Raw genomic sequence first — 461,373 nt, forward strand, 5'->3', positions numbered from 1 at the left:
CTGATTGCACGACAAACCGGCCCCGTCTCGGGTGACACCGGGGCGGGGCGCCGCCGCGGCTTCAACCAGTCGCGGATTTCCACAACATGAAAAAGAACGGTTCCATCGACATGGGCTCCGTCCGCGCGCGGTTCCGCGCCGTGCGCGACGGCCTCAACGCGGCTTTCCGGGAGCGCGAGGACGCGATCGAGTGCATCTTGCTCGCCGCGCTCGCGCAGAGCCACGCGCTGCTCGTCGGACCTCCGGGCACGGCGAAGAGCGCGCTTTTCTTCGGGTTCCTCGCGTCGTTCCCGGACGCGCGGAAGTTCCAGACGCTCGTCACGAAGTTCGGGACCGAGGACGAGTACTTCGGCCCGGTGAAGCTCTCGGCGCTGAAGAACGACCTCTGGGAGAGGAATCTGGATGGCCGCCTCACGGCCGTCGAGTGCGCCTTCCTCGACGAGGTCTTCAAGGGCTCGGACAGCGTGCTCAATGCGTTCCTGAGCGCGATGAACGAGCGGCTCTACAAGGGACAGCCGATCCCCCTGCGGCTGCTCGTCGGCGCTTCGAACGAGCTTCCCGAGGAGGAGATCCTCGCGGCGATCTACGATCGTTTTCTCCTGCGTGACGTCGTCGAGTACGTGCAGGCGGATGCCACGTGGATGCAGCTCGTCGCCACGCCGCCCGAGTACAAGCCGACGGCGCAGATCGGGCTCGCGGAGTGGGATGCCGCGTGCAAGGACGTCTTGCGGCTCGAGGTGCCCCATCGGTGTCGTCGAGGAGCTGCTCCGGCTCCGTACGGCGCTGAAGGCGGACGGCCTCGTCCTTTCGGATCGCCGCTGGATCGCGCTCACGCGTGTCCTCAAGGCGGCCGCGTGGCTCGACGACGCGCCCGCGGTCGAGCTCGATCACCTCTCCGTTCTGAAGTACGGGCTCTGGAACAAGCCGGAGGATCGGGCGCGCGTCGTCGCCGTCCTCCAGACGGTCGATCGCTCCGTCGTCGCACAGGCGATCGATATCGTGGACGAGGCGCTCCGGGGATACGCGAATCGACCGACGGAGCCGGCGGCGTATCAGTCCGCATTGCCCCAGCTCGCGGACAAGGTCACGGAGGCGGGCAAGCGCGTGCAGGACATGCTGAAGAACGGCGTGTCGCGCCGCGCCCACGCGCGCATCCAGCCGAAGCTCGACGAGCTCAAGAAGGCCCACGACGCGCTCACGGCCGACCTCTCGAAGCGCTACGCGCTGCCGTAGGCCATGGGCACGTTCTTGCAGGCGAGGCGCCGGCATCTCTGCGTCAAGGAGGCTTCCTCCGAGGACGCGGAGAAGGCCGGCGACCTGTGGAATGCGATCGTGGGGCTCGGGCGGGATCCGCCGACGCGGTCATTTGCAGAGGCCGTGAGGGATACGGTTCCCGCCGAATACATGGCCTTTCTCGCCCTCGACGAGGTCGGCGCGGCCTACGCGTTCGGGCTCTTGTGGAAGGCGGGAAAGCACGTCCCGGAAGGTGCCTCGGCCTTCGAGATGCGCAGCGCTGCCCGCGAAGAGTGGGCGACGTTCGACAAGAAGGCGAAGCAGGTCAAGCACCTGTCGGACGGGTTTGGCTGGGATCTCTCGGCGGCCTGGGCGCAAGTCCGGCAAGTGGATGCTGCGGGAGACGACATGGATCGGGTCGAGCGTATTGCTCGGCTGGCAGGTCGCATGTTCGCCTCGCTCCGCGGTGCCCACGCGAGCAAGGTCCACGGGGTCTCGGGCGAGGTGTACTCGGTCGAGCAGGGCAATGACGTCGCCCGGCTTCTGCCGGCAGAGACGGTGCTCCTGACCGACCCGCAGATCGAGATCGTGGCTCTCGAACGAATCGCCTCTCGCCGGGCCGCGCAGTATGCGGTCCGGGGAACGACGAAGAAGTCGAAGGGCCCGCTCGTGCTCGCGCTCGACGAATCGGGCAGCATGTCCGGTATCCGGAACGAGTGGGCGAAGGCCGCTGCGGTGGCGCTCGCCCGCGTTGCTTCCGAGGAAAACCGGCCCGTGGCGGTGGTGCATTACGCGACGTCCACCGTGGTGCAGGTCGTGAAGCCCGGGGACAGCGCTGGGATCGTGAAGATGATCCTTCACTTCCTCAGCGGCGGAACGGCGATCGGCCTGGCCCTCGGTGTGGCCGTGGATCAGGTGAAGGCGCTCGCGCAGAAGGGCCAGCACGGCGCCGACATCATCCTCGTCACGGACGGCATCGACCGGAATGAGGAGGAGCAGAAGAAGTCGGTCGACGCGGCGTCGAGCATTGGCGCGCGGCTCTGGACGGTGGCGATCGAGTGCTCCATCGCGGAGGACTCGCCGCTTCGGAAGAAGGCCGCGCAATACACCGAGCTCAACGACAAGGCGATGACCGAGGGCTCGAGCATCACGCTGCTCGCGGGGGCAACGTGAGCGACGAAGATGATGATGTCGGTGGAGAGTTTGTCCTGATTGCGGCATACAGCCGTGCACAGGCACTCGAAGACGGCACGCTCGTCGACGTCACCGAACTCGCGAAGCAGGCTGGAATCAAGGCGCCGGTGGCGCTGACGCGCTCCGTCTGGGAGAGGTACGTCGAGCTGTCCCCGGCTGCGGAGAAGGCGGGAAATGATCCTCCCCCGGATCCGTGGACAAACCCCAAGGCGCGGAGATGCGCTAGGAGAGTTCCATGGCGAGGCGGAAGCGGAGGTCGTTCAGCGCGGAGTTTAGGGCAGAGGCGGTTCGTCTCTGCCAGGTCGGGGACCGGAGCATCGCGAAGATTGCGAAGGATCTGGATCTCACTGAAACGGTGCTACGCGAGTGGGTGAGAGCTGATGAGGTCAACGTCGGCCGGGAGAAACCCCCCGAGGCCCTCACGAGCACCGAGCGCGACGAACTCGTGCGGCTGCGGCGTGAGAACAAGCGGCTGCAGATGGAGAGGGATATCTTAAAAAAAGCGGCGGCCTTCTTCGCGAAGGAGAGCGAGTGAAGTTCGCGTTCATCGCCGCGGAGAAGGCCTTGTTTCCGGTCACCGTGCTCTGCGACGTCCTCGGCGTCTCGCGCAGCGGCTTCTACGCCTGGTGCAAGCGCCTCGAGCCGCGGCGGAAGGCCTCCGATGCGCAGCTCGCCGCCGAAATCGCCGCCGCTCACCGCCGAAGCCGCGGCACCTACGGCAGCCCCCGGGTGCACGCGGAGTTGCGCGCCAGGGGCCTGTGCGTGAGCCGCAAGCGTGTCGAGTGGCTCATGCGCGAGCGCGGCCTCGAAGCACGCAGCAAGCGCCATTTCCGGCGCACCACGGACTCGAACCACATGATGCCAATTGCGCCGAACCTGCTCGGTCGCCAATTCGATGCGAAGGCACCGAACGAGGCGTGGGTGACCGACGTGACGTACATCCCGACGGCCGAGGGCTGGCTGTACTTGGCCACGATCCTCGACCTGTTCTCGCGGCGGGTCGTCGGCTTCGCGATGAGCGAGCAGAACGACCGCGCCCTCGCGCTCGCGGCGCTCGAGCGGGCGCTACGCGCACGCCGGCCGAAGCCGGGGCTTTTGCACCACTCCGATCGCGGCAGCCCCCACGCCAGCGAGGACTACCGGAAGGCGCTGCGGGAGCGCGGCATCGTCGCGAGCATGAGCCGCACCGGCGACTTCTGGGGCAAACCGCAAGAGCGGACAACCGTCGCCCTGGCGCTCATGTGCAGGTTCGGAAGCGTGCGGTGGACTGGCAGCCGCGAGGCACAGAACAACCGACGTTCGGGCTGAACGGCAGAGCGTTCGCCCCTTGAGTTTGGCCGCGGACCGGCGTACATGGCAAACGGACCTGGAGACGACCCTGCCAGGAGCACGACCCATGGCGCAGTTCCGCCGGAAACCGCTCATCTTCTGGACGCTTGGCCAAACGTACGGTTTTACCGTCGTCCTGCGCCGAACCTCCGTGGTTCGTCAGGGCAAGCGTGTGCATGGGGGTGTTCATGCGACCGCTTGATGTTCCCATCGGGGTCTCGGACTTCAAGGCGCTGCGCGAGGGCCGCAGGTACTACGTCGACAAGACGGCGTTCATCGGCGAGGTCCTCCGGGCGCCGCCGCAGGTGCTGCTGTTCCCGCGGCCGAGGCGGTTCGGCAAGTCGCTGAACATGTCGATGCTCAAGTGCTTCCTCGAGCGGACCCCGGAGGACCGGAGGCCGCTGTTCGAGGGGCTCGCGGTCATGCAGGACCCGGATGCTCTCGCTCATTTCCAGCAATACCCGGTCATTTACACGCGCCTCGGGACCGTGTGGGCGGGGGATCGCGTGGAGGCCCGGGAGACGCTCCGCGAGGAAGCTCGGCGGATCTACGAAGCGCATTCGTATCTCCTGACCGAGGGCGCGCTCGCGCCGCATGAGCGCGTGCGTTTTCTGGAGATCTTCGAGCGTCGCGCAGACGAGGCCCTCCTGTGCTCGGCGCTGGCCGATTTGTCCCGGTTCCTGCACCGGTACCATGGCAAGCGCGTGGTCATCCTCGTGGACGAATACGATGCACCGCTGCACCTGTCTCAGGTGCACAAATCGTTCGCCGAGACCGTCGACCTGATTCGAAAGTTTCTTCATTCTGGCATCAAGGACAATCCCCACCTGGCCAAAGGTGTCCTGACAGGGATCCTCCGGATCTCCAACGAGAGCATCTTTTCGGGGCTCAACAACGTCGTGACGTATTCGATCCTTTGTTCGGAGTGCGCGACGTCGTTCGGGTTCACCGAGGAGGAGACGACGAAGATCCTCCGGGACGCCGAGGCATACGAACAGCGCGAGCGGGTGCGCAGGTGGTACCAGGGGTATTTGTTCGGCCAGCAGTCGATCTTCAATCCATGGTCGGTGCTGAACTTCGTGCGCCAGAGCGACGTACGGTTTCTCGATTACTGGGCGAGGGAGAGCCCGAGCGACATCTCCGAAGAGCTGATCGCCCGGTGGTTCACGCAATGTTACGATGACTTCGAGAAGCTCCTGCGCGACGAGGTCATCGAGAAACCCATCCAGGATCATATCGCGCTGCGGGACGCGACGAGCCACCAAGAAACGGTATGGAGCATCCTGGTGATGGCCGGCTACTTGCGGGCCGAGGTGATCGCACAGCGCGAAGAAGACGAGGACGGCGAGCCGATCTGCGAGCTGTCCTTCCCGAATCGAGAGGTCCGGGGGAAGTTCACGCGCATCTTCAAGCGGTGGATGGAGGCCGGCATCGGCGGCAAGCCGGGGCTCGCCGAACTCGAAATGTCTCTTTTCGAGGGGAACGCGGAGCGGCTCGCCGTCCTCCTGGAGGGCTTCCTGCTCAAGTTATCCAACTACGACCGCGCGCCGAAGGAAATCGAAGCGCACTATCACGTGTTCCTCATGGGATTGCTCATCACGCTCGAAGGGCGAATCTTCGAGATAAAATCGAACCGCGAATCGGGGTACGGGCGATACGACGTGATGCTGATCCCGAAGAGGCCGGGCTTGCCTGGTGTGGTGATGGAGCTCAAGGTCCTGCCGGCGCGAGGCTCCAAGGTCCCCAGCAAGGCAAAGGTCGAGGCGACGCTGGAGGCCGCGCTCTTGCAGATCGAGACGCTCGAATACGCACAGGATCTGCGCGAGCGAGGCGCGAAGCCCATCCATCAGATCGCGGTCGTCTTTTCGGGCAAGCGCGCCTGGGTGCGGTCGCGTCGTGCATCACCGAGGCGCTTGCCGTCACGGTAGCCGCGGTGCGTCCGGCCAAGCTCGCTCCTCATGCCCTGCCATCGATTCCCATCAGGTTGCACGCGCTCTCCCATAGGATTGTTCGCAGCGCTTCCGCGCCGAGGGCGCCCTGGTGGGCCATCATGTCGCCGACCATTCCGGGGCCATGGTCGAGGTGGGGGAAATCCGTTCCGAATACCATACGCGCCGCGCCGATCTCCGTCACCAGCCGGTCGAGCATGGGCTCGTTCGGCTCGAGCGCGATCCAGCATTGCCGCTGGAAGTATTCGGAGGGCGGCAGGCGCACCCGACCGCGCACCTCGCCGCGCATCTGCGAATACTCGACGTGGTCGAGCCGCCAGAGCCAATAAGGCAGAAAGCCGCATCCCGCCTCGAGCAGGCCCACCCGCAGCGTCGGGTGCGCTTCGAGGACGCCGCCTTCGAGCAGCGAAAGCAGCGCCATCATGGCCTCCATGGGATGCGAGCAAGCATGCTGGCCGAAGCGCGTCTCGAAGCGATCCGCCCCCGCTGCCGAGACACGCGCGTGTGTGCCTTCGTGCAGGAGGACGGTGATTGCGTGGTGCTCGCACGCGGCCCAGAACCGCGCATGCGCAGGGGCGCTCAGCGTGCGGTCCTGCACCGGGTTCGGCCGGAGGACCACGGAGCGCTGGCCGTCGCGGACCGCTTGCTCCAGGTCGTCCACCATGGCCTCCGGATCGTGGCGCGAGAGGAGCGCCGGGCCCAGAAGCCTGGTCGGCGCGTTCGAGCAGAAATCGTTCAGCCATCGATTGTAGGCGTGCGCGTAGGCTCGAGAGCGCTCCGCGTCGACGGCGTCGTCATGAACGAGAAAAGACGCGTACGTCGGGAGCAGGACGGCGACGTCGACGCCGGTCGCGTCCATTTCGGCGAGGTGCCCCCGAGGCGTCTCCGCGGCGGCGAGGTTCTCGCGACGGCGCGCGGCGACGAGCCCGAGCTCGATGTACCCTGCCTCGGGCACACGCATGATAGGCTCGCCCGCCACGGAGAGAATGGGGGGTGTGGGCAAAAGCGCATACTCGCCCAAGCGGTGGATCCGCTCGGTCAACGTTTCGGGCGAGCCGAAGGGCGCGAGCCGAGGCGCATACTCCTTCATTCGCGCAGGCAGGTACGCGGGCCACAGGGAGATTGGCTCCATGACGTGACGGTCCACGTCCATGATCCGGAATCCATCACGCATGCGGATCTCCTGAGCGGCTAGACGAAGAGAGGGACCGGGTTGAGTTCGCCCTCGGTGAGCGGGCGCGCGAGCCAGCCGAGCGCGCACGGAACCTGGTAAAGCCTCCCCGGGCCGAATCGAGGCCAGAAATGGCGCAACCCGGGGACGATCACCTGGACCACGTGCAGGCCGATATCGGGGCGGGTCTTGTCCACCACGACGAGCTCGAGGCCCGCCTCCTCGATGCGCTTCGCGCAATGCTCGATGTCGGCGCGCAGATCGGCGCCGCCGATGCGAGGGAAGCTCCCGGCCGTGATCCGCGGAAGATCGGGGTGGGGGAAGAGATAGTCGCGGGCAAGCAGGCGCTCCACGTCCCACGGCGCCCGGCGCGTGCCTTCGGGATCAAAGAGCTGGTTGAGCTCGGTAAGCGAGCGCTGCACGGCGAGATGTGGATCGAGGTGGCAGCCAAACCCGATGGCGAATCGATCCGCGTGCGGCTCATGGGCGAGCGCCACGCAGGTGGGGATGCCCAGATCGTGGGTGAGATCGAGCGCCCATACCTTCCAGCCGAGGCGGGTGGAGTCGGCCTGGATGGCGTCGAAGTAGGGATCCGCGAAGCTCTCGAGGTCGATCGCCGGGCGCGACATCCGGTTGTACCACCAGATCGCGGCTGCATCGCGCTCCACGAGCTCGAGCAGGGCCTGAAGCAAGGCTTCTTCGAGGCAGGTGCCGGCCGCCACCCCGTTGCTGCAGGGGCCGCAGAATGCGGTGCCACTCTCGGCCGGGGCCTCGGCATAACAATAGGCCAGCGGGACGTAGCGCCTTTCGCGTTTGCTGAGCGACCAGCCCGGCGTCCAATCGATCCGGGTGCTGGCGTCGAGCGGCTCGGGCACCGATTGGCGTCGATCCACGCCTTGCGCACGGAGTCGATCGCGCGCGTGATATTGCGCCTCGCTGAAGTTCAAGAGATCGCCGAGGCAGAGCGCCGCCGCGCCGAGCTCGTCCTTGCTGCCGCGGACGCACGCCTCGTCCCCCTGGTACACACCACTATAACGTTCGAGGGCTTCGCAGAGCGCGCTGACCCTCGACTGATCCGCGCTGCGTCCCTTGCCCGCGCAGGCCTTGTCGAAGACGTTGGCGTGCGGCACGCCGTCCCGAGGGCAAACCAGGTACCCCGACGCATACACGGCACGGAGTTCGGTGTCCTTTCCCGGCATCGGGACCAGGTGGGTCACGGCTCCGGTGATCGGGCTGATGAGGTGTTGATAACGCTCGTAGGTCCGCCGTGGGGTTTGCCTGCGGTATCCCCCGTCCTCGTAATGCGCCTTTTCGATCGGCTGCAATTCGATCGGCCGCTCGCCGACGGCCGTCATCAACCCTCGATCTCCGCACGTCGGGCATTGCGGCCGCCGGACGACCGCGTGCGCTGTGGTCTGGAAGGTGGCCCAATCGAGGGCGAGCACCCTGGAGCCGAGCGGAGGGGGGGAGCTCCTGTCCCCCCCGGCGAGCACGCGGGCGATCGCCAGGGCGCCGATTCCGCAGGCCGTTCGAATGCTCGCTTCCATGGCCGCCCTGGGGGGAGCGACGACATCCTCGGCGTTTCCGCGCCGGCGCACCATCTCCTCGACCGGGCGGTTCTGGCGTATCCAGAAGGAAAGGCATTCCCAGCAGGGGCCAGCGCCGGGCTCGAACACGGGTCCGAGGAGCGGCTGGACGCCGGTGGGTTTCATCAGGAACCAGGGCGTCCCTTCCGCCAGCGCGCGGCGATTGATTGCGGCAAGCTCCGGCCGCAGGGAATCGTCGCTCACGACCACCTGCACGCGCGCCTCGCCGTCGACCCGCACGCCTGCCTGCACGAGCGCCTCGGCCATCCATGCGGCAGGAATGGCTTCGCCGAGGGTTTGGACCGACACGGGGGTGCGGCGCAGGGCCTCGGTGGCGGCCCTGCCGTCGAGGCCCACCCCGTGCCAGAAGGCCGTGGCCTCGGAGGATAGCTCTGGAGCCGCGGGCACGAGGTAGCCGCGCGCCGCGAGCTTGCTCAGGATATAAAGCGCCTCCGGCTCCGAGACCCGAGCGCGCGCGGCGTGCAGGATGTCATGTACGGTGCGCCGGCCATCGACGAGCATGGCCACCTCGACGGTGCTGGCGCCGGAGAGGACGAATCGCTCACGCTCGCCAATCAAGAAGGCCGCGCCGGTCTCCACGCGCTCGACCCGCAGGGTCGGCTTGAATGCCAGCACCTGACTCAGCTCCAGAGGCTCCATCGAGGTCTTCGTTCCACCCGCTAGCAGCAGCAGGTGAAGGGGTATTCGGCGCCCGTCGCGTTGTATGCAGCGAGCGCGATGGGCTCGGCTTCCACATTGTGCGGTTTCGTGGGCAAATAGAGCGTGAGCGCGGACGGTTGCGAGAACGTCCAATACGACTGGCCGTGCGACGGCGGGCTGCTCGACACGTTCGGCGGAGTCCAGTGGGCCCCGCTATCATCCCTGATGGTGATGTTCATGTTCCAGGGCAGCTCGTACCCGCGGATGGTGTGCAAAGCTACTGTGGAATCGATCAAGAGCTTCTGCTTGAAGCCCGGGTCGGCCCAGGCCTTGGCGAGCGCCGAAAGCAGCGCGACCTGGAATGCGCTGAATTCATTGTCACTCGGGACGAAGCCGCCGATAGGAGCGCTGCTATGAGGTCCAACGGCCGGGTCGATCACCACCGGCACCCCTCGGGGGCTCCTCAAAGCCAAGAGGGGACCCAAGGGGCCATACTCCGTTCCCCAGTCGTCGCTGAACAACGAAGCGCGCTGCCGGTAATAATCTGCGAGCGCCATGGCTCTCGCGTTCGGGTCGCTCGACGGCGCCGTGAGCGGCAGGTACAACGTCAGGCTGTCGAGCAGGTTCTTGGACCAGACCCACTCGTCGCCGATCCACTCGAACCGGCCCTGGGCGGCCTCGCTGGTCGTGATTTCGAGGGTGCAGGCGTTGGTCCACGGCCAGTCGAAGCCGAAATACCTCGATAACGTCCCGGTGGGGTTCGTGGTCAGCTCGTTCAGAAAACTCGGAGAGGACCACGCCGTCGCGATCGAACGCATGTAAGCCGTGCGAAAATCCAGCAACTTGTTCATGCCCATCGGGCTTCTCCTTCGTGGTTGTCGACTTCGATCTCTCGTAGACCCGGGTGGCGCGTGAGCAGCTCGTCGAGCCGTGCGCGGCGCTGCTCGGCTGCGCCGGAGCGCCGGACGAGCTCCAGCGTCGCCAGCGCTTCGATCCTCGGCATGTCCTGGCGCCGCGCCAGCCGGGCCGCTTCCTCCAGCGAGCTCCGGACGCCTTCGGCCGCAGGATCCCTTTGCGCCTCGTACATGGCGCGGCGAAGGTGGAGCACGGGCTCGTAAAAGTGCTCGTCGTTCTCGCGGCACAAAGAAAGGCAATGGTCGATGCTCGTGATGGCCTCGAGGAGCTCGCCGCGCTCCGCCTGGGCATCGGCGGCCAGAGAACCATAATACGAGAGGCCGAGCTTGCACCCGAGGTCGGAGAGGACATGGACGATCGCCTGGGCGCGCCGCCCGTCGCCGGTCGCCCAGTCGTGGAGGGTCGCGGCATAGCCTTCGTAGGCAGGCAGCCCATATTTCCCGCTCAGCGCGAGGAGCTCTCCGGCCATGGCGGCGACCGCGCGCCGGTCGCCGGCGAGCTGATGGACCATCCCCCCGTACAGCAAGCCAATGGCGATCGAAGGGACGTGACCGATCTCGCGCGCCCATTCGAGGGTGCTCGTGACGAGCGGGAAGGCCGTAGCGGCATCGCCCGAGAGCCACCGGAGCTGGGCCACGTACGACTTTGCCAGGACCAGCGTATCCAGCCCAAAGCGCGCCCCGTGGTCCCGGTGAAGGGTGGGATCGTAGAGCTCGACAGCGCGCTCGACGGCGGGTCTCGCATCCGCATGGTCGCCATCCATGAAAAGCGCGAGGCCGTGGAGCGCCGCGGCGGCCGCGCGGAATCCCGGGTCGCCGGAGCGCTCGGCAATGGCGACCAGCTCCTCAGCCGCCGCGCGTGCCGTCCGGCGATTGCTGGCCACGTGGTGATAGGTGAACAGAAACCAGAGCGTCGGCACCCTGTGCTTGCTGTCCTGATCGAGCCGTTGGAGCAGGCTGGCCGAGCGATCCGCGGTCGCCTTGACCTGCGGATCCGCCCAGCCCCGGATCGCCATGAGGGCCTGGGTCAGGACGCCGTTCGCGGAGAGCTCCGCCTCGATCCCCTCGGTGGCCGGCAGCGCGGACGCCCATGCGATGGCATTGGAGGCGTGCGCGACGGCCTCGGCGTACGTCGAGCGTTGCAGCCCCTGTTCCGCCGCTTGCAGCGCGTAAGCCATCGCTTGCGGCTTCTGCTCCGCCGCCGCGTGGTGATGCGCGAGCAGATCCGGTCGCGTCCGGACCACCTCCGGAAAGTGCTCCTCCAGCGTGCCCGCGATCCGCGCGTGGACCCGCAGCCGCGCGTTCGTGGAGAGCGACTCATAGGCCGCATCGCGAATCAGCGCGTGCTTGAACACCCCCACCGCGTCCTTGGTCCGCCCCTTGCGCAGCACGAGTCCTGCGCGCATCAGTTTTTCCAGGTCGTCCGCCACCACCGCGGGACCGAGCGGGCTCGCGGCCGAGAGCACCCCGAGGCTGAACTCCCGCCCCAGCGCCGCCGCGAGCTGCGCGGTCTCCTTGGCGCGCGCGAGCCGATCCAGGCGCGCCGTGAGCAGCGTGTGCAGGCTCCTCGGGATCGCGTCGTCGGAGAGCGGGCCCGCGAGGTCGTAGCGCTCCTCGCGCTCCACGAGCTGCCCCGCGTCGATCATCATCCGCAGCAGCTCCTCCGCGAAGAGAGGCACCCCGTCGGCGCGCCTCGCCACCCGATCGATCAAGGTGGGGGGCAGCGCCTTGTGGCCGACGAACCCGTGGAGCATCTCCGCGATCTGCGGGCGCTCCAGGCGGCTCAGCGGGAGCAGGAGCACGCTGTTCATCGCGAACGATGGCGAGAACTCGGGACGTGCCGTCATGAGCAAGCACATGGGGACCGTGGGCACCTCACGAACGAGCTGGGTCAGCAGCTCCAGCGTGGTGGGATCGGCCCAGTGCAAATCTTCGACCAGCAGGAGGACGGGCTGCGTGTCGGCCATCGTGAAGATCAGCGACGCGATGGCCTCGAGCGTCAGCGCCTTCTGCCGCTGCGCCGAGACGTCGAGCGGGGCATACGGCGCGTCGAGGGGCAGGGAGAAGAGCGGCAAGAAGAGCGGCATCGCCTCCGCCGGCGTGAAGCCGTGCGCGGTGAGCTCCTCCGCGAGGCGCGCGCTTTTGCTGCCCGCGCTCGGCTCCTGGTCGAGCTTGAGCACGCGCGACAGGAGATCGACCACCGGCGCGAGGGCGCTGTGCTGCATGTCGGGTGAGCACCGCGCTTCGAGGAAAGTGTGGGGCTCGCGCGCCAGCCGAACGCGCAGCTCGCGCGTCAGGCGGCTCTTGCCGATGCCTGGCTCGCCCGTGATGAGGCTCGACTGGCCGACGCCCTCGCACGCGAGGCGCCATCGCTCCAGGAGCAGCGCCATCTCGGAATCTCGGCCGGAGAGCGGGGCCTTTGTGCCGTCGGGGGTCGGCCACCTCGTCGCGTGGACGTGCTCCTGCCCGAGGCGGAAGGTCTCCACGGGCGCCGCGATCCCCTCGATGGAGCGGACGCCTTCGGTTTCGAGCTCGAAGGCGACGCGCAGCAACGCTTGCGACGCAGCGCTGACCGTCACGGACCCCGGCACCGCCAGCGAGGCGAGCCGTGCCGCGAGTCGCGGGGTGGCGCCCGTGACGAGGCTCGTGCCGTGGAGGTCCTCCAGATCCCCATCGACGACCGGGCCGGTGTGGACACCGATGCTTGCCTCGACCCGGACGTTCCGCGCAGCGATCCGCGGCTCCTCGGCTTGCACGGCGACGGCCATCTCCAGCGCCGCGCGGGCTGCGCGCTTGGCGTCGTCCTCCGCCGCGGTGGGGTAGCCGAAGTAGATCAGCAGATCGTCGCCGAGCGCCGCGGCCACGTACCCCCCGTGGCGGTGTCCGACGTTCGCGCAGAGGGCGAGCGCGGAGCGCAAGGGGCCGTCGTGTGCCTCGGCGTCGAGGGCCTGCTCCGTGGCGGCGCGTGTCCTCAGGCGGCAGCAGAGCGCCGTGAGCTGCCGGCGCTCGCCGTCCAGCGTCGGCGGGACCGACCCTCTCCGGTGCTCGAGCGACGTGGTGATCGTCGTGCTCGTGGTCCATGTCCGGAGGCCCTCGCCGGCCGCGGGGCTCGCGGCGCCGAGCATCCCCTCGCGGGACAACCCGCGCAAGTCGCAGGCGTCGAGCGCGTCGAGGAGCCCGCGGGCGGTGACCTCACGCGCGGCGACATCCTTGCAAACGGCGCGGGCGAGGAGGGCGCCGAGGGGGTGGCGCGTGAGCGCGGCCGGGATCGGGACGGGATCGGCGTCGAGCAGTTGATAGAAGATCTCGGCCGCCGTGCCGCTGTACACCGGCTTGCCCGTCAGGCATTCGAGGAACACGAGGCCCCAGGAGAAGAGATCTGCGCGCGGCGAGGGCTCGGCGCCGCGCCACTGCTCCGGCGCCCCGTAGCCGGGCGTGCCCAGCGCGTCGTGGCTGCCGGTCAGGCGTGTGGATCTCTCGGCGTCGATCGTGGAGCCGATCCCGAAGTCGAGCACGAGCGCGTTGCGGCGGGCGCCCGTGGGGATCACCATGATGTTGCTGGGCTTCAGATCGCGGTGGACCACGCCTGCTGCGTGGGCAGCCGCGAGGGCGTCGAGTACTTGGAGCATCAAATACTTCGCCTCGCGCGGCGCGAGCGCGCCCTCCCTCGCGAGCAGCGCGGCGAGGTCGTCGCCGGGGGCGAAGGCGAATGCGGTGTAAAGAATCCCGTCCCTGCTCTGCCCTGCGTCGACGAGCTGGACGATGTTGGGGTGGTGAAGCTGGGCGCAGAGCTGCGTTTCGCGCAGGAAGCGCGCGACCCGCGTGTCGGTCTGCGCGGCGCCCCCGTGCTCGGTGAGGCGCAGCGTCTTCAACGCGATTGGCTGCCCCGTGGTGAGCTGGCGGGCCTTGTGCACCACGCCGAAGCCACCCTCGCCGAGTTTGGCAAGGATCTCATAACGATCCTCGAACATGGTGCCAGGCGCGAATGCTGCGTGGTTGTGCTGCATGATCGGACTCACGTTCACGGGAGGCGCTCGAAAGAGCGCTCGCGTGGTGACCCCTTCGCCGTTCTGCCAGAGCGCGAAGCGAGCTCGCCTCGGGGGTGAAGCAAGCCGGGCCACGCCTTGCTCGCGAGGCGGGACGCGGGACGTCCACCTATGGGACGAGAAGCCTAGGACGCTGCGCCAACGAATCGACGCCTTAGGGAGAAGAACGCAAAACGCTGCAGCCTGTCAAGCGAGCCTGGGGGCTATCGCGCGTCATGTCGACCGGGTTTTGCGCATTACGTTCACGCCTTCTCCTCGGCGTCGAGCACGGCCTGGAGATCCGGAAACAGCCTGCCCAGCCGAACTCAGGTCAGGTCGCCGGTGCCTTCGATCCGCGCGCCGGTCGGACGGTCGATGCCGAAGATGCGCTGGTAGCTGCCCTCGGGGCGGAGGTGGACGACGCCGCGGAGGAGCCGCGCGCGCGTGGCGTGAGGGCTCCCGTCGAACGTCGCTGCCGTGCAGGCGAACATGGCTTGGAGGACCGCGGTGGCGGCTTCTTCGAAAGGAGAGGCCGAGACGAGGCGGGGTACGAGCGAGAGGAGGGTCTCGCCACGGGCACGGTGGGGATCGAAGGAGAGCAGAAGTACGGGGGGCAGGTCCACGTGGAACGAGCGGGCGTGGCGGCTTTTGCGGACGCAGCGTCCTGGAGGGACGCACTCGCCCGCGGCCGATTGCGCCTCGCGCCTGTGACGAGTAATCCCAGGGCCATGGCATCTTCCCTCGAACGGATCCCTGTCAACACCATCGATGGCCGTCCCTCCTCGCTTGGCGCGTACGGCGGCAAGGTTCGCCTCGTCGTCAACGTCGCCTCGCGGTGCGGGCTCACGCCTCAGTACACGGCGCTCGAGGCCCTCTATCGCAAGTACAAGGACCAGGGTTTGGAGGTCCTCGCTTTCCCCGCGAACGAGTTTGGCGCGCAGGAGCCCGGGACCGACGCGGAGATCCTGTCGTTCTGCTCCACCTCGTACGACGTCACCTTCCCGCTCTTCTCGAAGATCGTCGTCAAGGGCGAGGGCCAGCACCCGCTTTATGGCGCGCTCACGTCGGCCCAGCCCGAGGCGCGCGCGCTCCCGGGCAGTGATTTTCGGGCGCGGCTCGTCGGCTACGGCATCGAACCGGGCGCGCCGCACGAGATCCTCTGGAACTTCGAGAAGTTTCTCGTCGATCGCAAGGGCGAGGTCGTCGACCGGTTCTCGCCCGACGTACCGCCCGATGCCGACCTCCTCGTGACCGCGATCGAGCGCGCGCTCGCGCAGACCTGAAAACCCCAGCGATTCTCACCGCAGGAGATGTCATGATGCACCCCGCTTTCATTCCGGGCGCCGTTGCCGTCGTCACGGGCGGCGCCGCGGGCATTGGCCTCGCGGCCGCGAAGAAGCTCGCGTCGCTCGGCCTTCGTGTTTGCATCGCCGACCTCGGCGCCGATCGGCTCGCGCGGGCGCGTGAGTCCGTCGCGGCCGTGGCGACGGGCGGCGACGCCGATGTGATGACCTCCGAGACCGACGTCAGCCGCGCCGAGGCGCTCGTCGCGCTCGAAGCCGCCGTCACCGCGCGGTTTGGCGGGACGAACATCCTCTTGAACAACGCCGGCATCGGCCCTCGAAGCACCGTGCTCGGACCCGCGGAGAGCTGGGCGCGGACGATCGACGTGAACCTCTGGGGCGTCCTCCACGGCACGCAGGTCTTCGTGCCTCGGATGATCGAGCAGGGGCGGCCCGGCCTCGTGATCAACACCGGCTCGAAACAGGGCATCACCACGCCGCCCGGCAACCCGGCGTACAATGTCTCGAAGGCTGGCGTGAAAGCATTCACCGAGGCGCTTCAGCATGAGCTCCGCAACACGCCCGGCTGCCAGATCAGCGCGCACCTGCTCATTCCGGGATTCGTCTTCACCGAGCTCACCGGGTCCGGCCGTACCGACAAACCGGCGGGGGCGTGGACGCCGGAGCAGACGATCGACTTCATGATGGAGCGCCTGGCCGCGAATGATTTCTACATTCTCTGCCCGGACAACGAGGTCCCGCGCTCGCTCGACGAGCGCCGGATTCTCTGGGCGGCCGGCGACATCGTCGAGAACCGCCCGCCGCTCTCGCGGTGGCACCCCGACTACGCCGAGGCATTCAAGGCGTTCGCGTCGCAGCGGAAATAGCACGGTACCGTCGACGCGGTCGTTCCTCCAAGCTTGACGGCAAGCACGCCCACCCGGTAAATTCACAACCAAGACGCGCAGGCGCGCAAGCTCGCGGATTTGGCCATCGGGGGGCCAGAGCTGGGGCTTGGGTTTCGGGGGGGAGTTACATGTTGAAGGACACGCCGTCGTCCGGGAGTTCGTCCCATTTGGCCGCTGGGCCGTGGTCTGTGCTCGATGCGCTCACGGATCCGGTCGCGCTCGTCGACGCGCGCGGGGGCATTCGGTACGCCAATCTCGCGTGGTATCGGCTCGCCGACGACAGCGAGCCGGGGCGACGAAGCCGCGATCTCCCCGCGGGCACGTCCCCCGCATCCATGCTCGACATGCACGAGACGGACCGAGCGGCGATGCGCGCCGGCATCGGCGAGGTGATCGCGGGCGGCCGCGCGCGCTTCGACCTGGAGCTGGGGACGAGCTACGCAGCGGACGAGGCGCAGCGCTGGTTTTCGCTCGTCGTGACGCCGTGCCAGGTCGACCCGGAGGGCGGCGCGCTCGTCCATCTTCGCGACGTCACGGCGCACAAAAAGACGGAAGGCGCGCTCCGCGCGAGCGAGGAAGGCCTGCTCTGGGCCCAGCAGATTGGGAACATGGGCAATTGGGATTGGGACATTCCCACGGGGGGCTTGACCTGGTCCGACCAGATTTTTCGCATCTTTGGCTACGAGCCGCGAAAGTTCGACGTCAGCTACCAGGCGTTCATCGGCACGATTCATCCCGACGATCGGGCCATGGTCACCGAGGCCGTGAACAGGACCGTGAACGAGCGCGCCCCTTACAGCATCGAGCACCGCATCGTGCTGCCGACGGGCGAGACGCGCGTCGTCCACGAGCAAGGCAAGGTCTTTTACAGCGAATCGGGCACGCCGCTTCGGATGCTCGGCACCGTGCAGGACGTCACGGAGCGCAGACAGTCCGCCGATATCATTCGCCTCCAGGCGGGGCGCCTCGAACATGAGCTCGTGGCGCGCGAGCAGGCCGAGCAAGCGCGTGCTGCCCTGCAGGACGAGGTGATCCGTGTACAACGCGCGCTCCTCGAAGAGTTGTCCACGCCCCTCATCCCCATTCGCGAGGACATCATGGTGATGCCGCTCATCGGCGTCGTCGACGCGAGGCGCGCCGACCAGATGCTGGAGACGGTGCTGCATGCGGCCGTGGGCAAGCAGACGCGGGTGGTGATCATCGACATCACCGGCGTCAAGCAGGTGGATACCCACGTCGCCAATACGCTCCTGCGTACGGCGCAGGCGCTCGGGCTCGTGGGTGCGGAGGTCGTGCTGACGGGCATCCGCTCGGATGTCGCGCGAACCTTGGTCGAGCTCGATGTCTCCCTCGCGTCGCTGGTCGTTCGCGGCACGCTGGCGAGCGGCATCGCCTACGCCACGGGCCAGGGCGGGCGACAGCGCTGAAGCTGCGCCCTCGCGCCTCCCCTCACGTCTGCCGCCGCCGCTTCGCCGGACGGCACGCGGGGGCGGCGCCGAGCAGCCTCGCCACGGCCGCCTCGCCGATGCGCCCGAGCGCCTCGCGCTCCAGCCCCGTCTTGGCGAGGAACTCCATCCCTTGCAGGACCGCGAGCAATAGCCGGCCGACCTCGCGCGCGTCCGTCTCCGGCGGCAGATCCCCCGCGTCGCGCGCCTTCTCCACAAGCCCGACGAGCAGCTCTTCGAGCGCGCCGAACGTCTCCCGCGCCCGCCTTCGCACCTCGGGGTCGTGGGATGCGAGCTCCGAGGCGCTGTTCACCAGCAAACACCCACGCTCGCAGACGGCGGCGGCCTCGGGCGTCGGCAGGTCCATCCGGAAGAGACCCCGAAGGCGATCGATCGCGGGCGCGTCGCCGCCGAGCGCGGCGCGTATGGCGTCGAGTCGCCAGGAGGCGTAGGCGTCGAGCACGGCGAGGAAGAGCTGGTGCTTGTCGCCGAACGCCGCGTAAAGACTACCTTTTCCGAGCCCCGTCGCCCGCATCAGGTCGTCGAGCGACGTCGCCGCGTACCCCTTCTCCCAGAACTGGTCCCGCGCGGCTTCGAGCACCTGTTCCACCTCGAACTTACGTGGACGACCCATACCTCTCTCTATGGTACTTGACCGATCGGTCCACAAGTCCAATACTGGACCACGTGGTCAACAACGCCGACGCGGACGTCCTCCGCGGCGGCGGCATGTCCTACCACGTCGGAGCGCGTGCCCGGCGAACCAAACCGAACGGATCTCAAAGAAGCGGGAGAATGATCATGGGTGCACTCGAAGGAAAAGTTGCCGTCGTCACGGGCGGGAGCACGGGCATCGGATTGGCCGCGGCCAAACGGTTCGCCGCGGAAGGCGCGCGCGTTTTCATCACGGGCCGACGAAAGGCCGAGCTCGACGCGGCCGTCGCGGCGATCGGGAGCAACGCCGTCGGCGTCCGCGCCGATTCGTCGAACCTCGCGGATCTCGACCACCTGTATGACGTCGTCCGCGAGCAGGCGGGCCGCATCGACGTCGTCTTCGCGAATGCCGGCGGCGGAGAGTTCCTCCCGCTCGGCGCGATCACCGAGGAGCATTACGACAAGACCTTCAACACGAACGTGAAGGGCGTGCTCTTCACGGTGCAGAAGGCATTGCCTCTCCTGGTCGACGGCGGCTCGATCATCCTGAACGCCTCGACCACGGCGACGATGGGCACCGAATCCTTCAGCGTGTACAGCGCGACCAAAGCTGCCGTGCGAAATTTCGCGCGAAGCTGGATCCTCGACCTCAAGGCGCGCCGCATTCGCGTGAACGTGATCAGCCCCGGACCCATCAAGACCCCGGGCCTCGCTTCCCTCGCGCCGACGGAGGAGGAGGCAAAGGCGCTTCTCCAGGGCCTCGCCAGCACGATTCCCCTCGGCCGGCTCGGTGATCCGGACGAGGTCGGCAAGGCCGCCGTGTTCCTCGCCTCCGACGCGAGCAGCTTCGTCAACGGCGCCGAGCTCTTCGTCGACGGCGGGTACGCGCAGATCTGAGGGGCGTCGCGCCAGCAGGATGGTTCGTCCAATCGCTTGACGTCCTTGGAGAGGTGAGGTGTCGTGATCCCTCCGTCATGGGCGGACAGAGGAGAACGACATGAGCGATCAGGGGGCGACCACGTATCGCGCGTTTCTCGAAAGCCAGGCGCGCGACTTGGCGCTGGTGATTGCCGGCGACGCCACGACCGAGGTCGCGTGCCTCGGCAAGGCGACGACGGCGGAGGTCGCTGCCTGGTCCGAGGCCCTCGTGGGCGCGACGATCGACACGCTCCTTGGAGACGATGCGGCCGCCGAGCGCGTTTCGGCGGCCGCGCTCGGCCTCGGGCGTCGCGGCGCGCCCGCCGACGAGGTGCACCGCACCCTCTCCAAGGCCCGCCGCCATTTCCAGCGCGTGCTCCGCGCGTGGTCTGCTTCCGGCGGCGACGCCACGACCCACGCGGACGCGCTCGACAGGCTGCTCGCTGTCTTCGACGAAGCGGCGTACGCGCTCGTCAGGTGCGCCGCCTCTGCCACCGCTGCCGTTCGCTGCGATGGCGATGCGCGTTTTCGGAGCCTGATAAACGCCTTCAAGAGCGTCGTGGTGCTCATTGGCGAAGACGACACCATTCTCGAATGGAACACCGAGGCCGAGCGCGTCTACGGGTGGTCGAGGGACGAGATCCTCGGGAAAAACTACCTCGAACTGTTTGTGCTGCCCGAGGCGCGGCCTCGGGTCGCGGCCGACATGCGCAAGGTGCTCGCGGGCGAGGAGACGCGCGGCTTCGAGAACCCGGTCGCGTCGCGGGACGGCGCCGTTCATATCCTGCAATGGAACGTCGGGCGCTTGCTCGACGGCGAGGGACGACCGACCGCGGTCGTGGCCAGCGGCTACGACATCACCGAGCAGAAACGGGACCGCGAGGCGCGCGAGCGGAGCGAGGCGATGCTGCATGCGGTCATCTCGAATGCGCCCATCTTCCTCTTCGTCAAGGACATCGAGGGACGTTATACCCTGACGAACCGCGGCTTCGACGAAGGGCTGGGCCTCGAACCGGGCTCCGCGGTCGGAAAATTGGATACCGATCTCTTTCCGCCCCACGTCGTCGCGAGGAATCGCGCGGATGACCGGCGCGTCTTCGACGGGGGCGTGCCGGTCCAGCTCGAAGTGGAGATTCCCACGAAGATCGGCCCGCGCATCTTTCTCGGGTCCAAGTTTCCGTTGTTCGACGCGCGGGGCAAACTTTATGCGGTCTGCGCCATTGGCTCCGACGTCACCGACCTCCGGCGGGCCGAGGCGGAGCAGGCGACGTTCCATGACCGGCTCATCGACGCGCAACGCGAGACCTTGCGCGAGCTCTCGACGCCGCTCTTGCCGATTGCCCCGGGCGTCGTGCTCATGCCGCTCGTCGGCGCCATCGACGAAAGCCGGGCGGCGCTCGTGCTCGAGGCGTTGCTCCAGGGCGTCGTCGCGCATCGCGCCGAGGTCGCGATTCTCGACATCACCGGCGTTCGCACGGTGGACACGGGCGTCGCGCTCGGCCTCGTGCAGGCGGCGCAGGCGGCGGGGTTGCTCGGCGCGGAGGTGGTCCTCACGGGCGTGCGCCCCGCGGCTGCGCGGACGCTCGTGGACATCGGGATCGACATGCGCGGCATCAAGACGGTGAGCAGCTTGGAGCAAGGCGTCGCGCACGCCATCGGGCGTTCGAGCCGCCGCGCCCGCCCGAAGGCGCCGGCGCGGTAGCGCTCATTCCCGCGCCTTGGCCCGCTCGACCATCGCCAGATATTCATACGCCGCCACCGGCTCCTCCGGCAGACCGAGCGGCGCGAGAACCTCCTTCTGCAACGCCGCCCCGTCCACCTGCTCGCCCACGAAAAACCCCGCTTCCTCCACGAATGCCCGCAGCCGCTCGGGCCGGATCCCCCACCGCATTCGCTCCCCGGCCAATCGAAGCGACGTGCGGATCAGCCAATCCAGCGTCCCGAGATGCGGCCGCCCGGCGTCGTCTCCATCCACGTACGAGAAGGCCACGCGGCTCCCGGCCCCCGTGTGCTCGTGGATCGCCCGGAAAAACGCCTTCACGTCCTTCACGTCCAGATACATGAGCAGCCCCTCGGCCACGACCACGCTTTGCGCGTCGCTCCGCCACGGCGTCTCGTGCAAGACCTCGCCGAGGGATCGCTCCGACAGATCCGCCGCGCAAAGGTGCAGGTTCGTCCGTGCAAACCCTGCGCCCCGCACCCCTTCGCGCTTCGGCGCTGCCGTCGCCGGCGCGTCGATCTCCACGCACGTCACCTCCGGATGACGCCGCGCGATGATCGCGGCCAGCGGATCGAACCCTGCGCCCACGACCAGAAGCTGCGTCGCTCCCGCTGCGATCGCCTCCTCCACGGCATCTGCCATCCACCGCTTTCGCAGTCCGAACCAGACGAGCTGACCGCGGGCCGTCCATGCCTCCGCGATCTCGTAGAATCGTTGTGTCCACGGCGCGCGCATCATGTCGATGTGCCGCTGCGCGACGGCCCCGGACGCGCGCAGGATGGCCTCCGCCGTGGTCGCCGCATCCGCCGGCAAGAGGCCGGCGAATCGGGGCACGGCGTCGATCAGGACCATGAATCGTGCGATCTTCTTGGCCGTAAGGCTCGTGCGCTCGTGGGACATGACGTCCCCGAGTGTAGCACCATCACCAATCGAGCCGCAGCCGCCCGTCGGTGTAGACCCGGTTTGCCTTGCCGAGGTCCGTCGACCCGTTCTCGATCGCCCGGTGCACGTTCACTGCGGGTCGAAGCAGCGCGTCGCGGCCGAGATCGAAGCGTTGACCTCGAACGATCGCCCGATACGCCTTGTCGAGCGCGAGCGCGCGCTCGCGCGACGGCAGGAGCAGGAACGCGAGGTCCCGATCGCCGCCGGGCGCTGCACGTCGCAGCTCGGATTCCGCGAGGTTTCCGCCGGGGAAAAAGCGCGCGAGCATCTCGTCGTTCGCGCGTAGCTCGTCGCCTCCGCCCACACGACGCAGATACGTGAGCACTTCAGGATCCGCGTGCCCGAGCTCGGGGACGTCGGGCATGCCGCGGAGGTCTTGCACCCGCCAGCCTTCCCTTCCCGGCACCTTGCGCGCGAGGGCAAACGTCTGATCGACCGTCACGCCGAGGCCCGAATGGCAGCCCATGCAGAACCGATGTTCCTCGTCCGTCGACAGCCGCAGCCGCCCCTCGGCGTCCTCGATGAACCCCTGCAATTGCCAGCCGAACGCATTGCGCAACCCGCTCGTCGCCGACCCCGTGTACACGGGCAGGAGCCCCTCGTCCTTTTCGTCCTGCTCTTTTTCGTAGGCGCGGAGGAGCGCCCATCGATCGAGCTTCAGCACCTTGCGTGAATATCGAAGCTCCTTCATGCGCCGCGCGACGTATCCAGGCGCGTTCGGATCCAGGTAGCGGACCGAATGCAAAAACTCCACGCCCCGCGGATAGATCCCTCGTTCGAGCGGCTCGCTCGACGCGGCGCCGGCGTAGGTGCGTGGCAAGCGCCGCACGCGCGTCACGCCCGCGGAGAGCGCTCCATCACCGTCGAGATCCTCCCCGAGGAGCCGCTCGTCGACCGGCTCGATCGTGCGGTCGATCCGATCCGCCTTCGCGTCGGGATCCGTCGTGATCGCGGCTTCGAGCAGCGACAGGTTCAGCGCGTAGATCGCGCGTGACGGTTTTCCGTGTTCGTCCGCGCGAAACACCTCGGGCAAGCGGAGGAACACATCGTCCGTGCTCCCATTCGTGGGCCAGAACGTACCGGGAAACGGCTTGAACCGAACGGCGCGAAAGCCACTCCCATCGCGCGCAAACCCCTCGTCGTCGAAGCCGCGATCGAGATCGAGATCCGGCACGTATCCTTCGTACCCGCGTGCGCTCGCGAGCGCGCGCCGCAGCGGCGCGTAGTTGTCCTCGCGCACGTAGCGGAGGAGCTCCTCGTCCGACATCTGCGCGATCTCCGCGCTCCGATCGACGAACAGGTTCGTGTAGTGGTTCTCGCGCGCCGCGTCCGAGAACGCGTATTCCTCCTGCAAATGCGCGTCCGCGCGCACATTCGTGCCGTGCGCGCTCGTGTGGCAGACCCAGCACGGGTTCGAGGTCCCGCCGGTCTTCGTGTAACAGAGCGGCGGCACCGAGGCCTCGGGGTTGTTCACCCGCCCCGCGGCCTCGCGGGCGCGCGCGAGCGGGTCGTAGAGGCCCTCGGCTGCCCTTTCCTCGCGCCGCCCGCACGAGGCCGCCCCGAGGGCTCCGAGGAGCCCGCACGCGAGCAGGAACGAGGGCAGGCGCGCGTTCACCGCGCCCCGTGGGGCCACACGCTCTGCACGTGCTCGCCCGGGTGCTGCACGCTCACGAAGAGCGTGCGCATGTCCGCGGCGAGCGCCGGCCCCGTGGCCTCTGCGTCGCTCGGCATTGCCACGATGCGGAATGCCTTGCCAAACGTCGGCGACACGACGCCCGGCGCGCCTGCAGCGTGCGCGCGATCGAGGTCGAGGAAGTACACCGCATCGGCGCGCTGGTTCGTCGCGAAATTCCCATCCGTGCCGAACCACACGCCCCCCTCGTGATCGATCAGGATGTTGTCGGGGTTCGACGCATCGTACGGACCTGTCGCATTCGTGCCGGCCCAGACGCGGAAGAACACGAATGTCGTCGACGCCCCGGGGCGCTTCGCGTTCGCCTCCTGCAATGCGAACATGTTGCCGACCATGTCGGGGCGCTTCACCGAGGCCTGCTCGTGCACCGCCGGATCGATCAGCTTGCCCGCCTGATCGAGCTGCGTCTTGTGCCCGTGGTTCGTGAACGACACGTAGATCCTCGGCGTCCCGCTCGGATCCCGCGGGTTGTACTCGACGTCCTCGGGCCGGTTCAGCTCCATGATCCCGACCTTCGTGCTCGCCGTGAACAGCGCGCGCCGCACGTCGTCGTCGCTCGCGAAGCCGCCGAGCCCGTTGTAGTCCGTGTCGGCGAGCGCCTCGCCCACGGTCTTGCCCGGCTCGCCGAGCGCGGCTGCGTTCGGGGCGATCGCCGTGCTCGCCGTGCCGAGCTCGATCCATTGCCCGATCCCCGGCTGCGCCTCCGTCGGCGCCTCGCCCGTCGCGAGCATCGTCACGCCCGTCGTGTTGTCGAGTCCGGCAAAATGCGCGGCGTAGACCTTCCCCTCATCGAGCAATGCGCGCGTCTCGGCGCGCGTCATCCCCGGCTCGTAGACGTGTTTCGAGACGAACTTGTACATGCGGCCGCTCCGCCGATCGTCCCCCGCGTAGAGCACGATGGGCTCGTTTGGCAGGAGCTTCCAGTCCGCGTCGACCACGAACGACGTGTTCTCCCACCGCGCGCGGCCCACCGCGCCGAGCTTCTTGTGGCCCACGCCCGCCGCGTTTTTCCCGTCATACTCGCCCGGCGCCTTGCCCGGATCGATCTCCACGAGATAGCCGTACAGATCCTTCGCGTGGCGCGATTTCACATCCGGCGACATCCCGAACAAGCTCGCTGGACTCGGCGTCGTGTCGAACGTGATCGGCCCGCCCGGATCCGCGCCTGCGCCGCGGACGAGTTTTTGCTCGCTCGTCCAGAACACCTCCATGTCCCCATGGAAGTCCTGCACGTTTTCCTCGGCGGTGATCACCGTGCCCCACGGCGTCTGACCGCCCGAGCAATCGGCCATGATGCCGCTCACGACGCCGGGCGGGAGCGCGTGCCCCTCGTCGTCGTGATCGACTTCGAGCGGCGTGATCCCCGTGAGGCGCGCGAGCGTCTTGCTCGTCGCGTCGTATCGAATGGCCCCGGCGCCGCGATCGACGTGCCATGTCCCTTCCGGATCCTGCACCACGTGAAACCACGAGCCGCCGACCTGGCGCTTGGCCTCCCGCAAGTACGTCGCTAGATCCGCGGGCGCCCACCGATTCGACGTCACGTCGTTCGTCAGCACGTTCTCCGCCGCGAGATCCTTCGCGAGCGTGAGGTGCTGGCCCGTCGGCGCCGTCGTCGACGTGGGAGCCTCATTCGGAATCGACTCGTGGTTCACCCACATCCACGCCGACGTGCCGCTGCCGTGCCATTGCGGCGGATCGCCGGGCACGTCGCTCCACCGATCTCCGAAAAACGCGATGTAATCGTTGTTCGTCCCGAACCGCGGCGCCGTGGGGCTCCGATCGAACGTCAGCGGATCGAGCCACGACACCACCACGTTCGGCGAGAGCCCTGCGATCGCCTGCACGCTCTCCGTCGACGTATTCGGAAGCGGGAACGCCACGCCCTTCGGCAGCGTCCCTCGCGCGACCTGATCCACACGCGCCCGGACGTAGCGCCCGAGATCCGCAGCGCCCGTGCCGAGGTCGTCCGCGAACGTGAATCCGACGACGCTCGAAAGCGGCCGCCCGCCGAGGGCTTTGGCCGTCGCCGGGGTCCGGTCCGGACCCTCGCCGTCGCCCTGGCACGCGACGAATACGACCGCAATCAGGACGCCGGTCGTCCCAAGCGCCTGGAAATGTCGTTGCTCCCAGTGGCCCGTTTTCCGTTTCATTCGCCATTCCCCCGGGCGGCGCTCGCGGATGCGGAGCGCGCGCCCGAGGATCTTGCCATTGCAGAGGTCGGGCACCACCCGTTTCGCGGCTCAGACCGCTCGCCGTGCTATTTGCCGCCCTTTCCCTTGCTCGGCGGTATCCAGATCGGATTCCAGTTCCCGCCCGAAGAGCTCGTCAGCTTCGTCATTCCGGTCCCATCGGCCCGCACGATCCAGATCTGCTGATCGGGTCCGCGGGTCACCGTCACGGCCAGGTAGCGCCCGTCGGGCGACCACGCGGGCTCACCGACTTGCCCCGCCCCTCCGGGCCCGCGCACGAACGTCTCTTTCCCGTCCTCCATGGCGACGATTCCCACGCGTGACGGCTCGTCGGGAGCGCTCAGCATGTAGGCGATTTGCTTTCCCGTGGGGGACCAGGTCGGCTTGTCCTCGACGATCCGCGGCGCAGGCCGCATTTGCGTCAGGCGGCGCGCCTCGCCCCCGGACGAGGGCATCAGCCATACGCGATCTGCGCCTTCGCGATCGCTCACGAACACCAGCACCTTGCCGTCGGGCGAGTACCGCGCGCCCCATTCGTCGCGGTCTGTGTTCGTCAGGCGGACGGGATCCTTCCCGTCCGGCCGCATGCGATAGAGCTCGGCCACGCGGTCGCGGCTGGAGAGGAAGACGATCGCATCACCTTTCGGCGAGAACGCGGGCTCGAAATTCCCTTCGTCGTTCTTCGTGATGCGCTTGAAGCCGCTGCCGTCGCTGCCCACCCGGTAGAGATCGGAAAAATGGGCCGGGTCCACCTTCCCGCCGTTCGTCTCGTAGACGACGAACCGCCCGTCCGGCGAAAATGTGGGATGACGTACGCGCCCTGCCAGGGGTCCGAGGGGTTTTGGGGGGCTTCCGTCGAGGGGTTGGAGCAGGAGTTGTTGGGGGCCTTCCTCGCCTTCGACGCGGATCACGAGCAACGCGCGGCCGTCCGGCGAGGCGGGGCCATTGTAATCGGCGTGCGGGCTCTTCGTGAGCCGCTCTTCCCCTTTGCCATCCGCTCCGATCACGTAGATCTCGCGGTTTCCATCGCGCTCCGAGATGAACGCGATCTTTCCTGCGATTTTTTGCCGTTCTTCGGGGGGTATTTCGTCGCCCGTCGCCTTCTCCGGTCCCCCCTCCACCTTTTTCGCCGATTCCGACGGCAATGGTTTGCCGTTGTTTGTCTGGACATCCGATTTGTTGCCGGTTGTCGGGACAGGTGGTTTTTCTTCTATGGTATCAGCGCTCGTGCTGGTCCCCGGTATTGCAGGGCGCGACGGCAATGCATTGTCCGGTTCTTTTTCTTTTTTCGAGCAGGACGTCGCCGCGAGGAGGGCGAGGAGGGCGGGCGCGAGGCGGGAGAGGCGGGGCAGGGAATGATGCTGCATGCGTATTGGAAAGGGCCCGCGGCGCGCGTGACGCCGCGGGCCTTGGAGAGGGGTTCAGCGGATCTGCACGGCGTCGGCGATGACTTGATAGCCGGTCGTCGTCCAGCGCGAGACGACGACCTTGTTCCAGCCGGCCGTGAAGTTGTACGTGCCGAGGAGCTGCCATGCGCCGCCGCCCGTCTGCTGGTTCTTGCTCACCGAGCCGAGGTTCGTGCCGCTCGCGTTGAACATCACGAAGGGCGTCGTCGTCGACCGGTCGGAGGCCGAGGTCCACCACGCGTAGACCTGCTTCGAGCCCGCCGCGGCCAGGTAGAACTCGAACGTCGCGCCGTCGGAGATCGCCGCCGTGGGCGCGGCATAATACCCCGTACCGTAATACCCGGACACGTTCGTGGACGATGTCCAGTTCGCCGAGGGCGCCACGATGCGGGCCACCGCGCTGTTGTTGTTCGCGTTGTTGCTGTCGACCGTGATGGTCGTGCTGCCGCCGCCGCCGCCGCCATCGACGCAGGTGTTGATGCGGTTCATGTAATCGGCCCAGGGGAAACCGGTGCCCGGGTCGTTCGCGCGGTTCACCGGATCCGGCTGGTAATGGCCGATGATGTGCTGCCGGTCGCGGATGATGTTCTGCCGCTTCACGATATCGCAGGAGAGCTTGGCGGAGGCCGCGATCTGCCCCTCTTTCCACGGGTTCGCGCTGGTGTACGGATACCCGCCGTGCTCGATGCCGACCGAGCGCGGGTTCGTGGGCAGGCCATTCCACGACGCGCCGACGTGGTGCGCCGTGTTCACCTCGTCGACGAGCGCCGAAATCTCGCTGCCGCTCTCGTTGACGACGTAATGCGCGCTCGTCTTGTTGGGGTTCGTCGGGTATGGCGTCGTCAGCCAGCCCCAGCATCCCGCGTACGTGCCGGCGCAGGTGTGGATGACGAGCAGCTCGGCCTTTTTCCCGCCGCGGCCCGACGTGTAGTTCGACGACGGCGCCGGACGCCAGATGGAGCCGGAATACACGGCGTTTGCGGGCCCGCCCTTGCCCACGAACTGGGGCTTCGGGAACTTCGGCGTGGCCTCCGGGTTCGCCGCCAGGATTTCATCGATCCCGCTGTCCTCGGGCGCCGCGATGCCCTCACGCAGGTGGCGGTAGACCTCGTCATGGACGAAATGCGCCTGCGCGTCGAGGCTCGGATGGTTGAAGTACGCCGCCACTGCGGGCGCCCACGCGCCGATGTCCGCGCGGTCGAGGCCCATCTCCTCCGCGTGCGCGTCGAGCAGCGCCGCCGCCGCGCGGATGTTGGCCTCGGGCTCCGATTGGACCTCCTCCTCGCTCAAGCCCACGAGCGACGCGCCTTTCGCGAGCGCATCGCCGCGCAGAGCCATCACGCCATACGCAGCCGGGACACCGTCGAATTCGGAGGTATCACCGGGCACATGATAGAGCTGCGTCTCGGCGTATCCGATCGCCACGAGGAGCGAGGCCGGGACGGAGAACTCCTTCGCGGCGGCGTCGAAATGGGGCTGATAAGGGTGCATACCAGCGGTCGGGCTACCGGCCGCTTCACCGGGAATCAGCGTGGCGTCCCCCTCGCCGGAGCCTTCATCGCTGCCGCAGCCGGAGAGCATGGCGGAGGCAGAAAGCACGGGCGCGAACATCAGCAGACAAAGCAGACGTCTCATGGCTTGAACCCTTCTTCGTTTCCGGGGTGGGAGCGTGGGAGCCTTCGGGACGCGATGCCGAGGCAAGGATACGAATATGGAGGCGTACGTTGATTGGGCGCCGAGCGCAAGCGTGAGTGACGCCTTGGCGCGCCGTGTCTGTCCCGAGCAACGATGACGCGCGGCGTAAAGCCGAAAATCACGTCATTCGAGCTGATCCGATAGGAACATCTGTGTGGACAGGACGACCGTCCCATTTTGAATCTTTCCAGTCATGGTGAACAGGCTCGTCTTGCCGTCGCCGTCGAGGTCGCCCTCGGCCGAGACTTCGAACCCGTCCTTGCCCGGATCGGGCCCGCCGCGCTTCGGCCCTTTGTAGTTCCCACCCGCACGGTATTCGTACTGGTACCGGATCGGCTGCACGAGCGAGACCTGGAGGCAACGCCAGCCCGAGGTCGTATCGCCCTGCTCGAAATCCTGCCCCGGTTTCCCCGAGGGCAGATACGTCGTGTCCCGGGGCACGACACTCGGCACCGGCGTCGCCGATTTGCACAACCTGTGTGTCCCCGGCTTTGCGTCGACCTGTTCGCGTTCGTACGCGGCCACGGCCGCGCGCGCCAGCATGCTCACCGTGCTCCTGGCCTCCACCGCTTTCGCGCTCGCCGTATACCGCCGGACGCCGTTCACCGCGAGCGCCGCGCCGATTCCCAGAAGCTCCGCGGCGCCGTCCCCGGTCGCGGCGAGCTCGAGCCCTCGATCACTCGGGAAGAGCACGAGCGAGAGCATCGAGCCGCCCCCGACCCGCGTTCCGGGCTTCGCGCCCGACGTCGGATCGGCGATCAACCGGGCGAGCGCCGGATCGAAGAAAAGCAGCATATGCGACGCGGCCTTCTCCTTCGCGCGCGCCGTGAGGAATGCCGGATTCGTGGCCAATGTATTCGGGTCCTTCCCGAACCGGCGCACGGCGTCGAGCGCCACCTTCTTGTTGCCGAGCCCGAGGACGACGAACCCCGGCCGCGATTCGATGTGGACGACGGTGCCACCGGCCGAATCCCGCGTGAACGAATCCCCTTTGGCCGTGACCTTCTTGTTCCCCTTTGCGTTTGTCTGGGCGGTAGAAAAAATCGTTTTTTGCGCGTACGCGTCCTTGATCGAGAGCACCACGAGCGCCGCCATGTCCTTCGCAGGATCGTCGCTGGCGTCGTCGAACGAAAACGGCTGCTTCGGATCCCGGTACAATCCGACCACGACCTCACCGCCGAGCGCCTTTTCGAAGTCCGCGAGCTCGATCCCGAGGTCACCGAGCTCCCGCTTCAACAACCGCTGCGCGCCATCATGCGATATCGAGCGCCCGAGCACCACCTCCAGGACGTCCGTCACAGTTTTGCCGGACGAACGCTCCGTCGACAAACCGATGGCAGCAAGCGCGCCTTCCGGCAGCTTCGGCATGAGCACCTGCGGCGCCGCGTCGAGCACCGAGCCGAGCGCCGGAAAATCGGGCCCATACCCCGAGAATCGCAGGTCGAGCCCGAGCCCCTGCGGTTGTCCCACGAGCGCGACGAAGAGACGCGAGCCCGGCTCGGGCGGCGATTTCGTGCCGGCCCCCATTCCATGCAAATCGACCGCGACGAACGGATCCCCCGCGCGCTCCTTGACGAGCAGCGCCGATCCCTCGACCGAGGGCGCGCGCCCATGACCGACCTCGAACGCATCACGGAGGTTCTCTTTACGCAGGCACCCGACGAGCGCGCGTGACCCCTCGATCCACGCTCCGTGCATGACTTCGAGGCCTTTCGGCGAACGGACGACGAAGATACCCCGCTCCATTTTCTCGGCCCCGAGCGCGTCGAGCGCCTTCGTCACGAGCGCCCCGTCGTTCATTCGGGCCGCATAACAAAACCTGTCCATCGGCTCGGGCGGACCGTCGGGCGTCGCCGGACCCGCGAACACGACGGCGCCCTCGAATGATTTGACCAGATCCGCGACGAGCGCCGGGGCGAGCCTAAGTTTGCCCGAGAGACCGCCCGCAAGCTCGGACAGGAGCCCCGCCCGGAGGGCCGGATCCATCGCGGCGAGCGCCTTCTCAGGTGGCGGAACGTTTGCCACGAGCACGGCGTCGCGTGGCACGAGGCGGAGGAGCGAGTCGACCTTCTGCGGCGGGTCGAGCGCCGCGGCCTTGGCGGGCGCCGGGGCGGTGGTGGGCGCGGGCGGCGCGACGACCGCGACGTCCGACGTCGCCCTGCCGCCGGTCTCGGGCGGCGTCTGCACGGCCGCGCCGCCGCAGGAAACGAGGGCCGACAAACCGACCGCGAAGAACAGCCCACGGACACGCCGCATCGCCATACGAAATCTCTCCTCCCGGCCATGAGAGCACGAACGCCCCCGGGCCGGCAAAAGGAGAATGGCGAGGTTGCGCGGAAGTTCTACCCTGCGAGCGCGGCCCGCACCCCATTCTCGAAGATGCGGAGGCCGAGGCCCGCGGCCGGGAGCGCCCCCGCGTCGTGCTGCCGGATCCAATCCGGATGGTTTTCCGGGTAAAGGTACGCGTCGGGGTGCGGCATGAGCCCAAAGATGCGCCCCGTCGGATCACAGAGCCCCGCGACGCCGTCCGGCGAACCGTTGGGGTTGTCCGGCCAGACCTCCGTCGGCGCCCCGCTCGCGTCCGCGTACCGCACCGGCACGAGGCGCGAGGCGAGGATCTCGTCGCGGAGCGAATCGTCGAGGAAGAGCAGCTTGCCCTCGCCGTGGCGGCTCGGCATCTCGATCGTGGGGCCGATGCCGCGCGTCCACACGCAGGGGCTCTCGGTGTCCACGGCGAGCTTCACCCAGGTATCGAAATACCCGAGCCGGTCGTTGTGCACGAGCGCCGCTTGTTGCGCGGCGAGCGGCGTGCCACGCGCGCGGCTCACGCCCGGGAGCAGCCCGAGACAAACCAGCGTCTGGAATCCATTGCAGACCCCGAGCGCGAGCCCGCCGTCGTCCACGAACCGGCAGAGCGCCTCGCCGAGCCGGAAGCGCAGGCGATTGGCGAACACGCGCCCGCTCTGGATGTGATCACCGAAGGAAAACCCGCCGATGAACGCGAGGATGTGATACCCCGCGAGCGCGTCGGCCCGCGCGCCGCGATCGAGGATCTCGCTCAGGTGCACGAGATCGACCGTCGCGCCCGCGCGGGAAAACCCGGCGGCCGTCTCGGCCTCGCAGTTCAGCCCGTAGCCCGTGAGCACGAGGACACGCACGTCGCGCGCCTCTTTCGGCGCGGGCCTGGTCGTGACTTCAGACGGCATGGGATTCCTCCTGGAAAGCGCGGCGGAGCGCGTCCGAGCCGAGCTCGGCGAGCGTTTGTCCTCCATGGCGAATACGTACATACCCCCGGCCCGATACACCTGGCTCGACCGCGCCGAGCCGGACGAGCGCGTGCGGCGCGAGGCGTGCTTCGAGCGCGGCGGCGTCCTCGGCCCGGGCGGTGAGCAAGATGCGCCCCGTCGATTCGCTGAACAGCGCGATCGCCGGGGCGAGCCCCTGGCCCACGGCATCGAGCGAGATCGACAAACCAAGCTCGCTCGCCATGACCAGGTGCGAGAGCGCGACCGCGAGCCCGCCGCGCGAGAGCACGTGCGCCGATCGGACGAGGCCCGCCTCGTGCGCCGCGGCGAATGCGTGATATCGGGCCGCAAAGCGCTTCGGGTCTGTCCGCGGGACACCTTCGAGCGAGAGCCCGAGCAGCCGCGAAAGCTCGCTCTCACCGCACATGTCCTCGGTCTCGCCGAGCAGATACACGACATCACCCGGGGCGCGCGGCGAAAGCGTGAGCGCGCGCCGGACATCTTTCATTTGCCCGATGACGCTGACGAGCAAGGTCGGCGGTACCGAGATCTTCACGCCGCCCATCGTGGCGTCGTTTTTCATCGAGTCCTTGCCCGAGATGAGCGGTAGCCCATACGCCACGCACGCCTCGTACAGGCCCTCGCACGCGCGTACGAGCTGCGCGAGCTTGTGCTCGCCGTCGGGCGTCGTCGCGCTCTTGATGGGGTCGGGCCAGCAGAAATTGTCGAGGGCGGCCATGCGATCGATCCGCGCGCCGGCGCAGAGAATACGCCGCACGCCCTCGTCCGCGCAGGCAAGGGCCATCGCGTACGCGTCGAGGTCGCTATAATGCGGATGGATCCCCTCGCCGAGCACCACGCCCTCGTCGCGCCCGTGCCGCACGCGCATGACCGTCGCTGTGGCCGGTACGTCTCGAAAAACGCCCACGAACGGCTTGACCACCGCGAGCCCCTTCACCTCGTGATCGTAATGGCGTGCGTACCGGTCGCCGCTGCGGATGTTCGGCTGCGCGAGCATTGATACCACGAGGTCCCCGATCGGCCGCGCAGCGAGCGCCTTGTCCCGCTCCACGGCGGTCGCGTAGGCCCGCGCGGGCGGACTCCAGCGCGCCGTGCGTACGACCTTCGGCAGCCCGCCGTGCAGGAATGCGAGTTGGAGATCACAGGCCTTCTCCTCGCCGTACCGCACGACGAGCCTCCCCGAATTCGTGAACGTGCCGATCTCGGTGGCCTCCACCTCGCGCCGCGCGGCCAGCGCGAAAAACGCCTCCAGTTTGTCCGGAGGCACGGCGACCGTCATTCGTTCCTGCGCTTCGCTGACGAGGATCTCCCAGGGAGCGAGGCCCGGGTATTTGAGCGGCACGCGGGCGAGGTCGATCTCTGCGCCGCCGGAGGCCTCGGCCATCTCGCCGACGCTGCTCGAGAGCCCGCCGGCACCGTTGTCCGTGATGCCGCTGTAGAGGCCCCGATCCCGCGCCTCGGCGAGCATGTCGAACATCATCTTTTGCGTGATCGGGTCGCCGATCTGCACCGCCTGCACGGGCGAGCTCTCATTGAGCTCGACGCTGGAGAACGTGGCCCCGTGAATGCCGTCCTTGCCCACGCGCCCGCCGATCATGACGATCCGGTCCCCGGGCGCAGTGAATTTTTCGTGCGTGGGCCTTCCGGACGTCGTGACGGGCATAGCCGCGACGGTCCCGCAATAGACGAGTGGTTTGCCCGTGAACCGGTCGTCGAACAGCTCGAACCCGCGCATGTACGGGATGCCGGACTGGTTGCCGCCGTCGATGACGCCGTGATGGACGCCGTCGCGAATGCGCCGCGGGGGCATGAGGCCCTTCGGGAGCGTACCGGTATGGTTTGGCTTGCCCAAACAGTACCCCCACACGTTCGCGAGCAGGTCCGCCCCGAGCCCGCAGCCGAAGCTGTCGCGGTTGACGCCGACGATGCCGGTCATCGCGCCGCCGTACGGATCGAGCGCCGAGGGCGAGTTGTGCGTCTCGACCTTGTAGACGAGGTGGCATTCGTCCGTGAATCGCACGACGCCCGCGTTGTCGCTGAAGACGGAGACCAGGAAATCGCCCGCGTCCCCGTCGATCCCGGACGACGCGCGGGCCTTGCGCACATCCTCGGTCGCGGCGACGACGTACGTCTTGAAGACGCCCCGCTCGATGCGCCGCGTATTGCCCTCCGGATCGGTGTAATCAATCGGTGCGTTGAAGATCTTGTGCTTGCAGTGCTCGCTCCACGTCTGCGCGATGCACTCGAGCTCGGCGTCCGTCGGCTCGCGGCCCTCCGCCTCGAAATGGGCGCGCGTCGCGTGCATCTCGGGCACCGAGAGCGCGAGGAGTCGCTCGCGCGAGAGCCGTTCGAGCGCCTCGTCGGAGAGGCCACGCAGCGCGACGATCTCGGTCCGCGGCGTCGAGGTCGCGCCAGCGCGCGGGACGCCGAGATCGGGCCTGCGCGGCGGCTCGTCGATGCGGATGCGCTGGATGAGCGGATTGTGCAGGACCTCGGCCGCGGCGCGCGCGACGTCGGCCCGCCCGAGGCCCCAGACGAGGTACATCGTGCCCGTGTACACCTGGCCCGCGAGCGCGCGCCCGAGCGCGTCCTCGCATGCGGTCTTGACGCTCTTGCCGACCGCGTCCGTCACGCCGGGCAAAAAGGAGACGGTCAGGATTACAGGCGGATCGCCGGGCTCGCCGTCGGGCAGGGCGCCGAGGGCCGCGACCTCGATGACGGGGTCGGCGATGGCGGCGAGGACCTTGTGGGCCTCGGCCTCGGACATGTCGAGATCACAGAGGTATACCTTGCGCGTGCGAATGCGCGCCGGAGAGAGGCCGAGCCAGGCCGAGAGCGTCTGCGCGGTTTTCGTGGCGAGCGCGTCCGGAACGGCCGGCCGGTTCTCGATCTCGAGCCGGTAGATGGGCATGGTGGGTGGGCTCCTCGTCCGCGCAGCCGTCTAGCACAACCTGGGGGATGTGGAAGGTTTGCGGGCGCGGCTTCGTTCGCTTCGCCGAGGGGCCCGAGCGAGCGGCGCGCGCTCGCGCTTGGAAGGTCCTGCGCAAAAGGATACTCTCGGCGAAGGAGCGATCTCGTGCCTCGAAGGATCCGGTGGGCTGCAGGTTTGCCCGTGCTCGCCTTTCCGTGCGTGGCGCGGGCGGAGGTGCTCGACAAGGTCCCGCCGCCGTGGACGCCGCTCGTCCTCGGCTGCACGCTCGTCGCGCTCGCCGTCACGGTCGCGCTCGCCCTCTCCGCGAAAAAGACGCAGTGCGTGGCCGGTTTCGTGCTCGCGTGCTCGTGGGCCGTTTATCGGATCGGCGGGGATGAATGGTTCTCGGACGACGTGGGGCCGTACCTTCGCGCAGAACTCTCCGCGGGGGAGGCGCGGGTTTGGCTGGGCACGATCGTTTTGGAGGGGCTCGCGCCGCTCTTGGCCGTGCTCGTGATCGCCGCCGTCACCACCAGCCGATATCGGCGACCAGATCGCCCACGCTCCCGTGCTTGACGATGGCGCGGTTCTTCTTGATCTCGTAGGCCTTCGGCGACGCGTCCACGATGTCCTGCTCGAAGTGGTGCGCTTCGAGCTTGTACTTCCCCTCGCCGTGCATCAGCCCGCCCTTGAGCTTGACGTACGTGGAGTGGAACCGCGATTCGAGGTCGACGATCTGCGTCGCCGAGATCTGCATGCCGAGTTCGAGGTGGACGGTCTTCACGGCGTGCGGATGGGATGCATCGAATGCCAGCGCGAGATGCGCGCCGACCGTGAGGAGCGCGTCGATGTCGGCCTTCGTGAACGTCTCGTAGATCGTGATTTTCGCCATTGGAACTCCTCTCTACGTTCGTTTGGAACCCAAGCATCATGACACGAGGAGACCCGGCGTGGCAACCCGCGGAGAGCGCCGAAGTTACACGTCGCGCGCCTCTGCCTTTCGTGCGTCGAACCGCCGCGCGATCATCTCCAGATCGTGCCCCTTGAGCGCTGCCTCCAGCATCGACGGCAGTGCATTCGGCGTGCACGCGAAACAAGGTACGCCGAGCTTCGCGAGCTTCTTCGCGAGCTCCGCGTCGTACATCGGCGTCCCCGAATCGTCGAGCGCGAGGAGGCACATCGCGCGCACGCCGCTCTGGACCATCTCCTCCATGCGCTTCACCATCTGTTCCTGATCGCCGCCTTCGTAAAGGTCCGTCAGCAGAATGAAGAGCGTCCGGCGCGGGTTCGAGACGAGGCCTCGGCAATACCCGACGGCTCGGTTGATGTCCGTTCCGCCGCCGAGCTGGATGCCGAAGAGGAGGTCCACCGGATCCACGAGCCGCGGCGTCAGATCCACGACCTCCGTGTCGAATGCCACCACGTGTGTTTCGAGCGCCGGCAAGCTCGCCAGGATCGAGCCCATCACGCCGCCGTAGACGACGCTGCTCGCCATCGAGCCGGATTGGTCCATCGCGACGATCACGTTCCACTCCCGCCGCCGGTGCTGGCGGGCGAAAAAAAAGAACCGATCGGGGACGATCGTGCGGCGCTCCTTTTGATAGTTCTTGAGGTTTTTTCCGATCGTACGCCGCCAATCGAGGTTCGGCAGGCTTGGGATGGGCTGGTGGCGCGAGCGATCGAGCGCGCCGCGCACCGCGCGTTCGAGCTCGCCTTGCATTCGCTTCTTGATCTCCTCCACGACGGCCCGGACGATCTCGCGCGCGGCGTCCTTGGCCCGGTCCGGGATCATGTCCTTCATCGTGAGCAGCGTGCCCACGAGCTCGACGCTCGGCGTGATCTGCGCGAGCGACTCGGGCTCGAAGAGCAGCTCTTTCCAGCCCTTCTTCTCGATCGCGTCCTGCTGAATGACCGCGACCACGTCCTGCTCGAAATACTTGCGCACATCGCCGAGCCACGCCGCGAGCTTCGGGCGGCTCGCGCCGAGCCCCGCGCTGCGCTTGTTGCTGCTGCCGCTCCCATTCCCAGGGTCAATCTCCTCGATGTCGTACAGGGCGCCGAGCGCGGCGTCCACTTCCGCCATCTCGCGCGTGAGGAGACCGCCGCCGCCGCGGCCACCCATGCCCGCGCCCCTGCCGCCGCACAATTGATCCTCGACACGCTTGCCGAGGATGAGTCGCCAGCGCTGGGGCCGGTCGAACGTCATCGGTCCCGCGGGCGCGGCCGGCGCGGCGGGTGGGTTCGTCGCAGAAGGGGTGGGGGCGGGAGGCGCCTTCTTTTTGGCCATGGTGTTTACAGGTCCAGATCCAGATCGCCGAGGTCGTCCTGGAGGGCCGCGAGTTCGGCGTCGTCCACCTTGGTTTCGATGGCCTGGAGCAGCTCTTTTTCGTTGCCGCCCCAAAGCTCCGCGAGAAGCGCCGCGATCTTTCGCGCCTCGCTCGTCTCGAACGAGCCGAATGCGCGACGGAGCGCGACGACGGCGCGCCGGAAATCGTCGTGGTCCATCGCTTCGACGAACGCGCTCATGGCAGCCCAGAGCGAACGGCGCGAGAGCAAGGCATAACGGTTTCGTGTGGCGAGCCCTTCGAAAAACCCAGCGCCTTCGCTCGGCGAAATGCCGGGGCAGAGGCGGCGCGAGATCCGGCGGTCGAGGACGTCGTCCTGGAGGACGCCACGTTCGAGGAGGATCGCGCTCGCGACGCCCGCGACGTGCGCCGAGGCGGCATCGTCGTCGGCGATCGCGTCGAGCACGCTCGCGAAACGATCGCCGTCGAGTTTGTTAGGGAACATGAGCCCCACGCGGTGCAGGTGCCCGAGCGCGGTGCCGACGTTCCGCGAGGCGTCCTCGTTGCAGCGCGCGGCCTCGGGCGCGAGGAGCGCGCCGCGCAAAAAGAGCTGGGCGACGAGCGGTTCGAGCGGCGTGACGTCGATCTTGCGCACGTCCTTGTAAGCGACGAGGTGGCTCAATTCGAGGGCGGCCCCCGCGACGGCCACGAAATCCCCGTCGTCGACGGCGAGCGACGAGACGCGGGCGAGCGCCGCCGCCGTCGCGTCCGAGAGATCGCATTCCACGCTCCTCCGGGCAAGGTTTGCCGCGGCATGCACGTTCTCGACCGCTTCGAGGGCCTCGCCGATGGAGCGCGCCGTCGCGATCTCGATCGTGTCGCCCCGGAGCGCGTTCTCGACGAGCTGGATCTCGCAATCGGGCGTCCAGCGCGCGGCCCATACTTCTTTGTACGTGCTCTGCGTCCGGTCCTCCGCGCTCGTCTTGTTCGCTGCGAATCCGATGCCGAGCACGGTGAGGCGGTGCAGGAAGATGGAGCGATTGCGATCCCTGTACGCCGCGTCCTCCGATTTCGCGAACCGGTCCTGCCGGAGGTCGAGCCAATCCTTGTTCGTCGATCCCTTGACGATCTGCTCCTTGTCCTTGAGGTACTCCTCCAGGCGCAGATCCTTCGCCCAACGATAAAAATCGTCCTGAATCGACGTGCGCAAGACACCCGGGGGCACCTTGCCGAGCGCGTCGCCAATCGCGATGTCGTGGATGAACCGCGCGACGTTCAGGGGCTCGCCCTGGCCGAGGCACGTCGCGGCTGCGTCTTCGAGGTCGCGCAGCGTCGGCGCGTGCGCGTCGCGCAAGGAGGCCATGCCCTCGGCGAGCCGCACGGCCTCGATGACCTCCGCGCTCGATCGCACCATGCCCGCTCTGCGCAGCCTGCCCGCGACCTCCGCGAGGAATCGTGTCCCGAGCCGCGCCGTCGAGCCCTCCTGGGCCTCCTCGTAGAGCGCCTGGAAATACCCGGGCGCCTTGTTGCCCGCGCCGTATCCCGATTGCGAACTCAATCGGAAGAAGCTGTACGGCATCAGCGTGCGCGTGACCGGCACCGTCGGGAGCTTTTCGATTTCCTCGTCCGTCATTGCCGGCTCCTCGGCGACGAGCACCGGCGCGTGATAGGCGCCGCAGATGACGACGATCCGGTCCGGGTCGTGCCCCTCGGCGATCGTGTCGCGGATCCGACGGCGCATGAACGCCTCGCGCACGAGCGTTTCCTCGCGACGCCGCGGCGACTCGTATTCGAGCGCGCGAAGCTCGCGGCCGAGCTCGAAGATGCTCAGGCGATAGGAATCCGGCGCCATCGAATGCTCGAAATGGCGCTCCCACCAGGTGTCATGGTCCGGATCGCCCGAGAGCTGCGCAATGGCCTCGTAGGGATCGCCGAGGTAACGCTGCGTGTCCGTCTCTTGTTTTTCCTCCGCCTCGCCGGATTCGGCTTCGTCCTCGTGCGTGTGCTCGGGCGCGGGCTCGCTGCGGGCGAGGTAGACCGAAGCGGGGAGGTCGATGAAGCGGGCCACGCGGTTTTTCTGGAGCGCCCAGCGGAGCGCCACCCACTCGGGCGAATACGCGGCGAGGGGGAAAAGGACCGAGCGAACGGGCCGCTGCTGCGTGAAGGCGAGCAGTGCGACCGGGGGTTTCGTGCGTTTGTCGAGGAGGTGCGCGATCTCGTCGGTCGCGTCGCTCGGGCCTTCGACGAGCACGGCCGTGGGATCGACCTCGTCGAGGAATCGCTCGACGTGCCAGGCCCCCATCGGCGAGAGGTGGCGCACGCCGAAGATACGGGCGAGCGGACCCGTGGTGGGTGCCGTTTTTCCCGGCACCATGGTCGTCGCCGCCCCGAGGTTTGCCTTCCTCGCCGCCATGGCTGCCTACACAAGCTCCTTGCAGGCCATATACAGCGACTCCCAGGCGCCGCCGCGCTTCTTCATGACGTTTTCGAGGTACTCGACGAACACCGCCGCGTCCTTCGAGTCCTCCTTGACGACCGCGCCGAGCAGGCCCGCGGCGAGGTCGCGGTCGTTCACGCGGCCGGTGCCGAAATGGCCGGCGAGGGCCATTCCATTGCCGAGCACCGAGATCGCCTCGGCCGTGGAGAGGACGCCCGAGGGGCTCTTCAGCTTTTGCTTGCCGTCGATCGTCTGGCCCCGCCGGAGCTCCTGGAAGACCTGCACCACGCGGCGCACGGCCTCCTCGGCCGGCGGCGCCGCGGGCAATTGCAGGCTCGAACCAATCTCGCGGACGCGGCGGGCCACGATCGCGACCTCGGTGTCGATGTCGCTCGGCACGGGGAGCACGACGATGTTGAAGCGGCGCTTCAAGGCGGCGCTCATGTCATTGACGCCGCGGTCGCGCGTGTTCGCCGTGGCGATCACGTTGAACCCACGCTTCGCCTGCACGTGCAATCCAAGCTCGGGCACGGTGAGGACCTTCTCGCTGAGAAGCGTGATCAGCGCATCCTGCACCTCCGAGGGGCAACGCGTGATTTCTTCGAATCGGACGAGCTTGCCCGCTTCGAGCGCGCGGTGAATGGGTGAGGGCACGAGCGCCTTCGGGCTCGGCCCCTCCGCGAGGAGGAGCGCGTAATTCCACGTATACCGAATCTGCTCCTCGGTGGTGCCCGCCGTGCCCTGGACGAGGAGCTGCGAGTCATTGCAGATGGCCGCCGCGAGGTGCTCCGAGAGCCAGCTCTTCGCCGTGCCCGGCTCGCCGATGAGCAGGAGCGCGCGGTCCGTGGCGAGCGTGGCGATCGCGATCTCCACGATGCGCGGCGCGCCCACGTATTTCGGCGTGATGTTCGTCTCGCCGACCTTGCCGCCCATGATGTAGAGGAGCACGGCCTTCGGCGAGAGCCGCCAGCCCGTGGGTTTTTCGAACTTGTCGGCCGCCGCGAGCGCGTCGAGCTCGCTCGCATAGAGCCGCTCCGCCGGCTCGCGGAGCACGTCCGATTTCACAGAGCCCTCGCCGCCGTCCGCCTTCTGGGTGTCCTTTTTCGTCGCCATGCTCTTGTCCCCGACCGTGCGTTCGATGAAAGATCCGTGGTTTGTCGTGTCAATCGTCCGTGGACGTCGCCGTCCGGGCTCGTTCGAGGAAGCGCAGGCACTCCTCGAACGGCGTCGCCTCGGCGCGTGAGAGACGCTTCTTCTTTTGCTTCGCGTCGAGCCAGCTCCGAAGCATCGGGGCCAGGGCCGGATCGTCGTACGCGAGCATGACGTTGCAGGCGCGGCCATATTCGTAGCTGCCGTGCAAAGGCTCGAGGAGGCGAAGGAACGCGTGCAGGATGCGCGAATCCCGCTGCTTGCCGAGGTACTCGAAGACGAGCAAGGCCTCGTTGCTGGGCAGACCCTCGTGGCGCGAGATCGAGAGCTCATCGCCGAGCGTCTTCGGCGAGTTCGCATGCAAGAGCAGGGTGAGCGCAGGGGCGCGCAGGCCCTCCTGTTCGAGCATGGCGGCCCCGAGATCCAGCCAGCGCTCGTCTTTTCTGATCGCCGCAATGGCCTCGGCCGTTTCCGTGTTGCCCAGCGTGTCGTCATCCCCCACTTCAATCTCCACGAAATGGTTCGCGATCCGCGCGAGGACGCTCTGCGCGAGATGGATGCCATTCTTCCGCGCGAGCGCCGCGGGCTCGAAGAAACGCGCGAGGCGGTCGTGGGCCTTCGCCGCGTCGAGGGCGATGACGCCGACGACGAAATCGTCCCGCGTGGCATCGGGCGCGTCGTAGAGCGACGGCATGAGCTCCTCCCACGCGCCTGGAAAACCGATCCGCAAGAGCGCGCGCGCCGCCGCGTCGCGCACTTCCTTGACCTTGTGGTGGCGGAACGTTTCGAGCACGAGGTTCGCCCCCTCGTCCGTGCCGCGTGTCGTGAGGAGATCGACGAGGTCGACGAGGAGTTCGATCTGGTTCGTATGGGTTTTCTGCGCCTTCGCGGCCGCGTCCTTTTCCTCTTTCGTCGTGGTCTTCTTGATGCGGAAATGGCCGAGGTCGCGGAGCTCGGGCGTGAAGAGCGCAAGGATCCGCTCGTTCGCGCGCGGGTGCTTGCTCACGGCGAGCGAGCTTTCGGCGGCCGAGCGCATTTCCGCCGTGCCCCCGAAGGCGCGGAGGAGCACGTCGAGCGCCTCGTCGCTCGGGGCCCCGGCGAGCGCATGCACGGCCGCGACGCGCACGTCCTTCGACCGATCCTTGTCCGAGAGCACGATCGCGATGGGCTCGGCCGCGAGGGGATCGATCCGGCCGAGCTGGGCGATCGCCGCGGCGCGGATCTCCGGCCCGCCCTTTTCGATGGCCTCGCGGAGCATGCCCGTGGCCTTCGCTCCCTCGATCTGCGCAATGGCGCGGAGCAGCCGCACGTCGAGCGCGCGGCCCTTTTCGAGGTCGAGGTGCCTTTGGAGGCTCGGCACGATCGCCTCGCCGAGCGCCGGCACGAGGTATTGCACGACCACCTCGGCGATGGCGCCGTCCGAGAGTGCCGGAAGGACAAGCGGCAAGATGCGCAGGTCCCGCGCCGCGCCGCGGTCCGACGTCGCGTAATCGCGGATGATGCGGGAGCGCTGGCGCGCATCCGGCGCGTTCGTCAGGGCGCCGACGAGCGTATGGAGCTCCGTGGGCGTGAGCGGCGTGCCGATCTTCCGCGCCGGCGGGAGCGGCTGCATATCGCCGCCCGCCTCGGGCAGGGCTGGCGTCGCCTGCGCGCCGCGCACCTGCGCCATGAGCGAGGCGAGCGCGAGCAGCTCGGACGCCGCGGTCTTGCCCGTGGCAATCTGGAGTTTTTCGATCTGGTCGGTGACCTTGCCGAGCGCAGGCGCGCGCGCGGCGAGCGGCGCGAGCGTGTCCCTCGCGCCGGCGAGGTTCGGGTCTGTCCGAGCAATCTGCGCGCCGGCAAAAAGCCAGCGGTCGACGTCACGGTCGAGCTGCTTCAGGGTATCCTTGGCCATCGTCGTTCCCCTTCGATCAGGCGCGGAGGCGCAGGTGCTCGTCGCCCACGAAGAGCGCGAGCGGGTCGCCGTAGATGGCGCGCGTCAGGAGGTCATACTGGAGGCGGACGGCGAGCGTGCCCGGGCCGAACGCCGCGGCCGCGTGGCGAAGGGCGTCGGTGCTCGGGAGCCTGCCGTCGTGCGTGTTGCGGAGGACGAGCCGCATGCCCGCCTCGTCCTCGAGCACGAGCTCGCCCCCCACGTCGCCGAACTTCTTCGCCGCGACCAGAAACACCGCGTCGAGCGGGTGGAGCGGGTTCTTGAGCTGATTGCGCATCGCCCGCAGGACCGGGTCGAGCGGTTTTCCGTGGCGGTGCACGGCCTCGTAATCGGCGGCCTCGCGCGGCCGCTCGCGCACGACGCCCTCGACCTTTTCGTCCCAGCGGACGCGGCGGTTCACGAGGTCGCCCGGGTACAGCGCGGCGTCCGCGATTTCGAGCGTGCCCATGCGCGAGGCGCGGAGCTTCGTGAAAGGAAGGGTGTGGAACGGCAGCGAAGTTACCTCGCAGACGACCGAGCCGTCGTCGAGGTCGACCAAAAAGCCGATCGCCGTGGCGAACTCGGTGATCTCGTCGTCGGAGCGCTCGTGCGCGAGCTCGAGGAACCTTCGATTCTTGACCCAGTAGCCGGCCTCGCGGAGTTCGGGCAATCGCCAGGCCTTGCCGAGGATCGATTCGAGCTGCGCGTCGGCCTCGCTCTGCGTCGTGCCCTCCTCGACGAATTTGCCTTCGAGCGCCTTCTTTCCGCGGCGAACGGTGGTGTAGAGCTGCGTGAGCATGAAGGCGATGCGCGCCTCCTGCGCCTCGCCGAGGCCCCGCGCCACGTCCCGCACGCCGGGGGCATCTTCGTCGTCCTCGTCGCCGAGCCAATCGCCGGATACGTACGCCGCGAGGCGCGTGAGCACGCCGGCCGTGCGCTTCATGTCCGCGTCGGCCATGCGCTTCGCCTGGTGCTCGATCGCCTCGATGCTCTTGCTGGAGAGGCCGCCCAGGCCGCCCGAGACGAGGTCGACGAGGAACGTCTCCAGGGTATCGAGGGCGTCGCTCTGCTCCTTGGCTTTTTTCGCGAGCGCGGTCTTGTTCACGCTGCGCGGGGCCGCAGCGGTCGCAGCCGGCTTCTTTTCGGCGGCCGCCTTTTGCGCCTGCTTTTCGCGCTTCTGGACGAGGTCCTTCGGCGGCTCCTCGACGGGGAAAAGCGCGCCTTTTTGCGCGTACGCGAGCAGGAGCGCGAGCCCGTGCTTGCAAGGGAAGAGGCGCGAAGGGCAGGAGCATCGGACGGTGGGTTTGTCCGCTCCGGTCGCGAGGTCCATGGAGACCGCATAAGGCGTCCTTCCAGAGCCGTCGCAGTGGCCGAAGGCGAGGGTCCCATCGTCGTTCTTGGCGAGCTTCTTCAGCGCGCCTTTCCGCAAGAGCGCTCTCGCGTCGGTGAGCACCTTCTCGTTCGGCGCCCACTCGGCGATCGATTGCTCGGTGACGACCACAGCCATGCATCGGACCGTACCAGAAGGACGCCGACGTGGGGAGGGGGAGTTTGGAGAGGTGTGACAGGAAAAGTCCGGGCCAGGACGAACCGGTTCAGCGGGCGCAGCGCGGGGGATCGTCCTCGTGCGAGGGGTCGCCTTCGGCGGGCTTTCCGGCGAGGATCCTGGCGAAGAGGCCGCTCGTGAACGCGCGCTCCTCGCAGAGTTCGAACGGCATTCCGAAGCGGCCGGCGCGGCATTGGAGGCGGGCGCGGGCGGCGCAGGGGTTTTTGCCGAAGAAGTCGACGTGACCTTCGCCGTCGAGGACGGTGGCGACGTCCTCTTGGGCGAGGAAGTGAATCGAGGCGGTCGGGCCCTCGCCCGTGGGGCGCTGAAAGAGGATCGTGCCGTTGTGCCAGCTCGTGACGAGCCATTCACCGTCGGGCGTGAAAGCCAGGGAATCGAGGCTCGCGCCCGGCTTCTGCATGGCGCGTGGCTCGCCGGTCGCGAGATCCCAGAGCCGGAGGGTATTGCGGGACCCCCCGACGGCGAGATGTTTGCCATCGGGGGAGAACGCGATGTCTTTGACGCTTTCCGTGATGCTCGCGTGCTTGTCCAGGAACGTTTGGCGAGACGTACCCGTTGCCGCATCCCATACCCGCGCGGACTTGTCGTCGGAGCCCGAGGCGAGGAGGTTTCCGTCGGGGGAGAACGCGACGGCCGTCACAGCGTTGCCGTGTCCCGGCAAGTGGAATGTTTCGGTGCCCGCGGCGACGTCCCATATCCGCACGCTCTTGTCCCTCGATCCGGAGGCGAGGCGTTTTCCGTCGGGGGAGAACGCGAGAGCCTCGACCGGGCCGGTGTGCCCGAGGAGAGGGCGCGCCGGCGCGTTCGTCGTCGTGAGCGAGAAGAGGAGGATCGCGTCTCCCGCGCCGACGGCAGCCCAGGAGCCATCGGGTGACAGGGCGAAGTCCCAGGGGGAGTCTTTGAGTTTTTCCTCGCGGACCGTGGCGCCCGTTTGCGCGTTCCAGACACGCATGCGGTTACCAGCCGCGCCGAGGAGCTTTCCGTTCCCTGACAATGTGATGCGGCCCAGGTCGTCGGGGAGCGACGAGGTGCGGAGCAGCGTTCCTTTTTCGAGGTCGAGGACCCGCAACGTGTCGTCATAGGGCTGCGCGAATAGGGTCTTCCCGTCGGGGGAGATCAAAACGGAGCGGAGGCCTTCGTCCTTCAAGGCGATCTTCTTCACGAGGGCGCCGTTCGTCGCGTCGACCACGCAGACCGGACCGGACACGCAGGTGGTCGCGAGGCGGCGGCCGTCGGGCGAGAAGGCAAGGTCTCCGCCATACTCGAATTCTTCGAGTTTTGTCTGGACAGACCCTGTTTTTGCATCCCACACGGAGACTTCTCTGACGAAGTCCGTAGCGAACAGGGAGCCATCCGGCGAGAGGGCGAGCGTACTGATGTAGGTGTCCGCGCCGAACGAAATCGTCTTTTTCGCGGCCCCGCTGCGCGTGTCCCATATCTGCACGTCGTTCTTCTCGGAGGCGGTCGCGAAGGTTTTCCCATCCCGCGAAAAGGCCATACGCCAGATGGCCCCGTTCGGGGAGAGGGTCGCGGAGACCCGGCGCTTTTCGATGTCGCAAAGGCGGACCTTATCGTCGCTGTAGAGAATGGCGAGCGTCTTGCCGTCCGGTGAGAGACGCTGGTTGCCGGTGGGCCACGTTGCCTCGTCCTCACCCGGCAAACCGTCCTTGATCGGGATTTTCGACGACGACGGCGCGCTGACATCGAGGACGAAGGGAGTGTTGTCCTCCAAAAAGACGAGGCGCGTGAGGTCGGGAGAAAAGAAGGAGCCGTCTTTGGCGCTGGGGAAGTGGTCGAACTCGCGGACGACGAGGCGTGACGAGACGTCGAGGAAAAACCCGGTCCCGGAGGTCTTCACGCCGAGGAGCTTGCCGTCGTTCGACAGGGCGATCGGATCCCACAAGGTCGCGGACCGGTAGAGGTGAAGGTGCTCGCGGCCCGTCTCCGCGTCGAAGAGAGAGAACTCGGTATCGACGCCGTCCTCGCTTTGCGAAAACGTGAGGTAGCGGCCGTCGCTCGACCAATCGAGCGAGCGTGGGAGGAGGGAATGGTTTGGCAGGACTGCCACCGGCGTTCGTTTTTCGGTCCTGGCGAGCAGGCCCAAGGTACGATCAAAGAGTTTCTGAGCCTCGACCGCGTCGCCGAGCCTGCGCGTCACGAGGGCCGCGCCGAGCGCGGCCTGGCCATTCGGATGCGCCGCGAAGGCGCCGAGGTACGCCTCGCGGGCGGCGCGGAGCGAGGCCTCGTCGCCCTTGGCTGCGAGGGAATCGGCTTGCACGACGAGCGGCAGCGCGACCTTCGTGATGTCGGGCGCGGACAGGGACGCGAGCTTCTTTTCGGCTTTGTCGGCCGCCGCGCGGGCCGTCTTCCACCGCTGCTTATGGGCGTCGCTCACGCCGGGGATGCGGAGCAGCTTCGCCGCGAGCGTGTACGCGGACATGAAATCGGAAAGCTCGACGGCGAGCTCGGCGCTCGTCGTCAGATCCTCGGCCAGCACCTCCGGGGCCGGCTCGGGGCAGAGCTCGCGCACGCGCGCCAATACGCGCGCGGCGCGGTCGAGTTTTCCTTTGCCGAGGAGCGCGGGGACCTTCTTTCGGAGCGCGTCCGCGGTATCGCAAGGGGTCGCCGGGGTCGGTGGCGGGGTCGGGTTGGTCTTGGCGACCGACGATTGCGGCGAGGGCAGGGGCGCAGGCGGCGCGCCCCCGCAGGCGAGGAGCCCGAGGAGCGGTGCGGCAGGAAGGACCCCAACGAGGCGAAGCGAGCGAGCGAACATGCGCGGACCGTATCACGGGGGATCCGTGTGTCGCAATGCGGCGAAGGGCCCCGGCCGCGCGGCCGTCAACGGCCCGTCAAGCGGGGCCGCCCTCGCCCTCGGCCGCGCCCAAGAGGCGCGGATCTTTCGGGCCCTCCGTCGTTTCCACGACGATTCCATGGCGGGTCAAATACTCCACGCCGTTCTCGCCCGCATACCCCTCGGCCACCACGATGACCTTCGTGATGCCCGCGTGGTGGATGAGCTTGGCGCACAGGATGCACGGCTCGCCCGTGACGATGATCCAGGCGCCCCGCGTGGCCACGCCGCTCGCGGCGGCGTTGCAGACGACGTTCATCTCGGCGTGGTGGCAGCCGATCTCCATGCGCGTGCCGCTTGGGATCTGCATGCTGTCGCGCAGGCACACGTCGCCGCCGCAGAGGTCGCCGCCGCCGCGCGGGCCGCCGTTGTAGCCGTCCATCAGGATGACGTTGCGGTCGGGGTCGAGCAGGAGGGCGCCGAACTTGCGGCGGGGGCAGTTCGACGCCTTGGCGAGGGCCAAGCATTGCTCGATCCGGATGCGCAGGTGTTTCGCCTTCATGACGGGGACGTCTCGGCGAGGGTTTTACCCGGCTCGCTCGATCGGCGCAAGGAGGATCCCGCAGAGAGCGATGAAGCGAGCCGGGCCGGGGAGGGGCGTCGAAATGGGCGCGGCGCGCCTCAATTCGTGCATTCGATGTTCGTGAGCATGCCCGTGCCGGTGATCTTGTTATCGCATTTCACGATCGTGCCCGTCGTGCCAGGTCCGACGTTGATGCCGAGGTTCGGGTTGTTGATGCCATTGGCCGTGTTCTTCTCGAATACGTTGTCGTTGCCCCAGCCCATCGTCGCCTGGCGCACGACGAAGCCGTCCTTCGGGCTCTTGTCGCCGATGTTCTCCGCGAAGAGGTACTTGTTGCCCGTGACGGCCACCCACGCGTCCTCCGAGCCGTCGGGCGTGAGGCCCTCGCCGTCAAAGGTATTTCCGCGGATCTCGCCGCCCTGCGTGCCCTCCTTGAGGTCGACGTGCTCGGTCTGGATCCCGGGGCCGAACTTGTTCCAGAGGATTTTCGTGCCGTCGCAGGCGTCCGGCATGTCCGGAGACGGCCAGGCGCTGTCGTCGCTGCCCACGTAGACGCCCTCCGCCGAGTCCGGCACGCTGAGGCCCGTGTTCGTGATTTCGCAATACTGGATCGTGTTGCGGCTGGCCCCATTGCGTAGCTGAATGGCCATTTCTCCGACGTCGTGCACGAAGAGGTTCGAGAGGATGTTGTCGCTCGATCCATCGACGTAGATGCCCTTGCGGCCACCCATGATCGTGATGCCCGAGACGACCCAATGGTTCACCTGGAGCAAGCGGAGGCCGGTGTTCGAGGACATGGCGCTCGTATCGAGGATCGCGTCGCGCGGGCCGCAGACCACGATGGGTTTGTCCGCGGTTCCGCTCACGAGCTCCAGGTCGAACGTGTCCGCATAGGTGCCCGGCGCGAGGCGGATGAGCTGGCCGGGCGCAGCCTTGGAGAGCGCGTCCGTCAAGGCGGCCGCGTCGGCGACCTCGACCACGACGTCATGCGGCCATTCGCAAGGATCGGCCGGGGGACCGCCGCCCATGCCGCCCTCGCCGCCCACGCCGCCGGAGCCTCCCATGCCACCCGCGCCGCCCGAAGCGCCGGCGGCGCCCGAGCCCCCCGCACCACTCGAGCCATCCCCACACGCGGAGACGATGGGGAGCGCGAGCAAAAGAGCCGTCAAAGAGACGACACCCGAGCCCGAAAGGAACGACCGGATCAACGAAAAAGTGCGCGAGGTTCTTACGATCATGAAGGTTCTCCAGCGAAGAGCTTACCTGGAGCCATGGCGGGCGGGAACCACTTTGCATCGAGCAGAAGCGTGCTCGCATGTCCGTGGCGAAGCCTCGGGCGTTTTCAGTAAGACCAGCCGAAGCGGAGCTCGAACCGCGCGGGCGCGTCGCGGGGCAGGACGCCGACGAGCTCCAGCGTGGAGGGGACCGGGAAGAAGATCGTCCGTACTGCGCCCAGGAAAAACGCCGGGGAGGAGGCGCCGATGCCGAACCGCGCCGAGCCGCTGTCGAGGGCCGAGGCGAAGCGGTAGCCGCCGAGGAGGTAGACGGTGCCTTGGAGGAGATAACGGCGCGTCGTGCTGAACCAGGCGGAGCCGAGGCGGAGGTCGACGCCCCAAGGCAAGGCGATCTCGTCGCCGGCGCTTTGGACTTCGAGGGCCCCCGCGAGGGACCAGAAAAACGTATGGGGGCCCGACATGGGGTAGTGGGCCGCGCCGAGCCAGGCGCCGCCGAAGAAGCGCGTCGTCGGCGCGCCGAAGCTCGGGCCGAGGACGAGGCCGGCGGTGGGCAGGAGCGGAAAACGGCGGCGTTTGAAGGTGCGCAGGTCGTCGACGTCGACGTCGGGGGCGTCGTCGGCGCGCGCCGGGGTGCTCGTCGTGGTCGACGCCGCAAGGGCGAGGAGGAGCGAAGGAAGGACAAGGGTCATTCTCATGGCCCCATCATGGCATGGGCTGGTAGGCTGCGGACGCCCTCATGAATTTCCGAGCCCCTGGGATCGTTTTGGTCGTTGCTGGTTGTTTGTTCCCCGCCTGCGGCGGTGAGAGCGCGTCGTCTCCGCCGCCGGAGTTCGCGCCGTCGAGTGGCGCCGCGGAGCGTGAAGACGCGCCGCCCCCGCCGCCCGAGGCCGATCACGGGCCGGAGCCCGGCGAGAGCCCCGCAGCGAGCGAAGAGAAACCGAGCCCCAAGGCATCCCCGACGACCGAGGAAAAACCCTCGTCACCGGCGGACGGCAAAGCCGCGGCGTCGGACGTGCCGGGCGCGAACCTGTCGATCGGGCAGCTCGAAGCGGACGGGCTGATGGCGAAGGACATTCAGTGCAAGACCGAGGGGGGTGGAATGGCGCTGCTCGGGGCGGTGCTGGTGACGGCGTGGATGTCGCCGCAGAAAAAAGCGCTCGACGCGTGCGCGCCCGCCGGGACGGAGACGCGCGTGGTATGGAAGGCGCGCGGCGGGAAGGTGACCGAGGTGCAAGCAGCGGGCAGCCCGAAGGTGAAGGCGTGCGTCGAGCGAGCGCTCTCCGGGGGAAAACCGGTGCTCGAAGGGCATTGCGCCGCGACGGTCGTGCACGGAAAATGAAGGGGAGGACGAACGAATGACCCGCCGCGCATTTTCCGTCGCCGTGTATCCGCGGTTTGAAGGCCGCATTCTCATGATCCGCCACCGGCGGCTCGGGATCTGGCTGCCGCCGGGCGGGGAGATGCTGCCCGACGAGACGCCGCTCGAAGCGGCCGCGCGCGAGCTGCGCGAAGAGACGGGGCTCGTCGGTCGTTTTCCCGTGGTGAGCGACGTCGACGGGACGCCGCCGGGGTTCATCGGCTACGAGGAGCACCCGGCCGGGAGCAAGGGGATTCACCTGAATTTCGTGTTCGTGGCCGACGTGGACACGGACGAGGTGCACCCGAACGACGAATTCGAGGAGTGGCGCTGGGTGACGCATTTCGACGACGTCGGCGGGCCGCCGAACGTGGCGCAGCTCGGGAGGATCGCGCTCACGGCGCGGGAGCGCGGGGCGGTTCTAAGCCCCGCGCGTTGATTCAGCGGGATCGAGAGCGCGTCAGTAGACGGACCCGATCCAGGTCTGCATGGCGCTCGGGCTGCAGCCGAACCTCGTGTGGCCAGCGCCGAGGCCGAGCGCCTTGATGATCTGCGCACAGGAGCAGCCCGCGGTGTCCTTGATGGAGAAGTCGAAGCCAGGTCCGTTCGGTGGGCCGATCTCGAACATCTGGCCGCTCGTGCCTGTCCAGATGGAGTGGTTCGGGTTCAGGCCGCCGGGCGCCGTGTCGTACGTCGTGTAGGGACACTCGTCGACGTTGTTGCAGACGCCGTCGTAGTCGCTGTCGCCCGTGCAGCCGTACTCGCAGGCGTTGCCGATGCCGTCGTAGTCGGCGTCCCTCTGCGCGGGGTTCGCCACGTATACGCAGTTGTCACAGACGTCGCCGATGCCGTCGTAATCAACGTCGTACTGGTCCTTGTTCGCCGTGCCTGGGCAGTTGTCGCAGGCGTCGCCGATGCCGTCGTAGTCGGTGTCCGCCTGGTCCGCGTTTGCGACGTACGGGCAGTTGTCGCAAGCGTCGCCGACCTTGTCGTAATCGGCGTCCTCCTGGTAAGGGTTCTGCGTGTGCTTGCAGTTATCGCAGACGTCGCCGACCTTGTCGTAATCGATGTCCGCCTGGTTCGCGTTCGCCACGTACGGGCAGTTGTCGTAAGGCGCGCACACGTAATCGTAGTCGACGTCCGCGCAGTCCAGACGACCTTCGGCCGTCCAGAGTTCCTGCGCCTCGTCTTCAGGGGTCGCGGCGTCCATGCAGCCCACCGCGATGAGCGTCGTCAAGACGGCAGCCAAGGAGTAGAAGGCATTCTTTTGTTTCATGCGAAACACACCCCTCTTTTCGTGCGCAGCCGGCATACAAGTGCGCTGCTCACCCCGCTGCACGGGACAAACGCGCGACGCAGGTACAGTGAAGGTCAAAACCATCACCCGCGTCGAATTCGTGCCGCACTATTCATCACGGAGGGGTGGTCATCAAGAAGAAATCGGGAGGTCGAGGCGAGGATGGAATGGCGCAAAGCCGCGACGAATCTGCTCCGTCGGCGAAAGGGCGCGGGCGTCGCGAACGCCGGAGGTTATCCCGTCGCTCGAATGATTGTATGGAGAATCGGGAAGGGGAGCCGCGTCAGGGAGCGGGCGGTGGTCAGTGGAGTGACCAGACGAGCGCGCGCGGCATACGACCAGCTATTCGTTCACCTGGGAAATCCAGAATTCCATGGTGCTGATGCTGCAACCATGGTCGAGCATTCCCTGGCCGAGGTTGAGCGCTGCGATGATCTGCTCGCACGAGCAGCCGCGGGTGTCCTCGAGGGTGTAGAGGCGCGGCGCGGGTTGGCCCTTCACGCCGCCCGTGTCGAAGACGGGGTCCCCGTCGACGAGGGCATAGCGGTTGAACCAGAGCGAGACGGCTGGCACGGTCAGCTCCGGGACGACGGTGAACGGGCAGAAATCGTCCACGTCGCAGATGAAGTCACGGTCCTTGTCGATGCAATCACACGCGTCGCCGAAACCGTCGAGATCCCCATCGAGCTGATCGGGGTTCGGGATGTCGACGCAATTGTCGTCGATGTCGCAGACGAGATCGCCGTCGACGTCCGAGCAAGGAGGCGGGGGAGGCGGAGGCGGGGGCAGTTCGCAGGCGTCGCCAATGCCGTCGAGGTCCCCATCGAGCTGATCGGGGTTCGGGATGTCGACGCAATTGTCGTCGATGTCGCAGACGAGGTCGCCGTCGACGTCCGAGCAAGGAGGCGGGGGAGGCGGAGGCGGAAGCTCTTCGCAAACGTCGCCGATGCCGTCGCCATCGGCGTCGAGCTGATCGGGATTCGGGATGTCGACGCAATTGTCGTCGATGTCGCAGACGAGATCGCCGTCGACGTCCGAGCAAGGAGGCGGGGGAGGCGGAGGCGGAAGCTCTTCGCAAACGTCGCCGATGCCGTCGCCATCGGTGTCGAGCTGATCGGGGTTCGGGACGGCTGGACAAATATCATCGATATCGCAGACGAGATCGCCGTCCCCGTCGGCGCAGGCGTCGCACGCGTCACCGAGGCCGTCGAGGTCTACGTCCTCCTGGCCCAGGTTCGGGTGGTGCGGGCAGTTGTCGTCGGGGTCGCAGACCGTGTCCTTGTCGGCGTCGGGGCATTCGCAGGCGTCGCCGATGCCGTCGCCGTCGGTGTCCTCCTGGAAGGGGTTTCCCCACTCCGGGCAGTTGTCGACGTCGTTGCAGATCTTATCGCCGTCGATGTCGGGGCAGGCCGAATCGCAGGCGTCGCCGATGCCGTCGCCGTCGGTGTCGTTCTGGTCGGGGTTTTTCCAAGCGGGGCAGTTATCCGCGAAATCGCAGATGAAATCGCCGTCGATGTCCGGACAATCACAGGCGTCGCCGAGGCCGTTGCCGTCGGTGTCTCTCTGGTCTGGATTTTCGTCATCCGGGCAGTTGTCGACGTTGTCGCAGATTCCATCCAAGTCGCGATCCGGGCAGGTCACCGGCGGCGCGACCAGGTTGTCCCGGGACGCCTCCAGGTCCTCGCCGTGGCCGCCGAAATCCATGCAGCCGGCCAGGATCATCGCGGTGAAGAATCCCGTCGCGTAATGGAAGCCATTTCTTCGATTCATGGAAATGATACCTCGCTTCCGTGAAGACGATTGCCAAGAGCGTGACGGAGGCGCGCCGTGCGTGACGGCACGTCCCCCCATGCACGTGCCATAAGGGACGCGGAAGCTCGCGCGGCTCGGTTCGATCGATGAGGCGCGGCCACGTCGTGCGCGGATTCGCGGCGCACGCGCGTCCGCGACGCACCGGTCCGCCAGACCCCGCGTCAATTCATACAGATACAATCTAGCCGTGGAGGCTCGGCTATCAAGCCGATTCCGCGGTCATCAAGGCTGCGTCATTGCGGCGAAACTCCAGGCGGTGAGGAGACCTGGAGACCTGGAGGGGTCGCGAAGAGAGGGGAGGGGAGCGTCGTTTCCGCGCGTCGCGGACGCCCAGGACGTGCCGTCAGCGCGTCGGAGCCGGCTTCGGGGCCGCGTCGGTCGTGCGCAAAGAAGGCACGGGCCCGTCGGGCGCGGCGGCGAGCAAGAGCTGCGGCTCGACGCCGGTATGCGTGGTGATGAGCCGCGCGCCGCGCTTCCACGTGAAGTATTGCCAGATCCAGTTGAACATGACGAGGAAGCGGTTCTTGAAGCCGATCAGGAAGAAGACGTGGACGGCCATCCACGCGAGCCAGGCGAGGAAGCCCGCGAGCTCCAGTTTTCCCATCATCGCAATGGCGCGCTTGCGGCCGACGGTGGCCATCGTGCCCTTGTCGAGGTACGCAAAAGGCTCGCGCGGTTTTCCCCGGATCTCGGCGCGAATGGTGCGCGCGACGTATTGGCCTTGTTGAATGGCCGCAGGGCAGAGGCCGGGGACGTCGACGCCGTTCTTGTCGCGACAAGCGGCCATGTCGCCGATCGCGAAGACCTCGGGGTGGTCCGGGAGGGAGCAATCGGAGGAGACCTTGACCCGGCCGCCGCGGTCGAGCTCGACGCCGAGCGCACGCGAGAGCTTGGTGCCGCGGACGCCCGCCGCCCAGACGACGGTGGCGGCGTCGATACGCTCGCCATCCCCGAACGCAATGCCATCGTCGTCGATGCGCGCGACGGGCCTTCCTTTTTCGACGGTGACGCCGAGGGAGGCGAGCTGGGCCTCGGCGCGTTTTCCGAGGTCCTCGGGGAACGCCGCGAGGATACGCGGGCCGGCCTCGACGAGGACGACGCGGGCCTGGGAGGGGTCGATGGCGCGAAAATCCTTGGAGAGGACGTGCGTGGCGAGCTCGGAGAAGGCGCCAGCCATTTCGACGCCCGTGGGGCCGCCGCCAATGACGACGAAGGTCAAAAGGCGCTTGCGCGCCTCAGGGTCGGTCGTGCGCTCGGCGCCCTCGAACGCGAGGAGCATTCGCTCGCGAATGCGGAGCGCCTCGTCGAGCGTCTTCAGGCCGAGCGCGTGCGTGCCCCACTCGTCGTGGCCAAAGAAGTTGTGCGTCGCGCCAACGGCGAGGACGAGGTAATCGTAGCGGAGCTCGCCCTTGTCGAGCAAAAGGCGCTTGCCCGGGAGGTCGACGCCGTTCGCCTCGGCGAGGAGGACACGGACGTTCCGCTGGCGCGAGAAGACCGAGCGGATGGGGACCGCGATGTCGGCCGGCGAGAGGCCCGCGGTCGCGACCTGGTAGAGCAAGGGCTGGAAGAGGTGGTGGTTCGTGCGGTCGACGAGCGTGACGCGGACGGGCGCGCCCGCGAGCGACATGGCGGCGTTGAGCCCGCCGAATCCACCACCGACGATCACCACATGAGGCATGTCCTTGCGATCGGCCATGCGGCACCTCCCAGGCGGCCCGGGTTCGAGTAGAGCCCGGGCGCGTCGCGGAACGGAAGTCTTTTCGACGTCTCCGTAGGGAAGGGGACATGCGAAGGCGAGAGGGCACGCGCAGCGCGCGGAGGTGATGGGCGTCGCGCCGATTCATGACTTACCATTCCACGCGCGGGGGGCGCCGCGCCCGATGGCGAGCGCCGGTCGTGCATGATCAAGAAATCACGAAACGAACGTCGCGTGTCGGGGAGCGCGGCCCGTGCGCCGTCGAGGCGTCGCGTGGCCCCACCCGAAGAAGCGCCGGGGTGGACATTCCTGACGAACCACGCGCACGTGCTGTTCTGTCTGGCCGAGGATCCGGAGGTGCGGCTGCGCGACGTGGCCGAGCGGGTGGGGATCACGGAGCGCGCGGTGCAACGGATCGTGACGGACCTGGAAGGGGAGGGGTTCGTGACACGAGAGCGGGTGGGGCGGCGGAACCTGTACGAGGTGCATCCGGACAAGCCGCTGCGGCACCCGATCGAGGCGCACCGCGACGTCAAGGCGCTCCTCTCGTTGATCCTCCGCGGCCGGGCGCCGAGGGCCGCGCGCTGACGCGAAGCCCCCGCCGGGACAAAAAGCATCGTGAAACGTGCAGCCCTTCCCGTTTGGGGTTGGCTCGGGAGGAGGAGCCGTGCTACCTCGGTGGCGCTTTGGGCGTGCGTCCCAGGCCGTCCGACCCAAGGGTCGCGGCCGATGGATGCGTCGTCTGGAGGCTGGAGAGATGGCCGAGTGGCTTAAGGCACACGCTTGCTAAGCGTGCGATCGGGAAACTGATCCGAGGGTTCGAATCCCTCTCTCTCCGCCAGCCACGAACAGGAACCAGGAACGAAGAGCGCGTCAGGGCGCGCGCCGTCCCTGCACCAGGTACACGAGCTCCGCCAGCGCGTGGACGTCGAGGCACAAGCGCACGGCGTCGCCTCGCACGATCGCGCCGTTGTACGGGCCCGCGAGCGCGACGAGCGGCGGAGCCGCATGGAGCGAGGTCTCCTCGATCTCGCCGACGGACGTGACCGAGACGAAGAAGGAAGGCTCGTCCTCGCGGCCCGGATCAAGCTCGAGGAGGTACGAAGGTCCATCGTCGGGGCCAAGCGCCTCGCCGGTCTCGAGCGCGCCGAGCCCACGCACGCAAGCCGCGAGCGGGAACGCGAGCGTGTTCGGGAGGTCGGCGCCAAAGGCGATCCGTCGAACGAGGCGCGCCGGGATCGCATAAACGGCCTCGCCCGCGCGGACCCACAAGACACGCACGAGGCCACGCTCGAGCGGGACGTCGAGGGTGGCGGTGAGGCCCTCGGAAGGTCGGCTCGCGAGGCGCACGGTGCCGCCGAGACGGCGCACGGACTCACGCACGAGGCCAAGGCCGAGGCCACGGCCCGCGAGGAGGTCGACGCTTTCGCGCAAGGTGAAGCCCGGGACGAAGAGGAAGCCGAGGAGCGCTTTGTGATCGGCCGTGACAGCACGCGCGGAGGCGATGGCGCCACGTGAGACGGCGCGTGAACGCACGCGCTCGATGTCGACACCTGCGCCGTCGTCCCGCACGACGATGCGGAGCGAGGCGCCGCGCTGCTCGGCGAGGATCTCGACGCGGCCGGCGGGAGGTTTGCCGTGATGCGCGCGCGTGGTCTCGGGCTCGATGCCGTGGACGATGGCGTTCTGGACGAGCTGGAGGAGCGGGTCGAAGAGGCCCTCGGCGACGCGGCGATCGATGAGGGTCTCGCCGCCACGCGCGAGGACACGGACGTCCCGGCCGAGCCTGCGGGCCTGCGCGATCGCCGCGGAGACGACACGGTCGAAGAGGGTCGCGACGGTGGTGGTGCGCATGAGCGCGATGTCGGCATGCGCAGAGGCCGCCTCGAAGCGCGAGCGCTCGGCGATGCCGAGGAGCGTGGACGCCTCGGCGTCGAGGGCGTCGGAGAGGGCCGCGACGGCAGCGGTGGCCTTGCGGAGGCGTTTCGTGCGGCGAGGGAGGGCGTCGTGGGGGCCGCGGGTTTCGGCGAGGGAGCTGCGGACACGACGCGCGCGGGTGGCGAGGACGCCGAGCTCACGGCCGGCCGCGGCGATGGCGGATTCGGCGCGTTCGAGGGAGCGGACACGATCGAGGAGGCGATCGAGAGCGGCGGTGGAGACGCGGAGGGTGTCGCCGGAGAGGCGCGCGGCGCGAGGATCGAGCGAGGGCTCGGGGGTGCTGTGCGGAGGCGGCTCGGGCGTGCTGTAGGAGGGCGGGGGCTGCGAGCTCGAACGAGCGCCGTACGCGAGGCGGCGGAGGACTTCGACCGCACGATCGGGCGCGGCGACGAGCTCGCCGAGCAGGCCCCGCCAGCGCGCGATCTCGCCGATGGCCCGGCGCGCCTCGACGTCGCTGCGGCTCGCGTCGCGCGCGCGATCTTCGAGGCCATGGCAGAACCACGCGGTGGCGTCGTCGCCGGCCGCGAGCGCGGCGGCCTTCATGGCGTGCACCTCGCGGAAGATGCCGGCGATGGCGTGCGGCTCGGGGAGCTCGCCCGCGAGGAGCTCGTCGACCCGCGCGAGGCGATCGCTCATTTCCGCCGCATAACGCGCGCGTTTTTCAGGCGGCGCCGGGCGTCCGCGGAGATCCCACGGAGGCTCGGGCCAGGCAGGCGCCGGGATGGGGCGGCCCGCGGCGAGGGCGTCGCCCGCGATGGAGAGGACCGCGCGCGCGTCGCCGAGGGCCGTGGCGTCGCCGTCGACGAGGCGTCGTTCGAGCCGCGCGAGCGCGTCGAAGAGCGCGCGCTCGCCCGCGACGCCGGCCGATCCTTTCAGCGCGTGGATCGCGCGTCGCGGGGCGTCGTCGAGCGCGTCGCCGTCGAGCGCAGGGGCATGGCGCAGGATCTCTTCGAGGAGGAGGCGGGTGATCTCTCGATCCGCCGTCACGACGAGGCCCCACCGTCGTCGCCCTGCGGCGATCCGGGCGAGGCTTCTCCTGCACGACCTTCGTCCCCGAGCTCGCCGAGCAAACGCGAGAGAGGCGCGAGCACGGGGCGGAGCGCGCCGAGCAGGAGCGGGCGCGCAGGGGTGGTGGCGCGGAGCGTGGAGAGCGCCGAGAGGAGGCCGCGCGCATGCTCGGCCGCGAGCGCGACGGCCCGCGCGACCTCGGGATCGATGCCCGTGGCGCGGCGCAGGTGCTTCTCGACGTCGACGAGCGCGACGCCCGCGCGGACAGCGGCTTCGCCGAGCGTGCGCGCGGAGCCGCCCGTCTCGTCGGCGGCCATGAGGACGCTCGTGAGTTCGCCGCGGAGCAGGCTCGTCTCGGCGGCCATCTCCTCGACGACCGCGACGAGGTCGCGCGTGGCATCGGCCCCGCGCGCGGCGTGCGTGCGGATCTCCTCGGAGACGAGGAGCAGCGCCTTGCCTTGGGGCTCCGGCGTGCGCGCGCCTTCGAGGCCCGCGTTCAGCGCGATCACGCTGAGGCGCTCGAACAGATCGGCGACGCGTGTGGCCGCGAGCGTGAGGCCCTCGGCGTGCGCGGCCATCGCGCCAGCGCGCTCGGAGACGCCCTCGACCGAGGCGCGTTGCCGCGTGACAGCGTCCATCAGGCGCGGCGCGCCCTCGGCCGCCTCGGTCACGGCGCGTTGCGCTTCGCCGTGCGCCGACCAGAGCGCCGTGTCGATGTCCGCGGGCGTTTCGGTCGCGCTCGCGGGCTCGGCCGCGCGCCGGAGCACGTCGATCCACCTCCGCCTGCGCGGCGCGCTCACGACGCGACCTCCGGCGAACGAAGCACCGCCGTGCGCGCCGTCCAGATCGCCTCCTCGGCCTCGCGACGGAGGGCCGAGACGTCGAGGATCGCGGCGTCCGTCTCGCCCGCGCGCACGAACCCGTCTCGCGCCACCTCGAAGAGCCCCGACGACTCGATCGCGCGGCCCACGATGGCGACGGGCTCGCCGCCGAGGTCACAGAGGACGGCCGTCGTGCGCTCGTTTTGCGACGACGGCGAGAGCCCCTCCTCGTCGATGCAGAGGACCGTGACGACCTCGCCGTTCGCGAGCGCGACGCCCGCGGCAGGCTTGCGCAGGCCCTCGACGGGCGTGATCGAGGGGAGCACGAAGACGCCGCGCACGACCTCTGCCGGCACGAGCACGAAGCGTCCGTCCTTCGCGACCGAGACCCTCACGAGCACGCCCCCGCGTCGCACACGCCTACCTCGTACGAAGGACGCGCGACTGCAAGAACTGGTAGATGATCTTCACCGCGTCGAAGGAGCCGACGGTGCTCTCCTTGACGACCTCGCTCACCGTGCGCTGCCCGTTCACCGCGTCGAGCACGAGCCGCTCGGGCCGCGCGAGCTGGCCGGGCGAAAGTCCTTCGAGCGCAAACGGATCGATCACGGGCACCTGATCGAAGTGGATCGTGCCCTCCATGAGCCGCCACTCGTCGACGCGGCGGAAGCCTTCGAGGACGAGCGCGCTCACGCCGAGGGTGAGCTTCGCCATGTCGGCCTCGGGGCGGAACGGCTCCTTCGTGAAGGAGAAGCGGCCATACGGCCAGCGGAGCATGTCGTAGATGAGCTCGCTCGACTGCTTGGTCAGGATGTCGACGAGCTCCTCACGCGTGACGATGCCGCGGGCCACGACCTCTTCGCCGAGCAGCTTGTTCGAGCCGCGGAGATCGGCGAGGAGCGTGTCGAGTTGGTCCCGCGAGAGCGCGCCCTTCTCCAAGAAGTAGCGGCCGAGGCGGTACTCTTCGGTCGCGCCGCGCGACTGCACGAAGTCGATCTGCCCCTGCCGCATGGAGATCGTGATCGACGTGCGGTTGTTCGTGACGTGCAGGACGCCCGTCTGGCGCTGCATGCCGAGCACCTGGAGGATCTCGGCGAGCGCGACGACCGAGAGGTCACCGCTCATCGCCTCGCGCACGCCGTCTCCCGGGTCGAGGTCCTTCACCGTGAGCGAGAGCGAGGCGAGGATGTCGGGCGTCATCGCGCGCGCGACGGCGGCCATGACGGCGGCCTCGCTCGCGCGGTCCTCGGGCGAGATGGCGAGGATCGCGGGGACGACGGCGTTCGCGACCTGCTGCGCGAACTCCACGCTGGCGCGCTGCCGTGCGTGGCGGATGTGCATGCTCGGGCGCATGCTCTCGACCGGCAGCACCTCCTCCTCGGGCATCTTCTGGCCCTCGGGGACGGGGCGTGGCGAGCGGCCCTCGGCGGTCTTGGCGAGCGCGCCCTCGACCACGGTGACGAGCGCGCGCGCGTCGAAAGGTTTCGTGATCGCGTCGACGGCGCCCGTTTGCTGGACGAACGTGCCGCGGATCTTGTCGCCCTTGGCGCTCATCAGCACGACGGGCAAGGTGCGGTGCGTCGCGTCCGATCGGAGCTCGCGGCAGAACTGGTAGCCGTTCATCCGCGGCATCACGAAGTCGAGCAGGACGAGGTCGAACTTCGGGCCTTTTCGGATGAGCTCGAGCCCCGCCACGCCGTCGCGGGCGGTGGTAGGCTCGTAGCCGTTGCGGGCCAGGATGGCGCTGACGACCTTCAGAATGGTCGGGCTGTCGTCGATGACCAGGACACGCGCCGCGCTTGCCATGTTGGGCGGCGCCAGCCTAACTCGGGCCGACGGAGATTCGCGCAGCGAAAAACCGTAAATCGTACGGCTCCGCCGAACGGACGGCCGAAGCGGGGCGCGGCGGCCCGAAACTTGGCCGTCTCCGGTGGTCCCTGGCACGAGAGACCCGTGCCGAAGCCTCGTTCGTCCCCCGCGCCCGTCGAGACCCGCCTCGCATGGCACGAGCGCGCCCTGCGCTTCGTGGCCGTGGCGTTGCCGTTCGGGCTCGCGCTCACGAGGGCCGCGGGCAGCGGGCAGTGGAGAGATGATTTACCAGCGCTGCGCGATCTCGGGCTGCTCGCGGTCGGCGTCGGAGGCGGCGCGTCGACGCCGCTGACGCAGGCGCTCGGGCTGCTCCCGCTCGGCCCGCGGACGTTTCGGGCCGCGCTCGGCGGGGCGATCGCGCTGGGCGTTGCGTCGATCCTGCTCTTTGGCCTCGCGCGGCGTCTCTTGCGGGCACACGGCGCCGGGCCGACGCTCGCCTCGGCGCTCGCGGCGCTCGGGACGCTGACGGCCGCGCTCTCGCCGGTCTTTCAACGCGAGGCGACGGTCGGTGGCGGCGCGATGATCGCCGTCGCGCTCGCGCTGGGGACGCTGCTCGCGGGGACCTCGGCGCTGCGCGCGGAAGGCGCGCTCGCGGTGCGCGGCGCCGTGCTCTTTGGCGCGCTGGCGGGTGCGACCCTCGCGGAGAGCCCGCCCGCCGCGTTCGCTGCGGTTTTTGCCGTGCTCGCGACGCCGATCGCCGAGCGGCTCCCGTTCGGCAACACGGCGGGGATCGAGCCGTCGCCGATCCCATCGCGCAAGCTCGTCGCCGTCTCGTTCGCGTCGATGGCGGTCGTCGCGCTCCTGTTGCTCGTGCCGCTCGTGGTCCGGCCGCTCGCGCCGCGGGCGTTTGCCGATGTGGGTCGCGCGCTCTCGGCCGCGGATCTGACGGGCTTCGACGTGGCCGGGCCGCGGCTCTCGAGCCTCGCGGCGTGGGCGCGTGAGGTCGGCGTGGCGTCGCTCCTGATTGCGCTCGGCGGGGCCATCGTCTCGCTCCTCGCGCCCGGCGCGCGTGGGCTCGTCGCGCCGCTCGTCGCGTTCGTTGCGTTTGACACGCTGATCCCAGCGCGTGCCTTCGCCGCGTTGTACGCCGATCCGATGACGCCGGTCCGCGCGCTCGCCGTGGCCGCGCTCGCCGTGTGCTCGGCGCTCGGCGTCTGCGCGGTGACGCACAAGCTGCTCGAGCTGCGCTTGCCGATGGCGAAGAGCGGCGCGGTGCTCGTCGTGGTCTTTCACGTGACGCTCGTCGCGCTCTCCTCGGAGGAAGCCGGCTACGTCGCGGATCGTGGCAAGCAGCTCGCGGCCGAGGAGTGGACGGACGGCGCGCTCGGCCGGCTGGAGCCGAGCTCGGCGATCCTCGTGCGCTCGCCGGCGCTCGCGTTCCGGCTCTGGGCGGCGCGGCTCTTGCGCGGCGAGCGGCCCGACGTGTTGATTGTCCCGGAGCGGCTCCTGCACCGCGGGCGCGTGGCGCTCAGCCTGCTCGCGGTGGATCCGGAGATCGAGCCGCTCCTGCGGGATTATGCGCTTGCCGGGCAGCCGAGCGAGTACGCGCTCTCGAAGCTCGCCGACGTGCGGCCGCTGCACGCGGAGATCGAGCGGAGCTGGCCGCGTCGGCTCGTCTCGCACCTCACGGTGGATGGATGCTGGCTGGAGTATGCGCCGCAACCGCTCGGGCCTTCGGACCGCAAGCTCTCGACGACCGCCTCGCTCCAGCCGATCCGGCGTGTGATGGCCGCGATCGCCGCGCCGATCGTGCCGGACACGGCGACGTCGACGGTGGTGGCGGGGACCCTGCGGGACCAGAGCGCGGTGCTCTCGATGCTCGGCGAGCACGACGCGGCGCAAGCGTTCCTCGACGAGGTCGGTCGCCTCGCGCCGGGCGAGGTGGGCCTGACGGGCGCCTCGATCAAGCACGTGATCCTGGCGAAGGCGATGATGGTCGCCGCCAACGCGCGCGCGCCGCGCCGGCCGGGGATCTCGGCGTCCCGCGCGCCCTGACGCGACGATCCTCTCAGGACGCGGGTGACGTCACGGCCTGCTGGCTCGGCCGCTCGGGCTGACGGATCGACTTCACGCGCCGCTCGAAGCTCCGCCGATCCTCGTCGGAGATCGTCACGCCTCCGAACCGCGCTGCGATGTAGATCTCGGTGAGATCGAGGATCTCCTCCGCGAGCGGATGCGACATCGACACGAGCGCTTGCGCATGCCGGAGCGGCGGCACGCTCGGCGAACGGCCCACGCCCCGCGCGCCCATCGCCGCGTCGAGGAGCTCGTACAGCGACGTCGCGAGCACCGCGCTCGCCGAGCGAGGATCCGCCCCGCGCGAGGCCGCGGCCGCGCGTTGTTTCTTCCGCCGCATCCAGAGCGCCGCGCCGCCGGCCGTCGCGACGATCGCTGCCGCGACGAGGAGGCCCGCGCGGCCTCGCGGCCCGTCCGTGCCCTTCGACCCGCCGCGGCGGTAGCGCGAGGTGAGGCTGTTCAAGAGCCCCACCTGCTGGCTCAGGTCGTAGCTCACCACGTGCCGATCCCAGCGCTGGCTCGTCGCCTCGATCAGGTCGCGCAGGTAGGCCCAGACGCCGACGATCTCGCTCTTCGGCGCGGCGTCGGCGGGCGGGGTCGGGTCGAACGTGAGCCAGCCGTATTCGTCGATCCACGCCTCGACCCACGAGTGCGCGTCGCCCTGGCGCACGGCGTAGAACCGGCCGAAGCGGTTGTAGCTGCCGCCGACGAAGCCCGTCACGTTGCGCGTCGGCACGTCGAGCGTGCGCAGCATGATGGCCATCGCGGTCGAGTAGAACTCGCAGTGCCCGCGCTTCGACTCGAACAGGAAGTGGTCGAGCGGCTGCGGGTCCTTGCCGGACGGCGAGGCGAGGTCGTACCGATAGTCCGTCCTCAAATGATTTTCGATCGCGCGGGCCCGGTCGAGCGGGTTCGTCGATTCCTTCGTCCACTCCGCGGCGAGATCGCGGATCCGCGTCGACATGTTCCGCGGCAGCGTGAGGTACTTCCAGCGCTCGCCGCTCGGCAGCTTGCGGAACGATGGGGTCTTCTTGCGCGAGAGGAAGACGTCGTACTTGATGCCGCGGTCGTCGATGGGCTGGTAGCGGAGCTCGCCCTCGGGGCCCTTGAAGGCCATCGCCTGCGGCTCGGGCGCCACCGTCGCGCGCGTCCGCAGCCGCAGGCCCGAGGCGTACGGCGGCAGGAACATCACGGGCGGGTCGATCGGCTCGAGGTCGATCCGCATCACCGGATCGAGCGCGGAGTCGGGCCAGCGGTCGTCGATCGGGACGATGCCCGCCTCGGTCTCGGCCGCGCGCTTCCACGACTCGCTCTGCGTCCACGTGCGCCCGTCGTACGCGTCGAGCGCCGCGCCGCGCAGGTGCAGCGGGATCCGCGCGGGCGGCGGATCCGGCAGGTTCGGCATCTCGATGCGCATGACGAGCGTCGGGTCGCTGCGGAGCACGCCCACCTCGCCGAGGTCGACGCGTCCCGAGAACCCGATCACGCGGCCCGAGTGCCCGCGGTTCAGCAGCAGGAGCGAGAGCCCGACGCGCGGAAAGAGCACGAAGAGCAGCGCCGTGAACACGAAGATCGGCACCGAGAGCAGGCACGTCACGCCGAGGAACGTGCGGCCGACGACGCGGCGCGAGCGCAGGATGCGCGGCACGTCGACGGGCAAGCCCGTGCGATCACGCGCGCCTTGCCGGTAGTTGCCCTCGACCTCGCGCCGGAGGTGGCTCAGCACGAGCGCGCCCGGCGCCACGATGATCACGCCGAGGAAGCAGAGCCCGTAGCCGAGGCCCCCGCCGAGCACCGTGCCCGAGATTAGGTGCAGGAGCGCGAGCACGATCACCTGCTGGTCGTGCGCCGCGCCCTTGCGCGTCGCGAGCCGGATGATCTGCAGCGCCGCGGCGAACTCGATCACCACGTCGAGCACGTTCGCGTTCGGGTCGAAGAGCAACCGCCCGATCTGCAGCGCGAGCACGCCGATCAGCGTGATCGCGTCGAAGTGCTTGAGCGCCGGGTACTTCTCCCAGACGTCGCGGATCAGAAGTGCGATAACGAGCCCACCGATGAGCGAGCCGCTCACCCAGGGCCCGAACTGCCCGCTCGCGAGGAGCGCGAGGATGCCGAGCACCGCGAGCGCGTCGGTCATCACCCGGTGAACGAGCCCGAACCTCATGCGTGCCCTCCGCTCGTCCGCGAAGGCCCGCCCCGCGCGAGCCCGCGGCGCTCCTGGATCTCCTGCACCCACTCCTCATCGACGGCGTCGAGCAGCGCGAGGAACCGGAGGATCCGATCGGAGCCGATGTTCCTGTCGCCGCGCGCCTCCTCGCCGAGGTTCGTCGCCACCACGACGCCGTCGCCGCGCTTGATGTGGGCCACGGCGCGCGAGGCCACCTCGCGGATCCGCTTCTCGAACTGCTGCGCGAACACGTCGCCCGAGCCCTTCGGCCGCACCACGTCGATCACGAGCCGCACGTCGGGCCGCGTCTCGCGCGCCCGCTCGCGCAGCACCATCTGGTTCGTGATCGCGCTCTTCCGCCAGTAGATGTCGCGCGGATCGTCCCCCTCGCGCATCGGCCGGAGCGCGTACGTCTCGTCGCTCGTCCCGCGCCCCGCCGTGCCCACGCCGCCGAGCGCGCGGCCCCGATCCTCGGGCGGAAGGCGCACCGGATCGACGGCCGGGTAGATCACGAGCTCCCCGTCGGCCGCGACCTCGCGGGATTTCTCGAAGAGCCCGAAAGGAAAACGCGTCGCGATGCGGAAGCCCGTATGCCGATCGCGGCCGCGGCGCGCGGGCGTGCGCCGGTAGGCGGCGACCTGCGCGCTCGACGGGCTGATCTTCAGGAAAAAGCAGCGTTTGTCCGCGGGCTGCCCGGCGCGCAGATCCTCGACCTCGATCGCGTACGAGGGGATGCGCTTCTTGTGGTTGTAGACCTCGATCTCCACGAGGTGCGCCCGGCCCACCTGCGCCCGCGTTGGCAGCCTTCGCGTCACGGTCAGCGTCCGCAGCGACAGCTCGCTCATCACGCTCGACACGACCATCAACGAGAGCAGCATCCCGAGCAGCAGGTACAGCAGGTTGTTGCCCGTGTTGATCGCCGCGAAGCCCACGCCGAGCGTGATGCCCACGAAGTATTTTCCTTCGCGGGTGAACTTCAGCCGCCGTGGCATCTTGAAGCTGAAAAACGAGCGCCAGAACCGCGTGAGGGCGTTGTCCGCGCGCGACGAGTTTGCTGTCGGGCCTCCCGGGAGCGGCGCGAGCGCGCCGGGCACGGTCGGCAGCGGCGTTGCTTCCGGCCTCGTGACGCGGCTGTCCCGGGGCGGTTTGTCGCCTCGAACGGCGAGCGACTCGGCCTGCCTCCGGTCCGCCACCATGCGCGCCTCGCTCAGAGCGGGACCGGCACCCGCGCGACGATGTCCCGCACCGCGTTCTCGCACTCGTCGCGGCTCGGCATGTAGCCCTCGGCGTGCGCGGCGAGGCGGATCCGGTGCGCGAGCACGGGCACCGCGAGGTCGTGGATGTCGTCGGCGATGCAGTAGGTTCGTCCGTGCAGAACTGCGCGGCTCCGCGCGGCGCGGGCGAGGTTCATCCCGGCGCGGGGCGAGGCGCCGAGCGAGAGCGTCGGGTTCGTGCGCGTCGCCGACAGCACGGCTTGCAGGTACGTCGCGAGCGACGCGTCGAGCTCCACCCGATCCACCTCGCGCTGGAGCGCGACGAGCGCCGAAGGTTCGAGCACCTGCGGCACGGCCTTGATCCGGTCGCCGTCGCCGCTCTGGAGCAAGAGGCGCATCTCCACGTGCGGCGGCGGATAACCGAGCCGGATGCGCACCATGAACCGGTCGAGCTGCGACTCCGGCAGCGGGAAGGTGCCTGCGAAGTCCTGCGGGTTTTGCGTGGCGAGCACGAAGAACGGATCGGGGAGCGGCGTCGTCACGCCGTCGACCGACACCTGCCCCTCGTTCATCGCTTCGAGCATCGCCGACTGCGTCCGAGGGCTCGCGCGGTTGATCTCGTCGGCGAGCAGGATGTTCGCGAAGATCGGGCCTTGCCGGAAGACGAACTGCCCGGTGCGCTGATCGAAGACGCTCACGCCGAGCACGTCGCTCGGCAGAAGGTCGCTCGTGAACTGCACACGCCGGAGCTCGCCGCCCACGGCCTTCGCGAGGGCGCGCGCCAGCGTCGTCTTGCCGACGCCGGGCACATCCTCGATCAGCACATGGCCGCGCCCGAGCAGCGCGATGAGCGCGAGCTCGACGGCTTCCGGCTTTCCTTCGAGGGCCTGCTCCACCGCGGAGCGGAGCTCCTGGAGCACGGGCGTCGTTTCCCGCGCGATCGAGAGCGCCGACGTCATTGGGGCTGATGCTAGCACGATCATCGGAGGCGCCCGCGGTAACCTCCTGATTTCTGAAGCACGGGGTACCGAGGCGGCCGTCCTTCCCGGCTCTCGCCCCCTGCCGGGCTTCCTTTCCGCACTCGTGTGGCCCGACCCCCGGGCCGCATGTATGCTCCGCCGTCGTGGCCGTCCCCGGTCCTTCTCGGGCCCCTTCGAACGATGACGACGAGCGTCGGAACGCCTCCTCCGCGGAGGCCGACGCGCTCGCTTTGACCCCGGCTCCGGGCGGCGCCGCCCTGGAGGTATCCGGGACGAGCGCGCCGCTCTCGGAGCCGACACCGCTCATTCCGCCCTCGAAACAGGGCAGCGTCCTCTGGCGTGTCCGCGGGATGATCCGCACGGTCCGACCGAGCCAGTGGGTGAAGAACCTCTTCGTCCTGGCGCCGGTCGTCTTCGCCAAGCACCTCACGCACCCGTCGATCATCAAGAGCGCGATCGGCGCGTTTGGCGTGTTTTGCCTCCTCGCCGGCGCGGTCTACACGATGAACGACATCGTGGACGCCAAGGCCGACCGGGTGCACCCGGTGAAGCGATTCCGGCCGATCGCGAGCGGCCAGGTCCCGGTCTCGGTCGCCAAGACGATGGCCGTCGCGCTCGTCCTCACCGCGCTCGGCGGCGCGCTGCTCGGGCCGATCAAGTTCTTCATCGTCGCGCTCGCGTACTTCGCGCAGAACGTCGCGTACTCCTTCGGCCTGAAGAAGATCGCGTACGTCGACGTCGGCCTCATCGCCCTCGGGTTCGTCCTGCGCGTCCTCGCCGGCGGCTTCGCGACGAACACGCCGATCTCCGGCTTCATGGTCGGGTGCACCGCGCTCCTCGCGCTCTTCCTCGGCTTCGGCAAGCGCCGCCACGAGCTCGCGTCGGCCGCGAACGCCGGCAAGCAGCGCGCCGCGCTGGAGGCCTACTCGCCGCAGGCGCTCACCGTCGCGCTCGCGATCACGGGCATCGCCACGATCGGCACGTACCTCGCGTACACGCTCGACCACGACACCCAGCGCTTCTTCCAGAACCCCTGGCTCTGGGCCACCACGATTCATCCGCTCTTCGGCGTCGTGCGCTTCCTCCAGCTCGTCGTGAGCCGCCCCAAGGCCGAGAGCCCCACGCAGGAGATCCTGCGCGACGTCCCCTTCATGATGAACATCATGCTCTGGGTCGCCGAGGTCGTGTTCATCGTCTACCGGCTGAGGCCCTCCTGATGGCGGACGAGGCGAAGGCGAAGGAAGAACCGGGCAAAGTCCCGGAGAAAAGCGACGCCTGGACCGACCTCGGCCTGACGCTCCCCATCTTTCTCCTCTACCACCTCGGCGTCGTCTTCCTCCCCGTACGGAACGCCGCCGATCCCGTCACGGCCGAGCTCTCGGCGCTCGCGAAAAACAGCCTGCCCACGTATGCGGGGCTCACGGTCGCGATCGGCATCGCGTTCGTCGTCGTCCTCGCCGCCACGGGGCAGAAGCGCGCGCTCGAAGGCAAGCGCTTCGCGCTCATCGCCCTCGAAGGCACGCTCTACGCGATCCTCATGCGGTTCGCGGCCTCGTACATCGTCGGTTCACTCACGCTCGGGCCGAGCGTCGAGACGCGTGGCGTCTTCTCGGGCGTCGTCATGTCGATGGGCGCCGGCTTCTACGAGGAGATCGCCTTCCGCGCCGGGATCTTCGGCCTCGGCGCGCTCGTCGTGAAGGCGATCTTCGGCCCGGGGATCCGCCGCCTCGTGCTCACGCTCCTCTGGGCCGGCGTCGCGGCGGTCGCGTTCTCGGCCTGGCATTACGTGGGGTCGCTCGGCGACTCGTGGGACGTCCAATCGTTCGTCTTCCGCGCCGTCTGCGGCCTGGTCCTCACGGCGATCTACGTGTTCCGCGGCTTCGCGCCTGCGGTCTGGACGCACGCCCTCTACGACGTGTGGGCGATGGTGCTTCACGGATGAATCGAACAGCCCGCTTGCTCAGCCTCCTCTTGAGCTCCTTCCTCGCGGCGTGTGTCGCCGGCACACCCGAGACCCCGGCGCGGGGACAGGGCGCGCCTCCGCCCCTGCCGGAGGTCAAGACGGCGCCGCCTGCGCCGGGCATGCTCTGGATTCCGGGCGCCTGGCACGACGACGGTGTCCAATACGTATGGATTCCAGGGCGGTGGGAGTCCCCACGGCCGGCCACGCAAAACCCTGACGGCTAGCCGTGGCCGCGATGGGTTGCTTCGACACCAGCGCCGTGCTTTCTCCGCTTATGTGACGCTCGTCGAAGAGATCGCTGCTCTCCCGCCGGCCCTGCTCGCTCGCCTCCGCGCGCGTGGCTTCGATCCCGACCGTCTCGCCGCGTGGGCCGCCACGATCGGCCAGGATCGCGACAAACGAAATCGTTACGCGGGTGAAGTGCTTCCCCCCGCCGCGGGGGACGTCGTCGACACACCCGCGCCGGGCAGCCCGGAGCATGCGCGCTTCGAGGCGCTCGGCCGCGAGGCGCTCGCGCGGGGCGAGGTCGCGCTTTGTGTGCTCGCCGGCGGCATGGCGACGCGCATGGGCGGCGTCGTCAAGGCGCTCGTCGAGGCTCTGCCTGGAACGACGTTCCTCGATCTGCGCCTCGCCGAGATGGAGGCCCTCGCGCGCCGGGCGGGCGCGACCTGCCCGCTCTGGCTCATGACGAGCGAGGCCACCGAAGGCCCGATCCGCGCCGCGCTCGGCGGCCGGCTCGACAAGGGCGACGTCGCCACGTTCGAGCAGTTCGTCTCGCTCCGCCTCACGCACGAGGGGACGATCTTCCGGGACGAACACGGCGAGCCGAGCGTCTACGCGACCGGCCACGGCGACCTGCCCGACGCGCTCCGCGCGAGCGGACTTCTCGACCGCTTCATCCAACGAGGGGGCAAGACCGTGTGGATCGCGAACCTCGACAACCTCGGCGCAACCGTCGATCCGGCGATCCTCGGCTTTCACCTCGCGCACGGCGGCCCGCTCACCGTCGAGGTCGTGAACAAGGTCGGCAGCGACAAGGGCGGCGGCCCGATTCGCTGGAACGGCCGGAAGATCATCGCCGAGGAGATGCGCCTCCCGCTCGGCTTCGACCCGGCGCAGATGCCCGTCTTCAGCACGAACACCTTCCTCGTCTCGGCGCAGGCGCTCGCCTCGCTCGACCTGAAGTGGACGTACGTCGAGGTCGACAAGAAGGTCGGCGAGGCGAAGGCGGTTCAGTTCGAGCGCATCGTCAACGAGATCACGACCGCGCTCGATCCGCAGTTCCTCCGCGTCCCGCGCGATGGGGCCGCGTCGCGCTTCTTGCCCGTGAAGGACGTACCCGAGCTCGAGCGGCGCAGGCCCGAGATCGAGGCCGCGCTCCGGGCCCGAGGGATTCTTGCGTAATCGAAGGGCTCCACCCTTCTTCTCCCCTTTCCCGTGAGGGCGAGGGGATGGGGGGAGCGCATCGTTTCACGGGGGTGAGGGGATCGTTAAACCGGTACGGATCGCGCAAGGGAGCTACGGATTTGCACTTCGAGATCACGCATGAGTTCGACGTACCCCTCGATGCCCTGGAGCTCGCCGTCCTCTCGCCCGACATCGGCTTGATGATGGCCCCCTTCCTCGCGACCACGAGCGTCGCCTCGGTCGAGACGATCGAGCACGTCATCGCGAACGGCGAGCTGCGCCGCGTCCTTCGGTTCCAGGCGAACGCGCCGCTCGCCATGTTTCGCGGCTACGACATCGCCCGCGAGGCCCTCTCCTGGGAAGAGCGCTGCGTCTATCGGCTCGGCAATCACGTCGCCTCCTGGTCCGTCGCCCCGCGCGAGCAATTCCGCAAGTATTTCAGCGCTTCGGGCACCTGCCGCCTCGAACCGGCGCCCGAGGGACGCGCGCGCAGGACCGTCGAGGGCGACATCGAGATCAAGGCTGGCGTACTCTCGTCGCTCGCCGGCCGCATGGCCTTGGTCGAGATCCGCAAGATCTACGACGCCGAGGCCGAGACGTTGCGCAAGCTCTCGACCTTATGAAGAAGCTCTCCGCCCTGGCCCTCGGGGGCCTCGCCCTCGCCGCGCTCACCACGCCCTCCTCGGATCTCCACGCGCAAAGCGCGTACGTCCCCGCGCCAGGCCGCCCCGTCGCGGCCGGCGACGATGCCTCGAGCATCGCGTACAACCCGGCGAACCTCGCGTTTTTGCCCGGCGCGGAGCTGCGCTGGACCATGGCGCAGGCCGGCGCGGGCGCGGGCACGACGAACGGGCATGCCTTTGATCTCGGCCTCCCGATCCTCGGTTTGTCCACGGGCCTACGCGTCGATCTTCTCGACGTCACGACGCCCATCGGCGCATCGGCCTCGCAACGATGGCTGCGCTGGGCGCTCGCGACGAGCCTCGGCGACATGGTCTCGATCGGCACCACGTTCGGCTGGTCCTACGCCGAGCGGCGGGACCTCGACGAGCAGTTTGGCGTGACGACCGGCCTCACGATCCGCCCCTTCACCTGGTTCTCGGCCTCCGCCGTCGCGCGCGACTGGACCACGAACGCCGATCGCCGGTACGACGTCGGCTTCGCGTTTCGCCCCTTCTGGGGACGCAGGTACGCCGAGCTCGGCCTCGAAGCCTCGATCCACGAGCGCACCGGTGACGTCACGCCGCGCGCCACGCTTGGCCTCGACGTCCCGCACGTCGGCCGTTTGCGCGGTGAAGTCTCCGTGCGTGACCTCGCTGCGAGCCCCGACGTCACCGCGATGGTCGGCCTCGACGTGAACCTCGCGATGCTCCAGGCCGGCGGCGGAGCGATCTTCGGCGGCGGCGACGTCGGTTATTACGCGACGGCCGCGCTGCGCTCCTACCGCGAGCCGGGCTTGCCCTTGCCCAAGCGCGTCGCGCGCATCCGCCTCGACGGCACACCCGGCGTCCGCAAGCACGTCCAGCTCCTCCGGCGCCTCTGGCGGCTCGCCGAGGATCGCAACGTCGACGGCGTCGTCCTCCAGCTCCGCGCCGAGCCTGCGAGCTCGCTCGCGCACGCCGAGGAGGTCGGCGATGCGATCCGCTTGCTTCGCGCGAGCGGCAAGAAGGTCCTTTGCCACCTCGAAGACGCGGGCGGCCGATCGCTCCACGTCTGCGCGCAGGCCGACCGCATCGCCATGAACCCGGCCGGCGGCCTGCGCTTCGCGGGCCTCTCCTCGCAGTACATGTATTACGGCGGTGTCCTCGACAAACTCGGCGTCCGCGCTGACTTCGTCCGCGTCGCCGAGCACAAGCTCGCGGCCGAGCAGTTCACGCGCAAGGAGTCCTCCGAGATCGGGCGCCAGGACCACAAGGACCTCCTGATGCAGCTCGAAGGCATCTACATGCACGATGTCGGCGGCGGCCGGAGGATGCCGGTCTCCACGCTGCGCAAGACCATCGCGAAGGGCCCCTTCGTCGCGCCCGAGGCGCGGAGTGGCGGCCTCGTCGACGTCCTCGCGTACGACGACGAGATCGACGAGGTCGTCGAGGAGATGATGGGCGGTCGCGCGCGCATCATCGACGACGCCACGCCCTCGAATGCGCCCACCTGGTGGGGCACGCCCTCGAAGATCGCGGTCGTCTATCTCTCGGGCGACATGGTCGACGGCGAGAGCCAGACGATCCCGTTCGTCGGCGTTCGCCTCGCCGGCTCGTACACCATCGCGAAGGCGCTCAAGCGCGCGCGCGAGGACGCGAGCGTGAAGGCCGTCGTCTTCCGCATCGAGACCGGCGGCGGCTCCTCCCTCGCGGCCGACGTCATTCTTCGCGAGGCCATCCTCACCGCGAAGGCCAAGCCCTTCGCCGTCTCCATGGGCACGGCCGCGGCGAGCGGCGGGTATTACGCCGCCGTCGCGGGGGGACCGATCTTCGCGAACCGCGCCACGATCACCGGCTCGATCGGCATCTTCTACGGCAAGGTCGACCTCGTCGGCCTCCTCGGCAAGCTCGGCGTCGGCCTCGAACAGTTCCGCTCTGCACCCCGCGCGGACGCCGAGAGCCTCTATCGACCCTTCACCGAGGAAGAGCGCATCGAGCTCGGCGTGAAGGTCAAACAGTTCTACGACCTCTTCATCGCGCGTGTCGCCGAGGGCCGCAAAATGAAGCCCGAGGACGTCGACGCCGTCGCGCGTGGCCGCGTCTGGACCGGCCAGCAGGCGCTCGAACGCAAGCTCGTCGATCGCATCGGCGGCCTCCGCGAGGCGCTCGACGACGTCCGCTCCCGCGCCGAGCTCCCGCGCGACGCGCCGCTCGTCGAGTTCCCCGAGGACGACGACAACGTCCTGCTCGCGCTCGCCAAGCTCGCCGGCATCGCCGCGATCATGCCGCAAGCGGGGGCCGTGCCGATCGTCATTCCCCCGGCCTTGCTCGACCTCGCGCGGGGCCTCGCGCCCTTCATGGTCTATGACGGGACGAAGCCGCTCGCGCGCCTCGACCTCGTCGGCGACGTCTCCTTCGGCGGCGCTCCGGCGACCGTGGACGACGAACTCCCGTGAGCGACGCCGCGCCTCCGCCCGTCCTTCATGCCGAGGACGCTCGCATCACGATCGACGACGTCGTCGCGATCGATCGCCTCACGGTCCGCGCGCGCGGCGATCGGGTCCTCTGCACCGGCGAGGCCGAGGCGCTCTTCGCGGCGCTCACGGCCGTCCCGCTCCGCTCGCGCGCGCCCTCGCACGACGACGCGGCCATGCCGGGCGAAGCCTCGCTCGCTGCGGGCACCTTGCACGTCGCCGGCTTCGACGTCGCCACGCGCGCGCACCTCGACGCCGCCGGCATCGCCCCGCTCGACCCGCCCTTGCCCAAGGGCACGACCTCGCACGACTACGTCACCTGGAGCGCGCGCCTCGCCGGTTTCTCTCCCCGCGCGGCGCGTGACCTCGCGGCCTCTGCGCTCGAACGTGTGGGCCTCTCGGCCTTCCTTCGCCGCACGGTCGACACCCTCGAGCTCCCGACGCGCCGCGCGCTCGTCCTTGCGCACGCCCTCGTCGCCGATCCTCCGGTCCTCGTCCTCGAAGCGCCGCTCGCGGGCCTCGACGGCCCGGGGGCTGCGTTCGTCATGAACGCTCTTGCGCGCGCGACCGACGGCCGCGGCGCCCTTCTTTCGGCTGAGCGCCTCGATCCGGGCACGCCGGAGGGCGACCTCGCGCGCGGGGCCACCGACGTCCTCGTCTTCGCGGGCGGCGCGCTCGTCCTCGAAGGCGCGCCCGAGACGTTGTTTGCCGGCGTCCGCGTGTATGGCGTCACGATCCGCAAGAACCCTGGACCTTTCCGGGAGGAATTGCTCGCGCGCGGGATCGAGGTCACGGGCGGACCATTGCGGATGAGCGTACGGCTCTCTGCGGCGGCCTCGACGAAGGACATCGTCGCGGCGGCGAGCAAGGCGCGGGCGCCGCTCGTGGAGATGTTCCCGATCGTGGGCTAGGATTCGTCCTCGGGGGAGGGCGGATCCATGGATCGGGACGACGTTGCGTTGTTTGCGGGGACGCTGCCGGGGGCGACGGCGGCCGTGGAGCTCGCGCCGCTCGTGGAGCGGCTCTCGCCGGGGAACGAGGGCGCGCGGGAGCTCGAGGTCCTCTCCGACGAGCTCGTCTCGGCCTGGGCGCAGCGCGAGGGGTTCGATCCGCAGGCGCATTATGTCGTCGAGGCGCACCCCACGCATTCCGAGGCCTATTCCATCTCGCTTTATGAGGCCGACGCCGTCCGCCATTGGTCGACGCCCGAGCTCGTCAAGCTCCTGCGCCTCGTCCCCGCCCTCTTCGCTCGGTATTACCCCGAATCCGCCGAGGCGCGCGCCCTGCTCCCCGGCTACGATGGCTTCGACTTCCACGCCTTCGGCCGCCTTTATCGCGAGAAAATAGCCCGCGCGTTCGAGCACGTCAGCTTGCTCGGGTTTCCCCCGGATGCCCTCCGCCAGAAGGACGCCCGCGGCGACATTCGCCTCGCCGATCTCTTCGTCCCCACCCGGTTCATCACCGACGATCGCGACCAGAAAAAGCCCACGCTGGCGGGCCTCCTCCAGTATGGCAGCTCGGCCCTCATCCTCGGCGATCCCGGCATGGGGAAGACCACGCTCCTCGCGTTCCTCTCGCTCCTTCATTCGGATCCGGGCGTCACCCTCGAAGGGTATCGGCCCTCGCAGCGGCGCATTCCGTTTTTCGTCTCCCTGCGCGAATACGCCATCGAAATCCACAAGAACGAGCTGACGCTCGTTGATTTCCTCGCCGCGCGCGCCCGCTCGGACCATTCTCTCCCGAATGCGCATCCCGCCTTCTTCGAGGCCACCTTGCGCATGGGCGAGGCCCTCGTCCTGCTCGACGGCCTCGACGAGGTCGGCGCCTCCACCACCCGGAGCCGCGTCGCCAAGGCCGTCCGTGAATTCCGCGCCGCCTACCCTCGTTGCCCCGTCTGGGTCACCTCCCGCATTCACGGCTACACGGCGGACATCGCGCTCCCGCGGGGCGAATTCGAGCACCTCCGCATCGGCCCCCTCGCCGACGAGGACATCGCCCATTTCATCGAGCGCTGGTACCGCATCCAGATCCGGGAAAACGATCGCCTCCGCGAGAGCCAGCAATCCTCCCTCCGCCGCGCCGTCTTCCGCACCTCGCAGGTCCGCGCCCTCGCCACGAACCCGCTCCTGCTCACGCTCATGGCCTTCGTCCACCGCTTCCTCGGCCATTTGCCCCAGGAGCGCGGCGAGCTCTACGAAAAATGCGTCGACATGCTCCTCCGCACCTGGCTCGACGCCAAGGAGCGCCCGGAAAAACACGCCTTCGAGCGCCGCGCCCTCCCCACCGAGCTGCCACGCGCATACCTGGAAAAACTCGCGCTCCACGTCCAATCCCGCGCGCCTGGCGACGCCTACAGCGTCCGTGGCCTCTTCTCGCGGGACGACGCCCTCGATTTCCTGACCCAGCTCCACCGCGAGCGCGCCGAGGACGAAGAGCGCGCCCTCTCCCACGAGGCCGCCCACGCGGAGATGCGCGATTTTATCGATTTCGCCTGCGACCGCGTCGGCCTCCTCGTCGACCGCGGCGGCGGCAAGCTCTCCTTTTTGCACCTCACCCTCCAGGAATACCTCGCCGCCTACGCCGGCAGCTTCGACGTCGACGACGACGACGAGGTCCAGTTCGTCCGGGAACACCTCGGCGACGGGGCCTGGGAAGAAGTCCTCCTTTTGCGCTGGTTCGTCCTCGCGAAAAAACGCGGCGAACGCCGGCGCAAGCTCGTCCGTGATCTCCTCGGGGAAATCGTCGACGCGCTCGCCAAGACACCCGAGCACCCGGGCTGGCTCACGCTCGGCCGCGCCATTCGTGACGGCCTCGTCTCCCGCGAGCGCGACCGGCGCGTCATCCTCTCCGTCATCCTCTCCCGCTGGGCGCAAAAACCCGCCTTCTCGGGCGATATCTTTGCGGTCCTCGACGACATCTGCGAGTTCGGCGATTCCGACCTCCGGACCGAGCTTCGCGCCGCCTGCGCCGATCTCCAGGAGAAAGGCACGTCCGCCGAAGCCCTCGCCGCCGTCCACCTCGAAGGCAAGCTCCTCGGCGACCTCCCCGGCGTCGCCGATCGAATTCGCGCCCGCCCCGACCTCGCCGAGCTCTTGCCCGACCTCGTCGTGTTCCGCGACGAACCTGCGCTCGGCACCATCGTCGACGAGCGTTCCACCGTCGACCATTGGGCCACGGCCCTCGCCGCGCTCGGCGGCACGGCCGTCTACCGCACGACCCTCGGCTGGCTCACCGGCCTCTCCGAGAGCCCCGTCCCCTCCGAGGCCCCCTTCCTCGGCGCCGCGCGCTGGCTCCGCGACCGCATCCGCGCCGAAATCGGCTCGCGCCTCGCTTACACCGAACATTACCCCGAGCGCGTCCATTTCCTCCTGCAATCCCCCTACGGCTGGCGCCTCTCCGACTGGACGCATACCCTCACCGCGCCGCTCGCCTTCCGGAACATCCCGCAGGCCCTCGCGGCGCTCCCGCAACCCGCGCCGATCACCACCACCCTCCGCCACCCGAAGCTCGCCCGGGATCGCATGGGCAACGCCGACCTCGTCGAGGCCCCCATCATCGACCGGTTGGTGCGATTCAACCAGGACGCGCTCGCCACCTTCTCCGAGGGCGAGCCCATTCCCGAGGACACGGTCCACGACATTGCCGTCGCCTTCGTCCGCACCGTCGTCCGCACGTTCGCCTGGAGCTTCCCGCGCTCCTTCACCGGCAACCCCAAGCCCACGTTCGTCCGCGAATTCGTCCAGTCCCTCGGCCGCGACCTCCGCAGCGACATCCTCCGCTCCTTCGGCCGCGCCTTCGCGCAGAACTTCCTGCGTGACTTCTTCCGTTCGCTCGGCCGCGCCTTCCTGCGCGCCTTTGGCCCCGCCCTCGGCCGCGATTTCGTGCGCGACCTCGTGCCCGCGCCCGAGCGCCGTCGATATGCCGCGGTCTTCGGAAACCCCGACACCTTGGCCAGCGCGCTCGACTGGGAAGCCCTTTGGGATCAGGCCCTCGGCGAGGAGTCCCATGTCGCCCGCGTCCTCGAACAGGACGATTTCTGGTGGCTCATCTACATCCACCGCCCGAGGCTCGGCATTCACGCCGAGGCCCGCCTGCCGAACCTCACGTTCGACCTGAAAAACCCCCTCGCGTTGCCCGTGCTCCTCGCTGACGTGGGCACGATCGCGGCGAACGAATGGCTGTTCGCCTTGAGCCGGCACCTCCACGTCCAGCAATCCGACGAAAAATCCTCGGACGAGGCCTGGGAGACGTGGCTCGATCAGAACCCCGTCGATGCCTTCTGGGTCGCCTTCGCCTGGGACGAGCATGCCAAGCTCATTCGCCAGCACCACGGCCGCCTCGACGGCCCCCTCGGCGCCCTCGCCCTCGCCCACGCCGATTACGCGTCCCTCATGACCGGCTTCGACCTCGTGGCCACCTGTCCCGCGTGGAAATCCCTGCTCGACGAGGCCGGCGCCGAAACGATCGCCGCCCTCCGCGTCCTCGGATCCATGCCCGCGCCCCCGGCCTCCGCGCCCGCCGCCGCCGCGCCCGCCTCCGCTCCTGCGTCCGCGTCCGTATCCGCCTCTGCGCCCGCGCCCGAGGCCGCGCCGCTCTTCACGTGGCTGCACCTCTCCGACCTGCATTTTGGCCTCCCGGGCGCCGGCGACCGCCACAACCAATCGCAGATCCTCTCGATCCTCCGCGACGACCTCTCCGCCCTCGCGCGCCAAAACCTCCCGTGCCCGGACGCCATTCTCGTCACCGGCGACATCGCCTGGAGCGGCAAGCCCGATCAATACGCCGAGGCCTCGAAATGGCTGCTCGACGTCGCCCAGCGGCTCGGCCTCACCAAAGACCGTATCTTCGTCGTCCCCGGCAACCACGACGTCGATCGCGGCATGGACGCCGACCGCACCGTCAAACGCCTCCTCCGCGGCCTCCGCAGCGGCGACGACGACCTCGACGACGCCCTCGAAAATGCAGGCGACCTCGACCTCCTCCGCCGCCGCCAGGCCGCCTACCTCGATTTCGCCGCCGCCTTCGCGCCCGCCTGCCGGGACCTCTTCTGGTCTTGCACCGAGGCCACCCGCGACGGTTTGTCCCTCCGCCTCCTTGGCGTGAACACCTCGCTCCTCGCCGCCGGCGACGACGACGCGCGCAAGTTACGCCTCGGCCAGCGCCAGCGCGCGCTCCTCAACGACGCCGCGCGCGAGCGCGAGCTCGTCCTCGTCCTCGGCCATCACCCGCTCGAAGACGATTGGCTCGCCGAGCAGCGCGACCTCGCCCGATTCCTCGGGAGCCGCGCCCACGCCTATCTTGCCGGCCACGTCCACGACGCGAAGAGCGAGCGAATCGTCACGGGCGGCGGCGCCGACGCGCTTCGCATCCTTGCAGGCGCGGTGTATGGCGGACGCGAGCGCGACATCCCCCATGGCCACGCCTACAGCGTCACGTCCATCCACCGCGCCCCGAGCGGCGCCGTCCTCCGCGTCCACCCGCGCCGTTTTTCCTTCAAGAACTACGACTTCCGGCTGGATGTCGACAGCACGGACGAGGGCCGCTCCTATGCCGAGCACCCCCTCGCCCGATTGTCGCTCCCCCCCGCGGGCGGGCGCTTCGTCAGTTCAGCCCCTTGATCCGGAAGATCAGCCCCAGGCTCTTCGCCTCGTAGTCCTTCGGCGGGTTCTCGGGCGCCTTCTCCTTGTGCGACGCGGCCATGTACGCGACGCCGCCCTTCGCCATCACGAGGTCCACCGGCCACGAATACTCCACGCCGAGCAGCCTGTTGATGTCGACGACCCCCACGTACTTGCCCTTCGTGTCCCACACCGCGAGGTCACGGCAATTCGAGTCGACTACGCAAATCCCGCCGGCGCACGCGTCCGCGTCGCGCGCCCAGCAGATGTTCTCGCCGTCGTCCTTCGTGTCCTTGCTGCTCTTGCCGAGCGTGAGCTTCTTTTTCCCGTCCGCCCCGTGGATCGCCACGTAATGCGTGCTGTCGACCGACGCGGCCATCACCACGTCCTTCCCCCACGAGCGCACGAACTGCACGTTCGGCTTGTCCTTGCTGTCTTTGCCGCTCGGCCAGCCCGTGTATTTCCACGGCGTCGCCTTGCACTCGGCCATGAGGTCGACGCTCTCGACCTCGTCCGCGAACGACTTCCAGCCCCGCTTGCCGTTTGCGTCGATGCTCTTCAGCGAGCAATCGAGCGTCTCGAACTTCCCGTCCTTGTACTTGTGGGTCTTCTGGAATTCGAAGCCCACGATCGTGCCGTCGTCGAGCACTTCGATCGCATCGTCGAGCTCGCCGGGGAACGCGAGCACGCCGCCCTTGCCGAAGGCCGGATCCAGCCCGAGCTTGCATCGCTCGCCCGGCTGCACCACGTACCGCCGCACCTTCTTTTCGTGATCGAGCACGATGAGCGCGCCATCGGGAGCGAGCGCCATCGACCGGATCGCCTGGCTGAACCACTCGTGCCGCAGCTCTGGCGCCGACGTGTCGAGCAGGCACGCCTCCGCCACGAGCTCCTTGCCCGCGAGCGTCAGCGTCTCCCGCTCCTCCCCGGTCGTGATGTCCACGTTCGGCAGCGCGAATTTTTCTTTTTTCCCTGTAGCCGCGGCGGGCTTTTCCTCCGCCGTCGCCACATCCCCGGCCGGCGCCGCCGCCGCGTCCGCGGGCTTCGATTCACCCGCGGGCTTCGATTCGCCCGCCGTGGCCTCCTCGCCTGTCTTCGGGTCCGAGGCGGCCGCGCCGCCGCCGCCGCATCCAGCGGCCGCCAAGCAAAGGCCGAGCACGGCCGGGACGAGGGTCACGAGCATCGAGGGACGCGGACGACGGGACGACATAGGCGCGGTTTCTCCTGGAACCCCGTTTTCCGGGGTCAAACGCGCGCGGACGTTACAGGAGGCCCAGGCGGTCCACAACGGCCGCCGTCGTCCGGGACATCGAAGCTTTGGGCACAAATCTGATGTTCTGTCTGGCTCGCTGACAGGAACGATCGTATGCGACGGTCGGGATGACGCTCAAGGAGAACCTCGGGAAGGACCACCTCCGCTACGACGCGGCCGCGGGCTTGGTCGTCTTTCTGGTCGCGCTTCCGCTCTGCCTCGGCATCGCGCTCGCCTCCGGCGCGCCGCTGCTCGCCGGCCTCGTCGCCGGGGTCGTCGGCGGCATCGTCGTCGGCTTCGTGTCGGGCTCGGACGTCAGCGTGAGCGGCCCGGCCGCGGGCCTCACGGTCATCGTCGCGACCGCGATCCACGGCCTCGGCTACCAGGCCTTCCTCGCCGCCGTCATCTTCTGCGGCGTCCTCCAGCTCGCCTTCGGCGCCCTCCGCCTCGGCGCCATTGCCGACTACGTCCCCACGGCCGTCATCAAAGGCATGCTCGCGGCGATCGGCATCGTCATCGTCCTGAAGCAGATCCCGCACGCCCTCGGCCGGGATCTCGACTTCGAGATGGACATGAGCTTCATCGAGCCCGACGGCAAGGAGAACACCCTCTCCGCCATCGTGAAGTCGCTCCTCAGCGCGAGCGGCGGCGCCGTCGTCATCTCGCTCGTCTCGCTCGTCCTCCTGGTCGCCTGGGACAAACTCGTCGTCCCCCGTGGCAAGATCTTCAAGCTCATTCCTGCGCCGCTCGTCGTCGTCGTCGTCGGCACCCTGATCAACGAGGCGTTTCGTCTCGGCACGAACGGGTTTCACCTGAAGGGCGAGGACGGGCACCTCGTCTCGCTCCCGATCCTCCGCTCGCCCGTGGACATCGTCGGCGAGCTGCCGCGCCCGATGTGGGCCGCGTTCAAGGACCAACGCATCTACGTCACGGGCGCGACGCTCGCCGCCGTGGCGAGCCTCGAATCGCTGCTCGCCCTCGAAGCCGGGCAGCGCCTCGACCCGTACAAGCGCATCGCCCTGCCGAACCGTGAGCTCGTCGCGCAGGGCCTCGGCAACATCACCTCGGGCCTGCTCGGCGGTTTGCCCGTCACGTCGGTCGTCGTGCGCACGAGCGCGAACGTGTATGCCGGCGGCCGCACCCGCTGGTCGACGATCCTCCACGCGCTCCTCCTGCTCGCCGCGGTCCTCTTCCTCGGCCGCATCCTCAATCACGTCCCGCTCGCCGCGCTCGCCGCGCTCCTCATCGTCATCGGCTCGAAGCTCGCGCCGCGCGCGCTCTTCCGGCAGATGTGGCACGAGGGCCTCGGCGTGTTCGTCCCGTTCATCGTGACGATCCTGGCGATCGTCTTCACCGACCTGCTCAAGGGCGTCCTCATCGGCCTCGCCGTCGGCGTCTTCTTCGTCATCCGCACGAACTCGCACGCGGCGATGATCGTGGTCTCGCAGGACAACTATTCGCTCCTGCGCTTCAACAAGGACATCAGCTTCGTGCACAAGGCCGAGCTCAAGGAGAAGCTCGCGAGGGTCCCTGAGGGCACGACGCTCATCGTCGACGGCACCCGCGCGCTCCACGTGGATCGGGACGCGTTCGAGGTGCTCGACGACTTCGTCGAGAACGCGAAGTTCAAGGACATCAAGGTCGAATTCAAGAACCTGCGTGGCAAGCGCCCCGACGGGGAGCTCCCGCCGGCGAGGACATCGTGATGGACGCGTACAAGAAGCTCCTGCTCAGCAACAAGGCCTGGGTCGCCGAGAAGCTCGCCATCCGCGCCGACTACTTCGAGCGCACGGCGACGACCCAGACGCCCGCCTACCTGTGGATCGGCTGCTCCGACAGCCGTGTCCCTGCCGAGTCTGTCACCAGCACCGAGCCCGGCGAGCTCTTCGTGCACCGGAACATCGCGAACCTCGTCGTCCACACCGACCTCAACATGCTCTCGGTGCTCCAGTACGCGGTCGAGGTGCTCGAGGTGAAGCACATCATCGTCTGCGGCCATTACGGGTGCGGCGGCGTGCGCAACGCGATGACGAACCGCTCCTTCGGCCTCATCGACAAGTGGCTCCGCCACATCAAGGACGTCTATCGCGTGCACCGCCGCGACCTCGAGACCCTCGCCGACGTCGACAAACGCCTCGACCGCCTGGTCGAGTTCAACGTCGCCGAGCAGGTGCAGAACCTCGCCGAGACGAGCTTCGTCCAGCACGCCTGGGCGCTTCACAACCGCCCCACGCTGCACGGCTGGGTTTACGACATTCGCACCGGCTTTTTGAAGGAGCACGCCCTCATGAAGCCAGGCACCCCGCTCGAAGACATTTACCGTTTCGACTTCGACGACGTGCCTCGCTCGGAGACGTGAGGCAGGCCGGTCCCGAGGGGGACGCCTCGCGTCCCCACTCGGCCGGTGGTTCGATCCGCCGCTTCAGGGGCAGGGGCCTGCGTACGGGTAACCATTCGCATTCGCGCACGAGGCCGCCTTCGACGACGACATCGCGGCGAACGTGATGTCGGCGCAGCCGTTGACGTTGCCGGTGTTGTAGGTGTAGGTCCCGACGTTGCCCGTGACGATGTTGTAGCCGGGGAAGGCCGCCTGCCCGCACTGCACGGCCTCGCTCAGCGAGTTGGCATAAAACGCGTTGGCCTGGAGCAGGCAGCCCCAGTAGTTTTCGATCCCCACGGTGAAGTACTGCGCCTGCGACCCGGCCGGCTGCCCCGAGCAGGTCGGCACGGGGCACGCGCCGCAGTCTTGCTGACACGAACCGCACGTCTCGCCATTGTCGCAAGTGCCGTTGCCGCAGCACGTGCCTCCGCAGTCGGACGGGCACGTGCTGCACGACTCGCCAACGCTGGTGTTGCATACACCGTTGCCACAGCAACCGCCGCAATCTTGCGAGCAACTGCCACACCACTCGGAGCCATTGCAGAGTCCGTCGCCGCATTTGCAGTCGGACGGGCAGCTCGACGGCGTCTCGTCGCTGTTGCACGCGCCGTCGCCGCAGCCGGCCACCCTGCACTCGCCGAACCACTTGCGACACAGGCCGTGCGTGCTGCCGTCGGGGAAGCACACGTCCCCGTAGCCATGGTTGTAAATCGCGTGCTCCGTGAACTTCGTCTTCTGCGCGCCGCCGTCGTCGAACAGCTTGCACTCGACCGAGCGCCCGTCGGGCAGCGTCGCCTCGCCGAACCAGCGCCGGCAGATGCCCGCGGCGCCGTTGCCCGGCACGCACGCCTGCTTGCGACCCGGCGAGAACACCGCATCCGACGGGCCCGCCATGTCGGCCTCGCCGTCGTTGAAGACATTGAAGTACACCGGCGTGTGGCTCGGGTCGGTGGTTTGGCAGCGGCCGAACCACTTGCGGCAGGTGCCGCCCGGGGTGCCGTCGGGCACGCACGCCCGGCCCGAGCCGCTCTCGAGGTAAATCGCCTGCGACGGCCCGACCATGTCGGCGTAGCCGTCGTTGAACACGAAGCACTCGACGCCCTGCCCCGTCGGCAGCGTCGCGCACTGGCCCGGTACACCCGCCGCGCCGCATGCCTGCCCATAAGCGCACGAGCCGCCGGTGCAGATCCCGCCGCAGCCGTCGGGCGCCCCGCACGCCTGGCCCGAGCACTGGGGCGTACACCCACACTGGGCGTACACGCCGCCGCCGCCGCAGGTCGTGCCTGCCGGGCAGGAGCCGCTGGCACACTTGCCGCCGCAGCCGTTGGAGGCCCCGCACACCTTGCCCGTACACTTGGGCGTGCAGGTCGGGGGAGGGGGGTCGCCGGGTTCGCACGTTTCGCAGGTGGCGGCAGCGCTGTACGAGGCGACGTTTTCTTCTTCCAGCGAAGCGTCTTCGGGCGCAACGCCGCACGCGCCGGCGACGAGCGCACCCGCGACCAAGGCCACCGCGACGCCGAGCACGCCCCGGTGGGAGCCCCTCCGCGGACCGGGAGAACTCGAGAAGGAACGCTTGGAATCGATATGTGGTTTCATACGTGCAAGCTCCCCGATAGGCCATGCGCCGCGACGTCGTAGGTCTCGGCGGGCCAAGTCGAACGGGAGCTTGGGATCGGGGGCGTGACGGAAGCGTGACAGGACGCGGTGAGCAGATTTTCGTCGCGCTTCCGCGCCGATAGCTCGGTCCCTCCCGGGAGCGCGCAGCATCGCCGATTGCTGCTCGATGGTAGCGGCCTGACCCAAGGTGGGGCATGACTCGGTGGGACCGCATCCTTAATCGCCCCCGCCTCCCGTCGATGGCGCTGGAGGCCTCCGAGGTCACAGCGCCACGTGCACGCTCAGGGCAACTCCACAAAAGGGATCCTCGACTGGCATCTCTCCGTGCTGGGAGAGGTCCGACTCGTTGGTCCCAACGGCCCGGCGCGGCTCGAAAAGAAGGCGTTCGGGCTCCTTGCTTATCTGGCGGTCGAGGGGGCGACGCCGAAGTCGAGGCTCGCCGGGCTGTTCTGGTCCGACTCGCCCGAGGCGACGGCGCGGGCCAACCTGCGACAGCTCCTCCGGCGGCTGAAGGTGGCGACCGGCGACGTGCTCGTGAGCGGCGCAGATCCGCTGGCCCTGGCGGCCTCCGTGGGCGCGGACGTGAGCGCGCTGCGAGGCGCGCGCCGTACGGAGCTCGCGGCGCGCGCCACCGAGCTGCCCTTGGGCCGGTTGCTCGGTCAGCTCGCGTTCGACGACGCACCGCTGTTCGACGAGTGGCTGCACAGCGCGCGCGCCAACGTGGACGCCGCGCGGCGTCTGGCGATCACCGCCGCGATCGACGCGCACGAGCGAAGCGGTCGCCTTGCCGACGCGCTCGCGCTCGCCGCGCGTGCCGTGGAGCTCGAACCACGTTCGGAGGACGCGCACCGGCAGCGGATGCGCCTGCTTTATGCCGCGGGAGATCGGGGCGAAGCGCTCGCGGTCTTTCAGCGCCTGCGCGCGATGCTGGAGCGGGAGCTCGGGATCGAGCCCTCACGCGCAACGACCGAGCTTGCCCGCGAGATCGCGCGCTCTGTCGAGCAACGGGGGCCGAGGTCCGCGCCGTCGGCGAGCGCGATCCCGCTCTCCGTGCTCCGGCCTCCGGAGCTCGTGGGCCGCGAGGAGGCGTGGGCGCGGATGGAGGCGGCTTGGGCCGCCGGCCAGGCCATCGTCATCGGCGGCCCGCCCGGCATCGGGAAGAGCCGCCTCATGCACGATTTCCTCAACGCGGTGGCGAAGCCGTTTTTCTTCTCGGGCCGCCCCGGCGACCGCGCCGTGCCTTACGGGACGCACGCACGCGTGTACAGCGAAATGCTGGCGAAGATTGACGCGGCGAAGCTCGCTCCCTGGGCGCGCGCCGAGCTCGCGCGGCTCGTGCCGGCGCTCGGGCAGGCGCCGGGGCCGATGGAGAGCGAGGCGGACAAGATACGCATGCTCCAGGCCGAGATCGAAGCGCATCGCCTCGCGGCGCGTGAAGGCTACGACGCGTTCGGCGTCGACGACATCCAGTTCGTGGACGCCGCGACCGCGGAAGCCGGGCAATACGTGATGGCGCAGCTCTTCCAGGACCCGACGGTGAAGCTGCGCGCCGTGCTCTGTTATCGCGCGGGCGAGCTGCCCGAGGCGATCATGGCGTCCATCCGCGAGGGCGTGGCGTTTGGCCTGGGGATCCATATCGAGCTCGATCCGCTCCCCCCGGCCGGCGTGCGGCAGCTCCTCGGGAGCCTCGACGTGCCCGGCATTGCCGACATGGCCGACTCGATCGCGAGCTACGCGGGCGGCAATCCGCTCTTCGTGCTCGAGACCGTGAAGCACGTGATCGCGTCGGGCGCGCTCTCGCGCGCCGAAGTCGCGCGTATGCCCCCCGGCCGCATCGGCGTGATCCTCGAAGGCACGCTCTTGCGCTTGTCGGAGCCGGCGTTGCAGATGGCGCGCGTCCTCGCGCTGCTCGGCTCGAATTTCACGCTCGCGAGCGCGTCGGCCGCGCTCGAAGCCAGCGCCGCTGCCGCTGCCGCTTGCTGGGCGGAGCTCACGGCCGCGCACGTCGTGCATGGCATGGGCTTCAGCCACGATCTCATCGGGGAGACCGTCCTCGCGACGCTCCCGCGCCCCGTCGAGGTGCTCCTGCGCCGCCGGCTGGCGGTGGCGCTCGAAGCGCTGGGCGGAGACCCAGCCCTCGTGGCCGAGCAATGGCGCGGCGCAGGCGAACCTTGCATGGTGGGTCGAAAGCTGATGGATGCGGCGACGTCGTCCCGCGCCGTCTTTTTGCCGCGCGAGGCCGCGGTCTTTTACGAGCGCGCCGCCGAGGCGTTCCGCGAGGGCGGCGACGTGGTCGCGGCGAACGAGGTCTTCAAGATGCGCGATCGGCTCCTCCAGCGGGCGGGGGCCGCCGACAGGCAGCCGTCACGGTGAGGCGTGGGCGATCGCGGCCGCCGGAAAGTCGACCGGAACCGCGATCGTCTTCGTCTCCAGATACTCCTCGAAGCCTTCGATCCCCATCTCGCGGCCAATGCCCGATTGCTTGTAGCCGCCGAAGGGAGCGTTCGGAGAGAAGAAGAACGCCCCGTTCACGTTCATGGAACCCGTGCGGATGCGGCGGGCCACCTTCATGGCGCGTTCGGGAGACGCCGAGATCACCGACCCGGAAAGGCCGTAGATCGAGTCGTTCGCGATACGGATTGCGTCTTCATCATCTTCGAAGGGGATGACGACGAGGACGGGACCGAAGATTTCTTCTTTCGCGATCGTCATCGTGTTCTCGACGTCGGCGAAGAGCGTGGGCTCGACGTAGTAGCCTTTCGCGAAGCGCGGAGGCTTGCCCCCGCCCACCACGAGCCGCGCCCCCTCGGCCTTTCCCTTCTCGATATAGGCGAGAACGCGCTCACGCTGTGCGGCGTTGATCATCGGGCCCATGATGTTCTTCCTGTCGGTCGGGTCGCCGTAGGGCACGTTGCGATAGATCGACTCCAGAATGGCGATGGCCTCGTCGTAACGCGAGCGCGGAACGAGAAGCCGCGTATTCAGCACGCAGCCCTGGCCGGCGTTCGCGCACACGAAACTGGCGCCCACCAGGGCGCGAGAGAAATCCGCATCGTCGAGGATGATCATCGCGGACTTCCCGCCGAGCTCGAGCAGCGTCCTCTTGATGGTTTTCGCGGCGCTCTCCATGACGCGGCGTCCTGTGGCCGTCGACCCCGTGAAGGAGACGACGTCCACACGCGGGTCGGCGGTGAGCATGGCGCCGAGGGATCCGTCGGCCGACGACGTCAGCACGTTGAACGCCCCCGGCGGCAGGTCCGGGCATTGCGACGCGACGCGCCCCAACATCGTGGCCGCCCACGGCGTGTCGTGCGCGGCCTTGAGCACGACCGTGCAGCCGGCCGCCAGCGCGGGAATGGTCTTCTGCAGGTTCGTTTGCACCGGCGCATTCCAAGGGGTGATGGCCACCACCACGCCCGCGGCCTCCTTGCACACCAGGCGGCGCGCGGCGCCGCCCATGGGCGAGCCGAGGTCCTCGAGCTCGCGCTCGAACGGATAGGTGGCCAGCAACCGGAGCGAATAGTCGATGTCCGCGACCGAGCTGTCGAGCATCGGCCCGTGCGTGAAGGCGATCGGACATCCGCTCTCGGCGACGATCTGACGCCGCCACGCGTCGGACGCGGCCTTGAGGCCATCACGAAGCTGGATCAGCGCTCGGGTGCGCCGTGCCTTGTTGGTCGACCAATCCGACTCGTCAAAGCAGCGACGAGCGGCAGCGATCGCGCGATCGGCATCGGCCAAGGAAGCCGAGGCCACGACCCCCGCGATCTCTTCGGTCGCTGGATTGATGACGTCATAAGTTCGCCCCCCCTCCGCGTCGACCAACGCGCCGTTGATGAAGAGCCGACGTTCTGCATTCAGGTTTTCCATGGTCTTATCTCACTTTGTCGAGGTGTTGCGATGGCTAGACGAGCGCCAAAGCGTCCGGGCCCGCCGGAAAGCGGAGTTGACTGGAGACGTCGTTCGCGGCTCTCCACACCGCGTCGGCCACGTCCGCTGGCGTGGTCACCGCGGGCGGATTCGCGAAGCCTGCGAAGATGGGCTCGGCGAACGCGGCGTAGGCCGCGGGAATCAGGTCCGCGACCGGGATGTCCGTGTTCTGCGCGAAATTCGTGGACGGGCCGTATCCGGGTTCCACGAGCTTGGCGCGCACGTTGAAGGCCTGAAGCTCCAGTGCCAACGACCCCGTGAAACCTTCGATCGCCATCTTGCTTGCGGTGTAGGCCGACGTGAGCGGCATCGGCGTCAGCGTCACGCTGGAGGTCACGTTCACGACCACACCCGACTTGCGCGCGCGGAACTGCGGGATGACGGCTTGGGTCATTGCCATCACGCCGAACGTGTTCGTCTCGAAGACCTTGCGGACGTGCGACATGGGCGTCGCCTCGAATGCTCCGACGACGCCGATGCCGGCGTTGTTGACGAGCGCGTCGAGGGGGCCACTCGCGTCGATCGCATTCGCGATGCTCGCCGCGCTCGTCACGTCGAGCGCGAGGACGCGCATCCGCTCCGAACGCGGAAAAAGGTCTTCGCGCGGGGTTCGCATCGTCGCGATGACCCGCCACCCGCGCTCGTGAAAGCAGCGCGCCGTCTCGAGCCCGTACCCAGACGAGCAACCCGTGATCAATACCGTCTTCATGCTCATGCTCCGTTTCCGAAAGGGTTGGAAGTGGACGACCCATGCGGGTCGTGTCGTGTCGTGCGTCGCGCTGCTGCTCCGTCGTGGTGCGCGCAGCGGTCCGCGAGAACTGTCATTCGCGTAGGATCCCGCCGACGGGCACGACGTCCTGGTAGTGCGCGGCATCGACGAGCAGGGGGCCGATCCGGGCGACCAGGGCTTTCGTCTCCTCTCGCGCGAAGTGCTCGGCGTGGGCGTCCCTCGTCGTCCAGCCCTCCGTCACGTGAATCACGCTCGGATCACCGACAGAGCGGCAGACGAGGTAAAGAACGCAATCCGGATTGCTCGTCGGCGTGCCGCTGAGGAGGAGATGAATCAGCTCCTCCGACGTTCCGTCGCGGGCTCTCATCGTCGCCTGAAAGCCGTGCGTTGCGCTCATTCTGCGTTGGGACATGCCCGTTCTCCTTATTGCCTTCGCAATCGTCCAGCGTGCCGAACGAGATTCGCTGTCGCGGGCGCGCGGGTGTACCCACGCGCTCTCGCGTGCAAGCTCGTCGGGAACGACGCTGATTCGTGCCCTTAACCTATCGTCCGAGACGCGCCTCTTCCACCCTCTCTTGGTAGGGTATGGCGACGTCTCGTCGTGCGCGTCGCAGCGCGAGAGGAATTCAGAGGCGAGGCAGGACCAGATGCACGGCCATTCCGAACGGCTGCATGGGCTCCGCCCAGATGCGGCCGCCGTGGGCCAATACGATCTTGCGCGTGATCGTCAGGCCGAAGCCGAGCCCGTCCACCTTCGTCGTGAACAACGGCTCGAACAGCTTCGCTTGCTGCGCGGGGGAGATCGGATCTCCGACGTCCACGATCGAAACCCGCACGCCGTCACCGTCCACCGCGCTGCGAAGCGTGAGGAGTCGCTCGCGACCCGCCACGAGTTTGAGCACGTCGATGGCGTTTCGGAGGAGATTGAAGATCGCCTGCTGCAACTGCGTGACGTCACCGTCGACCTCCGGCACGTCTTGCAGCTCCACCTGCGTTCGAATGCGCGCCCGATCGAGCTCCACGCGCGTCATGGCCAGCACGTCGCGTAGCAGGTCGTTGATTCGAACGCGGCTCCGTTGAAGGTCGCTGCCCCTCACGAGCGACCGCAGACCGTTCACCACGGCCACGACACGGTGGACGTCCCGGACCGCGCCTTCCGCGGCTTCCCTCGCCTCGTCGAGCTCCGGAGGCGCGTGGGCGAGCCAGCGCAGGCTCGCCTCGGCATTCGCCGCGATCGCGGTGAGCGGCTGATTGATCTCGTGAATGATGGAACCCGCGAGCTCCCCGAGCGACGCGAGACGAAGCGCGTTCTCGAGTTCGGACTGCTGCCGGCGGAGGGCCGCCTCGGTCTCCCGCCGCTCCGTCACGTCGGTGAGCACGCCGTAGTAGGAGAGGTCGCCGTGGTGATCACGGTCCACGTCACCGATGCACTGGAGCCGGCGAATCTGCCCATCGAGAACGACCCGATACTCGAAGTTCATGGGCAGCAGGTTGGCGACACTCGTGATGAGCTCGTCCACCGTGCGTTGTCGGTCTTCGGGGATGATCTTCTCGGCCCACACCTCGAAATCGACCACCGCGAGCGTCGGGTCCAGGCCGAAGAGCTTGTAGCACTCGAGCGAAGCGAACGATTGCCGCGTGCGCGTGTTGAACCGGAAGTCTCCCATCCTCCCGACCTGCTGATGCTTCACGAGCATGCTCGTGGTCTCGCGCAACACGGTCTCGGCATCGAGCCGTGCGCGCCGCTCACGTTCGAGCATGGCGCCGAGGCGTGCTCTCTCGTGAGCAGCAGCAAATCGTTCGATGAGCGGCAAGAGTGCGGCCAGCGTTTCGTTTCCCACCGAACGGCCGTGCGCGAAGACGACCTGCAACACCCCGATCGGCCCGAGCTGGTGGCGCAGCGGAATCAGGAGCTGTTCACCGACCTCGCCTGCCGACGCGAGCCGCAGGGCCTCGCTCCCGTTCCACACGAGCTCGAGGAGCTCCCGCGGGAGCTCTCCGTCGACGCGTTCTTTCGCCATCGCGGGTGGCTCGGGCGCTGCGAGGTACACGGCCCCGCCGAATGCGTTCGCTTGGTCCAGCGTACGCTCGAGCAGCTCCTCGGCCAGGCGAGCGACTTCCGCTTCGGGGGGCGTCCGAAACTCCGCGAACGAACTACGTAACGAGAGGCGCTCAAGAATCATGGTTGCCACACCTCAACCCTACCTTGGTGGGGTGGAGCGGCAGCGGCGGATCGCCTAGCCTGCACCAGGTGGTGGCCTCGCACGCACAGCCCGTGCTGGCGTTCGCACCCTCGAACGTGAGGAAGACGTGCGCGCGTCGGCCCGCGAACTGATCGCCGTCGTCGACGACGATCCCGGAATCCTGAGGTCGCTCAGCAGCCTGTTGAGGTCCGCCGGCTTCCGCGTCGCGACGTTCGGGAGCGCCGAAGCCTTCCTCGCGAGCGCGGACCGAGGCGAGGCTCAATGCCTGATCCTCGACCTGGAAATGGACGGAATGGGCGGGCTCGCGCTCTTGGCGCAGCTCGGAAAGCCACTGACGATTCCGACGGTCGTGCTCACGGCGCGGCAGAACGAAGAGCTGCGCACCCGCGCCCTCGACGCCGGGGCGCACGCCTTCCTGCTGAAGCCGCCCGTGGCGGCCGTGCTCTTCGACACGATCGCCGAGGCGATCACGCGCGCCACGCCCTAGCGGCATTCAGCGCCCCAGCCGGGCGGCCATGCGCACGAGCTCGGCCAGGGACCCCGCCTTCATCTTGCGCATCACGTGACCCCGCTGCTCCTTGACCGTGAACTCCGCGGTGCCGAACTCCGCCGCGATCTGCTTGTTGAGCTGTCCGTCGACGACACGCGCCATCACTTCGCGCTCCCGTGGCGTGAGCGCTTCGTATCGCGCACGTAACTCCAAGAGCTCCTGCCGACGGGCGCGTGCTTGCTTGTCCCGTTCGAGGGCGGCGGCGACCGCGGCCGCGAGCTCGTCCGCGACGAAGGGCTTGGTCAGAAAATCGTCGGCGCCCGCCTTGAGGGCTCGCACCGTGGTCGGAATGTCCCCCCGTCCCGTGAGGAAGACGATGGGGAGCGCTCGATCCTGCGCCAGGAGCTGACGCTGAAGCTCGAGCCCATCGATGCCGGGGAGTTGCAGGTCCAGGAGCAGGCAGGATGCCCGATCCTCCAGCTTGGCCCTGAGAAACTGGTCCGCGTCTTCGAAGAGGGTGACGCGGTACCCGAGCGAACGGAGCAACGTGGAGAGCCCCGCGCGGACGCTCGCGTCGTCGTCGACGACGTAGACCGTCGCGTCGTCTCGACTCACGTGCCACCGCCGCGGTCGCCCTGGTGGCGCATGGGATCCCCGGGAACGTCAGCTTTCCCGAGGCGCGCTCCCCGTCGCGGGACGAACATCATGCCCCGAGACCGTACCGCGACGACGTGACGTCGTCCATTTTCGGTCGTCCATGATCCATTCGTGATCGTCCAAATCAAGGAAGACGGTCGCCAGGCGATCTCGCCACGCGCAGCGCGCGGCAGGGCTTGCCCCGACGCCTCACGCTCGGTACGGTCGGCTCCCATGACGACCCCCGCCCCTGCCGTGCGCCCTCAGAGCCAGAGCACCGTCGCGGTCCCCGTGGCGACGCCCGCGCCGTCCGGCCGCCTCGCCGTGCTCTCCGCGGCGGCCATGGGCGCGCTCGCCATCCCGCTGCCCATCCTCCCGGACCGCATCGTCACGCGCCTGCGCGGCGCCCTCGCCCATGACACGGCCACGCGCCACGGCATCAGCCTCACCTCGGATGCCCGCGCGCTGCTCGCCAGCGTCGAAAGCGAACAGAACGCCGGCCGCGCCATCGCGCGCAGGGCCGCCGAGGTCATCGGCTTCGCCATCCTGAAGCGTGGCCTCGGCCCGCTCGGCGCGATCACGAACGTCGCCCGCGCCCTCGAAGTGTTCGCCTTTGGCCACCTCTTCGACCGCTACGTCACGCAGGTGCGCCGCTCCGGCGCCGTCCGCATCCACGCCGAGGAGGCCCGCAAGATCCGCGAGACCATCGATCGCGCCTTCCTGCACGCCTTCTCCCCGATGCTCCGCCCGACCCCGATCACCTTGCCGGACACCGTCGAGGATCTGCGCGACGAGTTCACCCGCTGGATGGACTCCGCCATCCTCACGGGCGCCTCGCTGCCGAGTTACGTCGAGCGGCGCCTCGAGGCCGCCTTCGACGAGGTCGTGAGCCACGATGGTTGAGCGCGAGGCGGTCTCCTCGTCCCACCCGCGCGCCGTCCTCGGAAAAACCCGGCGCGCCATCCTCAAGATCGGCTCGAAGAGCCTCACCGGCGACGCCTGGGACCGCCTGGCCCAGGACGTCGCCGCCTACCGTGGCCAGCGCGCCGGGCGCGGCGGCGGGCGCAGCGTCGTCATCGTGTCGAGCGGCGCGATCGCCCACGGCATCCAGAAACTCGGCTTGAAGAGCCGCCCCAAGGACATCGCCTGGCTCCAGGCCGCGGCCGCCGCCGGCCAGAGCATCCTGATGCAGCGCTACGAAGAGGCCTTCGACAAGGTCGGCATCCCCGTCGCCCAGGTCCTGCTGACCCACGCCGATCTCGCCGACCGCGCCCGGACGAACAACGCGCGCGGCGCCCTCGGCGCGCTCCTCGAAGCCGGGTGCGTCCCGATCATCAACGAAAACGACGCCGTCGCCGTCGAGGAGATCAAGTTCGGCGACAACGACCAGCTCGCCAGCATGGTCGCGCCGCTCGTCGACGCCGACCTCTTGCTCCTGCTCTCCGACGTCGAGGGCTTGCTCGACGCCGACGGCCGTCGCGTCCCGATCGTCCGCAGCATCGCCGCCGAGGCGCGCCCGCTCGCGGGCGGCTCGACCTCGGGTGTCGGCACGGGCGGCATGACGAGCAAGGTCGAGGCGGCGCGCCGGGCGACGCTCGCCGGGGCGCACGTCGTCATCGCGCACGCCCGCGAACCGGGCATCCTCGGCCGCGTCGTCGCGGGCGAGGACGTCGGCACCTTTTTCCCGGCCGTCCACCAGCGCCTCGGCGCCCGCAAGCACTGGATCGCCTACACCTTGCGGCCGCGTGGCGTGATCCTCGTCGATCGGGGCGCCGCCGAGGCCATTTGCGCCAAGAACCGCAGCATCCTCGCGGTGGGCGTGCTCGGCGTCCGCGGCATGTTCCAGCCGGGAGACGCCGTCTCCGTCGTCGACCCGGACGGCCGGGAGATCGCGCGTGGCCTCTGCCGCCTCTCGCAGTCCGACGCGGCGCGCGTGGCGGGGCAGAAGCGCGAGGAGGAAGGGGAGGAGATCGTGGTGATCCATCGGGACGACCTGGTCGTGCTTCCGATGGAGTGAGGGGAGGTTCAGGCAGGAGGGAGAGGGGAGGGGGGCGGGGTCGTCGAGCGGCCGAGCGTCAGCCCTGGGCCTTCGCGTCTGCGTCCTCGGCAGCGTCCGCCTTGGCGCTCTTCGTCCGCGTCTTGACGCCCTTCTTCGCGATGGCCGACCGGTAGGTCCGCGTCTTCTCGTATTTCGCGAGCAGGTGTTTATCGTTCGTCGTCTTCGCGCGGCGCTCGATCGAATCGGCGAACGCGTTCACCTGCCGCTGCCTTTTGTCGTCCTCGAGCGCCCGCGTCTCTTCCATCATTTCGACGAGCTTCTTCAGGGCGGGCAAATGCGCGTCGATCATCCCGACGCGGTGGTTCGACTCCTGGAAGGCCTCGATATCGGATTTCGTGATGCCGGCTTTGTCGCCGAGGAGGGCCTGGTTCGTGAGGATCTCGGAGACGACCTCGGGGAAACCTTCTTGTTCCGAGCACATCCCCAACCGGGCGCGCGGCGGCAGATCGACGAGGAAGGGCGCGAACGCGGTGCAATCATGGACGAGCGTGTCGAGCGCGACAGGCTCCAAGGGATTCGGCATGATGGGATCTCCTCCCCGAAACCGGGGGGAACGGGTGCATTGCAACTCCACGCGCAACGGCGCGAGCAAGGTGTGGACGATGTGCACGGCGGATTTATTCGTAGGGGGAAGGGGCAGGATCCTGCTCGCGGGGAGGGGGAGGCCGCGGGCGGGGTCGGCGAGGTTGCCCGCGGCGTTCTGGGGGCCGCGCGCGATGTTCCGGGGGCCGCGGGCGGGGTCTGGGAGGTCGTGCGCGGCGTTCCGGGTGCCGCGGGCGGGGTCGATCGATGTCGCGGGCAGGGTCTACAATGCCGTACGCGGCTTCCGCGAGGCCGCGGGCGGGGTTTGGGAGGCCGCGGGCAGGGTTTGGGAGGCTGCGGGCGGGGTTTGGGAGGCCGTCGGCGGCTTGCATGCTGCCGCGTGCAAGCTTCACGAAGCCGCGGGCAGGGTGGTGCGATGCTGCCCGCGGCTTCGCCGAAGCCGAGGGCGGCCTCCTCGATGCCGCCCTCGGACCACGTGTGTCAGAGACGCTGCCCCGCCCAAGCCTTCCGAGCCAGTGGTGTTGATCCCCACGCCGTTACCCACGTATTCTCGGAAGATGCGAAGTACCCAGCTCTTGGAGGCGGTTTCGATTGTCCTGATCACGCACCTCCTCAGCGGGTGCGTGATTCGCTTCGGTCCCCTCGACGAGGAGGGGAACGAGGAGCGCCCCACGCTGCCGACGCCGAAGCCGCCGGGGGGCGGCACGCCTGCGCCGAGCGAGGACGAGCCCGTGCTCGACGACGCCGCGAAAGCGCGACAAGCCGAGGTCGAGGGGTACATCTTGGAGGTGATCTACCAGGGCGCCAGCATCGTTGATTCCTACGAGCTCCCGTCGGGCGATATCGTCGATTTCCTCGACCGGAGCATGCTCCCGGACCTTCCGTACGAGCCACCGGTGTTGCCGTTCTCGCCGGAGGAGCTGACGCTGCCGCCGGGCGTGGAGCTCGGCGTGAGCGAGCTGGAGCAGGTCCCTGAGCTTTGGGCCCTCGCAGAGACGGCCACGCCCATGACCCGGCCGAGCTTCTGGCCCTACGTCCTCGGCGAGACCGACGCCACCTCGCTCCTGGACTACCTCGACCGCTACCAACTGGGCGGGGCGCCCGCCGGCAGTGAGCACATCCACGCCGGGGTCTCCGTCGACGTCCCGAACCGCGGCGTGGGCGGCTTCATGAACCAGTTTCGTCCGGACGTGCAGCCGGGCAGCTTCAGCCTCATCGAGTTCGCCGTCGGCTGCCCGGCCGAGGGCCCGCTGCAGGAGGTGGTCGGCGTGGTCATCTCCATCGACAAGGTGAACGGCTTTGGCAAGAACAATACGACGCTCACGGACAACCACGCGCGGCTGCACGTCGAGTATGCCGTAACGAACCCGAGCACCGGGAAACTCGAGTACACGTGGGACCACAAGGATGGTAATTTCGTTCCAAACAAGTTGCCCCATCTTCATTATCCCGGGGAAAACGTGGAGGTCTCGGAGATCGGCGGGAAGCAGGTCGAGCATCTCCTCGCCATCTACCAGGATCTGTTCGGCAACTGGTGGATCGCATACCAGGGGCACATCCTGGGGCATTATCCGGCGAAATTGTTCAAGTCGCTCAACAGCGAGGCGTGCCGCGCGGACTGGTACGGCGAAGTCGCCCGGTTCAAGCCGAAGACGCCCATGGCCTGGCCCGCGACGGAGATGGGCAGCGGGAAGTTCCCCAATATCAACGATACGTCGAACACGGCCTACGTGCGTAATCCTGTATTCTTGAGTTCGTACGTGGCCATCGAGCCTGCGGAGAACATGGTGATCCGCCCGTTGACGAAGAAGCCGCTTTGCTACGATCACTCGGACTTCAACGACGGCAGCATCCTTGGAGATCGTCTCTTCTATCTCGGAGGCCCTGGAACCAAGAACAATCCGGCGTGCGTGTTGCCATGAACACGATGAACGTTTTGCACGTCGCGGGGCTCTGCCTGTTTGGCCTCGCTTGCAGCTCACCCAGCAGTGACGCGCCCGCGGGCGGGCGCGTCGAGCATCCTGCGCAACCCACACCCTCCGCAATCAGCTCGGCAGCGGCCATCCCGCCGCCCGACGTCTTCACCCCGCTCGATCATGCGATCGCGAGCGAGCGTCGCTCCTACGCCCCCGATGGGATCAGCCCGCCCTTTTTTCCCCGCGCTTGGTCGCAGAACGTGCCACAGCGTGATTGCACGAAGGATGACGAGTGCGGCGACGGGTTCTGTGATCGCGGGCGGTGTGCCGCCATCTGGACGTATTATGAGCGGTACGGGCAGCGATGTATCGACGGGCGGACGGCGCCTGGCGCGAATCCCAGGAGGGTCCGGTGTGATGGGGTGTGCCTGGACGGCCGTTGCCGGTCCTGCCTCTCGGACGAGGAGTGCGTCGAGGACCTCGGCTCTCCGAACGGCCGATGCGCGCCAAACCAAGTTGCCGACCGTAGTCGAGGTCGCGTATGCGTTCGACAGGCCGAACCGATGAGCCATCCCGTTCCTTCACCGCAACAAGCCTCTCCAGACGCCCCGAGCGGCGGCCCGTCGAGCACTCCGTCGAACACGCCTCCGTCACCGTAGGAAGGCCGGGGTCACACCGTGGCTGCCGATCAACCAAGAAGAGGAGCTATGCAGCGGCCTACTTGGGGAGACACGGTTCGGATCAAGAGCAACGCTCCGCACGAGATGCTTCCCGGGCGTCTGGCGGCCGTTTGCGGCATGCGGGAGGTCGAAAACGGCGATCAAGCCAAGCCGTTCGGCTGCGCGATCGGGACGACTCTCTATCTCCTTGAATTCGGGGACGGACACTCGATCGAGATCCCGGAGCACTTGGTGGAGGTTGCCAACGAGCAATGTTCTTTTCTTGTGTGTGGAACGACTGCCCCCCAGCGTGTCCCCGCCCGGCCGGCAGCAAGCGTTGGTCAACAGCAAGTGAGAAGCTGGGCAATGAGTTCATCCACAGAGTCTCTCTACCTTCGGGACCTCGGCGGGCTGCTCAAAGAGATGGCACTCCGAGCGAAGAAGGAGGCTCTCTCGGCCTCCGAAGCAGACCGTGGCTTTGCTCTCGGGCGTCTCATGGCGATGCACGAGGTGGTCTCGCTCATGCAGCAGCATGCAGATGCCTTTGGGCTCGACGTGAAGGACATCGACCTCGAAGAGATCAGCCCCGAGCAAGACCTTGTTTAGGTAAGCGGCCAGGAAGAGCCGGTATCGACGACGTGGTCGACGCGGCTGGTTTCCACTTCGGGCTTCCGTCCGAATGACAACTTCGGTTACAGTGCTGGGACTTTTTTCGAAGTCCTGGCCGATGTCCTCTTTCCGTCAACATCTCCTGTGGTTCCCGGCGGCTTGGCTCGTGGTGCTCGCGGCGCCGGGGGTGGCTGCGCAGGGCACCCCGACGTCGCCGACGCCTTCTCCAAACACGCCGACGCCTTCGGGAGCATCGGGCGCACAACCTCCACCGACCGGTTCGACGCCACCACCGACCGGTTCGACGCCACCGCCGACCGAGTCGACGCCACCGCCGACCGAGTCGACGCCGCCGCCGACCGAGCCGACGCCACCGCCGACCGAGTCAACGCCATCACCGACCGAGCCGACGCCACCGCCGCCCCCACCCGCGCCCATCGCCCCCAAGCCCACGCCCGCCCCGGAGCTGACGAAGTTCCAGGTGCAGTCACACGCCTACAGCGGCTTTCGGTGGCCGGGGTACACCGTGGGGGCCAGCATCCGCGGCGGCGGCGGTATGTTCGGCTCTTCCCTCGGCCAGGGCAATCCGCTCGTCACCGGGTACCGCTTCGTCGAGCGGGGCGGCTTCATCTCCGGCTTCGTGGTCGGCGGCATCTTTTATCTGCTCGGCGCCACCGCGGCGAGCATGCCGGACTCCACCAGCGTCTCGACCTCGTCCTATCTGCGCACGAACAACCGCGGCGAAACCGAGCGGGTCACCACCACCACGTACACCGCGACCTCCAGCAGGAGCGCCGCAGAACGCGAGGCCGCCCTCGAGGCCGCCGGGGAGGGCGCCAAGGGCCTCATCGCCTATCGCCAGCAATCCTTCGAGCTCGACGTCTTCACCCGCAAGTGGTTCGGCTCGGACCTCGGCGACGCCCGCGGGTATCGAATGAACTTCCTCTTCACCGTCTACACGGGGAAACGATTCATCCTCGAGGGCGGGTTCGGCTTCGGCGACGTCAGCGCGATCGTCCCCGGCAAGGACATCCTCGTCGAGGAGAAGTACGTCGGGATCCCGGTCCGCTTCATCGTCCCCTGGGGCCCGTTCTACGCCCAGGCGGCGGTCGACCTGAACTTCCGCGGGCTCGACTTCGGCCTGCTCGCGGACGACGAGATCGAGACGCGCGAGGTGGACGGGCGCCGCATGCGCGTGGACCCGGTAAGGCCGATTCCGCTCACGATCTCGGTGAATGCGATGCTCTGGCGGCTGCACCTCTCGGTGGGCGTGGAGACGGCGCGGCCGTGGACGGGCCAGTTCGGGTATGTCGCCACGGCGGGGGCGAGGTTTTAGCCATGGTCTTGTGCACACGAATGCCCCGCCCGCTCGCCGCCTCGTTGTTCGTCTTCGCCGCGCTCGCCCTCGCGCCCGGCGTGGCCCGGGCCGACGATTGGAGCCCGCGGGACGAGTCCTCCTCGGACGACGTCTTGCAGAGCTACGGCCTCGGCACGAACCACTTCGGCAGCGTGGCGATCGTCTACACGCCGCGCTCCGTGTTCGATTTCGAGGAGAACGAGCAGGACCCGCCGATCGCCGGCACGGGTGCTCTCACGATCGCGGCGTGTATCCTCCCGCTGCCCACGCTCTTCGGGGGCATGGGCGGCATGGAGGGGGACATCACGATCGGGTTCCCGCTCTTCAAATCGTACTTCGGCGGCTTCGGCGCGAACCTGGGCCTCGTCGTGCAGCCGATTTCGTTCCGCCACCTGCGCGCGAGCCTCGCGGTCGGCGGCGGCTTCAACGCCCACGGGTATGGGTACTTGAAGCCGCGCATCGCCTTCACGATCGTGCCGCACTACATCGACGCCGAGGCGACGTACCGCTGGATCCCGGAGACCGCGAGCAACGTCTTCGGCGGCCGGACGGATGGCCTCGAAGACGAGGGCTTCGGCGAGCACAAGTTCCGGGCGTCGTTGTTCGTGTCCTTCCGCCAGAGGAAAGACCGCGACGACTTCAGCGTCCCCGGCGTGCACCTCTTCTTCGAGTACACCCGCGTCTCGGGCGACACGGAGGAGCTCGCGCGCGTCAGCATTCGCGCCGGCGATTTCATGAGCTTCGGGCTCGGCGCGGCCCTCTGACCCAGGCAGCCCCGGACACGCGTCCGGATTGTTCGAAACGCGGGAACCCTCTCGCCCGAGCGCTGTCGGTTGGACCATGCGCTCGGGCCTCCTCTTCATGAACGGCATCCTCCTCGCAGGCATCGCTTTCGCCCTGGGCATCGGCCCCGGGACCCACGAAAAGCGCCTCCTGGCCGCCGACACCATCCAGGCCTCCGAGACCCCCGTCGACATGGCCGCCCTCGAATCGGCCGCCGCGCTCTCGCCCACCGTCGACTCCGTCGTGGCCCTCGCCTCGGCGTACGTCGACCGTGGCCAGCCCGGCCTCGCGAGCGCCGTCATCGACAAGGCCCCCCGCGCCCTTCAGCTCGATCCCCGCGTCGCCGACGTCGCGGCCCGCGCCCTTTTCCACCGCGGGCAGGCGCGGAAGGCCCTCGCGGCCGTCGAGGGCGCGCTCGACGCCTGCGACACCGACGCGGTCGCGTGCAGCTCCTGGCAGGTCGCGAAGGCCCGCCGCCAGGCCGCGTTTCTCCATGAAGTCGTGGCCGCGGGCGTCGAGGACCCCAGGACGGATCCCGCCGCCGTCCGGGCTGCGTACGAGCGTTCGACGCAGAAGGTCGGTCTTGTCGCGATGCGTTGAAGCCGCCCGGGGGCGCGTCCGTCACGTGACGTAAGACGCACCCAAGGAAAATCGGGCGGCGTTGTCGGATGCCCCATCGGCGCCGCCATGTCACGATTCTTTTTCTGGTTCGTCTCAGGAAGCGATGACTGGAACCCACCGACGATGCGTACGCGGGAGGCCATCGCCAGCGTGCTGAATCGACGCGAGCCCCGCTCCTCCCCGCCTTCCTCCCTCGGCGCCCGCCTTTCGAGTGGCCTGCCTTGGGCGACCGTCTTCGTCTCCACCTCCCTCCTCGTCGGCTGCGGCCAGCCCACCAAGCGCCCGATCGCGACCCCCGCGTCGCACGGTCAGGCCGAGGAGCGCCCCTTCATCTTCCAGCCGCCCGTGGACCTCGACATCGAGAACAAGGTCAACGCGGTCGTGCGGATCGTGGGGGACGTGACGTGCACGGGCACGCTCATCGCGGAGGACCTCGTGCTCACGGCGCACCACTGCGTCTCGGAGCGCGACGCCGACGGGACGGTGCATAACCGCGACAAGGATCCGGAGAGCCTCACCATCGAGCTCGGCGGCGACGACCTGCCCTGGGGCGAGGTGAAAGTGCGCGCGATCGTGAGCCCGGATTGCGGTTACGTGTCAGGCGAAGGCGACATCGCGATCCTCGTCCTCTCGCGGAAGCTCGTCGGCGTGCCCACGCTGAGCCCGCGCATCGAGGAGGCGCCCACGCAAAACGAGTCGATTTACCCGATCGGGTTTGGAAGGTGCGCGCTCTCGCGTGGGCCGATCCATCGCATCGAGCGCGTGGGCGGGCCGATCGGCAAGGTGCGCAGCGGCGATTTCATCGCGGTCGCCTCGGTTTGCCCCGGCGATTCGGGCGGACCGGCCTACAGCGCGAACCGGCAAGACGTGGTCGGCGTGGTCTCGGCCTCCGTGATGGATGGCGACGACGCGACGGCGGCGCCCTCGATCTTCGTGCGGCTCGACGCGTGGCGTGAGCTCTTCAGCGCCGCCAAGGAAATCGCGAACGGGACGAGCCCGAGCGAGCTGCCGCCCTTCCGAAGCTGCCAGCGCTGAGCGGCGCGCGCGGCGCAGCCCGCCCCGCCGGATGCTCGCCCGCCCGGCCGCACCTGCGATACGATCTGCGCTCCGATGCAGAAATTCGGCAAAGCGCTCGGCTACACCGTCCTCGCCCTCGTGGTGGTCTTCGGGCTCCTCAGGGTGCTGCTCTTCAAGACCTGGGCCGTGCCGACGACGCTCCGTCTCTCGGCGTCGGTCGCGCCGACGCTCGACGGCGGGGACTTCGTGCTCCTCTTGACCCGAGGCACGCCGGGCTTCGGGGATCTCGTCCGTTGCAAGGACCCCGAGGATCCGACCCAGTACGTGGTCGGCCGCATCATCGGCGTCGAGGGCGACAAGATCGAGATCACCGCGCGGAGCGTCGAGGTCAACGGCAAGCGCTACAACACCGTCCAGGCGTGCCCGGCGCGCAAGTACCAAACGCTGCACCCGAACACCGAGGCCGAGGTCGAGCTCGAGTGTGGCGTCGTGGAGATGGGCGGGGGGTGGCATTACCGCGGGCAGACGAAGTCCAAGACGAGCCCCTCGACCTTCAAGGCCGAGGTGGGCGAGGGCATGGTCTATCTGCTCAGCGACAACATCGACCTCTACGACGATTCCCGCGAGTTCGGTACGCTGGAGCGCGCCACGTGCAAGGAGCGCGTGGTCTTCCGGTTCGTCGGCAAGAACGGCTGGGGCGACGCGGACGCCCGGATGACGGTGATCCGATGACACGCTCGTTCGGATCCTTGTTTGCTTGACCCTCCTCTCGATCGCCGTTTAGAACCGGGTGTCCCCGAGGAACGACGTTGGGCAACGAGCAGCACGAGATAGGCATCGTTTGCGGTCAGTGCGACACGTGGAGCCCCATGGGCGCCGCGAGCTGCACGGCGTGCGACAACGATCTGGCCCTGTTCGGGAGCCGGCAATCCGTCCTGCCGACGCCGCTGCCGCCGGCGCCCGTGCGTCCGGCCGTGTCGGCCCGTCCCGCGACGACGCCTGCGCCGCCGCTGCATCGCCCCGCGACGCCGCTGCCCGCCGCAGCGACCTCCGTGGGACCTCGCCGCGTCCCCGCGGCGGGCGCCGTTCCCGCGCAAAAAACCCCAGCACGAAGCGAGTTCGCGGACCTATCGCAGGAGGAGCTCATGGAGCAAGCCCGTAACTACGTCTGCCGTTCCTGCTCGAGCGGCGTCCCCTCGGGCCACAAGTTCTGCGGGAGGTGCGGGACTGCCGTTCCGCTCGAGATCATGAACGCGCAGACGCTCTTCTTCGGGGACATGCAGAACCCGGCGAAGGCGAAGCTCATCCTGATCCGCGGCGAAGGCATGGACGGCCTGAGCTTCCACCTCAAGGCCGAGCAGCACATCGTCGGCCGCAACGGTCAGCTCGTCTTCCCCGACGATCCGTTCGTCTCTCCGAAACACGCGAACTTCTTCTACCGAGACGGCAAGCTCGTCGTGCGCGACGAGGGCTCGCTGAACGGCGTCTACATCCGCGTGCGCGGCACCGTCGACATCGTCCCGAGCGACACGTTCCTCGCCGGCGAGCAGCTCTTCCGCCTCGATTCGAGCCCCAAGCCCTCCGACGGGCAGGACCCGGACGGCACGTACTTTTATTCGTCGCCGAAGCATCCGAGCCCCTTCCGGCTCACGCAGATCCTCCAGGGCGGCGCGGTCGGCATGACGGTGTGCGCGCGGGGTTCGTCGCTGCAGATCGGGCGCGAAGGCGGCGACCTGAACTTCCCGGGCGACCTCTACATGTCGGGCTCGCACTGCCGGATCGAGGAGAGCAGCGGGCGCTTCTCGCTGACCGATCTGAACAGCCGCAACGGCACGTACGTGCGCATCAAGAGCGAGCGCGAGCTCGGGCACGGCGACTACCTCTTCATCGGCCGCAAGCTCTTGCGCGTCGAGCTGAACACGAACTAGGCGGATCCCTCGTGACCACAAAGCCCCATCGGCCGCTCTGCTTCGCCGACGCCACAGGCGGCGCGCTCGCGGCTCTCGGCGCCGCGGTGGCGCGCGCGCTCGGTCATACAGACGCGGTGGCCGCGACCTCCGGCGAGGTCTCGCCGCTGCCCGCCGAGGTGCCGGCGGTGCTCGCGGAGATCGGCCTGGAAACACCGTCGATCCTGAAGCTCGACGAGGCGCTCGTGAACCCGCACGCCGTCGTGTGGCTCGCGGAGGGAGCAGCGCCGGTGGCGGACGCGCGGACGCTCGCGTGCAAGCTCGCGCCGGCGGACGCGGGCGAGCTCGAACGGATGGCGACGGCGCGGATCGTGCGGGATCGGATCGAGCGGATGCTCGAGCTCGAGCAAGCGACGGGCTGAACGACGCCTTCACCGCCAGCCCCTCTCCCTCGCGGGAGAGGGGAGGAGATCAGCGCTTGCGGCTCGTGCGGCGGAGCGCCTCTTCGTGGTGCGTGGCGATCGTGTCGGCCACGGAGAACGCGGCCTTCACGGCCGTCATGAGCGCGCGCAGGACGGGCTCGGGGATCAGGGCGATGAGCCGCTCGAGGTCCACCGGGCCGTCCGTGTTCGGCACGTAGCGGTCCATCAGCTCGGCGAAGAGATCGTACTTGCGCGAGAGGTCGTCGAGCCGCTTGCGGAGCGCGTTCGCCTCGTCGCCCTGCGCGTCGCCGAGCAGGCCGAGGGCGCGGCGCGAGAGGGCGCGTTTGTCCTGCACGACGCGGCGCAGGCGCGCGAGGTAGGCGCCGATGATCACGTCGGGGTACTTGCCCCGAAGCGTGTACGAGTCGTGCCGCGCGCCGGACTCGCGGCGGCGCTCGATGATGCCCGCCGCTTCGAGGCCGCGCAGGTTCGCGAAGATGTTGCTCTTCGATCGGCCGAGCTCCATCGAGAGCTCGTCCATCGAGCGCGGGCTGTCGGCGAGGTAGAGCGCGGCGACGACCTGCCCGCCGAGCCGCGTGATGCCGGGGAACGAGGCGGCGATCTCCGCGCCCACGCCTTCGAGCAGCGCAAGGCGCGCGGCGATGACGCGTTCGTCGGGGGCGCTCGGTTCTCCGTCTCCGTCTGGCCTGCGAGAGGTCATCGCGGGCGCCAATGTAGCTTCAGGAGTCGTCCATGCACAGGGACGCGTGTTTGCCGCGCGGCACGCCCTGGAGGAAGTCGACGGGGCAGCCGAAGTCGAGGACCGCGCCCGAGGGCTTCTTGAGCATCTCGCCGATCTCGACGGCGCTCGCCTCGGACCAGTCGCGCGCGCCGTCGAAGCGGGCGCGGATGATGCCGTTCTTGTCGATGAGCCAGGTCTCGGGGAAAAGCTTCGTGCCGTAGCGGTCAGCGACGATCTTCGAGTCCGTGTCGAAGAGCACGGGGAAGGGCGCGTCACCGTCGAGCAGCACGCGCAGGAGGTCACGCACCTTCGTGCGGTCCTCGTCGATCGTGACGGTCAGGAGGACCATGTCCTTGCGGCCGCGCAGCACGCGCGCGAGCGTGGCGAGCGAGGGCATTTCCTCTTTGCAGGGGCCACACGTCTCGGTCCAAAAGTTCAGGAAGACGACCTTGCCGCGGAAGGACGAGAGCCGGACGGGTTTGCCGTCGAGGTCGGGCAGCTCGAAGTCGGGCGCGAGCCGATCGCGGCCGGCGTACGCGGGGTTGAGGCCACACATCGCGGTGCAGCTCGCGCGGACCTGATCGTTCTTCGCGGCCGTGACGAAGCCAAAGACGGCGATGGCCGCGGCCACGATGAAGACGATCTGCAGGAGCGTGGACGACTTCATGCCTCGACCTCCATAGCGCAAGGGCGCCCCTGCGCCCACTCGCTCACGCCTCGGACTCGCGGATCAACCGCAGGAGCCGCGCCTCGTCGACGCGGTGCTTCATGATCTTACGGCCGTCGAGCTCCAGGACGGGCACGTCCCAATCGTAGGCCGCGCGCTTTTCGGCCGGGGCCTCGTGGTCGAGGTCCACGACCAAAAGCTCGAAAGGCTCCGTGCTGCGCACCTGTTCGAGCGCCTCTTTGGCCACGTCGCAGAGGTGACATCGCTCCCGCGTGTACAGGGTGAGGGTCTTCATGCGTTCGCGACGATGGCGAGGCTCTTCTTCGGCTTCTTCGGGGTGAAGGCTTCGAACGCGCGCTTGTAGGCGGCGAAGGTGCCGCCGGCATGTACGGCGTCGAGCACCGCGCGGCCCTCGGCCTCGCCGCCTTGCGCGAGCACGGCCTCGACCCAGGCCCACTTCGCGCTCGTCGAGCGCACGTCGGCCCGGCCCTTGAGGCCACGACGCAGCCGTTCGAGGCGCGCGTTCACCACGTCGATGCCCGCGAACGGCGCCTGCGCGAGCGGCGTGTTTCGCTTCGGGCAGAAGGGCGCGATGCCGAGGGCGATGGGGATTTGCTGCGAGAGCTGCGTGACGAAGCGGACGCACTCGTCCACGTCGACGTCTTCCTCGCCGGGCACGCCGATCATCAAGTAGAGCTTCATGCGCGGCATGCCGTGCTTGCGCGCCATCTCGGCGGCGCGCTCGAGGTGGCGGATGCGCGCGCGCCGGTCGAGGGTCTCGCGCACGCGCTCGCTCGTGCCGTCCATCGCGGTGGTGAGCGTGCGGTAGCCGGCCAGCTTGAGCGCGCCGACGAACTCGTCCGAGAGCTTGTCCGGGCGCAGGCTGGAGAGGCCGACCTCGCAGCCGCGCTCGGCGAGGGTGCGGACGATCTCCACGATCTTCGGATGATCGCTGACGGCGGCGCCGACGAGGCCGACGCGGCGCGCGTCCTCGGGGATGAGGCCGAGGATCTTGTCCTTGGGGACGATGCGCATGCCGCCGTTCGTCGAGCGGCGCATCACGCAGTAGGTGCAGCCGCGCGAGCAGCCGCGCTCGGTCTCGATCAAGAACATGTTCGAGAGCTCGGTGTCGGGCGTGCGGATCGGCGCCCACGCGGGGAGCAGCTCGTCGTCGCACTGCGCGATGCCGGGCATGGAGGCGCCGTGGCGCGCGGGGACGAAGACGTGCGGGGTCTTCGCGAGCGCGTCGAGCGCAGCCTCGCGGGAGGGTGTGTCGCGCAGGATGCGAAGCACGTCGACGGCGAGCGTGTCGGCTTCGCCCATGACGATCGCGTCGGCGAAGGCCGCGAGCGGCAGCGGGTTCGAGTTCGTCAGCGGGCCGCCCGCGAGGATGAAGGGATCACGAAACGAACGTTCCTCGCGGAGCGGCGCGATCCCCGAGGCTTCGAGCAGGCGGATGACGCCCGCGACCTCGAGCTCGTAGGCGACGCTCATGGCGATCACCGGGTAATCGCCGAGCGGGCGGAGCGACTCGTACGTGAGCGGGACGGCGCGTGGCCCGTGCTCGTCGTCGGGCAGGAAGGCGCGATCCGCGGCCATGTCGGGCTCGTTCTGGATCGACTTGTAGATCTGGAGGAAGCCGAGCGAGCTCATGCCCGTGCGGTAAGGCGACGGGTAGGCGAGCGCGATGCGCCAGGGCGCGTGTTTGTCGAGGCGGCCGACCTCCTCGGCGAGCCGCCGCCGGATGGTCGCCACGGTGACGTCACGTGACATTCGGGGAGAGACTCCTTCAGCAGGCTCGGTGGCGCAAGCGATCCCGGCCGATTTCCTCACGGAAACACCCAAGATCCCCGCGTCAGCGGGCGGAGGGGCGTGTGAGGTGTACGGCCTCGCCGTCGGTCTCCCAGACGATGTCGCCGCCCCGGTCGGTCCGGGCGATGGTGATGGCGCGGGCGCGCAGCGAGGCGAGGACGCCGGGGTCGGGGTGGCCGTAGCGGTTGCGCACGCCGGAGCAGACGAGGGCCACGCTCGGGCGTACGGCGTCGAGGAAGGGTGCCGTCGTGGAGGTGCGGCTGCCGTGGTGGCCGAGCTTGAGGAGATCGGCGCGGAGGGCGGCGGGGTTTTTCTCGATGAGCGAGCGCTCGGCCGCGGCCTCGGCGTCGCCGACGAGCAGCGCGGACCTTCGGCCGTAGGTGATGCGCAGGACGAAGGAGTTGTCGTTCGCGCTCTCGTCGGGGACGAACCCGGGGCAGGGGGCGAGGACTTCGATCGTCGCGCCGCCGATCACGTGTTTGCCGCAGAGCGTGTCGGGCCTGCGAATCGGGATCTTTCGGTGACGCAGGTTCGCGAGCATCGAAGCGTACGTCGGTCCGGCGCCGTGGTCTTCGCCTTGACCCGTGTCCCACAGCTCGCCGACCTCGATCGCGGGGAGCGTGGAGACGAGCCCGCCGAAGTGATCCGGGTGCGGGTGCGAGAGGACGACCACGTCGACGCGTTCCTTGCGAAGCGCGCGCAGCACGGGGAGCACGACACGTGTTCCCGTGTCGACAGGGCTCCCCATGAAGCCGCCGCCGTCGATGAGCATGGTTTTTCCGTCGGGCAGATCGACGAGGATCGAATCCCCCTGGCCCACGTCGAGCGTGCGGACGCGGAGCCGGCCTTGGGCGTTCCCCGCATGCGCGGCGCCCTGCTCCAGCACGAGGAGCGCGGCAAACCCGAGCGCAAGCGCGGCGCCGCGGCGAAGCGCGTCCTTCGCGAGGGCCGCGGCGAGCGCCGTGAGGGCCACGGCCGCGAGCTGCGAGGGCGTGGGCGGTGGGAAGGTGACGATCCCGCCGAGATCACTCGTCACGCGGGCGACCGCGCGCACCGCGATCAGCGCGCCCGAGCCGAGGAGCGCCGCGCCCCGCTCGACCGGAGGCGCCCATGCGAGTGTGGCGTGCAGGAGGCACACGGGCAGCGCCGCGAGCTCGCCGATCGGCGCGGCGACGAGGTTCGCGAGGATGCCGAGCAGCGATAAGGAAGGCGTCATCATCGCGAGGAACGGCGTGCAGCCGACCATCGCGGCGAGCGTCGTGGCGATCGGGCGCAGCACAGCGCGCACGAGCGCGGGGCCACGCACGAGGTGGTGCGCGATGGGTCGATCGAGCCCGAGCAGCCCCGCCGTCGCCGCCGCGGACAGGACGAACGACGGGTCGCTGCCGACGAGCGGATCGAGGATCGCCGCGAGCAGGAGCGAGCCGCCGAAGGCACGCACGCCGCTCGGGCGACGGCCGAGCGCGCGCACGAGCATCACCACGGAGAGCATGCCGGCGGCGCGCAACGCCGAGCCGCTGCCGCCTGCGAAGTCCGCATAAAGCCATGACGTGGGGATCGCGAGCGCCGCGGAGATGCGCCCGACGTCGAGGCGCGCCGAGAGCGGCGTGACGCGCAGGAGCAGGGCCCGCGCGGCGGCCGCGAGGCCCGCGACGGCGAGGACGAGGTGCGTGCCGGAGACCGCGAGCAGATGGGACAAACCGCTCCGGCGGAAGGCCTCGTTGTCGGCCTCGTGGAGATCCGTCTCGCCGAGGACGAGGGCGCGCGCGAGCGGCTCGGCCTCGGGGTGAAACGTCGCCTCGATGCGGCGGCGCACGTGGGCGCGGGCGCGATCGATCCATGCGGGGATGCCCTGGCCGCGCGAGATACGTTCGAGATCGACGATACCTCCCGACGCAGCGACGCCGCTCCGCGCGATGGAGGGGCGCGGGTCGGGCAGGCTCTCGTTCAGGAAGAGATGGACCGGGGCGAGGTCCGCCACGAGACGCACGTGATCGCCCCGCGCGAGATCCTCGGGCGCGCCGTGGAGCCTCGCGCGGAGCGGCCCTTCGAGCGGGCCACGTTCGCAGCCGCCCTGGACGAGCTCGACCTCGATGCGGGCCTCGCCGCGTTCTTCGCCTGGAGCCGCGGGTTCGCCGCGCTGCACCACCGGTGAGCGCAGCACGATCGCTTCCCCTTCGCAGCGGCCTGGAGGGCCGAGCGCCTCCGTCACGCGCGCATGCAGGGCCGCGGCCTCGTCGATCGCCGCGCGGGCCCGCAGCGCGCCGAGGGCGAGCACGAGCGCGAGGCCCACGAGCGCCCACCGTTCGAGGTGGCGGCGCAACAGGAAGAGCGAGATCACGGCCGCGAGCGCGGCGGGAAGCGGCGCGCGCGCCAGGGCGGAACCCGCGGCGAGCGCGAGCGCGGTGAGCAGCAGCTTGTCGGTCATGTACCGCGATGCAGCAATCGCCGGGCCGCCCACGAATCGGCCGGAATTCCGCGCGATCGCTCACCCAACACCCTGGCGCCGCCATGGCGGGCCCCGGCGGCCGCCACCTTGGCGAAGGTGCGTCGCACGCCCTCTCCCCCACGTCTTGCAATCGGATTGCAGGATTCCGCGCCGCGTAAAACTCTCGGATCACGCGGGCGTCGCACAGAGAACGCGTGCGCGTCCGGAGGCGCCTTTCTACAATGGCGCCTCCTTGCGCGTGCTCTCCCGATGCATCGTGGCGCACGCGCGTGCCGTTCCCTGGAGGTCGCTGATGGTGTCGTGTCCGCCCCGCGCTCGTTTTGCCTTGTTCCTTGGCGTTTTCGCGCTCGTCGCCGGCTGCGGTGACGTGTCGCAGCCGGCGCCCGAGGGTGCCGTTGCCGAGGCGGAGCTCGACATCAGCGGCGGCTATCCGGACGACAAAGACACCGCGGTCGTCGGGATTTACGCGACGAACCTCGGCGGTATCTGCACCGGCTCGCTCCTCGCGCCGAACCTCGTGCTCACGGCGCGCCACTGTGTCTCGGAGATCAACAACAACCAGGGCACCGTCGAGTGCGGCGTGACCAAGTTCTCCCCGCCCGCCGCGCCGAGCAGCTACCTCGTCACCACCGGGCCCGAGCTCTCGCAAGACCCCTCGGTGTACCGGGCCACCAAGGAAGTCGTGCTCCTGCCCGCCGGTGACGATTTCTGCGGCCAGGATCAGGCGATCCTGATCCTCGCGGAGAACATCCCCGAGGCAGAAGCGAAGCCTCTCGTGCCGCGCCTCGACGAGCCGCTCGTCACGGGCGAGAAGTACTCCGCGATCGGGTTCGGCGCGACGGACGGCGCGGGCAACGGCGCGGGCGCGCGTCGCCGCCGTGACGACCTCACCATCACCTGCGTCACCGAGGAGTGCCCGCAGGGTGCGGTCAAGACGACCGAGTGGATGGGCAACGCCGGCGTCTGCCAGGGCGACTCCGGCGGACCTGCGATCGACCTGAAGAACCGCGTCATCGGCGTGACCTCGCGCGGCGGCTTCAACTGCTCGACCCCGATCTACGGCTACGTGAAGGCCTGGGATCAGTGGATCAAGGACACGGCGATCAAGGCCGCGGAGATGGGCGGTTATCCCGTGCCCGCGTGGGCGAACGGCGCGCCGACGAACCCCGACTACACGTACACGCCCGGCGACGCCTGCAATGAGCCCTCGGACTGCGCCTCGGGCCGCTGCGTGAACGACGGCAAGGAGCAGTACTGCACGCGCCTCTGCAACGAGAAGGCGCCCTGTCCCGAAGGCTGGTACTGCGACGCCGACAGCAACGGCCAGGGCGTCTGCTTCAAGGACGAAGGGTCGTCGGGCGCCGGCTGGGGCGGGGAAGAGACGCCCGGCCCCGAGCTCTCGAACGAAAGCTCCTGCAGCGTGAACGCCGATCCGACGAAGCCCGTGCCCTGGCGCGGCGGCGTCTTCGCGCTCGCGCTCGTCGCGCTTGGTCTGCGGCGCCGCACGCGGTGAAGCGCCGCTCGTTCACCCTCGCGCTCGTCGCGCTCGCCTCCTCCGCGTGCTCGCGGGGCTCCGGTCCGAACAAACCCCTGCGCGTCGTCTCGCTCTCGCCGAGCACGACGGAGACGATGTTCGCGATCGGCGCCGGAGGCCTGCTCGTCGGGCGCTCGCGGTACTGCGACGACCCGAAGGAGGCCGAGGCGCTGCCCGTCGTCGGCGGCTACGCCGATCCGAACGTCGAGGCGATCGTCGCGCTCGCGCCCACGCTCGTCGTGGGCGCGCGTGGCCCGGCCGGGCCCGTACTCGAAGAGGGGCTGCGCGCCCACGGCATCGACACGTATTTTCCCGAGACCGAGTCCCTCGACGGCATCACGAGCATGATCGTCGAGCTCGGTCGCCGCGTGGGCCACGAGGCCGAGGCGAAACAGGTCGCGCAGGGCATCGAGGAGAAACGGAACACGCTCGCCGCGCTCGTCGCGGGCAAACCCAAAAAACGCGTGCTCTTCGTGTTCGACGTCTCGCCGATCGTCGTCGCCGGTCCGGGCAGCTTCCCCGATGAGCTCGTGCGCCTCGCGGGCGGCGAGAACGTCATCACCCGCGGCGGCGCGTACCCGACGATCGGCCTCGAGCACCTGCTCGCGCTCGATCCCGACGTCCTGCTCGACGGCGCCTCCGACATGCGCGCCACGAAGACGCTGCGCGAGCGCGTGGAGAACACGCCCGGCTGGCGTGAGCTCCGCGCCGTCCAGAAAGGCCAGATCCGCGTCGTCGGCTCAGACGTCTTGCGCCCCGGCCCCCGCATCGGTGATGGACTCTTCGCCGTCGCCCGCGCCATCCACGGCGACGACTTCGCGAAAGCCCCATGACCCGCTCGCCCGCCCGCGTTCGCGCTGATGCCCTCCTCGTCACCCTCGGCCTCGCCGAGACCCGCGCCCAAGCGCAGGCCCTCATCATGGCCGGCAAGGTGACGTGCAGCGATGCGCGCGTGGACAAACCCGGCGCGCTCGTCGCGCCCGACGCGCCTCTCCGTGTCGCCGCGCCGCCGCGCTTCGTCTCCCGCGGCGGCGACAAGCTCGACCACGCGCTCACGGCCTTCGCCGAGAAGGGCCTCGACGTCGCCGGCCGTCGTTGCCTCGACGTCGGCGCCTCCACGGGCGGCTTCACGGATTGCCTGCTCCAGCGCGGCGCCGCGCTCGTCGTGGCCGTCGACGTCGGCTACGGCCAGCTCGCCGAGAAGCTCCGCGCAGACCCGCGCGTCGACGTCCGCGAGCGGGTGAACGCGCGCGACCTTGGGCGCAGCGATCTCCCCGCGGGCGTCGACCTCGTCGTCGTCGACGCCTCGTTCATCGGCATCGGCAAGCTCATCGGCGCGATCGCGGCCTTGCTCGATCCGGGCGCGGACCTCGTCGCGCTCGTCAAGCCGCAGTTCGAGGCGGGAAAGGAGGCTGCCTCGCGGGGACGGGGCGTCATCCGGGATGAGGAGACGCGGCAGGCCGCGATCGCCGCGGCGCGTCGGGCCGTCGAGGAAGGCGGGTTCGAGGTCGTGGCCGAGGTCGACAGCGCGGTTCACGGCCCCAAAGGCAACGTGGAGCGGTTCGTCTGGGCGCGCCGCCGCGCCGGCTGATCCCGAGGCCGCGCGCGCTCGGGGCTGACGACATGCGGCGATGATGGTACTCATCGGCCGGCACGGGGCATCGCGTGGTTTCGCGGCCCTGACCGGCGAGGAGAGGTCGATGCTCGGACGACGGCGTTGGGTGAAGGCGATCGTGGCCCTCGGCGTGAGCGCGCTGGGGCTTTTCGCGTGCACCCCGAAAGACGCGCCTCAGAAGGAGGGCGCGGGCAAGGATCCGAGCGCCCCCGCGGCGGCCGAGCCCTGGAAGGTCGGCGCGTACCTGAGCCTGTCGGGCGCCGAGACGCAGTTCGGCATCGAGACCAAGGAAGGCATCGAGCTCGCGGTCGACGAGGTCAACAAGAAGGGCGGCGTGAAGGGCCGGCCCGTGAAGGTCTTCTACGAAGACAACAAGTCGAACCCGCAGGAGACGAACAACAAGGTCCTGCAGCTCGTCACGCGGGACAAGGTCGTGGCGTTGCTCGGCGAGGTCGCCTCCTCGCGCTCCACGATCGGGGGCATCGTCGCGAACAAGCACAAGATCCCGATGATCACGTCCTCGGCGACGGCGCCGGAGGTCACGCAGATCGGGCCCTTCGTCTTCCGCGTCTGCTTCACGGACGACACACAGGGCCAGATGGGCGCCGAGTTCGTGGTGAAGACGATGGGCAAGAAGCGCATCGGGATCCTCTACGCCTCCGACGACGTCTACTCGTCGGGCCTCGCCACGCAGTTCCGCGACGCGGCGAAGAAGCTCGGCGGCGAGATCGTCGTGGAGAAGAGCTTCATCAAGACCGAGACGAACTTCACCACGTACATCAACGAGATCCGCGACGCGAAGCCCGAGCTCGTCTACGCGCCGATCTACTACAACGCGATGGTCCCGATCGCGCGGCAGGCCAAGGCCGCGGGCATGCCGGGCAGCATGTTCGTCGGCGGCGACGGCTGGGACGCCGAGACGCTCCTCCAGGACGCGGGCGAGGAGATGGAGGGCGCGTACTTCACGAACCACTACGCGCCCGACGTCCCCTGGCCGAACGCACAGGCCTTCTTGAAGGCCTACAAGGAGCGCTTCAAGCGGGATCCGTCGAGCCTCTCGTCGCTCGGCTACGACTCGGCGCAGCTCCTCTTCGACGCCATGGGCCGCGCCAAGGGCGACACGCCCGAGTCCATCCGCGACGCGATCGCCGAGACGAAGAACTTCGCCGGCGCGACGGGCACGATCACGATCGACCCGAACCGCAACGCGGACAAATCCATCGTGATCGTTCAGATCAAGAACAAGAAGTTCACCTACTTTGCGGCGGTGAACGACAAGGCTCAAAAGCCCTGAGGCGCGAGGTCGAGTGATTCCATGGCCATGAAGATCCTCAACGCCCTGATCACGGGGCTCGCCCAGGGGTCGATGATCGCGCTCGTCGCCCTCGGCTACACGATGGTCTACGGCATCCTGAAGCTCATCAACTTCGCCCACAGCGAGGTGTTCATGATGGGCGCCTTCATCGGCTTCTTCGCCATCACGGCGCTCGGCGGCAAGGACGCGCCGGTCCTCGCCGGCGTCGGCGGGACGCTCGCCGCCATGGCCTTCGCGGGCCTGCTCGGCATGATCGTCGAGCGCATCGCCTACGCGCCGCTGCGCACGCGCGGCAAGGGCAAGGCGAACACCCGCGTCACCCCGCTCGTCACGGCGCTCGGCATGAGCGTGCTGCTCCAGAACCTCGCCCAGCTCCTCTTCACCGCGCAGTACCGCGGCTATCCGCAGCTCTTGCCGATCGAGGACACGCGCAAGGTCATCTTCATCGCGGCCTTCTCCGTGATGAGCGCGCTCTGGTTCGTCGTGCACAAGACCTGGATGGGCAAGGCGATGCGCGCGCTCAGCGTGAACATCGAGGCCGCGCGCCTCATGGGCATCCGCACGAGCCGCGTCATTTCGATCACGTTCATCACGGGCTCGGTCCTCGCCGCGCTCGGCGCCGTCCTCTACTGCCTCGATCAGTCGCAGGTCTACCCGACGATGGGCGTCGTCATCGGCAACCGCGCGTTCGTCGCGGCCGTCATCGGCGGCATCGGCAGCATCCCGGGCGCGATGCTCGGCGGCCTGCTCATCGGCATCATCGGCGAGATGACCAAGCTCACGGCGTACTCCGGCCTGCAGGATGTCCTGGTCTTCACCGCTCTCATCGCCGTTCTGCTCGTCAAGCCCACGGGCCTGCTCGGAAAGGCCTCGATCGAGAAGGTTTGATCGTGCCGGGCCCTGACCGACGGCCTGCTTGCGTACTATCCTTGGACCGATGATGCGGCGCTTGATCCTCGCCTCCGCCCTCTTCCTCGGCGCATGCGCGCCGGGCGCTCCGGCCAACTGGGCCCGCGGTGGCGCGATGCTCGACGTGCCCCGCGCTCGCTGGGTCGTCGGCGTCGCCGTCGTGGATGTCTTCCCCGACGGCCGCGTGATGCTCAACGACAGCCAGGAGATGACCGTCGACCGCGGCGGGCGCGTCTACGACCCGAACAACGACCCCGTCGCGCTGCTGGAGCCCGGCGGCAAGCTCGTCGGCCCCGGCGACAAGCTCCTCGGCAACGTCGGCATCCTCCACGCCTCGCAGGGCGACGACACGAACGCCTGGCTCAGCGTCATGCCCACGGGGGAGGTCGTCCGCTACGAGGACGACGGCGGACGCAGCTCGCTCGGCGTCTGGATCGGCTGCAACCAGACCTACCTGCAGCACCAGACGTGCACGCTCGTCAGCCATCTGCTCACGCCGCGCATCGTCGCCCAGACGCGCAACACGAACACGCTCATGCCGAACGGCCTGGGATATGGCCCCGGCGGCTACATGCCCGGCATGGGCTTCGGGTTGCCCTACCGCTGACTGACTTGAGCCCCCTCTCCCGCGAAGGAGAGGGGGTGGGGGGTGAGGGCGTCGCTCCGCTACTTGAGCAACCAGCCGAACAGCAGCCGCTTCGTCGCATCCCGCGACACCTGCGCGATCGAATCGACGAGCGGGATCTCCTTCGGACAAACTTCCACGCAGTTCTGCGACTTCCCGCAGTCCTGCACGCCGCCCTCGCCCATGACCGTCTCCAGCCGCGCGTTCTTATGCAGCGCGCCCGACGGGTGCATGTTGAAGAGCCGCACGAGGTTCAGCGCGAACGGCCCGACGAACTGCGTCGAATCGTTGTACTGCGGACACGCCTCGACGCAGCACCCGCACGTCATGCAGCGCGACAGCGGGTAGCGCTCCTGCTGCGCCTCGGGGCTCTCGCGTGGACCCGGGCCGAGCTCGTGCGTCCCGTCGATGTCGATCCACGCCTTGACCTTCTTCATGTCCTGGAACATGCGCTCGCGGTCGACGATGAGGTCCCGCACGAGCGGGAACTTCGTCATCGGCTCGACCTGGATCATCTCGCCGTTCGGCGCGATCTGGTCCACGAGCGCCGAGCACGCCTGACGCACGCGCCCGTTGATCACCATCGTGCAGGCGCCGCAAACCTCTTCGAGGCACGACGACTCCCACACGACCGGCGCGACGTCTTTCCCGTCGACCGTGCGCGGCTCCTTCTGCACCTGCTGCAGCGCGCTGATGATGTTCATCTGCGGCAGGTAGGGGACCTTGAACTCCTCCCACCGCCGCGTCTCCGGAAGATCGGGGCTGTCCTGGCGCTTGACGCGCAGATGCACGAGACGCCCGGTGCCCTTCGTCGTGTCGTTCGCCATGGTCAAACGCTCTTCTGCTGCTCCGAGGCAGCGGGTTGCTGGATCTTCCCGGTCGCAGCGGCGCTCGCGGCGCCCGCCTGCTCGTACTTGCGCTCGCGCGGGGCGACGAGGCTCGCGTCGACGGCGTCCGTCACGTGGACCGACTGCCCGGCGCACGTGTAGTCGAACTCCCGCAGGTACTTCACGGCGCCCTTCTGCTCGTGCTTCGCGAGCGTCGTGCGCATCCAGTCCGGGTCGTTCCGCTTCGGGAACGCGGGCTTGTAGTGCGCGCCGCGCGACTCGTCGCGGTTCTTCGCGCCCTGCGCGATGACGCGCGCGAGCACCAGCATGTTCTCGAGGTGCCGCACGAACTGCGCGCCCTGGTTCGCGCGCTGCGAGCCGTCGGGGCTGGCGACCTTCTTCACCCGCTCGTCGAACTCCGAGATCTTCCCGAGCACCTGCTCCAGCGTCGCGTTGTCGCGCTCGATCGTCACGTCGCGCAGCATCATGTCGCCGAGCTCTTGGTGCAGCTTGTACGGGTTCTCGGCGTCCTTCGCGTCCTGGTTTTGCTTGAGGATGCGCTCGTAGTCGTCCTGGCAGCGCTTCTCGGCCTTCTCGAAGGTCGACTTCGGCAGGTCGAACGCGCTCTTCGCGAGGCTCTTCTGGTAGCTCGCGACCGAGGGGCCCGTGACCATGCCGCCGTAGATGCACGAGAGCAGCGAGTTCGCGCCGAGCCGGTTCGCGCCGTGGTACTGGTACTCGACCTCGCCCACCGCGTAGAGCCCGGGGATGCTCGTCGCGTGGTTGCGCGGCGAGCCCGCCTTCAGCGACCCACGCGCGTCCTTCTCGAAGTCGACCCAGAGGCCGCCCATCGAGTAGTGCACGGCGGGGAAGACCTTCATCGGGTTGTGGTACGGGTCGGTCCCCGCGAACTTCTCGTAGATCTCGAGGATGCCGGCGAGCTTCGAGCGGAGGAACTTCTCGTCCTTGTGCGTGAGGTCGAGGTAGACCTCGTTCTCGTTGCGCCCGGTCTTCGGGTTGAAGACGCCGCGCTTCTCGTGGAAGCACGTCTTGAAGATCGCGCGTGAAGCGATGTCGCGGGGCACGAGGTTGCCGTAACCCGGGTACATGCGCTCGAGGATGTAGTCGCGCTCCTTCTCGGGGATCTCCTTGGGGCTCCGCTGATCCTTCGCGTCCTTCGGCACCCACACGCGGCCGCCCTCGCCGCGCGCGCTCTCCGAGATGAGGCGGAGTTTGTCCGCGCCCGGGATCGCCGTCGGGTGCACCTGGATGAACTCGCCGTTCGCGTAGACCGCGCCTTGCTGGTAGGCCGACGACGCCGCGGTCCCCGTGCAGATCACGCTCATCGTCGAGCGACCGAAGATGATGCCGCAGCCTCCCGTGGCGAGCACGACGGCGTCGCCCTGGAAGTACTTGATCTGCATCGTCTTGAGGTCCTGCGCGATGCAGCCGACGCACGTGCCGTTGTCGTCGAGCACGGCCTGCAGGTAGTCCCAGAACTCGAACTTGCGGACCATCTTCTCGCCCGGGATCGACACGCCGTGCTCGTCGACCACGTCGGCGATCTCGTAGCGGCGCACCTGCTCGTCGAGGGCGTAGAGGAGCTGCTGCCCCGTCGTCGCGCCCGCGAACGCCGTGCGGTGGAAGAGCGTGCCGCCGAAGCGACGGAAGTCGAGCAGGCCCTCGGGCGTGCGGTTGAAGGGCACGCCCATGCGGTCGAGCATGAACACGATGCCCGGCGCTGCCTCGGCCATGCCCTTGACGGGCGGCTGGTTCGCCAGGAAGTCGCCGCCGTAGGCCGTCTCTTCGAGGTGGATCTGCGGGCTGTCGCCCTCGCCCTTCGTGTTGACGGAGGCGTTGATCCCGCCTTGCGCGCACACCGAGTGCGAGCGCTTCACGGGGACGAGCGAGATCAGGTCCACCGGGACCTTCGCCTCGCAGAGCTTGATCACCGTCATGAGGCCCGCGAGGCCTCCACCGACGACGATCACCCTTCGGACCTTGCCCCCCTCGCTCCGGATCGTGCTTTTCGCAGCCATGCCTCAGAACCTCACTCGATGACCGGCCCGACCGAGGCGGGCTTCTGCGTTTGCTGGAGGATGTCGACGCACGTGCGCGCGTCCGAGCCCCCCTTCTTGCCGAAGATCATGTCCTGCACGCTCGACCCGGTGGCGAAGTAGATCGCCGTGTTCGCGCCGAGCAGGAAGATCGCGACGCCGAGCACCCCGAAGACGGCCGCGGCCATCTGCTGCGAGCGGCGCGACACCGTCACGCCCCACGAGAAGCAGAAGCCCCAGAGGCCGTTCGCGAAGTGGAAGACGCTCGCCGCGATGCCGAGCACGTAGAGCAGACCCACGACCGGGATGCCCTTCACCGTCGCCGACATGTTCTGGCAGAGCGCGGGATAGAACTGCTCGGGCGCGAGCTTGCCCGCGAGCTTCTTGCCCCAGTACTCGTAGAGGTGGAACGCGATGAACGCGAAGGCCAAGAGGCCCGTGACGCGCTGGAGCGTGAAGGCCCAGTTGCGCGTGGTCTTGTACTTCGAGACGTTGTACTTCGCGTCGAGCGCGAGCTTGACCCCGTACCCTGCGTGGAAAAGCAGGGGGAGCAGGATCAGCCCCCACTCCAGCACCGCGAGGTACGGGGTGTGCGTGATCTCTGCGACCGCCTTGTCGAAGGGCTCCTGTCCCTGGAGCGCCTTGGCGTTCGTCCACAGGTGAAACACCATGAACGCGCCGACGGGCGCGACGCCCGTCAGCGAGTGCAGCTTGCGCAGGAGAAACGCGCGTCGGTTCTGCGCGAAGAGTGATTGATCGGCGAGCGCTGCTTCGGACACGAATGCTCCTCGTCGTCTTGCGGGCGACCGGCGATGTATGGGACTCTAGCCAGGACGTCAAGGTGCCGCGATCTTTAGGTAACTCGCTCGGCCGCTGGCCCTGGGCGCTCGCAGGGTTCGGCCTGGCCGTCGCGTGCGCGGGGGCGTGTGGTGGATCGCGGAACGACGCCATCGCGCCGACGGTCCCGCTCTCGTCGTCGATCGAGGCGCAGACGGAGCTCCGGAGCATCGAGGCCTCGTTCGCGCAGTCGAGCCGGGCCGAACGCCAGGCCCTGGAAGACCGGCTGCTCGCCTTCCAGCAGCGCTTCCCCAAGGACGCGCTCGGCCCCGTGGCCGACGTCATGCTCGCCTGGATCGCGCTCGAACGCGGCGATCTCAGCCGCGCCACCGAGCTCTCGTCCCGCGCCGAGACGCAGACGAAATCCGTCGGCACGACCGCGGAGCTCGCCCGGATGATCCAGGGCGCCGCGCTCCGCCGCTCCGGCAAGGCCGAGGCGGCGATGGGCAAGCTCTTGCCGCTGCTCGGCAAGCTCATCGACCCGCACGCCCGGACGTTCCTGAACGAAGAGGCGACCGCGAGCGCGATCGGCGCCAAGCACCACGGTCAGGCGATCGAGCTGATGCTCGTGTGGCTGCACGAGGCGTCGATCGAGGAGCGCGGCGAGGTGCGCTCGAAGCTCGCGGAGCTGCTCGCGAGCATCCCGCCGGCGGCGCTCGCGCCGATCCTCGAAGCGCGGCGCAAGCAGCACCCGGAGCCGCTGCACGAGGAGCTCGAGGTGCAGAAGACGCTCATCGAGCGGCTCTCGGACGCGGCGATCTCGGCGCGGGATCAACAACTCGCGCGGCGGCTGCTCGTCGCGGCGATGCCTCTGCTCGGGACGAGCGCCGACGAGATCGCCGAGCTCGCGGCGGGCGCGGGCGGCGCGCGGGTCGAGGCGCCGACGCTCGGCCTGGTCTTGCCCACGCGCAGCCTCGAAGCGCGGCGGCGCGGCACGCAGGTCATCAGCGGCGTGCTGTTTGGCCTCGGGCTGCCGGGTTCTGCGGCGCGGCTCGTGACGCGTGACGACCTCGGGCGCGACACGGGCATCGAGGACGCGCTCGAAGGGCTCGGCGCCGACGGCGCGGCGATCGTGATCGCGGGCGTCGATCGGGAGGAGGCCACGATCGCGGCGAAGTTCGCCGAGCGCGAGTCGATCCCGGTGGTCCTCTTGCATCCGCCAGCGCCGGACGTGGCCGACTCGGCGTTCGTGTTCGTGGTCGGCGAGGAGCCGGAGCGCGTGCGCAAGGCGCTCGTGGGAGCGCTGCCGGCGAAGGGGCAGGTCGTGTGGATCGGCGACAAGGGCAGCGTGGACATGGCGCGGGAGGAGGCGTTCGAGTGCACGCGCCTGCCGCCCTCGTGGCGCGGCATCGGCGGCGTCGTGGTCTACGGGAGCTGCGTGTCCGACGTGCTGCTCTCGGTCTCCGGGTCGAGCGTGAAGACCGCGGTGGGGCTCGACCTCGGCGGGGTGAGCTTGCCGAAGGGCACGTTCGCGGCGACGGCGGGGGCGTACCCGATCGATCCGCGTGCGCCGGGGCGGGAGTCGCTTTCGGCTTGGATGGCGGCGCACCCGGATCCGCCGAGCCTGTGGGCGGGGCTCGGGCGGGACGCGGCGGTGCTCGCGTGGGTCGGCGTGGAGGGGTTGCCCACGCAGGGGACACGGGACCCGAAGGAAGTGAAGCGCCGGCGGGAGCAGGCGGCGGCCGCGCTCGCGGCGGCGGAGCGGGACTTGTGGACGACCGAGGCAAAAGGGTTTGGCGGGGCGCGCAGGCTTGCGCGGACGATCGGGGTGCGCGAGGTGCGGTGAGGCGGGAGGATCCTCCGGATCCGCCACCGCGGACCGCGTGCCCTTACGGGCCCTTGTTCGATTCGCCTTCGGAGAGCTCGGAGAGCAGCGCCGCCTCTTGCGCCGCGAGGTCGGCCTTGAGCTTCTGGAGCGCTTCGAGCTTCGCCTTCTTTTCTTGCTCGGCGGCATGCGCTCGCTGGGCGGCGATCTTCGCTTCTTGGATGGCGATGGCTTCGCGCTGCTTCTTCAATGCGTCGAGCTCTGCCGTGGTCGCGGCGATTTTTTTGTCGAGCTGGGGCAACGTCAGCTCCTCGGCCGAGTCCTGCATGAAGAACGACTCTGCCCATCCGGTGCCGAGCTTGTGCTCATGCTGGATCTCGCCGAGCTTCCCATAAAGGGACTTCCGCAATTTGTTGTGATCCTGGTTCAGCTTCACGCGCGTGCCGATCGTGCGGAAATCGACGAGCTTCTGCGTGGCGTTTTTTTTCTCGTCCGCCGCAAGCGTGCCTGCCTGCGCGCGCGCGGCGACCACGGGGGCGTGGTCCTTCAGCACGGGTTTATCGGCCTCCACCAGCGCTTCGTGCCAGGTCTTCATGACCTCGAGCTGCCCGCCGAGCGTGGGGCGCTTCAATTCGCTGGGACGCACATCCCCGAAGAGCCGCTGCGCGAGGAGCGAACGCCTGTCCACGTTCGCCGCGACGAAATCGACCGAATCATCGAGGTCGTGATCCGCGAACTCGACGGCCGCGGCGGCGGAGGCCTCGGCGATGAGGAGGTTTTTCTCCTCGGCGATGGCGGCTTCGATACGCGGCTCGAATGCATCCACCTCGGCGACGAGCGCCTGCGTGAGGGGATGGCGCCGGATGCGGGCCGCCATGAAGCGGAAATGGGTCTCGGTGGTCGGCGTGGTCGCCGTTTCGGGGAGGGTCTTGACGCCAGGCATGGCAGCGGATGGTAGAGAGTGTCCGCGCCAACCGTCAAGGGCGGTAGGCACCTGGGGAGGGCGCGGTCCTCTGCGCGGGATGGCTCGAACGTGTTGGCGACGGCTTGCGAGGGCGTCCGAGGGGGCTGAAGTGGGGTTGCAACACGTTGCGGGGCGGTTCGGGTCGCCCGAAGTGGGGTTGCAACGTCGACGGGTGGGACGGGGGCGCGTGGAACGGCGGCGCGAGCGCTTGCGTCGCTGCTCGCGGCGCCGGAGGCGCGTGGTGCATGTTTTCGTCGTCTGGCGCTCGACGCTCGGACCGGCATGCCAACGCCACGCGAAGTGGTTTGGGACGAAGCGCGCGAGGTGGCGACGCGTCGACGTTCGGGTTTCGGCCCCCGAGAGGGCCTGCAGAACTCTCCCTGGGAAGAATGGCGGGCGGAGGCGAGGGCGGCGCTCCGTGGCGAACGCGGTTCGAACGTTTCAAATGGGATGTCGAGCCGTTGCGGGACGACTTGGGGCATGTCGGCGCGTGAAACAGGGGAGAATGCGCCGGGAGGACGAGGGAGCCATGCTCAGGGCGCGGCGGGCGAGGCGGGGGGCGCGGGCGAGGGGCGGGCGTTGCCGTATTGATGGACAAGCGTGCGGTTTTGCCGCCACCACTCTGTCCCGGCGAGCGCGGGGCAGGTCTGCTCCATTTCGGCGACGACACAATCGGCCCACCTGATCGGGTCGGGGTTCGGCCCGAGGAAGGGATGCCGCACCGTGCAGAGGCCTTCGGCGGCGAAGAGTTGGCGCCAGTGGCGCGCGCCATGGGCATCCTCGCAGGGGGCGCAGCGGACGGGGGCGTCGCCCGTGCAGGCCACCTGATCCGGGCACACCGCCCTCAGACAACCCTCCTGGCAAGCTTTCTTGTACTCCTCCGGCTCCAGGACACACCTGTCGTCGTTCTCGCAGCCTCGGACACGAAGGTCGAAGTCGTTGTTGCAGCGTTCTTGCTGCTGCTTCCTGGCCTCCGGCGAATCGTACCAATCCGGCTTGTCGGCGAGCGCGGGGCACATGCGCTCCGCCTCTTTCTCAGCGCACCTGTGGTACTCGAAGCTCTCGATATAATTCGACGGTTGCCAACCCGGCGAAGGCGCGCACTTTCGCTCGGCTTCAAGGCGAATGCGCCAATAGGGCGCGCCCCGCTCGTCGTCGCAGGGCTTGCACCAGATGGGATCGAGCTCCGTGCAGGCCACGTGGTTCGGGCACTTCATCTGCACGCACCCGGCCTGGCAGGCCTCCGCCATCCCTTCGAAGGCCTCGTCGCAGACCTCGCCTCCGGCCTCGCAGTACTCGAAAACGGCCGCGAGGTCTTTCTCGCAGACGTCGGCGCTCAGCGGGTCGGACCCGGCGCGGCGCGCCGTGAGGCCCACGCCCAGGGCGAGGGCGAGCGGGAGGCTGAGGGCGGCGGCGATGAGCTTCTTGCGGCGGGTCATGGGTGCTCCCGGGTTCGCGTCTGCGCGATGCTACACGATCAAGGCCTCGCACGCGAAGATATCCGCCCGCCCGATCTTGGCCCGCTTCGTCCGCACCTCGTAGCATCGCCCGAACGGGGAGACGGGTCATGAGGGCGCTCATCGTGGGCTTCTTGTTCGTCTGGTTCGCCGTGCTGGGTCCGGCCTGCTTCGAGCCCACGTGCAAGAACCCGAAGCGCGGTCCCCCGAACGGCAGATCCGGCGAGCGGGAGGGGGTCCTCGTCCAGTGCAACGTGGTTCGCCACTGTCAGTCAGGCAAAGGCGCAGATCGCTTGCCCCCGACGGTCGACCCACAAATTATTGACACCGGTAGCAACTTCGAGAATGCGACCAGGTGCGAGCTGAAGACAGAGAAAAATAACCTCAACGATCAGTGCCCCTTCGAAGTCTCCCCCCAAATCATCTGCCTCGACCCACCTGGCTCCAACGGCTGCAATGCAGGCACCGGCGAGGGCAGCACCGTGATCCTCGTCGGCAGCGCCGCCAGCGGCGATTATCGCAACGACCCGAGCGGCGAGGGGGAAGCGAGCGGGTATGGCGACGGCGGCGGCGCGGGCGGCCAAGGGGGCCTCTGACGCTGCGTCCGCGGCGGGGGGCAACCGTTAGGGCGCGGCGGGCGAGGCGGCGGACGCGGGCGAGGGGCGGGCGTTGCCGTAGTGCTCGACGAGGAACGGCGCTCGCCGCCACCACGCCGTCCCGGCAAGGGCGCGGCACTCCCGCTCCATCTCGGCGACGAAACAAGCGGCCCACTTGTCCGGCTCGGGGTTCGGCGCGTCCAAGGGATGCAAGGAACCGCAGAGGCCCTCGGTTGCCCAGACGCGACGCCAGTAGAGAGCGCCATGGGGGTCCTCGCAGGGGGCGCAGCGGACGGGATCATCGCCCGTGCAGGCCACCTGATCCGGGCATTGGGCTAACAGACAAGCCCTCTGGCAAGCCTTCTTGTCCGCCCCCGGCTCCAGGCCACACTCCTCCTCGTACCGCTCGCACCTTTCGGCAACTTTGTCGAAGTCGTCAAAGCAGCGTTTTTGGTTCCACGACGTGGCCCTGGACTGCGGCGCCGTCTCCCAATAGGGCTTTTGGGCGAGCGCGGGGCACATGCGCGTCCCTTCTTGCTTGAAGCACCTGACGTAATCTCTTTGCTCGCGAGGTGTCCACTTGGCCGGATTCGGCGAAGGCGCGCAAAGGCGCTCGGCTTCATGCAGGATGCGCCAGTAGGGCGCCCCCTGCTCGTCGTCGCAGGGCTTGCACCAGATGGGATCGAGCTCCGTGCAGGCGACGTGGTTCGGGCACGTCCTCATCACGCACCCGGCCTGGCAGGCCTCCTCCATCCCTTCAAAGGGTGATCGGCAGATCGCGCCCCCCGCTTCGCAGTACTCGAACACCGCCGCGAGGTCCTTGTCGCAGACATCGGCGCTCAGCGGATCCGACCCGGCGCGACGCACCGTGAGGCCCACGCCTAGGGCGAGGGCGAGCGGGAGGGCGAGGGCGGCGGCGATGAGCTTCTTCCGGCGGGTCATGGGTGCCTTTTGGTGGAAGAGGACGGCGACAAACCGCTGGTTTGTCGTCTACACGTACCGAAGGCGGGGTGCAACCGTTACGGCGCGGCGGGCGAGGCGGGGGGCGCGGGCGAGGGGCGGGCGTTGCCGTAGTGCTCGACGAGGAACGGCGCTCGCCGCCACCACGCCGTCCCGGCAAGGGCGCGGCACTCCCGCTCCATCTCGGCGACGAAACAAGCGGCCCACTTGTCTCGGCTAGCCGACAACCCCGACGGTGGGCCGGAATAGAACTCGCCCTCCGTGTGATGGCAATGGATCTCGGCATCGAAGACGTGGCGCCAATGGAGTGCTCCATGAGCATCCTCGCAGGGAGCGCAGCGGACGGGATCGTCGCCCGTGCAGGCGACCTGATCCGGGCACATCCGCAACAGACAACCCTCCTGGCAAGCCTTCTTGTACTCCTCGGGCGCCAACGCGCAGGAGTCATCCTCTTCGCAGCGTCGAACAGTGAGGTCGAGGTCGTCCTGGCAACGCTTTCTGACCTCCGGCTTCCAGTGCCAATACGGTTTGGCGGCGAGCGCGGGGCACATACGCTCGCCCTCTTCTTTGAGGCAATCCATGGAATCTTCGATTTGCACCAGAGTCCATGCCTCGCCCTCCGCCTTTTTTTGAAAACACAGCCGTTCGGCTTCGAGCAGGATGCGCCAATAGGGCGCGCCCTGCTCGTCGTCGCAGGGCTTGCACCAGGTGGGATCGAGCTCCGTGCAAGACACGTGGTTCGGGCACGTCATCATCACGCACCCCGCCTGGCAGGCCTCCTCCATCCCCTCGTCGGGAAACGTGCAGACGTCGCCCTCGGCCTTGCAGGACTCGAAGACCGCCGCGAGATCTTTGTCGCAGAGATCCACGCTCAGCGGGTCGGACCCGGCGCGGCGCGCCGTGAGGCCCACGCCCAGGGCGAGGGCGAGCGGGAGGGCGAGGGCGGCGGCGATGAGCTTCTTCCGGCGGGTCATGGGTGCTCCCGGGTTCGCGTCTGCGCGATGCTACACGATCAAGGCCTCGTTCGCGAAGATATCTGCCCGCCCGATCTTGGCCCCCTTCGTCTGCACCTCGTAGCATCGCCTGAACGGGGAGACGGGTCATGAGGGCGCTCATCGTGGGCTTCTTGTTCGTCTGGTTCGCCGTGCTGGGTCCGGCCTGCTTCGAGCCCACGTGCAAGAACCCGAAGCGCGGTCCCCCGAAGGGCGACCCCGGCGGGAAGGAGGGGGTCCTCGTCCAGTGCAACGCGGTCCTCGACTGTGGGCGAGGCAAACACGGCCTCATTCGCTTGACCGGGACCGAAGACCCGCAGATCATCGACACCGGCAGCAATTTCACGAACGCCACCAGGTGTGAGGAAAGGGCAAAGAAAGACTCGAGGAACTGCCCCGTCTACGAAGTCTCCCCCCAAATCATCTGCCTCGACGCCCCCGGCTCCAACGGCTGCAATGCAGGCACCGGCGACGGCAGCACCGTCATCATCGTCGGCAGCGCCGCCAGCGGCGATTATCGCAACGACCCGAGCGGCGAGGGGGAAGCTGGCGGGGATGGCGGCGGCGGCGCGGGCGGCCAAGGGGGCATCTGACCCAGCGTCCGCGCTCGAGGCCATGAGCGAGGCCTGGCTCTCCCGCTTCGAAGGCAAGTGCACCCCGCCCGTTCGTCCTGGCACCGAAAGTTTGACCAGGGGCTTGACAGTTCGGTTTGTCTCGGATAGTGTTGTTCTCGGAGGCCCACGCTGGGCGTGCGCTCCTGACCCGAGTAGCACCAAGACGCTCGCGTCGGCCTCCACCTTTTAAGTTCATCGGCGACGGCAGGTCCCAGGTTTTTCCTGGGGATTGACATGGGTGACGGGCGGGCGGTAACGTCGCGCCATGCGTAAAGCGGTGGCAGCGGCACTCGTGATCGTGGTGGGGTGGGGGGCGGCGGTTTTCCTCGGGGCGGCTTGCGGTTATCGCGGCTCCGATGTCGGGGGTGACTGCCCGCCTGGGCTCCCGCGCAACGAATGTTGCCCGTGCCCATGGCCCGAATCGTGCCCGGACGGCCCGGAGCCCATCCCATGGGACTGCCCGAACGCCTGTGATGGTCCGCCGCCGCTCCCCCCGAAGTGCTTTGATGGCGGCGCAGACGGCGGAGACGCGGATGGCGGGATGTCGTCGCTGTGTCCGGGCGGCGGCGCGTGTGTGGACAAGGCCCCAGAGGACTGGAGGCAAGGGGCCTTCTTCTCCGACTGGCGCGAGCCACCGCGGTGCCCGGACGACACACCGATCGTCGCGTTCGAGGGGATTCCCGCGCCGCCTCCTCTTCTTTGTGGCGCGTGCTCGTGCGACGAGCCCGAGGGGACGTGCAAGCTGCCGGAGACGTGGACCGTCAGCTCCGCCGGCTGTGATGATCCCGGGGGCGGTGTCAAGACAAACTTCGATCCGTCGACAAACTGGGATGGCACCTGCAATCAGGACAAGGCGATCCTCTCCGCCACGCTCTGCGGGGGCGTGCCGTGCGTCCGGTCGATCACGATCTCCCCGCCGGTGATCGAGGAGCAGCCGTGCAAGGCGCACACGAAGGGAGACCCGGCGCAGGAAATCCCCAAGGTTTGGCACGGTGGATGGGAGACGCCTCTGGGTCGCGTGTGCGAGAGCGCCGAACCGTGGCCGAGCTGCCCCAAGCAAAGCGGAAAGGTCTGCGGGCCGGCGAGTGACGACTACGCCTCTTGTATCTTCCGGGAGGGCGAGCACCTCTGCCCGGAGGGGTGGGGCGGAGAGAGGCACGTCCTCTACGGCGTGGTGAAGGACGAGCGAGAGTGCTCGGCTTGCACTTGCGGACCACCGACGGGCGCGACGTGCCAGGTCGAGTGGCACACCTACCACCAACCCGCCTGTTCGATGGACTCGAAGGGGTACGTGTACGCGGGCATGGACGCCCCCTGTCACGACTTCATGCCCGGCACCCAGCTCAGCGGGAAGACGGCCGAGCTCCTCAACTATACGAAGGGCACCTGCACGCCGACCGGCGGTGCGGTCGTCGGCGAACTGACCCTTGACAAACCCGTCACGGTATGTTGCGCGGCGCCCGCGTCCTGACCCGCTAGAACTCCCATACCACGGAGGTCGTCACGCTCATCGCCAGCGGGAACGGCTGCCACAGGACATCCGGGTAGTTGATGAAGCGGCGCGGTACCGGGAAGCCCAAGGCGTCCACGCCCGAGCGCCACACCAACCAATCCCCAAGCGGCACCTCGGCCTCCACCCGTGCGCCCATGCCCAGGAGTGGCGTCGTGTACTCCTGCCGATACGCGCGGTTCGTCCCGCTCCCGAGCAGCACACCCCCCGCGACCAGCCCACAGCCCAAGAACCGTCCGAACCGGTAACACCCCGCGGCCGTCCCAAAGTACGCATCCACGTCCACCGCCGTGGGCCCATTCTGCGGATTCGCCGTCATCAGCGGCCACGCAGCGAAATCCAGCTCCAGCGCGAACCGCGGCGACACGTTCCACCCGGCCGTCACCCGCGGCGCGAAGAACGGCTCGGGCGCCACGTTCCAGAACGCACCGATCCCGAGCCCCGCGAAAAACCGCTTCGGTTGCGGAGGCGGAAGCGGCCGCGGAGGCGGAAGCGGAAGCGGACACGCTTGCGGAGGCGGTTGCGCAGGCGCCGGTGGACACGGCGGACACGGCGGCGGCGGCTCCGGCTCCCATCGTACGTTCCACCCCATGAGCATCGCCGCGTCGAACGCCGCCCAGAACAGCACCTTGTGGCACTCCGTCGCCGGCGGGTACGCGGTCGCCTTCTCGCCGGTCACCTCCCCCGCCGCGCCCTTCACCCGCACCGTCGCTGCCTTCCCTCCATCCGGCAGCCTCTTGATCCGCACCTCCAGCACGCGCTCTGCGCCCGCGTCGATCCCCATCGGCGGCACCCAGCTCGACAGCGCCGCAGAGAAATCCTCCTCCTGGTTGCAGGCCGGGGGCCACCGGTCCGCCTCGAAATCCAGACGATGCGCCGCCATCTCCTCCGCCGATGCCTGCCCCGGCGGCAGCACGAGCCCGCTCAGACAAACGAGCCGGGCCGTCCACCGCCGCGCCCGCCCGCCGGAAAAGTGAACGGGTCGAAAGATTTTTTTCGTAGATCGCCCCTCCTGGCGACATCTAGGAACGTGAACACCTCTTCCATCCCCCGCGCTGACGCGCTCGGCGTGCCCGCGGCGCGGCTCCGGCGTTACAGGGAGGTCATGGCTTCCGTCGCGCGGCGTGGGTTGTCCGATGAGAACCATGTGGACGACATCGTCCATAATGCGTTCGTCGTGGCGTACCAAAAAGAAAAATGCGATCGTCCGCATGTGGAGGATGACCGCGGCTGGCTCGCGTGGTTATGCGGCATCGTCCGGGTGCTCGTCCTCGAATTCCGGCGCGGGCGTCGCGAAATGCCGACGGCGCCGGAGGACCTGGCGGACCTCGTGAGCACGGGTGAGGACGCGTGGAATCACGAGGACATCGCAGCGGCGCAGGCGGCGCTCGACGCGCTTCCCCCGGGGAAGTGGGAACTCTTGGACGAGCATTTCCTGCAAGAGAAGCCGATCACGCAAATCGCCGCGGAGCGCGGGCTTCCCTACACGACGGCTTATTCGCAGTTCAACGCTGCGCTGAGCGAGGCGCGTTCTTTCGTGGAAGGCACCGAGCGTCCCGCCAAACACCGGCGCGCGCTGGCCACCGGTTCCGCTGTGCTCGTGTTGGTCACGCTCGTGCGCGAAGCGCGCGCACGCCTCGCCACCTTCTCTGCGCGCACCTTCGCTTCCTTCGCGCGGGCGCCCATGCGTGTCCTCGGGAGCTTCGCCGCGGGAGCCGTGCTCCTGGGGAGCACGCCGGCCAGCGAGCCGCAGGCCATGCCTCGGCATGAGGATCCACACGCGCGGGCGGAGGCGACCCGTGGGCGCACTTCGACGGACACAATCGATTGCGAGTTCGTCTTGCTGCGCGCTCCTGCGGAAGTTTCACCTCGGCCGCCACGTGAGCGTCCCGAATCACAGCATGCGCGCGCCCCTGGACGCGCCCGGACGTACACGGAGCGCTCCGTGCAGGAAATCATCGACGCCAATGCCCTCCGCCATGGCGACCGCTTCGCCGCCGGGCGGCGCGCCGTACAGGACGTGATAGGGCCGTAGCGGGACCAAGACAGCATTCGCCCTTCGCAGCGGATCCGCGTGCACCTGCGCTCCTGGCCACGGACGACCCGGGCCGCACGCGGCTCCGCTGGGGATGGCGAATCGTTCGCTCGACGCTCTCCGCGAATCCACATGCGCGAAGGAAACCCCTACGCGCGCTTCGTGCATGTGGGTTCGCTGGGGGCGTCGAATCTGGGCGGCGCCCCCGCCTCCCCCTCCCGGATCGAGTGGCTTTTCGTCAGGCCAAGCAGTGCGTCAGGGCAGCGCGCTTCGGTCCGGGAGGGGAGAGGTTTTTCATGGATGATCGGCCCCAAGAGGGAGGGGATCGCCGAACGTGGTCGGCGGCGTCGTCGCCCTGGTGGTGAACCAGCGAGAGGGGGATCCGATGCGCGAGCTGCTCCGGGAGGACATCACGGCCGTGGAGCTGCGGGTTCGGGTTTGACGGTTGCCCCCGAGGCCGGTGGCCGAGCAAAGCGCACCATCCCCCTCGCCCCCACGCTCGACCCGCGGTACATCCATCCCTGGCATGCGTCTCCGCGCCCCCGCCTTTTTTCTTGTCCCCTTGCTCCTCCTTTCGGCGGCGCCTGCGCTCGCCGATCGTGTCGTCGTCCTGCCCTCGCAGGGCAGCGCGGCTCCGGCGGCGCGCCTCGGGTTCGATCAGGACATCATGCGGGGGGCGGCATCGCTGAGCCATTCCATCGCATCCGAGGTCGAGACCCAGGCCGCGCTCGTTCGCATCGCCGACGGCACCGCCGATACACCCGAGGAGTACGCCACCGTCGCCAATAGCCTCCGGGCGAACTGGATCCTCTCGGCCCGCGTCGAACCCGCCGCCACCACGACCCGCGTCGAGATCGCGGCCTACCTCGCCACCCTCGGCCGCGTCGAATCCGTCGCGCGCGACGTCGACCCGCAGAAACAAGCCGTCCAGGTCCAGGAGATGCTCGCCGTCCTGATGCGCCCCGAAGGCGTCGGCGCCTCTGCCCTCCCCTGGGAGCAACCCCTGCCGCCGCCGCCCCCGCCGCCGCCCATCCCGCCGCCGCCGCCCCCGCTGCAGCAGCAGCCGCCGCTTCCGCCGTTCGGGACGCCGCAAACCCCCTGGAACATGGGGCAATTCATGCCGCCGCCGCCCCCGCCGCCCCCGCAGCCGGCGTCCAAGAACGAGGTCTCGATGAAGTACCTCGGCGGCTCCCGACAAACCGTCTGGCCTCCCTACGCCGCGGGCAAACCCGTCTTCCTGAGCGCGCTCATCGGCTTCTCCGCGGCCGCCTCCTCCGGGAGCCGCGCCACGGGCGGCGCCGGGGCGTTCGTCGGCGCGCTGCGCGGTGGCTACGCGATCGGCGAATCCGGGCTCGAGCTCTTCGCCGGCCTCGCGGGCAACCTCGCCGGACCCCCCGCCTTGTGGATCGACCTCGGCGGCCGATGGCTCTTCTCGCCCACCGTCAACACCGCGCCCGACGGCCGCAAGGAAGGTTTTTCCTTCCACGTCGGCCCCGAGCTCTTCCTCGGCCCCTTCGTCCGCCTCGGCAGCACCCTCACCGCGCCGAACGGCGTCACCTACGAGGGCCGCAGCACCGGGCATTTTTCCATCGGCGGCGCCCTCGACCTCGTCGTCGGCCTCTCGCCCGCGCTCCGCATCGACGCCCAGCTCGGCAACCTTCGCTTCGTCCCCACCGAGGACGGCACCCTCGTCCTCATGGGCGCCACCCTCGGCATGACGTACCGGTTCTGAAGCGAGGCGCCTTGGCCACGATCGTCCCGCTCCCCACGCGACGCGCCACGATCCGCCTCGCGCGGGCCGTCGCCGCCGCGCTTCGCCCGGGCGACCTCCTGATCCTCTCGGGGGACCTCGGCGCGGGCAAGACCTTCTTCACCCGCGCCCTTTGCCGCGCCCTCGGCGTCCCCTCGGCCGAGCCCATCACGAGCCCCACCTTCACCCTCGTCCACGAGCACGCGGGCAGCCTCCCGGTCGCGCACGCGGACCTCTACCGCATCGGCGACGAGGAGGAGCTCGTCCAGCTTGGCCTCCGGGATCGGCGCGGCGAGGGCGCGGTCCTCGTCGTCGAGTGGGGCGCGCCGTATGCTGCGGCGCTTGGCGGGGATGCGCTTTTGATCACGTTCGAGGTCGCGGCGGACGGAGCGCGGCGGGCGCGGATCGAGGCGGAGGGGGGTCGGGCGGCGGCGCTCCTCGCGGCGGCTCTCGGGGGGCTCGGCACGTCGGCCTGACGGGCGCCGGACGGCCGTGATAAAGAGGTCCTCGCGTGGACGACTCCGAACCGAAGCTCTTGCAGCGGATCCTCGATCCCGTGCTCGGCTTCTTCGAGAACATCGGGACCACGGTGAGCCTCACGCTCCAGACCGTCGCCTGGCTCTTCCGCCCACCGTTTCGGGCGAGCCAGATGCTCGCCGCGATGGATTACATCGGCGTCCAGTCGATCTTTCTCGTCGGCCTGACGGGCCTCTTCAGCGGCATGGTCGTCGCGCTCCAGTCGGTCGCCGCGCTCAAGCAGTTCAGCGCCGAGGCGAACGTGGGCGGGATCGTGGCCGTCTCGCTCATGCGGGAGGTCTCGCCCGTCTTCTCGGCGCTCATGATCACCGCGCGGGCGGGCAGCGCCATGGCGGCCGAGCTCGGGAACATGCGCGTCACCGAGCAGATCGACGCGATTACCACGATGGGCGTGAGCCCGGTCCAGTACCTCCTCTCGCCGCGCCTGCTCGCGGGCGTCACGATGGGCCCGCTCATGTGCATGCTCTATTCGACCATCGGCATGATCGGCTGCTACATCGTGGCCGTCGCGTGGCTCGGCGGCGATTGGGGTTTTTTCCTGCGCAGCGTTCACGACTTCGCCCGCCCGCGTGACCTCTTCATGGGCCTCGTAAAGGGCGCGATTTTCGGCTTTTTGATCGCCTCGATCGCCTGCCGTCACGGCTTCTTCGCCTCGGGCGGCGCGCGCGGCGTGGGCATGGCGACCACGCGCGCCGTCGTGGAGAGTTGCGTGGCGATCCTCGTGGCCAATTATATTCTCACGCAGGTCATGCTGGGAGACATCTAGGGATGGCGCGTCCGCACGAGCACACGCCCGAGGGCCTCGACGTCGAGGCGCTGAACGACAAACTCGCCCGCGAGCACCCGATCGACGCCTATTACGAGCGCTCGATCCTGCCGATCCGCCTGATCGAAAAGGGCCGCCTCTCCATCATCCGCCGTTTCGTGGGCCCCGCGGACGGCCTCGACCTCGCCGAGATCGGCTCCGGCGGCGGCCACGTCCTGCGCATGTTCCCGCGCGCTCGTATCACGGCGATCGACGTCTCCGACGTCTTCCTCGACACGGCCCGGAGAAACCTCGCCGGCTACGACGCGCGATTCTTGAAGGGCGAGGTCGACAAGATGGACCTGCCGCCGCGCTCCTTCGACCGCATCATCTGCACCGAGGTCCTCGAGCATTGTGTCGACCCGCGGGCGATCCTCGGGGCGATCGCGCGGCTCTTGCGGCCCGAGGGCGCGGCGGTGATCACGATCCCGAACGACCCGCTCATCCTTGGCTTGAAGGGCTTCGTCCGGCGCACGCCCGTCGGCTGGGCGCTGCGTGATCGGATCGAATGGGGCGGCGACCGGTACCACCTGCATACGTGGACCCCCGGCGAATTCGGCCGCTTGCTCGAAGGGTTTTTCCGGGTCACCCACCGCGCCTCGTCGCCGTCCGATCTGCTCCCGATCCGGGCGTGTTTTCGGTGCGTGCTTCCGTGAGGATGCGAGACGGCGCTCAGGGCCACGCGGGATCGGGGAGCCCGATACGCTCGGCTTGGCGCCGCGCCCAGCTCCTCAGTGCTTCCTGCTCGGCCGGAGCGAGGTTGCGCTCCAATCCCTGCAAGACCCGACGCGTCGCCGCCTGAGAGAGGATGATCTTCACGAGGTCGGCCGACGCCTCGACGACCCCGATCCTCTCCCCGTCTCCGGCGCCGTACGCCGCTCTCGCTTCGAGCCAAGCCTCCCACGCCGTCGCGCTCGGCTCGGCTGCGGCCTGCACGCGCCGACGCAGCTCCCGGCCCGCTTTGGGATCGACGCCGGCCTGCACGAGGGCGCAGATTCGCTCGAGCAGCGTGGCGGGGAGGTCCGGCGGTACGGTGAGGCCCTCGTCGGTGGTGGTCCCGCAAAGCCGACCGAACAGGTGATCCCAGGTGGTGAGCGCATTCGAAGCATGCTCGTCCACGACGTGGACGACACACCAGACGCGCAGCGCCGCCGCGCTCGCCGTGTCGAGCTCCGCCCCGACATCCTGGAAATACCGCTCCAATCGTTCCCGCTCTTCGAGGAACCGGCGCTCGCTGGGCGGCGCCCCGGAGCCTTTCTCGGCCGCGGCCCGCTCCTCGATGTAACGCCGCGAAAGGCGCGCCGTCGGCTCCGGCGCGGTCGCCAACGCCGGCGGCAGACCCATGGCCTCGAAAAAAGGCCACCAGCGCTCCATGCCGAGCACCGACAGCGCTTGCTCCCAATCGATGAGGTTTCGCGCCGTGACCGGGCGTGTCGTCTCCCGTTGCTCCCGATCGTCCGACATGTGAACGCTCCTATTCGCTGATCAACCAGCCAATCACGGCTCCCAGGGTCGTCCCCACCGCTGCGCCCGCCCAGGCGCCCGCCTTCGCCCCGGCGACTCCGCCCGCCGCGCCTCCGCCGACCGTACCGAACCCTGGGGCTACCAGCGTGCCGCCGCCACCTCCCAAAATGGCACCCGCACCAGCGCCGAGGACCGCCCCGACGCCTGCACCGATCAGCCCGCCCGCCGCTGCTGCGCCGAGCTTCGCGCTTCCCGGCGCCGTCCACGGCTTCGGCTTCGGCGCCGGCTTCGGCTTCGGATCGGGGATCGGCTCTTTCACCCATTCCCAGGCCTCCTTCGGCACGCGGAAAGGCGTGTCGTTGCAATCATCGTCTTTCCATGCGTCGAGCAGGTTCTTGAGCCGGCGCTGGAGGTTCCTGAATTTCTCCTGATGCCCCTCGACCGATCCGATGTTGTGGCCATCGATGATCAACGGGTTGCTCTTGGACCAGTTGTTGAACTGGAGGTTGTACTCGTCGTCGACGATCCCCTGCCAAAGCGCCTTCAGCGCCGTGATCACCTCCCAGATCTTCCTGAGCAGATCCTTGCAAAGATCATTGTTGTCCGGTGCGGGCGTCGTCTGTCGCTGAATCTGATGTCCGCCGAGGCCGCGCTGCTGCACCACGTGCGTGAGCTCGTGGGCCATGAGCCGCTTCCCATCGGCCGTTGCCGGTGCATATTCGCCCTCTCCGAACACGATGTTGCGCCCGACGGTATATGCCCGTGCCTTTACCGCGCGCGCGGCGCTCGCGGCTTGGCTGTCGGTATGAATTCGAACCCGGCCGAAATCGTACCCGAAGCGCGGCTCGAAGAAGGAACGGACGTCGCGGGGAAGCGGCGCGCCCCCCCGTCCCGCGCCCCGCAGAGCAGCTCCGACGTCCAGCGAGCCTTCGGTCGTCGCCGAAGGCTCATGCTTGGCCTGGATCGTCGCCTTCTCCTCCTCTTCTTCGCACGACGCACATTTGCGCTGCACCCTTTGCGGCGCTGCGCCGATGGCCGCCGGTTCCGCCATGCGCATCACCTCATCGGCCACATGGTCCGCCTCGCGCTCGTACGCGTCGCCCGGCGTGCTGATGCCAGGCTTGCGTTGGATCGGCGGCGCCGTGATGGGGATGCGCGCGCCTGTCGACGATTCCGCGCCCTCCGCGCGGCTCGGAGCGCTCGATGGGGACAGGGGTATTTCGAGGAGAGAGCGTCGCCACGCAGCGAACGGCAGCGGAGCAAGAGGTTCGTTGGGCTCCAAACGCGAGGAGCGATGCCGTGTGGGCTTCGGGATCAGCGGAAGCGTTTCGGGAGCTTGTTCTTTGCGAGCGAGCATGAACACGAGAGCCTCCCTTCATGAAGGAATGTCAGCTTACACCAAAATCGAGCTGGCGACATCGATATTCCGACGCTTGGGCGCGGCGCGCGGCATGCTTCGCGCGGCGGGCAACCGTGTCCTTCACCCGCCGCGTCGCGTCGTCGTCGATCGGATCCCGATTCCAGCTCACTCGTGCGTGACGGTCAGCTCGTAGGGCGTGACCCAGTTCTTCGCCGGCTCGCCGCCCGTGTCGAAGTCGTTGTAATACAGCGACGCGAAGGGATGCACGAGCACGTAATAGGTGCCGGCGTCGACCTCGGCCTCGATGCTCCCGGGCTCGGTCTCCAGGATCAGCGCCCCCGTGACGTTCGTCTCGCCGTCGGCCGCGTAGATGTCCAGGGAGAGCGCGATCGGGGTATTCAGCGTGGCGCGCAGCGTGCCGGGGTTGTCGACCTGGACCTGGTAATAATCGTAGTGCGCCTCGTAGGTCGGCCAGGCATTCTCGACGTAGCCCGCGAGCATGTGCGCGCGGAGCGGTTTGTCGAGGGCGATGCCGCGCGCCTCCGCGGGCGTGTCGTTCGGCTCGAAGCAATCCACGGACGAATGGAACTTCCAGTCGTAGGTGACCATCTGCGGAGGATCACCCGTCACGAGGCTGGTCTCCGCGAGCCGCACCAGGTACGTCATGCCGGGCGTGGCCACGAAGCGGCTCGCGGCCACGCCGCCCTCGCCACTCGACGAGCCCGTGATGTCGCCGTCCGGGCCCTTGTCGGTCAGGATGTTCATGAAGAGCTGCTTGCCGTGCCCGCGGACCTCGACGTACCCGCCGCCCGCGTCGTTCGGCACGGTGAACGAGAACGTGTGCGTGTTCGCCTCGGCCGTGGCCTCGAAGCTGTCCGTCCCCTCGGCCGCGGTCGGCTCGTAACAGGTGGCCTCGTGGTCGCTGCTGCCGCCGCCATTGCCGCCGCTGCCACCTGGACCCCCGCCGCCGCCCTGACCGCCATTGCCACCGTCGCCGCCATTGCCACCGCTGCCGGGGTTGTTCGTGGTGATGACGCAGCCGGACAGGAGGGCGACAAACGTGAGCAGGGTGCAGAGGAACGTGGTCGTGCGCATGAAAAAGCCTCCTCGAAGCGAAAAACGCCCGCCGCTCGGGCACGCGGTGCGGTGTAGCCGCCCGGGGCGGGAGAAGCTTTCGGCGAAGCTCGGGCGAAGCTTGGGCGTCTAGCCCGCGTCGACGATCCGCACGGCGTCCGGCGGCAAGCAGAGGACGTACCCATGCCCGCGGCGCGAGAGCACGAGGCGCCGGAGGAGCGCGTCCCGATCGAGGGATTCCAGGCTCGCCAGGCGATCGCCGCTCCCGCTCTGGGCGATCAGGCCACGCAGCAGGGCCTCGTCGAGCGCGCCGTCGTCGAGCAGGCTCTTGACCGCGCGGCGGATCGCCGTGACGAGCGGCGCCACCACGCCCGCGGTGCCCACCGCTTCCTGGATGTCCCACACGTGCACGACCTGCGATGGACTCGCCGCCAGCGCGGCGAACGCGCGCGCCGCCGCGGCCTGGAGGTCGAGGTAGCGGCCCGCGAACTGCACCCCACAGGCGTCGCCGTCCCGGGTGATGACGAAGACGGGCGCCGCCGCGCCGTCGAGCGGCGCGTCGTCCAGGGGGATCGGGCTACAAAAAGGCTCGGTCTCCGCGGGTCCGAGCACCTCGAGCAGGACGGCGCCGATCTGCAAGCGCGACCCCTCGGCGAGGGCGCAGGCGTCCCCCGGCCCGAGGCGCGCGCCGTCGACGAAGAGGCCACTCGACGAGGAGAGGTTCTCGATCCGGAGCGGAGGTTCGGGGGACGGGCGCGGCGCGGCCGTGATGCGCGCGTGGCGCCGCGAGACCGAGGGATGATCGAGCCGGACCTCCACGCCCGGATCACGGCCGATCACGGCGCCTTCGGGGAGGTCGAAGAGCTCTCCCTCGTGGAGGCGGCCGGGGCCGACGACGCGGAGCACGCGAGCCCTGAAATGCACCTCCTGAGGGGTAGCGCGGGGATCGGGCGCGCGGCAAGGTGGCTCGTCTGCCGCGCTGCGGCCAGATCGCAGCGCATGGCCCCCTTCGTCCCCTGTTCGCTCGGCGCTTTCGCCGCCGCGCGCCTGATCGGGCGCGGCGGCAGCGGGGAAGCGTGGCTCGGGCAGCACAGGCCCTCGGGCGCGGACGTGGTGCTCAAGATCCCGCACGCGCCCGTCGGCGGGGAAGCCGCGGCTTTCCGGCGGATCCAGGCCGAGGCGAGGATCGCCTCCGAGGTCACGGGCCCCCACGTGCTCGGCGTGCTCGACTTCGGTCGCGTCACGCCCGCCGAGTCCGCGGCGGCGCGCGGGCGCCTCGTCGCGGGGCAGCCCTACCTGGTCCTGCCGTACGCGTCCCTCGGCTCCCTCGCGGGGTATGTCGGGCGCTTGCCGTTCGAGGCCGTGCGCGTGGTGCTGCTCGACGTCCTGCGAGGGCTCTCGACGCTGCACGCCCGCGAGGTGGTCCACCGCGACATCAAGCCCGCCAACGTGCTGCTCTTTCCCGACGAGGGCGCGCCCTCCGTCCGCGCCGTCGTGGCCGATCTAGGGCTCTGCCTCGTTCCGAGCCGCCCCGAGGCGCTCGTCGCGCGGGAGACGTCGGCGCAGGGCGGCACCCCGGGCTACATGGCTCCGGAGCAACACAAGGGCGCCTTGCGCGACCTGGGCCCATGGACGGACCTGTACGCCGTGGGGTTGCTCGCCGCGGAGCTCGTCGTGGGCAGCGCGAGGCCACGCGGGTTCGATGCGTGGATCGCGGCCCTGACGGCGGAGGCGCCGCGGGAGCGACCGCGGTCAGCAGCCGAAGCGGCGCACTGGCTCGGGGCGATCGGCGGCGAGGGCGCCCAGGCGGACCGGCGTGCGCTCTCCGCGGGGATCCGCGTCGCGCGCGAGGCCGCGGCGTCGATCGACATGGACGCCGCGGCGCGGGTGACGACCGCGCCCTTCGTGGAGGTGCTCGACGTGGCACCGGCGCGGACGGCGCGCAGGGTCGGCGAGGTGCCGGCGGCGCGTGGCGGTCGGCCGGTCGCCTTCACCCCGAGCCTGACCTTCCCCGACGATCCCCAGGACGCGCCGCTGCCGCCGGGCCTCGGCGCGGGCGTGTGCGCGCTTCGCCGTCCGCCGCTCGTGGGGCAACGTGCGCTCCGCGCGTGCCTCTGGGACGCGCTGATCGAGGCATGCCGCGCGCGCGCGCCCCGCGGGGTCGTCCTGACGGGGCCCGTGGGCTGCGGCCGGAGCCGGCTCGCCGGCTGGCTTGCCGAATCCGCGCACGAGAGGATCGGCGCACGGGCGGTGCGCGTCGAGGGGCGCGACGGCGACGGCCTCGGGGCGTTGTGGGTCCGGGTGTTCGTGTCCGTGGGGGCCGGCGGCGATCGGGTCGCGCCCACGACCGAGGAGCGACGCGCGGCGCTCCTCACGTGGCTCGCCGGGCTCGCCGCGGATGCGAACGTGGTGGTGGTGGTCCTCGACGACGCCGAATCCGATCCCGAGGCGGTCGCGCTTGTGGCCGATGCCCTGGAGACCACGAGCTTCTCCCTCGGTCCGGTCGTGTTCGTCCTCGCCCAGCGGCCCGAACCTCGCGCGCCGGCCGCCGCGGCGCTCGCGGCGCTCGGCGCGCGCCCCGGGGTTCGGGTGCTCCCCGTGCCACCTCTCGCGGACGCCGAGACCGAGCGCCTCCTCGCGAGCTTCATCGGCTCGGACGAGCGTACGCGGCAGCGGATCGCCGCGCGCGCCGAGGGCAGCCCCCTCTTTGCCTGCCAGCTCGTGCGCGACTGGGTCCAGCGCGGCGTGCTCGTCCCGGGCGCGCGTGGCCTCGCGCTCGCCGGCCCCGAGCCGCCGATCCCCGACTCGCTCGTCGCCCTCTTCCAGGACGAGCTCGACGCCGTGCTCGCCTCCCGCGACGCGGCGTTCGGCCACGCTGCGGCTCTCGTGGTGCTGCTCGGCGGCGACGATGGCCGTGGCTGCTTCTCGCGGGCCTGCGCGCGCGTCGGCGTCGCTGCCCCGCGCGACCTCGCCGAGGTGCTGCTCGACGCCGGGCTCATGATCCGCGTCGAGGGGGGCTTCACCCTCTCGCACGCCATCCTCCGCGAGGTGCTCTTGCGACGGCTCGACGGCGATCCCGTGCTCCCGGCGCTCCACCTCGCGTGCGCCGCGGCGCTGCTCGACGGGCGCGAAGGCCCGCGGATGCCGCCCCGGGCCGCCCTCGCGGCGGCGCGCCACTTCGAGCAGGCCGGGGAGCCCGAGCGCGCGCTCGAGGCCCTGCGGGCCATTTCGTTTGTCGACCTCGGCGCGGCCGACGCTGCTGCGATGCTCGATCGCCTCGACGCGCTCGCGGCGCGTCTCGCCGCGCGCCCGCGGGCCTTGCCTGCTTTGTGGGCGCTCGCGGCCCGCGGGCATTACCAGCGTGGCGACAGCGCGCAGGCCGAGTCCGCGGCGCGCCGCGCCCTCGCGGCGGAAGCGCTCGAAGATCCTCGCGCTCGTTTCGACGCGCTCCTCGCCCTCGGCGCGGCGGCCACGAGCCGCGGCGCCATCGACGAAGCCCTTGCGCTCGGCGACGAGCTCGATGCCCTGGCGGCGCGTCTCGGGGATCCCACCGATGCGCTCCTCGCTGCGATGCACCGCGGGCGTGCGGAGCTCGTGGGTTGCCGCCCCGCGGCGTGCCTCGGGATCGTCGACGCCTCCCTCGCGCAGAGCGCCGGGGCGGATCCGCGGGTCGTCGCCCGTGCGCGCACCGTGGCCGCCGACGCGGCCTCCCTCGCGGGCCTGCTCGACGATGCGGCGCTGCGCTGCGAGCAGGTCCTCGCGGCCCTCGGCGAAGGCGCGGCGGGCCACCTTGCGGCGCACGTGCTCGTCACGCTCGCCGACGTCGACATGCGGCGGGGTCGTTTCGACGCAGCCATCCAGTGGAGCCGGCGGGCTGCGGCGGCGGCGCATCACCGGGCTCCCGTCGTGGGGTATGCGAAGGGCAACGCTGCGTACGCGATGCTCCGCGCGGGGCGCGTGGACGACGCGCGTGTCGAGGCCGAGGCAGCGCTCGGCCTCTTGCTGGAAGGGCAGCGGCATCGGCTCTGGTTTTTCCTCACCGGCCTCACGCTCCCTTCGCTTGCTGGGGAGGACGATCTTGCCCTCTTCGACGCGCGCTTCGAGACATGGGAAGCATTCTCCGGGACCACGCAGGTCTCGCTCGTCGAATGCGCGGAGGCGGCGCGGCTGGCCTCGCAGGTGCTCGCCGCGCGGGGCGAGACATTACGCGCCTCCCGTGCCCAGGCCCTCTCGGAGGAGCTCTTTCGTCGCCTCGGCCGTTCCGGATCCGCTAGCATGCCCGCATGCTGAAACGCGCGCTTTCTTTGGGTTTGATCACCACCACCTTCCTCCTCGCCGCATGCAGCGACGGAGGCTCGAACACGACGGGCTCCGGCGCCGGCGGCAGCGGCGCCGCGGGCGGCACCGGGGGCACCGGCGGAATGGGCGGGGCCGGCGGCACCGGCGGCACCGGCGGCGACGGCGGCATGGGCGGGGCCGGCGGCATGGGCGGGGCCGGCGGCGGCGGGGTGGAGGTCGACCCGCTCGTCGGCGTCGGGACCGTCGAGCAGGTCCAGGGCAACTTCATGTTCACGGAGGGGCCGCAATGGAACCCCGCCACGAAGACGCTCCTCTTCACCGACATCCCCGCGAATCGCATCTACGAGCACACGCCGGGCGGCGCGATCGACGTCTTCCGTGAGCCCAGCGCCAACACGAATGGCCTCGCCCTCGACCAAAACGGCCTCCTCATCGCCTGCGAGCACAGCGGCCGGCGCGTCTCGCGCACGCTCGCGAATGGCACGCTCGCGAGCATCGCCGATACGTACGACGGCAAGAAGCTGAACAGCCCGAACGACGTCATCGTGCATTCGAATGGCACCGTGTATTTCACGGATCCGCCCTACGGCCTTCCGGACCCCGGCCAGAGCGAGCTCGGCTTCTTCGGCGTCTTCCGCGTCACGCCCGGCGGCGAGGTCACGCTCGTCGCCGACGACATGCAGCGGCCGAATGGCATTGCGCTCTCGCCCGACGAGAAGACGCTCTACGTCGCCGACACCGCCACCAGCGAGCTGCGCGCCTGGCCGGTGAACGCCGACGGCTCGCTCGGGGCCGGGAGCAAGCTCGTGAGCACGAGCCAGGGCCCCGACGGAATGGCCGTCGACGCGAAGGGCAACCTCTTCGTCACCACGTCGGCCGGCGTCGAGGTGTACAGCCCCGCGGGCAAGCTTTATGGCGCCATCGTGGTCCCCCAGCAGCCCGCGAACTGCGCGTTCGGCGGCGACGACAAGAAGACGCTCTACATCACGGCGCGGACCGCCCTGTACCGCGTGACGCTCCAGGGCGCCGGCCTCTACTGATTCGCCTCACATCCGCCCCGCCGCCCAGATTGCCACCGCCACGCCCATCACGCTCTCGCCGGCGACGAACCCCGAGGCCGTCGCCGTCGTGTAAAGCTCGTCCTTCTTGGGGAACTTCCAGGCCAGAATCGCGGCGACCGCGCCCCCCACGAAAAGCGTAAAACTCGTCGACGCCGGCAGGATGAACGCGAGCCCGATGCCCAGCGGCGACGGCACCCAAGGGGCGAGGCGCTTCGGCCCGAGCTCGCCCACGATCGTGCAAACCACGGCGACGCCCGCCGCGATGGCCATGATCATGGGCGTCTCGGGCGGCAGGCCGGCGAAGCCTTGCTTCAGGAACTCGGCTGCGCCTTTGAACATCTGCACGCCCGGGGCGGGGTATTTCGTGCCGAGCAGCTCCAGCGGGAAGGCCTTGGCGAAGATCAGCGCCGTGACGAACCCGCCCGTCACGACCCCGAAGAGCTGCGCGAGGAGCTGCTTTTGCGGCGACGCGCCGAGGAGCCGGCCCGTCTTCAGGTCCTGCATCATGTCGCCGCAGCTATTGGCCCCCGCGTTCGTCAGCCCCGCCGCCATCAGGCTGGCCTGTGTATGGCCGCCCGTGAGCACGGCGAAGAGGAACTGCGTCATCATCGCCATCGGGCCGATCGGATTCACGTCCGTCTCGCCCATCGTCCGTGTCCCCACGAGCGCGAGCGCGCCCGCGAGCACGATGGCCGCGAGCGTCGTGCCCGGGTGCATGCCGAGGACGAGCCATTGCGTCCCGATCGCCAGGATCACCGCCGCGACGAGGCCCCCCACGAACCAGCGCCGTGGCACCTCCACGTCCTCGCGCACCACCTCGCCCGGCGCCTTCGCGCCCATGGCCCCGAGCGACCGCACCGACGCCGCGATCGACCCTCCTTTGAGCGCAAACGACACGAGCCCGCCCACCACGAGCATCACGACGCCCGGCCAAACGGTAAAACCGACCGCGTTGCCATAAAGCATCGGCGCATCCGACGTCGGCGTCACGATGCCGCGCCCGAGGGCCCACGGGACGACGCCTGTCCAGCAGAGCGCCGCGCCCACGGCCATCCACGCCGTCGTGCGCAGCCCGACCAGCGCCCCCGAGCCGAGCGTCATGAGCGACACGTCGAGCCCCAGCGTGAGCCGCGCCAAGCTCATTCCGCCGAGGCTCGCGAACGCGAACGGCACCGTATCCGGGACGACCCCGAGGCCCCCGCGCCCGAGGGCGAGCGCCGCGCCGATCCCCGTCGCCCAGAGCAATGCGCGTGCTTTCTGGGCCCCGCCTTCGCCCTCGCCGTGCAGCGCGAGCGTCGTCTGGGCTGCGGCGATCCCCGAGGGAAACTTCAGGTTTTCACGGTTGATCATCTGCCGCTTGAGCGGGATGGCGAAGAGCACGCCGAGCAGCGCGGCGGTGACGACCCACGCCGTGATCTCCAGCAGCGAGAGCCGCCGCTCCGTCACGATCATGAGCGCCGGCACGGCCGTCACCATGCCGGCGCCGGCCATCGCGGCCGCGGCCGAGGCGGCCGTCTGCATGGTGTTGTTCTCCAGCACCGAGAACGCGGGCCCGGACACGACCCCGCGCCAGAGCCGGAACAGGAGCCACCCCGAGAGCGCCGCGGTGATCGAGGCGCCGTACGTGATGCCGATCGTGAACCCCGTGTAGAGGTTCGCGGCGGACAGCACCGAGCCGATCACGCACCCGAACACCACCGCGCGCAGCGTGAATTGCCGCTCCATGGGCCGGTAGACCTGCGCATACCACGCTTCGTCCGTGACCTGCCCGTGCACGTCCGCGGGCTCCTCGCCGTGCGGTTCGTTCGTGACGTCTGCTGGCAGGCTCGACATGGATGCATCGTCCCAGCGGGAGAGGGTCGAGGTCAAGGCGCGCAAGGGTCCGCCCGAAGTACAACCGTTTCATCGTGATTTTCCGTGCGGACGTCCTAGACTCTCGAACATGCTTGGAAATCGAAGAGTTTCGTTCACTTCCATGTTTCTGGTCCTCGCCCTCGCCGCGTGCGGGGGACAAACCTCGGGCGGCGGCGACGGCGGCGCCGGGGGAAGCGGCGGCAACGGTGGCGCCGGCGGCGGCGGCAACGGCGGCGCCGGGGGCGGCGGTAACGGGGGCGGCGGCGGCAATGCGGCCTGCGACATCGGCGGCTCCTCGACGCTCCCCGGCGTCTCGGTCGAGTTCGTCACGACCGATTGCACGTACACCGTCGCCGAGGCCGCGGCCGGCATCAAGATCGATTACAACATCGTCGCGGCCTCCGAGGTCGCGAACGTCTATCCCGGGTCGCAGAGTAGCTGCGGACAGCCGGACGAGAGCGGCCTCATTCCTCTCGCGGTCCTCTCCGGCGGCGATCAGAAGTATTGCCTCTGCGACGTCGGCATCTGCCCCGCCCCGGGCGACGTGCCGAACCCTGTCCCCGCGGGCACCTATCCCGGCTCGTTCACGTGGGACGGGGTCAACTGGAACGGCCCCAGCGACTTCGGCGCCCCGAAAGGCGAGCCCTTCCCGCCCGGCGATTACACGCTCAGCGTGAGCGCCATTGGCGAGTACGACGAGGCCGGCGCGAAGAAACCCTTCAAGGTCGAAGGCACGTTCGTCCTGCACCTCGTGCCCTGAGCCGAAAGATCGAGGCGGCCGGGAACTTCCGGCCGCCTCCGCGCTCGGATCGGGCATGTCGATCCGCCGGCTCGCCCCCGCCCTCCTCCTCGTCCTCGCGGCTTGCACCAAAGCCACGCCCGGCCCCGAGGCCGCCTCGCCCGCGGCGCCTGCGCCGAAGACCCTCGCCAAGACCCCACCCCCGCCCGTCGACGAGCCCCTCACGCCCCCCGTCGTCCAGAGCGACGCGCCTGCGTCCGTCGCCGTCGCGCCTGCGCCCGTCCCCGACGAGCCCCTCGCGCCGCCCGTCGATACCCGTTCTGCCGACCCCCTCATCGCAAAAGGGTCGATGTGGGGGGACGCCGGCGGGGACAAGAAAGAAGGGTCCGGCGGCCTGGGTTTGTCAGGGATCGGCGAGGGCGGCGGCGGGCGCGGGGAGGGCATTGGGCTCGGCACCATCGGCGTGATTGGACGCGGGGCCGGCGTGGGCTCGGGCGCGGGCTTTGGATCGGGCCATGGCAGGCTCGGCGGCTCGCCCCGCGCGCCCGCGGGCGTGCGCGTGGGACCGGGCGGCCTCGGCGCGGCCGCGCAATCGCAGGGCGGCGTGCGCACGGGCGAATGGGACGACAACGCGAACTACCGCGAATTCGCCCGCTGGCTCGGCAAGGAGCGCGCCCCGGGCGCCGCGACGATGGACCTCTCCGCGCGCCGCTTCCTCGTCGTGCGGGACAGCGCGGGCAAACCCGTCCCGAGCTGCCCCATCGAGGTGCGTGACGCCGCGGGGACGACGCTCTCGCTCCGCACGACCGCGAATGGCCGCGCCCTTCTGTTTCCGCGCGCCGAGGGATTGAAGGGCCCGGACCTCGTGGCCACGGCGCGCTGCCAGGGCGAATCCGTCGCGAAGACGACCACGCTCTCCCCGGGCGACGGCGTCGTCGACCTCGCCCTCTCCGGCACGCGTGTCCTGCCCGAGGCGCAGACCATCGACGTGGCCTTCGTCCTCGACACGACGGGCTCGATGTCCGAAGAAATCCACGCGCTGCGCGACACGCTCGAAAAGGTGGCCGGCGCGCTCTCCAAAATGAACGTCCGCCCGCGCGTGGGCCTCGTCGAGTACCGCGACCGCAGCGACGAATACGTGACCCGCATGCACCAGATGACCACGGACGTCACCGGCCTCCAGGCCCGGATCGCCACCCTCAGCGCGGGCGGCGGCGGCGACACGCCGGAGCACGTGAACGAGGCGCTCCGCGTCGCCGTGCGTGGCCTCCGTTTCCGGCCCGAATCGCTGGCGCGCCTCGTCTTTTTGATCGGCGACGCGCCCCCGCACCTCGATTACGCGCAGGACGAGGGGTATGCCGGCGCGATGAAGGAAGCGAGCCACGCAGGCGTGCAGGTCTATTCGATCGCGGCCTCGGGCATGGATACCCTCGGGCAGGTGGTCTTCCGGCAAATCGCGCAATACACCGGCGGAACGCACATGTTCGTCCTGCGCGGCGGCGCGGGGCCGGAGTCGGTGGGCGGCGGCGATCCGCGCGCGAGCTGCGGCGGCACGCACACCGATTACACGAGCGGAAACCTCGACGCGCTCATCCTGGGAAAGGTGCAGGGAGCGATCGCGGCGAGGGACGCGGATCCGATGCGAATCGCCGGCCTCCACCAGGACGAGAAGGACCGGCCTTGTGATCAGCGGATCGTGATGGCGCGGTGAGTCGCGCGCCAGCACACCTGTGTCCATGTAGCAAGAAAATTCGACCTATCGCGAATCGTCCCACGGCGTCGAGGCGTGTCCTCGACCCGTGTACACGACGGCACGATCGGCATATTCTCTCCTCGATGCAGGGTTCGGTTTTTCCGGGCCCCCGCGCTCGCGCGCGCGGATGCCGCGTCCTTGAACAGGAGGGAACGTGCCGCTCTCGAAAGGGTCCTTCATCGCGGGTCGTTTCACGATCGAGGATCTCGCGGGGAAGGGTGGGATGGGCGAAGTGTACCGCGCCCGGGATGGGGTCACCGGCGCGGAGGTCGCCCTCAAGGTCCTGAACGAGCAGACGGATGGATTCGAGGCGCTCGAGCGCTTCGCGCGGGAGGCGAGGCTGCTCGCGGAGCTCGATCATCCCGGGATCGTCTCGTATCTCGCGCATGGCCAGGCGGAGGACGGCCGGGCTTTTCTCGCCATGGAGTGGCTCGCGGGCCAGGACCTCGGCCAGCGGCTCACGCGCGGGCCGCTCACGCTGAGAGATTGCTTGACCCTCGCGAAGTGCGCCGCCGACGCGCTCGCCGCCGCGCACCGCCGCGGCATCGTGCACCGCGACATCAAGCCGACCAACATGTTTCTGCGGGACGACAGGCTCGACCGCGTCACGCTCCTCGATTTCGGCATTGCGCGCCAGGCCTTCGCCACGACGGGCATCACCGGCACGGGGTTCATCATGGGCACGCCGGGCTACATGGCCCCGGAGCAAGCGCGCGGCGATTTCGATATCGGGCCGAGCGCGGACGTCTTCTCCCTCGGATGCGTGCTCTTCGAGTGTTTGACCGGAAAACCCCCGTTCGTCGCCCGCGACCCGATCGCCCTCCTCGCCAAGGTCCTCTTCGAGGACGTGCCCGCGGTCGAATCGATCCGCCCCGATACCCCCCCGGAGCTCGCGGCGCTGCTCGCGCGGATGCTCGACAAGAATGCGCTCGCGCGGCCGGCCGACGCGGTCGTGCTGCACGAGGAGCTCGCCGCCCTCGTGCTGCCTCCGTCCGGGGACACCTCGTCGCCGCAGGCATCAAACGCCTCGATTCCCGGCGCGGCGCTCAGCGGCGAAGCCATGCAATTGCTTTGCGTCGTCGTGGCGGTCCCGGGCGACGCGCAGGCGCTCAGGGACGCGCCGGCACACGCGGGGACGGAGCGCTCGCCGGGCCTCGCGCGGACGGCCCTGCGCGCCCGGCTGATCGGCCTCGGCGTGCGCGTCGAATGGCTCGCCGATGGCTCGCTCGCCGTCGTCGTGCCCCCGTCGCAAAGCGCGATCGACCAGGCCACGCAAGGCGCGCGTTGCGCGCTCGTGATCAAGGAGGCGTGGCCCGAGGCGCGCGTCGCGCTCACCACGGGCCGTGGCCTGTTCAAGAATCGCCTCCCCGTCGGCGAGGCGATCGACCGCGCAGTCTCGCTGCTCCACGCGCGGATCGAGAAGGAGCGCGCCGCGCCCTCGCCTGCGGAGACCATGGGCGTCTTGATCGACGAGCTGAGCGCGAAGCTCCTCGAGAGCCGCTTCAGCATCGAGTCGACCGGCGTCCGCTGGCGATTGCACAGCGAGCGCGCGGGCGGCGTCGACGCGTCCCGCCCTTTGCTCGGCAAGCCCACGCCCTGCGTCGGGCGTGAGCAGGAGTTGGCCATTCTCGGCGCGACGATCGACGGATGCATCGACAATGCGGAGCCGCGCGTCGTCGTCGTCATCTCGCCTCCCGGCGTGGGAAAGAGCCGCCTGAAGCACGAGCTTTTGCGCCGGCTCCGCGCGCGCTCGCTCGACCTCGAGCTCATCGAGGCGCGCGGCACGCCGATGAGCTCGGGTTCGCCGTATGGGTTGTTCGTCGACGTGCTTCGCGGGCTCTCCGACATGTGCGTCGGCGACCCCATGCCCTTGCAAGAGGAGAAGCTGCGGGCGCGCGTGGGCAGGCGCCTGCCGCCCGAGGACGCGGGGCGCGTCGCCGAATTCCTCGCCGTCTCGTGCGGGCTCACCGTCGAGGAGCCGAGCGCCGCGCTCCTCGCGGCGCAGAGCGACCCGAAGCTCATGAGCGAGAAGATCCAGGAGGCGTTTTTGCGCTTTTTCCGCGCGGAGTGCGCGGCGCGCCCCTGCCTCCTCGTGCTCGAAGATCTGCACTGGAGTGATCCCGCGTCGGTCCGGCTGGTCGATGCCGCCCTCGGCGAACTCAAGGAGCTGCCCTTTTGCGTGCTCGCCTTCGCGCGTCCCGAGGTGACCACCATCTTCCCGAGGTTATGGGAGCGACGGTCGATCCAGCAGATACGCCTCGCGGCGCTCGGAAAAAAGGCGGCCGAGCGGCTGGTCGCCGCGGTGCTCGGCGCGGACGTCCGTGGGAGCGTGGTGGCGCGGATCGTCGAGCAGGCCGCGGGCAATGCGCTGTTCTTGGAAGAGCTCATTCGTGCCGCCGCCGAAGGCAAATCCGAAGAGCACCCGGACACCGTCCTCGCGATGCTGCAGGCGAGGCTCTCCTGCCTCGACCCGGCGATCCGGCGGGTGCTCTGCGCCGCGAGCGTCTTCGGACAAACCTTCTGGCGGGGCGGCGTGTCCGCCCTGCTCGGCGAGGAGCGGAGCGCCCAGCAGACGGATGGCTGGCTTTCCGAGATCGTCCAGGCGGAGCTCGTCGAGAAGCAGCCCACGAGCCGCTTCGCCGGAGAGGTCGAGTATCGTTTTCGTCACGCGCTCCTGCGCGACGCGACGTACGACCTGCTCGCCAAGGACGACCGGACGCTCGGTCATCGGCTCGCGCTCTCGTACCTGGAGCGCGCCGGGGAAAACGAGCCGGTCGTGCTGGCCGCGCATGCGCATCGCGGCGGGGACATGGAGCGGGCGACGCACCATTATCTCCGCGCGGCCGAGCAATCCTACCAGAGGGACGATCACGACGGGCTCTGGAGCTCGGTCGAACGGGGGCTCGCGTGCGGCGCGAGCGGGGCGGTGCGCGGGCAGCTCCTCGCCTTGAAGCTCGAGGTGTGCTTCTGGCGCGAGGGCTGGGAGGCCCAATCTCGCTTGGGCAGGGAGGCGCTCGAGCTCTTGCCGCGCGGCAGCGTCCCCTGGTGCAGGGTGCTGAGCTTCCTCGCCCATGCGCTCCCCAACAGGGATATGGGGGAGGAAATGACCGTGCTCGAAAGCGCGATCTGGGGCACGGACCCCGAGCCTGGCGCCGAGGCGAGTTATTGCCAGGCGGCGTCGATGATCTTCCACATGCTCACGATGATGGGTCGACTCGAGCGAGCGCTCCGCGTGCGCGTGCGTCTCGACGCCTTCGCCCCGCGCGTACCGGAGAGCGCCCTGTACGAGCTCGGCTACGTCTACAATGGTCGATCCACGTTCGAGTATTTCCTGGGGGACGATCCCTTCCTGGCCTACGCGGATTCGATCCGCATGGAGGCGGCGTTCGCAGGCGCGTCGGCCCGGCGCTGGCAGAGGATCGGGCAGATTGTCCTCGGCATTGGGCTCTCGGCGATCGGCGCGGCCGAGGAGGGAGAGAAGGCGCTACGCGAGGTCATTCGGCGCGGGCTCGACGCGAATGATCCGTGGTCGGTGACCCTCGCCCGAATGTATCTGGCGCGCCTGCTCGCGGAGCAAAGCAAGCCGGATCAGCGGGAAGAGCTCATCACCATGGCGAGGCAGCTCATCGAGCTTCAGGGCACCAATGGCGTCGTGGGGCCGGCGTATGGCGCGCTCTCGCGGGGGCTCCTCGCCGAGGGGCGCCTCGCCGAGGCATGGGAGGCGACCGAGAACGCGCTCGCGCGAATGGAAGATTTTCGTTGCTGGCGCCCGGAGGTCCACCGGACCCGCATCGAGATCCGTCTCCGCGAGGGCGACCCCGAGGCGATCCGAAGCGCCGCGGAGGCAGGACTCCGCTGCATCACGCACCTCGGCGGCTGCGTCGGCCATTCCGAGATTCCGCTGCGCCTGGTCATCGCGGAGGCGCTCGCCGCGGCCGGCGACATGGAGGCGGCGCGCCAGGCGCTTAAGGCCACGTTGTGGGTCCTCGAGAGGCGCGCCGCCAAGATTGAGGACGCGGCCTTCAAGGCCCGTTATCTCGCGGTCCCGGAGCACGTCCGCGCGAGGGAGCTCGGCCGCGGTTGGCTTTCGTGAAGGGCAGCGCCCGAAGGCCGCGGCCTTTGGCTTGACACACCATGGGCCCCGAGGAGCCTGCGCGTATCCATTTCTGGCACAGCGCCGATCTCGGAAAGACCTGGACGCGCGTCGGAGCCCTCGACGGGGCCATCGCGCTGGGCGCGTACGCGATGGCCGGCGACAAGATGTACGTCACTCGGTCTGGAAAGGCGTCTCGGAGTCGACCTCGCCGCCGTCGAGCGCTTCGATCGAAAAGGGGGTGCTCACGTTCCTGATGCAGCAAGACAGCGGGCCGGTGGGCATGGGCGTGATTGACCTCGCCGATGCGAAGCAGCGGAGGGTGTCGCCGTTCCCTTCCGCGACGGAAGATGCCTGCGTGCATGGACCCCACGTCGTGGCGCGGCTCGAGGGCGGCGATTGGATCATTTCCAGCGACGCCGGCGCGTCGTTCACGAACCTCGCGGCGCCGCAGGCCGAGGAGATGGCCGCCCTGGAGTGCTCGCCGCGCGGGGCGCGGTATGGATCGCAGCTCCTTGGGTGGTGACGCGCCTCCGCTTCACTGGCACACGCCATAAGCGGCGCACACCCCGGAGACGCAGGCGAGCCCGTACGCGCACGGGCAAGCCTCGCCTGGGCTTCCCCACTTCACGCAGAGGCTCGTCGTCGGATCGGTGATGTCGAACTCCGTGCAGCGGGCGCCCGCGGCGCAGGCGGCGAGGGGCGTGCAAGGCGAGCCGGGCTGGGGATAGGGCCGGCACGCGCCGCCCTGGCAACCGCTGCCGGGCGAGCATTCCTGGTGGCAGTAGAGCCCCTGCTCGCACCTGATCTTGGGCAAGCTCGCGCTCGTGCAGGCGGCGCCTTCCGGCAGGTACGTGGGCGCCGTGCATACCTCGCTCTCGTCGCAAAGGAGGTCCGCGCGGCAAAAGCCCACCGCGCAGCTTTCGCCCTCGGTGAGCCCGGTGGGCCTCGTCGCGCAGGTGCCCGCATTGCACCAGGACGAGGCGCACATGGCGTCGTCCGAGCAGCCCGCGCCGTCGGCCGCGAGCGTCGTACAGACCCCTCCCCTGCAGGAGAACCCGTCCGCGCAGTAGGTGTTCACATCGCATGACGCGCCGGCCTGGCCGCGGGGGGCGCATGTGCCCCAGGATGGCCCGGAATCGGTGGGCTTGCAGTACAGCGTCCACTGGCACTCGATTCCGTGCGAGGTGCATTCCTGTCCCAGCTTCTTGCCGGGGGGCTGGCATGTCCCTTCCTGGCAGCCCCCCTCGACGCAGAGGTCTGTCGCCTCCGTGCAACGCTCGCCGTTTGCGCGGGCGCGCTTGCAGACGCCGCAGGTCTCGAAGACGCTGTGGTCGCAATGGCCGCTCTCGCATTGCACGTTGGCAAAACACACCTCGCCCAGCGGGAACGAGCCCTTCTTGTCGTGTTCGGGATAGAGCAGGTCGCCGCCGTAGCCGACGCACGAGGGGAACACGCCGCCGCCCAGGCAGGGCGAGGCATCCATCTGGTCGGCGCAGGCCTTGATGTCCAGGGACGTGAGGGTGACGCCCGGCGACGTGGCGATGCCGGCGCACGTGTCGACATAGGCCTGCTCGTCGTCGGCGGAGAGCTGCACGCTGGGGCCGGTGCAGCGCTCGGCGAACGCGACGCGCCGAAGGAAGAGGTCATGGCAGGCCGTGACGACGTCGGGCGGTATTTCGGCGGAACCACAGGGCCGGACGACGAGGGCCTGACAGGCCGCGTCGATGTCGGGCGGTATTTCGGCGGAACCGCAGCCGAAGAGCAGGAGGGCGAGGACGCCGGCGACGGAGCCCCCGCGTCGCCAGCAGGGACGAGCCCGCGGAGGCTTGCGTGTGTCGTTCTTCATGGTCCTCGAGCCTACCGCAAAAACGATCCTCCGAACGGCCATGATTGCAGCGGAAGGGCCGTCGCTCCGGCGGATCGAGAATGCCCTTTCGCCAGGCTCGTGAACCCCTATTCACAGTTCGGATCGTTCTCCACGGAACCGCCCGTAGGTTCCACGGAACGGATTGTTGGCACGCCGCATGCTCGGCGCCCGCCGGCTTTCTTCCAGGAGGATCCCATGCGTATCATTTCGTGGATGCTGGTGTCTCTGCTCATCGCCGGGTGCAGCGACGCGGTGACGAACGATCCCTCGAATCCGAACGCCGGGCCTGGCGGGTGCCCTCTGGTCACGTTCAACGAGGGCGTGGACGAGAGCGGGACGAACGGTATCGTCGCGGATGCGAGCGGCGTCTACTGGACCCGCGCGGACTCGGTGTGGCGGGCGGATCCCGGCGGCGCCTCGCCGAGGCGCATTGCGCAAGGGTTCACCGAGGCGTACACGCTGGCGATGGACGACGAGGCGCTGTACGTCGTGGACTATGCCGAAAGGCTCGTCCGGATGAACAAGGACGGGGGCGCGACGGGGGTCCTCGCGCAGGATTCGATCGGCGCGGTCGCGGTGGATGAGGACAGCGTCTATTTCGTGTCGACGGCGGGCCTCTTCCGGACACCCAAGGACATCTCCAAGATCGAATCCCTCGCGCCGATCTCGAGCGTGGGTTCCATCGCGGTCGACGACACGCACGTCTACGTGCGCACCCTCGGCAACGTGGAGGATCCCTCGGGCCACATCGTGCGCGTGCCCAAGGCAGGAGGCGCGATCGAGGAGATCACGCCCCCGACCACGGTGGCATACCACTATTTCGCCCAGGAGCTCGCGGTGGACGGGACGAACGTCTACTGGGTCGAGCCCTCGACCGGTACGCTGATGAAGGCCCCGAAGGAGGGGGGCACGCCGGTCGTGCTGGCCAAGGACCTCGCCGATCCCGTCAGCCTCACGCTGGACGGCGATAGCGTCTACGTCACGCTGCGCGGCAAGGATGGCGGCTCGCTCGACGAACGTGGCGTCCTTCGTGTACCCAAGGAGGGAGGCGACGTGGCGGATGTGGCGCGTGGCCCGCAGATAAGTGCGTTCGACGTGGCGGTGGATGCCGAGCACGTGTACTGGACCGCCCGCGTGGTGAGCGCAGGCGTCACTGCGAGCTGCAAGTGATGATAGGATCGATCCGGAGGGCTTCCTCGCGAAGCCGGTGAACCCGAGCTCGGCCGAGACGATCGCTGGGAGGAATGCGAGCAAGAGGCGCCCCACCCCATACGCCCATGCGACCGGCGCGGAAAAACCTTGTCGAGCGCGCTTGTGCCGCCGAACGAGCATCGCCTAGAATGCGCCCCGCCTATGGCCCACTCCCTGGCCACCACCGACAACGAGTTCGAATCCGCGTCGCCTTCGGCGACCTTCGGCGTCCTCATCTTTGTCCTCCGTTACGAGGACCTCTGCGCGGCGAACTCCGTGGCTTTGCCTCCTCTCACGCACGACGGCGCCGGCTTCACAATCGGGCGCGCCTCCGAGGTCCGGCCGCCTGCAATGGAAGGAAAAACCTTTCTCCTGCCCGACCGCTCCGTATCACGCGTGCACGCCCGCGTGGTGCGTCGTGACGGCAAGGACCTCCTGGAGGACGCCGGGAGCAAGTTTGGCACGTTCGTCCGCGGTGAGCGCATTCAGGGGTCCGTCCGCCTCGCCGACGGCGACGTCGTGGAGATGGGTCAGTCGCTCTTCGTGTATCGGCGGGTCGACGAGCCAACGGCCGTTCGCATGATCACCCATCCCGCGGGGTTCGTGTTTGGCCCGACGCGCACCCTTTGCCCCGAGCTCATGAGCCTCGCGCGCGACCTCGATCCTCTTTCGCGCTCCGATCAACCGATCCTCGTGCTCGCCGAGACCGGCGCCGGCAAGGAGATCGTCGCGCGGTACGTGCATGACAAGAGCGGCCGCCCAGGGCCCTTCGTCGCCGTCGATTGCGGCGCCATCCCCGAGCACCTCGTCGAGGGCGAGCTCTTCGGCCATCGCCGCGGCGCGTTCAGCGGCGCGCACGAGGAGCGCAAGGGCCGCATTCGCAGCGCGGAGGGGGGCACGGTGTTCCTCGACGAGATCGGCAACCTGCCCGGGAGCGCGCAGGCGAGCCTGCTCCGCGCCATTCAAGAGAACGAGGTGACGCCGGTGGGGGCCGATCGGGGGCAAACGGTGGACGTGCGGTGGATCGCCGCGACGAACGTGGACGTCTTCTCCGAGAGGAGCGTCTTTCGCGCGGATCTGAGGGAGCGTCTCGCGGGGTACGTCGCCATGCTCCCGCCGCTCCGGAAGCGCCGCGAGGATCTCGGTTTTCTGGTCGCGCACCTGCTCCGGCGGCGGGGCGTCGAGCGCGCGTCGATCACGAAGCCGGCGGCGCACGCGCTCTTTTTGGGTGACCTGCCGGGCAACGTGCGCGAGATCGAGCGCAGCCTCGGGAGCGCGTGCCTGCTCATGGGGGACGGGCCGATCGACCTGCAGCACCTGAGCGCCCTGCGGGCGCGCGCGGCGAGCGAGAAGAAGGAGCCGGCATCGGAGCCGCCGGGCGCCGAGGCGATGGACGAGGAGCGGCGCAACAAGAAACGCCCGCCGCGGGAGAAGATCGAGGCGGCGCTGTTCCGGGCGAAAGGGTGCCAGGTAGATGCGGCGCGTCTGCTCGGGGTGCACGACAGGCAGCTCGCGCGGTGGATGGATGCGTACGGGATCCCGCGACCGCGGAAGGGCACTTCCGGCGGGTGAGGCGATGTCCCGCGAGGGCGGGATCGTGTTCCGGAAGGCCGGGGCGGTAGCCCACATGGGCGGGGTCATGTTCCGCAAGGGCGGGCAGGCGACCTACGACGGCAGGACGGCGTCCCACGACGGCGGGTCGGCGTCCCACGACGGCGGGTCGGCGTCCCACGACGGCGGGTCGGCGTCCCGCAAGGGCGGGGTCATGTTCCGCAAGAGCGGGGAAGCGTCCCACGACGGCGGGTCGGCGTTCCGCAAGAGCGGGTCGGTGCTCCACGACGGCGGGTTGGCGTTCCGCAAAGGCGCCCAAAATGTCCGGACAAATTCGGACAAATTCTGGACAAATCTCCCCGCGCCGCCCGTGCGTCTCCCGGCCCGCGCGTCGCGCGTTCTTTTCTTTCCGTGGGATTTCAAGCGGTTCGCGCCTGCGCGTGGGGAATCTCGAAGCTTGGCATTCCTCGTGCACACCCTCGCGCCCGACGCGACGTCGTACCCCCCTACCGCGTCAAGGGAGGAATCATGACTGCAACCTTGATCGTGAAGAGTTCGTATCCCCGGAAGGGTTTTACCGCCATCACACAGCTCGGCCTCAAAGCTTTGCATCTGGCGTTCACGCACGCCGCCGCGCTCTCGCCACGGCTGCCGCAGGATTTGGTCGAGGAACTCAAGAGTGACATCGAGAGCTTCGGAGACGTCGTCCCCGGCGCGAAGCAGGCCCGGAGCGAGTCGGTCGCCGCGACGAGCGAGCAATTCGCCGCCCTCGCAGACGGATACGAGCGCGCGCGGCAGGTTCGCGCCGCCCTCCGCCGCGTCAAGGCGTCCGCCGACGTACAACGTGCTTATGGCGTGGGCCGGAAAATGAGAAAGGACAGCGTGTCCGACGTGAAAGCCGCGATCCAGCAGATCCTCGATCGCGCCAAGGACAAGCCGGCCGAAGCCAAGTCCCTCGGCATCGTCCAAAAAGACCTCGACGGCCTCGCGCTCGCGCTCGCTGCGATCACGGATGCCGATACGAAGCAGGATCAGAGCCGCGCGAGCGCCCCGCTGACGACGCAGGAGCGGAATCGGATCGGCAACCGGATCCTCGCCGCGGTCGCGCGGATCGAGGGCGCAGGGCGGCTCGAGTTCGCGAACGACGAGACGAAACGCGCGAGCTTCGAGGCCCTCGGCGCAGGGCCGAGGGGGAAGCGAAACGCGGGTGCAGCGAGCACGACGGAAGGGGTGTCGGGATGAAGGCGCCGTAACCGTCGTCCTCGCCTCGCTCGCAAGAACGCCGTGACCGACCGCCGGGCCTGCGGAGGGATCCATGCCTTCCGGACAGGCCCGGCCTCGCCCCCGAAGCGCCTCGCCACCTGGCAAGAACCACCCTACAGTGCAGCGCGATGGCCATCGACGGCATCGAGCTTCGTAGGGTCCTCGGGCAGTTCGCGACCGGCGTCACGGTCGTCACCACCCGCCTCGAGGGCGTGCCGCAGGGCATGACCGCGAACTCCTTCACGTCCGTCTCCCTCGACCCGCCGCTCGTCCTCTTCTGCGCCGACAAACGCGCCCGCTCCGGCATGCTCGTCGGCGCGGCCGGCTGCTTCGCCATCAACGTCCTCGCCGAGGAGCAACGCCACCTCTCGGACCTCTTCGCCGGCCGGGGCTCCGACGAGCAGCGCAGGGCCCTGCTCGACGAGATCGGGCAAGACGCCGTCACGGGCGCGCCCGTCCTGCCCGGCGCCCTCGGCTGGCTCGATTGCCGCCTCGAACGTGTCATCGACGCCGGCGATCACGTCGTCTACTTCGGCGAGGTCGTCGCCGCCGGCGGCGGCGAGCCGGCCGCGCCCTTGCTCTACTTCCGCAGCAGCTACCGCCGCCTCGGCCCGCTCTGACCGCCCGCGCACCGTCGTGGTCGCACCCGTTTGTCCGTGGTGAACGTCACGCGCCGTCATCGTGCGACCTCGTCGACCTGGAAAGGTGGCCGTTGAACAGCGCCGCCTGACCCTCTAAGGTACCCGCGAATCCCGCAAGGAGAGCGCATGGCCCTGGGTGACGTGGTCTTGGTGGCGACCGACCTGAGCGACTCCGCCGATGAGGCGATCAAGCTCGGACACGAGTACGCGAAGCGGGCGGGCGGCAAGTTCGTCGTCTGTCACGTCGTGCACGAGGTGCTGCGTTCCGCGCCCCTCTTCCCGCAGGCGATCCAGGCGGACATGGAGGCCCTGATCCACGCCGAGAGCCGGGCCGCCGCCGCGGTCGAGGATCGCGTGAAGGATCTCACCGGCCTCCCCAGCAGCGGCTTCGAGGTCCGCATCGAGAGCGGCGGCGCCGACGCCGCGATCCTCCGCGTCGCCGAGGACGTCAGCGCCACGCTCGTCGTCACCGGCAGCCGCGGCCTCACCGGCATCGCGCGGCTCCTGCTCGGCAACGTCGCCGAGCGGATCGTGCGGTACGCGCATTGTCCCGTGCTCGTCGCGCGCCCGCACGCGCGGTCGAAGAAGATCCTCGCCGCGACCGATCTCTCCGAGCTCTCGCAGCCCGGCGTCGCGCTCGCGGGTCAGGTCGCCGCGGAGCAGGGCGCCGCGCTCACCGTGGTGCACGCCCTCGACGTCCTGCCGGCGCCGGCGCTCGGCTTCACCGTGCCCTTCGGCGGCGCGCCCATCATTCCTCCGCCCGAGCTCATCGAGCAGATGCGCGTCGGCGCGGACGGCGTGGTCGGGGGCATGATCGACCGGCTCGGGATCAAGGCCGATCGTCGCGTGAGCGAGGGAGATGCCGCCACGGTCGTGATCCGGACCGCCGAGGAGCTCGACGTGGACCTCGTCGTGGTCTCGACCCACGGCCGCACCGGCCTCGCGCGCGTGGCGCTCGGCAGCGTGGCCGAGAAGGTCGTGCGGGGCGTCCAATGCTCCGTCCTCGTTGCGCGCTCGCACTGACGTCCGCGGTTGACGCGGCGCCGCGCCAGTGTCACGGAAGCACCGGCGCCGGCGCCCGCCGGCCGCGTTTGGGAGGCATCATGGCGACCGATTCATCAAACGAGAAGGCCCCGACCGAGGACTGGAGCGTGCCCATGCTCCTCGGGCTCGCGGTCGTGGTCCTCGGCGGCTTCTTCGTGTTCATCAACACGATCTCGCCCTGAAAGGCCGGGTCTCCCCGCGCGCCGGGGAGACCTCCTTCCGCCTTTCCGGGCAGAGCCGTCACTTCAAGAAGAACCCGACCGACAGCTCCGCGTTCCAGCGGATGTCGCCGATGATCCCGACTTCGCCGGCGGCCTGCGCGAAGAACCACTTCCGCACGTGCGCCCGTGCGCCTGCGCGCGCCGAGAACGCGAAGCTCACCGCCCCGTAATCGGCCTTGTAGCCGTCGATCGCGAGCTCGGTGTCCACCCAGTGGACGCCGCCGAGCAGGTCCGCGAAGAGCGCGACCTTCGTCCACGCGTACTCGCCGCCGATGCCGAACCGCAGCTCCTTCGCGGACAACGACTGCACCGTCACCTTCCGCTGCGTGCCGCTCACGTCGTAGAGCGCCGTCGAGTCGCTCACCTTGTAGGTCGGGAACGGCACGTCGAAGCCCACCGTCATCCGGATGTGGCTCATCACGAGGCGCAGGTCGTAACGGAGCCCGAGCACCGTCGCGTTGTCGAAGGGCGGCATGACGAAGGGCGCGACGAGCCCGCCGCCGCCGATCCCCTCGGCCGCGCCCTCCTCGAACTTGAAGGACGTCTTGGAGTAGGACCGCTGCCCCGCGAGGAAGCCCATCGTGAACTCGAAATGGTCTCCGTTGGCCCAGCCATCGGACTCCGGCTCCTCGTACGGCGGGGGCGGGGGCGGCGGCGCGGGGTGCTCCGGCACCTGGAGCGGCTGTTGCGGCGGCAGGCTCGGGGGCGGCGCGGCCACCTCCATCGGATCGGCCTTCTTTTCGCCCGGCGGCAGCGGCTCGGGGGAGGGCTCCGCCTGGGCGAGCGCGAGGGCGGGCGCGGCGAGGCCGACGAGGGCGAACGTGGCGAAGGACAGGGCGAACGTAGAAAAGCGACGCATACGGAGCGGTTCCTTCCGGGGCGCATCGTAGCCGAGTTTTCGAAACCGAAACACCGTCGCGGGAGAGGGCGGTGAGGCCGCCCATGCAGGAAGCGTCCCATGCCGGGTCGCCAAACGATTGCGATTTTCTGCGAGAGGCGCATTGACTCGTTGCGCCGGGTGCTCGATCATCAAAAGCCGCCTACAAAACGGGAGGGACCTCGATGATCCAGCAAGACCCATGGACGCGGCCCGCGGACGCGGCGCCGGAAGGACATGGCGCGCTGGAGGCGGAGGAGCGGTTCCACGACCTCCTTTCGCGCCTGCCGGCGGCGGCCTATACCTGTGATGCCCAGGGGCGCATCACGTTCTTCAATCGGGCCGCCGAGAAGGTCTGGGGGCGCGCTCCGATGCTCCGCCACGAACAGGATCGGTTTTGCGGCGCGCTCCGCCTGTTCACCCCCGAAGGAGAGCCCGTCCCCCACGACCGGTGCTGGATGGCGAGGGCGCTGGAGACGGGCGCGGCGCACAACGGCCTCGAGATCGTCATCGAGCAGCCCTCCGGCGACCTCGTCGTGGCGCTCGCGCACGCCCATCCGCTCCGCGATCGTCAGGGAACTGTCACGGGCGCCGTCAATGTCCTGGTCGACATCACCGACCAAAAACGCGCCGAGCAGGAGCGCCGCGAGCTCGAAGCGCAGGTGCTGCACGCGCAAAAGCTGGAGAGCCTCGGCGTCCTCGCGGGCGGCATCGCCCACGATTTCAACAATCTGCTCACCGTCATCACCGCGCAGGCGAGCCTGGCCCTCGGGGAGGTGTCGTTTCCCTCGCCGCTCGCCTCGATGCTGCAGGAAATCTCGATCGCGGCCGAGCGCGCCGCCGACCTCGCCCGGCAAATGCTGGCCTATTCCGGTCGAGGGACGTTCGTGACCCAGCACGTCCGGCTCGATACCGTCGTCCGGGAAATGGCCGTCCTCCTGCGGACGATCGTATCGAAGGGCGCGACGCTGGAGCTCGATCTGTCGCGCGCGTGCGTCGACGGGGACGCGACCCATTTGCGGCAGGTCGTGATGAACCTCATCACGAATGCATCGGACGCGCTCGCAGGCAAACCCGGCGTCATCCGGCTCCGCGCCGGCGTGCAAAAGCTCTCGGCGCCGCGGTCCTCGGCCTGCATGACCGAGCCGCTTCCGCCCGGCGATTATGCCGTGGTGGAGGTCGAGGACTCCGGCGAGGGGATGAGCGAATCGGTCCTCGCCCGGATCTTCGATCCGTTTTTCACGACGAAGGTCGGGGGCCGGGGCCTCGGCCTCGCCGCCGTGCTCGGCATCGTCCGGGCACATCGAGGCCTCGTCGACGTGACGAGCCGGCCGGGGAAGGGGACGACGTTCACCTTGTTCCTGCCGATCGCCGTCGAGCACGTGTCGATCTTGCCCGGCGCGAGCGACGAGGCTTTTTCGAGCTGCCACTGCTCGCACGGCACGATCCTCGTGGTCGACGACGAAGACGCCGTGCGTCGCGTCGCGCACCGCGTGCTCGAGCGCGCCGGCTACCGCGTCCTCGTCGCCACCGACGGCCGCGAAGGGGAGCGCATGTTCCACGAGCATCGCCACGAGATCGGCGCCGTCATCGCCGATCTGACGATGGGCGAGATCGGCGGGATCGAGCTCATCCGCGCGCTCCGCGGGATCGACCCCGCGCTGCCCGTGCTGCTCATGAGCGGCTACAGCAGCGAGGACTCGGCCCCGCTCTCGTGCCTCGGCGTGCCGTTCCTCGCGAAGCCGTTCACCGCGAACATGCTCGTCACCGCCGTGCGCGAGGCGCTCGCGGGCCCAGGCGGGTGCGCCGGGATCTCGGCGGCGTAGGCCTCACCCCTTTCGGAAAGGCACGTTCGCGCGCGCTCGCGCCGCCGCCTCGCGCTGCGCGGTGACCGCCGCCGACTCCTCCACGCGGTAGGACGCCGGGGCGCGCAGGTACGTCACCGCCTCGGGCAAGGTCGCGCGCGCCGCGATCGATCGATCCCGCCCGAGCGACGGCGCCTCCGGCCGCTCGAGCGCGCGGCCCTGCCGCACCCGCGGCCGCGAGAGCGGCGTGAGCGTCGTCGCCCCGAGATCCTGCGGCGAGCGCATCCGCTCCGCCATCAGGTGCACGACGTCCGCGACGAGCCGACCCGCGTTGTCCGTGTACCGCACGACCATCTTCCGACCCGGCCGCGGCGCCGCCTCGTCGCCGAGGTCCGCGGGCGGCACGCCCCACGCGCCGCCCTGCTCCAGCGCCACGAGCTCGCACCGCATCGGCAGCGCCCGCGCCTCCGCGTCGTCGAGCCCCCGCGCGATCCACCCGCCCGCGCGCCGCCCCCGCCGCTTTGCTTCGAGCAGCATCGCCTCCTCGTCGTCGCCCGCGCCGAGGTCGGCGAGGTCGTCCGTGTCGAGCGCGCCCCAGCCGTCGACCACGGTCGTCTCCAGCGAGGGCCCCGTCGGGCCGAGCACGAGCCCGGGGCTCGCGCGGAAGGGCACGCCGAGCGCCATCGCCGCGATCACGTTCGTCGTCGCGCTCGCCCCGCCCACGTACGCCGCGCGCGCGACCCGCATCGAGGCCTCGGCCCCGGCCGCATGCGCGCTCGACCCGTCGATCACGGGATCGCCCGCGGCGGCGAGGTGAAGCCGTGCGGTGCGGGTGGCGATCGCCGTGGCGCGTCGGGCCGCTGCGCGCAGGAGCGAGGCGAGCAGCGAGGCTTCGAGGAAGGGCCCTTCCACCGTGGCGATCGGCGCGCCGGGGAAGGCGAGGGTGCCGTCGGGGACCGCGTCGAGATCGATGGCGGGCACGAGGTGGGCGAGCCGCTGGGCGAGCGCGTCCGAGAAGCCGACGAGGCTTTGCGCGGCGGCGACGGCGGCGGGATCGATGAGCGGCCGACCGAAGAGCTCGAGGGAGCTCTCGAGCCCGGAGACCACGAGGAAGCCCGTGTGGGGCGGCGCGGCGCGGAACGAGAGCTCGAAGCTCGCCCGGCGATCCGCGAGCTTGGCGGAGAGCAGGCGATCTGCGTCGAGCAGCGCGCGGCCATCGAGGAGCAGGGGGCTGTGGTGCGGCATTTCTCCACAAGGCAGCGCTCGTCCGTCCTTGTCAACCGCCGCGATGCAGGACACGTGGAGGGACGTCCCCGGAGCGCGCCACGCAAGGAAGCGTCGTGCCCGCCTGGGTTCCACCCTCGTGCGACGCCCTACCTTGGTCCACGGCGGACCTGAAAGGCTGCAATCCATGTGCCTTTCAGAACTGCAAAGATCGCCCAGGCGAGCACATACAAGATGACGAAGATTCGTCACTTCGGGGTTGGCCCATAGGTTGCTCTATCTACGGGCAGAGCGCCTGCTCCGGTCCCCCCCCCCGCCGTCGAGTAGGCGCTCTGCTTTTTGTCTCGCGGCATCGTTGCTCCGCGAGGGCGTCGTTCTGCCGCGTCGCGCTATGTTCGGCTCCGGAGACGGAGGAGCGGATGCGCGACGCGTGGACGTGGTGGAGGGGTCTGGCCGTGCTGGTCCTGGCCCCGGCGATCGGGTGCCTCTCGCTCTCGACGGGGGACGGGGGCCAGGGGAGCGCGGGTGGCGCGGGCGGGAAGGGCGGCGCCGGCGGGAGCGGCGGCATGGGCGGCCTCGACGGCGTGCCCGGGGGCGGCGGCGCCGGCGGCGCGGGCGGGGGTGGGGATGACAGCGGGGCCGTGACCGCGTCGTCGTCGAGCGGGGCCACGTCGAGCAGCAGCAGCGGCGGCGCCGGCGGCGGCGAGAACGGTCAGTCCTGCATCGAGGCGCCCGAGTGCCTGAGCGGTTTTTGCGTCGACGGCGTGTGCTGTGACACGCCCTGCAACGGCGCCTGCGTGTCGTGTGCTCGGCCGACCCGCCTCGGCACGTGTACGAACCTCCCCCTTCAGGAGGAAGATCCGGGGAGCTGTACGCTCACGAAGGCTTGTGACGGCGCTGGCGTGTGCAAGTCCAAGAATGGGCAGACGTGCACCAGCAACGGCGAATGCCTGAGCGACAAGTGCGTTGGAGGAGCCCCCAAGACCTGTCAGCCCTGACCGGTTTTCCCCTTTGCGAGACCGTCACCTCGGTCCCGCAGCCGGCACGGCGTCCCCTTCACGCTCCTTGAGCCGACGTCGAAAGGCGCCGGGCGTCTCGCCCAGGTGTCGCTTGAAGGCCTTCACGAAGGCGCTGTCAGTCTCGTAGCCGACCGCCTGCGCGATGGCGCTCGTGGACGCCGTACCCCCGGCCATGAGCTGCGTGGCCCTGTGCATGCGCCAGCGTGTCAGGTAGGTCAGCGGCCCCTCGCCGACGACGGCCTTGAAGCGCGCTGCGAACACCGAGCGCGACATGCTGGCCAGGTGCGCCAGGCTCTCCACCGTCCAGGGTTTCTCCGGGTGCTCGTGCAGGCGTTGCAGCACGACGCCGATCTGCGCGTCGGTCAGGGCGCGGAGCCAGCTCGCTTGCGCGTCGGGCAGGGACGCCACGTGCGTGCGCAGCGCTTGCACGAACAGGACCTCCGAGAGCCGGCTCGCCACCGTCTCGTAGCCGGGCAGCTCGGCCTCCATCTCCGAGGCCGCGAATTGCAGGGTGGATTCGAGCCACCGCGCGGCGATGCCTCCGTCGCCCTTCACGTGGATCAGCGGCGGCAAGCTCGCGATCAGCGGGTCGAGCGACGTGCCTTCGAACAGGAAGCAGCCGGAGACGAGCGTGGTCGGCGCGCCCGCGCCGCCATGATGCACGAGCCCGCCACAACGCCCGCCGCGGATCGCATAGATCTCGGCGACCGGCAGGGGCTGCGTCTCCGGGGCATCCCGCAGGACGTGGGTGCTCCTGCCCAGGAGGAAAACAAAATCGCCTCCCGAGAGCGGGATGCGCGCGCCGTCGACGTCGAGCAGGCAGCTCCCGCGCGAGACCGCGTAAAACAGAGCGAGCCCCGGCTTTTCGACGCGCATGCCCCACGGCGCGCGCATCTCCAGCCGTCCGTACACCTTGGTCCGCAGGTGAAGCCCGCGCAGCACGTCCGCGAGAACGTCCATCGTCCCTCCGTTGTGACGGACGATCGAACCACAAAAACGGACGCCGTGCCAAGGATCGTCCGCCGCTTCCGGAGTACGGTTCCTCCGAGGCCATTCGATGCAAAGGGGGGCGGACGAGCGCTCGGTCCCCGGGCACGGGTGCGCCTGCGGGAAGGAATGGAGCGATCATGAGCAAGACGGGGACGTCGAACAAGATTCGTGTAGGTATCGTCGGGGCAAACCCGGACCGGGGCTGGGCCTCCCACGCGCACCTGCCCGCGCTGAAGGCGGTGCCCGCCTACGAGGTCACCGCGGTGAGCACCACGCGGCAAACGAGCGCGGACGAGGCCGCGCGCCGCTTTGGGGTGCGTCACGCCTTCGATCGCGCCGAACCCCTGATCGAGCATCCGGAGGTGGACCTCGTCGTCGTCTCCGTCCGCGCGCCCTTGCACGCGGGGCTCGTGCGCGCCGCCATTGCCGCGAAGAAACACGTCTTTTGCGAATGGCCCCTCGGCGTCTCCCTGGACGAGACCGCCGAGCTCGCGCGCCTCGCGGAGTCGGCCGGCGTTCGTACGTTCAGCGGCGTGCAGCGGCGCTTCGCCCCGGGCGTGCGGTACCTCCGGGATCTCCTGGCCGAGGGGTATGTCGGCAAGGTCCGCTCCGTGGATCTCCATGTCGCCGTGCCCTACCTCGGCGCGCAGATCCCGCAGGCCCTCGCGTATACGACCGACGTGAAGAACGGGGCGAGCACGCTCTCGATCCTCACCGCGCATTACCTCGACACGGTGCTCTCCGCGGTGGGCGACGTCCAGAGCGTCTCCGCGGTGGTCGCGCGTCAGTTCGACCAGGCGACGATCGTCGAGACGGGCGAGACGCTCCCCGTCACCGTGCCGGACCAGGTGCTCATCAGCGGGACGCTGCAAAGCGGCGCGGTCCTGTCCGCCCATATCGAGGGCGGGAAGCGCAATGGCGGGGAGATTTTCGCGACGATCACGGGGACCGAGGGCGACCTGCGTTTGTCCCACGATTTCACCGTCTCCGGCGCGCGCGGCGACGGCCAGCCGCTCGCGCCGCTGAAGACGCCCGAGCGTTATCGATCGCCCGTCACGGCGGAACTCCACGAAGATGCGGAGCAGACGGCGCACCTTTATGCGGCCCTGGCGAAGGATCTCGCCGAAGGGACCGAGGTGGTCCCGACGTTCCGCGAGGCCTGGAAGCTTTATCGGTTGATCGACGCGCTCGCGACGTCCTCGGCGACGGGAAAACGCGTGGAATGGAAAGGGTGAGCGAACGGGCGCGCTAGAGCAGCTTCGAGAGGATCTTCGTCCCCTCCACCGTCGAAGCCTCGTCGAAGAGGTGCGGCAGCGTGATCTGCGGCAGGTCGATCTCCTGCGTCAGCCGCGCGAGGCTCTCGGCCTGCACCTTCTCCCGCACCGCCCGCCGCGCCCCCGCCACGAGCGCGCTCTCCGCCGTGCCATCCGTCCGGCCCGGCGCGTCGATCGAGAGCAGCGACGCCTCCTGCGCGAGCCGATCGCGCTCCTCAGGCGAAAAGAGCGGCGCGAGGACCGCGTTCACCACGAGGCGCAGGACCGGCAGCGTGAGGTCCGTCTTGATCGCGTCGACGAGCTCGATCGTCTCCTGCGCCGGCATCTCCTCGGGCAACGTGACGACCACGATCCCGCTCCGCGCCGGATCGCGGAACATCGCCCACGCCTCCTCGGCGTCGCGGCGCAAGACGCCCGGCGGCACCACGTCGAGGATCACCTTCGGCACGCGCATCATGTCGAGGCCGTGGCCCGTGGCCGGCGCGTCGAGCAGGACGACGTCGAAGCGCGGACGCCCGTCGGGGCCGAGCTCCGTCGTGTGAAACCACGCCTTGCCGAGCATCGCCCACTCGTACAGGCCGGGCACCGCGCGGAAGAAGGTCTTCGTGTAGCGGTTGTCGAAGACGGCGTGCGCCACGCTGCGCACCTTGAGGACCATCTCGCCGTACTCGGTGAGCGCCTTCTCGGGCGAGATGTTCACAGCCCACACGCCCTCGGCGACGGGCATGATCTCGTCGCCGATCGGCTTCGTCCCGAGGATCGCCGAGAGCCGCTCTTTCGTGTTGCAGAGGGCAACCAGGACCCGTTTGCCCTCCCGCGCCAGCGCCACGGCGAGGGCCGCGGCGAACGTCGTCTTGCCCACGCCTCCTTTGCCCGTGACGAAGAGGAAGCGGCGCCGCCCGAGGTCGTCGACGAGCCGCCCCGGCGCGTGGCCTTGCGAGGGAGAAGAAGGGGGCATGCGAACCGGCGATCCTCTAGGCGACGGGGCCCGGAAAGGCAACCGGGTTCTGCACGGCTTCGCCCGGCGAGGCGCGCCGCGTTCTGCTACCTAGAGGGACATGCGCGTGACCGAAGCGGGCCTCGAGGCCCTGAACGGGCGCCTCGCCGGCGCCGCGCCGCTCGATGTCCTGCGTTTCGTGCACCAAACGTTCGGCCGGCGGGCCGCGATCCTGACGAGCATGCAGCGCGCCGGGACGTGGCTCTGCCGGCTCGCCGACCAGGCCGGGCTCGACTTCGACGTGGTCTTCGTGGACACGGGCGTGCTTCACGAGCAGACGCGCTGGACGCGGGACGAGCTCGCGCGGACGCACGGGAATCTCCGGGTGATCACGCTCTCGCCCGAGCGTACGTTCGCCGCGCAGACGGCGGAGGAGGGCCTCTTGTACCTCTCCGTCGAGGGCCAGGAGCGCTGCTGCGATCTGCGCAAGACGGCGCCGCTCCACGCGATCCGGGGCCGCTACGACGCGTTCGTCGCGGCGCTGCGGCAGGGCGAGGGCGGGGCGCGCAGCAAGGTGCAGCCCCTCGGGCTCGACCTCGTGATGGGCGCCCTGCGCGTCCACCCGCTCGCGCGCGTGACGAACGAGGAGCTCGACCGGGCCATCGCCGCCGATCCCGGCGTGGTCGTGAACCCGCTCCACGCCATGGGGTTTCGGACGATCGGCTGTTTTCCCTGCACGACGCCGGTGCTGCCCGACGAAAGCGAGCGCGCCGGCCGATGGCGGCATTTGGCGAGCGTGCAGTATTGCGGGATCAATCCGGTGGACCGCGGCGCCGCCGAGGGGGCGATCGAATTGGACGATCGTTATGCCGAGGCGCTCGCCGGGCCCGCGGTGTAGGCGGACGAACGGCCGCGGAGCGCCGTCCATCCGCCAACTCGACCTCCCTGTCAAGAGCCTCCCTCGTGTGGGATGACGCTCCTGTCTGGGTCGCGAAAGCACGGCCTCGGAGCCGAGCGGACCGAGAAGTTCCGGCGCGAAGCTCGTTTCGCGTCACCTTGTGCTTGACGAAAGCCCTCGCAGAGGTGATTCCGGGACGCAAATGGCAGCGAGCTACTTCGACGTGGACGGCACGCTGATCCGCACGAACCTCGTCCACCCCACGCTCTATTACGTCCTGAACCAGAACACGCCGCTGCACAGCCTCGCGAAGCTCGGCGGGGCGCTGGTGAAGGCTCCGTGGCTGGCGTGGGCGGAGACGCGGGACCGACGCATCTTCAACGAGCTGCTCTTCACGTCCTACGGCGGGATGAGCGAGGACCGGCTCGTGGGGCTCGCGGTCGAGACGTTCGAGCGCGTGATCAAGCCCAACATCTACCCCGGCGCGCGGGACCTCGTGCAGACGAGCCTCGACAAGGGGCACGACGTGGTGCTCGTCTCGGGCGCGCTCGACTTCCTGATGCGCCTGCTCGCCGAGCACCTCGGCGCGACGGACGTCATTGCGAACCGCCTGGAGATCAAGGACCGCTTCGCGACGGGCAAGCTCCTGCGCCCCGTGGTCGCGGGCCCCGAGAAGTCGCGGCTCATTCGTGATCACGCGAAAGGCCGTGGCCACGACCTCGACGAGTGCTTCGCTTACTCCGACAGTTACTCGGACGTCCCCATGCTCAGCATCGTCGGCCATCCGGCCGCCGTGAACCCGGACAGGAAGCTGTCCCTGCTCGCGAACGCCTACCACTGGCCCATCATCCACGTCGACTGAAGCGGGCGGGATTGCCGCCGAATACGAGAATGCCATGAGCCATCCCTGTGTCGTGACGATCGACAGCCGCAGCGCACCCCGCGTCCTCTTCTCGGGCGACCGGCTGGTCGAGGTCGACCTGCCGACGGGCAGCCGCGTCGTCTACCCGAAGCCCCCGCTCAAGCCCTTGAAGGACGTGGACGCGGCCATCCGGTACGCGATCAACCACCCGTACAACTCCGAGCCGCTCTACGCGAAGCTCCGGCCGGGGATGAAGGTGACGATCGCGATGGACGACATCTCGCTGCCGCTGCCGCCGATGAAGCGGCCGGACATCCGCGAGCGCGTGCTCACGATCGTGCTCGACCTGCTCGCCGATTACGGCGTCGACGACGTCGAGATCATCATCGCGACGAGCGTGCACCGGCGCATGAAGGACTGGGAGATCCGGCACGTCGTCGGCGACAAGATCTTCAACGCGTACTGGCCGAAGAAGCTCTACAACCACGACGCCGAGAACCTCGCCAACATGAAATACCTCGGCACGACCGAGGAGGGCGAGGAGGTCGAGCTCAACCGGCGCGCCGTGGAGAGCGACCTCATCATCTACGTGAACCTGAACCTCGTGCCCATGGACGGCGGCCACAAATCGGTCGCCGTGGGCCTGTGCGGGTACCGGAGCCTGCGCGCGCACCACAACCCGCGCGTGATGCGGCAATGCCATTCGTACATGGACCCGAAATCGTCGGCGCTCAATACGAGCGTCGTGCGCATGGGCCGGCTCGCGAACAAGAAGCTGAACGTCTTCACGATCGAGACGACGATCAACAACCGGATGTTCGATACGCCGCTCGAGTTCCTCGCGAAAAACGAGGATGACCTCTCGCGGACCGAGCGAAACGCGCTCCATGCGCTCCGGTTCACCCTCGACAAGATGCCGCAGCCCGCGCGCCAGGCGATCTTCCAGCGCGTGCCGTCGCCGTTCGGCGTGACGGGCGTCTTCGCCGGCGAGACGGAGGCGGTGCACGAGCACACGCTCCGGAAGAGCTTCGAGCAATACTGCGTCCCGGTCGTGGGGCAGAGCGACATTCTCATCACGGGCATTCCGTTCATCAGCCCGTACAACGTGAATTCGTTCCTGAACCCGCTGCTCGTGCAGGTGATGGCGAACGGGTATCTCTTCAACCTGTATCGCAATGCGCCGATGGTGAAGAAGGGCGGCACGATGATCATCATGCATCCGTGCACGGACCTCTTCGACAACGAGCACCATTCGCCGTACATCGAGTTCGTGCACCGCGTGCTGCCCGAGACGCGCGACGCGATGGAGCTGCACAAGGTGTGGGAGCCGAAGTTCGCGAAGAACCCGGCCTACATCGAGATGTATCGGTACGGCCACGCCTATCACCCGACGCACCCGTTCTTCATGTGGTACTGGGGCGAGGCGGGGCGGCAGCACCTCGGCCGGGTGATCGTCGTCGGCGCGGACAACGAATACATCCCGCAGCTCCTCGGCTGGGAGACGGCGCGGACGATGGACGAGGCGCTGCGAATGGCGAAGCAGACGGCGCCGCCGAACCCGGACATCCTCGCGCTGCATTGCCCGCCGATCTTCATGGCGGACATGTCCGTGGAGAAGCAGCGCGCGCCGATCTCGGCGCTGCCCGAATCGCAGGGCTGAGAGACGCCCTCACCCCCCACCTCCCTCTCCGCGGGTGACGCATGACCGAGGTCCTCCGCGCGGCCATCTTCGACATGGATGGCACGCTCGTCGACAACATGGCCTTCCACAATCGCGCGTGGGAGATCGTCTCGGAGCGCCTCGGCGTGCCGACGAAGGCCGAGCGTTTTCAGCGGGAATTCGCGGGAAAGAAGAATGAGGAGATCTTTCCCGAGCTGCTCGGGCGGGCGGTGCCGCCGGACGAGCTCGCGCGGCTCGCCGAGGAGAAGGAGGGGCTCTACCGCGCCACGTACCGCCCGCACCTCGCATTGACGCGCGGGGCCGATGCCTTCCTCGAACGGCTGCGGCACCGCGGCGTGCGGCTCGCGATCGCGACGGCCGCTCCGCAGGGCAACCGCGATCTCGTGCTCGATGGGCTCCGTCTCCGCGAGCGCTTCGAGCGCGTGGTGGGCGCCGAGGAGGTGACGCGCGGCAAGCCGTCGCCCGACATCTTCCTCCGCGCGGCGCAGGATCTCGGCGTCGCGCCGGCCGCGTGCGTCGTGTTCGAGGATGCGGCGAATGGCGTGCGCGCCGCGAAAGCGGCGGGGATGGTGGCGGTCGGGATCACCACCGCGGCGACCGCCGAGGAGCTACGCGACGCGGGCGCCGACTGGACGTCCGCGGATTTCACGTCGCTCCCGGCGGCGCTGCTGGAACGGCTCGGGATCGCGTAGATTCAGCGCAGGCGTGTCGCCGACGGCAGGTCGATGTCGTTCGCGCGGTCGCCGTAGACGATGCCGCGGATGCGGGGGTTCCCCAGGAAATCGTGCGGGAAGCCGAGTTCGATCCGGCTCACCTCGTGCAGGCGGCGGAGCTGGTCGTCATCGAGCGTGAAATCGAGGCTGCCGATCACGTCCTTGATCTGCGACGCTTTGCGCGCGCCCACGATGGGCACGACGTTCGCGCCGCGCTGACGCACCCAGTTCGTCGCGACCTGCGCCGAGGTCTTGCCGAGCTCGTCCGCGATCGCGTCCACGGTCTTCGCAATGGCGAGGTTTTTCGGCGAGAGCCGTTGCTCGTTGCCCGCCGCGCGTTTCGTGTCCTCGGGCGCGCTGCCGCGTGAATACTTGCCCGTGAGCACACCGCCGCCGAGCGGGGCCCAGGGCGTCACCGTGATGCCGAAGGCCTCGGCCATCGGGATGAGCTCCCGTTCCACCGTGCGCTCGATCAGGCTGTATTCGATCTGGAGCGCCGCGAAGGGCGAGAGCCCCCGGAGCGTCGCCACCGTATTGGCTTGCGAGACGACCCACGCAGGCGCGTCCGAGATGCCGATCGAGAGGACCTTGCCCGCGCGGACGAGGTCGTCGAGGCCGCGCATGACCTCCTCCACGCCCGTCGTGAAATCCCAGGCGTGGACCCACAGAAGATCGATGTAATCGGTCCCGAGCCGCCCGAGGCTCTTGTGGACCGCCTGGATCATGTTTTTTCGCGAATTGCCCGAGGCGTTCGGATCCCCGTTCGCCGTCGAGAGGGTGAACTTCGTCGCGAGCACCCAGCGGTCGCGGTTTCCCGCGATGATCTTGCCGCAGATCTCCTCGGTATGGCCCTCGTGATACTTGTTCGCCGTGTCGAGGAAATTCCCCCCGGCCTCGGCGTAGGCCGCGGCGACCTCGAGGCTCGTCGCCTCGTCCGCCCCGAACCCCCACCTGTCGCCGAAGCTCATCGTGCCCAGGCACAGCTCCGACACCTTGATCCCCGTACGACCCAAGAGCTTGTAGCGCATGCTTCCTCCCGCGGATTGCAGAGCGGGACGTGCGTACGCGGGGCGGGGCGCGGAATCAAGGGGAGGGCTGGTTTTTGGCTTCCTATTTCCTTCCAGTGCCCGATGCCCACGCGGATCCCCACGAGGACGATGGCCACGCGCCCGCTCCCTTCTTGCTTGTCGCCTCGCATCGTTTTGCCCACAATGGCGCCGTGCCTCCCGCCCTCGCCACGCGCCCGCTCGATCCGCCCGCGGATCTCACGATCCCCGCGCCGGGCTCGGAGACGGCCAAAGGCGTCCTTTCGCGCGCGCTCGGCCGCCTCGTGCCCGAGCTGCTCGGCGTCGGACAGGGGCTCGCGCTCTCGCCCGAGGCGCGCGCCGATCTCGTGGTCTTCCAGGCGCTCGTGCGCGAGGTCGCTCGGAAAAACGTGGGCGCGCTCCCGAGCGTTCTGCGGCGCACGGCCATGGGGACGCTCGTCCGATGCCTGCGCGCCCCGCGCGCCGATTCCGAGGCGTGGGTCCGCGAGCTCGTGGGGGTGTTTCTATTGCACCTCGCGCGCGCCTCCGCGCTCCCGCGGGCCATTCGGCAGAAAGCACCTCCGAGGCAGCTCGTCTCCACCACGGCAGGCATTTCGATTGGTTTGCCCGAGGACACGCGCGCCGTCGTGTTCGAGAACGAGGGAAAGATCGTCGTCGAGCGCGCGGACGGCGTCAAGACGCTGAGCCTTCAGGCGCTGGAGGCCGCGCCGCCCGGGTATTCCGAGACGCGCGTCGGCTTGACCGTGTCGCGACCGTTTTTTTCGATCGACGGGAGCACCGTGCTCGCGCTCGCCGACACGAATCCGCTCGCCATGGTCGAGGCGCATCCCGACAAGGAGGGCAATGCGATCGACCTCGGCGGCAAGGACGTGTCGGAATGGACGCGGTCGCTCGCCGACGCGCTCGGCCTCGTGCAGGAGCACCTGCCGGACCTGCGGGGCGAGATCGAGCTCTTCGTGCAGCAGATCGTGCCTGTCGGATACCACGCCGAAAAGCACCTCTCCGCGTCGTACCAGGAGGCGATCGGGACGATCTACATGTCCCTGCACCCGAGCCTCATGACGATGGCGGAGGCCGTCATTCACGAATTTTCGCACAACAAGATCAACGCGCTCTTCGAGATCGATTCGGTCCTCGAAAACGCCTTCTCGCCGCTCTACACCTCGCCCGTGCGGCCCGACCCGCGGCCGCTCCACGGCGTCCTGCTCGCGGTCCACGCCTTTTTGCCCGTCGCGCGGCTCTACGAGCGCATGATCGAGGCGGGCCACCCGCTCGCGAAGGCGCCCGGTTTTTCCGAGCGATTCGCGCGCATCCGGCAGATCAACGCCGAGGGCGCGGAGGTGGTCCTCGGGAACGGGAGGCCGACGCGCGTGGGGAAGGCGGTGCTGGACGAGATCCAGCGCTGGCACGATCACTACAAGAAAATGGATGCCTGAGGAGCGCCCGCGTGCGTCCCGACGAACGCTTCCTCCGCGATACGTTCCGGGAGCAACTCGCGCGCCTGCGTGCCCTCCGGGTCGATCTGCGCACGCTCGGGCCACGGACCACCGAGGCGCACGCGGCGCGCCTCGCCGAAGAGTTCGTCGAGCCAGACCGGAGTGTTGCCTTTCGGCAGGCGCTCGAAGGGAAGGGCGGGCCCGTCGACTTCGAAAAATGGCTCCGCCAGGATCGGCTCTCGCCGCGGGAGGCACGCGGCTGCCTCGCATGGCTCGCGGCCGGCGCCGAGGCGCTCGTGTGCGTGCGGTTCGACCGGCGCGCCGGGTTCCCGGCCGTGACGCTCGGGGTGGACACGCTCGACGAGGCCTGGGCGAGCTCGTGGCCCGGCGTGTACGTGCACTTCGCGGCGGGACGGGCGCTCGCCGTGACCGTGCATTACGAGCTGTTTCAGTGTGATCTGCGGGTCGGGATGGGATCGCCGTATCGGTAACGCGCGTCCCCGGGATCAGGGCGCCGCGATCGCGCGGTCGACGATGCCGGAGACGTGCGAGAGCGCGTGGTCGAGGTCGAAGCATCGATCGATCTCGGCCTGGGAGAGGCGCGCGCCCACGTCCGGATCGGCCGCGAGGAGGTCGCGGAAGCTGCCCTCGCCGGCGAGCGCCTTCATCGCGTTGCGCTGCACGAGCACGTACGCCTCTTGCCGCGGGAGCCCGTATGAAACGAGCGCGAGCAGCACGGCCTCGCTGAAGAAGAGCCCGCCCGTGAGGTCGAGGTTCTTCCGGAGGTTGTCCTCGCGCACGACGAGGCCTTCGACGAGCGAGGTCGTGCGCTCCAGCATGAAGCCGAGCGTGGTCGTCGTGTCGGGCACGATCATGCGCTCGACCGAGGAGTGCGAGATGTCGCGCTCGTGCCAGAGGACGACGTCTTCGAGCGCGGGGATCACCGCGGCGCGCACGATGCGGGCGAGGCCGCAGAGGTTCTCGCTGAGGATGGGGTTGCGCTTGTGGGGCATCGCGGAGGAGCCTTTTTGCCCTTTCGTGAAGGCTTCCTCGGCCTCGGCGACCTCGGTGCGTTGCCAGTGCCGGACGTTCGTCGCGAACCGCTCGATGCCCGCGGCGACGAGCGCGAGCGCGTTGAAGAACGCGGCGTGACGATCCCGCGGGACGACCTGCGTAGCGACGGTCTCGGGGCGCAAGCCGAGCGCGGCGAGGGCCTGGGCTTCGATCTTCGGCGAGAGGTGCGCGTAGGTGCCGACCGCGCCGGAGATCGTGCCGACGGCGATCTCGGCGCGCGCCTCGCGCAGGCGCGCGCGGCCGCGCTTCATCTCGGCGAGGTGGCCCGCGAGCGCGAGGCCGAAGGTGACGGGCTCGGCGTGGATGCCGTGGCTGCGGCCGATCATGGGCGTGCGGCGATGCTCGTCGGCGCGGCGCGAGAACGCGACGACGAGGCCGTCGAGCCGTTCGAGCAGGAGATCGGCGGCGCGGACGAGGAGGACGGCGAGGCTCGTGTCGAGCACGTCGCTCGACGTCATCCCGCGGTGGAGCCACCGCGCGTCGGGCCCTGCGAGCTCTTCGACGTGCGTGAGGAACGCGATGACGTCGTGCTTGACCGTGCGCTCGATCTCCTCGATGCGCGCCGGGTCGAGCTTCAGGTCTTTGGCGCGAAGCGCTCGGGCCACGCCGGCGGGCACGAGGCCTTCGGCTTCCATCGCCTCGCAGGCGGCGAGCTCGACGTCGAGCCACACGGCATAACGAGTCTCGGACGACCAGAGCGCGGCGAACGCGGGCGGGGTGTATCGCGGGATCATTCGCCGCGAAAGCTGGGAGAAGTCGCGCGCGCCGTCAAGCGGGCCGGGCCCGAGCGGCGCGGCAGGAAAGGCGACGGGCTCGGCCGGGCCGTGCTAGGCTCAGCTCGTACTTTTCGGGGGGCCCTCGCTCCATGAGCACCGAGAAACTCCATCCCGGCCTCGTGATCGCCGGCCGCTACCGCATCGTCAAGCAGCTCGGCGAGGGCGGCGTGGGGGCCGTATACCTCGCGCAGCACGTCCACACCGACGAGCGCCTCGCGCTGAAGGTGCTGCACAACGAGACGCTCTCCGATCCGAGCACGATCGAGCGGTTCCGCACCGAGGCGCGCGCGCCGGCGCGCATCGACAGCGACCACATCGTGCGCGTGACCGACGCCGACGTCGCGCCGGAGCTCAACGGCGCGCCGTTCCTCGTGATGGAGTTCCTGCGCGGGCGAGACCTCGCCGGCGAGGCGGAGGCGCGTCAAAAGCTGCACCCGAAGGAGGTCGTGCTCTACCTGCGGCAGGCCGCGCGCGCGCTCGACAAGGCCCACGGGATCGGCATCGTGCACCGCGATCTCAAGCCGGAGAACATCTTCCTCACGGTCCGCGAGGACGGCACGCCGTGCGTGAAGCTGCTCGACTTCGGCATCGCGAAGCTCACGGGCGGCGCGGCGAGCTCGATGGGCGCGCACTCGAAGACGAAGACCGGCGCCGTCTTCGGCACGCCGCTCTACATGGCGCCCGAGCAGGCGCGGGCCCAGGCGCAGCTCATTGGACCCCCTACGGACGTGTGGGCGATCGGCCTCATCGCCGCGCGGCTCCTCCTCGGCTTCGATTACTGGCAAGCCGAGACGATCAGCGACCTCGTCGTGCAAATCGTGGTCGATCCGATCCCGCCGCCCTCGCAAAAAGGCAGCCCCTTCGGCCCCAGGTTCGACGCGTGGTTCTTGCGCTGCTGCAGCCGCGACGCCTCGCTACGCTTCCGCACGGCCGGTGAGGCGATCACGGAGCTCGCCGCCGCGCTCGGGATCGTCGAGGGGCCCGCGCTCGTGCTCGAAGTGACGGAGATCCTGCAGAAGGCGCACGCCGGCGAGGGGGCGCCAACGAACACGGTCGCCGGCGCGCCGATGCCGATGGCGCAGAGGGATGCGACCGCGCGGCCCGCCTTCGCGAGTACGCCGCAGCCGCAGAACCCGAGGGCCCTGACCCCGATGGGCGGAGGAGGCATCTCGCCGCAGACGGCCATGGGCGCGACCGTGCTTGCCTCCTCGACGGCCGCTCCTCTCACGCAAACGGGCCGTACGCAGAACTCGTCCGGCAGCAGCAAGGCCCCGATCTTCGCGGCGATCGCTATTGCGCTGCTCGGGATCGTCGGCGCGGCCGTGATCTTTGGCGCGAAGGGCGACGCCAAGGATCCGAACCCCCAGGCGGCCGCCGCCACCGAGGCCGCGCCCTTGCCCCTGCCCACGCCGACGCCCAAGGCCCCCGTGGCCGCCGATCCACCGGTGAACGTCGAGCCTGCCGCGGTAGGCTCCGTCGAACCCGCGGCCGCTCCGCCTGCCGCCTCCGCGAAGCCCGCCGCGCCCACGCCAAATCCCCCTTCGGGCCGCAAGCCGCCGCCTCCGCCTCCAACGAACAAGAAGAAGCCGAACGATGACGAACTCATGTCCGGTCGCCGCTGAATTCGAGCCGCGGCGCGTTTTCCGATTCGTCGCCCCCGCGCTCCTCGGCGCGGCGCTCTTGCTGGCGCAGGCCCCGGCGCTCGCCAATGATCCGGCTGCGGCCGAGGCCCTGTTCCGCGTGGCCAAGGGCCTGATGGAGAAGAAAAACTACGACGAGGCCTGCCCCAAATTCGAGGCGAGCTACAAGCTCGACCCGGCCGTCGGCACGAAGCTGAATTGGGCGGATTGTCTCGAAAAACAAGGTCGGCTCGCGAGCGCCTGGGGCGCGTGGGGCGAGGCGCGGGACCAGGCCAAGCGCGAGGGAGACGCGCCCCGGGCCGAGCTCGCCGCGCGCCGGCAAAAAGCGCTCGATCCGCGTCTGCCGCAATTGACGGTGCAGGTGAAGGGCAGCGTGGAGGGGCTCGGCGTGTATCGCGACGAGATCAAGCTCGAACCGGCCTCGTTCGGCGTGCCGCTGCCCGTCGACCCGGGCAAACACGTGGTGACGCTCCGGCGCGGCAAGGATGTGCTCAAAGAGGCGAGCGTCGAATCGAAGGAGAAAGGCACGGACGAGGTCACGCTCGACGCGACGGACGTGCCGCCGCCGACGCCCGAGCAGATCGCGCAGGCGCAGCCGACGCCGGACAAGGGGGACAAACCCAAATCCCGGTCCGCCACGGTGCGCCGTAGCACGGGTATGCTCGTCGGCGGCATCCTTCTCGGCATTGCGGGGGGGTTCGGCACGATCGGCGGACTCGTCGTGGTCGAAGGCACGAATGGCGCCCCGGCCGCGTGGGGCTTCACGGGCCTCAGTGTATTGGTGTTCGGGGGCGGAATCGCGATGGGCGTCATCGGCAACCAGAAGGTCCCGCGCAAGCCCGAGGTGACGTACGTGCCCGAGGTCTTCATCGGGCCGAGCTCGGTCATGGTGCGCGGGGTGTTCTGAGCGGGAGGCGTGCTCTCCGGCGCGCTCCTCGCCCTGTCGGGCTCGGTCTGACCGGCCGCATTCCCGCGTTGCGTCCGCCCGAGCCCGCCCGCGGCGGCCCTGCCCGTCCGGGCGCGCCGCGCGGCCGGTTTGAAATGCTTCCGCTCGAAGAAGCAGCGAAGGGGCTTGCGACCACGCGACGCGATCCAAACATTCGCTGGCAATGGTCGCATTAGCTCCGTCCACGGTAGAGCCCGGCCCTGATTCGCCCGCCCAGGACACCGAAGAAACGACGCAGCCGAGGCTGCGCGCCGTCTCGGTTCCCCCGCCCAATTCGGCGGTCCGCAGGATCACGCCGCCGGCGGAGCGAAAAAAGGACCCGTACATCGTGCTCGTGGGGCTCGACCTCTCGGAGCCCGGCGGCCGGGCCTGGCGGTTCGCATTTGATCTGGCGGAGCTGCGGGGCGAAGAGACCGAGATTCACGCCGTGGTGATCGGGGCGCGTGGCATGGCGCCGCGCATCAAGGACGTGGCCACGCCGCGGGTGTCGACCTCCCACGCGAGCGAGGCAAAGCTGCCGCCTTTGAAGGTGCTCGAACATCGATCCGCGGGCGGGCAAGCGCGGCTGATGGCCATGCATTATCGGGACGGACGGCCGGACAAAGCCATCGTGAACCTGGCGCACGAGATAGGCGCCGATCTCATCGTCGTGGCGAGCCATCCGCCGAGCCGGCTCGAACGCCTCTTCGGCGGCCCGCTCGCCGATCGAATCGCGCGCAATGCGCCATGTCCCGTCGTGATCGTCCGCCCGAAGCGCGACGAGGACGACCCGGGCGTCGACCAATACGATCCGCGTCTTCGCTAGGGACGGGCGCTCTTCGCCTTTTCCACGTCGGCCCGGGAGACCCCCTCGGCCGTGCCTCCCTCGCGGGGATCGGCGATGCCGTAGGCGATGCCCGTCTGCGGGTCGACGAGGATGTCGTTCGCGTCGCCCTGCGTGAGGTTGCTTTGCTCGATCGTGTGGCCGCGCCGCGCGAGCTCGGCGAGCACCTCCCGCGACGGCGGGCGTTGCTTCTCCACGCGCAGTTTGTCCGGCTGGAACTGGTGGTGCAGGCGGCCGCTCGTGATGGCCTCGTCGATCGTCATGCCCCAGTCGACGAGATTGCGGAACACCTGCGCCACGGTGTTCGGGATCGTGTCGCCGCCCGGCGAGCCGAGCACGAGCGCGAGGCGTCCGCCTTGCGTGACGAGGGTCGGCGACATCGAGGTCGCCATGCGTTTGCCCGGCGCGACGACGTTCGGCCCGTCCTTCGAGAAGCCGCCGAGCGCGTTGCCGAGCAGGACACCGGTGCCGGGCACGACGACCTTCGCGCCGAACCCGGCCGAGAGCGTGTAGGTGCAAGCGACGGCGTTGCCCTCGGCGTCGACGATCGAGAAGTGCGTGGTCTCGGGCGACTCCTGCGCGGCCTCGGGCATCGCCGCCGCGAGTGTGGCCGAGGGCGTGGCCCGGGCCGGGTCGATCGCGGGCTTGCGCGTCGCGAGGTGCGCGCCGGAGAGGAGCGCTTGGAGCTTCGTGTCGAGGTCCTTCGGCCCGAAGTCCGGATCGGCCGCGACGAGGCGGCGATCGGCGTAGGCGCGCCGCGCGGCCTCGACGAAGAGGTGCAGCGCGTCGGCCGAGCCCGGCTTCTGCTCGTACGCCCGCGCGCGTTCGAGCGAGAGCATGATCTGCGCGAACGCGACGCCGCCCATCGACGGCGGAGGCGCGGTCTCCACGGAGAAACCGCGGTACGAGAAGCGCAGCGGCGCGCGCAGCTTCGCGCGGTAGTCGGCCATGTCCTTGGCCGTCACGTACCCGCTGCCCTTCTTCATCCATTCATCGAGCGTGTGCGCGAAAAATCCTTCGTAGAAGGCGCGCGGGCCTTCCTTCGCGATCGACTCGAGCGTGCGCGCGAGGTCGGGCTGGCGCACTCGTTCGCCTTCGGCGAGCGGCTTTTTGCCTTTGCCCCAGATCGCGCGGGCGGCAGGGTCGTGCTCGAGTTTGTTCCAGGCCCACGCGAGCGTGAGCGCTTGGCGCGGGCCGAGCGCGTGTCCTTTTTTCGCGAGCTCGATGGCGGGCGCGAGGAGCTCGGCGAGCGGGCGCGTGCCGAAACGTTCGAGCGCGAGGGACAAACCCGCGACGGTGCCCGGTACGCCCGCCGAGCGGAGGCCGATGCCGCCGTCGTGATCGAGCATCGCGAGCACCTTTTCGGTCGTGGCGCCGGCCGCGGGCGCGGTCTCGCGGAAGTCGACGAAGTGGGTCTCGCCGCTCTTCAGGCGGATCATCATCACGCCGCCACCGCCGATGTTTCCGGCCGAGGGATGCGTGACGGCGAGCGCGTAGGCGACGGCCACCGCAGCGTCGACGGCGTTGCCGCCGCGGCGCAGGACGGTCGCGCCGATGCGCGTGGCGTTTTTCTCGACGGAGGTGACGAGGCCGGCCTCGCCCTGCACGGCGCGCTTGCCGCCCGGTCGAAGGGCGACGGGCGGATCGGGCGGCGGTGGAGCCGGGTAAGGGTCGGGCGCGGGCGCAGGCGCGCTCGCGGAGGCCGACGTCGCGGGGACGACGGCCACGGGCGCGGTCGTGGAGGCGGTCGGGGCAGCGGCCGTCGCGGCGGGGGGAGGGGGCGCGGCGTCGTCACGCGGCGCGGGCGTCTGTGCGACGCAGGCCGAGACGAGCGCCGCCGCGAGGAGGAAAAGTCTCGGTCGCGCGGGCATCGGCGGGGGGACTCTAGCGCACGCCCCCCCGAAGCCAGCGACTACTTCTTCTGGTTCTTGCGGCGGCCGAGCGCGAGGCCAAAGGCCGCGAGGGCGCCGAGGATGCCGGCCGCGCTGCCCGACGTGTTGCCGGGGCTCTGGGCGCAGGAGACGCCCGCCTCGCCCGTGGCGGTGCAGCGACCGCCGTTGCACTGCGCGTCGCCGCGCGCGTAGCCCTCGACCTTGATCTCGAGCAGGCTCTCGAGCTGCGCGACGCACTGGTCGATCTGCTCGCCGACGTCGACGTACTGGCCGTCGCAGAAGAGCGCGCCGTCGGGCTTCGTGCAGGCGACCTCGCAGCCGCCCTGGAGCTTGGTCTCGCAGTTGATGAAGCCCTTGGCCTGGCAGTCGACCTGGCAGTCGATGTTGGCCTGCGCGTCGCAGGAGCCGGAGCAACACGAGGAGCACTGCGCCTTGCAGTCCGCGCTGGGCGGCGTGGCCTCGCAGCGCGCGTCACACTCGCCGCCACACGTGGCCTCGCAGGAGGCGCGGCACCGAGCGCTGTCGGGATCGGCGGCGCAGGCGCCGTTGCAGCTCGCGCCGCAGTCGGCGCGGCAGGAAGCGCCGCACTCGAAGCTGCCGGGGTCGACGTTGCACTCCGCCTCGCAGCTCGCCGAGCAGCTTGCGGTGCACGAGGCTTCGATCTGCGCGTTGCACTGGCCGCTGCAGCCGACATAGAGGTCGGCGGCGCACTGGACCTGGAAGTTCAAAGGCTGGCAGGCGGCGACACATCCGCCCTCGACGCGCATCTCGCATTTGGCGTTCGCGGCGAGCTCGATGCCGCCGCAAGCGCTGATGGTCTTGGCGTCGGCCGACGAAGCAAAGCCGAAGGTCGTGGCGGCGGCGAGCGCGGCGGCGGCGAAGATCGGGGCAAGGGAAGTACGCATGAGTTCGTTCTCCTGTGTGGACGAGGGGTCCCTCGATCGCGGCGCCCCCGAGTGCAAGGGGACGACCACCCGCGAGGGTACGTCCTGCGTTCGACGATCCACCGAGGATTTCGAAACGGTCGAGCGTCGTCGTTCACGCCGCGTCGGGCGGCGCTGTCATAGCGGTGGTCGCACGTCCGACCAGGTCGAGTTCACGGCGTGATGCGATCCGCGATCCTGCCCGGGCCGTACCGCGCCACGATGCCTTCACGTGCCGCGCCCGGCATGCTGCTCGTCACGAAGTTCCCGCCGACGGCCCAGTACGTGCCAGTGCCATCGGCCCAGGCCGCGTGCAGATCGGCATAGGGTGGCACGTCGAACTCGTCCACCCACGTGCCCGCGCCGAGGCGCTGCTTCAAGCCGCCGAAGCCCACGACGACCACCTCGCCGGGCGCGTTGCAAGCCACGCCGTTCACGCCGTTCGTGAGCGCGACGTCGAGCTTTTGCCAGGAGGCGCCGTCCGAGCGGAGGACGTCGAACGTGCCGACGGCATAGACCTCGTTCGGGCCGCAGCCGTTCACCGTGAAGAGTGTGCCAGACGCGAGCGGCGGATCCGATTCGAGGGCCCACGCTGCGCCCTTCTTATGCCAGATCGTGCCGTACTCACCGACCACGTAGAGGTCGTCGGAGCTCGTGCCCCAGACCTTGTAGTGCGCCCGCCCGAGCGGCATGCCGGGCAAGGTCACGGGCGTCCAGGTGCTCCCGTCCCAGTGCAGGACCACGTCGTTCGGCGCGCCGGCGCCGCCCTCGGGCGTGCCGCCGACAGCCCAGGCGTCGGCCTTGCCGGCTGCCCAGACGCCCCACAGCGTCGCCGTGGTGCCGGAAACGTGCTCCGTGAAGGTCGAGCCGTCCCAGTGGGTGATGCGGCCCTCTTCGCCGACCATCCAGACATCGTCCGGGCCCGAGCCGGACACCCACCAGTACGTCTGGTCGCCGCCGGGAGAAAGCTCGCGGAAGGCATCGCCGTCGAAGTGGACGACGAGCGACTCCTTGCCGTTGCCGAGCGGGCCGCCGACGGCGAAGACGTCCTTCGGGCCGCTGCCCCACACGCTGAGCACCGCACGGTCGAGGTCGCTCCCGTCGAGCGCGACTTGCCACGCGGACGTTTCCGAGGAAGGCGGGGGGTCCGGGGGCGGATCGGAGCAGCCGGCCGCGAGCGTGGCGAGCGTGAGCACGAGCGGGAGGCGAAGGCGCTTCACGGCGATCCTCCAGAGGCATCCGCGGCCCCGTCCGCGCCGGCGTCGAGGTCCGGATCGGACGGGCCGGCGTCGGGATCACACTGCATGCCGAGGATGTAGTCACCCGCGCACATGCAGAGGCACTCGGCCTCGCGCCCGGGTTCGTCGCAGCGCGGGGTGACGGTCATGATCTTCGTGACCTTCTTCCCGTCGCGATCCGTGAGCGAGACCGTGAGCTCGTAGGGTTTGTCGAAGAGGTCGTCCTCGGCCCACTGGTTCGGACACGCCGCGATGTTCGAGAACGAGGAGATGTCCGTCGGCGCGCTGCGGCCGTAGCCGTCGTCCGTGGGCGCGAGGTTGACGGTGCGATTGTCTAGACGAACTTGCTTCGTCACCGGGTCGCGCAGGGCGCCCGCGATGCGGACGGCGCACGGGTCGACGTTCGTCGCCCGCACGCCGGCGAAGACGACACGGCCGCCCTGCGGCGGGAAGATCAAGGAGACGCTCGATCCATCACTGATCGGCTGGATCTCGCGCTCGGGGTCGAGCGCGATCACCTCCATGATCGGCTCGGCCGAAGGGTCGCCGAGATACGCGAGCTTGCAGCCCCCGATGATGATGCCGGCGTCCTCCTCCGACGGCGGCGGCGGCACGGGAGAGCTGCAAGCAGCGAGCACGAGCGCGAGCGCGAGACAGCGTTTGTCCACGGCTAGAAGCAGTTGATGTCGTCGGCCTTCGGGTAGTAGTAGACGAAGATGTTGCAGTGCTCGTTGGCCTCGACGATCGGGCCGAACGTGTAGCAACAGTCGTTCGCGCCCTGCTTGTCGAGCGCGTTCAAGCCGTCGCAGCCGAGCGAGGCCTCGGGCATCTGCCACTGGTACGAACACGTATAGAATACGCCGCTGTTCGCGGGGACTTCGAGGTCGAGCTCGGGGGACGTGAGCATCGGCGGCTCGTCCCAGGCCTGCGACGAGTAGAAGCGCTTATCCAGCGGCGGCTGTTCGCCGCTCACGCCGTCCCACGCGAACATGTCGAACTGCTTGCCGCGGCTGTGGAAGTGGCCGTTCGCGCCGATGATGTGGACGGGCTTGTCGCTCTTGAACTGGCAGGAGCCGTCGAAGGAGGGCGTCGGGTTCGAGGCACAGACGCGGATCGACTGCTTGGTCGCGAAGAGCGTGCCGAGCTGCGCCGTCACCTTCTCCTTGGGGATCGTCCAGAAGTTCACGTTGACCTTGCCCTCGCCCGAGGGCGTGCCCTGGGTCGAGGCGTTGACGTAGTGCGTCTGGAGCATGAGCCACTCGTCGGGCATGAACTCGTTGGCGACGCCCTCGGGGAAGGACCAGTCGAGCTTGCCGTCGATCTGCGAGTTCGCGACGAGCGGCCAGTCCGCCCAGTTCGCGCTCTTGAAGCACTCGCCGACGTTGTCCGTGCCCTCCTGGACCGCGCCGTTCGCGGGATCGAGGCCCACGATCGACCGGACGCGGAAGACGTTCATGTGGTGCGAGCCGTCTTTCTGGGCGATCTGCACGCGGTTGACGTAGACGGGGCTCTCCGGATCGAGGCCGTTCGCAGCCGCCAGGTCACGCACCTTGAAGAAGTAACAGTCCTGCTTCTCGACGCCGGCCGGGACCTCGAAGAGGTTGGTCTCGATCTGGAACCCCTGACCCTGCGGGGGTGGGTCGATATGTGCCGGGTCTGCCTCCGGTGTCGGGGGGGGATTGGGCTCGCTCGAGCAAGCAAAGAAGAGGGGGGCGGCGAGCGCAAGCAACACGAGAGATCGGAAAGCGGACATAGGTTTCCTCCCCGGGGGTGAGAAAAAGGGGACGCTAAGGACGCTACACGAAAGCAAGTCGTCGGCCATCCAGGCGCGGCGGTCCCCGCGCCCGCCCTTTCCGTGGAAGGGATGCGCAGGGAGGCGCGCGCAGGGCGCCTTGCTGCTATGGTCGCCGCACGGAGGATTTTCGTCGATGGCTGGCAACAAGCAGTGCGGAGAGCACACCGAGCTCGCGTCGAACAGCGCTGTCCGCGTGACGCGGTGCACGTGCGGCACGGTCCACGTCACCATGCTTCAGAACGGCGTGACGGTGCGCATGTCGGCCGACGCCCTCCGCAACGCGTGGGCAGGGCTGAAGGGCGCGATCGATCGGATGGATGAGCCGGTGCCGAGCTTCGGCAGCTCGATCATCAACTAGCGTTCGCGAGGAACCGGGGAGGGGGAGGGAAGGGCGCGCGGGGGGAGGCGGCCCTCCCCCCACGCAGGCCCGAGGCGGCAAGCGCGTTAGCTGCGCTCTTCGATCGGCGTGTAGTTGCGCTCGACCTCGCCGGTGTAGATCTGGCGCGGGCGGCCGATCTTCGTCGACGCGTTCTCGTTCTGCTCTTTCCAGTGCGCGATCCAGCCGGGCAGGCGGCCGAGCGCGAACATGACGGTGAACATGTTCGTGGGGAAGCCGAGCGCCCGGTAGATGATGCCGCTGTAGAAGTCGACGTTCGGATAGAGCTTGCGCTCCACGAAGTACGGGTCGCTGAGCGCCGCCTCTTCGAGCTTGCGCGCGATGTCGAGCAGCGGGTCCTTGATGCCGAGCTTGGCGAGGACCTTGTCCGCCGCGACCTTGATGAGCTTCGCGCGCGGGTCGTAGTTCTTGTAGACCCGGTGGCCGAAGCCCATGAGGCGGAAGTTCGAGGTCTTGTCCTTCGCGAGCTTGACGAACTTCGAGACGTCGCCGCCGTCCTTGCGGATCTCTTCGAGCATCTCGACGACCTCCTGGTTGGCGCCGCCGTGCAGCGGGCCCCAGAGGGCACAGATGCCCGCCGCGATCGAGGCGAAGAGGTTCGCCTTCGCGCTGCCCACGAGCCGCACCGTCGACGTCGAACAGTTCTGTTCGTGGTCGGCGTGCAGGATGAGCAGGAGGTTCAGCACCTTCACGATGTCCTCGTCGATCTCGTACGGCTCCGCCGGGACCGAGAACATCATGTTGAGGAAGTTCGCGCAGTACGAGAGCGAGTTCTGCGGGTAGACGAAGGGCTGGCCGATCGACTTCTTGTACGAGAAGGACGCGATCGTGCGGACCTTCGAGAGGAGCCGCGCGATCGTGATGTCGACCTGCTCGCGGTTGTCCGCGTTGATCGCCTCGGGATAGAAGCTCGAAAGCGAACACACCATCGACGACAGGATCGCCATCGGGTGCGCCGTCGAGGGGTAACCCTCGTAGAAGTGCTTCATGTCCTCGTGGATCAACGAGTGCCGCGTGAGGAGCGTGGAGAAACGCACGAGCTCCGCGCGGCTCGGGAGGTGCCCGTAAATCAGGAGGTAGGCGACCTCCACGAACGTCGACTTTTCACCGAGCTGCTCGATCGGGATGCCCCGATACCGCAGGATGCCCTGCTCCCCGTCGATGAAACAGATCGAGCTCGACGTGGACGCGGTGTTCACGAACGCCGGGTCGAGCACCACGTAGCCGGTCTTTGCGCGGAGCGTCGAGATGTCGATGCCCTTCTCGTTCTCCGTCCCGGTCACGATCGGAAGCTCGATCGTCTGCTCCTGTCCATCTTTCTTCAGCGTGAGCTTGGCCGATTCCTGCACGCGTCCTCCTTTCACCACACCCGCCGCAGCGGCGGCATAAGTACCACGGCTCCTCTGCATAAGCCGAGCGGAACCACACGGGAAGTCTCCACGTGGACGCAAATCCTGTGAGGACGCCGGAAAACGCAGGCTTTTGCGCGAGGAAGTGTTGGTCTGGCCACCAAGCGCCGCGGCGAGCGAGGGGTCTCTCGGGGCAAACCGCGCGGCGGCCCGGGAAAACTTTGGTACGTACACGAGGATGGCCGCGCTCGAGCCGATGGTCCGGGGCAAGCTCGCCTCTCACCCCGAAGCGTCCGCGTTCGCCGCCGAGGTCCTGCGGGTCCATCGGCGCTACGCGACGGAGATCGTGCAAGCGTACGCGCTCTGTCCGTTCGTCCGGGATGTGGACGTGGCGTTCGGGAGGTTCTGCGTGATGCTCGACCACGAGCCCGATCTCGATGCGACGCGAGACGCCGTCGTCGCGGCGCAAAGCAACGTGCTGCACGTGGTCTTCCCGCTCTCGCTGCCGGCGCCGAACGTGTTCGAGCGGTTCGCGTCGACGCTGCTTGCCCGGCTGCAAGGGTTTTTCCCGGAGGCGCCGGTGATGGCGGCGTTTCACCCCGCGCTCGTCGGGGATCGCGACGCGCCGCATCGTCTCATCGGGCTCTTGCGCCGCGCGCCCGACCCGTTCGTGCAGTTCATCCCCGCAGGCATGCACGAGGGCGGCACGGTGTTCGCGACCTCGATCGAGGAGTTCGAGGCGAGCGCCGTCGACCGTTCGGAGCTGAACTTCAAGAAGCTCACAGGCGAGCCGATCGAAGCGCTGCTCGCGCGGGCGCAGGAGATCCGCGCGGATCGAGATCGGGCGTACGCGCGCTTCGCCAGCCTCGTGGGCCCGGCGGCGTAGGCGCGGGACAAAAAAGAAAACGGGCCGCGCGTCGGCTTCGCACACGCGAAGACCGACGTTCCGCGACCCGTGCCCCGTCCGTCATCGAACGGGAGCGAAGGCTCAGCCCATCGCGTCCTTGACCGCCTTGATCGGGCGGGCGCGGACCGTCTTGCTCGCCGGCTTCGCCGGGAACGTCATCGGCTGCTTCGTGAAGGGGTTGACGCCCTCACGCGCCTTCGTGGCCGGCTTCTTCACGACGCGGAACTTGGCGAAGCCGGGCACAGTGAAGATGCCGGCCTTCTTGAGCTCGCGGTAGGCGATCTGCGAGAGGTTGTCGAGGACGAGCTTGACCTGCTTGCGCGTGATCTCGCCCCCAGCCTCCTCCGCAATCGCGTTGAGAAGCGCGCTCTTGCTGATCGAGGCCGCCTTCTTCGTCTCCGTCTTCTTGCCAGCCATGATGTGTTTCCTCCGAGGTAAATGCCCTCTCGCGGCCCAAACAACCACAAGGAACGCGTTAGGTCGAGCGGGAAATCGTCGTTCGGAGCGACAAAAACAGGCCATTCGGCGCCGCTCCCGCCCGAGGGCGCAGGGGGAAGGGGGCCTTGGCGCGGCCGCACGGGCGACCAAAACAGCCGTGATTTTCCGGCGAAACCCGCGATCTTCCGGGAGAACCCTCGCGGCGCGGAGCGGAGGATCGCGGCGCGGTGGGAGGTCCGGCTACCACGAAAACGTCGGATCCCGAAGGCTCCGCGTGGATCCGACTCTCTCGGGGGGCGCACGCGGCGTGCGTCGTCGCGAGGCGAATTTTTCACCGGACAGCCGCGAGACGGGCCTCCGGCGAGGAGGACACGCGCGGACGAACCCCTCTTGTCAGCTCAGCGCGCGTGGTCGTCGCGGTGCGCGGCGCCGCGCGGGGCGGGCGTCGCAGGTTCGTCTTGGTCGACGCCCCAGCGCCGCGTGGGCGCGATGCCGAGCACGGTGAGGGCCTCGCTCGCCTGCGTGAACTCCAGCAGATCGCCGACGCCGACGTCGATCGTGCGGTTCGGCCCGTCGATGAAGAGCTTCGCGTCCGTCATCTTGCTGCGGACGACGAGCGTCGTTCCCGGCGGGATGATCGCGTGGCGCAGCCGATACTTCTCGCCGTGCGGCGTGTAGGGCTCGCGCACGACGAGCTGCAATCGTTTGGAGGTCAAAGGAATCACGTGACCACCGGCGGAGCGCTGCGCGGCGGTGGAGCCGGCCGCCGGGCCGATCCAGAAGCCGCTCGACTTCTGCTCCTCCTCCTCCTCGCCGAGCCGGACGATGTAGCGCGAGGTGGCGGCGGGCGAGACGTGGCAAAAGAGCGCGTCGTTGAGGACGCGCGCCGCGACGACACGGCCGTTCACGCAGACCTGCATGCGCGTGAGCACGGCGCGGCGAAGCTCGCCGCGGAGCGCGCGGCCGATGGCGACGGCCGCCTCGCCACGGCGCGCGCCGCAGAAAAAGCCGACGGAGTACTCGGGCGCGCTGTTGATGCCGAGGATGGGGACATCCGCGACGGAGTGCGAGGCGCTGAGGAGCGTGCCGTCGCCGCCGACGGTGATGACGAGATCGAGGCCGCGGGCGTCGAAGGCGTCGCCGACGCTGCCCTCGAACGCGATCTCCACGCCGAGCACGGCGAGCGCGGTCCTCACCTCGCGCACGGTGGCCTCGTGTTCCTCGTGCGCGGCGCGCAGGTGCGCGACGGTGGGGTCGTGCGCGGCGAGGAGGCGCTGAATGCGGCCGTTCTTGCGCTCTTCGACCTGCACCCGGTAGGCCGAGCGCTTGATGATGAGCGCGACCTTGGGCTTGGGCGCGCTGCGCGCCGCGACGCCGTTCGTGCCTGCGTGCGTCTTCGCGCGTCGCGCGGACGAGGCGCGCTTCACGAGTCGAGCTCCGCGAGGCGACGGAGCGCGAGCTCGGTCTTTTCATCCTCGAGGAGGCCGCTCCGCGCGAGCGCGAGCGCCTCGTCGAGCGGGAGCGCGGCGATCGTGGCCTTGCGTTCGAGCACGGAGCCGTCCTCGGTCGGTGCCGCGCGCCGCGAGGGATCCACGGGGACGTGGAAGAAGAAGTGCCGCTCGCCGACCATGCCGGGCGCCGGAAACGAAGAAGGGCCGAGCGGCGCGAGCGCGCGCGGGTCGACCTCGAAGCCGAGCTCTTCCTGAAGCTCGCGCGCGGCGCAAAGGAGCAGGCCTTCGGGGCTCCGCTCGTCGACCTCGACGAGGCCCGCGGGCAGCTCCCACAGGTTGCCGAGGTCGTCGCGCTCGGGGAGGGGCGAGGCCACGCGGCTCCGCAGCGCGACGGGCGGGCGCACCGAGGAGCGAAGGTAGACGTGGCGGATGCCCTTCGCGTCGCGGAAGTGCGCGGCGATGACCACGGCGTCGAGCCGCTCCCGATCGACGATATCGTACGAGAAGGGCTCGCTCTGCTCGCCGTCCGGGAAGGAGGCGCGGAGCATGACGCGCTGGACGCGCAGGAAGGCGGGCGAGCTCAATTCCGCGTGCGGGTCCTGCGTGAGCAGGATGCGTGGCAAGGGGGGCAGCGGCATCGCCGGAGCCCGGAGCATACGCCGAATGGTCCGTGCGTTACAGGACTTTTCCGGCCCAGAGCGTGGCGTTGTACGCGAGCTGTTTGCCCCACGTGTAGCCCGAAGCGAGCGAACAATCGGACGTGAGGTAATGAAAATCGAGATACACGACGCGGCCGCTGCCGTACTGCCACTTCGCGACCGCGTGTCGGCTCAGGTCGCCGAGCCATACGACCGAGCTCTTCGCGCCGGGTTTGAGCGTGAACTGGATCTCCTCCCAGCCGACGAAGTCGCCGTTCTGGAACGTGACGCCTTGCAGAAGGACGTCGGTCGGATCGGTCACGGTGACCTTGAGCGGGTAACTCTGGAAGCTGTTGATGAGCTGGCCCGTGACGGGCAAGGCGTCGAGGTCGCCGTAGTTGCTGTACATCCACGGCGTGGCGATGACGCCGCCGCCTCCCTGCACGTACGTGTTGAGGGTGGAGGGGCTGAAGCAGCTCATTTGGCCGTGAAGGATCACGACGTCGAACTTCTGCAGCGTCGAGAGCGAGCAATCGGTGTTCACCACGGCCGAGCCGATGAAGGGCTGCGTCGCGAGGTGGGCGCGCAGGTCGTCCACGTAGAACGGCCCGCCCATCACGCCGATCTTGAGCAGCTTGCAGTCGTCGTCGGTCGAGAGATCACAACCCGCAGGGCAGCAGCCGTCGCCAGGGGCGCACGCGAGGATGGGCGCGCCCCCGCCGCAGGTGCCGGCCTCGCACGTCTCGCCCGTGGTGCAGGCTTTGTTGTCGTTGCACGTGGTGCCCGAAGGCACGGGCGCGCCGCTGCCGCACGCGCCGCCCGCGCAGACCTCGCCCTCGGTGCAGGCGTTTCCGTCTTCGCACGCGGCGCCGTCGTTGCCGGCGATCGCCACGCAGGTCTCCTGGATCTCGTCGCACTGCGGGATCTTGCAGGGGTCGGCCGTCGGCGTGCACGGGTTCGGCGCGCCGACGCACTGGCCGGCGACGCAGACGTCCTCGACCGTGCAGAAGAGCTTGTCGTCGCAGAAGACGCCGTCGTTTTGCGGGACGGCGATGCAGCCGGCGACCGGGTCGCAGGTGCCGATTGCGCAGAGGTCGTTGAGGAAGGAGCAATCGATCTTCGGGCCTAGCTGGCACGCGCCGGCCTTGCATACGCCGAGCTCGGTGCACGGGTCGCCGTCATCGCAAAAGCCGCCCTCGTTGACGGGCCCGAACTCGCACGCGTTGGTCTCCTCGTTGCAACTGCCGATCTTGCAGGCTTCGCCGTTCGACGGGCAGATCTTCGAGGTGCCCGCGGTGCACGCGCCGCTCAGGCAGACATCGTTGACGGTGCAGAAGAGCCCGTCGTCGCAAGGGCCGAAGTCGTTCTTCGGCACGAGCTGACAGCCGCTCTCTCCGGCGCACACGCCATCACTGCAAGGGCCTTCGAGGGCCACGCAGTCGAGATCCGTGGTGCAGGGGGATCCCGGCGTGACGTCGGGGCCCCCGTCGAGGCCCCCCGCGCCGCCCATACCGCCCGCGCTGCCCCCGCCGGCGTCCCCGCCCGCGCCGGTGCTGGTGTCGGGCATTTGAAGGGGATTTGCGCAGGCAAAAGGGGCTGCGGCGAGTGTGAACAGGGGGAGAAGGAAGAACGGTGATGTAAGCGAAGCAATACGCATGGTCGCCATACTTACCGTGACGAACGTGCAGCGTCACGGCGACGGCGACTTCTCGACGGGGGCGTGTCGAGGGCGTGTCGAGGACGGGTCAGTCCTGCAAACAGGCGTTGACCTGCTGCCCGCACTTCTGCTGCACGCAGCCCAAGCACGCCTGCGTCGGCTGTCCGCCCTGGCAGGAGCTTCCGCACTCGTTCGTGCAGCTCTGCTGGCAGGTGCAGGTGAAGAGCGCGCCGAGCAGCACGTCCGAGCCCTGGCAAGGCGGGTCATTGCCTCCGCCCTGGAGGATCTGCGAACACGTGCTGCACGCAGGGCCGCCGCCCGTGCCGCTCGCGCTGCTGCTTGCCACCGTCGTCGTGCCCGAGCTCGATCCGCTCGCGCCGTCGCAGAAGGTGCCGCACTGGCCGCTGCACGAGGCGCACGTGCAATCGTAGGCCGGTTGCGCTTGCGGGAACTGCGTCAGGCAATCGTCGACGCAAAGGCTGTCGGTGCAGTTTTGCGCGCAGCCGAGGAAGCCCTGACACGGCTGGCCACACGCGAAGAGCTCTGCCTGGCAAGCGCCGAACGCGCATTGCCCACACGCCTGCGGATCGAAGCCGCCGCCGCCTTGCCCGCCCTGTCCCCCGGTGCTCGCGCTGCTCGAGCTCGGGCCCGTGCCCGTGGCCGCGCTGCTTGAACTCGAAGCGGCCCCGCCTTGTCCGCCCGCGCCGCCGAGCCCGCCTACGCCGCCGAGCCCACCTTGTCCGCCCGCGCCGCCTTGTCCGCCCGCGCCGCCTTGTCCACCGGCCGTGCCGCCGCCGGAGAAGAGCGATTCCACCTCGGCGGCGCATGCGGCCACGGAGCCGAGACTGAGCACGATCGACAAAAGTCCAAGTCGAAGAGAAGTACGCATGAAGGCACCTCGCGGGCGCATGGTAGCTCTCCCTGCGTCGTATGTCGTCGCCCACGCTGCCTTATCTCCCCGACTCCATTCCGTCCGGATCCGTGGACGCACTCGCCGCTACGAGTGTGCTTTTCGCGCAGGTCTGCAGCGCGACGTCGTCGCGGCTGGTTTCGTATCTCGAACACGTCGAGGTGCCGCCGACGTCGGTGCTGCTGCGCGAGGGCGAAGTCGGACAGGAGATGTATTTCCTGGTGTCGGGCGAAGCGCGCCTCCGCCGCGCGAACGTGGACCTCGGGCGCATCGGGCCGGGCGCGCATTTCGGCGAGCTCGCGCTGATCGCGGGGCGCCTGCGCACGTCGAGCGTGGTCGCGGAGTCGACGCTCACGCTCGCGCGGCTCTCGCGTGCGCAGTACGAGCAGATGTCGAAGCGCGACCCGGAGCTCGCGCTTTGCCTGACGCAGGCGCTCGTGGCGTCGCTCGGAAAAGAGCTCACCGAGATGACGGAGAACATGGGCGCGCTCTTGCACGAGCGCTCCTTGCCGCGGCGCGTGTTCGTCGACGTCACGGTGAACCGCGCGTGGGCGCGGGTGCGGACGGGGACGCTCCTCGGTGATCTCCTGCCGCGGGACGTCGGTGGTGATCCGGTGGTCGCGGCGCTCGTGAACAACAAGGCCGTGTCGCTCGGGATGCCCATCACCTCGGACGCGCACGTGGAGCCGCTCTGCGCGTCGCACTGGGAAGGCAAGCGCGTGTATCGCGCGAGCCTCGGGTTGCTCTTGCTCGAAGCGTCGCGGCGCGCCTTTCCGGACGTGTTCGTGCGGCTCGGGCCCGGCGCGGGGTTTGGTCAGCCGATCGAGTTGCTCCACCCGGGCACGCTCTTGCTCACGACGTGGGCCGAGCGCGTGACGGCGAAGATGCACGAGCTCATCGCGGCGGACGTGCCGTTCCAGCAAGAGTTCTGGACCGTCGACGAGGCGCGCAGCCACTTCGCCGAGGAGGGCGCGCGGGACCTGCTCGCGCTCCTGCGGACGTGGCGAACGGGGCACGTGCAGCTCGTCTGCGCGGGGTCCGAGGCGGTGCTGTCGATGGCGCCGCTCCTGCCGAGCGCAGGGCACATCGCGCCGTTCCCGTTCCGCATCGAGGTCGGCGGCGAGGCGGTGATGTTGTGTTACGGCGACGAGCCCCGCGTGACGCCCGAGGGCGGCGCGGCCCCGCCGTCGACCCGGTTGCACCAGGACATCCAGCCTGCGTCCGCGCGGCTCGGCGTGCGGCAGGACGAGCCCTGGCTGACGACGCTCGGCATCACGAGCGTGGGCGCGTTCAACGACGCGTGCGTGCGCGGCAAGACGCCGGAGATCATCCGGGTGAGCGAGGGCCAGCACGAGAAGCGCATCAGCCGCATCGCAGACGCGATCGCGGGGGGCGGGACGATCCGGGTGATCTGCGTGGCGGGCCCGTCATCGTCGGGCAAGACGACGTTCCTCTCGCGCCTGACGGTGCAGCTCCTCGTGAACGGGATCCACCCCGTGGGGTTGTCCCTGGACGACTACTACGTCGACCGCGAGAAGACGGTGCGGGATGCGCGCGGCGAGTACGACTACGAGTCGCTCGAAGCGATCGACGTCGGCGCGCTGCGGGAGCACCTCGGGCGCATCTTCGCCGGCGAGACGGTGAAGACGGCGCGTTACGACTTCGTGACGGGCAAGAGCCACCCGGACGGCGGGCGCGAGGTGACGTTACGCGGCTCCGACGTGCTCCTGATCGAGGGCATCCACGGGCTGAACCCGAAGCTCATCGACGGGCTCCTCCCGCGGGACAAGGTCTTCTGCATCTTCCTCCAGCCGATGACGGCGCTGCCGTTCGACCGGGTGAACCGCATCAGCGTGTCCGACGTGCGCCTGCTGCGGCGCATCGTGCGTGATCGGCATGGGCGCGGGACGAACGCAGCGGCGAACATCCTGCGCTGGCCTTCGGTGCGCGCGGGCGAACGCGCGAACATCTTCCCGTTCCTCGCGCAGGCCGACGCGATCTTCGACTCGTCGCTCGTCTACGAGCTCGGCGTGATCAAGGTGTTCGCCGACCGCTACCTGCTCGAAGTGGCGCAGGAGCATCCGGCGTTCGTGACGGCGCACCGGCTGCGGCAGCTCATCGACAAGGTGGTGACGATCTACCCGGATCACGTGCCGCCGACGTCGATCCTGCGGGAGTTCATCGGGGGGAGCGGGTTCGAGTATTAGAGCTTGTCGGGATCGACGCCGAGGGCGCGGAGTTTCTCGGCGAGGCGCTCTGCGCGCTCGCGACCGGTCGGGACGAGCGTGCCTTCCTTCGTGAAGAAACGAAGCTTGCCCTCGTGCACGCCGAACGAGAGATCGAGCTGTGTGCTCCACAGCCGCCCGTCGCTGTCGGGGGGGATCGGTTCGTACCGGCCGCCGAGGAGCCGGAAGCCCGCGAACTCCTTCGTCTCCGGGTCGAACCAGAAGTACTCGGGCGTGCGGAAGACGTCCTGGTAGACCTGCTTCCTCGGTCCTCGATCGAAGGCTGCCGTGCTCGGTGCGAGCACCTCGATGATCACGTTCGGGTACTTCCCGCCCTCGTGCCAGACGTTCCAGCTCTTGCGAGGTTTGCGTTCCGCGCCGAGCACGACGAAGAAGTCGGGGGGGCCGAACGTCGCGCCGGCCATTTGCTTGGCGCTGAATTCGATCGTCAGGTTGGCCGCGGCAACGACGTCCGTCCGGTCTCGCCAGTGAAGCTCGATGCTCTCCAGGAGGAGGAAGAGCTGCGCGGTGTGGAGGGAGGATTCGAAGCCTAGCGCTTCGCTCCAGAGTTCTTCCTTCGGCAGGTCGAGGTTGGTGGTGTCGTCCACGTCGTTCTCCATGGAGGAAGGAGCAGGCCATCAGGGACCCGCTCACGGCTCAGAGGCATCGAACTCATGGGCGCTCGGTGTGCCGGCTCGCCGGAGGGCACGTACCTCCTGCCGCAGCGCAACCAGCTCCCGCACGGTGATGAGAAATCGCTCCTCCGCTTCCTGTCGTTCTTGTGTGCGCTCGTGCTCCTGCGCGAGGAGCCACCCTTTGATGTCCTCGAGTTCGAGCCGGATAGCGAGCGCGAAGAGCACCGCGACCAGGGCTAATGCAGCAAAGAGCCCGCCGGTCGCGAGGGCCGCGTAAAAGAGCCAAAGCGGGACCATCGAAACCCCCTTTGCACAATGAACAATATCAAATAAAGGCCCAGGTACGACGCCTGAGCGAGCCCCCACCGTTCCGTAGGCGCCATCCGCGGCAGCGGCAAATAAGGCCCACCGAACAAGAGGCCATCAGCAAATCCAAAAAGCATGGGCGCGGCGTGCTCGACGGAGGGCCGAGTCGCCTGGCGCAAGGCCGACGCTCGCAGCAACGTGGCGACATATATCGCGAGAGACGTCGTTATCACCGTCAACTCTGCCGCGTGGAGTCCGGCTCGAATCATCGTCAGCGGCGTTCCTGAGATGGCCGGATACGCAAGGAAGAGCCCCGCCAGCGCCACGCCGTACAAGAAAATGATGGGGCGTACGGAGCGACCGAGATAGACATGCACGGCGAGCGCGGCGGCGCCGAAGATCCATCCCCAATAAAGCGCCTCGCGAGCGAAGAATCCGATCCGTGCAACCCCCTCGTAGGGGACCGTGGCGCCCGCCGTGAGCGGCGAGAGCGCCCAGCGCGCGAGGTCGCCCACCACCGTGTACCACAACATGAGGCTGACCGGCCGATACTCGGACCGAAACGATCGCACGAGTCTCGCTGCATCGATTGCAACGATGAGCCGGACGAGCCGCAGGGCGGTGGCGAGCGTGCCTTCACCCTGCGGCAAGCCGATGGCAGGCCACCGGGTAAGCGCGAATCCGACGACGACAGAGATTCCGATCCATGCAAGCCGTCCGATTGCGCCCCCGGGCGACGCCGGCTTCATGCGACCTGGACCGCGTCCGCCACGTGCCGTGTGCCGTCCCAGATGGCTCGGAGGTGGAAACGTGTACCATTCGCGACGATTCCACCCTCCGCGGCTGCGCTCGCACGGAGGAGGAGGTCGTACGTCGTTCGCGAGAGTCGATAGGCTGCAACGCCCGCGGGCACGCGTTCCGCGAGCGACCACTGGATGCTTCCCGGCGCACCACCCGAGGTGGCCACGAGATGCATGCTTGCGCCGTCCGGTGTGGCGAGTTCGCCGAGCTCGCGGGTGGCGTCGCGGTCGAGGAGGCGGAAAAGAAGCTTTGCGATTGCGTCGAGGAGACCAGGGGGGAGCGCGGGATCAGGGGGATCGGTCATGCTCCCGATGGTACGCGAGGCGGAGCCGCTTGCAAGGGAAAAACCCCGCGGACAAACGCGGCGTCACGTGAATCCGCGCGCATTCTCGACACCGGGTTCTTGAGGAGCGAGGGACGCGGGCTCGTTCAGGGAGTGGAACTTCCCCCGGCGCCGGTGGGCGTGGCTTCGGCGGAGCCTTCGACCGTGTCCTCTGGCTCCGGCAAGCCGGCCCTGCGTCGCGCCGTGGGCCGCACGCGCTCGGCCAGGGCGGGGCGGCCGGCGAGGAGGAAAAAGGCAGCAGCCGCATCGGCCACCCCTGAATACGATGTTCCCCAGGCGACCATGGCCTCGTTCTTGGCGGTCTGCGTGAGCTGCGCCTCGCGCCTTTCGCGTTCGACATCGCCGAGCGCCGTCTTCAATGCGGAGGCGCTGGCTTTCAGGTCGTCGGCGGCCGCGATGGGGTCGATCTTCAAGCTCTTGTTTTTCGGCGGCTCCGTGAGTGGACGATTGCGGAGCAGATTCTCGACGTTGTCGGCGAGGACGAGGACGGTGTGAGGATCCTCGGGAATGGGGGCACCGAGGCCATAAGCACCGGCGACGACCTGGCCATAGTTGCGAGCGAGGCCGGACCGAAGCGTGCTGAGGAAGTCTCTCGTTTCGGCCGTGCAGTCGTCGCGCTTCGCGCGGTAGCCTTCGTCGTCGGCGAGCTCGATCATGTGGGTGCGGTCGGCGGTGACGAGCTGGCTGGCGCGCGCGCGGAGGTGATCGCCGAACGCGGCGAGGACCTTGGCAAGCGTGAGGTCCTGAGGGACGCCGCCGGGGAAAAGGATCATCTCCAGGGTGGGCGCGATCTCGGGGCCGTGGATGTCGACCGCGGCGACCACGTTGTTGGTGATCGCGACGCGGTCGGAGACCATGCGGGAGGCTTTGGCTTCGCTCATGGGATGTGGAGACCCGAAGAACGAAGGAAGCTTGGGAAGGGGGATGGCGGGAGCGTCCGGGGCGCGAGTTTCAAGTTGAAGATGGGGCTCCGGGGACGAACGGAGCGCGGCGATCGGACGCGCGGAGGGGGGCGGGGGCGGCGGGAGGCGAGGTTGAGCGGCGCGGAGAGCGGGCGAGAACGGCGGGGTGGAGGTTTGAGCGGCGAGGGGTGCGGCGAGGGCGTCGAGGTGGGTCTGCGATTCGGGAGAGGCGCGGCGGGGGCGGCGGCGAGCGGGTTCGGGGCTGAAGAGGGGCAGGTGAGGCGGGCGGGGTGAGGCGCGAAAGCGAAGATGGGGAAGCGGATGGCTCGACAACCGGCGCGACGTGGTAGGTTGGCCCCCATGTCAGCGGCTTGGCCGAGGATGTATCGAACGATGGTGCCAGAGGATCCGTCGGCGTCGCCTGTGGTTCCGGCGGTGGGGACGGCTGGCGACATGCTGGGTGCAAGTGTACCTCCCACTGAGCCCGCGGATGTGCATCCGGACGGCGAGGGGAAAGTCGGACCCTCGGGCGAGGGGCTCTCGGTGGTGCCACGCCTGGCGGCCTTCGCTCCGAGCCGACTGCCCGAGCGCCTCCGGCATCTTAGGCGAGGCGCGCGCGGAGACGATTCACACCGCGTGTTTCGCCTCGGGGAAGCGAACTTCGAGCGGGCGCCCTTGGGCAGCTCACTGGAGCTTTTGCCGACGTCACGCACGCACGGGGTGATACAGCCGGTCCAACGGATGCCGATCGGTGACTATCAACGAGAGCTCGCCGCCACGCAACGGCTGTGGGTCGTGGATGAGGAGGGTTAACATGCCGTCGTCCGCGTGCTTGAGATACGAAGCGTTGCTCGTCGAGTTGCATCGAGAAATGCGAGCAGGACGAGGTAAGGGGGAGCGGGCGGACCAGCTTCGGAACGAGATGGATGCGCCCTACCACGCTTCGAGCGAGGAGGAGCAGGCGCTCCTTGATGATCTGTCCGAGGACCTTTACATCATCGAGGGGAAGCGTCGGGTCGAGCTGCTTGCCGAGGGGGAGACGCAGGCGATCGTGTCGCAGAAGGTCAATGAAGCGTTTCTGGGACAAGACGATCGTCAGGCTTTATCGCTTATCAGAAAGCTCCCGTCACCGCTTGAGGCTCGCTACGTATATGCGATGGGTCGGTGTTGGGAGCGACAGGGATTTTTTCATGCTGCTGTTTGCTTCTACGACTTCGCGAACGAGCTGGAGCCAAAGCCACATTATGAATTTCTCGCTCTAGAGGCTCTCGTTTCCGCGGGGCTGATCGACGTTGCGGTCGAGCGCGCACGAGAAATCGAATCGCGGCCCATCGTCTCGGGGATACTGCTTCTGGAGGTTGCTGCGATCCTTCGTCGGGCATCGATGCAGGCAGAGGAGAAAGATCAGCGCGCGGTGCTCGAGCGAGTCACCAAGTTGGTCGAGTCCGCATGGGATGACCCTACGGCACTGCCTTCAATTCGTGCCATGGGGCTTCTCGCCGCAGGATTTGCGTACGAGGACCTCGGAGACAAGGATCAAGCGTTACGCTCCTTCGAGCGGGCTGTGACCGTGCATCGCTCCGAAGGGCCGCTGCTCGCGCGCGGCCTCGCGTTGCTGCACTCCGATCGAGCCCGAGCGATGCGAGACTTCACCGATGCCGCTAGATTGAAGACGAAGCTCGACTGGCCTTACCTCTACGCTGCGTTTCACGCGCTCCAGATAGGCCGCTACGCCGAAGTCGAGAGGTTCTGCGAAGATGGCCTTGCGCTATCCACCCGTAGCGAGGTGCGCGGGCGCCTCTTCGAGTGGTGGGCCATCGCCGCAGCGATGCTCGGTCGTCCTGAACAACAGGTGAACGCTCTCTTTGATCAAGCGACGGCAGAGCTACCGCTGGACCTGGAAATCCGTGGCAACGCTAAGCGTTACCGGGAAGCCCTCGATACCCAGGAAGTTTTGCCCGCAAACGACTGGGAGCTGTCGGCGGCGGAGATCGACGAAGCACAGGCGTGGGAATCGCTACGTCTCGCCGCCTGATCCCCTCTACTTCGGCTCCCCATCGTCCGTCATGATCCGGAACCCCGGATCCTCCTCCGTCGGCCCCTTCGGCTTCTGGCCCGGCGGGTACCGCGGCGGATCACGATCGTCTTTGCGCTCGTCGTCCGGCCCGGGCTCGCGCTTCTTGTCCTTGTCCTTGTCCTTGTCCTTGTCCTTCGACCCGAACAGCATCTCCGTCCCCAACCGGCTCACGACGTTGTTCGCCGCGCGGTAGATCTCGCGCCCCGCGACCTCGACTTGTTTGCCCACGTCCGTCCGGTCGAGCTCCTTCTTGATCCCGGTCGCCGCCATCGTGGCCGCACGGAACAAGTGGCCGAGGCCCTGCACCAGGTGCGTCTTCGCCCGTTCGGCTTGCTCGTTGCGATCGTCCCGATCGTCGTTCGCGCTCATACCTGGAGTGTATGGGTCGCGTCAGCGCGCTCGCAAGCCACCATCAGGCTGCGTGTTGCGCTTTCGACCCGGCGGCGCGGGGCAGGGCCGCGTGGGCGGTGACGCGGTTCCGCCCGCCGCGCTTCGAGGCGTAGAGGGCCTCGTCCGCCGCCTTGAAGAGGTCTTCCCAGGTCTCGCCGGCCTCGGGGAAGCTCGCCACGCCGATCGAGCAGGTCACGCGGATCGTCACGGGCTGACCGTCCGGGCCGGGCTTCGGCGCGTGGAAGATCGTCTTGCCGAGCTCCTCGCGCACCCGCTCGGCCAGCAGCATCGCGCCGCGCGTGTCCGTCTCCTCGCAGATCACCACGAACTCCTCGCCGCCGAAGCGCGCCGTGGCGTCGGTCGCGCGCCGCTCGCGGCGGAGGATCTCGCCGAGGCCCTTGATGATCACGTCGCCCGCGTCGTGCCCGTAGGTGTCGTTGACCTTCTTGAAGTGGTCGATGTCCGTCACGAGCACGCTGAGCTTGCGGCCGAAGCGCTTGGCCGCCTTGATCTTCTGGTCGGCGATCTCCAGCATCGCGCGCTTGTTGTAGAGGCCCGTCATGCCGTCGAGCGTGGCCATCTCTTCGAGCCTGCGCATCATGCGCGCGTTCGCGAGCGAGACAGCGACGTGGCTCGTGAGCACTTCGAGCGTGCTGCGCGCGGCGTCGCCGAACGCGGCGCGGCGGCGCGAGCCGAGGACGAGCGTGCCGAGGGGCTTGTCGTGCACGAGCATCGGCAGGACGATCATCGAGGGCATGCTCGGCGGCGCGAGCTTCTTCGTGAAGACGACCTGGCGCTTCTCGTCGTACTCGCCGCGGTAGGGCAGCGGGTGCTTGTTTTCGAGCGCCATCGAGACGAGGCCGGCGTTCTGCTTGTAGCGCTGGCCGACGAGGTTCGCCTCGTCGCCGCCGCTGACGGCGCGGATCTCGTGGGCCTTCTGTGACTCGTCGTAGAGCGTGACCGCGGCGAAGTCGACGCTCGTGATCTCGCGCGCCGTGCGCAGGCCCGACTCCACGACCTCGGCCTCGGTCGTCGCGGCGTTGAGGCTCTCGACCGCGCGGTAGAGCCGGCCCTGCTCCACCTTGGCGCGCTCGAGCTGCACGAACACACGCTCGTTCTGGATGGCCCGCACCGCGTAGCGGCAGGCCTCCATGGCGAGCTCCTGTTCTTTGAGGCCAAAGGGCTCGTCGGTGAGCCGGTCGAGGACGAGCACGCCGCGGATGGAGCCGTGCTCGAAGACCGGCAGCGCGAGCGCGGCGCGCACGGGGCAAGGGCCCGTGTAGTAGGGGAGCTTGTGGCGCGGCTCGAGGCCACGGAGCGCGACGGCCTCGCGCTGCGTGATCGCCGCGCCGAAGATGCCGTCGCCCGCGAGGAAGGGGCCCTCGGCGACGTTCGGGTCGTCGGTCGAGAGCTCGCTGATGCGCAGGTGCGTCCCGGCGTCGTTTTGCCAGAGGAGGACCGCCGTGTGCAGGTTCATCGCCTGCCGGAGCAGCCGCAGCGCGAAGAGCACGGACTGGTGGATCTCCTCCACGCCCGAGCGCACGAGCCGCTCCTCGTCGTTCGCCCGCGACGAGGCGCGCCCGCCGCCCGGCGCGCCGAGCAGCCGGTAGCTCCGCGCGTCATCGCGAAGTTTCTCCACCTCGGCCTGGATGCGATCTTTCAGCGCGCTCCTCGCGCGGGCGATCTCGGCGCGGAGGAGCAGCGCGTTGAACGAGGCGAACACGACCATGAACGCGCCCGCGTAGGCGAGGCGGTCGAGGCTCGACGCGAGCATGGCCCAGTGTCGCACGGAGGCGTCGAGCCCGAGCGCGAAGGCGAGGAGCAGGACCGTGGCGATCGGGCGCGCGAACGCGCTCACGAGGCCCACGCACACGTAGACGAGCGGGTAGAGGCGCCCGTCGAGCGCGCCGTCGCTGCGCGTCACGATCGCGTAGACGAGCACGGTGAAGAGCGCGCCAACCTCGAGGTCGAGGCGGAGCGTGCCCTCGATCGCCCGGGAGCGCCGCGACGCGCGCGCCGCGAGCAGGCCGAGCAGGAGCGCCGAGGCCGGCGCTTCGATCCAGAGCGAGAGCGGGCTCGCCGTGGACGCGACCACGATCGCGCCGAGGCCGATCGCAGAGAGGAGCGGCAAGGCCGCGCGGCCAAGGCGCCGAAGCTTGAGCACGAGGACCACGAGCGGAGCCATGCGGGGTGGTAAGGCCCCCGTAGCAGAGGCCATCGGGGCGGGCCTAGTTTTGGGAGAAGACAGCTACCCTGACGCTCGTGCGCCCCGGCATCCGCCTTCAGCTCCTCGTCGCGCTCGGCACGCTGCTCGTCCTCGCGTTCCTGCCTCTCTTCTTCGCCGTCGTCAGCTTGCACCGCGCCAGCATGGCCGGCGTCATCCCCACGGCGCCCCTCGTCCGGCTCCTCGCGCTTTACATGGGCATCTTCGCCCTCGCGCTCCTCGTCTTCATGTACCTCGCGATGACGCGGCTCGTGGTCGATCCGATCGAGCGCCTCTCGCGCGCCGCGGGCCGCGTGGCCGAGGGCGCGCGCCGGCTCGAGTTGCCTCGCGCGGGCGCGCGGGAACTCGCCGAGCTCGCCGACAGCGTGGCGCGCATGACCGAGCGCCTGCGCGCCGACGAGGAGAGCCTGCGCGTGAAGATCGACGAGGCCACGCGGTATGCGAAGGAGCTCGAACGCGCGCAGGAGCGGCTCGTGCGCTCCGAGCGCCTCGCCTCCGTGGGACGCCTCGCGGCCGGGCTCGCGCACGAGATCGGAAACCCCATCGCCGCGCTGCTCGGCTTCGAGGAGCTGCTGCTCGCCGGCGGCCTCGACGAGGCCGATCAACGCGACTTCTTGCAGCGCATGAAGGGCGAGACCGAGCGCATCCACGGCATCCTGCGGGACCTGCTCGACTTCGCCCGCCCTGCGACGAGCGTGCGCGGCGGTCGAGCCCCCGAGATCGGCGGCTCCCTCGCGCAAGCGATCGACGCCGCGCTCGCCCTCGTCAAACCGCAGAAGGCCCTGCGCGACGTGGCCATCACGCTCGACGTCGACAAGCATCTCCCGCTCGTCGCGCTCTCCGAGGAGCGCCTCGTGCAGGTCCTCTTGAACCTGCTCCTCAACGCGGCCGACGCCGTCCCGAAGCCCGGAGGGCGTATCGATCTCGTCGCCCGCCGCGCGCCCGAGGGCGTGCGCGTCGAGGTCCACGACAACGGCCCCGGCGTCGCGCCGGCCATCCGCGATCGACTCTTCGAACCCTTCACCACGACGAAGGAGATCGGCAAAGGCACGGGCCTCGGGCTCGCGGTGTGCCGGGGCCTGCTCGAATCCGTGGGCGGATCGATCGGCGTCGAGCACGGCGAGGAGGGCGCGGGCGCGCGCTTCTCCTTCACGGTCCCGCTCGCCGCGAAGGACCTCAGTTGAACGAGCGGTTCGCGGTGGGCCGGGCGAGGATCGCGCGGCTGCCGCCGAGCCGATCGAGCTCGCGGGAGAGCTCCGGCGACGGCGCGATCGCGACGAGGTGTTCGAGCACGTTGCGCAGCCGCTCGTCGTCGTTCCGCGACGCGTGGATGCTGCGGAGGTTCGAGAGCATGCGGGCGAGGATCTGGCGCTTGCTGCAAGGTTCGAGCAGGCGCGGATCGACCCGCGGCCCCGCGCCCGTCACCCGCGCGTGCAGGGCTTCGAGCTCCTGCCCGGCGAGGATCCGCCCGTGGAACGGATCGATCACGAGGGGGACGCCCGGGGTCTCGGCTTGCTTGGCGGCGTAGCGCGTCCCGAACCCCGGTCGCGGAGCTTCCTTCTGCCGATTCCCCGCGCCGACCAGAAAATGCCCCGGGAACGAGATGCCTTTCGCGTCGATCCCCGCGCGTGTCGCCACGTCGAGCAACACGACGGCGAGCGTGATCGGGATGCCCTTCTTCCGGTCGAGCACCTCGTTCAGGTAGCTGTTGCGCGGGTCGTAATACTCCTCGGCGTTGCCGCGGAAGCCTTGCGAGCCGTAGAGCCATTCGAGCACCACGCGCACCCGCTCCTCCGTCGTCCCGTGCGGCGCGTCCTGGGCGATGCGCCGCGCGGCCGCGCGGCCGAGCGCTTCGAGCGTCGACACGTACCGCGCGACGTCGAGCGACGGGTACTCGCTCTCCGCGAAGACGAGCGAGGCTTGCACGAGATCGATCTCCGGCTCGGGACGCGAGACGAGGTGGGCGAAGAGGGTCAGGCTCGGGCGAGAAGGCACCATGACGATCCGTCTTCGTTCGTAGCGCTCTTCGGGGCCCTAGGCCGCACCTTCCTCGCGGCTTCCTTCCACGAAATCCGTGACCGCCACGCCCGCGAGGTTCCTCGCCCGCAGGCCTTCGAGGATCTTCGGCAGCGCGGCGAGGCTCGCCGGCACGTGATCCTCGCGCTCGGCCGCGTCGTGCAGCAGCACGATCGCCCCGTCTTCGAGGCCTCGCGTGACGCGCGCCGTCACCTTCTCGGCGTCCGCGGAGGCGAGCCCGTCGATCGCCCGCACCGACCAGCCGACCACGGTCAGATCGAGCGCGTCCACGACCTTCGCGATGCGCGGGTTCGTGTGCCCGATCGGCGGCCGGAACAGGGTCGGCCTCCGGCCCGTGATCTTCTCCAGCACCACGAGGGAGCGCTCGATGTCCGCGCGCACGGCGGACGTGGGCAACATGGCGAAGGTCCGCGGGTGGGCGTAGCCGTGTGAGCCGAGAGCGTGACCTCGCGCCACGATGTCGCGCACGATCTCCGGGTGCGCCTCGGCCTTCTTGCCGATCACGAAGAACGTCGCCTTGACCTTCGCCTGGTCGAGCAGGTCGAGCACCTTCGGCGTATGCGTGGGGTTCGGCCCGTCGTCGAAGGTCAGGGCCACGCCGCGCGCGTCGTCGGGCCCGCGGCAGACCGCGTCGACGAACATGCGCAGGCGCAGGAGGAGCACGCCGGAGAGGACCGTCGCCGTGTACGCGGCGAGCGCGGCGAGCGTGATCCACGTGGGCACGGGCCCGATCAGGAGCGAACGCGCGACGAGCGCGAGGGCCCCGAACGTCGCCATGTAGAACAGGATCCGCGCGGGCGGCACCGCTCTACTTCTTCGCCTTTTTCTCGTCCGCCGACGTGTCGTCGAAGTCCTCGTCGAGCTCGTCCGCGGCCGGCTGCGCGATGCGCTTCTGGGACCCGGCCTTCGCGGGCGGGGCCTTCGCCTCTTCTTTCGCCTCGCCCTCGGGCTCGGGCGTGTTGTCCGCGTCGTAGAAGCCGCCGAGCACCGCGGCGACCGCGGCGAGCGAGGTGATCGGGAAGTACCCGAGCTGGATCGTCTCGCTCTTCGCCATCACGCCGACCTGGCTCAGCAGATCGGTCGGGAGGTACATCGTCAGCCACTTGCGCGCGGCGAACATGAGCCCGGCGCCGAGCAACGCGCCGACGCCGGCCTTCATCCCCGCCTCGATCTTCGCGTCCTTCGCCCAGATGGGTTTGCCCGCGATGAGGCCGATCACGACGCCCGTCACGGCGGCGGCGATGTACGCGAGCCACGCAGGAAGGACGGCAAATCCGAGCTTCACAAGCCCGAACCCGATGAGCCCGCCTACGATGAGGCCTTTGAGGATCCCTACGATCAGGCGCCCGAGCATCACCGTAATCCTTGGCACGGCAGCCCGCGCCGTTCAACATGCGGCCCGCTCGTGAACTTCATCAGCATCGAGTACGCGGTTTTCTTCGCCGTTGCGTTCGTCGGTTGGTGGGGCCTTTCGGCCCTCCGCCCCTCGTTTGCGACGGACGGCGGGCGCCTCCTCGCTTCGTGGCCGCGCATCATCTTTCTCCTTGTGATGAGTTACGGCTTCTACGCCGCCTGGGACTGGCGGTATCTGCCGCTCATCTTCGGCTCGTCGACCGTCGACTTCTTCCTCGCCCGCATCATCGCGAACGAGCCGAGCGCGTCGCGCCGCAAGGCGCTCCTGACGATCACCGTCGTCCTCAACCTCGGCTTCCTCGGCTTCTTCAAGTACTGGAACTTCGGCGTCGAGAACGTCGAGCTCCTCCGCGCGTGGCTCACGGGCACAGCGCCGAAGACGAGCGACGCGATGCGGGTCTTGCTTCCGCCCGTCGGCATCTCGTTCTTCACGTTCGAGTCGATGAGCTACGTCATCGACGTCTACCGCGGCGACCTGCCGGCGCACCGGAGCTACCTCCGGTACCTGCTCTTCGTCTCGTTTTTCCCGCACCTCGTCGCGGGCCCGATCGTTCGCCCGCGGGATCTTCTGCCGCAGCTCGAAGCCGTCCCCTCCCTGCCGAGCCGCGTCGGCGCCGAGGCCCTGTTCCTCATCGCGGTCGGGCTCCTGAAGAAGGTCGTCTTCGCCGATCAGCTCGCGATCCACCTCGTCGATCGTGTCTTCGACCAGCCCGAGAGGTACTCCGCGATCGAGGTGCTCGCGGGCGTCTACGGCTACGCCGTCCAGATCTACTGCGACTTCTCGGGCTACAGCGACATCGCCATCGGCTCGGCGCTCCTGCTCGGCGTGCGCTTCCCGCCGAACTTCGACGCGCCCTACACCTCGTCGAACCTCGCCGAGTTCTGGCGCCGCTGGCACATCTCGTTGTCGAGCTGGCTGCGCGACTACCTCTACATCCCGCTCGGCGGCAACCGCGGTTCGAACCTCGCGACGTACCGCAACCTCATGCTCACGATGCTGCTCGGCGGCCTCTGGCACGGCGCGTCGTGGACGTTTGTCTTCTGGGGGTTTTTGCACGGGCTCGGCCTCGCCGTGACGCGCGCCGTCGAGCGCGCCGGCGGCAAGAGCGCGGGCAAGCCGAAGCGCCTTTTGCCGAAGCCTGTCGGCGTGGTCCTCACGTTCCACTACGTCTGCCTCGCGTGGATCTTCTTCCGCGCCCCGACCTTCGACATCGGCACGCGCGTCCTCAAGCAGATCTCGACCGGGACGACCTTCCACCCGAACCTGCCGCCCATCGTCGCCGCCTTGCTCGCGCTCGGGATCGCCGTGCACCACACGCCGCGCGTGATCTACGATCGGCTGCGCGCCGCGTTCGCGGCCCTGCCGGCCCCCGCGCAGGGTGCCATGCTCTTCGTCGTCGCCGTCGTGCTGCACGAGGCAGCGAGCGTGAAAGCCGTGCCGTTCGTGTACTTCCAGTTCTGACCATGCGCCCCCTCGCCCTGCTCCTCCTCGTTCTCGTTGGCCTCGTTCTCGTTGGTTGCGGCAACACGATCAACGGCCGCGGCGCGGCCGCGCCGCTCGTGCGCGTGCACGCGGCCAAGGACCTCGATTGCCCCGATGAAGAGGTTCGCGTGACCGAGGAGTTCGGCGGGGTCTACAAGGCCATCGGCTGCGGCAGGAAGGCGTACTATCGCACCCTCTGCGAGGGCCTCTCCTGCGAGGTGAGGGGCGAGGGCGACGGGCCCGTCGGCTGGCGGGAGCGGCCCGATCAGACCACGCCCGTCCTTCCGAGGTAGACATCGAACCGGCGCTTAGCGACAGGACCGAACGATGAGCGAGACGAACGAGGGCGCGGATCCGCAGGGCGAGGCCGAAGAGCCGAGCGAGGCCACGCGCCCCAAGAAGAAGCGCAAGAAGAAGGCGAAGGCGCCGCGCGAAGGCGTGCCCTCGTTCGCGCAGCGGTTCCCGCGCGACGAGAGCCTCGACGCGCTGCTCGCCGCCTTCGACCGCGGCGACTACGGCCGCGTCCGCGAGGACGGCGCGCGCCTCGTGAAGAGCACCGACGACCCGGCCGTGCGTCGCGCCGCCGAGGAGCTGCTCCGTCGCATCGAGCCCGATCCGCTCGCGAAGTACATGCTCCTCGCCGCGTGCTTGCTCCTCGCCTTTTTTACGGTCTGGTACTTCTCCCACCGGCTCGCGCCCACCCCATGACGCGGAGGCGGAGCGCCCTCGCCCTCGTCCTTTCGGGCTTCACGTTCGCCGCGTGTGGGCCGGCCACGCCCGAGCCGCGGCCTTCGTTCACCACGCCCGGCGAGGGCGTCGTCGATGTTTCCTCCGGCACGCCGATCGAGCGGTATTTTCCGATCGTTCACGGCAACCTCTGGCACTACGAGACGACGAGCGACGACGGCGCGCGTGGCCTTTTGCTCGTCCGCGCCCGCCGCACGAGCGCGTTCGAAGGCGAGCTCGTCACGCCCAAGGGCGCGCGCCGCGTCGCGTTCACGAGCGAGGGCGTCGCGCTCCTCGGCCGCTCGGTCTACGTGCTCCGGGCGCCCGTCGTCGTCGGCATGAGCTGGACCGGCGAGCATGGCGGCGGGACGCGGATCGTGGCGGTCGGGCAGAGCGTGACCGTGCCGGCGGGCCGCTTCGAGGGATGTGTCGTCACGGTCGAAGAGCGCGGCGGCGATGTACCCGTCCGGTACACGACCACGTTTTGTCCCGATGTGGGCATCACCGTTCTCGACGTCGAGGCGCGCGTAGGCCACGAGCGCGCGGAACTCCGGAGTTACGGGCCACCCGTGAACATCGGACCCGAGGGCACGAGCGTCACCACGACGCCCTGATCACGGGCAGACGTTACGTTAGCGGCGGTCGCGGGCGCTCTTCGGGCGCGCTGCTCGTGGCTTCCGTTTTCGCCCGTCGGAAGTAGACTCGCCTCGCGACGAGGAGCTGACACATGCGCAACTACTGGGACTACATCAAGGTCGAAGAGCTCCTTTCGCTGCAGGGCGGCTTCGACAACGACGAGAGCAAACTCTCGAACGACGAGGTCGTCTTCATCGTCGTCCACCAGGTCTACGAGCTCTGGTTCAAGCTCATCCTGCGCGAGCTCGAGACGGCGCGCGATCTCTTCCGCCAGAACCCCGTGCCCGACATGAAGCTCGCGAACGCGGCGACCTCGCTCCGCCGCGTCGTCGCGCTCTTCGAGCAGGCCGTGCCGCACTTCCGCGTGATGGAGACGCTCACCACGCGCGACTACCTCGACTTCCGGGATCGCCTGATCCCGGCGAGCGGCTTCCAGTCGGCGCAGATGCGCGAGATCGAGATCCTGCTCGGGCTGGATGACAACCTGCGCATCCCGCTCGGCCGCGAGGGCAGCTACATGGCGGCGCTCCGCTCCTCGGACGGCTCTGCCTCGCCGGCGCTCGCCCGCGTCGAGCACCGCAGAGAGAGCGGGCCGAGCTTCAAGGCCGTGCTTTACGACTGGCTCTCGCGCACGCCGATCGACGGCCCTGCGACGCAGGAGTCGGCCGAGCGTTTCGCGCGGGCGTTCATCGCGGGGCACGAGAAGGAGATCGAGAACCGCATCCAGCTCGCCAAGCAGAACGCGCTCACGCCCGACGACATCGCGCGGCTCGAGCAGCGGTATCGGGCCGAGATCAAGTTCGCCGAGCGCTTCCTCCAGGCCGAGGACGAGGAGGGGCTCGACGACGAGGCGCGCGCCTTCCGCCGCCGCTTGCGCGCGGCGATCGTGTTCCTGGAGAGCTACCGCGAGCTGCCGCGGCTCGCGTGGCCGCGCGAGGTCATCGACCTCGTGATCGCGGTCGAGCAGCAGATGATCATCTGGCGCCAGCGTCACGCGCGCATGGTCGAGCGCGTGATCGGCCGCCGCACGGGCACGGGCGGCTCCGCGGGCGTCGATTACCTCGATCAGACCGCACTCCGTTATCGCATCTTCAACGACCTCTGGGCTGTGCGGACCATCTTGCTCCGCAAGCCGAGCGTCCCCTTGCTCTCGCACGAGGACGAGTACCGATTCCGGGTCGAGGATTGACGTGGGCAAACGAATTCTGTCGAGCTTCCTTACCATCGACGCTCGCTCCCTGGGGCTCTTCCGCATCACGATGGCCCTCGTCCTTTGCGGCGACCTCTTCCGCCGCTGGCCCTGGGTGCGCGCGTTTTATTCGAACGAGGGCGTCCTCCCGAACCACAACCACATCTTCAACCTGCGCGACAAAGGCCAGGTCTGGAGCTTCCTCCACGCCTTTTCGAGCGTCGGCGAGAATCACGTCGCGTTCGCCCTGATCCTGCTCGTCTACCTCGGCTTTCTCCTCGGCTGGAAGACGCGCGTCTTCCACGCGCTCTCCCTCGTCGGGCTCGTGAGCCTCGGCGCGCGGAACATCCTGCTCGAAAACCAGGGCAACTACGCGGCCGTCGCGCTCCTCTTCTTCACGCTCTTCTTGCCGCTCGGCAGCCGCTTCTCCGTCGACGCCCTCGTCCGCTCGTATGCGGATCGCGACGAGAAGACCGACGCCGATCTGAACGATCGCACACGGCCCACGGAGGCCGAGCTCGCGGCCACGCGTGGCCCCGGCTGGTCGCCCCTCTCGTTCGCGGCGCTCGCCGTCACATTGCAAATCGTGATCATCCTGATCGCGTCCGCGGCATGGCATTTCGCGGGGCCGTGGCGGGACGGCAGCGGGCTCTATTATGCGCTCCAGGTCGAGCGCTGGGTGAGCGACGTCGGCGTGCGGTTTCAGCATGCGCCGGCGGGCGTCTTGAAGGGCCTCTCGTATTTGCTCCTCGCCACGGAATGCGTGGTGCCGCTCCTCGTGCTCGTCCCCGTGGCGCGCCGGCCCTTGCGCGGGATCGCGGTCGGGCTGCTCGTCGTGTATGCGCTCGCGCTCGGCGTCCTGTTCTCGCTCGGCCTGTATGCCTGGACGCTCCTCGCCGCCGCGGCGCTGCTCCTGCCCGCGGAGAGCTGGGACGCCTTCGAGCGCCGCTTCTCGCCCGAGCGCGCGCGCAGCGTCGTATACGACGAGGATTGCGGCGTTTGCTTGTGGCTCGCGCGCCTCGCCAAACGCCTCGATGCCCATACCCACCTCACGTTCCAGGGCAATGGTGACCTCTCGGGTTTGCTCCGCGGCAAGGCCGACGGCTCGGTCGAGAAGGTCGACCTGCCGGCGGGCATCACCGAGGAGCTCGTGCAGGACACCATCGTCGTCGTGGACGCGAAGGGCACGGTCTTCACGCGGAGCCGCGGCATCGCGGAGATCGTGCGGGCTCTGCCGCTCGGGCAGCCGCTCGCCTTCGTCATGCGCCTGCCGGGCATCTCGAATCTGCTCGACGTCTTGTACGACGCCTTCGCCAAGCGACGCACGAACATCAGCGTGCTAGTTGGCCTGGACGCGTGTGGCCTCCCCGCGCCGAAAGACGAATCCGACGCCGAGGCCGCCGAGGCCCTCGAAGTCCCGTCTGCCGTGCGCGCAAAGCGTCTCGTGACGGGCGGCCTCCGCGACGCGTTCGCGCTCGTGCTTTTCGTCGCGGCGCTCGCCCAGGCGGCCAAGGAAAACCCGCTCCCGTTCGCGATTCCCCAGGGCAGGGTGCTCGCGGCGGTCGTCGCCTGGCCGCGCATGCTGGAGCGCTGGGACGTGCTCGTCGTGAACACGGACGAGGACGGCGTCTTCGTGATCGACGGCCAGAACCGCAAGGGCGCGAGCATCGACCCGCTCACGGGCGCCCCGCCCGCGATCGACCCTGCCGCGTTCAACACGCGCAAGCTCGGCCAGCTCTGGAACGATTACTTGAACCGCGTCCGCCAGCGCGAGTACGAGCCGTACCAGAAGGCCCTGCGTGATTACCTCGGCAAGGGCGGCCCCGCGCTCGAAGGCCGCGCGCCGGACGAGCAGCTCTCAGGGTACGACGCGTACTGGGTGAAGTATTCGATCGCGAAGCCCGGCGAGAGCCCGGCGCGGGTCGAGAAGGGTCGCGAAAAACTCTTCACGCATTCGCGCGGCGGACGCCTGGCGATCGACAGGCTCCCGATCATCAAGCCCGACGTCCGCCGGCAGGAGTAGGCGCCGTGGCCGATGTAGCCGCCGAGGGCGAGGTCACGGCCGACGCGCCGGAGGAGAAGCCGCGGAAGGACAAAGCCGCGAGGCCGTGGTTTTCCCCGCTCCGCGCCGCGTTCGTGTGGCTGCGCGACCATTACATGACGATGGATCCGCGCACGCTCGGGTTTTTCCGGCTCGTGATCGGGTTTCTGGTCACGGCCGATTGCATCCGGCACTGGATGGATGCGCGCTTGTTCTACTCGAACGAGGGCATCCTCACGAACCATTACCACCTCTTCCGCCCGAGCAGCGGCTTCAATTTCAGCATCTTCCACGCGTTCTCCACGCCCGGAGAGGTCCACGTCGCCTTCGCGATCGCGACGTTTTGCCATTTTTGTTTCTTCCTCGGCTGGCATACCCGCATCTTCTCGGTCCTCTCGTTCTTCTTCGTGACGAGCCTCGACAACCGGCTCGTCATGGTCGAGAACGGCGGGTACGTCGTGGAAAACCTGCTCATCGGCTGGGCGATGTTCATGCCCACCGGCCAGCGATTCTCGGTCGACGCGCTCTTGCGCTCGTTCCGCGAGCGCAAGGAGCGTTCGTCCGCGGAGCTCAACGCCCGCGCGCCGTTCGCCTGGGCCACGAAGCCCTACGTCTCGCTCATCGGGCTCGTCACGACCCTGAACATCGCGGTCATTTATTATTTCAACGTCGTCAACAAATCGGGCCATATCTGGCGCAAGGGCGACACGGTCCATTACGTGCTCCACCTCGATCGCATGATCACGGGGCTCGCCGTGCCGTTTCGCGAGTACATGCCGCTCTGGATGATGCGGCCCGTCGCCTGGAGCGTGCTCGTCGTCGAGGCGCTCCTCGTGCCGCTCATCCTCGCCCCCGCCGGCCGCCGCATCACGCGGCCGCTCGCGATGCTCCTGATGACCGGCCTGCACGGGAGCTTCGGCGTGATGATGCGCCTCGGCCCGTTCTCCTGGTTCATGATCGCCTGGAGCTTCCTGTTCCCCCAGCCCGTGCACTGGGAGATCCTCGGCCGCTGGTACACGAAGAAGGCCCGCGCGTGGGTCGTGGTCTACGATCGGCGCTCCCCGCTCGCGTTTTTCATGTGCCGGCTCCTCGCGCGCCTCGACCTTTGCGAGCGCCTCACGTTCGAGGAGAGCCCCGAGGAAGACGCCACGCCGGCGCTCCTCCGCGTCCGTGATCCTGCGACGAACGAGGTCCACGACGATCACGCGGCGCTCGCGGCCATCGCGCGATCGCTCCCGGCGGGCCGCTTGGTCTGGCCTCTCTTCCGCGTCCTCACGCTCGGCCTGTCCGCGCCGCTTTTCGGCGCCGTCGCGCGCCGTCGTGACGCCCTCGCCCGCGCCTGGGGCCTCGGCGCGAAGCCGCGCGGCCGTGAGGCGAGCGCGCCGCCGTCCCCGCTCGCCGCGCGCGCGGGGCGCGTGCGCGCTGGCTTGCGCGAGGCGCTCGTGGCCTGGTTCTTCGTCTGCGCGGTGAGCCAGACGCTGAACGAGAACAAGTCCGTTCCGGCGCCCTTCAAGCACCAGCAACCGTGGCTCATGCAGGCGACCCTCGGCTACCCGCGCATGTACCAGGGCTGGGGGATGTTCGCGCCGAACCCGATCAGCGACGACGGCTCGATCTCGGTCGACGCCGTCACGCTCGGCGGTCGCCGCGTCGATCCGTTCACCGGCGACGTGCCGGACCTCAATCTCTCGGACGCGCGTGGCCTCGGCCTGAACCAGATCTGGCAGGACTACTTCAACCGCATCCGGCTCGATCGGAACAAGGTGTTCCGTCATGGGCTCAAGGAGTACCTCCTGCGCTGGCACGAAGAGACGGGCCGCCCCGAGGACGAGCTCGTCGCGTTTGATGTGTACTGGCTGCGGGATCAGTGCCCTCTGCCTGGACAAACACAACCCTACAAGCATGAAAAGATTGCGATCCTGACATATCGAAAGCCTGGATACAGGCCTCCGCCGGGCAATCCGCCGCTCCCGCCCGAGCCAAAGGTCGAGAGCGCGGGCAACTAACGAGCGGGCCGCGTCACGTCGGCGCAGCGCGTGATTCTGTCGTGCGACAATGTGGGCCGTCCGGAGCGCTCTTTGCTTTCCGGTGTGGCCGTGCGGGCTGGCTTGCATCGCAGCGTCGAGCCCCGAACGTGCGATGGGCAAACGGTTCGGGTTCGTTTAGGATTCTCGGGACTGTATGCACGACGTCCTCCCTGCTTCGATCGATCTTCGGCGGGGGACCGAGGGCCATGTGTGCCGACGCCCTCGCCGTGGGGAGGTTCGTCGTCGTGAGGCTCGAGGTGCGTCCTCGCCGGGGTGGGCGAGAAACACGCCATGCGGGCTACCTGGTGCGTCGCTTCGCCTCCTCGGGGTATATGCTGCTTCCCGGAGCGCGCCGCGCGGCGCGCTTCGAACGTTCGAGGAAGGTTCGAGGCTTTTCGCGGCACGTAAGGACAATGGACCGCGACGAGGCCGATGGGCGGTCCCCAGGAGACGAGGTCGGGTTACGCGTCGATGACTCCACCCAACGCAGAGAACCTTTCGGCCTGGCTGGTCTCCCGCCTCGCCGAGCTTCGGGGGATCGATCCGCGGACCATCGACCCACGCGAGCGGTTCCATCGCTACGGGCTCGACTCCCTCGGCGCGACGAAGCTCATCGCGGATCTGGGCAAGCACCTCGGCCGTAGCCTCTCGCCGACCCTCGTATGGGAGCACGCGACCCCCGCGTCGCTGGCGAAGTTCTTGACGACCTCCACGGGTTCGTCCGTGGCGCCGACGTTGTCCGCGCGCCCGCCGCCGATGCCGCCGCGAACGACGTCGCCGGAGAACGAGCCCATCGCCATCGTGGGCATGGCGTGCCGGTTCCCCAAGGCGCCGGACCTCGACGCGTTCTGGCGGCTCTTGCACGACGGCATCGACGCGATCACCGAGGTGCCGCGCGACCGCTGGGACGCGGCGGACCTCTACGATCCGGACACGGCCGCCACGGGCAAGCTCAACACGCGCTGGGGCGGCTTCCTCGACCACGTCGACACCTTCGACCCGCAGTTCTTCGGCATCTCGCCGCGCGAGGCGGTGCAGATGGATCCGCAGCAGAGGCTCGCGCTCGAGCTCTCGCTGGAGGCGCTCGAAGACGCCGGGATCCCGCCGCCCACGCTGAAGGGCAGCCGCACGGGCGTCTTCGTCGGCGCGCTCTTCCTCGACCACGCGCTCCTCCAGGATCGCGCGGGGCGCGAGTCGATCACCGCGCACACGAGCACGGGCGGCGCCTCGTGCATCATCGCGAACCGCATCTCGTACGCGTTCGGCCTCCAGGGGCCGAGCATGACCGTGGACACGGCGTGCTCGTCGTCGATCGTCGCCATCCACCTCGCCTCGCAGAGCTTGCGCAGCGGCGAGACGGGCATCGCGATCGCGGGCGGCGTGAGCTTGATGCTCGTGCCCGAGACGACGATGGGCTTCACGCGGCTGAACGCGATGAGCCCCGACGGCCGCTGTCGCGCCTTCGACGCCCGCGGCAACGGCTACGTCCGCAGCGAGGGCGCCGGGCTCGTGATCCTGAAGCGCCTCTCGGACGCGCTCCGCGACGGCGACCGCATCTACGCGATCGTGCGCGGCAGCGCCGTGAACAACGACGGCGCGAGCAACGGCCTCACCGCGCCGAACCCGCTCGCCCAGCAGTCGATGCTGCGGGACGCGTGCCGCGCGGCCGGCATTGCGCCGGCGGACATCCAGTACGTCGAGGCGCACGGCACCGGCACGCCGCTCGGGGATCCGATCGAGGCGGGCGCGCTCGGGGCGGTGATCGGCGTCGAGCACCCGCCGGATCAGCCGCTCTGCATTGGGTCCGTCAAGACGAACGTCGGGCACCTCGAAGCGGCCGCGGGGATGGCGGGGCTCATGAAGGTCGCGCTCGCGATGCAGCACGACGCGCTGCCCCCGAGCCTGCATTACCAGTCGCCGAACCCGAACATCGACTTCCCTCGGCTGAACCTGCGTGTCGTCGCGAAGGTCGAGCCCTGGCCTGCGCCCGAGGGCACGCTGCGCCGCGCGGGCGTGAGCTCGTTCGGGTATGGCGGCACGAACGCGCACGTGATCCTGGAGAGCATGGCCCGCTCGACGGCGAGCGTCGCGCTGATCGAGGCGGGCGCGCCGGAGGCGATGGGCGCCTCGATCGGGCTCGCGCTCGAATCGATCCGAGGCGAGGAGGTGATCGCCGGGCGGGTCTTGCGTGGCCCTCCGGCCGGCCTGGGCCAGCGGCTCGCGGTCGTGGCGAGCACGAAGAGCGGCCTCGAAGCGCGGCTCGTCGAGGCCCGCGGCGGCGCCGAAGGGCGCGGAATTTTCCGCGGTGCGGCGCGCGGATCACGCCGCGTCGTGTGGGTGTTCTCGGGGCAGGGATCGCAGTGGGCGGGGATGGGCCGATCGCTCGTGCTCTCGGAGCCGAGCTTCCGCGCGGCGCTCACGCGGTGTGATCGTGTCCTCGGCCCGTTGCTCGGCTGGTCGGTGCTCGACGAGATCATGGCCGGCTCGACGCGCGTCGCCGCCGATCGCCTCGACGTCATGTGGCCCGTGCTCTTCGCGTTCCAGGTCGCGCTCGCGGAGCTCTTGCACGACCTCGGCCTCGAGCCGGGCGCGGTGATCGGCCACAGCATCGGTGAGGTCGCGGCGGCGCATGTCGCGGGCGTGCTCTCGCTCGAAGACGCGGCGCGGGTCATCGCGCATCAGGCGACGCTCGTGCAGCGCTCGGCCGGTCAGGGGATGATGCTGCTCGCGGGCGTCGGCTGGGACGAGGCGCAGTCGATCGCCGCCTCCTCGGGCGGCCGCATCACCGGCGCCATCGCCGCGAGCCCGACCTCCACGGTCTTCTCTGGGGAGGGCGGCGCGCTCGCCACACTCGCGGCGTCCTTTGCGTCGCGCGGCGTCTTCGCCCGCCCGGTCAGCACCGGCGCCGCCGTGCATGGGCCGCAGATGGCCTACCTCACGGACGAGCTGCCGCCTTTGCTCACCGGCCTGCACCCCATGAGCGCGCGGGTCCCTGTCGTCTCGAGCCTCACGGGCGAGCGCATCCGTGGCGAGGACCTCGACGTCCGGTACTGGTCGCGGCAGCTCCGTGAGCCGGTTCTGTTCGCGAACGGCATTCAGCGCCTCCTCGACGACGGGCTCGCGGTCTTCCTCGAAATTGCGCCGCACCCCATCGTCAAGCACTCGATCGAGGAGTGCATTCGCCACGTGGACAAGCAAGCCACGGCGGCTGCGGTGGCGGCGCTCTGGCGCAACGAGGACGAGGGCCGATCGATCCGCGAGGCCGTCGGCCAGCTCTTCGTGCACGGCGCGAGCGTGCTGGATCGCAGCGCGGAGACCGAGGCGACCGAGACGGGCCACGTGCATCTCGTGCCGGTCTCGGGCCAGACCGAGTCGGCGATGCGCGACGCTGCGCGGCGCCTCGCCCACTACATCAACGCGTCGAACGGGATCGTGCTGCGAGACGTTTGCTACACGATGAGCGTTCGCCGCGCGCACCACCGCACGCGCGGCGTCGTCGCGGCGCGCACGCGGGCGGAGGTCCTCGACGGCCTGCGCGCGCTCGCCGAGGGGCGTGATCATCCTCTCGCGCGCGCGGGCGCGTTGCCGATCGGCGGCCGGCGCGGTCTGGTCTTCGTGTTTCCGGGGCAGGGCTCGCAGTGGGTCGGCATGGGCCGCTCGCTCTTCGTGCAGAAGCCCGTCTTCCGCGAGGCGATCGAGGACTGCGACGTGGTGATCCGGCGCGAGGCGGGTTTCTCCGTCATCGAGGAGCTCCTCGCGGACGAGACGCGCTCGCAGCTCGGGCGCATCGACGTCGTGCAGCCCATGCTCTTCGCGATCGAGGTCGCGCTCGCCGCGCTCTGGCGCGCGTGGGGCGTCGAGCCGGACGCCGTGATCGGCCACAGCATGGGCGAGATCGCGGCGGCGCATGTCGCGGGTGTGCTCTCCCTCGAGGACGCGGCGAAGGTCATTTGCCGGCGGAGCAAGCTCCTTCGCCGCGTCGCGGGGCTCGGCGCGATGGCGCTCGTCGAGCTCGCGATGGACGAGGCCGAGCGCGCGCTCGTGGGGTACGAGGACCGGCTCAGCGTCGCGGTGAGCAATGGCCCGCGCTCCACCGTGATTTCGGGCGAGCCGGCGGCGCTCGAGGAGATCGTCGCGAAGCTCGAGGGGAGCGGCGTGTTTTGCCGTCGGGTGAAGGTCGACGTCGCCTCGCACAGCCCGCAGATGGACGTGCTGAAGCAGGACCTCTCGGCCGCGCTCGCCGAGCTTCGGCCGCGGCCCGCGAGCGTCGCCATGCGCTCGACCGTGACGGGCGAGCTCGTCACGGGCGTGGAGCTCGATGGGTCGTACTGGGTGAAAAACCTCCGCGCGCCCGTCCTCTTCGGCAGGGCCGTCGCGAAATCGGCCGAGGAGGGACAAACCCTCTTCGTGGAGATCAGCCCGCACCCGATCCTCTTGCATTCGATCGAGGAGACGCTGCGCATGCTCTCGAAAGAGGGGGCAGCCATTGCGTCGCTCCGGCGCAACGAGGACGAGCGCCATTGCCTCGTCGACGCGCTCGGCGCGCTCCACGTGAAGGGCCACGAGCTCACGTGGGGCAGGCTCTTCCCGCGCGGCGGCCGGTGCATTTCGCTGCCCACGTATCCGTGGCAGCGGGATCGTTACTGGCTGCCCGACGAGGTGAAATCGCGGATGCCGTCGTCGCGGCCGTGGCTCGCGCACGCCACGTCCCATGATCCCGCGGCGCACCCGCTGCTCGGGTCGCAGGTCCACCTCTCCGTCGAGCCCACGCTGCATTTTTGGGAGCAATCGCTGAGCACCACGGCGCTGCCTTACCTCGCGCATCATCGCGTGCAGAACGACCCCATCTTCCCCGGCGCGGGGTACGTGGAGATGGCGCTCGCCGCGGTCGTCGAGGTGCACGGCAAGGTCTCCGTCGCGCTCGAAGAGGTCACCTTCGATCGGATGCTCCCGGTCGGCAAGGACCCGGATCGGCGCGTCCAGTGCGTCCTCGTGGACGAGGAGCCGGGGCGCGCGTCGTTTCAGGTTTCGAGCCGCGAGGCGGGGGCGAAGACGTGGACGCGGCACGCGGCGGGCAAGGTGCGGACAGGCGTGGGCGCGCCGGGCGCGAGGATTTCGCGCGAGCGTCCTCGCGTGCTCCAGGCGCGTTGCCCGACGGTGGTCAACGCGGAGGCGTTTTATCGCCGCATGGAGGAAGGCGGGCTCTTTTATGGCCGGAGCTTCCGCGGCCTCGAACAGATGTGGCTCGGCTCCGAGGAGGGGCTCGCCCGCGTGTTCTTGCCGGCCGACGTGGCGGTGAATGCGGATCAATATCAGGTCCACCCGGCGCTGCTCGATGCCTGCTTCCAGACCCTCGTGCAGGTCCATGTCGCCTCGGAGACGGAGCCGCTCGGCACGTACGTGCTCTCGGGTGTGGACAAGATCCGGCTCCACCGCTCGCTCGGGCAGGAGGTGTGGGTTCATGCGCAGCTCCACCCGAGCGACGACAAGGTCAATCCCGCGGGTGACGTCTTCGTCATCGACGCGGATGGCCGGGTGCAGGCGGAGGTCCAGGGGCTCCGCATCAAGCGGCTGGAGAGTGGAAAATCGGCGCCTGCGAATGTGCTCGACGATTCTGTGTACACGATCGAGTGGCGCAAGAAGGACCTCGACGGCGAGTCGGTGCGGATCAAGTCGTCGGGCAACCCGGGCGCGTGGCTGTTTTTCGTCGACGAGGGCGGCACCGCGGCGTCCATGGCGTTTCTCCTGCTCGCGCGGGGCGAGACGTGCGTGCGGGTCCGCGTCGGGAGCCGGTTTGTCCGCCTCGAAGCGGGCCTCTTCGAGATCGATCCGACGAACCCCGAGCATTACCAGCGCGTCCTCCGCGAGGCGTTTGGCCGCGAGGTCCATTGCCGTGGGATCCTGCATCTCTTCGCGCTCGACGCGACCCCGTGGGAGCGGACCACGAACGACACCATCGAACGCGACGTCGCGAACGCCTGCCTGAGTGCGCTTTACCTCGTCCAGGCCGTGCTCCGGCAGGGGTGGCGTGACATGCCGCGCCTCTGGCTGGTCACGCGCGGCGCCCAGGCCGTACTCTCGAACGGCACGCCGCTCTCCGTCGCACAATCGACGTTATGGGGCCTCGGCCGCACGATCGCGCTCGAGCACCCCGAGCTCGAATGCACGCGCATCGACGTCGATCCGAGCCGCAGCGCGGACGAGGCCTCGGTCCTGCTCCGCGAGATCTCGGTGCGCGACCGCGAGGATCAGATCGCTTATCGCAAGGAAGGCCGGTACGTCGCGCGGCTCGTGCACAGCTCATTCGACGCCGTCGGGGTTGTCAAGGCGAACGTGCCGCCCGAGCGCGCGAATGGCAGGCCCTTCCGGCTGGAGAGCCTCGAAGTGGGGGTCCTCGATCAGCTCATGCTCCGCGAGGCGCCGCGCCGCCCACCAGGCCCGGGCGAGGTCGAGATCGAGGTCGAGGCCGCGGGGCTGAATTACGTCGACGTGATGAAGGCGATGGCTGCTTACCCCGGGACGGCCGGTGATGTCGCCACGCTCGGCCTCGAATGTGCGGGTCGTATCGTCGCGCTTGGCGAGGGCGTCGAGAACCTCTCCGTCGGCCAGGAAGTCGTCGCATACGCGCCGGGCGCCTTCGCGTCGCACGTGACCACGCTCGCCGCCTTCGTGGCGCCGAAGCCTGCGAAGATCAGCTTCGCGGAGGCCGCATCCATTCCTGTCGTCTTCACCACCGTCTATTATGCGCTCAATCGATTGGCGCGCCTGGGTCACGACGAGCGCGTCCTCGTGCACACGGCGACGGGCGGGACCGGCCTCGCGGCGATCCAGATCGCGCGGGTGCTCAAAGCCGAGGTCTTCGCGACCGCCGGCAGCGAAGAGAAGCGGAAGTACCTGCGATCCATCGGCATCGAGCACGTCATGGATTCCCGCACGCTCTCGTTCGTCAGCGAGGTCATGGAGAGCACGTCCGGGCAGGGCGTGGACGTCGTGCTCAATACGCTGACCGGCGATGCCCGCACACGGAGCCTGGAGCTGCTCGCGCCATACGGGCGCTTCGTCGAGCTCAGCAAGCGCGACATCTACGAGAACAAACAGCTCGCCATCACGCCGTTGCGGCGCAGCGTCTCGTTCGCGTCGGTCGATCTGCCCGGCATGTCCGTCGAGCGGCCGTCGCTGCTCGGCTCGCTGCTGAACGAGGTGATGCAGCTCTTCGAAATGGGCATCTTCCAGCCCTTGCCCGTGAAGGTCTTCCCGGCGTCGGAGGCGAATGCCGCGTTCAAGCTGATGTCCGAGGCGAAGCACATCGGCAAGGTCGTGCTTGTCATGAACGAGCCAACGGCTGCGATTCTTCCCGTGGAGGAGCCGCGTCCCCGCATTCGCCCCGACGTGTCGTATTTGATCACCGGCGGCTTCGGCGGCCTCGGGCTCTCGCTCGCGCAGTGGATGGTGGATCAGGGGGCGCGGCACCTCGCGCTCGTCTCGCGCCGCGCGCCGGCGCCCGCTGCGCGAGAGGCCATCCGGGCCATGGAAAAGGCCGGCGCGCAGGTCCTCGTCGTCGAGGCCGACGTCGCCCGGGAGGATCAGGTCGCGGTGATGCTCGCGCAGATCGACCGCGCGCTGCCGCCTCTGCGCGGGGTCGTGCACGCGGCCGGCGTCCTCGACGACAGGACCTTGCTGGAGCTCGATGAGGAACGCTTCCAACGCGTGCTCGAACCGAAGGTCGCCGGAGGGTTCAACCTGCACGCGCGCACCCGGGACCACCAGCTCGATTTCTTCGTGTTGTATTCGTCTGCGGCCTCGCTCCTCGGCGCACCGGGCCAGGGCAATTACGCGGCGGCCAATGCCTTCCTCGACGCCCTCGCGCATGCGCGCCGGCGCAGCGGTTTGCCCGCGACGAGCATTCACTGGGGGCCGTTCTCGGACGTCGGCCTCGCCGCCGCGCAGGGCAATCGTGGCCAGCGGCTGTCGTATCGCGGAATCGAGAGCCTTACGCCGCAGCAAGGGCTCCTTGCGTTCGCCCGTTTGCTCGAACGATCCCCGGCTGAGGTCGGCGTCCTGCGCCTCGCCGTGCACCAATGGCTCGAATTCTACCCGCAGCTCGCGGGCAGCCCCTTCTGGTCCGAACTCCAGCGGGATCCGAAGACGACGACGGACCGCCCGGCGCCGTCGAGCCGCGTGTCGTTCAAGGGCTTGCTCGAGCGTAGGCCTCCGGCGGAGCGGCTCCCCGTGCTGGAAAAACACATCCTGGAGCACGTGGGCCAGGTGCTCCGTCTCGACGTCGGGCGCATCGACCGGCTCGCCTCGTTCACGAGCCTCGGAATGGACTCGCTGCTCAGCCTGGAGCTACGCAATCGGCTCGAATCGAGCCTCGGCGTGCGGCTCTCGGCCACGCTCCTGTTCACGTATCCGAACCCGGCCTCGCTCGCCGATCACCTTCTCGACCGGATGAGCCTCTCGCCCGGCCGGCGTCCCGGGGACACGGCGCCCCCGTCCATGGCGGCGCCGCGGGCGGAGCGCTCGTCGGCGCTCCCGGCGAGGCCGAGTGACCCGATCCGCGTGCAGTCACCCAGGCACATTACGCAGTCGGAAGCCGAAATCCTGCTCGAGCTCGAGGAGGAGCTGGCTCGCTCGGAGGATTACCTCTCGTGACCACCAGACGCCCCGATGCCTCGCAGAGCATGACGACGCAGCACGACGACGACGCCCCGCCAGCGTCGGGGCTCTCGTCGATGCAGCGCGCGATCATGACGATCCAGAAGATGCGCGCGAAGATCGAGAACCTCGAGCGCGTGCGCGTCGAGCCGATCGCCATCATCGGCATGGGGTGCCGTTTTCCCGGGGGGGCGAACACGCCGGAGGCGTTTTTCGAGCTCTTGAAGCAGGGCGTGGACGCGATCACGGAGGTCCCGCCCGAGCGGTGGGGGCTCGGCGCGGACCCGTCCACCGATCCGGAGGCGCGCGCGGTTCGCTGGGGGGCGTTCCTGCGCGACGTCGACCTCTTCGATGCTCGGTTCTTTAACATCTCGCCGCGTGAGGCGTCGAAGATGGACCCGCAGCAGAGGCTCCTGCTCGAGGTCACGTGGGAGGCCCTCGAACGCGCGGGGCAGCTCCCCGAGCGCCTCGTCGGCAGCCGGACCGGCGTTTTTCTCGGCATCATGAACAACGATTATGCCGAGCTCTCCGCCATCGCCGGTATCGAGCAGGAGGACGCGTACACCACGACGGGCAATGGCCATTGTTTCCCGGCGGGCCGCATCTCGTACACATTCGGGTTTCAGGGTCCGAGCATGGCGGTCGACACCGCCTGCTCGTCGTCCCTCGTCGCGATTCACCTCGCCTGCCAGAGCTTGCGCAGCGGCGAGTGCAACATGGCGGTCGCGGGCGGCGTCAACCTCATGCTCGTCCCTTCGACCACGCGCAAATATGCTAGAACGCAGGCCCTGTCGCCCGACGGTCGATGCAAGACCTTCGACGCGACGGCGAACGGGTTCGTCCGGGGCGAGGGCTGCGGGATGGTCGTGCTCAAGCGGCTGTCGGACGCCGAGCGTGACGGCGACACGATCGTCGCGCTCATTCGTGGCTCCGCCGTCAACCAGGATGGACGCTCGACGGGCCTCACCACGCCGAACGTGCTCGCGCAGCAGGCGATGCTGACACAGGCGCTCGAGAGCTCGCGGATCGCGCCCTCCGACATCGGGTATGTCGAGACGCACGGCACGGGGACCTCGCTCGGGGATCCGATCGAGATGGAGGCGCTCACGCGCGTGTTCGGTCATCCCCGGGAGGCCGGCTCCGTGTGCGCGCTCGGGGCAGTGAAGACGAACATCGGGCACCTCGAGTCGGCCGCGGGGGTGGCCGGGCTCATCAAGAGCGCGCTCGTGCTTCAAAATGGGCTCATCCCGAAGAACATCCATTTCCGCACCTTGAATCCTCGCATCCAGCTCGACCGGACGCCCTTCGTGATTCCCACGGAGCCGCGACCCTGGCGGGCCGCGCTGAAGCGGCGCGTGGCGGGCGTGAGCTCGTTTGGCATGAGCGGGACGAATGCCCACGTCGTCGTGGAGGAGTTCGCGCAGAGCGCGGAGGAGGATCTCACCCCCGAGGCGAGTTCGTATCTCCTCCCCCTCTCGGCGAAGAGCCCCGAGGCGCTCCGGGCGCACGCGTCCGCGTTCCGCGATTACCTCACGAGCACGCAGGACGTCTCGTTTCGGGACGTCGTGCACACGGCGAGCTTGCGCCGGAGCCATTTCGAGTATCGCATCTCGGCTGTCGGCCGCACCCGGGAGGAGCTAGCGCGTTCGCTCGACGCGTTCCTGGGCGGCGAGGTGGGCGGGGGGCTCGCCACCGGAAAGTCCACGCCGGCGCGGGCGAAGGTCGTATTCGTCTTCTCGGGGCAGGGCGCGCAGTGGCTCGGGATGGGGCGGAAGCTCTACGAAGAGGAGTCGGCATTTCGATCGGTGATCGATTCGTGCGACGCTCTCCTCACCCCGCGGCTCGGATGGAGCCTGCTCGACGAGCTCGACACGACCGAGTCGATGTCGCGCTTGAACGAGACGCAGGTGGCGCAGCCGCTCATCTTTTCGATCCAGATCGCGCTCGTGGAGCTGCTCCGGTCCTGGGGGGTCGCGCCCGACGCGGTGATCGGTCACAGCGTCGGGGAGATCGCCGCTGCCTACATCGCCGGCATTCTTTCCCTGGACGAGGCGGTGCGCCTCGTCGCGATCCGCGGGCGGATCATGAACAAGGCGACGGGCCTCGGGAAAATGGTGGCGGTCGCGGCGAACCCCGACGTGGCGCGCCAGGCGATCGCCGGGTACGAGGACCGCCTGGCGATCGCCGCGGTGAACGATCCAGGCTCCGTCGTATTGAGTGGACAAACCGTCGCCCTCGACGAGGTCGTCGCGAAGCTCGAACGCGAAGGGGTCTCGTGCCGGCCGCTGCGCGTCAATTATGCGTTTCACAGCCCGCAGATGGAGCCGCTCGCGACGGAGCTCGTCGAGCGGCTCGTGCGCGTCACGGCGCGGCGAGCCACGCTCGCGATGTACAGCACCATCCTCTCCGAGTGCGTCGAGGGCAAGGAGCTCGACGCGCGGTACTGGGGCCGGAACGTGCAGGACACCGTCCAGTTCGCGGGAGCCGTGGACGCCGCGATTCACGACGGATATCAGCTCTTTCTGGAGGTCGGGCCTCACCCGGTGCTGGCGGCGAACGTCGAGCAATGCCTTGCGATGCGCAAGGCGGCCGGGCTCGTCGCGTTCACCCTGCGGCGCAACCAGGACGAGCGCCGCTCGCTGCTCGAAGCGACGGGCGCGCTTTATACGCGCGGATGTGCGCCGGAATGGGCGAGGCTCGCGCCTAGCGGCGGAAAATGCGTCCCGCTGCCCACCTATCCCTGGCAACGGCAGCGGTATTGGCTGGAGCTCCCCGAGGACGCGCCGTTCGCCGCCGTGGGTCGGAAGGGGAAGAGCGACGCGCCGACCACGCAGAGCGCGCAGGACGATATGGTCTTCGGGCTCGCGTGGCGCGCAGCTCCGGCGGCCGTCGATGCGAATTGCGCGTCGGCCCGCGTGGGCACCTGGATGGTCCTCTGCGACGAACGGGGGACGGGACGCGCGCTCGGCGCGATGATGCGCGCGCGAGGCATTCCCTGCGTGCTCGTCGAGGCGGGCGAGCGGTATGAGCGTGTCGACGCGACGACGTACCGGATCCAGCTCACGAGCGCCGAGGATCATGTCGAGCTCTTGAAGGCGGTCTTCGACGAGAACACCGTTTGCGCGGGCGTCGTCCACCTGTTCGCCCTCGACGCGGTGCCGGTCGAGCGCGCGAGCGTGTCGACGCTGGAGGCCGATGGGGATCGCGTCGTTGGTAGCGCCTTGTTCCTCGTGCAGGCGCTCGTGCAGCGAGCCTTCCGCGAAGGGCCGCGGCTCGTCTTCGTGACCCGCGGGGCGCAGGCGGTCCTCGGCGACGTCGACGTCGTCTCTGTGGCCCAGGCGCCGCTCTGGGGGTTCCGCCGGACGCTTGCCCTCGAGCACCCGGACCTCGACGGGAAACTCGTGGACCTCTCCCCCGAGGTCGATCCCCTCGACGTCGAGCGTCTCTGCCACGAGCTCTTCGTGAACGACAGCGAGAGCGAGGTCGCGCTCCGCGGGGAGCTGCGTCACGTCGCGCGCATGACCCACAGCTCGTTCGACGCCGCGCCGGCGCGAGGCCACGCGGTTCGTCCGGAGTCCTCGTACCTCATCACGGGCGGACTCGGCGGGCTTGGTTTGTCAGTTGCGCAATGGCTGGTGGCGCAGGGCGCCCGGCACGTCGCGCTCGTGGGCCGTCGTGCGCCCACGCCGGCGGCGCACGAGGCGATCGCGCGCTTACGCGAGGTAGGGGCAAACGTGGTCGTGCTGGAGGCCGACGTTTCCCGCGCGGCGGACGTCGATGCCGTCCTCGAGCGGGTACGCGCGGAGGCGCGACCGCTCGCGGGCATCGTGCACGCGGCCGGCGTCGTCGACGACCGGACGCTGCTCGATCTTTCACGCGACAAACTCGCGCGTGTGTTCGGACCGAAGATGCTCGGCTCGTGGAACCTGCACGAGCGTACGCGCGCCGAGCCGCTCGATTTCTTCGTGATGTACTCCTCGACGGCGTCTTTGCTCGGCTCGCCCGGTCAGGCGAATTATGCCGCGGCGAACGCGTTCATGGATGCGCTCGCGCACATGCGGGTCGCCGCCGGATTGCCGGCGACGAGCATCCACTGGGGCCCGTTCTCCGACGTGGGCATGGCGGCGCTGCGCGACAATCGTGGCCAGAGGCTCTCCAGCCGAGGCCTCGAGAGCCTGACGCCGGAGGAGGGCGCACGAGCGCTCGGGCTGATCCTCGCGCGTCCGCGCGCCGAGGTGGCCGTCATGCGGTTTTCCCCGCGGCGCTGGCTCGATTTTTACCCGCAGGCGGCGGCCTCTCCCATGTTCGCGGAGCTCTCCCGCGAGCGCGGGGGCGATGCGGCGGCGTCGGAGGCGCGAAGGCGATTGCGGGAGGAGCTCGAGCGCGTGACGCCCGCCGAGCGGGTCGAACAGCTCGCGGCGCACGTCCTCGGCGAGCTTGGGAAGGTGCTCCGTCAGGAGCCTCGTCAGCTCGACCCGCGCGCGGGGTTCTCGAGCCTCGGCATGGACTCGTTGATGGGCGTCGAGCTGCGCAATCGAATCGAAGCGACCCTCGGCATCAAGCTCGCGGCGACCATGCTCTACACGTACACGAGTCCCACGGCGCTCATTGACCATCTGGCCAGCCAGTTCGCCGCGCCGCCGAAGCGCGCGGTCGAGGCGCCGGCCGCGCCCCCGGCGCCTTCGCCTGCCGCAGAGCCGGCGAAGGAGGGGGCCGGCGGCGAGGACGACCTGCTCTCCGCGTTCGATGCGTCGCTGCGTGAAATCGAGGAGCAGAAACTGCGATGAGCGGGTCGGCATCCGTGGACGAATATCGCGCCCGGCTCCGGGAGGCGCTTGCGGTTATCAACGATTTGAAAGCGCGCGTCCAGGCAGCCGAGCGCGCGCGGGTCGAGCCGATTGCGATTCTCGGAATGGGGTGCCGGTTTCCCGGCGGCGGGGAGGGGCCGGAGGCCTTTCGCGAGGCGCTCCGCCGCGGCGTGGATGCGGTGCGCGAGATCCCGGCGACGCGCTGGCCCGCGTGGATGGTGCCGAAGGACCGACCCGAGGTGCGTCACGCAGCGCTCCTCGACGATATCGACGGGTTCGACGCCGCCTTTTTCGGCATCTCGCCGCGAGAGGCACAGAGCCTGGATCCGCAGCAGCGCCTCCTGCTCGAAGTGGTGTGGGAGGCGCTGGAGGACGGCGGGCAACGCCCCGACGCGCTCATGGGCAGCCGTACGGGCGTCTTCGTCGGGATCGGGACGCTCGATTATCAGCAGCGCATCGTTTCCGTCGGGCCGGGGGCCCTCGACACGTATTCGGCCACGGGGAACCTCGGGAGCACGGCGGGAGGCCGGCTCGCCTTCACGCTCGGCCTCGTCGGGCCTTGCATCACCGTGGACACGGCATGCTCGTCGTCGCTCGTCGCGACACACCTCGCCTGCCAGAGCTTGCGGAGCGGCGAGTGTGACGTCGCGATCGTGGCCGGCGCCAATGCGCTGGTATCGCCCTTCACGATGACCATGCTTTCGCACATGCGGGCGCTGTCGCCGGATGGGCGCTGCAAGACGTTCGACGCGCGGGCAAACGGCTACGTGCGGGGCGAGGGGTGCGGGGTCGTGATCCTGAAACGCGCCTCGGACGCGCGCCGGGACGGCGATCGCATTCGCGCGTTGATCCGGGGCTCGGCGGTGAATCAGGATGGGCGGTCGACCGGTCTGACGACGCCGAACGTGCTCTCCCAGCAGGCGCTCCTGCAGCAGGCGCTCGCGAATGCGCGGCTCACGCCTTCGCAGATCGGGTTCATCGAGGCGCACGGGACCGGGACCCCGCTGGGAGATCCCATCGAGCTCGACGCGCTGCGGGCCGTGTTCGGCGAGCCGCGCCCGGACGGATCGACGTGCGTGATCGGCGCTGTCAAGACGAACATTGGTCACCTGGAGGGGGCGGCCGGGATCGCGGGCCTCATCAAGGCGGCGCTGGCGCTCGAATACGAGGAGATCCCCGGGAATCTGCATTTCCGCGTGCTCAATCCGCGATGCGACATCGAGGGGACACCCTTCGTCCTGCCGACGGGGCCCGTGCCCTGGAAGAGGGGAATGGCGCCTCGTTTCGCGGGCATAAGCTCGTTCGGGATCAGCGGGACGAACGCGCACGTCATCCTGGAAGAGGCGCCGATCGAGCCCGAGCCGACGCGGCCGTCGCCGCCCGTCGGACCGTTTTTGCTTCCGCTCAGCGCGAAGAGCTCGGGGGCGCTCCTCGCGCTCTCGAAGAAATACGCCGCGTGGATTGGATCGAAATCGGAGGAGGCGCTCTCCGACGTCACGCAAACGGCGAGCGAGCGCAGGGCTCATCACGAGTATCGCCTCGCGGTCGTGGGACGTACGAGCGCCGAGGTCGCGGAGGCGCTCGCCTCCTACGCGGATGGGCAGGTTCGTCCGGGCGTCGCGCAGGGGCGCGTGCCGGTGCAGGGCGCGCCGAAGGTCGTATTCGTGTTCCCGGGTCAGGGCTCGCAATGGCTGGGGATGGGCCGGCAGCTCCTCGCGGAGGATCTCGCGTTTCGTCAGGCATTGGAGGCTTGTGACGCGGCGATTCGCGCCGAGGTTGGTTTCTCGGTCCTCGCGGAGCTCGCCGCGGATGAGGCGAGCGCGCGCCTCGGTGACATGGCCGTCGTGCAGCCGCTCCTGTTCGCGATCGAGGTCGCCCTCGTGGCCACGTGGCGCTCCTTCGGCGTCGAGCCCGATGTCGTCGTGGGCCATAGCATGGGCGAGGTAGCGGCGGCGCACGTCGCAGGCATCCTGAGCCTCGCGGATGCGGCGAAGGTGATTTGCCGGCGGAGCCGGCTCCTCAAGCGCGTGAGCGGCAAAGGAGCCATGGCGCTCGTGGAGCTCACGATGGCGGAGGCGGAGCAGGCGCTCGGGACGCGGGCCGCTCGCCTCGGCATTGCGGCCCAGAATGGGCCTCGCTCGACCGTGTTGTCCGGGAACGCCGACGCGCTCGAAGAGGTTCTCGCCGAGCTTGGCAAGCGCGGCGTGTTTTTCCGCCGGGTGAAGGTCGACGTCGCCTCGCACAGCCCCGAGGTCGATCCCTTGCTCGGCGAGCTGCGGGAGGCGCTCGCGGAGGTGCGGCCGGGCCCGGCCGCGATTTCGATGCGCTCGACGGTGACGGGCGGGCTGCTCGCTGGTCCCGAGCTCGACGCGGGCTACTGGGTGCGGAACCTGCGTGAGCCGGTGCGGCTCTCGCAGGTCACGAGCGCGCTCCTCGGGGCGTCGCCATGTGTGTTCGTGGAAATCAGCCCGCACCCGATCCTCGTGGCGTCGATCGAGGAAAACCTGCACGAGGCGAACCGGGAGGGCGCGGCCATCGCCTCGCTCCGGCGAGAGTCGAACGAGCGGCGCGCCATGCTGGAGGCGCTGGCCGCTTTGTACACGCACGGCGTGAGCGTGCGGTCGGCCCCGCTCGACGCCGCGCGCCGGCCGATCGTGCCTCTGCCCTCCTATCCGTTTCAGCACGAACGATACTGGATCGAAATCGGGGAGCGACGCGGCCGCGCCGCTGCCGCTGCCGGCGCACATCCGCTCCTCGGCGCGCGCGTCTCCCCCGCGGCCGCGCCGGAGATCCATTGCTGGGAGGTGTGGATCGACGTGAAGTCGTTCCCCTATCTCGCGGACCACCGTGTCCAGGGGGAGATCGTGTTCCCCGGCGCGGGATACGTGGAAATGGCGCTCGCGGCGGCGGCGGAGGTTCTCGGTGAGAATGCGGCGCTGCTCGAGGATCTCTCGTTCGAGCAGATGCTCGCGCTGCCCTCCGAGGGCGGCCGCGTCGTGCAGGTGACGCTGATCCAGGAGGGCGGGGGTGCGGCGAGGGTCGTCATTGCGAGCCGTGAAGAGGGCGCGACGACGTGGGTGACGCACGCGCAGGGCAAGCTCCGCGTGGCCTCGGCGTCGGCCGTCGAGGTCGAATCGCGTCGCGCCGTCGAGGAGCGGTGCCCGACGCTTTTCGAGGGAGTGGAGCATTATGCGCGCATGGAGGCGCGCGGGCTCTCGTACGGCGAGCGCTTCCAGGGCGTCGTCCGGGGTCGCATGGGGGAAGGCGAGGTCGTCGCGTCGGTGCAAATGCCGGCGGGCCTCGACGGGGATGCGGAGGGCCATCGTCTGATGCCCGCGCTTCTCGACGCGTGTTTTCAGGCGGCGGCCTGGGCGATCGGGTCCTGGGTTTCTGGAAAGGAACCGTTTGTCCCCGTCAGCGTCTCGCGCGTCTCCGCGCACGGGCGTCTCGGTCGCGCGGTGTGGGTGCATGCGCGCCTCCTCGGCGGGGAGCGCGATGGCGCGCCGAGGCTATCGCTCCGCGTGATGGACGAGCGTGGCGCCTTGCGGGTCGAGATCGGCGAGCTCCGCCTGCAGCGCCTCCTTTCGAGCGCGGAGCAGGCGCGTGACCCTCTGGAGGGTTGCTCTTATGTCGTGGAATGGCGGAGGAAGGATCTCGAGCGAAGGCAAGCGCCTGCCGTCGCGGCCGCGAGCGGCGCCTGGCTCGTGATCACGGACGCTGGAGGCAGGGGGGAGGCGATCGCGCGGCTCCTCCGGGAGCGCGGTGATGCCTGCGTCGAGGTCGCCCGTGGGCCGGGTCGGGAGCGGCTCGGACCGTCGGAATATCGGATTGACGTCACCGATCCGGACGCGCTGCGCTGGATGCTCGCCGAGGCGTTCGGCGGCCAGCGCGCCTGTCGTGGCGTCGTTTGCATGCAAGCGCTCGACGCCGCGCCGTGGAAGGACACGACCGCCGATTCCCTCGGTGCCGACCTGCGCGGCGGCCTGCTCGGGACGCTGCGGGTGACGCAGGCTATCCTGCGCCACGGATTCAGGGATCGACCGAAGCTCTTCCTCGTGACGTGCGGCGCGCAGGCGGCAGGGCGGGACGCGCGCTCCCTCGCTGTGTCGCAATCGCCCTTGTGGGGGTTTGGCAGGACGCTCGCCATCGAGAACCCCGAGCTCGAATGCACGCGGATCGATCTGCCGGCGCAGCCGGGCGAGGACGACGCCGCGCGGCTCCTCTATGAAGTCGTCGAGGGCGACGGCGAGGACGAGATCGCGCTCCGGAGCGAAGGTCGTTACGTCGCGCGCCTCGTGCGCGCGGATCTCTCGGCGAAGGCGACGGAGGAGGCGGCCACGCGTCGGGAGCCCGCGGCCGGGAGGCCCTTCCGGCTGGAGATTCCCGAGCCGGGCGTGCTCGACCGATTCACGTTGCGCCCCGTGACGCGCAGGCAGCCCAGCCGGGGCGAGGTGGAAATCGAGGTCGAGGCGGCGGGCCTCAATTTCATCGACGTGCTCAAGGCCATGGGCATTTATCCCGGAATGGACGGGACGGCGCCGCTGCTCGGCGGGGAATGCGCCGGGCGGATCGTGGCGGTGGGCGAGGGTGTGGAGGGCCTGCACCCCGGGCAGGAGGTCATCGCGGCTGTGATGGGCGCGTTCGCGACGCACGTGGTCGCGAAGGCAGCGTTCGTCGTTCCGAAGCCGCCGGGGCTCTCGTTCGAGCAAGCAGCGGCGATTCCTGGCGTCTTCACGACGGTGCATTATGCGCTGCGGGACGTGGGGCGCGCGCGCCGAGGCGAGCGGATTCTCGTGCATTCGGCGACGGGCGGCACGGGGCTCGCGGCTATCGTGGTGGCGCGGGCGCTCGGCCTCGAGGTCTTTGCCACGGCGGGCAGTGAGGAGCGGCGCGCGTACCTGCGCGCGATGGGCATCGAGCACGTGATGGACTCGCGGTCGCTCGGATTTGCGGACGAGATCATGCGCACCACGCGCGGAGCCGGCGTGGACCTTGTCCTGAACTCGCTGACGGGCGAGGCGATCGTCAAAGGGCTCGAGGTGCTCGCGCCCTACGGGAGGTTCCTCGAACTCGGCAAGCGCGATATTTACGACAACCATCGCCTCGGGCTCCTGCCCTTCAAGAAGAGCCTGTCGTACACGGCCATCGATCTCGCCGGCATGAGCGTGGACGCCCCCGATACCTATGCGAGGCTGCTCCGGGAGGTCGTCGCCTCGCTCGAGGACGGGACGTACGCACCCCTGCCGATCGAGGTCCTGCCCGTGTCCCACGCGGACGAGGCGTTCCGTCGGATGGCGCAGGCGCGGCACATCGGCAAGCTCGTCGTCCGGATGCGGGACGCAGAGGCGCAGGTCGACGCGACGCGTGCGTCCGCCGTGGCCGTGCGGGGCGACGCGACATATCTCCTTACGGGCGGCCTCGGCGGTCTTGGCCTTTCCTTGTCGCAGTGGCTCGTGGATCGAGGGGCGCGGCACCTCGCGCTCGTGGGTCGCAGCGAGCCGTCCGAGGAGGCACGACAGATCCTTCAATCGATGCGGGACGCCGGAGCCGACGTGCGTACGTTCCGCGTCGACGTTTCGAATCGCGCGGCTGTGGAGGGGTTGATCGAGGCGGTGGAGCGGGACATGCCGCCCTTGCGCGGTATCGTGCACGCGGCGGCGGTGCTCGCCGATCGGACGGTCGTGGAGATGGGCGAGGCCGAGCTTTTCCTGCCGCTGGCCCCGAAGGTCCTCGGCGCGTGGAACCTGCACGCGGCGACCCGCGGCCGTGGCCTCGACATGTTCGTGCTTTATTCGTCGGCGGCCGGTCTGCTCGGAAATCCGGGGCAAGCGAGTTATGCCGCCGGGAACGTGTTCATGGACGCCCTCGCGCGCGCCCGCGTGGCGGAGGGGTTGCCGGGCATGAGCATTCAATGGGGGCCCTTCGCGGACGTTGGACTCGCGGCGGCCGAGGACAAACGCGGCAAGCGCCTCGCGACCCGCGGCATCGAGAGCTTGACGCCCGAGGAAGGGACGCGGCTCTTCGGTCGGCTCCTCGAGCGCTCCTTTGCGGAGATCGGGCTGTTCAAGCTGTCGATGCGCCAGTGGCTCGAATTCTATCCGCAGGCCTCGGGGCTCAGCTTTTTTTCCGACCTCGAGCGCGAAGGCGACAAGCACGGCCCGGAAAAACCATCGGGCTTTCGCGAGGCCATCGTGCAGGCCGGGGCCGCCGAGCGGACGTCGATGCTCGAAGCGCACGTCATCGAGCAGATCGCGCGCGTGCTACGGATGGACGCCTCGCGCATCGATCGCCGCGCGCCCTTCGCGAGCCTGGGTATGGACTCCTTGACGAGCCTGGAGCTGCGGAACCGGCTGGAAGCGAGCCTCGGAGAGCGGCTCTCGGCGGCGCTCCTGTTCACCTATTCCACGCCAGCCGCGCTCGCGGTCCACCTCATCGAGCGGATGGGCCCGTCGAGCCCGGCCGCGCCGGTCGTCGCGGAAGTGCCGCCTGCGCCTGCGCCTGCTCTCGCCCGCGACGAGGTCGCGGAGGGGACGATCGACGACGATATTCTTTCGGCGTTCGACGCGTCGCTTTTGCGCGTCAAGGCGGAGAATCTGCGATGAGCGCTCTGCTCGAAGAGTATCGGTCGCGCCTCCGCGAGGCGCTCTCGGTCATCAACGAGCTGAAATCACGCCTGGACACGGCGGAGCGCGCGTCCGTCGAGCCCATCGCGATCATCGGGATGTCGTGCCGATTCCCCGGTGGAGGGGGCGGCCCCGACCGGTTCTTCGATTCGCTTCTGCGCGGCGTCGACGCCGTCGGCGAGATTCCGCCGGAGCGATGGCCGAAGGAGGCGATCCCGGGGGATCGGCCCGAGGTGCGCTGGGCGGCGCTGCTCGACGATCTTTCCGGGTTCGACGCGGAGTTCTTCGGCATCGCGCCCCGGGAAGCGCAGAGCCTCGATCCGCAGCAACGGCTCTTGCTCGAGGGCGCGTGGGAGGCGCTGGAGGACGCGGGGACGCGGCCGGACACGCTGTCCGGGAGCAAGACCGGGGTTTTCGTCGGTATATGCGCGTCGGACAACCAGCACCGTGTCCTCATCCGCGGCACGGATCAGTTCGACATGTACTGCGCCACCGGCAATGCCTACAGCACGGCGGCAGGCCGGATCTCGTTCGTCCTCGGCCTCCAGGGCCCGTGCATGTCGATCGATACGGCGTGCTCCTCGTCGCTGGTCGCCGTCGCCGAGGGCTGCCACAGCCTGCGCGCGGGCGACAGCGATCTCGTGATCGCCGCGGGGGTCAACGTGATTCTTTCGCCGCTCGCGATGGCCCTCCTCGCGGGCACGCAAGCGCTCTCGCCGGACGGTCGTTCGCGCGCGTTCGACGCGCGCGCGAACGGGTTCGTCCGAGGGGAGGGGTGCGGCGTCCTCGTGATGAAGCGTTTGTCGGACGCGATGCGCGACGGGGACCGCATTCAAGCGGTCATCCGCGGGTGGGCGGTGAACCAGGACGGCCGATCGACAGGGCTGACGACGCCCAACGTGCTGTCCCAGAAGGCGCTCCTCCGTCGTGCGCTGGAGCGCGCGCGCCTCGCGCCGTCGGACATCGGGTTTGTTGAGACGCACGGTACGGGTACGCCGCTCGGCGATCCGATCGAAATGGAGGCCTTGCGCGAGGTCCTCGGCGCTCCGCGGCCCGACGGATCGGCCTGCGTGCTCGGCGCGGTCAAGACGAACATCGGGCACCTCGAAGGCGCGGCGGGGGTGGCGGGGATCATCAAGGCGGTGCTCGCGATGCGGCACGAGTGTATCCCCCGCAATCAGCACTTCCGGCGGCTCAACCCCCGCATTTCGCTGGACGGTACGTGCTTCGTCCTCCCCACCGAGAACGTACCCTGGCCGCACGGCGACAAGCCCCGGCGCGCGGGGGTGAGCTCGTTTGGTATCAGCGGGACGAATGCGCACGTGATCCTCGAAGAACCGCCGCCCGAGGCGACGGCCGAGCGGCCCCGTGCCGAGGGGGCCCATTGGCTCGTTCTTTCGGCCCGGAGCAAGGCGGCGCTCCCCGAGCTCGCGGGTGCCTATGCAGAGCGGCTCTCCACGGCCAGCGATGGCGAGCTCGCCGATATCACGTACACGGCGAGCGTGCGGCGCGTGCATCACGAGCATCGGCTCGCCGTGACGGGTCGAACCCGGCAGGAGCTCTCCGAGCAGCTCTTTGCCTTTGCGCGTGGAGAGGTTTCGCCCTCCTTGTCGCAAGGGAGCACCTCGCCTCATGGCGACCCGAAGGTCGTGATGGTGTTCTCGGGGCAGGGATCCCAATGGGCGGGGATGGGCCAGGATCTGCGGGGCGAGGTGGTCTTCTGGAAGAAGCTCGAGGAATGCGAAACGATCCTTCGGCGCTACGTTTCGTGGTCGCTGCTCGAAGAGCTCGCGGCGCCCGAGGCGCTCTCGCGGCTCGGGGAGACCGAGGTGGTGCAGCCGGCGCTGTTTTCGCTCCAGGTGAGCCTGACGGAGCTTTACGCATCCTGGGGGATCGTGCCGGGCGCGGTCGTGGGGCACAGCGTGGGTGAAATCGCGGCGGCGCACGTGTCGGGGGCGCTTTCGCTGGAGGAGGCGCTCCGGCTCGCCGTGTATCGCGGCCGCACCATGCAGAAGGCGACGGGCTTCGGGAAGATGATGGCCGTGGAGATCGACCGCGAGCGCGCGGAGCGAGTGCTTTCGGACTATGAGCAGCAGCTCTCGATCGCGGCCGTGAATGCACCGAATTCGGTCGTGCTCTCGGGCGAGGGCGCGGCGCTCGACGCCGTGGCGGCCCGCCTCGAAGCGGAAGGCGTGCCCTGCCGCTCCTTGCGGGTGAATTATGCGTTTCACAGCCCGCAAATGGAGCCTTTGAAGCGCGAGCTCGTGCAAGCGCTCGGGCGGATCGAGGCGGGACCGACGCGGATCCCCATGTTCAGCACGGTGACGGGCGCGCGGATCGATGGGCGTGATCTCGGCGCCGACTACTGGGGCGACAACATGCGGCAGCCCGTGCTGCTTTCGCGCGCGACGCAGGCTGCGATCGAGGGCGGCGGAGGCCTGCTTTTCGAGGTGAGTCCGCATCCGGTGCTGACCGCGAACCTGAGGCAATGCGTCGCGGCCCAGGGAGAGAAGGTGGACGTCGTTTACACGCTGAAGCGGCAGGCCGACGGGCGCCGCGCTGCGCTCGACGCGCTCGGCGCGCTTCACGTGAGGGGTTGCAGCGTGCATTGGGGCGCGCTTCACGGCGGCCGCGGTCGCAGCGTCTCGCTGCCGGCGTATCCCTGGCAGCGGGCTCGCCATTGGCTCGACGTCGATTTCGTCGCATCGAGCCTCGGCGACGCGGGCGACGCGAAAGCGCACGTCGCGACGCCGTCGCCGCCCGAGCGCGGGGCGCGGGGGCCGGCGAGTTTCCGCGCGACGCTCGCGATGGCGCTTCCCGGGGAACGGAGGGAGCTCGTGCAGGTGCACGTTGCGCGGCAGCTCGGGCTCGTGCTCGGGCAGGACCCCCATCGCATCGATCCGCGCGCGCCCTTCTCCAGCGTGGGCGTGGATTCGCTCATGGGCATGGAGCTCGGCAAACGGCTCGAAGCGACCGTCGAGGTATCGTTGCCGGCGACGTTCCTATTCGCCTATCCTACCGTGGAAGCGCTCGCGGAGCACCTCCTCGGTCAGCTCGACGTGATGGGCCCTCCCGCGACGAACCCGGAGCCCGACATTTCGAGCTTTGCGCCCGTTGCACCGCCCGTCGAAGTGGCGCCTCTCCTTTCGTCGAAGCCGGCTCCCACGCAGGAAGAGCTCACGGAAGGCGAGGTTGCGGTCCTGCTCGAAGCGAAGCTCGACGCGCTGGAGCGCTGGCTCGGCCTGGGATCGCAGCCGCTGCGCTAGGCCGGAGGTTCAGCGCGGGCTGGCTCGGCGAGAATGCGACGCAGGATCGCCGAAAGCTCGCGCACGTATGGCTCGAAGATCAGATTGAAGTGCGTGCCCGTCGTGTCGTGGATGTCCACGGGATAGGGTGACAGTGCGTCCCAGCCATACGCCAGACCGAGTCCCTCCAGCGATTGGGCCAGCCCGCCGGCCACCGTTCCGCGGGAGCGTATCAACGTGATGCGTCCGGACCAGGGCTTCAGGCGATAGGTGCGCAATGCCGCGTTGTGCGCAGCGACTACGGCTTGGAGCCGGTTCGATTCGCTGACGTCGTCGGGCAGCATGGCGGAGGTCGCCACGGCGCGCGCGATGTGGCGTGCTTGCTCGTCCGGGCCGAGGGACGAGAACATGGGATCGTCCGTGTAGCCGAGCCAGACCGCGAGCAGTTCCAGGAGCGACCCTTCGCGCCCGGCGACGGCCGCGGGGATGTCGATGATGACGAGGCGCTCGACCTCCTCGCCTTCCTTCGTGAGCTGTTGTGCCATTTCGTAGGCGACGTAGGCGCCGAACGAATACCCGCCGATCTTGTACGGACCTCTGGGCTTCACGCTCCGGACGGCCTGCACGTACAGGGCGGCCATTTCCTCGATGCGATCGATCGGAGGCTCGTCGAGGTCGACGCCGCGCGCCTGGAGCCCGTAAAATGGCTGGTCGGGGCCCAGGTGGACGGCGAGTGTCTTGAAGACGAGGGCCATTCCATAGCCCGGGTGTACGCAAAAAAATGGCTCCTGCCTGCCCGTCGATCGTAATGGCAGCAGCGGGGAATACGCCCAGGGCCGGGAAAGGCCGGCGGCCTCCCTTGCGTGCGGGATCGGTAGCAGCCTCGATGCGAGGTGCTCCACGAGGGCAGAGACACTCGCATGTTCGAGCGTGACGCTCGCCGGGAGCGGCACGCCGAGGGCTCGCCCGAGGGCGGTGGCGAGCTGTACGCCCGCAATGGAGCCGAGCCCCAGGGAATCGAACGGCGCGTCGATTGCGACCGCGTCGAGCTCGTGTCCGAGCAGATGCGCAACCTGCTCCCGCACGAAGGTCGTGAGCAGCCGCCGGCCCGCCTGTGCCCCGGCGCGCGGGAGCCGATCGAGGAGGAACTCCGTGCCGCGGCGTCTGGCGTCGGAAGAGCCGTCGATTTCCCCCTGCTCCGCATCCATCCCCACGGCCGTCGCCGCCACCAAGCCGCTTTGGCCCATGGATCGATCGAGGGCCGCGCGGAGCGCGTCTCCCGAGAGCGGCGCGAGTCCCTCGTCCCACGCGGCTGCCGCGTCTCCGGGCGGCACGGCGTGCACGCTATGCGCGCGAAGCCCTTTGCTCCGTCGAAGGAAGGCCAGCGCGTCCGCGATCTCCTCGGCGAGGACCTCGTACGCGGAGCCCTTCGCTCCGCCGAGGGAAGACGCGGTGGAGAGGAGAACGAATTCAATCGAAGGATCCTGCGTCAGCTCGTCGAGGACGACACCTGCCAGCGCGCTTCTGCGCACCAGGGTCTCGAAGGCCTGCGCGGCGCTCGGATCGAGCGGCGAATACCGCTCTGCCCATCCGTGATCGGCGTGCACCACGCCCGCGAGGGGGGCGTCGAGGCGCGCGAGGAGCGATTGCATGGCGTGCCGATCACAAGCGTCCGCCGATTCAACGCAGATCCGTGCGCCGAGCGCTTCGATTGCGCGCAAGGTGTCCACGGGGAGCTGCGCGTCTTTCTGGCGGCTCGAATCCACGAGCACGAGCGAGCGCGCGCCCCGCTCGACGAGCCACCGCGCGGCGCAGAGGCCGAGCCATCCGAGCCCTCCCGTCACGAGGTACGTTCCCTCGGGGCGCAGCGAGAGGGGGTTGTCCGAAAGAGGAGCTCGCAGCCGCGACAAACGCGTGCAGAGCCTCGTGCCGCCGCGGAATGCCATTCGATCTTCGTGGTCGTCTTGCGCGAGCGCCTGCGTGAGGTGCTCCACGTCGGCGGCGCTCGGCTCCGGATCGAGGTCGATTGAGCCTCCCCAGAGCCCCGGCGTTTCGAGCGCCAGCGCGCGACCGAGGCCGAGCAACGCCGCCGCCCCGAGCGAACCCGGCGGACCCGAAATGGCCTCGGCGCCCCGGGTCACGAACCAGAAGCGCGGAGGTCGCTCGTGGCTCGACGCAATCGTCGCCAGGTTGCGCGTGGTGACGAGCACGCGCATCCAGGCCTCGAGGGGCGCCTCTGCATGCATGGCGTCGAGGCTCCAGAGGTGTATGACGTCCGTGATGGAGCGATTGAGAGCGAGCACCACGTCGAGCCGCTCCGGCGCCTGCTCGAGCTCGTCACGGGTGAAAATCGTGCATGCGTGACCGCGCGCGAGCCAATGCTCCCGCGCCGCCTGCGCGAGGCCGCTCCGATCGGCGAGAATCAACCCATGGCGCTTCGGTGCCGTCTGTGCCGGTTCCGTGAGAGGTCGCGCGATCCAGGTGCGCTCGTGGAGAATGCGCGGGGCCGGATCCTTGCCCGACTCACGCAAGATGTCGAAAGGATGGGCGGCCGTGAGCGCGAGGCCACGAATCTCCGCGATCGTCGTCCCATCCGTGTCGAGCCACGCGCCATCGACGGTCGCCTCCTCGGTATCGAGCCGCGTCCATACCAGCCGGAGCCACGTGGCCGAGGTGATGTTCGCGCCGTGCTGCAGGTGATCGAAGGAGCGAGCGCTCCAGGGCACGCCGGTCGCGGCTCTGTGCGTGCTCGACGCGAGCGCGATCGCGGCATGGACGAGATCCCGGGCGATCGCACCGGGGTTCGTCTCGGTGATGATGATGCGGGCGAGGCTCGACCGCTCCGCGGCGCCGACGCGCTCGTAATGAAAACCACGGGGAGACAGGCCGTTTCGCGCGAGGCGCCGGCGCATGAGGCTCGCTGGGATTTCGACGAGGTCGTCGAACCGCGGCGGTTCGTGCGCGGGCGCAGGGAGCGCAGCCTTCTTCGCGGCGAGGGTCCCGGTCGCAATGCGCAGGAAGGGGGCGCCAGCGTGACTTCGGTGGTAAAATCGAATGAGCGTCGCGCCGCCCTCCGCTGGCTCGACGTGGGTCTGCAAAACCCCGCCGTCCTCGGCGAGGACGAGCCGCTCGACGGCGAGGCGCAAGGGACGGTCGTCATCGTCGGCTGATCGCGCGAGGCTCGCGAGCGCCCCCAGGGACAGGACATCCACGAAGGCGAGGTGGTGCCTCCCAAGGCGGTCGATCGCGGCCGCGTCGAGCGTGCGCTCGAATCCACGGAGCAACGGCTGGTGTGCGAAGGGGACGAGCGGTCGACCGAGGAGCGATTGGCCCTCGGAGAAAGGCGTCTCGGCATTCGTGCGGTTCGCTGGGGCGCGCAGCCAAAATCGCTTTCGATCGAAGGGATACGTAGGCAGCCGGACGCGGCAGAGGTCGTACCCCTGGTGAATGTGTTGCCAATCCAGCGCGACGCCCCGCGTATAAAGCAGCCCGAGGGCGGAGAGGAGCACGTCCGCATCGGGCCTTCCTTCCTGCAAAGAGGCCACGGCCGAAGGGAGGAAGGGGCTTCTGGGAACGTCCGTGTTCGAGGGAGCGGGCTGCGGACCGAGCTCCAAGATTGCAGCGAAATCACGTGCATCGATGGCGGCGCCGGGCGCGCGGACGGGGGTCCCGGCGCGTGCCCAGGCCCTCCAGCCTTCGAGGTCGGCGGGGAGGCCGTCGGGCCGCGATGCGAGGTGCAGCGCCGTCCGCGGAGGCTCGAAGCGAATCGGCTCGATCGTCTCTTCGAGCGGGACCGCGTTTTCCCACGCGAGCAGCAGTGAGATGGCCTCTTCGAGCCGCAAAATGCCCGCGAGGTGGGCCGCGAGGACCTCGCCGCTGCCCTCTCCGAGCGACGCGCTCGGGTAGACACCCCACGAGCGAAGGAGCTGCGCGACGGCGTATTGCAGGACGAAGCATCGCTGCCCCGGGGGGGACGTCGATTCCTCTCCATTTTGCGTGAAGGTCGGGGCCACGTCGCGGCCGAGCCTGGCCCGGAGCGCCTCCTCGCAGGTGACCACGGCCTGGCGGAAGACGGGCTCCTTCTCGTAGAGAGCGCGACCGACGTGGGCCGCGACGGAGCGCTGGTGCGGGCAGGAAAAACCAATCCGGGGCTTTCGCGTGCTGCGCGGCGCGACGCCGCTCGATGCGTCCCGCGGGATCCCGCCCGCGGCGACGACGGCAAGGTCGTCGAGTAGTTTGTCCGGTGAACCGACGAGGAGCACGAGGCGGTGCTCGAAATGGTTCCGTCCGACGGCGGCTGTGTAGCAGGCGTCGTCCACGCGGATGTCGGGGTGCTCGGCGAGGTGTGCGCGTAGCCGCTCCGCCGAGGCGCGGAGCGCGGCCGAAGTGCGGGCGGAGAGCGGCAGGAGATTCGTCTGCGCGCGCAGAGGCCGCTCGTCGCGTCTCGGGGCCGGGGCTTCCTCGACGACCACGTGTACGTTCGTGCCGCTGAGGCCGGACGCGCTCACGCCGGCAATTCGTGGGGATTCGCCGCGCTTCCAGGGGACTTCGGCGACGGGGATGGTGAACGGCGTATCCGCGAGGGAGATCCGCGGATTCAGCTTCTCGAAATGGAGATTGGGCGGGATGGCCTCGTGCTCCAGCGCGAGCACCGCCTTGACGAGGCCGGCGACGCCCGAGGCCGCTTCGGCGTGGCCGATGTTCGTCTTCAGCGATCCGAGGACGCACGTCGATCTGTCGGGTCGCGCGGCGCCGAGCACGGCGCGAAGCGCCTCGGCCTCGATGGCGTCGCCGAGGGGCGAGCCATTGCTGTGCATCTCCACGTAGCCCACGCGCGTAGGCGCCACGCGCGCCTCGCCGAGCGCGAGGCGCAGCGCCATGACCTGCGCGCTCACGCTCGGCGCCGTGGGGCTCTGCGCCCGCCCATTGTGGACGACGGCGGAGCCGCGCACGATGGCTCGTATGGGATCCCGCTGGCGCAAGGCATCCGAGAGCCGGCGCAGGACGACGATCCCGCACCCTTCGGACCGAACGTATCCATCGGCCGCGGCGTCGAAGGTCCTGCACTTGCCCTCGGACGACAGGATTTGTAGCGAGGAGAGCAGGTTCGAACCGCGCGGGTCGAGGATGAGGTTTACGCCCCCGGCGAGCGCGAGATCACACTCGCCGTCTCGCAATGCCCGGCAGGCGGCATGAACGGCCGCGAGGGCCGAGGAGCAGGCCGTATCGATACAAAGACTTGGCCCCCGCAAGTCGAGCAGGTGCGAGATCCGGCCCGCCGCGAGCGGCACGGCCGTGCCCGTGGCCAGGAGCCCCTCCGGTTCGTCGGACGCGGCGGACGACAGGCGCTCGTAATCGTGCAGCGTGATCCCGACGTAGACGCCCGTGCGGCTCCCTTCGAGCGAGGCGGCGGGGATGGTTGCGTCTTCCAGCGCCTCCCAGGCGACCTCGAGCAGGACCCGCTGCTGGGGATCCATGGCGGAGGCCTCGGCTGGGGGCAGGCCGAAGAACTCGGCGTCGAACTGGTCCACGCCGTCGAGGAGGCCCGCCCAGTGGGCGGCGGGGTGGGGCGCGGCGCTTGCAGTCCAGCGCTCTGGGATCGTCGAGCGGATGCCGTTCGTCCCGTCGCGCAGCTTTCGCCAGAACGTCTCAGGGTCGATGCCTCCGCCGGGCAAACGGCATGCGATTCCGACGATCGCGATGGCCTCATTTTTGGCCCGCTCGGCTTCGGCGAGCCGCACCTCCATCTGCTCGAGCACGTGAAGCGCGCGCCCGAGAAGGGAAGCGGAATCCGCGCGACCGTGCGTCACGTCACCGCCATGAGGGGAAAGCGAAAGAGCGCTCGAGGGGCAACGCGTCGGTGCATGACTCGTTGGCGCTCATCTTCCGAAGGAACGTGGGATCTACCGCGGTCACGTGGGCATCGGCGGTCGTGAGCGATGACGACCGGCGACGATCTACGGCAGCGTCCAGCCGGCCTGCAGGGCGTTGCGCGACATCTCGGAGTTGTAGTTGGCCCACCACTCCCGGAGGTACGAACTCGCCGGACCCTGGTGCTCGGCCGAGATGTGGGGCACGACTTCGGCGTGCACGGTGACCGCGTTCCACGTGGCGTACCAGATCATGGCGAGGAGGTTCTCGCCCTGGGAGATCTGCGAGGGAACCACGGCACCCATGTACGTCGCCAGGGCTTCGGTGCCCTTGTTGTCGAGCTCCTCCGCCATCATGGCGTGCAGGCTCATGAGGAACTGCTCGAGGTCTGCGGCAGTGTACCGGATCCGGACGTTCGGATCTTTTTGCGCACGGTCGGCCATGGCCTGCGCCACGACCTTGATCTTGGACCTGAAGACAGACAGCAGCTCAGTTGCCCACGCTTCCATGACAGCGACCCGTAGCATGGACCAACCGTCGACACAAGACTGACCGGGGGAGGCTCCTGGGGGCTTGAAATACGCGCCCCAAAGCAGGTGTGTCGGCGTGGAGCTCAAGGCGTGCGCGGTGCGGGAGGGGGTGTCGGGCGATCGTCGGCGGGGGCGCGTCGCGAGAGGAGAGGCGCGGCCAAACGTATTCGTCGGGCGTGGCGCTTGCGGCTTGTCGTGCATTTCGGTTTGAATGCGATTGCAGGAGCGCGGCGCCAGCCCTCATTCGATGGCGCGGGTGGGAGGAGACGGTGCGCGGGTAAGAATTTTTGTCTTGACGTGGATTTTTGAATGTGGGGTGGTATGTTTTCGGGTCGATTGGGATATGTCGCCGCGGGCTCCGTATGTGGCGAACAGGAGACGCCTGCTTGCTCGCCAGGAGCGAAATTCTCTAGACAAACGGGTTTCCGAGGCGCGCATCGCGCATGCAGGATCTCACGGCTGTGGCGGCGCCGGGAGCGACGAGGTCCGCGGGCGTCGCTTCGCACCCTCACTGCATGGGTCAGAAATGTGAGGTGGCTCGCGTTTTGGTGCGCGGGCTGCCCGGATGACCGAGGCGAACACCATATTACCCAGCGCGGACAATGTGGTAGCATGCGCCATGCTCACCGAAGGCGATCGCCTGCAGCTCGCTCGGTTCATCCAAGCGAACGTCGAAAAGTACACGGACGCGCTCGTCCGTGCCGTCGAGCTCACCCAGGCGAAGGATTACCGGCGCGAGGATCTGAAGCAGATCATCGCTGGGTACGTCGCGATCATGTCCGAGGCCCTGGTCGAGAAGAGCAACGACAAGCGCTCGTTCTACCTCGAGACGGTCATCCCCGGCCTCGTCACGAACGGGGAGGCGCTGCCGAAGCTCCTTTACGGCGCGGCGAGCGTCAGCCTGATCATCTCGATGGATGTGATGCACGGATTCCCCTCCGCCTCGCCGAGCGATCTTTCCGACTGGGTTGCCGATTATTTTGCGTCGTTTTTACGCGACATGATGGGCTCCGCCCTCACGACCGCGATGCAGACCCCGGCGCTCCTCGCGCAGATGGCGAGCAGCTAGCCCGACGAGCCTTCTTCTCGCGCGACGGCGACCTTGGGCGGCAATGTGGGAGAGACTTGATACCGCCCATTTTCGTAGGCCCAATCGAGATGGCCACGCAGCAGATGCCCGAGCGCGGTGACGAAGCGGCGCGTGCCCTCGTCCGGATCGTCGTGGCGTAGGCGCTCCGCGAGCTGGAACCATTGGCGCATGCGCTCGTTGTGCATGCCAACCACCAGCTCCTCGGCTTGCGCGGCGCCGATTTTTTTCTCCCGCATGAGCACGAGGACGAGGTTGTGGTAATCGCCCTCGTCGAGCTCCCGCGCATACGTGAACAGGTCGTTCGCCATTCCCACGAGCGAGCAAGCCTGGCCTTCGAGCCGCGCGACGTCCGGCCGCATCCGGGCCGCCGTCCCCGCGGGCCGTGCACGATCCGCGTCGGCGAGCTCGATCAGCGGAGAAAGACCAATCGTGGTCTTCCGCGCCTCCAAATAAAGATCTGCGTGCGGGACGAACCGGTTTTTTCGATTGATCGCCTCCCAGGCAAAACCGGCGAACAGATCCGCCACCTTGTCGGCGAAACGAGCGAACCAGGCCTCCGAGAACATGCTCGTCATCCGGAGCCGAAGATCCTCGAACGCGCTCCCCATCGGGACATCCCTTTGCGACGGTTCGGTTCCGCGCAGGACGTTCACCTGCCGACCCAGCAAGAGCGCGGTATCGATCGGATGCACCTCCGGCCGCTCGCTCAGGTCGTCCGTCAGGAAAAACAGCACGAGCCAATCCGTCGCGATTCGCAGGGCATCGGCGCTCGCGTCGGGAAAGAATCGCGCGCCGAGCGTTCCGAGCTGAATTTTTTCGAGCCGTGTGTAGAGGGCTTCCGTCGGGAGAAGCTCGTGGCGCCGTGCCCACCCGAGGCTCGCGGCCTGCGCCTCGGCACCGTTGGGATTGAGCGCCGAAGGTAACGGACAATAGATGGCAGAACTCATGAGACTCATGAGGCCCTCCTGGCGCGTGGGCGTTATGCCAATGATTCCAGCATCGAGTAGACCCGAGAAAAACCTCGAAGTCAAGGGTGTGACGCGGTACGGAAGCTCAGCACGGCGCCGCGCCTATTGTGGGACTCGTACGAAAGCAGGAATCAGACGATCCAGAATATCAAAAGAAAGCGTCGATTTAACCGAAATGGCGCGCTCTCCATTGGCACCATTGCAACCACGTCGCGCTGGCCTGCGCTTCGAGCGTTTCGGTTCGTGGCCGCACCTCGACGGCGGGCGCACCACGCGCGAGAGGTCCGTGATCCTACGCCATCCATTGCCCTCCCCCCTCGTTCGGTGTCACAACCACGCCCCCGATGGCCCGCCCCCAGCTCCTCTCCATCCCCGAGCGCCTCGACGCCAACCCCCGCTTCACCGGCCGCGGCATCGTCATCGCCCTCGTCGACAGCGGCTTCTATCCGCACCCCGACCTCATGCGCCCGAAGCGCCGCATCAAGGCGTACGCCGACGCGACGCGTGACGAGGCCGTCGCCGACGACTTCTTCACGCCGCGCGCCGCGTCGTGGCACGGCACCATGACCGCCTGCACCGCCGCAGGGAACGGCTACGTTTCGGGCGGCCGGTACCGCGGGCTCGCCTCGGAAGCCGAGGTCGTGCTCGTCAAGGCGATGAGCAGCGAGGGAAAGATCACGGGCAAGAACGTCGCCCACGCGATCCGCTTTCCGCTTCGATACCCGCACCTCGGCATCCGCGTGCTCAACGTGTCGCTCGCCGCGCCGTCGAGTGATCCCGACCTCGCCGAGGTCGAGGCCGCCGTCGCCGAGGTCGTCGCCGCAGGGATCACGGTCTTCGCCGCCGCAGGCAACACGCCCGGCAGGCCCTCGCGTCCGCCCGCGTCCGCGCCCGAGGCGATCACCGTCGGCGGCCTCGACGACAAGGGCGAGCGCGAAGGCGACGCGTCGCTCTGGCCGTCGAGCTACGGCACGATCCGCGAGGGGCTCGACAAGCCGGACCTCGTGGCCCCCGCGATCTGGGTGCCCGCGCCGATGCTGCCCGGCACGCTCGTCGCACGGGAAGCCGTCGCGCTTTTCCAGCTCCTCTCCGTGCTCGAAGAGCTCTCCGTCGAGCAGGGTTTCTCCGAGCAGAAGCAGCGCGCGGGCCACGACGAGCGCAGCAGCGTGAACGGGCTCATCGACGCGGTCAGCGCGCGCATCAACCGGCAGAAGTACATCGGCGTCGACTACCAGCACGTCGACGGGACGTCGTTCGCCGCGCCGATCGCCGCGAGCGTGGCGGCGCAGATGCTCGAAGCGAACCCGCTCCTCACGCCCGCGCAGATCCGCGAGGGCCTGCTCGCGACGGCGGCGCCCATGCCGCAGTACCCGAAGATCCAGCAAGGCGCAGGGTTCATCCGGCCTCGTCAGGCCGTGATGTGGGCGCAGCAGAAGAAGCAGGACAAGTTCGTCGCCGTGGTGGAAGAAGGCGCGCTCGAGTAACGCTCAAGGCACCGCGTACACGCTCTCCCACGTGCGCGGAAAGACGCCTTCCTTGCCGAAGAGCTTGGGCACGACCTCGTCCCAGCCGCCAAGCGCGTCGATGCGCACGGGCGCTTGGACCTCGGGGAACGCGTCGGCGTGCGCGGCGCGTACCTCGGGGTCGTCGCTGCGGAAGCCGTACTTCGCGAGGAAGTGCTGCGCCTCGTTGGAGCTCAAATAGTCGACGAAGGCCTCGGCCTCGGGCAGGAGGGCGTGCTTCGTGGCGTTCACGTCGACGACGGCCGCCATGACCTCGACGACCATCGTCGACGCGGGGATCACCATGTCGTAGGTGCGGCCCGCGGCGCGGCCCGCGAAGACCTCGCTCTCGTAGGTGACGGCCACGTCGCCGACGCCCTTCTCGAACGTGATGAGGCTCTCGCGCGCGCCCTTGTCCATGATAGCGACGTTCTTCAGGACGCCGCGGAGATATCCCTGCGCGGCGCCCTCGTCGTTCGCAGCGACACCCGCATGGCCACGGAGCGCCGAGACCCAGAGCGCGCTGACGTTCCACATCGCGCCGCCGCTCGTCTTCGGGTTCGGCATGAGCACGTCGAGGCCCGGGCGCGCGAGGTCGGAAAAACCCGTGACGCCCTTCGGATTGCCCGGACGCACCGCGAGGGCCACGACGGAGGTGGTGAAAGCGCCGCGCCGGCCCCGCTTGCGCCAGTCGTGCGTGATGAGTTTTTCCTTCTCCAGGCGCGCGACGTCGGGGGCGAGCGCGAGCACGACGACGTCGGCGGGGAAGCCGGAGGCGACGGCGCGAGACTGCGCGCCGCTCGCGAGGTACGAGGCGCGCACGCGGAGGCGCTTGCCGGTGCGCGCCTCGTGCTGCGCTTGAAAGGCGGGGAGGATGTCGCGTTCGAAGGCGTCACGCGACGCCGAGTACGCGGCGAGGACGAGCGTGACGTCCGCTTCGGGTTCGCGTCGCTCGTGGGTGCACGACGCGAGCCCGAGGAAAGCGAGCGCGAGGGCGAAGCGCGCCCAGCGCATCGATCAGGGGAGGATCGACGGATCGAGGACGCCGCCGGTGTTCGTGACGCCGCCGCCGGGCGTGACGCCGCCCCAGACGACCATCTTGCTGCCCGTGCTGATGGCCGTGTGATGCGCGCGGCCGAGGGGCGCCGTCGGGATGGGCTTCGCGCTCCAGGTGTTCGTCGCCGGGTTGTAGAGCGAGCCCGTGTTGAGGTAGCTGCCGTCGACGTTCTGGCCGCCCCACACGATGAGGCGCGGCGCGATCCACACGGCCGTGTGGAACTGCCTGAGCTCGGGCGCAGCCTCGGTCGTCATGAAGCTCCACTCGATCTTCGGCTTGTACCGCGCGCCGATCGACGCCGGCCCGAGCAGATCGTAGCCACCCCAGACGATCATCTCGGTGCCCGTCCACTCGGCCGCGTGACGCGCGCGCGCCGGCGGTTGGCCGTCCTTGACCGCGCTCCAGACGCCCGTGCCCGGATCGAACTCGGCCCCGTCGCCGAGGTAGGTGACCTCGACGCCGTTGAAGCCGTAGCCGCCGAACACGATCATGTCCGAGCCGGTCCACACGGCCGAGTGATCCGAGCGCGGGCTCGGCGGCGTGCCGCCCCCGGGGATCGCGTCCCAGCGGTCCTCGGTCACGTCGTACGCGCCGCCGTCGCCGAGGTAGTTCGTCCCGTCGAACCCGCCCCACACGATCACCTTCGAGCCGGTCCACACCATCGTGTGGCCCGAACGCGGCGAGGGCGCGCCGGCCGTGGTCATCGTCGACCACGTGTTCGAGATCGGGTTGAACACGCCGCCCGTCTTGACCGGGGTGCCGTTCTCGCCGCCCCAGACGACCATGTGCGTGCCGGTCCAGACAGCGCGGCCGCGCGAGCGCGGCGCCGGGACGTTCGCGGTGCTCGTCGGCGTCCACGTGCCCGTGGCGAGGTCGAGCATGCCGCCGGTGTTCGTGTTGCCGCTGGCGGTGTTGCCGCTCCAGACGATCATCGTCGCGCCGGTCCACACGCCGACGTGATGCGAGCGCGGGGCGGGCGCGTCCTGCGTCGGCGTCGGCTCCCAGGCGTCCGCGCACTTGCCCTCGGTGCACGCGCCGAAGCACGCGTGCCCGCAGGTGCCGCAGTCCTGGCTGCTCGTCTGCCGATCGACGCAACGCGCGGGTTCGCCGCAGAACGACTCGCCCTCGTTCGGACACACGCACGCGCCCTCGGAGCAGATCGTGCCCGGCCGGAACGCGCAGTCCGCGATCTCCAGGCACTCGACGCATGTCGACTTCTTCGTGTCGCAGACCGCGGTGGGCGCGGGGCAATCGGAGTTCGAGATGCAGCTCGTCGGAGCGCCGCCGTTGCCGCCGCCGCCCGGTCCTCCTCCGCCGGGGCCCGAGCCGCCCGAGGCGCCGGTCGGGTCCTCGGTTCCCAGGGTCAACGCATCCGGGCATCCCGCGAGCAGCATCACGAGCGCTGCCGAGACACCCACGAGCCCCCACGGCCTTTGGCGAGTAGCACCCATCTCGAACCTTCCCATTCTCACGGCCTCCAAGGCGCGCGCCGCGCGCGCGGCGATGGATTCGAGACGTTACCAGAACGCTCGATTTTCGTCGCGGTCGTCCGGCCGTCCCGATGGATCAGGGGTTCGTCGCCCGCCGGAGCCCGTCGACGAGCCGCTCGATGTCCCGCTCGGGGACCGAGCAGAGGCCGACGCGGAGCGCGCCCTGGACCGGCACCACGAAGATGCCTTCCTCGCGCAGACGCGCGGCGGCACGCGGAGCGTCCTCGCAAAACACCGTGGTGAAGAAGCCGCCGTCGTAGCGGGGATAGCCGAGGCCCGCGGCGGTCGCGAGGGCGTTCCAGCGCTCGACGCGGCGGTCGAGGAGGTCCTTCCACGCGGCGCGCTCCTGGTCGACGCGAGCGCGGAGATCGGGATCGGCGAGGACCCGGGCGATGGCGTTCATGCCGGCCGCGTTGCAGTTCGACCAGGTGCCGCGGCTCGCGTAGGCGAGCGCGTTCTGGACGCGCGTGCGCTCGCCGGCGTCGGGGCAGAGCGCGACGAGCGCGCCGACGCGCAGGCCGTACTGCGTGAACGACTTCGACGCGGACCAGGCGAAGAGGACCATGGCTTTGTCCGCGAGGCGCAGCGCCGGCGCGAACGTCTCGCCGAGCTTCTCCTTCGCGTACCGGCCGTAGGCGACGTCGATCAGCACGGTGATGGGCCCGCGCCCGGCGGCGCGCCCGACGACGTCGACGACGCCGTTCCAGTCTGTTTCGTCGAGCGAATACCCCGTCGGGTTGTGGCAAGGCGTGTTCAAAAAGACGAGCGCGCGGCCCTGGGCGTCGAGGACGCCGGCGAGCTTGCGCTCGAAGTCGGCGATGTCGAGGCGGCCCTTTTCGTCGAACATGCGGAACGTGGCGAGGGTGCGATCCGCTTCGTCCGCGAGGGTCTTGTACGGGCTCCAGTAAAAGCCCGTCGTGAGCAGCATTTGCTGCGGTTCGAGGAACGTGGTGATCGCGTGGCGCAGCGCGCCGGAGCCGCCGGGCGTGGCGACGGCCGTCGCAAAGGAGGCCTCGGGACGGCCGGCCAAGAGGTCGTCGATCACGCCCTGCAAGAAGGCCGGCGGGCCGGCGATCGGCGCGTACGCAGCGCCGACCTCGGGCGGGACCGAGCGCAGCGCCTCGACCACGGCGCCGATCACCGCGAGCTTGCCGTCGTCGTCGAGCAGCGCGCCGACGGTCGCGTTGATGACCGGCTCACCGGACTTCTTTCTCGCCTGCGCTTCCGCGTTCAGCGCGAAGATGGGATCGTCCGCGGGGCGCGCGGTTCGCGAGGGAATCAAGAACTCCATGGAAGCGGCCGCTACCACGACTTCGGTAGGGCTGCCAAGCCGCGAGACGCGCCGCGATGCGTCCAAGGTCGTCCCGCTCGCCGGCTCGATGTGCACGGGACCCGGCTTCTGCGCTGCGCTAGGATAACGTCATGCGAACGCCTGCCGCTCTCCCGACCGCGCTCGTCGCGACCGCGCTCGTCGCCGCCGTAAGCGCCGCGAGCGCCCAAGGTACCGAGCGCTCGCTCGTGGATCCCTCGCGAGCGAGTGGCGCCCCGGAGACGTACGCCGATCGGCTCGGCCCGCTCTACGAGCCCGTCGCCATCGCGACGGAAGGGTTCCTGTCGACGCCTTCCGATCTCGGCGAGACGAGCTGGGATGTGCCGGGGCAGATCGTGGTGGACGCTCGGGACGACCTCGACGCGCCCTCGCTGCTCTCGCTCGCCGCGGACTTCGGGCTCTCGTTCACGCCGACGCAGCTCGAGCCGGCGACGAAGATCCAGATCGCGACGGTGCCCGCGGGCGACATGGCGAGCGTGCTGGATCGGCTCTCGCGGGATCCGCGCGTGGAGTTCGCCGAGCCGCTCGCGCGGGTGCGTGCGTCGTTCGTCCCGAACGACCCGCTCGCGGGCGAGCAGTGGCACATGGAGCGCATCGGCGCGCAGCGGGCGTGGGATTTTTCGGTCGGCCGCGGCGTGACCGTCGCCGTCGTCGACACGGGCATCGCCTGCGAGGACCACGGCCCGTTCATGAAGGGCACCGATCTCGCCGCGACCGAGTGCGTCGAGGGCTGGAACTTCGTGACGGGCAACGAGCACGCGAACGACGATCAGGGCCACGGCACGCACGTGGCCGGCACGATCGCGCAGTCGACGAACAACGGGATCGGCGCGGCGGGCGTGGCGTTCGGCGCGCGGCTCATGCCCGTGAAGGTGCTGAACGAGAACGGCTGGGGCACGACGGCGGACGTGGCCGACGGCATTCGCTGGGCGGCCGATCACGGCGCGCACGTGATCAACCTGAGCCTCGGCGGCCCGCGCAACGCGAAGGTGCTGCAGAAGGCGATCGACCACGCGACGAGCATGGGCGCGGTGGTCGTCGCGGCCGCGGGCAACACCGGCGGCAGCGTGCAGTTCCCCGGCGCGTCCGACGGCGTCATCGGCGTGAGCGCGACCGATCCGAGCGACAAACTCGCGTCGTTCTCGTCGCGCGGCGAAGGCGTGGACCTCGCCGCGCCGGGCGTGAAGGTCGTGCAGCAGACGGTGTGCAACAAGGGCCGCAACAAGTGCGAGCAGTTCCCCGGCTGGAACGGCACGTCGATGGCCTCGCCCCACGTCGCCGGCGCGGCCGCGCTCGTGATGGGCCTCGGCGTGACCGATCCGGCCGCGGTCGAGGACGCGCTGCGGAAGAGCGCGCGCGTGGTCGACAGCTCCGACGGCGGAAAGCGTCTCTATGGTGCGGGCGTGCTCGACGCAGCCGAGGCGGCCGTGTCCGTGACGAAGCAACATGCGTTCACGCGCCTCGTCGCGCTCGTGCTCATGACGGCCTTCGTTGCGCGTGCGGCGCGCAAGAAGAACAAGGACGCGAAGAGCCCGCTGCGCCTCGACTTCCTCCTGCCGGCGCTCGCCGCGGGCCCGGGGCTGCTCTTCTTCGCGCCGTGGCTCTTGCCGCGCGCGGACTTCTGGGTCGACGTCGCTGCGCGCCCGATCGCAGACCTCGATCTGCTCGTCGGCGTCTCGCTCCATCGCTTCCTGCCGCTCGCGAACGCGTTCGTCCCCTTCGCGCTCACGGCGGTGGGCTTCGGCATGAAGCGCCTGCGCCCGGCGATCGCGGGGCTCTCCGTGGGCACGGGGGCGTACCTGCTCTCGCTCGTCGCGCTCGGTGACGCGGGCGGGCCCTTCGGCCGCGTGGCGCTCGTCGTGTGGTGCGTCCTGAACGCGGCGATCTGCGCCTGGATCGCGCGTACGAACCTCGCCGAGACGCGCTAGCGTCCCTGCCGGCCGGGCTCCCTCGGCTCGGGTATAGTCCGCGCATGCGTTCGCGATCCCTGCTCGTCCTGCTCGTCCTTTCGCTCTTCGGCTGCGGCGGCTCCTCCAGCGAGACGCCGTGGCCCGCGGAGCCCGAGGGGCCTGCGCTCGGTCCCGCCGGCGAGACGTCGCCCGGCGAGCTCGACGACATCCGCAGCGCCTCGCCCGACGCCGGGCCGGGCGTCGAGCCGTGAGCACGCCTCGGCGCGCCTGGTCGTTCGCGCTCGCGACCTTCGTCGCGTTGCTGGTCGTGCCGCTCCTCGTGTGGCTCGTGCTGCCGAGCCCCGGCGCGCCCCCTGCGAGACCGCCGCGCCCGCGCGCCACCACCGCGACCCTCGCGCCGCCCGTGGAGACGACGGAGGCGAGCGCGGCGCCGCACGCGCCGTCGAAGCCCGCGATCGCCAAGCAAGACGAGCCGCCGGCCGACGACGACGTGACCGGGACCGTGCTCGACGCGGAGGGACAACCCGTCCCGCGCGCCGCCGTCGGCTGCGACGATCGAAGCGCGCAGCTCACGACGACGACCGACATGGAAGGCCACTTCCGGCTGCCCGCGGAGGCCGCGGGTTGCATGGTCGTCGCGCATCACTCACAGCATCCGTCGTCCGAGCGCGTCCGTGTGGAGGCGGGCAAAGACAACATCGTGAAGCTCGGTCAGGGCGGCGCGATCGAGGGCGTGGTCGTCGACGAGCAAGGCGCGGCGGTGACCTCGTATCGCCTCACGATCGAGCTCTTCTTGCCTAAGACCGAGGGCGTCGACATCGGCGTGCGAGGCCGGCCGAAGAAGGTGGAGGATCCGGCAGGCGCGTTTCGCTTGGAAAAACTGCCGCCGGGGAAGTACGTGCTCGGCGCGAGCGCGGAGGGGCATCCGCCGGGCAAGAGCGAGACCGTGGAGGTCGAGGTCGGTCAGACGGCGCGCAACGTACGGATCGCGCTGCCGCGCATGGCCACGCTCTCGGGCACGGTGCGCGACGAGGAGACACGGAGCCCCATCGCAGGGGCGACGGTGCGGCTCGACGGCGTGGCGGGCGGCGGAGGCTTCGACCTCGCGGCGCCCGTCACGACGGATGCAGAGGGCGCGTTCTCGCTCGTGGGCGTGCCGCCGGGGCCGTTCTCGGTGCGCGTGGAGCGCGACGGCTACAAGAGCCGGATCGTGCCGGGTTTGACCACGCGCGGCGCCTCGGTCATCCGCGAGGACATCACGCTCCGATCACGCGGCGACGGCGGCAGCGAGAGCGAGCTCGAGGGCATCGGCGCGATCCTCGTGCCCACGCCGAACGGGATCGTGATCTCGTCGCTCGTCGAGAACGGGCCGGGCGCGAAAGCAGGGCTTCGACGCGGAGATCGGCTCCTGCGCATCGACGGCGTGTCGGCCCTGGAGATGACGCTCCCCGACGCGATCCAAAGGCTCCGCGGTCCCTCGGGATCACGCGTCACGGTGTCGGTCGCGCGCGAGGGCGAGGGCAACGCCGAGGTGACGGTGACGCGCGAGCGCATCGAGCGGTAGCGCTCGGCTGCTCGACCATTCCGCCTCGCGGCCGTGCTACATGCTCGCCCCATGGTCACCCGCAAGGCCGAGCTACCGCCGCCGGGCGCGTCCGATGTCCTCTACATCATCGACCTGTCGGGGTACGTCTTCCGCGCGTATCACGCGATCCAGACGCCCCTGACGAGCCCCACGGGCGAGCCCACGCACGCCACCTACGGCACCGTGAGCATGTTGTCGAAGCTCGTCGACGAGCGCAAACCGGCGTTCCTCGCGGTCGCGATGGACTCGCCCGGACGCACGTTCCGCGACGATCTCGACGAAAACTACAAGGCGCATCGCCCCCCGGCGCCGCCCGACCTTCACGTGCAGATGGCGCGCTGCAAGGAGATCGTCGAGGCGTACCGCATCCCGATCTACATCGCCGACGGCCTCGAGGCTGACGATCTGCTCGCGGTCGCGGTCGCGCGCGCGAAGGAGCGGGGCCTGCGGGTCGTGATCGTGAGCAGCGACAAGGACCTGATGCAGCTCGTCGACGCGGACCGCGTGATGCTCTGGGACGGGCGCGACAAGGTCTACGGTCCGGCCGAGGTCGAGGAGAAGTTCGGCGTGCCGCCCACGCAGCTCCGCGACTTGCTCGCGCTCGTGGGCGACACGAGCGACAACGTGCCCGGCGTGCCCGGCGTCGGCGTGAAGACCGCCGCGGACCTCTTGAAGGAGTTCGCCACGCTCGACGGGATCTACGCGGGCCTCGATCGCGTCAAGCGCCAGAAGATCCGCGACAACCTGCGCGAGCACGAGGCGGACGCGCGCCTGTCGCAGAAGCTCGTCAGCTTGCACATGGAGGCGCAGGTCGACTTCGACTTCGAGGCGCTTCGGTACGGCGGCGCGGACGTCGCGCGGCTCCGAGCGCTCTTCACGGAGCTCGGCTTCACGCGCTTCATCAAGGCCGTGCCCGCCGCGGCGCCCGTGGGCGGCAGCAGGCGCGCGATCGCCACGCGCGACGAGTTCGCTGCGTTCGCCGCAGAGGTGCAGAAGGCCGGCAAGCTCGCGATCGAGGTCCACGCGACCTCACGCGAGGCCATGCGCGCACACGTCTGCGGCCTCGCGCTCGCCTACGAGCGTGGCCAGAGCGTCTACGTGCCGATCGGCCATCGCTACCTCGGCGTGCCCGCGCAGCTCGGCATGAGCGACGTCGCCGTGGTGCTCGGACCGATCCTGAGCGACCCTGCGATCGCGAAGCTCGGCCATGATCTGAAGTTCGTCGACGTCCTTTTGCGCCGCCACGGTCTGTCGCTCCGCGGCGCCACGTTCGACACGATGCTCGCGAGTTACTTGCTCGACTCCGAGGCGTCGCACGAGCTCGCCGACGTGGCCGAGCGCGACGCCGGCGTGAAGATGCAGCCGTTCGAGGAGCTCGCGCCGAAGAAGCGCGGGCAAGCGCAGCGCGCGCTCGACGACGTCGAGATCGAGCTGGCGACGGGGTACGCCGCGGCTTTCCCGGAGGTCGCCCTCACGCTCGTCGAGCAGCAGACGCCGCGCCTCGAAGCCGCGCACCTCGGCGACCTCTTCACGAAGATCGAGCTGCCCCTCGCTTCGGTGCTCGCGCAGATGGAGTACACGGGCGTGCTCGTCGATCCGAAGGCGCTCGCCTCGCTCGGCGAGGAGATGGCGAAAGAGCTCGCGGTCCTGGAAAAACGCGCGCACGACGCCGCCGGCAAGGAGTGGAACCTCGCGTCGCCGCGGCAGCTCGAGACGATCCTCTTCGACGAGCTCAAGCTCCGCAGCCTGCGCAAGACGAAGACCGGCCGCTCGACGGACGCGGACGTGCTCGAGCAGCTCTCCGAGGATCACCCGCTGCCGGGCATCGTGCTCGAACATCGCGCGATCGCGAAGCTCAAGGGCACGTACGTCGACGCGCTGCCGAAGCTCGTGCACCCGGAGACCGGGCGTATCCACACGCGCTGGAGCCAGGCGGTCGCGGCCACGGGGCGCCTCTCGTCACAGGATCCGAACCTGCAGAACATCCCGATCCGGACCGAGCTCGGTCGCCACATCCGGCGGGCGTTCGTGGCGCCGCCGGGGTTCGTCGTGCTCTCCGCTGACTACTCGCAGATCGAGCTACGCGTACTCGCACATCTGTCGAAGGACCCGGTGCTCGTCGATGCCTTCCGCACGGGGCAGGACGTGCATACGCGCACGGCGATGGAGATCTTCAGCGTCGAGGCCTCGGAGGTGACGGTCGAGATGCGGAGGCGCAGCAAGACCATCAACTTCGGCGTGATCTACGGCATGGGCGAGGCCGCGCTCGCGAGGCGGCTCGACATCCCGCGTGTCGAGGCCGCGCGCTTCATCAACGCGTACTTCCAGCGCTACCGCGGCGTGCACGAGTTCATGGAGCGCACGATGACGGAGGCGCGGCACACGCAGGTCGTGCAGACGATGCTCGGTCGTCGACGCATGGTCCCGGACGTACACAGCTCCGATCGTGGCCGCCGAGCGTACGCCGAGCGGATCGCGCAGAACACGCCGATCCAGGGTTCGAGCGCGGATCTCTTGAAGCTCGCGATGGTTCGTCTTGGCGAACCCGTCGTGCCGGGCGCGCGCATGGTGCTGACGGTGCATGACGAGCTCACGTTCGAGGTGCCCGCCGATCGCGTGGAGGAGGCGAAGGCGAAGGTGCGCGAGGTGATGGAGACGGTGTTCCCGCTCGATGTGCCGCTCGTGGTGGACGTGGGCGCGGGTCCGACCTGGGCCGACGCGCATTAACGAGCGCCCGCACCCCTGACCCCGCGTTCACCGCTTGGGGGCCATGCTCGGACAAGTCGAGCTTCGCCCCCAATCGCTCTGCTGGGAGACGGGAGGGGAGCCGAATACGGCGAACAAAATGCAACAAACCGCCGCACGCCTCGAAATTTCGAGGTGTGTAGCGGTCCGATGCGTGCTCGGCCGAGGCCGAGGATCAGCTATGCGGCCTTCGTGGCCTTGTGCAGCGCGCGGGCGAGGCGGCCCTGCAGGCGCGAGGCGCGCTTGCGGGGGATCGTGCCCTTGTGCGCCGCGCCGTCGAGTGCGCCGATGGCCTCACGAACGGTCTTGGCGGCCTCCGCGGGGGTGGCCGTGATGGTCGCGCGCGCCTTCTTCAGCTCGGTGCGGAGGGCGGACTTGGCGGCGCGGTTACGAGCCGTCCTCTTGATGCGCTGGCGGTTGCGCTTGTCGGCAGATGCGTGATTGGCCATGGAGCAAATCCCTACTTCTTCGCTGCCGCGCTCGCCGCCGTGCGGGGGGCATCGGGCGCGTTCGGGTCGTAACCCTCGAGGTGGATCGGAAACTTCGGCGTGCCGTGCGCGCGGAGCTCGCGCTTGCGGGCCGTGCCTTCGCGCCGCGCCTTCCGCTTGCGGATGCGGCTGCTTTGCTGCGTTGCGGAGACCATGGGGGGGCGGAGTCTATTCGGAGGGTCTCGCCTGTCAAGACAAGACACACGTTTTCCGCACGATCCGTCGCGCCGGCCGAACCTCGAAAGCCCGGGCCCGGCCGGCGCGGTACGGCCGTTCAGGGCCGGATCGTCACACCGACGGTAAACGAGGGCTTCGAGAAGGCGCCGACGTTCGCGCCCTTCAGCGCTCCCTTGACGCACCCGCTCTGGCCGTTGCTCGCGGCCCAGCCCGTCACGCTGACGTTCGTCACGGTGCCGCCCGACGAGAACGTGATCTGCGCGCGAGACACGTCGTCTGCGCCCGCGACGCACGCCTTCGCGCCCGGCATCACCGCGCCGACCGCGCTCGCGACCGAGCCCTGCGACGGCTGCTCCGGGATCGTCTGGTTGCCGCCCTTGTTGCCGCCGGCCGCCGGGACCATCTCGCCGGTCGCGTCGTTTTTCTCATTGGAACCACCCACGGCCTGCGCCATCGCGCCCGCAAGATCGCCGGGCTTCGCGCCGATCGTCGGGGCCGGACCGGCAGGCGCCGTCGCCGCCGGCGGCGTGTCCGCGCCGCCTGCAGGAGGCGTGGCCGCGGCGACCTTCGAATCGGTCGCAGCGCCGCCGCCCGTCGGCTGCGCGGGTTTCTGCGCGTCCGCCGAGGGCTCCGTCGGCAGCGAGTCCAACGACAAACCCGTCGACGCCGGCGGCGGTGCCTCGGCGATCTTCTGCTCGACAGCCTTCGGCGCCTCGGCCGCGACCTGGGGTTTGTCCTGCCCGACGTTCGCCGTGGTCGTGTCCTGCTTCGACGGCTGGCCGCGCATCACGATCGCGACGCCCGCGGCGATGCCGACGACCGCGACGAGGATGCCCCACGTCGCGCCGCTGCCCTTCTTTTCGGCCTTCTTCTCGCGCGCCTCGGCGAGGTTCTTCACGTTGCCCGCGCTCGCCGCCGCGACCTTCTCGTCGCCTTCGAACGCGAGGTCGTGCGTCGCGGGCTTGGCCTTCTCTGCCGCCGCGATCTGCTCGGCCGTCGCCGTCTTGTTGATGAGGTTCAGGTCGACGACGCCCGAGTCTTCCTTGCCGGCCTCCGAGGGCCTCGGCGGCGGCGCGGAGGGCATCGGCGTGCGCGAGACGGGCGCAGGCGGCACCTCCGACGGCGGCCTGCTGATGGCTGCCGGCGGGATCGAGCTCGGGCCCGGGATGCTCGGGCGGGACGCACCCGCTTGGCTGGCCCGCGCGGCGAGCTCCTTGAGCGAAGGACGCTTCGAGGTCGCGGCGCTCGTCGGCATGCTCTCCGGGGGCTTGACCGACGACGACCCGGGGTTCGAATCCTGCTGAGACATCGTTCTTTCTCCTGAAAGGACGGGCCGCGCAGGGCCCTCCGAAGCAACCAAGCGTTCTGCCTCTCCCGCCTCGGGCGAGAGCGATGGCGGCGCGAGCAGCGCCGTGAGCGCCGCGTCGTCCGCGCGGGGAGCGGCTTGCGCAGCCGCGACGATCGAAGCCGCTCGTTCTTCCCAAGCCGCGTCGTCGAGTGTCGGCGCAGGCCAGGTACCGAGGAGCTTGTCGACCTTGGCACCGAGATCGGTCTTGTCGGTCTTGTCTTGGGGGCTCATGCCGCGTCCCCTCCAAACCCTTGCTTTTCGAGGTGCTCGCGCAGCTTGCGCCGCGCTTCGTGCACGCGCCACGCGACCGTGCCCTCGGGACAATCGAGCACCCGCGCGGCCTCTTCGTGGCCCATGCCGTCGATGCACACGAGGACCAGCGTGGTCCGGAGCGTGTCCGACAGCTTGTCGATGCCCTCGCACAGCGCCTTCGTGAGCTGACGCTCCTGCGCGCTCCGCGCCGGATCCGAGCCGTGCGACGAGCGGTGCTCCGCGAGGAGCGGCTCGATGCGCGGGTCGTCCGCGGGCACCGCGTCGCGCTTCGTCTTGCGAGCGCGGATGGCGTTGAGCGAGAGGTTGACGGCGATGCGGTAGAGCCAGGTGAAAGGCTCGCTGCGGCCGTCGAAGCGGTCGAGCGCCTGGTAGGCTCGGACGAAGGTTTCTTGCGTCACGTCCTCGGCCTCCGCGCCCGTACGCACGAGGTGGAACGCGAGGCGGAAGATGCGCCGCTGGTGACGCTGCACGAGCGTCCCGAACGCTTGCGCGTTCCCGGCGCGTGCCTGCTCCACGAGCTCACGATCCGTCGGTTTGCCCATCTTGGCTGGCTCGCTGGTGCGTGAAACGAAGGGAGGGCGCCCAGGGCGGGTCCCGCCACGGTCGGACCACGCACGACATCCGTGAGTCCGATGAGGAGCGCGAAGGTGTGATGTGCCCGAGGTCCGTGGCCGGGAGCGAGGGATCGCCGAGAGGAAGGCCCCACGCCAGGCGCGGGCCGTGCCCTCGACGGTCTCCCCGATGAGCGCCCCGAGCCACGTTCAGGCGCGCGAACATAACCGAACATGGCCGGTTGGACAAAGCAACGCGCCGTTGCTTGGGACGAGCTTCTCCTTGGCGCGCCTGGATTTTGCTCTCCCAGGCGGGGGCGCGCCACGAACGGGGGCCCCTCGCCCGGCTCCGGGCCCCGTCCACCAGGCCCGTGATCCAGGCCGCGGGCTGCTATGGTCGGAGCATGCGCATGTCCGTTCCCCGATGGCTCCGGACCGCCGGCCTCGTGCTTGCCGCCTTCGCCGGCGGCGCGGTGACGAGCCAGGCCGTACACGCGAGGAACCAGTCGAGTAGCCCGTACGACCCCTTCGACCAGCTCTCCTGGGTCCTCGTGCTCGTCGAGAACCACTACGTCGATCCAGCCCAGCGAAATAAAATCGTCGAAGGTGCGATCAAGGGGATGGTCGCCGAGCTCGATCCCCACTCGGCGTACATGACCCCGCAGGAGTACGCGCTCTTCCAGAGCGACACCGAAGGGAAATTCGGCGGTATCGGCGTCGAGGTCGACTTCCGCGACGAGCGCGTGATGGTGCTCGCGCCGATGGAAGGCTCGCCCGCCGCGCGCGCCGGCATGAAGCCGGGCGACGAGATCGTCGCGATCGAGGGCAAGCCCGTGCGCGGCGAGCGGCTCGAGAAGATCATCGGGCTGATGCGTGGTCCCGCGGGGTCACGCGTGCGCATCACGCTGCGCCGGCAAGGCGTCTCGGAGGCGATCCAGCTCGACCTCGCGCGCGAGGAGATCCACGTGGCGAGCGTGGTGGGCAAGCGGCTCGACAGCGACGTCGCGTACCTGAAACTGCGGCAATTTCAGGCCGGGACGCACGACGAGCTTCTGCGCGTGACGGCGAAGCTTCGCGCGGAGAGCACGCGGCCGCTGCGCGGCGTGTTGCTCGACATGCGCAACAACCCCGGCGGGCTCGTCGACGAGGCCGAGGCCATCGCCGACGAGATGCTCGACGCGGGGGTCATCTACACGACGCGGCATCGAGGCAAGGTGATCGACGAGGTGAAGGCGAACAGCGGCGGCGCGCTCGCGGGCCTGCCGATCGTGACGCTCGTGAACGAGTACTCCGCGAGCTCGTCGGAGCTCGTCGCAGGCGCGTTGCAGGACAACCGGCGCGCGTCGGTGATCGGGTCATCGACGTTCGGCAAAGGGAGCGTGCAGACGATCTTCGATCTGCCGGGCGGCGCAGGGATGCGGCTGACGACGATGCGGTACTACACGCCGAGCGGTCGATCGATCCAGGCGCAAGGGATCCAGCCCGATGTGCGCGTCGAGGCGAGCCGGCCGCTGCAACCGGGCGAGGTGGTGCGCGAGAGCGATCTCGACGGGCATCTGTCCGCGGAAGCAGGAGGCGGGACCGCGAACACGAACGTGGCGCGCGGGCCGATCGTGCGGGCGACCGCCGACGATACGGGGCCGGCGCGCGACGTGCCGGCGGACCCGACGAAGGGCTCCGATTTCGTGCTGGCGACAGGCTACAAGATGCTGATCGAGAAGCTCGGCGCGGCGCCGCGTTAAACCGGCTGAGCAGCGGCGTGGCCCGCGCGCAGGCCCGAGGCGACCGCTTCGAGCAGGGTGCGCGGGCGAGCCGCGAGGACGTCGCCCGCGGCGAAGACAAAAAGCGCGGCGCGGCCGCCGGGCGCGTGGATGCCGACAGCCTCGAGCATGGAGGGCGCGGCGTCCTTGGGCCACGCGGTTTGATCGAGCTCGGGGCCGTGCATGGAGGCGACGACGTCGAGCGGGCCTCGCGCGAGCGCGAGCGCGACGGGCGCGTCGATCGAGAGCGCGAAGGGGATGGCGCCACGCGCAGGGAGATCCTCGCCCGCCCCGTGCTCGGGTGGTTCGTAGACGATGCCGCCGCCCGCGACGCCGCCCATCGCGATCACGGCGGCGTCCGCGGCGATCTTCGTGGTGTCGCGCGCACGCGTGAGGAGGAGCCGATCGCCGTCACGGACGAGCGATACGGCGCGATCGACGATGCGCTGCACGCCGAGCCTGTCGAAGAACTTGCGTTGCGCCGCATCGAAGCGCAGGCCCGCGGCGGAGCCCACGCCGACGAGCGCTTCGCCGACGGAGACACGGGCACGCTCGGAGAGCTCTTCTGCACGGGCCGCGCGCGCGCCGAGCCAGGAGCCGAGCAGCACGGCGGAGGCGGGTTCGTCCGGGTGAAGCCGCGCGTCGGCCGTGAGCGCTTCGCGCAGGCGCTCGGCGAGCCAGCCGATCCGCGCGGGGTCGTCGTGCCGCGCCGCGAGGTCGCCGTCGGAGATGCGCGCCTCGTCCGCGAAGCGCAGGATCGATGCGTCGATGGCCTCGAAGCGAAGGCCCGTGCGGCGCGCGAGCGGGTCGTCGGAGAGCGTCGCGGCGATGGCGTCGGCGTCCCAGCCGGCGCGCGGGGCGCGGGGCAGAAGGACACGTTTGCCGCGGAGCGCCCCGAGATCGAGCAGGCCCTTGTCTCGGCCGCGCGCAGGGCGCAGCCGGCCCGCGATCGTCGCGACGAACGGCGGCGGCGCCCGATCCGGGAGGTCCCAGATGCCGAGCGCATTCGAAAACGCGACGACCTCCGGAGGCAACGTGTGGAGCTCGATGGGGCTTCCGAGCACGCGCGCGGCGTGGATGCGTTCTTCCCAGGGGACGTCGTCGACAGCGCCTCCGCCGAGCGAGCTCGCGCCCGCGCCGGCCGAGACGAGGACGATGTCGGCGCCGCTGTTTCGCGCGGCAAACGCAGCCGAGAGGCCGGCAACCCCCGCGCCGAGGACGAGGACGCGGCGGCTCACGCGGCCTCGCCTTCGTCGATGTCGCGCACGTCGACGCCGAGCTCGGCGCGGACCGCCGCGATCGCCAGCGCTTCCTGCTGCGCCTGCTCGGGCCCGAGCGCGACGGCGCGCGTCTGCGCCTGGCGCGCGAGGAAACGCGCCGCTTGCTGGAGGCCCTCGCGCGGCGGGAGGTCGAGCTCCTGCGCCACGATCTGCCCGCACCGCGCGGCGCATCGCATGCCGCCGCACGCGCCCATGCCGAGCCGCGTCCGGCGCGCGACGTCGGAGACCGAGCGGGCCCATTCGGTCCGCACGACGTGCCGCACCTCGGCCTCGGTCACCGGCTCGCACGCGCAGACCGTCGCCGCCTCGCGCGGCCGCTCTTGCACACGCTCGGCGATGTGGAGCGAGCGCGAGCCGTGACGGAAGACGAGGCGACGCGCCGCGACCGGATCGATCTCCATGCGCGCGGCGAGCTCGATCGCGTCGACGGGCTTGTCGCCGCCGGGCAGCGGTCGCTCGTGCGTGGCGCAGCGCGCGCCGATGTCGAAGCGCGCCGCGAGGACGTCGGTCATCTCCTCGGCGAAGATGCGGTAGCTCGCGAGCTTGCCGCCGATCATCGAGTAGACGCCCGGCGCGTCGTGCGCGGCGTGGTCGATGATCTGGTGCTCGCGCGAGAGCCGATCCTCGTGCGGGCCGTAGGCGTAGAGCGTGGGCCGCACGCCGGCGTAGGTGCCGATCGCGCGCGCCGTGTGGATCTGCGGGAAGACACGCGCGACGCCTTGCACGAGGTAGCGCACCTCCTCGCTCGTCGCGCGGACCTCGTCGAGGTCGCCGTAAAAGTCGTCGTCGGTCGTGCCGACGATCGTCATGTTCTGCCAGGGCGCGACGAAGATCTGCCGGTCGTCGATGGTCTGCGCGGCGACGGCATAGTTCAAAAGCCGACGGTCGTAGACGATGTGGATGCCCTTGCCGGGGCGGACGCGCGCGCGCGTCGGTGCGATGCGGCCGAGCGAGGCGGTGATCGGGGCCCACGCGCCCGTCGCGTTGATGACCGTGCCCGTGCGCAGCTTGCCCGTCCCGCCCTTGCGCCGATCGCGGTAGTGGACGGCGACGACCTCGCCCGTGTCCTCGCGCCGCTCGATGCGCTCGACCGTGCAGCCGACGAGGATGCGCGCGCCGCGCTCGCCCGCGTCCACGGCGTTCGCCGCGCAAAGCCGCGCGCCGTCGATGCCCCACTCGTCGAAGCTGATGCCGCCGACGATGTTGCCGCGCAGCCCCGGTTCGAGCTGCTGCATCTCCTCGGCCGTGAGCAGCGCGTGTTTTTTGCCGCGCTTGAGCGGCTGGTAGCGGTCGTACGCCTCGAAGAAGGCGTCGATGAGGGCGAACATGATCCTCGCGCGGCCCTTGTTCTCGACGGGCATCAAGAACGGGACGCGGTGCAGCATGTGCGGCGCGATGCGCTGGATGTAGCCCGAGTCGCGGCACGAGGTCGCCGTCACGTTCGGGTCGTTCAGCATGTACCGCGGGCCGCCGTGAATGAGGCCGCTGTTGTTGCCGCTCGCGCCGAAGGCGAGGTCGTTGCGTTCGATCAGCGCGACGCGGAGGCCGCGCATCGACGCGTCGCGGGCGACGCCGGTCCCGTTCACGCCGCCGCCGATGACGACGAGGTCGACGTCGTGGTCGGATCGTCGAGGCTCTACCTTTGCGGAACTGTTGACGGGACGCGGCATGGTGCGCGTCATAGCACGCCGCGTCGCGGGTCGCAGAGGCGCGCGAGGGGCTCGCGCGGCCCGAGGACTAGCCCTTGATCCGGATCGCCCAGGTGAGCTTCGCGAGGCTCTTGAGCACGTTCGGCACGCGCTTGACGAGGTTGATCGAGGGGGGACGCTTTTCCTTCACGCGGACGGGGATCTCCTGGATCGAGAGGCCCGCGCGGTAGGCGCGGATCACGAACTCGCTCGCGAAGACGTCCTTCTCGACGACACACGCGCGCGCGATCGGCAGGAGCGCTCGCCGCGTGAACGCCTTGAGTCCATGTGTGTCCGTGCCCTGGAAGCCGAGCGTCACGCGGAGCAGGCCGTTGTAGAAAATGCTGGCCGCGTGCCGGGCGAGCGGTCGTTCGTCAGCCGAGCCGTCGAGGAGCTTGGAGCCGATCACCATGTCGACGGAGCCGGCGTCGAGCCGCTCGACGGCGCGGCGGTGGAAATCGGCGTCGCAGAGGTCGATTTCGTCGCAGATGATGATCTCGCCGCGCGCCTCCTCGACGATGCCGCGCCGGAGGGCGCCGCCGTAGTTCGGCTCGCCGAACGAGAAGAAGCGGACCTCGGGGTATTTCGCGGCGAGCTCGGCGGCGATCTCGACCGTGCGGTCGCGCGAGCCATTCTCGGCGAGGACGATCTCGTAGGACCAATCGAAGGGGCGCAGCCGCTCGCGCAGGTCGACGACCGCGGCGTGCAGAATGGCCTCCTCGTTGTAGACCGGGATGACGATCGATATCCGGGGATCCATCAGGGCTCCTTCGCCGCCCCTCCGCCGAGGGAGGAGATCGCCTTCGCCGCGGCATCACGGCCGAAACGCAGGGCGTCCTCCATCGACGAGTAATTCCATCCGCCGTAGCGGCCCGCGGTCACGATGCCGTTTCCTTCGAGGAACGGCAAGACGACCTCCAGCGATTCGAAATACGCGTGGTCGAAGATCACGTACGCGTGGTCGATGCGGCGGACCCGCGCGAAGCGGATCTGCTTCGGCGAATCGATGAGCCGCATCTCGGTGAGGCCCTCGGCGACGCGGGGCAAGAGCGCCGGGAGATCCGGCTCGCTGCGGTCCGCGAGCTCCACGTAGAGGCTCGCTTTGCCGGGCGGCGCCATTGCATCGGAGAAGTTCGAGTAACAACCGACCCGGTAAAACGGATACTTTTCCTCGGGCACGTACACCCAGTGGAGCGGCTCTCCGCAGGGGCCGTCGAGCGCGACGTCGAGGTAATACAGGTGCGTGCAGCGCAGGCGCCGCGCCGCTTCCACGACGTTCGCCGGCGCGCCCGCGAGGCGCTCGACGAGCACGGGCAAGGGCGCCGTGGAGACGAGCACGTCGTACGGGACGGTCTCGTCCTCGAAATGGAGCTCGCGCGCCTGAACATCGATCGACGCGGGCGCACGGCCAAGCTCGATCCGCGTCGGCAGGCTCTTCGCCATCCCCTCGGCGAGCTTGCCGATGCCGAGCCGCGGATAGACGAACCGCGCGTTGTACCCGAGCTCCCGGTCGTTCAGGCCCACCGCGCCCGCGAGCACGTCTTCGAGCTTCGGCAAAGGCACGAACCGCGAGCACCACGCGGCCGTGATCTCCCGCGGCGAGACGCCCCAGAGCCGCGTGTTGTAGGGGATCATGAAATGCTTGCTGAACCCCTCGCCGAAATGCTGGAGGCAAAACTCCTCGAAGTTCTTCGGCGCGGGTTTGTCGGGGTTGTGATGCGCCCGGACGAACCCGTGCAGGCATTCGTAGGCGACCTCGGGCGGCAGGCCGTAGGTGTTCGCCTGGAAGGGATACCGGGTGTAGGTGCCGTGCGACCAGATGCGCGAGCGACGCTCGACCTCGACCCAGTCCTCGCCGATCCAGCCGAGCGCGAGCGCGCGCAGATCCGGCTCGCGCAGGTGCAGGAGGTGGCCCGTCCGATCGAAGCGGTAGCCCTCGTCCTCCAGGGTGATCGCATGCCCGCCCGGCCGGCCGAGCCGCTCGAAGAGGCGATGCGACGTGCCCGCGCGGCCGAGGTGGAACGACGCCGACATGCCAGTCAGGCCAGCGCCCAGGATCGCGACGGGGGTGCGGGGAGAACGAATCATCCGGTCGAGTCGGAAATCCCCGCCGCCAAACCGCAGGGAGCGCCGGACTCTAGCAGGCCTTCGTCGGACCGGGAGAGGCGTTCCGCACGATCCGGCTAGCGCCGGCGCAAGACGCGACCGCGCGGCCGGTCGAGCCGCATCGCGCCACGATCCACGACGACGTGGCCGCCGAGGACGACCTTGTCGATGCCGACGGGCGGCGCGTTCGGGCCGCCCTCGCCGACACGGAGCGGATCGAAGAGCACGAGATCGGCCGCATGGCCGGGCGCGAGGCGTCCGACGCCCGGCAGGCCCACGCGCTCGGCGGGGAAGGAGGTCATGCGGCGGACGGCCTCTTCGAGCGAGAAGAGGCCGAGATCGCGGCTGTAACGGCCGAGGACGCGCGGGAAGGTGCCGAAGGAGGCGGGGTTGTGGAAGCGGCCGCGGCGCGTGAGGATCGCGTCGGTTTCGAAGGCGCAGAGCCGGTGCGAGAGGACGGCGCGGAGGGGTTCTTCGTCGGTGTCGTCGCCGGAGTAGGTGCCGATGAGCACGCGCGCCGCGCCCGAGCTCTCGCGCGAGACGTGGACGTACGCGTCGAAAGGCGAGACGCCGAGGCGGCGCGCGATCGCGGCGATGTCGAGGCCTTCGAGCGGCTCGAGCGAGGCCTTGCCGCCGCCCCAGGTGACGGTGATGTCGGACCAGTCGAGGCCAAGCGCGAGGCGGAACATCGCGAACTCGCGACGGAGGCGCGCGAGGACCTTGGGGTCGCGGATGCGCTCCTCGAAATGGTCGAGCACCCACGCGGGCAGGATCGCGTTGATGGTCGTGTTGCCGACCGTGTAGGGGAACGCGTCGAAGGCGACGTCGACGCCGGACGCGACGGCCTCCTCGATGCGCCGGAGCACGGTGGGATAGGTGCGCCAGGTGCGGCGGCCGATGAAGATCTGGTGCGAGAGCTGGAGGCGCGCGCCGCCGCGCTTCGCCGCGATGACGAGCTCGTCGACGGAGCGCACATTGTGCGGCGCGCCGAGGAGCATCGGCTTGTAGAAGGGCGAGATCCACACGTAGGCGCGGCCGTGCACCGTGAAGATCGCGCCTTCCTCGGCGACGACGTTGCAGAGCGAGGCGAGCTCGTCCGATGGCGCGAAGACGCCCGGCTTGTAGGCGAGGCCCGCGGAGAGGCCAAAGGCGCCTTCCCGCAACGCGTCGCGCGTGGCGCGCCGGAGCGCGTCGAGCTCGTCCGGCGCAGGCGCGCGGGGCGCGTTGCCCATGACCGACTGACGGATCGTCCCGTGCCCCGCGAGGAACGCCACGTTGAAGGCCACGCCGCGCGCCTCGATCGCGTCGAGCATCTCGGCCGTCGAGCGCCACGCGTAGGGAAATGCGCGGTCGCGCAGGATCTCCGAGGAAACGTCGGCGAGGCGCGTGGAATCTTCCGTGACCGGCGCGAGCGAATGCCCGCAGTTGCCCACGACGAGCGAGGTCACGCCCTGGCGCAGCATCGGCGCGAGGATCTCGCCGTGGTCGTCGAGCGGCAGCAGCCAATCCGCATGCGAGTGGATGTCGACGAAGCCGGGCGCGACCACGAGGCCGCGGGCGTCGAGCGTCGCCTTGCCCGTGATCGCCCCGGGGACCGTCAGCGCTGCGACCTGGCCTTCCTTGATGCCGACGTCGGCCGCGAAGCGTGGCCTGCCCGTGCCGTCGATGACGTCGCCGCCGCGCACCACGAGGTCGAATTCGTCGGTCATCTCGGGCAGGTTACCACGCTAGGATAGGCCTCGTGCTTGCCGTTGCCCTTGTCGTTTGCCTCGGCCTCGCGGCCGTCCTCGTGCTTGTTTTGCTGGGGCTCGGGCGCAAGCAGGACGCGGAGCGCGCCGAGCTCGATCGACGTTTCCTCGCGCTCGGCCAGGCCCTCGGCGCGGAGAGCGAAGGCGGCGCGCTGCGCGTGACCGCGCAGGGACAGCCGTTCGTGTTGCGGCTCCGCCATGGGCGTGGGGGAAGGGCGGAGATCGAGGTCGAGGCCACGGGGAGCGGCGCCGCGGCGCGGCTGCCGATCGTGATCCGGCGCGAGACGTCGGTCGACATGCTCGGCAAGAAGCTCCGGATCAACCGCGAGGTGCAGACGGGCGACGCCACCTTCGACGCCGCGGTGTACGTGGAGTCGGACGCGCCGGATGGAGACGTCGAGCGCGTGCTCGGCGAGGCGCGCGTGCGGCAACGTGTCCTCGCGCTGCTCGACGCCGGCTTCTCGTCCGTCGCGATCCACGACGGCGGCGGCAAGCTGCTCGCCGTGCGGGACGCGGGCGAACGCTTCGATGACGGCGCCTTGCGCACGGCGTGCGGCGAGCTCGGCGCGATCACGGAGGCCTTGCCGGCGCCGAGCGCGAGGCCCGGTCCGCCGGCGCTCTGGCTCGCCGGGCCGGTCGCGGCCGTGGTGTCCGTCGTGCTCGCGTTCGTCGGGTTTTACCTGCTGTCGTGGGCGCGCGGCACGTACTACCCGCTCGGCAGCAGCGCGACGATCGTCGGCGCAGCGCTCGGGCTCGTCGCGTGGCTCTGCGCGCTCCCGCTCGTGGGCGTGCTCGTGCGCGGCCGCTCGGTGAGCTTCCGCCTGTTCGGCGCGTGCTTTTGTTTCTTGCTCCTCGCCATGCCGCTCTCTGGCGCGGGCACCGCGATCGCCATGAACGGCCGCATGGATGCGGCTCCGCCGACGTGCCTCGAGGCGCGCGTCTCCTCGAAAGGATCACGCACATACAAGACGAGCACGTCGTACTTCGTGCACCTCGACGGCCTGCCGAGGGAGGCCGCGCCCGTCGAGCTGCCGGTGCAGCGCGAGCTCTACACGTCGCTGCACGAGGGGCAGGATGTGTTCGTGGAGGTTGGGCGCGGCCGCTTCGGCTGGGCGTGGCTGAAGGGGATCCGGCTCGACGATGTCGACTGCGGCGGGTGGTAGATGCTTTCGTGCCACGACGCGTCAAGGTGCGCGAAAAATTTGCGGAAAGACCGCATTGGATCCCGCCTCGGGATCGGGATAAATCACCGGGACGGCGCTGCAGTTCCCGTCTTTCGCCGAGGGAGGTCGAGAGGAACATGCCCATCCCCCGTCGCACATCGGTCCGCCCGAGCGGACGCACCCTGTACCTGACCGAGGATCCCGAGACGCTGCGCGCGCAGCTCGGCGGAGGTTCGATCGCGTTCGACCCCGAGCGCCACGCCCTCGTGAACAACATCTCGACCGACGAGCTCACACCGGGCTGGGTTTGTTACTACTACGACGAGACGCTCGCCCGGTACTGCCTGGTCGGCCTGCGCGGCGGGCTCATCGAGCGCGACGCCATCAAGAACGGCGGCTTCGGCGTGATCGTCAGCGGCCGCTCGAAGGGCTGCGGATCGTCGCGCGAGACGGCGCCGTACTCCGAGCGCGAAGCGGGCATCCAGATCGTCGTCGCCAAGAGCATCGAGAAGATCTACGGGCAGAACTGCCAGAACATCGGCCTGCTCACGACCACGGACTTCAGCGTGCTCGACCGCGTCCAGCGCGGCGAGGAGATCCCGATCTCCGAGTTCACGCGCGGGCTCGACCCGATCAGCCGCGACGTCGTCGAATACGGGGGCCTGTTCACGTACAACAAGGCGCGCCTCGCCGGTGAAGTCTCGCCGCCGACGCTCGACACCCCGGCGCGGCCGATGACGCTCTGCGAGAAGATCCTCGCCTCGCGCGCGATCGTCGACGCGAGGACGGGCGCGATCGGCGTGAAGGCGGTCAAGCCCGGCGACTCGCTCTTCGTGCGCACCGACGTCCGCTTCTCGCACGAGTACGTCACGCCGATGGCGGAGTCGCTCTTCCGCGCCGGCTTCGGCCCCGACGCGAAGGTCGAGGCGCCGGAGAGCGTGTACGCGTTCCGCGATCACCTCACGTTCCTCGACCTCGTGATGTCCGAGGCCCACAAGAAGATGGGCCTCAAGGAGCAGGCCGCCTCGCTCGCCACGGTGCAGGAGGCGTTCACCCAAAAGCACCGCGTCAAGCTCTACGGCGAGGTCGTGCGCGATGGAAAAACCGTCGGATCCGAGGCGATTTGCCACAACAAGGTGATCGAGGAGATCGCCCTGCCCGGGCAGGTCGTGGCGGGCACGGACTCGCACACGTGCATGGCCGGCGCGCTCGGATGCTTCGCGTTCGGCGTCGGCTCGACCGACATGGCGAACGCCTGGCTCACGCGCGACATCCGCGTCGCCGTGCCCGAGTCGGCGCGCTTCAACCTGCACGGGAAGCTCCGCCCCGGCGTCACCGCCAAGGACGTGATGCTCTACCTGCTCTCGCAGCCGTTCTGGAAGAGCGGCGAGGGCATCGGCAAGGTGCTGGAGTTCGCGGGCGATGGCGTGCGCGCGATGGGGCTCGACGAGCGCGCGACGCTCACGAACATGGCCGTCGAGGCGGGCGGGTTCACGGGCATCATCGAGGCCGACGAGGTCGTCGTCGAGTACCTGGTCAAGCAACGTGGCCTCGACGCGGACACGGTGCGCGCGCAGATCGTGCGGGCCGACGAGGGCGCGACGTACATGGCCGTCTTCGACGTCGACCTCGGCGCGATCGAGCCGATGGTCGCGACCCCGGGCGACCCGCGCAACGGCGTGCCTCTGCGCTCGCTCACCGAGGTCGCGGGCGGCGACGTGAAGATCCACGTGGCCTACGGCGGCTCGTGCACGGGCGGCAAGAAGGCGGACATGGACATGTACGCCGAGGTGCTCCGATCTGCGGTCGCGCAAGGCAAGCGCGTCGCCGACGGCGTGCACCTCTACATCCAGTTCGGCTCGCAGGACATCCGCCGTTATGCCGAGCAGAAGGGCTACATCGAGATCTTCGAGCGCGCGGGCGCCGAGCTCGTCGACCCTTCGTGCGGCGCGTGCATCAAGGCCGGGCCGGGCGTCTCGTTCACCGCGGACGAAGTCACGGTCTCTGCGATCAACCGCAACTTCCCCGGGCGATCGGGCCCCGGAAAGGTCTACCTCGCGAGCCCGCTCGTGGTCGCGGCGAGCGCGATCGCCGGGCGGATCGTCGAGCCTGCGGCGATCGCCTGATCGCCTAGCTCCCGCCTCGTGACGACTTGATCACCTGCTCGACCTCGAGCCCGCGGAAGGTGCCTCGCATGGCCGCCTTCTCGGCGGAGAGGTCGGGCTTCGGGGAGGTGCGCATGCGCGTGGACGACCGCTCGGACGGGGGCTGCGTCGGCGTGGGCGTCGTGCGTTGATCGAAGCTCGTCAGCGTGCTCGTGAGCTCCTCCGGCGCCGGCGCCGTTGCGACCTTTCCGCTCGTCGTGGTGCCCATGCGGATCCCGGCCGCCGTGTCGCCGAGCTTGAGCCCCGCGACCGACTCCGCGATCCGCGCCCCCGCGATCGTGCTGGCGAGCCGCAGCCCCGCTGCCGTGTCGCGCAGGAACTTCCGCCCCGCGGCCGTATCTTCGAGCCGGAGCCCCGATGCCATCTCGCCGAACCGGAGGCTCGCCGCCGCGCGCAGCCCTGCGATCGACTCCGTCAGCTTCAGGCTCGCCGCCGTCTCGCTGAAGAGCCGCTGGCTCGCCTCGATCTCGTGCGCCAGCCGATCGCTCGGCTCGGTCTCGTTGAACGCCGCGATGAGCAACGCCCCGAGCTGCTGCGCGTCCGGCGGCGCCGGCATCGGCTCCCGCGGCACGAATCCGAACTGTGTCCCTGACCACGTGAGCGCCGCTTTGAGGGCTTCGAGCGGGGAGATGCTCGCCTGGTCGAGCGTCCCGCCGACGATCACGCCGGAGGCGATGGACATGGCGAGGCGGCTCGGGCTCGTGGTGCTGGAGAAGCGCAGCTCGCCGCTCCGTTGTTCGATTTCCAGGGCGCCGAGCACGCTGGCGATCGACATTTTCGTGGGGTCGCCGAGGACCGCGAAGGACTCGCCGTCGCTCGCGGGGGGCAGGATCGACTGGCCGCGTTCGAGCTCGCGGATTCGCTCGCCCATGGCGATCATGGCGTTCACCTGGGCCACGAGCTCGGCGGGATCGATGGGGGCGGAGAGCACGACGTCGGCGCCGCTGGCGAGCACGGCGAGGCGCGTGGATTCGTCGTCCGACGTGGTCAGGACGACGAGCGGCGTGTAGGCGACGCGCGTATCGTGGCCGCGGATCACCGAGGCGAGCTCCAGCGCGTCGGCGTCGGGCAGATCCAGCGAGGCCACGATCACGTGGGGTTCGAGGGCGCAGGCGACGTTGAATCCGGCCCGCGCCGTGGCGGCCGAGACGACGTCATACGTATCGGACGGCAGCCCCTCGACGAGCGCCCGGTAAGCGGAGAGATCCGCATCCACGACGAGCACGAAATCGCCCGACATGAAGCGAACCTACCATGCCGGCTGACGCGAGCGGAGCGTCCGTGCGTGGACGGACGCAGGGTTCGGCGGAAGGTAAGATTTCAACGTTTTCAATGTGGGGAAGGCCACTGCGAGAGCGTGAGCTTGCTCCCGCGGCGCTTCCTCGTGCATCCCGCGTGCGCTAAGGTATTCCCTTGTAGCTCTAGCTCACGCCTTCGGGGAGCCATGAACGACAAAGACACGCTGGCGAAGAACAACGAGGCGTCGAAGACCGACAAAAGGAAGCAAAGTCTCTACTTTCCGGAGTCGATGCTCCAGGAGATCAAGGAAGAAGCGGCGCGGCTCGATCGGTCTTTGTCGTGGGTGGTCCAGCGCGCCTGGAAGCTCGCCCGGCTCGAAATCAAAAAGCTGCCGAGCGTGAACGAGGTCGGTGAAGGCGAAGAGGATCTCGGCGATTGACGACGAGCAGTTTGCCCCCTCCTTCGAGCGGGAGCGCCCCCCAGACCGCCTCGTTCGCCACGGCCCCCGACACGACGCGCCTCTTCGTGCGGCGAAGGCGGGGCCCCTCGGATCTCACGGTTCTTCTCTCCGACGGGATCGCCTGCGACGGCTTCATCTGGAAGTACCTGTGGGACGACCTCTCCTCCGTGGCCAGCGTCGCCCACTGGAACTACCGCGGCCACGGCCGTAGCAGCCTGCCCGCAGACCCCAAGTGCATCGAACTCGCCGACCACGCGCGCGACCTCGACACGGTCCGGCGTGCCGTCGCCGACCCCGAGGTCGTGCTCGTCGGCCATTCGATGGGCTGCCAGGTCTCGCTCGAGGCCTACCGGCTCCGGCCCGAGAAGGTGCGCGCGCTCGTCCTGATCTGCGGCGCGCCGGGGCGCATCACCCACACGTTCAAGGGCACCGACGTGCTCGCGCAGATGCTGCCGAAGCTCATCGCGCGCGTCGACGCCCACCCCGAGATCGTGCGGGCGCTGTGGGGAAGGGTGCCGGCCGAGGCAGCCCTGCGCCTGGCGATGCTGACGGGTGAAATCGATCGGTCGATCCGTCCCGAGGACGTGATGCCGTACCTCAAGCACATGGTCGACATCGACGTGTCCATGTTCCTGCGGATGCTCCGGTCCGCCGGGGATCATTCGGCTTCGGACCTCTTGCCGAAGGTGAACGTGCCCGTGCTCGTGGTCGCGGGGGATCGCGATACCTTCACGCCGCCCCGGTACGCCGAGGAGATGGCCGCCGCGCTGCCGCACGGAGAGCTGCTCATGGTGAACGGCGGCTCCCACGCCGTGCCCATCGAGCGCCCCGATCTCGTGCGCGACAGGATCCAGCGTTTCCTGCGCGAACGCGTGCTCGCGTGAATCCCCGTCCCCTTGGGGGCGTGCTCTCGCGGATCGCCGCGACGGCGCTCGTCCTCGGGGCTTGTGCGCGGGAAGGACAACCGCAGCCCACGGAGGGCGGCGATCCGCAGGCCCCTGCGAAGGCCACGCCGTCCGCCGTGACCGCCACGAGCATGACGCCCGCCGCGAGCGCGGCTCCAAGGCCCGCGCCGAAGGAGCTCGACGTCGAGGCTGATCCCGTGCGCCGCGAGCTTCTGCACGCCCCGATCAAGTCGGTCGCGCTCGTCGGCTGGAGCCGGCCGGGGATGTTTGGCGTCACGCTCGAACGGCGAGACCCGCCCCGCTTGGCGCCCGCGCTGCTCCTGCTCGCCCTCGCGGAGCACCCCGTCGCGTACCGCGGCAGCCTCGCGTTCGAGCGGCTCGCGCGGGCGCTCGGCATGCGCGTGGTCCCCGCGGCCGTGCTCCGGCGCATCGGCACGGGCGAGCTCGGCGCCCTCTTCGCGGGCCAGCGGGATCTCCGCGACTACCTCTCGCTTCACGCCGCCGTGCAGAACGACGGCACCGTCGACGCCTTGATGTTCGCCCCCGGCCGCGGCGACGGCCCCGGCGCGTGGGCCTCGCCAGCCGGCCACAACGTCACGCTCGACCACTCCCTCGAAGCCGAGACCTGGGCCCGCTGGGCCGCCTCGCCCGACCCGCTCCCCGGCGAACGCACCGCGCTCCTCGCCGACTACGTCGAGACCCTCGTCCTCGACTACCTCACCGGCCACGTCCTGCGCCGCGCGGTCCACTTCGACGACGTCGCTGGGGCGATCCACCTCACCGACAATGCCGCTGCGTTCCCGTCGAAGGTCGATCCTCGCGCGCTCGACGTCCTGCTCTCGCGCCTCCGCCCCGTCGCGCGTTTCCCGCGCGGCTTGCAGCAGGCCCTCCTCGCGCTCGACCGGGACCACGCGCGGGACTTGCTCGCGTCCGGCCCGTTCGAGACCTGGCTCGTCTCGCCGCGCACCCTCGTGGACCTCGACGAGCGCAGAAAGAGCCTCCTCACCCTGATCTCGGCCCGCGTCGCCGAGCGCGGAGAGCCCGCGGTCCTCTCCTTGTAAGATTTTTCCGGGATCTTTCATCGTTTTCGTGCCCAAAACGAGGTTTCGCGGTATCCTGGCCGACCATGTCCGACCCGGGCGGTGATGCATCTCTCGAGGAGTTGATGGCCGTGATGGCGCACGATCTCAACAACCCCATCGCCGCGCTGATCACGAACCTGAGTTTCGTCGAAAGCTCACTCGCGCCGGGGACGGGCACGGAGGCGGTCGAGGCGCTGGGCGACGCGCAGATGCTTTGCGATGTCTTGCGGCGCCTCACCGGCAACCTCGACCTCGTGGCGCGTCGAGGCGGGCCTCCTTCGGGCGCGGCCGCGGCGTGTGACCTCGTCCTGTTCGGGCGGGAGGCGCTCGGCCGGCTCGGCAAGCAGGCTGCGGCGGCGGAGGTCGATCTCGTGTTGGATCCGGCGCTCCGGCACGGCGAGGTCATGGTGCGGTGTGATCGTGGGCTCTGCGCGCGGGCGATCGACAACCTCATCGCGTTCGGGATCGAGCGCGCGGCGCCGCGGACGGCGCTCGTCCTTTCGGCGGCGCGCGACGGGGCCGAGGCGCGCGTCGAGGTCCGTTACACGCCGCGCTCGTACCACACGGTGGATCCGCCGCCCACGGGCGCGCCGCCGGCGCAACGCCGGAGGTACATCCAGGCGACGTATGGCCGGGGGCTCTCGATCTACTGCGTCCGCGTCGCGGCGACGTTGCTCGGCGGCCGGCTCGACACGACGCACGAGGAGGATGGCCGGGCGCGGCTCTGTCTCGTCGCATCTTGCCCGGAAGAACGCTAGGCTCCGTCGCGATGGACGTCGAGACGGTCCGCGGTTGGCTCGAGAGGCTCGATTACGAGGTCAAGGACGAAGGTCCGAAGACGCTGCGCGTCTTCCCGCGGCGGCCCGGCAACGAGTCGCTGCCCCCTTACTTCATCCAGTGCAGCGAGCACTGGCTCATGCTCTCGCTCCTGCCCGTCCTCTCCTCGCGCATCCAGCCCTCACCGGAGCTGCCGCGCCGGCTCCTGCTCCTGAACCGCGACATGCGCATCGCGAAGTTCGCCCAGGGCAACCAGGGCGAAGTGGTGCTTTGCGCGGAGCTACCGACCGAATCGCTCGACTTTCCGGAGTTCGCCGACGCGACCGAGCGGCTGGTGAAGTACTTTCACCACTATCACGATTACCTCGCGTCGCCCTGACGCGGCCTTCACTTCTGCGTGATCACGACGCGCCCGTCGTCGCGGTAGGTCACGTTCCCTGATTCGCCGCGACAATCCCAGCACGTCGCCCAGAACAACCGTTTGCGCACGTATCCATTGAAGCCGAGCGCGATCGGGCCTTTTTCGTCCTTCAGCACGAGCGTCGAGGCGATGCGGTATCGATCCCCCGGCAATCGATAAAACGCGACGACGAACGAATCTTTCGCGGCGCGGCCCGCGAGCACCACGATTTGCTCGCCGGGCACCGGGTTCCAGAGCAGCGGCGACGTCGTCAGCACCGTGTTCTGCGGCGGCGCGCCCGCGTCGCCCCGGGCGAGCACCACGTTCACGTCGTCGGGCTCCTTGAAGTACGTGATCTCCCGGTCGAGCGTGGAGAGCGCCGGCACCGAGGCGAACATCTCCGCGAGCTCCTTCGCCGGCAGCTCCACGCGCCGGTAGGTCTGCTCCCATTGCGGCGACGGGATCGTGGCCGCGTTCGGGGCGCCGCGGCAGCAACGGAAACCGAGATCCTGCGCGCTCGCGCCCGGGTCGATCGCCGTCCGATGCGCGCATCGATGATCCGGCCCGACGGCGCTGCCCTGCGCCCCGCGCACGGCCGCCGCGCGTGGCTGCATGTCCTCGATCGGCAGCACCTCGCTCGCTGTCCACTCCCGGTACGCCGCGCCCATCCCGAGCACGCCGAAACCCGACGCGCACGAGGCTGGCTCCTTCGCACACTTCGCATCCCACGAGGCGCTCCCCGCGTACGTCGTCCCCTCGGGCCCCTTGCAGGCGCGCTCCCATTCGAGCTCCGTGCAGAGCCGCCCCCCGGCTTGCTCGCAGAGCTCGGCTGCCTTCGCGCGCGACACGCCCGTGAGCGGCGGCTTCGTCGGGTCGTTTGGGTAGAGGTACCGATCGATCGCGTAGTCGCCGAGCTTCACCTCCAGCTCGGCGGGCTCGAGCACGGGATCACGCCCCTTGTCGCCGGGGGTCGAGCCGGCGATGAGGGCGCCGCCGGGGATGTCGACGCGCTCGCTCTTCGCGGCCTCGGCCTTCGAGGCGCTTGCGTCCGGATCGGCCTGGTTCTCGGCGGCTTCGAGCACCTTGCCCTTCGGCGAGAGCACGACGGGCGGCCCGCCGTCCGCGCTGCCCGTGGAGGAGCCGCTTCCGCCCGAGGTGCAGCCCGCGAGCGCGGCGAGGGCGCAGAGGAGCGCGAAGGAGGTCTCGTTTCCCGGAAATTTCATGCGAGGACGCCGGTTTATGCCAGACACGGCGCGCCCCGGCAAAGCCTCGCGCTATGCTGCGCCTCCCGTGCTGATGCTCGGCGACCTGCCCCCCTCGTTCCTGTACGGCTTCGCGCTGGTCTTCGGCCTGCTCTGGGGCAGCTTCCTGAACGTCGTGATTTACCGCGTTCCGCGCGGGATGAGCGTCGTCCGCCCCGCCTCGCGTTGCCCCGCGTGCGAGACCCCGATCCGCCCCTGGGACAACATCCCCGTCCTCGGATGGCTCTTCCTGCGCGGCAAGGCGCGCTGCTGCGGCGCTCCGGTCTCGCCGCGTTACCCGCTCGTCGAGGCGATCGGGGGCCTGCTCTCCGTGGCGATCGTGCACGTGATCCTCACGCCGCTCGACCCTACGACCTCGCTCGCGCGCGCCGGGGCCATCTACATCGCCGACCTCGCGCTCGCGCTTGGCCTCGTCGCGGCGGCGTTCATCGACCTCGAGCACATGATCCTGCCCGACGAGATCACGCTCGGCGGCGCGGTGCTCGGCCTCGCCACGGCCTCGCTGCGCGACCTCTCGTTCGTGGACTCGCTGATCGGCGCGGCCGTGGGGTTTGCCGTCGTGTGGCTGCCGTTCATCGTGATCTACCCGCGCTTGCGGGGCGGGGCGGGGATGGGCCTCGGCGACGCGAAGCTCTTGATGCTCTCGGGCGCGTGGTTCGGCTGGGGCGGCGCGCTCGTGGTGCTCTGCGCGGGCGCGGTGCAGGGGACGTTCGCGGCGATCGGCGTGCTCGCGGTGCGCGGCAAGATCGAGGAGCCGGAGGCGGTGCGGCTCGAGCGCGAGGAGATCCAGAAGGAGCTCGCGGCGATGACGCCGGAGGAGCGCGCCGAGGCTGAAAAAGAGCTCGCCGCGGACCCGCTCGCGGAGGAGGCGGGCGAGGGGCTCGGACAGGCGCGCGTCGCGTTCGGGCCTTTCTTGGCGCTCGCGACGCTGGAATACCTTTTCTTCGGCCGCGCGGCCGTCGAGGCGTTTTTCGGATGGGCCGGGGGCTGACCCTCCTCGTGCTCGTGGCGCTCGCGGGGTGCGGCGGCTCGCCGATCCCGCTGCCCGAGGTGGGCCCGCATGTGCGCGAGGCGCCGGTGCTCGTGCCGTATCCGCCGCCGGCGGCGCGCGTGGAGATCGTGCCGGCGCGTAAAGGCAAAAAGGAAGTCTGGATCGACGGGGAGTGGACGTGGGAGCGGCGGCGCTGGGTCTGGCGGCGGGGTCACTGGGAGGTGCCGCCGCCGAACAGTTATTGGGCGCCGCCGGTGACCGTGCGACAAGCGGATGGGTCGCTCGGGTTTTTCGGGGGCGGGTGGCGGACGAAGGGCAGCGGCGTGCCGATCGTGGAGCAGACGCCGTCGGGTCAACCCGCGCCCGCTGCGCCCGCTGCGTCCGCCGCGCCTGCTGCGTCCGCCGCGCCCGCGTCGAGCGGCGCGACGCCGAGCGCCCAGCAATAAAAGCTCAATTCGTCCACGTCCTGCTCGACGAGCGCCGTCCGCGTGGTGCCGCCGCCGTGGCCCGAGGCCCGGAGCGGCAGCAAGAAATACGGCCCGCCGAGCGTGTTTTCCGCCTGAAGCCGCGCGACCATTTTGAGCGGATCGTAGGGCGGCGCGAGCCGATCGTTGAGCGCCGGGACGAACGTGATCACGGGATACCGGCGATCGGAGCGCACGTTGTGGTACGGCGAATACCCGGCGAGATACGCGCCCTCGACGGGATCGTCGGGCGAGCCGTATTCGACGGTCGCCGAGCTCATGAAGCCGAATTTGGGAAATTGCAGCATGTCGAGCGTGGGCGCGCGGCAGAACACGGCGCCGAACGCCTCGGGGGCTTGCAGGGCGGTGACGGCGACGAGCACCCCGCCGTTGCTGTTGCCGCGCGAGGCCAGCCGGGCAGGCGTCGTGTAGCCTTCCGCCACGAGGAAGCGGGCTGCGGCGATGTAATCGTCGAACGCGTTTTGCCGCCGCGTCTTGATGGCGGCCTCGTGCCACGCGCGACCGTACTCGCCGCCGCCTCGAATGTTGGCGAACGCGAGCACGCCGCCGAGCTTCAGCCAAGCGGCGGTGACCGCGGTGAAGCGCGGCTGGAGCGAGATGTTGAATCCTCCGTAGCCGTTCAGCCGCACGGGCAAACGCCCGTCGCGCGGCAAATCCTTGTGGTGGACGATGAACATCGACACCCGCGTGCCGTCGGCCGATGAATACCACACCTGGTTGGTCGCGAACGCTGACGGATCGAGCCCGACGTCGGGCACGTGGTACGGCGTCAAACGGTCGGTCGCATAAGCATACCGATAATGCGAGGGCGGCTGCACGTACGACTCGAAGCTCACCCACACCTCGTCGCCGGTCCAGGCGCCGCTGACGCCGCTGACGACGCCGTCCCCCTCGTTGCGATTGACCGAGCCGAGCGCCGGCAGCACGAGCTCGCGGAGGTAGGCGCCGTCTTCGGCGTGGATATGGACGCGATGGGAGGCCGCATGGTTATACACGGCATAAAGCCGGCCACCCACGCCGACGACGGTTTGCAGCGTGTCCTCGTTTTCGGGCAGGATCGTCCGCCACTCCGTCGGCGCCGCGAGCGACGCGATGCACGCTCGTCCGCGTGGCGCGTCGAGATCGGTATGAATGAGCAGTGAATCGCCGATCACCTGCACCTGGTGGAGCGACCGCATCACGGGGGCCACCGGCAAGAGCACGTCGTCCGCGAGGCGCAGCAGCGAGACGACGTTGGCATGCACGAAGTCCCATTTCGAGAGCACGGCAAAACGACCGCACTCGCTCACCTTGACGGAGCACCAGTACTCCTTGTTGTGGTCGTCCCCGAAGACCCGGCGTGCCGGCGTGCTCGACCCGATCCGGTGCTCGTAAATGGCGTTCCAGTGCGCCTCGTCGCCCGCGGGCACCTCGCCCGGCGCAGGACACGCCGAATAAAAGAAGCCGGCTCCGTCGGGTCGCCACGCCAGCGACGCGTGGTCCGTGCCGCGGGGCCGATCGGGCAAGAGGCGCCCCGTCTCGACGTCGAGCACGTGAATCACCGCGCCGTGCGTGCTGCCCACGGCCTTCCCGAACGCGACCCGCGTGCCATCGGGCGAGGGCACCGCGAAGACGAGCGCCTCGTCGTTCGCCCACGTATTCGGATCGAGCACGGTTTCGAGCGGCGCGCCTTTCTCGCGCCGCATCAGGAGCTTGAGCTTTTCGTCCTCCGCATCCGCTTGCCAGAGGAACTCACGTCCGTTTGGCCCCGTGCGAATCGGAGGCGACAGCCGCGCATAGCGCGCGGAGCGCGTCACGGCGGCCCGTAGCCAGTCGCGCCCCGGCACCCCGTCGAGCACGCCGCGCGTGATGGCCTCCTGCGCGGCGATGAAACCTTGCGTCTCGGCGTCGTCGAGCCGTTCGAGCCAGGCGTACGGATCGTCGAAGCGCCTTCCGTGCAGCGTGAAGCCGCTCTCCGGATCACGCCGCGTCGGGGGACAGGGCAGCGCTTCATTCAGCTCTTTCATGCAGGTGGCCGCTTCATACCATCACGCGCCTCGCACGGGTTCGTCCGCTTCTCCGAGAGTGCTAGCGTGGGCGAATGAAACGTCTTCCTGGACCCCTGCTGGGCGTTTTCCTCGTCGCGTGTGGCGGTTCGGAGCCGAGCCCCGTGGCCGCCCCGACCCCCGCGCCCAGCTCGGCCTCGACAATCCGGAGCTCCAGCACGATACAAGCGTGGACACACCCTCCGAGGGGAGCTTTTATGTCGCCTCGACTTCTTCACTTGAAGGGAAGCAAGTTTCATGAATCGGACTGTCCTTTTTACGGCTGGCACAATGGCTGCCGCCTTCCTGTCGATTCAAGGCTGCTCTAGCGATCCGGCCGCGGGCCCTGGGCCCTCCGACGGGACCCCGGATGGAGGTGTCCCCGACGGCGGAGAGCCCGACGGCTCGCCGCCCGCGGGTGACTGTGATGCGCAAGGCGCGACACGCTGTGACGACGGAAAGGTCTCCACGTGCGAGCTCATCGGCGGCTCGCTGAACTGGAGCGGTGCCGCATACTGCCCCGACAATCAGATCTGCAAGGGGAGCGCGTGCGAACCGGCGACCGAGAAGCAGCAGAAGCAGGCCGCCGCTGTCGACCAGTACGCCGACGACCTCCGTGATTACACCGGCTACGACCAGGGGCTCGACTTCCCGGCGATGAAGAAGGAGGCGCGCCGCATTCTCTTCCTCGGCGACGAGTCCGACTACGCGCTCGCGAAGGCGGTGCGGCACGTGTTCCGAGGCGTGCCTCAGGGTCACACGTCCATCGGCTTCGGCCCGAACGACTGGTCGGCGTGCATGACGCGCGAGGCGAACGTCCCTCTGCGCGGTACCTCCTGGTACGGCGTCTGCGCGCGCGCGGCTGGCGACGCGTCGATCATCACGTTCGCGGCAGACAACAACCCGATGGGCCTCAAGCCGGGCGACCAGGTCGTCAAGGTGACCACCGCGAACGGCGATGTATGGCAGAGCCCCGGCTTCCTCGACCGCATTGGCCAAGAGCCGATCTGCGACGGCTCGCTGCCGTCGAAGAGCGCGCGCGACGACTACGCGGCGTCGAACCTCTTCGCGCTCCTCAACACGGGCGCGACGATCGATGTGATCGCCTCTGACGGGACCACGAAGACCATCACCGTGCCCGAGCGGACGGCCAACTATATCTCCTGCTTCGACGCCCTCCGCCGCCCGTCGCGGACCAAGCTGTTCGAGTCCTCGCAGCGCGCCGACGGCGTCGTCGTGATGATCGTGCCGACGCTCGGAAACCACGCCGATCATCCCTTCCCCCAAGATTTCACTGTCGAAAACTACCGAACGTGGGTCGCCGAGGGCATCGACCTGATCCGTAACGAGCTCCTCAAGTACAGCGACATCAAGGGGCTCGTTTGGGACATCCGCGGCAACGGCGGCGGCTCGCAAGAGCTTGGCATCGCCTTGATAGGAAGCGACTTGCTGGGCTCGACGGAAGGCGCGTTCGCCAACTGCTACGCGCGCGTGCCTGCCTCGGACCCGCCGGCTTTCACGACAGGCGAGGTGGAGTATCCGTTCCCCTACCAGGCCTTCGCCGACGAGCCGCTGCCGTCGGTCGGCTTCACCGGCAAGCAGGTCCTCCTCGTCGACGGCACCGCGTACAGCGCTGCCGACTGGATGGTCCACGCCGCGAAGAAAGCGGGAATCATGATCGTGGGCCACGCCTCGGCTGGGGCCTACGGCTACTCGACGGGCGACTCCTACGTGACGAAGCACATCGCACCTGCCGAGGGCGTGCACGCCGGGATCCTCTCGTTTATCTCCGGCGCGCACTGCGTGGACACGGCGACCGGCGAGTCGATGGAAGGCAACGCGCCCATCGACGTGGTGGTCGACTTCAAGGCGTCGGATCTCGCGGCCGGGATCGACACACAGCTCGAAGCTGCTGCTGCTCTCGCCAAGTGAGCTCGTTCTTCGTGCGCATCACCGCCTGAGCTCGGCGAGGAGCCCGAAGGTGACCTCGGAGGTCGGTCGGACCTTTACGTGCTGGCCTGCCGAAAACAGCGCATCACGCGCCCTCCTGCCGCCTCCACATCTTGTGCGGCAAGAACCAATCCGACCGATGCCGCTCCATCGCCGTCCGCACCAGCCGCTCGACCAGCTCCTCGAACGTCATCCCCGCGGCATACGCCGATTTCGTGAAGCACGAGCGGTCCGGGCAGCTCTTTCATGCAGGTGGCCGCTTCATCCCATCACGCGCCTCACACGGGTTCGCCCGCTTCTCTGCCGGTGCAGCCGCCGCCGTGCAGGGGACCCGCGCGAGAGTGCTACCGTGGGCGGATGAAACTTCATTTTGGCCCCCTCCTGGGAGGTTTCCTCGTCGCGTGTGGCGGTTCGGAGCCGAGCCCCGTGGCCGCCCCGACCCCCGCGCCCGCCTCGGCCTCGACAAGCATGCCCATCGAGGAGGCGCGCCCGGCGCCGGCGAGCCCCGACCCTGTTGCCGCGTGCACGATGACGAAGGCCCTGTCCGCGTCCTGTGCTCCGTGCGTCACGTCTCGTTGCTGTTCTCCGCCTGTGGCCTTCAGCGCCAGCACGGCCCAGGCGCTCGGGTGCCGCATGGGATGCCGCAAGCCGCTTCCCGCCGGGATGCCCGTGCTTGAAGACAGCGACCGCGCTGTGATGATCAAGACCTGCCTCGCCAGGTGCGGCGAGCATTTCGAGCCCTCCGATGAGGCTACGCGACTCGACGCTTGCATCGCCGAGCGCTGCAACCCCGAGTGCCTCGTCGGCGGGTGAGGCGCGGGCCTCCCGCGAAGGGCGACGAGGCTGGCGTGATGGGCACAGTCGCTCGCGCGAAGGGCGACGAGGCTCGCGCGATGGGCACAGTCGCTCGCGCGAAGGGCGACGAGGCTCGCGCGAAGGGCGACGAGGCTCGCGCGAAGGGCGACGAGGCTCGCGCAAAGGGCACAGTCGCTCGCGCGAAGGGCGACGAGGCTCGCGCGAAGGGCGACGAGGCTCGCGCGAAGGGCACAGTCGCTCGCGCGAAGGACAACGAGGCTCGCGCGATGGGCGCTGCCGCTCGCGCCGACGCTACGCGTCGCCGGGCGAAGCCGGGTGCGGCCCCACCTTGTGCGGCAAGAACCAATCCGACCGATACCGCTCCATCGCCGTCCGCACCAGCCGCTCGACCAGCCCCTCGAACGTCATCCCCGCGGCATACGCTGATTTCGTGAAGCACGAAATATAATCGAGGTCCGGGTAAATGCCCGGCAGCGGGTTGACCTCCAGCACGTACGGTTTTCCCGCGCCGTCGAGCCGCAGGTCCACCCGCGCCCAGTCGCGAATCCCGAGCACCTCGCACGTCCCGATCACGAGCGACTCGATGTCCCGCTGGAGCCCGCTGTCGACCTTCGCCGGGCAGAGCATGTGCTTCGTGCTGTGCCACGTGAACTTCGCGTCGTAGCCGTACACCCGCCGCGGGCTCCGTGGAATGGCGGTGAAATCAATCTCCACGAGCGGCAGCACCTCGAACGAGCCTCGATTGCCGATCACCGCGGCCGTGAACTCCCGGCCCGGCAAGAACTCCTCGACGAGCAGCGGCTGGCGATATCGTTCGAGGTACGTGCTCACGAGGGCCGCGAGCGCCGCGTCGTCGTCGACCACGTTGGCATCGTAAATCCCCTTGCCCGCCCCCTCCGCCACCGGCTTTGCGATCACCGGATACGCGAGGCCGAGCGCTCGATCGAGCGGTCGATGCATCACCGCCGCGCGGGGCGTCGGAATGCCTGCGCGGTCGAGGATACATTTCGTGTACCACTTGTCGTGCGTGATCCCGAGCGTCACCGGGTCGCTGCCCACATACGGCCATTGCAACCATTCGAAGAGGGCAGGGGCCTGGGCTTCCCGGCCGGTCCCGTAGATCCCCTCGGAGAGGTTGAAGATCAGGTCCGGCCGGCGCTCCGCGGCGATTTCCTTCGGCGAGAGCGTCGTGGTGTCCCACACGCGCACGGTGCCGAGCCGCTCGAGCGCCCGGACGACCGCGTCCCGAAGCTCCGGGCTGTCGAGCTCGGCCAGGTCCTCGTCGCCGAGGTGCGAGGTGTCCTTCGGGGTCAGCGAGATGCAAAGGGCGAGGTCCATGGCGACCCGCACTCCTATCATCGCGCGCCCTGCTCCTGCTCGTCCGCGTCCTGCGCTATCTTCCGCGCCGTGAACCGGAAGGCCTTCGAGACGAACCCTCGCCTGCTCCTCGTGCTCCCGCTCGCCCTCTCGCTCCTCGCCGGCTGCAAGCGCGGCGTCGAGTGCACGACCGAGATCACCGCCGGCACCGGGACGTTCAAGGGCACGGCGCGCGGCGAGGGCGACGAGAAGGGGCCGGTCATGAAGGCCGCCCTCCGCGACGCCTGCCAGCGCATGTGCGTCGACACGAAGGCCGCCATGATCGACGCCTGCGTCACGCGCTGCACCGTCGACGTCGGCGCGACGAAGATCGGCGCCCGTACCTCCTGCAACGACTGAAGCCCAAAGCCCCATGATGCTCGCCTGGTCCTTCTCCGCGCGCACGCTCGAAGAGATCGAGTGCCTCCTCCGCGCCCTCGGCAAACACCGCTACGTCCGCGAGGTCGATCATCGCATCCACTGGACCGTCGATCGCGCCCTCGCCGACCTCCCCGCCTTCGCCCCGCACGCCCAAGCCTTCGCCGCGCGGCGCAGTCGGGAGAAGGGGCTCGAGATCGCGTCCCGTGATCCCTCGCTCTGGCGATCGGCCACCGCGGACGACGTCTGCGCCGTCTTCCGCGCGTTCTGGACCCCGGGCGAGACCGCCGAGCGCTACAAACAAGCCCTCCGCGCGGCCCTCGCCGAGACGGGCTTGCCGCCTGCGACCCACACGCCGTTCGAGGCCTCCGCCGACGAGCCTCCGCACCCCGAGCTCATCCTGCTCGACTGGGAGCTCTTCCCCGTCGACGAGCTCGACGCCGATCGGCATCGCGGCGCGCTCGAAGCGATGGAAGAAGCGGGCGAAGAGGTCTCTGCCTCCGCGCCCGTCTTCCAGGAAGGCCCGGTCCTCGCCGCACCGGAGCTGCTCGACGGTGCCCCGGGCGGCGAGCTTGGCGAGGATTTTTTCGTGTGGTCCGATGGGCCCTACAGCTACTCGGACTACGTCTTCCGCGGCGCTGCGAAGGTCGCGAAACTCGCCGAGCCGCCGGTCGGCTACAACGACTTCGAGTAGGGCGACTACGGCCCGATCATCGGCCGCGATCGGCCCGGCTCGCCCGGGAGCGTCACGCCCGGCAGCTCCGCCTTGTGCACGCCCTCCTCGATCGGCGACTCCGTCGCGCTGATCGGCATCGTCGCGCTCGCCCGACCCGAGCGCATCGCGCGCACCGCGCCGAAGAAGGCGACCACGAACAGCACACCCGCGAGGATCGCCAGCCTGCCCGCGACCGAGGGGATGATCGCCCCGAGCCCGATCATCACCGCGATCACCGCGATCACGGTGGCCGCGGCTCCGCAGGTGAAGGCCACGACGCCCCACACCACGCGCGGCACCATCTCGCTCACGGTGCGCTGCGCTTCGAGCTTCCCGAGCGCGATGCCGTCGCGCACGAGCTCCGTCGCCACGTCGATCGTGTCCCGCGCGACGGCGGCGATCGCCTCTCCGGTCGACATCCCCTCGCCGGCCGGCCGCCGCGCGATCGGCGGCAGCGCGCGCTCCGTGATCTCGGGTGGCGTCTTCGGCGAGACGCGCAGGCGCGCGTGCCCGTTCCCGTTGGATGGTCGCTCCTGGTTCATGGCTCGTTCTCCTTCACAACGAGCGCCACACGAGGCGCCGACGCCGACGCACCACGGCCGTCACGATCCCGAGCAGCAAGAGCCCACCGATCGTGACCGCGGCGCGCACGATGTTCTTGCGCATCGAACCGGCGCTCGATTTCAGCATCGACGAGACACGACTGAGATCCGCGACGAGGCGCTCCTTCGCCAGCTCCAGCCTGTGCTCGAGCGCTCGCCGCTGTTGATCCACGGGCATCATCGTCGTGCCCGTCGCCCTCAGATCCTGGTCGCTGAGACGGTTCACGCCCGGCCGAACGTGCAATCCGCGTTCCCCACACGTGCCGCGGCTGTGTGCAGCGAGCGGCCCCGGCCACAGGCGAACTTTGGGGTTTCGTTCCCTCGCCCGACGTGCCAAATCGGCCGGCGAGTACGCATCCTCATGAAGATCCCGCGCCACATCTTCCGCGAGTACGACATCCGCGGCGTCGCCGATCGAGACCTCTCGGACGACCTCGCCCGCGAGCTCGGCCGCGCCTTCGCGTTCGTCCTTCGCAAGGACGTTGTCAGCGCTCGGGGCTCCGGATCGCCTTCGGCGTCCTCTGCCCCGAACCCCGCGCCCCGTGTTGCCGTCGCGCGTGACGGCCGCCTGTCGAGTGATCGCCTCTTCGCGGCGCTCTCCGAGGGCCTGCTCGCGGGCGGCGCCGACGTCGTGTTCGTCGGCGTGGGCCCGACGCCGATGCTCTACTTCGCCGCGCATCACCTGGAGACGCACGGCGCGATCATGATCACCGCGAGCCACAACCCCGCGCCCGACAACGGCTTCAAGATGATGCGCGGCAAGAGCTCGTTCTACGGCGCCGACATCCAGGCCCTCGCCGACCTCATCGAGCAGGGCGTCGCCCTCGCCGAGCCGCCCGCCGCGCGCGGCAAGCTCAGCGAGACCAGCGTCGTGGACCCGTACATCGAGTCCGTGCGTCGATCGAGCCGCCTCGCCCGCACCGACGTCCGCTTCGTCATCGACGCCGGCAACGGCGCGGCGGGTCCGCTCGGCGTCGCGACCCTCTCGGCGCTCGGGCTCTCGCCCGAAGCCCTTTATTGCGACATCGACGGCACCTTCCCGAACCACCACCCCGACCCCACGGTACCGGCGAACCTCGCCGCGCTGCGCGAGCGCGTGCTCGCCACGGGCGCCACGTTTGGCGTCGCGTGGGACGGCGACGGCGATCGCGTGGGAGCGATCGACGAGACGGGTGAGGTGATCTGGGGGGACAAGCTGCTCCTGCTCTACGCCCGCGCCCTGCTCCGCGAACATCCCGGCGCCACCATCCTCGGCGAGGTGAAGTGCTCCGAGACGCTCTACGCCGACATCGAGAAGCACGGCGGGCGGCCGCTCGTGTGGAAGACGGGGCACTCGCTCATCAAGACGAAGATGAAGGAAGAACACGCGCTCCTCGCCGGCGAGATGAGCGGCCACATGTTCTTCGCCGACCGCTGGCCGGGCTTCGACGACGCGGTCTACGCCACGGTGCGCCTCGTGGAGATCGTCGCCTCCGAGGGCAAGACGCTGCGCGAGCTGCTCGCCGACGTGCCGCCCACCTTCGCCACGCCGGAGATCCGCGTCGATTGCCCCGATGCGCTCAAGTTTTCCGTCGTCGCGGACGTCGTCGCGCACTACCGCGGCAAGCGGCCCGTGCTCGACATCGACGGCGGGCGCTTCGACTTCGGCGAGGGCGCGTGGGGCCTCTGCCGCGCGTCGAACACGCAGCCCGTGCTCGTGCTCCGCTTCGAGGCGGCCACGCCCGAGCGGCGCGACGAGATCCGGCGTGAGGTCGAAGGCGTGGTCGCAGACGCGATCCGCCGCGCGGCCGAGGCAGGCGGCCGCCCGTGACGGCGACGCGCGGCGAGGCGCCGGGCGAGGCGTGGACGATCCGCCGCGTGCTCGCGTGGGCGGTGGACGACCTCAAGAAGCGAGGCTTTTCCTCGGCGCGCCTCGATGCCGAGCTCTTGCTCTGCCACGTCCTTCGTATCGACCGCATCAAGCTCCTCGTCGACGCCGAGCGCCCGCTCGACAAGGCCGAGCTCGCGCGGTACCGCGAGCTCTTCCTGCGCCGCCGGAGCGGCGAGCCGATCGCGTACCTGCTCGGCGTGCGCGAGTTCTACGGCAGGCCTTTCCGTGTCGATCGACGTGTCCTCGTCCCGCGCCCCGACACCGAGACGCTCGTCGAGGTCGCGCTCGCGCGCACGCGTCACCTCGACCTCGCGGCGCGCGTGCTCGACCTTTGCACGGGCTCGGGCTGCGTCGCGATCTCGCTCGCGCGCGAGCGCCCGACCACGTGTGTGCTCGGCCTCGACCTCTCGCCCGACGCGGCCACGGTCGCGCGGGAGAACGTCGTGCGCCTCGGCGCCACGAACTGCGCGATCGGCGTCTCCGACCTCTTTTCCGCGCTCGAAGGCCGGAGCGCCGTGTTCGACCTCATCACGGCGAACCCGCCGTACATCCCGGAGGCCGAGATCGACACGCTCATGGTGGACGTGCGCGGGTTCGAGCCGCGGCTCGCGCTCTCGGGCGGCGCGGATGGGCTCGTGATCCTTCGGCGTATCGCGGAGGAGGCGCCGCGGCACCTCGCCCCGGGCGGCGTGCTCGCGGTCGAGGTCATGGCCGGCCAGGCGCCGGACGTGAGCGCGCTCTTCGCGGCGCAGGGGTTCTCCGCGATCGAAATCCAAAAAGACCTCGGCGGGCACGAGCGGATTGTCTCGGGGGTTTGGGGGCAGAGCCCGGCTCGTCCGGGCGGAGCCCCCATCGAAGAAACGGTCTGGGCGGGGAAACCATGAAGGCGCCGGGGGGCCGCGCGCCGGGGGATTCGCCCTTGGATGGCGAGGCGCTGCGCATGATCCGCCAGCGCTCGCTCTTCATGGCGCGGCGGCTCGGGTATCCGGTCGACGTGAGCTTGCCTCTGCTCACGGACCGCGGGGTTTTACGGGACAAGGACGAGGTCGTCGACCGCATGCTCGCGCTCGACGCGGTCATCGCGTGCGCCTCCGGCATGCCGCCCGAAATCGCCTCCGATTGGGTCTCCGAAATCGGCATCACGGGCTCGCTCTCCCCTTCGGAGGCGCGTGTCCTCGAAGGGCGCGCCGAGGACGTGCCCGCGGGCCTGCTCGACCGCATGGAGGCGCTCTGGGCGCTCGGCTGGGCCTCCTCGCTCTTCCGGGCCCTCGATTACGCGCGCATTTGTGGTCCCGAGCTCGCCATGATCTTCGGCGAGCTCGACGACGCCCGCGACGTGCGCGCCTTGCGCAAGCGCAGCCGATTGCGCCGCCACGAGGAGGTGCTCTCCGCCTGCGACCTCGCCCGCTGCTTGCACCGCGGCGTCGAGATCGCCGCGCGCAAGCGAATGAGCTTGCCGGGCAAGGTCCAGCCGAACGTCATCCTGGAGCGACGCAAGGCGCTCGAATGGCTGCTCGGCGAGGAAGAGTGGGACGAGGTGTTCGTGGGGGCGTGAATCCACGCCCGCGGAATCACTTGTGCCGCGGATAAAGCGTCGTCCGCCACCCGAGCACGAAGGCCCCGCCGCGGATCGAGTTTCCGTACATGTAATCGTACGCCAGGTACGGCCCCATTCCGAGCTTCGACCCGAACCGGAACCCCTCGTAAAACACCCCGAGCCCGAGCGCCGAGGTCAGACCTCCGTCGACGAGCAACGTGTCCTGATCGTCGGCCGGCGTCACGATCGCCGTCCCCACGCCCGTCTCCGCCATCAGCCCGAGATCACGCAGCGACCCGCCGAGCGTGTAGAGCGGGAAGATCTCCGTGTGAAACCCGACCATCCCGCTGAAAAACACCTTGTCGCCCGCGTCGAGCCCGATCGCCCCGAAGGTCAGGCCGAACGTCAAGAAGTCCCGCAGCGCCGCGCCCGCCCACGCGCGTGCGCTGAAGCCCGCGCCGATCCCGGTGTCCGTGTAGTAGCGCAGGAGCCCGATCTTCGTCGGGTCGTTCGGGAACCCCGACGCGCTGCCGAGCGACGCGCCGATCGCGAGCCCGAACGTGAAGCTGCTCCGTCGCTCCGACGTCACTTCGCGTAACGTCGGGTCGTTCTGGTCTTCCATGCCGCTCGTCCCGAGCGTCCGGATCCCGGCCTCTTCCTTCTTCGCCTCGGCTTGCGCCTCCGTCGTGCTCCGGCCGCCGCGCGGCCCTTGCTGCGCGTTCGACGGCGAAGCCCACGACAGGATCGTGCAGGTGAGGGCGACGGACAGAGCGGCCACTTTTTTCGGGGAAACAACCTTCGCCATGCGGAGCCCTTCCCTTATACGATACGGCGGATGTCTCGCATCGCGATCGTCTTCCCTCCGATCCGCGTCTCGCGCGACTTCATCGACTACCCGTACTTCGCGGACCTCGGCGCCCTCCAGGCCGCCGCCGTCCTGCGCGCGTCGGGCTTCGAGGTCGACCTCGTCGACGCGCTCGCGATGGAGGGCGCGACGCTCGCGAGCCACGACGACGACGCGGGCTACGTGCGGCTCGGCGCCTCGCTCGACAAGGTCCTCGCGCGGGTTTCGGCCGAGGCCGACGCCGTCCTCGTCGCGTACACGCCGTTTCATCGGCCGCCCTCGCGCGACGATCTGCTTGGGAAGCTCCTCGCTGGTCTCGCCGCGCATCGTCCGGATCGTCCCATGGTCTTGGCAGACCTCTACCAGAGCGGCCAGCACGTCGTCGACGTCCCGTCGAGCGAGATCCTCGCCGCCTACCCCGAGGTCTCCGTCTTGATCCGGTACGAGGCCGAAGGCGTACTCGCGCGGGTTTTTTCCGATCTCGAACGACAAGGCCGGCCCCAGGAGCCCTTCGCCCTCGTCCCCGAGGAGCCGCCCCGCCTCGACGACCTGCCCTTGCCCGCGTGGGACCTCGTCGATCTGCCGGCCTACTTCGCCTTCCACGAGGCCACGATCCAGGGCCTCGGCCGGCCTCACTGGGCCTTCCCGATCGACGGACATAGCGCGCCGATCCTCACGAGCCGCGGCTGCCCCTACCGCTGCGTCCACTGCTCCTCGAACCCCACGGCCCGCAAAGACGGCGAGCTCGTGGCGCCGAAGACCCAGCGCCGCTACGCCCCCGCCTACCTCGACCGCCTCCTCGGCGACCTCGCCGCGCGTGGCGTGCGCCGCGTGCACCTGCTCGACGAGCTCGTCAACGTGAACGAGCGGCACTTCGACGCCGTGCTCGACCTGCTCGAAAAGCACGATCTGCGCTTCGAGATCCCGAACGGCGTGCGCGCCGACTACGTCCTTCCGCGCCACGTCGAGGCCATGAAGGATCGGATGACCACGCTCAGCGTGAGCGCCGAGAGCGGCGTGCAGCGCGTCGTCGACGAGGTGGTCGACAAACAGCTCGACCTCGGCGCCATCAAGGAAGCGGCGAAGCTCGCGCAGGCGGCCGCGCTCCCGATGCTCGTGCACTTCATGATCGGCCTGCCCGGCGAGACGAAGCGCGACATCAACGGCACGCTCGCCTTCGCGCTCGACCTCTTCGAGGAGACGGGCGCGTTCCCGAGCGTCCAGTTCGCCACGCCCCTGCCCGGCACGCGCCTCGGCGCCGAGGCCAAGAAGAAGGGCCGCGCGCTGCCCGTCGTGAACGACTGGGGCCCGCGCTTCCAGCAAGCGCCGACGATCGAGACCGACGCCTTCACCGAGGACGACCTTCGCCGCTTCAAGTGGACGTTCGATCAGCGCATCGGCGCCTCGCAGGGCCCGAAGAAGGTGATCATGAACGTCACCTACAAGTGCAACAATCGCTGCACCTTCTGCGCGACCGGCACGCGCACGCAGTTCGACGGCGACCTCGACAGGCAGCGCGAGCTGCTCGTGAAGTACCGCAAGCTCGGCGTCACGCTCCTCGACTTCGACGGCGGCGAACCCACGCTCAACCCGAACCTCGTCCGCCTCGTCGGCTTCGCCCGCCGCATCGGCTACGAGCGCGTCAACGTCACCACGAACGCGCGCATGTCGAGCTACGAGGACTACGCGAAGAAGCTCGTCCACTCCGGCGTCACCTCGATCCTCACGAGCATCCACGGCCCCGACGCGCAGACGCACGCGCAGAACGTGGGCGTCGCCGAGGCCTTCGATCAGACCGTCGCCGGCGTGAAACACTTCGTCCGCCTCGCGCCGCCCGGCGTCGAGCTCGGGGCCAACATCACGCTCACGAAGTCGAACCACAAGAAGCTCCACGACGTCGCCGCGCTCGTCTTCGATCTCGGCCTGCGCTGGTTCAACATCCAGTTCCTCACGCCCTTCGGCCGCGCCACGAGCTCGGTCTGCCCCGACACGAGTGTCGCCGCGGAGGAGACGAAACGCGTCATCGACGACTTCCGCGATCGCATGAAGATCCAGGTCATCAACCTGCCCTTCTGCTTCATGCCCGGCTACGAGGCGTTCCTCCTCGGCGACATGCTCAAGCTCGAACGGCACATGCTCTTCGTGAACAACGAGGAGGTGAACCTCTTCGAGTACCTGCGCGAGCGGCGCGTGAAAAAGGCTGTCTGCGAGACGTGCCCGCACGAGGTCTTTTGCGGCGGATTCTACGAGCTCGAGCAGGTCCCCGAGCCGACGTGGCTCATCCGGCCCGAGGATCTCGTCCGTCCGATCGGAGCGGATGTTCCGCGACCGTTCGCGCGCCCGTGACGAGCCCCTTCGCGACGACCGCAGCGACGAGCACCACGACGCCGAGCACCCGCAAAGGCCAGCCGAGGTAGAGCACCCAGCCGTCGTGCTCCAGGCTCACGAGCGCGAGCGAGAGCCCCACGAGCCCTGCCACGATCTCCGTCACCCGGCTCCGCGCGCCTTCCTCGCCCACCTTCGGCGCGTGCGAGAGCGCGTGCAGCAAGAGCCCCGCCACCGCCGCCACGAGCCACGGCCGGATCGACGCGATACGCGCCGCGCCCACGAGGTCGAGGGACATCGCCCCGGCCACGGTCGAGAGCGCGCAGCCGACGAGCGAGAGCGCCGCGACGACCTTGCTCTTCGGCCTCGCCACGTGGTCGAGCGCCTGGATCGCCACCACCATCGCGAGCGGCACCGTGTGCCCCGCGATCGCGAGCACGATCGTCGGCTGAAGCTCGCCCGCGCGCGAGAGCGAGGCGACGGCCGTGCCCTCGCCGGCCTGATGCAGGAGCACCGCGGCGTAGCCCATGAGGAGCGTGGGACCGTCCGTGTGCCCGTTCCGCTGGGGCGCGAGCCGTTCGATCAAAAACGGCACGAGGAAGCCGGCCGCCGCAGCTCCGAGCGCTAGCCAGCCGGCCTCGGCGATGGCCTCGGGCAAGAGGTGCAGGAGCGCGACCGCGGCCGACGCGACCATCGCGAACGTCCCGAGCCCCGGCATGACGCGTTGCCCGTGGTCACGCCAGATCGCGGCGATGCCGCCGAGCAGGACGGCGAGCGCGAGGACGGCGAGCCCGGCGGGGAGGGACACGGCGCGCGTCGTAGCATGAATTCGTGCCGGTCCGATCGAGAGCCTTCTCCTCTCGCGGTGTGTCTCGGACGCGTGTACTGTCGGGCCCGTTCGTCGAAGGAGCGCCACGCGGCGCGAGGGAGGATGGGATGGACCCGGCAGAACGCGGCTTTTTGTCAGTGATCGGCGGTCTCGCCACGGGGGTGCATGTCCTCGTGGCCATCGCCGTACTCGTGCTCGGGCTCGTCGTCGTGCGGCCGGTGAACCAGAATGCAGGGTTCGTCTTCGCGGGCGCTGGGGGCGTGCGGCTCGTCGGCCTCGTGCTCGACTTCATCGTCGACGCGCTGATGGCGAACGCCGGCTTTGACGCGATCATGATGTGGAACGCGCTCAACAGCGTGATCTCGATCGGCACGAGCGTGGTGTTCTTCGGCGGGATCGCGTTTGGAGCGTACACGCTCGCGGAGACGCGGCCGCAGCAGAAGGGCGGTGGGGCATGGGCGGGATGAGCGGCGTCGGAGCGGGCTTGCTCAGTCTCGCGAGCGTCGCCGTGCTGACGCTGCTCGGGGTCGGCCTCGTCACCGTGGGGCTCGGCACCGTGAAGAAGGTGCATGGCCCTGCGGGGTTCTGCCTCGCGGGCGCGGGGGCGCTCATCGCGTTTGCCTCGATCTTGCGGCAGCTCTTGAGCTTCGCGTTGAGCTTCGCCGGCATGAGGCTCGGGACGATGTTCACGCTCACGCAGGTCCTCACGATGGGCATGCACGTCCTCGCGGCCGTGCTCCTGCCGGTGTCGATCTTCCTGCTCGCGACGGCGATCAAGCAGGGGGCCGGGCAGATCCAGACGCAGGGGACGCGCATCCACTACTGAACTCCGGCCGCGTTTGCCTGCGCGGCCTTTGCCCTCGACGCTCCGCAACGCGCGCCCCGACTTCGGCATCCGAAGGGTATGGGCAGCGAGACCTACCACGAGCCGTACGACGTCCTGTCGCCCGCGGCTCGCGACATGCACCGAGCGCTCTGGTCCCTCATCGAGGAACTCGAGGCCATCGATTGGTACGCGCAGCGCGCCGAGGTCACGAACGACGCGGAGCTCAAGGCCGTCCTCTTGCACAACCGTGCCGAGGAGATCGAGCACGCGATGATGAACCTCGAATGGATCCGCCGGCAGGATCCCTTATTCGACAAGAATATCCGCACCTACTTGCTGAAGGACGTCCCGATCACCGAGATCGAGGCGAGCGAGGAGAGAAAACAAGCGGGTGAAGCGCAAGGGGCGAGGGCGGGGGCGTCACCACCGCCTGCGCCCTCGCCGCCGCGCGCCGGCGCGGGTCGTGGGCTCGGCATTGCCAGCTTGAGGAGGAGGTGAATCGTGGCCCTGGATCTGCTTCGTCGTGACCTCGCCCCGATCCTGCCCGAGGCCTTCGCGCTCATCGACGCGGAGGCGCGGCGCGTGCTCCAGTTGAGCCTCGCGGCGCGCAAGCTCGTCGATTTCCGCGGCCCGTTCGGCTGGGGATATGCGTCGGTCAATACGGGCCGGCTCCGCCCGCTCGGCGAGGGCCCCGTGCCCGGCGTGTCCATCGGCCAACGCACGTCGCAGCCGCTCCTCGAATTGCGCACGCCCATCTCGCTCGACCTCGCGGACCTCGACGCGGCGGCGCGCGGCGCCGTCGATCTCGACATGTCCGCGGTCGTGCAGGCGGCCGAGCGGATCGCGCGGGTCGAGGACGGCGCCATTTTTCATGGATATGCCGAAGGGGACATCCACGGCATCGTGCAAAAGAGCCCGCACGCGCCGGTGCGCATTCCGAACGTCACCGCGTTTCCGGCCGCGGTCGTGCAGGCGCAGGAGGTCCTCCGGTCGGCCGGCGTCACGGGCCCTTATGTGCTCGTGGCCGGCTCGCGTGAATACGACGAGCTCGCGGCGGGCTCGGACGACGGGTATCCGATCTTGAAGCGTATCGAGCGACAGATCATCGATCACCCGGTCGTGTGGGCGCCTGCGCTCTCGGGCGCGGTGCTGCTCTCCGTGCGCGGAGGCGATTTCGAGCTCACGGTCGGGCAGGATCTCTCGATCGGATACGCGTACCACGAAAAACAGCGGGTCGAGCTCTTCCTGACCGAGTCGTTCACGTTCCGCGTGCTCGAACCGCAGGCGGCCGTGGTTCTCCGCCGCGGCTAGATCCGGCCGGCCCTTCCGTTTGCCCTCGCCCTCGTGTACGGTGCGCTGCCGCTCGAACGGCAGGACCACCGGCCCTCATGAAAAACCCCTCCTTGCGCGCCGTCGCCGCGCTCGTCCTCGCCTTGCCCATGCTCGCCCTCGGGTGCTCGAAGGAAGCGCAGGCCAAGGTGACGCTCGAAAAGTACGAGGCGGTGTTCCGGGTCTGCAAGGAAGAGACGGAGAAGGCGAAGCTCTCGCCCGGGGAGCATCGATGCTCGCTCGTGGCGAGCATCGCCGTGGATCTCGGCCTCGAAGAATCGGGGCTCGAAGAGCCGAAGCGGCACGAATTGCTCGCGGCCTGGCTCGACACAAAGGGGTTCGTGGCCCATTACTTGCCGCCTTCGATGCGGCCCAAGGAAGAGCGCTGAAGGCGCGAGAAAGGTTTGTCATGTCCGAGGAAGGGATCGACGATCCGCGCAGCGTCCTGTCGCTCGCCGCGAACGAGCTCGGCGTGGGGCAATTCGAGGAGGCGCTCGCGCGCGTGAAGGCGCTCCAGCCCTCGCTTGCGGGCACGCCCGACCTGCTCGCGCCGTCGCGCGCGCTCGAAGCGCGGGCGCTGGCGAGCCTCGGGCGGGAGGAGGAGGCGCTCGTGGTGCTGGAGCAGGCGCAAAAGGATGCCGAGGCGGCGAACCTGCCCGCGCACGTCGAGGGCCTCGGGCGGCTGCGGGCCGGGCTCGCGCAAGCGTTCGAGATGGAGCGGCTCGCGTCGATGTCACCGGAGGATCTGGAGCGACAAACCGAGGATCCGGCCCAGCGCGCCGTGCTTTATTCGAACAAGATCGTCGCGGCGCTCGCCGTGGGCGACATCGAAGGGGCGCGTGAGCTCTTGCCGCGCGCCCGCATGGCCGCCGAGCAGGCCGAGGATCCGGCTGCGCTCCTGCCCGTCCTGCTCGCGACGACGCAGCTCTGCGTGGCGACGAACGACGTGCCGACGGCGAAACGCGCGCTCGAAGCGGCCCGCAAGGTCGCCGAGGCGAGCGAGCCGGACGCGATCCCGCTGATCGACGAAATGGCGGGGTATCTCCTGCGAGATCCCGAGGCCTGAGGCGCCCGGGATCCCGCAGACCACCTGATTTAGCCCCTCACTTCGATTCCACCACCATCGCGCTCCCGCCATTGCGGCGCACCGGCTCCGCGACGGCCGTCATCGTGCCATCCGCGTTCAATTGAATCGCCGTCGCCGCGCCGATGAGGCCGGCATCCGAAAACGCGTGGCCCTTGGCCTGGAGCGCCGTCGCCTCGGGCGAGCTCATGAAGAGCGGCTCGGCGCTGCTCGTCGCGTTGGGCGCGTTTCGTTGCGACACACGCGGCGCGGCCAGCGCCTCGTCGATCGGCATCTTGAAATCGATGTGATTCACGAGGATCTGCATCACCGTGGTGATGATCGTCGCGCCGCCGGGCGAGCCGACCGCCAGCACGGGCACGCCGTTCGACAGGACGATCGTCGGGCTCATGCTGCTGCGCGGCCGCTTGCCCGGCTCCAGCACGTTCGGGTGCGGCGTGTCCGCCGTGGCGGGGATGTTGAAATCGGTCAGCTCGTTGTTCAGCAAAAACCCGCGCCCCGGCACGACCATGCCATTGCCGCCCTCGTATTCGATGGTGCAGGTGTAGGAGACCAGGTTCCCGAACGAATCCGCCACCGTGATGTGCGTGGTCTCCGGATCGAGCTCGGCGGGCGATTCCCCCGCATGGAACCCGGCGGGCGGCTTCGGCTTCGCGCCGCTCGGATCCACCTGATGCGCGAACGGATTGCCCGCGGGCTTCGCCTCGATCGAGGCCATCGTCGGGTCGATGAGGGCCCGCCGCTCGGCCGTGTACGCCGCCGAGAGCATTCCCTCCACGGGCACGTTCACGAACTCGGGATCCCCCATGAACGTGTTGCGATCCGCATACGCGAGCCGCGAAGCTTCGAGCCAGTGATGCAAAAAATCCGTTTTGCTCATCGAGGCCGAATCGAAGCCGTCGAGCAGGTTCAGCGTCATGCCCGTGGTGAGCCCGCCGCTCGAAGGCAACCCGACGCCGAGGATCGTGAGCCCGCGATAGGTCGTTTGCACGGCGGGGCGCACGCGCGCCTCGTAGGTGGAGAGGTCCGAGACGGTCATGAAGCCCGGGCGCGGCACGATCGTCGCGTCGGCCGTGAACGGCGGGTTCGTCACGGTCGCGACGATGTCCTTGCCGATGTCGCCATCGTAAAAGATCGCCGGGCCATTTTTGGCGAGGAGCTCGTACGTCGCGGCGAGGTCCGGGTTCGTGAAGATCGTGCCCACGGGGAAGGGATCACCGGCCGCGTTCAAGAAGAGCGCGCGTGTGCTCTGGATCTGACGGAAGCGATCGATGTTGCGCGTCGTCTGATCGAAGAACGTCGGGTCGACATCAAAACCCTTCTTGGCCACGAAGATCGCGAGCTTCAACGCGTCGGCGAGCGGCCGTTTCCCATAACGACGCAGCGCCTCGTCCCAACCGCGCAAGGTGCCGGGCACGCCGACGGAGAGGCCGCTCGTGAGCAGATCGTTGAATGCAATGGGCGCGCCGTCCTGGTAATACGCCGTGTGCTTCATTCCCTGCGGCGTCGTCTCGCGGTGGTCGATCACCACGGCTTGTTTCTTGTCGGCGAGCCATACGAGCATGAACCCACCGCCGCCGACGCCGCACGAGAACGGATCGGTCACGCCGAGCATGGCGGCCGCCGCGACGGCCGCGTCGATCGCATTGCCGCCGGCCCTGAGCGCCTCGATCGCGGCCCACGTCCCGCGGTGATCCACGGTCGCCGCGGCGCCGCCTTTCCCGACGGCGGTCGGCACGAACGTCGTGGGCGGCACAGGATCGAGCGGGGGCTCCGCGTCGGCCGGGCTATCGGGCCCCGCGTCCGCCGGCTCGGGTCCGGCGTCGTTTCCCGCGTCCGGATTCGTGGTGGGAGGGGGCGGCTGCGAATCGAGCGAGCAGCCGAGGAGCGTGGCCGCAAGAAGGAGAGCGAGATTCGTGTGACGCATGGCGTCGAGGAGAACACGGCCACGGGGACGAATCCATCGGGAAAGGACGCATTCGCGAGCCCGGGAAGGACGCGGACCTCGGTCACCCCCCTTCCGAGAGCCGCTGTGCCAGCCGCACGTGCAGCGCGTGCCCTGCCTTGAACGCGAGGTAATGCGCCCGCGGCAGCGGATCCAGGAGCGCCAGGTCGCCCATGAAATCCAGGAGCTTATGGCGCGCGGGCTCGTCCGGGAAGCGCAGCGGCCCGTTCAGCCATTTCGTTCCATCACAAACGATCGCCGTGTCGAGGCTCCCGCCCGCGCAGAGCCCCCGCGCCTGCATCGCCTCCACGTCCGCGAGGACGCCGAACGTCCGCGCCGGCGCCACCTCCGCGAAAAACCGCTCGGGCGAGGCCAGGAGCGAGGCCCATTGCTCGCCGATCGGCGCCGCGTCGAACACGATTCCACAGGAAAACCGCAATTCCGGCGCGGGGATCGCCGCGACGAACGCCCCGCCGTTCGAAGGCACCCAGATCGGCGTTTCGAGCACCGTTTCGAGCCGCGGCGCGTAGGCCGCCGAGAGCCCCACCCGCGCGATCGCCTCGGCCCACGGCAGCGCCGAGCCGTCGAGGATCGGCACCTCGGGCCCCGTGATCTCGATGCGCGCGTCGTCCACGCCCATCCTCGCGAGCGCCGCCAGCAAATGCTCCGGCGTCCGCACCGAGGCCCCTTCATTCGCGAGCATCGTCGATCGTGTCGTATCGGTGACGAACGCCGCGCGGGCCCGGATCACGGGCTCGCCCGGCAGATCCATCCGCACGAAGAAGCGCCCCTCGCCAGGGCCCACGGGGCGGATTCGCACCTCGACGGGCTTGCCCGTGTGCAGGCCCCGCCCCGGGATCACCACGTCATCGGCCAGTGTTTTTCGCGGGTCGACCATTGTTCGTTCGGCGGCTCGTGTCTTCGGCGCGTCCTTCGCGAGCGCGCGGCAGGCGCGAAAAACATTTCGCGGCGCGCATGAGAGTGGAGAACGGGGCCGGTTCGATCTTGTGGCGCGCGGTCATGTCATGGCAAGGGTTAGGTCGATGAAGCCGCTTCTCATCGTGAACCCCCAGTCGGCGGGAGGAAAGACGGGCGCGCTCTTCGAGAAGATGCGCGGGCCGATCGAGCGTCACCTCGGGCACGTCGACGTCGTGTTCACCGAGCGCTCCCGGCACGCGGTCGACATCGCGCGCGACGCGGCGAGCGAGGGGCGGGGGATGGTGATCTCGGTCGGCGGCGACGGCTCGATCCACGAGGTCGTCTGCGGCCTCATGGAGGCGCGCGACGCCGGCAAGAAGCTCCCCAAGTTTGGCATCATCGGCGCCGGCACCGGCGGCGACTACCGGCGCACGCTCGGCTTCGAGAACCGCCTCGACCGTTATTGCGAGGCCATCGCCGAGGGCAAGACGCGCGCGGTGGACATCGGCCGATTCTCGTACGCGACGCATACGGGCGAGCGGAAAAGTTCTTACTTCGTGAACATCCTCTCCGTCGGCATGAGCGGCCTCGTCGATCAGTTCGTGGCCGAGTCGACGCGCACGCTCGGCGGCACGATGGCGTATTTCACGTCCTCGGTGAAAGGCCTCGCGCGGAGCGTCGTGGGCCGCGTCAAATGCACGATATGGCGCGAGGACGGCTCCCGCGAGGAGACGATCGAGACGCGCTGCTTCGCGATCTGCAACGGCCGGTACTTCGGCAGCGGCATGCAGGTCGCGCCGATGGCGCACCCGGACGACGGGCTCTTCGACGTCGTCGACCTCGGCGCCGCCTCGCGCCTGCGGTTTTTTATGGTGTCCTCGCGCATGTACACCGGCACGCACGTGCACTCGCTCGACGTGAAGCACTACCGCTGCGAGCGCATCCAATTGGAACTTTTGAACGAGGACGTCGCGGATCGTTTCCTGCTCGACGTCGACGGCGAGCCGCTCGGTCGCTTGCCGCTGGAGGTCGAGATGGTGCCCGGCGCCATCGAGGTCCTCGTCCCGAAACAATAATGCGTTGCGGCATTGCGGAATTGGCTCGCGCGGTTCCGCAATCGATGTAGAATCGAAAGTCTTATGAGCCAAGACGGCGTCTCGAGCGGCGCGCGATCCTCCGGGCCGCGCTTTCTTGTCGTTGGATGTGGCGGAATTGGTGGCCTCGTGGCCGCGCACCTGTTCGCGGGTGGGCACGACGTCACGGCGCTGACCACGAATGCACGGATCGCAGACGCGATCAATACGAAGGGCCTGCGCGTCCTCGGTGAAAACAGCCCCGGCGTCGTGCGCGGGCGGGCGGTCACCGAGCTCGGGCCGGGCACCGAGCCGTTTGATTACATCCTGCTCGCCACGCAGCCGCCGCAGGTGGAAGAGGCCGCGCGCGGCGTGCTGCCGCACCTCGCGGAGACGGGCGCGATGGTGACGTTCCAGAACGGCCTCTGCGAGCCGCGGCTCGCGCGGATCGCGGGCCCGGAGCGCGTGCTCGGCGGCGTCGTCGCGTGGGGCGCGTCCATGGCCGAGCCCGGCGTGTACGAACGCACGTCGCCCGGAGGATTCGTGCTCGGCCGCATGGATGGGCAGCCGGACGACCGGCTCTATCCGCTGGCGAAGGCGCTCGGATCGATCGGCGAGACGATCCTCACCGACAACCTGGCCGGCGCGCGCTGGTCGAAGCTCGCGATCAACTGCTCGATCTCCTCGCTCGGTGCGCTCGGCGGCGACCGGCTCGGCGTGCTTTTGCGCCATCGCTTCATTCGTCGCCTGACGCTGGAGATCATGACCGAGGTCGTGCTCGTGGCGCGCGCCTCGGGCGTGAAGCTGCAAAAGGTCTCGGGCACGCTCGACCTCGACTGGATCGCGCTCTCCGACGCCGACCGTACGGCCGTCGCCTCGCCCTCGCTCTTCGCCAAGCACGCCATTTTGCTCGCGGTCGGCACGCGCTTCCGCAAGATGCGCTCGTCGATGCTCGCCGCGATGGAGCGCGGCCGCCCGCCCGCCGTGGATTTCTTGAACGGGGAAATCACGAGCCGCGGCCTCTCGCTCGGCATCGCGACGCCCATCAATGCGGCCGTCCAGGCCGAAGTGCACGCGCTCGCCGCGAGCCGGACGCCGCCCTCGCTCGCGCTTTGCCGCGCGCTTTACGAGCGTACGCGTTCGCTCGTGAATGCGCCGTTCTCCATCCCGCCGCCCCCCGCGGAGGCGGACCCGGCCGCGCTCGACCCGGAAATCCCGCCTCCGCCGCGCAAGGCGACGACGGCCCGCGCCACGTCCCCCTCGTCGCTCGAACTATGACGTGACGCCGAGCAGCCGCTCGGCCGCCGGATAGATCGGACGGATGTCCACGGGGATATCGCCGAGCTTGCCGAGGGCGCGCGCGAGCGGCTCGCTCATCACGCCGTATTTCGACAGCATGGCCCGCGCGCCGTCCTTGTCGCCGCGGGCCTGCACGAGGAGGATTTCACGCAGCAGATCGCGGATCGCGCCGGGCACCTTCTCGTGATCGATCGAAAAAAGCCCGCTCGTTTCGTCCTCGCGGATCACGCCTTTCTCCATGAGCCAGTGGAGCTGGAGCGCCGTTCCTTTGCCGTGCGCCTCCTCGATGCCGAAGCGGGTCGCGCGGAACATGCCGGCGAGGAACGTCGAGAAGAGCGGGGAGCGTCCCCCGGCCGGCAGCACGCCGCGATCCATCAAAAAGAGGAGGTTATAGATCCCCATCACGTCCGCCTTCGCCTCCTCGAACGGCGAATGCAGCTCCTCCAATCGGAGCCGCACCTCGGTCGAGGCGCCGTCCACGACGATCCGGCCCGGGCCGAGCCCGTGCGAGAGCTCGTGCAAGAGCGTGTGATGAAAGAATGCGTCGGCCGAGAGGCGCGAGAGCTCCTCGGGCGCGAGGACACGCGCCGCGATCGGCTTCAAGATCCCCTCGAACTTCGCCTTCATCACGTTGCGGAGCAGGACGTTTTTGCTCCCCTTCGCCTCGCGCACGCGCTCGTCGTTCGGCAAATTGAACGCGAGCGTCTGCACGCCGGCCCTCGTGTCGCCGGCCGAATACACGAGGTCCGCCACGCGGATCGGTGAATCGGTGCCGCGGTTCGGGTTCTTGTGCTCGTCCGGGATCGGCAGGTTCTGCTCCATCGCGGGCAGCTCCGACTTCAATCGCGCGAGCGTGCCGCTCGCCGAGGGGTCGATCACGGTCACGAACGAGGTGAACGCGGCCTTGTACCCGAAGAGCCGGTCCTCGTAGGTCTCATACGGGCCGATCGTGACCTCCACGCGGCTCTCCATGTCCATCCAGGCGAGGTCACTCTCGTAATACTCGTCCGCCCCGAGCGCTTTCACGACAGCGCCGAGGTACCGCGCGAGCCCGGCGTCTTTTGCCGCCGCCGCGGCCTTCTGAAGCTCCGCGACGATGGGCCCGAGGAAGGATCGGAACGCCGTCGAATACGGAATCGTGACGAGCCCATTTTCTCCACGCCGAACGAGCGTGTAGAGGCTCCGGAGCGCGTCGGCCTCGGCCGGATGCGCGGCGATCCACGCCTCGAACTCGTCCTTCGTCATGTCGACCGGGTAATACCCGGCGCCGGGCGGCCTCGGCAAATCGCCCACGAACGGCTCCTGATCGAGCCGATCCCAGGGACCGGCCGACAGATCGAAATAAGCGAGCGCGTCCTTCGCGAGCGGTGACGTCTCGCGGGCCAGCTCCGCGCGCATCTCCGGCGCCTCCGCGAACGATTGCCGCAGGAAGATCACGTCGATGGGCAGGGACGCGCGGACGAGGTGCAGGAGAACCTCGCGTTCGTCCGGCGTGAGCGCGTCGAGGTCGGCGTCGATGGGCGTGGGCACGAAGCGCGCGAGGCGCGCCGAGACGTCGGGCAGAATGTGCATGGCTCTGGCGGGGGATGTAGCCGGCTCAGGGGGCCTTGGCGAGGACCATTACCGGGGGGCGGCGCTGCGCCTCGCGCTTCGATCCGAGCGCGCTCGTCTCCTCGGAATGGTCCCCGACCGCCTCGGCGAGGCAGGGGTTGTCCGCATCGCCGCCGACCCACGGCCCGGGGTCGAAATGGGCGACGGCGCGGCGCGTTCAGCCATTGGCTAGAGCATCGAACGGTTCGATGCTCTGCGAGATCGCGAAGCGAACTCGCCTCGGGGGGTGAATCGACCGGGCTTTGCCCGGGCGAGAGGGGGACGCGAGGCGTCCCCCTCGGGACGAAAGAAGCCTAGAACATCGAGCGGTTCTTGAACCGATCGATGTTCTAGCGCGACGGCGGCGGGTTTTGCCGCACCGCGCAGCCGCAGCCCGGATCGGCCGCGGGGGGCGGCGCCCGGTGCGAGCAGCCGGCGAGGAGGGCCGAGAGCACGACGAGAGCGACGAGGAAGGGACGCATGGATGCATCGTTTCCGAGCCGATGCGGGAGGTCAAGCGCCCGCGCTTTTCTCGGGGTGCGCTTCGGCGATAGCCTGCGCTTCGCATGGGACGAAACCTTGGGCCCCGCATCCGCCGCGTGGTCCTCTCCAAGGAGGGCCTCGCCCACGTCGAGCGGCGCGGCAGCGCAGACGGCAGCTTCGAACTGCCCTTCGGCCGCGCCGAGCTCGGCGAGGTGCTCCGGTCGCTCGTCGTCTGGGTCGAGCGCGGCGAGGGTCGAACGACCGCGCTCGCCTTCGACGCGCCCGAAGACCCGGACGCCGTGCTCGCCGAGAAGAAGCTGCGCTTCGAACCCGGAACGACGCTGCGCGGCATCGTGCACGCCGCGCGAGGTCGGCGCGTGCGGGTCGCGGGCAGCGACGGGCCGATCGAGGGCGAGGTGCTCGGCTTCGAGGAGTCGACGGGTGGGCAAGGCCCACGCAGGTGGCTGCTCCTGCGCACGGGCGCGGGGCAGATCGAGGTCGTCGACATGGCGTCCGTCCGGCAGCTCGAGCTCGCCGATCCCGCGCTGCAAGGCAGCCTCGACGTGCTCGTGAACCGCGGCCGTACGTCCGCGGGCGGAGACGGTCGCGCCGTGCGTGTGGTCCTCGCCGGCCGCGTGGAGGATGTGCGCGTGCTCTACGTCGTGCCCGCGGCGCCCTTCCAGCTCTCGTATCGGCTCGCGCTCGCGGGCGCGGAGGCGCGGCTCTTCGCGTTCGCGCTCGTGCAGAACCCGCTCGAAGAGGACCTCGAAGACGTGGAGCTCGTGCTCTCGTCCGCGCAGGCCGGCGCGGCGTCGAGCGACTCGTACGCGCGTGCAGATCGGCAACGCGACGACGAGACCGAGAACGCCACGAAGCTCGAGCGCACGCGCAGGGCGCACGGCCATCCGGCCACGATTCGCGCCGCCGCGCCGCTCGGCACGCTCGTCGCGCTCGCCGGGCGCGCGCCGGAGCGCATCGACGAAGCCGACACGATGGACACCGAGCAGGCCGCGGCCGAGCTCGCCGCCGCGGCCGCCGCCGAGCCGCGGGAGTGGGCCGCCGAGGGTCCCGTCTCCATCCCGCGCCGCGGCGCCGCGATGGTCCCCGTGCTCGCGACGAGCGTCCGCGTGCGCAAGGAGCGCATCTTCCGCGAGGGCGCAGGGCCGAGCCCCGACCTCGTGCTCTGCTTCGACAACGACACCGGCGTTCGCCTCGAAGAGGGCCGGTGCGCGGTCTACGACGAGGGCCGCTACGTCGGCGAGTCTGCGATCGGCGCTGCGACGCGCGGCGCGCCCGTGCGCGTCTCGTTCACGAAGGACCCCGGCGTTCGTTGCCACCGCACGAGCCGCAAGGACACGACCTTCGCGGGCCTCGCCTTCGAGGCGGGCGGCCTCATCGAGCAGCGGCGCGTCGAGGAGCGCCACGTGTACTGCGTGCGCAGCGATCATTCGACCGCCGTGGACGTCGTCGTCGAGGTCCCGCGCAAGGACGGCCGCACGCTCACCGGCGAGGGCATCACGCCCATCGTGGAGACGCCGCGCGCCACGCGCTTCCGCGTCGAGGTCCCGCCGCGCGGCGAGGCGAAGATCGAGGTGTGCGAGGCGTGGACCGAGACGACGCGCCTCGCCTACGAGTCGATCGAGCCTGGGCAGATCGAGACCTGGCGTGCGTCCGGGCGGGTCGACGCAGCGCAGCTCGACATCCTCTCCGAGCTTTCCCGCAATGTCGAGGAAGCGAGCCGGTTCGAGGCCGAGCGGGTGCGGCTCGACCGCGATCTCGTCGACATCTTCACCCGGCACGGAAAGATCGCCGAGCAGCTCGCGGTGCTGCGTGACGCGGGCCCGGAGGGGGCGCTGCGGGCGCGGTACGTCAGCGAGCTCGACGCCATGCAGCAACGCATCAATCCGATGGAAGCGGAGATGCGGCGGCTCCGGGACGAGGCCGACACGCGCCGCCGCGCCGCGGAGCGAGCGCTCGCGAGCCTCGCGCGAAGCACGTAACGCGGCATCGACCTCGGCGGCGTGGCCTTATACTCGCCGCGTGCTGCCCCTGCTCGCGCTTGGCGTCATCGTCGTCCTCACCGTCGGCTACTTCTCCTACGGCCGCCTCATCGCGAGGAACTACGCGCTCAATGACGCCTCCGAGACGCCCGCGGTGCGGCGCGCGGACGGCGAGGACTTCGTGCCGACGAAGCCCTTTTACCTGCTCGGACAGCACTTCAGCGCCATCGCCGCGGCCGGCCCCATCGCGGGGCCGATCCTCGCCGCGCAGATGTTCGGCTGGGTGCCGTGTGTGCTCTGGATCGGCTTCGGCGTGATCTTCATCGGCGCCGTGCACGACTTCTCCGCGCTCGTGGCGAGCGTGCGCCACGACGGCGAGAGCGTGGCCGAGATCGTTCGGCGGCAGCTCGGCCGCCGCGCGTGGCTGCTCATCCTCACGTTCATCTGGCTCGCGCTCATCTACGTGATCGTCGCCTTCGCCGACATCACGGCGAGCACGTTCGTGGGCAAGACCGAGGAGTTCGAGGGCGGCACCTTCAGCTTCAACCCGGGCGGCGCCGTCGCGGCGGCGAGCCTCATGTACCTCGGCCTCTCCATCGTGATGGGCCTCGTCGACCGGCGATGGAAGCCCCCGCTCTGGCTCACCACGTTGATCTTCGTGCCCGCGACGCTCGGCGTCGTCTGGCTCGGGACGAAGGTCTCCACCTCGTTCGTGCTCCCCTTCGAGAACCCGCAGCGCGCGTGGGGCCTCGGCATCCTCGTCTACTGCTTCATCGCCTCGCTCCTGCCCGTGTGGCTGCTCCTGCAGCCGCGGGGCTACCTCGGCGGATTCGTCCTCTACCTCGCGCTCGCGGCCGGCGTGATCGGCCTCTTCTTCGGCGGCCTGCGGTATCCCGGCGAGTTCGACATCCGCATGCCGGCGTTCAAGACCTTCGACGCCGGCGGCCCCTTCGGCGGGCTCTTCCCGTTCCTCTTCGTGACCATCGCGTGTGGCGCCTGCTCGGGCTTTCACGGCCTCGTCTGCTCGGGCACGACCTCGAAGCAGATCGCCAAGGAGTCACACACGCATCCCGTGGGCTATGGCGCGATGCTGCTCGAAGCCTTCGTCGCCATCATCGCGCTGACCACGGTCATCACCCTCGCGCCGGAAGGAAAGCTCCCGGGCCCCGGCAAGATCTACGGCGACGGCGTCGGCCGCTTCATGACCGTGATCCTCGGCAAGGAGCACTTCCTCTTTGCGGCCACCTTCGGCGCGATGGCCTTCTCCACCTTCGTCTTCGACACGCTCGACGTCTCCACGCGCCTCGGCCGGTACGTCCTCGAGGAGCTCTTCGGCTGGAGCAAGAAGCGCAAGGCCGGCGCGCTCGCCGCGGCGCTCACCTTGCTCCCGCCCGCGTACTTCGTCGCCACGGCGCGCCCGCCCGCGCCCGGCGTGCGCCCCGCCTACCTCGATTTCTGGACACTCTTCGGCACGAGCAACCAGCTCCTCGCCGCGCTCACGCTCCTCGCCGTCACCGTGTGGCTCCACCGCGAGAAGCGCCGCATCTGGTACACGGCCGTGCCCATGGTCTGCGTCATGACCGTGACCTTGTGGGCGCTCATCGCGCAGATCCGCCACGCCTTCGGAGCCATCCGCCAGGGTGGCTTTTCGTTGAATACGGCGACGATGAACGGCGTCGTCGGCGTCCTGCTCGTCGGCCTCGCGATCGCGCTCCTCATCGAGTCGTCCCGGGCGCTCCTCGGCCGGACGCCCGCGCCGGCCGAGACGCGGGCCGGCTGAGCCGCCGCGGCCCCGAATTCCCTTCAATCCTCGCTGTTTCGGGTCCATGTCGCTTTTCTGGAACCCGCCCCGGATCTTGCTGTCGTTAGGTACGTGGACGCGATGCTGAACGCCGGATGAGACGCGAGGACGCCCTGGAGAGGGCGTCCGACGAGTCGCCCGCGTAGCAGAGCTTCACGGAAACACGAGAGCGATCCCCGCCGCGCGCGGAGGAAATCAGGAGAGGTTTGTCATGGAGTATCGCAACGAGAAGAAGCAGGCACTCGACTCGAACAACCCGTTCGTCGCCAAGGCGCCCGTGGATCTTTTCGGCGCGACCCCGGCGCGCCCCTTCGATCCCCGCGCCCTCTTCGCCGACAAGGCGAGCGAGCCCGAGACGGTGGCCGCCGACGCGCCCGAGGGTTCGTACACGTACGCGCTCTTGAAGAGCGGCCCCGAGGTCCCCGCCGAGGAGTGCGAGCGCGCGGACGAGGCGGTCGAGATCATGATCCTGTGGGGCGACTCGATCCTCCACGTCGCGCACCTCTCGCCGGTTCGTCCGTTCCACGTCGGCGAGGAGAGCGCGGACTTCGTGATCCCCGCCGGCACGCTCGGCGCCTCGCGGCTCCCGGTGGTGCTCGTGGGCGCGGATGGCAAGGCGAGCGTCGTGGTTCCGGCGACGGCGAAGGCGACGATCGAGACCGAGGGCCGTCGCGCTCCGGTCGACGCGACGAACGCGATGCCGTGCGCGGCGCTCGCGGGCAGCGTCGAGGTCGCGCTCTCGCTCGGCGCGCGGGTGAAGGTGGAGATCGGCGGGCTCGTGATCCAGGTCGCGAGCGTGAAGGCGGGCCGCAAGGTCAAGGGCGGCGCGGTGGCGATGCAGGGCAAGGGTCTCTCCTGGCACGGCGTCTCCCTCGCGGTGCACGCGGGGTTGCTCGCAGCGGCCGCGTTTTTCCTCCCGCCCCTCGGCGTGACGGACGAGGACGCGATCTCGGACGAGGACAAGTACTTCATCCAGCACGCGCTCGACGTGAGCGCGGAGCGTGAGGAGGAGAAGAAGGAGACGCCCGAGCTCGCCGAGAACAACGAGAAGGCCCCCGGCGGCAGCTCCGGCGCGCGTGCGCAGGACAGCGAAGGCAAGATGGGCAGCACGACGAGCCACAAGACCGACGGCCGGTTCGCGCTCTCCGGGGACAAGAACAACACGGACCCGCAGATCGCGCGTCAGGCGGCGGTCGACGAGGCGCGCAACTTCGGCATGATCGGGCTGCTCAACGTGATGAACGGCGGCGACCCGAACGCCGTCACGGCGAAGTGGGGCGGCGACACCTCGTTCGGCAGCGACGATCGAAGCGCCCTCGGCAACATGTGGGGTTCGTCGATCGACGAGGCCGCGGGTTCGGGTGGTCTCGGCGTGTCGGGCCACGAGGAGGGTGGTGGTGGCAAGGGTGAAGGCATCGGGATCGATCGCATCGGGACCTACGGCGTGAACCTCGGCGGCCCCGGCGGCTTCAACCGCCAGCTCAAGCCGAAGGATCACAAGACGAGCGCGCCGATCATGCGTCCGCAGGGCGTCACGACGACCGGTCGTCTCCCGGCCGAGATCATCCAGCGGACCGTGCGGCAGAACTTCGGCCGCTTCCGGTTCTGCTACGAGCAGGGCCTGCGGACGAACCCGAACCTCCAGGGCCGCGTGGCCGTGCGGTTCGTGATCGGTCGCGACGGCAGCGTCTCGCAGGTGTCGAACGGCGGGTCGGATCTGCCCGACCAGAACGCGGTCTCCTGCGTGGTCCGCTCGTTCTACGGGATGAGCTTCCCGGCTCCGGAGGACGGCATCGTCACCGTGACGTACCCGATCATGTTCCAGCCCGGGAGCTGAAGGCTGATCCCGCGAAACAACGCCCCTCTCTGACCGCCGGGGCCACCTTCCACACCTGGAAGGTGGCCTCGGCGGTTTCCTTTTGTCGTCCTGCACCTGTGGGAGGTGGCCTCGGCGATCTCGTTCGTCGGCTGTGATGTGTGTGCGTCGGCGACGCCGACCTGCCTTGGGCACCTGGCACCTGTGGGAGGTGGCCGTGGCGATCTCCTTACGTCGACGGACACGTGTGTAGGCCGCGCATCCCGACCTCCTCGGGGGACAGGCACGTCCGTCACGTCGGCGCGGCAGGTCTCGTTCGCCGGCTGTGACGTGTGTGCGTCGTCGATCGAGGACGCGTACGGCGCCTGTGCGGCGCGTGAGCATCTCTTTCTGAGATGCCCGGCCTCATGTACTCTCGACGCGGGTCCTCGGCTGGAACGATCGGGAGGGTGACGTGGTCTCTGTCTCCGTGGCCTCCGATCCGCCGCTTCGGGATGCAAGGGTGAGCGCCGCTGCGCGCGCCATCGACGTCGTCGTGCGGTGGGGGAGCGACTGCGTGCTTGCCGCCGTGGAGCTCTCCCCGCCGCGCTCGTTCTTCGTGGGCGAAGACGAGGGCTGCGACGTCGTGTTGCCCGCCGAGATCGTGGGCGCATCCCGCGCGCCCGTGCTGCTCGCGCGGTGGGACGGCGACGTGCGCGCCGTCGTGCCGAAGGGCGCGCGTGTCGTCTTCGACGGCGAGGGCAAGCCGATGACGCCCGCCCGCGCCGTCGCGCGTGGGCTCGCGGAGGCCTCGCGTATCTACCGCGACGCCGCCGAGGTTCCGCTCGGGCCGGGCCGGACGATCGCCGTGCGCCTCGGTCCTTTCACGATCGAGATCACCGGCAGCGACGCCGCTCCCCGCGCGCCGCGCGCGCCCGTGCTCTCGCGTCGCCTCGGGCTCTCGCACCTCGCTTCGGTGCTGCTCCATCTACTCGTCTTCGCCGTCGTGGCCTCGCGGTTCCAGCCCATCCTCGACGACGACTTCGACGGCATCACGGACGATGACAAGTTCTTCATCCATCAGATGCTCCGCCGCGCCGACGAGAAGGAGATGGAAGGGCTTTACGCCGAGGAGATCGCAGGGTTCGAGCGCCGGGCGCGGCGGCGGCAACGGCGCGACCGCGCGGAGATGGACCTCGAAGCGGCGTGGATGCGCTCGCTCCAGGCGGCGGGCGAGCGCTGGAGCGCGGAGGAGTTCGCGCGTGCGCGCGCGGGTGAGCCCGAGGACGCCCGCGACACCGGCATGATCGGGCTGCTCTACGATCGCCCCCCGCGGCCCGCACCGACCGTGGCCCCGGTTGCTTTCGATGACCGCGCCTCCTCCAAGGCGACACAAGCGCAAGCGCGCCCGGGCGCCATGGCTCTGAGCGGTCGGCTGCCGCCGGAGGTCGTGCGGCGCATCATCCGGCAGAACTTCGGGCGCTTCCGGCTCTGTTACGAGAACGGCCTGCGGAACAATCCGAACCTCCAGGGGCGCGTCTCGGTGCGCTTCGTGATCGGGGCCGACGGCGCGGTGTCGAACGTCGGCAACGGCGGATCGGACATGCCCGACGGCGGCGTGGTCGCGTGCATCGTGCGCGCCTTCCACGGGCTGAGCTTTCCGCAGCCCGAAGGCGGAATCGTGACGGTGGTCTATCCCATGCTGTTCTCGCCGGGCGGATGAGCCAAACGCCGAACCTTTGCTAGGCTCGCGCCCGTGCGGCTCTTGCTGATCCACACGGGGGGGACGCTCATGATGCGCGGCGGCGATCCGACGCCGCTCGAACCCGACGTGTACACACGCGACCTCGTCGCGGAGCTGCCCGTCCTTCGCAAGCTCGCCGAGATCGAGACGAAGATCCTCTACAATCTCGACTCGGCCGACTTCCAGCCCCACCACTGGGTCGAGCTGGCAAAGACCGTGCACGCTTCGCTCGATCGGTACGACGGCTTCGTCATCGTGCACGGCACCGACACGATGGCCTACACCGCGAGCGCGCTCGCGTTCCTCCTGTCCGGCCTCGATCGTCCCGTGATCCTCACGGGCGCGCAGAAGCCGCTCGCGGACGTGCGCACCGACGCGCGGACGAACCTCGTCGACGCCTGTCATCTGGCGACGACGCGGGTCCCCGAGGTGGGCATCGCGTTCTACTCGGAGCTGCTCCGCGGCTGCCGCGCGACGAAGCTCGACGCGTGGGGGATGAAGGCCTTCGGCTCGCCCGCGTGCCCGCCGCTCGCGGAGCTCGGCCTCGGCGTGAACATCGCGCCGCACGTGCTCGCGCCGCGGCCGAGGTCGTCGTTCGACGGCCGGCTCGAGCCGCACGTGCTCGCGGTGCGCACGTTCCCGGGGCTCGATCCGCGGCTCTTGCACGGCGCGCTCGCGACGGGCGTGCGCGGCATGGTGATCGAGGCGTTCGGCGCGGGGAACGTGCCGCGGCTGGAGAACTCGCTCGTGCCCGTGCTGGAAGCGGCGCGCGCGGCGGACGTGCCCGTGGTGATCGTCAGCCAGTCGACGCGCGGCGCCGTGGATCTGACGCGGTACCACGGCGGCGTCGCGGCCGCGCGGGCGGGGGCGATCGGCGGCGGGGACATGACGACGGAGGCCGCGTTGACGAAGCTCATGATCGTGCTCGGTCGCGCGGAGGGCGCGAGCGAGGGCCGCACCGCGGCGGCGCGCGCGGCGTTCGCGGCGTCGTGGGCCGGCGAGATCAGCGTGTGAGCGGAGCGAACACAGCGCTCGGGGGGCGCGGTCGCGCGGCCTTGTTCGTCACGCTCGCGGGGTTCTGCTTCGCCGTGAGCGCGCCGATGGCGGTGGTGGCGAAGCCCGCGCACCCGCTGTTCATCGCGTTCGGGCGAGTCTTCCTCGCGTCGCTCCTGCTCTTCGCGTTCGATCCGGCGGGCGTCGTGCGGCACGCGCGCGCGCTGCCTTCGTCGGTGCGCCTTCGGATCCTCGCGTGCGGGGCGATGCTCGGCGCGCACTTCGCGTTGTTCCAGGTGGGCCTCTTCGCGACCTCGCTCCCGGCGGCGGTCTCGCTCATCTCGCTCGAACCGCTCAGCGTGGTCGTCTTTGCGTTCCTCGTGCACGGCGTGCGGCCGACGCGGCGCGAGCAGGTCGGCGTGCTGCTCGCGACAGCGGGCGCCGTGGTGATCGGGCGCGCGGCGGGCACGGGCGAGCACAAGCTGGCGGGCGATCTCTACGTGCTCGGCGCGGTCTCGCTCTACGGTCTCTACGTGGCGGCGGCGCGCGCGATCAAGGACGCCTTGCCGGCGCGGCACGCGGGCTCGTTGATCTATGGCGTCGCCGCGCTCGTGGTCTTCGTGGTCTTGCCGCCGCTCGGCGCGCTCGACGGCGTGACGAGCTTGCCCGCAAAGTCGTTCGTGGCCCTCGCGACGATCGCCGTCGTCCCGACGATCATCGGCCACACCTCGGTGCAGGCCGCGGCGCGCACGCTGCCGCCGGCGATCGTGGCGCTCGTGTCGCCGGGCGAGACGCTCGGCGGTCTCGTGCTCGGCGCGGCGTTCCTCGGCGCCAAACCCACGGGGATGGAGCTCCTCGGCGCGGCCATCATCCTCGCAGGCGTGCTCGTCGCGATCCTCGGACCCGAGCCCCGGACGGACGCGCCGCGCGTCGCGGAAGACCCGGACGCACGCAAAGCGCCCGGGGCGTGATCGAGGCGGATTTAGCGCTGGATCCAGCACATCCGCGCGCTTGACTCAGGCCTCTTCGAGGGGACGCTCGCGTGCGATGTACGCGAGCCTGTTCCAGTCCGTGCTGTTCCCTCTGTACGAGACCCACCTCCGCAAGCGCGACACGTTGCGCGCGCTCGCCGAGCTCGAACAGTCGCAGTGGCGCACGCCCGAAGAGGTCGCCGAGGACTCGTTCCGAAGGCTGCTCGAAGCGCTGCACCACGCCGAGAAACACGTGCCGTTTTACCGGCGTCGCTTCGCGGAGTACGGCGTGCGCGCGAGCCAGGTGAAGGCGCCCGCGGATCTCGCGGCCTTCCCGATCCTGACGAAGGAAGACGTGCGCCTCTCCAGCAAGGAGCTCGTCGCCGAGTCCCACGTGGGCACGCTCCACCAGGGCGCGACCGGAGGCTCGACCGGCGTGCCGGTGCGCTTCATGTACGATCATCCGACGTACGAGCGTCGTGTCGCCGCCGCGCTGCGCGCCGACGGCTGGGCCGGCGCCGTGATGGGCGAGAAGGAGCTGCACGTCTGGGGTCGCCCGCCCGGCGAGAAGAAGGGGTTCGACACGACGAAGCGCGCGGTGCACGAGGCGATCTGGCGGCGCAGGTACATCTCGACCTTCCACCTGCGCGCCGATCGGCTCGCCGACACGGTCCGCGAGATCGTCGATTACGCGCCGCGCGTGGTGATCGGTTACACGACGCCGCTCTTCCTCCTCGCGCGCGCCGCGCTGGAGCACGGCATCACGATCCCGCCGCCGCGGGGCATCATCACCTCCGCGGAGAAGCTCTTCGAGGCGCAACGCGAGGTCATCGAGCGCGCGTTCGGCGCGCCCGTCTTCGATCGCTACGGCTGCCGCGAGATGATGCTGATCGGCGCCGAATGCGAGCGGCACGAAGGCCTGCACGTGCACGCCGAGGGCGTGTTCGTCGAGCTTTGCAGCGATGGCCGCCCGGTCCCCGTGGGCACGCCCGGCGAGGTGCTCCTCACCGATCTCTACAACCGCGCGATGCCCCTCCTCCGCTACCGCAACGAGGACGTGGCCGTCGCCAAGGCCGGCGCCTGCGCGTGTGGTCGCGGGCTGCCGCGGCTCGCCTCGGTCGAGGGCCGCGTGCTCGATCTGCTCATCGGCGAGGACAGCCGCATCGTCGCCGGCGAGATGATCCCCTTCCTGTTCAAGGACCTGCCGGTCGAGCGCTACCAGGTCCACCAGCGCGCCGATCGCACGGTGACGCTGCGCATCGTCCCCGGGCCGAGCTACGGGCCCGAGGTGACGAAGCTCGTCGACGAGCGCCTGCGGCTCGTGCTCGGCGCGAACGCGCCGCTCACCGTGGAGCTCGTGCGCGACATCCCGCTCACCGCCGCGGGCAAACATCGGGTCACGGTCTCGGACGTGCCCGTGGATCTCGGCAGCGTGACGATCGAGAAGGCGAACGAGGACAAGCCCGCCGCGCGCGTCGCCGCGCCGAAGCCGCGCACGCGCGTCGCGCACGTGGTGCTCGGCCTTCGGGCAGGCGGGCTCGAGCGCGTGGTGCTCGACCTCGTGCAAGGGATCGATCGCGCGCGCTTCGATCCGATGGTGATCGCGCTCGACGAGCCGGGCGAGCTCGCGCCGCAGCTCGCGACGATGGACGTGCCGCTGCGGCTGCTGCTCAAGCGGGGGCAGGGGTTCGATCCGAGCGTGATCGGCGAGCTCTCGGATCTGTTCGGTCGTGAAGGGATCGACCTCGTGCACACGCACAACCCGCGCCCGCACGTGCACGGCGCGCTCGCAGCCCTCGCCGCGCGGCGCGTGACGGGCAAGCGGCCGCGCGTGGTCCACACGAAGCACGGGCGCAACTACCCGGACGACCTCGGGCGCGTGATCGCGAACCGCATGGCCTCGGCGCTCTCCGACCGGATCGTGGCCGTGAGCGACGACGCGCGGCGCGTGGCCTTGGAGATCGAGCGCGGCAGCGCGCGGCGGCTCGTGACGATCCGCAACGGCGTTGACACGCGCGCCTACAAGCCCGGCGACGCCCCGCGCGCGAGGCGGGTGCTCGACGTGCCCGCGGGCGTGCTCCACGTGGGCTGCGTGGCGCGCCTCTCGGCCGAGAAGGACCACGCCACGCTGATCACGGCCTTCGCGCGCGTGCGCACGAGCCACCCCGGCGCGCGGCTGACGCTCGTCGGCGAGGGGGCCGAGCGCGCTTCGCTCGAAGCGCTGGTCAAGACGTTCGGCCTGCACGGCGCGGTGAGCTTCCTCGGCCACCGCGACGACGTGGCCGCGCTCCTGCCCGGCTTCGACCTCTTCGCGCTCGCCTCGCGCACGGAGGGCACGAGCCTCACGCTCCTCGAAGCCGCGGCCGCGGGCCTGCCGATCGTGGCCACGCGGGTCGGCGGAAACCCCGAGGTCGTGACCGACGGCGAGACCGGCCTCCTCGTCCCGGCTGGACAGCCCGCCGCGCTCGCCGACGCGATCGGGAGCGTCTGGGCGCGCCCCGATCGCGCGCGCATGGGCGCCGCCGGCCGCGCGCTCGTGGAGGAACGTTACGGGATGAAAAAGATGCTCTCCGCCTACGAGACCCTGTACGCCGAGGTCTTGCGCCTCGCCTGAGGCTGCTTGGTCTCGACGCGCCCGCGCCGGCCTCCGAGCGGGCGCGCGCGGCGCTCGGCTCGCGCATTCCGGGCTTGGCGAGATGCGCGCTTACAGGGTATCGGAGAGAGGATGTCCGACGGTCACCAGAAGCTCCCGCCCAAAAAGGAGGTCGCGCTCGCCCTGCTCGAGGGGCCCAGCATGTACGTGCACCTCGACCCGCGACGTTCGGGCGTGCTGGTGCCGAAGCGCTTCCTCGACAAGCCGCAGCTCGTCCTGCAAATCGGGCTCAACATGTTCATCCCGATCCCCGACCTCAAGGTCGACGACGAGGGCATCTCCTGCACGCTCTCGTTCGATCGGGCCCCCTTCTGGTGCCGCATGCCCTGGAACGCGATCTACGCGCTCGTCGGTGAAGACGGCCGGGGGATGATGTGGCCGACCGACATCCCGCCCGAGGTGGTGGCGCAGATGCAGGCCCCGCCGCAGCAGGCGAAGGACGCGCAAAAGCCCGTGCCGAAGAGGCCGCGCCCCAGGCTCGCCGCCGTCGGCGACGCGCCGCCGGAGCCCGAGGAGAAGGCGCTCGCCGAGGATCCGGATTCGGCCCCGGCGTCGGCCCCGCCTCCCGAGGAGGCCGCCGCGAAGGAAGATGCCTCGGGCGAAGCGGCCGCGGCCGCGGAGAGCATCGCCGAAGAGCCGAAGACCGTGGAAGCGACGGAGTCTCCGCGCCCGCAGGCGGCGCCCGCGCAGCTCCCGGGGCGCAAGCCGCGCCGCGAGCTGCCGCCCTACCTGCGGGTGGTGAAGTAAGAACCCGCGTCGCTCCTGCTTGACCGTAGGAGCTGACCGCGCGAGTTTTCCACCGCCCATGTCCCCCTCGACGCTGGGAGACGGCGCTCGGACGAGCCGAGCCACGTCGACCAACCCCCTCCTGCGCCGCATCCTGGTCACGTTGGCCCTCATCGGCGCCGTCGTGGGGCTCGAATTCGCGTTCGACACGCTCGTGCCCGACGCGGCCCTGCAACAGCTCGTGCTGTTCGCCCTGGTCAACGTCGTCGTCGCCCTCTCGCTGAACGTCATCAACGGGATGGCGGGGCAGTTCTCGATCGGCCACGCGGGCTTCGTCGGGATCGGCGCGTACACGGCCGCGATCGTCGCGGGGCACATCCACAAGGCGCTCGGCGTCGACGACATCCTCTTCTCGAACTCGTTCCTCGTCATGCCCGCGGCGATCCTCGCTTCGGGCGTGGTGGCCGCGCTCTTCGGCTTCGTCGTGGGCCTGCCGAGCCTGAGGCTCCGCGGCGACTACCTCGCGATCGTCACGCTCGGCTTCGCCGAGATCTTCCGGTTGGTCATCGCGACCGCGCAGACGGGCGGCGACGTCGAGGGGCCGATCGCGCAGTTCCTCGCCTACCTCGGCGGGCAAAACGGGTATGCGGGGCCCGATCGCAACGGCGTGCCTCAGTACGCCGGCCCGTTCTGGATCTTCGGCGCGGCCGTGGTCGCTGTGATCATCGCGTGGCGGCTCAAGTTCTCGGGCTGGGGGCGCGCGCTCCGCGCGCTGCGCGAGGACGAGATCGCGACGGCCAGCGTGGGCGTCGATCCGACGCGGTACAAGGTGACCTCGTTCGTCATCGCGGCGACCGGGGCCGGCGTCGCGGGCGCGATGCTCGCGTCGATGCGCAACGGCAACCCCACCGTCCAGCCCGATCAGTTCACGTTCGCCTACTCGTTCGACGCGATCACCATGGTGATCCTCGGCGGCTCGGGCAGCGTGTCCGGCGCGATCGTGGGCGGCGTGTTCGTCACGTTCACCGTGAAGATGATCGAGCAGCTCCAGCGCTTCGAGTCGGTGCAGGCGCTCCAGGCAGCCTACCCCGCGCTCGACCTCAACGCGCTGCGCATGGTCGTCTACGCGTCCGTGCTGATCGGCCTCATGATCTTGCGCCCCGAGGGCATCTTCGGCGAGCGTGAGCTCTTCCGGCGCAAGCCCCGCCAGCGCGTCAGCCACGCTCCGCCCGAGCCCTTGCCTGCGCGCACCGAGGCGGAGGCGGATCCGAAGAGCGAGACCGGGCCCCTCACGGGGAAGGGGGAGAAGTGAGCGCGCTCGACCTCCAGGGCGTGACGAAGACCTTCGGCGGCCTGCGCGCCGTCGGGGGTGTGACCTTCAAGGTGCCCGAGCGCTCCATCTTCGGCCTCATCGGTCCGAACGGCGCGGGCAAGACGACGGTCTTCAACCTCGTGACTGGCGTTTACAAGCCGGATACGGGCTCGATCCGCTTCGCCGGCGAGGAGCTCTCGCAGCTCAAGCCCGCGCAGATCGCGCGCCGCGGCGTCGCGCGCACGTTCCAGAACATCCGCCTCTTCGGCCAGCTCACCGTGCTGGAGAACGTGCTCGTCGCCTGCGAGAACCGCAGGCGCTCGGGCCTGCTCTCGGCCCTGCTCCGCTCGCCCTCGTTTTTCCGCGACGAGGCCGAGATGCAGCGTCGCGCGATCGAGCTGCTCGCGATCTTCGACCTCGATGGACTCGCGGACGAGACCTCGACCTCGCTCTCCTACGGCAACCAGCGCCGGCTGGAGATCGCGCGCGCGATGATGCTCGAGCCGAAGATCCTGCTGCTCGACGAGCCGGCCGCGGGCATGAACTACGGCGAGGCCGAGGGCCTGAAGAAGCAGATCCGCTGGCTGCGCGACCGCTTCGATCTGACGGTCATCCTCGTCGAGCACAACATGCAGGTGGTCATGGGCGTGTGCGAGGAGATCCACGTGCTCGACCACGGCGAGACCATCGCCCACGGCACGCCCGAGGAGGTCCGCAAGGATCCCAAGGTGCTCGCCGCGTACCTCGGCGAAGAGACGCCGGACGAGGCCGCGGCTGCCGCAGCGGCCGAGGAGGAGGCCGCGACGTGAAGACCGCGCACCCGACGCGAAAGGCCCCCACGGCCGAGGTGGGCAAGCCGCTGCTCGTCGTGGAGAAGCTCGCCGTCTCGTATGGCGGCATCAAGGCGCTGAAGGGCGTGAGCCTGGAGGTGCGCCGCGGCGAGATCGTCGCGATGATCGGCGCGAACGGCGCGGGCAAGACGACGACGTTGAAGACGATCGTGCGGCTCTTGCCGATCACCACGGGCAAGGTCGTCTACGACGGCAAGGATCTCGCCGGGGTCCCGGCCGAGGAGATGGTGAGCTTCGGCATCTCCCTCGTGCCCGAGGGCCGCGCGATTTTCCCGAACCTGACGGTGCGCGAGAACCTGGAGATCGGCGCCTGGAACCACAAGAACCGCGCGACGATGGACGAGACGCTCGAGGACGTGGTGCGCCTCTTCCCGAGGCTCGGCGAGCGCATGAAGCAGGAGGGCGGCACGCTCTCGGGCGGTGAGCAGCAGATGCTCGCGATTGGCCGCGCGCTGATGGCCCGGCCCTCCATGCTCCTGCTCGACGAGCCCTCGCTCGGCATCGCGCCGCGCCTCGTCGCGGACATCTTCGAGGCGATCGCCCGGGTCGCGCAGGCCGGGACGACCATCCTGCTCGTCGAGCAGAACACGCGCCTGGCGCTGAAATACAGCATGCGGGCGTATGTGCTCCGTACCGGCGAGATCGCGATGACCGACGATTCGAAGGCGCTCGCGGCGAATGAAGAGGTCCGCGCGGCGTACCTCGGCGGCTAGCGCTCCCTGACCTCGCTCGCGCTGCGAAATGACGCGGCACGTGGTGTGCAAACGCGGACGCACGGATCGCGCTGCGCAGCCCGCGTCGCCGCGCCGAACCCGCTCTCCGCGCGTTCGCCGGTTCCTGGGCCCACGGGCGCGTCTTTTGCTAAGGGCGAACCATCATGGAATCTGCTGCTGCGATACGCGTCCTGGTCATCGACGAGAACCCCACGAGCGCCGGTAACCTCGCGACGTTCCTCTCCGCGCATCATTACGATGTGGCGACCTGCTCTGCCTTGGACGGGGCCCGGGATGTGGTCTCGTCGCGCAGGCCGCACGTGCTCGTGCTCGCGACGAAGGACCATCCGCACGCCGAGGTCGAGGAGGTGCGGAAGGTGTATCCTCGGCTGCCGCTCGTGCTGCTGACGGCGGAGGCGGGCCAGGAGCTTCTGCTCGACGTCGAGGCGTTCGCCCCCGCGGTTCCGGCGTCCCCTTCGCGCGGCTTTGGCCACATCGAGTCGGCCGTCGAAGCTGCAGCGCACTTTTCCTGACGTCCTGCAAGCCGACCTCCCCGGAGGGCGCCGCGTTCGTCGTGGCTCGATGGACACATGTGCGTGTCCCTGCACCACGCTTGCGCGGCGCAGCAGGAAAGGCGACCATTCGCCCCCCTGGTCGAAGGATCGACCAAGGACTGAGGCGCGCCCACGTTCCCCGGCGCGCCCTCGCCGAGGCTCCCGCCTCGTTCGCGCCCTTCCCGGAGGACCGATGTCGAAATTCAAGGGCTTCCTCGCCGTCCTTGCGGCGCTTTGCGTCTTCGTGTTCGCAGGGCGCGCCGAGGCGACGCATTTACGTTACGCCAACATCACCTGGAGCATCCCCGACCCGGTCTCGGCTCCACGCACCGTGCGCTTCGAGGTCACGACCGGTTGGCGCGCCACGTTCGTCGATTCCACGACGCTCTTCTTCGGCGACGGGACCTACCACGCCACGACGACAGGCGCGGTCATCGGGAGCGGGGTCGATGCCGCGGGCCTCGAGTACAAGGTCACCCGATACGCCGCGACGCACACCTACGCCGCGGCCGGCCAGTACATCGCGTATTTCGGTTCGTGCTGCCGCATCTCGGAGCTCGTCAACGGCGCCGACGATAACTTCCGCGTCGAGGCCAAGGTCGACTTGACGCCGGGCAACACGGGCAACGCCGTCTCGGTGGTGCCCGCGCTCATCCAGATGCAGGTGAACGGGATCCGCACGATCCAGATCCCCGCGACCGATCCCGATGGGACACCGGTCACCTGCCGCTTCTCCAACGCGGCGGAGATCGGCGACGCGGCCACGGTCAATCCCCCGAAGATTCCGGCCAACAACAACGCCCCGACGCTCGCCCCGAGCACGAACCCGCCGGGCTGCACGCTCACGTGGGACACGAACGGCGCCGTCGCGGGCCAATCGTATGCGGTTCAGGTGGTGCTCGAGTCGCCGAACGAGAACGACCTGACGCTCAAGAGCAGCGCCGTGCTCGACTTCATAATCGAGATGGTCCAGTCGCCCGTGCCGACGTGCACGGGCAGCGACAGCTTCGTCGTCGACATGGGCCAGAAGCTCGACACGAACTTCACGGGGGCGTCGAACTCGTTCCTCAAGATGACGTCGATCGGCTCGGTCGGCCTCCTGAACCCCATCCCCGGCACGACCAAGCCGAGCCCCTTCACGACGAACCTCACCTGGACGCCCGGCCCCGGCGAGGAGGGGACACACGTCCTCGCGATCGTGTACACGAACCAGCTCAACGTCAGCGGCTACTGCACGCTCACGGTGACGGTGCCGGAGTGCGCCGTGTACGGCACACCCTGCTCGACCGGCATCGGCGCCTGTTTGGGTACGGGTATCGAGCAGTGCCTCGGGCCCGACGTGATTTGCACCGCCGTGGCGAAGGCTCCGATGCCCGAGGTCTGCAACGGCATCGATGACGACTGCAACGACACGATCGACGACAACAACCCCGAGTCCGGCACGCCCTGCACGACGGGCCTGCCTCCGGTGTGCGGCGCGGGCGTGAACGACTGCAACGCAGGCGTGCTCGAGTGCGTGCCCGACGTCGCGCCCGGCAGCATCGTCGAGACCTGCAACGGGGTCGACGACGATTGCGACGGCACGACCGACGAGGGCTACGGCCTCGGCGTGTCCTGCATCGTGGGCGACGGCGTGTGCGAGGCGGTCGGCAAGATCGTCTGCGACGGGCCGGATGCCACGACCTGCGACGCGGTCCCCGGCGTTCCCACGACGGAGATGTGCGACGGCGCGGACAACGACTGCGACGGCGTGCCTGATGACGGCTTCGACGTCGGCACGTCCTGCATGGAGGGCCTCGGCGAGTGCGTGGCGAGCGGCGTGAACGTCTGCAAACCCGATGGCACCGGCGTGGTCTGCAACGCGGTGCTCGGGACGCCGACCCTCGAGATCTGCGGCGACGACAAGGACACCGACTGCGACGGCAACAACGAAAACGGCTGCGGCGACATGGACGGCGACGGCCTGTACGACGCCCTCGAAGAGCAAACCGGCACGAAGCCGGACGACGCCGACAGCGACGACGACGGCGTGCTCGACGGCGAGGAGCCCCAATGGGACGAGGACTCCGACGGCGACGGGCTCATCAACGCGCTCGATCCCGACAGCGATGACGACGGCCTGTTCGACGGCACCGAGCTCGGCAAGTCCTGCAACGATCCCGACACGGCCGCGCATCTCGGCCACTGCCGGCCCGACGCCGACGCCGGCCAGACGGGGACCGATCCGCTGAACCCCGACAGCGACGACGACGGCAAGAGCGACGGCTCGGAGGACCCGAACCTGAACGGCGCCGTCGACCCGGGCGAGGGCAACCCCGAGAACCCCGGCGACGCGAACACGACGAAGGACTTCGACGGCGACGGCCTCGGCGACGCGCTGGAGAAGACGCTCGGCACGGACGAGAAGGACGCGGACTCGGACGACGACGGCCTGCTCGACGGCGACGAGCGGAACCCGAGCGACGACACGGACGGCGACGGGCTCATCAACGTGCGTGACGTCGACAGCGACAACGACGCGCTCTTCGACGGCACCGAGGCGGGCAAGGGCTGCCAGCACCCGGCGACGAACGCCACGGCCGGTCATTGCCGCGCCGACGGCGATCTCGGCGGCACGAAGACCTCGCCCGTCGCGCGCGACACCGACGGCGGCTCGAAGAGCGACGGCTCCGAGGACGGCAACCTCAACGGCGTGATCGACTCGGGCGAGGGCAACCCGAACAACGAGTCCGACGACGCGAATGTCGTCGACACCGACGGCGACGGCCTGAGCGACGCGCTGGAGAAGGCGCTCGGCACGGGCGCGAACGACGCGGACACGGACGACGACGGCCTCGCCGACGGCGACGAGCCGAACCCGAGCGACGACACCGACGGCGACGGCGGGCGCAACGTGAAGGACGCGGACGCGGACAACGACGGTCTCGCCGACGGCACGGAGGCGGGCCGCCCGTGCGACGGCGAGGGGACGGACGCGGCCGCGCAGAAGTGCACCGCGGACGCGGATAACGGCGCGACGAAGACGCTCGTGCTCGTCGCGGACACGGACGGCGGCTCGAAGAGCGACGGCGCCGAGGACACGAACCTGAACGGCAAGCTCGACGCGGGCGAGACGAACCCGCTCTTCGCCGGCGACGACATCACGCAGCCCGAGTGCACGGCGGACGCGGACTGCGGCGGTGCGTCGAGCGGCACGATCTGCCAGGAGCAGCGCTGCGTCCCCGGCTGCCGCGGCGCCGGCGGCAACGGCTGCCCCGAAGGTCAGGTGTGCTCGTCGACGTCGGACGCGCCCGGCCTGTGCAAGGCCGAGCCGCCGCCGGACACCACCCCGGAGACGCCGGAGACCCCCGAGGGTTGCGGCTGCCGCACCGCGCCTGCGCAAGGCGGCGCGCTGCCCATCACGCTCACGCTCGTCGCGGGTCTCCTCTTCGCGACGCGCCGCCGCCGCGCGGCCTGAGCGCCCGCCCCGTCACCCCTCTCCCGCCGCTGCGGGAGAGGGGTTCATCCCACCTCATCCGAAGCCACGAGCCCGTCGTAGAACTCGGTCACGATCGACGCGAGCCACGCTTGCGCGGCCGGCGTCGTGATCGTCGCCGCGAGCGCGGGGAATGTCGCGTCCGCGAGGGCGCGGACGATCTCGCGCGGCGGTTTGTCCGGCAGCCCGAGCGACGCGAACACCTCGGACACGGGCTTCGCCTCGTTCTCCTTCACCCACGCCGTCACGAAGGCGCGCCGCCGCGCCGCGAGCTCCTCGTTCGCCGCGAGGTGCGCCGCCACGTCGACGCCGATGCGCGCGCCTTGTTTCGTCGCGTCGACATCGAGCAGCACCTCGGCGAAGCGTTGCTCCAGGAGGAACCGCGCGAGCCTCTGCCGCAGCGCCACGAACGGCGGCTCGTTGCCGCGCGCGAGGATCGACTCCGCGGCGTTCTTCACGGCCTTCTGCGAGAAGCCGAGCAAGAACTTCCGGATCTCTGGATCGAGCCGCTTCTCGAAGTCCACGCGCAGCCCGTCGATCGACTTGCCCACGCCGCCGAGGCCGAAGGGCCCGAGCTTTTTCATCAGCGAGGGCAACCCCCACTCCGCGACGAACGGGTTCACGCGCTCCGAGAACTGCTTCAGCCCGTCGTGCATGACCTCGCGCATGACCTCGCGCGCGGCCTCGCTCTCGGCGATCTCGCGCACGAGCTTCGGCGGGAGCACGTCGGGCCGCGCGACGAGCTCGGCGAGGCCTTTTTGCGCGTGCTCCGGCACGAACGATCCGATCGTCGCGCGCTCCTTCACGAGCTGCGCGTGCACCTCGCGCGCGAGCCGCTCGATCGCGGGGCGCAGCGCGCCGTCCACGGTCTGCTTCGTGATCGCCGCATCGAGCGCCAAAGCGAGCGAGCCAGGCTCGACGAGCTGACCGAGCGGCGCGAAGCGAAGCTCGTCGAGCACGTCGGCCACGGTCTTTTGCCACTCGGCGCGCGCGGCGGGCGAGGTGAGCCGCGCTTTCAGGAAGGCGATGTGCCGCGTCTTGAGGTCATCGAGCGCGGCGCGGGTCGTCTGCACGGATCGATCGTTCACCTGCCGAAGGTAACCCGCGTGCCTTTGCAGCGCGAGGCGCCGAGGGCGCGCGGGTCCTCCGGCGCGGCTTGGAAGTGTCGAGGTTCGTCAGGACTTGTCACGGGGGGCGGGGGAGGCGCGGCAGGATGTGACGAGCAGAGACAAACCGAGACAACGTTTTACAAGTCCATGACAACTATGACGGCCGGGCTCTGGTACTCCCTCGTTGTCTGCTGTTTTTTTGCGCCCGAGGGAGGCGCGCCCGATGCTCCACACGATGCTCGTCGTCCTGTACTTCGCCGTCCTCCTCGCTCTCAGCGCGTATGGTCTGCACCGGCTGCACCTCGTGGTCCTGTGCCTTCGGCATCGCCGCGCGATCGAGCGCGCGAAGCAAATGCCTCACGTGGCCGAAGAAGACCTGCCTCGCGTGACGATCCAGCTCCCGCTGTTCAACGAGTCCACGGTGGCCGCGCGCCTGCTCGAGGCGACCGCGCGCATGGACTACCCGGCGGACAAGCTGGAGATCCAGGTCCTCGACGACTCGACCGACGAGACGCAAGCGCTCGTACGTGCGCACGTCGACCGCCTGCGCGAGCGCGGCGTCGACGCCGTCTACCTGCACCGGACGAACCGCGTCGGCTACAAGGCGGGCGCGCTCGACGAGGGGCTCAAGGTCGCGAAGGGTGACCTCGTCGCCATCTTCGACGCGGACTTCATCCCGCAGCCCTCGTTCGTCCGCAGCATCGTGGGTCACTTCGCGGACCCGAAGATCGGCATGGTCCAGACGCGCTGGGGCCACCTGAACCGCGAGCACTCGGTGCTCACGAAGGTGCAGGCGCTCATGCTCGACGGCCACCACCTCGTCGAGAACCGCGCGCGTTACGGCGCCGGCCTGCTCTTCAACTTCTCCGGCACCGGCGGCATGTGGCGCAAGAACGCGATCCACGAGGCCGGCGGCTGGCAGCACGACACGCTCACCGAGGACCTCGACCTCTCGTACCGCGCGCAGCTCGCGGGCTGGAAATTCGTCTACCGCGAGGACGTGGTCTCGCCGTCGGAGCTGCCCGAGGACGTCTCGGCGCTCCGCGCGCAGCAGTACCGCTGGGCGAAGGGCACCGTGCAGACGGCCCGCAAGCTCCTCAAGCGCGTGCTCTCCTCGAACATCAGCCTGGCGCAGCGCATCGAGGCGCTCTTCCACCTCACGCCGCACTTCGCCTACCCGCTCATGGTGACCTTGAGCGTGCTGCTCCTGCCGGCGCTCGTGCTCCTGCCGGCCACGGACACGCTCACGATGCTCATCGTCGATCTGCCGCTCTGCGTGGCGACGACGGGCTCGCTCGCGGCGTTCTACATGTTCGCCGAGGCGGCCCAGGGCCGGAGCCGCGCGAACGTGCTCACGCGGCTGCCGATGCTCATCGCCCTCGGCACGGGCCTCGCGCCGCACCTCTCGAAGGCGGTCTTCGAGGGCCTACGCCACATGGCCGGTGAGTTCGTCCGGACCCCGAAGCACGGCGTCAACAAGGGCCGCTACCGCGCCCGCGCCGACCTGCCGCTCCTCGAGACGGGCCTGTGCCTGCTCTCCTTCGGCTCGACGGTCGCCTCGATCCAGACGGGCCACTACTTCGCCACGCCGTTCGCGGCGCTCTTCACGATCGGCTATGGCTACGTGGCGATGCTCGTGGCGCACGAGCAGTCGACGCGCCGCCGCGAGGCCGCGCCCATGCTCCTCGCCGCGTCGAGCGAGCGCCCGAGCGAGCCCACGGCCGCCGCCGAGCAGCCCGTCGGCAAGCTCGCTGCCTGATCGCCTCTCCCTCCCGTCACGCGCCGCCGCGGCGCCCCTCCTCGCCCCTCCACGCTTCTCCACATCACTCCCCCCTGGAAATTCCGGGCCCGGGCTCTTATTCTCGGCGTCGCAAGGGCGGGACTTTCGTCTATGACCAAGGCCGAAATCGTACAAGCCGTCTACGGTCGGCTCGGGGGGTTCTCGAAGAAGGAGTCGGCAGACCTCGTCGACCTCGTGTTCGAGACGATGAAGGAGACCCTCGGCCGCGGTGAGAAGATCAAGATCTCGGGCTTCGGCAACTTCGTTCTGCGCGACAAACGCCAGCGCCAGGGCCGGAATCCGCAGACGGGCGATCCGATCGTGATCACCGAGCGCCGTGTCCTCTCCTTCAAGGCGAGCCAGATCCTGAAGCACGCGCTGAACCCGCGTGTCTCCGGGGCGAGCGGCGCCACGGCTTCCGCCGTCGCGGAGGAGTGAGCGGCTTGTCCGGGCGCCGAGAGCTTCCTGCGAAGCTCTACTACCGCATCGGAGAGGTCGCCGGGATCGTCGGCGTCGAGACGCACGTGCTGCGTTACTGGGAGAGCGAGTTCCGCTCCATCCGGCCGCAGAAGTCCGCCAAAGGGCAACGTGTCTACTCGCGCCGCGACGTGGAGACGCTGCTCAAGGTGAAGGACCTGCTCTACGCGCACCGCTTCACGATCGCGGGCGCGCGTCGCAAGCTGCGCGAGGGCGGCATCGAGCCGCCCGGCGAGGACGATCCGAGCGTGGAGCAAGCGCGAAGGATGCGCGAGGCGCTGCTCGACATCCGGAGCGAGCTCGTCGCGATGATGCGTGAGCTCGACGAGCCCAAGGCCACGGGCAAGAAGAGCTAGAGCGGCGCGCGATGACCGAGCGGCGCGAGGAGGCGCTCTCCGGCGGGGCCATCGTGCGCTTCGGCGTGCCCGCGGGCGCAGTGGAAGAGCGCGCCGAGGCGCTGCCGCGGATCGAGGTGTCGAGCCTGAAAGGCGCGCGCGTGGGGCTGCGGGCTGGCTTCGTGGACGAGGCGGGTTTGCGGCTGCGCGTCGCGTGCGTGGAAGCGCCGTCGGACCGGTTCGCGCCGGGCGTGGAGGAGATCGTGCTCGGCATGGCGACGTCGATCGCGCGGGGCGCGGCGTCGGACGGGATCACGCTCGACCGCTGGGATGCCGAGGGGATCACGCGGCACGAGGGCCGCTTCGAGCAAGCGCTCACGGGGCAGGGGACGCGTGGCGAGAGGCCCGTCACGCTTCGAGGTTGGCACGTCCTCGGCTTCGAGGGCGCCGCGAGCGAAGCGGTGTTGTGCACGTTCGTCTGCGAGGAGCCACGCGCGGGCGAGCGTTGCGCCGCGCTCGTGGCGAACGCCGAGCTCACGTCGCTCGTGCCGCCGCCGCCGCCGAGTTTGCTGGTGCGTACGATCTTGATGGCAGCCGAGCGGCCGCGGGAGGCGGCCTTGCTCGGCCTGGGGATCGGCGTGCTCTTGGTCGCGGTGCTGCTCGCGCGGCGACCGCGACCTTCGCCCTGAGACTCAGAACGGGATGTCGTCGCCGCCGTCGTAGCCGCCGAAATCATCCGGCGGAGGCCCGGGATCCGGCGCGGGACGACCGGCGCCGCCGCCGCCACCGCCGCCGCCGCGGTTGGTGCCGCCGCCACCACCCCCACCACCGCCGCGCGAGCCGCCGTAACCACCACCGCCGCGGCTGCCGCCGCCGCTGCCACCCCCACCACCACCGCTGAAGTCGCCGTAGTCGCCGCCGCCGCCACCACCGCCGCGCGCGGGCGGGCCGGAGAAGTCGGCGGGCGGGCCCATGTCATCGCCGGCGGGCGCGCCGCGACCACGGCCGGCGAGGATCACGTTGTTCGCGATGACCTCGGTCTTGTAGCGCTTGTTGCCGTCGCGATCGTCGTAGCTCGACGTGCGCAGCGAGCCCTCGATGAAGAGCGACGAACCTTTGCCGAGGATCTTCGCCAGCGCCTCGCCGCGCTTGCCCCACACGACGACGTTGTGCCAGTCGGTGCGCTCGCGGCGGACCTTGTCTTTGTCGAGGTAGCTCTCGGTCGTGGCGAGGCGAAGGTTGAGCACGGCTTGGCCACCCTGGGTGAACCGAAGCTCGGGATCTGAGCCCAGATTTCCGAGCAACATGACGCGATTGAAGCCTTCCGCCATCGACTTGTCCTTCCTTACAACCCTTGCGACACAGACCGCGTGCGGACTCCGGTCTCCCTTGTTCCGCGTCGAGCGTCAAGGGAGAGGCGTCCCTCTTCAGATTGTTCGTTTCTCGGCTCCCGTTCGGCTCGTTCGTCCGTGCGGCGTTCGTCAGTGCACGGTCTTCGCGGCTTGCGCGATCACCTCGGCGAGCAGGAGCTTCGCCACGTTCAGATAGATCAGGATCCCGAGCACGTCGATCAGCGTGGCGATGAACGGCGTCGAGCTCGTCGCCGGATCGAGGCCGAGCTTGCGCAGGAGCAGCGGCAGCATCGAGCCCACGGTGCAGCCCATGATCACGATGAAGAACAACGTGAAGCCGACGGTGAACATCAACGGAAAGCCGTCGCCCCAGAGGTAGATGCGCGTCATGCCGATGGTCGCGAGCATCAGGCCGAGCACCACGCCCTGGCCGACCTCGCGCACCATGACGCGCTTCCAGTCGATCGGCTTCACGTCGCCCACGGCGAGGCCGCGGATGATGAGCGACGACGACTGCGAGCCGGTGTTGCCGCCCGTCGAGATGAGCATCGGCACGTAGTAGGCGAGCTTCGAGACGGCCTCGATGATCTCGTCGTAGTGCCGCAGCACCGTGCCCGTGATGAATTCGCTCACGAGCAGCGCCGCGAGCCACGGCGCGCGCTTCTGGATGAACGTCCAGAACCCCGTCTGGAAGTAGCCCTCCGCCATCGGCTCGACGGCGGCGAGGCGCTGCAAGTCTTCGTTCTGCTCCTGCGTGAGCACGTCCATCACGTCGTCGACCGTGATCACGCCGAGCAGCTTTCGATCCGGGCCGACCACGGGCATCGCCGCGAAGTCGTACTTCGCCATCTTCCGCGCGACCTCTTCCTGATCGGTCTCGGGGCTGAGCGCGAAGATGTTCTCCGTCATCACGTCCGTGATCCGGTCCGTGGGCGCGGCGAGCAAAAGGTCACGCAAGGACACGATGCCGAGCAGGCGGTCGTCGTCGGAAAGTACGTAGACGTAATAAATCGTCTCGGCATCCTGGGAGGATTGGCGGATGCGCTCGATCGCCTCGGCGACCGTGATCGTGGGCGGCACCGAGACGTAGTCGGTGGTCATCAGGCCGCCGGCGCTGTCCTCGGGCCACTTCGCGAGCTCTTCGACCTCGGCGGCGGCCTCGGGATCGACCTTCTCCAGCGTCTCGAGCAGGTTGTCGCCGACCTCCTCGGGCAGGGCTTCGATGAGGTCGGTCCGCTCGTCGGCGGCCATCTCCGAGACGATCGGCGCGGCGTTCTCGACGCCGAGCTCCTCGACGAGCGCCTCCTGCTGATCCTCGTCGAGGCGCTCGAAGATCGGCGCGGCCTCCTCGGGCTTCAGCGTCTTGAGGATGAGGGCCGCCTCGTGCTCTTCGAGCATGCCGAGCAGGTCGGCGAGGTCCTCGTCGTGGATCTCCTCGAGCAAGGCGCCGATCTGCGCGGGATCCTCGGCGAGGAGCTCTCGCACCTCGGGCAGCATCGCGACGGCGACTCGCATCATCGGGCGCCAATCAGCCAGAGGAGCCGCGCGCCCGCAAGCGGGATCGCGGGGGGCACGGCGATGCGCGGGGGTGCCCGGTCCGGGCCCTCTCTGGGCCTCCCGTCCCCGGCCCTGGACCGGCTCGCCCGTTGTCCATGACGCCAACTAAGTTGGCAAATGGGAGAGCAGGATCTCCACGGAGGACGAGGGCTCGGGTCGGCACGCCTGTTGCGTGGCACATGCCTTGATCGCGGACTTTTCTGCAAATGGGCCGTTCCCAGGCCGGATCTCGAATTGACAGCCTTCCCGGGAGGTCCCTAGCATCGAGGCCATCGATCACGGACGGTCCCGGCAGCATGGGTCCCGTTCGTCGCGGCAACTCCGTTTCTGGGACGAGCCCAGCGTAAGGTCGGCTAAGGAGCTCAGCATGAAAGGCTTACAGCGTCAGAAAAGCTTCCTGGGGAAGCGCGCGGCCAAAGCGGCCCTCTCGATGGTCGTAGCCACCACGGCGGCTGGCGCCGCAGGCTGCCTCGACCGGCCCGTCGAGACCGTCGAGCCCCGTATCACGGCGACGATCGTCGAGCGGCTCACCCAGAGCTCGGTCGACAAGATCGACATCCTGCTCGCCATCGACAACTCGCGGTCGATGGCCGACAAGCAGAACATCCTCGCGCTCGCGGTCCCCGACCTCGTCGCGGGCCTCGTGAACCCGCGCTGCATCGACGACAACGGCGCTCCTGCGATGACGCAGCCGAGCTACCCGACCGATGACTGCCCGGCCGGCACGAAGCGCGAGTTCCAGCCGGTGTACGACATTCACATCGGCGTCACCAGCTCCAGCATCGGCGGCCACGGCGCGGACTCGTGCCCGAACTCCGACGCGAACAGCAAGGAGTGCTCGCCGCAGCCGAACACGACGAACAACGACAAGGGTCACCTGCTCTCGCGCCTCGACCAGTGCGGCGGCGCCTCGGTCGACACCTATCCGTACGGCACGGGCAGCACGGACAAGGGCTTCCTCGCGTGGGATCCGGAGCAGAAGCTCTCGCCGCTCGGTGAGAAGGACATCCCGAACCTGCAGGCGAACCTGCGCGACATGGTCATCGGCACGGGCCAGATCGGCTGCGGGTACGAGTCCCAGCTCGAGAGCATCTACCGCTTCCTCGCGGACCCCGAGCCCTACGACACGATCTCCGTCGTCAACAACCGCGCGACGCCCGACGGCACGGACACGATCCTCCTGCAGCAGCGCGCCGAGTTCATGCGGCCCGACTCGCTGCTCGCGATCGTCATGCTCACCGACGAGAACGACTGCTCCATCAAGGAGTACGGCCAGTTCTACTACGTCGGCCAGCTCCGCATCGGCGCGACGAACGTCCGCATGCCGCGCGCGCGTCAGGAGTGCGCCACCAATCCGGACGACCCGTGCTGCAAGTCGTGCGGCCAGGATCCGGGGAGTTGCCCCGCCGACGCGAGCTGCACGAACCCGCAGGGCGGCCCGGCGCTGCTCAACGTCGAAGAGGACGACATCAACCTGCGCTGCTGGGATCAGAAGCGCCGCTTCGGCATCGACTTCCTCTACCCGACGGACCGTTACGTCCAAGCGTTCTCGGCCGCGGAGATCCAGAACCGCGCGGGTGAGCTCGTCCCGAACCCGATCTTCTCGGACCTGAACCCCCAGGACAACATCACGAACATCCGCGACGCCGGCCTCGTGTTCTTCGCCGGCATCGTCGGCGTGCCCTGGCAGGACATCGCCCGCGACAAGACCGACCTGTCGAAGGGCTTCAAGAACGCGAACGAGATGAACGCGCCGATCGACGCGAGCGGCTTCTCGACCTGGGACGTCATCCTCGGCAGCTCGAAGACGCAGGACGGCAAGCCCCTCGATCCGCTCATGATCGAGTCGGTCCAGAAGCGCACGGGTACGAACCCGATCACGGGCGACGTGCTCGTCGACTCCTCGACGCCGAACGCGAACCCGCTGAACGGCCACGAGTGGACGATCGCGAACGACGACCTCCAGTACGCGTGCGTCTTCCCGCTGCCCGTCGCGGATCAGCGCGACTGCACGAACACGAACCTCACGGCCTGCGACTGCTTCGAGGTGGGCAACGACAACCCGCTCTGCCAGCAGGACCCGAACAACGGCAACCAGCCGACGCTCCAGGTCCGCGCGAAGGCGTACCCCGGCGTCCGCCCGCTCGAGGTCATGCGTGACCTCGGCGATCAGGGCATCGTCGCCTCCGTGTGCCCGTCGAAGATCGAGGCCGCCGACCTCGACAAGCCGGACTTCGGGTATCGCCCGGCCATCGGCTCGATCATCGACCGCCTGAAGAGCGCGCTCAAGGGCCAGTGCCTGCCCCGCACGCTCACGCCCGACGGCTCGGGCAACATCCCGTGCCTCATCCTCGAGGCGCGCAACACGCAGGGCGCCGGCTGCGTCTGCGACCCGGCCAAGGCCCGCGCCGAGATCCCGGCCGAGGGTCCGAAGGCGAAGGCGGTCCAGCTCGCGAAGGAAGATCCGGCGGCGGCGAAGGCTGGCTGGGACTGCTTCTGCGAGATCACGCAGTCGAAGGACGCGGAGCGTACGGCCTGCCAGGACGACTCGAGCGCGGAGCCGCAGCTCAACGGCCAGCCGGTCAACGGCTGGTGCTACGTCGACGGCACGACCACGCCGCCGACGGGCAACGTCGAGATCGTCAAGGACTGCCCGGCGAACGAGCAGCGCATCATCCGCTTCGTCGGCGCGGGCGAGGCGCAGCCGGGTTCGACGCTGTTCATCACCTGCTCGGGTGACACCGGCGGCTGAACTCGACCGTAGCTGACCTCCTGAGATAGAAACGTGACGAGGCCCGACATCGGGCCTCGTCGCGTTTTGTGGTAAGACGGCGCCCCGAGGTGACGTCGAAAAAGAAGATCCTGATCATCGAGGACGAGCCGCACATCGTCCTCGGCCTGACCGACGCGCTCGAGTTCGAGGGTTTTTCCGTCGTCTCGGCGGGCACGGGCAACGCCGGCGTGCAGCTCGCGCGGCAGGAGAAGCCGCAGGCGATCCTGCTCGACCTGATGCTCCCCGACACGAACGGGTTCAAGGTCTGCGAGGAGCTGCGTCGCTGGGATGCGTTCATCCCGATCATCATCCTGACGGCGCGTGGCCAGGAGCTCGACAAGATCCGCGGCCTCGACGCGGGCGCCGACGACTACGTCACGAAGCCCTTCAGCGTGGGCGAGCTCATCGCTCGCATGCGCGCCATCTTCCGGCGCACCACGCGCGGGCCCGGCGATCCGACGCCTGAGGTCTTCACGATCGGGCAGGCCAAGATCAACATGACGACCCACACGGTCGCGCGCGGCTCGAAGTCGAGCCCGCTCTCGTTCTACGAGGTCGAGCTCCTGCGCCTGCTCTACGAGCGCGTAGGCCAGCCCGTCTCGCGCGAGGAGATCCTGCAGAAGGTCTGGGGCGTCGAGGGGTCTCCCACGAACCGCACCGTCGACAACTTCATCGTCAAGCTGCGCAAGAAGGTCGAGAAGTCCCCGGACAAACCGCAGCACATCCTGACGGTGTACGGGCACGGCTACAAGCTGGCGCCTTGAGGTGGGGGGCTCCGGTCGGACGGCGTTGCCGTCCTTCCTCTGCCCCCACCCCCGCAGGTCAACGTAGCGGGACGACGTTGCGCACGTCGATCGGGACGCTGACGATGTCGTGCCGGAGCCGCGCGGCGTCGAGGCCGCCGAGGCTCGTGCCTTCGCGGAGCTGGCGCGCTTCGAGGTAGAGGCCGGGGCGGCCGCGGAAGGCGCTGTCGCCGACGAAGCCGATCTCGTCGCCCGCTTCGAGCGGCGCGCCGACGACCGCACGTTCACTCGGCCGATCGAGGTTTCCGTGCACGAGCAAGACCTGCCGCAGCCGGCCCCCGTCGCGCACGAGGTGCGCCGTGACGACCGTCTCGCCGAGCATGTCCCCGACAAACGCGACCTCCGCCGGCCCCTCCTGTCCTTCGAGGGACAGCGACACGACCGCATCCCCGCTCGACGCGTCGAGCAGCACGGCGCCGGGCCCAGGCGAAACCTCTCCCGCTTCGAGCGAGAGGTCGAAGGGCCGATCGAGCCCCGCGAGCACCGACGGTGCTGCCTCGGCCGTGAGCGGGAAGCGGTAGGCCGCGACCGCGACGGGGCGCTCCGGCCGGCGCGGGACGAGCGGGCTCCGCTCCGCCGCGGTCGGGATGTCCTCGGGGAACTCTTCGCGGCCGTCCGGCTGCGGCGCCCGACCCGGCGGGGGCAGGGGGATGCACACGTCGCCCTCGGGCAACGTGCGCGGACCACAGGACGCGGCCACGCCCGGGGCGACCGTGGAGGGCGCTTTCGCGGGCTCGGGCGCCTTCGCCCGGGGGGTTTTCCCGAGCGCGCCGAGGGCCGCGAACAGGGCGGCAAAAGCGGCGGCCCGGACGAGCGGCTGCATCGCCCTTCGGTATAGCCCAGGCCGAAGCGCCGTTCGAGCCGGGGACCCGCGCCACCGTCGGGGACGGGGCCCTACGAACGTTCAGGGGGTCCCTGCAGCGCGTCCGTGGGCGCCGCGGCTTGCGTCGGCACGAGGCTGTTGATAGCTCCTGTCTTCGTGCAAGACCGCTCCTCGATCGAAAAGTCTCTGAACGCGCTCTTCGACGCCGAACGCACCGTTCGCCGCGTGCATGACGAGCTCGCCGACAAAACCGAAGGCGTGCTCCTCGATGTGCTCACCGACGCGATCACGACCGCCCTCAAGGAGAGCGACGAGGACGAGTCCGCGTTGCGGCTCGTGCGGATCGCAGCGCTGCTCGGCGAGCTCCAGGGGCCGCGGGTCGTCGACGCGATGATCGACGTCCTCTCGTCCGAACATCCGGAGGCGCGCCGCGCCGCGGGCGAGCAGCTCGAGGAGCTCAGCTTCGAGCGGTTCAAGGAGGTCGCGCTGGGCGTCGAGCGTGCGCTCAGGCGTTTGCCCGTCGGCTCGCCCGCGCTGCCCGAGCTCCCGTACATCCTCGCGGAGGTCCCCGAGCCCGGCGTCCCCAAGGTGATCGGGCAGTTCTTGAAGCACGGCGACGCCGACGCGGTCGCGGCTGCGATCGAGGCGCTCGTGCAGATCGGCGACCCGGCGTCGGCCCGGCTCATCGAGCCGCTCGTCGACGACACGCGCACGGTCGAGCTCGAAGAGGACGGCTCGGACGCGACGACCGAGGTCACGATCGGCGAGCTCGCCGAAGAGGCGCTCGAGATGCTCGAAGCTGTTGGCGAGGACGAAGGAAACGGCGGGAACGGGAGAGCTTCGTGAGCCTCGGGACCCCGCTCACGGGGGCGGAGGTCGCGGTCTTCGATACGTCGATCATCCCGCGATATCTCACGTATTTCGGCACGTCCGCGGTGGAGATGGTCATCCCGTACTCCTCGGCGGCCGTGGCCGACATCGGCTGCCGCACGGGGTACGTCGAGCCCATGCTCGCTGACAAGCTGCCGGGCGCGAATATCGTCGGCGTCGATCCTTCGCCCCAGGCGCTCACGCTCGCGCGCGCGAAGGCGTCGGAGCTTTCGGGCGTGCACGTGAGCCTCGAACTCGCGACGGGCATGCCCTTGCCGCTGCCTGATGCGAGCTTCACGCACGGCCTGCTCGTGCATCCGGTCGTGAGCGCGCAGGCGCGGTATGCGCTGCTCGCGGAGCTCCGACGTATCCTCGTCCTCGGCGGGCAGGGCCTCGTCGCGCTGCCCGTGCGCGGCTCGTTCCCCGAGATCTACGACATGCTGCGCGAGTACGCGTTGCGGCAGGACCTCGCGGATTTCGGCAAGGCCGTGGAGGTCGCGGCGGCGAGCCGCCCGACGATCGAATCGCTCTCGGAGGAGCTCGAGAAGGTCGGGCTCGGCGAGGTCGACGTCGACGTGCAGCTCATCGGCGTCGCATTCAACAGCGGCAAGGAGTTTCTGGAAGATCCGATCGCGCAGATGATCGTCTTCCCCGACATGCGCGCGCTGCTCGAAGCCGACCCGGGCGCCGTCGAGGCCGGCTTCCGCTACGTGAGCGACGCGATCACGAAGTACTGGTCCGAGGGCGCCTTCGAGCTGACGGTCAACATCGGCTGCGCGAGCGGGCGTCGCTTCGAGTAGTCCGCGGCTCAGCGCAGCACGAAGAACGGCACGAGCGCCCAGCCGCCCGCGTCTACTTTGACGTCAAACGTTCTCCGTTGCCCGCGCACTTCGAGCGTGATCGCATGTTTCCCCGCGGGGACACGCGTCCGTGCGATCGCGATTCGCGCCGGCAGGGTCGACCATGAGCGCGTGTCGGGCGTGTCGAGCGCCGACATCGTCAGGCTCGTGGCGAAGCCGAGCAGCATGCCCACGGCCTCCGCGCTTCCATCACGGCGCTGCCGATCGTCCTGTGCTGCGTTGATCCCCGCCGCCGTCGCGCCCGCCACGGCCACGCTCGCCGCCGTGCGCGCGAGCAGACGCGTGATCGCCGCGAGCACCAGCGTCCCCTCGCGCTTGTGCCAGGCCGACCGCACCTCGCCTTCCACGTCGAGCGCCTGCTCCAGCGGCAAGATCTCCTCGCCGATCGACGCCTTAGGCACCTCGTACCCCCCGCGGCCCTGGCCCAGCGTGGGGTAGTTGATCCACGCGACCGCGCCCTGGAGCACGAGCGAATCGACCTCCCTGCGCTCCATCGGCGACAGCTCGTTCCCCACGATCTGCATCGCCATCCCGATCGGGATCCGCACCGGCGTCTTCTGCGGCACCCGCCCGAAGCCCACGACGACCAAGAGCTCCGCCTCGCCCGTCTCCTCCACGGGCGGGAGCGGCTCGGCGCCCTCCACGAGCGCGTCGACGGCCTCGTGTGTCGTCTTCTCCCCGCGCGTCAGCGCGCGGAGCGGATCCCGCAGCGACTTGTACCGCGCGTAGTCGAGCGCCTCGTCGTAGTGCAGGAGCGCCTCGTCGCGTTGCTTCGACTTCTCGAACGTGAACCCCGCGAGGTAACTCCCGAGCCCGAGCAGCGCGCCCTCGTCGCCTTGGCTCTCGATGTACTTCTGCATCACGACGAGCCGCCGCGCCTCCACGCGCGCCCCGTTGAGGTCGTGTCGCGCGAGGTAACTCAGCATGTTGAGCGTGTTCAGCAGGAGCTTTTCGTACGCAGGCGCCTTGTACGGCCCCGCGTCGTCCGAGAACACGTAGCGGCCGAGGTCCGCCGCTTTGCTCGTCGAGAGGTCGAGCACCTCGATGGCCTGATCCGCGGCGCCGAAGTCGCGCGAGGCGCGCTCGTACTGGCCCATCGCGAGGTGGATGCTGCCGCGGTCGAGCAGGAGCAGGGCCTCGTCACGCGTGACGGGCGGGAGCTCGCCCGGCGACTTCACGCCGAGCTCTCGATCGAGCGCGACGACGGCTTGATCCATCGAGCCGCGATCGAGCGCGGCGAGCGAGTCGCGCACGCGCACCTCGTGCCCGGCGCAGCCCGCGTTCGCGAGCGCGCCAAGCGCGAACGTGATCACACAGGCCGCGCGCCGGAGGCCAAGGAGCGGGCGCACGTCAATCCTGGTTCAGCAGGGCCTTCGTGAAGGCCGCCTTGTTTTGCCAGCGCACCGCGCTCGTCTCGGTCTCGATGACCTGCATGAACATGAAGTATTGCACGCGCCGCCCGCCGGCCGTGCGCTCGTCCGAGGTGTAGACCTTGCCGGTCATGTAGTACTTCGCGCCGAGCTGACGGCCGTACTGGGCCGCGTGGTTCGGATCGAACTGGCCGCCGTTCTGCCGCTCGACCTCGGCGATCATCTGGTTCTGCCGCTCGCGGCTCACGACCGTCACGAGCTGCGAGTTCACCATGAACGTCTCGGCGTCGGAGAGCACCGCCTGGAGCTGGCTGTCGATGTGCTGGCTCGTCTCGTTGAGCATCGGGAAGATCGCGAGCGTCGGCTTGTCGCCCGCGTCGGCCCAGGCCTTGGCGAGGGGCGAGGCCACGAGGTGCTTCATGTTCTCGTGGAGGAGCTGCTCCATGTCGCGTTTGTCGATGCCGGTGCTCATCGGCGGGTCGTCGAGCCCCTCGACCTCCGAGCCGCGGACGAACACGGGGTCGCTCGAGCAGCCGGCGGCGAGCGGCGCGAGCAGGAAAGCGACAGCGGGGACGAGGCGAAGGAAGGGTGCAGTTTTCATCTGTGGGGATGTGACGCTCAGGCGACGACGAGATTCACGATCTTGCCGGGTACGTAGATAAACTTCTTCAAGGTCTTGCCGGCCGTGAACGCCGAGACACCCTCGGCTGTGAGCGCGGCGTTACGGGCCTCGTCTTCGCTGGCCTTGATGGGCAGCGTCACGCGGCCGCGGACCTTGCCGTTCACTTGCACGGCCATCTCGATCACGTCGTCGACGCAGAGCGTCGGATCGAAGGTCGGCCAGGCTTCGAGCGCGATCGAACGCTCGTTGCCCCACATGCGCCAAACCTCCTCGGCCACGTGCGGCGCGAACGGCGAGACGCAGATCAAAAGACCCCGTGCAGCCTCCCGCGGCAGATCCTTCAGGGAGCCGAGGTGGTTCAGGAGGACCATCATCGCCGAGATCGCCGTGTTGAACGAGAGCGTCTCGATGTCCTCCGTGACCTTCTTGATGGTCTTGTGGACGAGGCGCTTCGTGGCGTCGTCGATGCCGTCGACGAGCTGCCGGCCCGTGAGGATCGAGAAGACGCGGTCGCGGAAGCGGACGACGCCCTGGATCTGCGCGGATTGCCAGGGTTTGACCGCTTCGAGTGGGCCCATGAACATCTCGTAGAGGCGCAGGCAATCGGCGCCGTAGCCTTTCACGATGTCGTCGGGGTTCACCACGTTGCCGGCCGATTTCGACATCTTCTCGCCGTCCTCGCCCAGGATGAGGCCCTGGTGGACGAGCTTCAGGAACGGCTCGGGGTGTTTCACCTTGCCGATGTCGAACAGCACCTTGTGCCAGAAGCGCGCGTAAAGCAGGTGCAGCACCGCGTGCTCGTTGCCGCCGATGTAGAGGTCGACGGGCATCCAATCGTCGTAGGCCTTCTGGCTCCACGGCTCGGCGTCGTTTTTCGGATCGATGAAGCGCAGGTAGTACCAGCACGAGCCCGCCCATTGCGGCATCGTGTTCGTCTCGCGCGCGTACCACTGCCCGTCTTTCTGGAAGAACCTCCAATCGACGGCGCGGGCGAGCGGGCCCTGCGGGTCGTCACCGGGGCGGAAATCGACGAGGTTCGGCAGGCGCAGGGGCAGCTCGCTCTCGGCGACGGCGATGGGTTTGTCGTAGCGGATCACATGCTCGTCGCCCTTGCGCGGGTCGCCGGCCGGATTCTTCATCTCGACAGGGAAGTAGACCGGGATCGGCTCGCCCCAGTACCGCTGCCGCGAAAACACCCAGTCGCGCAGCTTGTACGTGATCTTCGGCGCGCCTTTGCCCGAGGCGACGAGCGCGTCCACGATGGCGCGTTTGCCCTCGGTCGACTTGATCCCGTCGAACTTGCCGCTCCGCACGAGGACGCCCTCGTCGACGTAGGCCGCGTCGAGCGAATCGTGGAGCTTTCCATCGGGGCTCACGACCTCGATGATCGGGAGCTCGAACGCCTTGGCGAACGCGAAGTCGCGCTCGTCGTGGGCCGGGACGGCCATGACCGCGCCCGTGCCGTAGCCGCCGATGACGTAGTCGCCGACCCAGATCGGCACGGCCTTTCCGGTGAGCGGGTGGATCGCCATCGCCCCGGTGGGCACGCCGGTCTTCGTCTTCTCCGAGGTGCGGTCGAGGTCGCTCTTGCTCGCGGCGGCCTGCACGTAGGCGCGCACCGCGTCGAGTTTTTCGGCCGACGTGATCTTCTCGACGAGCGCGTGCTCGGGCGCGAGCACGACGTAGGTACACCCGAGGAGCGTGTCGGGGCGCGTGGTGAACACGTCGATCTTCGCGCCCTCGAATCCTTGGACGTCGAACGAGATGGTCGCGCCCTCGGACCTCCCGATCCAGTTGCGCTGCGCGACGAGCGTGCCTTCGGGCCAGTCGACGAGGGCGAGGTCGTCGGCGAGGCGATCGGCGTACGCGGTGATGCGGAGCATCCACTGGCGCAGCGGGGTGCGGATCACGGGGTGATTGCCGCGTTCGCTCTTGCCGTCCTTGACCTCCTCGTTGGCGAGGACGGTGCCGAGGGCGGGGCACCAGTTGACGAGGATCTTGTCCTGGTAGGCGAGGCCGCGTTCGAAGAGCTTGACGAAGATCCACTGGGTCCAGCGGACGTAGTTCTCGTCGATCGTGCCGAACTCGCGCTCCCAGTCGTAGCTGAAGCCGAGCATCTTGAGCTGGCGCCGGAACGTGTCGATGTTCTTGCGCGTGGTCTCGGCGGGGTGGGTGCCGGTCTGGATCGCGTACTGCTCGGCGGGCAGACCGAAGGCGTCCCAGCCCATCGGATGCAGGACGTCGAACCCCTTCATGCGGCTGTAGCGGCAGAAGATGTCGGTGGCCGTGTAGCCCTCGGGGTGCCCGACGTGGAGGCCCGCGCCCGAGGGATACGGGAACATGTCGAGCACGTAACGCTTCGGCCGACCCTCGTGGCGAACGGCGCGGAAGACGCCGGTCTCCTCCCAGAAGCGCTGCCAGCGGGGCTCGGCCTCGGCGTGAACGTAACGAGCGGGCTCCTGCGCAGCCGCAGCGCCATCCGCAGGCGTGCTCGGCGAGGGCGTGTTCGCGGTGGGGGACGTCATGGCGAACGTACGATTAGCACCGACACGGCGCGTGTGTCAGCGGGCGGGCGAGGGGAGACGCGGCGCGCGAGAGCAGCGCGAAAGCTCGCGTGGCGGTGGGGACGCACGGAAACGCCGGACGGCCTCAACGCGCGGGGGCCGGCGGCCGCCTCGACAACACGAGCTCCGCCGCTACCCACCGCCGCAGAAGCTCCGCGTCTTCTGCCCGCGCAAACCGCGCCTCGAACTTCGGCTGGGTCATGGCCGCCGCCAGCTCCTCCGCGTCGAGCGGCCTCTTTTTCGCGCCGTCGATCACGATGAACAACTTCCTCGCCGCCTTGTCGACGACGAGGCACGCCCAGCCTGGCCCTTCCTCCGCGTGGACGAGCGTCCCGGCGATCACGCTGTCGAACGACGTCGACGCGCCATCGTGCACGACTCGCATTCGCTCGCCGTCATCCGCCAGATAGGCGTGATATCGACCATCAGCGCTGAACGTCAGATCTCCCGCCCAGGCAAACGGCCTCTCCTCGCGCCCATCGATCACCACGAATCGCGCGCCGCGGCTCGCGGCCACATAACCGAATTTCGTCCCGCGCCGCGCGAACACCGGCCGATCCACTGCGTCGTAGGCCGAGCCCTCCTCCCCATTCACGACGATGTGCCAGCCGCGCCCACGCCGCGCCGCATACGCCACGGGCCCGCTCTCGGCGCCGAAGACCAGGCTCCCGGGCGCGATTTCCTCGTACGGCGGGCCCTCCACGGCATCGAGGACGAGGACCTCTCCGTCCGCCCGACGGCCCGCATACGCCACGTGCGCGCCGCCTTTGCTGAAGAGCACCTCCGAGATACGAGCATAAGGCGCGGATTCGATTCCATCGACCGTCACGCGCCATTGCCCATTGCGCTTCGCCACGTAGGCATGACGCCCTCCGCGCGGCCCGAGTGCATGGTGCGCGATCGCCTCCGCAGGCGGCGATTCACGCCCGTTCATCCAGAAAAACGCCTCCTCGCCGCGCCGCCCCACGTGCGCCACAGCGGCCCCGTCCTCGCTGAATCGTAAGGCGCCGATGCCGTCGTAGCGTGGTCCGGGGACGCCGTCGACGACCGCGCGCACGGAGCCTCCGGTTTTCCCCACATAAGCGAAACGCCCACCCTGCCCGAAGAGCATCGTGCCCTCCAGAATGGCATCGAAGGCGGGCCCGGGTGTTTCATCCAGCACCACGAACCACACGCCTCTTCGGTGCGCGGCATACGCCACGTGCGCGCCGTCCGCGCTCAGGACGACCTCGCCCACGCCGTCGAACGTCGGGCCTGCGCGGCCGTCCACCACGAGCGACCAGCCTTTTTCGCGGCGCGCGGGGTAGGCGAGGCGGCGGCCGTCCGCGCTCCAGACGAGGGATTCGATTCCGATGCCCAGATATGCGGCCCCGTCCACGCCGTCGACGCGCACCCGCTGCTTGCCGGCGCTCTCCAGCACCTCGATGTGATGGCTTCGATCGGGGCTATGGCCCAGCCAAACCACGGAAGGCCCGCAGCCCGCCGAAACGAGCAAGGCGAGCCCGAGGAAACGCGCCTTCATCCGAAGATTGGCGCTGGCAGCGGCGGGATGCTGCGCGTGCTGGTCATCACGCCCTTCGCCACCGTGCGCCCCTCCACGCGGGCCTCGACCTCGTACCGCGCGAGGTTTTCCATGAGATGCGATTGCGCGACGATGTACTCGATCCGCTGCCCGGCGAAGACCGGCTGGAGCAGCTTCACGTCCACCGACGCGCTCATTCCGACGTGCAGATGGGAATGCGACTTCAGCGATTCGACGAGCGCCGCCGAGACCTCGGGCTTGTATCCCGGTTGCAGGCGATATCCGAGCGCCAGGTTTTGCAGGGCTTCGATCACCTCGTTCGGATCGTGCCCCTTCGCCTCCCAGGCATCCTGGTAGGCGGCGACGATGCCGAGCAGGTTCGAGCTCTGGCCGAGCCCCTCGATCGTGTACACGCCGGGCCAGAGGTGCAGGCCCGGAAAATGGCCCTCGAACACGGGCTCGTTCGCGGATACGTGGCGCGCGGCGCGCAGGGTCGGCCGAGGTCCGCGCTCGTACGATTCGATCACGTCGACCATCGAGAAGGGGCGACGATGCGGAATCAGGAGGTTGATGACGTCCGCGCCGAGGGACAACCGGGAGCTCGTTTTCATGAGAGGCTCCACCGCAGCGCGTCCACGGTGCGCTGCATGTCATTCGCGTTTTCGGTCGCGTGGACCCGCGCTTCGGTGCCGAGGTTCGTCCGGACGAGCGATCGCAGCACCGCGCCCGGGGCCATGGTCACGAAATCCGTCACGCCCTCGTCCTTGAGCGTGGCCATGACGTCGGTCCAGCGAACGGTATGGACGAGCTGGCCGGCGAGGAGGCGCGGGACGAGCGCCTCCTCCTCGGCGCGTTTTCCCGTTGCATTGAGCACCATGGGGACTTGCATGGTCCCCCGACGCGCGAGCTTGAGCGCCGCTTCGAGCTCGGGGACGGCATCTTTCATGGATTCGCTGTGCCAGGCGCCGGAGACAGGCAACCGTCGCGCGTGGCGCCAGAGGTCGATACCGAGCGCATCACCGAGGGTACGGATCATGCTGCGGATGGCGTTCTCATCGCCGCTCAACACCACTTCCCCGGGCGCATTCGATGCGGCCACGTGGATTCCGGGCCGCGTGGCCGCGCGCTGGAGCGTCCCCTTGAGGAAGACCTCCGAACGCTCTGTCGAAGGTTCGGAGAACACGAACATGGCTCCCGGGTGCCGCTCTGCTTCCCGCGCCATCAGCCGCCCACGCAGCGCCGCGATCGCAATCGCATCCTCGGGCGTGATGGCGCCCGTCGCCGCCCAGGCCGGGAGCTCTCCGAGCGAATGACCTGCCACGACGTCGGGCTTGATTCCCGCGGCGAGAAGCTCCGCGTGCACGAAGAGCGCGACCGCCGTGAGCACCGGTTGCTGGATTTCCGTACGTTCGAGCGCGCGCCCGCCCTTCACCAGGAGTTCGCTCGGCGCGAAGTCGGCCGCCGCCGCCGCCCGTTCGAGCATTTCCTTGCCCCGCGGCGCGCTCTCCGCGAATTGCACGGCCGCGACGAGCCCTTTCGCACCCTGCCCGGGAAACAGAAACGCGACGGTCACAACGTGAGTCCCCCGTCCACCACGAGCGCCTGCCCGATCACGTACGACGCCTCGTCCGAGGCCAGAAACAAGACAGCCCGCGCGACCTCGTCGCCGGTCCCGAAGCGCCCGAGCGGAATCTGCGCGCGCGCCTTCTCTGCGATCCGTTTGTCCAGGCGCTTCGCCATTCCCGTGCCGAGCAGCCCCGGCACCACGGCGTTGACCCGGATCCCGCGCGGGGCGAGCTCGGCCGCGAGCGTGCGCGTGAACGCGAGGATCGCGCCCTTCGAGGCGGCGTAATTCGATTGCCCCGGGCTCGCGTGCTGGCCCGCGACCGAGGCGACGTTGACGATGGCGCCCCGCCGCTTCGCCATCATCGGCCGCACCACCGCGCGGCAGCCGTGAAAGGCGCCGCCCGCATTGACGCGCATCACCTCGTCCCAGCTCTCCTCGGCCATGAGCGGGAAGAGCTCATCCGCCGCAACGCCGGCATTGTTCACGAGCACGTCGATCGCGCCCCGCGCGACGAGCACCTGTTCCACGGCCGCGTTCATGGACGCCGCGCTCGCGACGTCCATCACGAGCAATGCACCGCGCCCGCCCGCCTCTTCCAACGCTCGGAGCGTCTCCTTCGCCTCGTCCTCGCGCGTCCGGTATCCGACGAAGACAAACGCCCCCTCGGCGCCGAACGCCGTTGCAATGCTCCGGCCGAGCCCGCGTGAGGCGCCGGTCACGATCACCGTGCTGTCGTCGAATCGAGCACTCATAAAGGCAACACGAACGGCGGCAGCTTGGATTCGTCTCGCGTCCGGTAGCTATGCCGCTGGGGGCTCACGTACAGGCTGCGGTTGTTGAGGAGCGGCGCCGAGAGGGTGCGAATCGGCCGGCGCTCGCCCGCGTGACGGGCCTCGTACCGATCGATGCCGGCGTACGCATACGGTCGATCGAGGAGCAAAAGCACAACCCATTCGCCGCGGATCACGGAAAAGCCGGACACGAGGACATGCCCGATCCGTTGATCGTCCAGAAACACCTCGTCCCCCTCGGCCACGGGTGCGCCGGCGACGGCCCATACGACCCGCGCCGTCGCGTTCGCCTCGCGCCGGGCCTGCAGCGCGGCAGATCCCACGTAGTCCTTGCGGTACGAGACGCGCCATTGCAGGCCGAGCTCCAGCGGCGAGAGGCCGGCGCGTCCCTCGCGGCGAATGTTGAAGAAGCCATTTTCGAGCGCGCATTGATCCAGCGCGGACAGGCTCGCGAGGGCGAGGTCGAACGCCGCCCCCTCCCGGAGGAGCGCCTCGCGCACGGTCGCGACCTCGTCCGTGGGAATCAGCAAATCATACCCAAACTCGCCGGTCTTGCCCGACCGAAAAAACACGGCGTCGTCGGTGCGGTAAAACGCGAGATACGGAAGGCTCCCGACGTCGGGCCCAAACACGGTCGTGCAGAGCTCCCAGGCATAAGGCCCGTGGAGCGAGAGGAGCGTCCCGTTGCATCGCTCGACCGTCACCACGACGCCCGCGGGAAAACGTTTCTCCAGGAACGCGACGAGCTCCTCGGGCGACGGCCCCTCGGCAAGCAAAAAGAACGATTCGTCGTCCCGGGCCACGTGAATGTCCGCGAACGGTCGGGCCTCCTCGTCGAGCAAGAGGCTCGGGCGCATCTGACCATCCTGCAAGAAAAGATCACAGGCGACGACGTAGTCGAGCGCTTCGTACGCGCCTTCGCCCTCGATGCGCAGGCACGTGATGTGATCACCTTTGGCGAGCGCCACGCTCGTGCGCAAGGCGCGGATCTCGTCATCCATCGACATCGTCCGTCCTCCCGTGGGCGAGGGCCAGGTCGACCAGCGTATTGACGGTGCGCATGGCCGGTCGTGACAAACCCTCGTGTGGCAGCCTCACGCCGAGCTCGGATTCCATGCTGACCAGGAGCTCGACCGCGTCCACCGAATCCAGGCCGAGCCCCGTGCCAAAGAGCGGCGCGTCGGGGTCGATCTCGTCGGGCGCGCGGCTCACGTGCAGGCGCTCAACGAGGAGCGTGCGCACCTTGTCGAGGATACGCTCGCGACGCTGGATGTACCGGGCAAGCTCGGGGTTCATGCGGCTCCTTTTCGGCTGAAGACCACGGCGGCCGCGGCGGTGCCGCCCACATCGGGGACCAGCACGTGCTCCCAGGTCCCTCGCAAAATCGAGGCGACGGCGAACGCGCAGGCGAACATCGCCTCGGCTGCGGGCGCGGGGCCGAGGACGGGCGTGACGTTTGGCGCCACGACAACGTCGCTCGCGTCGAGCCCGGCCATTCGAATTGCGAGGCGCGTGGCCTCCTCCACGTCGCCCGGGCCGGCGAGGCCGAATCCCGAGAGACGCACGGCTTTGGATGTGTCCGGGGCCGGACCCTTGCCGAGCACGAGGCACGCCGCCCCTTCTCCCTCGTGCGCCTCGGATTCGAGGGAGACGCGCTCGTCGACGCCGGCGGCGAGGATCAGGTCGACGTCGGATCGCGTCGAGAGGTGCAAGGCCGCATAAATGAGCGCGACGAGGCCGCTGCCGTCGCCCGTGGTGAGCGTCGTGGTCGGGCCCTTGAGCGCGCAGAGCTTCGTGCAAGTCCCCGCGGACGCATTGAGGACCATCCGCGTGAACGCCGTGGCCGAGAGGCGCGCGAGGCCACGCTCGCGAATGCTGTCCCTGAATTCACGCTCGCTTTCGGTCGATGCGCGTGTCGTGCCGACGAAAAGCCCCGCCCGGTCGCGTTTTACGCCGCGCAGCGTGATCCCCGCGTCGGCGAGGGCGAGCGCCGCGGCGGCCGAGAGATACCGCGACGCAGGATCCATCCCGCGCCCGTCCGCCGTGGGAATGAGGCTCTCGATGCGGAAGGCGGGCGCGCGTCGGCGGAGCGGGACCTTCGCGGCGAGCGCCTCCCCAAGCGCGTCGAGATCCATCCCGTGCGGCCCCACGGCGGAGGCGCCGAGGACCAGCCATTCGGCGGGGGTTTTTCCGGCCGAAACGTGCGGTGCTTTGCCCACGATGACGGCAGCATTCGCGCCTCCAAATGCCGAGTTGTTGCAAAGCGCGCGCTCGACGCGGGCCACGCGAGGCCGGTCGCCGGCCACCGGATCGGGCGGAGAGCGCGGCCGCGCTTTGTCGTAATGCAGGGTGGGAGGAATCTTGCCCTGCTCCATGCCGCAGAGGGTCGCGATGAGCTCGAGCACGCCCGCGGCGCCCTGCGCGTGACCGAGAAAGCTCTTCGTGGAGCTCACGGGCAAACGCGCCACGCGCTCGCCGAAGACCTGTTCGAGCGCGCGGAACTCGGCGGCGTCGTTGGTCATCGTGCCCGTGCCATGCGCATTGAAGTAATCGATCCTGTCAGCCTCCATCCCCGCATCGAGCAGCGCGCCGCGCAGCGCCCGCGCGACGCCGGCGCCCGTGGGATCGGGCGTGGTCGGATGGTAGGCGTCGGCCGAAAGACCATACCCGAGCACCGTCGCGAGCACCTGCGCGCCGCGGGCGCGGGCGGTATCGCCGCGTTCGAGCACCAGAAAACCCGCGCCCTCGCCAAGCGTGGTCCCCACGGGCTCGCTGAACGGCGCGCATTTCGAGAGACAAAGCAGCCCGAGCGCGTGAAAACCGGCAAAAATCTCCGGCGTGAGCTCGTCCGTGCCGCCGGCAAGGGCTATGTCGCAGAGCCCCGCTTCGAGCAGATCCCGGCCGAGCCCGATGGCATTCGTCGAGGAGGAGCAGGCCGTCGAAAGGGTGAGCGTCGGGCCCTCGATGCCGAGGGCGCGCGCGACCTCCGCTGCGACGCGGTGCAGGCCGTCCACGTGCATGCCGAGGCTCGTGCCGAGGATCAGGGCGACACGCCGCCCCGCGACGCCGCCCGGCCCGATCTGCAAGGCTGCATGCGCGAGAGCTTCGCGCGCGGCGGCCGTGGCGAATTCGACGCAACGATCCCCGGTTCCTGCGCCGGGCACCATCCCGCCGAGCGACACGGAAAAACCTTCGGTCGAGAATCGCTCGATCGGGCGAATCCCATCGCGGCCCTCCTCGATGGCGGACCACAAGGCGGACGTACTTTCGCCGAGCGCCGAGACGGCGCCCATTCCCGTGATGGCAATCGGAGAGCCCGATTCCGGGGGTTCGGCGGTCGGTCGCTGGAGCATGTAGCGGGGCGAGATCAGTCCTCGGTCGCCCGGAGGACCGCGCCGACGATGAGCGTGATGAGCCCTGCAATGCCGAGGATCGCGCCGATGGTCACCGCGAAGACGCCGCCGCCGGACGCGAAGATGCCGCCGATCACCATGGCGAGCACGCCGACGCCGAGGAGAATGCCGCCCACCGCGAGCACCGTGTTGCTGCGGCCATGCGGGTTCGCAGCGGGAGGGCCCTGCTGCGCGCCGTCATTCGCGGTCGCGCCCGTGCTGGCCACGTTCCAGCGCCGCGCGTGGGCCTCGGTGCGCTCCCGGAGCTGGAAAAATGCCTCCTCGCCCATTTGCGCGACGAGGCGGCGCTCGAAGTCGGCGACCGTCACCGGCCGAGCCGCCACTTTGTTCACCTTCGTCACGTATTCGTCGATGAGCAGCGGCGTCGATTGTTTCATGCGGGCGCACGCCTCGACCGCGATCGAGCGCAAATGCAGCCGCCGCTCCATCGAGATCCCGGCCCTGGCCGCGTCCTCGTCGATCGCCTCGACGATCCGCATCCCGAGCCCCGGATCCTTGCGCATCCGGAGGCCGATGTCCGCGCGTTCGGTGGGCGTCAAAGCTTCGAGCTCGCTCGTCATGCCGAGCATCGCTTCGTCCATCTCGTCCATCCCATTCCACATGCGCGCTTGCATGCCGGGATGTGCGCGCCCCTCTTCGGGAAGATCGTTGAACGAGCCCACGAGGAGGAGCGAGCGGAGCGTCTTGCGGACGAGCAGGTCCTGCTTCTGAACCTTCGAATCCGTAGCATCGAGCTTCGGGAAGAGCGACGTGATGGGGCTGTCGCCGGTCTTCAGCGAATCGAGACCCCTATCGAGGCGCGCGAGAAACCGATCCATTTCCTCGGGGCTGACCAGCGTCACCGGCGACGCCGCCGCGCCCGTCGTGCCCACGCAACCCACGCTGCCTGCCGCCGCGGTCCCCGCCCCACCGATCACGCCGACCTTCAAAAAATCACGTCGTTCCATGGCCCCACCCCGAACGTTGCAGAAGAAAGTTCTTTCCGGAGGATGCCCGCTCCGGGCGGGCGGCGTCAAGCCGTGCCCGGTGACGCAGCGAGCCATGCCGCCGCGAGCTCCAGCGTGCGGGCGTTGTCCGGAACGGCACGCAAGAATCGCTCCCGCCGCGACGGATCGCCGATCTTCTCGGCCCGGCCGAGGAGATGCGCGCGCGCGGCGGAGAGCGCTTCCTTCGCGCGCGCGTGCTCGCCGTTCGCGTGGAGCGCCTCGGCATACACGAGCCGCACGAGCGGCTCGTCCGAGAGGAGCGCGCCGATCTGTTCGAGGAGCTGTTTGCCCTCCTCCGCCGCCGAGAGCGCCTCCGCAGGGCGGCCACACGCGAGCAGCACACGCGCCAGCGTCGCGAGGTACGAGCAGCGGCGGTTCGGGGGCGCATCGACGAGCGCCACGGCCTCGATCGCAGCGCGCTCGGCGGCCTCGCTGTCGCCCTGCCGCACGAGCACGAGCGCGAGGAACTGCCGCACGTCGTGCGCCGAGAGCACGAGGCCAGCGTTCGTGAGCGTCTCCAGGATGTCTTCGAGCAGCGCGCGCGCCTCCGCGAGCGCCCCGCGCGCCGCGAGCGCCTCCGCGAGCCCATGCCGTGCGCTCGCCGCGAGCATCGGCAAGCACTGCGCCTCGGCGCGCGCGACGAGCGTGGCGAGCCCCTCCTCGGCGCGGGCATGATCGCCGAGGTCGCAGAGCACGAGCGCCGCGTAGATGCGCATCGAGATGCCGAAGCGATCGACCTTCGCCTCCTCGAAGCACTGCGCGGCTTCGAGGAAAAATTCGTACGAGGGTTCGAGGTCGCCCTCGACGAGCGCGCGCGTCGCCGAGACGGCCGCCCACTCGGCCCGCACGATGGGCTCGCGCCGCGCTTCCTCGGGCGCCTGCGTGAACCGCTCGGTGAGCGTCTCGGCCGCTTTCCGTTGCCCGGAGCGCAGGAGCATGCGCGCGATCCAGCCCATCGCCGCGAGCCTGCGCGTGAACGGCGAGGCCTCACGATCGGCGCGCTCGAGCATCGACTCCGCGATCCCGAGGAGCTGGCGGCGCTCGCCGCGCGAGCTCTCGGCCCACGCCGCCGCGCTCGCCGCGCCGAACCAGAGCGGGCTGTCGGGCGAAAGATGCTGCATCGCCTCGCGCGCCCGCCGCGCCGCCTCCGCGAGCTCGCCGCGGTAGAAATGCGCCTCGGCCTGCGCTTGCCGTACCTCGCCGAGCAGCCCGCCGTCCGCGCCGCACGCCTCGGCGCGCTCGCTGCGTTCGAGCACCGCCTCGAAGTCGTTCGCGCTGAGGGCCTGCGTCGCCGCGCGCACGAACCACACCGCGGCTTTCTCGCGATCCTCGCCGCGCTCGCAGTGCTCGGCGAGGGCCATCGCGTCGCGCTCGCCCGCGGTCTCGAGCCACTCCGCCGCGAGCCGGTGGCCGAGCGCTCGATCGACCTCCGTGAGCGCCGCATAGGCGACCTCGCGCAGGAGGTCGTGCCGGAACGCGAGCTCCTCCTCGCCGGGAAAACGGCTCTCGCGGCGACGCATGAGGAGCTCGCGGTGGACGAGCGTCTCGATCCAGCGGCCTGCGTCGACGACGCTGCTCTCGCCGCCGAGGAGCGCGCGCACGCCGCCGCTCCAGAACGTTTCGCCGAAGATGCTGCCCGCGCGGAGCAGCCAGCGCGCCTCGCTCGGCAGCGCTTCGAGCCGCGCCTGCAGCATGGCGAGCACCGTCTTCGGCAGCGCGGTCTCCTGGCCCTCGGCCACCGCGCGCAAAAGCTCTTCGAGGTAAAACGGGTTGCCCGCGGCCTGCGCCACGACACGCGTGAGCAAGGACGGCGGCGCCTCATCGCCGAGCACGTGCCGTGCGAGCCGCTCGCTCGCGCGCCGCGACAGCTCGCCGAGCCGGATCTCCTGCATGCCGCGGTCCGCCCAGAGCCCCGGGAACCTGTCGTGCACGTCGGGCCGCGCGAGCGCGAGGACGAAGAGCGAGCGTTCGCGCGACACACGGAGCGCCGCGTCGATGAGCTGCACCGTCGGCGTGTCGGCCCAGTGCAGATCCTCGAGCACCAGCACCACCGGCCGGGTCGCGCTCGCCGCGCTCACGAAGTCCTCAAAACCGCGGCGGATCTGATCCCCCATCAGCACGGGATCTTTTCGCGCCGCGCGCAGGAACGTGCTCGCCTCCTCGGCCGCCCACGGCGCGCCCACGAGCTCGCCGTAGAGCTCCATGACGCGCCCCGCGTCCGCGCCAAGGTGCCGCGTCACCGCGCCGCGGATCTTCTCCCGCCGCACCTCGATCGGATCCTCCTCGTGCAGCGACGAGGCCCGCCGCAAGAGCTCGCCGGCCATGCCGAAGGGCGCGCCCGTGCGCGTCGGATCCCCCTGCGCGAGCCAGATATCGGGGCGAGGCTCGGACTCGGCGAGCTTCTGCAAGAGCTCATGCCGGATGCGCGACTTTCCGATGCCGGCCACACCCGTCACGAGCACCGCGCGCCCCGCGGGCTCACTCACGCACTCCTCGTAGAGCGCGAGCAACGTCGAGAGCTCACGCTCGCGGCCTACGCACGGCGTCACCCGCCCGAGCAAGAGCCGCGATCCTTCCTGCGCTTGCGCCTCCCCGAGGAGCGACCGCACCTCCTCGCTCCCGTCGATCACGAAGCGCCCTTCGAGCAGCTCCGCCGTCAGCTCGTCGAGCCGCACCGGCCGCCGCGCCCCGCTCTCCGAATCGTCGCGTTTCGCCGTGCACTGCTCCTCCTCGCGCAAGAGCTTTGCCGCGCGATCGATGCCTTCTCCGACGGGCAGCGCGTGCGAGATCACCCCTCGTCCCGTCACGAGCACCATGGGCGCCTCCGGCACCATCGCCTGCAGCGCGAGCGCGCACCGCGCGGCTTGGGTCGCCTGGTCCGTCGCCATGCCCGCGCCCGAGAGCACGAGCGCCGCCGACCCGTCCACCAGCGCCTCCACGCGCGCCCCGTACGATCGCGCCACCGCGCGCAGCGCCGCGAGCGGCGCGATGCCGGCCGAGTCCATCGTGCCGCCCAGCGGATCGACGGGCAGGCCCTCCTTCGGCGCCGAGAGCAGGATCACGCTCACGAGGCGCTGCTCGCCGCTGCCGAGCGCGCCCTTCGATCGCAGCGTATGCGGCGGCTCGCTCGTGTACTCGTCGTTCGCCACCCGCGCGAGCGCGCCCATCACCGCGTCGCCGTCCGCGAGCCTTTCTTCCGGCTGCTTCGCGACCATCCGCGCGATGAGCAGGTCGAGCGCGAGCGGCACGCCGGGCCGAAGTGCCGAGACCTTCGGCACGTCCTCGAAGAGCACCTTCGCCAGCACCGCCACCACGTGTTGCCCGGTGAACGCAGGTTTTCCTGCGAGGCTCTCGAAGAGCACGCAGCCGAGGGCGAACACGTCGGCGCGCGCGTTCACCGCGCGATCTCCGCGCGCTTGCTCGGGCGCCACGTAGCCGGGCGTCCCCATGAACACGCCCGTCCTCGTCACGACGTGCGGGTCCGAGGCGCGCCGCGCGATCCCGAAGTCGAGCAGCATCGCGCGCCGCACGTCCCCGTCGCGCAGGAAGATGTTGCTCGGCTTGATGTCGCGGTGGACGATCCCGTGCCGGTGCGCGATCGCGAGCGCGCCTGCGATGCGCTCGGCGAGCGCCATCGTCTCCTCGACGCTCAGCCGCTCCCGCATGATGCGCGTGTCGAGGCCCTCGCCCGAGAGCCACTCCATCACGAGGTACGGCTCGCCGGAGTCGAGATTGCCGTAGCCGAGGTAACGCACGATGGCCGGGTGCGAGAGCGCTGCGAGCACACGCGCCTCGCGATCGAACCGCGCGCGCTCCTCGACGCTCGCGCCGTTCATGATCTTGATCGCGACCTTATCGCCGGTCTCGCGATCGCGGGCCTCGAAGACGGCGCCCATGCCGCCTTGGCCTGCGAGACGTACGAGCTCGAAGCGCTCGCCAACCGACACACCTACCCGCATCTCCAACATTGTCGCACGTCACGCGTGGACTCCAAGAAGGCAGTTCGGCTGCGCTGCTTCTTTCCCGGTCTTTCGCGACCGGTTATCTTGCGCGCTCTTTTCCCCATGTCCATCCCGCTCGGAGAACTCGCGGCCCTCGGCACGGCCCTTTGCTGGACCGCGAGCTCGCTCGCGTTCTCGGCTGCAGGGCGCCGCATGGGCTCCTTGTCGCTCAACCTCGTCCGCCTCGTCCTCGCGTTCGTTTTTCTCGGCGTGTACAATTTCGTCCGTCGCGGCCTTCCATTGCCGCTCGACGCCTCCGCCGAGGCGTGGGCCTGGCTCTTCGTGAGCGGCCTCGTGGGGTTCGTCTTGGGCGACATGTGCCTCTTTCGGGCCTTCCTGCTCATTGGTCCGCGCGTCGCGATGCTGATCATGTCGCTCGCGCCACCGATCGCTGCCGTCCTCGGGTGGATCGTCCTGGGCGAGCGGATCTCCGATCTCGGTATCGTGGGAATGGGCGTGACGCTCGTCGGCATCGCGGTCGTCGTGCTGGAACGAGCGGGCGATACGAATGCGGCGGGCGCTGGACCAAAGGGGGAATCGGGCAAAGGAATCCTGCTCGCGTTCGGCGGCGCCGTGGGCCAGGCCGTGGGGCTCGTGCTGAGCAAGATCGGCATGAAGACCTACGACCCGTTCGCCGCGACGCAAATTCGCGTTCTTGCGGGCATTGTCGGTTTTTCCCTCCTGTTCACGTCCATCGGCTGGTGGGGGCGCGCGGCCGTGGCGGTCCGGGACCGCGCGGCGCTCGGATTCGCGTCGCTCGGCGCGATCGCGGGCCCGTTCGTCGGGGTATCGCTCTCGCTCCTCTCCATTCAGCACACGGAGACGGGCGTCGCGGCCACGATCATGGCAACGACCCCCGTCCTCGTCATTCCGGCCGTCATCTTGGTTCACAAGGAACCCGTCAGCCTGCGCGCGATCCTCGGCGCGCTCGTGGCCGTCGGCGGCGTGGCGCTGCTCTGGATCAGGTAATGGAATGCGGTAACCGCCTCCGGTAACGGAATGCGGTCACGGGGTTTGGGGCGAAGGACGCCGATCGCCGGCGGGAAGCTGCGCGAGCCCTCTCCCGGGACTCAGCTCTTCGGGCTCATCTTCGTGATCTGCGCAATCATCTTCCCCCGCCGCCGGGCCTCTGCCCGCGCCCGCGCGTCGTGCTTCTCGCGCAGGTGCCGACCCTCCGCCGCCAGCTTGCGGAACCCCGCGAGCCTCCCTTCCTCGAGCGCTCCGCGCTCCACCGCCTCCGCCACCGCGCACCCCGGCTCGCCCTCGTGCGCGCAGTCACGGAAGCGGCATCCGGCGGCCAGCTCCTCCACATCGCCGAACCCCGCCGGCCCGCCTTCATCGAGATCCCACGGTTCCAGCTCGCGCAGCCCCGGCGTGTCGACCAGGAGGCCGCCGTTTGGCAGCACGAACAGCTCGCGGTGCGTGGTCGTGTGCTTGCCGCGATCGTCGTGCGCCCGGATCTCCCCCGCGCGCTGCGCGTCATTGCCCAGGAGCCGGTTGGCGATCGTCGATTTCCCTACGCCTGACGATCCCAGGAGCACCAACGTCTCGCCCGCGCGCACGTGCGCCGCGAGCGCGTCGAGCCCGGCCCCTTCGGTCGCGCTCACCGCGATCACCGGCGCCGACGGCGCGAGCGCGCGCGCCGCCTCCACGAAGCGCTCGGGCGTGTCGCAGAGATCGGCCTTGTTGAGCACGAAGACCGGCCGCGCCCCGCCCTCGATCGCGACCTCCAGATACCGCTCCAGGCGCCGCGGGTTGAAGTCGGCGTTGAGCGAGCTGACGATCATCACCGTATTCACGTTGGCGGCCAGCACCTGCGCCTCGAAGCGCCGCCCGGCGGCCTTGCGCAAGAGCGCCGTGCGGCGCGCGAACACATGCGTGATCACCGCCGGATCGGCGGCGTCGGGCCGGACGCCGACCCAGTCGCCGACCGCCGGCAACGCCGCGCCGTCGCTCTCGTGGAGCAGGCGGCCGCTCACCTTCGCGCGGCGCGGGCCCGCGGCGGTGAACACTTGCAGTACGCCCCGCCCGCCGGCGGACACGCGGGCGGGCTCGAAGGGCTCGGCGAGCGCGGCGCGCTGCCGTTCGAAGAAGGAGTTCCAACCGAGACTATCGAGCGAATGAGAGACGAGACGATTCGAGTCGAGATCCATTGTGGTGCGAGCTCCGGAGCGCCGCGGGCTCGCGAGGCGAGGCGCGGCGGGTCACGGCCACGGAGCGGACGGCGCACAGGCCGGCCAGTCCGAACGGAGCCTCGGCTCTTGCCGAGGACGGAAGCCCGTCCGGCGCCCGCTGGATCAACACGCAATCGCCTGGTCAGCGATGAGGAGACCGGCTCATCCGGTTCCGTACCGACCCCAACGCCGGCAAAGCCGGCGTGGGGAATGGGACCGCTTGCGGCCCCATCGTGACCGGTGACCGGTGACCGGTGACCGGTGACCAGTGACCTAACTTGCGTGGCTCGCGGCGGCGACGACGGGCAGGGAGACGCGCTCGGTGCAGCTCGGGACAGTCATATTCGCAGCCTCCTCCGTGGGGCTCGCTGTTGCGAGGCAGCCGCAATCATGAAGCGCCACGGGCGGCTCGTCAACCGCATACCGGGCCCTTCCTCCCGGAACATCTCCTCGAATCCCAGCGTGAGCGTCTCGGTCACCACCATCGGCGTGTGGAGATAGAGCCCCTGCTTCACGTAATCCCCGAGCCGCGCCCGGGCTGCCTCGTAGCTCCCCCACGCAGCCCTGTGCACGGTGCCTCTTCCGGGCATATCCGGCCCGATCTCGAACACCGAGGAGCTCCGCGGCGTGTTCTACGTCGACGTCATGCCCTGAAAAGGGTCTCTCCCGCCAAACCCACCCTACCTATTCGCCTGGGCCGAGCCAGGCCTGGGCGAGCTCCAGCGTCCGCGCGTTCTCGGGCACGTCTTCGAGGAAGCTCCGCCGGTACTCGGGGTTCGGCGTCCGTTCCGCAATCCGATAGAGACGCTCGCGCGCCACCCGGAGCACCGCCCGCGCCTCGCCTCGCGCGCCCGCCGCGTCGAGGCATTGGGCGAGCGTGACAAGCAAGAACCCGCCTCGATACCCGAATCCGCGCACGGCCTCGTACCGCGTATGCGACGCGCGCGCCTCCGCGAGCGCCTCGTCCACGCGCCCCATCGCGCGGAGGGCGCTCGCGAGCACCGCGCCCGCTGCGGCGTGATCGAGCGGCAGCACCCCGCCAAGCTCCATGGCCGCCTGCGCGTGCCGCGCTGCCTCCTGGTGCTGGCCCGCGCGCCGCGCCACCTCGCCGAGCGCCCAGCGCCCGCGCGCCTCGTCCGCCTCGTTGCCGTTCATCTTCGCGGCCGCGAAGAGCCGCGTCGCCTCGTCGCGCGCCTCGTCGAGCCGTCCTCCGTCCGAGAGCGCGAGCACCCGGAAGAGCGCCCGAAGCGAGGCCACGATCGCGAAATCCTCGTCGTGCCGCGCCTCTGGGCAGAGCGTCTCGGCCGCGCGCGTGTTCGCCCCGAGCATCCACTCGTTCATCCCGACGAACACCCGCGCGAGCACCCCGCCGCGCCGCGAACCCGCCTCGTTGAAGGCCTGGAGCGCCGCGCGCGACCGTGACAAACTCTCCCACGGGTTTTCTTTGATCCACGCCTCCCAGCGCGGATAGGAGAGGTGCCAGAAGGCCCGGGCCATCGGGTCGCGATCGGCCGCGGGCCCGACGAGCGCGTCGAGCCTCCGTTGAATGGGTTCGACGATATCGATCCGCCCCTCCGTCAGGAGCAGGACCGTGGCCATCGCGAGCGCGAGCGACACGGTGCCGAGGACCTCGGGCGCGGGCTCGATCGAGGCGATCGCGTCGAGGATCCCGATCGACTCCTCGACGTGCTTCATGCGGAGCGCATAGGTGAATTGCGCCAGCGCGCCGCGCACCCAGGGCGCGCTGCCGGGCGGGGCCCTGCGCGTGAGCCGCGCGCCGTGCGTCGCCGCCTCTTCGAGGTGGTTTTGCCACATGCGCGCCTCCGAGACGATGCCGAGCAGCCCGATTTCGGTCTCAGGATCGGGGCCGAGGGCGAGGGCACGCTCGGCGCGGCGAACGGCGTCCTCGTCGTCGCCTGCGCGATGCGCCTGCTCGGCCGCGCGCAGGAGGTGGCGCACCGCGCGGCTCGGCTTCTGGCCGCGCTCGAAATGGGTCGCCAGGACGAGCGGGTCCGTCTCGCCGTGGGATTCGAGCCACGTCGCCGCGAGCCGATGGCCGAGCTCGCGATCCTCCTCGGTCAGCATCGTATAGGCGCCCTCGCGCACGAGCGCGTGCCGGAAGGCGACCTCCTCCTCCCCGGGGAGGCGACTCTCGCCGCGGAACGACAAAAGCTCCCGCTCTTCGAGCGCCACGAGCCGCTCGCGGACGACATTCTTGCTGACGCCCTCGCCGAGCAACGCCCGCGCGCCGCCTGCCCAGAACACGTCCCCGAAGACGCTCGCCGCGCGGAGCAGCCGCCGATCCTCGTCGTCGAGCGAAGCGAGGCGTGATTGCACCATCGCCACCACCGTCTCCGGCAGCTCCGCGTCCCGCCCTTCCGCCGCGGCGCGGATGAGTTCTTCCAGGTAAAACGCATTTCCTTGCGCACGCTGGACGATCCGATCGACGACCTCTTGCGACGCGGCCTCGCCGAGCGCCCCGCGCACGAGCTTCTCGCTCGCCCGCTTGCCGAGCTCCGTGAGGCTGATCTCCTGCAGCCGGCGCCCTTCCCAGAGCCGCGGGAATCGCTCGCGCACGTCGGGGCGCGCTGTGGCGAGGACGAAAAATGGTTTGTCGGAGAGCGTGCGCAGCGCCGCGTCCACGAGCCGGACGCTCGGCAGGTCGCCCCATTGCACATCCTCGAGCACGAGGAGCACCGGCGCCGCGTCGCACTCCGCTCCCAGGAAATCGAGGAACGCCGCGCGGATCTGGTCGACCATGAGCTGGACGTCCGCGCGCGCCGCGCGGAGCGGCAGGTCGTCCTCGTCCGGGAACGGCGCATCCACGATTTCGCCGAGGAACCGCGCCACGCGCCGCGCCTCCGACGCCGCGAAGCGCGCCGACACGCGCGTCACGAGTTTGTCACGACGCACATTCGGACCATCGCCGGCGGCGATGCCGAGCGCCATGCAGAGCGCCTGCGACACGAGCCGGAACGCCGAGCCGGCCCGGCGCGCGTCTCCGCCCGAGATCCACGCGTTCGCGAGCGGCGCGTCGCGCAGCGCGGTCTGCACGAACTCCTGCGCGAGCCTCGATTTGCCGAGGCCCGCGGCCGCCGTCACGAGCGCGGCCTGCGCGGCCGGCTCCTCGATGCAGTCCTCGAATAGGCCTGCGAGCGTGCGCAGCTCGCGGTCACGCCCGACGCACGGCGTGGGATTGCCGAGGAGCGTGCGTGTGCCGAGCAGCGCCGCACGCTCGCCGTGGAGCGAGAACCCTGCGCCATCCTTTTGCACCTCGAAGCGCGCGTCGAGCAGGCCCGCCGTGAGCTCGTCGAGCGCGATCGGGCACTCCACGTCGCTCGCGCCGCGGTGCTCCGAGAGCGCGTGCGCCGCCCGATCGATCGCGTCTCCGAGCGGGCTCGGCCCCGCGAGGGACCCCCAGCCGACTGCGAGGGCAAACGGCCGGCCGCCGCCGAGCGCCCGCAGCTCCATCGCGATGCGCGCCGCCCGCGCCGCCAGATCCTTCGCCCCCGCGCCCGCGGTCCAGAGCGCGAGGGATCCGTCGCGTAGGATCTCACACGGCACCCCGCGCGCTTCGGCCTCGGCTTGCAACGATCGATCGAGCTCCGACGCGCGCCGCTCGCGGCTCTCGAACGATTGGCCGAGCGCCGGCGGCGGCAGCGAGTGCTTCGATCGCCCGATGAGCAGCGCCGCGACGGGCCGGCGCTCGGTGGTCGTGAGCGAGGGCGGGCGGAGCGAGGGGGGCGCGACGGCGCGCACCGTGGCCGCGCCGCTCTCGAGCATTTGAAGCTCCTCCACCACCGCGCGCCCATCCCGAGGCCGGTCCGCCGGGTCCTTCGCGAGCATGCGCATCACGAGTGCTTCGAGCTCGTACGGAATATCGGGCCGGAGCTCCACGAGCGACGGCGGTTCGGCGAAGAGCACCTTCGCGAGGATCGCGTGCAGGTGATCACCGGGGAACGCGGGCGCGCCGGCGAGGCATTCGAAGAGGACGCAGCCGAGCGCGAAGACGTCGGCCCGCGCGTCCACCTCGGCCTCGCCGCGCACTTGCTCGGGCGCCATGAAACCCGGCGTGCCGACGATGCTGTCCGTTCCGGTGATGCGCGTGTGCCGGCCGAGCTTGGCGATGCCGAAGTCGAGCAGCTTCGGCTGGTCGGGCCGGGCTCCCACGAGGAAGACGTTCTCGGGCTTGAGATCGCGGTGAACGATGAGCTTTTCGTGGGCCGACGCGAGCGCCTCGGCGACCTTGCGCGCGAGGGCGATGGTGTCCTCGACCGAGAGCCGCCCGCGCGCGAGCGTGCGCGCGAGCTCCTCGCCTTCGAGCCATTCCATCACGAGGTACCGCGTGCCGTTCGCGAGCGTGCCGTGCCCGAGGTAGCGGACGATGCCCGGGTGATCGAGCGATCCGAGCGCCTCGATCTCGCGGTCGAAGCGCGCGTCGTCCACGGGGCTCGCATCCGAGACGAGCTTCACCGCGACCGGCGTCGCGTTTTGCCGATCCAGCGCCCGGTGCACCTCGGCCATGCCGCCGGTCCCTGCCAGGTGCAGGATCTCATACCGCTCGGCGAAGACCGTGCCTTCCCTCATCCGTAACGAATCAGTCTACCGGCAGCGCCTGGACCTTGCAAACCCGGAAGCACGCTCCGGCCGGGCGCCGCGCCGCCCCGGGCGCCCCCGCAATTCCTGCGCTCAGCGCGCAGGTGGCATTTTGGCAATCTTGCGCTGGAGCGAACGCCGGTGCATCCGCAGCCGCCGCGCCGCCTCGGAGATATTGCCGCCGCAATCGCCGAGCACGCGATGCAGATACTCCCACTCCACACGATCGAGCGAAGGCACATCGTCCGGCGCGCTCTCCGTGGAGGGGCGGCCCGCGAGGGCACGCTCACACGCTGCCGCGTTCACCGGCTTCGTCAGGTAATCGAAGGCTCCCGCGCGCATCGCCTCCACCGCATTCGCGATCGTGCCGTATCCGGTGAGCACCACGATTCGTGTCCCCTCGTCGAGGGATCGGAGGGAGCGCACGAGGTCGATCCCGCTGCCGCCCGGCATTCGCACGTCGACGAGCGCATATTCGAAGACCTGCCGCTCGGCGAGCGACAGCGCCGCCGGGGGCCCCTCGGCGAGCGAAACGGAAAAACCGCGCCGTTCGAGGGCTTCTCCGAGCGCGGCCCGGAACGCGTCGTCGTCGTCCACCACGAGCAGCGTGGGTTTTCCCTCGGCCCCCGTCACGCCCGCGCCTCCGCGAGCCGGATCGTCACGCGTGTCCCCCGCGGCTCTCGCGGCCCGATATCGAGCGTCCCTCCGGCGATCTCCACGACGCGCCGCACGAGCCAGAGCCCGAGGCCCATTCCCTCGCCCGGCTCCTTCGTCGTCAAGAACGGCTCGCCGAGCCGCTCGCGGAGATCCGCCGGCACGCCCGCGCCTTCGTCCTCCACCGCCACGAGGATCCGCTCGCCCTCGCGCCGCACGTGCACGCCGATCGGCGCCGTCACCGCCCCGGCCCGACACGCGAAGAGCGCGTTGTCGAGCAAGGCCCCGAGCGCGCCCTCCAGCTCGGCCGCGGACAAACCCACGCGCGCCCCCGGATCACACGACACGGAAATCGTGACCTTCGCGTCGGGGTGCGCCGCGCGCCAGGCCTCGACCGCGCGCGTCGCGGCGTCCGTGATGCTCGCGTGTTCGCCCTCGGCCGAGCGCGTGCTGCCCGCCGAGAGGCGCGTGATCACCTGTCGGCATCGCTCGACCTGCGCGCCGATCGCCGCGCCGTGCCGCTGCGCCGCTTCAGGCTCGCATCCGTCGCCGATCTCGTAAGCGAGGACCGCGATCGTCCCGAGCGGCGTGTTGAGCTCGTGCGCTGTACCTGCCGCGAGCGTCGCGAGCGCGCGGAACCGCGCGTTCACCTCGGCCTCGCGGCGGAGGCGCGCGATCTCGCGGCCGCGCGCCGCGAGCGCGCTGCGCACGTGCGTGACGAACGTGGCGATGATCCCCGCCGAGATCGCAAAGGCAAACCACATCCCGTAGAGGTGCGTCGAGAACGCCCCGTTCTCCGGGTGGCTCGGGCAGCAAGCCCCGGAAGGCACGCTGAAGAGCGCGAGGAAGAGGCACGCAGCGAAGCCCGAGAGCGCGAGCGTCGTGCCGAGCGGCAAGACCGCGGCGGCGAGCGCGACGTGGATCAAAAAGAGCGCGCTCCAGGGATTCGCCGCGCCGCCCGAGCACGCGAGGACCACGAAGATCCCGGCGAGATCGAGCGCGAGCCCGGCTGCGAGCGCGCGGCGCGAGGGCGGCGGGCGGCCCCGCCCCGCGCGGGAAGCCACGAGGGCATTCGCCGCGGCGACGAGCAGCGTCGCGGGCACGGCGATCTCGTAGCGGACGTGAAAGCCGAGGACGTGTGCGCTGAAGGGCAGCGTCGCGAGCAGGAGGCCGGAGACCGCGATCCGCAGCCCGGAGAGGCCACGCTCGACGACCCCGATCGCGTCGTCTTCCTCGTGGGCCGCGGGCAGGCCGAGGGGGGAGCCTGACATGAGGCGCGAGCGTAGCAACCGCGGGGCGCGGCGGGGTGCGTCGGATCGTCGCACCATCCCGCTCGGACGCCTGCGTGATGCGACAACGTGTCTCATGGATCTTTGCGCCGCGCGGCTCCATGGATGCACCGTGCTCGGCGCCTGCAAAACCTTCGCTTCGGCTCTGCTCGGTTGCGTGCTTTTCCTCGCCACGCGTGACGCCTCGGCGTCGGCTTGTTGCGGCAGTGGTCACGGCCTCGGCCAGCGGCTCGGCCCGCTCGAACGCGGGGCGATCGGGCTCTCGTTTCGTTTCTCGGATCGGTTCGGCTCGCACGGACACGCGGGTGCGTTCACGCTCGCGCCGCCCGGCACACGCGACGCCGAAGGACGCGCCGAGCTCGGCTGCCTCTTCGCGCCGATCCCGCGCCTTCAGCTCGGCCTCGTCGCGCCCGTGTTCTTGAACATCCGCGGCTCGCGCGACGACACGGACGTCGGCGGTGGTTTCGGCGACCTCTCGTTCTCGGCGCGCTTCGACATCGTCTCGCTCACCACGACGAGCGCCTGGCCCGCGATCGCCCTCACGGCTGGCGTGAGCCTCCCGACGGGCCGATCCGCGGCGGACGCGAAAGACCCGCTCGCCACGGACGCCACGGGCCTCGGCGCCGCCGAGGTTCGTCCGGGCGTGTTCGTCGAGAAAAACTGGGCCAACGAGGCCACGGCCGTCTTCAGCGCGTCGATGGGCTTTCGCACGCCGATGACGGGGGCGCGCGGCGAGCGCATCGAGCTTGGCCCGCGCTTGCGGCTCGTCGCGGCGGCGGGGCCGGTGTTTTCCACGGGCTGGTCGCTCTCGGCGGGGCTCGTGCACGAGTACGAATCGGCGCCTGCCATCGGCGGCGCGACCACGCCCGACGCGGATCGGCGGCGTACGGCTGCGCTGCTCTTTGCTGGATACGATATCTCCGAGCGCTTCACGGCGCTCGCCTCGCTGGAGGTGGACCTGCCGGTCTCCTCCCTCGGCAAGAACGAACCATCGGCCGTGGCATTCGCCATCGGCCTACGGAGATCATTTCCGCGTTATGAATGACACGAACCGCATCTCCCGCGCCCGGTTTTCGAGGGTCCTCCTCTGCTCGCTCGCCTTTTCGTGGCTCGCCGCATGCGGCGGGGAGGGGAGCTCCGCGAGCCCGGACCAGGAATCGATTGGCCTGCGCGGCGCGATGCAATTCAAGCTCGTCCCCGAGGCGCCGCTCGTGCAGGGCGAAAACGACCTACGATTGACCTTGCGCGACGCGGAGACCGGCGCGGTGGTGGAGGGGGCCTTGATCGAAGTGACCGCGATCATGCCGGCGATGGGGCACGAGGCGACGTTCGCGCCTGCGATCGAGGAGGCGGGAGACGGCGCCTACGCCGTACGAGGTCTTGCCCTCTCCATGCCGGGCCGCTGGGACGTCCACGTGAGGGTCGAGCACCAGGGCACGATCGACGAGGTCCATTTCTATTACGACGTGCCCTGACGACGCGCCCCCCGCGACGCACGTCTGCGCAGGAGCAGACCGAGCAGGACGAGGGCGAACGCCGAGGAGCCGGAAGGGGCGCCTGGCGTCGCCGCTCGACACGCGCCCTCGACGCCCGGTGTTGCGCCCCTTCCGCCGCCAGAGGACATGCTGCTTTCGGCATGGCTCGGATCGATGTCGCCTGCGCCTTGTCCAGCGCCTCCCATTCCGACGGCGCCCCCGGCGCTTCCAGCGCCTCCCGTTCCGACGGCGTCCCCAGCGCCTCCAACGCCTCCTGTTCCGACAGCGCCCCCGGCGCCCCCAGCGTCTCCCATTCCGCCTATGCCCCCGTCGCCTCCGGCTCCCCCGTCGCCCTCACCTGGTGTGGCATTGAGGAAGCTACGAAGCATCTCCAGATCCCCGTCGCTGCCCCGGCTGGCATGGACGAACAGGGCTTGCCCGGTGATCCCCGCTGCGCCTCGCAGCCGTCGGGAATCGACGGCCTGTCCGAGGAAGATCCGAGCGGAGGGCGCCCCGTCGTCACTCACGGACGCCGCGCTCACGTATCCAGATTTGAAGGTCCACTGGTCGAGCCAGGCGACGACGTATTTTTCGTGGTTGTGCACGATCATGGGCGTGTTGAACCCGCCAAGGTTCTCGGGGTCGTGGTAGATGACGAACGGGACGCCGATGGCCCCGGACGGGCCCATGCGCATCCCTTTCATCCTGTCGTCGTCGTTCCCGTCGACCCAGGCCAGAAGGAATTCTGTGCCGTTCGAGCCGACGGCTGGACGGCTCCAGTATGCTGCGTTCTCCTTGGGGAGGCCGAATGCGACGATGTCCGCCCCCGGACCGATGAAGGCCCCACGCAGCGTGCCCCCCGTGTCGCTGTAGACGGCGCAAAACGTATTCGCACCGAAGGCGAGCTCGCCGAACCACACCGGAGCGGCCGCTTGCGCCACGACGAAACCGCCGGGGTCGGACACCACCCCATCCGTCGTCACGCGCGCGGCGCGAATGGTATCCACGCTCCCGCGCTCCACCCACGCGACAAGGAACTGCCCGTCCCCGTAGCTCACGGAAGGCTCGACCTGGTTGGCCACGCCCGTGGCAATGGGAAATCCGCCCGGATCGAGGGTCGTCCCGTCCACCGTCACGCGCGCGGCGTAGACGTTCCCCTCTTCCATGCTCGTCGAACGATCCACCCACACGAGGAGGTGGTTCGTCCCGTCGAACGCGAGGGCCGGATCCTCGGCTATCACGGGCGCATCGATCAACTGCGGGCCGGCGGGATCTACGGTGCCGTCGGTCGCGATCCGATGGCTCCAGATGCCAAATTGGGGATCGGGGCGCTGGGTCCAGACGACTCGGTAATGCGACCCGTCGAACGCCACGCCGCCGGGCAGCTCGTCCACATCCTGGAACGAGGCGACGCCGCCGCTCGGGGCGAAGAGCGAGCGGGACGGAGCCGAGATCCATTCCTCGGTAGGGTGCTTCGTGGACGAGCAGCCGCCCGACAGCGCAGCGACGAGGACGAACGACAAGCAGCACGGACGAACCGCACCGTCGACGAATGAATTCATGGTTTCCCCCGTTGTTCGGAATGTTCCGAGACCGGGGCTTTACCACCACGCGCCGCGCAGGGCGAGCTCTCGGAGCCGCGAGACCCTCGGCAAAGGCCTCCGTTCGTGACGGGAGCTACTTTTTCAAGGTCAAATCCCGGAGCCCGCGAGACCCTCGATCATCTCGCGCAGCGCCTCCGTGAACGCCGCCTTCGACTGCTCGAACAGATAAAAATGTCCGCCTTCAAAAAACCGCGACGTGAAGGCGGCGCTCGTGTGCTCGCGCCACGGCTCGATTTGCTCGGTGCGCGTCGCGTGATCTCGGTTCCCGCCGAGGGCCACGATGGGGAGCGCGAGCGGCGCTTCGGGGCCGAAGGTGTTTGTCTCGTAGATCGTGAGGTCTGCGCGGAGCGGCGGCAGGAAGAGGTCCATGAGCTCGTCGTTCGACAAGACGGCCTCCGGGGTGCCGCCATAACGGCGAAGCTCGTCGATGAGCCGCGGCCTCGGAAGGTCGTGCAAGGGATTGCGCCCGAGCGGGAGGTGCGGCGCGCGGCTGCCGGAGACGACGAGGGCCCGAGGCACCGCGGATCCTCGCGCGCGGAGCGCCCGCGCCACCGCGAATGCGACGTGTCCGCCGAAGCTATGGCCGAGAAACACGAACGGGAGGTCGAGCTTCGGCGCGAGCACGGAGACGAGCGCCGAAGTGAGCGGGAGCATCGACCGGTAAGGTGTCGCCGTGAACATTGCCTCGCGACCGGGGAGCTGCACGGCATGGAGTTCGACCCAGGGGGGCAAACCAGCGGCGAGCGCGCGGTAGGGAAATGCGCCGCTCCCCGCGTGCGGGAAGACGAAGAGGCGAAGCGCGGGCGCCTCGCGGGCGGGGACGGTGACGAGGGCAGGGGGCGGAGGCGGGATTTCGGCCATGGGATGCGTGAGCCCTAGGCATCACGAAAGGCCCGCGGAGGTCAAGCCCGCCGTGGAGTTGACGGCCCGCGCGGCTGTCCGTAGCCTCACCCGCGTCATGAAAGACCGCTCCGAGGCGCTCGTGAACGATCCGATCCTCGCCCGGCTCGTGAACGAATTGGTCACGCGGCACGGCTGCCACACGGTCGTTCTTTATGGCTCGCGCGCGCTCGGAGCGGCGACGGCGGAGAGCGACTGGGACATGCTCGGGATCCGCGCGGAGGGCGAGGCGACGCGGGACGCGCGGCTCGTGGACGGGGTGTTTTTCGACGCATTCATCGTGCCCGAGAAGGACGTCGTGGACGCGGGGGCGAATTATCTGCACGTGCGCGGGGGCATTCCCGTGCTCGACCCGCGCGGGCTCGGCGCGCGCCTCGTCGAGGACGCCGCGGCCGCGCTCGCCCTGCCGCCGAAAGGTTTGCCCGAGGCGGAGATCGCGGCGCGGCGGGCCTGGTGCCGCAAGATGCTCGGGCGCATCCGCCGCGGCGGGCCCGCGGACGTGGAGGCGCATTACCGGCGCGCGTGGCTGCTCTTTGATCTGCTGGAGCTCTATTTCGTGTTTCGGGGCCGCCATTTCCTCGGGCCCAAAGAGAGCTTCCGCAGGCTCGCGGCGGAGGACGCGCCCGTGCATGCGGCGTTCTCGGCTGCGCTCGCGCCTGGCGCGCCCGTCGAGGCCATCGAGGCGCTCGTCGAGCGCGTGCTCTCGGCTTGAGGGGCGCCCGTCAGAGCCCGCAAAAGCTGCCGGGCCGCGCCCGCAGGGGGCGAGGGAGCTCGGCGTGGGCCGCGCCGCGCTTGGCCCCTCGCGACTGAAGGAGGAGGCAGGCGGGCGTGTCGCGGACGATCACCGCATGCTTGCCGAGCGCCTTCACGAATTGCACGGCCGTCTCGACCACGGTAGGCTGCGTCCGGTTCGTCACGGACACCTCGCAAAACCCGGCCAGCACCGCGGGGGCGAAGAAATGCAGTCCCACGAAGTTTTCACGTACGTCGAGGCGCGTCGCGAGCGCCCGGAGCAGCGCGGTCGGGGCCGTCGTGGCCAGAATGGCGTGTCCGTTCGTGGCGCGCTCGGCCTGCGCGAGCAGGGTTTGTCGCGTTTTCCAGGACAAATCGGTCGATTCCAGGACGAGGTCGGCGCTCGCCGCGGCCCCGATGTCGCCGGTCGCGCGGAACAGGCGGAGCGCGCGCGTGACGGCCTCCGGGTCGAGCCGGCCGGCGCGGCGTTTGTCCTCGAGCGCGCAGGCCAATCGCTTGCGCGCCTCGGAGGCGCTGCCGGGCGTGGTTCGAATCATCGTGGCGGACAGACCGGCGAGCAGGCAAGCTTCGATGACGCCCAGGCTGCCCGCGCCTCCGCCGATGACGGCCACGTCCGTGATCGCGCAGGTTGTCGCGTCGCCGTTCGCGTTTTCCAGCGGCTCCATGGTTCCTTTCCCCCAACACCTCCGGCACGCTCGCGGTCGAGCGCTCGGGGTACGATGTCGTATGGGTCCTACATGAGCACCGTCAATCCAGCCGAGTTCGTCTGGGCCAGCCGACGCCGCGGGCGCAATCGCGGCGGCGCATGTGTACGAGGCGTAGGCGCATGAGCCGCGGCGGATCGTCTTTGCGAGGGGCAGACGAGGCGCTCCGGCGCGCGCTCGACGACGTGCGGGCGCGTTGCGACGTGGAGGCGCGCAAAGCTGCCGATCCAGTGCATTTCGTGCATCGTTATGCCCGCCGCGACGACCAGGAGATCGTCGCGATGATCGCGTCGTCGCTGGCCTTTGGCAACGTGAAGGCGCTCTGCGCGAAGATCGAGGACGCGCTCGCGCGGCTCGGTCCGCGCGTCGCCGAGATCGCCGACGATCCGGCGGCGGTGCGCGCACGGCTGGCGGGGTTCCGGCATCGCGTCTACCGGGACGAGGATCTCGCGGGGCTCGTGATTGGCACGCGGGCGGTGCAGCGCGCCCATGGCTCGCTCGGCCAAGCGCTCACGGACAAACTCGCGGCGTCGGGCAATCTACGGGAGGCGCTCGGGGCGTGGGTTCGCGAGATCCGGGAGCGGGGCGAGCTCGGCGCCGGCGCAGGCGGGCGTCGGGGCGCGGAGCATATTTTGCCGGATCCGAGCAAAGGCAGCGCGGTGAAGCGAATCTTGCTCCTCGTCCGGTGGATGGCGCGGCCGGCGGACGGGGTGGATCTCGGGTTATGGGACGTGCCGACCTCGCGGCTCATCATTCCCGTGGACACGCACATTCACAAGCTCTCGCGAAACCTCGGGCTCACGGAGCGAACCTCGGCCGATTTCCGGGCGGCCGAGGAGATCACGGCCGCTCTCGCGCGGCTCGACCCCGAGGATCCGGTGAAATACGATTTTTCGTTGTGCCATATGGGCATGCTCCAGACCTGTCCGTCGAAGCGGGACCCGGAGGCATGCGAGGGGTGCGGGGTCAAGCCGGTCTGCCGGCACTGGCGGCGTGACGCGCGACGGCGTTCGTGAGCCGAGCCAAGCCGGGCGAATTCGTATACCATGCGTCCTTCCCGCGTCCGAGGAGGACTTTCCATGCTTCAATTGATTCGCCCTGCATTTGCGACAGCGTTTATTTTTTGCACTCTCGCCGCCTGCTCGGGCGGCGGGAGTGGTGACGACGGCGCCGGTGCGTCCGGCGCATCTGGGGGCTCGGGCGGCGCCGGTGCGTCCGGCGGCTCGGGGTCGTCCTCGGGCGGCGGTGGATCGGGTGGATCCGGGGCCGGGGGCGCGCTCGGCGGACCGTTCCGGTATGGCGTTAATTATGGATTTCCGAACCCTGGCTGGAACGACCAGAACCTCGCCTTCCTGTCGCACGAGGCGGGCTCGAACAGCGCGCGCCTGAAGCTTTCCGAGCAGCACCTCGATACCTGGGGCTACGACATCGAGGTCGGGGACATGAAAGGGTACGCGGAGCTCGGCATGGGCGAGCACGTGGCGTTCCTCGGCGTGCCCACGCCCGAGCACGCCACGGCGCCGGCGGGCACCCCGAACTGGGAGCTCGAGCATTACATTCCGAAGAACCTCTACGAGCCTGTCTTCAATGGAGACGGGTCGATCAACCCGAACAATTACTGGGGCGCGTACGTGTACCAGACCGTGACCACGTACAAGCCCTGGGTGCGCGTGTGGGAGGTGTGGAACGAGCCGGACTGGGTCCCCGATTGGCAGGTCACGCAGACGTGGGAGACGGAGCCGCCGACGAAGGAGCAGCTCGTGCGGTTCGGCGGGTCGATCTACGATTACGTGCGCATGCTGCGCGTGAGCTTCGAGGCGGCGAAGAAGGCCGATCCCGAGGCGCGGATCGCGCTCGGCGGGATCGGGTATCCGAACTTCCTCTCGGCCGTGCTGCGCTACACGGACAACCCCTCCGGCGGGGCCGTGACGAACGACTATCCGAAGACGGGTAGCTCGTATTTCGACGTCGTGAGCTTCCATTATTATCCGGTCTTCGGGCCGGGCAGCTCGGACGAGGGCGTGACGGGCTTCTTGAAGCTGAAGTCGGACCTCGACAAGAAGCTCACGGACGCGGGCGTGACGGGCAAGGGGTGGATCGTGACGGAGACCGGCGCGCCGCACGTGGCCGTGGGCGGCGCGCCGGGTGGAGCCGAATACGCGCCGAATTACCTGGTGAAGGTGATGACGGCCGCGCAAACGGTGGGGATCGAGCGGATCGATTGGTTCTGCCTGTCCGATGGAAAGGACGTCGGGGCAAGCACGAATTCGTTCGATTACATGGGTCTTTACGTGGACGTGTCGAAGCTCGGACAAACGAGCGAGGCTGTGCGCACGGAGGCGGGTCGCGCGTACCGGACGCTCGGCAAGCTCCTCGAAGGCGCGCTGTTCGACAAGACGGGCACGACGGCGCTCGGTTTGCCCGATACGGTCGGGGGCGCGGCCTTCCGCTTGCCCGACATGCGCCGCGCGTTCGTGTTGTGGGCGCGCACGAAGGGCGGCAGCGAGACCGCGAGCGCGTCGTATTCGCTCGCCGCAGAGGGTTCGTACGAGTCGTACGGGCTCGATTTTGGCGACACCGGCGCCGTGGAGACGCTGAGCCCCGACGGAGGCAAGATCTCGCTCACGCTCGGCGGCGCGCCGCGGATCTACGTGCAGAAGCCCTGATCAGCCCGGCCAATCGATCCGGAACTGATCCATCGGCGAAACACGGGTCGCGCCCTTGGCCAGGCCGAGGGCGCGCACGTCGAGGCCGGTGTCGTCCGGCGCGAGGGTCAGGAAGTGAAAAGGGCGAATCGAGGGGCCGTCGAAGAGGTCGCGGAACATCTGCCGCTCCTTCGGGCGCAGCCGATGCCGCGGGCCTCCGCCGCCGCCACAGACGACGAAATGGCGGCCCTCCCGGACGAAATGCTCGTAGGCGTGCACGTGCCCCGAGAGCATCAAGACGGCCTTGCGGGAACGGAAAAATGCGGGGACGAACGCGCGCTGGGTGCGCGCCGATGGACCGGTGACGGTGCCATTCGTGAACGGCGGGTGGTGGACGAGCACGAGAATGCCCCGCACGTCCGGATCGGCGTCGAGGCGGGCGAGCATTTCGTTATAAAAGAGCGATTGTTCGTCCCATTGCCGTGAGGGCATGAAGAGCCGGTTCGAATCGAGCGCGACGATGCCGAGGGGCCCGAGGCGCGCCGTGTAGAACCGGCTTCCTTCGAGCCGGGGGAAACGCGAAAAATAATGGCGGAGCCCCCGCGGCCCGATCGACCAGCAATCGTGGTTGCCGAGGATCGGCAAGAGCTCGACGCCCGCGGCGCGGAGCGGCTCGACCAGCCGATCGAAAAACGCCCAGGCCCGGGACGAGGCGCCGAGGAAGACGTGATCGCCGAGCAGGAGCGTGGCGTCGGGGCGCGCCGCGGTGAGCGCCGCGAGGATGCCCGTCCGCTCGGCGTCGTTCTGCTCGGCGCGCCGGAAGAGGCGCTCGACGAGGGCCGTGCGTTGCAGATCGGAGACGACGGCGACGCGCCCGCCCTCGCGGAGAGGGACGACGATCGGTGCCGCGCGTGTCGGGGCAGGGGCCATGGGCGAGGGGAGGCATCCTAGCGCGCGCCTCGCGCGGAAGCCGTTGACCAGATGCCCGCGCGCTGGGACGTTCGTAGCCGAATGATCACCCCCGATGCATCCGGCGTCCCCGCCGCGCCCGTCCAGGGCCCGTCCGCAGCGCTCGTCCCGTTCGAACGCCCTGGCTTCGGCGCGGGCCTCAAGGCGGTGCTCGGCGGATACGGCTACCTCTTCCGCACGCCGGATCTCTGGCCGCTCGCGCTCGTCCCCACGGGCATCGCGCTCGTGCTCTCGATCGTGCTCGGCATCTCCGGCGTGAAGCTCGCGCCTGCGCTCGTCGCGCTGATCGTGAAGGAGCCCGGGACAGGCGCGCTGTGGACGGTGCTCGGCTTCGTGCTGCAAGTTCTCTCGGTCGTGGTGATGCTCGTGGCCGCGCTCGCGACCTCGTTCGCGGTCGCGAAGCCGCTCTCGGGGCCCGCGCTCGAGCGGATGGTGCGGCGCGCCGAAGCCGATATGGGCGCACCCACGTGGCCCGAGGTCGGGCTCCTCGACGACATGTGGCGCGCGCTGCAGTCGTCGCTCGTGGCGCTCGCGGTCACCGCGCCGATCCTCATCATGCTCGGCCTCCTGAGCTTCTTCTTCGCGCCGATGAGCGTCGTCGCGTTCCCGCTCCAGCTCGCGGTGGCGGCGCTCGGGGGAGCGTGGGATCTCTGCGATTGCCCGCTCTCGATTCGCGGCGTGCCCGTGGGCGCGCGCATCGACTTCGTGCGCCGGAACATCGGCGCCGTGATGGGCTTCGGCTTCGGGCTCGCGTTGCTCTCGTTCCTGCCGTGCACGCTGCTCATCGTGCTGCCGGCCGGCGTCCTCGGCGCGGCGCGGCTCGTGGTCCTGCTGGAGCGATACGAGGCCGCGGGACAGCAGCCGCGCTGAGCTTCGGCGGGCCGCGCTTCGTCGTTGCCACGGGCGGGGCCCGAGGTCACTGTTTGGGCCATGTTCGATCGGTTTTTGCGCGCCTGCCGTCGCGAGAAGACGGACGTCACGCCCGTCTGGTTCATGCGACAGGCCGGCCGCTACATGGCGGAGTACCGCGCGCTTCGCGAAAAACACACGCTGCTCGAGATCTGCAAGACGCCGGAGCTCGCGCTCGAGGTCACGCTGCAGCCGCTGCGGCTCGGTGTCGACGCCGCCATCCTGTTCGCGGACATCCTCCTGCCGCTCGAACCGATGGGCGCGCCGTTCTCGTTCGAGAAGGGCGAGGGCCCCGTGATCCACGCGCCGGTGCGCGACCGCGCGGACATCGATCGGATGCGCGTCTTCGAGCCGGAAGAAGGGCTCGGCTACGTGCTCGAAGCGATTCGCCTGATCCGGCGCGAGCTCGACGGCAAGACGCCGCTCATCGGCTTCGCGGGCGCGCCGTTCACGATGGCGAGTTACCTCGTCGAGGGCGGCAAATCGTCGGACTACTTCCGCACGAAGCAGCTCATGTGGGGCGACCCCGCGTCGTTCTCGTTGCTCATGAGCAAGATCTCCGAGGTCGTGCGGCGTTACCTGCACGCGCAGGTCGAGGCCGGCGCGCAGGCCGTGCAGCTCTTCGACTCGTGGATCGGCGCGCTCTCGCCCGAAGACTACCGGACGCACGTCGCGCCGCACGTGAAGAACATCCTGCAGAGCATCGAGACGACGGGCGTGCCGGTGATCCACTTCGGCACGAACACGTCGACGCTGCTCGAAGCGCAGCGCGATTGCGGAGGCACGGTGATCGGCGTGGACTGGCGTTTGCCGCTCGGCGAGGCGTGGAAGCGCATCGGCTACGATCACGCGATCCAGGGCAACCTCGATCCGCTCCTGCTTTGCGCTCCGCCCGACGTGGCCGCGGCGCGCGCGCGGGCCGTGCTCGCGGAGGCCGCCGGCAGGCCGGGGCACATCTTCAACCTGGGGCATGGGATCGTGCCGCAGACACCGGTCGATCACGTGAAGGCGCTCGTCGACGTGATCCACGCCTACCGGCACGAGGGCGCGGCGTGACGGCTCGCCGCGTCGTCGTGGTCGGCGGCGGCGTGACCGGGCTCGTCGTCGCCTACCGCTTGCTCTCCGCGCAAAAAGGTCCGCGATGCGAGGTCACGCTGCTCGAATCGCGGGCGCGGCTCGGCGGCAACATCCAGACCGAGCGCGAAGGCGGGTTCGTGATCGACGGCGGGCCCGACTCGTTCGTCGCCGCCAAGCCCTTCGCCACGGATCTCTGCAAGGAGCTCGGCCTCGGCGAGCGGCTCATCGGGACGACGCCGAAGAACCGTCGCGTGTACATCCCGCGCCGCGGCGCGCTGCACACGATGCCCGAGGGGCTCGTGCTCGCGGTGCCCACGCGCTTCTTGCCGTTCGCGCGGACGCCGCTCTTCAGCCTGCCGGGCAAGGCCCGGATGGCGCTCGACCTCGTCTTGCCGCAGCGCCCGAGGGAAAAAGGCGACGAGTCGATCGGAAGTTTTTTGCGCAGGCGCCTCGGCGCGGAGGCGCTCGACGTGCTCGGTGAGCCGCTGCTCGGCGGCATCTACGCGGGCGACGTCGACCTGCTCAGCATTCGCAGCACCTTCCCGCAGCTCGCCGACCTCGAAGATCGCTACGGCAGCCTGATCCGCGGCGCGCTCGCCGAGCGCCGGAAAAAGCCGGCGACGAAGGGACCACCGCCGAGCCCGTTCCATTCGCTCCTCGGGGGCATGGGCGAGCTCATCGAGGCGCTCGCCCGGCGCATCGAGAAGGCGGGCGGCGACATCCGCGTGGGCGCGCCCGTCGTGTCGGTCGAGCGTTCGAGCGGCGCGGAGGCGAACGCCCCTCCGCGCTGGGTCGTGCGGTACGGCGCGCGGGACGGGCAGACCGAGTCGATCGAGGCCGACGACGTGGTGATGGCGGCGCCCGCGCACGCGGCGGCGAGCGCGCTCGGCGAGATCGACGCGGAGCTCGGCGCGCTCCTCCGCGGCATCCCGTACGTCTCGACGGGCACCGTCGTCCTCGCGTACGCGCGGCCCGACGTCCCGCACCCGCTCGACGCGGTGGGCATGGTCATCCCGAAGGACGAGCGGCGTCGTATCCTCGCGGCGACGTTCATCTCCAGCAAGTGGGCGGGACGCGCCCCGCAGGATGCGGCGCTCGTGCGCGTGTTCGTGGGTGGGCACCGGGATCCCGGCGCGCTCGCGTCGAGCGACGAGGCGCTCGTGTCGCTCGCGCGTGAGGAGCTCGGCTCGCTCCTCGGTATCCGCGCCGCGCCCATGCTCGCGCGCGTTTTCCGCTACGAGCAGGCGAACGCGCAGCCGATCGTGGGGCACGCGGCGCGGGTGTGGCGGATCCGCGACATCGCGCGCAGGTTCCCCGGCCTCCACTTCGCGGGCGCTGCGTTCGACGGCGTCGGCATCCCCGACTGTGTGCGGCAGGCGAACGAGGCGGCGGCGGCCGTCGCGGCGCGCTGAGTTTCGCCTATACTTCCGGGCACGCGGAGATGTGCGAGTTACTCGGGATGGAGTGCAACGTCCCCACGGACATCGTCTTCTCGTTCTCTGGCTTGTGCCAGCGAGGCGGGAAGACGGGCCCGCATGCGGACGGCTGGGGCCTGTCGTTTTACGAGGGGTACGCCGCGCGTGTGTTCCTCGAACCGACGTCGGCGTGCGCGAGCCCGCTCGCGCGGTTCCTCGGGCAAAACCCGATCAAGACGATGCTGGCGATCGGCCACGTCCGCAAGCGGACGCGCGGGCCCACGAGCCTCGCGAACACGCACCCGTTCGTGCGTGAGCTTTGGGGCCGGCACTGGGTCTTCGCGCACAACGGCACGCTGCCGCGCGTGCGCCAGCGCAAGCTCGGCCGCTTCACCCCGATCGGCACGACCGACAGCGAGTACGCCTTCTGCGTCCTGCTCGAAGAGCTGCGCCGCACGTTCGACGATTATCCGCGCAGGCCGAGCGAGCTCTGGCGGGTCGTGGCGGACGCCGGCGCGCGTATCGCGAAAGACGGCACGTTCAACTTTCTGCTCGGGGATGGGCGGCACCTGTTTGCCCGTTGCGGCACGCGGCTCTGCTACATCATCCGAAAGGCGCCGTTTGGCCTCGCGCACCTCGCGGACGACGACCTCGCGGTCGACTTCTCGGCCGTGACCACGCCGCGTGATCGCGTGGCGGTCGTGGCGACGGCGCCGCTCACGAAGAACGAGACGTGGACGCAGGGCAAACCCGGGGAATTGTGGGTCTTCGACCACGGCCGGCTGCTCGCGACGTTGCCGTCGGGCACGCCGGATCGGCGGCCCGCGCGGGCCGAACGCGAGCTACGCGCGAGCGCGGCGCGAGACCTCACGGCTTGAGCGGCTTCTTCGCGTCGTATGGGCGCACGGGTCCGTCGCTGCTGTCCGGGCCACGCGCCTTGCATTCGTACAATCGCCGCACAACAATGTCGCAAACCTCGCCGTGGAGCCTCGGCAACCAGGCCCCGGAGACGAGACACGGCAAGGACGAAACCCAGTAATCGAATTCACCTTGACGCCTGTGCGGGGGGATGGATACGCTGAAGCTGGAAGATCGGCTGGATCCGGGTGATTGAGCTTGGAACGGGCCGCTTCCGAGGGGCCCCCCTTCGATTGCTTCCCGACGTAACCGAAGTAGCAGGCAGACCGGGCTGAAACCGCGTGAACGACTTCGACGAAAAGACTCGCGTTACCACGGTGGTGCAGCCCCCGCCGGGTGGGGGTGAGGCGCCTCGGCTCGGGACCGACTGCCTCGTCGTCATTTACACGAAGGAGCCGACGCTGCTCGGCAAGCGCTTCGTGCTCGAGCACAACCCGACGCGGGTCGGTCGCGGCGCGGACAACCAGGTGGTCCTCGACGGCGACTCGGTGTCGCGGCGCCACGCGCAGTTCCGCCAGCAGGGCGGCTACTGGGTCGTCGTCGACGACGGCAGCACGAACGGCACGTACTGCAACGACGAGCAGATCTCGCGCGAAGTCGTCCTGAAGAACGGCGACCGCGTGAAGATTGGCCCGACGATCTTCAAGTTCCTCTCCGGGGCCGACGTCGAGGCGCAGTACCACGAAGAGATCTACCGGATGACCATCATCGATGGTCTCACGCAGATCTACAACAAGCGCTACCTCTACGAGGCCCTCGAGCGCGAGATCATCCGCGGCCGCAGGCACGATCGGGATCTGTCGATCCTGATGTTCGACATCGACCACTTCAAGCGCATCAACGACGTGCACGGCCACCTCGCGGGCGACTACGTGCTGAAGGAGGTCGCGCGTGTCGTGCAGTCGCGCATCCGCCGCGACGAGGTCTTCGCGCGGTACGGCGGCGAGGAGTTCTCGATCGTCCTGCCCGAGACCTCGCTCGAAGGCGCCGTCGCGCTCGGTGAGACGCTGCGACAGAAGGTCGCGGACAACGCGTTCGTTTTTCAAGCCGACAGCATCAAGGTGACGATCAGCCTCGGGGCCGCGCTCCTGCAGGAGAGCGATCGCTCGGCGCAGGACCTCATCAAGCGCGCCGACGAGAAGCTCTACATGGCGAAGAGGACCGGCCGAAACAGGCTGTGCTCGTAACCCCGAGGTCCTTGGTTCCGAGGGGACGCTCGTGTCCAGTCCACCGCTGCTCGCCGCGCTCGTGCGTGCTAGTTGAAACGTCATGCCCCTGAGCGAGTTTCCCGCCCCCGCAGAGGAACTGACGGGTGATCAGCTCCCCGAGATCCGTGTGCCGCCTCCGGGCCCTGCGTCGCGTAGCCTCCTCGGCAGGCTCGAACGCGTCGAGTGCCCGGCGTTCGGCACGCGGCGCAAGACCCGCGAGGAGACGAGCGGCGCAGAGATGGCGCCGATCGTGCTCGCCTCGGGGAAGGGCGCGAACCTGTTCGACGTCGATGGCAACCGCTACGTCGACCTCGTGGCCGGCTTCGGATCGCTCCTGCTCGGGCACGGCGCGACGAGCGTGACGCGCGCGATCGAGGCGCAGTCCGATCGGCTCATCCAGGCGCTCGGCGACGTGTACGCCGCCGACATCAAGGTCGCGCTGCTCGAACGGCTCGCGTCGTTGCATCCAGGCGTGTCGCCGCGCGTCCTGCTCTGCCAGAGCGGCAGTGACGCCATCACGGCCGCGCTGAAGACAGTGACGCTCGCCACGGGCAAACCCGGCGTCGTCGCCTTCGAGGGCGCGTACCACGGCCTCGGATACGGGCCGCTCGCCGCGCTCGGGCTGCGCGAGAGTTATCGCGAGCCGTTCCACCACCAGCTCAACCCGCACGTCTCGTTTGCGCCGTATCCCGTGGCGGAGGGCGATCTCGATCGCTCCCTCGGCGCCGTGGAGAAGGCGCTCGCGGCCGGCAACGTCGGCGCGGTGCTGGTCGAGCCGATCCTCGGCCGCGGCGGCATCATCGTGCCGCCCGAGCGGTTCTTGCGGGACCTTTGCGAGCTCGCGCATCGGCACGGCGCGCTCGTCATCGCCGACGAGATCTGGACCGGTCTCGGTCGTTCGGGCTCGATGGTGCGATCGACGGCCACGGGCGCTGCGATCGACGTGCTCGTGTTCGGCAAGGGCCTCGGCGGAGGCTTGCCGATCGCGGCGTGCATCGCGGCCGACGAGGTCATGCAGGCGTGGGCGCGCGAGGGCGAAGTCGTGCACACGTCCACGCACGCGGGTGCGCCGCTCGCGTGCGCGACGGCGATCGCCACGCTCGACTCGCTCCGGTTCCGGCAGCTCGTCAACAAGACGCGTGAGATCGGCGCGCGAACGAAGGAGTACCTCACGGCGGTGCTCGCGGGCGCGCCGGGCGTCGTCGAGGTGCGCGGCGAGGGCTTGATGCTCGGCGTCGCGTTCGAGAGCGGGGCGCTCGCTTTGCAGACGATGCGGCGCATGCTCGAAGCCGGGTACGTGGTGATCACGGGCGGTCAGAAGGGCGAGGTGATCACCTGGACGCCGCCGCTCACGATCGCCGAGGAGCAGCTCACGGCGGCGGCGAACGCGATGAAGGCGTCGCTCGCCTGACGGCTCGCACGAAGGCCGCTCGCTTGGCGGCCTTGCCTCGCTCCTGCTAGGAATCGCCGCGTGACGGTCCGGCCTACGAGCGAAGCGCTGCATGGGCGCGTGCGGGCGTTCGTCGAGGGGATCTTGCGCGGCGCGCCGCCCGAGCCCTTCGACGACCTCGCGCTCGCGCTCGCGCGTTTCCAGGCCGCGCACGTGCCTGCCCTCGGGCGCCTCGTCCGCGCGCGAGGCATCGACCTCGCGAGCGCGCGCGACGCTGCCGTGATCCCCGCGCTGCCTTGTGACGTCTTCCGGCTCGCGCGCATCGCCGCGCACGCGCCCGACGAAGACACGCTCGTGTTTCGGACGAGCGGCACGTCCCAGGGCAAGGAAGCGCGCGGGGAGCACCCGTTCCGCACAACCGCCACGTACGAGCTCGTCGCACTTCGTTGGGGCGAACGGATGCTTTGGCCCGATCGTCAAGACCTCGGCGTCCTCGTGCTCGCGCCGTCCGTCGAGGAGGTCGCCGACTCGTCGCTCGGCTTCATGCTCGATCTCTTCACCCGCGAGCTCGGCGGCCCTGTGAGCTTCCACGTGCGCGGCGGCGTGCTCGACATCGACGGCGTGGCGCGCGCCGCGGCCGAAGCACGCGCCGCAGGCAGGCCCGCGCTCGTGCTCGGCGCATCGTTCGCGTTCGTGCACCTGCTCGACGGCGCCGGGGCGCGGGATCTCTCGCTCCCGCCGGGCAGCCGCGTCATGCAGACCGGCGGCTTCAAAGGTCGCTCGCGCGAAGTCGAGCCGACCGAGCTCCGGCGCGCGATGGCCTCCCTGTTCGCCGTCCCCGAGGCTCACATCGTGGGCGAGTACGGCATGACCGAGCTTTCGAGCCAGCTCTATGAAGGCACGCTCGCCGCCGCGCTCGGCGCTCGTTCCCCGGCGCGGCATGGCGTGTACGCGCCGCCGCCGTGGATGCGCGTGACCGCCTGCGAGCCCACGACGCTCGCGCCGCTCTCGCTGGGCGAGACGGGCATCCTGCGGTTCGTCGATCTCGCGAACGTCGACTCGTCCGTGGCGATCCAGACGTCGGACCTCGGGCGCGTGACCGACGAGGGGGTCGAGCTCTTCGGCCGCGCGCCGGGCGCCACGCCGCGCGGATGCTCGCTCGCGATCGACGAGGTTCTCTCGCGCGGTTCGTCATGAGCGCCGAGGCCGAGGCGAGGGCGCGTGTCCTCCGCGTGATCGCCGCGGGCAGGCGCATTCAGGATCCGAACGATCCGCTCGGCGCCGAGGCGCGGGCGCGTTTGCCCGAGGTCACCGGCCTCGATCCGAGGGGCGTCGAGCTCGCGCTCTCCGCGCACCTGGAGACGCAGCCGACGGACGCCGAGATCGACACGCTGCTCGCGCGCACGGGCCGCGCGCCCCGCTGCCACGTCGTCCTCGCGGCCAACGTTTGCACCGCGCCGCTCCGCGCGCTCGTGCTCGCCGCCGCGACCTCACCTGACATCGTCGTGCGTCCCTCGCGCCGTGATCCCGTCGTCACCGACCTCCTCGTCCGCGCGCTCTCCGCCGACGAAGCGTTCGTCCAGACGCACCACGCCTCCCTCACGCGCGCCTCCACCATCGCACCCGCGCCGGGCGACGAGCTACACGTCTATGGCTCGGACGCCTCGATCGAAGCCGTCACACGAGGCCTTCCGGCAGGTGTCTGCGTGCGGGGACATGGCACCGGCATCGGTCTCGCGATCGTGGGTGCCGACGCCGCGCTCGACGCCGCTGCCGAGGCCCTCGCGTGGGACGTCGTCCCCTTCGATCAACGCGGCTGTTTGTCCCCGCGCTTCGTCCTCGTCGAGGGAGGAGAACCGCACGTTGAACGGTTTGTCCAAGCGCTCGACGCTGCCCTTGCCCGCGCCGCCGAGCGTGTCCCGCGCGGCCCCCTCGACCCCGCGCTCGCTGCCGAAATCACGCTGTATGGCGCCTCGATGGAGGCCGTCGGCCTCTTCCTCGCGCGCCCCTCGCACGCCGTCGGCTTCGACCCTTCCCCACGGGCGCTCGTCTTGCCGCCGGCTGCGCGCGTCGTTCACGTCGTCGCGCTCGCGCCCGAACAAGCGCCGAAGCTCCTTGCCCCATGGGCCCCGTTCGTCACGGCCGTCGGCGCGTGGGACGACGGTGCTCTTGCGCGCGCCGTCCTCGAACGTGCACCGTTTGCGCGCTGCTCGCCGCTCGGCGCGATGCAGCGCCCGCCCCTCGATGGGCCTGTGGACTTGCGCCCGTCCCGCGCATGATCGGGACCTCTTGCGACCGCTTTCCAAGACCGTCCCTCCTGGTATGGTACGGCCCGAATGCCGTCGCGTCCCTCCGACGAAGTCCTCGCCCACGACCCCGCGGTGACGCCGGTCGTCTCGACCTTGCCCCCGCCGCCGGAGTCGCAGAACCCAGTGCGCCGCGAGGTTCGCCTCGACCGCGTCCTCGACTTCGTTTCGTTCGTGGCCAAACCGATGCCGCTCTCGGTCCTCCTCGACGAGGCCCCGAAGCGCATCGCTGCCATCGTCCAGGCCGAGATCGTCTCGCTCTACCTGCTCGAAGGTGACGGCGACGCGCTCGTCCTTCGCGGCAACGTCGGGTTTCCCGTGGGCGCGCGCGGCACCGTGCGCATGTCCGTCGGCGAGGGCCTCACGGGGACGGCCGTCGCGACCCGGCGGCCCGTCGCCGTCGTGAAGGCGCCCGGCGATCAGCGCTGGCGCGCGTTTCCGTTCATCGACGAGGACCGTTACCCCGTCTTCCTTGCCGTCCCCATCCTCGGCCACGACCGCGTGCTCGGCGCGATCGTCGTGCAGCGCTCGGGCGACAAGCCTTACCGCCCGAGCGACGTCCGACTCCTTGTCGCGCTCACCGCGCCGATCGCCTCGGCGATCCGGCATGCCGAGGTTCTCCGCGAGTTACGCGACAAGAAGCTTCGCCGTACGGGCGGCGGCACGCGCAAGGTCACGCTCCCCGGCGTCCCTTCGGTCCCGGGACGATCGCTCGGCGCCGTCGCGGCCTTGCGCCGCCCGGCCACCTCGCCGCACCGCAAGGCCACGGGCGAGGATCCGAAGCTCCTCCGTGGTGCGTGGAGCGCGGCCGAGAAGGCGCTCTCGGCGCTCGTCGCCCGCGCGGGCAAGCTCGGGCTTTCGCGCGAGGCGGCGTTCCTCTCCACGTACGAGCTCATGATCGGCGACCTGCGGCTTCGTCAGCGCGCGTCCGAGCTCGTCGCCGAGGGCCACGGCGTCGCGCAGGCGCTCGGCCTCGTCGCGCGCGAGGGCGTGCGCGCGGCGAATGGCATCGTTGGAGATCCCTTCCTGCAAGAGCGCGCGCGCGACATGGAGGACCTCTGCGATGCGCTCGTCATGCTCGCGTCGCCCGACGCGCGCGCCGAGCTTCCGACGAAGGCGGTGCTCATCGGTGATCGGCTCACCGTCTTCGACCTCGTCGTCTCGGCGCGCACGCATCCTGTGGGCGTCGTGCTCAGCGAGCGCGCCTCGGATCCCCGCACGCCGGTGCTCTTGCGGCTGCTCGGCTTGCCGTCGATCACGCAGGTCGAGGGCCTCTTCCAGTGGGCGTCCCCCGGCGACGTCGCGCTGCTCGACGCGGATCACGGCTTCCTCGTGATCAACCCGTCGCGCGCGGAAATGGCCACGCTCCGTGCCGAGCGGAAGAAGGGCAAAGCGCTGCCCGACGCGTCCGAAACGACCGAGGCTGAGGTCGAGGTGGACAGCGGCGAGATGGAATGAAACTCCGGCGCGCGGCGTGATCACGCGCGCTTCGTGGATCGTGCCGTCGAAAATGTCCGTCCGGTGCCGTGCGCGCGGGACGCACGGCACGGACGTGACTTCAGGACGCCGACTTCGGCGCGGGGCTCTGCTGCGCCTGCGTCTGGGCTTCGGCAGCCTTCTTCGCGCGCCAGCGGGCGAGCCTGCGCGTCTGGCGGACCTTCTCTTTGGCACGAACCTGCGGTTTCTGAGGCATGCGCCCCATATAGCCGATCCCCCCGGGGGGGCGCTACCATCCCGCGAGAGGTTCGTGCATGAAAACCCTGGTTTGCCGCTGTGAGGACGTGACGCTCCACGAGCTCGAAGCGGCCCTCGATCGTGGCTACCGCGACATCGAGTCGGTCAAGCGGTACACGGGCTTCGGGACCGGCTGGTGCCAGGGCAAGTGGTGCCTCGCGCTCTGCGCGCGGCTCGTACACGAGCGCGGCGGTGATGTCGACAAGCCCATCACCCCGCGGCCGCCGTATCACCCCGTCTCGCTCTCCGTCCTCGCGGGCCTCGACGACCTCGACCTGCCCGGCGGCGGCACGCACCACGGCGAAGGCCACGACCCCAAGGGCTGATCACGCAGGAACGGCGCGCACCTCGTCTGCGCCGTGCCGCTCCACGTAGTCCGGGCGCAGCCCCGGGCACGTCTCGAAGTGCCGACAGCCCTCGCACCCCGCGGGCTTCACGCCGCCCGTGAGGCGCGAGTTTTTCAGGTCGAACACCTCGTCCGGCGTCACGACCCGCACGACGTCCGCGCCCGGGTGCCGCACGTGATCCTCGTACCCCGGCAAAAAACACCGCGGGATGTGCAGCGCGTGCACCTCGTAGCCACCTTCCCGCGCCGCCTCGAACGCCTCGCGCGCCTTCGCGGCCACGTCCGAGAGCCGCGGGAGCTGGTCCACGTTCGCGCGGTTTCCATCCGTCAACGACACGAGCCACAACCGAAGATGCCGGATCCCCTGCGCGAAAAGCCTCTCGACCCAGGCGCGCACGTCCCGGTACGTGTCCTCCTTCAGGATCAGATCCGCGATCGGATCGAGCCCCCGCGCGACGAGGTTCTCGATCGCCTTTCGCCGCAGCTCCGCCGTCCCTTCGCGCTGCACCGTCTCCTCGTAGGCCGCGTCGCTCGGCGCGTGCATCGACACGTGGAACTGATCCACGCCCGCTTCGGCGAGCAGCGCGAGGTACGGCGCGTGCGCGTACCTGAGGCCGTTCGACGCGACCTTCACGTGCTCGAACCCGCGCTTCTTCGCGTACCGCACGAGCGCCGGCAGATCGCTCCGGATCGTCGGCTCGCCGCCGGTGAACGCGACATCGCGGAAGCCTCGTGTAGCGGCCCGATCGATCTCCTGCGCCACCTGCTCCGTCGACAGCGCGCGACGCCGCATCTCCTCGGTGATCGTGCAGTAGGTACACGCGAGGTTGCAGTCGTAGCCGAGGACCACATCGAGCAGCGGCACCCCGTCATCGTACCAGACGACGCCCCGAGCCTTTCGACGCTCGGGGCTACGCGCGGACAAGCCGAGCTACGCCCCGAACCCCCTTGCGCGCTCGCGGCCCCTGGTCCACGTTCCCGCCCCATGGCAGCCCTCGCTGGCCGAGTTTCTGTTCTCCTCGCGCTCGCGTTCGTCTGTCCCGCGTGCACCTCGCTCGCCACGGGGCCGGACTGGACGGGGGGTGGGCTCGAAACGATCGGCCCTGCGCGGGCGGCCGAGCGCGAGGCCGTCGAGGAGCGCGAGCGGCAGCGGCTCGCCCGCCTGCCGACCCGTATTGGCGCGCGCCACATCCTCGTCATGCACCAGCGCTCCCAGCAGCGCCCCGAGGACGTCACCCGCACCCGCGACGAGGCGAAGCAGAAGGCGCAGGAGTGCCTGCGCGCGTTGCGGTCGGGCGCGGCGTGGGCGTCGGTCGTCACCGAGTGCTCCGACGAGCCTGGAGCGGGCGATCGCGGCGGGGATCTCGGCCAGTTCGAGCGTGGCGCCATGGTCAAGGCCTTTTCGGACGCCGCGTTCGAGCTCCAGGTCAACGAGATCAGTGAGGTTGTCGAGACCGCTTACGGATTTCACATCATCCAGCGCACCGAATGATCGTGCCTCGGGCGCTTGGGGGTGCCTCGAACCCTGATATGTTCGAGGCATGCAGGCGTGGAAAACCGAGGAGCACCATCGACTCGCCCAGGCGCGCGAGCGTGTTCTTCGCTGGAAGGACTGGGGACCCTACGTCGCGGATCGCGCCTGGGGCACCGTCCGGGAGGACTACAGCGCGAGCGGGGATGCCTGGGGGTATTTCCCGCACGATCACGCGCGGAGCCGCGCCTATCGCTGGAACGAGGACGGCCTCGCGGGGATCTGTGATCGCGCGCAGATCCTCTGCCTCGCGCTTGCCCTGTGGAACGGCCGCGATGCCATTCTGAAAGAGCGCCTCTTCGGCGTCACCGGCCCCGAGGGCAATCACGGCGAGGACGTCAAGGAGGTCTACCATTACGAGGACGCGACCCCGACGTCGAGTTACCTCCGTTTCCTCTACAAATATCCCCAGCGCCGTTATCCGTACGAGGAGCTCGTCGCGGGGAATCGAATGCGCGGCGGCGACGAACCCGAGCTCGAGACCTGGGACCTCGGCCTCTACGACGAGGGTCGATACTTCGACGTCACCGTCGAATACGCGAAACGCGCGCCCCAGGACATCTTGATGGTCATCACCGTCGAGAACCGCGGCCCCGAGGACGCCCCGATTCACGTCCTGCCGCACCTCTGGTTCCGCAACACCTGGTCGTGGGATGAAATCGTCGTCGCGCCGCCCGAGATCCACGAAGGCGAACGCGGCGAGGGCTTCGCCTCCCTCCGCTGCACCCACCACGACCTCGGCGCCTTCCATCTGTACATCGAGGGCGACGACACGACCCTCCTTTTCACGAACAACGAGACCAACACCGAGCGCCTCTTCGGCTCGCCCTCGCGCACGCCCTACGTCAAGGATGCCTTCCACGCGCGCGTCGTCCACGGCGACGAATCCAAGACAAACCCCGCCGGGCGTGGCTCGAAGGCGGCGGCGTGGCGCGTGTTCAATGTACCCGCCGGGGGCCGTGTCGTTCTCCGCGCGCGGCTTTGCCCCGAGCCCGAGCGGGCTCCGTTCGAGGGCTCGGATGAGCTCCTCGCGAAACGCAAGGCCGAGGCGGACGCGTTTTACCTGGCCATGCAAGGCCCGCACATGTCCGACGAGCGCCGGGCGATCCAGCGCCAGGCCTCCGCGGGTTTGCTCTGGTCCATGCAGCTTTACCATTACGACGTCGACGTCTGGCTCCGCGGCGACGCGATCGCGCCGCCGGCCGAGCGGCTCCGCGGCCGGAACAAGGACTTCCGGCATCTCTCGGTCGCCGACGTCATCTCCATGCCCGACAAATGGGAATACCCCTGGTTCGCGGCCTGGGACCTCGCCTTCCATGCGCTCGCGCTCGCGCCGATCGACATGGACCTCGCGAAAAACCAGCTCAAGCTGATGGTCAAGGAGTGGTACCAGCACCCGAACGGCCAGGTTCCGGCCTACGAATGGGAGTTCGGCGACCTCAATCCCCCGATCCTCGCTTGGGCCGCCTACCAGCTCTACAAGATCGAGCGCAAGCAGCGCGGGAAGGGCGATCGGCTCTTCCTCGAACGCATGTTCCACAAGCTGCTCATCAACTTCGCCTGGTGGGTGAACAAGCGCGACGCCGAGGGAAACAACGTCTTCGAGGGCGGCTTCCTCGGCCTCGACAACATCTCCGTCTTCGACCGCAGCGAGCCGCCGCCGCCCGGCATGAAGCTCGAACAGGCCGACGCGACCGCGTGGATGGCGATGTATTGCATCGACCTCATGCGGATCGCGCTCGAGCTCGCGATGGAAAATTCCGCATACGAGGACGCGGCGAGCAAGTTCTTCGAGCATTTCCTCCGCATCGCCTACACCTTCCACCACGCCGAGCCCCCCGAGATCCCGCTCTGGGACGACGCCGAGGGGTTTTACTTCGACATCCTCACGGTCCACGGCGAGCCCCACCACCTGCCCGTGCGCTCCATGGTCGGCCTCATTCCCCTCTTCGCCGTGCACGTCATCGGCCCCGAGGTCTATCGCAAGCTCGACAACTTCCGTCGCCGCATGGAGTGGTTCCTCGGGAAAAACCCCCACCTCGCCGAGGCCCTCGTCAAGCGCCCCGACGGCCGGTATGTCCTCACGGCCGTCCCGCCCGGCAAGCTCGAACGCGTCCTCGGCCACCTCTTCAACGAGGACGAGTTCCTCTCGCCGTTCGGCCCGCGCTCGCTCTCGAAGGAGCACCAGAAACGGCCTGTCGTCCTTTGGCAGGGCGAACGCCGGCTGGAGGTGAGCTACGAGCCGGGGGAATCGAAGAGCCGCATGAAAGGCGGGAACTCGAACTGGCGTGGCCCCGTCTGGATGCCCACGGCATACATGATTTATCGCTCGCTCCTCCGCCTCGACCACGGCTTCGGCGATGTTTTGTGTATTCCCGCCACGCGCACGCATGGGCCCCGCACGCTCCGCGAGGCGGCCGACGAGATCGCGACGCGCCTCGTCGCCCTCTTCGAGCGCGGACCCGACGGCAAGCGCCCCGTGTATGGCGATTCCGACATCTTCCAGTTCGACCCGCATTTCCGGGACAACCTCCTCTTTTACGAATACTTCCACGGAGACACCGGCGAGGGGCTCGGGGCCTCGCACCAGACCGGCTGGACGGGCCTCGTCGGGGATCTCGTGTTGCGACTCGAACGACATCGGAGGGACGACTCGGCATGAGCCGCTTGGGGAAAGGAGACGAGCGTGGACAATCGACCCTCGCCGCCCTCCTCGCGTCTGGAATGCAAACCCCCGAGGTGGCCGCGCGCGTCACCCTCGCGCTCGCCCTCGTGCTCGACGAGCTTCATCGCGCAGGCCGCGCGCACGGTGATCTCTCGCCCGCGACCATCCTCGTCGAGCCCGCGTCGGACGACGCATTCCTCGCCGACGCCGGCCCTCGCAGCGGCGCCGATGGGCGTGGCCCGGTCCGCGAGTCCTCGCTCGCGTATGCAGCCCCGGAGCGCACGCGGCGCACGAGCCGTGGCTTCGATGGGCGCGCCGATCTCTATTCCCTCGGCGCCATTCTTTATGAAATGCTCACGGGCGCGCCGCCGTTCGTCTCCGCCGATCCCTTGGCGCTCGCCCACGCGCACCTCGCGCGCGTCCCCGTGCCCGCACACGAGCGGGATGCGGCTGTCCCGCGCGTGCTCTCCGACATCACGCAGAAGCTCCTCGCGAAGGCGCCCGCGGCGCGATACCAGACGGGCCGCGCGCTCGCGCTCGACCTCGAACGATTCTTGCGCGAAGGCCCCGTCGCCGCGCCGTTTCCCCTCGGTACCCGCGACGGCCCCGACGATCGGCGTATCTGGGACAAAACCTTCGGCCGCGAGGCCGAGGCCCGCGCGATTGCTGCATGCGCGCGGCGGGCCATGGCGGGCGCGCCCGAGCTCGTGCTCGTCGTGGGCCCGGCCGGCTCTGGCAAATCCACGCTCGTCGCCGAGGCGCGTGAGCAAATCATCCACCAGGGCGGCCTGTTTGTCGCGACGAAGCCCAAGGAAGGAGCCGCGCCCCGCGCGCCCCTCGCCGAGGTCGTCACGGCCCTCGCGCGCCGCGCCCTCGCCGAGCCGGAAGCACGCCTCGATGCGATCCGCGCGCGCCTCCTCGAGGCCCTCGACGGTCAGGGCGCGCTGCTCGAAGACCTCGCGTCCGTCGTGGCCCTCGTCCTCGGGCCATCTCCATCGCTGCCGGATCTCGGGGCCGCCGAGGCGCGCCGCCGCGTGGGGCGTGCGGTTTGCCTTTTCCTTCGGGTCTTCTGCGAGCACTGGCCCCTCGTCGCCGTCTTTTTCGACGACCTCGATCACGCCGACGCCGACACGCTCGCCATTCTCGCCGATGTCCTCGCCGACGAGGGCCTCTCGCGCCTGCTCGTCCTCGGCGCAGCGCACGAGGAGGACACGGCACCCGCGCGGCCGCTCGGCGCCTTCCTCGAATCCATCACCTCGCGTGGCGTCTCCCTTCAAAAAATCGTCCTCGGCCCGCTCGAACCCGAGGACGTCGGGCGTATCATTGCGGACGTCCTCTCCGTGGCCGAGCACGAGGTCGCGGCGCTCGCGCGCCTCTTGCACCGCAAAGCACGCGGCAATCCATTTCTCGTCCTGCATGTGCTCGACGCCCTCTTCTCCGAAGGCCTCGTCGATCGGGATCCCACGACGAACGCCGTTTGCTGGGACGAACGGCGTATCCTCGATGTGCCCATTCCCGACGACGCCGCCCGTTTCGTGGCCGACCGGCTGAGCAAGCTCTCGCCCAGGGCGCGCCGCGTCCTCGCCGCCGCGGCCGTGCTGGGACAGGGATTCGAGCAGGACAAACTCCTGCCGATCCTCGGCGCACCCGAGGCCGACCTCTCCGAGCCGCTCGCCGAGGCGATCGATCTGGGGATGATCGTCCCGGGGACCGGCACGTACCATTTTGTGCATGAAAAGGTGCGTGAGGCGGCCCGAGCGCTGCTCGAAGAGGACGCGCGTGCGCGCGTGCACCTCGCCATCGGCCGCGGGATGCGCGCCGAGACGGGCGCCGAAGGCGATCGTCTCTTCGAGATCGCCCACCATTTTCGTGAAGGCGCCTCCCTGCTCGACGACGGGGACGAACGCCTCTCCGTCGCGCACCTGCTCTTCGATGCGGGCCGCAAGGCGCAATCGCAGGCTGCGTTCCGCGTCGCCGTCGATTTCTACGACGCCTCGGCCGCGCTCCTCTCGGCGTCCGCGCTCGCCACCGATCCCGCGTTTGCCCTCGTGCTTTTTTCCTCGTGGGCCGAATGCGTGTACATCGAGGGACACGCCGAGCGCGCCGAGGCGCTTTTTTCCGAGGCGCTCTCGCACGCTCGAACGCCGCTCGAACGCGCACGCGTGCACGGGCAGCGCCTCGCCCTCCAGGTCTCGCGCGGCCGGTACATGGATGCCATTGCCGCCGGGCGAGAAGGTTTGTCCGAGCTCGGCGTCCTTTTGCCTGAGCGAGGGGCCGAGGCTGCTTCGCTCCCTGCGGCGCTCGCCGATATCGCGCGCCTCGTCGGCGGGCGCACGCCGGTAGACCTCGCCCGCGCCCCGCGCATCGCGGATCCGCGTGTCGTCACGCAGCTCGATCTGCTCACGGCGCTCGTCCCGCCCACGTACATCGCGGATCAGGCGCTTTACCTCGTCGTCATCGTGCGGCTCGTCGCCGCTTGTGTCGAGCACGGCCATGCCGACGTCGCGTCGTATGCGTATGCCAGTTACGCGCTCATGCTGGCGATGATCCTCGGCGACGGGCCAGCCTCGCGGGCGTTTTTCGACCTCGCGGTGCTGCTCGAAGATCGCATCGAAAACCCGGCGCTCCGCGGCAGGACATCCTGGACCCTCGGCGCGTGCTCCACGCCTTTCTTGCCCGTCCGGCGCGCGCTCCCGTTCGTCGAGCGCGCGCTCGTCCATAGCCTCAGAATGGGCGACGTCCCGTACGTCTCGTATTCGCTCTACCTCGGCGTCGCCCTGCGGTACTGGGCGGGCGAGCCCATCGCCTCGGTGCGCGAGGCCTGGGCCAAGGCCACGGTGATCCTGCCGGACGTGCGGGATCCGCTCGCCACATACACGCTCGCCGCGTTCGGTCGGATGCTCGCCGCCCTCGAAGGGCGCACCCGGGCGCCGGCCTCGTTCGACGGCGAGACGTTCGATGATACGTCGTTCGTCGCGACAATCGAACGCAACTTCGGATTTGCGGCGTGTATGCACCACGCCCTGCGGACGCAGCTCTGCCTGTTCCACGGCGATCTCGACGGCGCGCTCGTATGGGCCGAGCGCACCGAGGGGCAGATGGCCGCGGGCATGTGGCTTTATCTGGAGACCTTCGCCACCTTCCTCGTCGCCCTCACATTCGCGGTGCGCCTCGCCGGCGCGGACGAGGCCGAGCGCGCGCGCTTGAAAGAACGCCTCGCGCCGTACCACGCGAAGCTCGGCGCCTGGCTCGGGCTTTTTCCGGACAACTGTCTCCCGTTGCATCGCCTCATCTCCGCGGAGATTCACGCGGCAGATGGGCATCATGGCGAGGCCCGCGAGCTTTACGACGAGGCGATCGAATCATCCCGGACAAGCGGCTTCGTTCACCATGAGGCGCTCGCCTCCGAGCGTGCGGCGCATTATTACGCCAGCCGCGGGCGGCACGAGCTCTCGCGCCCCTACCTCGAAGCTGCGATGCGCGCGTATGCGCGCTGGGGCGCGACTGCGAAGGTGCGTGACCTCGAAGCGCGGCACCCCGACGTCTTCGGAGGAACATCGTCCGGACAGGGAGGGAGCGGTCGCGCGGACAAACCGGCGCGCGTCACCGATCGCCCCTCGCGCGGCGGCAGGTCGCTCGACGCGATGGCCATCGTGCGGGCGGCGCAGGCCATTGCCGGCGAAATGGACCTCGATCGCCTGCTCGAGCGCCTCCTCCGCACGGTGCTCGAGGTCGCGGGCGCCGACCGCGCCGTGCTTGTCCTCGCGCGTGAAGGAGAGCTTTTCATCGGCGCCAGCTTGACCGTCGACGGCGCGGAGGTCGGCGCGATGCGTCCGCTCGCCGGAGCCTCCGGCGTCGCGCCGAGCGTCGTGCAATACGTCGCGCGCACGCGCTCGCCGGTCGTCATGGGTCGCGGCGCGGCCGGCACGCCGTTCGAGGCCGATCCGCACCTCGGCCTCGCCGCGCCCCGCTCCTTCCTCGGATTGCCGCTCGTCCACCGCGACGCCCTCTCGGGCGTCCTCTATCTCGAAAATCGCCTCGTCGAGGACGCATTCTCGGAGGACCGCGTCGAGCTGCTCTCGCTCCTCGCGTCGCAGGCGGCGATCGCCCTCGAGAATGCGCTCCTCCTCGCAGACGTGCGGCGCCGGACGGACGACCTCGCGCGGGCGAACGACGGGCTTCAGGCCGAGCTTCTGCGCCGCGCCAAGGCCGAGGCGGAGCGCGCCTCGTTCGAGCAGGCGATGATCGAAATGCAGCGCGCGCGCCTCGCCGAGCTTTCTGCGCCGCTCGTTCCGATCACCGACAAGGTCATGGTGATCCCGCTCATCGGCGCGATGGACGCCGGGCGCGCCGAGGATCTCCTGCGCGTCGCGCTCGAAGGCGCGAGCAAGCGGCCCTTGCGCGCGCTCATCATCGACATCACGGGCGTCCGTGTGGTCGACACCCACGTCGCGAGCCGCCTGCTCGACACGGTCCGCGCGGTCGAATTGCTCGGCGCCGAGGTCGTGATCACCGGTATCCGGGGCGACGTCGCGCAGGCGCTCGTGAAGCTCGACATCGACTTCGGCGCGAAGGTCCCCACGCGGAGCACGCTCCAGGCGGGGATTGCGTATGCTCTTTCCCGCTGTCGGCGCTAAAATCGATTCGAACCAGGAACCCCGCCGATCCGTCCCCGCGCTCGGGCGTCGCTTCGTGCTCCATGCATGACGAACGGCCGTCCGGTGTGGTAATGCATAACGAGGAGCCATGCGAACGACGTCCTTCCTTCACGCATGGGGTTTGGTGCTCGGGCTTGCCTCCGCGGGCTGCGGCGGACCCGAATTCCCGCGGCGTGATTGCGCGACCGTGATCTGGGCCGAACCCGGCTCGGGAGACGACATCCGCGTCGAGGGGAGCTGGGACGGCTGGGCCGAGGCGAAGCCCCTGGAGCAACGCGACGACGGATGGTTTCTGCTCCCATTGAATCTTTCCCCCGGGGAGTACGGATACCGCATGGTCCAGGGGGGCAAGCGCTCGATCGACAGGCTCAATCCGCTGACCACGTGGAAGGGCGAGGAGGAGGTCTCGCTCGCGATCGCCGAGAGCTGCGGCGCGCCGGAGATTCGTGTCGACGCCGTGGATGTCTCCGGCGACGAGGTCACCGTGAGCGGCGTCTTTCTGGCGTCGCCCGAGGGATCTGCGCTCGACCCTGCGTCGCTGCGGGCCGAGCATCGGGGCGGCGGCGAGATATTGCCCTGGAATGCCCAGGCGGCAGACGGGCGATTCACGTTCGTCGCGCGCGGGCTCGGCCGTGGCAAGCATACGTTCACCCTTCGCGGCGCCGACGAATCCGGGGCCGAGGCGAGCCCGAAGATCGCCGTCGCGTGGGTCGATCCAGCGCAGAACGCCTGGCACGAGGGGCTCCTGTATCACCTCATGATCGACCGTTTCCGCGGGGACGGGGGCGCGCCGCTCGCGCCGTTGCCTCCGGACAAATCCGGCTCGCGCGCGGGCGGGACGCTCGACGGCGTGCGTACGGAAATCGAGCGCGGCACCTTCGACGAGCTCGGCGTCACGGCGCTGTGGATCTCGCCGGTCTACACGAATCCCATCGAGATCCGCGAGGGGCGCGGCGACGGCCGGCCTTATGAGGGATATCACGGCTACTGGCCGCTCGAATCACGCGGGGTCGAGCCGCGCATCGGCGGCGAGGACGCCCTGCACGCCATGGTCGACGAAGCGCATCGGCATGGGATCCGCGTGATCTTCGACCTCGTGCCGAACCACGTCTACGAGCACAACGAGCGATATCTCGCGAACCGGAACAAGGGCTGGTTCAACGACGGCCTCGACAAATGCGTGTGTGGCTCGCCCGGCTGCGGCTGGGGCGAGAAGCTCTCCACGTGCTGGTTCACCTCGTACATGCCCGACGTGCGATTCGAGCACCCCGATTCGATGCGGGCCCAGGTCGACGACGCCGTCTTCTGGATGAAGGAGTTCGACGCGGACGGCGTGCGTATCGACGCGGTCCCCATGATGCCGCGCGCGGCCACGCGCCGGATCACGCACGCCTTCGGCCGCCTTGCGGCCGGCAAGGACGCTCTCTTTTCGATCGGCGAGGTCTTCACCGGCCCCGGCGCGGTCGGCATCGAGAGCATTCGGTATTTCCTGGGCCCGCATAGCCTCTCCGGTGCCTTCGATTTCCCGCTCATGTGGAAGCTCCGTGAGGTCTTTGGCCTCGACCGCGGAAGCCTCTCCGAGCTCGAAGACATCCTCGTCTCGACCGACGCCGCTATTGTTGGCTCGGGCGCGGTGCTCGGCCGCATGATCGACAACCACGACACGTCGCGGTTCGTCTCCGAGGTGACGGGCGACGGCGCGAACGACCCCTGGTACGACAAACCCGCGCAGCCGACGGATCCCATCGTGTATGCGCGGGCGAAGATGGCGCTCGCGTTCATCCTGACGCTCCACGGCCTGCCCGTCCTCTATTATGGCGACGAGCTCGCGCTCGCGGGCGCGGGGGATCCGGACGCGCGCCGGGTGATGCCGGATCTCGCGGCGATCGGGTCTTTGCAATCGGAGGTGCGGGATCTCGTCCGAAGGCTCGGCCATTTGCGCCGCTGCTCGCCTGCGCTCCGTACGGGCACGCGCAGGCCCATCGTGGCGACCAAGGACGAATATGCTTATTTGCGGGACACGGGGGATGGGGATCCCGTGCTCGTGTTTTTCGCGCGCAAGACGGCGCTCGTCTCCGTGCCGACCGGCGCCGTGCCGCTCGGCAGCTACATCGACGTCCTCTCCGGCGAGACGATCGAGATCACCGCCGGCGGCGCCGTTCCGCTCGAAGCCCACTCCTTCCGCGTGCTCGTGCGCGCGGGGAGCCCTTGCCGCAACCCCTCACCTTGACGGGCCTCCGAATGAAAATTTCGATGAATACGTTCACAGCGCTCGCCCTCTCGGGCCTCCTCGTCGCGCCACTGCTCGGCGCGGCGTCCTGTTCGAGCGACGACCTCAATGGGTATCAGCCGCCCGATGGATTGGGCGGCTACGATCCCGGGGAAAAACCCCCGGTGCTCAGCGGCTCCGGCTCCGGCGTCGGCGCGGGCGGCCCCACGGGCCAGGGCGGCGCGGGCGGCGGCGAGCCTCCGGGCCCGCCCATGTGTGACGATAGCTTGAAGCGCTGCGATTACATCTTCACGCTCGCCGACATGGGCCAGACCAGCGTGGTCGTGCGCGGCAATTTCGCCGCTGACGGTTGGGACGTGGGCGTCCCCATGACGAAGGCGAACGGGCAATGGGAAGCCACCGTCCCGATTCCCTACAACCAGCCCGTCCAGTACAAGTTCGTCATCGACGGGAACAACTGGATCAATGACCCGGGCAACCCGAACACGATCGACGACGGGTTTGGTGGGAAAAACAGCCTCGTCTCGCCGACGACCTGTGACCCCTGGACGTGCGACGATCCGCCGGAGGACAGCCCCGTCGAAGCCTGGCGCGACGCGGTCCTTTATTTCGTCTTCGTGGACCGCTTCCTCGACGGCGACCCCTCGAACAACGGCGCGGCCGTGCCGAACGTCCCGACGGCGTCCAATTACCAGGGCGGCGACTGGCAGGGCGTCATCAACAAGATCAAGGACGGGTATTTCACGAAGCTCGGCGTGAACTCCCTCTGGCTCACGGTCCCGATCGACAACACCGAGCTCGCCGGCTTCGGCAACGACGGCAAGAACTACAGCGCTTACCACGGCTACTGGCCGAAGGATTTTTACAAGGCCGAGGAGCGCTTCGGCACGATGGCGAAGTTGAAGGAGCTCGTCGACGAGGCGCACAAGGTGAACATCACCGTCCTCATCGATTATGCGGCGAACCACGCGCACGACTCGGCGCAGGTCTACAAGGACAACACGAGCTGGTTCTGGCCGAACACGAACGGCAGCGGCGGCAACTGCGTTTGCGGCGAGGGCTGCTCCTGGGACGGCGCAACCACCGAAAAATGCTGGTTCACGCCCTACCTGCCTGATTTCAATTACGAGAACGCGGCGGCGCGCAAGTACAGCATCGACAACATGGTCTGGTGGTGGCAGCAGACAGGCATCGACGGCTTCCGCCTCGATGCGCTGAAACACATGCACATGTCGTGGCTCACCGATCTCCGCTCGCGCGTCACGGCCGAGATCGACTCCGTCACGGGCAAGCATTTCTACATGGTCGGCGAGACGTATACGGGCGACAAAGCGCTCATCAAGAAGTACGTCAATCCGTCGACCATGCTCGACGGCCAGTTCGATTTCCCGCTCCGCGCCGAGATCTGCTCGAAGGTCCTCATGCGCCAGGGCACGATGCAGCAGCTCGAAGGCTTCTTGAATGGCAATGACGACGCCTACGGGAACGGCGTCATGAGCACGTTCATCGGCAACCACGACCTGCCCCGTGTCATTCACCTGGCCCAGCAAAACCCGCTCTGGAGCGATTCCTGGGACGGCGGCAAGAACATGAACTGGCAAAACCAGCCGGGTCTGCCCGCCGGGCAGGACGCATTCGAGCGCATGGCGAACGGGTTCACACTCATCATGACCACGCGCGGCGTCCCGCTCATCTATTACGGCGACGAGATCGGCCTGCCCGGCGCGGGTGACCCGGACAACCGGCGGTTCATGCAATGGAGCGGGTACTCCGCCGGCCAGACCCTGCTTCGCACGCACCTCGAAAAGCTCGGGCAGATCCGCAAGGATCACGTCGCGCTCCGGCGGGGCAAGCGCTCGTCGTTATGGGCCTCGAACGACACGATGGCCTACAAGATGGTGCACTCGACCGAGACGGTTTACGTTGCCATCAACCGCGGCGACACGCAGGGTTCCGTCGGAAACCTGCCGAGCGGCAACCTCACGAACTTGCTCACGGGTCAGGCCGTGAGTGGACCCACCGTAAACTTGCCGCCGCGCAGCTCGATGATTCTCGTGCAGTAATTTTCCACGTCCGGCGGGCGTCGTCATGGCGTGCTATGCATACGCTCATGACGACGCCCGCACCTCTGCGTTACGATCCGATGGATCCTTCGTTCACCAAGGATCCGCACCCCTTGCTCGCTCGCTTTCGTGAAGAGTCGCCTGTCTACCACTGGGAACAGGGAGGCGGGTACATCTTCTTCCGCTACCGGGATTGCATGGCGCTCCTGCGAGAGTCGAGGCTCGGAGTCGATCCCACCCTCGGTGCCGGCTTTCCTCCCGAATTGAAGGCCGCCTTCCCCGAATTCGCAGCGCTGCGCGAAAATGACCTCTTCATGGTCCCCCCGGCGGCGCACGCGCGGCTGCGCAAGCTCCTGAACCCAACGTTCGGCCCCCGCGCGGTCGAGGCGCATCGCCCGAAGGTGAAGGCGATCATCGCCGCGCTGCTCGACAAGCTTCCGAAGGAGGGCGAGGTCGACATCTCCACCGAATTCACCCGGCAATATCCCGTGCGGGTGATCGCCAGCATCCTGAACATCCCCTCGGACCACGTGCCGGAGTTCGTGGCTTTCGCCGAGGCCCTTATCTCCACGATCATGCCGGGGCTCTCGCCCGAGCAATTCGCGGCGTGCATGCCGATCATCTCGCGCGGCATGGGGATCGTGCGCGCCGTCATCGCCGATCGCCGGGCAAACCCGATGCCAAACGACCTGACGACCGAGCTCATCAACGCGTGTGATGAGCAGGATCGGCTCTCCGACGCCGAGCTCGTCTCGCTCGTCGCGGGTCTGCTCGTCGGCGGCACCGACACCACGTACCACGGGACGAATCAGGCGATCCTGACGTTGCTCCAGCACCCCGAGCAGCTCGCGATCTTGCGAGATGACCCGAGCCTCGCGCGGAATGCCTTCGACGAGACCCTCCGGTTCAACATTTTCGGCCGGGTGCCGATGGTTCGGTATGCAACGGAGTCGTTCGCATACGGGGACATCCACCTGGAGCGGGGCCGGCCCGTCTTCCTGTTCCTGATGTCGGCGTTCCGGGATCCGGAGTATCTGGCCGATGCGAACACGTACGACATTCGCCGCCAGCACACGGGGACCCACTGGTTCGGCCTGGGTCCCCATTTCTGCCTCGGCGCCTCGCTCGCCCGCATGGAGGCCGAGATCGCGCTCCAGAGCCTGTTCGCGCGGTATCCGAAGATCGAGATCGCGGGCGAGCCGGTCTATGGGATGCACCCGATCATGCGCACCATGGACCAGTTCCCCCTCCGCGTCAGCGCTTCGGCCTGACGTTCATTCAGGACAAACTGTCCGCTCCGCGAGCGTCTGCCCGTCGATCCCGAAGACCACGATGTCTTTGCCGGTCACCGCGGCGCCGAACGCGCCATACCCATAACTCGACAGGAGCTTCCGCTCGGGCCGGCGCACCTCGCCGTTCGGCCCGAGTTCGATGGTGATGACTTCCCGCGCGAAAGGCCCGGTCGCGGCAATCAAGAAGCCGTCGGCCGTGCCGATCACGGACGGATTCCGCAGCAAGGCGTAGGGCCCGGATGCGAGCGACGGGGCGCCGATCGCCTTTCCCGTGTCGTCGAGGCGCGCCACGCGGATCACGCTCGTCTCGGTCCGCTCGGTGCCGGTCACGCACGCGACGAGCAGCCCCTTCGGGCCATGGCCGAGCGCGCAATCGCCGGGCTGGAAGGGGAATCGCGCCGCCGGGGCGGGCTGCGAGACGATACGCGCGGCGCCGTCGAGCAGCGCCGTCACGACCGCGCCCCCGCGCGCGTAGGCGACCACGAGGCCCTTGCTCGTCCAGGCGAGGCCAGGCCGGCTCGTCATGGGGTCTCCGGGCAGGCGCGTCGTTTTCCGCATGGCGCCGGCCTCGTCGATTCTCCCGACCTCGACGCCGCCCTGTTCGTCGATCCACGCGGCCGCGAATCCCCCGGGCACGCGCGCGAGCGTTGGCTCGCGTCGGCCTGCCGCCGCGGGAAGGACGGCGCGCGTCGTGGTTTTTCCTTCGCGATCGACGCGCACGAAAATCATCTCCTCCTTTTCGAGGCGGAGCGCAGCCCAACCGCCGTCGTCGAGCGAAAGGACGGACGCCGCGCCCGTGTTTGGTTGCAGGCGCAAGGCTTCGGGCGCGGGGCGCGTGCGCGCATCACACGGGCCCGCCGGGGTCGTCTCGCTCGGCGCCGGGGCTTCACGGCAGGCGAGGCGGGCGGCCACGACCTCGGGCTTTTTCCCTTTCTGCAATCGATCCCGGTTGTACACGACGAGCCATTCTTTCCCGGTCCAGAGGACGGCGGGCATTTCTCCGGACGAATCCTTGTCGTGCAGGGGCAGCGGCGGCGCCGCGCCGCCATTCGGATCCACGACCGCGATAAGCGCCTCCGGATCCCGCGCGACGATGACCGACGCGTGGAAATGCGCCTCGTAGGCCACCGCGAACCGCACGCCGTCCCAGGCGAGGACGGGCTTGCGCGGCGACGCAATGGGGTCGGGGTGTGTCGCGACGACCCGCGGCGCGAGCTTGGGATGGCCCGCGGCGTCGAGGACCGCGAGCCATATCTTGTGGTCCTGATCCCAGGCGACGGCGAGGCCCGTAGGCGTGGGCAAGAGGAAAGGATTGACCCCGCCCTGGAGCGTCGCGCCCACGCCCGAGAGCCCATTCTCCGTGAGGCGCCGGATCTCGATCGTGCCGCGCGTCTCGCGCGAATGCCAGCCGACCCAGTACGCCTCGCCGTCCCACACGATCGAGGGGACGCCGGGATTCTCGCCCGTGGAGAGCTCGAAGGTGCGCTTGACCTTGCCCGTATTCGCGTCGACGAGCGCGACACGCACCGACTCGTGCATGGGATAGGGGCCGCGTGTCCAGGCGACGGCGATCTCGTCCTTGCCCCACGCGATCGCGGGCGTGCCGTCGAGCCGCGGCGAAGGATCGACGCGCGCCGACCAGAGCGGGCGATCCTGCGCGTCGAGCCGCACGAGCTCGATATCGGCCTCCTGCTGCGCGTGATACACGACCGACGCGACCACGACGTCGCTCCCGCGGAAGGCCCCCACGACGTGCGAGCGCTCGTGTTTGTCCGGGAATACGATTTCGCGCACGCTCTTCGCCGCGCCCGAGGCTTCGAGCCGCGCGACGAATGCTCCCTGGTTGTCGTGATCGAGGTACACGTACCCCGCGCCCGCATCCAGCCTGCCGAGCGAGGGCCGGTCCTCGTAGAAAAACGCGGACGCGCCGCGGGCGACGTCCACCGAGGCGCGCGCCTCGAGCCCGTGCGCGCACGAGGCGGGCGGCGCCTCGGCCCCCGGGACCGACGGCGTGGGGCCCTGGTCCGGCTCGGGCGTCGTGGGCGCGGGGACCGGCTCGCTCTTCGTGGGCACGATAGGGGTGCCACATCCGAGCCAAAGACCCATGAGCGCAGCCGGCAGGCCAAGGGAAAGGCGCTTGCCTTGCGAAATCGTCATCGTGCTCTCCAGACCAGGCAACGAGCAGGCTGAACCTAGCGCGCGGCCCGCCGCCCGTCCACGGCCCAGCGCCGCGCCCCCCGCCCCGAACCTGGGCTTTCTTCGAATTCGGAATGCCGAGTGATTCCACCTTCGGGGAGCTGGAAAAGCGGAATGCGTGGTCCAGCCTGGTCGGCCCAGCTCTTGCCGGGCACCTCGCCCCGGGGGAATCATGAAGACGTTTTCCCGGAAGAACGTGCTCGGCTGGGCTCTCGTGGCGATCGTTTCGTGCACGGCCCTCGGTGACGCCTCGGCCAGGGAAGGAAGCAGACGTGCGCCGCGGGCTCCGAACCCGGGCGAGATCGCCGTGCCTTTCACGGAGCTGGAAGTGCGCGCCTCCGGCCGGCCGCGCGGCGAGCTGCGGACCCTCTTGACGTCGCCGCGGATGTACCAGGCTTTCGTCGGCAGCCGGCCGCCGGAAGACCTCGATTTCCAGCGTGAATGGGTGATCCTGTACGCGCCCGGCACGATGCCGACCGGCGGCTACGAGGCCGACATCTCGTACATCGGGCAATCCACGGACGGGCGTACGCTCACGATCGAGACCCGGCTCTTCGAACCGGGCCCCCATTGCTTCGTGACGCAGGCGCTCACGAATCCATACGTGCTCGTACGATTTCAGCGGCCGGAGACCACGCGGCGTGTGGTCTTCAGCCACGTCACGGAGGAGCGCGACTGCACCTCGGAGCCGATGCTCTCGCGCCCCGGCGACGAGGCGTCGAGCGAGTGAACGCGTGAACGGATGAGCGAGGCGCGCACGCCCGTGGCCCTCTGCGAGCCGCGGGCGTGCGGAGAAGGGTGTGTCCTTCCGTTACATTCGGATCACTGCGCGAGCTTCATGACGACCGCGTCCTCGCCGCCCGCGTTCGTCGTGAAGGTGCCGTCGCCGAAGAGGACGTTGTTGCTCCGGTAGCTGCCGCCGACCCACACGTTGGCCGAGCTGTCCGCGGCGATGGTCTCGCCCGACTCGGTCATGCCGCCGCCGAACTTCTTGGTCCAGGCCGCGGTGCCGGTGGGGTTGTACTTCGCGACGAAGATGTCGTGCTCGCCGTTCGACGAGACGTCGCCCTTGCCGAAATTGGTGGTGGCCCAGAATTGGCCCGTCACGAGCACGTTGTTGAACGCGTCGACCGCGATGTCCTTGCCCCGCTGCGTGCTGATGCCGCCCATGGTCTTGCTCCACATGTGGAAGCCGGAGGGGCTGTACTTCGCGATGAACACGTCCTCCGCGCCGCCGCTCGTGACCGTGCCATTGCCGATGTCCATCGAGCCGTTGAACTCGCCGGTCACGAGCACGTTGCCCGCGCTGTCGATCGTCACGGCGTTCGCGCGCTGGAGCTCCGCGTCGCCCGCGCCGAGCACGAAGAGGGGGTTGCCCATGGTGTCGAGCTTCGCGACGAAGATGTCATAACCGCCGGCGCTCGTGAGCGTCTGGCCGCCGCCGAAATCGAGGCTGCTCTGGAACGCGCCGGCGAGCGCGATGTCGCCTGCGGGCGAGACCGCGAGGTCGTAAATGTATTGCGTCCCCGGCCCGGTGTACGCCTTCGCCCAGAGCGCCGTGCCATTCTTGTCCATCTTCGTGACGAACAATTCGAGCCCACCACCCGCGCTCGGGCTGATGACGTGCGCGCCGATCGTGAGGTTGGCCGAGAACGTGCCGGAGACGTAGACGTTGTCCGCCGCGTCGACCGCGACGCTTGGCTCCTCCTGCGTGTACGCGTTCGCGATGGCCTGGCTCCAGACCTGGTTCCCCGTGGCGGCGGCGAGCTTCGCCACGAAGATATCACGCGAGCCCATGTTGCTCGTGAGCGCCCCGTCGCCGAAATCGATGCTGCCGAGGAACTCGCCCGTGATGAGCACGTCGCCCGCGCTGTCGATGGCGACGCTGGTCACGTCCTGCCCGGCCGCATCGCCGTACTTCTTCGCCCACACGACGGTGCCCGCCGAATTGTACTTGATGACGAAGATGTTTTCGTTGCCCGTGCTGGTCAGCGTGCCGATCGGCGCGGGGAGGGTGATCGCCCCCGAGAACCTGCCGACGACGACGCCATTGCCCTGCGTATCGGTCGCAGAGGCCAGCACGATCTGAGCCTGGTTGTTGCCGAAGGTCCGCACCCAGCTCGTGTCGCCGGTGCACGCAGGCGCCTGGCCATTGCAATCGTCGTCGCCGGCCGTCGCGCAGTTCTCCGGCGTCGGCACGACCTCGCCCGTGCACGGCCCGTACCCGGAGCCGTTCGGCGTGCACGTCTCGATGCCCATCTTGCACAGGCCCACGCCCGCCGTGCCATTCGGCCCCGTGTAGCAGGCCTTCGTCGAGTTCGGCGCGCACGCGCAGTTCGCGCCGTCGTCCACGAACATGTCGCAATCGTCGTCGATGGCATTGCAGGTCTCGGCCTGCGGCAGGACCTGGCCCACGCACGCGCCGTACGAGAGGCCGTCGGGCGCGCACGTCGCGGTGCCGCCCTTGCAAATGCCGACGTTTTCCGTGCCGTTCGGGCCCGTGTAGCAGGGCATCGAAGCGCCCGGCGAGCACGCGCAGTTCGCGCCGTCGCCGACCACGCCATTGCAGTCCTCGTCGGTCAGGCCGCACGACTGGGTCCCCGGGACGACCTCGCCCACGCACGGGCCGTAGCTGAGGCCGTCGGGGTTGCAGGTCTTCACGCCCGCCATGCAGGCGCCGACGCCCATCGTGCCGTCGGGGCCCGTGTAGCAGGCCTGCGTGCTGCCCGGCGTGCAGCAGCCCTCGTCGACCTCGCCGTCGCAGTTGTTGTCCTTGTTGTCGCCGCAGACCTCGGGCGTGGGGACACACGCCATTCCGCCGCCGCCGCCCATGCCGCCGCCGCCCATGCCGCCGCCGCCCTGGCCGCCCACGCCGCCCTCCCCGCCCACGCCGCCGGTGCCGCCGCCGCCCTGCCCACCGGTGCCGCTCGACGAGCTGCTCGACCCCGTGATGTTCGGAAGCGGCTCGTCGCCGCCGCAGCCCGCGAGTCCCGCGCCGAGGACCAGCGCGAGGGACGAAAGTGTGAACGAAGCAAGATGACGCCGATGCAACATGGAACGAACCTCCGGAATGGAACGGGCTGCGAAGCCAAATGCAGCGCATCATCTACGAAATTGGGGCCCGCGCACAATAGGTCAGGCAAGAAATGCGCGCCGCGGCAAATTTGGAGATGTGGTCGGCGTTACTGAGCCGTCGTCGGGAAGATCAGCACGAACGAGCCCTTTGCGGGCCGAAAGACCGTGGTCTTCGTGGGATGGGCGTCCCGCTTGAAATGCGGCATCCAGGGGAGCGCCTTCCACGCGTCGTTGTCCTGAATGAACTCGGGCACCACGAGGTCGAGCTCGACGTACCGGTCCGCGGTCGCGGCCGCGAGATCCGGCCCGAACGTCCACTTCTCGCGCCCGGGGCGCGCGGTGAGGTCGTTGTGAATGGCGCCGCCGTACGTGAGGACCATCTTGCCCGCGCCGGCGTTCGCGTTGCGGGAGGCGAGGGCCTTGGCCTTTTCATCCATGAGCCGCGTGATCATCTCCAGCATCACGATGACCGAATCCGGCCCGGCCTTCACGATCGCGTCGTAATCGGCGCAGCTCGCCCGCAGGATATGGGGCTTCACGCCGAGCGCGTACGCCGCGTCGCCGAGCGTGACGAACTCGTTCTGGTTCGTCTTGGCCTGGCCTTGCGTGACGGGCTTCTGCTGCTCCGCGACCTGCGCCTCTTTTTCCTTCCCGCATTTGCCTTCGGACACCCAGATCTCGAGCACGATGTCGCTCGCCTTGCCGGCGAGCATGAGCAAAAACGTGTCGGTGAAGCGCTTCGTGGCCGTCGGGATGCCCTCCTTGCCCTTCTGCGCGTGCGACTCGCCGATGCCGAGGATGAGCGGGTTTTCCGCGAGGATCGCGGCAAACGCGGCCTGGGGCGTGTCGTAGAGCAGGCACCCCATCTCGCCACAAGGCTCGGGCGGAGCCGCAGGAACGGGCGCCGCGCTCGCGGAAGGGGGCGGAGCGGCGCTCGCGATCGGGGCGGGCATGGCGCTCGGGGTCGCCGCGGCGGTGGCCGTCGCGGGCGGCGGAGGCGAAGCGCTGTCGGGCGTGCGGCACGCGGCGAGAGAGACGAGGCAAAGGAGCGGGAGGAGGCGAGCGCTCAGCATGGCGGCAGGAGTGACGCGAGGACACGGAAGTTCCTCGGCGCTGTCAAGCGCTTCCGCGGCTCAGCGGAGGCCGGCGATTCGTTCGAGCTGCATCTGGTACGATTTCGAGAGCTTCGACTCGTCGACCCGCGGCCGGAGCGCCTTCAGCGCCGATCGCGTCGGCACGTCGACGTCGGCGCCGAGCCGCGCCGCTTCGAGGTGCAGCTCGAGCGCGCGCTTGTAGCCCGTCTGCGCCTTCCACACGTCGCCGCGCAAATCGTCGAGCTCGGCCCGATGCTGGGTGAGCATTGCGCACGCCGAGACCTTCTCGCGGCTGCCGAGCATCATCGCCGCGCTCGAAGCGTCGTGCCGCGAGAGCGTGTCCCACATCGGGCCAAACAGATGGAGCGCCGTCGTGTGGACGAGCTCCACCGCCTCGTCGAGCCGTCCCGTCCGCTTCAGGCCGACGACACGACCGAAGACGTCCGCGAGCTGCTGGACCATACGGACCTTCAGGTCCTTGTGCGTGCTCGACATGCGCTTTTCCCCCGCACCCCTGGCGGAACGTGAACGTTACCAAACGGAAGTCCGCGGGTCGATATTCCGGCGGACGGTTGACGGCGCGGCGCCCGTGCATGGTAGCTTCGACCCCGCAGGGAGGAGCCTATGGCCACACATCTCCGCGAAGACATGGCGGCCCAGACCGCCGCGGACATCTGCGCCGCGATCACGAGCGCGCTCGACAGCGATCCGATCACGCGACCGCTCGCACCGTTATGGGACGCGCTGGCGCAGAAGGGGGACGGGCTCGCCGCGCAGCGCCGCGCGCTGGAGCGCGCGCTCGGGCGGGCGAGGGCGCGGCTGTCCGTGGCCGACGCGCGCTGGGACGCGGAGACGGCGAGCTTCGGTCGAGATGTCGTCAACGAATCGGATGGGCGGCGTGATCGTCCGCCCTACACGCGGTTTTTCGTGGGCGTGACCCCGTCGGACGCGCAGGCATTCGGGGTCGATCGGGAGGTGAAGCAAGGGCGCGCGTGGATCGAGGAGCTCGGGCGCGAGCCGGACGTGGCGCTCGCGACGAAGTGGACGCCGCGCCTTTCGAACGCGACGGACACGCTGGAGACGAACAGCAAGGAGCGTGAGGCGGCGATGTCCGCGCTCGCGCTGCAAGGGACGTCGGAGCTGCTTTACATCGGGGAGATCAACGTGGAGATCGATAAGCTGGAGGGCGCGTTGCTCCAGCACTTCCCTGGGCAGCCGAAGCGCGTCGCGTCGTTCCTCGCGGCGACGAAGCCGCGCCGCAAGCGAAACGACGACGGAGACGAGGGGCCGTCGGGCAGCGAAGGCTGACGGACGGCGAGAGGGCGTCGCTCGAAGGGGGGAGCGAGCGACGTGGCGCACGCGAGAGGGGGGATCGACGCGGGGAGGAGGGATCTTGCGTGGCGCACGTGGGGTGCCCGGCGCGGGGGTGAGAGGGGCGTGCGTGACGCACGGAGGTCCCTCGGGGCGGCGAGTGAGCATCTTGCGTGGCGCGCGGGGGTGGATCCTCACGTCGAGGAGGGGTCGTGCGTGAGGCACGAGGGGGTGCGGAGGCGTCGAGGGAGGGCCGTGCGTGTCCCGGGGGACAAGGCACGGGTTCGGGGTGGTGTCAAGCTCACGAAGTGGGCGGGGATTTGCCGAGTTCCTGGTCGCGTTGCGCTTCGACCTCGGCGGCTTCGAGGTGGCGACCCTGGGAGCGGAGGGCTTTGGCGAGTTCGGTCCAGAGGTCTTTGCGAACCTGGGGGTCGAGCTCGATAACCTCGGTGCCTCGCACGAAGGCGAGCAGGGCTTCGCGGGACGTGAGGCCGAGGAATTGAGATTCGAGCTTTCCCTCGATGGGGAGCCCGAGGACTCTGCGAAGGAAGACTTCGGCATCCGCGGCGCGGCCGGTCTGGTTGAGCATTTGGGCGAACCCGCGAACGCCGTCGAGCCATCGAAGTTGTTGGACCTGCTTCATCACCCAGCTCGCGCCTTCCATCGCGTCATGGTTGGCCGAGTGCTTCTTCAGCGTCAGCGCCTGCCCCGCCCACGCCTGCGCGATGTCCAAGTGTGCATGCTCGTATGCGAGCTTTGAGAGTTCGCTCCAGCGCTCCGCTGTCCGTTGGCCTCGGCCGAGGAGAAATTCGATCCGGGGTGCGTGACCTTGGAGCAGAGGAGATTCGCCGTCGTCATCCAATTCAAGCCATCTCTCGGCCTCTCGGGTGGGGCGGCGCGACCATCGCCATAGGCCGATACGTTTGCCGAGGTAGCGCTGGACGGGCGGAGGAATGAAAAGACCCTGAATCGGATTACGCGCGAGGCCCGCGCTCAGAATTTTCTCACAAAGCCCCGCACCCGGATCCGCAGAGCGTAACATGGATGCGAGGAGTCCCTCCTCGGGATAGTCCCTCTGTAGGAGCTCGATGAGGTATCGGATGACCATCCCCTCCAGCCCGGAGACCGCTGCGAGCCTTCCCGGGTGCCTGGCGCCCGCGTCTGCGAGGCATTCCATCGCGCTTTGGAGATGAATCCAAACATCATCGGAGATGTTCCAGTAGCGATCTTCATAGAAGTGCGGGACGAGCAGGATCGCCCTGGTCTTGCGCCGTGCTTGCGCGAGCGCCCAACGGAACCGCTCGACTTGCGAGGAACTCACGGTGTCGCAAGCGACCCAAGCCCGGCCCGCCGTCGTGATGTCGTACACGATCCTGGCATAATGATTATTGGCATTGATCCACCGGATCGCTCGTCCCGGCAAAGCCTCTCGAAAGGTCCGCTCGACCCGCTCGATCCGCGCCTGCCGATCGCTCGTGTACTCATCCCCATAAACAAACAAAATCCCCGGCGCCCGACACCGAAGCGCCTGCCGGATCCCGAACACGGCATGCTCCGCCACGCCCGGCGGACACTCGTGCCGCTGCGCGATCCAATCGTAAAAATCCGGCGCCTCCCGGGCGAGCACCTCCGTCACCTCGCGCCGGCAGAAGAGCACGACCTTCAGCAATTTTCGCGCGAACACCGGCCGGTTGATGTTGAGCCACCCCGCGTCCTCCCCCTCGAGGACAAGCACCACGACCGAGCCGTCGGGCAGATCGACGAGCCCGCTCGGCTTCGCCAGCACTTCGAGATCGGGATGATCCGCGAGCAGCGCGCGCACGAGCCCGCCGAGCCGCTCAAGGACCGCGTCGTCCACCAGGATGAGGACGCCTCGCGGGCTCAGCCGAAGGCCCTGGCGGATCTCTGCGATCCAGTCGCTCACAATTTGATCATGTGGCGGAGGAGGAGCGGATGCGGGAAATACCACTCCGAGTCGTTCGGGTACGGCAAGAGCGTCCCGTAGCTGAGGAGCTCCTGCGCCAGCGGGCCCTGGGGGAGCCGATGATCCGGGTCCCGCGCGATCTCCTCCAGGGTCTGGATGTGGCCCTTGTGCAGCCCCGTCTCCCGCTTGCGCCGGAACTCGTCGAGCACACGCTTCACGAGGTCGTCCGTCGCTTGCGGGAGGTCATTCAGCGAGGCGAGCCCGGCGATGCGGAAGATGAATGCGACGAACTCCCGCGCCCGCCCGCCCGAATAGTAAGCGAGCTCGTCGATCTGCTCCGCCGTGAAGAGCGCGGGCCCGCCCGGCAAGTCGGACACGCGCCTCGCATAAAGTTCGCGGAAGAACTCGATGCCGGGCCCCCTTTGCTTGGGCTTGGACTTCAGGAGGACCGGCTCGTTGACGAGCGAGGGGACGTCGTGAAACCCCCGGATCGACGCCGTCGCCGGGTGGTGCCGCAGCGCGAACGGCCCGCAGATCACGAGGGGGCATGCGAGCTGGGAGATGAGCACCGAATCGATGAACAGCGCCTTCGCGCGGTCGAAGTCGCGGATCCGATCGAGCCCGTCGATGATAAAGAGAATGCGTGACCCCCGCTGCTGTACCAGGCCGATCAGCGTGTTGACGCAATCGAGCAGGGCCTGGACATCGGACTCCTGGTCGGCGAGCGCTTCCCGCGTCTTGCCAAAAGGCGCCGTCCATTTCACGGCCTCGGCGCCAGCCTTGAGGAGCTGGAGCCCCGCGCCCACGGCCCCGGGCGCCCCCGTGGCGGCCGAGGAGGCCAGCACGACCATCGATTTCGCGAGGGAGCCGATGTCGATCTGTGGCGGCGTATCCGGGTTCGTCCGCTTCGCGAGCGTGGCCCAGCGGTTCGCCAGGTCCTCGCGGTGCTTCTTGGGGAGCTCGAAGTCGAGCCGCTCCTCGGCCGCGCGAAGGAGCGCGACGCCCATGAGGAAACAAACCTCCCACGGGCTCACGCGTTCGATCGCCTGCGCGTCGTGCACGACGTCGGCGCAATGGCGCTCGAGGTCGACGAAGACCACGAACTCCTTGCCCGACCGCTCCTCCGCGATGCGCTGGAGCTCCGTGGTCTTGCCCGTCCCGATCGTGCCTGTCACGAGCAGCCGCGGGACGCCGCGGGCGATCTCCAGCCACTCGCAGACCATCCGCGCAGGGCTCCGGCTCCGCGGCGCGCGCCACGCGGGGTTTCGTGGCGAAAGCTCCGGATCGAAACGATCGATCACCGCGAGCCAGGTTTCACGTCGAGACATGCGTCGAGAGATCCTCCGACGCGGACTTCTGCACGAAGGCCCCGAGGGCGTCAAGCAAGCGACAGAGCACGCTCGGCCTTCGCATCCGCCCGCAACTCGTGCCATGCTCGCGCCGCTCCGTCCCTGGCGCCCCCACGTCCCGAATGCTCCACACGATCCGTTACGGCAGGCTCTTCGACGATTTCGTTCCCGGGTCGATCTACGCGCATCCCTGGGAAGTGACGGTCGACGAAGGCATGCTCGCCTTCTTCGCCGCCTCCTTCCAGGACGCGATGCCGACCTACGCGAGCCGGCGCGCGGCGGAGGAGCTCGGCCTCCGCGACAGGCCCGTCCACCCGCTCTTGCTGCTCAACCTCGGCCTTTCCTTCAGCGTGCACGACGTGAGCGAGCAGGCGATCGCCCACCTCGCGTACATGGATGTGCGCTTTCCGAACGCCTGTTACCCGGGCGATACCGTGGTCGCCGCGTCGCGGGTCATCGCCACGCGGCCCGTCTCGACCGGCGACAAAGGCGTGGTCCACGTGCGCACCGAGGTCTCGAACCAGGACGGCGAGGTCGTCTGTTCGTTTGAACGCAAAGTGCTCGTGCGCGTGGGCAAGGTGGCCGGGCGGGCCGCGATCGTCCCGCAAAGCCCGGTCGACGAGCGCGCCGCCGTGTCGCCCAAGCTCCGCGCGCCCGCCGCGCTCCTCGGGGATCTGCCGGCGCCGCGCCGGGCGGTGTTTCCCACGTTCTGGGACGATTTCGAGGTCGGCGACGTGTTCGCGCACGAGGGCGGACGCACCGTGAGCGAGGCCGAGCACATGCAGCTCACGACGCTCTTTCGGAACTCGCATCCGATGCACGTGGACGAGCGGTATTGCCAGAAAAGCTCGTTCGCCAAGACGCGCGTCGTCTTCGGTGGCCTCGTGCTCGCCTGGGTGCTCTCGTTGTCGAGCCGCGACACCGCGGGCAATGCCGTGTGGGACCTCGGCCTCGACGACGGCGCGCACCCGAGCGGCGTGCTCGCCGGCGATACGCTCTACGCCGCGTCGTCGGTCGTCGCGAAGGAAGAACGCGGCAAGGACACGGGGGTCGTGGTCCTGCGCGTGATCGGGCTCAAGAACACGCCGGCGCGGATCCTGCTCGAGCGCGGCGCGGATCTGTTTTCGCCCGAGCTCGGCAAGACGGCCGGCCGCGTGCCCGAGAAGGCCGTCGAGATCACCCGCACGCTCCTCGTGCGGCGTCGCACGTGAATTGCATTCATTCACCGGCCCGGAGAGCATCATGATCAAGATCAAGCGCATCGATCACGTCGCCATCGCCGTCGACAACATCGATCACGCGCTCGTGAAGTGGCAGCAGGCGCTCGGCCTCGAGCCCACCGTGCGGGAGCTCGTCTCCTCGCAGAAGACCGAAGCCGTGCTGCTGCCCGTGGGCGAAAGCAACGTCGAGCTCATCGAGCCGAAGGGCAACGAGGGGCTCCAGAAGTTTCTGGAGAAGCGCGGCCCCGGCCTGCACCACATCGCCGTCGAGGTCGAGGGCATCGAGGCCGCGCTCGCGTTCTTGAAATCGCTCCACGTCCCGCTGATCGACGAGACCCCGCGCATCGGCGCGCGCGGGCACAAGGTGGCGTTCGTGCACCCGCGCGCGACGGGCGGCGTGCTCGTCGAGCTCGTCGAGCCCGAGGCGTCGCATTGACGAGCACGCCATGACGATCACCCCGATCCGGCTCGGCGACGCGCTCCGCGGCGAGGGCGATCGCGAGGTCCGCACCGTCCTCGCCGACGAGCGCCGCAAGCTCGTGCTCATCGCGCTGCGCGAGGGCGCGGTGCTCGCGGCGCACCACGCGATCCACCCGATCACCATCCATTGCCTCGAAGGCCAGGGCGAGCTCCGCGTGGGCGAGGAGGTGTTCCCGATGTCGCCGGGCGTCGTCGTGCCGCTCGACGCCCACGTCGTGCACGAGGTGGAAGGAAAACCCGCGCTCGTGCTGCTCGTGACGATGTTCCGCGACAAGAAGTGAGGTCGCCGCGTTCGTCGGGGCTGATCGAATTGCCCGGACGAACAGCGCGTTTGTCCCGCCCTACGATTGTCGTCCGGCTACTTGCGCCTCTCGGCGGCGGCGACGGCGGCGACCACCTCCGAAAAATCCCACTTGTCGGTCGCGGCGTCCGCGCTGCTCGGCGGCGGCGGCGGGAACGCGCTCTTCCGGGCGACGGCGGCGAGGAGCTGCCCGAGCGTCACCTCGGCCTCGCGGGGGCTGCCCGCGACCCCGAGCTTCGCGCCCACGTCCTTCGCCACCATGTCGAATGCCTCGGGGTCGAAGTCGTAGAGCTCGGCGTCCACGAGGAGCACGAGCGGCCGATACTGCGCCGAGTCGCTGCGCAGATCGAGCAGGTTCGACTCGCGCAGGCCCACGCCGGAGGGCTCGAGCACCACGCCCGCCCGCGTGAGGGTGTCAGGCGGCAGACCCACGGCGAGGACCGTCGGGGCATGGAAGCTCACGGGGGTCGGGCGATCGAAGGCCATGGCTCCCCCGCAATACCAGAATCCGATCGGCTTTGGAATGTGGCCGCTCGTTCTCGGCCACCCATCGAGCCCTTGACGCTCGGGGCCACCTCGGCGAATTGCACCGCATGCGCGCCATCGCCGTTTCCACGCCGGGCGGCCGGGAGGTTCTCTCCCTCGCCGAGATCGACACCCCCACCCCAGGACCAGGTCAAGTGCGCGTCCGCGTCGAGGCCGCGGGCGTAAACTACATTGACGTCTATCAGCGCACCGGTCTCTACAAGATGCCCCTTCCTGGGCGGATCGGCCTCGAAGGCGCCGGTGTGGTCGAGCTCGTGGGCCCCGACGTCACGTCGCTCGTGCCCGGCCAGCGCGTCGCCTGGTCGAGCGTGCCCGGCTCCTATGCGAGCCACGTGATCGCACCCGCGGACAAGCTCGTCGTCGTGCCCGACGGCGTCGACACGAAGACGGCCGCGGCCGTGATGCTGCAAGGCATGACCGCGCAATACCTCGTGACCTCGACGTACGCGCTCGGCCCGGGCGATACGTGCATCGTGCACGCGGCCGCGGGCGGCGTGGGCCTGCTTTTGTGCCAGCTCGCCGATCACGCGGGCGCATTCGTGTTCGGCACGGTCTCGACCGCGGAGAAGGCCGCTCTCGCGCGCGCCGCGGGCGCCGACGAGGTGATCCTTTACCGCGAGGTCGATTTCGCCGCAGAAGCCCGGCGTCACACGGATGGCGCGGGCGTCGACGTCGTGTACGACTCCGTCGGCAAAGACACCTTCGATCGCAGCCTGCTGGCGCTCAAGCGGCGCGGCATGCTCGTGCTTTACGGGCAATCGAGCGGCATGGTCCCGCCCTTCGATCCGACGCGCCTCTCCACGGCGGGTTCGGTGTTCCTGACGCGGCCGAGCCTCAACGACTATACGGCCACGCGCGAGGAGCTCGCTTCTCGCGCCGCGCAGCTCTTCGCGCGGATCGTCGAGGGCGTGCTTTCCGTCCGCATCCATGCCGAGCTTCCGCTCGCGGACGCCGCCGAGGCCCACCGCCGCCTCGAAGGCCGCGAGACGACGGGCAAGCTCCTCTTGATCCCGTAGCGCCGAGCGGTCCCCATTCTCCGGCTGTCGTGGTAAAGCGGGGGCATGTCGACCCGCCAATCAGGTCCCCGTCCGGTCCGCGCGCCCCGCGGTTCCACCCTTTCTTGCAAGGGCTGGGTGCAGGAGGCCGCGCTGCGCATGCTGCACAACAACCTCGACGCCGAGGTCGCAGAGCGGCCGGACGATCTCGTCGTGTACGGCGGCACGGGCAAGGCGGCGCGCTCGTGGGAGGCGTTCGATGTCCTCGCGCGCGAGCTTCGGGATCTCGCGGACGACGAGACGCTCCTCGTGCAGTCGGGCAAGGCCGTGGGTCGGTTTCGCACACATCCGGACGCGCCGCGCGTGCTCATCGCGAACTCGAACCTCGTCGGCCGCTGGGCGAACTGGGACGAGTTCCGCAAGCTCGAGCAGCTCGGCCTGACGATGTACGGCCAGATGACGGCGGGCTCGTGGATCTACATCGGCACGCAGGGCATCTTGCAGGGCACGTACGAGACGTTTGTCGCGGCGCGCAAGGCGCACGAGGCGCGCTCGGGCCGCGAGGGCGGGCGCTGGGTGCTCACGGCGGGGCTCGGCGGCATGGGCGGCGCGCAGCCGCTCGCCGCGACGATGGCCGGCATGTCCTGCCTCGCGGTCGAGATCGATCCGCACCGCATCGAGCGCCGCCTGGAGACGAAGTACGTCGATCAGCGCATCGACGACCTCGGCAAGGCGCTCGCCGCGATCGAGGCGGCCGTCGAGAAGAACCAGCCCACGTCGATCGCGATCTGCGCGAACGCGGCCGACATCTTCCCCGAGCTCGTGCGGCGCGGCGTGGTGCCGGACCTCGTCACCGAGCAGACGGCCGCGCACGATCCGCTGATCGGCTACATCCCCGACGGCCTCTCGCTCGCGGAGGCGGCCGCGCTCCGGGCCTCGAACCCGAAGGAGTACGTGACGCGGGCGAAGCGCTCCATGCGGATCGAAGTCGAGGCCATGCTGGAGATGGCGCAATGCGGGTCGGAGGTCTTCGACTACGGCAACAACATCCGCACGTGTGCGCAGGAGGCCGGCTGCGAGCGCGCCTTCGACATCCCGGGCTTCGTGCCCGCGTACATCCGCGAGCTCTTTTGCCAGGGCAAGGGCCCGTTCCGCTGGGTCGCGCTCTCGGGGGATCCGGAGGACATCCTGGTCACGGACCGCGCGGTGCTCGAAGCCGTGCCGAACGACCCCGACCTCGCGCGGTGGATCAAGCTCGCCCAGGAGCGCGTCAAGTTCCAGGGTTTGCCCGCGCGCATCTGCTGGCTCGGGTATGGCGATCGCGCCAAGGTCGGCCTCGCGTTCAACGAGCTGGTTCGTCAGGGCAAAGTGAAGGCGCCGATCGTGATCGGCCGCGACCACCTCGATTGCGGGTCGGTGGCGAGCCCGTTCCGCGAGACGGAGGCCATGAAGGACGGCTCGGACGCGATTGCGGACTGGGCGATCCTGAACGCGCTGGCGACCACGGCGGGCGGCGCGTCCTGGGTGAGCTTCCACCACGGCGGCGGCGTGGGCATCGGCAATTCGCTGCACGCGGGCATGGTCATCGTCGCGGATGGAACGGACGCGGCGGCGCGGCGGCTCGAACGGGTATTGACGATCGACCCTGGAATGGGCGTGATTCGCCACGCGGACGCGGGGTACGAGACGGCGCTGCACGTCGCCGAGGAAAAGGGCGTCCGGGTGCCACACCGGGCGAGAGGCTGAGGGCGTCGTGAGGGCGGGGGCGCACGACATCGACATAGAAAAGCCGGATCTCGTGGTTCTTCGTATCCGCGGGGAGATCTTTCCCGCGGATGCGGAGGCCTTCGGCACGGCCATGAAGTCGCATCTCCGGGCCGGGACCGGCTTCATTCTCAGCATCGTCGAGGGCGAGATCGCGATGAGCTCGACGAGCCGGAAGGCGTTCATCGCGGCGTTGCACGGCGTGCCTCGCTTCGTCGACGCCGTCGTCGGCGCGAGCTTCGGCGCCCGTGTGCTCGCGCAGCTCGTCGCGACGGCCGCGCGCGTGCTCGCGCGGACCAGGTTCGACCTTGGCTTTTTCGACGACGAGCCGAGCGCACGGGCGTGGCTCCGCGCCCAGGGGTGTGTCGCGTGCGGGGCGACATCCGGACCTGACAGATCGTCCGGATCGTCGTAACCTGCGCCCCGACATGACCTTGGTCCGTTCGTTCGCGGCGCTCGCGCCCCTCGCGCTCCTCCTCCTCGCCTGCCCCGGCACCTCGCCGGTCACCGGCCCGAAGGACAAGGCTGGCCCGTCCCCGTCGGCCTCGGCGTCCGTCGAGGCGCCGGGACCCGAGCTCGACGCGCCCCCGCCCACGCCCAAAAAGGCCGTGTTCAAAGAATACCACGGCGAGAGCGTCGCCGACGATTACCAGTGGCTCGAAGACGGCACGAGCTCCGACGTCAAGAGCTGGGTCGGCGACCACAACCGGCGGACGCGGGCCTTCCTGGACATCCTCCCCGGCCGTCAGGCGCTCTACACGAGCGTGCGCAAGTTCGTCGAATACGGCACGCCCGCGTTTTACGCGTTCCAGCACAAGGGCGGCGTCCTCTTTTCGATGCGCTGGCGCCCGCCGAAGCAGCAGCCGTTCCTGGTCACGCTCACGCCCGTCGACAAGCCGAACGCCGAGAAGGTCCTCCTCGATCCGAACACGGTCGATCCTTCGGGCAATACCTCGATCGATTATTACGTCGCCTCGCCCGACGGCGGGAAGGTCGCGGTCTCGCTCTCGAAGGGCGACCGCGCAGGCGGCTCGATCCACGTCTTCGACGTGGGCTCGGGCCGCGAGATCGCCGAGGTCGTCCCGCAGGGCGCCGGCCGTTACAAGGGCAAGAGCATTGCCTGGAATGCGGGCGGCACCGGGTTTTTCTACACGCGGTATCCCGCGGAGGGCGAGGGCAAACCCGAGGATCGCGGGTTTTTCCAGAAGGTCTATTTCCACAAGCTCCACACGCCCGTGAAGGACGACGCGCCCGCCATCGACAAGCTGCCGCGCCTCGCGCAGATCGACCTCGAGACGAGCGGCGACGGCAAATTCGTCACGGCGCGCGCCGAGAGCGGCTACGGCGGGCCGAAAGAGCACCACGTCTTCCGCCAGGGCGGGGGTTTTTCCAAGGTCGCGGACGCCGCCGACGAGGTCGAGCGCACGGTCGCGGGGCCCGACGGCGACCTCTACATCATCTCGAAGAAGGACGCGCCGCGCGGCAAGCTCCTGCGCACCTCGGCGTGGAAGCCGCAGCTCGCGAAGGCCACGGTCGTCGTGCCCGAGGGCGAGTCGGTCCTGCTCGACGTGCTCCCCACGCTCCAGCGCATCTATGTGCGCAGCAGCGCGGGCGGGCCCTCCGAAATGCGCTGGTTCGACCTCAAGGGCAAGCCCGGCGGCGTCGTCCCAACCTTGCCCGTCTCCGCGGTGCACGAGGTCGTGCTGCTCCAGGAGGACGACCTCTACTTCGAGAACGAGAGCTTCACCGAGGCCTCGGCCTGGTATCGCTTCCGCGCGTCGAGCGGCAAGGTCGAGAAGACCGCGATGGCCCAGCCCGCGACGGCCGATTTCGGCGACGCGACCGTGGTGCGCGAGACGTGCACCTCGAAGGACGGCACGAAGATCCCGCTCAGCATCCTGCGCCGCAAGGACGCGAAGTTCGACGGGCAGAACCCCACGATCCTCACGGGGCAGGGCGGCTTCGGCGTGGTCGTCTCGCCGGACTACGACCCCACGCGGCGCGCCTGGCTCGACGTCGGCGGGATCGTCGCGGTCGCGAACCTGCGCGGCGGCGGCGAGGGCGGCGACGGCTGGCACAAGGCCGGCATGCTCACGCAGAAGCAGACCGTGTTCGACGATTTCTTCGCCTGCGCCGAGCGATTGTTCGAGCTCAAAGTGACGAAGAGCGACAAGCTCGCGCTCCTCGGCGCGCCGCAGTCGCCCTTGCTCATGGGCGCGGCGCTCACGCAGCGGCCCGACATGTTCCGCGCCATCGTCGCGCGCGGCGGCATCTACGACATGCTCCGGCTCGAAGGCACGCCGAACGGCGCGTACGACGTCCCCGAGTACGGCTCGATCGCCGACGAGAAGCAGTTCAAGGCGCTCTACGGCTACTCGCCGTACCACCGCGTCGAGGACGGCAAGCCCTACCCCGCGACGCTCCTGCTCACCGGTGAAAACGACCCACGCGGCGATCCTTCACACGCCCGCAAGATGGCCGCGCGCCTGCTCGCGGCGACGAGCGCGAAGGCGCCGATCCTCCTGCGTTCGAGCGGCGACACGGGCCGCGGCGTCGGCACGCCGCTCGACCACGCGGTGCTCGAAGCCGTGGACGTCTACACATTTCTATTTCACGTGCTCGGCATCCGGAAGCCGTGAACGTGGTGTGAATCGAGTGCGAATCGATCTTCGCGCCACGTCGAGCTTGACTTGATCGGCGCGGGACCCGAAATCCTCTCCCTCTCACGGGGGGGAAACGAGGCGAATTCCATGAGCGAGACGGAGACGACTGGGGGTTTGGGGGCGGCGCAGCCCGGCACCGCCGGGCATAGCCCCCAAGCGGTGAACGGAGCTGCACAGAGCACCCCGCTGCTCCCTTCGCGTGTCCTCTCCGGCAAGCGGCTGGTGGTCGTCGGCGGGACGGGCTTCCTCGGCAAGGTCTGGGTCTCGATGCTGCTGCATCGGTTCCCCGAGATCGGCCATCTCTACCTGCTCGTCCGGCCCAAGGCGGGCCAGTCCGCCGAGGAGCGGTTCTGGTCGCAGATCGCCACCTCCGCCGCGTTCGACCCGATCCGCGAAGCGCACCCGGGCGCCGAGTTCGAGGCCTGGGTGGCCCAGAAGATCACGGCGATCGCGGGCGACATCGTCCACCACGAGTGCGGGCTCGACAAGGACCTGCTCGCGCGCATCGACGGCACGATCGACGCGGTCGTCAACGTCGCGGGCGTCGTCGACTTCAACCCGCCGCTCGACGAGGCGCTGGAGGTCAACGCGTTCGGCGTGACGAACCTCGTCTCGCTCGCCCGCCGCCTCGGGGCGCCCGTCCTGCACACGAGCACGTGTTACGTCGCGGGCTACCGCTCCGGCCTCATCGAGGAGGTCGACCCGCGCGAGGTGCCCTTCCCGCGCGCCGAGGGTGAGACCTGGTTCGGCGCGGGCATCGCCGAGCGCACGCTCGAACGCTCGCACTGGGATCCGCAGCGCGAGATCGACGAGTGCCTCGACCTCATCAAGCAGGCGCGCCACCGCTGCGAGGATGCGTTTCGGCAGAGCGCGTTCCTCGACGAGGCCAAGGAGAACCTCCAGGCGCGCGGCGAGCCTTGCCGCGGCACGGCGCTCGACGCCGAGCTCGCCAAGGTGAAGCGCCGCTTCACGGAGAACCACCTCACCGAGGCCGGCACCGAGCGCGCGCAGTTCTGGGGCTGGACGAACATCTACACGTACACGAAGAGCATCGGCGAGCAGGTCCTTGCGGCGAGCGGCGTGCCGTACACGATCGTACGTCCGGCCGTCATCGAGTCCTCGTGCGTCTATCCGTTCCCCGGCTGGAACGAGGGCATCAACACGAGCGCGCCGTTCATCTACATGGCCATGCAGGGCCAGGTGCAGATGCCCGGCGATCACCGGGTCCACCTCGACATCATCCCCTGCGACATGGTCACGAGCGGCATGATCGCCTCGCTTTGCGAGCTGCTCGAAGGCAAGGCGCCGGCCGTGTACCAGTACGGCACGACGGACACGAACGGCTGCCGCATGACGCGGTACTACGAGCTCATGGGCCTCTACAAGCGCAAGCTCGCGTATGAGGGCAAGCGGAGCGCGCTCTTCGACTGGGTCAAGGCGTACTTCGAGCCCGTCGGCCTCACGAAGAAGCAATACGAGCAGCACGGCTCGCACCAGATCGCGAAGGCGATGAACACGCTCGGCGGCGTGCTCGGCAAGCTCGCGGGCGGGCCAGTGCGGCCGCTGCTCAAGCCTGCGTCGGACATGCTCCTCAGCGCGGCGAAGGCCGAGGAGAAGATGGCCGGCGTGATGGACATCTTCCTCCCGTTCGTCGCGGAGGCGGACTGGGTGTTCTCCTGCGCGAACACGCGCGCGGCGATGGCGCGCATGCCCGAGGAGGAGCGCGCGAAGTTCTACTGGGAGCCCGAGAAGCTCGATTGGCGCTGGTTCATGTGGGAGATCCACATTCCGGGCCTCGAAAAGTGGGTCTTCCCGCTCATCGACGAGAAGCAGAACAAACAGCTCAAGGCCCTGCGCAAGTACGACCAGCTCATCGATCTCATCGAGGAGATGGCCGAGCGGCACGACCACGCCGTCGCGCTGCAGCTCCTCACGGACGAGGGCCTCACGCGCACCACGTTTCGCGAGCTGCGGGACGGCATGCTCGCCACGGCTGCGCGCCTCGCGGCGGTCGGGGTTCAGCCGGGGGATCGCGTGCTGCTCGCGGGCGAGAACCAGCCTGCGTGGCCCGTCGCGTACTTCGGCATCCTGCGCGCCGGCGCGGTCGCGGTGCCCGTGGATCCTGCGCTGGAGGAGCGCCAGCTCGCGAACATCCTCCGCTCCTCGGGGGCGCGCATCGCGCTCTGGGATCCGTTCGTCGAGGGCAAGGGCGGCAAGGGCGCGCGCGCCTCGTTCCCCGAGCTCCGCGTCTACGATCTCCCGAGCTTCGCGGACCCCGATGGGCACGAACAACTGCCCCCGCCCGAGGTCACGATCAAGGGCGAGCACATCGCGAGCATCATCTACACGAGCGGCACGACGGGCGATCCGAAGGGCGTCATGCTCTCGCACGACAACTTCACGGCGCTGCTCGCCTCGCTCGCGCCGATCTTCCCGCTCGCCCAGCACGACCGCATCCTGAGCGTCTTGCCGCTGCACCACACGTTCGAGTTCACGTGTGGCTTGCTCCTCCCGATCTCGCGCGGCACGCGCATCATCTACATCGGCGAGCTCAGCGGTGAGCGTGTCTCGAAGGGCCTCGCGGAGGGACGCATCACGGCGATGGTCGGCGTGCCCGCGCTCTGGCAGATGCTCGAGCGCCGCGTGACCGCGCGCGTGAAGGAGCAGGGGCCCGCGGCCGCGGCGGCCTTCGACTGGGCCCTGGAGCTGAACCGCTTGCTCGGCGAGAAGGCCGGCCTGAACCTCGGCCGCCTCTTCTTCGGCACGGTGCACAAGGCGCTCGGCGGCAACGTGCGTTTCCTGATCTCGGGCGGCGCGGCGTTGCCCAAGGACACGGCGAACGTCTTCCGGGGCCTCGGTTTGCCGCTCAGCGAGGGCTACGGTTTGACCGAGGCGGCGCCCGTGCTCACCGTGGCCAAGGCCGCGCCGGGCCTGCGCCCGGGCACGGTCGGAAAGCCCATCCCGAACGTCGAGATCAAGATCGACAAACCCGACGCGGGCGGCGTCGGCGAGGTGCTCGCGCGCGGCCCGAACGTGATGCTCGGGTACGCAGGCAACGAGGAGGCGACGAGCGCCGCGATCGACGAAGCCGGGTGGCTGCACACGGGCGATCTCGGCAAGCTCGACAAGAAGGGCCGCCTCGTCATCGTCGGCCGCAAGAAGGACGTCATCGTCACGGCGAGCGGCGAGAACGTGTACCCGGACGACGTCGAGAACCTCCTCGGCGGCACCCCGCACGTCCGCGAGATCGCGATCGTGGGCATCGACGACGGGCAGGGCGGCGAGCGCGTCGCGTGCCTCGCCGTGCCCGAGCGGGACGAGGGCGAGCCCGCGGAAGGCGAGAAGCGTCCTTCCCGCGCCGAGCGCCACGAGCGCGCGATGAAGGCGCTGCGCGAGGCGTTCCAGAAGCTGCCGAAGGTCGCGCAGCCGTCGGTCGTGCACCTGTGGGATCACGACCTGCCGCGCACCGCGACCCGCAAGGTCAAGCGCAGCGAGGTGAAGAGCGTGCTCGCGAAGCTCGCGAGCGCGTCGGCCATGCCCGCGGGCGAGGGCGCGGGGCAGGCGACGAGCGCGTCGGCGCGCCACGCGATCGCTACGATCGCGAACAAAAAGTCGGCTGATCTCACGCCGGGGATGAGCCTCCGGGGCGATCTCCGGTTCGACTCGCTCATGGCGATGGAGCTCGCGGCGGCGCTCGAAGCGCAGACGGGCCGGGCGATCGACACCGACCGGCTCTCGCGTTGCGACACGGTGGGCGACGTGGAGGCGCTCGTCGTCGAGATCGGCGGCGAGGCGGCGCACGAGGTCGAGCTCGCGAAGGTCGACGAAGGCGAGGACGAGCCGATCAAGTTCCCGAAGCCGCTCGCCGACATGGCCAAGCAGCTCCTCGGGAAGGCCCAGATGAACTTCTACGACCGGGTGATGCACCCCAAGGTCTACGGAAGGGCCTACATCCCGCACAACCGGAACACGATCGTCGCCTCGAACCACGCGAGCCACCTCGACATGGGGTTCGTCAAGTACGCCCTCGGCGCGTACGGCGACGAGCTCGTCTCGCTCGCGGCGCAGGACTATTTCTTCGAGTCGGGGAAATGGCGCCGTGCGTATTTCGAGAACCTGACGAACCTCGCGCCCTTCGATCGCAAGGGCGGCCTCCGGCAGGCGCTCCGCCAGGCGGGCGACCTGCTCGATCAGGGCAACACGATCCTGATCTTCCCGGAGGGCACGCGGAGCACCGACGGCCAGATTCACGAGTTTGGCGCGGCGATCGGCCACCTCGCGCTGCACCACGAGGTGGACATCCTGCCGGTTTGGCTGGGCGGAACCTACGAGGCGCTGCCCAAGGGTGCGAATTTCCTGAAGAAGCGCGACCTCGTGGCGCGCGTCGGGCCGCCGCTCGAGGTGCGTGAGCTGAAGCGCCTCACGGCCGGCATGAAGACGACCGTGGCGTGTCGCAAGGTCGCGGAGCTGACGCGGCAGGCGGTGGTCCTCCTCAAGGAGGGCAAGGTGCTCGACATCCGGCACATCGACCGGATCGAGGAGGCGACGCCGAAGCAGGAGCACCCGCTCGTGCTCCTGTTCCGCGACCTCGAGACGAAGTTCGTCCCGAACCGCGTGACCGCGCCGGTCACGTATTACTTCACGCTCGGCAACGAGAACGAGGCCAAGTGGACGCTGCGCGTCGAGCCGAACAAGTGCGAGGCGAAGATCGGCAAGCCCGAGGGCGCCGCGGCCGATTGCGTGCTCAAGACGTCGCCGGAGATCTTCCTCAAGATCGTGCGTGAGGGCTACACGCCGAGCCCGATGGAGTTCATGTCGGGCGCCGTGAAATCGAACGACATCTCGCTGCTCTTGACCTTCCAGAAGGTATTCGATCTCGTATGAGCCGCTATCTCGTCACGGGTGCCACGGGGTTTCTCGGACGTCACCTCGTCTCGGTGCTGCTCTCGGGCGGTCACCAGGTGGTGGCGCTTTGCCGCAAGGAGCCCGCGGGCTTCGCCGGAAAAGAGGGTTTTTCCGTGGCGCGCGGCGACGTGCTCGACGCCGCGAGCGTCAAGCGCGCGGCCGAAGGCTGCGAAGGGCTCTTCCATTGCGCGGGCCGGGTCTCGCGGCGGCCGGAGGACGCGGAGGCGCTCTTCCGGGTGCACGTCGAGGGCACGAAGATCACGCTCGACGCGGCGCGGGCTGCGGGCGTGCGGCGTGTCGTCCTGGCGAGCACGAGCGGCACGATGGCCGTGAGCCGCGAGGCGAAGGTCATCGACGAGACGGCGCTCGCGCCGCAGGACGTGATCGCGCGCTGGCCGTATTACCGGTCGAAGCTTTATGCCGAGCGCGCGGGGCTCGACCGCAGCGGGCCCGGGTTCGAGGTCGTGTCGGTCAATCCCTCGCTCCTGCTCGGGCCTGGGGACGTGCTCGGCTCGTCGACCGGCGACGTCGTGAAGTTCATGGAGAAGCGCGTGCCGATGATCCCGAGCGGCGGCCTCTCATTCGTGGACGCGCGCGACGCCGCGGCGACGATGGTGGCGGCGATGGAGAAGGGCCGGGCGGGCGAAAAATACCTGCTTGGCGCGAAAAACCTGACGTTCGAGGCGTTCTTCGGGATGCTCGAGCGCGTGACGGGCGTGAAGGGCCCGAGCGTGAAGGCGCCGAAGAGCTTGCTCCTGGCGCAGGCGGGCGCCGAGATCATGGAGCGGATCGCCAAGCGGATGAACACCGAGAGCCCGATCGACCGGGTGAGCGCGGAGATGAGCCAGCATTACTGGTACCTCGACGCGAAGAAGGCGACGCGGGAGCTCGGCTTTTCGCCGCGGGATGCGATCGAGACGCTCTCCGACACCGTGAAGGACCTGCGCGAGCGCGGGGTCGTCTGGCCGAAAGACTAGGTCGAGGACGGCCCCTCGGGGACCATTGCGATGCGCAGCCCCCTCGACTAGGGTCCGCGGGCGAGATGTCCTACCGCAAGCTCGTTTCTCCCGCGATTGTCGCGTCCCTCGCCCTCTCGGTCGCCGCCTGCGGCGGGTCCGCCGCGGAAAACCCGCCCCCGGCGGACCCGGCGATGGCCACGTCGACCACGCCGAGCGCCGCTCCCTCGGCCGCTCCGACGGCGACGCCGACCGCTGCGCCCGAGGCCAAACCAGCGGCCGAGCCCGAGAAGCCCAAGGGGCTCGTGCACGACGCGGATGGCCCGGATGGGGTTCGTCGCTGGGCGCTCTGGGATGGGCCGAAGACCGGCGCGGCCATCACGACGCCGAAGGCGTGGGTCGTCGCGCCCAATATGGGCAGCCTCAAGGAGACGAAGGATTCGTTCGGCGCGGTCCGGATCAAGCTCGTCACCGTCGCGAAGGCCGACGCGAACGAGGTCGTCTACGAGGAGCGGGGGAACAAGTACGCGGTGCCGGCGGCGCTCGCGCGGCCCGCGGCGCCGCCGAAGGGGCTCAAGAAGGGCGCATTCGCGATTTGCAACTTCGGGCAAAGCCACTGGGTCGGGCGTATCGAGGCCGTGGACGCGAAATCGGCGACGTGCGCGCTCCGGTTCATGAAGAAGCTGCGCAAGGAGAAGCTCCCGCTGGAGGAGGTGCTCGCGTTCGAGGCGCCGCTCGGCATGGGGAGTTACGCGATGGTGCGCTTCGAGGGCGGCCCGGACACCGATACGTCGTATGCCGCGCAGGTCTTCTTGGTGAGCGGCGAGGACGCCTGGGTCACGGTCGAGACGCAGTTCGGCAATGGATACGGGGCGCGCGAGGGGCGGCGCGTGCACAAGGTCAGGGCGTCGAACCTGACGCCCATCGACGTCTCGAAGCCCCTGGCGGTGGGCGCGCCGTGCCTCACCGAGGACGTCGTGCGCTTCGGGGCCTGCACGGTCAAGAAGGTGTTCGACGGTGGCCTCGCGTATGTGCTGGCCTTCAAGGACAACGAGTCGCCGATCCAAGAGGAATGGGACCTCGGCACCGTGGCGCCGCTCCCGAAGGAGGCGAAGCCGGCCAAGTAAAGGCCGTTCGCGACAAACCGCATGCCTTACGACGATCTCCTCGGCCGATTCGTGACCCTGCCCGTGCGGCGCCTGGGGCCGCCGGGTGTATTCCTCGCCGTCGATTCGAAGGACCTGCGCCCGAATGCGCCGGTCTTGCTCCTGCCGCGCAGCGAGGTCCCCGAAGGCACGAAGGAAGGGGACGAGCTCCACGTCTTCGTGTATCTCGATTCGGACGACCGGCCCATCGCGACGTTACGCACGCCGAAGGTGACGCTCGACGAGGTCGCCTTCCTGCAGGTGACGGACGTCAATCGGTACGGGGCGTTTTTCGATTGGGGCCTGGTGAAGGAGCTGCTCGTGCCGTACGGCGAGCAGACGCGCGATGTGCGCGTGGGCGAGCGGCATCCGATTGGATTGTTCCTCGACGGTCGGGGGCGGCTCGCCGGGACGATGCGCGTGAGCGAGCTCTTGCGCGATCAGGGCGAGTACGATCTCGACGCATGGATCGACGGGGAGGCGTGGCGGAATGATCCCGACATCGGCCTGTTCGTCATTCTGGAACGGCGGGTCGTCGGATTGGTCCCGGCGTACGAGCCGCACGGGCTTTCCCGCGGGGAGGCGGCGCGTTTCCGCGTGGCGAACATCCTCCCCGACGGGAAGCTCGAGCTCTCGTTGCGGGGACATGCGCACGAGGAAATCGAAAACGACGCGGCGCGCGTGCTCGCGGTGCTCGGGCGCCCAGGCGCGCCGCGCGTCGGCGATCGGTCGAGCCCGGAGCAAATCCGGTCCCTTTTTCAGCTCAGCAAGAAGGCCTTCAAGCGGGCCGTGGGGCACCTCTTGAAGGAGCGTGCCGTCTCGATCGACGCACAAGGGTTCCTCGTGCCAAACCGGCGTTAGCGGCGTCAGAGCAGCGGCGTCAAATCCCGTTCTTCCAGCGCACGAGGGGCACGCCGCGGGCCGTCGCCGGTTGGTCGTTTCCTTCGCGCAGGGTGATCGAGATGCGCCAGATGTGATCGCTGTTGTCGACGGGCCGGCCGTCGACCGTGATCGGATCGGACCGGCTCGCGCTCAAGGCCTGGAGGATCGGCTCGTCCAGGAAAGGCAGGCCCCGCAGGATTCTGCAATTCGTGTTCCTGCCGTCCGCGCGGATCGTGCACTGGACGCTGACCTCACCCTGGACACGCTCATACGCCGCCATGCGCGGGTACTTCAAATCGAATCCGTAGAGCTTGGCAGGACGAACGATCTTCGGGGCATAGCTGCGCGCACGGCTCGGCGCCTGGATCGGCTCGGCGTTCGTCGCGGGCTCCGGAGCGGGCGCCTTTGCCTCGTTGCGCGCCTCGGACTCGGCGCGGGTCTCGGGCGCCGGCGGCGGCGCGGGCTCGTCCTGCCGCGACGGCGCCCTGGGAGGCGCGGGCGCGACGGGCCTCGGGGCGCGCGGGGGCTCCGCGTTTTCGCTCCCGTCTCCGGTCGGCACGGCGAGCGCGAGGGGCTCGGGCGTGGGCAAAAGGGTGTCCGGCTCGTTTTCGAGGACCGTGACCCTCGGCTCGACGACAGGCTCGCCCGTCACGTCCACGGCCACATCGCGGCTGCCCACGCCGAGGCCACCCGCAAGGAGCAGCGCCGCGATGCCAAGGGAAAAGGCGATCTCCGGCGCGAGGGGGCGCGACGCGGGCGCCTTTCGCGGGGCAGGCTCCGCATTCGTATCGCTCGCGCGGAGCACGCGCGCCTGCCACCCGATCGGCGGCTGCACCTCGGGCTCGGCGTGGGGCAACGCCGCGAGGATACGCTCGTATTTGCGCTGCGCGGTCGCGCAGGCGGCGCAATCGGCGAAATGCGGGTCGAGGGGTTGTCCCCGCTCGATCTGGAGGATTCCATCACGCTCGAAGCGGTCGCACATGGCCATGGTGTTCATCGCGGATCGACCCCTTTGTTTTCGAGGCATTGACGGAGCAAGGGCATGGCGCGCGCGACGCGCGCCTGGAGCGTGGCGGGTCTCTCGCGGCAGATGCGCGCCATCTCCTCGTACGAAAAACCTTCCTGATACCGGAGCACGACGGCGATGCGCACGTGTGGCTTGAGCTTGCCGAGGCACGCTTCCAGGGCCTCGGGCAGGTCGCGCGCGGCCACCTGCGTCTCGGCCGACGGCGCCGCGTCCATTTCTTCGGGCGGCTCTTCGCCGAAGACGAAGCGCGCGAACCACCTGCGGTTCGCCTTCAAGGCGTCGAGGCATCGGTGGTTCGCAATGGCATAGAGCCACGGCCGAAATCCGTTCGAGCCAGAGAACGTGCCGAGGTCCTCGAAGGCCTGAATGAAGACGAGCTGGTGCACGTCGTCTGCGAGAGGGCGGCTCCGGAGCACCTTATGGCAATACCGGTGGATGGCGGCGCCGTATTCCTGCATGAGAAGGACGAGCGCGCCGCGGCGATCCCCGCACGCGAGCGCCTCCTGGGCGCGTTCGTCCGGGCCGAGCTTCCGAGGCGCGTCGTCCACCGCCCCCCACCCGTGGGCCCGTCCTGCAGCGATCACGTGTGTCATCGGTTGCCCTCCCCTCCATGGGCGACGGAGGGCGGCCGGGGACAACAGAAAAAATTCGGGCAGGCGCTACATGCGCGAAAGAGCTTGGTTCTTCGTCCGGCCGGTCAGCGCCGCCCGACCTTCTGTTCGAGCTCGGCCCACCGGATCCGCATCACGACGGGGCGGCCGTGCGGGCAATGGCCGGCGAAATCGACCTCGTCGAGCGCGCGGAAGAGCGCCTCGGCTTCTTCCTTGGAGACGGCGTCGCCGGCCCGGATCGAGCCGTGGCAGGCCATCGTGGCGAGGGCGAGGTCGATCGCGCCGGAGAACGCGCGCTCGCCGACGCGCGAGAGCTCCGAGAGCAGATCGCGCAAGAGGACGGCGGGCGTCGCGCGAGCGGCGAGGATCTGCGGGACGGCCGTGATCGCCGCGTCGCGGATGCCCCGCAACGAGACGTCGAGGCCCGTGCGGGTGATCGCGTCCTGCGCTTCCTCGATGATCGCCGCCTCTTCGGCCGTGACCGTGACCATTTCGGGGATCAGGAGCCTTTGCGAGGCGACGGCGCGTGTTTCGTACGAGCGGCGCAGGCGTTCGAAGGTGACGCGTTCGGCTGCCGCGTGCTGGTCGAGGACGAAGAGGCCGTCTTGCCCCTCGCAGACGAGGAACGTGCGGCGGACCTGCGCGACGAACGAGAGCGAGCCGAACGCGCCCGGTCGGTCGGCCGTCTGCGCGCGCTCCTCGGCCGTCGGATACGGCATCGAGCGGGGAGGGGCGGCGATCGGCGGCGGCGTCGGGGTCGGAACCGGCAGAGGCGGCGGCGTATCCGCGGCGAGGCCCCACGGGTCCGGCTCGGGCGCGGAAGGAATGGTTTGTCCCGAAGGACCATTCCGAGGTTCCGGCAGCGGCAGCTCCCCCGAGCCATTCCAGGTCGTGACCGGCGGCGTGGCCTCGTCCACCGGCTTTTGTTTTCGCTGGCCGAAGGGAGCAGGGCCGGAAGCATCGGCAGGGGCCGATGCGGGGCCCTTGCCGAAGAGCCCGGGCAAAAATGCCGTCGCCGGCGGCGGGGGCGTGGCGGGCTCGGGCGGGAGGCTGCGCTCTTCCGCGCGATTCTTGTGGTAATGCGCCCACGGCGAGGCGCCGGGCGCGGGCAAACCAAAGGCGCGCGCCAGTGGGGCGGCGATGATCTTGTAGAGCGCGTCCTGGATCGCGCGGCCGTCGGCGAATCGGACCTCGGCCTTCTGCGGGTGCACGTTCACGTCGACGAGCTCGGGCGGCAGGTCGAGGTGGACGACGCCGACCGGATAACGGCCCGGCTCGAGCACGCTGCCATAGGCATTGGCGACCATACGCGCGAGCGTGCGGTCCTTGACCGGACGGCCATTCACGAAAAACAGGAGCCGCGTCGCGCCCGCGCGCGCGCGCTCGGGCCGCGAGAGGAACGCTTCGACCGCGAGCGGGCCGCGCTCGCCCCGGCACGCCGCGAGGGGCTCGTCGTCGAAGACGTCGAGCGCGCGCTCTTCGCGGCTCTGCGTGCGGAGCCACTCGCGCGCCACACGTCCGTCCCGCGCGAGGACGAGCGTGACGTCGGGCCGGCACAGCGCCGCCGCCTCGACGACCTCGGTGACGTGCGCGCTCTCCGTGCTGACGGCGCGCAGGAACTTGCGCCGCGCCGGGACGTTGAAGAAGAGGTCGCGCACCTCGATGCTCGTGCCCGCCGCGACGCCACACGGGCCGACGTCCGCGGGGCTCCCGCCCTCGATCCGGACGAGCGTGCCCTCGTCGTCCTCGGGCTTGCGTGTGCGCAACGAGAAGCGGCTGACGCTGGCGATCGAGGGAAGCGCCTCGCCGCGGAAGCCGAAGCTCTGGATGCGGCGCAGGTCGTCGATCGATCCGATCTTGCTCGTGGCGTGACGGAGGACGGCGAGCGTGGCGTCCTTGCGGTCCATGCCGCTGCCGTCGTCGGTGACGCGCACGAGCGTGACGCCGCCGCCCTCGATGTCGACGCGGATCCTGCGCGCGCGGGCGTCGAGCGCGTTCTCGACGAGCTCCTTCACCACGCTCGCGGGGCGCTCGACGACCTCGCCGGCGGCGATCTGGTTGGCGAGGTCGTCCGGAAGAACGTGGACACGCCCGAGCGGCTGCGTCACGAGTCCTCGGTCTGCTCTTGCGCGGCCGCGACCGCTTCGAAAAACGCCTTCGTGCGCGGGCTCGTGAGTGTGATCGTCGCGAGGACGAGCGCCCCCACGTCGAACAAGATCAGCCGCGCGCGCGGCAGCCAGAGCCAGAGGCGCCGGTCGAGCAGGAGCGGCCACGCCTCGCGTTGATCCGCAGGCGCGCTCGAGGGGAGCGCCGGCAAGACGTCACCGACGCGCATGACGGAGTCGACCCACGCATACCGCGCGTCCCGGAGGAGCCAGAACGTCACGGTCGCGAGCGCGGCGTTCGCGAGGAGCGCCTGGATGGCGAGCATGCGCGCCCCGGGCCTGCCGCTCATGGCCATGCCGCTCGCGATGACGAGGAGCACGGAGAGCAGGAAGCGGCCCACGGAGAGCGGGAAGGCGAGGTGGCTCATCTCGCCGAGCGTCCGCAAACGCGCGGCTTCCTGCAGGGCCATGAGCGACTCGATCGGCTCGGCGGCGTCCTTCAGGTTCGACGTCAAGCTCGCGACGTCGGGCAGGTTGCCCTCGCGCAGGTACACGAGCGTCGCGAACGCTTCGGAGAGGCCCTGCACGCCGATGAGCCATGCGAGGATCATCGCGGCGACGAGGTACCAGGGCCGAAGCGTGCGCCTGCGCGCGGACGAGGACGGGGGCGGAGGCGGCGCGGAAGTGCTCACGCAGGGGGGGCTCTAGCACGTTCCTGCCATGCCGCGAACCACAGGTGGCGCGCCGCCGCCCACGTGTACTAAGAAAATGCCCGCAAGAGGTACTGGGTGGCCACCAAGAAGACCGAGCCGGGTAAAAAGACGACGAACGCCTCGGCGGGCGGGGCGACCAAGCGAGGCAAGCGGAGCGACGCATCCGCCGCGGCGAAAGCCGAACGCGAAGCCTCCGCCACGAGCGCCGAGCCGGCCGATGGCGCCGATGGCGCCGATGGCGCGGGGGACGACGAGGATCGCGCGGCCGAGCCCGAGGGCGCGGACGGCGAGGTGGTCGAGGCCGACTTCGAGATCGTCGACGACGATGCGGATGCGGGTTCGTTCGGCAAGATGCCCCTCGTGGAGCGCAAGGGCTCGCAGAAGAGCGACGCCGCGCTCTCGCGCACCGATCCGCTCCAGGCCTACCTGCGCGAGGTGCAACGCCATCCGCTGCTCACGCCCGAGGACGAGCAGAAGCTCACGCGGCACTACGCCGAGACGCAGGACGTGAAGACGGCCGCGCGCCTCGTGACGGCGAACCTCCGGCTCGTGGTGAAGCTCGCGTACGAGTATCGCCGCGCCTACAAGAACATCATGGACCTGATCCAGGAGGGCAACATCGGCCTGATGCAGGCCGTGAAGCGCTACGATCCGTATCGCGGCGTGAAGCTCTCCTCGTACGCGGCGTGGTGGATCCGCGCGTACATCCTCCGCTTCATCCTGAACAACTGGCGGCTCGTGAAGCTCGGGACGACGCAGGCCCAGCGCAAGCTCTTCTTCAACCTGAACAAAGAGAAGGCGCGGCTCTCGGCGATGGGCATCGAGCCCACGGCCGGCGAAATCGCGCGGCGGCTCTCCGTGGACGAGAGCGAGGTCGTCGACATGGATCGGCGCCTGTCGAGCGGCGAGGCTTCGCTCGACGCGCCTGTCGGCGACAGCGAAGGTCGCTCCGTGTCGCGGATCGATCTCATGCCCTCGTACACGACGGGCCCGGACGCCGCGTTCGAGTCGCAGGAGATGGCCGAGATGGTGCGCGAGCGTCTTGCGAAGTTCCGCGAGACGTTGAAGGGCAAGGACGTCATCATCTTCGACAAACGCATGGCCGCCGAGGATCCGCTCACGCTCCAGGAGCTCGGCGATGAGTTCGGCATCTCGCGCGAGCGCGTGCGGCAGCTCGAAGCGCGGCTGACCACGAAGCTACGCGAGTACCTGCGCGAGGAGCTCGGCGACGCTGTCGGCGGCGCGAGTTAGGCCGTGAGCGGCGCGCCCGAGCGAGGGGTGCTCTCCGTGGTGGCCACGCCGATCGGCCACCTCGGTGATCTGTCGCCACGTGCGGCGGAGACGCTCCGCAATGCGGCCCGCGTGGCCGCCGAGGATACGCGCAGGACGCGCGGGCTGCTCACGCACCTCGGCATCACGGGCAAGCCGATCGACAGGCTCGACGCGCATGCCTCGGCGCACGACGTGGCGCGCGTGGTCGAGCGATTGCTGGCGGGGGAAGACGTCGCGCTCGTGACGGATGCGGGCACGCCCGTCGTGAGTGATCCGGGCACGGACCTCGTGCGCGCGGCGGCCGAGGCCGGCGTGCGTGTCGTGCCGATCCCGGGCCCGAGCGCGGTGATGGCGGCGCTCTCGGCGTCGGGCCTGTGCACGGGCGCATTTCGGTTCCTCGGCTTTTTGCCGCGCAAGGGGCCCGAGCGGCGCGACGCGCTCGAGCTCGTGCGCGCGACGCCCGAGTCGGTCGTGCTCTTCGAGTCGCCGGAGCGCACAGCCGAGACGCTCGCCGATCTCGCGACGAGCCTGCCGAACCGGTCCGGCGCGGTCGCGCGCGAGCTGACGAAGATGCACGAGGAGATCCTGCGTGGCCCGCTCCCCGAGCTTGCGCGTATCGCTGCCGCGCGCGAGACGCTCGGCGAGGTGACGATCGTGATCGGGCCGGGCGAGGCGCCGAAAGGCCCGCTCGTCGGCGAGGAAGAACTCGATCGGCTCATCGACGAGCACCTCGCGCGCGGTCGTCGGCCGAAGGACATCGCCGACGAGCTCGCGCTCGTGTCAGGCCGTCCGCGGCGCGAGCTCTATACGCGTGTGCTCGCGCGGAAGAGGGACGAGCGGTGACGGACATCCACGCGGTGGTGTCACGGCCGGGCCCGGTCGAGGCCGCGATCCTCGCGTCGCTCGGCGATTCGTTTGAGGTCAAGCGAAGGGCCCTGCCGCCGGTGACGTTGCGGACGCTGGAAGGCGGGCAAGGCGCGCCGGTGCTCTTCCTGCACGGGCGAGGGGATGCGGGGACGATCTGGGCGCCGGCGCTCGTGGAGGTCGCGCGCTCGCATCGCGTGATCGCCGTGGATTTGCCCGGGTTCGGTCACTCGTCGTCGCTGCCGTTTCGCGGCGAGGATCGCGACGCGGCAGCGCGTTTTTTCGTCGAGCCCATCGCCGCGCTCGTGCGTGAGCTCGGCCTCGCGGAGGCGTCGCTCGTCGGGCACTCGCTCGGCGGGCTCGTCGCGCTGGAGCTCGTGCTCGGCGGGCATGTGCGGCCGCCGAAGCTCGCGCTCGTCGCTTCGATGGGGCTTGGTCCCTTTGCGAGCCTGCGGTCGCGCGCGCTCTTTCGCCTCGGGCCGGAGCGCATCGCGCGGACCCTCGGCGCCCTGGCGTTGCCGCGTGCCGCGCAGGGAGATGCGTGGAGCGAACGCCTCGCGCGCCTCGAAGTCGAGCTCTTCTCCGTGCTCGGCGGCAAGGCGCCGCCGGTGCGGGCGTTCGATGCGCTCTTGCCGATCGTCGGCCCTGCGTACGAACGATCGTCGGAGCTCCAACGGATCGACGCCGACACGCTCCTCGTGTGGGGCGAGCGTGATCCGTTCTTGCCCGCGCCGATCGCGATCGGCGCCGCGGCCGCGATGCCACACGCGCGGCTCGTGATGTTGCCGGGGCTCGGGCACACGCCGCACATCGAAGGCGCGGCGCGTGTCACCGACTTGCTTTCGTCGTTCCTCGCGTAGGAGCGCTTCAGGCGAGGTTGACGTCGACCTCGTGGAAGCCCGCGACGTGATCGTGGGCTTCGATCTGACGGCGGACCCAGGGCGCGTCGCGGCGGGCGACGATGATGATGTTCACCTCCTGGCCGGGCTTCGCCGTGATTCCGGACGTGGAGAAGCCCATCTTGCCGGCGTCGTCGAGCGACATCACGACGGCCTGCGTATCACGCTTGGTCTCTTCCGAGAGGAGCGTATCGGCGTCTGCGCCCTTCACCATGTGCACCACGAAGGCAACGTGCATGGGCGGTATGGTCGCCTCGATCGTGGGGCGAGCGCAAGGGGCAGCGAATGCGGGTCAGCCGCGCTTTTTCTGGAGGTGCGCCCGCAATGCGCGCGCCTGCACGCGGTTTTTGCGAATCTCCTCGGTACGCGCCCGCGGGTCCGAGGCCATTTCGAGCCGATCGCCTTCTTTTTGAAGATTCTTGTAACTCGCGAGCCGATCGGCCGAGAGCGCGCCCTCCGCGACGGCTTTCTGCACGGCGCATCCAGGCTCTTTTTCGTGACGGCAATCGCTGAAGCGGCAATGGGCCGCGAGAGCCGCGACGTCGTCGAAGGCCTCGTCGAGCCCCGAACCCGTGTCCCAGAGGCCGATCTCGCGCATGCCCGGCGTGTCGATCACGATGCCACCCGTCGGGAGCACCACGAGCTCGCGCCGCACGGTCGTGTGGCGGCCCTTGTCGTCGTCGTCGCGGACCGGCGAGGTGGCGAGGCGATCCTCGCCGAGCAAGCGATTGATCAGCGTGGATTTGCCGACGCCGGAGGAGCCGAGCAGCACGCCGGTCGTGTTGTCGCGCAGGTAGCCGTGCACGATCTCGATGCCCTCGCCCGTCAGCGAGCTCGACGCATGAATGGGCACGCCGCGCGCAATCGCCGCGGCCGCTTCGAGCGCAGGGCCGGGATCGACGAGGTCGGCTTTGCTCAGGAGGATGACGGGCTCGGCGCCGCTTTCGCGGGCGAGCGCGAGGTAACGCTCGAGCCTTCGCGGGCTGAAGTCGCGGTTGAGCGAGCTCACGAGGAAGACGTGATCGACGTTGGCCGCGACGACCTGCGGCTTCTTGTCGAGGCCCGCCGCGCGCCGAACGAAGGCCGTGCGACGCGGCAAGATCGCCTGGATGACGGCGCGTCCTTCGGTGTCCGGCGTCTCGTCGAGGACGACCCAATCGCCGACGGCCGGCATGTCGAGCGCGCTCTCGGCTTCATGCCGCAGCCGGCCCGTGATGACGGCCCAGCGCTCGCTCGTCCCGTCGTGCACGCGGTAGGCGCCCCGGTGCTCGGTGACGACGCGGGCAGGCAGCCGCGGGGCCGCATGCTCCGCGGCGTGCGCGGTGAAATGGCCGGCGAAAGAGGGGGTGAATCCGAGTCGGACGAGGTCGGGGTTCATGCGGGAGGTGTCGCTGCCCCGAGACCTTAGCAGAGGAGAGGACAGCCTTCCGTCAGGCTTCTTTCCGTTCGCCGAGCAGCTCCAGCCGCGCGATCGTCGCGCACGTCTCGCTGATGGCCCGCATGAGGCGCAGGCGATTCTCGCGGACGGGCAGGTCGTCCGTCATGACGAACACGTCGAGGAAGTAGCGGTGAAGCAGCGGCGCGAAGCTCGCGACCTCGCGCAGCGCGCCCGCATAATCGCCCACGCGGCGCAGATCGACGAGCTTGGCCGCGAGCAACTGGTAGCCGTCGTGAACGGCCTTCTCGCTCGCATGATCCTCGGCCCGCGGCGGGGTCGGCGTGCCGGCCGACGCGCCGCTCGCGATGTTGGTGGCGCGCTTGAAGACCTCGCCGACCCGCGCACGCGTGTCCGCGTCGAGGCCCGCGAGCGCCGTCGCCCGCGCCCGCGCGTCGAGCGGTCGATCCGAAGCAACGGGCAACGCCGCCGCGACCGCGTCGCTCGGCAGCTTCGCTTCGAGCAGGCCGCGCAGGCGCTCGGTGAAGAAGTCGCCGAGTTTGTCGCCGAGCTCGCCGGGCCCGAGGTCGAGCGAGACGCCGCCGTAGCCGTCGTACGCCGCGCGGAACGCGTCCGAGAGGCGCAGGTCGAACCCACGATCGAGCACGGTGCGCAGGATGCCGAGGCACGCGCGCCGCAGGCCGTAGGGATCGGCCGCGCCCGTCGGCGTGAGGCCGATGGCGAAGCAGCCGACGATGGTGTCGAGCCGATCCGCGATCGACACGAGCGCGCCCGCGTCCGACGGCGGCGTCGCTTCCTGCGCGCCCTTCGGCTGGTAATGCTCGCGGATCACGTCGGCGACCTCGGGGCTCGTGCCTTGCGCGAGCGCGTAGGAGCGCCCCATCTCGCCTTCGAGCTCGGGGAACTCGCCGACCATGAGCGAGACGAGGTCACACTTCGCGATGTGCGCGCCGCTCACCGCGGCCATGATCGTAGGCTCGGGGAGCTGGAGCAAAAGGCCGAGCTCACGCGCGAGCCGCTCGACGCGCTCGGCCTTGCCGAGCATCGTGCCGAGCCGCTTCTGGAAGACGATGCCGGCGAGCTTCGTGCGCCGCTCGGCGAGGGGCACCTTGACGTCTTCGCGATAGAAGAAGCGCGCGTCCGAGAGCCGCGCCCGCATCACGCTGTCGTTGCCGCGCCGGATGTTCCCCGGGTTCTCGGCGGTGTTCACGACCGAGAGGTACTTCGGCAGGAGCTTGCCATCCTGCCCTCGCAGGCCGAAGTACCGCTGGTGGCCCTTGGCGACCGCGAGGATCACGCGCTCGGGCAGCTCCAGGAACTCGTCGCCGTAGCCGCCCACGATCACGTGCGGCTCCTCGACGAGCGAGAGGTTCTCCTCGATGAGGAAGTCGTCCTCGATGAGCGTGCCGCCCGCCGACTTCGCGGCTTCGAGCAGGCGTTCGCGCATCCTCCGCGCGCGCTCTTCGGGATCGACGAGCACGTGCGCGGTGCGGAGCGCGTCCACGTATGCGCCGGCCGAGCCGATCGAGATCATGCCCGGCGCGAGGAAGCGGTGGCCGTAGGTGACGCGCCCGCTCTTCACGCCGGCGACCTCGACGTCGAGCACGTCCTCGCCGAAGAGCGCGATGATCCAGTGGATCGGCCTGCCGAACGCGAAGTCCCCCGCGCCCCAGCGCATCGATTTGCGGAAGGGGATCGACGTCGCGATCTGCGCGAGGGCCTCGGGCAGGAGCGCGGCGGCGGCCTTGCCGGCTTCGCGCCGCGTGCCGACGAGGTACTCGCCTTTCGGCGTCTCGACGCGGCGCAGATCGGCCACGGCGCCGCCGATCTTCGACGCGAACGCCTCGGCCGCCTTCGTGGGCACGCCGTCCTTGAACGCGGCTTTGACGGGCGGACCCGTGACCTCTTCTTCGAGATCCGGCTGGCGCTCGGCGACGCCGGAGACGAGCACGGCGAGCCTGCGCGGCGTGCCGAGCGCGTGGATCGCGCCGTGCACGAGGCGCAGATCCGAGAGGCGTTTCTTCAGGAGATCGGGGAGCGCGCGGAGCGCGGCGTCGACGAACGAAGCGGGCAGCTCCTCGCAGCCGATTTCGAGCAGGAGGTCGCGGGTCTGGGACATGGGGCGCGCAAGGTAGCGCAAACGGGCGGCTTGGGGCAGGGGAAGCGTGGGGGACGGTGGGGCGTGGGTGGGTACGTCCCAGGCGCGAGGTGCCTAGTCCTCCAGACGCGCGAGCCTGCCCTCGGCGTTCAGCGCGCAGGTCGCCGTCAAGGCGCCCGAGAGCGTCGCCGTCAACTCGAGCTTCACCCGCAGCGACGTGTCGGTCAGCGTGAGGGTACCGCTTTTGATGGTCAGGCTTCGTGTCGTCCCGTCGATCGTCTCGGCGGGGCAACTGGCTTGACGCACCTGCGCGACATCCCCCTCCACGTCGGCGATGACCGTGGCGCCGCACGCGGCGTCCCACGCCACGGTATCGCCATTGTCGTACAAGGTCAGTTCGAGGGTCTCTTCCGTTTCGGGGACGGACGAACCATCGGAGCAATGGCCGCTCTGCGAGAGGTCCCCGACGAAGGTGCCATTCCAATCGGGACCGCAGGCGACGAGACACAGGGCCAGGATCGAAGTTGCAAGCGTTTTCATGGATCACCCCTCGCTCGTGGCGCCCTTCTTCTTTCGCGGCTTCGCGAATCGGCTGAAGTACGACTCCACCCGCGCGGCGTCGTTCGGAAACTTCTTCGTCAGGTCCGCGTGCAGCTTGATTCGCTCCTCCACCCAGCGGCGCTTCACGTCCGCGATCGTCTTCTCTTTCAAGAACGCGAGCTCTTCCTCGACCTTCGTGCACGCGGCGTCCGCGGCCTCGACGGCCTCCACGGCGCCGAGGAGCCGGGCGGAGTATTCGCCGTGGAGCGGCGTGAAGCCGGGCTTGTCCTTGTCCTCGTCGAGGGCCTTGAGGAGGGCGCGGACCCTCTTGGGCTCGACCTCGCGCGCGTCGGCCTCCGTCACGGAGCGGAGACCTTCGGGGAAATATCGACGATAACGCGGGTCGTCCCGGTTCTTGTTGCAGAGGTCGAAGAGGCGCAGGTCGAAGGAGCGGACGAGCCGATCGACGACGCGGTCGCAGCCGGAGATCACGGCCTCGTGCACCTGGACCTGCTCCTCCAGGTCCTCTTGCTCGCGATGTTTGGTCTTCAGCTCGGCGTGGACGGCCGCGAAGCCGGCCTCCATCCCTTGCGTCTCGGCGTCCGCGCGGATGGCGGAGAGGGTGAAGGCGCCGCGCGTGCGGTACTGGTCGGTGGGGGTGTCCTCACGAGGGTTGTCCATCCGTGCAGAGTACGTCCGCCCACGACGCGAGGGCAAGACCGTTGGTGTGCTCGGTGTGGTTCACGGCTCACCTTCGCTGGTTCCGCCGCCGTGTTTTGCTTTCCACTCCCGCTCCCTCTTCGAAGGCATGTCTCGGGTCATCTCCGCGAGCGCGAGCATGCTCTCGCCGAGCGAATCCCGGACGGGCATCTCGACGGCAAAGTCCTCCGCTCCCGCCTCCGCGACGCGCCGCCATTTCTCGTCGACCGGCTGGCCCACCTTCTCGGAGAGCTCGACCAGCCTGGGCAGGTGAGAGGGGATGCTCGCTGCATACAGCGGATCCTGATGGCCGAACGCCTCTTCGTACACCGAGAGGGCCTCCCGGTCCCTCCCGAGCGCCTGCAAGATGGTCGCTTTGATCATGCCGACGAACCATCGATCCGTGACGTTCTCGAAGCCGAGCTGCGCCCAGGCTTCGGCCGCCTCCAGCGCCTCTTCGTACCGGCCAGCCTCATCAAGGATGAACGTACGCCCCATGGCGATGTTTCGAGCCAGCCATCCCGTATGATCGCGATGGCGGTTCGCTTCCCAGAGGGCATCCAGGCAAGCGAAGGCCTCCTCGTACTGCCCACGCTCCACCAAATCGAGCCTGTGCAGGAGTTGATCCTCGGACGCGTCCTGCACGGCCCAGCGGTCGAGGCACCTTGCACAGAGCATCCCATGAAAGTTTCCGCGCGTGTACCTCTGGATGGCGGGATCTTTTTCGCAAATTGTGCAGAGTTGGGGCATATCCGCGGGTGATTGCATGATATTCACTCCTGTGGAAGATCAGGTGGAATATATCCAGGCGGCGGACACTTCCGCATGGGCCAAGCTCCGCCATCGTTCAAGCAGGCGATATTGCACGCCTCGCATTGCTTTTTGTCCCCGAATACCCGGCGGTTCCACCACGGTTGGTATGGATCGTTGATGCACTCGACCAGCCGGTCAGCGCACTTTTCCCGCACCTTCTTCGGCCACCTCTTGATCGCCTCGACCACCTCCTCCTTCGGCTCGTCCTCCGCCAACACCACAGCCGCGATGACCACGACGACCACGACGATGACAATCGTCACCCCCCCGGGGCCCGCGACGACCACCTCGGCCAACTTCACGAGTTCGGGCAGCACCGTGACGTTCGCCAGCACGCCTCGCGCGGGCAGGTGGCTGCCGTAGGAGACCAGCTCGGTCCTATCCGTCGAGAACCCCGCGTCCGCCATCGTCCGCAGCGCATTCATCATGCACCGTTCGAGCCCGGCGTCGTCGAGCCGCGGGCCCTTGGGCGCCACCGCCTGCACCCGGTCGTCCGTGAGCTCGACCTTGAAACCGATCTCGTACGCCTGGCGCCGAAGCCGCCCGGTACCCTCTTCCGCGCACGCTTGCAATGCACGGACCGTACGCGCAGGGAGCGAACCCTGCGTCCGCTCGGGCGCGACCGCATGTTCCTCGCTCGACCCGCACCCCATCGGCGCCACGCACACAGCTACGCATGTAGCCAGGAGCGCTGCCCACGCAAACCGCCCACCGCTCGCCCGCTCGCGCCGGAAGGCGGAGAGGGCGAACGCGCCGCGCGTGCGGTATGGGTCCGTGGGCGCGTCCTCCCGAGGGTCGTCCATCCGTGCAGAGTACGTTGGCTCGCTTTTTCAGTGCAAGGCTCCGCACGTCGCGGCCCGCTCGGCATGGTTCACGGTTTGTCTTCGCCGGTTCCACCGCCGTGGGTTGCTTCCCACTCCCGCTGCCTCTTCGACGGCATTTCTCGGGTCATCTCCGCGAGCGCGAGCATGCTCTCGCCGAGCGAATCCCGGACGGGCATCTCGACGGCAAAGTCCTCCGCTCCCGCCTCCGCGACGCGCCGCCATTTCTCGTCGACCGGCTGGCCGACGGCGTCTGAAAAATCGACCAGCCAATGCAGGTAATAGGGAATGGCCGAGGCATACCGCGGATCCTGATGGCTGAACGCCTCCTCGAAGATCGCCAGGGCTTCCTGAGGCCTCCCGAGCGCTTGCACGATTTGTGCTTTTGCGCTCCCGTGGAACCATCGATCCGTGACGTTATCAAAGGGGAACCGCCCCCACGCATCACACGCCTCGTCGGCCTCTGCGTAACGGCCCGCCTCGAACAGGACCGAGGATCGATCTCGGGTGATGCTTCGAGCCAGCCACTGGTCGTGATCGCGGTGGCGGTTCGCCTCCAGGAAGGCACCGATACCCGCGAGCACTTCCTCGTATCGCTCCTCGTCCTCCAACACCAGGAAATGGAGCCATGCGTGCTCGTAGGCATCTTGCACCTGCAGCCGGTCGAGGCAGGTCGCGCACACCCTTTTGGTAGACTTGGGCTGGATGTAAAGTTCGGTCGCGGGCTTCTTCCGGCAAAACCAGCAGAGCGGATGGGGTTCGTCGACGGACGGCATGTCGTCTCCCTCCTGCATCGGATTCAGTTCGGTTTCCAACCCGGCGGCGGACATTTGTAGTTTGGCCATTGGCCCTTGTCCTTTTTGCACTCGTCAAAACATGAACGACAGTCCTTCTTTTCTCCGAACATTTCCTGGTTCCAATCCGGCTGATATTGATTTCCGAGACACTCGTCGAACCGGGGCTGGCACTTTTCCAGGACCTTCCTGGGCCACCTCTTGATCGCCTCGACCACCTCCTCCTGCGGCTTGTCCTCCGACAACACGACGGCCGCGATGACCACGACGACCACGACCACGACGATCGTCACCCCCCCGGGGCCCGCGACGACCACCTCGGCCAGCTTGACGATCTCGGGTAGAACCGTGACGTTCGCCAGCACGCCTCGCGCGGGCAGGTGGCCGCCGTAGGAGACCAGCTCGGTCCTATCCGTCGAGAACCCCGCGTCCGCCATCGTCCGCAGCGCATTCATCATGCACCGTTCGAGCCCGGCGTCGTCGAGCCGCGGGCCCTTGGGCGCCACCGCCTGCACCCGGTCGTCCGTGAGCTCGACCTTGAAACCGATCTCGTACGCCTGGCGCCGAAGCCGCCCGGTACCCTCTTCCGCGCACGCTTGCAATGCACGGACCGTACGCGCAGGGAGCGAACCCTGCGTCCGCTCGGGCGCGACCGCATGTTCCTCGCTCGACCCGCACCCCATCGGCGCCACGCACACAGCTACGCATGTAGCCAGGAGCGCTGCCCACGCAAACCGCCCACCGCTCGCCCGCTCGCGCCGGAAGGCGGAGAGGGCGAACGCGCCGCGCGTGCGGTATGGGTCCGTGGGCGCGTCCTCCCGAGGGTCGTCCATCCGTGCAGAGTACGTTGGCTCGCTTCTTCAGTGCAAGGCTCCGCACGTCGAGGACGGCGCAGAGGGGCCTTGGAAGCTTCCGCGTCGTGCAGGGACGTGTACCGAGGGCCGTTCGTGTCGTCCGCGGCGTGCAGGGACGTGCACCGAGGGCCGTTCGTGTCGTCCGCGGCGTGCGGGGAGTGTGCTCGAAGGCCGTTCGAGCCGTCCGCGTCGTGCGGAGATGAGCACCGAGGGGCGTTCGTGTCGTCCGCGGGCCGCTCAGAGCAGATTCGCCGCCGCGAGCGAGAACATCGGGCCGTCCGCGCCGGTCGCGCCGCTCTGGCTCTCCAGGCCTTTGACGAAAAGCGTCCCGGTACCGACCGCCACCGGGTACTTGTAGACGACGCTGTTGTCACGCGCGTCGAGCAAGAGCGGCGTCGTGGTTTCGTTTTCGAGGTCGTAGGCGAAGAGCCCGAAGTTGCCCTCGTAGACGATCTTGTTCTTGAATTTGCACCACGTCATGTCGTGGCCCGGGTGATGCGCCTCGACGAACGTCTTGTTCATCGAATAGCTGGCCTTGATCTTCTCCGTGATGTTCTCGCGCGTGTCCGAGGCCTTGTCGTAGCGGAAGAACTCACGGTCCTGCGAGTAGACGGCCCCGCCGGGATAAAAATCCGCGCCGCCGACGCGCTTGTCGTTCTGCACCCATTTCGCCTTCATGTCGGTGAGCTCCGCGAGCCAGAGGCGGCCCCCTTCGCTGAACATGAGCGTCGTACCGTTGACGGCGAAGTTGGTGAATTCGCCCATCACGTTGGGCGCGATGAGGTCGTCGAGCGCGAGCACGTCCGTCGGGTTCGCCTGACCGGGTGTCCACTTTTGAAGGACGTACTTGCCGGTGTCGCCGTGGATCACCGTGACGTAGAGATCGTCGCCCGTCACCGAATAGGCCCACCATTTCTGGCCGAAGGGCGGCGCGGGCAGGACGAGCTTGCCGCGTGCCATTTCGGGGGTGCCGGCGGCATAGGTGTTCGCGCCGTCGAGCTCGTTCATCGAGGCGACCATGGTGCTCGACGCCGCGAAATTGATGTTGTCCACCGGGTTCGGGCTCGAGACGCCCGTGAGGTAGGGCTTGAAGGTATAATCGGTGCGTTGCTTCTTGCTGTCGTCGAAGCTGCGGAGGAGCGGGTTTCCGCTCCCGACCTCGACCCAGTAGAGGGTATTGCCGGTGGCGAAGAAGTCCTGCGCCGGCGTCTCGATGAAGACGTCGCGTCTCCCTTCGAGCTCCTCGCGCAGGGCCTCGAACTCGGCGAGGTCCTCCTCCTGCGTTTGCTCCTCACCGCCATTGGCTCCGCAGCCGGCGAGGAAGAAGGCCGTGAGGCAAGCGGCGACCGTTCGAAGACCGTTCATGAGAGCTCCTTTGTCGGGGGCAGAGGATAGGAAATTCGCCCGCAGCATCAAGGCATTGTTCACCCCGGAGGGGATGAACAATGTCCGAGCACGAGCCAAGGGAGGGAGGGCTCTCGTGGAAGGGGGCGCGACGCCGGTTACCCGAGCACGTCGGCCATCGAATACCGGCCCGCCGGTTTTCCGAACAGATAGCGCGCCGCGCGCAAGGCCCCGCGGGCAAACAGGTCCCGGTTCGTCGCCCGGTGCGTCAATTCGAGCCGCTCGCCCGGGCCGAGGAGGTGCACCGTGTGATCGCCGATCACGTCGCCGCCCCGCACCGCAAAGACGCCGATTTCATCCGCCGCGCGGGGCCCCACGTTGCCCTCGCGCCCCGTGACCGTGCGCAATCCTTTTCGGGCGTCGCGCGCCGCGTCCGCGAGCCGCGTCGCCGTGCCGCTCGGCGAATCCACCTTCGCCTTGTGGTGCGTCTCGACGATCTCCACGTCGAACCCGAGGCCGAGCCGGCGCACCGCTTCGGCCACGATCTCGGCGAGCACCTGCACGCCGAGGCTCGTGTTCGGCGCCCAGAGCACGGGGATCGTCGCGGACGCCTCGTCGAGCTTCTTTTCGGTGTCCGCGTCGAGCCGCGTCGTTCCGCTCACGACCGCGACGTTCTTCCGCCGCGCCACCGTGAGCACGCGCGAGAGCGCCTCGGGGCGCGAGAAATCGATCACCACGTCCGCCCCGAGGAGCGCCGAGGCCACGTCGTCGCCGATCGCCACGCCGAGGATGCCCGCGCCGGCCACTTCGCCCACGTCCCGCCCGAGGTGGGGGGATTGCGGGGAGGCAAGGGCCCCGACGATCGAAAAACCCTCCTGCGCGGCGAGGCGCACGATGCTTTGCCCCATGCGCCCCGTGGCGCCCGCGATCGCGAGCTTCACGACGCGGCCTTCGGGAAGCTCGCGTCGAGCTGCGCGAGCGCCTCGGCCACCTTGCGTTGCGTGGCGTCGCTCGCCGGCAAAAGCGGCTGCCGCACCGCGGGCGTCATGCGGCCCATCGCCGCGAGCGCCGCCTTCGCAGGCGCCGGGTTGGGTTCGAGGAACATCGTGTTGTGCAGCTCGACGAGCGCGAAATGGCAGGCCCGCGCCCGCGCGAAATCGTTCGCCTGGAGCGCGCGCGTCACCTCGCTGACCTCGCGCGGTCGCACGTTCGACGTGACGCTGATGACCCCGCTCGCGCCCACGGCGCCGAACGCCAGCGTGAGCGCGTCGTCGCCCGAGAGGACCGTGAGCCTGTCGCCGAGCTTGCGCTTGAGCTCCTGGCAACGGAGCACGTTGCCCGTCGCGTCCTTCAACGCGACCACGTTCGGCGCGCGCTCGCAGATCTGCGCCGTCGTCTCCGCCGAGAGGTCCACCACGCAGCGGCCCGGGATGTTGTAGAGGACGATCGGGGCGGGGACCGCGCGCGCGATCGAGAGGACGTGCTCGCGCATGCCGTCCTGCGAGGGCTTGTTGTAGTACGGCATCACGACCATGACGGCGTCGGCGCCCGCCGCGAGCGCCGCCTTCGACGCGCTGATCGTCTTCTTCGTGGAGAACGATCCCGTCCCGGCCACGACGGGCACGCGTCCCTTCGCGACCTCGACGACACGCTTGATCACGAGGACCTGCTCTTCGTCCGAGAGCGTCGGCGATTCGCCCGTGGTGCCACAAGGCACGAGGCCCGAGACGCCCCCCGCGATCTGCGCCTCGACGAGCGCGTCGAGCGCGACGAGATCAACAGCGTCGCCATCCGTGGTGAACGGCGTGACGAGCGCGGTAAACGTGCCTGAGAACGTGAGGGTTTGCATCTGCGCGCGACCTTGGATGCCTTCGCGAGGCACGTCAAGTTTCCGCGGCCCCGGCCGCACGTCGTGATGAGGACGGACGGAGGAACGCGGAGAAATACGGGCAGGGAAGCGGATGCTGCGCCGGATCGCGCGCCGGATCGAGCACGCAAGGGGCGCGGACGCGACCTTGCCAAGGGCAACACAAGGACCCACGTTCCGACCATGCAGTCGCTGATGGACAAAGCTCTGATGGGATATGTCGAGCTCCAGGTGGGCTCGCTGAAGGTCGAGATCCCGATCCGCGCGGCTGGGGAGGCTTCCTCGGCAGAGCCGGCTGCGAGGTTCGAGATGGAAGGCGACGCGTGCGCGATCGTCGTGCGAGGGGACGCGACGTCGAAGCAGGTCGAGCGCGCGATGCAGCGGGCCGCCCGCGAGGCCGTGCGTCAGCTCTCGCGGAAGCTGCTGAACTAACGAGGCAGCACGAGCATTTCGAATACCATGCTAGGCTCGCGCACCGGATGAGCTAGCTGCCCGGCCTCCGGCGGACGGGCGCGGGAGAGCATGGCTTTGGGTCGAACGGCACGAACGGGAGTGGGGTCTTTGCCCCACGGTCGGACCAGGATCGGCACGTGGGTGACGGCGGCGGCGCTCGGCGTCGCGACGCTCACGGGACAGCCGAGCAAAGCCGCGGCCGAGCCGGTCGTCGGCACGGCAAAGGGGATCGTGGGCGGCGCCCTGCTCGGCGGCGAGATCGTCGCGATCGGGATGGGCGCGTTCGGCGTGAGCAAGGGCTGGCCGTACCTCGTGTTCCCCCCGCTCGCCGCAGTCGGCGGCGGGATCGGCGGTTACTTCATCGAGCAGGCGGCGCCGCCGGCCGAGGTGCCGCTCTACATGCTGGCAGGCGGCATGGCGCTCGTGATCCCGACGATCATCGTCACGTTGAACGCCACGCTCTACAAGGCGCCGGAGAGCTACCCGAACGAGCCTGTGCAGAACCAGCCGGCGGGGGAGCCGGCCTTGCCGCGGACGAGCAAGCGTCCGGTGCACGTGCCGATGTCGTTTGTGGACGTGCACGAAGGGCGGCTCGCGCTCGGCGTGCCCGCGGTGGAGATTCGCCCGGTGTACACGCAGGAAGAGATGGCGAAGTTCGGGGTCGCGCAGGCGCGCGAGGTGAAAATCCCGGTCTTTCAGGCGAGCTTTTGAGAACGACAGAGCGCCCGGGGCGTGCCGCGGAGGCACGTTGCGCGGGCGCTCCCGGGCGGGGACACTGAGGCAGGCGGGCACGCGCGGCGCGGGCCCGAAACCGCCATGTCCCGCATCTATCCGGTCGAAGCCTACTCGTATGCGTCGCGCTTCAACCTGCGCGAGGTCGAGGCCTGGTTGCCGCCCGACCGCGGCATGCGCTCGACGAAGACGCAGCTCATCGTGTCGCTCGACGGCGATCGGCTCGCCTACCTCTTCGACTTCGGGGCGATCGTGTTCGTGAACGTCCCCGACGCCGAGCGCGAGGGCATCGTCGAGACGTTCAACAACAAGCTCCAGCAAGAGCCGCATCCGCCGCTGCGCGAGAGCTTCCTCATCGAGGTGCGTCCCGGCTCCGCCATGGAGGTCGGCTTCGATCGGGTGGTCGTGCCGGACATCGCCGCGACGACCATGGACGTCATCGCCACCGTGATCGCGCAGTCCGTGGCGATCGACTACTACGACGAGGACGTGCAGGCGATCCTGGATCGCGTGGGCGCCGTGGCCGGCGAGGTCGCTCGGCAAGGGCGACCGCTCGGCAGGACACGCGATTTCGTGCGGTTCGTGGGCACGGCGATGGCCTCGCAGGTCGAGATCATCTCGGCGATCTCGCTGCTCGACAAACCCGACCTCACCTGGGAGAACGAGGCCGCCGATCGCCTGCACGACAAGCTGCGGCACACGCTCGAGATCCAGGAGCGCTACAAGGCGCTGGAGTTCAAGCTGTCGACGATCCGCGAGAGCCTGGGGACGCTGATCGAGTTCAGCCAGACGCGCCGCATGCTCTTCCTCGAAGGCTCGATCGTGGCGCTCATCGTGTTCGAGATCCTGCTCAGCTTGTTGAAGCTGAACTGATCAGAACCGAGCGCGCATGGCGACGAGGGTGCCGATCACGCACGCGGCGAGCGCGAAGATCGCAGCGGCCACGTACCCGAGGCGCGCGGCGCGGCAGAAGGCGCGCGAGGAAGCGTCGTGGCGCGCGGGGTCGGCCGCGAGGAGGGCCAGGAGCGCGAGGCAGGCAAAGACGAGCGCGCCGAAGGAGAGGTGCAGCTTGCGCTCGAAGAGCCAGCCGAGCGCGCGCGAGGCGAGGAAGAGGCGCTGGCGGAGGTGGACGCGGTACGGGAGATCGAGGAAGGCGCCCGTCGCGAAGGAGGCCACGACGAGGGAGGTCGTCGCCGCGGATGCGAGGCGGATCCAGCGCGCGAGCGGCGCGTCCTTGCGGAGGCGTACGAGGGCGACGGCGAGCGCGACGAGGGCGAGGGCCGAGATCCAGGCGACGACGGCGTGGACGAGCGCGACGCGGCGGAGGAGCTCGGACGTCATGGGACGAGCGCTCCCTGGAGGGCCAGCGCGATCGCGGCGGCAAAGGTGAAACGCACGAGCCAGACGGCGGCGGCCTCGATCGATCGGGAGGCGAGCGCGTGGCCGCCGAAGACCGCCGCGCCGCCGGCATACGCGGCGAGGAGCGCGCGCCACACGAAGCGGCTGCGATCCGACCAGACGACGATCGCCGGATCGGGCTCGGGGAACCACCGGGACTCGATCAGCCGAAGCACGACGTAGGCGAGCGCCGCCCCCGCGAAGCCGAACGCGAGCGCCACGAAGAGCCGTCTACGCGTCGCCGGCACGTGCGCGCTCCTCTGCGCTTTGCGTCCGCGCGTGATGGGCGCGGACACGCGGGCACTCCGGATCCGGGCCGAGCGCGCCGCCGAGGTGCGTCGCGACCACGCGGCATCCGCCCCGGCACACCGAGCGGATCTCGCAGGACCGGCAAGGCTCGGCGTCGTGCGGCGCGCGCCAGGCTTCGAGCGTCGTGTCCGTCGCCCACGCCGCGCGCGCGCCGCCTTGCCACGCGTCCTCGGCCCGCGCGTCCGCGGCCGGCGCGAAGCTGCACGGCGCGAGCGCTCCGTCGATCCGCACGGCCGCGAGGTAACGCCCCGCCTCGCAGCCGAGCACGCCGAACCGCGCGAGCGCCGCCGCGTCCCGCACGTGGCCCGAGAGGAGCGGCACGAGCGAGCAGTCGACGCGGATCGCGAGGTTCGTCGTGGCGAAGAGCGCTTCGAGCGTGGGCCCGAGCGCGTCGACCTGCGCCGGCGAGAGCCGCGTCGCCAGGTACGAGACGTCCGCCGCGCGTCCTGCGGGTTTGTACCGAAGGAGCTGAAGCTCGCGCGCGCCGAGCGACGCCGCCCGCCGCGCCGTCTCGGGGAGCGCGTCGAACGTCTTCTGCGTGAGCACCACGTTGATCCCGAACGGCACGCCGGCCTCCGCGAGCAGCCGCATCGCCCGCTCCGCGATGCGCGCGCCTTCCCAGCCGCGCACCTCGCCGTACGCCGCGCCCTCGCCGTCGTAGCTCACGTTCACCTGCGCGAAGCTCGCGAGCTCCTGCGCCCGCTCGTTCGTCATGCCGATGCCACTCGTGGTGAGCACGGGGACGAGCCCGAGGCGCCGGGCGGCGCGGCCGAGCTCGCCGAGGTCGGGCCTCGTGAGCGGCTCGCCGCCTCCGAACGCCACCGTGAACACGCCCGCCGCCGCGAGCGCCGCGAGCCGCGCCGTGATCACCTCGAACGGCGGGCTCTCGCCGTCGGGCCGCGCGTCGAGGTAACACCCCTTGCACCCGGCCCCGCATCGCGACGTGACCGCCACGTGTGCTTCGAGGGGCCTCGCTCGGCGCGCCGTCTCCGCGTCTCGCCAGACCACGCCGCCCGCGAGCCCGAGCCGCTCGGCCGCGCTGCGATCGATCGCCACGAGCGTGCCGTCGTCGAGCCGCACCCACGCGCCGAACGGTTCAACGCGCGCCCGCATCGCCTCCCTCGTCGTGTTTCCCGTCGCGCTCGCCGCGCGCCTTGTCCTTGCGCTCCTCCGCGTCGCCCCCGAACGCCGCCGCGATCCCCGCCATCACCACGCCCGCGGTGACGGCCGAGAGAAACAAGAGATCGAGCGCGCTCCCCACCGACGAGCAGTTCGCCCCGGGGCCCCTGCGCACCACGAGGATCTCGTCCGCCGCGATCGGCCCCGGCCCGATCTCCACGGCGCCCTCCGGATCACGGCGCGCCTCGTCCCCGTCGTCCCGCTCGTCTCTCACAACCCGAAGCTCTCCAGGTAGCCCGCGTTCGCGCCTTCGAGCGACAGGAACGCCGCAGCGAGCACGCCGATCATGCACACGACCGCGCGACCGATCCGCGCGGCCGTGCGCCCGTCCCGCGACCCGAGCCGCCACGCCCGCGCCACGATGTCCACGCCGAGCACGCCAAACCCGAGCCACAAGAACGGCCGCACGTCGCCCTCGCCGTGATGCCGGACCAGGATCGCCGCCGCGCCCCCGAGGTAAAGCGCGAAGGCCACCGACGAAGGGCGGATCACGGCGCGCACGATCGCCTCGGGATCACGCCCCGGCTTCCGGAAGAGACGCACGATCGACAGCGCGCCGATGAGCCCGAGCGCGCCGAGCACGCCCGACGCGACCCGCGCGATCTTGGCGCGACGCACGAGCCGCCCGATCTCGGCGTACAAGCTCGGAACGAGGTCCGGAGCCTGCGACACCGCGCGGTAGGCCGCCGCGAGATCCCCCCGTTCACGCTCGAGCGCCGCGAGCTCGTTCAGCGCGAGCGCGCGCGTGAGCTTGTCGGCTGCGGGATCCGCGATCGCCTCGCCGAGCGCGGCTGCGGCCCGGTTCGGATCGTCGAAGCGATGCCAGAACGCCTCGGCCACGATGAGCCGTGCCTCGGCGCGCACGCGGCCGGGCGGGAAGGTCGCGGCGTCGCGCGCGAGGGCTTCGATCGTGGCGCGGTCCGGGCTCGGCGTCCTGCGCACGGCTTCGAGGCGCGCGAGGGGCGCGAAGTCCCCTTCGGCGTGGGCGCGAAGATCGGCGGCGCGCGTGCGGGCCATCCGGGCGAACGGCGCGGAGGGATCGATCGCCAGGACCGCCTCGTACCCCGCGAGCGCCTCGCCGAACCTGAGCTCGGCGGCGGCTCGTTCGGCTTGCTCGTACGTCGCCTTGGCCCTCGCGCGCTCGTCCGGTGCGGCCGGCTCGGCGGAGGCCACGGAGGCGAGCCCGAGCACGACGGCGAGCACCCCCGCGCGGAGCGTCATCACCACGGCAGCCTAGCGCGGTTCGTGCTGCTGGAAAAACGCATCGGCCTCCGAACGCGCGAGGCGCCCGGAGGCCGATCCTTCGATCAGAGCGGGTTCTCCCGACGAATCAGGGCATGCCGCCCATGCCGCCCATGCCGCCCATGCCGCCCGTGGCCGCGCCGCCGGCACCACCGGCGCCGCCGGCACCACCCCGGCCGCCCATGCCGCCCATGCCGCCCATGCCGCCCGCGCCACCGGCACCACCGGCACCGCCCATGCCGCCCGAGCCGCCCATGCCGCCCATGCCGCCCGAGCCGCCCATGCCGCCCTGGCCGCCTGCGCCACCCATGCCGCCCATGCCGCCCTGGCCGCTGCTACCGACCTGGCCGATGCAGAGGCCGGCGTCGCCGGGGACATCCACCGACGTGTCGCACGTCGCGCCGTTGCCGCCGCAGTCCTCGTCGGTGCAGCAGTACCGCGCGCACTTGCCGCCGCTGCACGTCTTGCCATTCTCGCAGTACGGACCGCTATTGCCGTCGCAGTCACCGCAGAGCGTGGCCGTGTTGGGGGCCGGCCAGCACTGGTAGCCGCCGCCGCTGTTGATGTCGCAGGCCTCGCCCGCGGCCGTGTTGCAGGGCTCGTTCGTGATGGGGTTGCACTTGAACGTCGCGTCGAGCTTGATGCAGGACCCGCCCGAGGGGGCCGCGGCCGGCGGGTTGCACGTCCAGTCCGGCGGAGGCGGGAAGCACTCCGTCTGGCAGGACGTCTCCAGACACATGAACAGGTTGTCGTAGTACTTCGGGTCCATCTCCTCGCACGAGGCGTTGTCGCCCGTGAGACAGTCGAAGCAACCTGCGGCGCACTCGCTGTTGGCGCACTCGGCGAGCTGATCACAGCATTTCGCCTCGATGCACGTGCCGCACTCGTTCGGGTTGAGCAGGCCGCTGCAGGTCGGGTCGAAGCTCGGGTCGCACATCCCGCCCGACGACGAGCTCTGCGCGACCGAGCTCGACGAGCTCGACGACACCGAAGAGCCCGCGCCGCCCATGCCCCCGCTCCCGCCGGTGTTGCCCCCGGGGTTCGTCTCGACAGTACAGGCCCACATGGACAGGGCACCAAAGCCCGCCATCACGAGGAATCCGATCGATCGCATCCGAAAAGCTCCTACTTCACCGACAACGGACGTCGCCGGGTCACGAGAGACCTGGGGGTTGGCCGCGAGTGCGGGCCGGGCAAACGCGTGGTCGGCAGACGACCCGAGCGTGCGCCACTCGTTCGCCTATAGCCGAACTCGTGATGGGAGCGAAGCAGATGTCGCCGGAATTCGCTGTTTTTCGGGGGACGAAGCGTTGCAACAGGGCCAAACCGCCGTGCGGCGTGTCGCGTCCTGGACGGGAAACCCGAAAAACGCGGACCTAAGGTTTGGTTTCTCCCTTGTCCGCGGCGCCCTCGGGCGTGCACGCGAGGCACTCGAGGCCCTGGATCTCCACCGAGACCTTCTGCGCCACGCCGAGCCCGTAAGGGCAGTGCCTGCACTTCGAGTGGCAGCAGTAGCCGCGCTTCAGGTGGTAGACCGACGTGAAGACGACCTTCTGGGCTTCCTTGTAGAAGTCCACGCCTTCGAGGAGCTGGCTGAACTTGGGGAGTGCTTTCGACAAAGCCACCGCCTCACGGATCCACGTCGCTCGTTCGATCAAAGCACGAACGACGACGCTGCGGTAGCTCTGTCGAAAGCCCGGTCTCTTCCGCGGGGAAGGACCTTTTCAGCGGTTCACACGCTCGAGGTACTTGCCGCCCTCGGTGTCGACCTTGACCCACTCGCCTTCCTTGACGAAGAGCGGGACGTTGATGATCGCGCCGGTCGAGAGCGTGGCGGGCTTGGTGGCGCCGCTCGCGGTGTCGCCCTTCACGCCCGGCTCGCAGGTCGTGATCTGGAGGACGACGCTCGGCGGAATTTCGATGCCGATCGGCTGCTCGTTGAAGAGCGTGACGTCGACGTTCATGCCGTCGGAGAGCCACTGGGCATCCTCGCCGATCTTGTCGCCGGGGACGTTGATCTGCTCGCCCGTGTTCTGGTCCATGAACACGAAGTCGGAGCCTTCCGGGTAGATGTACTGGTACGTGCGCGTCTCGACGTTCGCCGGCTCGAGCTTCTCGCCGGACTTGAACGTCCGCTCCAGCACGTTGCCGTTTGCCATGTTCTTCAGCTTCACCCGGGTGAAGGCCTGACCTTTGCCAGGCTTAACGAACTGGAACTCGATGACGGAGAAGGGATCCTTGCTCCCATCGAGCATCATCTTGAGGCCTTTACGGATGTCGCTCGTGTCCATGCGGGGCGCTTCCTGGTAGCTTGACTTGGGCGCCCCCCTTAGCACAGGCATGGGGGTGACGCACAAGGGGCGAGGCGACGACCCCACCCTGCCTACGCAAGATCATGGATCAATTCGACGACGAGTTACGGGAGATCAAGCGTGAGATCGTCGAGTCCCGCGGGCTCATCATCAAGACGAACAACCTCACGAACGCCCTGGCGGCCGACCTCAAGACGATCTCCAAGCGTCAGCTCGGCTTCGAGCGGCGGGCGTTCTGGAACAGCGCCAGCGCCAACTTGCTCTTCGTCCTGGTCGTGATCGGCGTGGTGAAGCTCGCCTGGGATGCGCGCATCGACTCGGTGCAAGCCGAGACCAAGCAGGCGCAGGACAAGATCCTGAAGCTCGACACCGACGTGAAGGAGATGCAGCGGCGCGCGGACGACCGGACGCGGGCGGAGTCGGCGGCGGCGGCCTTTTACGAGCTCGTACGAGCGGGCCGGCGGCAGGAGATCATCGACGGCTTCGAGGCGCTGCGGAAGGAGCCGCTCTCGCGGGCCGAGCTCGCCTTCTTCACGGACGCGGTGGACACGGCGCGGGCCGAGCTCGGCATCAAGAGCTACCAGCTCGGGCTCGATCACTTGCGCACGGGCCGCTGGCACGAGGCGGCCGTCGCGTTCGAGGACGCGATCCGGATGAAGGAGAACGCGGCGCACACGCCCTCGGCGCGGCTGAACCTCGCGCGCGCCTACCGGAAGCTGAACCGGCAGCGCGACGCGATCCCGATGTTGATGCAGCTCTCCGAGGCCTCGGCGGACAAGGAGATCACCGACGACGCGATGTTCCTGCTCTGCGAGTGCCTCGTCGACATCCAGGCCTGGAACGACGCGAAGACCACGCTGCGCGCCTTCATCCGCCGCTTCCCGGACAGCCCGTTCCTGAACGACGCGCGGATGGAGCTGGCGGACATTTCGCTGAAGCATTGAGGGGAGGACGCCCAGGGGCGCCCAAAAACCCTGCCGGCCGATCGGACCTGGCGTTGGGGCCTCCCCAAAGACCACGCCGGCCACCCGGACCTTGGCGTTGGGGCCTCCCCAAAGACCCTTCCGGCCGATGGGACCTGCATTTGGGGCTTGCCCATGACCGCTCCCAACCGCCCGGACCCGCCTTTGGGGCCTCCCCAAGGATCACGCCGGCCACCCGGACCTGGCGTTGGGGCCTCCCCAAGGACCACGCCGGCCACCCGGACCTGGCTTTGGGGCCTCCCCATGACCGATTCCAACGGACGGGACCTGTCTTTGGGGCGTCCCCATGACCGATCCCGACCGACGGGACCTGTCTTTGGGGCGTCCCCATGACCGATCCCGACCGATCGGACCTGTCTTTGGGGCGTTCCCGCTCCATTTTGGAGCACCCAGCGCTCCGTTTTGGAGCATCTCGCCCGTCCCTTCACGCCGGAACCCGCGCGGTGTGCACCTTGGCCAATCATCCACGCCCGCGCGACCGACTTGCCTTTCCCGAGCGTTTTGGGTCTACCATGTGAGCGCGGGTACCTGCGAAAGAGGAGCGCGATGACGTTGATCGGGCCGTGGCCGAAGAAGTGGAAGGATACGCGGAACGTCACGTTCGACGTGTATCCGACGGCGTATCAGGGCACCTTGAACTACGGCCTGAGCCGGCAGCACGCGCTCGGGGGGATCTTTCCCACCGCCGAATCACTCGCGGCCCGCGCGCGCGGCGAGAGCCCTCGGGACGAGCTGACCCTCGTCGACAAACCGATCCCGAGCGGGGGCTTTGGCAACATCCCGCGGGCGGCGACGGGGGGCATGCAGGCGGCCGGGCTTCAGGCGGTTCGGCTCAACATCGGCGAGACGCTTTATCGGTTCGGCGACGCGGGCGGGCACAAAGGGGGCTGGTGGAGCGGCCGGGAGGGCCTCTTTCGTATCCTCTTGCGCGTGGAGCCCACGCAGCAGGGAATGCCCGGCGTGCGCGGGGGCTCGGAGCTCGGGATCCGCGATTATGCCCGCAAGTACAGCGAGGTCCTCGGCGAGTGGGGGAGCCAGATGAAGTACCTTTATGCGACGCAGCTCCGGGGCGCCGTCATGGCGTTCCGCGGCATGGGCGCCTCGCAAAGGTCCAAGGAGATCACCATGATCGAGGGCGCCGATGGTCGCCCCCACGCGGTGACGTACGAGCACATGTCGGACGACAATCGGCAGATCTTCATCCCGAACGTCTACACGCGCATCGACGGCGCTCCCCCCGGCGAGCCTGCGTTCTTCGCGCCCGTCGTCAAATGGCACCCCGAGGTGCTGGAGCAATGCCTCGTCCCGCTGATACGAACGCGCCTCGGTCGGGGCGAGAAGTACCGCGCGATCATCGGCGATGTGGAAGCCTGGATGATGCGCGGCGACCGAAAAGCGCAATTCGGAGACCTGACGCCTCCCGCGCTCTCGGGGTGAGGACGCTCAAAGCCCCTTGAACAGATCCATCGGCCGGAACACCCGCGCCCGCCACGCCGCCTCGTTGTGCGGCGCTCCCGCCTCCCACCAGTGGTACACGTCCGATTGCAGCGTGTAGCCCACCGAGATCAGGACGTCCCGCATCTGCGCATTCTCGCAGGCGTTGTCCCCGAGCCCGACGTCGTCCTCGATCCCGTCGCCGTCCGTGTCCTTGCACTTGGCCTCATTTTCGGACTGGCCCAGCGCCGGGTCCCCGCCGCCCGAATCGAGGTAGAGCACCGTCGTACGATGGCCGTGTGACTCGTACCGCTCGATCATCGTCTCGTTCGTCGACGTCTCGCCCATCTTGCCCCAGCCCATCGTGCCCGACAGGCTCGCCGCGTACGCGTATTCGCCCGGGAACCGGTCCGCGATGTGGAATGAAATGAGCCCGCCGAGCGACGAGCCCATCGTGCCCACCTTCGGCGGCTCGCCGTAGCGGTCCGCGACGAGCTTGCGGACCGCGCCGTTCACGAAGTCCGCATACGCGTCGCCCTTGCCGCCCCAGGGCTCGACCGTGCCATTTTCGTCGAGATCGATGACGTCGGGCACATGCGTGTACTCGTCCATGCGACCGATGCCCGTGTTGTCGATCCCCACGAGCATCATCCCCGCCGGCGCGCTGTCCAGGAGCCTCCAGCCGCCCCAGGCCGCCTCCGGATCGAACAGGTTTTGCCCGTCGTGCACATAAAGTACGTGCGTCGCCGTGCCCTCCGGCAGCCACACGTTCACCGTGCGCTCCGGCATTTGCGCGTCGCCGATCCGGAAGAAACGATCGAGGTGCGCCGCCGTGGGCGCGACGAGGCTGATTTCCCCGTTGTCGTCGTACGTGTACGAGCGCGCCCACGGGTCGGCCTCCCATAGCGTCTTGTTCGTGAACTTGTAGCGGCTCCCCGCCGCCACGTCTTTCACATGCAGCCAGCGAAAGCCCGCATTGTCGATTTGCATCGGGCTGCCCACCCAGCCGTCATGATCCCCCGCGACGAGGTCCAGGCTCGGGTCCGTCGACACGAAGAGATGCCCGCCCTCCACCCCCACGGGCCATCCGTCGCTCCCGGCGTATTTGTCCATCGTGCCTTCGAGGTCCGCGCGGAGCTCGGCGAGCAGGCCGTCGAGGCTCGTCGCGCTCGAACCGCCTTGCCCCGCGCCGCCCGTCCCGCCCGCGCCGCCGCCGCCCGCGCCTCCGAGGCCGCCGCCGCCTTGCCCGGATCCTCCCGTGCCTCCGCCATTCCCTCCGTCCCCGCAGCCGACGATCAGCGCCGCGAGCGCGACGAGCGTCGGGAACAAGAGCCCCGACCCGCGAACACGATCACCCAAGGAACGAGCGTTCGTCATGACCTACCGCCTCCCGAATCCGCAAACGAAGCGCGGGAGTGTGGACGTGTGGCTCCGCAAAGGCAACGGCCCGCCGCGTCAGCGTCGCTTCCTTTGGCGCCCCTCGCGCTCCGCCTCCGCGGCCTCTTCCTCGGCGAGGCGCTCGTCGTCGGGCGCGTCCGTCGTGTCGCGCACGTCCACGCGGACGCGCTTCGACGCGTTCGGATCCTTTCCGTCCTGCACTTCGATCCGGGCGTCTTCGTGCCCCAGCGCCTCGGCGCGTCTGCGGATCACGCCCTTCGCGCGTTCGAGCGCGTCGTGCGCCTTCCTGCCCGCCTCGCTCACGTTGGCCGCCGCCTCGCGCAACGCCTTGCCGAAGAAGAGCGACAAGATTTGCAGCACGAAAGGCGCGACCACGCGCACGCCCACGAAGACCGCGAGCTGCGCGAACATGAGCCCGAACTGGATGAGCCCCGCGATCGGACCGGGAATCATGTCCGAGCCCGGGTGCGACTCGTATTCACGCGCCCAGCGCTCTTGCCGCTCTTCCCAGCGCTCTTGTCGCCTCTCCCAGCGCTCGGCGCGCCGCTCCGCTCTGCGCTCTTGCTTGTCGGCTTTGCGCTCGGCCTTCGCCTCGCTCTTCGTGGCGTGCGGGTCCGCTTTCTTCGAGGGCGCCTCGCCGAGCTTCTGGAGGAGCGGCGCGAGCCGGCCCGCGCGCTTGTCCGGGTCGGGTTCGAGCATGGCCACGAGCGTGGCCACGAGCGCGGGGCGCGCCGATCGACCGAGCGCGGCCTCGACGTCGATGGCGAGGCCTTTGTGCGGCAAATCCTCGGGCTGCCGGCCCGTGAGCATCGAGACGGCCGTCGCGCCGATCGCGTACACGTCGGAGGCGGGCATCGCGCGGCCCTGGAACTGCTCGGGCGCCATGAACCCGAACGTGCCGACGACCGTGCTCCCGCCCTCGGGCTTCATCTTGTCGCGCACGGCGCCGAAATCGATCAGGGCAAACGATCCGTCGGGCCTCCGGAGCACGTTGCTCGGCTTGATGTCGCGGTGCACGACGGGCGGCGCGCGGCCGTGCAGGTAGTCGAGGATCGCCGACGCGTCGTGCAGGAAGCGGAGCACGTCGGCTTCGCTGAGCGTCGCGCCGCGCTTCTGCATCGCGGCGAGGCTCTCGCCCTCGATTTTCTGCGTGACGAGGAAGAGCTCGCCGCCCTCCTCGAAGTGCTCGACGTAGCGGGGCAGGCCCGGATGCGAGAGGCTCGCGAGCACGCGCGCCTCGCGCTCGGCGAGCTCCACCTCTTTCCAGCTCTTCGCGCCGCGCACGCGGAATCGTTTGACCGCGACCGGCTGGCCTTCCTTCTTGTCGACGGCCTCGAACGTCGCCCCTTGCCCGCCCTCGCCGAGGAGGCGCACGACCGCGTATCGACCGTCTCGCAAGTTGTCCGGTGCGTCGCTCATGGAGTCCGCAGGCACCGACGATAGCGCGGAACCGCGGCCCGGGTGGAAGAGATTCTGTGTCGTCCGCACGATTCGCGCGCATTGTTCACCGTCGCTCCGACTCGTGATAGGAAGGATCCATGCGAGTACGGAAAAAGCATTGGCTTGGGATGGCGGTAGGTGGTTTGTCGCTCGGGCTCGCGCTCGTGGGGGCGTGCTCGGCGTCGGGCGGGAGCGGGAGCGGGAGCGGCGCGAGTGAGGGCGCGGGCGCCTCCGGCGCTTCGGGGCAAGGCGGCGCGGGCGCATCGGGTGGCAATGGTCCCGGCGCGAGCGGGAGCGGCGGCGACATCTTCGTCGGGTCGAGCAGCGGCGTGGGCGGCGCGCTCCCGGACGCGGATACGTGTGCGAGCGTCTCGTCCGAGGCGACGGCGGGCAAGCAACCGGCGGATATCATCATCGCCGTCGACACCTCGGGCAGCATGTCCGAGGAGATCGCCCAGGTGCAGGCGAACCTGAACAAGTTCGCGCAGCTCATCACGGCGAGCGGGATCGACGTGCACGTCGTGATGATCGCGGACGCCACGATGTGCATCCCCGCGCCGCTCGGCAGCGGGAGCTGCAATGGGATGGACGAGAAGCTGCCGAACTACCGGCACGTCGTGCAGACCGTCGCCAGCACGGACGCGTTCCAGCAGATCCTGAGCACATATCCGCAATGGAAGGACGTGCTCCGCCCGAACGCGGTGAAGACGATCGCCGTCGTGTCGGACGACGACTCGGACATGGCCGCGAACACGTTCACGAACCAGCTCCTCGCGCTCGACCCGACGTTCCAGGGCTACAAGTTCGACGCGATCGTCTCCTTCGAAGGGGGCGATCAATGCGTTTTCCAGTGCGCCTTCAACTGCGGGGCCTGTCCATTCACCTGCTGCGACAAGCAGTCGCCCTTTTGCGAGCCGATCTCGGCGTCGGAGGGCAAGGTCTACAAGCAGCTCGTGCAGCAGACCGGCGGCGTGCTCGGAAACCTCTGCATCCAGAACTTCGACGCGGTCTTCAACGACATGGCGACCGCCGTCGTCTCGGAGTCGAAGATCTCCTGCGATTACCCGATCCCCGTGCCGCCCGATGGCACGACAATCGACCCGACGAAGGTCAACGTCGTCTACACGAACAGCAATGGCACGAAGACGACCATTTACAACGTCCCCGCGGGCCAGGGGGGTTGCGGCAATACGGGCGGCTGGTACTACGACGTCCCCAACGCCCCGACGAAGATCTCGATTTGCCAGAACACCTGCGCGGCCTTGCAGGGCGACGCGGGCGGGAAGCTCGAGGTGCTCTTCGGCTGCGAGACGCAGATCAAGCCGCCGGAATGAGCGGCCTCAATCCTCCAGAGGCGCCCACGCGTGGCGCCGGACCCACGTGCCGAAGAGCGAAGCTTGCACGACCGCCGCGGTCGTGATCACGAGCCCCACGAAATACGCCCCGAAGAATGGGATGAACCCCACCGTATAGGCCGCGAGCAGGGCGGCCATCACGCCTGCCGCGGTCGACGCGACGAACTGCCCGAGGAGCCTGCCGTAGGCCCGCGGATCGTGCGCGACGATCTTGTACCAGACGACGGGCCAGAGGCCATTGAGCGTGTGCCCCGTCAACGAGATCGCAAGAATGACCGCGGGCGTCATCGCGACCCCGATGAGCACGAGCGCCAGCGTGAGCCACACGTTCCCCGGCAGGAAGATCTCCGAGAGGATCGCCGGCCAGAAGCCGCCGAGCACGCAGACGAACCCCCGCAAGAACGAGAGAAAGAGATCCCAGCGCGAGGTAGAACGCGCCGAGAAGGGCAGCCCGGGGGCGTCGCGGCCCACGTGCTCGACGATCTGGAAATACACGGTGGAGAGCGTGCCCAGGTAGATCACGTTGAAAAACGTGGAGATCTGGGGCACGGGGAGCGCGGTGAGCCAGTAAGGCGCGGCGAGCGCCGCGAGGAGGAGCATGCCCTCCTCGTCGAAGGGGCGGCGCAAGGCGAGCATGAGGTCCTCGCGCTCCGGGCGCTCGGGCGCGGGCAGGGGCCGCGCGAAGGCGCCGCAGCGCGGGCACTTCGTCATGGGCCGCGCGTCATGGTCCGTGACGAGGAGCTCGAGGCAAGGCGTGCAATGGAGCGCGCCGCATAACGTGCATTCGTGCGTCGCGTTCGTCCCGGGGTGTGCTTGGCAGGGGCCCGCCATCGAAGGAGGAATCCTTACCCGACCCAGGCGACGATGGCAATCGCGAGGCGTCAGGCGCCACGCACGAAACGCAATGTTTTCCCCGGTCGAAGCCGCGCGAGCGCGCCGAGCGACGCGCGGCGAACGACGGCGAGGACCGGATAACCACCCGTCGTCGGATGATCCGGCCCGAGCACGATGGGCGTGCCGTCTGTCGTGACCTGCACGGCGCCCCGGAGCATGGGAATGGGCAGCGCGAGATCGGGTCGATCCCGCGGGATGCTCGCGCCTTCGAGCCTTTGCCCGACGCGATCGCCGAGCCGCGAGACGGTGAACGTGGACGCGAGGAGCACGTCGAGCGCGTCCGCGGGAAAACGGCTCCGGTGCGGGCCTTCGTCGATTGCAATCGTGGCCATTGCGTCGTCCGCGGGCGGAGCGGAAGGGCGCGAAGGCTGCGCGGTGGCTCGATCGGAATCACCCACGGGCACGATGTCCCGCCGCCGGAGCGCGCGTCCATTCGCGCCGCCGAGCCGCGCCACGAGCAAGGTCGCCCGCGCGCCGAGCGCCGGCGGCACGTCCATTCCGCCGCGCGCCGCGAGGTACCGGACGGCGCGCGGGCCTTCCTCGACACGGAACGAATCTCCATCTGCGAGATGAACGGGCGCCGCGCCGTCCACCGAAATCCACACGTCGCCCCGGGCCCGCACGAGCAGCGCGCCGAGCGGCACCTCGATCGCCGCTGCATCGGGCGTATTGCCGACGGCCTCGTTCGCGGCCGCGTGTGTCTCCGGATCGAGCGGCCCCGAAGGCGGGAGACCCCGCGCGAGTTGCCCCGCGCGTCCCCCGTCCTGCACCGTCGCGCACGCCGGCGCGGCTTCGATGACGAGGGCCCGCGTCGATGGTTCCTTGGGGACAACCTCTTTCCGCGCGGGCCCCACTTCCCCTGCCGCCACCGGCTCGAACCGCAGCCGATCCCCCGGCGCGAGCAACATCGGCGGATCACGGCTGGGATCAAAGAGCGCCACCCCGTGCGCGCGGCCGAGCAGGTTCCAGCCTCCGGGCGAATCAAAAGGATAGATTCCTGTGAAACTCCCCGCGATGCCGACGCTGCCCGCCGGCACGCGGGGGCGAGGGGAGGCGCGGCGCGGCAACACCAGCCGCGGATCGATGGGCCCGCAATACCCGAATCCCGGCAAGAACCCGACGAGCTCGACCGTCACTTCGCGCGCTGCATGGAGGCGCATGACCGCTTCTTTCGAGACGCCGAGCGCGGCCGCGACCGCTTCCAGATCCGGCCCGTCGTACACCACGGGGACCACGTGCGTGCGTCCGGGCACGTGCGCGCGCGCCGCGCCGGACGTCGCGGCCGCGATCGCCTGGACAACCTCGTCCGACCACGCGACGTTTGCCACGACGACCACGCCGCCGCCCACCACCACGTCGCTCCCCGGAAACACCTCGCGCAGGGCCGCTGCCGCCGCGTGCGTTCGCGCGGCGCGATCCGGGGCATTCTCCACGCCGAGGTCGACGTACACCGCCGATTCCCCGTACGGCAGGACCGCCGCTTCGCCGCTCACGCGCGCCCCTGCGATTCGAGGTGTCCCGCCGACACGAGCGCGTCGCGCACCGCCCGCGCAATCGTGAGCGCGCCGGGCGTATCGCCGTGCACGCAAAGCGTCTCGAACGTGCCCGCGCCCGCGAGGCGGCAGGCCTGCGCCCGCGCCGCCGCCGGATCCGTGATCAACGCGCCTTCTTGCGTGCGTGGCACGAGCTTCCCATCCGGCCCGTACGCCCGATCGGCGAACCCCTCCCGCACATAAGCGCGCCCCTGCGCCGCCGCGAGCCGGGCGAGCGCGCCCTCGGGCGGACCCACGAGCGCGACCGGAATACCGAGCGCCGCGTCGATTCCCTCGAGCACGGCCGCCGCGATCGCCGGATCCCGCGCCGCGTCGTGATAAAGCGCGCCGTGTGGCTTCACGGCCTCGACCGGAATGCCCACCCGCCGCGCCACCCGGGCGAGCGCCTCGACCTGCGTCCGCACCGACGCCGCGAGCTCCGCGCTCGGCATCCCCACGCTCGTCCGGCCAAACCCGGCGCGGTCTGGGTACGAGGGATGCGCGGCGAGCCGGGCGCCTGCCTGGCGCGCGAGCGCGCACGCCCGCTCCATCGAGGCCTCGTCGCCCGCGTGCCCGCCGCATGCGACG

General features: G+C 69.2%; 366 protein-coding genes, 1 tRNA gene and 3 pseudogenes (1 of these 370 only partly in view). 193 read left to right on the forward strand and 177 right to left on the reverse strand.

The features are described from left to right. Positions 1-110: 110 nt before the first annotated feature. The 6 genes and pseudogenes from E8A74_RS55905 to E8A74_RS00030 form a co-directional block, all read left to right on the forward strand. Positions 111-575: pseudogene (locus tag E8A74_RS55905) on the forward strand (AAA family ATPase); the annotation flags it as partial. Positions 576-705: 130 nt separating this feature from the next. Beyond that, positions 706-1,233: a hypothetical protein gene (locus E8A74_RS00010; RefSeq protein ID WP_136926804.1), complete on the forward strand. Its 528-nt coding sequence runs from the start codon at positions 706-708 to the stop codon at positions 1,231-1,233. 3 nt (positions 1,234-1,236) lie between these two features. Continuing rightward, entirely contained in the window at positions 1,237-2,406 is a 1,170-nt protein-coding gene (locus E8A74_RS00015) for a vWA domain-containing protein (protein WP_136926805.1), read from the forward strand. A 35-nt stretch (positions 2,407-2,441) separates the two neighbouring features. Then, a pseudogene (locus E8A74_RS55910) lies at positions 2,442-2,585 on the forward strand (DUF6573 family protein); the annotation flags it as partial. A gap of 77 nt (positions 2,586-2,662) precedes the next feature. After that, positions 2,663-3,627, forward strand: a pseudogene (locus tag E8A74_RS54495) (IS3 family transposase); the annotation flags it as partial. A 317-nt stretch (positions 3,628-3,944) separates the two neighbouring features. Continuing rightward, positions 3,945-5,684 carry an AAA family ATPase gene (locus tag E8A74_RS00030; protein ID WP_170228755.1) on the forward strand — a complete coding sequence of 580 codons (1,740 nt, stop codon included), beginning with the start codon at positions 3,945-3,947 and terminating at the stop codon, positions 5,682-5,684. A 28-nt stretch (positions 5,685-5,712) separates the two neighbouring features. On the opposite strand, the gene E8A74_RS00035 is transcribed toward E8A74_RS00030, so the two are convergent. The 5 genes from E8A74_RS00035 to E8A74_RS00055 form a co-directional block, all read right to left on the reverse strand. After that, positions 5,713-6,879 (reverse strand): amidohydrolase family protein, encoded by a 1,167-nt coding sequence (locus tag E8A74_RS00035; protein ID WP_136926809.1) that lies wholly within the window; start codon positions 6,877-6,879, stop codon positions 5,713-5,715. A 17-nt stretch (positions 6,880-6,896) separates the two neighbouring features. Beyond that, on the reverse strand, positions 6,897-9,122 hold the full coding sequence (locus tag E8A74_RS00040) for a TOMM precursor leader peptide-binding protein (RefSeq protein WP_136926810.1): 2,226 nt from the start codon (positions 9,120-9,122) through the stop codon (positions 6,897-6,899). A 20-nt stretch (positions 9,123-9,142) separates the two neighbouring features. Then, positions 9,143-9,973: a BMA_0021/BMA_0022 family TOMM bacteriocin gene (locus E8A74_RS00045; protein WP_170228756.1), complete on the reverse strand. Its 831-nt coding sequence runs from the start codon at positions 9,971-9,973 to the stop codon at positions 9,143-9,145. Further along, on the reverse strand, positions 9,970-14,061 hold the full coding sequence (locus E8A74_RS00050; RefSeq protein WP_232379289.1) for a TOMM system kinase/cyclase fusion protein: 4,092 nt from the start codon (positions 14,059-14,061) through the stop codon (positions 9,970-9,972). The genes E8A74_RS00045 and E8A74_RS00050 overlap by 4 nt, the downstream gene beginning before the upstream one ends. A 326-nt stretch (positions 14,062-14,387) precedes the next feature. Then, positions 14,388-14,684, reverse strand: coding sequence for a hypothetical protein (locus E8A74_RS00055; RefSeq protein WP_211365252.1), 297 nt, complete (start codon positions 14,682-14,684; stop codon positions 14,388-14,390). 105 nt (positions 14,685-14,789) lie between these two features. On the opposite strand from E8A74_RS00055, the gene E8A74_RS00060 reads away from it, so the two are divergent. From E8A74_RS00060 to E8A74_RS00070, 3 genes are all read left to right on the forward strand, one after another. Further along, a complete protein-coding gene (locus E8A74_RS00060; RefSeq protein WP_136926812.1) occupies positions 14,790-15,344 on the forward strand; it encodes a glutathione peroxidase in 555 nt (184 codons plus the stop codon). Positions 15,345-15,376: 32 nt separating this feature from the next. Further along, positions 15,377-16,231: an SDR family NAD(P)-dependent oxidoreductase gene (locus E8A74_RS00065; protein WP_136926813.1), complete on the forward strand. Its 855-nt coding sequence runs from the start codon at positions 15,377-15,379 to the stop codon at positions 16,229-16,231. Positions 16,232-16,380: 149 nt separating this feature from the next. Continuing rightward, a complete protein-coding gene (locus E8A74_RS00070; RefSeq protein WP_136926814.1) occupies positions 16,381-17,679 on the forward strand; it encodes a PAS domain-containing protein in 1,299 nt (432 codons plus the stop codon). A 22-nt stretch (positions 17,680-17,701) separates the two neighbouring features. Here the strand turns inward: E8A74_RS00070 and E8A74_RS00075 are convergent, their stop codons facing one another. Further along, positions 17,702-18,331, reverse strand: a complete 630-nt coding sequence (locus E8A74_RS00075; RefSeq protein WP_136926815.1) for a TetR/AcrR family transcriptional regulator — start codon at positions 18,329-18,331, stop codon at positions 17,702-17,704. A gap of 167 nt (positions 18,332-18,498) precedes the next feature. On the opposite strand from E8A74_RS00075, the gene E8A74_RS00080 reads away from it, so the two are divergent. Together E8A74_RS00080 and E8A74_RS00085 are read left to right on the forward strand one after the other, a co-directional pair. Beyond that, positions 18,499-19,248 carry an SDR family oxidoreductase gene (locus tag E8A74_RS00080; RefSeq protein ID WP_136926816.1) on the forward strand — a complete coding sequence of 250 codons (750 nt, stop codon included), beginning with the start codon at positions 18,499-18,501 and terminating at the stop codon, positions 19,246-19,248. Positions 19,249-19,348: 100 nt separating this feature from the next. Further along, complete coding sequence (locus E8A74_RS00085) at positions 19,349-20,971, forward strand: PAS domain-containing protein (RefSeq protein ID WP_136926817.1); 1,623 nt, start codon at positions 19,349-19,351, stop codon at positions 20,969-20,971. A gap of 3 nt (positions 20,972-20,974) precedes the next feature. Here the strand turns inward: E8A74_RS00085 and E8A74_RS00090 are convergent, their stop codons facing one another. From E8A74_RS00090 to E8A74_RS00125, 8 genes are all read right to left on the reverse strand, one after another. Beyond that, a complete protein-coding gene (locus E8A74_RS00090) occupies positions 20,975-21,889 on the reverse strand; it encodes a class I SAM-dependent methyltransferase (protein WP_136926818.1) in 915 nt (304 codons plus the stop codon). A 22-nt stretch (positions 21,890-21,911) separates the two neighbouring features. Beyond that, on the reverse strand, positions 21,912-23,546 hold the full coding sequence (locus tag E8A74_RS00095; protein ID WP_136926819.1) for a hypothetical protein: 1,635 nt from the start codon (positions 23,544-23,546) through the stop codon (positions 21,912-21,914). Further along, complete coding sequence (locus tag E8A74_RS00100; protein ID WP_136926820.1) at positions 23,543-25,852, reverse strand: PhoX family protein; 2,310 nt, start codon at positions 25,850-25,852, stop codon at positions 23,543-23,545. Before E8A74_RS00100 ends, E8A74_RS00095 begins: the two co-directional genes overlap by 4 nt. Positions 25,853-25,881: 29 nt before the next feature. Beyond that, positions 25,882-27,180 (reverse strand): PD40 domain-containing protein, encoded by a 1,299-nt coding sequence (locus E8A74_RS00105; protein ID WP_136926821.1) that lies wholly within the window; start codon positions 27,178-27,180, stop codon positions 25,882-25,884. Positions 27,181-27,234: 54 nt separating this feature from the next. After that, a complete protein-coding gene (locus E8A74_RS00110; protein ID WP_232379290.1) occupies positions 27,235-28,854 on the reverse strand; it encodes a golvesin C-terminal-like domain-containing protein in 1,620 nt (539 codons plus the stop codon). A 183-nt stretch (positions 28,855-29,037) separates the two neighbouring features. Further along, positions 29,038-31,176 carry a hypothetical protein gene (locus E8A74_RS00115; protein ID WP_136926822.1) on the reverse strand — a complete coding sequence of 713 codons (2,139 nt, stop codon included), beginning with the start codon at positions 31,174-31,176 and terminating at the stop codon, positions 29,038-29,040. A gap of 80 nt (positions 31,177-31,256) precedes the next feature. Further along, positions 31,257-32,120, reverse strand: a complete 864-nt coding sequence (locus tag E8A74_RS00120) for a phosphoribosylformylglycinamidine synthase subunit PurQ (RefSeq protein WP_170228757.1) — start codon at positions 32,118-32,120, stop codon at positions 31,257-31,259. Continuing rightward, positions 32,110-35,091, reverse strand: coding sequence for an AIR synthase-related protein (locus E8A74_RS00125; RefSeq protein ID WP_136926824.1), 2,982 nt, complete (start codon positions 35,089-35,091; stop codon positions 32,110-32,112). Before E8A74_RS00125 ends, E8A74_RS00120 begins: the two co-directional genes overlap by 11 nt. A 165-nt stretch (positions 35,092-35,256) precedes the next feature. Here E8A74_RS00125 and E8A74_RS00130 point away from each other — a divergent pair, with 165 nt between their 5' ends. Further along, positions 35,257-35,667 (forward strand): hypothetical protein, encoded by a 411-nt coding sequence (locus tag E8A74_RS00130; protein WP_136926825.1) that lies wholly within the window; start codon positions 35,257-35,259, stop codon positions 35,665-35,667. Here the strand turns inward: E8A74_RS00130 and E8A74_RS00135 are convergent. The 10 genes from E8A74_RS00135 to E8A74_RS00180 all read right to left on the reverse strand — a co-directional run bounded on the left by E8A74_RS00135 (position 35,618) and on the right by E8A74_RS00180 (position 49,745). Next, a complete protein-coding gene (locus E8A74_RS00135; RefSeq protein WP_136926826.1) occupies positions 35,618-35,983 on the reverse strand; it encodes a hypothetical protein in 366 nt (121 codons plus the stop codon). The genes E8A74_RS00130 and E8A74_RS00135 overlap by 50 nt on opposite strands. Before the next feature lie 84 nt (positions 35,984-36,067). Next, on the reverse strand, positions 36,068-37,378 hold the full coding sequence (locus E8A74_RS00140) for a VWA domain-containing protein (protein WP_211365253.1): 1,311 nt from the start codon (positions 37,376-37,378) through the stop codon (positions 36,068-36,070). Positions 37,379-37,383: 5 nt separating this feature from the next. Next, complete coding sequence (locus E8A74_RS00145; protein WP_136926827.1) at positions 37,384-39,789, reverse strand: DUF5682 family protein; 2,406 nt, start codon at positions 39,787-39,789, stop codon at positions 37,384-37,386. Between the two features lie 6 nt (positions 39,790-39,795). After that, a complete protein-coding gene (locus E8A74_RS00150; protein ID WP_136926828.1) occupies positions 39,796-40,926 on the reverse strand; it encodes an AAA family ATPase in 1,131 nt (376 codons plus the stop codon). A 49-nt stretch (positions 40,927-40,975) separates the two neighbouring features. Next, positions 40,976-42,856 (reverse strand): HEAT repeat domain-containing protein, encoded by a 1,881-nt coding sequence (locus tag E8A74_RS00155; protein ID WP_136926829.1) that lies wholly within the window; start codon positions 42,854-42,856, stop codon positions 40,976-40,978. 16 nt (positions 42,857-42,872) lie between these two features. Beyond that, positions 42,873-44,381, reverse strand: coding sequence for an SWIM zinc finger family protein (locus E8A74_RS00160; protein WP_136926830.1), 1,509 nt, complete (start codon positions 44,379-44,381; stop codon positions 42,873-42,875). An 88-nt stretch (positions 44,382-44,469) separates the two neighbouring features. Continuing rightward, positions 44,470-47,214, reverse strand: a complete 2,745-nt coding sequence (locus tag E8A74_RS00165) for a WD40 repeat domain-containing protein (protein WP_136926831.1) — start codon at positions 47,212-47,214, stop codon at positions 44,470-44,472. Positions 47,215-47,290: 76 nt separating this feature from the next. Further along, the gene (locus E8A74_RS00170; RefSeq protein WP_136926832.1) at positions 47,291-47,794 is read right to left on the reverse strand and encodes a deoxycytidylate deaminase; all 504 of its coding nucleotides are present in this window, start codon (positions 47,792-47,794) and stop codon (positions 47,291-47,293) included. Positions 47,795-47,913: 119 nt separating this feature from the next. Beyond that, a complete protein-coding gene (locus E8A74_RS53720) occupies positions 47,914-49,053 on the reverse strand; it encodes a right-handed parallel beta-helix repeat-containing protein (protein ID WP_211365254.1) in 1,140 nt (379 codons plus the stop codon). Between the two features lie 104 nt (positions 49,054-49,157). Next, complete coding sequence (locus E8A74_RS00180) at positions 49,158-49,745, reverse strand: hypothetical protein (protein ID WP_136926834.1); 588 nt, start codon at positions 49,743-49,745, stop codon at positions 49,158-49,160. Positions 49,746-49,786: 41 nt separating this feature from the next. Here E8A74_RS00180 and E8A74_RS00185 point away from each other — a divergent pair, with 41 nt between their 5' ends. Then, positions 49,787-50,389: a hypothetical protein gene (locus E8A74_RS00185; protein ID WP_136926835.1), complete on the forward strand. Its 603-nt coding sequence runs from the start codon at positions 49,787-49,789 to the stop codon at positions 50,387-50,389. A gap of 16 nt (positions 50,390-50,405) precedes the next feature. Next, complete coding sequence (locus tag E8A74_RS00190) at positions 50,406-50,846, forward strand: NUDIX domain-containing protein (RefSeq protein WP_136926836.1); 441 nt, start codon at positions 50,406-50,408, stop codon at positions 50,844-50,846. A gap of 21 nt (positions 50,847-50,867) precedes the next feature. Here the strand turns inward: E8A74_RS00190 and E8A74_RS00195 are convergent, their stop codons facing one another. From E8A74_RS00195 to E8A74_RS00215, 3 genes are all read right to left on the reverse strand, one after another. Continuing rightward, on the reverse strand, positions 50,868-51,683 hold the full coding sequence (locus E8A74_RS00195) for a thrombospondin type 3 repeat-containing protein (RefSeq protein ID WP_211365255.1): 816 nt from the start codon (positions 51,681-51,683) through the stop codon (positions 50,868-50,870). 363 nt (positions 51,684-52,046) lie between these two features. Beyond that, the gene (locus E8A74_RS53725; RefSeq protein ID WP_232379291.1) at positions 52,047-53,474 is read right to left on the reverse strand and encodes a thrombospondin type 3 repeat-containing protein; all 1,428 of its coding nucleotides are present in this window, start codon (positions 53,472-53,474) and stop codon (positions 52,047-52,049) included. A 385-nt stretch (positions 53,475-53,859) separates the two neighbouring features. After that, on the reverse strand, positions 53,860-55,212 hold the full coding sequence (locus tag E8A74_RS00215; protein WP_136926837.1) for an NAD(P)/FAD-dependent oxidoreductase: 1,353 nt from the start codon (positions 55,210-55,212) through the stop codon (positions 53,860-53,862). Between the two features lie 273 nt (positions 55,213-55,485). On the opposite strand from E8A74_RS00215, the gene E8A74_RS00220 reads away from it, so the two are divergent. Continuing rightward, positions 55,486-55,800, forward strand: a complete 315-nt coding sequence (locus E8A74_RS00220) for a helix-turn-helix transcriptional regulator (RefSeq protein WP_232379292.1) — start codon at positions 55,486-55,488, stop codon at positions 55,798-55,800. A gap of 163 nt (positions 55,801-55,963) precedes the next feature. Continuing rightward, positions 55,964-56,053 (forward strand) — tRNA-Ser (locus E8A74_RS00225). A 32-nt stretch (positions 56,054-56,085) separates the two neighbouring features. Here the strand turns inward: E8A74_RS00225 and E8A74_RS00230 are convergent. The 4 genes from E8A74_RS00230 to E8A74_RS00245 are packed head-to-tail and all read right to left on the reverse strand — an operon-like array spanning position 56,086 to position 60,785. Continuing rightward, positions 56,086-58,137: an ATP-binding protein gene (locus tag E8A74_RS00230; protein WP_136926839.1), complete on the reverse strand. Its 2,052-nt coding sequence runs from the start codon at positions 58,135-58,137 to the stop codon at positions 56,086-56,088. After that, positions 58,134-58,958 carry a hypothetical protein gene (locus tag E8A74_RS00235; protein ID WP_136926840.1) on the reverse strand — a complete coding sequence of 275 codons (825 nt, stop codon included), beginning with the start codon at positions 58,956-58,958 and terminating at the stop codon, positions 58,134-58,136. Before E8A74_RS00235 ends, E8A74_RS00230 begins: the two co-directional genes overlap by 4 nt. Beyond that, complete coding sequence (locus E8A74_RS00240; RefSeq protein WP_136926841.1) at positions 58,955-59,395, reverse strand: chemotaxis protein CheW; 441 nt, start codon at positions 59,393-59,395, stop codon at positions 58,955-58,957. Before E8A74_RS00240 ends, E8A74_RS00235 begins: the two co-directional genes overlap by 4 nt. A gap of 4 nt (positions 59,396-59,399) precedes the next feature. After that, entirely contained in the window at positions 59,400-60,785 is a 1,386-nt protein-coding gene (locus tag E8A74_RS00245; protein ID WP_136926842.1) for a DUF4388 domain-containing protein, read from the reverse strand. Positions 60,786-60,932: 147 nt separating this feature from the next. Here E8A74_RS00245 and E8A74_RS00250 point away from each other — a divergent pair, with 147 nt between their 5' ends. Beyond that, positions 60,933-62,843, forward strand: a complete 1,911-nt coding sequence (locus E8A74_RS00250) for a hypothetical protein (protein ID WP_136926843.1) — start codon at positions 60,933-60,935, stop codon at positions 62,841-62,843. A gap of 13 nt (positions 62,844-62,856) precedes the next feature. Here E8A74_RS00250 and E8A74_RS00255 read toward each other — a convergent pair whose 3' ends face one another. Genes E8A74_RS00255 through E8A74_RS00265 form a run of 3 tightly spaced genes read right to left on the reverse strand, consistent with a single transcriptional unit; the run spans position 62,857 to position 67,204 of the window. Then, complete coding sequence (locus E8A74_RS00255) at positions 62,857-65,028, reverse strand: transglutaminase TgpA family protein (protein WP_136926844.1); 2,172 nt, start codon at positions 65,026-65,028, stop codon at positions 62,857-62,859. Further along, complete coding sequence (locus tag E8A74_RS00260; RefSeq protein WP_232379293.1) at positions 65,025-66,227, reverse strand: DUF58 domain-containing protein; 1,203 nt, start codon at positions 66,225-66,227, stop codon at positions 65,025-65,027. Before E8A74_RS00260 ends, E8A74_RS00255 begins: the two co-directional genes overlap by 4 nt. An 11-nt stretch (positions 66,228-66,238) precedes the next feature. Further along, positions 66,239-67,204: an AAA family ATPase gene (locus E8A74_RS00265; protein ID WP_136926845.1), complete on the reverse strand. Its 966-nt coding sequence runs from the start codon at positions 67,202-67,204 to the stop codon at positions 66,239-66,241. A 164-nt stretch (positions 67,205-67,368) separates the two neighbouring features. Here E8A74_RS00265 and E8A74_RS00270 point away from each other — a divergent pair, with 164 nt between their 5' ends. The 8 genes from E8A74_RS00270 to E8A74_RS00305 all read left to right on the forward strand — a co-directional run bounded on the left by E8A74_RS00270 (position 67,369) and on the right by E8A74_RS00305 (position 79,328). After that, positions 67,369-68,442: a decaprenyl-phosphate phosphoribosyltransferase gene (locus tag E8A74_RS00270; protein ID WP_232379294.1), complete on the forward strand. Its 1,074-nt coding sequence runs from the start codon at positions 67,369-67,371 to the stop codon at positions 68,440-68,442. Beyond that, positions 68,442-69,167 (forward strand): CPBP family intramembrane glutamic endopeptidase, encoded by a 726-nt coding sequence (locus E8A74_RS00275; protein WP_136926846.1) that lies wholly within the window; start codon positions 68,442-68,444, stop codon positions 69,165-69,167. Before E8A74_RS00270 ends, E8A74_RS00275 begins: the two co-directional genes overlap by 1 nt. After that, entirely contained in the window at positions 69,164-69,412 is a 249-nt protein-coding gene (locus tag E8A74_RS00280) for a YXWGXW repeat-containing protein (RefSeq protein WP_136926847.1), read from the forward strand. Before E8A74_RS00275 ends, E8A74_RS00280 begins: the two co-directional genes overlap by 4 nt. Before the next feature lie 52 nt (positions 69,413-69,464). Beyond that, a complete protein-coding gene (locus E8A74_RS00285) occupies positions 69,465-70,592 on the forward strand; it encodes a UTP--glucose-1-phosphate uridylyltransferase (RefSeq protein WP_136926848.1) in 1,128 nt (375 codons plus the stop codon). A 122-nt stretch (positions 70,593-70,714) separates the two neighbouring features. Continuing rightward, on the forward strand, positions 70,715-71,218 hold the full coding sequence (locus tag E8A74_RS00290) for an SRPBCC family protein (RefSeq protein ID WP_136926849.1): 504 nt from the start codon (positions 70,715-70,717) through the stop codon (positions 71,216-71,218). Next, complete coding sequence (gene sppA / locus E8A74_RS00295) at positions 71,215-73,692, forward strand: signal peptide peptidase SppA (protein WP_136926850.1); 2,478 nt, start codon at positions 71,215-71,217, stop codon at positions 73,690-73,692. Before E8A74_RS00290 ends, sppA begins: the two co-directional genes overlap by 4 nt. Next, entirely contained in the window at positions 73,689-74,621 is a 933-nt protein-coding gene (locus E8A74_RS00300; protein ID WP_136926851.1) for a P-loop NTPase family protein, read from the forward strand. The genes sppA and E8A74_RS00300 overlap by 4 nt, the downstream gene beginning before the upstream one ends. A gap of 27 nt (positions 74,622-74,648) precedes the next feature. Further along, the gene (locus tag E8A74_RS00305; RefSeq protein WP_136926852.1) at positions 74,649-79,328 is read left to right on the forward strand and encodes a metallophosphoesterase; all 4,680 of its coding nucleotides are present in this window, start codon (positions 74,649-74,651) and stop codon (positions 79,326-79,328) included. Here E8A74_RS00305 and E8A74_RS00310 read toward each other — a convergent pair. Next, positions 79,312-80,538, reverse strand: a complete 1,227-nt coding sequence (locus E8A74_RS00310) for a hypothetical protein (protein ID WP_136926853.1) — start codon at positions 80,536-80,538, stop codon at positions 79,312-79,314. The two genes, E8A74_RS00305 and E8A74_RS00310, sit on opposite strands and share 17 nt — an antisense overlap. A gap of 170 nt (positions 80,539-80,708) precedes the next feature. On the opposite strand from E8A74_RS00310, the gene E8A74_RS00315 reads away from it, so the two are divergent. Together E8A74_RS00315 and E8A74_RS00320 are read left to right on the forward strand one after the other, a co-directional pair. Then, positions 80,709-82,286: a SulP family inorganic anion transporter gene (locus E8A74_RS00315; protein ID WP_136926854.1), complete on the forward strand. Its 1,578-nt coding sequence runs from the start codon at positions 80,709-80,711 to the stop codon at positions 82,284-82,286. Then, positions 82,286-82,939: a carbonic anhydrase gene (locus E8A74_RS00320; RefSeq protein ID WP_136926855.1), complete on the forward strand. Its 654-nt coding sequence runs from the start codon at positions 82,286-82,288 to the stop codon at positions 82,937-82,939. Before E8A74_RS00315 ends, E8A74_RS00320 begins: the two co-directional genes overlap by 1 nt. Positions 82,940-83,002: 63 nt before the next feature. Here the strand turns inward: E8A74_RS00320 and E8A74_RS00325 are convergent, their stop codons facing one another. Beyond that, positions 83,003-84,484, reverse strand: coding sequence for a hypothetical protein (locus E8A74_RS00325; protein ID WP_136926856.1), 1,482 nt, complete (start codon positions 84,482-84,484; stop codon positions 83,003-83,005). A 417-nt stretch (positions 84,485-84,901) separates the two neighbouring features. Between E8A74_RS00325 and E8A74_RS00330 the strand changes: the two genes are divergently transcribed. Next, entirely contained in the window at positions 84,902-86,950 is a 2,049-nt protein-coding gene (locus E8A74_RS00330; RefSeq protein ID WP_232379295.1) for an ATP-binding protein, read from the forward strand. Here E8A74_RS00330 and E8A74_RS00335 read toward each other — a convergent pair. The 4 genes from E8A74_RS00335 to E8A74_RS00350 all read right to left on the reverse strand — a co-directional run bounded on the left by E8A74_RS00335 (position 86,942) and on the right by E8A74_RS00350 (position 91,420). Then, a complete protein-coding gene (locus E8A74_RS00335; protein ID WP_136926857.1) occupies positions 86,942-88,447 on the reverse strand; it encodes an aldehyde dehydrogenase family protein in 1,506 nt (501 codons plus the stop codon). The genes E8A74_RS00330 and E8A74_RS00335 overlap by 9 nt on opposite strands. A gap of 34 nt (positions 88,448-88,481) precedes the next feature. Next, positions 88,482-89,216, reverse strand: coding sequence for an SDR family oxidoreductase (locus tag E8A74_RS00340; RefSeq protein ID WP_136926858.1), 735 nt, complete (start codon positions 89,214-89,216; stop codon positions 88,482-88,484). Positions 89,217-89,328: 112 nt separating this feature from the next. Beyond that, positions 89,329-89,649: a putative quinol monooxygenase gene (locus E8A74_RS00345; protein WP_232379296.1), complete on the reverse strand. Its 321-nt coding sequence runs from the start codon at positions 89,647-89,649 to the stop codon at positions 89,329-89,331. Between the two features lie 214 nt (positions 89,650-89,863). Then, entirely contained in the window at positions 89,864-91,420 is a 1,557-nt protein-coding gene (locus tag E8A74_RS00350; RefSeq protein ID WP_136926859.1) for a sensor histidine kinase, read from the reverse strand. A 127-nt stretch (positions 91,421-91,547) separates the two neighbouring features. Here E8A74_RS00350 and E8A74_RS00355 point away from each other — a divergent pair, with 127 nt between their 5' ends. Next, positions 91,548-91,928, forward strand: coding sequence for a response regulator transcription factor (locus E8A74_RS00355; RefSeq protein ID WP_136926860.1), 381 nt, complete (start codon positions 91,548-91,550; stop codon positions 91,926-91,928). 6 nt (positions 91,929-91,934) lie between these two features. On the opposite strand, the gene E8A74_RS00360 is transcribed toward E8A74_RS00355, so the two are convergent. Next, positions 91,935-92,546, reverse strand: a complete 612-nt coding sequence (locus E8A74_RS00360; RefSeq protein ID WP_136926861.1) for a response regulator transcription factor — start codon at positions 92,544-92,546, stop codon at positions 91,935-91,937. 255 nt (positions 92,547-92,801) lie between these two features. Here E8A74_RS00360 and E8A74_RS00365 point away from each other — a divergent pair, with 255 nt between their 5' ends. Next, positions 92,802-93,470, forward strand: coding sequence for a hypothetical protein (locus E8A74_RS00365; RefSeq protein ID WP_232379297.1), 669 nt, complete (start codon positions 92,802-92,804; stop codon positions 93,468-93,470). Next, a complete protein-coding gene (gene proB / locus E8A74_RS00370) occupies positions 93,463-94,584 on the forward strand; it encodes a glutamate 5-kinase (protein WP_136926862.1) in 1,122 nt (373 codons plus the stop codon). The genes E8A74_RS00365 and proB overlap by 8 nt, the downstream gene beginning before the upstream one ends. 58 nt (positions 94,585-94,642) lie before the next feature. Here the strand turns inward: proB and E8A74_RS00375 are convergent, their stop codons facing one another. Next, the gene (locus E8A74_RS00375; protein ID WP_136926863.1) at positions 94,643-95,149 is read right to left on the reverse strand and encodes a hypothetical protein; all 507 of its coding nucleotides are present in this window, start codon (positions 95,147-95,149) and stop codon (positions 94,643-94,645) included. A 577-nt stretch (positions 95,150-95,726) separates the two neighbouring features. On the opposite strand from E8A74_RS00375, the gene E8A74_RS00380 reads away from it, so the two are divergent. The 9 genes from E8A74_RS00380 (at position 95,727) to E8A74_RS00420 (ending at position 104,460) form a co-directional block, all read left to right on the forward strand. Beyond that, positions 95,727-97,091 carry a neprosin family prolyl endopeptidase gene (locus E8A74_RS00380; RefSeq protein WP_136926864.1) on the forward strand — a complete coding sequence of 455 codons (1,365 nt, stop codon included), beginning with the start codon at positions 95,727-95,729 and terminating at the stop codon, positions 97,089-97,091. 791 nt (positions 97,092-97,882) lie between these two features. Beyond that, entirely contained in the window at positions 97,883-98,350 is a 468-nt protein-coding gene (locus E8A74_RS00385) for a hypothetical protein (protein ID WP_136926865.1), read from the forward strand. 484 nt (positions 98,351-98,834) lie between these two features. Further along, positions 98,835-99,689, forward strand: coding sequence for a hypothetical protein (locus tag E8A74_RS00390; protein ID WP_136926866.1), 855 nt, complete (start codon positions 98,835-98,837; stop codon positions 99,687-99,689). Positions 99,690-99,709: 20 nt separating this feature from the next. Further along, positions 99,710-100,474 carry a hypothetical protein gene (locus E8A74_RS00395; RefSeq protein WP_170228758.1) on the forward strand — a complete coding sequence of 255 codons (765 nt, stop codon included), beginning with the start codon at positions 99,710-99,712 and terminating at the stop codon, positions 100,472-100,474. A gap of 76 nt (positions 100,475-100,550) precedes the next feature. Then, positions 100,551-101,093 carry a hypothetical protein gene (locus tag E8A74_RS00400; RefSeq protein WP_136926868.1) on the forward strand — a complete coding sequence of 181 codons (543 nt, stop codon included), beginning with the start codon at positions 100,551-100,553 and terminating at the stop codon, positions 101,091-101,093. 144 nt (positions 101,094-101,237) lie between these two features. Continuing rightward, a complete protein-coding gene (locus tag E8A74_RS00405; RefSeq protein WP_136926869.1) occupies positions 101,238-102,149 on the forward strand; it encodes a trypsin-like serine peptidase in 912 nt (303 codons plus the stop codon). Positions 102,150-102,224: 75 nt separating this feature from the next. Then, positions 102,225-102,863: a signal peptidase I gene (gene lepB / locus E8A74_RS00410; RefSeq protein WP_136926870.1), complete on the forward strand. Its 639-nt coding sequence runs from the start codon at positions 102,225-102,227 to the stop codon at positions 102,861-102,863. A 77-nt stretch (positions 102,864-102,940) separates the two neighbouring features. Next, positions 102,941-104,059, forward strand: coding sequence for an FHA domain-containing protein (locus tag E8A74_RS00415; RefSeq protein ID WP_136926871.1), 1,119 nt, complete (start codon positions 102,941-102,943; stop codon positions 104,057-104,059). 11 nt (positions 104,060-104,070) lie between these two features. After that, the gene (locus E8A74_RS00420; RefSeq protein ID WP_136926872.1) at positions 104,071-104,460 is read left to right on the forward strand and encodes a hypothetical protein; all 390 of its coding nucleotides are present in this window, start codon (positions 104,071-104,073) and stop codon (positions 104,458-104,460) included. A 49-nt stretch (positions 104,461-104,509) separates the two neighbouring features. Here E8A74_RS00420 and E8A74_RS00425 read toward each other — a convergent pair whose 3' ends face one another. From E8A74_RS00425 to E8A74_RS00445, 5 genes are all read right to left on the reverse strand, one after another. Continuing rightward, on the reverse strand, positions 104,510-105,181 hold the full coding sequence (locus E8A74_RS00425; protein WP_136926873.1) for a GbsR/MarR family transcriptional regulator: 672 nt from the start codon (positions 105,179-105,181) through the stop codon (positions 104,510-104,512). 19 nt (positions 105,182-105,200) lie between these two features. Beyond that, positions 105,201-105,869, reverse strand: a complete 669-nt coding sequence (locus E8A74_RS00430) for a TlpA family protein disulfide reductase (protein ID WP_136926874.1) — start codon at positions 105,867-105,869, stop codon at positions 105,201-105,203. A 43-nt stretch (positions 105,870-105,912) separates the two neighbouring features. After that, entirely contained in the window at positions 105,913-106,164 is a 252-nt protein-coding gene (locus tag E8A74_RS00435) for a glutaredoxin family protein (RefSeq protein ID WP_136926875.1), read from the reverse strand. Further along, on the reverse strand, positions 106,161-107,642 hold the full coding sequence (locus E8A74_RS00440) for a B12-binding domain-containing radical SAM protein (RefSeq protein ID WP_136926876.1): 1,482 nt from the start codon (positions 107,640-107,642) through the stop codon (positions 106,161-106,163). The genes E8A74_RS00435 and E8A74_RS00440 overlap by 4 nt, the downstream gene beginning before the upstream one ends. A gap of 82 nt (positions 107,643-107,724) precedes the next feature. Continuing rightward, the gene (locus E8A74_RS00445; RefSeq protein ID WP_136926877.1) at positions 107,725-110,109 is read right to left on the reverse strand and encodes a DNA internalization-related competence protein ComEC/Rec2; all 2,385 of its coding nucleotides are present in this window, start codon (positions 110,107-110,109) and stop codon (positions 107,725-107,727) included. A 346-nt stretch (positions 110,110-110,455) separates the two neighbouring features. Between E8A74_RS00445 and E8A74_RS00450 the strand changes: the two genes are divergently transcribed. The 6 genes from E8A74_RS00450 (at position 110,456) to E8A74_RS00475 (ending at position 116,110) form a co-directional block, all read left to right on the forward strand. Continuing rightward, positions 110,456-111,643, forward strand: coding sequence for a S1 family peptidase (locus tag E8A74_RS00450; RefSeq protein WP_232379298.1), 1,188 nt, complete (start codon positions 110,456-110,458; stop codon positions 111,641-111,643). Then, positions 111,640-112,497, forward strand: coding sequence for an ABC transporter substrate-binding protein (locus E8A74_RS00455; RefSeq protein ID WP_232379299.1), 858 nt, complete (start codon positions 111,640-111,642; stop codon positions 112,495-112,497). The genes E8A74_RS00450 and E8A74_RS00455 overlap by 4 nt, the downstream gene beginning before the upstream one ends. Next, on the forward strand, positions 112,494-113,255 hold the full coding sequence (locus E8A74_RS00460) for a TlyA family RNA methyltransferase (protein WP_136926880.1): 762 nt from the start codon (positions 112,494-112,496) through the stop codon (positions 113,253-113,255). The genes E8A74_RS00455 and E8A74_RS00460 overlap by 4 nt, the downstream gene beginning before the upstream one ends. Before the next feature lie 109 nt (positions 113,256-113,364). Further along, positions 113,365-114,573 carry an ABC transporter substrate-binding protein gene (locus E8A74_RS00465; RefSeq protein ID WP_136926881.1) on the forward strand — a complete coding sequence of 403 codons (1,209 nt, stop codon included), beginning with the start codon at positions 113,365-113,367 and terminating at the stop codon, positions 114,571-114,573. 21 nt (positions 114,574-114,594) lie between these two features. Further along, on the forward strand, positions 114,595-115,482 hold the full coding sequence (locus E8A74_RS00470; protein ID WP_232379300.1) for a branched-chain amino acid ABC transporter permease: 888 nt from the start codon (positions 114,595-114,597) through the stop codon (positions 115,480-115,482). Positions 115,483-115,531: 49 nt separating this feature from the next. Further along, entirely contained in the window at positions 115,532-116,110 is a 579-nt protein-coding gene (locus E8A74_RS00475; protein ID WP_136926882.1) for a hypothetical protein, read from the forward strand. Between the two features lie 59 nt (positions 116,111-116,169). Here E8A74_RS00475 and sdhB read toward each other — a convergent pair whose 3' ends face one another. Genes sdhB through E8A74_RS00490 form a run of 3 tightly spaced genes read right to left on the reverse strand, consistent with a single transcriptional unit; the run spans position 116,170 to position 119,791 of the window. Further along, complete coding sequence (gene sdhB / locus E8A74_RS00480) at positions 116,170-116,955, reverse strand: succinate dehydrogenase iron-sulfur subunit (protein WP_136926883.1); 786 nt, start codon at positions 116,953-116,955, stop codon at positions 116,170-116,172. A 2-nt stretch (positions 116,956-116,957) separates the two neighbouring features. Next, positions 116,958-118,994 carry a succinate dehydrogenase flavoprotein subunit gene (gene sdhA / locus E8A74_RS00485; protein ID WP_136926884.1) on the reverse strand — a complete coding sequence of 679 codons (2,037 nt, stop codon included), beginning with the start codon at positions 118,992-118,994 and terminating at the stop codon, positions 116,958-116,960. An 11-nt stretch (positions 118,995-119,005) separates the two neighbouring features. Then, positions 119,006-119,791 carry a succinate dehydrogenase/fumarate reductase transmembrane subunit gene (locus E8A74_RS00490; RefSeq protein ID WP_136926885.1) on the reverse strand — a complete coding sequence of 262 codons (786 nt, stop codon included), beginning with the start codon at positions 119,789-119,791 and terminating at the stop codon, positions 119,006-119,008. A gap of 62 nt (positions 119,792-119,853) precedes the next feature. Here E8A74_RS00490 and E8A74_RS00495 point away from each other — a divergent pair, with 62 nt between their 5' ends. Then, a complete protein-coding gene (locus E8A74_RS00495) occupies positions 119,854-121,635 on the forward strand; it encodes a type 1 periplasmic-binding domain-containing protein (RefSeq protein WP_136926886.1) in 1,782 nt (593 codons plus the stop codon). Between the two features lie 43 nt (positions 121,636-121,678). On the opposite strand, the gene E8A74_RS00500 is transcribed toward E8A74_RS00495, so the two are convergent. Next, entirely contained in the window at positions 121,679-122,557 is an 879-nt protein-coding gene (locus E8A74_RS00500; RefSeq protein WP_136926887.1) for an intermediate filament family protein, read from the reverse strand. Positions 122,558-123,111: 554 nt separating this feature from the next. Continuing rightward, on the reverse strand, positions 123,112-124,017 hold the full coding sequence (locus E8A74_RS00505; RefSeq protein ID WP_136926888.1) for a hypothetical protein: 906 nt from the start codon (positions 124,015-124,017) through the stop codon (positions 123,112-123,114). Between the two features lie 128 nt (positions 124,018-124,145). Here E8A74_RS00505 and E8A74_RS00510 point away from each other — a divergent pair, with 128 nt between their 5' ends. Beyond that, positions 124,146-124,631, forward strand: a complete 486-nt coding sequence (locus tag E8A74_RS00510) for a hypothetical protein (protein ID WP_136926889.1) — start codon at positions 124,146-124,148, stop codon at positions 124,629-124,631. A 27-nt stretch (positions 124,632-124,658) separates the two neighbouring features. Here E8A74_RS00510 and E8A74_RS00520 read toward each other — a convergent pair whose 3' ends face one another. Continuing rightward, complete coding sequence (locus E8A74_RS00520) at positions 124,659-125,573, reverse strand: hypothetical protein (RefSeq protein WP_136926891.1); 915 nt, start codon at positions 125,571-125,573, stop codon at positions 124,659-124,661. 77 nt (positions 125,574-125,650) lie between these two features. After that, the gene (locus E8A74_RS00525) at positions 125,651-126,565 is read right to left on the reverse strand and encodes a hypothetical protein (protein WP_136926892.1); all 915 of its coding nucleotides are present in this window, start codon (positions 126,563-126,565) and stop codon (positions 125,651-125,653) included. A gap of 128 nt (positions 126,566-126,693) precedes the next feature. On the opposite strand from E8A74_RS00525, the gene E8A74_RS00530 reads away from it, so the two are divergent. Then, positions 126,694-127,176, forward strand: a complete 483-nt coding sequence (locus E8A74_RS00530) for a hypothetical protein (protein WP_136926893.1) — start codon at positions 126,694-126,696, stop codon at positions 127,174-127,176. 562 nt (positions 127,177-127,738) lie between these two features. Continuing rightward, positions 127,739-128,668, forward strand: coding sequence for a hypothetical protein (locus E8A74_RS00535; protein WP_136926894.1), 930 nt, complete (start codon positions 127,739-127,741; stop codon positions 128,666-128,668). A gap of 4 nt (positions 128,669-128,672) precedes the next feature. On the opposite strand, the gene E8A74_RS00540 is transcribed toward E8A74_RS00535, so the two are convergent. Then, positions 128,673-129,590: a hypothetical protein gene (locus E8A74_RS00540; protein ID WP_136926895.1), complete on the reverse strand. Its 918-nt coding sequence runs from the start codon at positions 129,588-129,590 to the stop codon at positions 128,673-128,675. Positions 129,591-129,737: 147 nt separating this feature from the next. On the opposite strand from E8A74_RS00540, the gene E8A74_RS00545 reads away from it, so the two are divergent. The 5 genes from E8A74_RS00545 (at position 129,738) to E8A74_RS00570 (ending at position 134,490) form a co-directional block, all read left to right on the forward strand. After that, entirely contained in the window at positions 129,738-130,742 is a 1,005-nt protein-coding gene (locus E8A74_RS00545; RefSeq protein ID WP_136926896.1) for an RNA polymerase sigma factor, read from the forward strand. A gap of 526 nt (positions 130,743-131,268) precedes the next feature. Next, positions 131,269-132,474 (forward strand): hypothetical protein, encoded by a 1,206-nt coding sequence (locus tag E8A74_RS54500; protein ID WP_170228759.1) that lies wholly within the window; start codon positions 131,269-131,271, stop codon positions 132,472-132,474. An 11-nt stretch (positions 132,475-132,485) separates the two neighbouring features. Then, positions 132,486-132,968 (forward strand): tRNA (adenosine(37)-N6)-threonylcarbamoyltransferase complex ATPase subunit type 1 TsaE, encoded by a 483-nt coding sequence (tsaE, locus tag E8A74_RS54505; RefSeq protein WP_232379301.1) that lies wholly within the window; start codon positions 132,486-132,488, stop codon positions 132,966-132,968. Between the two features lie 35 nt (positions 132,969-133,003). Continuing rightward, entirely contained in the window at positions 133,004-133,795 is a 792-nt protein-coding gene (locus E8A74_RS00565; RefSeq protein WP_136926898.1) for an MlaE family ABC transporter permease, read from the forward strand. A gap of 2 nt (positions 133,796-133,797) precedes the next feature. Continuing rightward, complete coding sequence (locus E8A74_RS00570; RefSeq protein ID WP_136926899.1) at positions 133,798-134,490, forward strand: class I SAM-dependent methyltransferase; 693 nt, start codon at positions 133,798-133,800, stop codon at positions 134,488-134,490. Between the two features lie 16 nt (positions 134,491-134,506). Here E8A74_RS00570 and E8A74_RS00575 read toward each other — a convergent pair whose 3' ends face one another. The 4 genes from E8A74_RS00575 to E8A74_RS00590 form a co-directional block, all read right to left on the reverse strand. Next, entirely contained in the window at positions 134,507-135,298 is a 792-nt protein-coding gene (locus E8A74_RS00575; protein ID WP_136926900.1) for a hypothetical protein, read from the reverse strand. A 10-nt stretch (positions 135,299-135,308) separates the two neighbouring features. Further along, complete coding sequence (locus tag E8A74_RS55405; RefSeq protein ID WP_170228760.1) at positions 135,309-136,370, reverse strand: eCIS core domain-containing protein; 1,062 nt, start codon at positions 136,368-136,370, stop codon at positions 135,309-135,311. Positions 136,371-136,823: 453 nt separating this feature from the next. Then, a complete protein-coding gene (locus tag E8A74_RS53735) occupies positions 136,824-137,753 on the reverse strand; it encodes a hypothetical protein (RefSeq protein ID WP_136926902.1) in 930 nt (309 codons plus the stop codon). Between the two features lie 108 nt (positions 137,754-137,861). Then, positions 137,862-138,656 carry an FHA domain-containing protein gene (locus E8A74_RS00590; protein ID WP_170228761.1) on the reverse strand — a complete coding sequence of 265 codons (795 nt, stop codon included), beginning with the start codon at positions 138,654-138,656 and terminating at the stop codon, positions 137,862-137,864. A 75-nt stretch (positions 138,657-138,731) separates the two neighbouring features. On the opposite strand from E8A74_RS00590, the gene E8A74_RS00595 reads away from it, so the two are divergent. Beyond that, complete coding sequence (locus E8A74_RS00595; RefSeq protein WP_170228762.1) at positions 138,732-142,022, forward strand: serine/threonine-protein kinase; 3,291 nt, start codon at positions 138,732-138,734, stop codon at positions 142,020-142,022. Beyond that, entirely contained in the window at positions 142,016-143,071 is a 1,056-nt protein-coding gene (locus E8A74_RS00605; RefSeq protein WP_211365258.1) for an SMP-30/gluconolactonase/LRE family protein, read from the forward strand. The genes E8A74_RS00595 and E8A74_RS00605 overlap by 7 nt, the downstream gene beginning before the upstream one ends. Before the next feature lie 6 nt (positions 143,072-143,077). On the opposite strand, the gene E8A74_RS00610 is transcribed toward E8A74_RS00605, so the two are convergent. After that, entirely contained in the window at positions 143,078-144,925 is a 1,848-nt protein-coding gene (locus E8A74_RS00610; protein ID WP_136926906.1) for an OPT family oligopeptide transporter, read from the reverse strand. A gap of 142 nt (positions 144,926-145,067) precedes the next feature. On the opposite strand from E8A74_RS00610, the gene E8A74_RS51720 reads away from it, so the two are divergent. The 4 genes from E8A74_RS51720 to E8A74_RS00635 all read left to right on the forward strand — a co-directional run bounded on the left by E8A74_RS51720 (position 145,068) and on the right by E8A74_RS00635 (position 152,057). Beyond that, positions 145,068-145,706, forward strand: coding sequence for a T9SS type B sorting domain-containing protein (locus E8A74_RS51720; RefSeq protein WP_170228752.1), 639 nt, complete (start codon positions 145,068-145,070; stop codon positions 145,704-145,706). A gap of 55 nt (positions 145,707-145,761) precedes the next feature. Further along, positions 145,762-147,396 (forward strand): vWA domain-containing protein, encoded by a 1,635-nt coding sequence (locus E8A74_RS00625; protein WP_136926908.1) that lies wholly within the window; start codon positions 145,762-145,764, stop codon positions 147,394-147,396. 196 nt (positions 147,397-147,592) lie between these two features. After that, positions 147,593-151,531 carry a protein kinase domain-containing protein gene (locus tag E8A74_RS00630; RefSeq protein WP_136926909.1) on the forward strand — a complete coding sequence of 1,313 codons (3,939 nt, stop codon included), beginning with the start codon at positions 147,593-147,595 and terminating at the stop codon, positions 151,529-151,531. 241 nt (positions 151,532-151,772) lie between these two features. After that, a complete protein-coding gene (locus E8A74_RS00635; RefSeq protein ID WP_136926910.1) occupies positions 151,773-152,057 on the forward strand; it encodes a hypothetical protein in 285 nt (94 codons plus the stop codon). A 12-nt stretch (positions 152,058-152,069) separates the two neighbouring features. On the opposite strand, the gene E8A74_RS00640 is transcribed toward E8A74_RS00635, so the two are convergent. After that, positions 152,070-153,380, reverse strand: coding sequence for a hypothetical protein (locus E8A74_RS00640; protein WP_136926911.1), 1,311 nt, complete (start codon positions 153,378-153,380; stop codon positions 152,070-152,072). A 216-nt stretch (positions 153,381-153,596) separates the two neighbouring features. On the opposite strand from E8A74_RS00640, the gene E8A74_RS00645 reads away from it, so the two are divergent. From E8A74_RS00645 to E8A74_RS55410, 6 genes are all read left to right on the forward strand, one after another. Continuing rightward, positions 153,597-154,571 (forward strand): DUF5050 domain-containing protein, encoded by a 975-nt coding sequence (locus E8A74_RS00645; RefSeq protein WP_136926912.1) that lies wholly within the window; start codon positions 153,597-153,599, stop codon positions 154,569-154,571. Positions 154,572-154,754: 183 nt separating this feature from the next. Further along, positions 154,755-156,164: a sigma 54-interacting transcriptional regulator gene (locus tag E8A74_RS00650; protein WP_136926913.1), complete on the forward strand. Its 1,410-nt coding sequence runs from the start codon at positions 154,755-154,757 to the stop codon at positions 156,162-156,164. Positions 156,165-156,671: 507 nt separating this feature from the next. Next, on the forward strand, positions 156,672-157,385 hold the full coding sequence (locus E8A74_RS00655) for a hypothetical protein (RefSeq protein WP_136926914.1): 714 nt from the start codon (positions 156,672-156,674) through the stop codon (positions 157,383-157,385). A gap of 149 nt (positions 157,386-157,534) precedes the next feature. Beyond that, positions 157,535-158,026, forward strand: coding sequence for a flavin reductase family protein (locus E8A74_RS00660; RefSeq protein ID WP_136926915.1), 492 nt, complete (start codon positions 157,535-157,537; stop codon positions 158,024-158,026). 147 nt (positions 158,027-158,173) lie between these two features. Then, a complete protein-coding gene (locus E8A74_RS00665) occupies positions 158,174-159,070 on the forward strand; it encodes a universal stress protein (protein ID WP_136926916.1) in 897 nt (298 codons plus the stop codon). A gap of 80 nt (positions 159,071-159,150) precedes the next feature. Next, a complete protein-coding gene (locus E8A74_RS55410; RefSeq protein WP_269749836.1) occupies positions 159,151-159,273 on the forward strand; it encodes a hypothetical protein in 123 nt (40 codons plus the stop codon). Positions 159,274-159,331: 58 nt separating this feature from the next. On the opposite strand, the gene E8A74_RS00670 is transcribed toward E8A74_RS55410, so the two are convergent. Beyond that, positions 159,332-160,171: a hypothetical protein gene (locus E8A74_RS00670; RefSeq protein ID WP_136926917.1), complete on the reverse strand. Its 840-nt coding sequence runs from the start codon at positions 160,169-160,171 to the stop codon at positions 159,332-159,334. Positions 160,172-160,374: 203 nt separating this feature from the next. Between E8A74_RS00670 and E8A74_RS00675 the strand changes: the two genes are divergently transcribed. Next, positions 160,375-162,015, forward strand: coding sequence for an ATP-binding protein (locus E8A74_RS00675; protein ID WP_136926918.1), 1,641 nt, complete (start codon positions 160,375-160,377; stop codon positions 162,013-162,015). A gap of 3 nt (positions 162,016-162,018) precedes the next feature. Here E8A74_RS00675 and E8A74_RS00680 read toward each other — a convergent pair whose 3' ends face one another. Then, entirely contained in the window at positions 162,019-163,239 is a 1,221-nt protein-coding gene (locus tag E8A74_RS00680) for a beta/alpha barrel domain-containing protein (RefSeq protein WP_136926919.1), read from the reverse strand. A 434-nt stretch (positions 163,240-163,673) separates the two neighbouring features. Between E8A74_RS00680 and E8A74_RS00690 the strand changes: the two genes are divergently transcribed. After that, complete coding sequence (locus E8A74_RS00690; protein ID WP_170228753.1) at positions 163,674-164,216, forward strand: hypothetical protein; 543 nt, start codon at positions 163,674-163,676, stop codon at positions 164,214-164,216. Positions 164,217-164,240: 24 nt separating this feature from the next. Here E8A74_RS00690 and E8A74_RS00695 read toward each other — a convergent pair whose 3' ends face one another. After that, complete coding sequence (locus E8A74_RS00695; RefSeq protein WP_136926922.1) at positions 164,241-165,197, reverse strand: AraC family transcriptional regulator; 957 nt, start codon at positions 165,195-165,197, stop codon at positions 164,241-164,243. 167 nt (positions 165,198-165,364) lie between these two features. On the opposite strand from E8A74_RS00695, the gene E8A74_RS00700 reads away from it, so the two are divergent. After that, positions 165,365-166,462, forward strand: coding sequence for a Gfo/Idh/MocA family protein (locus E8A74_RS00700; protein ID WP_136926923.1), 1,098 nt, complete (start codon positions 165,365-165,367; stop codon positions 166,460-166,462). A gap of 13 nt (positions 166,463-166,475) precedes the next feature. Here the strand turns inward: E8A74_RS00700 and E8A74_RS00705 are convergent, their stop codons facing one another. Further along, the gene (locus tag E8A74_RS00705) at positions 166,476-167,459 is read right to left on the reverse strand and encodes an ArsA family ATPase (protein WP_136926924.1); all 984 of its coding nucleotides are present in this window, start codon (positions 167,457-167,459) and stop codon (positions 166,476-166,478) included. A gap of 100 nt (positions 167,460-167,559) precedes the next feature. Here E8A74_RS00705 and E8A74_RS00710 point away from each other — a divergent pair, with 100 nt between their 5' ends. The 4 genes from E8A74_RS00710 to E8A74_RS00725 all read left to right on the forward strand — a co-directional run bounded on the left by E8A74_RS00710 (position 167,560) and on the right by E8A74_RS00725 (position 171,571). Next, on the forward strand, positions 167,560-168,336 hold the full coding sequence (locus tag E8A74_RS00710) for a phosphoadenosine phosphosulfate reductase family protein (protein WP_136926925.1): 777 nt from the start codon (positions 167,560-167,562) through the stop codon (positions 168,334-168,336). A gap of 202 nt (positions 168,337-168,538) precedes the next feature. Then, positions 168,539-169,198 carry an HAD family hydrolase gene (locus tag E8A74_RS00715; RefSeq protein ID WP_136926926.1) on the forward strand — a complete coding sequence of 220 codons (660 nt, stop codon included), beginning with the start codon at positions 168,539-168,541 and terminating at the stop codon, positions 169,196-169,198. A gap of 34 nt (positions 169,199-169,232) precedes the next feature. Next, positions 169,233-170,858 (forward strand): NPN-dependent hydroxyacid isomerase, LarAH14/15/16 family, encoded by a 1,626-nt coding sequence (gene larAH / locus E8A74_RS00720; protein WP_136926927.1) that lies wholly within the window; start codon positions 169,233-169,235, stop codon positions 170,856-170,858. 41 nt (positions 170,859-170,899) lie between these two features. Then, positions 170,900-171,571 carry an HAD family hydrolase gene (locus tag E8A74_RS00725; RefSeq protein ID WP_136926928.1) on the forward strand — a complete coding sequence of 224 codons (672 nt, stop codon included), beginning with the start codon at positions 170,900-170,902 and terminating at the stop codon, positions 171,569-171,571. A 2-nt stretch (positions 171,572-171,573) separates the two neighbouring features. Here the strand turns inward: E8A74_RS00725 and E8A74_RS00730 are convergent, their stop codons facing one another. Then, positions 171,574-172,620 (reverse strand): aldo/keto reductase, encoded by a 1,047-nt coding sequence (locus tag E8A74_RS00730; RefSeq protein ID WP_136926929.1) that lies wholly within the window; start codon positions 172,618-172,620, stop codon positions 171,574-171,576. A gap of 191 nt (positions 172,621-172,811) precedes the next feature. On the opposite strand from E8A74_RS00730, the gene E8A74_RS00735 reads away from it, so the two are divergent. Both E8A74_RS00735 and E8A74_RS00740 read left to right on the forward strand, forming a co-directional pair. Further along, complete coding sequence (locus E8A74_RS00735) at positions 172,812-174,074, forward strand: aKG-HExxH-type peptide beta-hydroxylase (protein WP_170228763.1); 1,263 nt, start codon at positions 172,812-172,814, stop codon at positions 174,072-174,074. A gap of 11 nt (positions 174,075-174,085) precedes the next feature. Continuing rightward, on the forward strand, positions 174,086-174,565 hold the full coding sequence (locus tag E8A74_RS00740; protein ID WP_136926931.1) for a hypothetical protein: 480 nt from the start codon (positions 174,086-174,088) through the stop codon (positions 174,563-174,565). Positions 174,566-174,580: 15 nt separating this feature from the next. Here the strand turns inward: E8A74_RS00740 and purB are convergent, their stop codons facing one another. After that, complete coding sequence (purB, locus tag E8A74_RS00745) at positions 174,581-175,882, reverse strand: adenylosuccinate lyase (protein WP_136926932.1); 1,302 nt, start codon at positions 175,880-175,882, stop codon at positions 174,581-174,583. Positions 175,883-176,013: 131 nt separating this feature from the next. On the opposite strand from purB, the gene E8A74_RS00750 reads away from it, so the two are divergent. From E8A74_RS00750 to E8A74_RS00760, 3 genes are all read left to right on the forward strand, one after another. Beyond that, positions 176,014-177,546 carry a serine/threonine protein kinase gene (locus tag E8A74_RS00750; RefSeq protein ID WP_136926933.1) on the forward strand — a complete coding sequence of 511 codons (1,533 nt, stop codon included), beginning with the start codon at positions 176,014-176,016 and terminating at the stop codon, positions 177,544-177,546. Further along, positions 177,518-178,471: a tetratricopeptide repeat protein gene (locus E8A74_RS00755; protein ID WP_136926934.1), complete on the forward strand. Its 954-nt coding sequence runs from the start codon at positions 177,518-177,520 to the stop codon at positions 178,469-178,471. Before E8A74_RS00750 ends, E8A74_RS00755 begins: the two co-directional genes overlap by 29 nt. 202 nt (positions 178,472-178,673) lie before the next feature. Further along, positions 178,674-179,315: a universal stress protein gene (locus E8A74_RS00760; protein ID WP_136926935.1), complete on the forward strand. Its 642-nt coding sequence runs from the start codon at positions 178,674-178,676 to the stop codon at positions 179,313-179,315. On the opposite strand, the gene ggt (E8A74_RS00765) is transcribed toward E8A74_RS00760, so the two are convergent. The 5 genes from ggt (E8A74_RS00765) to E8A74_RS00785 all read right to left on the reverse strand — a co-directional run bounded on the left by ggt (E8A74_RS00765) (position 179,312) and on the right by E8A74_RS00785 (position 185,139). After that, positions 179,312-181,204 carry a gamma-glutamyltransferase gene (gene ggt, locus E8A74_RS00765; protein ID WP_136926936.1) on the reverse strand — a complete coding sequence of 631 codons (1,893 nt, stop codon included), beginning with the start codon at positions 181,202-181,204 and terminating at the stop codon, positions 179,312-179,314. The genes E8A74_RS00760 and ggt (E8A74_RS00765) overlap by 4 nt on opposite strands. Before the next feature lie 41 nt (positions 181,205-181,245). Beyond that, positions 181,246-182,130 carry a hypothetical protein gene (locus E8A74_RS00770; protein ID WP_136926937.1) on the reverse strand — a complete coding sequence of 295 codons (885 nt, stop codon included), beginning with the start codon at positions 182,128-182,130 and terminating at the stop codon, positions 181,246-181,248. 191 nt (positions 182,131-182,321) lie between these two features. Then, positions 182,322-183,368 carry a hypothetical protein gene (locus tag E8A74_RS00775; RefSeq protein ID WP_136926938.1) on the reverse strand — a complete coding sequence of 349 codons (1,047 nt, stop codon included), beginning with the start codon at positions 183,366-183,368 and terminating at the stop codon, positions 182,322-182,324. Then, positions 183,365-184,054: a hypothetical protein gene (locus E8A74_RS00780; protein WP_136926939.1), complete on the reverse strand. Its 690-nt coding sequence runs from the start codon at positions 184,052-184,054 to the stop codon at positions 183,365-183,367. Before E8A74_RS00780 ends, E8A74_RS00775 begins: the two co-directional genes overlap by 4 nt. A 2-nt stretch (positions 184,055-184,056) precedes the next feature. After that, positions 184,057-185,139: a hypothetical protein gene (locus tag E8A74_RS00785; protein WP_232379302.1), complete on the reverse strand. Its 1,083-nt coding sequence runs from the start codon at positions 185,137-185,139 to the stop codon at positions 184,057-184,059. 175 nt (positions 185,140-185,314) lie between these two features. Here E8A74_RS00785 and E8A74_RS00790 point away from each other — a divergent pair, with 175 nt between their 5' ends. Beyond that, positions 185,315-185,539, forward strand: a complete 225-nt coding sequence (locus tag E8A74_RS00790; protein WP_136926940.1) for a hypothetical protein — start codon at positions 185,315-185,317, stop codon at positions 185,537-185,539. An 86-nt stretch (positions 185,540-185,625) separates the two neighbouring features. Here the strand turns inward: E8A74_RS00790 and E8A74_RS00795 are convergent, their stop codons facing one another. Continuing rightward, the gene (locus tag E8A74_RS00795) at positions 185,626-186,927 is read right to left on the reverse strand and encodes a citrate synthase (RefSeq protein WP_232379303.1); all 1,302 of its coding nucleotides are present in this window, start codon (positions 186,925-186,927) and stop codon (positions 185,626-185,628) included. A gap of 238 nt (positions 186,928-187,165) precedes the next feature. On the opposite strand from E8A74_RS00795, the gene E8A74_RS00800 reads away from it, so the two are divergent. Beyond that, positions 187,166-187,813, forward strand: a complete 648-nt coding sequence (locus tag E8A74_RS00800) for a hypothetical protein (RefSeq protein WP_136926942.1) — start codon at positions 187,166-187,168, stop codon at positions 187,811-187,813. Between the two features lie 102 nt (positions 187,814-187,915). Here E8A74_RS00800 and E8A74_RS00805 read toward each other — a convergent pair whose 3' ends face one another. The 5 genes from E8A74_RS00805 to E8A74_RS55415 all read right to left on the reverse strand — a co-directional run bounded on the left by E8A74_RS00805 (position 187,916) and on the right by E8A74_RS55415 (position 192,907). Further along, entirely contained in the window at positions 187,916-188,251 is a 336-nt protein-coding gene (locus E8A74_RS00805) for an HU family DNA-binding protein (RefSeq protein WP_136926943.1), read from the reverse strand. 419 nt (positions 188,252-188,670) lie between these two features. Beyond that, a complete protein-coding gene (locus E8A74_RS00810; RefSeq protein WP_136926944.1) occupies positions 188,671-189,699 on the reverse strand; it encodes an NAD(+)/NADH kinase in 1,029 nt (342 codons plus the stop codon). Then, complete coding sequence (locus E8A74_RS00815) at positions 189,696-190,379, reverse strand: NUDIX domain-containing protein (RefSeq protein WP_232379304.1); 684 nt, start codon at positions 190,377-190,379, stop codon at positions 189,696-189,698. Before E8A74_RS00815 ends, E8A74_RS00810 begins: the two co-directional genes overlap by 4 nt. A 19-nt stretch (positions 190,380-190,398) precedes the next feature. Then, positions 190,399-191,928 (reverse strand): hypothetical protein, encoded by a 1,530-nt coding sequence (locus E8A74_RS00820; RefSeq protein WP_136926946.1) that lies wholly within the window; start codon positions 191,926-191,928, stop codon positions 190,399-190,401. Positions 191,929-192,106: 178 nt separating this feature from the next. Next, positions 192,107-192,907, reverse strand: a complete 801-nt coding sequence (locus E8A74_RS55415) for a hypothetical protein (RefSeq protein ID WP_136926947.1) — start codon at positions 192,905-192,907, stop codon at positions 192,107-192,109. Positions 192,908-192,948: 41 nt separating this feature from the next. Between E8A74_RS55415 and E8A74_RS00830 the strand changes: the two genes are divergently transcribed. Further along, positions 192,949-195,135 (forward strand): cyclic nucleotide-binding domain-containing protein, encoded by a 2,187-nt coding sequence (locus E8A74_RS00830; protein WP_136926948.1) that lies wholly within the window; start codon positions 192,949-192,951, stop codon positions 195,133-195,135. Here E8A74_RS00830 and E8A74_RS00835 read toward each other — a convergent pair. Beyond that, positions 195,132-195,761: a Uma2 family endonuclease gene (locus E8A74_RS00835; RefSeq protein WP_232379306.1), complete on the reverse strand. Its 630-nt coding sequence runs from the start codon at positions 195,759-195,761 to the stop codon at positions 195,132-195,134. The two genes, E8A74_RS00830 and E8A74_RS00835, sit on opposite strands and share 4 nt — an antisense overlap. A gap of 66 nt (positions 195,762-195,827) precedes the next feature. Here E8A74_RS00835 and E8A74_RS00840 point away from each other — a divergent pair, with 66 nt between their 5' ends. Continuing rightward, positions 195,828-196,028, forward strand: a complete 201-nt coding sequence (locus E8A74_RS00840) for a hypothetical protein (RefSeq protein WP_136926950.1) — start codon at positions 195,828-195,830, stop codon at positions 196,026-196,028. Here the strand turns inward: E8A74_RS00840 and E8A74_RS00845 are convergent. The 3 genes from E8A74_RS00845 to E8A74_RS00855 form a co-directional block, all read right to left on the reverse strand. Further along, positions 196,025-196,843: a hypothetical protein gene (locus E8A74_RS00845; RefSeq protein WP_136926951.1), complete on the reverse strand. Its 819-nt coding sequence runs from the start codon at positions 196,841-196,843 to the stop codon at positions 196,025-196,027. The genes E8A74_RS00840 and E8A74_RS00845 overlap by 4 nt on opposite strands. Continuing rightward, a complete protein-coding gene (locus E8A74_RS00850) occupies positions 196,840-197,199 on the reverse strand; it encodes a hypothetical protein (protein ID WP_136926952.1) in 360 nt (119 codons plus the stop codon). Before E8A74_RS00850 ends, E8A74_RS00845 begins: the two co-directional genes overlap by 4 nt. Before the next feature lie 125 nt (positions 197,200-197,324). Beyond that, a complete protein-coding gene (locus tag E8A74_RS00855) occupies positions 197,325-198,119 on the reverse strand; it encodes a hypothetical protein (RefSeq protein WP_136926953.1) in 795 nt (264 codons plus the stop codon). An 835-nt stretch (positions 198,120-198,954) separates the two neighbouring features. Here E8A74_RS00855 and E8A74_RS00865 point away from each other — a divergent pair. Further along, entirely contained in the window at positions 198,955-200,175 is a 1,221-nt protein-coding gene (locus tag E8A74_RS00865) for a hypothetical protein (RefSeq protein ID WP_170228764.1), read from the forward strand. A gap of 6 nt (positions 200,176-200,181) precedes the next feature. Here E8A74_RS00865 and E8A74_RS00870 read toward each other — a convergent pair whose 3' ends face one another. Then, positions 200,182-200,586, reverse strand: coding sequence for a hypothetical protein (locus E8A74_RS00870; protein WP_136926956.1), 405 nt, complete (start codon positions 200,584-200,586; stop codon positions 200,182-200,184). 43 nt (positions 200,587-200,629) lie between these two features. Further along, complete coding sequence (locus E8A74_RS00875) at positions 200,630-202,792, reverse strand: sensor domain-containing diguanylate cyclase (RefSeq protein ID WP_136926957.1); 2,163 nt, start codon at positions 202,790-202,792, stop codon at positions 200,630-200,632. A 77-nt stretch (positions 202,793-202,869) separates the two neighbouring features. Between E8A74_RS00875 and E8A74_RS00880 the strand changes: the two genes are divergently transcribed. Beyond that, positions 202,870-204,015 (forward strand): sensor histidine kinase, encoded by a 1,146-nt coding sequence (locus E8A74_RS00880; protein ID WP_136926958.1) that lies wholly within the window; start codon positions 202,870-202,872, stop codon positions 204,013-204,015. On the opposite strand, the gene E8A74_RS00885 is transcribed toward E8A74_RS00880, so the two are convergent. Genes E8A74_RS00885 through E8A74_RS00895 form a run of 3 tightly spaced genes read right to left on the reverse strand, consistent with a single transcriptional unit; the run spans position 204,008 to position 206,222 of the window. Continuing rightward, positions 204,008-204,829, reverse strand: coding sequence for a SirB1 family protein (locus tag E8A74_RS00885; RefSeq protein ID WP_232379307.1), 822 nt, complete (start codon positions 204,827-204,829; stop codon positions 204,008-204,010). The two genes, E8A74_RS00880 and E8A74_RS00885, sit on opposite strands and share 8 nt — an antisense overlap. Positions 204,830-204,865: 36 nt before the next feature. Then, positions 204,866-205,672 carry a polysaccharide deacetylase family protein gene (locus tag E8A74_RS00890; RefSeq protein ID WP_136926959.1) on the reverse strand — a complete coding sequence of 269 codons (807 nt, stop codon included), beginning with the start codon at positions 205,670-205,672 and terminating at the stop codon, positions 204,866-204,868. A 4-nt stretch (positions 205,673-205,676) separates the two neighbouring features. Beyond that, complete coding sequence (locus E8A74_RS00895) at positions 205,677-206,222, reverse strand: hypothetical protein (protein ID WP_136926960.1); 546 nt, start codon at positions 206,220-206,222, stop codon at positions 205,677-205,679. Between the two features lie 51 nt (positions 206,223-206,273). On the opposite strand from E8A74_RS00895, the gene E8A74_RS00900 reads away from it, so the two are divergent. The 11 genes from E8A74_RS00900 (at position 206,274) to E8A74_RS00950 (ending at position 237,735) form a co-directional block, all read left to right on the forward strand. Continuing rightward, positions 206,274-207,743, forward strand: coding sequence for an MBOAT family O-acyltransferase (locus E8A74_RS00900; protein ID WP_136926961.1), 1,470 nt, complete (start codon positions 206,274-206,276; stop codon positions 207,741-207,743). 2 nt (positions 207,744-207,745) lie between these two features. Further along, the gene (locus E8A74_RS00905) at positions 207,746-208,057 is read left to right on the forward strand and encodes a hypothetical protein (RefSeq protein WP_136926962.1); all 312 of its coding nucleotides are present in this window, start codon (positions 207,746-207,748) and stop codon (positions 208,055-208,057) included. A 34-nt stretch (positions 208,058-208,091) separates the two neighbouring features. Then, the gene (locus E8A74_RS00910) at positions 208,092-208,472 is read left to right on the forward strand and encodes a hypothetical protein (protein WP_136926963.1); all 381 of its coding nucleotides are present in this window, start codon (positions 208,092-208,094) and stop codon (positions 208,470-208,472) included. Next, a complete protein-coding gene (locus tag E8A74_RS00915) occupies positions 208,469-209,104 on the forward strand; it encodes a hypothetical protein (protein WP_136926964.1) in 636 nt (211 codons plus the stop codon). Before E8A74_RS00910 ends, E8A74_RS00915 begins: the two co-directional genes overlap by 4 nt. A 113-nt stretch (positions 209,105-209,217) precedes the next feature. Beyond that, positions 209,218-210,315: a tryptophan 2,3-dioxygenase family protein gene (locus E8A74_RS00920; protein ID WP_136926965.1), complete on the forward strand. Its 1,098-nt coding sequence runs from the start codon at positions 209,218-209,220 to the stop codon at positions 210,313-210,315. Between the two features lies 1 nt (position 210,316). After that, a complete protein-coding gene (locus E8A74_RS00925; protein WP_232379308.1) occupies positions 210,317-212,338 on the forward strand; it encodes a DCC1-like thiol-disulfide oxidoreductase family protein in 2,022 nt (673 codons plus the stop codon). Positions 212,339-212,343: 5 nt separating this feature from the next. Further along, positions 212,344-214,362, forward strand: coding sequence for an HTTM domain-containing protein (locus E8A74_RS00930; RefSeq protein ID WP_232379309.1), 2,019 nt, complete (start codon positions 212,344-212,346; stop codon positions 214,360-214,362). 492 nt (positions 214,363-214,854) lie between these two features. After that, positions 214,855-223,035: a type I polyketide synthase gene (locus tag E8A74_RS00935; protein WP_170228765.1), complete on the forward strand. Its 8,181-nt coding sequence runs from the start codon at positions 214,855-214,857 to the stop codon at positions 223,033-223,035. Further along, entirely contained in the window at positions 223,032-227,825 is a 4,794-nt protein-coding gene (locus tag E8A74_RS00940; protein WP_136926967.1) for a type I polyketide synthase, read from the forward strand. The genes E8A74_RS00935 and E8A74_RS00940 overlap by 4 nt, the downstream gene beginning before the upstream one ends. After that, the gene (locus E8A74_RS00945; RefSeq protein ID WP_136926968.1) at positions 227,822-234,448 is read left to right on the forward strand and encodes a type I polyketide synthase; all 6,627 of its coding nucleotides are present in this window, start codon (positions 227,822-227,824) and stop codon (positions 234,446-234,448) included. The genes E8A74_RS00940 and E8A74_RS00945 overlap by 4 nt, the downstream gene beginning before the upstream one ends. Beyond that, positions 234,445-237,735 carry a type I polyketide synthase gene (locus tag E8A74_RS00950; protein ID WP_136926969.1) on the forward strand — a complete coding sequence of 1,097 codons (3,291 nt, stop codon included), beginning with the start codon at positions 234,445-234,447 and terminating at the stop codon, positions 237,733-237,735. The genes E8A74_RS00945 and E8A74_RS00950 overlap by 4 nt, the downstream gene beginning before the upstream one ends. Here the strand turns inward: E8A74_RS00950 and E8A74_RS00955 are convergent. Together E8A74_RS00955 and E8A74_RS00960 are read right to left on the reverse strand one after the other, a co-directional pair. Beyond that, complete coding sequence (locus tag E8A74_RS00955; protein ID WP_136926970.1) at positions 237,732-243,524, reverse strand: type I polyketide synthase; 5,793 nt, start codon at positions 243,522-243,524, stop codon at positions 237,732-237,734. The genes E8A74_RS00950 and E8A74_RS00955 overlap by 4 nt on opposite strands. Before the next feature lie 147 nt (positions 243,525-243,671). Continuing rightward, on the reverse strand, positions 243,672-244,094 hold the full coding sequence (locus E8A74_RS00960) for a hypothetical protein (protein WP_136926971.1): 423 nt from the start codon (positions 244,092-244,094) through the stop codon (positions 243,672-243,674). 640 nt (positions 244,095-244,734) lie between these two features. Here E8A74_RS00960 and E8A74_RS00965 point away from each other — a divergent pair. Beyond that, positions 244,735-245,184: a hypothetical protein gene (locus E8A74_RS00965; RefSeq protein ID WP_136926972.1), complete on the forward strand. Its 450-nt coding sequence runs from the start codon at positions 244,735-244,737 to the stop codon at positions 245,182-245,184. Here the strand turns inward: E8A74_RS00965 and E8A74_RS00970 are convergent. Further along, positions 245,181-246,152 carry a terpene synthase family protein gene (locus E8A74_RS00970; RefSeq protein WP_136926973.1) on the reverse strand — a complete coding sequence of 324 codons (972 nt, stop codon included), beginning with the start codon at positions 246,150-246,152 and terminating at the stop codon, positions 245,181-245,183. The genes E8A74_RS00965 and E8A74_RS00970 overlap by 4 nt on opposite strands. Before the next feature lie 365 nt (positions 246,153-246,517). On the opposite strand from E8A74_RS00970, the gene E8A74_RS00975 reads away from it, so the two are divergent. Beyond that, positions 246,518-247,657 carry a S8 family serine peptidase gene (locus tag E8A74_RS00975; protein ID WP_136926974.1) on the forward strand — a complete coding sequence of 380 codons (1,140 nt, stop codon included), beginning with the start codon at positions 246,518-246,520 and terminating at the stop codon, positions 247,655-247,657. A 3-nt stretch (positions 247,658-247,660) separates the two neighbouring features. Here the strand turns inward: E8A74_RS00975 and E8A74_RS00980 are convergent, their stop codons facing one another. From E8A74_RS00980 to E8A74_RS00990, 3 genes are all read right to left on the reverse strand, one after another. Beyond that, entirely contained in the window at positions 247,661-248,689 is a 1,029-nt protein-coding gene (locus E8A74_RS00980; RefSeq protein ID WP_136926975.1) for a sulfate ABC transporter substrate-binding protein, read from the reverse strand. 3 nt (positions 248,690-248,692) lie between these two features. Continuing rightward, positions 248,693-250,183, reverse strand: coding sequence for a Kelch repeat-containing protein (locus tag E8A74_RS00985; protein WP_136926976.1), 1,491 nt, complete (start codon positions 250,181-250,183; stop codon positions 248,693-248,695). Between the two features lie 115 nt (positions 250,184-250,298). Further along, positions 250,299-251,513 carry an aminotransferase class I/II-fold pyridoxal phosphate-dependent enzyme gene (locus E8A74_RS00990; protein WP_136926977.1) on the reverse strand — a complete coding sequence of 405 codons (1,215 nt, stop codon included), beginning with the start codon at positions 251,511-251,513 and terminating at the stop codon, positions 250,299-250,301. A gap of 131 nt (positions 251,514-251,644) precedes the next feature. Between E8A74_RS00990 and E8A74_RS00995 the strand changes: the two genes are divergently transcribed. The 4 genes from E8A74_RS00995 to polA are packed head-to-tail and all read left to right on the forward strand — an operon-like array spanning position 251,645 to position 257,774. Next, positions 251,645-253,480: a S8 family peptidase gene (locus E8A74_RS00995; protein ID WP_136926978.1), complete on the forward strand. Its 1,836-nt coding sequence runs from the start codon at positions 251,645-251,647 to the stop codon at positions 253,478-253,480. A 44-nt stretch (positions 253,481-253,524) separates the two neighbouring features. Beyond that, positions 253,525-253,713 carry a hypothetical protein gene (locus E8A74_RS01000; protein ID WP_136926979.1) on the forward strand — a complete coding sequence of 63 codons (189 nt, stop codon included), beginning with the start codon at positions 253,525-253,527 and terminating at the stop codon, positions 253,711-253,713. Beyond that, positions 253,710-255,026: a carboxypeptidase regulatory-like domain-containing protein gene (locus tag E8A74_RS01005; RefSeq protein WP_136926980.1), complete on the forward strand. Its 1,317-nt coding sequence runs from the start codon at positions 253,710-253,712 to the stop codon at positions 255,024-255,026. Before E8A74_RS01000 ends, E8A74_RS01005 begins: the two co-directional genes overlap by 4 nt. A 51-nt stretch (positions 255,027-255,077) precedes the next feature. After that, positions 255,078-257,774 (forward strand): DNA polymerase I, encoded by a 2,697-nt coding sequence (gene polA / locus E8A74_RS01010; protein WP_136926981.1) that lies wholly within the window; start codon positions 255,078-255,080, stop codon positions 257,772-257,774. Between the two features lie 197 nt (positions 257,775-257,971). Here polA and rpsT read toward each other — a convergent pair whose 3' ends face one another. From rpsT to E8A74_RS01030, 4 genes are all read right to left on the reverse strand, one after another. Further along, a complete protein-coding gene (rpsT, locus tag E8A74_RS01015) occupies positions 257,972-258,241 on the reverse strand; it encodes a 30S ribosomal protein S20 (RefSeq protein WP_136926982.1) in 270 nt (89 codons plus the stop codon). 11 nt (positions 258,242-258,252) lie between these two features. Further along, a complete protein-coding gene (locus E8A74_RS01020) occupies positions 258,253-258,435 on the reverse strand; it encodes a hypothetical protein (RefSeq protein ID WP_136926983.1) in 183 nt (60 codons plus the stop codon). Between the two features lie 119 nt (positions 258,436-258,554). Beyond that, positions 258,555-260,036, reverse strand: coding sequence for a hypothetical protein (locus tag E8A74_RS01025; RefSeq protein WP_136926984.1), 1,482 nt, complete (start codon positions 260,034-260,036; stop codon positions 258,555-258,557). Beyond that, positions 260,033-260,620: an RNA polymerase sigma factor gene (locus E8A74_RS01030; protein ID WP_136926985.1), complete on the reverse strand. Its 588-nt coding sequence runs from the start codon at positions 260,618-260,620 to the stop codon at positions 260,033-260,035. Before E8A74_RS01030 ends, E8A74_RS01025 begins: the two co-directional genes overlap by 4 nt. A 419-nt stretch (positions 260,621-261,039) precedes the next feature. On the opposite strand from E8A74_RS01030, the gene E8A74_RS01035 reads away from it, so the two are divergent. Next, a complete protein-coding gene (locus tag E8A74_RS01035) occupies positions 261,040-262,371 on the forward strand; it encodes a S41 family peptidase (RefSeq protein ID WP_136926986.1) in 1,332 nt (443 codons plus the stop codon). Here the strand turns inward: E8A74_RS01035 and E8A74_RS01040 are convergent. The 5 genes from E8A74_RS01040 to E8A74_RS01060 form a co-directional block, all read right to left on the reverse strand. Continuing rightward, positions 262,368-263,627 (reverse strand): hypothetical protein, encoded by a 1,260-nt coding sequence (locus E8A74_RS01040; RefSeq protein WP_136926987.1) that lies wholly within the window; start codon positions 263,625-263,627, stop codon positions 262,368-262,370. The two genes, E8A74_RS01035 and E8A74_RS01040, sit on opposite strands and share 4 nt — an antisense overlap. Next, on the reverse strand, positions 263,624-265,339 hold the full coding sequence (locus E8A74_RS01045; RefSeq protein ID WP_136926988.1) for a glycerol-3-phosphate dehydrogenase/oxidase: 1,716 nt from the start codon (positions 265,337-265,339) through the stop codon (positions 263,624-263,626). The genes E8A74_RS01040 and E8A74_RS01045 overlap by 4 nt, the downstream gene beginning before the upstream one ends. Positions 265,340-265,406: 67 nt before the next feature. After that, positions 265,407-266,117: a glycosyltransferase family 2 protein gene (locus tag E8A74_RS01050; RefSeq protein ID WP_136926989.1), complete on the reverse strand. Its 711-nt coding sequence runs from the start codon at positions 266,115-266,117 to the stop codon at positions 265,407-265,409. Continuing rightward, complete coding sequence (locus E8A74_RS01055; protein WP_136926990.1) at positions 266,117-267,445, reverse strand: protoporphyrinogen/coproporphyrinogen oxidase; 1,329 nt, start codon at positions 267,443-267,445, stop codon at positions 266,117-266,119. The genes E8A74_RS01050 and E8A74_RS01055 overlap by 1 nt, the downstream gene beginning before the upstream one ends. Positions 267,446-267,540: 95 nt before the next feature. Beyond that, positions 267,541-269,172: an N-acyl-D-amino-acid deacylase family protein gene (locus E8A74_RS01060; protein ID WP_136926991.1), complete on the reverse strand. Its 1,632-nt coding sequence runs from the start codon at positions 269,170-269,172 to the stop codon at positions 267,541-267,543. 32 nt (positions 269,173-269,204) lie between these two features. On the opposite strand from E8A74_RS01060, the gene E8A74_RS01065 reads away from it, so the two are divergent. Both E8A74_RS01065 and E8A74_RS01070 read left to right on the forward strand, forming a co-directional pair. After that, positions 269,205-270,374, forward strand: coding sequence for a hypothetical protein (locus E8A74_RS01065; protein WP_136926992.1), 1,170 nt, complete (start codon positions 269,205-269,207; stop codon positions 270,372-270,374). Positions 270,375-270,511: 137 nt separating this feature from the next. Continuing rightward, positions 270,512-272,500: an aconitase family protein gene (locus E8A74_RS01070; protein ID WP_136926993.1), complete on the forward strand. Its 1,989-nt coding sequence runs from the start codon at positions 270,512-270,514 to the stop codon at positions 272,498-272,500. A gap of 4 nt (positions 272,501-272,504) precedes the next feature. Here the strand turns inward: E8A74_RS01070 and E8A74_RS01075 are convergent, their stop codons facing one another. Then, positions 272,505-273,779, reverse strand: a complete 1,275-nt coding sequence (locus E8A74_RS01075) for a response regulator (protein ID WP_136926994.1) — start codon at positions 273,777-273,779, stop codon at positions 272,505-272,507. Between the two features lie 204 nt (positions 273,780-273,983). On the opposite strand from E8A74_RS01075, the gene E8A74_RS01080 reads away from it, so the two are divergent. The 5 genes from E8A74_RS01080 (at position 273,984) to E8A74_RS01100 (ending at position 277,381) form a co-directional block, all read left to right on the forward strand. Further along, positions 273,984-274,217: a TIGR04563 family protein gene (locus E8A74_RS01080; RefSeq protein ID WP_136926995.1), complete on the forward strand. Its 234-nt coding sequence runs from the start codon at positions 273,984-273,986 to the stop codon at positions 274,215-274,217. Further along, the gene (locus tag E8A74_RS01085; RefSeq protein ID WP_136926996.1) at positions 274,214-275,122 is read left to right on the forward strand and encodes an alpha/beta fold hydrolase; all 909 of its coding nucleotides are present in this window, start codon (positions 274,214-274,216) and stop codon (positions 275,120-275,122) included. Before E8A74_RS01080 ends, E8A74_RS01085 begins: the two co-directional genes overlap by 4 nt. Further along, complete coding sequence (locus E8A74_RS01090; protein ID WP_136926997.1) at positions 275,119-276,204, forward strand: hypothetical protein; 1,086 nt, start codon at positions 275,119-275,121, stop codon at positions 276,202-276,204. Before E8A74_RS01085 ends, E8A74_RS01090 begins: the two co-directional genes overlap by 4 nt. 65 nt (positions 276,205-276,269) lie before the next feature. Beyond that, complete coding sequence (locus E8A74_RS01095; RefSeq protein ID WP_136926998.1) at positions 276,270-276,983, forward strand: sensor histidine kinase; 714 nt, start codon at positions 276,270-276,272, stop codon at positions 276,981-276,983. 11 nt (positions 276,984-276,994) lie between these two features. Further along, complete coding sequence (locus E8A74_RS01100) at positions 276,995-277,381, forward strand: YbjN domain-containing protein (protein WP_136926999.1); 387 nt, start codon at positions 276,995-276,997, stop codon at positions 277,379-277,381. Positions 277,382-277,389: 8 nt separating this feature from the next. Here E8A74_RS01100 and E8A74_RS01105 read toward each other — a convergent pair whose 3' ends face one another. Continuing rightward, positions 277,390-278,625: a formylglycine-generating enzyme family protein gene (locus tag E8A74_RS01105; RefSeq protein ID WP_136927000.1), complete on the reverse strand. Its 1,236-nt coding sequence runs from the start codon at positions 278,623-278,625 to the stop codon at positions 277,390-277,392. A 73-nt stretch (positions 278,626-278,698) separates the two neighbouring features. Between E8A74_RS01105 and E8A74_RS01110 the strand changes: the two genes are divergently transcribed. Then, on the forward strand, positions 278,699-279,655 hold the full coding sequence (locus E8A74_RS01110; RefSeq protein ID WP_232379329.1) for a prepilin peptidase: 957 nt from the start codon (positions 278,699-278,701) through the stop codon (positions 279,653-279,655). Next, positions 279,640-280,101, forward strand: a complete 462-nt coding sequence (locus E8A74_RS01115) for a YXWGXW repeat-containing protein (RefSeq protein ID WP_136927001.1) — start codon at positions 279,640-279,642, stop codon at positions 280,099-280,101. Before E8A74_RS01110 ends, E8A74_RS01115 begins: the two co-directional genes overlap by 16 nt. Here the strand turns inward: E8A74_RS01115 and E8A74_RS01120 are convergent. Then, complete coding sequence (locus E8A74_RS01120; protein WP_136927002.1) at positions 280,008-282,146, reverse strand: prolyl oligopeptidase family serine peptidase; 2,139 nt, start codon at positions 282,144-282,146, stop codon at positions 280,008-280,010. The two genes, E8A74_RS01115 and E8A74_RS01120, sit on opposite strands and share 94 nt — an antisense overlap. A gap of 309 nt (positions 282,147-282,455) precedes the next feature. On the opposite strand from E8A74_RS01120, the gene E8A74_RS01125 reads away from it, so the two are divergent. Together E8A74_RS01125 and E8A74_RS01130 are read left to right on the forward strand one after the other, a co-directional pair. Beyond that, positions 282,456-284,096 carry a S41 family peptidase gene (locus tag E8A74_RS01125; RefSeq protein ID WP_170228766.1) on the forward strand — a complete coding sequence of 547 codons (1,641 nt, stop codon included), beginning with the start codon at positions 282,456-282,458 and terminating at the stop codon, positions 284,094-284,096. Positions 284,097-284,471: 375 nt separating this feature from the next. Then, positions 284,472-284,927 carry a hypothetical protein gene (locus E8A74_RS01130; protein WP_136927004.1) on the forward strand — a complete coding sequence of 152 codons (456 nt, stop codon included), beginning with the start codon at positions 284,472-284,474 and terminating at the stop codon, positions 284,925-284,927. 294 nt (positions 284,928-285,221) lie between these two features. Here E8A74_RS01130 and E8A74_RS01135 read toward each other — a convergent pair whose 3' ends face one another. Next, positions 285,222-286,268 carry a D-alanine--D-alanine ligase family protein gene (locus tag E8A74_RS01135; protein WP_136927005.1) on the reverse strand — a complete coding sequence of 349 codons (1,047 nt, stop codon included), beginning with the start codon at positions 286,266-286,268 and terminating at the stop codon, positions 285,222-285,224. A 69-nt stretch (positions 286,269-286,337) separates the two neighbouring features. On the opposite strand from E8A74_RS01135, the gene E8A74_RS01140 reads away from it, so the two are divergent. Then, positions 286,338-286,646 (forward strand): hypothetical protein, encoded by a 309-nt coding sequence (locus E8A74_RS01140; RefSeq protein ID WP_136927006.1) that lies wholly within the window; start codon positions 286,338-286,340, stop codon positions 286,644-286,646. 13 nt (positions 286,647-286,659) lie between these two features. Next, positions 286,660-287,358, forward strand: a complete 699-nt coding sequence (locus E8A74_RS01145) for a hypothetical protein (protein ID WP_136927007.1) — start codon at positions 286,660-286,662, stop codon at positions 287,356-287,358. Positions 287,359-287,363: 5 nt separating this feature from the next. Here E8A74_RS01145 and E8A74_RS01150 read toward each other — a convergent pair whose 3' ends face one another. Together E8A74_RS01150 and E8A74_RS01155 are read right to left on the reverse strand one after the other, a co-directional pair. Next, entirely contained in the window at positions 287,364-287,921 is a 558-nt protein-coding gene (locus E8A74_RS01150; RefSeq protein ID WP_136927008.1) for a phage holin family protein, read from the reverse strand. Between the two features lie 13 nt (positions 287,922-287,934). After that, entirely contained in the window at positions 287,935-288,207 is a 273-nt protein-coding gene (locus tag E8A74_RS01155; RefSeq protein WP_136927009.1) for a hypothetical protein, read from the reverse strand. A gap of 135 nt (positions 288,208-288,342) precedes the next feature. Between E8A74_RS01155 and E8A74_RS01160 the strand changes: the two genes are divergently transcribed. Genes E8A74_RS01160 through E8A74_RS01170 form a run of 3 tightly spaced genes read left to right on the forward strand, consistent with a single transcriptional unit; the run spans position 288,343 to position 291,406 of the window. Beyond that, positions 288,343-289,791 carry a phosphomannomutase/phosphoglucomutase gene (locus E8A74_RS01160; RefSeq protein WP_136927010.1) on the forward strand — a complete coding sequence of 483 codons (1,449 nt, stop codon included), beginning with the start codon at positions 288,343-288,345 and terminating at the stop codon, positions 289,789-289,791. After that, positions 289,788-290,735: a peptide chain release factor N(5)-glutamine methyltransferase gene (prmC, locus tag E8A74_RS01165; RefSeq protein ID WP_136927011.1), complete on the forward strand. Its 948-nt coding sequence runs from the start codon at positions 289,788-289,790 to the stop codon at positions 290,733-290,735. Before E8A74_RS01160 ends, prmC begins: the two co-directional genes overlap by 4 nt. Beyond that, positions 290,732-291,406: a DUF4272 domain-containing protein gene (locus tag E8A74_RS01170; protein WP_136927012.1), complete on the forward strand. Its 675-nt coding sequence runs from the start codon at positions 290,732-290,734 to the stop codon at positions 291,404-291,406. The genes prmC and E8A74_RS01170 overlap by 4 nt, the downstream gene beginning before the upstream one ends. 16 nt (positions 291,407-291,422) lie before the next feature. On the opposite strand, the gene E8A74_RS01175 is transcribed toward E8A74_RS01170, so the two are convergent. After that, positions 291,423-292,193 carry a hypothetical protein gene (locus E8A74_RS01175; RefSeq protein ID WP_136927013.1) on the reverse strand — a complete coding sequence of 257 codons (771 nt, stop codon included), beginning with the start codon at positions 292,191-292,193 and terminating at the stop codon, positions 291,423-291,425. Between the two features lie 30 nt (positions 292,194-292,223). Here E8A74_RS01175 and E8A74_RS01180 point away from each other — a divergent pair, with 30 nt between their 5' ends. Then, a complete protein-coding gene (locus E8A74_RS01180; RefSeq protein ID WP_136927014.1) occupies positions 292,224-294,578 on the forward strand; it encodes a radical SAM protein in 2,355 nt (784 codons plus the stop codon). On the opposite strand, the gene E8A74_RS01185 is transcribed toward E8A74_RS01180, so the two are convergent. Then, positions 294,511-295,365, reverse strand: a complete 855-nt coding sequence (locus E8A74_RS01185) for a ZIP family metal transporter (RefSeq protein WP_211365259.1) — start codon at positions 295,363-295,365, stop codon at positions 294,511-294,513. The two genes, E8A74_RS01180 and E8A74_RS01185, sit on opposite strands and share 68 nt — an antisense overlap. Before the next feature lie 128 nt (positions 295,366-295,493). Here E8A74_RS01185 and E8A74_RS01190 point away from each other — a divergent pair, with 128 nt between their 5' ends. The 6 genes from E8A74_RS01190 to E8A74_RS01215 all read left to right on the forward strand — a co-directional run bounded on the left by E8A74_RS01190 (position 295,494) and on the right by E8A74_RS01215 (position 298,607). Beyond that, a complete protein-coding gene (locus E8A74_RS01190) occupies positions 295,494-295,853 on the forward strand; it encodes a hypothetical protein (protein ID WP_136927015.1) in 360 nt (119 codons plus the stop codon). Further along, the gene (locus E8A74_RS01195) at positions 295,850-296,212 is read left to right on the forward strand and encodes a hypothetical protein (RefSeq protein WP_136927016.1); all 363 of its coding nucleotides are present in this window, start codon (positions 295,850-295,852) and stop codon (positions 296,210-296,212) included. The genes E8A74_RS01190 and E8A74_RS01195 overlap by 4 nt, the downstream gene beginning before the upstream one ends. A gap of 78 nt (positions 296,213-296,290) precedes the next feature. Then, entirely contained in the window at positions 296,291-296,710 is a 420-nt protein-coding gene (locus E8A74_RS01200; RefSeq protein WP_136927017.1) for an encapsulin-associated ferritin-like protein, read from the forward strand. Positions 296,711-296,713: 3 nt separating this feature from the next. Beyond that, positions 296,714-297,523: a family 1 encapsulin nanocompartment shell protein gene (locus tag E8A74_RS01205; protein WP_136927018.1), complete on the forward strand. Its 810-nt coding sequence runs from the start codon at positions 296,714-296,716 to the stop codon at positions 297,521-297,523. 77 nt (positions 297,524-297,600) lie between these two features. After that, complete coding sequence (locus E8A74_RS01210) at positions 297,601-297,930, forward strand: hypothetical protein (protein ID WP_136927019.1); 330 nt, start codon at positions 297,601-297,603, stop codon at positions 297,928-297,930. 20 nt (positions 297,931-297,950) lie between these two features. Beyond that, the gene (locus E8A74_RS01215) at positions 297,951-298,607 is read left to right on the forward strand and encodes a hypothetical protein (RefSeq protein ID WP_136927020.1); all 657 of its coding nucleotides are present in this window, start codon (positions 297,951-297,953) and stop codon (positions 298,605-298,607) included. Positions 298,608-298,644: 37 nt separating this feature from the next. On the opposite strand, the gene ggt (E8A74_RS01220) is transcribed toward E8A74_RS01215, so the two are convergent. Both ggt (E8A74_RS01220) and lpxC read right to left on the reverse strand, forming a co-directional pair. Further along, positions 298,645-300,552, reverse strand: coding sequence for a gamma-glutamyltransferase (ggt, locus tag E8A74_RS01220; protein ID WP_136927021.1), 1,908 nt, complete (start codon positions 300,550-300,552; stop codon positions 298,645-298,647). A gap of 82 nt (positions 300,553-300,634) precedes the next feature. Continuing rightward, a complete protein-coding gene (gene lpxC, locus E8A74_RS01225; protein WP_136927022.1) occupies positions 300,635-301,468 on the reverse strand; it encodes a UDP-3-O-acyl-N-acetylglucosamine deacetylase in 834 nt (277 codons plus the stop codon). Between the two features lie 145 nt (positions 301,469-301,613). Between lpxC and E8A74_RS01230 the strand changes: the two genes are divergently transcribed. Both E8A74_RS01230 and E8A74_RS01235 read left to right on the forward strand, forming a co-directional pair. Next, entirely contained in the window at positions 301,614-302,564 is a 951-nt protein-coding gene (locus tag E8A74_RS01230) for a diacylglycerol/lipid kinase family protein (RefSeq protein ID WP_136927023.1), read from the forward strand. 147 nt (positions 302,565-302,711) lie between these two features. Then, entirely contained in the window at positions 302,712-303,839 is a 1,128-nt protein-coding gene (locus E8A74_RS01235) for a ketopantoate reductase family protein (RefSeq protein WP_232379310.1), read from the forward strand. On the opposite strand, the gene E8A74_RS01240 is transcribed toward E8A74_RS01235, so the two are convergent. Together E8A74_RS01240 and E8A74_RS55420 are read right to left on the reverse strand one after the other, a co-directional pair. After that, on the reverse strand, positions 303,834-305,432 hold the full coding sequence (locus E8A74_RS01240; RefSeq protein WP_136927025.1) for a dipeptidyl-peptidase 3 family protein: 1,599 nt from the start codon (positions 305,430-305,432) through the stop codon (positions 303,834-303,836). The two genes, E8A74_RS01235 and E8A74_RS01240, sit on opposite strands and share 6 nt — an antisense overlap. Before the next feature lie 368 nt (positions 305,433-305,800). Continuing rightward, complete coding sequence (locus E8A74_RS55420; RefSeq protein WP_269749841.1) at positions 305,801-305,932, reverse strand: hypothetical protein; 132 nt, start codon at positions 305,930-305,932, stop codon at positions 305,801-305,803. Positions 305,933-306,016: 84 nt separating this feature from the next. Between E8A74_RS55420 and E8A74_RS54525 the strand changes: the two genes are divergently transcribed. The 13 genes from E8A74_RS54525 (at position 306,017) to E8A74_RS01305 (ending at position 325,503) form a co-directional block, all read left to right on the forward strand. Then, entirely contained in the window at positions 306,017-307,933 is a 1,917-nt protein-coding gene (locus tag E8A74_RS54525; RefSeq protein ID WP_232379311.1) for a DUF4139 domain-containing protein, read from the forward strand. A gap of 40 nt (positions 307,934-307,973) precedes the next feature. Next, a complete protein-coding gene (locus E8A74_RS01245; protein WP_232379312.1) occupies positions 307,974-309,713 on the forward strand; it encodes a carbon starvation CstA family protein in 1,740 nt (579 codons plus the stop codon). A gap of 232 nt (positions 309,714-309,945) precedes the next feature. Continuing rightward, on the forward strand, positions 309,946-311,571 hold the full coding sequence (locus tag E8A74_RS01250) for an AgmX/PglI C-terminal domain-containing protein (protein ID WP_136927027.1): 1,626 nt from the start codon (positions 309,946-309,948) through the stop codon (positions 311,569-311,571). Between the two features lie 433 nt (positions 311,572-312,004). After that, on the forward strand, positions 312,005-313,252 hold the full coding sequence (locus E8A74_RS01255) for an AgmX/PglI C-terminal domain-containing protein (RefSeq protein WP_232379313.1): 1,248 nt from the start codon (positions 312,005-312,007) through the stop codon (positions 313,250-313,252). A gap of 33 nt (positions 313,253-313,285) precedes the next feature. Continuing rightward, complete coding sequence (locus E8A74_RS01260; protein ID WP_136927028.1) at positions 313,286-314,287, forward strand: asparaginase; 1,002 nt, start codon at positions 313,286-313,288, stop codon at positions 314,285-314,287. Continuing rightward, positions 314,284-315,237, forward strand: a complete 954-nt coding sequence (locus E8A74_RS01265; RefSeq protein WP_232379314.1) for a DMT family transporter — start codon at positions 314,284-314,286, stop codon at positions 315,235-315,237. The genes E8A74_RS01260 and E8A74_RS01265 overlap by 4 nt, the downstream gene beginning before the upstream one ends. Before the next feature lie 76 nt (positions 315,238-315,313). Continuing rightward, positions 315,314-317,851 (forward strand): glycosyltransferase, encoded by a 2,538-nt coding sequence (locus E8A74_RS54530; RefSeq protein WP_232379315.1) that lies wholly within the window; start codon positions 315,314-315,316, stop codon positions 317,849-317,851. Between the two features lie 111 nt (positions 317,852-317,962). Continuing rightward, complete coding sequence (locus E8A74_RS01280) at positions 317,963-318,637, forward strand: ClpXP protease specificity-enhancing factor SspB (RefSeq protein WP_136927029.1); 675 nt, start codon at positions 317,963-317,965, stop codon at positions 318,635-318,637. A gap of 58 nt (positions 318,638-318,695) precedes the next feature. Further along, the gene (locus E8A74_RS01285; RefSeq protein ID WP_232379316.1) at positions 318,696-319,928 is read left to right on the forward strand and encodes a branched-chain amino acid ABC transporter permease; all 1,233 of its coding nucleotides are present in this window, start codon (positions 318,696-318,698) and stop codon (positions 319,926-319,928) included. Further along, positions 319,925-320,737, forward strand: a complete 813-nt coding sequence (locus tag E8A74_RS01290; RefSeq protein ID WP_136927030.1) for an ABC transporter ATP-binding protein — start codon at positions 319,925-319,927, stop codon at positions 320,735-320,737. The genes E8A74_RS01285 and E8A74_RS01290 overlap by 4 nt, the downstream gene beginning before the upstream one ends. Further along, the gene (locus E8A74_RS01295; protein ID WP_136927031.1) at positions 320,734-321,492 is read left to right on the forward strand and encodes an ABC transporter ATP-binding protein; all 759 of its coding nucleotides are present in this window, start codon (positions 320,734-320,736) and stop codon (positions 321,490-321,492) included. The genes E8A74_RS01290 and E8A74_RS01295 overlap by 4 nt, the downstream gene beginning before the upstream one ends. 164 nt (positions 321,493-321,656) lie before the next feature. Continuing rightward, positions 321,657-322,025 (forward strand): response regulator, encoded by a 369-nt coding sequence (locus E8A74_RS01300; RefSeq protein WP_136927032.1) that lies wholly within the window; start codon positions 321,657-321,659, stop codon positions 322,023-322,025. Positions 322,026-322,239: 214 nt separating this feature from the next. Continuing rightward, a complete protein-coding gene (locus tag E8A74_RS01305) occupies positions 322,240-325,503 on the forward strand; it encodes an MYXO-CTERM sorting domain-containing protein (protein ID WP_136927033.1) in 3,264 nt (1,087 codons plus the stop codon). A 44-nt stretch (positions 325,504-325,547) separates the two neighbouring features. On the opposite strand, the gene E8A74_RS01310 is transcribed toward E8A74_RS01305, so the two are convergent. Further along, a complete protein-coding gene (locus tag E8A74_RS01310; protein WP_136927034.1) occupies positions 325,548-326,609 on the reverse strand; it encodes a hypothetical protein in 1,062 nt (353 codons plus the stop codon). A gap of 244 nt (positions 326,610-326,853) precedes the next feature. Here E8A74_RS01310 and E8A74_RS01315 point away from each other — a divergent pair, with 244 nt between their 5' ends. The 4 genes from E8A74_RS01315 to E8A74_RS01330 all read left to right on the forward strand — a co-directional run bounded on the left by E8A74_RS01315 (position 326,854) and on the right by E8A74_RS01330 (position 329,911). Next, positions 326,854-328,389, forward strand: coding sequence for a cellulose synthase family protein (locus E8A74_RS01315; RefSeq protein WP_136927035.1), 1,536 nt, complete (start codon positions 326,854-326,856; stop codon positions 328,387-328,389). A gap of 132 nt (positions 328,390-328,521) precedes the next feature. Next, on the forward strand, positions 328,522-328,848 hold the full coding sequence (locus E8A74_RS01320; protein WP_136927036.1) for an integration host factor subunit alpha: 327 nt from the start codon (positions 328,522-328,524) through the stop codon (positions 328,846-328,848). Between the two features lie 5 nt (positions 328,849-328,853). After that, the gene (locus E8A74_RS01325) at positions 328,854-329,243 is read left to right on the forward strand and encodes a MerR family transcriptional regulator (protein ID WP_136927037.1); all 390 of its coding nucleotides are present in this window, start codon (positions 328,854-328,856) and stop codon (positions 329,241-329,243) included. An 11-nt stretch (positions 329,244-329,254) separates the two neighbouring features. Beyond that, a complete protein-coding gene (locus E8A74_RS01330) occupies positions 329,255-329,911 on the forward strand; it encodes a hypothetical protein (RefSeq protein ID WP_136927038.1) in 657 nt (218 codons plus the stop codon). 3 nt (positions 329,912-329,914) lie between these two features. On the opposite strand, the gene E8A74_RS55425 is transcribed toward E8A74_RS01330, so the two are convergent. Next, complete coding sequence (locus E8A74_RS55425) at positions 329,915-330,553, reverse strand: single-stranded DNA-binding protein (RefSeq protein WP_136927039.1); 639 nt, start codon at positions 330,551-330,553, stop codon at positions 329,915-329,917. 150 nt (positions 330,554-330,703) lie between these two features. Next, positions 330,704-332,092, reverse strand: coding sequence for a magnesium transporter (mgtE, locus tag E8A74_RS01340; RefSeq protein WP_136927040.1), 1,389 nt, complete (start codon positions 332,090-332,092; stop codon positions 330,704-330,706). Positions 332,093-332,498: 406 nt separating this feature from the next. Here mgtE and E8A74_RS01345 point away from each other — a divergent pair, with 406 nt between their 5' ends. Then, positions 332,499-334,883, forward strand: coding sequence for a hypothetical protein (locus tag E8A74_RS01345; protein WP_232379317.1), 2,385 nt, complete (start codon positions 332,499-332,501; stop codon positions 334,881-334,883). Positions 334,884-334,972: 89 nt separating this feature from the next. Then, the gene (locus E8A74_RS01350; RefSeq protein WP_136927041.1) at positions 334,973-335,668 is read left to right on the forward strand and encodes a response regulator transcription factor; all 696 of its coding nucleotides are present in this window, start codon (positions 334,973-334,975) and stop codon (positions 335,666-335,668) included. A 58-nt stretch (positions 335,669-335,726) separates the two neighbouring features. Here the strand turns inward: E8A74_RS01350 and E8A74_RS01355 are convergent, their stop codons facing one another. Continuing rightward, positions 335,727-336,530, reverse strand: a complete 804-nt coding sequence (locus tag E8A74_RS01355) for a hypothetical protein (RefSeq protein ID WP_136927042.1) — start codon at positions 336,528-336,530, stop codon at positions 335,727-335,729. 156 nt (positions 336,531-336,686) lie between these two features. Between E8A74_RS01355 and E8A74_RS01360 the strand changes: the two genes are divergently transcribed. Beyond that, entirely contained in the window at positions 336,687-337,376 is a 690-nt protein-coding gene (locus tag E8A74_RS01360; protein ID WP_136927043.1) for a hypothetical protein, read from the forward strand. Beyond that, positions 337,373-338,200: a class I SAM-dependent methyltransferase gene (locus E8A74_RS01365; protein ID WP_136927044.1), complete on the forward strand. Its 828-nt coding sequence runs from the start codon at positions 337,373-337,375 to the stop codon at positions 338,198-338,200. Before E8A74_RS01360 ends, E8A74_RS01365 begins: the two co-directional genes overlap by 4 nt. Before the next feature lie 8 nt (positions 338,201-338,208). Here the strand turns inward: E8A74_RS01365 and E8A74_RS01370 are convergent, their stop codons facing one another. From E8A74_RS01370 to E8A74_RS01425, 12 genes are all read right to left on the reverse strand, one after another. Then, positions 338,209-339,609 (reverse strand): COG3014 family protein, encoded by a 1,401-nt coding sequence (locus tag E8A74_RS01370; RefSeq protein WP_136927045.1) that lies wholly within the window; start codon positions 339,607-339,609, stop codon positions 338,209-338,211. 1 nt (position 339,610) lies between these two features. Beyond that, positions 339,611-340,231 (reverse strand): penicillin-binding protein activator LpoB, encoded by a 621-nt coding sequence (locus E8A74_RS01375; RefSeq protein WP_136927046.1) that lies wholly within the window; start codon positions 340,229-340,231, stop codon positions 339,611-339,613. 17 nt (positions 340,232-340,248) lie between these two features. Then, positions 340,249-342,777 carry a leucine--tRNA ligase gene (gene leuS / locus E8A74_RS01380; protein ID WP_136927047.1) on the reverse strand — a complete coding sequence of 843 codons (2,529 nt, stop codon included), beginning with the start codon at positions 342,775-342,777 and terminating at the stop codon, positions 340,249-340,251. A 124-nt stretch (positions 342,778-342,901) separates the two neighbouring features. Then, entirely contained in the window at positions 342,902-344,338 is a 1,437-nt protein-coding gene (locus E8A74_RS01385; RefSeq protein WP_136927048.1) for a TolB-like translocation protein, read from the reverse strand. After that, positions 344,335-344,949 carry a 3-hydroxyacyl-ACP dehydratase FabZ family protein gene (locus E8A74_RS01390; RefSeq protein ID WP_136927049.1) on the reverse strand — a complete coding sequence of 205 codons (615 nt, stop codon included), beginning with the start codon at positions 344,947-344,949 and terminating at the stop codon, positions 344,335-344,337. Before E8A74_RS01390 ends, E8A74_RS01385 begins: the two co-directional genes overlap by 4 nt. Continuing rightward, entirely contained in the window at positions 344,946-345,911 is a 966-nt protein-coding gene (locus tag E8A74_RS01395; RefSeq protein ID WP_136927050.1) for an ACP S-malonyltransferase, read from the reverse strand. Before E8A74_RS01395 ends, E8A74_RS01390 begins: the two co-directional genes overlap by 4 nt. Beyond that, positions 345,908-346,657, reverse strand: a complete 750-nt coding sequence (gene fabG, locus E8A74_RS01400; RefSeq protein ID WP_136927051.1) for a 3-oxoacyl-ACP reductase FabG — start codon at positions 346,655-346,657, stop codon at positions 345,908-345,910. The genes E8A74_RS01395 and fabG overlap by 4 nt, the downstream gene beginning before the upstream one ends. Further along, positions 346,654-347,703 (reverse strand): aminomethyltransferase family protein, encoded by a 1,050-nt coding sequence (locus tag E8A74_RS01405; RefSeq protein WP_136927052.1) that lies wholly within the window; start codon positions 347,701-347,703, stop codon positions 346,654-346,656. Before E8A74_RS01405 ends, fabG begins: the two co-directional genes overlap by 4 nt. Further along, positions 347,690-347,992, reverse strand: coding sequence for an acyl carrier protein (locus E8A74_RS01410; protein ID WP_136927053.1), 303 nt, complete (start codon positions 347,990-347,992; stop codon positions 347,690-347,692). The genes E8A74_RS01405 and E8A74_RS01410 overlap by 14 nt, the downstream gene beginning before the upstream one ends. Beyond that, positions 347,989-350,049, reverse strand: a complete 2,061-nt coding sequence (locus tag E8A74_RS01415) for a beta-ketoacyl-[acyl-carrier-protein] synthase family protein (protein ID WP_136927054.1) — start codon at positions 350,047-350,049, stop codon at positions 347,989-347,991. The genes E8A74_RS01410 and E8A74_RS01415 overlap by 4 nt, the downstream gene beginning before the upstream one ends. 14 nt (positions 350,050-350,063) lie before the next feature. Continuing rightward, on the reverse strand, positions 350,064-351,056 hold the full coding sequence (locus tag E8A74_RS01420; RefSeq protein WP_136927055.1) for a hypothetical protein: 993 nt from the start codon (positions 351,054-351,056) through the stop codon (positions 350,064-350,066). Positions 351,057-351,121: 65 nt separating this feature from the next. After that, the gene (locus E8A74_RS01425) at positions 351,122-355,054 is read right to left on the reverse strand and encodes a serine/threonine-protein kinase (RefSeq protein WP_170228767.1); all 3,933 of its coding nucleotides are present in this window, start codon (positions 355,052-355,054) and stop codon (positions 351,122-351,124) included. Positions 355,055-355,159: 105 nt separating this feature from the next. On the opposite strand from E8A74_RS01425, the gene E8A74_RS01430 reads away from it, so the two are divergent. Next, on the forward strand, positions 355,160-356,065 hold the full coding sequence (locus E8A74_RS01430; protein ID WP_136927057.1) for a DMT family transporter: 906 nt from the start codon (positions 355,160-355,162) through the stop codon (positions 356,063-356,065). 101 nt (positions 356,066-356,166) lie between these two features. On the opposite strand, the gene rsgA (E8A74_RS01435) is transcribed toward E8A74_RS01430, so the two are convergent. The 5 genes from rsgA (E8A74_RS01435) to E8A74_RS01455 form a co-directional block, all read right to left on the reverse strand. Beyond that, positions 356,167-357,249 (reverse strand): ribosome small subunit-dependent GTPase A, encoded by a 1,083-nt coding sequence (gene rsgA, locus E8A74_RS01435; RefSeq protein WP_136927058.1) that lies wholly within the window; start codon positions 357,247-357,249, stop codon positions 356,167-356,169. Positions 357,250-357,608: 359 nt separating this feature from the next. Beyond that, positions 357,609-357,881 carry a hypothetical protein gene (locus E8A74_RS01440; RefSeq protein ID WP_136927059.1) on the reverse strand — a complete coding sequence of 91 codons (273 nt, stop codon included), beginning with the start codon at positions 357,879-357,881 and terminating at the stop codon, positions 357,609-357,611. Between the two features lie 73 nt (positions 357,882-357,954). After that, the gene (locus E8A74_RS01445; RefSeq protein WP_136927060.1) at positions 357,955-361,857 is read right to left on the reverse strand and encodes a serine/threonine-protein kinase; all 3,903 of its coding nucleotides are present in this window, start codon (positions 361,855-361,857) and stop codon (positions 357,955-357,957) included. Between the two features lie 102 nt (positions 361,858-361,959). After that, entirely contained in the window at positions 361,960-362,499 is a 540-nt protein-coding gene (locus E8A74_RS01450; protein WP_136927061.1) for a response regulator transcription factor, read from the reverse strand. Continuing rightward, positions 362,496-363,791, reverse strand: a complete 1,296-nt coding sequence (locus E8A74_RS01455; RefSeq protein WP_136927062.1) for a sensor histidine kinase — start codon at positions 363,789-363,791, stop codon at positions 362,496-362,498. Before E8A74_RS01455 ends, E8A74_RS01450 begins: the two co-directional genes overlap by 4 nt. Positions 363,792-363,885: 94 nt before the next feature. On the opposite strand from E8A74_RS01455, the gene E8A74_RS01460 reads away from it, so the two are divergent. Both E8A74_RS01460 and E8A74_RS01465 read left to right on the forward strand, forming a co-directional pair. Beyond that, the gene (locus E8A74_RS01460; protein WP_232379318.1) at positions 363,886-364,854 is read left to right on the forward strand and encodes a transporter; all 969 of its coding nucleotides are present in this window, start codon (positions 363,886-363,888) and stop codon (positions 364,852-364,854) included. Beyond that, positions 364,847-365,284: a FixH family protein gene (locus E8A74_RS01465; protein ID WP_136927063.1), complete on the forward strand. Its 438-nt coding sequence runs from the start codon at positions 364,847-364,849 to the stop codon at positions 365,282-365,284. The genes E8A74_RS01460 and E8A74_RS01465 overlap by 8 nt, the downstream gene beginning before the upstream one ends. Here the strand turns inward: E8A74_RS01465 and E8A74_RS51725 are convergent. Continuing rightward, positions 365,269-366,846, reverse strand: coding sequence for a hypothetical protein (locus E8A74_RS51725; RefSeq protein ID WP_170228754.1), 1,578 nt, complete (start codon positions 366,844-366,846; stop codon positions 365,269-365,271). The two genes, E8A74_RS01465 and E8A74_RS51725, sit on opposite strands and share 16 nt — an antisense overlap. A 129-nt stretch (positions 366,847-366,975) precedes the next feature. After that, positions 366,976-367,749 carry a thioesterase II family protein gene (locus tag E8A74_RS01475; RefSeq protein ID WP_136927064.1) on the reverse strand — a complete coding sequence of 258 codons (774 nt, stop codon included), beginning with the start codon at positions 367,747-367,749 and terminating at the stop codon, positions 366,976-366,978. Between the two features lie 97 nt (positions 367,750-367,846). Here E8A74_RS01475 and E8A74_RS01480 point away from each other — a divergent pair, with 97 nt between their 5' ends. Then, positions 367,847-368,500, forward strand: coding sequence for a nucleotidyltransferase domain-containing protein (locus E8A74_RS01480; protein ID WP_136927065.1), 654 nt, complete (start codon positions 367,847-367,849; stop codon positions 368,498-368,500). Positions 368,501-368,510: 10 nt separating this feature from the next. On the opposite strand, the gene E8A74_RS01485 is transcribed toward E8A74_RS01480, so the two are convergent. Continuing rightward, positions 368,511-369,206, reverse strand: a complete 696-nt coding sequence (locus E8A74_RS01485; RefSeq protein ID WP_136927066.1) for a 3-hydroxyacyl-CoA dehydrogenase family protein — start codon at positions 369,204-369,206, stop codon at positions 368,511-368,513. Positions 369,207-369,367: 161 nt separating this feature from the next. Here E8A74_RS01485 and E8A74_RS01490 point away from each other — a divergent pair, with 161 nt between their 5' ends. Then, on the forward strand, positions 369,368-370,261 hold the full coding sequence (locus E8A74_RS01490) for a TIGR02757 family protein (RefSeq protein ID WP_232379319.1): 894 nt from the start codon (positions 369,368-369,370) through the stop codon (positions 370,259-370,261). Positions 370,262-370,324: 63 nt separating this feature from the next. Next, on the forward strand, positions 370,325-371,911 hold the full coding sequence (locus E8A74_RS53740; RefSeq protein ID WP_211365260.1) for a hypothetical protein: 1,587 nt from the start codon (positions 370,325-370,327) through the stop codon (positions 371,909-371,911). Here E8A74_RS53740 and E8A74_RS01500 read toward each other — a convergent pair whose 3' ends face one another. Then, entirely contained in the window at positions 371,912-372,820 is a 909-nt protein-coding gene (locus E8A74_RS01500; protein ID WP_136927068.1) for a metallophosphoesterase family protein, read from the reverse strand. Between the two features lie 81 nt (positions 372,821-372,901). Between E8A74_RS01500 and E8A74_RS01505 the strand changes: the two genes are divergently transcribed. From E8A74_RS01505 to E8A74_RS01545, 9 genes are all read left to right on the forward strand, one after another. Next, the gene (locus E8A74_RS01505; protein ID WP_136927069.1) at positions 372,902-373,729 is read left to right on the forward strand and encodes an EI24 domain-containing protein; all 828 of its coding nucleotides are present in this window, start codon (positions 372,902-372,904) and stop codon (positions 373,727-373,729) included. 60 nt (positions 373,730-373,789) lie between these two features. Then, a complete protein-coding gene (hemE, locus tag E8A74_RS01510; protein WP_136927070.1) occupies positions 373,790-374,824 on the forward strand; it encodes a uroporphyrinogen decarboxylase in 1,035 nt (344 codons plus the stop codon). Further along, entirely contained in the window at positions 374,821-376,257 is a 1,437-nt protein-coding gene (hemG, locus tag E8A74_RS01515; protein ID WP_136927071.1) for a protoporphyrinogen oxidase, read from the forward strand. Before hemE ends, hemG begins: the two co-directional genes overlap by 4 nt. A 29-nt stretch (positions 376,258-376,286) precedes the next feature. Then, positions 376,287-377,138 carry a class II glutamine amidotransferase gene (locus tag E8A74_RS01520; protein WP_136927072.1) on the forward strand — a complete coding sequence of 284 codons (852 nt, stop codon included), beginning with the start codon at positions 376,287-376,289 and terminating at the stop codon, positions 377,136-377,138. A gap of 321 nt (positions 377,139-377,459) precedes the next feature. Further along, entirely contained in the window at positions 377,460-378,365 is a 906-nt protein-coding gene (locus tag E8A74_RS01525) for a GGDEF domain-containing protein (RefSeq protein ID WP_136927073.1), read from the forward strand. 82 nt (positions 378,366-378,447) lie between these two features. Continuing rightward, on the forward strand, positions 378,448-379,797 hold the full coding sequence (locus tag E8A74_RS01530; protein WP_136927074.1) for an aspartate aminotransferase family protein: 1,350 nt from the start codon (positions 378,448-378,450) through the stop codon (positions 379,795-379,797). Positions 379,798-379,857: 60 nt separating this feature from the next. After that, entirely contained in the window at positions 379,858-380,973 is a 1,116-nt protein-coding gene (locus E8A74_RS01535; protein WP_136927075.1) for a LuxE/PaaK family acyltransferase, read from the forward strand. Next, positions 380,970-382,055 (forward strand): acyl-CoA reductase, encoded by a 1,086-nt coding sequence (locus tag E8A74_RS01540; protein ID WP_136927076.1) that lies wholly within the window; start codon positions 380,970-380,972, stop codon positions 382,053-382,055. Before E8A74_RS01535 ends, E8A74_RS01540 begins: the two co-directional genes overlap by 4 nt. 57 nt (positions 382,056-382,112) lie before the next feature. Then, the gene (locus E8A74_RS01545) at positions 382,113-383,540 is read left to right on the forward strand and encodes a GAF domain-containing protein (protein WP_232379321.1); all 1,428 of its coding nucleotides are present in this window, start codon (positions 382,113-382,115) and stop codon (positions 383,538-383,540) included. A 100-nt stretch (positions 383,541-383,640) separates the two neighbouring features. On the opposite strand, the gene E8A74_RS55430 is transcribed toward E8A74_RS01545, so the two are convergent. Next, positions 383,641-383,775, reverse strand: a complete 135-nt coding sequence (locus tag E8A74_RS55430) for a hypothetical protein (RefSeq protein WP_269749842.1) — start codon at positions 383,773-383,775, stop codon at positions 383,641-383,643. Positions 383,776-383,833: 58 nt separating this feature from the next. On the opposite strand from E8A74_RS55430, the gene E8A74_RS01550 reads away from it, so the two are divergent. Continuing rightward, positions 383,834-384,142, forward strand: a complete 309-nt coding sequence (locus E8A74_RS01550) for a (2Fe-2S)-binding protein (RefSeq protein ID WP_136927077.1) — start codon at positions 383,834-383,836, stop codon at positions 384,140-384,142. On the opposite strand, the gene E8A74_RS01555 is transcribed toward E8A74_RS01550, so the two are convergent. Beyond that, on the reverse strand, positions 384,143-385,027 hold the full coding sequence (locus E8A74_RS01555) for a radical SAM protein (RefSeq protein ID WP_170228768.1): 885 nt from the start codon (positions 385,025-385,027) through the stop codon (positions 384,143-384,145). It lies immediately after the preceding gene. A gap of 120 nt (positions 385,028-385,147) precedes the next feature. Here E8A74_RS01555 and E8A74_RS01560 point away from each other — a divergent pair, with 120 nt between their 5' ends. The 6 genes from E8A74_RS01560 (at position 385,148) to E8A74_RS01585 (ending at position 398,580) form a co-directional block, all read left to right on the forward strand. After that, positions 385,148-385,654: a peptidylprolyl isomerase gene (locus tag E8A74_RS01560; protein WP_136927079.1), complete on the forward strand. Its 507-nt coding sequence runs from the start codon at positions 385,148-385,150 to the stop codon at positions 385,652-385,654. Positions 385,655-385,703: 49 nt separating this feature from the next. Continuing rightward, the gene (locus E8A74_RS01565; protein WP_136927080.1) at positions 385,704-388,355 is read left to right on the forward strand and encodes an MGH1-like glycoside hydrolase domain-containing protein; all 2,652 of its coding nucleotides are present in this window, start codon (positions 385,704-385,706) and stop codon (positions 388,353-388,355) included. Continuing rightward, positions 388,352-392,995 carry an AAA family ATPase gene (locus E8A74_RS01570; protein ID WP_136927081.1) on the forward strand — a complete coding sequence of 1,548 codons (4,644 nt, stop codon included), beginning with the start codon at positions 388,352-388,354 and terminating at the stop codon, positions 392,993-392,995. Before E8A74_RS01565 ends, E8A74_RS01570 begins: the two co-directional genes overlap by 4 nt. A 109-nt stretch (positions 392,996-393,104) precedes the next feature. Further along, positions 393,105-395,246, forward strand: a complete 2,142-nt coding sequence (locus tag E8A74_RS01575) for an alpha-amylase family glycosyl hydrolase (RefSeq protein ID WP_136927082.1) — start codon at positions 393,105-393,107, stop codon at positions 395,244-395,246. 23 nt (positions 395,247-395,269) lie between these two features. After that, entirely contained in the window at positions 395,270-397,309 is a 2,040-nt protein-coding gene (locus E8A74_RS01580) for an alpha-amylase family glycosyl hydrolase (protein ID WP_170228769.1), read from the forward strand. 47 nt (positions 397,310-397,356) lie between these two features. Continuing rightward, the gene (locus tag E8A74_RS01585) at positions 397,357-398,580 is read left to right on the forward strand and encodes a cytochrome P450 (protein ID WP_170228770.1); all 1,224 of its coding nucleotides are present in this window, start codon (positions 397,357-397,359) and stop codon (positions 398,578-398,580) included. A gap of 3 nt (positions 398,581-398,583) precedes the next feature. On the opposite strand, the gene E8A74_RS01590 is transcribed toward E8A74_RS01585, so the two are convergent. Next, positions 398,584-400,758 (reverse strand): hypothetical protein, encoded by a 2,175-nt coding sequence (locus tag E8A74_RS01590; protein WP_136927085.1) that lies wholly within the window; start codon positions 400,756-400,758, stop codon positions 398,584-398,586. Positions 400,759-400,969: 211 nt separating this feature from the next. On the opposite strand from E8A74_RS01590, the gene E8A74_RS01595 reads away from it, so the two are divergent. Continuing rightward, positions 400,970-401,527 (forward strand): protease complex subunit PrcB family protein, encoded by a 558-nt coding sequence (locus E8A74_RS01595; protein ID WP_136927086.1) that lies wholly within the window; start codon positions 400,970-400,972, stop codon positions 401,525-401,527. 92 nt (positions 401,528-401,619) lie between these two features. Here E8A74_RS01595 and E8A74_RS01600 read toward each other — a convergent pair whose 3' ends face one another. The 3 genes from E8A74_RS01600 to E8A74_RS01610 all read right to left on the reverse strand — a co-directional run bounded on the left by E8A74_RS01600 (position 401,620) and on the right by E8A74_RS01610 (position 405,461). Further along, complete coding sequence (locus E8A74_RS01600; protein ID WP_136927087.1) at positions 401,620-403,851, reverse strand: MopE-related protein; 2,232 nt, start codon at positions 403,849-403,851, stop codon at positions 401,620-401,622. A 128-nt stretch (positions 403,852-403,979) separates the two neighbouring features. Continuing rightward, positions 403,980-404,945 (reverse strand): hypothetical protein, encoded by a 966-nt coding sequence (locus E8A74_RS01605; RefSeq protein ID WP_232379323.1) that lies wholly within the window; start codon positions 404,943-404,945, stop codon positions 403,980-403,982. A gap of 60 nt (positions 404,946-405,005) precedes the next feature. Further along, a complete protein-coding gene (locus E8A74_RS01610; protein ID WP_136927088.1) occupies positions 405,006-405,461 on the reverse strand; it encodes a hypothetical protein in 456 nt (151 codons plus the stop codon). A gap of 129 nt (positions 405,462-405,590) precedes the next feature. On the opposite strand from E8A74_RS01610, the gene E8A74_RS01615 reads away from it, so the two are divergent. Further along, the gene (locus tag E8A74_RS01615; RefSeq protein ID WP_136927089.1) at positions 405,591-406,274 is read left to right on the forward strand and encodes a hypothetical protein; all 684 of its coding nucleotides are present in this window, start codon (positions 405,591-405,593) and stop codon (positions 406,272-406,274) included. A 304-nt stretch (positions 406,275-406,578) separates the two neighbouring features. On the opposite strand, the gene E8A74_RS01620 is transcribed toward E8A74_RS01615, so the two are convergent. Both E8A74_RS01620 and E8A74_RS01625 read right to left on the reverse strand, forming a co-directional pair. Continuing rightward, a complete protein-coding gene (locus E8A74_RS01620; protein ID WP_136927090.1) occupies positions 406,579-408,099 on the reverse strand; it encodes a hypothetical protein in 1,521 nt (506 codons plus the stop codon). Positions 408,100-408,197: 98 nt separating this feature from the next. Next, on the reverse strand, positions 408,198-409,529 hold the full coding sequence (locus tag E8A74_RS01625; RefSeq protein WP_170228771.1) for an AAA family ATPase: 1,332 nt from the start codon (positions 409,527-409,529) through the stop codon (positions 408,198-408,200). A 143-nt stretch (positions 409,530-409,672) separates the two neighbouring features. Between E8A74_RS01625 and E8A74_RS01630 the strand changes: the two genes are divergently transcribed. The 3 genes from E8A74_RS01630 to E8A74_RS01640 are packed head-to-tail and all read left to right on the forward strand — an operon-like array spanning position 409,673 to position 411,531. Next, a complete protein-coding gene (locus tag E8A74_RS01630) occupies positions 409,673-410,761 on the forward strand; it encodes a MaoC family dehydratase (protein ID WP_136927092.1) in 1,089 nt (362 codons plus the stop codon). Between the two features lie 31 nt (positions 410,762-410,792). Continuing rightward, positions 410,793-411,206 (forward strand): methylmalonyl-CoA epimerase, encoded by a 414-nt coding sequence (mce, locus tag E8A74_RS01635; protein WP_211365261.1) that lies wholly within the window; start codon positions 410,793-410,795, stop codon positions 411,204-411,206. 10 nt (positions 411,207-411,216) lie between these two features. Next, the gene (locus E8A74_RS01640; RefSeq protein ID WP_136927093.1) at positions 411,217-411,531 is read left to right on the forward strand and encodes a cupin domain-containing protein; all 315 of its coding nucleotides are present in this window, start codon (positions 411,217-411,219) and stop codon (positions 411,529-411,531) included. A 77-nt stretch (positions 411,532-411,608) separates the two neighbouring features. On the opposite strand, the gene E8A74_RS01645 is transcribed toward E8A74_RS01640, so the two are convergent. After that, positions 411,609-412,037: a hypothetical protein gene (locus tag E8A74_RS01645; protein ID WP_136927094.1), complete on the reverse strand. Its 429-nt coding sequence runs from the start codon at positions 412,035-412,037 to the stop codon at positions 411,609-411,611. 107 nt (positions 412,038-412,144) lie between these two features. On the opposite strand from E8A74_RS01645, the gene E8A74_RS01650 reads away from it, so the two are divergent. The 8 genes from E8A74_RS01650 to E8A74_RS01685 all read left to right on the forward strand — a co-directional run bounded on the left by E8A74_RS01650 (position 412,145) and on the right by E8A74_RS01685 (position 425,386). Beyond that, a complete protein-coding gene (locus E8A74_RS01650; protein ID WP_136927095.1) occupies positions 412,145-413,113 on the forward strand; it encodes a quinone oxidoreductase family protein in 969 nt (322 codons plus the stop codon). 45 nt (positions 413,114-413,158) lie between these two features. Further along, on the forward strand, positions 413,159-414,838 hold the full coding sequence (gene hutU / locus E8A74_RS01655; protein WP_136927096.1) for a urocanate hydratase: 1,680 nt from the start codon (positions 413,159-413,161) through the stop codon (positions 414,836-414,838). Positions 414,839-414,845: 7 nt separating this feature from the next. Beyond that, a complete protein-coding gene (locus E8A74_RS01660; protein WP_136927097.1) occupies positions 414,846-415,271 on the forward strand; it encodes a SpoIIAA family protein in 426 nt (141 codons plus the stop codon). A 13-nt stretch (positions 415,272-415,284) separates the two neighbouring features. After that, the gene (locus tag E8A74_RS01665; protein WP_136927098.1) at positions 415,285-417,495 is read left to right on the forward strand and encodes a prolyl oligopeptidase family serine peptidase; all 2,211 of its coding nucleotides are present in this window, start codon (positions 415,285-415,287) and stop codon (positions 417,493-417,495) included. 111 nt (positions 417,496-417,606) lie between these two features. Next, entirely contained in the window at positions 417,607-422,403 is a 4,797-nt protein-coding gene (locus E8A74_RS01670) for an AMP-binding protein (protein WP_136927099.1), read from the forward strand. After that, the gene (locus E8A74_RS01675; protein WP_136927100.1) at positions 422,400-423,401 is read left to right on the forward strand and encodes an NAD-dependent epimerase/dehydratase family protein; all 1,002 of its coding nucleotides are present in this window, start codon (positions 422,400-422,402) and stop codon (positions 423,399-423,401) included. Before E8A74_RS01670 ends, E8A74_RS01675 begins: the two co-directional genes overlap by 4 nt. Positions 423,402-423,466: 65 nt before the next feature. Then, positions 423,467-424,507 carry a hypothetical protein gene (locus E8A74_RS01680; RefSeq protein ID WP_136927101.1) on the forward strand — a complete coding sequence of 347 codons (1,041 nt, stop codon included), beginning with the start codon at positions 423,467-423,469 and terminating at the stop codon, positions 424,505-424,507. Between the two features lie 21 nt (positions 424,508-424,528). Beyond that, positions 424,529-425,386: a CvfB family protein gene (locus tag E8A74_RS01685; RefSeq protein ID WP_136927102.1), complete on the forward strand. Its 858-nt coding sequence runs from the start codon at positions 424,529-424,531 to the stop codon at positions 425,384-425,386. Positions 425,387-425,405: 19 nt separating this feature from the next. Here E8A74_RS01685 and E8A74_RS01690 read toward each other — a convergent pair whose 3' ends face one another. The 4 genes from E8A74_RS01690 to E8A74_RS01705 all read right to left on the reverse strand — a co-directional run bounded on the left by E8A74_RS01690 (position 425,406) and on the right by E8A74_RS01705 (position 429,842). Next, entirely contained in the window at positions 425,406-426,404 is a 999-nt protein-coding gene (locus E8A74_RS01690; protein ID WP_170228772.1) for an energy transducer TonB, read from the reverse strand. Beyond that, positions 426,401-426,982, reverse strand: a complete 582-nt coding sequence (locus E8A74_RS01695) for an RNA polymerase sigma factor (protein WP_170228773.1) — start codon at positions 426,980-426,982, stop codon at positions 426,401-426,403. Before E8A74_RS01695 ends, E8A74_RS01690 begins: the two co-directional genes overlap by 4 nt. Positions 426,983-427,131: 149 nt before the next feature. Next, positions 427,132-429,153, reverse strand: a complete 2,022-nt coding sequence (gene mutL, locus E8A74_RS01700; RefSeq protein WP_136927105.1) for a DNA mismatch repair endonuclease MutL — start codon at positions 429,151-429,153, stop codon at positions 427,132-427,134. Next, the gene (locus E8A74_RS01705; RefSeq protein ID WP_136927106.1) at positions 429,150-429,842 is read right to left on the reverse strand and encodes a hypothetical protein; all 693 of its coding nucleotides are present in this window, start codon (positions 429,840-429,842) and stop codon (positions 429,150-429,152) included. The genes mutL and E8A74_RS01705 overlap by 4 nt, the downstream gene beginning before the upstream one ends. A 96-nt stretch (positions 429,843-429,938) precedes the next feature. Here E8A74_RS01705 and E8A74_RS01710 point away from each other — a divergent pair, with 96 nt between their 5' ends. From E8A74_RS01710 to E8A74_RS01720, 3 genes are read left to right on the forward strand one after another with little or no spacing between them, the layout of a single operon-like run. After that, positions 429,939-431,114: an RNA polymerase factor sigma-32 gene (locus tag E8A74_RS01710; RefSeq protein ID WP_136927107.1), complete on the forward strand. Its 1,176-nt coding sequence runs from the start codon at positions 429,939-429,941 to the stop codon at positions 431,112-431,114. A 3-nt stretch (positions 431,115-431,117) separates the two neighbouring features. After that, a complete protein-coding gene (gene rsmI, locus E8A74_RS01715) occupies positions 431,118-431,978 on the forward strand; it encodes a 16S rRNA (cytidine(1402)-2'-O)-methyltransferase (protein WP_136927108.1) in 861 nt (286 codons plus the stop codon). Further along, the gene (locus tag E8A74_RS01720; protein ID WP_136927109.1) at positions 431,975-432,859 is read left to right on the forward strand and encodes an alpha/beta fold hydrolase; all 885 of its coding nucleotides are present in this window, start codon (positions 431,975-431,977) and stop codon (positions 432,857-432,859) included. Before rsmI ends, E8A74_RS01720 begins: the two co-directional genes overlap by 4 nt. Before the next feature lie 7 nt (positions 432,860-432,866). Here E8A74_RS01720 and E8A74_RS01725 read toward each other — a convergent pair whose 3' ends face one another. From E8A74_RS01725 to dapA, 12 genes are all read right to left on the reverse strand, one after another. Beyond that, positions 432,867-433,136 (reverse strand): hypothetical protein, encoded by a 270-nt coding sequence (locus E8A74_RS01725; RefSeq protein WP_136927110.1) that lies wholly within the window; start codon positions 433,134-433,136, stop codon positions 432,867-432,869. A gap of 54 nt (positions 433,137-433,190) precedes the next feature. Then, on the reverse strand, positions 433,191-434,276 hold the full coding sequence (gene rsgA, locus E8A74_RS01730) for a ribosome small subunit-dependent GTPase A (RefSeq protein ID WP_136927111.1): 1,086 nt from the start codon (positions 434,274-434,276) through the stop codon (positions 433,191-433,193). 52 nt (positions 434,277-434,328) lie between these two features. Then, positions 434,329-436,413, reverse strand: a complete 2,085-nt coding sequence (gene glyS, locus E8A74_RS01735) for a glycine--tRNA ligase subunit beta (protein WP_136927112.1) — start codon at positions 436,411-436,413, stop codon at positions 434,329-434,331. 93 nt (positions 436,414-436,506) lie between these two features. After that, positions 436,507-436,932 (reverse strand): hypothetical protein, encoded by a 426-nt coding sequence (locus E8A74_RS01740; protein WP_136927113.1) that lies wholly within the window; start codon positions 436,930-436,932, stop codon positions 436,507-436,509. A gap of 3 nt (positions 436,933-436,935) precedes the next feature. After that, entirely contained in the window at positions 436,936-437,613 is a 678-nt protein-coding gene (locus E8A74_RS01745; protein WP_136927114.1) for a hypothetical protein, read from the reverse strand. 60 nt (positions 437,614-437,673) lie between these two features. Beyond that, positions 437,674-438,309 (reverse strand): hypothetical protein, encoded by a 636-nt coding sequence (locus E8A74_RS01750; RefSeq protein WP_136927115.1) that lies wholly within the window; start codon positions 438,307-438,309, stop codon positions 437,674-437,676. Between the two features lie 95 nt (positions 438,310-438,404). Further along, positions 438,405-439,247, reverse strand: coding sequence for a hypothetical protein (locus tag E8A74_RS01755; protein ID WP_136927116.1), 843 nt, complete (start codon positions 439,245-439,247; stop codon positions 438,405-438,407). Positions 439,248-439,315: 68 nt separating this feature from the next. Further along, the gene (locus E8A74_RS01760) at positions 439,316-440,095 is read right to left on the reverse strand and encodes a tetratricopeptide repeat protein (protein ID WP_170228774.1); all 780 of its coding nucleotides are present in this window, start codon (positions 440,093-440,095) and stop codon (positions 439,316-439,318) included. Then, the gene (locus E8A74_RS01765; protein WP_136927118.1) at positions 440,065-440,892 is read right to left on the reverse strand and encodes a hypothetical protein; all 828 of its coding nucleotides are present in this window, start codon (positions 440,890-440,892) and stop codon (positions 440,065-440,067) included. Before E8A74_RS01765 ends, E8A74_RS01760 begins: the two co-directional genes overlap by 31 nt. A gap of 258 nt (positions 440,893-441,150) precedes the next feature. Then, positions 441,151-442,278 carry a hypothetical protein gene (locus tag E8A74_RS01770; protein ID WP_136927119.1) on the reverse strand — a complete coding sequence of 376 codons (1,128 nt, stop codon included), beginning with the start codon at positions 442,276-442,278 and terminating at the stop codon, positions 441,151-441,153. Between the two features lie 137 nt (positions 442,279-442,415). Beyond that, on the reverse strand, positions 442,416-443,165 hold the full coding sequence (dapB, locus tag E8A74_RS01775; RefSeq protein ID WP_136927192.1) for a 4-hydroxy-tetrahydrodipicolinate reductase: 750 nt from the start codon (positions 443,163-443,165) through the stop codon (positions 442,416-442,418). 29 nt (positions 443,166-443,194) lie between these two features. Next, positions 443,195-444,106 carry a 4-hydroxy-tetrahydrodipicolinate synthase gene (gene dapA / locus E8A74_RS01780; protein ID WP_136927120.1) on the reverse strand — a complete coding sequence of 304 codons (912 nt, stop codon included), beginning with the start codon at positions 444,104-444,106 and terminating at the stop codon, positions 443,195-443,197. A gap of 213 nt (positions 444,107-444,319) precedes the next feature. On the opposite strand from dapA, the gene E8A74_RS01785 reads away from it, so the two are divergent. From E8A74_RS01785 to E8A74_RS01795, 3 genes are all read left to right on the forward strand, one after another. After that, positions 444,320-444,556 (forward strand): hypothetical protein, encoded by a 237-nt coding sequence (locus E8A74_RS01785; protein ID WP_232379325.1) that lies wholly within the window; start codon positions 444,320-444,322, stop codon positions 444,554-444,556. Positions 444,557-444,685: 129 nt separating this feature from the next. After that, a complete protein-coding gene (locus tag E8A74_RS01790; RefSeq protein ID WP_136927122.1) occupies positions 444,686-445,288 on the forward strand; it encodes a hypothetical protein in 603 nt (200 codons plus the stop codon). A gap of 105 nt (positions 445,289-445,393) precedes the next feature. Beyond that, positions 445,394-446,182 carry an RMD1 family protein gene (locus tag E8A74_RS01795; RefSeq protein ID WP_136927123.1) on the forward strand — a complete coding sequence of 263 codons (789 nt, stop codon included), beginning with the start codon at positions 445,394-445,396 and terminating at the stop codon, positions 446,180-446,182. On the opposite strand, the gene E8A74_RS01800 is transcribed toward E8A74_RS01795, so the two are convergent. The 8 genes from E8A74_RS01800 to efp form a co-directional block, all read right to left on the reverse strand. Continuing rightward, complete coding sequence (locus tag E8A74_RS01800) at positions 446,183-446,650, reverse strand: hypothetical protein (protein WP_136927124.1); 468 nt, start codon at positions 446,648-446,650, stop codon at positions 446,183-446,185. It abuts the gene before it with no gap. Next, on the reverse strand, positions 446,647-446,955 hold the full coding sequence (locus E8A74_RS01805; protein WP_136927125.1) for a hypothetical protein: 309 nt from the start codon (positions 446,953-446,955) through the stop codon (positions 446,647-446,649). Before E8A74_RS01805 ends, E8A74_RS01800 begins: the two co-directional genes overlap by 4 nt. Beyond that, positions 446,939-448,129 carry a radical SAM/SPASM domain-containing protein gene (locus E8A74_RS01810; protein WP_136927126.1) on the reverse strand — a complete coding sequence of 397 codons (1,191 nt, stop codon included), beginning with the start codon at positions 448,127-448,129 and terminating at the stop codon, positions 446,939-446,941. Before E8A74_RS01810 ends, E8A74_RS01805 begins: the two co-directional genes overlap by 17 nt. Next, the gene (locus E8A74_RS01815; RefSeq protein ID WP_136927127.1) at positions 448,113-448,409 is read right to left on the reverse strand and encodes a hypothetical protein; all 297 of its coding nucleotides are present in this window, start codon (positions 448,407-448,409) and stop codon (positions 448,113-448,115) included. Before E8A74_RS01815 ends, E8A74_RS01810 begins: the two co-directional genes overlap by 17 nt. Further along, positions 448,406-449,419, reverse strand: coding sequence for a hypothetical protein (locus E8A74_RS01820; protein WP_136927128.1), 1,014 nt, complete (start codon positions 449,417-449,419; stop codon positions 448,406-448,408). The genes E8A74_RS01815 and E8A74_RS01820 overlap by 4 nt, the downstream gene beginning before the upstream one ends. A 106-nt stretch (positions 449,420-449,525) precedes the next feature. Continuing rightward, a complete protein-coding gene (locus E8A74_RS53745) occupies positions 449,526-450,551 on the reverse strand; it encodes a hypothetical protein (protein WP_211365262.1) in 1,026 nt (341 codons plus the stop codon). Positions 450,552-450,813: 262 nt separating this feature from the next. Beyond that, complete coding sequence (locus E8A74_RS01830) at positions 450,814-451,062, reverse strand: C1orf53 family protein (protein WP_136927129.1); 249 nt, start codon at positions 451,060-451,062, stop codon at positions 450,814-450,816. 99 nt (positions 451,063-451,161) lie between these two features. Next, positions 451,162-451,728 carry an elongation factor P gene (gene efp, locus E8A74_RS01835; RefSeq protein ID WP_136927130.1) on the reverse strand — a complete coding sequence of 189 codons (567 nt, stop codon included), beginning with the start codon at positions 451,726-451,728 and terminating at the stop codon, positions 451,162-451,164. A gap of 104 nt (positions 451,729-451,832) precedes the next feature. Between efp and E8A74_RS01840 the strand changes: the two genes are divergently transcribed. Both E8A74_RS01840 and E8A74_RS01845 read left to right on the forward strand, forming a co-directional pair. Beyond that, positions 451,833-452,693: a tetratricopeptide repeat protein gene (locus E8A74_RS01840; protein WP_136927131.1), complete on the forward strand. Its 861-nt coding sequence runs from the start codon at positions 451,833-451,835 to the stop codon at positions 452,691-452,693. 585 nt (positions 452,694-453,278) lie between these two features. Next, positions 453,279-454,169: a hypothetical protein gene (locus E8A74_RS01845; RefSeq protein WP_136927132.1), complete on the forward strand. Its 891-nt coding sequence runs from the start codon at positions 453,279-453,281 to the stop codon at positions 454,167-454,169. A gap of 6 nt (positions 454,170-454,175) precedes the next feature. Here the strand turns inward: E8A74_RS01845 and E8A74_RS01850 are convergent, their stop codons facing one another. Further along, entirely contained in the window at positions 454,176-455,543 is a 1,368-nt protein-coding gene (locus tag E8A74_RS01850) for an alpha/beta hydrolase (protein WP_136927133.1), read from the reverse strand. Positions 455,544-455,621: 78 nt separating this feature from the next. Further along, entirely contained in the window at positions 455,622-456,983 is a 1,362-nt protein-coding gene (locus tag E8A74_RS01855) for a serine/threonine protein kinase (protein WP_136927134.1), read from the reverse strand. A 119-nt stretch (positions 456,984-457,102) separates the two neighbouring features. Here E8A74_RS01855 and E8A74_RS01860 point away from each other — a divergent pair, with 119 nt between their 5' ends. Continuing rightward, positions 457,103-458,338 carry a vWA domain-containing protein gene (locus E8A74_RS01860; RefSeq protein ID WP_136927135.1) on the forward strand — a complete coding sequence of 412 codons (1,236 nt, stop codon included), beginning with the start codon at positions 457,103-457,105 and terminating at the stop codon, positions 458,336-458,338. Positions 458,339-458,344: 6 nt separating this feature from the next. On the opposite strand, the gene E8A74_RS01865 is transcribed toward E8A74_RS01860, so the two are convergent. The 3 genes in view from E8A74_RS01865 to E8A74_RS54540 are tightly spaced (at most 50 nt apart) and all read right to left on the reverse strand, a layout consistent with a single transcriptional unit that may run on beyond the window. Continuing rightward, a complete protein-coding gene (locus tag E8A74_RS01865; protein WP_136927136.1) occupies positions 458,345-459,190 on the reverse strand; it encodes an RING finger protein in 846 nt (281 codons plus the stop codon). Between the two features lie 50 nt (positions 459,191-459,240). Then, entirely contained in the window at positions 459,241-460,746 is a 1,506-nt protein-coding gene (pxpB, locus tag E8A74_RS51735) for a 5-oxoprolinase subunit PxpB (protein ID WP_232379326.1), read from the reverse strand. Next, a protein-coding gene (locus E8A74_RS54540; RefSeq protein ID WP_136927137.1) for a LamB/YcsF family protein crosses the window boundary here: on the reverse strand, positions 460,743-461,373 show its 3' portion. 80 nt of this gene lie beyond the right edge of the window; only the last 631 of its 711 coding nucleotides appear in the window; its start codon lies beyond the right edge, outside the window — the gene reads right to left on this strand; it ends in the stop codon at positions 460,743-460,745. The genes pxpB and E8A74_RS54540 overlap by 4 nt, the downstream gene beginning before the upstream one ends.

The sequence above is a fragment of the Polyangium fumosum genome (assembly GCF_005144585.1).
Lineage (GTDB): Bacteria > Myxococcota_A > Polyangia > Polyangiales > Polyangiaceae > Polyangium > Polyangium fumosum.

Coding starts and splice junctions, on each gene's coding strand:
- rsgA (WP_136927111.1), bottom strand. CDS start 434,276: ATGAACCCCGACCTCGTCCGACTCGGATTCACCCCCTCTTTCGCCGGC.
- E8A74_RS00340 (WP_136926858.1), bottom strand. CDS start 89,216: ATGAAGACGGTATTGATCACGGGTTGCTCGTCTGGGTACGGGCTCGAG.
- E8A74_RS00535 (WP_136926894.1), top strand. CDS start 127,739: ATGTCGTCGCTGTGTCCGGGCGGCGGCGCGTGTGTGGACAAGGCCCCA.
- lpxC (WP_136927022.1), bottom strand. CDS start 301,468: ATGGTCGACCCGCGAAAAACACTGGCCGATGACGTGGTGATCCCGGGG.
- E8A74_RS00440 (WP_136926876.1), bottom strand. CDS start 107,642: ATGTCACGTGACGTCACCGTGGCGACCATCCGGCGGCGGCTCGCCGAG.
- E8A74_RS01105 (WP_136927000.1), bottom strand. CDS start 278,625: ATGAAATTTCCGGGAAACGAGACCTCCTTCGCGCTCCTCTGCGCCCTC.
- E8A74_RS01215 (WP_136927020.1), top strand. CDS start 297,951: ATGTCCGAGGAAGGGATCGACGATCCGCGCAGCGTCCTGTCGCTCGCC.
- E8A74_RS01690 (WP_170228772.1), bottom strand. CDS start 426,404: ATGAACACCATGGCCATGTGCGACCGCTTCGAGCGTGATGGAATCCTC.
- E8A74_RS00335 (WP_136926857.1), bottom strand. CDS start 88,447: ATGGAAAACCTGAATGCAGAACGTCGGCTCTTCATCAACGGCGCGTTG.
- E8A74_RS00395 (WP_170228758.1), top strand. CDS start 99,710: ATGCCCCGCCCGCTCGCCGCCTCGTTGTTCGTCTTCGCCGCGCTCGCC.
- E8A74_RS01500 (WP_136927068.1), bottom strand. CDS start 372,820: ATGGCCCCTGCCCCGACACGCGCGGCACCGATCGTCGTCCCTCTCCGC.
- E8A74_RS00655 (WP_136926914.1), top strand. CDS start 156,672: ATGACTGCAACCTTGATCGTGAAGAGTTCGTATCCCCGGAAGGGTTTT.
- E8A74_RS00505 (WP_136926888.1), bottom strand. CDS start 124,017: ATGACCCGCCGCAAGAAGCTCATCGCCGCCGCCCTCAGCCTCCCGCTC.
- E8A74_RS00705 (WP_136926924.1), bottom strand. CDS start 167,459: ATGCCCCCTTCTTCTCCCTCGCAAGGCCACGCGCCGGGGCGGCTCGTC.
- E8A74_RS55420 (WP_269749841.1), bottom strand. CDS start 305,932: ATGCGTCCCTTCCTCGTCGCTCTCGTCGTGCTCTCGGCCCTCCTCGCC.
- E8A74_RS01135 (WP_136927005.1), bottom strand. CDS start 286,268: ATGGACCTCGCCCTTTGCATCTCGCTGACCCCGAAGGACACCTCGCAC.
- E8A74_RS00865 (WP_170228764.1), top strand. CDS start 198,955: ATGCCGTCGTCCGCGTGCTTGAGATACGAAGCGTTGCTCGTCGAGTTG.
- ggt (WP_136927021.1), bottom strand. CDS start 300,552: ATGCGTCACACGAATCTCGCTCTCCTTCTTGCGGCCACGCTCCTCGGC.
- E8A74_RS01460 (WP_232379318.1), top strand. CDS start 363,886: ATGGATCTTTGCGCCGCGCGGCTCCATGGATGCACCGTGCTCGGCGCC.
- E8A74_RS01280 (WP_136927029.1), top strand. CDS start 317,963: ATGTCCGACGGTCACCAGAAGCTCCCGCCCAAAAAGGAGGTCGCGCTC.
- E8A74_RS00045 (WP_170228756.1), bottom strand. CDS start 9,973: ATGAACAAGTTGCTGGATTTTCGCACGGCTTACATGCGTTCGATCGCG.
- E8A74_RS01170 (WP_136927012.1), top strand. CDS start 290,732: ATGAAGGCGCCGGGGGGCCGCGCGCCGGGGGATTCGCCCTTGGATGGC.
- E8A74_RS53740 (WP_211365260.1), top strand. CDS start 370,325: ATGCTTCAATTGATTCGCCCTGCATTTGCGACAGCGTTTATTTTTTGC.
- E8A74_RS01865 (WP_136927136.1), bottom strand. CDS start 459,190: ATGGCGGGCCCCTGCCAAGCACACCCCGGGACGAACGCGACGCACGAA.
- E8A74_RS00465 (WP_136926881.1), top strand. CDS start 113,365: ATGCTCGGACGACGGCGTTGGGTGAAGGCGATCGTGGCCCTCGGCGTG.
- E8A74_RS01485 (WP_136927066.1), bottom strand. CDS start 369,206: ATGGAGCCGCTGGAAAACGCGAACGGCGACGCGACAACCTGCGCGATC.
- E8A74_RS01000 (WP_136926979.1), top strand. CDS start 253,525: ATGCGTTCGCGATCCCTGCTCGTCCTGCTCGTCCTTTCGCTCTTCGGC.
- E8A74_RS01745 (WP_136927114.1), bottom strand. CDS start 437,613: ATGGACAACCCTCGTGAGGACACCCCCACCGACCAGTACCGCACGCGC.
- E8A74_RS00305 (WP_136926852.1), top strand. CDS start 74,649: ATGGATCGGGACGACGTTGCGTTGTTTGCGGGGACGCTGCCGGGGGCG.
- E8A74_RS01840 (WP_136927131.1), top strand. CDS start 451,833: ATGGATCAATTCGACGACGAGTTACGGGAGATCAAGCGTGAGATCGTC.
- E8A74_RS01025 (WP_136926984.1), bottom strand. CDS start 260,036: ATGAGCCCCCAAGACAAGACCGACAAGACCGATCTCGGTGCCAAGGTC.
- E8A74_RS00710 (WP_136926925.1), top strand. CDS start 167,560: ATGCGCGTGACCGAAGCGGGCCTCGAGGCCCTGAACGGGCGCCTCGCC.
- E8A74_RS01480 (WP_136927065.1), top strand. CDS start 367,847: ATGAAAGACCGCTCCGAGGCGCTCGTGAACGATCCGATCCTCGCCCGG.
- E8A74_RS00530 (WP_136926893.1), top strand. CDS start 126,694: ATGAGGGCGCTCATCGTGGGCTTCTTGTTCGTCTGGTTCGCCGTGCTG.
- E8A74_RS01175 (WP_136927013.1), bottom strand. CDS start 292,193: ATGGCGAAGGTTGTTTCCCCGAAAAAAGTGGCCGCTCTGTCCGTCGCC.
- E8A74_RS00510 (WP_136926889.1), top strand. CDS start 124,146: ATGAGGGCGCTCATCGTGGGCTTCTTGTTCGTCTGGTTCGCCGTGCTG.
- dapB (WP_136927192.1), bottom strand. CDS start 443,165: ATGGGGCAAAGCATCGTGCGCCTCGCCGCGCAGGAGGGTTTTTCGATC.
- E8A74_RS55430 (WP_269749842.1), bottom strand. CDS start 383,775: ATGCCTCAGAAACCGCAGGTTCGTGCCAAAGAGAAGGTCCGCCAGACG.
- E8A74_RS01785 (WP_232379325.1), top strand. CDS start 444,320: ATGGACAAAGCTCTGATGGGATATGTCGAGCTCCAGGTGGGCTCGCTG.
- E8A74_RS00195 (WP_211365255.1), bottom strand. CDS start 51,683: ATGAAACAAAAGAATGCCTTCTACTCCTTGGCTGCCGTCTTGACGACG.
- purB (WP_136926932.1), bottom strand. CDS start 175,882: ATGATCCCGCGATACACCCCGCCCGCGTTCGCCGCGCTCTGGTCGTCC.
- E8A74_RS00980 (WP_136926975.1), bottom strand. CDS start 248,689: ATGCGCTGGGCGCGCTTCGCCCTCGCGCTCGCTTTCCTCGGGCTCGCG.
- E8A74_RS00975 (WP_136926974.1), top strand. CDS start 246,518: ATGGCCCGCCCCCAGCTCCTCTCCATCCCCGAGCGCCTCGACGCCAAC.
- leuS (WP_136927047.1), bottom strand. CDS start 342,777: ATGACGTCCCCCACCGCGAACACGCCCTCGCCGAGCACGCCTGCGGAT.
- E8A74_RS00385 (WP_136926865.1), top strand. CDS start 97,883: ATGCGGGAGGTCGAAAACGGCGATCAAGCCAAGCCGTTCGGCTGCGCG.
- E8A74_RS00380 (WP_136926864.1), top strand. CDS start 95,727: ATGCGAAGTACCCAGCTCTTGGAGGCGGTTTCGATTGTCCTGATCACG.
- E8A74_RS01210 (WP_136927019.1), top strand. CDS start 297,601: ATGAAAAACCCCTCCTTGCGCGCCGTCGCCGCGCTCGTCCTCGCCTTG.
- E8A74_RS01060 (WP_136926991.1), bottom strand. CDS start 269,172: ATGACCGACGAATTCGACCTCGTGGTGCGCGGCGGCGACGTCATCGAC.
- E8A74_RS01405 (WP_136927052.1), bottom strand. CDS start 347,703: ATGTCGATGGATGACGAGATCCGCGCCTTGCGCACGAGCGTGGCGCTC.
- hutU (WP_136927096.1), top strand. CDS start 413,159: ATGTCGACCCGCCAATCAGGTCCCCGTCCGGTCCGCGCGCCCCGCGGT.
- E8A74_RS00190 (WP_136926836.1), top strand. CDS start 50,406: ATGACCCGCCGCGCATTTTCCGTCGCCGTGTATCCGCGGTTTGAAGGC.
- E8A74_RS00030 (WP_170228755.1), top strand. CDS start 3,945: ATGCGACCGCTTGATGTTCCCATCGGGGTCTCGGACTTCAAGGCGCTG.
- E8A74_RS01580 (WP_170228769.1), top strand. CDS start 395,270: ATGAATACGTTCACAGCGCTCGCCCTCTCGGGCCTCCTCGTCGCGCCA.
- E8A74_RS00435 (WP_136926875.1), bottom strand. CDS start 106,164: ATGAAGACCCTCACCCTGTACACGCGGGAGCGATGTCACCTCTGCGAC.
- E8A74_RS01415 (WP_136927054.1), bottom strand. CDS start 350,049: ATGCTCCAGCGACCGACCGCCGAACCCCCGGAATCGGGCTCTCCGATT.
- E8A74_RS55410 (WP_269749836.1), top strand. CDS start 159,151: ATGGCGACCGATTCATCAAACGAGAAGGCCCCGACCGAGGACTGGAGC.
- E8A74_RS00310 (WP_136926853.1), bottom strand. CDS start 80,538: ATGTCGTCCCGTCGTCCGCGTCCCTCGATGCTCGTGACCCTCGTCCCG.
- E8A74_RS00185 (WP_136926835.1), top strand. CDS start 49,787: ATGAATTTCCGAGCCCCTGGGATCGTTTTGGTCGTTGCTGGTTGTTTG.
- E8A74_RS01810 (WP_136927126.1), bottom strand. CDS start 448,129: ATGCGGGCGCGCGTTGAACCGTTCGGCGCGTGGGTGCGGCTCGACGAC.
- E8A74_RS00135 (WP_136926826.1), bottom strand. CDS start 35,983: ATGGCGAAAATCACGATCTACGAGACGTTCACGAAGGCCGACATCGAC.
- E8A74_RS01800 (WP_136927124.1), bottom strand. CDS start 446,650: ATGACGTCCGAGCTCCTCCGCCGCGTCGCGCTCGTCCACGCCGTCGTC.
- E8A74_RS01425 (WP_170228767.1), bottom strand. CDS start 355,054: ATGCGGGTAGGTGTGTCGGTTGGCGAGCGCTTCGAGCTCGTACGTCTC.
- E8A74_RS00350 (WP_136926859.1), bottom strand. CDS start 91,420: ATGATTCTTGAGCGCCTCTCGTTACGTAGTTCGTTCGCGGAGTTTCGG.
- E8A74_RS01195 (WP_136927016.1), top strand. CDS start 295,850: ATGAGCGGCGTCGGAGCGGGCTTGCTCAGTCTCGCGAGCGTCGCCGTG.
- E8A74_RS01250 (WP_136927027.1), top strand. CDS start 309,946: ATGGAGTATCGCAACGAGAAGAAGCAGGCACTCGACTCGAACAACCCG.
- E8A74_RS01130 (WP_136927004.1), top strand. CDS start 284,472: ATGAAACTTCATTTTGGCCCCCTCCTGGGAGGTTTCCTCGTCGCGTGT.
- E8A74_RS01285 (WP_232379316.1), top strand. CDS start 318,696: ATGTCCCCCTCGACGCTGGGAGACGGCGCTCGGACGAGCCGAGCCACG.
- E8A74_RS01160 (WP_136927010.1), top strand. CDS start 288,343: ATGAAGATCCCGCGCCACATCTTCCGCGAGTACGACATCCGCGGCGTC.
- E8A74_RS01020 (WP_136926983.1), bottom strand. CDS start 258,435: ATGGTCTCCGCAACGCAGCAAAGCAGCCGCATCCGCAAGCGGAAGGCG.
- E8A74_RS01300 (WP_136927032.1), top strand. CDS start 321,657: ATGGAATCTGCTGCTGCGATACGCGTCCTGGTCATCGACGAGAACCCC.
- E8A74_RS01080 (WP_136926995.1), top strand. CDS start 273,984: ATGAACGACAAAGACACGCTGGCGAAGAACAACGAGGCGTCGAAGACC.
- E8A74_RS00075 (WP_136926815.1), bottom strand. CDS start 18,331: ATGGGTCGTCCACGTAAGTTCGAGGTGGAACAGGTGCTCGAAGCCGCG.
- E8A74_RS00910 (WP_136926963.1), top strand. CDS start 208,092: ATGAGCGAGACGAACGAGGGCGCGGATCCGCAGGGCGAGGCCGAAGAG.
- E8A74_RS00605 (WP_211365258.1), top strand. CDS start 142,016: ATGCTGAAACGCGCGCTTTCTTTGGGTTTGATCACCACCACCTTCCTC.
- E8A74_RS00670 (WP_136926917.1), bottom strand. CDS start 160,171: ATGCGTCGCTTTTCTACGTTCGCCCTGTCCTTCGCCACGTTCGCCCTC.
- E8A74_RS01615 (WP_136927089.1), top strand. CDS start 405,591: ATGGCCACACATCTCCGCGAAGACATGGCGGCCCAGACCGCCGCGGAC.
- E8A74_RS00015 (WP_136926805.1), top strand. CDS start 1,237: ATGGGCACGTTCTTGCAGGCGAGGCGCCGGCATCTCTGCGTCAAGGAG.
- E8A74_RS01570 (WP_136927081.1), top strand. CDS start 388,352: ATGAGCCGCTTGGGGAAAGGAGACGAGCGTGGACAATCGACCCTCGCC.
- E8A74_RS01750 (WP_136927115.1), bottom strand. CDS start 438,309: ATGCTCTGTGCAAGGTGCCTCGACCGCTGGGCCGTGCAGGACGCGTCC.
- E8A74_RS00785 (WP_232379302.1), bottom strand. CDS start 185,139: ATGTCCGCTTTCCGATCTCTCGTGTTGCTTGCGCTCGCCGCCCCCCTC.
- E8A74_RS00430 (WP_136926874.1), bottom strand. CDS start 105,869: ATGAAGTCGTCCACGCTCCTGCAGATCGTCTTCATCGTGGCCGCGGCC.
- E8A74_RS01755 (WP_136927116.1), bottom strand. CDS start 439,247: ATGGACGACCCTCGGGAGGACGCGCCCACGGACCCATACCGCACGCGC.
- E8A74_RS00820 (WP_136926946.1), bottom strand. CDS start 191,928: ATGCCCGACACCAGCACCGGCGCGGGCGGGGACGCCGGCGGGGGCAGC.
- E8A74_RS53725 (WP_232379291.1), bottom strand. CDS start 53,474: ATGAATCGAAGAAATGGCTTCCATTACGCGACGGGATTCTTCACCGCG.
- E8A74_RS00700 (WP_136926923.1), top strand. CDS start 165,365: ATGAGCAAGACGGGGACGTCGAACAAGATTCGTGTAGGTATCGTCGGG.
- E8A74_RS00125 (WP_136926824.1), bottom strand. CDS start 35,091: ATGCCCATCTACCGGCTCGAGATCGAGAACCGGCCGGCCGTTCCGGAC.
- E8A74_RS01505 (WP_136927069.1), top strand. CDS start 372,902: ATGATCACCCCCGATGCATCCGGCGTCCCCGCCGCGCCCGTCCAGGGC.
- E8A74_RS00995 (WP_136926978.1), top strand. CDS start 251,645: ATGCGAACGCCTGCCGCTCTCCCGACCGCGCTCGTCGCGACCGCGCTC.
- E8A74_RS00625 (WP_136926908.1), top strand. CDS start 145,762: ATGTCGATCCGCCGGCTCGCCCCCGCCCTCCTCCTCGTCCTCGCGGCT.
- E8A74_RS00245 (WP_136926842.1), bottom strand. CDS start 60,785: ATGGCAAGCGCGGCGCGTGTCCTGGTCATCGACGACAGCCCGACCATT.
- E8A74_RS00985 (WP_136926976.1), bottom strand. CDS start 250,183: ATGGGTGCTACTCGCCAAAGGCCGTGGGGGCTCGTGGGTGTCTCGGCA.
- E8A74_RS00105 (WP_136926821.1), bottom strand. CDS start 27,180: ATGCAGCATCATTCCCTGCCCCGCCTCTCCCGCCTCGCGCCCGCCCTC.
- fabG (WP_136927051.1), bottom strand. CDS start 346,657: ATGAGTGCTCGATTCGACGACAGCACGGTGATCGTGACCGGCGCCTCA.
- E8A74_RS00845 (WP_136926951.1), bottom strand. CDS start 196,843: ATGAAGCCGGCGTCGCCCGGGGGCGCAATCGGACGGCTTGCATGGATC.
- E8A74_RS00070 (WP_136926814.1), top strand. CDS start 16,381: ATGTTGAAGGACACGCCGTCGTCCGGGAGTTCGTCCCATTTGGCCGCT.
- E8A74_RS01145 (WP_136927007.1), top strand. CDS start 286,660: ATGATGCTCGCCTGGTCCTTCTCCGCGCGCACGCTCGAAGAGATCGAG.
- E8A74_RS01035 (WP_136926986.1), top strand. CDS start 261,040: ATGTCCGTTCCCCGATGGCTCCGGACCGCCGGCCTCGTGCTTGCCGCC.
- E8A74_RS00080 (WP_136926816.1), top strand. CDS start 18,499: ATGGGTGCACTCGAAGGAAAAGTTGCCGTCGTCACGGGCGGGAGCACG.
- E8A74_RS01030 (WP_136926985.1), bottom strand. CDS start 260,620: ATGGGCAAACCGACGGATCGTGAGCTCGTGGAGCAGGCACGCGCCGGG.
- E8A74_RS00840 (WP_136926950.1), top strand. CDS start 195,828: ATGGGCGCTCGGTGTGCCGGCTCGCCGGAGGGCACGTACCTCCTGCCG.
- E8A74_RS00010 (WP_136926804.1), top strand. CDS start 706: ATGCCGCGTGCAAGGACGTCTTGCGGCTCGAGGTGCCCCATCGGTGTC.
- E8A74_RS01530 (WP_136927074.1), top strand. CDS start 378,448: ATGCCCCTGAGCGAGTTTCCCGCCCCCGCAGAGGAACTGACGGGTGAT.
- E8A74_RS00800 (WP_136926942.1), top strand. CDS start 187,166: ATGGCCGCGCTCGAGCCGATGGTCCGGGGCAAGCTCGCCTCTCACCCC.
- E8A74_RS01455 (WP_136927062.1), bottom strand. CDS start 363,791: ATGTCAGGCTCCCCCCTCGGCCTGCCCGCGGCCCACGAGGAAGACGAC.
- E8A74_RS01230 (WP_136927023.1), top strand. CDS start 301,614: ATGAAGCCGCTTCTCATCGTGAACCCCCAGTCGGCGGGAGGAAAGACG.
- E8A74_RS51720 (WP_170228752.1), top strand. CDS start 145,068: ATGTTTCTGGTCCTCGCCCTCGCCGCGTGCGGGGGACAAACCTCGGGC.
- E8A74_RS01430 (WP_136927057.1), top strand. CDS start 355,160: ATGTCCATCCCGCTCGGAGAACTCGCGGCCCTCGGCACGGCCCTTTGC.
- E8A74_RS01550 (WP_136927077.1), top strand. CDS start 383,834: ATGAAAACCCTGGTTTGCCGCTGTGAGGACGTGACGCTCCACGAGCTC.
- E8A74_RS01045 (WP_136926988.1), bottom strand. CDS start 265,339: ATGCCGCGTCCCGTCAACAGTTCCGCAAAGGTAGAGCCTCGACGATCC.
- E8A74_RS01150 (WP_136927008.1), bottom strand. CDS start 287,921: ATGAACCAGGAGCGACCATCCAACGGGAACGGGCACGCGCGCCTGCGC.
- E8A74_RS01590 (WP_136927085.1), bottom strand. CDS start 400,758: ATGACGATTTCGCAAGGCAAGCGCCTTTCCCTTGGCCTGCCGGCTGCG.
- E8A74_RS00805 (WP_136926943.1), bottom strand. CDS start 188,251: ATGGCTGGCAAGAAGACGGAGACGAAGAAGGCGGCCTCGATCAGCAAG.
- E8A74_RS00460 (WP_136926880.1), top strand. CDS start 112,494: ATGACCCGCTCGCCCGCCCGCGTTCGCGCTGATGCCCTCCTCGTCACC.
- polA (WP_136926981.1), top strand. CDS start 255,078: ATGGTCACCCGCAAGGCCGAGCTACCGCCGCCGGGCGCGTCCGATGTC.
- E8A74_RS00085 (WP_136926817.1), top strand. CDS start 19,349: ATGAGCGATCAGGGGGCGACCACGTATCGCGCGTTTCTCGAAAGCCAG.
- E8A74_RS00770 (WP_136926937.1), bottom strand. CDS start 182,130: ATGCGTACTTCCCTTGCCCCGATCTTCGCCGCCGCCGCGCTCGCCGCC.
- E8A74_RS55415 (WP_136926947.1), bottom strand. CDS start 192,907: ATGCGTACTTCTCTTCGACTTGGACTTTTGTCGATCGTGCTCAGTCTC.
- E8A74_RS51725 (WP_170228754.1), bottom strand. CDS start 366,846: ATGAATTCATTCGTCGACGGTGCGGTTCGTCCGTGCTGCTTGTCGTTC.
- E8A74_RS01125 (WP_170228766.1), top strand. CDS start 282,456: ATGGCTGCCGCCTTCCTGTCGATTCAAGGCTGCTCTAGCGATCCGGCC.
- E8A74_RS55425 (WP_136927039.1), bottom strand. CDS start 330,553: ATGGCGGAAGGCTTCAATCGCGTCATGTTGCTCGGAAATCTGGGCTCA.
- E8A74_RS54525 (WP_232379311.1), top strand. CDS start 306,017: ATGGGACGAAACCTTGGGCCCCGCATCCGCCGCGTGGTCCTCTCCAAG.
- E8A74_RS00595 (WP_170228762.1), top strand. CDS start 138,732: ATGGCCCCCTTCGTCCCCTGTTCGCTCGGCGCTTTCGCCGCCGCGCGC.
- E8A74_RS00365 (WP_232379297.1), top strand. CDS start 92,802: ATGACGACCCCCGCCCCTGCCGTGCGCCCTCAGAGCCAGAGCACCGTC.
- E8A74_RS00400 (WP_136926868.1), top strand. CDS start 100,551: ATGCGCTCGGGCCTCCTCTTCATGAACGGCATCCTCCTCGCAGGCATC.
- E8A74_RS01100 (WP_136926999.1), top strand. CDS start 276,995: ATGGACGTCGAGACGGTCCGCGGTTGGCTCGAGAGGCTCGATTACGAG.
- E8A74_RS01315 (WP_136927035.1), top strand. CDS start 326,854: ATGCTCCACACGATGCTCGTCGTCCTGTACTTCGCCGTCCTCCTCGCT.
- proB (WP_136926862.1), top strand. CDS start 93,463: ATGGTTGAGCGCGAGGCGGTCTCCTCGTCCCACCCGCGCGCCGTCCTC.
- E8A74_RS00280 (WP_136926847.1), top strand. CDS start 69,164: ATGAATCGAACAGCCCGCTTGCTCAGCCTCCTCTTGAGCTCCTTCCTC.
- E8A74_RS00675 (WP_136926918.1), top strand. CDS start 160,375: ATGATCCAGCAAGACCCATGGACGCGGCCCGCGGACGCGGCGCCGGAA.
- E8A74_RS00640 (WP_136926911.1), bottom strand. CDS start 153,380: ATGAAGAACGACACACGCAAGCCTCCGCGGGCTCGTCCCTGCTGGCGA.
- ggt (WP_136926936.1), bottom strand. CDS start 181,204: ATGCCCGCGCGACCGAGACTTTTCCTCCTCGCGGCGGCGCTCGTCTCG.
- E8A74_RS00730 (WP_136926929.1), bottom strand. CDS start 172,620: ATGCGCTACAAGCTCTTGGGTCGTACGGGGATCAAGGTGTCGGAGCTG.
- E8A74_RS00155 (WP_136926829.1), bottom strand. CDS start 42,856: ATGGCCAAGGATACCCTGAAGCAGCTCGACCGTGACGTCGACCGCTGG.
- E8A74_RS01190 (WP_136927015.1), top strand. CDS start 295,494: ATGGACCCGGCAGAACGCGGCTTTTTGTCAGTGATCGGCGGTCTCGCC.
- E8A74_RS00935 (WP_170228765.1), top strand. CDS start 214,855: ATGACTCCACCCAACGCAGAGAACCTTTCGGCCTGGCTGGTCTCCCGC.
- E8A74_RS01855 (WP_136927134.1), bottom strand. CDS start 456,983: ATGAGCGACGCACCGGACAACTTGCGAGACGGTCGATACGCGGTCGTG.
- E8A74_RS01560 (WP_136927079.1), top strand. CDS start 385,148: ATGGCAGCCCTCGCTGGCCGAGTTTCTGTTCTCCTCGCGCTCGCGTTC.
- E8A74_RS00160 (WP_136926830.1), bottom strand. CDS start 44,381: ATGGCTGTGGTCGTCACCGAGCAATCGATCGCCGAGTGGGCGCCGAAC.
- E8A74_RS01120 (WP_136927002.1), bottom strand. CDS start 282,146: ATGAAAGAGCTGAATGAAGCGCTGCCCTGTCCCCCGACGCGGCGTGAT.
- E8A74_RS01475 (WP_136927064.1), bottom strand. CDS start 367,749: ATGGCCGAAATCCCGCCTCCGCCCCCTGCCCTCGTCACCGTCCCCGCC.
- E8A74_RS01845 (WP_136927132.1), top strand. CDS start 453,279: ATGACGTTGATCGGGCCGTGGCCGAAGAAGTGGAAGGATACGCGGAAC.
- mgtE (WP_136927040.1), bottom strand. CDS start 332,092: ATGATGCGAGTCGCCGTCGCGATGCTGCCCGAGGTGCGAGAGCTCCTC.
- E8A74_RS01240 (WP_136927025.1), bottom strand. CDS start 305,432: ATGCACATTCTGCCCGACGTCTCGGCGCGCCTCGCGCGCTTCGTGCCC.
- hemE (WP_136927070.1), top strand. CDS start 373,790: ATGTTCGATCGGTTTTTGCGCGCCTGCCGTCGCGAGAAGACGGACGTC.
- E8A74_RS01200 (WP_136927017.1), top strand. CDS start 296,291: ATGGGCAGCGAGACCTACCACGAGCCGTACGACGTCCTGTCGCCCGCG.
- E8A74_RS00815 (WP_232379304.1), bottom strand. CDS start 190,379: ATGCTCCGGGCTCCGGCGATGCCGCTGCCCCCCTTGCCACGCATCCTG.
- E8A74_RS01685 (WP_136927102.1), top strand. CDS start 424,529: ATGCCTTACGACGATCTCCTCGGCCGATTCGTGACCCTGCCCGTGCGG.
- E8A74_RS01110 (WP_232379329.1), top strand. CDS start 278,699: ATGCTCGGCGACCTGCCCCCCTCGTTCCTGTACGGCTTCGCGCTGGTC.
- E8A74_RS01390 (WP_136927049.1), bottom strand. CDS start 344,949: ATGAAAACGAGCTCCCGGTTGTCCCTCGGCGCGGACGTCATCAACCTC.
- E8A74_RS00090 (WP_136926818.1), bottom strand. CDS start 21,889: ATGTCCCACGAGCGCACGAGCCTTACGGCCAAGAAGATCGCACGATTC.
- E8A74_RS01445 (WP_136927060.1), bottom strand. CDS start 361,857: ATGAGGGAAGGCACGGTCTTCGCCGAGCGGTATGAGATCCTGCACCTG.
- E8A74_RS00645 (WP_136926912.1), top strand. CDS start 153,597: ATGCGTATCATTTCGTGGATGCTGGTGTCTCTGCTCATCGCCGGGTGC.
- E8A74_RS01565 (WP_136927080.1), top strand. CDS start 385,704: ATGCAGGCGTGGAAAACCGAGGAGCACCATCGACTCGCCCAGGCGCGC.
- E8A74_RS01610 (WP_136927088.1), bottom strand. CDS start 405,461: ATGTCGAGCACGCACAAGGACCTGAAGGTCCGTATGGTCCAGCAGCTC.
- E8A74_RS00750 (WP_136926933.1), top strand. CDS start 176,014: ATGAGCACCGAGAAACTCCATCCCGGCCTCGTGATCGCCGGCCGCTAC.
- E8A74_RS01625 (WP_170228771.1), bottom strand. CDS start 409,529: ATGTCTCGACGTGAAACCTGGCTCGCGGTGATCGATCGTTTCGATCCG.
- E8A74_RS00715 (WP_136926926.1), top strand. CDS start 168,539: ATGGCAGCGAGCTACTTCGACGTGGACGGCACGCTGATCCGCACGAAC.
- E8A74_RS00275 (WP_136926846.1), top strand. CDS start 68,442: ATGGCGGACGAGGCGAAGGCGAAGGAAGAACCGGGCAAAGTCCCGGAG.
- E8A74_RS01675 (WP_136927100.1), top strand. CDS start 422,400: ATGAGCCGCTATCTCGTCACGGGTGCCACGGGGTTTCTCGGACGTCAC.
- E8A74_RS53735 (WP_136926902.1), bottom strand. CDS start 137,753: ATGCGCACGACCACGTTCCTCTGCACCCTGCTCACGTTTGTCGCCCTC.
- E8A74_RS01095 (WP_136926998.1), top strand. CDS start 276,270: ATGTCCGACCCGGGCGGTGATGCATCTCTCGAGGAGTTGATGGCCGTG.
- E8A74_RS01860 (WP_136927135.1), top strand. CDS start 457,103: ATGCGAGTACGGAAAAAGCATTGGCTTGGGATGGCGGTAGGTGGTTTG.
- E8A74_RS01420 (WP_136927055.1), bottom strand. CDS start 351,056: ATGGAACGACGTGATTTTTTGAAGGTCGGCGTGATCGGTGGGGCGGGG.
- E8A74_RS00475 (WP_136926882.1), top strand. CDS start 115,532: ATGATGCGGCGCTTGATCCTCGCCTCCGCCCTCTTCCTCGGCGCATGC.
- dapA (WP_136927120.1), bottom strand. CDS start 444,106: ATGCAAACCCTCACGTTCTCAGGCACGTTTACCGCGCTCGTCACGCCG.
- E8A74_RS00170 (WP_136926832.1), bottom strand. CDS start 47,794: ATGAAGGCGAAACACCTGCGCATCCGGATCGAGCAATGCTTGGCCCTC.
- E8A74_RS00725 (WP_136926928.1), top strand. CDS start 170,900: ATGACCGAGGTCCTCCGCGCGGCCATCTTCGACATGGATGGCACGCTC.
- E8A74_RS00520 (WP_136926891.1), bottom strand. CDS start 125,573: ATGACCCGCCGGAAGAAGCTCATCGCCGCCGCCCTCGCCCTCCCGCTC.
- E8A74_RS00255 (WP_136926844.1), bottom strand. CDS start 65,028: ATGAGGTTCGGGCTCGTTCACCGGGTGATGACCGACGCGCTCGCGGTG.
- E8A74_RS00895 (WP_136926960.1), bottom strand. CDS start 206,222: ATGCTCGGGCGCCTGATCGTAGGGATCCTCAAAGGCCTCATCGTAGGC.
- E8A74_RS00215 (WP_136926837.1), bottom strand. CDS start 55,212: ATGGCCGATCGCAAGGACATGCCTCATGTGGTGATCGTCGGTGGTGGA.
- E8A74_RS01795 (WP_136927123.1), top strand. CDS start 445,394: ATGTCCCGCATCTATCCGGTCGAAGCCTACTCGTATGCGTCGCGCTTC.
- E8A74_RS01650 (WP_136927095.1), top strand. CDS start 412,145: ATGCGCGCCATCGCCGTTTCCACGCCGGGCGGCCGGGAGGTTCTCTCC.
- E8A74_RS00180 (WP_136926834.1), bottom strand. CDS start 49,745: ATGAGAATGACCCTTGTCCTTCCTTCGCTCCTCCTCGCCCTTGCGGCG.
- E8A74_RS01545 (WP_232379321.1), top strand. CDS start 382,113: ATGCCGTCGCGTCCCTCCGACGAAGTCCTCGCCCACGACCCCGCGGTG.
- E8A74_RS00680 (WP_136926919.1), bottom strand. CDS start 163,239: ATGCCGCACCACAGCCCCCTGCTCCTCGATGGCCGCGCGCTGCTCGAC.
- E8A74_RS00920 (WP_136926965.1), top strand. CDS start 209,218: ATGCGCAACTACTGGGACTACATCAAGGTCGAAGAGCTCCTTTCGCTG.
- E8A74_RS53720 (WP_211365254.1), bottom strand. CDS start 49,053: ATGATCGTAAGAACCTCGCGCACTTTTTCGTTGATCCGGTCGTTCCTT.
- E8A74_RS00875 (WP_136926957.1), bottom strand. CDS start 202,792: ATGGCTCCGCTCGTGGTCCTCGTGCTCAAGCTTCGGCGCCTTGGCCGC.
- E8A74_RS01305 (WP_136927033.1), top strand. CDS start 322,240: ATGTCGAAATTCAAGGGCTTCCTCGCCGTCCTTGCGGCGCTTTGCGTC.
- E8A74_RS01640 (WP_136927093.1), top strand. CDS start 411,217: ATGACGATCACCCCGATCCGGCTCGGCGACGCGCTCCGCGGCGAGGGC.
- E8A74_RS00140 (WP_211365253.1), bottom strand. CDS start 37,378: ATGGCCAAAAAGAAGGCGCCTCCCGCCCCCACCCCTTCTGCGACGAAC.
- E8A74_RS00695 (WP_136926922.1), bottom strand. CDS start 165,197: ATGGACGTTCTCGCGGACGTGCTGCGCGGGCTTCACCTGCGGACCAAG.
- E8A74_RS01665 (WP_136927098.1), top strand. CDS start 415,285: ATGACCTTGGTCCGTTCGTTCGCGGCGCTCGCGCCCCTCGCGCTCCTC.
- E8A74_RS01490 (WP_232379319.1), top strand. CDS start 369,368: ATGAGCCGCGGCGGATCGTCTTTGCGAGGGGCAGACGAGGCGCTCCGG.
- E8A74_RS00040 (WP_136926810.1), bottom strand. CDS start 9,122: ATGGAGCCTCTGGAGCTGAGTCAGGTGCTGGCATTCAAGCCGACCCTG.
- E8A74_RS01330 (WP_136927038.1), top strand. CDS start 329,255: ATGACCGAGCGGCGCGAGGAGGCGCTCTCCGGCGGGGCCATCGTGCGC.
- E8A74_RS01345 (WP_232379317.1), top strand. CDS start 332,499: ATGAAAGGCTTACAGCGTCAGAAAAGCTTCCTGGGGAAGCGCGCGGCC.
- E8A74_RS01385 (WP_136927048.1), bottom strand. CDS start 344,338: ATGAAGGCGCGTTTCCTCGGGCTCGCCTTGCTCGTTTCGGCGGGCTGC.
- E8A74_RS01645 (WP_136927094.1), bottom strand. CDS start 412,037: ATGGCCTTCGATCGCCCGACCCCCGTGAGCTTCCATGCCCCGACGGTC.
- E8A74_RS01595 (WP_136927086.1), top strand. CDS start 400,970: ATGAAGACGTTTTCCCGGAAGAACGTGCTCGGCTGGGCTCTCGTGGCG.
- E8A74_RS01520 (WP_136927072.1), top strand. CDS start 376,287: ATGTGCGAGTTACTCGGGATGGAGTGCAACGTCCCCACGGACATCGTC.
- rpsT (WP_136926982.1), bottom strand. CDS start 258,241: ATGGCCAATCACGCATCTGCCGACAAGCGCAACCGCCAGCGCATCAAG.
- E8A74_RS00855 (WP_136926953.1), bottom strand. CDS start 198,119: ATGAGCGAAGCCAAAGCCTCCCGCATGGTCTCCGACCGCGTCGCGATC.
- E8A74_RS00470 (WP_232379300.1), top strand. CDS start 114,595: ATGGCCATGAAGATCCTCAACGCCCTGATCACGGGGCTCGCCCAGGGG.
- E8A74_RS00375 (WP_136926863.1), bottom strand. CDS start 95,149: ATGCCGAATCCCTTGGAGCCTGTCGCGCTCGACACGCTCGTCCATGAT.
- E8A74_RS00145 (WP_136926827.1), bottom strand. CDS start 39,789: ATGGCGGCGAGGAAGGCAAACCTCGGGGCGGCGACGACCATGGTGCCG.
- E8A74_RS00915 (WP_136926964.1), top strand. CDS start 208,469: ATGACGCGGAGGCGGAGCGCCCTCGCCCTCGTCCTTTCGGGCTTCACG.
- E8A74_RS00260 (WP_232379293.1), bottom strand. CDS start 66,227: ATGGTGGCGGACCGGAGGCAGGCCGAGTCGCTCGCCGTTCGAGGCGAC.
- E8A74_RS00150 (WP_136926828.1), bottom strand. CDS start 40,926: ATGGCGACGAAAAAGGACACCCAGAAGGCGGACGGCGGCGAGGGCTCT.
- E8A74_RS01670 (WP_136927099.1), top strand. CDS start 417,607: ATGAGCGAGACGGAGACGACTGGGGGTTTGGGGGCGGCGCAGCCCGGC.
- E8A74_RS01075 (WP_136926994.1), bottom strand. CDS start 273,779: ATGTCGGGCGATTTCGTGCTCGTCGTGGATGCGGATCTCTCCGCTTAC.
- E8A74_RS00870 (WP_136926956.1), bottom strand. CDS start 200,586: ATGAGCGCGAACGACGATCGGGACGATCGCAACGAGCAAGCCGAACGG.
- E8A74_RS00065 (WP_136926813.1), top strand. CDS start 15,377: ATGATGCACCCCGCTTTCATTCCGGGCGCCGTTGCCGTCGTCACGGGC.
- E8A74_RS01180 (WP_136927014.1), top strand. CDS start 292,224: ATGTCTCGCATCGCGATCGTCTTCCCTCCGATCCGCGTCTCGCGCGAC.
- E8A74_RS00060 (WP_136926812.1), top strand. CDS start 14,790: ATGGCATCTTCCCTCGAACGGATCCCTGTCAACACCATCGATGGCCGT.
- E8A74_RS00525 (WP_136926892.1), bottom strand. CDS start 126,565: ATGACCCGCCGGAAGAAGCTCATCGCCGCCGCCCTCGCCCTCCCGCTC.
- E8A74_RS01055 (WP_136926990.1), bottom strand. CDS start 267,445: ATGATTCGTTCTCCCCGCACCCCCGTCGCGATCCTGGGCGCTGGCCTG.
- E8A74_RS00265 (WP_136926845.1), bottom strand. CDS start 67,204: ATGACGTCGGCGCTCTCGATCGCGCGGGAAACGACGCCCGTGCTCCAG.
- E8A74_RS00755 (WP_136926934.1), top strand. CDS start 177,518: ATGACGAACTCATGTCCGGTCGCCGCTGAATTCGAGCCGCGGCGCGTT.
- E8A74_RS00790 (WP_136926940.1), top strand. CDS start 185,315: ATGGCTGGCAACAAGCAGTGCGGAGAGCACACCGAGCTCGCGTCGAAC.
- E8A74_RS01575 (WP_136927082.1), top strand. CDS start 393,105: ATGCGAACGACGTCCTTCCTTCACGCATGGGGTTTGGTGCTCGGGCTT.
- E8A74_RS00345 (WP_232379296.1), bottom strand. CDS start 89,649: ATGTCCCAACGCAGAATGAGCGCAACGCACGGCTTTCAGGCGACGATG.
- E8A74_RS00320 (WP_136926855.1), top strand. CDS start 82,286: ATGGACGCGTACAAGAAGCTCCTGCTCAGCAACAAGGCCTGGGTCGCC.
- E8A74_RS01540 (WP_136927076.1), top strand. CDS start 380,970: ATGAGCGCCGAGGCCGAGGCGAGGGCGCGTGTCCTCCGCGTGATCGCC.
- efp (WP_136927130.1), bottom strand. CDS start 451,728: ATGGACACGAGCGACATCCGTAAAGGCCTCAAGATGATGCTCGATGGG.
- E8A74_RS00500 (WP_136926887.1), bottom strand. CDS start 122,557: ATGCCTGGCGTCAAGACCCTCCCCGAAACGGCGACCACGCCGACCACC.
- sdhA (WP_136926884.1), bottom strand. CDS start 118,994: ATGGCTGCGAAAAGCACGATCCGGAGCGAGGGGGGCAAGGTCCGAAGG.
- sppA (WP_136926850.1), top strand. CDS start 71,215: ATGAAGAAGCTCTCCGCCCTGGCCCTCGGGGGCCTCGCCCTCGCCGCG.
- E8A74_RS01680 (WP_136927101.1), top strand. CDS start 423,467: ATGTCCTACCGCAAGCTCGTTTCTCCCGCGATTGTCGCGTCCCTCGCC.
- E8A74_RS00960 (WP_136926971.1), bottom strand. CDS start 244,094: ATGGAAGCGTGGGCAACTGAGCTGCTGTCTGTCTTCAGGTCCAAGATC.
- larAH (WP_136926927.1), top strand. CDS start 169,233: ATGAGCCATCCCTGTGTCGTGACGATCGACAGCCGCAGCGCACCCCGC.
- E8A74_RS01585 (WP_170228770.1), top strand. CDS start 397,357: ATGACGACGCCCGCACCTCTGCGTTACGATCCGATGGATCCTTCGTTC.
- E8A74_RS01600 (WP_136927087.1), bottom strand. CDS start 403,851: ATGTTGCATCGGCGTCATCTTGCTTCGTTCACACTTTCGTCCCTCGCG.
- E8A74_RS00540 (WP_136926895.1), bottom strand. CDS start 129,590: ATGGCGGCGCATCGTCTGGATTTCGAGGCGGACCGGTGGCCCCCGGCC.
- E8A74_RS00945 (WP_136926968.1), top strand. CDS start 227,822: ATGAGCGGGTCGGCATCCGTGGACGAATATCGCGCCCGGCTCCGGGAG.
- mce (WP_211365261.1), top strand. CDS start 410,793: ATGATCAAGATCAAGCGCATCGATCACGTCGCCATCGCCGTCGACAAC.
- E8A74_RS54530 (WP_232379315.1), top strand. CDS start 315,314: ATGTACGCGAGCCTGTTCCAGTCCGTGCTGTTCCCTCTGTACGAGACC.
- E8A74_RS01375 (WP_136927046.1), bottom strand. CDS start 340,231: ATGAAAACTGCACCCTTCCTTCGCCTCGTCCCCGCTGTCGCTTTCCTG.
- E8A74_RS00425 (WP_136926873.1), bottom strand. CDS start 105,181: ATGACCTCTCGCAGGCCAGACGGAGACGGAGAACCGAGCGCCCCCGAC.
- E8A74_RS00990 (WP_136926977.1), bottom strand. CDS start 251,513: ATGGAGTTCTTGATTCCCTCGCGAACCGCGCGCCCCGCGGACGATCCC.
- E8A74_RS00405 (WP_136926869.1), top strand. CDS start 101,238: ATGCGTACGCGGGAGGCCATCGCCAGCGTGCTGAATCGACGCGAGCCC.
- E8A74_RS00445 (WP_136926877.1), bottom strand. CDS start 110,109: ATGACCGACAAGCTGCTGCTCACCGCGCTCGCGCTCGCCGCGGGTTCC.
- E8A74_RS00970 (WP_136926973.1), bottom strand. CDS start 246,152: ATGAGTTCTGCCATCTATTGTCCGTTACCTTCGGCGCTCAATCCCAAC.
- E8A74_RS00905 (WP_136926962.1), top strand. CDS start 207,746: ATGCGCCCCCTCGCCCTGCTCCTCCTCGTTCTCGTTGGCCTCGTTCTC.
- E8A74_RS00110 (WP_232379290.1), bottom strand. CDS start 28,854: ATGAGACGTCTGCTTTGTCTGCTGATGTTCGCGCCCGTGCTTTCTGCC.
- E8A74_RS01320 (WP_136927036.1), top strand. CDS start 328,522: ATGACCAAGGCCGAAATCGTACAAGCCGTCTACGGTCGGCTCGGGGGG.
- lepB (WP_136926870.1), top strand. CDS start 102,225: ATGCAGAAATTCGGCAAAGCGCTCGGCTACACCGTCCTCGCCCTCGTG.
- E8A74_RS01765 (WP_136927118.1), bottom strand. CDS start 440,892: ATGGACGACCCTCGGGAGGACGCGCCCACGGACCCATACCGCACGCGC.
- E8A74_RS00575 (WP_136926900.1), bottom strand. CDS start 135,298: ATGTCGGACGATCGGGAGCAACGGGAGACGACACGCCCGGTCACGGCG.
- E8A74_RS01115 (WP_136927001.1), top strand. CDS start 279,640: ATGGGCCGGGGGCTGACCCTCCTCGTGCTCGTGGCGCTCGCGGGGTGC.
- E8A74_RS01070 (WP_136926993.1), top strand. CDS start 270,512: ATGCCCATCCCCCGTCGCACATCGGTCCGCCCGAGCGGACGCACCCTG.
- E8A74_RS01770 (WP_136927119.1), bottom strand. CDS start 442,278: ATGAACGGTCTTCGAACGGTCGCCGCTTGCCTCACGGCCTTCTTCCTC.
- E8A74_RS01465 (WP_136927063.1), top strand. CDS start 364,847: ATGAATGACACGAACCGCATCTCCCGCGCCCGGTTTTCGAGGGTCCTC.
- E8A74_RS53745 (WP_211365262.1), bottom strand. CDS start 450,551: ATGCGATCGATCGGATTCCTCGTGATGGCGGGCTTTGGTGCCCTGTCC.
- E8A74_RS00660 (WP_136926915.1), top strand. CDS start 157,535: ATGGCCATCGACGGCATCGAGCTTCGTAGGGTCCTCGGGCAGTTCGCG.
- E8A74_RS01355 (WP_136927042.1), bottom strand. CDS start 336,530: ATGCAGCCGCTCGTCCGGGCCGCCGCTTTTGCCGCCCTGTTCGCGGCC.
- E8A74_RS00760 (WP_136926935.1), top strand. CDS start 178,674: ATGGTCGCATTAGCTCCGTCCACGGTAGAGCCCGGCCCTGATTCGCCC.
- E8A74_RS01410 (WP_136927053.1), bottom strand. CDS start 347,992: ATGAACCCCGAGCTTGCCCGGTACATCCAGCGTCGCGAGCGTATCCTC.
- E8A74_RS54500 (WP_170228759.1), top strand. CDS start 131,269: ATGCGTCTCCGCGCCCCCGCCTTTTTTCTTGTCCCCTTGCTCCTCCTT.
- E8A74_RS00965 (WP_136926972.1), top strand. CDS start 244,735: ATGCTCACCGAAGGCGATCGCCTGCAGCTCGCTCGGTTCATCCAAGCG.
- E8A74_RS01630 (WP_136927092.1), top strand. CDS start 409,673: ATGCTCCACACGATCCGTTACGGCAGGCTCTTCGACGATTTCGTTCCC.
- E8A74_RS01050 (WP_136926989.1), bottom strand. CDS start 266,117: ATGGATCCCCGGATATCGATCGTCATCCCGGTCTACAACGAGGAGGCC.
- E8A74_RS00115 (WP_136926822.1), bottom strand. CDS start 31,176: ATGGCGATGCGGCGTGTCCGTGGGCTGTTCTTCGCGGTCGGTTTGTCG.
- E8A74_RS01725 (WP_136927110.1), bottom strand. CDS start 433,136: ATGCACGTTGCCTTCGTGGTGCACATGGTGAAGGGCGCAGACGCCGAT.
- E8A74_RS00570 (WP_136926899.1), top strand. CDS start 133,798: ATGGCGCGTCCGCACGAGCACACGCCCGAGGGCCTCGACGTCGAGGCG.
- glyS (WP_136927112.1), bottom strand. CDS start 436,413: ATGTCCCAGACCCGCGACCTCCTGCTCGAAATCGGCTGCGAGGAGCTG.
- E8A74_RS00120 (WP_170228757.1), bottom strand. CDS start 32,120: ATGCCGTCTGAAGTCACGACCAGGCCCGCGCCGAAAGAGGCGCGCGAC.
- E8A74_RS00315 (WP_136926854.1), top strand. CDS start 80,709: ATGACGCTCAAGGAGAACCTCGGGAAGGACCACCTCCGCTACGACGCG.
- E8A74_RS00035 (WP_136926809.1), bottom strand. CDS start 6,879: ATGCGTGATGGATTCCGGATCATGGACGTGGACCGTCACGTCATGGAG.
- rsgA (WP_136927058.1), bottom strand. CDS start 357,249: ATGGATCTCGACTCGAATCGTCTCGTCTCTCATTCGCTCGATAGTCTC.
- E8A74_RS00610 (WP_136926906.1), bottom strand. CDS start 144,925: ATGTCGAGCCTGCCAGCAGACGTCACGAACGAACCGCACGGCGAGGAG.
- E8A74_RS00165 (WP_136926831.1), bottom strand. CDS start 47,214: ATGTTCGCTCGCTCGCTTCGCCTCGTTGGGGTCCTTCCTGCCGCACCG.
- sdhB (WP_136926883.1), bottom strand. CDS start 116,955: ATGGCGAACGACACGACGAAGGGCACCGGGCGTCTCGTGCATCTGCGC.
- E8A74_RS01850 (WP_136927133.1), bottom strand. CDS start 455,543: ATGACGAACGCTCGTTCCTTGGGTGATCGTGTTCGCGGGTCGGGGCTC.
- E8A74_RS00830 (WP_136926948.1), top strand. CDS start 192,949: ATGTCGTCGCCCACGCTGCCTTATCTCCCCGACTCCATTCCGTCCGGA.
- E8A74_RS00650 (WP_136926913.1), top strand. CDS start 154,755: ATGGCCCACTCCCTGGCCACCACCGACAACGAGTTCGAATCCGCGTCG.
- E8A74_RS01760 (WP_170228774.1), bottom strand. CDS start 440,095: ATGTCCGCCGCCGGGTTGGAAACCGAACTGAATCCGATGCAGGAGGGA.
- E8A74_RS00950 (WP_136926969.1), top strand. CDS start 234,445: ATGAGCGCTCTGCTCGAAGAGTATCGGTCGCGCCTCCGCGAGGCGCTC.
- E8A74_RS00850 (WP_136926952.1), bottom strand. CDS start 197,199: ATGACCGATCCCCCTGATCCCGCGCTCCCCCCTGGTCTCCTCGACGCA.
- E8A74_RS01605 (WP_232379323.1), bottom strand. CDS start 404,945: ATGCTGAGCGCTCGCCTCCTCCCGCTCCTTTGCCTCGTCTCTCTCGCC.
- E8A74_RS00665 (WP_136926916.1), top strand. CDS start 158,174: ATGGCCCTGGGTGACGTGGTCTTGGTGGCGACCGACCTGAGCGACTCC.
- E8A74_RS01740 (WP_136927113.1), bottom strand. CDS start 436,932: ATGAAAACGCTTGCAACTTCGATCCTGGCCCTGTGTCTCGTCGCCTGC.
- E8A74_RS00885 (WP_232379307.1), bottom strand. CDS start 204,829: ATGGTGCCTTCTCGCCCGAGCCTGACCCTCTTCGCCCACCTCGTCTCG.